This window comes from Chromobacterium sphagni, assembly GCF_001855575.1.
Classification (GTDB): Bacteria; Pseudomonadota; Gammaproteobacteria; order Burkholderiales; family Chromobacteriaceae; genus Chromobacterium; species Chromobacterium sphagni.
In genome coordinates, this window is sequence record NZ_MKCS01000001.1 from 3,148,330 (window position 1) to 3,502,605 (window position 354,276).

254 protein-coding genes, 5 tRNA genes and 5 pseudogenes (1 of these 264 only partly in view) are annotated in these 354,276 nt (G+C 64.9%); 157 read left to right on the forward strand and 107 right to left on the reverse strand.

Annotation, left to right across the window (positions count from 1 at the left end; all coding sequences use genetic code 11):
- Positions 1-104, reverse strand: partial view of a ferritin-like domain-containing protein gene (locus tag BI347_RS14585; RefSeq protein WP_071112366.1) — the 5' portion only. It extends 997 nt beyond the left edge of the window; only the first 104 of its 1,101 coding nucleotides appear in the window; the start codon lies at positions 102-104; the stop codon falls past the left edge of the window.
- Positions 105-114: 10 nt separating this feature from the next.
- Positions 115-2,130, reverse strand: a complete 2,016-nt coding sequence (locus tag BI347_RS14590) for a hypothetical protein (RefSeq protein ID WP_071116176.1) — start codon at positions 2,128-2,130, stop codon at positions 115-117.
- Positions 2,131-2,393: 263 nt separating this feature from the next.
- On the opposite strand from BI347_RS14590, the gene BI347_RS14595 reads away from it, so the two are divergent.
- From BI347_RS14595 to BI347_RS14605, 3 genes are all read left to right on the forward strand, one after another.
- The gene (locus BI347_RS14595) at positions 2,394-2,996 is read left to right on the forward strand and encodes a phosphatase PAP2 family protein (protein WP_071112364.1); all 603 of its coding nucleotides are present in this window, start codon (positions 2,394-2,396) and stop codon (positions 2,994-2,996) included.
- A 49-nt stretch (positions 2,997-3,045) separates the two neighbouring features.
- Positions 3,046-4,275: an MFS transporter gene (locus tag BI347_RS14600; RefSeq protein ID WP_071116431.1), complete on the forward strand. Its 1,230-nt coding sequence runs from the start codon at positions 3,046-3,048 to the stop codon at positions 4,273-4,275.
- A 108-nt stretch (positions 4,276-4,383) separates the two neighbouring features.
- Complete coding sequence (locus BI347_RS14605; RefSeq protein ID WP_095210799.1) at positions 4,384-5,676, forward strand: L-cysteine desulfidase family protein; 1,293 nt, start codon at positions 4,384-4,386, stop codon at positions 5,674-5,676.
- Between the two features lie 64 nt (positions 5,677-5,740).
- Here BI347_RS14605 and BI347_RS14610 read toward each other — a convergent pair whose 3' ends face one another.
- The 5 genes from BI347_RS14610 to BI347_RS14630 all read right to left on the reverse strand — a co-directional run bounded on the left by BI347_RS14610 (position 5,741) and on the right by BI347_RS14630 (position 10,651).
- Positions 5,741-6,670, reverse strand: coding sequence for a CysB family HTH-type transcriptional regulator (locus BI347_RS14610; RefSeq protein WP_071112362.1), 930 nt, complete (start codon positions 6,668-6,670; stop codon positions 5,741-5,743).
- The gene (locus BI347_RS14615; RefSeq protein WP_071112361.1) at positions 6,667-7,746 is read right to left on the reverse strand and encodes a sulfate/molybdate ABC transporter ATP-binding protein; all 1,080 of its coding nucleotides are present in this window, start codon (positions 7,744-7,746) and stop codon (positions 6,667-6,669) included. The genes BI347_RS14610 and BI347_RS14615 overlap by 4 nt, the downstream gene beginning before the upstream one ends.
- A 1-nt stretch (position 7,747) precedes the next feature.
- Positions 7,748-8,626, reverse strand: a complete 879-nt coding sequence (gene cysW / locus BI347_RS14620; RefSeq protein ID WP_071116177.1) for a sulfate ABC transporter permease subunit CysW — start codon at positions 8,624-8,626, stop codon at positions 7,748-7,750.
- Positions 8,626-9,489, reverse strand: a complete 864-nt coding sequence (gene cysT / locus BI347_RS14625; protein WP_071116432.1) for a sulfate ABC transporter permease subunit CysT — start codon at positions 9,487-9,489, stop codon at positions 8,626-8,628. The genes cysW and cysT overlap by 1 nt, the downstream gene beginning before the upstream one ends.
- A gap of 160 nt (positions 9,490-9,649) precedes the next feature.
- Positions 9,650-10,651 carry a sulfate ABC transporter substrate-binding protein gene (locus tag BI347_RS14630; RefSeq protein WP_071116178.1) on the reverse strand — a complete coding sequence of 334 codons (1,002 nt, stop codon included), beginning with the start codon at positions 10,649-10,651 and terminating at the stop codon, positions 9,650-9,652.
- Positions 10,652-10,857: 206 nt separating this feature from the next.
- Here BI347_RS14630 and BI347_RS14635 point away from each other — a divergent pair, with 206 nt between their 5' ends.
- The 4 genes from BI347_RS14635 (at position 10,858) to BI347_RS14650 (ending at position 13,384) form a co-directional block, all read left to right on the forward strand.
- Positions 10,858-11,733, forward strand: coding sequence for an EAL domain-containing protein (locus BI347_RS14635; RefSeq protein WP_158020793.1), 876 nt, complete (start codon positions 10,858-10,860; stop codon positions 11,731-11,733).
- 67 nt (positions 11,734-11,800) lie between these two features.
- Positions 11,801-12,001, forward strand: a complete 201-nt coding sequence (locus tag BI347_RS14640) for a hypothetical protein (protein WP_139167225.1) — start codon at positions 11,801-11,803, stop codon at positions 11,999-12,001.
- Positions 12,002-12,230: 229 nt separating this feature from the next.
- Positions 12,231-13,040, forward strand: coding sequence for a GNAT family N-acetyltransferase (locus BI347_RS24615; RefSeq protein ID WP_476727296.1), 810 nt, complete (start codon positions 12,231-12,233; stop codon positions 13,038-13,040).
- Between the two features lie 38 nt (positions 13,041-13,078).
- Positions 13,079-13,384 (forward strand): P-loop nucleotide/nucleoside kinase family protein, encoded by a 306-nt coding sequence (locus BI347_RS14650; RefSeq protein WP_083338977.1) that lies wholly within the window; start codon positions 13,079-13,081, stop codon positions 13,382-13,384.
- A 12-nt stretch (positions 13,385-13,396) separates the two neighbouring features.
- Here BI347_RS14650 and BI347_RS14655 read toward each other — a convergent pair whose 3' ends face one another.
- Positions 13,397-14,074: a TetR/AcrR family transcriptional regulator gene (locus tag BI347_RS14655; protein WP_071112372.1), complete on the reverse strand. Its 678-nt coding sequence runs from the start codon at positions 14,072-14,074 to the stop codon at positions 13,397-13,399.
- A gap of 151 nt (positions 14,075-14,225) precedes the next feature.
- On the opposite strand from BI347_RS14655, the gene BI347_RS14660 reads away from it, so the two are divergent.
- Positions 14,226-14,906: a DAPG hydrolase family protein gene (locus tag BI347_RS14660; RefSeq protein ID WP_071112356.1), complete on the forward strand. Its 681-nt coding sequence runs from the start codon at positions 14,226-14,228 to the stop codon at positions 14,904-14,906.
- 64 nt (positions 14,907-14,970) lie between these two features.
- Here the strand turns inward: BI347_RS14660 and BI347_RS14665 are convergent, their stop codons facing one another.
- The 8 genes from BI347_RS14665 to phnG are packed head-to-tail and all read right to left on the reverse strand — an operon-like array spanning position 14,971 to position 21,116.
- On the reverse strand, positions 14,971-15,534 hold the full coding sequence (locus tag BI347_RS14665; protein WP_083338895.1) for a phosphonate degradation HD-domain oxygenase: 564 nt from the start codon (positions 15,532-15,534) through the stop codon (positions 14,971-14,973).
- A complete protein-coding gene (locus tag BI347_RS14670) occupies positions 15,534-16,676 on the reverse strand; it encodes an alpha-D-ribose 1-methylphosphonate 5-triphosphate diphosphatase (protein ID WP_071116181.1) in 1,143 nt (380 codons plus the stop codon). The genes BI347_RS14665 and BI347_RS14670 overlap by 1 nt, the downstream gene beginning before the upstream one ends.
- Positions 16,673-17,380, reverse strand: coding sequence for a phosphonate C-P lyase system protein PhnL (gene phnL, locus BI347_RS14675; RefSeq protein ID WP_071116182.1), 708 nt, complete (start codon positions 17,378-17,380; stop codon positions 16,673-16,675). Before phnL ends, BI347_RS14670 begins: the two co-directional genes overlap by 4 nt.
- A gap of 4 nt (positions 17,381-17,384) precedes the next feature.
- Entirely contained in the window at positions 17,385-18,158 is a 774-nt protein-coding gene (phnK, locus tag BI347_RS14680) for a phosphonate C-P lyase system protein PhnK (RefSeq protein ID WP_071112353.1), read from the reverse strand.
- On the reverse strand, positions 18,155-19,021 hold the full coding sequence (locus BI347_RS14685) for an alpha-D-ribose 1-methylphosphonate 5-phosphate C-P-lyase PhnJ (RefSeq protein WP_071116183.1): 867 nt from the start codon (positions 19,019-19,021) through the stop codon (positions 18,155-18,157). Before BI347_RS14685 ends, phnK begins: the two co-directional genes overlap by 4 nt.
- A complete protein-coding gene (locus BI347_RS14690) occupies positions 19,014-20,099 on the reverse strand; it encodes a carbon-phosphorus lyase complex subunit (protein ID WP_071116184.1) in 1,086 nt (361 codons plus the stop codon). Before BI347_RS14690 ends, BI347_RS14685 begins: the two co-directional genes overlap by 8 nt.
- 1 nt (position 20,100) lies before the next feature.
- A complete protein-coding gene (phnH, locus tag BI347_RS14695; RefSeq protein ID WP_158020794.1) occupies positions 20,101-20,673 on the reverse strand; it encodes a phosphonate C-P lyase system protein PhnH in 573 nt (190 codons plus the stop codon).
- A gap of 2 nt (positions 20,674-20,675) precedes the next feature.
- Complete coding sequence (gene phnG / locus BI347_RS14700; RefSeq protein WP_071112349.1) at positions 20,676-21,116, reverse strand: phosphonate C-P lyase system protein PhnG; 441 nt, start codon at positions 21,114-21,116, stop codon at positions 20,676-20,678.
- A gap of 160 nt (positions 21,117-21,276) precedes the next feature.
- Here phnG and phnF point away from each other — a divergent pair, with 160 nt between their 5' ends.
- From phnF to phnN, 3 genes are read left to right on the forward strand one after another with little or no spacing between them, the layout of a single operon-like run.
- The gene (gene phnF, locus BI347_RS14705; protein ID WP_071112348.1) at positions 21,277-21,999 is read left to right on the forward strand and encodes a phosphonate metabolism transcriptional regulator PhnF; all 723 of its coding nucleotides are present in this window, start codon (positions 21,277-21,279) and stop codon (positions 21,997-21,999) included.
- Complete coding sequence (locus tag BI347_RS14710; RefSeq protein WP_071116185.1) at positions 21,999-22,700, forward strand: DUF1045 domain-containing protein; 702 nt, start codon at positions 21,999-22,001, stop codon at positions 22,698-22,700. Before phnF ends, BI347_RS14710 begins: the two co-directional genes overlap by 1 nt.
- A complete protein-coding gene (phnN, locus tag BI347_RS14715) occupies positions 22,690-23,253 on the forward strand; it encodes a phosphonate metabolism protein/1,5-bisphosphokinase (PRPP-forming) PhnN (RefSeq protein ID WP_071116186.1) in 564 nt (187 codons plus the stop codon). Before BI347_RS14710 ends, phnN begins: the two co-directional genes overlap by 11 nt.
- A 34-nt stretch (positions 23,254-23,287) precedes the next feature.
- On the opposite strand, the gene BI347_RS14720 is transcribed toward phnN, so the two are convergent.
- The 3 genes from BI347_RS14720 to BI347_RS14730 form a co-directional block, all read right to left on the reverse strand.
- The gene (locus tag BI347_RS14720) at positions 23,288-24,985 is read right to left on the reverse strand and encodes a methyl-accepting chemotaxis protein (RefSeq protein ID WP_071116187.1); all 1,698 of its coding nucleotides are present in this window, start codon (positions 24,983-24,985) and stop codon (positions 23,288-23,290) included.
- A 29-nt stretch (positions 24,986-25,014) separates the two neighbouring features.
- Entirely contained in the window at positions 25,015-25,245 is a 231-nt protein-coding gene (locus tag BI347_RS14725; protein ID WP_071112344.1) for a hypothetical protein, read from the reverse strand.
- Positions 25,246-26,138: 893 nt separating this feature from the next.
- Positions 26,139-27,746 carry a GGDEF domain-containing protein gene (locus BI347_RS14730; RefSeq protein ID WP_071116188.1) on the reverse strand — a complete coding sequence of 536 codons (1,608 nt, stop codon included), beginning with the start codon at positions 27,744-27,746 and terminating at the stop codon, positions 26,139-26,141.
- A 249-nt stretch (positions 27,747-27,995) separates the two neighbouring features.
- Between BI347_RS14730 and BI347_RS14735 the strand changes: the two genes are divergently transcribed.
- From BI347_RS14735 to BI347_RS14755, 5 genes are all read left to right on the forward strand, one after another.
- Positions 27,996-29,018 (forward strand): putative 2-aminoethylphosphonate ABC transporter substrate-binding protein, encoded by a 1,023-nt coding sequence (locus BI347_RS14735; RefSeq protein WP_071112342.1) that lies wholly within the window; start codon positions 27,996-27,998, stop codon positions 29,016-29,018.
- A 72-nt stretch (positions 29,019-29,090) separates the two neighbouring features.
- Positions 29,091-30,191 carry a putative 2-aminoethylphosphonate ABC transporter ATP-binding protein gene (locus BI347_RS14740; protein ID WP_071116189.1) on the forward strand — a complete coding sequence of 367 codons (1,101 nt, stop codon included), beginning with the start codon at positions 29,091-29,093 and terminating at the stop codon, positions 30,189-30,191.
- Positions 30,185-31,882 (forward strand): putative 2-aminoethylphosphonate ABC transporter permease subunit, encoded by a 1,698-nt coding sequence (locus BI347_RS14745; RefSeq protein WP_071116190.1) that lies wholly within the window; start codon positions 30,185-30,187, stop codon positions 31,880-31,882. Before BI347_RS14740 ends, BI347_RS14745 begins: the two co-directional genes overlap by 7 nt.
- A 142-nt stretch (positions 31,883-32,024) precedes the next feature.
- Entirely contained in the window at positions 32,025-32,903 is an 879-nt protein-coding gene (locus BI347_RS14750) for a hypothetical protein (RefSeq protein ID WP_071116191.1), read from the forward strand.
- Positions 32,904-32,918: 15 nt separating this feature from the next.
- On the forward strand, positions 32,919-33,245 hold the full coding sequence (locus BI347_RS14755; protein WP_071116192.1) for a hypothetical protein: 327 nt from the start codon (positions 32,919-32,921) through the stop codon (positions 33,243-33,245).
- 58 nt (positions 33,246-33,303) lie between these two features.
- On the opposite strand, the gene BI347_RS24000 is transcribed toward BI347_RS14755, so the two are convergent.
- On the reverse strand, positions 33,304-33,477 hold the full coding sequence (locus BI347_RS24000; RefSeq protein ID WP_158020795.1) for a hypothetical protein: 174 nt from the start codon (positions 33,475-33,477) through the stop codon (positions 33,304-33,306).
- 26 nt (positions 33,478-33,503) lie between these two features.
- On the opposite strand from BI347_RS24000, the gene BI347_RS14760 reads away from it, so the two are divergent.
- Positions 33,504-36,728 carry a transglycosylase domain-containing protein gene (locus tag BI347_RS14760; protein WP_071116193.1) on the forward strand — a complete coding sequence of 1,075 codons (3,225 nt, stop codon included), beginning with the start codon at positions 33,504-33,506 and terminating at the stop codon, positions 36,726-36,728.
- A gap of 882 nt (positions 36,729-37,610) precedes the next feature.
- On the opposite strand, the gene BI347_RS14765 is transcribed toward BI347_RS14760, so the two are convergent.
- Entirely contained in the window at positions 37,611-37,916 is a 306-nt protein-coding gene (locus tag BI347_RS14765; protein ID WP_071112337.1) for a radical SAM protein, read from the reverse strand.
- Positions 37,917-38,522: 606 nt separating this feature from the next.
- Here BI347_RS14765 and BI347_RS24005 point away from each other — a divergent pair.
- From BI347_RS24005 to BI347_RS14800, 5 genes are all read left to right on the forward strand, one after another.
- Entirely contained in the window at positions 38,523-38,948 is a 426-nt protein-coding gene (locus tag BI347_RS24005) for a hypothetical protein (RefSeq protein WP_158020796.1), read from the forward strand.
- A gap of 100 nt (positions 38,949-39,048) precedes the next feature.
- Entirely contained in the window at positions 39,049-40,590 is a 1,542-nt protein-coding gene (locus BI347_RS14775; protein WP_071116194.1) for an alkaline phosphatase family protein, read from the forward strand.
- An 899-nt stretch (positions 40,591-41,489) separates the two neighbouring features.
- Positions 41,490-42,839 (forward strand): MATE family efflux transporter, encoded by a 1,350-nt coding sequence (locus BI347_RS14790; protein ID WP_071112334.1) that lies wholly within the window; start codon positions 41,490-41,492, stop codon positions 42,837-42,839.
- Between the two features lie 32 nt (positions 42,840-42,871).
- Entirely contained in the window at positions 42,872-43,849 is a 978-nt protein-coding gene (locus BI347_RS14795) for an acyltransferase domain-containing protein (RefSeq protein ID WP_071112333.1), read from the forward strand.
- Positions 43,850-43,909: 60 nt separating this feature from the next.
- Entirely contained in the window at positions 43,910-44,683 is a 774-nt protein-coding gene (locus BI347_RS14800; RefSeq protein ID WP_071116197.1) for a 4'-phosphopantetheinyl transferase family protein, read from the forward strand.
- Positions 44,684-44,738: 55 nt separating this feature from the next.
- Here the strand turns inward: BI347_RS14800 and fabD are convergent, their stop codons facing one another.
- From fabD to BI347_RS14850, 10 genes are all read right to left on the reverse strand, one after another.
- Positions 44,739-45,857, reverse strand: a complete 1,119-nt coding sequence (fabD, locus tag BI347_RS14805) for an ACP S-malonyltransferase (protein WP_071116198.1) — start codon at positions 45,855-45,857, stop codon at positions 44,739-44,741.
- A 75-nt stretch (positions 45,858-45,932) separates the two neighbouring features.
- Positions 45,933-47,333 (reverse strand): amidase, encoded by a 1,401-nt coding sequence (locus tag BI347_RS14810; RefSeq protein ID WP_071116199.1) that lies wholly within the window; start codon positions 47,331-47,333, stop codon positions 45,933-45,935.
- An 8-nt stretch (positions 47,334-47,341) separates the two neighbouring features.
- Entirely contained in the window at positions 47,342-47,704 is a 363-nt protein-coding gene (locus BI347_RS14815; RefSeq protein ID WP_071112329.1) for a DUF4180 domain-containing protein, read from the reverse strand.
- Positions 47,705-51,049 carry an NACHT domain-containing protein gene (locus tag BI347_RS14820; RefSeq protein WP_071116200.1) on the reverse strand — a complete coding sequence of 1,115 codons (3,345 nt, stop codon included), beginning with the start codon at positions 51,047-51,049 and terminating at the stop codon, positions 47,705-47,707.
- 24 nt (positions 51,050-51,073) lie between these two features.
- On the reverse strand, positions 51,074-51,823 hold the full coding sequence (locus tag BI347_RS14825; RefSeq protein WP_071116201.1) for a polyketide synthase: 750 nt from the start codon (positions 51,821-51,823) through the stop codon (positions 51,074-51,076).
- Between the two features lies 1 nt (position 51,824).
- Complete coding sequence (locus tag BI347_RS14830) at positions 51,825-52,610, reverse strand: enoyl-CoA hydratase/isomerase (protein ID WP_071116202.1); 786 nt, start codon at positions 52,608-52,610, stop codon at positions 51,825-51,827.
- Positions 52,607-53,869, reverse strand: a complete 1,263-nt coding sequence (locus BI347_RS14835; RefSeq protein ID WP_071116203.1) for a hydroxymethylglutaryl-CoA synthase family protein — start codon at positions 53,867-53,869, stop codon at positions 52,607-52,609. The genes BI347_RS14830 and BI347_RS14835 overlap by 4 nt, the downstream gene beginning before the upstream one ends.
- Positions 53,870-53,891: 22 nt before the next feature.
- Positions 53,892-55,121: a beta-ketoacyl synthase N-terminal-like domain-containing protein gene (locus BI347_RS14840; RefSeq protein ID WP_071116204.1), complete on the reverse strand. Its 1,230-nt coding sequence runs from the start codon at positions 55,119-55,121 to the stop codon at positions 53,892-53,894.
- A complete protein-coding gene (locus BI347_RS14845) occupies positions 55,099-55,347 on the reverse strand; it encodes an acyl carrier protein (protein WP_071116205.1) in 249 nt (82 codons plus the stop codon). The genes BI347_RS14840 and BI347_RS14845 overlap by 23 nt, the downstream gene beginning before the upstream one ends.
- Positions 55,348-55,352: 5 nt before the next feature.
- Positions 55,353-56,735 (reverse strand): PfaD family polyunsaturated fatty acid/polyketide biosynthesis protein, encoded by a 1,383-nt coding sequence (locus BI347_RS14850; RefSeq protein ID WP_204378047.1) that lies wholly within the window; start codon positions 56,733-56,735, stop codon positions 55,353-55,355.
- 553 nt (positions 56,736-57,288) lie between these two features.
- Here BI347_RS14850 and BI347_RS14855 point away from each other — a divergent pair.
- The 12 genes and pseudogenes from BI347_RS14855 to BI347_RS22965 form a co-directional block, all read left to right on the forward strand.
- Complete coding sequence (locus BI347_RS14855; protein ID WP_071113572.1) at positions 57,289-57,555, forward strand: acyl carrier protein; 267 nt, start codon at positions 57,289-57,291, stop codon at positions 57,553-57,555.
- Positions 57,552-58,448, forward strand: coding sequence for an ACP S-malonyltransferase (locus BI347_RS14860; RefSeq protein WP_071116207.1), 897 nt, complete (start codon positions 57,552-57,554; stop codon positions 58,446-58,448). The genes BI347_RS14855 and BI347_RS14860 overlap by 4 nt, the downstream gene beginning before the upstream one ends.
- A gap of 105 nt (positions 58,449-58,553) precedes the next feature.
- Entirely contained in the window at positions 58,554-60,518 is a 1,965-nt protein-coding gene (asnB, locus tag BI347_RS14865) for an asparagine synthase (glutamine-hydrolyzing) (RefSeq protein ID WP_071113576.1), read from the forward strand.
- Positions 60,515-69,184 (forward strand): annotated as a pseudogene (locus BI347_RS24620) (SDR family NAD(P)-dependent oxidoreductase); the annotation flags it as partial. The gene asnB and the pseudogene BI347_RS24620, both read left to right, overlap by 4 nt.
- 391 nt (positions 69,185-69,575) lie before the next feature.
- The gene (locus BI347_RS24835; RefSeq protein WP_139167226.1) at positions 69,576-76,004 is read left to right on the forward strand and encodes an SDR family NAD(P)-dependent oxidoreductase; all 6,429 of its coding nucleotides are present in this window, start codon (positions 69,576-69,578) and stop codon (positions 76,002-76,004) included.
- Positions 76,001-86,863: an SDR family NAD(P)-dependent oxidoreductase gene (locus tag BI347_RS24275; protein WP_071116209.1), complete on the forward strand. Its 10,863-nt coding sequence runs from the start codon at positions 76,001-76,003 to the stop codon at positions 86,861-86,863. The genes BI347_RS24835 and BI347_RS24275 overlap by 4 nt, the downstream gene beginning before the upstream one ends.
- Positions 86,851-97,311: an SDR family NAD(P)-dependent oxidoreductase gene (locus BI347_RS14880; RefSeq protein WP_071116210.1), complete on the forward strand. Its 10,461-nt coding sequence runs from the start codon at positions 86,851-86,853 to the stop codon at positions 97,309-97,311. The genes BI347_RS24275 and BI347_RS14880 overlap by 13 nt, the downstream gene beginning before the upstream one ends.
- A gap of 13 nt (positions 97,312-97,324) precedes the next feature.
- Positions 97,325-111,490 (forward strand): SDR family NAD(P)-dependent oxidoreductase, encoded by a 14,166-nt coding sequence (locus BI347_RS23300; protein ID WP_071116211.1) that lies wholly within the window; start codon positions 97,325-97,327, stop codon positions 111,488-111,490.
- Complete coding sequence (locus BI347_RS14890; RefSeq protein ID WP_071116212.1) at positions 111,487-121,953, forward strand: SDR family NAD(P)-dependent oxidoreductase; 10,467 nt, start codon at positions 111,487-111,489, stop codon at positions 121,951-121,953. Before BI347_RS23300 ends, BI347_RS14890 begins: the two co-directional genes overlap by 4 nt.
- Before the next feature lie 80 nt (positions 121,954-122,033).
- Positions 122,034-138,902, forward strand: a complete 16,869-nt coding sequence (locus tag BI347_RS23305; RefSeq protein ID WP_139167227.1) for an SDR family NAD(P)-dependent oxidoreductase — start codon at positions 122,034-122,036, stop codon at positions 138,900-138,902.
- A gap of 33 nt (positions 138,903-138,935) precedes the next feature.
- Positions 138,936-139,154, forward strand: a pseudogene (locus BI347_RS25015) (tyrosine-type recombinase/integrase); the annotation flags it as partial.
- Positions 139,155-139,335: 181 nt separating this feature from the next.
- A pseudogene (locus BI347_RS22965) lies at positions 139,336-139,596 on the forward strand (transposase); the annotation flags it as partial.
- A gap of 340 nt (positions 139,597-139,936) precedes the next feature.
- Here BI347_RS22965 and BI347_RS14905 read toward each other — a convergent pair.
- Entirely contained in the window at positions 139,937-140,407 is a 471-nt protein-coding gene (locus BI347_RS14905) for a single-stranded DNA-binding protein (RefSeq protein WP_071113047.1), read from the reverse strand.
- 138 nt (positions 140,408-140,545) lie between these two features.
- Between BI347_RS14905 and BI347_RS24010 the strand changes: the two genes are divergently transcribed.
- The gene (locus BI347_RS24010; protein ID WP_158020797.1) at positions 140,546-140,683 is read left to right on the forward strand and encodes a hypothetical protein; all 138 of its coding nucleotides are present in this window, start codon (positions 140,546-140,548) and stop codon (positions 140,681-140,683) included.
- Positions 140,684-140,796: 113 nt separating this feature from the next.
- Entirely contained in the window at positions 140,797-141,471 is a 675-nt protein-coding gene (locus tag BI347_RS14910; RefSeq protein ID WP_071113046.1) for a YiaD family glycine zipper/OmpA-like lipoprotein, read from the forward strand.
- A gap of 185 nt (positions 141,472-141,656) precedes the next feature.
- Here the strand turns inward: BI347_RS14910 and BI347_RS14915 are convergent, their stop codons facing one another.
- From BI347_RS14915 to BI347_RS14920, 3 genes are read right to left on the reverse strand one after another with little or no spacing between them, the layout of a single operon-like run.
- On the reverse strand, positions 141,657-142,547 hold the full coding sequence (locus tag BI347_RS14915; protein WP_083338903.1) for a DUF1460 domain-containing protein: 891 nt from the start codon (positions 142,545-142,547) through the stop codon (positions 141,657-141,659).
- The gene (locus BI347_RS24015) at positions 142,480-142,878 is read right to left on the reverse strand and encodes a hypothetical protein (RefSeq protein WP_139166969.1); all 399 of its coding nucleotides are present in this window, start codon (positions 142,876-142,878) and stop codon (positions 142,480-142,482) included. The genes BI347_RS14915 and BI347_RS24015 overlap by 68 nt, the downstream gene beginning before the upstream one ends.
- A 53-nt stretch (positions 142,879-142,931) precedes the next feature.
- Entirely contained in the window at positions 142,932-144,293 is a 1,362-nt protein-coding gene (locus BI347_RS14920) for an MFS transporter (RefSeq protein ID WP_071116215.1), read from the reverse strand.
- A 182-nt stretch (positions 144,294-144,475) separates the two neighbouring features.
- Between BI347_RS14920 and uvrA the strand changes: the two genes are divergently transcribed.
- The 4 genes from uvrA to BI347_RS14940 all read left to right on the forward strand — a co-directional run bounded on the left by uvrA (position 144,476) and on the right by BI347_RS14940 (position 148,823).
- A complete protein-coding gene (gene uvrA, locus BI347_RS14925; RefSeq protein ID WP_071116216.1) occupies positions 144,476-147,307 on the forward strand; it encodes an excinuclease ABC subunit UvrA in 2,832 nt (943 codons plus the stop codon).
- A gap of 114 nt (positions 147,308-147,421) precedes the next feature.
- The gene (locus tag BI347_RS14930) at positions 147,422-147,865 is read left to right on the forward strand and encodes a VOC family protein (RefSeq protein WP_071113043.1); all 444 of its coding nucleotides are present in this window, start codon (positions 147,422-147,424) and stop codon (positions 147,863-147,865) included.
- A gap of 55 nt (positions 147,866-147,920) precedes the next feature.
- Positions 147,921-148,235, forward strand: a complete 315-nt coding sequence (locus BI347_RS14935) for a thioredoxin family protein (protein ID WP_071113042.1) — start codon at positions 147,921-147,923, stop codon at positions 148,233-148,235.
- 207 nt (positions 148,236-148,442) lie between these two features.
- Positions 148,443-148,823, forward strand: a complete 381-nt coding sequence (locus BI347_RS14940) for a DUF6697 family protein (protein WP_071116217.1) — start codon at positions 148,443-148,445, stop codon at positions 148,821-148,823.
- A gap of 90 nt (positions 148,824-148,913) precedes the next feature.
- Here BI347_RS14940 and BI347_RS14945 read toward each other — a convergent pair whose 3' ends face one another.
- From BI347_RS14945 to BI347_RS14965, 5 genes are all read right to left on the reverse strand, one after another.
- Positions 148,914-150,068 (reverse strand): N5-glutamine methyltransferase family protein, encoded by a 1,155-nt coding sequence (locus BI347_RS14945; protein WP_071116218.1) that lies wholly within the window; start codon positions 150,066-150,068, stop codon positions 148,914-148,916.
- A 202-nt stretch (positions 150,069-150,270) separates the two neighbouring features.
- Positions 150,271-151,587, reverse strand: a complete 1,317-nt coding sequence (locus BI347_RS14950) for a glycoside hydrolase family 19 protein (RefSeq protein WP_083338904.1) — start codon at positions 151,585-151,587, stop codon at positions 150,271-150,273.
- 149 nt (positions 151,588-151,736) lie between these two features.
- Positions 151,737-151,922, reverse strand: a complete 186-nt coding sequence (locus tag BI347_RS14955) for a hypothetical protein (protein ID WP_071113039.1) — start codon at positions 151,920-151,922, stop codon at positions 151,737-151,739.
- A gap of 44 nt (positions 151,923-151,966) precedes the next feature.
- A complete protein-coding gene (gene infA, locus BI347_RS14960) occupies positions 151,967-152,233 on the reverse strand; it encodes a translation initiation factor IF-1 (RefSeq protein WP_071113038.1) in 267 nt (88 codons plus the stop codon).
- A 311-nt stretch (positions 152,234-152,544) separates the two neighbouring features.
- The gene (locus BI347_RS14965; RefSeq protein ID WP_071113037.1) at positions 152,545-153,990 is read right to left on the reverse strand and encodes an aminotransferase-like domain-containing protein; all 1,446 of its coding nucleotides are present in this window, start codon (positions 153,988-153,990) and stop codon (positions 152,545-152,547) included.
- Between the two features lie 186 nt (positions 153,991-154,176).
- On the opposite strand from BI347_RS14965, the gene BI347_RS14970 reads away from it, so the two are divergent.
- From BI347_RS14970 to BI347_RS15000, 7 genes are all read left to right on the forward strand, one after another.
- Positions 154,177-154,797: a LysE family translocator gene (locus tag BI347_RS14970; protein WP_071113036.1), complete on the forward strand. Its 621-nt coding sequence runs from the start codon at positions 154,177-154,179 to the stop codon at positions 154,795-154,797.
- A gap of 101 nt (positions 154,798-154,898) precedes the next feature.
- Positions 154,899-155,453: an isochorismatase family protein gene (locus BI347_RS14975; RefSeq protein WP_071113035.1), complete on the forward strand. Its 555-nt coding sequence runs from the start codon at positions 154,899-154,901 to the stop codon at positions 155,451-155,453.
- An 80-nt stretch (positions 155,454-155,533) separates the two neighbouring features.
- Positions 155,534-155,746 carry a DUF1737 domain-containing protein gene (locus BI347_RS14980; protein ID WP_239690893.1) on the forward strand — a complete coding sequence of 71 codons (213 nt, stop codon included), beginning with the start codon at positions 155,534-155,536 and terminating at the stop codon, positions 155,744-155,746.
- Positions 155,733-156,638: an EamA family transporter gene (locus BI347_RS14985; RefSeq protein WP_071116220.1), complete on the forward strand. Its 906-nt coding sequence runs from the start codon at positions 155,733-155,735 to the stop codon at positions 156,636-156,638. The genes BI347_RS14980 and BI347_RS14985 overlap by 14 nt, the downstream gene beginning before the upstream one ends.
- Positions 156,631-157,545, forward strand: a complete 915-nt coding sequence (locus BI347_RS14990) for a GlxA family transcriptional regulator (RefSeq protein WP_071113032.1) — start codon at positions 156,631-156,633, stop codon at positions 157,543-157,545. The genes BI347_RS14985 and BI347_RS14990 overlap by 8 nt, the downstream gene beginning before the upstream one ends.
- Before the next feature lie 113 nt (positions 157,546-157,658).
- Entirely contained in the window at positions 157,659-158,351 is a 693-nt protein-coding gene (locus BI347_RS14995; protein ID WP_083338905.1) for an LPP20 family lipoprotein, read from the forward strand.
- Positions 158,352-159,623, forward strand: coding sequence for a flagellar assembly protein T N-terminal domain-containing protein (locus BI347_RS15000; protein ID WP_071113031.1), 1,272 nt, complete (start codon positions 158,352-158,354; stop codon positions 159,621-159,623).
- A 40-nt stretch (positions 159,624-159,663) separates the two neighbouring features.
- On the opposite strand, the gene BI347_RS15005 is transcribed toward BI347_RS15000, so the two are convergent.
- The 3 genes from BI347_RS15005 to BI347_RS15015 all read right to left on the reverse strand — a co-directional run bounded on the left by BI347_RS15005 (position 159,664) and on the right by BI347_RS15015 (position 162,011).
- Positions 159,664-160,131 carry a YbaK/EbsC family protein gene (locus tag BI347_RS15005; RefSeq protein WP_071116221.1) on the reverse strand — a complete coding sequence of 156 codons (468 nt, stop codon included), beginning with the start codon at positions 160,129-160,131 and terminating at the stop codon, positions 159,664-159,666.
- Positions 160,132-160,201: 70 nt separating this feature from the next.
- Complete coding sequence (locus BI347_RS15010) at positions 160,202-161,329, reverse strand: methyl-accepting chemotaxis protein (RefSeq protein ID WP_071113051.1); 1,128 nt, start codon at positions 161,327-161,329, stop codon at positions 160,202-160,204.
- 193 nt (positions 161,330-161,522) lie between these two features.
- Positions 161,523-162,011, reverse strand: a complete 489-nt coding sequence (locus tag BI347_RS15015) for a winged helix-turn-helix transcriptional regulator (protein ID WP_071113029.1) — start codon at positions 162,009-162,011, stop codon at positions 161,523-161,525.
- Between the two features lie 85 nt (positions 162,012-162,096).
- Here BI347_RS15015 and BI347_RS15020 point away from each other — a divergent pair, with 85 nt between their 5' ends.
- Together BI347_RS15020 and alr are read left to right on the forward strand one after the other, a co-directional pair.
- On the forward strand, positions 162,097-163,458 hold the full coding sequence (locus BI347_RS15020) for a D-amino acid dehydrogenase (RefSeq protein ID WP_338032393.1): 1,362 nt from the start codon (positions 162,097-162,099) through the stop codon (positions 163,456-163,458).
- A gap of 4 nt (positions 163,459-163,462) precedes the next feature.
- On the forward strand, positions 163,463-164,533 hold the full coding sequence (alr, locus tag BI347_RS15025; RefSeq protein WP_071116223.1) for an alanine racemase: 1,071 nt from the start codon (positions 163,463-163,465) through the stop codon (positions 164,531-164,533).
- Positions 164,534-164,593: 60 nt separating this feature from the next.
- On the opposite strand, the gene BI347_RS24840 is transcribed toward alr, so the two are convergent.
- Positions 164,594-165,892: a PAS domain-containing protein gene (locus BI347_RS24840; RefSeq protein WP_275638105.1), complete on the reverse strand. Its 1,299-nt coding sequence runs from the start codon at positions 165,890-165,892 to the stop codon at positions 164,594-164,596.
- 239 nt (positions 165,893-166,131) lie between these two features.
- Between BI347_RS24840 and BI347_RS15035 the strand changes: the two genes are divergently transcribed.
- The 3 genes from BI347_RS15035 (at position 166,132) to BI347_RS15045 (ending at position 173,358) form a co-directional block, all read left to right on the forward strand.
- Positions 166,132-167,814, forward strand: coding sequence for a ShlB/FhaC/HecB family hemolysin secretion/activation protein (locus tag BI347_RS15035; protein ID WP_083338906.1), 1,683 nt, complete (start codon positions 166,132-166,134; stop codon positions 167,812-167,814).
- 163 nt (positions 167,815-167,977) lie between these two features.
- Positions 167,978-172,873 carry a hemagglutinin repeat-containing protein gene (locus BI347_RS15040; protein WP_158020798.1) on the forward strand — a complete coding sequence of 1,632 codons (4,896 nt, stop codon included), beginning with the start codon at positions 167,978-167,980 and terminating at the stop codon, positions 172,871-172,873.
- Between the two features lie 101 nt (positions 172,874-172,974).
- Positions 172,975-173,358, forward strand: coding sequence for a response regulator (locus tag BI347_RS15045; RefSeq protein WP_071114914.1), 384 nt, complete (start codon positions 172,975-172,977; stop codon positions 173,356-173,358).
- A gap of 531 nt (positions 173,359-173,889) precedes the next feature.
- Here the strand turns inward: BI347_RS15045 and BI347_RS15050 are convergent.
- From BI347_RS15050 to BI347_RS15075, 6 genes are all read right to left on the reverse strand, one after another.
- Complete coding sequence (locus BI347_RS15050; RefSeq protein WP_071114915.1) at positions 173,890-174,564, reverse strand: GntR family transcriptional regulator; 675 nt, start codon at positions 174,562-174,564, stop codon at positions 173,890-173,892.
- Between the two features lie 168 nt (positions 174,565-174,732).
- Positions 174,733-174,808, reverse strand: a tRNA-His gene (locus BI347_RS15055).
- Positions 174,809-174,857: 49 nt separating this feature from the next.
- Positions 174,858-174,933 (reverse strand) — tRNA-His (locus BI347_RS15060).
- Positions 174,934-175,212: 279 nt separating this feature from the next.
- A tRNA-His gene (locus tag BI347_RS15065) sits at positions 175,213-175,288 on the reverse strand.
- 27 nt (positions 175,289-175,315) lie between these two features.
- Positions 175,316-175,392: transfer RNA gene (locus BI347_RS15070), tRNA-Arg, on the reverse strand.
- Positions 175,393-175,414: 22 nt separating this feature from the next.
- A tRNA-Pro gene (locus BI347_RS15075) sits at positions 175,415-175,491 on the reverse strand.
- 227 nt (positions 175,492-175,718) lie between these two features.
- Here BI347_RS15075 and folD point away from each other — a divergent pair.
- From folD to BI347_RS15090, 3 genes are all read left to right on the forward strand, one after another.
- Complete coding sequence (folD, locus tag BI347_RS15080) at positions 175,719-176,570, forward strand: bifunctional methylenetetrahydrofolate dehydrogenase/methenyltetrahydrofolate cyclohydrolase FolD (RefSeq protein ID WP_071114916.1); 852 nt, start codon at positions 175,719-175,721, stop codon at positions 176,568-176,570.
- Between the two features lie 168 nt (positions 176,571-176,738).
- Positions 176,739-177,602, forward strand: coding sequence for a formyltetrahydrofolate deformylase (gene purU / locus BI347_RS15085; protein ID WP_071114917.1), 864 nt, complete (start codon positions 176,739-176,741; stop codon positions 177,600-177,602).
- Positions 177,603-177,609: 7 nt separating this feature from the next.
- On the forward strand, positions 177,610-178,206 hold the full coding sequence (locus BI347_RS15090; protein ID WP_071114918.1) for a hypothetical protein: 597 nt from the start codon (positions 177,610-177,612) through the stop codon (positions 178,204-178,206).
- A 71-nt stretch (positions 178,207-178,277) separates the two neighbouring features.
- On the opposite strand, the gene BI347_RS15095 is transcribed toward BI347_RS15090, so the two are convergent.
- The 8 genes and pseudogenes from BI347_RS15095 to BI347_RS15130 form a co-directional block, all read right to left on the reverse strand.
- Entirely contained in the window at positions 178,278-178,748 is a 471-nt protein-coding gene (locus tag BI347_RS15095; RefSeq protein ID WP_071114919.1) for an NUDIX hydrolase, read from the reverse strand.
- A gap of 157 nt (positions 178,749-178,905) precedes the next feature.
- Positions 178,906-179,733 carry an undecaprenyl-diphosphate phosphatase gene (locus BI347_RS15100; RefSeq protein ID WP_071114920.1) on the reverse strand — a complete coding sequence of 276 codons (828 nt, stop codon included), beginning with the start codon at positions 179,731-179,733 and terminating at the stop codon, positions 178,906-178,908.
- A gap of 105 nt (positions 179,734-179,838) precedes the next feature.
- Positions 179,839-180,465: a UPF0149 family protein gene (locus BI347_RS15105; RefSeq protein ID WP_071116226.1), complete on the reverse strand. Its 627-nt coding sequence runs from the start codon at positions 180,463-180,465 to the stop codon at positions 179,839-179,841.
- Between the two features lie 121 nt (positions 180,466-180,586).
- A complete protein-coding gene (locus BI347_RS15110) occupies positions 180,587-181,768 on the reverse strand; it encodes a NupC/NupG family nucleoside CNT transporter (protein WP_071116227.1) in 1,182 nt (393 codons plus the stop codon).
- 272 nt (positions 181,769-182,040) lie between these two features.
- The gene (gene rlmD / locus BI347_RS15115; RefSeq protein ID WP_071116228.1) at positions 182,041-183,585 is read right to left on the reverse strand and encodes a 23S rRNA (uracil(1939)-C(5))-methyltransferase RlmD; all 1,545 of its coding nucleotides are present in this window, start codon (positions 183,583-183,585) and stop codon (positions 182,041-182,043) included.
- Between the two features lie 98 nt (positions 183,586-183,683).
- Positions 183,684-184,388 carry a TolC family protein gene (locus BI347_RS15120; protein WP_071116229.1) on the reverse strand — a complete coding sequence of 235 codons (705 nt, stop codon included), beginning with the start codon at positions 184,386-184,388 and terminating at the stop codon, positions 183,684-183,686.
- 60 nt (positions 184,389-184,448) lie between these two features.
- Positions 184,449-185,015: a TolC family protein gene (locus tag BI347_RS15125; protein ID WP_338032387.1), complete on the reverse strand. Its 567-nt coding sequence runs from the start codon at positions 185,013-185,015 to the stop codon at positions 184,449-184,451.
- Between the two features lie 6 nt (positions 185,016-185,021).
- Positions 185,022-185,941, reverse strand: a pseudogene (locus BI347_RS15130) (IS5 family transposase).
- A 34-nt stretch (positions 185,942-185,975) separates the two neighbouring features.
- Between BI347_RS15130 and BI347_RS15135 the strand changes: the two are divergent.
- Positions 185,976-186,335 (forward strand): glycosyltransferase, encoded by a 360-nt coding sequence (locus BI347_RS15135; RefSeq protein ID WP_204378048.1) that lies wholly within the window; start codon positions 185,976-185,978, stop codon positions 186,333-186,335.
- A 91-nt stretch (positions 186,336-186,426) separates the two neighbouring features.
- The gene (locus tag BI347_RS15140) at positions 186,427-187,320 is read left to right on the forward strand and encodes a L,D-transpeptidase (RefSeq protein ID WP_071113891.1); all 894 of its coding nucleotides are present in this window, start codon (positions 186,427-186,429) and stop codon (positions 187,318-187,320) included.
- A gap of 57 nt (positions 187,321-187,377) precedes the next feature.
- Here the strand turns inward: BI347_RS15140 and BI347_RS15145 are convergent, their stop codons facing one another.
- Entirely contained in the window at positions 187,378-188,655 is a 1,278-nt protein-coding gene (locus BI347_RS15145; protein WP_071113892.1) for a bifunctional O-acetylhomoserine aminocarboxypropyltransferase/cysteine synthase, read from the reverse strand.
- 123 nt (positions 188,656-188,778) lie between these two features.
- Positions 188,779-190,209, reverse strand: a complete 1,431-nt coding sequence (locus BI347_RS15150) for an aminotransferase-like domain-containing protein (protein WP_071113893.1) — start codon at positions 190,207-190,209, stop codon at positions 188,779-188,781.
- Between the two features lie 202 nt (positions 190,210-190,411).
- Between BI347_RS15150 and BI347_RS15155 the strand changes: the two genes are divergently transcribed.
- Both BI347_RS15155 and gltX read left to right on the forward strand, forming a co-directional pair.
- A complete protein-coding gene (locus tag BI347_RS15155; RefSeq protein WP_071116232.1) occupies positions 190,412-191,035 on the forward strand; it encodes a LysE family translocator in 624 nt (207 codons plus the stop codon).
- 89 nt (positions 191,036-191,124) lie between these two features.
- A complete protein-coding gene (gene gltX, locus BI347_RS15160; protein ID WP_193431057.1) occupies positions 191,125-192,513 on the forward strand; it encodes a glutamate--tRNA ligase in 1,389 nt (462 codons plus the stop codon).
- Between the two features lie 81 nt (positions 192,514-192,594).
- Here the strand turns inward: gltX and BI347_RS15165 are convergent, their stop codons facing one another.
- Together BI347_RS15165 and crcB are read right to left on the reverse strand one after the other, a co-directional pair.
- Positions 192,595-193,047 (reverse strand): hypothetical protein, encoded by a 453-nt coding sequence (locus tag BI347_RS15165; protein ID WP_071116234.1) that lies wholly within the window; start codon positions 193,045-193,047, stop codon positions 192,595-192,597.
- Positions 193,048-193,172: 125 nt separating this feature from the next.
- Positions 193,173-193,553: a fluoride efflux transporter CrcB gene (crcB, locus tag BI347_RS15170; RefSeq protein WP_071113897.1), complete on the reverse strand. Its 381-nt coding sequence runs from the start codon at positions 193,551-193,553 to the stop codon at positions 193,173-193,175.
- A gap of 399 nt (positions 193,554-193,952) precedes the next feature.
- Here crcB and BI347_RS15175 point away from each other — a divergent pair, with 399 nt between their 5' ends.
- Positions 193,953-194,378 carry an acyl-CoA thioesterase gene (locus BI347_RS15175; protein ID WP_101686134.1) on the forward strand — a complete coding sequence of 142 codons (426 nt, stop codon included), beginning with the start codon at positions 193,953-193,955 and terminating at the stop codon, positions 194,376-194,378.
- 1 nt (position 194,379) lies between these two features.
- Here BI347_RS15175 and mnmC read toward each other — a convergent pair whose 3' ends face one another.
- Complete coding sequence (gene mnmC / locus BI347_RS15180) at positions 194,380-196,392, reverse strand: bifunctional tRNA (5-methylaminomethyl-2-thiouridine)(34)-methyltransferase MnmC2/FAD-dependent 5-carboxymethylaminomethyl-2-thiouridine(34) oxidoreductase MnmC1 (protein ID WP_071116437.1); 2,013 nt, start codon at positions 196,390-196,392, stop codon at positions 194,380-194,382.
- 107 nt (positions 196,393-196,499) lie between these two features.
- A complete protein-coding gene (locus tag BI347_RS24020) occupies positions 196,500-196,664 on the reverse strand; it encodes a hypothetical protein (protein WP_158020800.1) in 165 nt (54 codons plus the stop codon).
- A 108-nt stretch (positions 196,665-196,772) separates the two neighbouring features.
- Here BI347_RS24020 and BI347_RS15185 point away from each other — a divergent pair, with 108 nt between their 5' ends.
- Positions 196,773-198,803 (forward strand): methyl-accepting chemotaxis protein, encoded by a 2,031-nt coding sequence (locus BI347_RS15185; RefSeq protein WP_071113898.1) that lies wholly within the window; start codon positions 196,773-196,775, stop codon positions 198,801-198,803.
- Here the strand turns inward: BI347_RS15185 and BI347_RS15190 are convergent.
- A complete protein-coding gene (locus BI347_RS15190; RefSeq protein ID WP_071116235.1) occupies positions 198,800-199,120 on the reverse strand; it encodes a hypothetical protein in 321 nt (106 codons plus the stop codon). The two genes, BI347_RS15185 and BI347_RS15190, sit on opposite strands and share 4 nt — an antisense overlap.
- Positions 199,121-199,430: 310 nt before the next feature.
- On the opposite strand from BI347_RS15190, the gene clpB reads away from it, so the two are divergent.
- Positions 199,431-202,010 (forward strand): ATP-dependent chaperone ClpB, encoded by a 2,580-nt coding sequence (gene clpB / locus BI347_RS15195; RefSeq protein WP_071113900.1) that lies wholly within the window; start codon positions 199,431-199,433, stop codon positions 202,008-202,010.
- 67 nt (positions 202,011-202,077) lie between these two features.
- Here the strand turns inward: clpB and BI347_RS15200 are convergent, their stop codons facing one another.
- Positions 202,078-202,644: a DNA-3-methyladenine glycosylase I gene (locus BI347_RS15200; protein WP_071116236.1), complete on the reverse strand. Its 567-nt coding sequence runs from the start codon at positions 202,642-202,644 to the stop codon at positions 202,078-202,080.
- Between the two features lie 2 nt (positions 202,645-202,646).
- On the reverse strand, positions 202,647-203,090 hold the full coding sequence (gene fliW / locus BI347_RS15205; protein ID WP_071113902.1) for a flagellar assembly protein FliW: 444 nt from the start codon (positions 203,088-203,090) through the stop codon (positions 202,647-202,649).
- A gap of 327 nt (positions 203,091-203,417) precedes the next feature.
- Between fliW and BI347_RS15210 the strand changes: the two genes are divergently transcribed.
- From BI347_RS15210 to argS, 13 genes are all read left to right on the forward strand, one after another.
- Positions 203,418-204,632, forward strand: coding sequence for an EAL domain-containing response regulator (locus BI347_RS15210; RefSeq protein WP_071116237.1), 1,215 nt, complete (start codon positions 203,418-203,420; stop codon positions 204,630-204,632).
- A gap of 10 nt (positions 204,633-204,642) precedes the next feature.
- Positions 204,643-205,377, forward strand: coding sequence for a response regulator (locus BI347_RS15215; RefSeq protein WP_193430999.1), 735 nt, complete (start codon positions 204,643-204,645; stop codon positions 205,375-205,377).
- A gap of 1 nt (position 205,378) precedes the next feature.
- Complete coding sequence (locus BI347_RS15220; protein ID WP_071116238.1) at positions 205,379-209,245, forward strand: ATP-binding protein; 3,867 nt, start codon at positions 205,379-205,381, stop codon at positions 209,243-209,245.
- 48 nt (positions 209,246-209,293) lie between these two features.
- On the forward strand, positions 209,294-210,148 hold the full coding sequence (locus BI347_RS15225; RefSeq protein ID WP_071116239.1) for a ferritin-like domain-containing protein: 855 nt from the start codon (positions 209,294-209,296) through the stop codon (positions 210,146-210,148).
- Complete coding sequence (locus BI347_RS15230) at positions 210,145-210,360, forward strand: hypothetical protein (protein ID WP_139167229.1); 216 nt, start codon at positions 210,145-210,147, stop codon at positions 210,358-210,360. The genes BI347_RS15225 and BI347_RS15230 overlap by 4 nt, the downstream gene beginning before the upstream one ends.
- A 157-nt stretch (positions 210,361-210,517) precedes the next feature.
- A complete protein-coding gene (locus BI347_RS15235; protein WP_071116241.1) occupies positions 210,518-210,937 on the forward strand; it encodes a hypothetical protein in 420 nt (139 codons plus the stop codon).
- Positions 210,938-210,962: 25 nt separating this feature from the next.
- Positions 210,963-212,309 (forward strand): prephenate-dependent tRNA uridine(34) hydroxylase TrhP, encoded by a 1,347-nt coding sequence (trhP, locus tag BI347_RS15240; protein ID WP_071116438.1) that lies wholly within the window; start codon positions 210,963-210,965, stop codon positions 212,307-212,309.
- A gap of 699 nt (positions 212,310-213,008) precedes the next feature.
- On the forward strand, positions 213,009-214,109 hold the full coding sequence (locus BI347_RS15245; protein WP_083338911.1) for a polyamine ABC transporter substrate-binding protein: 1,101 nt from the start codon (positions 213,009-213,011) through the stop codon (positions 214,107-214,109).
- Between the two features lie 203 nt (positions 214,110-214,312).
- Positions 214,313-215,221, forward strand: coding sequence for an ABC transporter permease subunit (locus tag BI347_RS15250; protein WP_083338912.1), 909 nt, complete (start codon positions 214,313-214,315; stop codon positions 215,219-215,221).
- Positions 215,218-216,057 (forward strand): ABC transporter permease subunit, encoded by an 840-nt coding sequence (locus BI347_RS15255; protein ID WP_071116243.1) that lies wholly within the window; start codon positions 215,218-215,220, stop codon positions 216,055-216,057. Before BI347_RS15250 ends, BI347_RS15255 begins: the two co-directional genes overlap by 4 nt.
- Positions 216,058-216,111: 54 nt before the next feature.
- A complete protein-coding gene (locus tag BI347_RS15260) occupies positions 216,112-217,632 on the forward strand; it encodes a DUF3138 family protein (RefSeq protein ID WP_071112304.1) in 1,521 nt (506 codons plus the stop codon).
- A 106-nt stretch (positions 217,633-217,738) separates the two neighbouring features.
- Positions 217,739-218,773 carry an MBL fold metallo-hydrolase gene (locus tag BI347_RS15265; RefSeq protein ID WP_071112321.1) on the forward strand — a complete coding sequence of 345 codons (1,035 nt, stop codon included), beginning with the start codon at positions 217,739-217,741 and terminating at the stop codon, positions 218,771-218,773.
- 140 nt (positions 218,774-218,913) lie between these two features.
- On the forward strand, positions 218,914-220,632 hold the full coding sequence (argS, locus tag BI347_RS15270) for an arginine--tRNA ligase (RefSeq protein WP_071116244.1): 1,719 nt from the start codon (positions 218,914-218,916) through the stop codon (positions 220,630-220,632).
- A 58-nt stretch (positions 220,633-220,690) separates the two neighbouring features.
- Here argS and BI347_RS15275 read toward each other — a convergent pair whose 3' ends face one another.
- From BI347_RS15275 to BI347_RS15285, 3 genes are all read right to left on the reverse strand, one after another.
- Positions 220,691-221,329, reverse strand: coding sequence for a HugZ family pyridoxamine 5'-phosphate oxidase (locus BI347_RS15275; protein ID WP_071112306.1), 639 nt, complete (start codon positions 221,327-221,329; stop codon positions 220,691-220,693).
- A 104-nt stretch (positions 221,330-221,433) separates the two neighbouring features.
- A complete protein-coding gene (locus BI347_RS15280) occupies positions 221,434-223,053 on the reverse strand; it encodes a S53 family peptidase (RefSeq protein ID WP_083338913.1) in 1,620 nt (539 codons plus the stop codon).
- 276 nt (positions 223,054-223,329) lie between these two features.
- Positions 223,330-224,964 (reverse strand): S53 family peptidase, encoded by a 1,635-nt coding sequence (locus BI347_RS15285; RefSeq protein WP_083338914.1) that lies wholly within the window; start codon positions 224,962-224,964, stop codon positions 223,330-223,332.
- Between the two features lie 741 nt (positions 224,965-225,705).
- Between BI347_RS15285 and BI347_RS15290 the strand changes: the two genes are divergently transcribed.
- The 7 genes from BI347_RS15290 to BI347_RS15320 all read left to right on the forward strand — a co-directional run bounded on the left by BI347_RS15290 (position 225,706) and on the right by BI347_RS15320 (position 235,121).
- On the forward strand, positions 225,706-228,252 hold the full coding sequence (locus BI347_RS15290) for a TonB-dependent receptor (protein ID WP_071116245.1): 2,547 nt from the start codon (positions 225,706-225,708) through the stop codon (positions 228,250-228,252).
- A 165-nt stretch (positions 228,253-228,417) separates the two neighbouring features.
- Positions 228,418-229,071 (forward strand): hypothetical protein, encoded by a 654-nt coding sequence (locus BI347_RS15295; RefSeq protein ID WP_071112308.1) that lies wholly within the window; start codon positions 228,418-228,420, stop codon positions 229,069-229,071.
- A 36-nt stretch (positions 229,072-229,107) separates the two neighbouring features.
- A complete protein-coding gene (locus BI347_RS15300; protein WP_071112309.1) occupies positions 229,108-229,851 on the forward strand; it encodes a MotA/TolQ/ExbB proton channel family protein in 744 nt (247 codons plus the stop codon).
- A 6-nt stretch (positions 229,852-229,857) separates the two neighbouring features.
- Positions 229,858-230,292 carry an ExbD/TolR family protein gene (locus BI347_RS15305; RefSeq protein ID WP_071112310.1) on the forward strand — a complete coding sequence of 145 codons (435 nt, stop codon included), beginning with the start codon at positions 229,858-229,860 and terminating at the stop codon, positions 230,290-230,292.
- Positions 230,293-230,302: 10 nt separating this feature from the next.
- Positions 230,303-230,725 carry an ExbD/TolR family protein gene (locus BI347_RS15310; RefSeq protein ID WP_071112311.1) on the forward strand — a complete coding sequence of 141 codons (423 nt, stop codon included), beginning with the start codon at positions 230,303-230,305 and terminating at the stop codon, positions 230,723-230,725.
- A 153-nt stretch (positions 230,726-230,878) separates the two neighbouring features.
- Positions 230,879-231,985: an efflux RND transporter periplasmic adaptor subunit gene (locus BI347_RS15315; RefSeq protein ID WP_071112312.1), complete on the forward strand. Its 1,107-nt coding sequence runs from the start codon at positions 230,879-230,881 to the stop codon at positions 231,983-231,985.
- Positions 231,986-231,995: 10 nt separating this feature from the next.
- Entirely contained in the window at positions 231,996-235,121 is a 3,126-nt protein-coding gene (locus tag BI347_RS15320) for an efflux RND transporter permease subunit (RefSeq protein WP_071116246.1), read from the forward strand.
- Between the two features lie 41 nt (positions 235,122-235,162).
- Here BI347_RS15320 and BI347_RS15325 read toward each other — a convergent pair whose 3' ends face one another.
- Positions 235,163-235,615 carry a hypothetical protein gene (locus BI347_RS15325; protein WP_071112314.1) on the reverse strand — a complete coding sequence of 151 codons (453 nt, stop codon included), beginning with the start codon at positions 235,613-235,615 and terminating at the stop codon, positions 235,163-235,165.
- Positions 235,616-235,814: 199 nt separating this feature from the next.
- Here BI347_RS15325 and BI347_RS15330 point away from each other — a divergent pair, with 199 nt between their 5' ends.
- The 11 genes from BI347_RS15330 (at position 235,815) to BI347_RS15380 (ending at position 250,010) form a co-directional block, all read left to right on the forward strand.
- A complete protein-coding gene (locus BI347_RS15330) occupies positions 235,815-237,605 on the forward strand; it encodes an ABC transporter substrate-binding protein (protein ID WP_071112315.1) in 1,791 nt (596 codons plus the stop codon).
- A 21-nt stretch (positions 237,606-237,626) separates the two neighbouring features.
- Positions 237,627-238,565, forward strand: coding sequence for an ABC transporter permease (locus BI347_RS15335; RefSeq protein ID WP_071116247.1), 939 nt, complete (start codon positions 237,627-237,629; stop codon positions 238,563-238,565).
- A 13-nt stretch (positions 238,566-238,578) separates the two neighbouring features.
- On the forward strand, positions 238,579-239,640 hold the full coding sequence (locus BI347_RS15340; protein ID WP_071116248.1) for an ABC transporter permease: 1,062 nt from the start codon (positions 238,579-238,581) through the stop codon (positions 239,638-239,640).
- Positions 239,641-239,665: 25 nt separating this feature from the next.
- Positions 239,666-241,369 carry an ABC transporter ATP-binding protein gene (locus BI347_RS15345; RefSeq protein ID WP_071112317.1) on the forward strand — a complete coding sequence of 568 codons (1,704 nt, stop codon included), beginning with the start codon at positions 239,666-239,668 and terminating at the stop codon, positions 241,367-241,369.
- Between the two features lie 541 nt (positions 241,370-241,910).
- The gene (locus BI347_RS15350) at positions 241,911-244,490 is read left to right on the forward strand and encodes a TonB-dependent receptor plug domain-containing protein (protein ID WP_071116249.1); all 2,580 of its coding nucleotides are present in this window, start codon (positions 241,911-241,913) and stop codon (positions 244,488-244,490) included.
- A gap of 256 nt (positions 244,491-244,746) precedes the next feature.
- Positions 244,747-245,334: a hypothetical protein gene (locus tag BI347_RS15355; protein ID WP_239690894.1), complete on the forward strand. Its 588-nt coding sequence runs from the start codon at positions 244,747-244,749 to the stop codon at positions 245,332-245,334.
- Between the two features lie 36 nt (positions 245,335-245,370).
- Entirely contained in the window at positions 245,371-246,114 is a 744-nt protein-coding gene (locus tag BI347_RS15360) for a MotA/TolQ/ExbB proton channel family protein (protein ID WP_071112309.1), read from the forward strand.
- A 6-nt stretch (positions 246,115-246,120) separates the two neighbouring features.
- On the forward strand, positions 246,121-246,555 hold the full coding sequence (locus BI347_RS15365) for an ExbD/TolR family protein (protein ID WP_071112310.1): 435 nt from the start codon (positions 246,121-246,123) through the stop codon (positions 246,553-246,555).
- Between the two features lie 10 nt (positions 246,556-246,565).
- Positions 246,566-246,988, forward strand: a complete 423-nt coding sequence (locus tag BI347_RS15370; protein WP_071113299.1) for an ExbD/TolR family protein — start codon at positions 246,566-246,568, stop codon at positions 246,986-246,988.
- Positions 246,989-247,061: 73 nt separating this feature from the next.
- Positions 247,062-249,065 carry a M13 family metallopeptidase gene (locus BI347_RS15375; protein ID WP_071116441.1) on the forward strand — a complete coding sequence of 668 codons (2,004 nt, stop codon included), beginning with the start codon at positions 247,062-247,064 and terminating at the stop codon, positions 249,063-249,065.
- Between the two features lie 174 nt (positions 249,066-249,239).
- Positions 249,240-250,010 (forward strand): endonuclease, encoded by a 771-nt coding sequence (locus BI347_RS15380; RefSeq protein WP_239690895.1) that lies wholly within the window; start codon positions 249,240-249,242, stop codon positions 250,008-250,010.
- 68 nt (positions 250,011-250,078) lie between these two features.
- Here the strand turns inward: BI347_RS15380 and BI347_RS15385 are convergent, their stop codons facing one another.
- The 3 genes from BI347_RS15385 to dinG all read right to left on the reverse strand — a co-directional run bounded on the left by BI347_RS15385 (position 250,079) and on the right by dinG (position 253,974).
- Positions 250,079-251,245, reverse strand: a complete 1,167-nt coding sequence (locus BI347_RS15385) for a porin (protein ID WP_071116250.1) — start codon at positions 251,243-251,245, stop codon at positions 250,079-250,081.
- 173 nt (positions 251,246-251,418) lie between these two features.
- Positions 251,419-251,733 (reverse strand): DUF3579 domain-containing protein, encoded by a 315-nt coding sequence (locus tag BI347_RS15390; RefSeq protein ID WP_071113297.1) that lies wholly within the window; start codon positions 251,731-251,733, stop codon positions 251,419-251,421.
- Positions 251,734-251,850: 117 nt separating this feature from the next.
- Complete coding sequence (gene dinG / locus BI347_RS15395) at positions 251,851-253,974, reverse strand: ATP-dependent DNA helicase DinG (protein ID WP_071116251.1); 2,124 nt, start codon at positions 253,972-253,974, stop codon at positions 251,851-251,853.
- 160 nt (positions 253,975-254,134) lie between these two features.
- On the opposite strand from dinG, the gene BI347_RS15400 reads away from it, so the two are divergent.
- The 5 genes from BI347_RS15400 to BI347_RS15420 all read left to right on the forward strand — a co-directional run bounded on the left by BI347_RS15400 (position 254,135) and on the right by BI347_RS15420 (position 259,682).
- On the forward strand, positions 254,135-256,093 hold the full coding sequence (locus BI347_RS15400; protein ID WP_071113296.1) for an aminotransferase class I/II-fold pyridoxal phosphate-dependent enzyme: 1,959 nt from the start codon (positions 254,135-254,137) through the stop codon (positions 256,091-256,093).
- A 193-nt stretch (positions 256,094-256,286) separates the two neighbouring features.
- Complete coding sequence (gene argF / locus BI347_RS15405) at positions 256,287-257,210, forward strand: ornithine carbamoyltransferase (protein ID WP_071116252.1); 924 nt, start codon at positions 256,287-256,289, stop codon at positions 257,208-257,210.
- Positions 257,211-257,258: 48 nt separating this feature from the next.
- Entirely contained in the window at positions 257,259-258,485 is a 1,227-nt protein-coding gene (locus tag BI347_RS15410; protein ID WP_071116253.1) for an argininosuccinate synthase, read from the forward strand.
- Between the two features lie 80 nt (positions 258,486-258,565).
- Complete coding sequence (locus tag BI347_RS15415) at positions 258,566-259,474, forward strand: DMT family transporter (RefSeq protein WP_071116254.1); 909 nt, start codon at positions 258,566-258,568, stop codon at positions 259,472-259,474.
- A 4-nt stretch (positions 259,475-259,478) separates the two neighbouring features.
- Complete coding sequence (locus tag BI347_RS15420; RefSeq protein ID WP_071113292.1) at positions 259,479-259,682, forward strand: DUF2788 domain-containing protein; 204 nt, start codon at positions 259,479-259,481, stop codon at positions 259,680-259,682.
- Positions 259,683-259,742: 60 nt separating this feature from the next.
- On the opposite strand, the gene BI347_RS15425 is transcribed toward BI347_RS15420, so the two are convergent.
- The 5 genes from BI347_RS15425 to BI347_RS15445 form a co-directional block, all read right to left on the reverse strand.
- Complete coding sequence (locus BI347_RS15425; RefSeq protein WP_071116255.1) at positions 259,743-260,267, reverse strand: DUF1993 domain-containing protein; 525 nt, start codon at positions 260,265-260,267, stop codon at positions 259,743-259,745.
- A 50-nt stretch (positions 260,268-260,317) separates the two neighbouring features.
- Positions 260,318-261,706, reverse strand: coding sequence for an alkaline phosphatase family protein (locus BI347_RS15430; protein WP_071116256.1), 1,389 nt, complete (start codon positions 261,704-261,706; stop codon positions 260,318-260,320).
- Positions 261,703-263,007, reverse strand: a complete 1,305-nt coding sequence (locus BI347_RS15435; protein WP_071116257.1) for a class I SAM-dependent methyltransferase — start codon at positions 263,005-263,007, stop codon at positions 261,703-261,705. The genes BI347_RS15430 and BI347_RS15435 overlap by 4 nt, the downstream gene beginning before the upstream one ends.
- Positions 263,000-263,203 (reverse strand): hypothetical protein, encoded by a 204-nt coding sequence (locus BI347_RS15440; RefSeq protein WP_139167230.1) that lies wholly within the window; start codon positions 263,201-263,203, stop codon positions 263,000-263,002. Before BI347_RS15440 ends, BI347_RS15435 begins: the two co-directional genes overlap by 8 nt.
- Positions 263,204-263,315: 112 nt before the next feature.
- On the reverse strand, positions 263,316-263,951 hold the full coding sequence (locus BI347_RS15445; RefSeq protein ID WP_071113287.1) for a LysE family translocator: 636 nt from the start codon (positions 263,949-263,951) through the stop codon (positions 263,316-263,318).
- A 126-nt stretch (positions 263,952-264,077) separates the two neighbouring features.
- Between BI347_RS15445 and BI347_RS15450 the strand changes: the two genes are divergently transcribed.
- Positions 264,078-264,578 carry a YajQ family cyclic di-GMP-binding protein gene (locus BI347_RS15450; RefSeq protein WP_071116259.1) on the forward strand — a complete coding sequence of 167 codons (501 nt, stop codon included), beginning with the start codon at positions 264,078-264,080 and terminating at the stop codon, positions 264,576-264,578.
- A gap of 67 nt (positions 264,579-264,645) precedes the next feature.
- Here the strand turns inward: BI347_RS15450 and dapA are convergent, their stop codons facing one another.
- From dapA to BI347_RS15465, 3 genes are all read right to left on the reverse strand, one after another.
- Complete coding sequence (gene dapA, locus BI347_RS15455) at positions 264,646-265,548, reverse strand: 4-hydroxy-tetrahydrodipicolinate synthase (protein WP_083338916.1); 903 nt, start codon at positions 265,546-265,548, stop codon at positions 264,646-264,648.
- A gap of 78 nt (positions 265,549-265,626) precedes the next feature.
- Complete coding sequence (locus tag BI347_RS15460) at positions 265,627-266,022, reverse strand: lysozyme inhibitor LprI family protein (RefSeq protein ID WP_083338917.1); 396 nt, start codon at positions 266,020-266,022, stop codon at positions 265,627-265,629.
- Positions 266,023-266,104: 82 nt separating this feature from the next.
- On the reverse strand, positions 266,105-266,971 hold the full coding sequence (locus BI347_RS15465) for a DMT family transporter (RefSeq protein ID WP_239690896.1): 867 nt from the start codon (positions 266,969-266,971) through the stop codon (positions 266,105-266,107).
- 201 nt (positions 266,972-267,172) lie between these two features.
- Between BI347_RS15465 and BI347_RS15470 the strand changes: the two genes are divergently transcribed.
- Together BI347_RS15470 and BI347_RS15475 are read left to right on the forward strand one after the other, a co-directional pair.
- Entirely contained in the window at positions 267,173-268,264 is a 1,092-nt protein-coding gene (locus BI347_RS15470; RefSeq protein WP_083338918.1) for a glycoside hydrolase family 99-like domain-containing protein, read from the forward strand.
- Between the two features lie 234 nt (positions 268,265-268,498).
- Positions 268,499-269,575 carry an NAD(P)-dependent alcohol dehydrogenase gene (locus BI347_RS15475; RefSeq protein ID WP_071116262.1) on the forward strand — a complete coding sequence of 359 codons (1,077 nt, stop codon included), beginning with the start codon at positions 268,499-268,501 and terminating at the stop codon, positions 269,573-269,575.
- Here BI347_RS15475 and BI347_RS15480 read toward each other — a convergent pair.
- The 8 genes and pseudogenes from BI347_RS15480 to prpB form a co-directional block, all read right to left on the reverse strand.
- Complete coding sequence (locus tag BI347_RS15480) at positions 269,562-269,924, reverse strand: cupin domain-containing protein (RefSeq protein WP_071114726.1); 363 nt, start codon at positions 269,922-269,924, stop codon at positions 269,562-269,564. The genes BI347_RS15475 and BI347_RS15480 overlap by 14 nt on opposite strands.
- A 156-nt stretch (positions 269,925-270,080) precedes the next feature.
- Positions 270,081-270,230, reverse strand: a complete 150-nt coding sequence (locus tag BI347_RS25020) for a putative glycolipid-binding domain-containing protein (protein ID WP_139167231.1) — start codon at positions 270,228-270,230, stop codon at positions 270,081-270,083.
- Positions 270,218-270,709: pseudogene (locus BI347_RS15485) on the reverse strand (putative glycolipid-binding domain-containing protein); the annotation flags it as partial. The pseudogene BI347_RS15485 and the gene BI347_RS25020, both read right to left, overlap by 13 nt.
- Positions 270,702-271,889, reverse strand: coding sequence for a 2-methylaconitate cis-trans isomerase PrpF (gene prpF / locus BI347_RS15490; protein WP_071116264.1), 1,188 nt, complete (start codon positions 271,887-271,889; stop codon positions 270,702-270,704). The gene prpF and the pseudogene BI347_RS15485, both read right to left, overlap by 8 nt.
- A gap of 56 nt (positions 271,890-271,945) precedes the next feature.
- Positions 271,946-274,549: a Fe/S-dependent 2-methylisocitrate dehydratase AcnD gene (acnD, locus tag BI347_RS15495; protein ID WP_071116265.1), complete on the reverse strand. Its 2,604-nt coding sequence runs from the start codon at positions 274,547-274,549 to the stop codon at positions 271,946-271,948.
- A gap of 63 nt (positions 274,550-274,612) precedes the next feature.
- Positions 274,613-275,761 (reverse strand): bifunctional 2-methylcitrate synthase/citrate synthase, encoded by a 1,149-nt coding sequence (prpC, locus tag BI347_RS15500; RefSeq protein WP_071114722.1) that lies wholly within the window; start codon positions 275,759-275,761, stop codon positions 274,613-274,615.
- A 33-nt stretch (positions 275,762-275,794) separates the two neighbouring features.
- A complete protein-coding gene (locus tag BI347_RS15505; RefSeq protein WP_071116266.1) occupies positions 275,795-276,121 on the reverse strand; it encodes a cupin domain-containing protein in 327 nt (108 codons plus the stop codon).
- 1 nt (position 276,122) lies between these two features.
- Complete coding sequence (gene prpB, locus BI347_RS15510) at positions 276,123-276,998, reverse strand: methylisocitrate lyase (protein WP_071114720.1); 876 nt, start codon at positions 276,996-276,998, stop codon at positions 276,123-276,125.
- Between the two features lie 245 nt (positions 276,999-277,243).
- Here prpB and rpoE point away from each other — a divergent pair, with 245 nt between their 5' ends.
- The 17 genes from rpoE (at position 277,244) to BI347_RS15595 (ending at position 290,783) form a co-directional block, all read left to right on the forward strand.
- Positions 277,244-277,843, forward strand: a complete 600-nt coding sequence (rpoE, locus tag BI347_RS15515) for an RNA polymerase sigma factor RpoE (RefSeq protein WP_071114719.1) — start codon at positions 277,244-277,246, stop codon at positions 277,841-277,843.
- Positions 277,844-277,845: 2 nt separating this feature from the next.
- Positions 277,846-278,322 (forward strand): sigma-E factor negative regulatory protein, encoded by a 477-nt coding sequence (locus BI347_RS15520; RefSeq protein WP_071114718.1) that lies wholly within the window; start codon positions 277,846-277,848, stop codon positions 278,320-278,322.
- Between the two features lie 68 nt (positions 278,323-278,390).
- Positions 278,391-279,284 carry a MucB/RseB C-terminal domain-containing protein gene (locus BI347_RS15525; RefSeq protein WP_239690897.1) on the forward strand — a complete coding sequence of 298 codons (894 nt, stop codon included), beginning with the start codon at positions 278,391-278,393 and terminating at the stop codon, positions 279,282-279,284.
- A 269-nt stretch (positions 279,285-279,553) separates the two neighbouring features.
- On the forward strand, positions 279,554-280,966 hold the full coding sequence (locus BI347_RS15530) for a DegQ family serine endoprotease (protein ID WP_071114716.1): 1,413 nt from the start codon (positions 279,554-279,556) through the stop codon (positions 280,964-280,966).
- Positions 280,963-281,202, forward strand: coding sequence for a glutaredoxin family protein (locus tag BI347_RS15535; RefSeq protein ID WP_071114715.1), 240 nt, complete (start codon positions 280,963-280,965; stop codon positions 281,200-281,202). Before BI347_RS15530 ends, BI347_RS15535 begins: the two co-directional genes overlap by 4 nt.
- Positions 281,203-281,379: 177 nt before the next feature.
- The gene (lepA, locus tag BI347_RS15540) at positions 281,380-283,173 is read left to right on the forward strand and encodes a translation elongation factor 4 (RefSeq protein WP_071114714.1); all 1,794 of its coding nucleotides are present in this window, start codon (positions 281,380-281,382) and stop codon (positions 283,171-283,173) included.
- A complete protein-coding gene (gene lepB / locus BI347_RS15545; protein ID WP_071114713.1) occupies positions 283,174-284,151 on the forward strand; it encodes a signal peptidase I in 978 nt (325 codons plus the stop codon).
- Between the two features lie 39 nt (positions 284,152-284,190).
- Positions 284,191-284,550: a DUF4845 domain-containing protein gene (locus BI347_RS15550; RefSeq protein WP_071114712.1), complete on the forward strand. Its 360-nt coding sequence runs from the start codon at positions 284,191-284,193 to the stop codon at positions 284,548-284,550.
- Positions 284,551-284,557: 7 nt separating this feature from the next.
- A complete protein-coding gene (gene rnc / locus BI347_RS15555; protein WP_071114711.1) occupies positions 284,558-285,268 on the forward strand; it encodes a ribonuclease III in 711 nt (236 codons plus the stop codon).
- Positions 285,265-286,155, forward strand: coding sequence for a GTPase Era (gene era, locus BI347_RS15560; protein WP_071114710.1), 891 nt, complete (start codon positions 285,265-285,267; stop codon positions 286,153-286,155). The genes rnc and era overlap by 4 nt, the downstream gene beginning before the upstream one ends.
- A 9-nt stretch (positions 286,156-286,164) precedes the next feature.
- Positions 286,165-286,455, forward strand: coding sequence for a hypothetical protein (locus BI347_RS15565; RefSeq protein ID WP_071114709.1), 291 nt, complete (start codon positions 286,165-286,167; stop codon positions 286,453-286,455).
- Entirely contained in the window at positions 286,452-287,189 is a 738-nt protein-coding gene (gene recO, locus BI347_RS15570; RefSeq protein ID WP_071114708.1) for a DNA repair protein RecO, read from the forward strand. Before BI347_RS15565 ends, recO begins: the two co-directional genes overlap by 4 nt.
- A gap of 25 nt (positions 287,190-287,214) precedes the next feature.
- A complete protein-coding gene (gene pdxJ / locus BI347_RS15575; RefSeq protein WP_071114707.1) occupies positions 287,215-287,946 on the forward strand; it encodes a pyridoxine 5'-phosphate synthase in 732 nt (243 codons plus the stop codon).
- On the forward strand, positions 287,946-288,323 hold the full coding sequence (gene acpS, locus BI347_RS15580; protein WP_071116267.1) for a holo-ACP synthase: 378 nt from the start codon (positions 287,946-287,948) through the stop codon (positions 288,321-288,323). The genes pdxJ and acpS overlap by 1 nt, the downstream gene beginning before the upstream one ends.
- Before the next feature lie 129 nt (positions 288,324-288,452).
- The gene (nagZ, locus tag BI347_RS15585; protein WP_071116268.1) at positions 288,453-289,541 is read left to right on the forward strand and encodes a beta-N-acetylhexosaminidase; all 1,089 of its coding nucleotides are present in this window, start codon (positions 288,453-288,455) and stop codon (positions 289,539-289,541) included.
- 2 nt (positions 289,542-289,543) lie between these two features.
- Positions 289,544-290,026: a hypothetical protein gene (locus BI347_RS15590; RefSeq protein WP_071114704.1), complete on the forward strand. Its 483-nt coding sequence runs from the start codon at positions 289,544-289,546 to the stop codon at positions 290,024-290,026.
- Positions 290,027-290,030: 4 nt separating this feature from the next.
- Positions 290,031-290,783, forward strand: coding sequence for a competence/damage-inducible protein A (locus tag BI347_RS15595; RefSeq protein WP_071116269.1), 753 nt, complete (start codon positions 290,031-290,033; stop codon positions 290,781-290,783).
- Here BI347_RS15595 and BI347_RS15600 read toward each other — a convergent pair.
- Positions 290,759-291,748, reverse strand: a complete 990-nt coding sequence (locus BI347_RS15600) for an AraC family transcriptional regulator (protein WP_071116270.1) — start codon at positions 291,746-291,748, stop codon at positions 290,759-290,761. The genes BI347_RS15595 and BI347_RS15600 overlap by 25 nt on opposite strands.
- 120 nt (positions 291,749-291,868) lie before the next feature.
- Between BI347_RS15600 and BI347_RS15605 the strand changes: the two genes are divergently transcribed.
- The 3 genes from BI347_RS15605 to rsgA all read left to right on the forward strand — a co-directional run bounded on the left by BI347_RS15605 (position 291,869) and on the right by rsgA (position 295,204).
- The gene (locus tag BI347_RS15605; RefSeq protein ID WP_071116271.1) at positions 291,869-292,765 is read left to right on the forward strand and encodes an SDR family oxidoreductase; all 897 of its coding nucleotides are present in this window, start codon (positions 291,869-291,871) and stop codon (positions 292,763-292,765) included.
- Between the two features lie 165 nt (positions 292,766-292,930).
- On the forward strand, positions 292,931-293,788 hold the full coding sequence (locus tag BI347_RS15610; RefSeq protein ID WP_071116272.1) for a carcinine hydrolase/isopenicillin-N N-acyltransferase family protein: 858 nt from the start codon (positions 292,931-292,933) through the stop codon (positions 293,786-293,788).
- Positions 293,789-294,178: 390 nt separating this feature from the next.
- The gene (gene rsgA, locus BI347_RS15620; protein WP_071116274.1) at positions 294,179-295,204 is read left to right on the forward strand and encodes a ribosome small subunit-dependent GTPase A; all 1,026 of its coding nucleotides are present in this window, start codon (positions 294,179-294,181) and stop codon (positions 295,202-295,204) included.
- Between the two features lie 413 nt (positions 295,205-295,617).
- On the opposite strand, the gene BI347_RS15625 is transcribed toward rsgA, so the two are convergent.
- From BI347_RS15625 to BI347_RS15655, 7 genes are all read right to left on the reverse strand, one after another.
- Positions 295,618-298,131: a S9 family peptidase gene (locus BI347_RS15625; protein ID WP_101686136.1), complete on the reverse strand. Its 2,514-nt coding sequence runs from the start codon at positions 298,129-298,131 to the stop codon at positions 295,618-295,620.
- Positions 298,132-298,276: 145 nt separating this feature from the next.
- Positions 298,277-299,167 (reverse strand): 3-hydroxyisobutyrate dehydrogenase, encoded by an 891-nt coding sequence (gene mmsB / locus BI347_RS15630; RefSeq protein WP_071116275.1) that lies wholly within the window; start codon positions 299,165-299,167, stop codon positions 298,277-298,279.
- A gap of 65 nt (positions 299,168-299,232) precedes the next feature.
- On the reverse strand, positions 299,233-300,351 hold the full coding sequence (locus BI347_RS15635) for an enoyl-CoA hydratase/isomerase family protein (protein WP_071116276.1): 1,119 nt from the start codon (positions 300,349-300,351) through the stop codon (positions 299,233-299,235).
- A gap of 52 nt (positions 300,352-300,403) precedes the next feature.
- The gene (locus BI347_RS15640) at positions 300,404-301,186 is read right to left on the reverse strand and encodes an enoyl-CoA hydratase (RefSeq protein WP_071116277.1); all 783 of its coding nucleotides are present in this window, start codon (positions 301,184-301,186) and stop codon (positions 300,404-300,406) included.
- Between the two features lie 32 nt (positions 301,187-301,218).
- Positions 301,219-302,379, reverse strand: coding sequence for an acyl-CoA dehydrogenase family protein (locus BI347_RS15645; protein ID WP_071116278.1), 1,161 nt, complete (start codon positions 302,377-302,379; stop codon positions 301,219-301,221).
- 138 nt (positions 302,380-302,517) lie between these two features.
- The gene (locus BI347_RS15650; RefSeq protein ID WP_071116279.1) at positions 302,518-304,020 is read right to left on the reverse strand and encodes a CoA-acylating methylmalonate-semialdehyde dehydrogenase; all 1,503 of its coding nucleotides are present in this window, start codon (positions 304,018-304,020) and stop codon (positions 302,518-302,520) included.
- A 51-nt stretch (positions 304,021-304,071) separates the two neighbouring features.
- Positions 304,072-304,920, reverse strand: coding sequence for a 3-hydroxybutyryl-CoA dehydrogenase (locus tag BI347_RS15655; RefSeq protein WP_071114487.1), 849 nt, complete (start codon positions 304,918-304,920; stop codon positions 304,072-304,074).
- A 135-nt stretch (positions 304,921-305,055) separates the two neighbouring features.
- Here BI347_RS15655 and BI347_RS15660 point away from each other — a divergent pair, with 135 nt between their 5' ends.
- The 3 genes from BI347_RS15660 to BI347_RS15670 all read left to right on the forward strand — a co-directional run bounded on the left by BI347_RS15660 (position 305,056) and on the right by BI347_RS15670 (position 308,821).
- Positions 305,056-305,454, forward strand: a complete 399-nt coding sequence (locus tag BI347_RS15660; protein WP_071114488.1) for a MerR family transcriptional regulator — start codon at positions 305,056-305,058, stop codon at positions 305,452-305,454.
- Positions 305,455-305,464: 10 nt separating this feature from the next.
- Entirely contained in the window at positions 305,465-306,649 is a 1,185-nt protein-coding gene (locus BI347_RS15665) for an acetyl-CoA C-acyltransferase (protein WP_071116280.1), read from the forward strand.
- 222 nt (positions 306,650-306,871) lie between these two features.
- Positions 306,872-308,821: a helicase-related protein gene (locus tag BI347_RS15670; protein WP_071116281.1), complete on the forward strand. Its 1,950-nt coding sequence runs from the start codon at positions 306,872-306,874 to the stop codon at positions 308,819-308,821.
- A 74-nt stretch (positions 308,822-308,895) separates the two neighbouring features.
- On the opposite strand, the gene BI347_RS15675 is transcribed toward BI347_RS15670, so the two are convergent.
- From BI347_RS15675 to glnE, 6 genes are all read right to left on the reverse strand, one after another.
- Entirely contained in the window at positions 308,896-309,594 is a 699-nt protein-coding gene (locus BI347_RS15675) for a hypothetical protein (protein WP_071114491.1), read from the reverse strand.
- 72 nt (positions 309,595-309,666) lie between these two features.
- Complete coding sequence (locus BI347_RS15680) at positions 309,667-310,257, reverse strand: TetR/AcrR family transcriptional regulator (protein ID WP_071116282.1); 591 nt, start codon at positions 310,255-310,257, stop codon at positions 309,667-309,669.
- A gap of 1 nt (position 310,258) precedes the next feature.
- Complete coding sequence (gene waaF, locus BI347_RS15685) at positions 310,259-311,296, reverse strand: lipopolysaccharide heptosyltransferase II (protein WP_071114493.1); 1,038 nt, start codon at positions 311,294-311,296, stop codon at positions 310,259-310,261.
- A gap of 118 nt (positions 311,297-311,414) precedes the next feature.
- Complete coding sequence (locus BI347_RS15690; RefSeq protein ID WP_071114494.1) at positions 311,415-311,615, reverse strand: zinc-finger domain-containing protein; 201 nt, start codon at positions 311,613-311,615, stop codon at positions 311,415-311,417.
- 100 nt (positions 311,616-311,715) lie between these two features.
- Entirely contained in the window at positions 311,716-312,639 is a 924-nt protein-coding gene (locus tag BI347_RS15695) for a branched-chain amino acid transaminase (protein ID WP_071116283.1), read from the reverse strand.
- Between the two features lie 117 nt (positions 312,640-312,756).
- Positions 312,757-315,597 (reverse strand): bifunctional [glutamate--ammonia ligase]-adenylyl-L-tyrosine phosphorylase/[glutamate--ammonia-ligase] adenylyltransferase, encoded by a 2,841-nt coding sequence (gene glnE / locus BI347_RS15700; protein WP_338032394.1) that lies wholly within the window; start codon positions 315,595-315,597, stop codon positions 312,757-312,759.
- Between glnE and BI347_RS15705 the strand changes: the two genes are divergently transcribed.
- The 3 genes from BI347_RS15705 to tldD are packed head-to-tail and all read left to right on the forward strand — an operon-like array spanning position 315,578 to position 321,664.
- Positions 315,578-319,405 (forward strand): YhdP family protein, encoded by a 3,828-nt coding sequence (locus BI347_RS15705; RefSeq protein WP_158020801.1) that lies wholly within the window; start codon positions 315,578-315,580, stop codon positions 319,403-319,405. The two genes, glnE and BI347_RS15705, sit on opposite strands and share 20 nt — an antisense overlap.
- A complete protein-coding gene (locus BI347_RS15710) occupies positions 319,402-320,211 on the forward strand; it encodes a carbon-nitrogen hydrolase family protein (protein WP_071116285.1) in 810 nt (269 codons plus the stop codon). Before BI347_RS15705 ends, BI347_RS15710 begins: the two co-directional genes overlap by 4 nt.
- Before the next feature lie 10 nt (positions 320,212-320,221).
- Positions 320,222-321,664, forward strand: coding sequence for a metalloprotease TldD (gene tldD / locus BI347_RS15715; protein WP_071114685.1), 1,443 nt, complete (start codon positions 320,222-320,224; stop codon positions 321,662-321,664).
- A gap of 46 nt (positions 321,665-321,710) precedes the next feature.
- Here tldD and BI347_RS15720 read toward each other — a convergent pair whose 3' ends face one another.
- Complete coding sequence (locus tag BI347_RS15720) at positions 321,711-322,235, reverse strand: HisS family protein (protein ID WP_420837170.1); 525 nt, start codon at positions 322,233-322,235, stop codon at positions 321,711-321,713.
- Positions 322,236-322,819: 584 nt separating this feature from the next.
- On the opposite strand from BI347_RS15720, the gene BI347_RS15725 reads away from it, so the two are divergent.
- Positions 322,820-323,326, forward strand: coding sequence for a hypothetical protein (locus BI347_RS15725; RefSeq protein WP_071116287.1), 507 nt, complete (start codon positions 322,820-322,822; stop codon positions 323,324-323,326).
- A gap of 45 nt (positions 323,327-323,371) precedes the next feature.
- Here the strand turns inward: BI347_RS15725 and BI347_RS15730 are convergent, their stop codons facing one another.
- Positions 323,372-323,887 (reverse strand): AAA family ATPase, encoded by a 516-nt coding sequence (locus tag BI347_RS15730; protein ID WP_071114742.1) that lies wholly within the window; start codon positions 323,885-323,887, stop codon positions 323,372-323,374.
- A gap of 47 nt (positions 323,888-323,934) precedes the next feature.
- A complete protein-coding gene (locus BI347_RS15735; RefSeq protein ID WP_071116288.1) occupies positions 323,935-324,999 on the reverse strand; it encodes a GlxA family transcriptional regulator in 1,065 nt (354 codons plus the stop codon).
- Between the two features lie 285 nt (positions 325,000-325,284).
- Between BI347_RS15735 and BI347_RS15740 the strand changes: the two genes are divergently transcribed.
- From BI347_RS15740 to BI347_RS15880, 29 genes are all read left to right on the forward strand, one after another.
- Complete coding sequence (locus BI347_RS15740) at positions 325,285-326,463, forward strand: M20 aminoacylase family protein (RefSeq protein ID WP_071114744.1); 1,179 nt, start codon at positions 325,285-325,287, stop codon at positions 326,461-326,463.
- Between the two features lie 60 nt (positions 326,464-326,523).
- Positions 326,524-328,341, forward strand: a complete 1,818-nt coding sequence (locus BI347_RS15745; RefSeq protein ID WP_071114745.1) for a DUF1302 domain-containing protein — start codon at positions 326,524-326,526, stop codon at positions 328,339-328,341.
- A 231-nt stretch (positions 328,342-328,572) separates the two neighbouring features.
- A complete protein-coding gene (cysC, locus tag BI347_RS15750; RefSeq protein ID WP_071116289.1) occupies positions 328,573-329,232 on the forward strand; it encodes an adenylyl-sulfate kinase in 660 nt (219 codons plus the stop codon).
- Positions 329,216-330,313 carry a sulfotransferase family protein gene (locus tag BI347_RS15755; RefSeq protein WP_071116290.1) on the forward strand — a complete coding sequence of 366 codons (1,098 nt, stop codon included), beginning with the start codon at positions 329,216-329,218 and terminating at the stop codon, positions 330,311-330,313. Before cysC ends, BI347_RS15755 begins: the two co-directional genes overlap by 17 nt.
- A gap of 30 nt (positions 330,314-330,343) precedes the next feature.
- Positions 330,344-330,679 carry a hypothetical protein gene (locus tag BI347_RS24280; protein WP_071116291.1) on the forward strand — a complete coding sequence of 112 codons (336 nt, stop codon included), beginning with the start codon at positions 330,344-330,346 and terminating at the stop codon, positions 330,677-330,679.
- 216 nt (positions 330,680-330,895) lie between these two features.
- The gene (locus BI347_RS15765; RefSeq protein WP_158020802.1) at positions 330,896-331,549 is read left to right on the forward strand and encodes a DotI/IcmL family type IV secretion protein; all 654 of its coding nucleotides are present in this window, start codon (positions 330,896-330,898) and stop codon (positions 331,547-331,549) included.
- Positions 331,550-331,554: 5 nt separating this feature from the next.
- Positions 331,555-332,634 (forward strand): DotH/IcmK family type IV secretion protein, encoded by a 1,080-nt coding sequence (locus BI347_RS15770; RefSeq protein WP_139167101.1) that lies wholly within the window; start codon positions 331,555-331,557, stop codon positions 332,632-332,634.
- Positions 332,624-333,805, forward strand: coding sequence for a DotG/IcmE/VirB10 family type IV secretion system protein (locus BI347_RS15775; protein WP_139167232.1), 1,182 nt, complete (start codon positions 332,624-332,626; stop codon positions 333,803-333,805). Before BI347_RS15770 ends, BI347_RS15775 begins: the two co-directional genes overlap by 11 nt.
- Positions 333,805-334,065 (forward strand): hypothetical protein, encoded by a 261-nt coding sequence (locus BI347_RS15780; RefSeq protein WP_071115016.1) that lies wholly within the window; start codon positions 333,805-333,807, stop codon positions 334,063-334,065. Before BI347_RS15775 ends, BI347_RS15780 begins: the two co-directional genes overlap by 1 nt.
- A 34-nt stretch (positions 334,066-334,099) precedes the next feature.
- Positions 334,100-334,459: a hypothetical protein gene (locus tag BI347_RS15785; RefSeq protein ID WP_071116293.1), complete on the forward strand. Its 360-nt coding sequence runs from the start codon at positions 334,100-334,102 to the stop codon at positions 334,457-334,459.
- 107 nt (positions 334,460-334,566) lie between these two features.
- Positions 334,567-335,169 (forward strand): hypothetical protein, encoded by a 603-nt coding sequence (locus tag BI347_RS15790; RefSeq protein ID WP_139167131.1) that lies wholly within the window; start codon positions 334,567-334,569, stop codon positions 335,167-335,169.
- Positions 335,170-335,206: 37 nt separating this feature from the next.
- A complete protein-coding gene (locus BI347_RS15795) occupies positions 335,207-338,152 on the forward strand; it encodes a hypothetical protein (protein ID WP_139167233.1) in 2,946 nt (981 codons plus the stop codon).
- Complete coding sequence (locus BI347_RS15800) at positions 338,152-338,553, forward strand: hypothetical protein (protein WP_071114994.1); 402 nt, start codon at positions 338,152-338,154, stop codon at positions 338,551-338,553. Before BI347_RS15795 ends, BI347_RS15800 begins: the two co-directional genes overlap by 1 nt.
- A 78-nt stretch (positions 338,554-338,631) precedes the next feature.
- Positions 338,632-339,354 carry a DotD/TraH family lipoprotein gene (locus tag BI347_RS15805; RefSeq protein ID WP_071114993.1) on the forward strand — a complete coding sequence of 241 codons (723 nt, stop codon included), beginning with the start codon at positions 338,632-338,634 and terminating at the stop codon, positions 339,352-339,354.
- Between the two features lie 7 nt (positions 339,355-339,361).
- On the forward strand, positions 339,362-340,183 hold the full coding sequence (locus BI347_RS15810; protein ID WP_071114992.1) for a type IV secretory system conjugative DNA transfer family protein: 822 nt from the start codon (positions 339,362-339,364) through the stop codon (positions 340,181-340,183).
- The gene (locus tag BI347_RS15815; protein ID WP_071114991.1) at positions 340,183-341,301 is read left to right on the forward strand and encodes a type IV pilus twitching motility protein PilT; all 1,119 of its coding nucleotides are present in this window, start codon (positions 340,183-340,185) and stop codon (positions 341,299-341,301) included. The genes BI347_RS15810 and BI347_RS15815 overlap by 1 nt, the downstream gene beginning before the upstream one ends.
- 28 nt (positions 341,302-341,329) lie before the next feature.
- Positions 341,330-341,554 (forward strand): hypothetical protein, encoded by a 225-nt coding sequence (locus BI347_RS15820; RefSeq protein WP_139167234.1) that lies wholly within the window; start codon positions 341,330-341,332, stop codon positions 341,552-341,554.
- Between the two features lie 8 nt (positions 341,555-341,562).
- The gene (locus BI347_RS15825; RefSeq protein WP_071116296.1) at positions 341,563-341,820 is read left to right on the forward strand and encodes a hypothetical protein; all 258 of its coding nucleotides are present in this window, start codon (positions 341,563-341,565) and stop codon (positions 341,818-341,820) included.
- On the forward strand, positions 341,820-342,731 hold the full coding sequence (locus BI347_RS15830; RefSeq protein WP_071116297.1) for a secretion/conjugation apparatus DotM-related subunit: 912 nt from the start codon (positions 341,820-341,822) through the stop codon (positions 342,729-342,731). Before BI347_RS15825 ends, BI347_RS15830 begins: the two co-directional genes overlap by 1 nt.
- Before the next feature lie 76 nt (positions 342,732-342,807).
- Positions 342,808-343,221, forward strand: a complete 414-nt coding sequence (locus BI347_RS15835; protein ID WP_071116298.1) for a toxin co-regulated pilus biosynthesis Q family protein — start codon at positions 342,808-342,810, stop codon at positions 343,219-343,221.
- 10 nt (positions 343,222-343,231) lie between these two features.
- On the forward strand, positions 343,232-344,899 hold the full coding sequence (gene pilN / locus BI347_RS15840) for a PilN family type IVB pilus formation outer membrane protein (protein ID WP_071116299.1): 1,668 nt from the start codon (positions 343,232-343,234) through the stop codon (positions 344,897-344,899).
- Position 344,900: 1 nt separating this feature from the next.
- Positions 344,901-346,184, forward strand: coding sequence for a type 4b pilus protein PilO2 (pilO2, locus tag BI347_RS15845; protein WP_071116300.1), 1,284 nt, complete (start codon positions 344,901-344,903; stop codon positions 346,182-346,184).
- On the forward strand, positions 346,174-346,590 hold the full coding sequence (locus tag BI347_RS15850) for a hypothetical protein (RefSeq protein WP_071112193.1): 417 nt from the start codon (positions 346,174-346,176) through the stop codon (positions 346,588-346,590). Before pilO2 ends, BI347_RS15850 begins: the two co-directional genes overlap by 11 nt.
- Positions 346,591-346,728: 138 nt before the next feature.
- Positions 346,729-348,357, forward strand: a complete 1,629-nt coding sequence (locus tag BI347_RS15855; RefSeq protein ID WP_158020803.1) for a GspE/PulE family protein — start codon at positions 346,729-346,731, stop codon at positions 348,355-348,357.
- Positions 348,358-348,371: 14 nt separating this feature from the next.
- Positions 348,372-350,294 carry a hypothetical protein gene (locus BI347_RS15860; RefSeq protein WP_071116301.1) on the forward strand — a complete coding sequence of 641 codons (1,923 nt, stop codon included), beginning with the start codon at positions 348,372-348,374 and terminating at the stop codon, positions 350,292-350,294.
- Entirely contained in the window at positions 350,294-351,400 is a 1,107-nt protein-coding gene (locus BI347_RS15865) for a type II secretion system F family protein (protein WP_071116302.1), read from the forward strand. The genes BI347_RS15860 and BI347_RS15865 overlap by 1 nt, the downstream gene beginning before the upstream one ends.
- A 79-nt stretch (positions 351,401-351,479) precedes the next feature.
- The gene (locus tag BI347_RS15870) at positions 351,480-352,049 is read left to right on the forward strand and encodes a type 4 pilus major pilin (protein ID WP_071112189.1); all 570 of its coding nucleotides are present in this window, start codon (positions 351,480-351,482) and stop codon (positions 352,047-352,049) included.
- A gap of 48 nt (positions 352,050-352,097) precedes the next feature.
- Positions 352,098-353,045 (forward strand): ATPase, T2SS/T4P/T4SS family, encoded by a 948-nt coding sequence (locus BI347_RS15875; RefSeq protein WP_043580176.1) that lies wholly within the window; start codon positions 352,098-352,100, stop codon positions 353,043-353,045.
- Positions 353,045-354,276, forward strand: a 1,232-nt coding sequence (locus tag BI347_RS15880) for a hypothetical protein (RefSeq protein WP_071116303.1), incomplete at its 3' end; no start/stop codon positions are given. The genes BI347_RS15875 and BI347_RS15880, both read left to right, overlap by 1 nt.

The window sequence follows — 354,276 nt, forward strand, 5'->3', positions numbered from 1 at the left end:
GTGCTGTGTTCCAGCTCTATTGCCTTCTGCAGATAGAAGTGAAGCTGCGCCGGCGTGGTGACGTTGAGCAGGTCCTGGATGAATTTCGGGTCGATCTTGAACATGGCAGGTCCTCTATTTGGTCGTTTGCTGGCTGGGGGATTCGGCGACTCGGGCCTGTCGCTGCTGGTGGGCCTCTTTCTCCCGCAGTTCTATCTCGATGATTTCCGGTTCCGGCTGTCCTGCCTGGGTTTGTTGTGCTTCCTGTTCTGGGGGCATCGCGCTCAACCAGGAGAGCAGCATTTCGCGCTTGGCGTCGGACAGGTCGCGCGACACCGGCATGTAGTTGGGGTCGGTCGGCGGTAGCGAGAACGCCAGCAGCAGCGCCCGGCGGTGGGTTCGGACCGATTCGTAGTTGCCCAGGTCCACCAGATGGCGGCTCATGATCGGATACAGGTTGCCGTATTGCTGCAGGATGGGCTGGATGTCGCGCTCCCAAGTCGGCTGCTGCGGCACTGCCACCTTGTTGAAGACCAGCAGGCTGACGAAATTCCAGTAGCTGCAGTATGGCCCGCCGGGCGCGGTCTCCATCCGGCCGGCGCGGGTGCCCGGCGGCGGCTGGAAGTCGTAGCTGAGCGCGTACAGCTGGCCGTCTATATAGCCGCGAGGCGCTTCGCCCAGCGGCGGCGATGCCAGCAGCGTCAGCGTGCCCTTGCCGTAGAAGTCGGTTTCTACCTGTTCCGGCACATGCAGGCTGGCCTCGGGAAAGCCCACTTGCGGTGTGTGCACCGGGGGCGTCAGCGAATTGTCTCCCATGCCGGTGCCGCCCATTGGATTGCTGTTGGGATTGCCTGGCGGCAACTGCCAGACGTACAGGCTGGTGGCCAGCGGCTTGCCGAATTGGCTGGCATAGAAATCCACCGGCTGCGGCTGGTCCGGGTTCAGGCGGAACACATGGCCGTCGGCCCGCGCATACTGCCCATTGGCGGCTTCGTAGGTGAGTACCGGGTAGTTGCCGCTGCTTTGTTGCGGCCCAAGCAGCAGCAGCGGGCGCTGTTGCAGATAGGAGGCGATGCGCTTCTTGTTGTCGGCGTCGTCGGCGCTGTCCCCGGCACCGACGGCGTAACAGAAGCCCTGGATGCCGGCGGTGCGGGTGTACCAGCCCTCATGCAGATAGTCGACCGTGCCTAGCGGGGCGAACTGGCTGGCAGACACGCTTTTCGGAATGGCATCTACGCTGTCTATCAGCAGCGCCAGCGTCAGCGTGCCGATATTGTGTAGCTGGCCGGTGGCGTTGGTGATGGGCAGCGCCAGGCCGAAATCGGCGTAAAGGGTTTGCTGTTCGGCGCGATTGACGCACTGGAAGCCATAAACCCCGCCCAGCGGCTGGGTGGGGAAGGGCGCGCCGTTCGGCGTGGTGGGTTGCAGCGGGGTGGTCAGATGGCGGCCCATCACGAAATGCTTGGGCTCCTTGCTGCGGCAGGGGCCGATGCTGCCGCTGAGCAGGCCCATGGTGAAGCGCTGGCTCTGGTTGTCGCGGGTATAGCCGTATAGATTGAAGTTGATCGACAACAGGCCTTCCTCGCTGGCCGCGCGCAGCGCCTCCAGCACCGGCGAGCCGGTACCGTCTTGCCAGGCCACGTCGTGCAGGATGGACTGGTAGCTGGCGGCCATGGGTTGTTCCCACTGGCTTTGTTGGTTGAGTTGGCGCCGCCACAGGTTCATCAATGCCACCGGCAGCAGATCGCCGCAAAACAGCGCGCGTTCGGTCGGGCTCGCCAGCCGTACTTGCACGCCCCACAGCTGGGAGACGTACTGCATTTGCGGGTCCAGATCGACGATCTTGCCCGGTGCCTGCCGGTCGGCGTTTTCCACCCGCAGGCCGATCACCGGGTCTTGCTCCGGGCTGGTGAGCAGTTGATCGCCCAGCTGAGCCCCGGTGATCTTGCATTCTATGAAGCGGAAGATGCCGGTGCCTTCCGGATTCCAGTAGCCTTCCGCGCCTTCCGGCCCGTCGCCCGGGTAATGTTGTTGCTGATATTCCGGGCGGAAAGCTTCGTTGTCGTAATAACGGACGTCGTTGTTGACGGTGGACGGATCCGCCTGGAATACGCCGGTGAAGTTGATGCGCGGGGCGTCTAGATAACTCATGCCTGTTCCTTCGGAGGAGGGGGTTGGTTAAGCCGGGACCCTCAGCCAGAATAGGGGGGGCTTGTCATGACATGCAAATTGCCTGGACTGTACTTTGGTGCAGGTGGAAGCTTTTCCGCGGCAAGCCAGGACCGTAATCCACCTGCTAATGCATATGGTATTTTTGCTCTGACAGGAACCAAGTGGATCCGATTCGCCCTAATATGGCACCCCTTTGACTTTCACGATGCCGGGCAGCCACGCCCGGCTTGATCCGCATCCGAATGGCTTTCATCGAATCCCTGAATCAATCGTTGTTCCTGCTGATCAACGCCACGCCTGAAACCGCGCCGCTGGCCATCAAGGCAGCTACCTTCATCGCCAAGGACCTGTTGTTGCTGCTGCCGGTGCTGCTCGGCTCGATCTGGCTGTGGGGTCGTCCCGCGTTGCGGGATACCGTGCTGAAGTCTTGCCTGCTGACGGGTGTCGCCTTGCTCGGCAACTGGCTTATCGGCCTTGTCTGGCCCCATCCCCGGCCGTTTGCCATGCCGATCGGCCACGCCTTCCTGCTGCATGACGCCACGCCGTCCTTCCCCAGCAATCACGGCACCATTTTCGCTATGATGGCGCTGTGCTGGTGGTTCAGTCCGGCGTGGGGCTGGGGCTGGGTGCTGGCCATCGTTGGCGCCGCGGTGGCTTGGGCGCGGGTTTTTCTTGGCGTGCATTTCCCCCTCGATATGCTGGGCGCCTTGCTGGTGTCCATCTTCTGGTACGCTGTCTTGTCGCCGGCATGGGCGCGGCAGAACCGGGCGCCGACCGCGGCGCTGGAGTCGCTGTACCGTCGCCTGTTGGCCAAACCTATCGCAGCCGGGCTGATCAGGCGCTGAATCTGACAGCGGCAAGATGTTTTCCGGCTGGCATGCTACGGGAATCTTCATGCCGCGCTTCTTCCGACAGTTTTTGTCTCCCGGCCCGCGCAGCGACAGGCCGGCCATTCCTGCAGGCGTTTGGGTGCTCGGCGCGGTCAGCCTGCTGATGGATGTTTCGTCGGAGCTGGCGCACAGCCTGCTGCCCTTGTTTCTGGCCGGCACGCTGGGCGTGCCGATGTTGACGATAGGCTTGATCGAGGGCGTCGCCGAAGCCACCGCGCTGATCTGCAAGGTGTTTTCCGGCGCGCTCAGCGACTGGCTGGGGCGGCGCAAGCCGCTGGTATTGCTCGGCTATGGTCTGGCCGCGCTATCCAAGCCACTGTTCCCGTTGGCCCATTCGGCGTCCACCGTGCTGTTGGCGCGCTTTGTCGACCGCATGGGCAAGGGCATCCGCGGCGCGCCGCGCGATGCGCTGATCGCCGAAATCACTCCTCCCGCCATCCGCGGCGCCAGTTTCGGCCTGCGCCAGAGCATGGACACCACCGGCGCGCTGCTGGGACCGCTGCTGGCGATCGCCCTGATGTATCTCTACCGCGACGACATTCGCAGTGTTTTGTGGTGGTCGTTGTTGCCGGCAGGGCTGGCGGTGTTCGCCATCGTTTTCTGGGTGCGGGAGCCGATTGCGTCCGGCGTGCGAGTCAGCCGGCCGCTGGCGTTGTCCCACGCGGCGCTGCGGCGGTTTCCCGCCGCATTCTGGGGCGTGGTGCTGTTGGGGGCGGTGTTCACCCTGGCCCGATTCAGCGAGGCTTTTCTGGTGCTGCGCGGCTCGCAGCTGGGTTTGCCGCTGGCCTGGGCGCCGCTGTCGATGGCGGCGATGTCGGCCAGCTACGCGTTGAGCGCCTATCCGCTGGGCTGGTTGTCCGACCACGTCCGCCGCGGTCATCTGCTGCAGCTTTCCCTGTCGATCCTGATTCTGGCCGACCTGGCCTTGGGCCTGGCTTCCGGCGTGCCTTTGCTGCTGCTCGGCGCGTTGCTGTGGGGGCTGCACCTGGGCTGCAGCCAGGGTTTGCTATCGGCGCTGGTGGCGGATCATGTGCCTACGGGGCTGGAAGGCTCGGCCTTCGGTCTGTTCAATCTGTTTGCCGGAGCGGCAACCTTGCTGGCCAGCGCGGTGGCCGGCGGCGTCTGGCAATGGCTGGGCGCAGAGGCCACATTCTACGGCGGCGCAGGGTTTGCCGTGCTGGCCTTGCTGCTGTCGGCCGGGCTTGGCAAAAACCTGGATGCGGGATGCGATTGATGCCGGACAGCTTGCCTGTTTTTTAAGCACACGTCTGTCGTGGATGATGGTAAAGTAATCTGAAAGTTATTTACTTATACCAATTTGTTTTGTGTCGGTGGAATGAGCATGTCAGAACGTGAAGCAAGTCTGTGGCCTGAGTTCGTCAAGGCCCTGAAGCAGGAGGTGGTGCCGGCGCTGGGCTGTACCGAGCCGATCTCGCTGGCGCTGGCCGCGGCGATGGCCGCCCGCCAGTTGGGCAGGACGCCGGAGCGCATCGATGCGCTGGTGTCGCCTAATCTGATGAAGAACGGCATGGCCGTCACCGTGCCCGGCACCGGGACCCTGGGTCTGGCTATCGCGGCGGCGGTGGGCGCGCTGGGTGGCGACCCGGACGGCAAGCTGGAGGTGCTGAAAGGCCTGACGGTGGAGCAGGTGGCGGCCGGCAAGCAGATGATAGCCGATGGCAGGATCAATCTGGGCGTAGCCAATGTGTCCAATCTGCTGTACGCCGAGGCCTGTGTCTGGCACGGCGACGAGTGCGCCCGGGTGGCGATTGCCGACGCCCACACCAATGTGGTGCGCATCGAGCGCAACGGCGAGATATTGCTGGAGGTGGACCCGGCCAACGCCAAGCCGTTGGAAAATTATGATCTGGGCGATGCCACCGCGAGCGACGTCTACGACTTCGCCACCCGCGCGCCGTATGAAATGATCGCCTTCATCCATCAGGCGGCGGTGCTCAACAGCGCGCTGGCGGACGAGGGCATGGGCGGCAAATACGGCCTGCACATCGGCGCCACCCTGCAGCGCCAGGTCGAGGCCGGCCTGTTGTCCGAAGGCCTGCTCACCCGCATCCTGACCCGCACCACCGCCGCGTCGGACGCGCGCATGGGCGGCGCCACGCTGCCGGCGATGAGTAACTCCGGCTCCGGCAACCAGGGTATCGCCGCTACCATGCCGGTGGTGGTGGTGGCCGAGCATCTGAAGGTTGACCAGGAGACGCTGGTGCGCGCGCTGGCGCTGTCGCACCTGATCGCCGTCTATATCCACATCCGCCTGCCCAAGCTGTCGGCGCTGTGCGCGGTCACCACCGCGTCTATGGGCGCGGGCGCGGGCATGGCCTATCTGCTGGACGGCAGCTACTCGGCGGTGAGCATGGCGATTTCCAGCATGATAGGCGATCTGGCCGGCATGATCTGCGACGGCGCGTCCAATAGCTGCGCGATGAAGGTGTCCACCTCGGCCGGCTCCGCCTACAAGGCGGTGCTGATGGCGCTGGACGGCACCCGCGTCACCGGCAACGAGGGCATCGTCGCCCACGACGTCGACCAGTCGATCGAGAACCTGGGCCGGCTGGCCAGCCGCGGCATGGTGGAGACCGACACTCAGATCCTGCAGATCATGATGCACAAGCGTTGAGCCGGCGTGTTCCAACGAAGAAGGCCCGGCATCGCCGGGCCTTTTTGCTTGCGGCGCGGGGCACCTATTCCTGCGTCGCCGGGCTCAGCGCCTGGCGCACGCTCTTTTCGTTCAGCGCCGGCGCGCACAGTTCGATAAAACGGTAGGCGTAGCTGCGCAGGTAATGGCCGCGGCGAATGGCGATGCGGCTGGTCTGCTGGCCGAACAAGGGCTCGCCGGCCACCACCTGCACGCCGTGGTCGCGCAGCGGGTCCACCGCCATCGAGGCGACGATGCCGACCCCCAGCTCCAGTTCGACGTAGGTCTTGATCACGTCGGCGTCCAGCGCCGCCATCACGATGTCCGGCGCCAGGCCGGCCTCGGCGAAGGCGCTGTCGATGCGGGCGCGGCCGGTGAAACCGTGGTGGTAGGTGACCAGCGGGTATTCCGCCAGCGTCTCCAGCGTCAGCTGCTGGCTGTGCAGCGGATGCTCCGGCGGGGCGATCACGCAGTGGTTCCAGCTGTAGTAGGGGAAGGATACCAGTTCCGAAACCTCCGTCACCGCCTCGGTGGCGATGCCGATGTCGGCGTCGCCGGCCAGCAGCAGGCGCACCAGCTCGTCCGGGCTGGCCTGGTGCAGTACCAGGTGCACGCGCGGGAAGGCGCGTTTGAAGGCGGTGACCACCTGCGGCAAGGCGTAGCGCGCCTGGGTATGGGTGGTGGCGATGGTTAGTTGCCCTTCGTCGCGCAGGCTGAACTGCTCGGCCAGGCGCTTGATGTTGCCTGCGTCCAGCAGCATGCGTTCCACGATGGTCAACAGCTCCTTGCCGGGGTCGGTCAGGCCGAGGAAACGCTTGCCCTTGCGGATGAACAGCTCCACGCCCAGTTCGTCCTCCAGATCCTTGATGTGCTTGCTGACGCCGGATTGCGAGGTGAACAGCGCGTTGGCGACTTCGGTCAGGTTGAAGCCTTGGCGCACGGTTTCGCGAATGATGCGCAGTTGCTGGAAATTCATGCTTCACCTGCCTGTGTCGTGGTGGCGAAAACCTTGGCGCTGCGCGCTTGCAGTCGCACCGGTTGGCCGGCCGCCAGGCTGGAGAGCAGCGGGTCGTCGGCTGGCAATTCGGCGTCGAATTGCTGGCCGGCCAGTTCGTCGCGGCCTTCCAGCTCTATTCGCGACAGAGCGCCCAGCGTCAGGATGCGTTGCACCTGGGCCGGCAGGCCCGCGCCATGGGCGTCGGGCAGGATGGCCAGCTCATGCGGGCGGACGAAGGCCTGCGCCTCCCGGCCTGGCGCCAGCTGGTGTTCTGCATCGAGCAGTGACGAGCCGACGATGATGCCGCCTGCGCGGCTGTGACCGGAAAAACGGTTGGCGCTGCCGAGGAAGCCATAGACGAAGGCGCTGGCCGGCTGGCGGTAGACCTCGGCCGGCGCGCCTATCTGTTCGACCTTGCCGTGGTTCATCAGCACTACCCGGTCGGCCACTTCCAGCGCCTCTTCCTGATCGTGGGTGACGAAGATGGAGGTGATGTGCAGCTCGTCGTGCAGCTTGCGCAGCCAGCGGCGCAATTCCTTGCGCACCTTGGCGTCCAGCGCGCCGAATGGTTCGTCCAGCAGCAGCACCCGCGGCTCCACCGCCAGCGCGCGCGCCAGGGCGATGCGCTGGCGCTGGCCGCCGGACAATTGCGCGGGGAAGCGGTCGGCCAGCCAGTCCAGCTGCACCAGATCCAGCAACTGGTGCACCTTGCGCGCGATCCCGGCTTCGGACGGACGTTCCTTGCGCGGCTTCATCCGCAGGCCGAATGCGACGTTGTCGAACACGCTCATGTGGCGGAACAAGGCGTAGTGCTGGAACACGAAGCCCACCTGGCGCTCGCGCACATGGGTGGCGGAGGCGTCGGCGCCGTCCAGCAGCACCTGGCCGCCATCGGCCTGTTCCAGGCCGGCGATGATGCGCAACAGCGTGGTCTTGCCGCAGCCGGACGGGCCCAGCAGCGCCACCAGCTCGCCGCTGGGGAAGTCCAGGCTGACGTCGTCCAGCGCGGTGAAGGCGCCGAAGGCCTTGCGGATATGGTTTACCTGTATGCTCATCTCAGTCTTCCTTGACGCTGCGCCATTCCACCCAGCTTTTCAGCGCCAGCGTGATCAGGGCCAGCATGGCCAGCAAGGACGCCACGGCGAAAGCCGCGGCGAAATTGTATTCGTTGTACAGAATTTCGACGTGCAGCGGCAGCGTGTTGGTTTCGCCGCGGATATGGCCGGACACCACCGACACCGCGCCGAACTCTCCCATGGCGCGGGCATTGCTCAGGATAATGCCGTATAGCAGCGCCCAGCGCACATTAGGCAGGGTGACATGCCACAGCACCTGCCAGCCGCGCGCGCCCAGCACCACCGCCGCTTCTTCCTCTTCGCGGCCTTGCGCCTCCAAAAGCGGAATCAGCTCGCGGGCGACGAAGGGCACGGTGACGAACAGCGTGGCCAGCACGATGCCGGGCACCGAGAAGATCACCTTCAGGCCGTATTCGGCCAGCCATTCTCCCAGCCAGCCGTGGTTGCCGAACACCAGCACGAAGATCAGGCCGGCCACCACCGGCGACACCGAAAACGGCAGGTCTATCAGCGTGATCAACAGCTGCTTGCCGCGGAAGTCGAAGCGGGTGACCGCCCAGGCAGCGGCCACGCCGAACACCAGGTTGAGCGGCACCGAAACGCCGGCGGCCAGCAGCGTGAGCCGCACCGCCGCCAGCGCGTCCGGTTCGGCCAGCGCGTCGGCATAGGTGTTCCAGCCCTTGGCCAGCGCCTCGACGAACACCACGATCAGCGGCAACAGCAGGAAGACGGCGAAGAAACCCAACGCCAGCGTCAGTATCGCGCATTTCACCGCGCGCGACTCGCGGGTGGCCTGGCGGCTTTCCAGCAGCCCAGCCTTGTCGCGCGCCGGCAAGGCGTGGGTGGCGGCGCCGGCCATTACCGGCCTCCCGCGCGGCCATGGCGGCGCGCGCTCCACCACTGCAGGCCGTTGATGGCCAGCAGCAGCAGAAAGGACGCCAGCAGCATCACCGACGCGATGGCGGTGGCGCCGGCGTAATCGAATTGTTCCAGCTTGCTGATGATCATCAGCGGGGTGATTTCCGACACCATCGGGATGTTGCCGGCGATGAAGATCACCGAGCCGTATTCGCCCACCGCGCGGGCGAAGGCCAGCGCGAAGCCGGTGAGCAATGCTGGTTGCAGCGTGGGCAGGATCACGTGGCGGAACACCTGCCAGCGTTGCGCGCCCAGGCAGGCGGCGGCTTCCTCCAGTTCGGTCTCCAGATCTTCCAGCACCGGCTGCACCGTGCGCACGACGAAGGGCAGGCCGATGAAGACCAGCGCCACCAGCACGCCCAACGGGCCGAAGGCCACTTTCAGCCCCAGCGGCTCCAGATACTGCCCCAGCCAGCCGTTGCCGGCGTACAGCGCGGTAAGGGCGATGCCGGCCACCGCGGTCGGCAGCGCGAAGGGCAGGTCCACCAGCGCGTCGATCAGCCGTTTGCCGGGAAAGCGGTAGCGCACCAGCGACCAGGCCAGCAGCAGGCCGAACAGCGTGTTGACGGCGGCTGCCAGCAGCGCCATGCTGAAGCTCAGCCGGTACGAGGCCAGCACCCGCGGCGCGGTGGCGGCCTGCCAGAAGCTGTCCCACGGCTGGCTGCCGGCGCGCAGGATCACGGCGGACAGCGGAATCAGCACCAGCAGCGACAGATAGCTCAGCGTGAAGCCCAGCGACAGGCCGAAGCCCGGCAATACGCGCGGCGGCCGGGCGGCCGGAGGGGAGGCAAGACTGGCGGGCATGGTGGATTCCATTTCATATAACCGAATAAACAATATCCGCGCCAGCCTTATTCTGAAAATAAGTATTTATTCAATGCTTATGCAATATTGTGCAAAGCGGCGCGGCGGCAAAACAAACCGCCCGGCGTTGGCGGCGGGCGGTTGTTGAGTGGGCGCGGGCTTAGCGGGCGATGATCTGGTCGAACACCCCGCCATCGGCAAAGTGCGTTTTCTGCGCCTTCTGCCAGCCGCCGAACACCTGGTCTATGGTGAACAGCTTCACCTGGCTGAACTGGCCGGCGTACTTGGCCGCCACCTGCGGGTCGCGCGGGCGGTAGTAGTGCTTGGCGGCCAGGTTCTGGCCCTCCGGGCTGTACAGGTACTTGAGATAGGCCTCGGCCACCTTGCGGGTGCCGCGCTTGTCCACCACCTTGTCCACCACGCTGACCGGCGGTTCTGCCAGGATGGAAATGGACGGGGTGACGATGTCGAACTTGTCCGGCCCCAGCTCGCGGGTGGCGAGATAAGCCTCGTTCTCCCACGACAGCAGCACGTCGCCGATGCCGCGTTGGGTGAAGGTGATCAGCGAGCCGCGCGCGCCGGAGTCCAGCACCTTCACATTGCCGTACAGCTTCTTGACGAAGTCCTTGGCCTTGGCGTCGTTGCCGCCCGGCTGCTTCAGCGCGTAGCCCCAGGCCGCCAGATAGTTCCAGCGCGCGCCGCCGCCGGTCTTGGGATTGGGGGTCACCACTTCCACGCCGGGCTTCACCAGGTCGTTCCAGTCCTTGATGTGCTTGGGATTGCCTTTGCGCACCAGGAACACGATGGTGGATGAGTAGGGCGAAGAATTATTGGGCAGGCGCTGCTGCCAGTTGGGGGCGATGGATTTGGCCTGGCTGCTGATTTCGTCGATGTCGTAGGCCAGCGCCAGCGTCACCACATCGGCGTCCAGCCCATCTATCACCGAGCGCGCCTGCTTGCCGGAGCCGCCGTGCGATTGCTTGACGGTGACGGTTTCTCCGCTCTTGGCCTTCCAGTATTTGGCGAAGGAGGCGTTGAATTCCTGATACAGCTCGCGCGTCGGGTCGTAGGAGACATTGAGCAGGGTGACCTCGGCGAAGGCGGAGGCGCTGCCGGCAAGCAGCAGGGCGAGGGCGAGTCGATGCAATGGGCGCAGGCGCATGGCGGTTCCTGTTATGGATTCTGAACGATGGCCACACTGTAGAGTCCGGCTTGTCGGGATCGGAACCAAGAAAATCTGCAATGCAAATGCATATTTCAGCAAAAGACGGTATTTCAGCAAAGCTGATAGCCTTATCAGGAAACAATATATTCCAGCGTCAAACCCGGGCCTATATTAGCGCCAGTCCAACTCATCCGGTCCCGGCCATGAAACGATTCAAGCCCGCCAAACAATTGCCTGCCGGCTTCTCGCCCGCGATGCTGGCCGCCTGCCAGCAATTTTTGCAGCAGGAGGGCGTGTCTGCCAGGCTGCAGTGGAACGAGCAGGAGGTTTTCGCCAGCTTCGACGGCTGGTGGCTGAGCAGCAGTTTCATTCCGCAGGCGCGGCTGCGCGACGGACGCTGTCAATTGCTGCAATACGCGGCGCGGCTGCGCATCTTCGGCCAGTTTGGCCAGGCTTTGCCGGCCAACTGGCTGTTCGCGATGAATTACGCCGAGAGCAAGGCGGTGGCGCTGCTCAAGCTGATCCGCGCTCTGCACCTGGTCAACCACCTGGGCCGCAACGGCCGCCATCTGCCTTTGCGCATCGATGTCGATCCGCGGATCTGCCACGCCTACAGCGACCGCATCGTCGACTTCACCGCGCGGCTGCTGGAGGTGCTGGAGTTCCCCGCCAGCCAGGCGCCCTTGCTGCTGTTCCTCAACGGCAAGACCAGCGAGCTGGGCCTGTCGCTGTTGCGGCGCTACCGCCAGCACGGCCATAAGCTGGGCCTGGGCGATTTCGGCGAATGCCGGGAGGATCTGCTGCGGCTGTGGCGGTTGGAGCCGGATTTCCTGACGCTGGCGCCGCGCTTCATGGGCCGCGCCATCATGTATCCGCAGGTGCGCGACCGGCTGCTGCAACTGGTGCCGCAACTGGTGGAGCAGGGCTACGCGCTGGCGGTGGAGGACATCGTCTGCCAGAACATGCTGGGCCTGGCGCAGCAGATGGGAGCGGAACATCTGTCCGGGCCTTTGCTGTCGGAGCGTTTGCGCTTGCAAAAAGCCGCGCAGGCTGTGGATTTGAATGTCATTAATGTTTAAACTGTGGCCATTCTAAAGAAATTTCATGCGCGTCCCGGCGGGGCGGCATGACTGGCCGGGGGCCTGTATGACAAAGATGCTGATAGGGGTGTTGGCGGCCGCGGGCTTGTCCGGCTGCGTGATCGGCAATGGCGATGGCTATCGCGACGCGGCGCAATTGCAGAGGATGACGGAGCAGGCGGTGAAAACCTGCGGCCAGGGCAAGGTCAAGTCGGTCAGCTACGGCAGCTTTACTTGCGCGGCTGCGGATGCCGGAGCGGTGAAATAAATGTTGGCGCCGCCGGCGCGTTGTCGGCTTGACGGCGCGGGCGGCAGGAGAGTGTCTTGGTCGGCTTGACGGCGCGGGCGGCAGGAGAGTGTCTTGATCGCAGTGCGCTTGTTGCAAGCCGCCGACCTACCGCCAGATTCGTCTGGCCGCCGCCGCCGATGCGCCGGCGGCGATTCATTTCAACCTGGACGAAATCGCCGCGCTGAGCCTGGACGATATCCGCAGCAAGATCGCGCCCGGAGCGTCGCAGGCGGTGTTCGGCGCGTTCGACGGCGTGACACTGGTGGCCGTGGCGGCCCTGCGACGCCAGGCGCGCGCCAAACTATGCCACCGCGCGCTGGTGCAGGGCGTGTTCACCTTGCCGGCTTACCGCGGGCAGGGCATTGCCCGTCTGCTGATGCGGGCGATGCAGGAGCGGGCGCGCACCTGGCCGGGGCTGTTGTGGCTCAGCCTGGCGGTGCATGCCGGAAACGAGGCCGCTTCGTCGCTGTACCGTTCCTGCGGTTTTTGCCGCGTCGGCAGGGTGCCGGACGCGGTGCGGGTGGGCGACGATTTTGTCGATGAGGAGCTGATGGAGTGTCGGATCGATAGCGCTGCCGTTGACGCTAGAGCGCCGGCGGATGCTTGCGGCGGCGGTTACCAATTGCTGGAGGCCGTGCCGGATGCCGCCACTTACCGGCATTTGCGCGAGGCTGCCGGCTTAAGCCCCAAAACCGAAGAGGCCGCCCGCCGCGGCTTGGCCGGCACCCTGTTCGCGGTGCTGGTCCGAGAAGGGGGTGAAACCATCGGCATGGGCCGGGTGATAGGCGATGGCGGCAGTTTCTACCAGGTGGTGGACATCGCGGTCTTGCCCGGGCATCAGGGCAAGGGGCTGGGCAAGCGCATCATGGCCGCGATCCGTGGCTATATCGAGCGCGAGGCGCCGCCTAGCGCCTACATCAGCCTGATCGCCGACGGCGACGCGCAGCATCTGTATTCCCAGTACGGCTTCGTCCACACCGCGCCCAAGTCGGTGGGCATGGCCATGTTAAAGCACTGATTCCGCCAGCCGGCGGCGTTCTTTGCAAGGCCATGACGATGATCAAGCCGCATCTGATGTTCGGCCCGCAAGGTGCCGGCAAGTCCACCCACACTCGCGGCGCCGGTCAGGCGGTGCATCTGGTGATAGATGACTGGATGGGACAGTTGTATGGCCCGGATCTGCCACAGCCGCTGGATTTCTTCTGGGTAATGGCGAGGGTGGCGCGGCGCAATGCCGCCAGGGGCCAGACTTTTGCCTTTGAAGTGACGCCGGCGATGTTCGCGACGATGGAGGCGCAGTTCGAGCCGGCCACCGCCGACGAGTTTGCCATGGCCGAGATAGTCGTTACCGACCAAGTGTAAGGCCGCCCACTGTCAATCCTGCCGTCCGTCCGGCTTCATTCCCGCATAGCACAACTTCACCGCCGCCTGGATGCGGGCGCGCGTCTTGTCGTCCATGCCTGGCGGCGCCAGTCCCAGCGCCATCTGCCGCAGCGGCTCCGCTATGGTCATCGCCAGCAGCAGGCCCGCAGTGGTCTCCGTATCGTCGAATCGCAGCCGTCCGCGGCGGCGCTGCCGTTCCAGCCAGTCGGCCAGCAAGGCGGTGCTATGGCGGATGCCATGTTCGGTATAGGCGGCCAGCGCCTGTTCGCGTCCCGGAAAGTCATTGATCAATAGCCTGAACATCCCTACTGCCTGTTGCGACAGCACGCGGCCGGCAATAGTGGCCAGCAGGATTTCCAGAGTTTGCTGCAGGTTGTCCGGGTCTGCCGCCGGAGCTTGCAGCGCGGCGGCGAAGGCTTCGGTCCAATTGTCGATGATGGCGGCCAGCAATTCCTCGCTGTTGGCGGCAAAGCGGTAAACCGTCTTTTTGGCCACTTTGGCTTGCTTGGCCACCGCCTCCATGGTGGCGGCGTGATAACCCTTATCCAGCAGCAGCTGGGCGGCGGCTTCCAATACCTGCTGTTTCATTTCTTGCTCGGGAGCGGCGGGGCGGCCTCTGGGGCGCGCCGCGGCGTTGTCCGGCTGCGAGACCTGTTTTCTGATTGACATCGTGCGCATGCTCGCTCAATATGGAAACGTATTGTGTTTCTTAATTAAAGTGTGCGGCGGAGGTGCCTGGCTGCTGGCCAGGCATGTAGGCTTCAGAGGCCGCCATGGTGTTGAGCCGCTTATCAAGCGCAAGGAGTGTACTGTGAATACTATGGAACACGCATGTTCAGTTGTGTCCGGCCTGCATGACGATATGTTGTCGCCGGCACCGATGCCGTTGGAAATGGGCATTCAGCGCCTGCCGGACGGCCGTTTGCAGGTGGCGGCGCGGACAGAGCTGCCGAACTGCGCCGGCAGGATGCTTGACTGGTGGTTCAAGTTCTTCGATACCACCCAGCATATCCGTTGGTGGCATCCGCACGACCATCACACCTTGCATGGCTGGGACGCCAGCAGGGAAAAGGGAGTGAGTTTCATTGGCGCGACCGTCCGCGCGGTGGAGTCGTTGGGCGAAATTCCGCCGGTGGCGGCGGTGCTGAAGTTTCATGATCCCAAGCTATTCTTCACCGACGCGGCGCTGGCGAACGCATGGAAGCGGCGCGAGGTGTCGGGGCTGGTGTGCGCGCGTATCGCATTCGGCGACGAGCCGAGGCTGGACGCCAGCGGCGACCCTTTGGATGGCGAGATGATCCATCTGGCGCGGGATACCTCCCATGGCGCGGTGCTGCGCAGCCGTTTCGTGCTGGGAGCGTCCGGCCAAAGGGTGCCGGACATGCTGGGGTTGGAGCTGATGCGGCATTGCTACAACGAATTCAGCTGCCTGGCGCGCTTCCTGCCTTCGCTCTACTACGGCGAGCACGCCAATGGCGAGAAGGGCCCGCTGGCCTGGTGACGCAATCAAAGGCCGCCTCGGCGCAATGCCCGCGGCGAGGCAGTTTGGCGATTGCCGACGCTTGTCAGGCTTGGGCGCGCTGATTGGCCAGATGCCCGGCCATCAGCGGCCAGATCCACTCGACCTGGTCCAGACTCCAGCCGCCGTCCTTGGCGGCCTCGTCCAGCCGGCGCAGTTGCAGGATGTCGGCCAGGTCCGGCAGTTGCGAGAACGCGTCCGCCTCTTCGGCCGTCATCGGTCCGCCCTGGTAGTCCAGCGTGGCGGCGCTGGCCGGCGACAACTGCGCCAGGTATTGCGGATCGGCTGCGCACAGATAGCGCTTGGCCGGCACGTGCATCGCCACCAGATGCGCGGCCCGCGGCGAAAAGCCCAGTTCCAGCAGGTAGTCGCGCCCCAGCCGGTCGTGCGCCATCGCGCCGTAGCCGCCCATGCTCCGGCAGCCGTCATGCTCCAGCAGGTGGCCGATGTCGTGCAGGAAGGCGGCCAGCGCGATTTCATCGTCGCAGCCCCAGTCGCGCGCCAGCGTGGCGGCCTGGACCGCGTGGTCCAGCTGGGTGACCGCTTCGCCATAATGCCGCTGGCCGTGGCTGAGCAGCAACTGGCGGACGGCGCGGATGCTGTGGTCCATCAGAACACCCTCCGTCCGGCTTTCCACACTTGCCGTACCAGCGGGACGTCGCCATGCAGGCGCGCTTCTACCAGGTCGGCGCGCTGGCCGACGGCGATGCGACCGCGGTCGTGCAGGCCCACCGCGCGCGCCGGGTTGACGGTGACGGTGGCGATGGCGTGGTCCAGGCTCCAGCCGGCCTCGCGTTCCAGCAAGTAGGCGGCGTGCAGCAGGCTGGCTGGCACGTAATCGGACGACAGGATGTCCAGGAGGCCGCGGCGCGCCAGTTCCAGAGCGGCCACATTGCCGGAGTGCGAGCCGCCGCGCACCACATTGGGCGCGCCCATCACGGTTTGCACGCCGTGCGCGCGGGCGGCCTGGGCCGCCTCCAGCGTGGTGGGGAATTCCGAGATCGCCACGCCGTCGCGCAGCGCCTCGGCGATATGGCCGGCGTCGGTGTCGTCGTGGCTGGCCAGCGCGATGCCGCGCGCGCGCGCCATCTCCACCACCGCCTGCTTGTGCCGCGCCGCGTACTCGGCCTGCTTGGCGCGGCGCTCGTCAACCGCGGCGAGGAAGGTGTCTTCGGTCCAGCCCACCTTTTTCTTGCCGTAGTACTTCTTGTATTGCTCCAGGTCTCGGTACTGGCGCTGGCCTGGAGTGTGGTCCATCACCGATACCAGCTTCACCGCCGGGTGGCCGATCAGCGGTTCCAGTTCTTGCAACAGCTGCGGGAAGGCCAGTTCGCAGCGCAGGTGGAACAGGTGCTCGGCGCGCAGCGCGTCGCCGCGCATGCCCTGGTCTATCGCGGCGAAGGAGCTGTGCAGCGTGTCCAGCCGCACGCTTTCGCCCTCCAGGTCGCCCACCGCCAGCGCGTCCAGCACCGTGGTGATGCCGGCGGCCACGCATTGCGCGTCGTGGGTGATCACCGCCGGCAGTATCGGCCACAGCACGCCGTTGCGCGGCATCAGGTGCTTTTCCAGATTGTCGGTGTGGATTTCGGTGAGGCCCGGCAGCAGGTCGGCGCCGGCCAGGTCTTCTCCTTGTCCGGCGGGCAGCGGCTGTTGATGGATGGCGCTGATCACGCCGTTGTCGATTTCCAGCGCGCCGCGCTCGATGACGCCGTCGGCCAGGATCAGGCGGGCGTGGTTGAGTATCTGTTTCATGCGGTGGTTTCCTGTGCGACGGCCAGCGGCACGTCGAAAATGCGGTCGGCGACGGCGTCGCGGGTGGATTCGTCGTGGAAGATGCCCACCAGCGCCGCGCCGCGCTGCTTCGCCTCGCGCATCAATTCTATAACCACCTGGCGGTTGGCGGCGTCCAGCGAGGCGGTGGGTTCGTCCAGCAGCAGGATGGGGCGCGGCGCGATCATGCCGCGCGCGATGTTGACGCGCTGCTGCTCGCCGCCGGAGAAGGTTGCCGGGGGCAGGCTCCACAGCCGCTCGGCGATGTTCAGCCGCGCCAGCCATGCGCCGGCGCTTCGCCTGGCCTCGTTCTCGGCCGCGCCCCATTCCAGCAGCGGCTCGGCCACGATGTCCAGCGCCGACACCCGCGGGATCACCCGCAGGAACTGGCTGACATAGCCCAGCGTATGGCGGCGCACTTCGGCGATTTCATGCGGCAGCGCGCAGGCCATGTCCACCCAGCCGCCGTGGTGGCGGATGCGGATGCTGCCTCGCTGCACCAGGTAGTTGGCGTACAGCGCCTTGAGCAGGGTGCTCTTGCCGGCGCCGGACGGGCCGGCCAGCGCCACGCACTCGCCGGCGGCAACCTGCAGCGAGACGTCGGCCAGCACCGGCAATCTTAGTCCGTCCTGCTGGTGCAGGACGAAGGTTTTGGACAGTTGGGATGCGTCTATCAGTAGCGTCATGATTTCAGGCCTGCAGGATGGAGGACACCAGGAGCTGGCTGTAGGGGTGCTGCGGATCGTCCAGGATCTGGTCGGTGAGGCCGGCTTCCACCACGCGGCCCCGCTGCATCACCAGCGTGCGCTGCGCCAGCAGCCGCGCCACGCCCAGATCGTGGGTGACCATGATCACGGCGATGCCGGTGTCGTGCACCAGGCGGCGGGTGAGATCGAGGAAGCGCGCCTGCACCGACACGTCCAGCCCGCCGGTGGGCTCGTCCATGAACACCAGCCGCGGCCGGGTGACCAGGTTGCGGGCGATCTGCAGCCGCTGCTGCATGCCGCCGGAGAAGGCGCTGGGCCTGTCGTCCAGCCGCTCGCGGCTGATCTCCACTTTTTCCAGCCAGTCGCCGGCGGTTTGCCGCAGCCGGCCGTAGTGGCGCTCGCCCAGCGCCATCAGCCGCTCGCTGACGTTGGCGCCGGCGGAGACGTTCATGCGCAGGCCGTCGCGGGCGTGCTGGGTGACGAAGCCCCATTCGCTGCGCGCCAGGCGGCGGCGCTCGGCTTCGGCCAGCTTGGTCAATTCGTGGCTGCGGCCGTCGCGGTCGCGAAAGCGCACGCTGCCGGCGTCCGCCGCCAGCCGGCCAGCCAGCGTGGACAGCAGCGTGGATTTGCCGGAGCCGGATTCGCCGACTATGCACAGCACTTCGCCTTGGTACAGATCGAAATCGATGCCGAAGCAGCCCTGGCCGTTGCCGTAGTCCTTGGCCAGGCCGCTGACGGAAAGTATGGCCTGATTCATTGCGTGTTCTCCTGGCCTTGCCGGCGGTCCTGGCAGTAATCGGTGTCGGAGCAGACGTAGGTCCGGCTGCCGGCGTCGTCGGTGACGATCTCGTCCAGGTAGCTGGCGTCCGAGGCGCACAGCGCGCAACGGTGCTGCCAGCTTTGCGCCTCGAACGGGTGGTCGTCGAAGGCCAGGCTTTCCACCCGGGTATGGGGCGGTATCGCGTACAGGCGCTTCTCGCGGCCGGCGCCGAACAGCAGCAGCGCCGGGCTTCTGTCCAGCTTGGGGTTGTCGAACTTGGGTATCGGCGACGGCGAGGCCAGATACCTGCCGTTCACCAGCACCGGGTAGTCGTAGCTGGTGGCGATGTGGCCGAAGCGGGCGATGTCCTCGTACAGCTTGACGTGCATCAGGCCGTATTCCTGGTGGGCGTGCAGCTTGCGGGTTTCCACCTCGCTGGCTTCCAGCGTGCGCAGCGGTTCCGGCTCCGGAACCTGGAACACCATGATCTGGCCGGCCGCCAGCGGCGTTTCCGGAATGCGGTGGCGGGTCTGGATCACGCTGGCCTCGACGGTGCGGCTAGTGGTTGCCACGCCGGCGACGCGGGCGAAGAAGCGGCGGATGTTGACGGCGTTGGTGGTGTCGTCGGCGCCCTGGTCTATCACCTTGAGCACGTCGTCGCGGCCTATGATGCTGGCGGTCAGCTGGATGCCGCCGGTGCCCCAGCCGTAGGGCAGCGGCATTTCGCGGCTGCCGAACGGCACCTGGTAGCCGGGGATGGCCACCGCCTTCAACAGCCCGCGGCGCAGCATGCGCTTGGTGTTTTCGTCCAGAAAACCGAAGTTGTACTGCCACTGGCCGTGGTTGCGGACTTCAGTCATGGGTTGGCTCCTGAGGGTTCTGCGCGCGCAGCGCGCGGATCAGCGACAGCTCGGCCTGGAAGTCGACGTAATGCGGCAGCTTCAGATGCTGGACGAAGCCGGAGGCCTCGACGTTGTCGCTGTGGCACAGAGCGAATTCCGCTTGCTGGGCCGGGGCGTGGGCGGCTTCGCCCAGTTCTTCCGCGCGCAGGCTGCGGTCCACCAGCGCCATCGCCATCGCCTTGCGCTCGGCCTCGCCGAAGCTGAGGCCGTAGCCGCGGGTGAATTGCGGCGGCGCGCGCTTGCTGCCGCCGAACTGGTTGATCATCTGGCATTCGGTCAGCGTGATCTCGCCGATGTCTATCTCGAAGCCCAGCTCTTCAGGGCAGACGAAGACGCTGACCTCGCCCATGCGGATCTCGCCGGCGAAGGGATGGCTTTCGGCGTAGCCGCGCTGGGTGGAGTAGGCCAGGCCCAGCAGCCAGCCTTCGTCGCCGCGCGCCAGGTTCTGCAGCCGCGCCGGGCGGCCGGCCGGGAACATCAGCGGTTCGCGGGTCAGGTCTACCGGATCCGGGTCGCCGGCCGGAGGCAGGTCGGCTTCGATCAGTCCTTCGCGGTCCAGCACCTCCAGCACGCAGGGCAGCGCGTCCGGCAGCGGCGCGGCGGCACGCGCCGGCTGAGCCGGAACGGGCGGCTCTGCCAGGGAAAAGTCCAGCAGGCGCTGGGTGTAGTCGGCGGTGGGGCCGAGGATCTGGCCGCCAGGCACGTCCTTGAAAGTGCCGGACACGCGGCGGCGCACCCGCATCGCGGCGGTGTCCAGCGGCAGGCTGCTGGCGAAGCGCGGCAGCGTGGTGCGGAAGGCGCGCAGCAGGAAGATGGCTTCCATGCTGTCGCCGGCCGCCTGTTTCAGCGCCAGCGCCGCCAGTTCCTCGTCGTACAGCGAGCCTTCCTGCATCACCCGCGCCACCGCCAGCCGCATCTGCTGGCGGATTTGGGCAAGCGTCAATTCCGGCACGGACTCGTCGCCGCGGCGCGCGGCGGCCAGCAAGTCCCAGGAGCGGGCGATGGCGGTTTCTCCGCCCTTTACGGCAACGTACATGTCAGCCCTCCTTGATGACGGCGCTGCGCGGCAGGCCGGCCAGCTGGGTGTCGGTGATCAGCAGCGCGTCCACGCCCAGCGGGAAGCGCGCGTGGTTGCTTTGCCATTGGCGCCAGAAGCCTGGAGAAGCGCCATCGATGCCGAAGCGGCGCGGCGTCTGGAAGCCGGGGCCGCTGCCTTCCACTTGGTCTTGATTGAAACCGGCGGTTTCGATCAGCAAGGTGGCGGAGCGGTCAGGGTATTCGGCGCTGCCGGCCTTGAGGCTGGCTAGGTCGGGCAGCGGCATGCCCTGGGCGACGACGATGAAATCGGCCTGTTCCGGCAAATCCACCAGCCGCATGCCGGTGTGAAAGCGCAGGCTGGCGACGGTGTCGTCCGGCAGCGCCGGCAGCCAGACGCCGACATCCTGGTCCAGCAGCGTGTACAGCAGGGCGGCGGTGCCGGCCTTGAGGCCGGGCAGGGCCGGCGGCAGGATGGACAGCGTCTGCGGCAGCATAGGTTCGGCCAGGGCGGCAAGCGCGTGGCGGAAGATCTGCTGGGCGTGGGCGACGGGATCGGCAAAAGCGGCGCGCATGGTCATTCCCCCCGCACCATGGTGAAAAACTCCACCTTGCTGGCGGCGGCCTCGCGCGCGGCGCTTTCGCGGCGCGCCGCCAGTTCGGCTTCCAGGGGCGTTATCCATAAGCTCAGCAGCCGCTGCCGCTGTTGCGGGTCTTGCAACAGCGCGTCGGCCTGGGCGATCAGTTCGGCGTGGAGGCCGTCGCTGCCGCGCACCCAGCCGTGGCCCAGCCGGCCGGCTATCTGGCAGCTGGCGCGGCTGACGGCCGCTTCGCCCAGATTGAAGCGGGCGCCGGTCCCGCCGCTGCGGCCCTGCAGCATCACCAGCCCGGTTTCGGCGCGGCGCAGCCACTGGCAATGCTCGGCCGGCGGCAGGGCGGGAGACAGCAGGCTTTCCAGCCGCGGACGCGGGCTGTTGGCCAGCACGGAGAGCCAGCGTTGTCTTGTCGGGGTGTCCATCGTATGCCTCATGGTTCAAGAAAGATTCATATAAACGTATAGACGTATGCATGATAATGGCGCTCAACCAAGGACAAACAGCATGCGGCGATGAAGTTTTTGTGACGTTTTGACGGCGTGACTAGACCTTTGCCGGTGCAGGACAACAGGGAGGGTTGCGATGATAGAAAGAGGTTCCGGCGTCGCCGTCTGGCGGCAGATAGAAGACAGCCTGGCGGCCGAAATCGCCAGCGGAGCATTGCAGGCCGGCGCGCAGCTGCCGACGGAGCTGCAACTGGCGGAACGCTTCGCCGTCAACCGCCACACCATACGCCGCGCGGTGGCCACGCTGGTGGAGCGCGGCCTGTTGCGGGTGGAGCAGGGGCGCGGCACCTTCGTGCAGGACAACGCCATCGACTACGCCATCAGCAGGCGCACCCGCTTCTCCCAGAACATGGCGCGGCAGAACCTCAGCTCCGACATAGATGTCTTGCTGAGCGACACGGTGCCAGCCAACGCCGAACTGGCGGCCTTGCTGGAGGTGGCGGTGGGCGACGAGCTGTTCCGCATCAAGACGCTCAGCCGGGTGGAGACGCGGGTGGTGGACTGCGCCACGCTGTTCTTCCCGGCGGCGCGCTTCGCCGGCCTGCCGCAGGTCTACCAGCGGCAGCGCTCGGTGACGCGCACGCTGCGCGAGTTCGGCGTCAACGACTACACCCGCCGCTTCACCCGCGTCACCGCCCGTCTGCCGGATGGCGAGACGGTGGATTATCTGGGCATACCCAAGAACCGGCCGGTATTGCATGTGAAGTCGCTGAACGTCGATCCGGACGGCAGGCCGGTGCAGTACGGCATCACCTGCTTCAACGGCGATCTGGTGCAACTGGTGATGGAGGACGACTGATGCGCTACGCGCTGTATTACGCGCCCAGGCCGGATTCCGCGCTGTGGCGCGCCGGCAGTCGCTGGCTGGGCCGGGACGCCGCCGCCGGCCAGCCTCTGGCGCCACCGGTTCTGGATGGCGTTCCGCCGTTCACGCAGGCGGATATCACCCGCGACGCCGCCCGCTACGGTTGGCACGCCACCTTGAAGGCGCCGTTTGAGTTGAGCCCGGCGGCGGACGAGGCGCGGCTGATCGACAGCGTCTCCCAACTGGCCGCGCGCTTCACCCCTTTCGCGTTGGCGCTGCGGGTGGACTGGCTGGACGATTTTCTGGCGCTGCGGCCGAGCGCGGCGCCGGCCGAGCTGGAGGAGCTGGAGGAGCTGGCCGCCGTCTGCACCGTGGCGCTGGATCCATGGGCCGACCGCGGCCGGCCGCCCAAGCCGCGGCAGGGGCTGGACGCGCGCCAACAGGCTCTGTGCCGGCGCTGGGGCTATCCCTATGTGTTCGAGCAGTTCCGCTTCCACCTGACGCTGACCGCGGCGCTGGCGCGCGATTCAGGTTTGGCCGCCAGCCTGGAGGCGGCGGCGCGGCGGCACTTTGCCGGGCTGGAGCCGGCCCTGGTCGACGGCATCGCCTTGTTTGTCGAGAGAGAGCAGGGCGGGCCGTTCCGCTATCTCGCCCACTGCGGCTTTGACGGCGAGGTGGAGCGCTATGGCTGCTGAAGCGGGAACGCTGTGGTATGTGATCGGCCCCTCCGGAGCGGGCAAGGACAGCCTGCTGGCCTATGTCAGGCAGCGGCTGCCGGCGGACGGCAGGCTGATGTTCGCCCACCGCTACATCACCCGTCCGGCCGATGCCGGCGGCGAGAATCACGTGGCGCTGAGCCTGGAGGAGTTTGACCAGCGCGAGCGCGCCGGCTGTTTCGCGCTGGCCTGGCGGCGCAACGGTCTGGCCTACGGCCTGGGCGTGGAGGCGGCGCTGTGGCTGCGGCAGGGGCTGGACGTGGTGGTCAATGGCTCGCGCTCGTCGCTGCCGCTGGCGGCCCAGCGCTTTCCCTCCTTGCGGCCCTTGTGGATCACCGCCAGTCCGGCGGTGCTGGCCTCCCGGCTGGCGGCGCGCGGCCGCGAGCCGGCCGAGGCGATTGCGCGCCGGCTGGAGGAGGCGCGGGCGTTCACGCCGCCGGATGGCTGCGCGGTGCTGGTCAACGACGGCGGGTTGGCTGAGGCGGGGGAGCGGCTGCTGGATCTGCTGGGGCTGCGGGCGTCGGAGCGGTGAACCGGGCCGCTGGATGGCAGCCCGGCCATGCGCTTCAGCTGTCCAGCACGAAGCGGCGCATCTGGTTCTGCAGCGTGTTGCTCACTTCCAGCAACTGAGTGCTGTTCTGCCTGGCGCCCTGCGTGGCATGCAGGCTTTCGTCGGCCGACTGGGCGATGGTGGCGACGCTGTGCGCGATCACCTGGCTTTCGCTCACCTGTTCGGCGATATTCGCTACCAGCCGGTCCAGTTCGCTGGCGGTTTCGGTGGCGCCTTCTTTCAGCTCGGTCAGCGGTTCGACGATTTCGCGGATCATGTCCACGCCGCGCGCCATTTCCTTTTGCCCCTGTTCTATCTGCACCATCGCCTCGGTGGTCTGATTGTCTATCGCCGAGATCACGTCGTTGATTTCGCGCGTGGCCTTGGCGGTGCGGTCGGCCAGCCGGCGCACCTCGTCGGCCACCACGGCGAAGCCGCGGCCCAATTCGCCGGCGCGCGCGGCCTCGATGGCGGCGTTCAGCGCCAGCATATTGGTCTGGTCGGCGATGTCTGTCACCGCCTCTATCATGTCGCGCATCGAATTGGCGCGCTGGCGCAAGGCGTCCATCGCCGCCGCGCTGCCCTGGATCTGGCCGGCGATCGCCGTGATCTCGCTGGAGGCGGTCTGGATCAGGCTTTGTCCGCGCTGGGCCAGCGCGGCGGCGCTCTTGGCGCGGTCCTGCGCCTGGATGGCGGTATGCGCGGCGCTATGCAGCTTGCCGGCGAATGCCTCCACCACGGCGTTGATCTGATGGATTTCCACCTGTTGCCGCTCCACTCCGCTCGCCACCTCCACTGCGCCCGAGCGGGTGGAAGCCGCGGTGTCGGCGACGATGTTGGCGGAGTGGCGCAATTCCTGCACCAGCGCGGCCAGATGCGCCTGCATCTGCGACATCCGGCCTAGCATCAGCGAGGTTTCGTCCCTGCCGCGGATGCTCACCTTGCTGCGCAAATCGCCCTGGGCCATCGCGCCCATCACCGCCACGCTGTGCTCCAGCGGCCCGGTGATGCTGCGGGTGACGCTCCAGGACAGCAGCAGGCCGGCTGCGACGGCGACGGCGCTGAAGATCAAGAGCAGCAGTCGGGTATCGCCCATCAGGGACAGCACGCCGGCCAGTTCGCTGTTCATGTCGCCCTGCTGGGTGGCGGAGAGCGCGGTGGTGGCGGCCAGCAGCTGCTGCAGCGCCGGCCGGGTCTGGCTGGCGTACTGCCGCGCCAGCGCCGCGGGGTCGTTCGATTCCACCAAATCCACCGTATCGCTGAAGGCGGCGCTGTAGCGGGCGCGCAGATCGGACAGCTGTTGCAGGGGGGGCGCCTGCTCCGGCGTCCAGGGCAGCGCCTTCAGGCGCTGGAAGGCCTCGTTGGCATGGCGGTTGGCCTCGTCCATCGCGGCGTAAAGCGGGACGCGCTGCGGCTGGTCAGGGGTGGAGATGATCTGCAGCAGCAGCAGGGCGGCGTTTTGCGAGTGGCGGTCCAACTCCGCCGCCACCTGCAGCTTGCTGGCGTCGTTGCCGACGATATGCCGGGTGCTGCCCTCGATGCGCGACAGGCCGTTCCAGACGCTGGCGCTGACCGCCAGCAGGATGGCCAGCAGCACCATGAAGGAAACGGCCAGGCGCGGCCCGACTTTGATGTTTTGCAGCAGGCTCATGGCGAAGATGCCTCGGATGTCGGAAACCGGTTGGTCGGCGCCGCTGCGCCGATATGTCAGCATAGTGCGCCTTGTCCTCCCTGTCCGCTTGGCTACCGCATCAATCGTCCAGCGCTTGCCGGTTTCATGGCACTAAGCCCGGTGCTAGGCCGCAGTGTCTCTCCTGGCGGAATATCGCCCAGCAACGCCGCCGCCAGCTGTTGCGGCAGATTGTGGAACAGATGGAAGGCGCTGGTGGCGCGCGGATTGCACTCCAGCACGTCGCAGCTGCCATTGGCGGTTTTGATGAAGTCGAAGGCCACCTGGCCGCTGGTGGCAGGCATGGGCGGTAGCTGCGGCGCTCGCCCCCTGGAACATAACGCTGCGCGGCCCAAGGCTGGACCAGGGTAGGGCGTATTCTGCCCAGCGCCTTTTGGCTGGAGCGCGGCAGGGTTTGGCTGGCAAGACGGGAGTAAGCGGGTTTGAAGATCCAGCCGGGGGAGGCCCGCAACAGCCGGGCAACCGCGTCTGGCGATTCCAGCAGCCTGGTTTCCGGAGCCGGAGCGGGCCAGTCGGCGGTCATCCTGGCGAAACTGAGTTTGTGATGTAGCTGGCGCAGGGTGGCCAGGCTGTCGCGCCAGTGCGCCAGGTAGAACACCTCCTCGCAGATCGGCAGGATCAGGTCGACCGCCTGGTTTTCCACCAGTTTTTGCAGCGCAGCTCGCCAGTTTTGGGAATTGGCGCGGGGCTCGGGCAGCCGGATATCGGCGTCAACCGCGCCGCTGAAACGGCTCGCCGGCCAGCGCAGAGAGTCCGCCGCGCTTACCCGCCAGCCGGTGGCGCGAAAGGCGCGGGCCCATTTCAGGCATGCGGCGGAGCGCGCGCCCAGTATCAGGACATGTTGTGCGGAGCAAGTCGGAGGATTGCGTGGAAAAGGGCATGAACGAGCGGCGGTTTTATTTTAATGATTTTGCTGTGGACAATTTGAATTCAATTTCATGGCCCGCATCCGGCTATTGTCCGCAGGCTGCCTAGGCATTGGCCAAGGCGGGACGGCGCAGGAAAACGCATAGTTTTCGGCCAGCGGACTTCCAGGATGGATATCGGCTTTCGCCGGGGGAGGCGCGCGGTTTCCGGAAGCATCCGTTAGCGGCGGGCGGTTGCAACCACGCTCTGGCCTGTCTTTGCCGATCGCTCGGTGTGTTTTCGGGCGAGCGGCGGCAATATGCGGCGGGTTTCATATGCGGATGATTTCGCTGCCGCTGTGGCCGCTTTTCTTGACGTGGTACATCGCCTGGTCCGCGGCTTGCAGCAGGCTGTCCGAGGTGCTCAGCCCATCGCCCAACGCAATGCCGATGGAAATGCCCAAAGTACAGGCGTTGCCGGCTATCAGGAAGGGAGCGTCGAATACGGCGATGCATTTCTGGGCGACGGTATTGGCGATTTCCTCGGCGTTGTCGTCCAGGTCGCTGAGCAGCAGCACGAATTCGTCGCCGCCTATGCGCGCCAGCGTGTCGGTTTGGCGCACGACATTGGACAGGCGTTGCGCCACCTGCCACAGCACCTTGTCGCCGGCCCTGTGGCCCAGATTGTCGTTGATGAGCTTGAAGCCATCCAGATCCATGAACAGCAGCGCCACGCCGCAGCGCTTGCGCTGCGCCTGCGCCAGCGCCATGTGCAGGCGATCGGATAGCAGCGAACGATTGGGCAGGCCGGTCAGAGAATCGTGATGCGCCATGCGGGCCAGTTCCTCCTGCTGATCGTTGAGCTTGTGTAGCAGGCGGTTGAAGGCCGCGATCAGATGGCCCACCTCGTCATTGCGCTGGATGGGCATCGGCTCCATCGGCAGTTCGCCCCGGGTCATGCGGTCGGCGTGGCGCGCGGCCAGGAACAGCGGCCGCAGCACGATGTACAGGCCGCCGCCGCAGATCACGGTGAAGGCCGCCAACGCGGCGATGGTGTTGCGCAGCGTGAAGCTCTTGACGCGCTCCACGGTGGCGAAGGCCTCGCTGCTGGGCAGGCGGGCCACCACGAACCAGCCGGCGCGGGGAACGGACGCGATGGCGCTGACTTCTTCCTCCCCCTTGGCGTTGGTCGTGATGCCGGCGCCGCGGAAGCCCGCCATCGCCTTGTCGTGCAAGAGGTTGACGCCAGGTGGCGGCAAGGGCTGCAGTATCATGTCCGGTTGCGAGGAGGAGACGAACTGGCGGTCGCGCGGCGAGATCAGCAGGAAGCTGTCGATATGGTTGCCAATATGGGTATGTTGCAGCAGATCGAGAAAGTTGGGCGCCGCCAGCGCGGTGACGCCCACCAGCGCTGCTTTCACTTTCTTGTCCGCGCCGAGTATGGGCGCCGCGATCGGCAGCACCGGCACCCTGGATATGCGGCCCACCACTGCCCGGCCGATATAGGGCTGGCCGCGCAGCGCCGCGCGGATGTAGTCGCGGTCGCCGTAGCCGACGATCAGCCGGTCGGGCCTGGGAGGGTAGTCGGCGATGGCGCGGCCGTCTGGCCCCACCACGAATAGTCCGACGGAAAATAGCGGCTGGTACTGGTAATGCTCCTTCAACCAGTTGCGCAATTGCGGCGGGCGATTCAGCAGCTCGGGAGGTAGCACCATGGCCAAGTGGATCAGCAGATCCTCTCTTTGTGAAATCTTGTCGTTGATGTCGCGCGCGACGTAGTTGGCCAGCATCAACTGCTGGCTTTCCACCACTTTGCCCAGGTCCTCATAAAGGAAGTTGCTCAACGCGTAATAGCGCGTGAAGGAACCGGTGAGGACGACCAGCATCGCCAGCGCCATCAGACGGATGGCGATGCTGTCAAGAATGCGGCCCAAGATCATGCTTTCTTCTGCTCAATCCCATTCTGTCATAGTAGTTGATGCGGTTTGATTTTCAGGGTTGTTGCGCCAGGACCCGGCCGCGGTTTCTGGGGCCGGGCGGTTTTCCGCGAATTGGTCTAGTGCGGCAAAACAAGATTCACCTGGATTTCACCGGCGAGTCATCGAAGCCCCTTACCGTGGCGGCTGTGATTTCAGCAGGCGCAGTGTGTAGGCAAATTTGTCTATACGTCTAAACAAAGGAGCATCGTCATGAAGAAGCAGATGGCAGTCGCAGTCGGTCTGGCCGTGTCCGGACTGTTGTCCCCGCTGGCTTACGCCAAAACCACGCTGACGGTGTACACCGCGCTGGAGGCCGACCAGGTCAAGGATTACAAGGAGGCGTTCGAGAAGGTCAATCCGGACATCGAAATCCGCTGGGTGCGCGAGTCCACCGGCATCATCACCGCCAAGCTGCTGTCGGAAAAGAACCGTCCTCAGGCCGACGCGGTGTGGGGGCTGGCGGCCACCAGCCTGATGATCCTGGACCAGCAGGGCATGTTGCAGGCTTACGCGCCTAAGGGCGTGGAAAAGCTCAGCCCGCAGTTCGTCGACAAGGCCAGGCCGCCGAAGTGGACCGGCATGGACGTGTGGGCCGCCACCATCTGTTTCAACACGGTGGAAGCCGCCAAAAAGAACCTGCCCAGGCCGGAGAGCTGGGCCGATTTGCTCAAGCCGGTCTACAAAGGCCAGATCGTGATGCCGCACCCGGCCTCGTCCGGCACCGGCTACCTGGATGTGTCCGCCTGGCTGCAGATGATGGGCGAGAAACAAGGCTGGGACTATATGGACAAGCTGCACGTCAACATGGCGCAGTACGTCCATTCCGGCTCCAAGCCATGCAAGATGGCCGCCACCGGCGAATTCCCCATAGGCATCTCGTTTGAATACCGCGGCGCCGAGCTGAAGGCGCAAGGCGCGCCGATAGACCTGATCTACCCCAAGGAAGGCCTGGGCTGGGATCTGGAAGCCACCGCCATCATCAAGGGCACCCGGAATCTGGAGGCCGCCAAGAAGCTGGCCGATTTCTCGGCCAGCCTGCCGGCGATGCAGCAGTACGAGAAGAACTACGCGGTGCTGGCGATGCCTGGCGTGGCCAAGCAGAACCCGTACATTCCGGTCGACTACGCCAAGCGCCTGTCGAAGAACAATTTCTCCTGGGCGGCGAAAAACCGCGACGCCATCCTGCAGGAATGGTCGCGCCGCTATGAAAGCAAGGCGGCGGCCAAGAACTGAACCTGGCGCAAGCCGGAGCCGTCCGCCGAGCAGCGGGCGGCTTTTCGATATTCAAGCAAGATGGAGTTCCCGATGAAACCGGTCGATAGCCTGCAAGGCCTGTCCGATCACCTGTCCATCCATAGCCTGAGCCGCCGCTTTGGCGGCTTCGCCGCTCTGGACGCGGTGTCCCTGTCGATACGCAGGGGCGAGTTCGTCTGTCTGCTGGGGCCGTCCGGCTGCGGCAAGACCACGCTGCTTAGGCTGATCGCCGGGCTGGACATGCCGGATGGCGGCAGCATCCACCTGCTGGGCCGCGACATCACCCGCGAGGCGCCGGCCAGGCGTGACTACGGCATCGTGTTCCAGAGCTACGCGCTGTTTCCCAACCTCACCGTGGCCGACAACATCGCCTACGGCCTGACCCCGCGTCGCGACAAGGCGCGCCACGGCCAGCGCGTGCGCGAGCTGCTGGACATCGTCGGGCTGCCGGGCGCCGAGCTGAAATATCCGTCGCAGCTGTCCGGCGGACAGCAACAGCGGGTGGCGTTGGCGCGGGCGCTGGCCACATCGCCGGGCTTGCTGCTGCTGGACGAGCCCTTGTCGGCGCTGGACGCGCGGGTGCGCGACAGGCTGCGAGACGAACTGAAAGGCCTGCAGAAACGGCTGGGCGTCACCACGCTGATGGTGACCCATGACCAGGAAGAGGCGCTGGCGATTGCCGACCGGGTGGTGGTGATGAACGCCGGGCGCATCGAGCAGGTGGGCACCCCGGCCGAGATCTACCGCCAGCCGGCCAGCCGCTTCGTGGCGGACTTCGTCGGCGACGCCAACTGGCTGCCGGCGCAACGCAAGTCCAGCCATGAGGCGAGCATAGGCAACTGCGTGCTCAAGCTGCAGCAGCCGCTGCCGGACGGCGCGTCGCTGACGCTGTTCCTGAGGCCGGAGGACATCATCGTCAAGGCGCGTTGGGAGCCGGCGGCCAACGTGCTGCTGGCGCGGGTGGAGGATGTCAGCTTCGGCGGCGCGATGACCCGTATCCGGCTGCAGCCGGAGGGCATGCCGGGGCAGACGCTGCGCGCCGAGGTATGCCCATCCATGCTGCAGCGCCAGCCGCTGGTGCCGGGCGAGATCGTGCCGGTGGAATTGCCGGCCGCGCTGTTGCGCGCCTATGTGCGGGAGGCGGCATGTTGAGCCTGGCTTTGCGATTGACTCGCCGCGCCGGCTGGCGCGCGGACGGTGAAAGCCGGCTGGCCGCCTTGCTGGTGTGGTCGCTGGCCGCCTTGCTGACGCTGGCGTTGGGCCTGCCCTTGCTGTTCATCTTGGGCAAGGCCGTCACCACCATGGACGGCGGCTTTGCCGGCCTCGCCAACTTCTCCCAGGTGCTGAACTCCCCCGGTCTGATGCGCGCCGCCTGGCACAGCCTGCTGCTGGCGCTGACCGTCAGCGCGCTGGTGCTGCCGCTGGCATTCGTCTTTGGCTGGGGCCTGAGCCGCAGCCGGGCCTGGGGACGGGGTCTGTTCCGGCAGATCGCCTTGTCGCCGCTGCTGGCGCCCTCGCTGATGCCTGCCATCTCGCTGGTGTACCTGTTCGGCAACCAGGGCCTGCTCAAGGGACTGACCGGCGGCGCCAGCATTTATGGCTTCTGGGGCGTGGCGCTGGGCGAGGCGTTCTACACCTTTCCTTACGCGCTGCTGATCATCGCCACCGCGCTGGCGTCGGCCGATGCGCGGCTGTACGAGGCGGGGAGGGCGCTGGGGGCCGGGGCGCTGCGGCAGTTCCTCACCATCACGCTGCCGGGCGCGCGTTACGGACTGGTATCCGCCGCGCTGGTGGTGTTCACGCTGGTGGTTACCGACTTTGGCGTGCCCAAGGTGCTGGGCGGCGATTACAACGTGCTGGCGGTGGAGGCGTTCAAGCAGGTGGTGGGGCAACAGAACTTTCCGCGCGGCGCGGTGGTGGGGCTGATGCTGCTGTTGCCGGCGGTATTGTCCTTCTTCATCGAGCGTGCCATGGCGCGGCGGCAGCAGGCGGCGCTGACGGCGCGCGCGGTGCTGTTCGCTCCCGGCCGCAAGCTGCGGCGCGACGCGGCGGCCTTCGCGCTGCTGGCCGCCGTGTCCGCCGCGCTGCTGGCTTTGCTGGGCGTGGGGGTGGCGGCGTCGTTCATCAAGTACTGGCCGTACGATCTGTCGCTCACGCTGGCGCATTACCGCTTTGACAATGTCGATGGCGGCGGCTGGGGCGCCTATTTCAACAGCCTGAAGCTGGGCGGCGCCACCGCGCTGCTGGGAGCCGTGCTGGTATTCCTGGGGGCATATGTCTGCGAAAAGCAACAAGCTGCGCCCTTGGGCCGCAGCCTGCTGCGCTTCTTCGCCATGCTGCCGATGGCGGTGCCGGGCCTGGTACTGGGCCTGGGCTATGTGTTCTTCTTCAATCATCCGGCCAATCCGCTCAACGCGCTGTACGGCGGCATGACGCTGATGGTGATTTGCAGCATCGCCCATTTCTACACCACCGCCCATCTCACCGTGGCTACCGCGCTGGGGCAGCTGGATGGCGAGTTCGAGGCGGTGGCGGCATCGCTCAAGGTGCCGTTCTGGACCACGCTGCGCCGGGTGACGCTGCCGGTGTGCCTGCCGGCGCTGCTGGATGTGGCGCGCTTCCTGTTCGTGTCGGCGATGACCACGCTGTCGGCGCTGATCTTCATCATCAGCCCGGAAAACAGCCTGGCGGCGGTGTCGATCATCACCATGGACGATGCCGGCGACACCGCGGCGGCGGCGGCGATGGCCACCTTGATCGTCGTCACTTCCGGCGGGGTGTCCTTGCTGGCGCTGGAGAAGTGCTTGGGCAAACGCCATCGGCACTGGCGCGGCCAGGGCTAGCGCGGCCGCACCAACGGGGCGGCGATTCTTTTGCCAAGCGGTGGTGGCGGGCTATATCTGAATGGAATGATCTGCTTCTTTTGCATTGTCCATCGGGGTCGGGGCCGGGTTCCCGCTCGCCTGGCCCCGCCGGGGAGGCTCCATGATCAACCTGCTTCCATGCCTGATCCGCGCAGCCATGCTGCCGCTGCTGTTGTCGCTTGCGGCCTGCGGCAATCTGGACAGCGGCAAGTTCGTCGCGCTGCGCGACGCGGCCCGCCAGATAGACGGCAGCGCCGCCTCCAGCTTCGCCGCGCTGGAACAATCCGCCCGCGACAGCGCGGTGCTGTCCGCGCCGGACCGCAAGGTCGGCCTAGAGGGATTTCCGCTGGTGAACGCCGAAGGGCAGCCGTATGACCTGTCCGGCCAGCTGGGCAAGGTGGAGGCGTCGCTGGACCTGTTGGCCAGCTACGCCGCGGCGCTGGCGCAGCTGGCCGGGGCCGGCGGCGCGGCGGATATCGACAAGTCGTCGCAAGACCTGTCGGCCAGCCTGCGGCGGCTGCAGGGCAGCGGCCTGAGCGTATCGACAGCCAATGGGCTGGCAAGCGCGGTGGACGCCTTCGGCCATGCGCGGCTGACGGCCCAGCGCAAGTCAAGCCTGCGCGCGGTGATGGACCAGGCTCAGCCCGGCCTTGAGGTGCTGGCGCTGGAAATGCAGCGCGTGCAGCAGGACCTGCAGTTGTATTTGACCGATATCAGCCTGCGCTATCTGCGCGCGGTCGACAAGGACGGTTTCAGGCCGGCCTATGGCAGCTGGGCGCGTTATCAGGGTGATCTGCAGGTGGCGGCGCAACTGGCGGATTTCGACCGGCAGCGCCGCGCGCTGGATGCCATTGGCAAGGAGATGCGGGCATTTCCGGATTTGCACCGGCAACTGAGGCAAAGCCTGGACGATTCCGGCAAGCGCATCGACCGCCTGCGCGAGTTTGTCGACGAGGCCAAGCGCCTGCGCAGCCTGTACCGGGCGCTGCCCAGCCAATAGTCCAAGGAGCGCGTGATGGATAGTCATGATCTGGCCGAGTTGCTAACCGGGCTGGCCTCCCGGTTCAACAACCTTATGATAGCCACCACCGGGGAGACCAGCCGGCAGTGCGGCGATCTGCAAGACAAGTTGGCCGGGCAGGCGATGGCTGCCATCGCCTGCGATCTGGACCATGCCGCTAGCGCCTACGCCGATGCGGTGGCGGCATTGCGGGGGGCCTCGCAGGCGGCCGACGATGCCGAAAAAGCGCTGGCGGCCAGCGGCAAGTCGATAGAGTTTGTGGCCAAGGCGATACAGCTTGCGTTGCGGGCGTCCATTTTGGCGGCGTCGGTGCTGGCCTGAACGGGGAGTCGTCGGCGGGCTGGAAACCGCGATGAGGGCGGCCAGCCTGGCTCGCCGTTCACCAATTCGCGGCGTTGGCGTCCTTCAGGGATGCGCTAGTTTCTTTAACAAGTTTTTCCTTCCTTTCTAAAGCGCGGCGGCTGTCCGATATTGAGGAAAAGCCGGTGGGAAATCCGACGGCCGAGCAGTGGTGTCCGGTATAGCCAGCAATATTCTCCAGTTCATGCTGCAAGGGGGCGGCCTCCGGGCCGACATGTCATGATAGATACTTCGGAAGCCAAACTCGGATTGGGCAAAGGCAAACCGTCTTCTTCTACATGGTGGGCGCTGATCGGCCTGTTCATCGCACTGTTCGGCCTGGCGCTCTCACTATTCCTCAACGAGGTTCATACCTCGCGGTTCCAGGCGATGTTCTTCAGCCGGGCCGCCCGCCACGCCACGTTCGCGGTTGAACCGGGGCGCAGCAAGGACATGCGCTTTCCCGAGCATGGCGGCCCCTATGACCAGCGCATGGGGTATTCCGACCTCCCGCACTATCTGGAGCGGCTGCAGAGCCGCGGATTCGCCATTGCCGAACAGGCCCGCCAGTCGCCGGACATGATACGGCTGGCAGACAGCGGCGTGACGGGGCCTTTACTGCCGCTGGGGCTGTTCCCGCCGTACCGGGAAAAGGACCAGTCCGGCCTGATGCTTTACGATGGCTATGGCCGGCCCATGTACCAGTCTCTCTACCCGCAGCGGGTGTATCGGGATTTCGACTCGCTGCCGCGCCTGCTGGTTTCCGGCCTGCTCTACATCGAAAACCACGCGCTGCTGGACGACAGCAATCCGCAGCAGAACCCGGCGGTGGAATGGTCGCGTTTCGGCAAGGCGCTGGCGGACGAGGGGCTGCATTTTCTGCATCCCGGCTATCATTCCGCCGGCGCCAGCACGCTGGCCACCCAGATCGAGAAATTCCGCCACTCGCCCGGCGGCCGCACCGGCTCGCCCAAGGAAAAATTGCGCCAGATGCTGTCGGCCTCGGTGCGCGCCTACCGCAGCGGCGAGGATACCAGCGCCGCCCGGCGCCAACTGGTGGTGGAGTATCTGAACACGGTGCCGCTGGCGGCGCGCGCCGGCTTCGGCGAAATCTCCGGCATGGGCGACGGCATGTGGGCCTGGTACGGACGCTCATTCGACGAGGTGAACCGCACGCTGGCCAGCAATACTCCGCTGTCGGTGGACGAGCAGGCAACCGTGTTCAAGGAGGCGCTCAGCCTGATGATTTCGCAGCGCAGCCCCTCGTTCTTCCTCAATGGCGACATGAAGCTGCTGGAAGGGCTGACCGATTCCTATCTGCGGCTGATGGCCAAGGACAAGGTGATCACGCCGGAATTGCGCGATGCCGCGTTGGGGGTCTCGTTGCGGCAGCAGAGGGAGAGGGTCAATCTGGCCAACAAGTCGCAGGTGGAGCGCAAGGGCGCCAACGCGGTGCGGGTGAAGCTGGCCGGTCTGCTGGGCATACCGCGCATGTACGACCTCGACCATCTGGACCTGACCGTCAACAGCACGCTGGATTCGCAGCTGCAGCAGGCGGTAACCGACAAGCTGCTCAAGCTGCGCGATCCCGACTACGCCAAGTCGGTGGGATTGGGCGACAAGTTCTTGCTGCAACAGGGCTCGCCCGGCGGGGTGACCTACAGCTTCACCCTGATAGAGCGCACGCCAACCGGCAATATGGTGCGGGTGCAGGCGGACAACTTCGACCAGCCTTTCGACATCAACGAAGGCACCAAGCTGGACTTGGGCTCCACCGCCAAACTGCGCACGCTGGTGACGTATCTGGAGGTCATCGCCGATCTGCACCGGCAGTATTCGGGCATGAGCCAGGATGAGCTGGCCGGCATCCGGCCGACCGAGCATGAGTCGGTGCTGCGGCGCTGGGCGATAGACTATCTGAGACAGAACGATGACCGCAGTTTGTCTGCGATGTTGGCGGCCTCGATGGAGCGCAAGTACAGCGCGAGTCCAGGAGAAAGCTTTTTCACCGGCGGCGGCCGGCACACCTTCGAGAATTTCGAGAAGAGCGACAACGGCCGCATCCTGACGCTGCGCGAGGCGACGCAGCATTCGGTCAACCTGGTTTACATCCGCTTGATGCGCGATGTCGCGCACTACTACATGTATTCGCCGAGCAACGACTCCCAGGTGCTCGGCGATCCCGCCAATCCGTTGCGGCGCGAATACCTGCAACGCTTCGCCGACCGCGAAGGCAAGACCTTCATGGCCGGTTTCTACCGCAAGTACCGCGGCAAGGATGCCGAGCAGATCGACGCGCAGGTGGTGGAGAAGGCCCGCCGCAGCGCCAAGCGGCTGGCGGTGATTTTCCGCAGCGTCCATCCGCAGGCCGGCCAGCCTGAAATGGCGGCCTTCATCGCCAAATACCTGACGCCGCCGGCCAAGCTGGAGGAGAAGACGTTGGCCAAGCTGTACGACGAGATGGGGCCGGACCGTTTCAACCTGGCCGATCGCGGCTACCTGGCGGGCATCCACCCGCTGGAATTGTGGATGGTGGCCTACCTGCATGCCCATCCTGATGCGGGCTGGTCGGAAATGGTGCAGGCCAGCACCGCCCAGCGCCAGGAAGTGTACCAATGGTTGTTCAACAGCAAGCACAAGGGCGGCCAGGATAGCCGTATCCGCCAGATCCAGGAGATAGATGCTTTCCGCCAGATCCACGCCGCCTGGAAGCGGATGGGTTATCCCTTCGATTCACTGGTGCCATCCTACGCCACCGCGCTTGGCGCTTCGGCCGATAGGCCGGCGGCCTTGGCCGAGTTGATGGGCATCATTTCCAATGACGGCGTCCGTCTGCCTACGGTTTACATCGACAAGCTGCGTTTCGCATCGGCTACGCCGTACGACACCACCCTGGCCCAGGGCCAGGCCCGCGGCGTGAGGGTGCTGCCGCCGGAAATTCCGCAGCTGGTGCGCCAGGTATTGTCCGAAGTGGTGGACAAGGGCACCGCCCACCGCGCGGCCGGAGCCTTCGACCACAATGGCGAGCATGTGTTGATCGGCGGCAAAACCGGCACCGGCGACAACCGCTTCAAGACCTTCTCCCGCGGCGGCGGCCTCACCTCCGCCCGCGTGGTCAGCCGCTCCGGCGCTTTCGTGTTCTATATCGGCGACCACTACTTCGGCACCATCGTCGCCTATGTGGCCGGCCCCAAGGCGGCCGACTACAAGTTCACCAGCGCCTTGCCGGTGCAGGTGCTCAAGGTGCTGGCGCCCACGCTGGCGCCGCGGCTGGACCTGGTTGCGCGCGGCACTAGCCAGGGCGCGGACAGCGTGGCGGAGGGAATGCCCGATATCGGAGGACTATCGCCCGGAAGGCCGTTGTGCCTGGTGTCCAGCCTGGGCGGCGTGTGCGACTTGCTGAAGCCGCCGGCGGTGGGCGCTTTGCCTAAGCGGCAGGAGGCGGAGTGGAAGATAGGAGGATAGGCAAGGCGGTTGACGAAGTGTGGGCGCTATATGCGAGTGCGTGGATGTCAGCTTGGAGCGAATTGCAATATGAAGGGCTGAAAATTATTTTTGGCCGGATTGATATGTGTTTTTAGCATCCAGCTCCGTCAGATTTTATCTGCTTGTTAAAGTTGGAAATTGATTCCCACATGCCTTTTATGCATGGATTTTCAGATTTGGCGCAATTATGTTTCATTTAACATATTCACATTGCGAATATTGTTATGCTATTATCTTACTGGATAGAATTGATCGGTAGCAAACATTCTGTCTATCTACCCCTTTGCAGCCGCCGCGACGCGGCTTTTTTTTATCTTTAAGTTTTCCGAATTCCTGATCCATCGACATTGGGAAAATGATCGGTGATTATCGCCGGGCGGATAAGATGACTCGCCGGCGCTGTTGCCGATTGAGTACTGTGTGTACTGATGGCTTCGCCCGTGGGCTTTGGGCATGGTGAAAAAGAGCGGGCGTCTGGTTTGAGGCGGGATCATTCATCTTGCGTGGATGGCAATGTCCGGCGGGCATAGGCTCTTGCCAGCGCGTCGGGTGAATGCCGCCCCTCCGGAGAAGGGGCGGACTGGGACGGAGGAAGGAGGCGCGTCAGACGGCTCCAATCGGCTTTCTTCGCTCGACAGTGGTTCAGCACCCCATGCTGTGGCAGCCGTATAGCCGTTAGGCGCTCAGGCCGGCAGCGGGGAATGAAAAAGGCCCGCATCTTTTATCAACGCGGGCCTCGATCTACAAAACAAGCAAGTAGGTTTTAAAACGGTAAGCGGAAGCGAATGCAAGAAAATTTCTTTTTATGTCAATGATTTATAAGACAAAATCTTTATGGATAGGTTAGTGTGTAAATATTATTTATGTAAAGTATATTGCCAATATCCCAAGCCTTGACCTCATTTGCACCGCTGAGCGGTGCATTTGGCTGCCGTTGGTAATGACGACTAGACGAATTTGGCCGCGCAGGCCGAAAGCGTCGATCTGGCGCAATACCGCGTCGACTGCGGCGGGAAACTGTGGGGAAAAGGTCGGCTCGCCGTTGCCGGCGAGCGCAATGTCGCTCAAACGGCGCATGTCGGGCGTGACATGGCGCAGCATGAAGTCGCCGTGCAAAATATCCTGCAACATGGCGGTCAACTCGCGTTCTAGTTGTGCGGCGTCCACCGGCGCCGGCGCGCCGTAAGTTGGGTACTTGGCAATAGACGCAGTGCTAGTTGCAGGGGTTGTCGGGGCATCAAGTTGATGCCGATCGACACCCAGCCGGCACGATGCGACACCACCAGGTAGACGAATTGGAAACCGTCGAAGGCCAGGTCATGGTCTTGCGGGGGCAGTTGTTTGTCGGCGGGCTGAATCTGCTTGTCTGGAAGGCGCATGTCGCCGTCAGATAGGAATGGGACGACCTACGGATGGCGCACACAACAACTGACCTAAATATCAGTCAACTCGCTTCTGTGGCTTAAAACCCGCCGGTAACGCGCTTCCGTATTGAGCGCACCAACGTTCTAACCGTTTATGCCCGCCCGCCCTTTTCCACGCGGCGCGACACCGAAAATGCATAATCTATTGATTTGAAATGTATTTTTGTGAGAAATATATCTTTTATCTACAACGTCCTTGTTTTTCGGAACCGCCGCTTTCGCAATTCAAACACTTGATTTAGTTGTTATGCGTAGTCAATAGTCATATTGCATTTCTGTTTTTTAGAAAAACAAAAATGCACGGACAACCACGCCGTCCGGCCATTCAACGAATCAAGTGGAGAATCCCATGACCCGTTCGTCAAAGACGATCAAAGCTGCCTTGTTGTTCTCTCTCGCCGCCTTTGCCGCTCTGTCCGCAGCCGCACCCGGTCCGAACAACCAAACCGCACCGTCGCAAGCCGCCGGTTCGGACGTTTCTTACGTTGCTTGCTATTTCAACAATAACAACAACGTCACCTGGAAATGGGGATTGACGCCGGCTAACGACTGGTATTCGTTCTCCGGGGCGTGGTTCAAGACTCCTTACACCAAGTTGGAGAAATTCCGCGCCAAGAACGCCACCCATAGCGATCTGCGCGATGCCTGCGAGAATGCCAAGAAGTACTACAAGGTCGAGGGCGAGCTTTTCGCCCTATTCGCGGCAACCAGCAATACCGGCTCGAATTACCCGATTTTGCTTGCCAACAACGTCGAGCTTTATCCGCAGTACTAATCCTTTCGTCCTCGGTGGGGCGGACGGCTGCCCGCCCACCCCACCTTCCGGTGCATCGCGCCCTGCCGCCGGCCCCGTTGCCCTAAGTAAAGGATTCGTCATGGTCGCCTCGACGCTGCCGCAGGTAAAAAACATTGTGTTCCTGATGCTGGAGAACCGTGCTCTCGACAACGTACTCGGTTGGCTTTACAGCGCCACGTCCGCGGACATGCCGTCGTCCGCGCCGCAGCATGTCTATCCTCCGGGGAGTTCACCCCTGTTCGACGGGCTCGCGCTGGGGCGGGACAGCAATCCCGCCTACACCTGGCGCGGCGATGTGCAGCCGTACCCGGTCGTACCGGTGCCGGACAACCTAGGCGCTGACCAAGACCGCGTTCCGGCGTACGACCCCTACGAGGAAATGCGGGCCAACGCGCGCTGGAATGGTGTGTTCAACCAGTTGTTCGGCAATCAGGACATCATCGGCGGTTTGCCGATGGAATGCCAGGCGCCCACGATGCAGGGCTTCTTACAGGATTACTACGCTTGGTACATGCGCGGCTGGCAAGGGCTCGATATCTTGTGGGCTTATACCCCGGCGCAGTTGCCGGTCATCAATGGACTAGCCCGGGGGTTCGCGGTCAGCGACCGCTGGTTTTCCTCCGTACCGACGCAGACCAACCCCAACCGTGCCTTCTCCTTGTGTGGTACCTCGCTGGGGCGGGAGAGCAATGCGTTTCTCGCCATCGAGCAGTTCGACACGCCGACGGTGTTCAATTACTTGGCGCAAGCGGGCAAGAGCTGGGGGTTGTATTACACCAGCCAATGGATGGGCCGGTCTTATACTCAGTACACCTTCCCGCAGATTGCCCAGGCCGGCGGCAATTCGGAAATCGGCAATCTGGCGACCTTCTTTTCCCGCGCCCAGGCCGGCACGCTGCCGGACTTCACTTATCTTGAGCCCGTCTGGGGCTATGGCAAAGGCGAACATTACACGCAAGGCACCGACTATCATCCACCAACCCACGTCAACCCCTGCGAGCAGTTCCTGCAGCAGGTTTACCAGGCGGTCCGCTCGGGGCCACAATGGCAGGATATGTTGCTGATCGTGACATTCGACGAACACGGTGGCACTTACGACCATGTCACGCCGCCCTGGGGGGCAATCAATCCGGATGGTCGGATCGGGGTGGACGGTTTTAAATTCAATTTGTTCGGCGCCCGGGTGCCGACATTGTTGATCTCGCCGTTCGTCAAACCGTCTACGGTATTTCGCGCGCCCGCCGGCAGCCGCTATCCGTTCGATCACACCTCATTGATTAAAACGCTTTTGCAATGGGCCCAGGTGGATCTTTCGGCGGTTTCGATGGGGAGGCGCATGCCCGAGGCACCGACCTTCGAAGCTGTCCTGGCGCGAGAGCACGTCAACGAGGCACCTGTGGCACCGCTCTCCCTCGTGCCCACGCTCAATGCCATGCTGCCGGCGATGCCGGGCGGCCCGCTCAACGCGCTATTCGAAGGGGTGGATTTTGTCGCCGTCAAGTCCCTGCTCGCCCATGCGCACATGGAGGATATTCTGGCTGAGCTTGCGCGCTATCGCCGCGACCCGCGACAGTTCGAAGACGAATTGATCCGGGCCGCCGCGTCGACGACGCGGCGATAGTCGGCGGGCGATGCCGTGCTTGGCACGCCGATAGGGCTCAACTCCTCCTAGTTTAGGAACTGACGTTTGGCTGCCCGCTCGTCGAGTTGGATACCATGCTCGGTAAAGAAAGTATAAGCAAGGGCTAAGGTGGAGAGCCGTTGGCGGATGCTGCTGACTTTCAGGCCCTTGGGCCGGAACTGGGTCAGGACGTAACGGGTTGCTAGGGAAGCCGGTAGTCCGAGGGGGCCTCCGGACACGAGCAGGGGAATGTGCTCACCGGACTGCATCCGTACTTCTCGAATGGAAAACGTGGTCGCCGCACTTCTCTTGACTCGTCAGATGACAGGAATTTACGACAGCAGCACTTCCGGTGATGTGAATTTTTGACGTAAAGAAAAAGACCGGAAAAACCAAGTGCAATCTACTGATTACACAGAGTATTTCCAGTCTAATTTAACACCCTAACATGTGGTTCCGGTCAAACGGTAAGCGGAACCGGATACCAGCAAGTTGTTCTTCGGGCCGCTTGCCGGTGGGGGCAGGGGAGTGCTGAGCGCGCCATTCGGCGCGGCAAACACCGCGTTGATCTTGCAAAGGCGAGCGGTGCAGGACGGGTTTGGGAGCTGGCATTCAAGCCGCGTTGGCTTGTCGCGGAAGTCGGCCCATTCCATAAATTATGCAAATAAAATATACATTGAATAATTAAGATGAGATATGGCTATAATTGGCGATCAATGCCATATCGCCAGCATTCTTGCGGACCTGCCAGGTCTGCGCCGGGCATCCCGCTGCACCGCCATGCCCGTGGCAATAGGTGCGATGCCAATGGGGCCGCACGGGCTGATGCCTGGGCGCCGGGGTATTGATACCAATCCGTTCACCATCCTGACAACACTGCTCGGCGACAAGGGACTGACATGAAAGACCTCACTCAGGGGCCGCTGCTTCGTCACATATTGACGATGGCGATACCTATTGCGATCGGCATGATTTTCCAGACGCTTTATTATCTGATCGATCTGTACTTCATTGGCGGATTGGGCGCCAACGCGCTGGCCGGCGTCGGCGCCGCGGGCAATGCGACCTTTTTGGTCCTCGCGCTGACCCAGGTGCTTGGCGTAGGCACGGTGGCGCTGATTTCCCAGGCGGTCGGCCGCAAGGACAAGGAAGAGGCCAACATCATCTTCAACCAGTCGCTTACGTTGGCGTTGGTGTGCGGCTTGGCCGTGCTGTTGCTGGGTTATTCCCTGGCCCGGACCTATATGGGCACGGTTTCCTCCGACGCGGAAACCATAGCTGCCGGTCTGGTTTATCTGAACTGGTATATGCCCGGACTCGCGCTGCAATTCGCCCTGGTGGCGATGGGCTCGGCATTGCGCGGCACCGGGATTGTCCAGCCCACGCTGATCGTCCAGTTGCTGAGCGTCATCATCAACGCCTTTCTGGCTCCTATCCTGATCGCCGGCTGGCTGACCCATCATCCGATGGGCGTGGCCGGAGCGGGCCTGGCCAGCACGCTTGCGTTGCTGGCGGGGGTGCTGGCCTTGGGGATTTACTTTCGCCGTCTCGAACACTATGTCGGGTTTGATCGCAAGCTATTGGCGCCCAGGTGGCGCGACTGGGGCCGCATGCTGTCGATCGGCCTGCCGGCCGGCGGGGAGTATGCGCTGATGTTCGTGTTTTCCGCCATCATCTACTGGGCGATCCGCGATTTCGGCGCGGACGCGCAGGCCGCTTTCGGCGCGAGCTCGCGCCTGGTGCAGGGCTTGATCCTGCCTGCGATGGCCGTGGCCTTCGCGGCCGGCCCCATCGTCGGGCAGAACTTCGGTGCCGGCCTGGCGAATAGGGTCCGCGCTTGTTTCGGCGCCGCGATGCTGCTGATCAGCATGCTGATGGTGCCGCTGGCCTTGTTTGTCTATTGGCGGGCGGAGGGACTGATCGGCTACTTTGCCAAGGATCCGGAGGTCATCGGTCTTGGCGTGCAGTTTCTGCACATCGTCTGCTGGGGCTTTATCGCCCAGGGCGCGATCTTCACATGTTCCAGCGTGTTCCAGGGCCTGGGCAATACTCAGCCGGCGCTGCAGAGCTCCGCCGTGCGCTTGTTCACCTTCGCCATGCCCATCGTATGGCTGTCGACGCAAAGCGGCTTCCGTATCGAACTGGTCTGGTACTTCTCGCTCGGCAGCACGTTCATTCAGGCCTTGGTCAGCCTGCTGTTGTTGCGCCGGCAATTCGCCCACCGCCTGATACCGGCGATCGCGTCGTGAGTTGATTCCCGGTTCCGGAAAGGAGGAGCTTAGTGTCAAAGCCCAAGATCGCCTTTATGTTCTCTGGACAGGGATCGCAGTATTTCCAGATGGGACAGCGGCTTTATCAGCGGCAGCGGGTGTTCCGCCACTGGATGGATCGTCTGGACGGCACGGTGCGGCAGTCCGTCGGCCTGTCGGTCGTCGACGCCCTCTACCATCAACAACGGGGCAAGGCCGATAGTTTCGATCGCACCCTACTGAGCCACCCGGCGATTTTCATGGTCGAATACTCGCTGGCGCAGGCGCTGCTGGCCGAGCAGCTTGAGCCCGACATCCTGATCGGCGCCAGCCTGGGCACATTCGTGGCGGCGGCCGTCGCCGGTTGCGTCGATTGCGATCAGGCGCTGACGATGTTGCTTAGCCATGCCCAGGTGCTGGAGGCGCATTGCGAGCGCGGCGCGATGATCGCGGTGCTGGCCAATGCGCGCTTGTACGACGAGTTGGGGCTGAGCTCCTACGGCGAGCTGGCCGCGATCAACTTCGACTCTCATTTCGTGATATCCACCTCCATGTCCGGCGCGCTGGAGGTGGAGCGGATCTTGAATGGCCGGAACGTGCTGTTCCAGCGGCTGCCGGTTTCATTTGCGTTTCATTCCGCCTGGCTTGAGACGGCCGAACGCTGGCTCGATACCCATCTGCAGACGATGCCTATGGCCAAGGCGCGGATTCCCATCGCTTGCTGCATGCGCGCCGGCCTGGTGGAGTCCGTGGCTGGCGATCATCTACCGATGGTGATGCGCAAGCCCATCCAGTTCCAGAAAACCATCGAATATCTGGAAACGACGGGACCGTACGAATATGTCGACGTGGGGCCGTCGGGCACCTTGGCCACATTCGTAAAGTACGTTTATCCGCCGGGATCAACGCAGTCCCGGACTCATGTCATGCTGACTCCGTTTGACCGCGATCTGGAAAACTTTTCCGCGGTGGTCGAGACGCTGGCCGCGCATCGGTCCTTTGCCATTTGAGCTCGGTCGATGGGCGCGTGGGTCGATGCTTTCCGCCGGCAGTCCGGGGCCGGAGAGCCCATGGCTGACTGGCGTGGCATCGATCTATGGTGCGCATTTCCGGGCCGCATCGTGGATGCCGCGCTATTGCGCGAATATCATGGCCTATTGAGCGAAACGGAGCGGGCGCGGCAGCGGCGGCTGTATTTCGAGCGAGACAGGCATCGCTTTCTGGTCACACGGGTTCTGGTGCGGATGGTGTTGTCGAAATACGCGCCGCTAGAGCCGACGCAATGGCTGTTCAGCGCGAACCGGCACGGAAGGCCGGAGATCGCCAATCCCGAGCCTGGGGCCAGGTCGATTGTGTTCAATGTCAGCCATTCGATGGATTTGATCATGCTGGGCGTGACGCGAGGCCGGGCGCTGGGCCTGGATGTCGAGGGCGTGCGCGAGCAGGCGGCGTCCCTGGGCATCGCGGAGCGCTTCTTCGCCCCGGACGAGGCGCGGGAGTTGCGCGCGCAGCCTGCCCATCACCGGCAGCGGCGCTTCTTCGAGTACTGGACCTTGAAAGAGTCGTACATCAAGGCGCGCGGCATGGGGCTGTCCATTCCGCTGGACCACTTCAGTTTTCATTTTCCGGGCGACAGCGGGATACGGCTGGCCATGCGCGCCGATCAGCAGGACTGGGCGGCGCGCTGGCATTTCTGGCAATTCGGCCTTGAACGGGACTACCTGACTGCGGTGTGCGCCGAGAGCATGCCTGGCGGTCCGCCGTCCCTGTCGGTTAGGACCATCGTGCCGATGGTGTCGGAGCGGCGGCAGGACTGGCGCTTGCTGAGATCGACCGAGGCCTAGCGCCGCGCCGAAGCCGAAGGCCGGCTTGTGTCCGGCGTCGGCGCGTCGTTTCGGTCTACAGGCCCGCTTTGGCCGGATGCACTTCGTTTAATTCAAAGTAGCCGTTATAGCCCTCGAGATAGATGGCCGCGCGATGTCCGAACAGAGGCAAGGCCTTGCTGCGGGTGATCAAGATCTGGTCGTAGGAGGCCACTTCCACCCGGGTGCCGACGGGATGGTGCAAATTCCATTCGTCGATCTGCCGGTGCAAGGCCGCCTGTTCGGCCTCTCGGTCATAGTGCGGCGAGGAGGGGGCCACAGCGATGGCGGCGGGCTGTTCGGCAGTGGACGGCGCATGCTGGCGGATCGCGCCGATCAGGCGTGTCAGCACCTGGCCGACACCCAGCTCATGGAACGCTGTCTCGCCCTGATCCAGCAAATAGCGGATCGATTTGGTCCACTGAACCGAATGCGTGATCTGGGCCGCCAGATTGGACTGGATGTCGCCGGGCCGATAGGGCAAGCCGTCGACATTGGAAATGACCGGGATAGACAGCGGAGAAAATGAGAAACCCCGCAGATAGGCTTCAAACTCGCGCTTGGCTGGCTCCATATAGCGCGAGTGAAAGGCGCCGCTGGTGTTCAATGGCACATAGCGGACGGGACCGTTTTCAAAAAACGCGGCGGCGCGTTCGATATCTTCGCTCAGGCCGGAAAGAATGGTCTGCGTCGGCGCATTGAGGTTGGCGATGTCGATGGTGGAGAGCCCGTTGGCGCTCAGCCGCTCGCGCACGTCGGCTTCCGTCATGCCGATGACTGCCGCCATGCCGCCTTTCGGCGCCGAACTCATCAGCGCGCCGCGTTTGCCGACCAGCTTCAGCCCGTCCGAGAAGCTCATGGCGCCGGCCGCTTCGAGGGCGTTGTATTCGCCCAGGCTGTGCCCGGCCAGATAGTTCGGCTTGTCGCCTGCCTCCTGCTGTTTCTTCCGGTAGGAGAGCGCATTGACCACGTACAGGGCGGGCTGGGTAAAGCGGGTGTCGTTCAATTGCTGATGCGGATCCTCGACACAGAGCTGCTTGATCGAATAGCCGAGCAGCTGGCTCGCCGTTTCGGTCAGCTCCGGGAACAGATCGAACAAGTCCGCTCCCATGCCCTTGAACTGGGAACCTTGTCCCGGAAAGACATATACACTCATCTGCCTATCTCCTAATCGCGGTATGGAATGATTGGATACGTGTCCGCCGCCGCTTTGTCGGCGCTTTCCTGGCGGTCATGTGGCCAGCGGCATGGTGCTGCCTATTCTCTCGGCGATATGCGCAGCCGTCCGTAACAGGGCCGTGTCCTGTTCGCGCCGGCCAACCACCTGGATGCCGATGGGCAGGCCGTTCCGATCCCGGCCTATTGGAATCGCCACGCTTGGGCAGCCCAGGAAATTGGCGAGAAATGCAAACCCGCCGGTGGCGTGCCAATAGCTGTAGCGCTTGGACTTGCCGCGGTGACGGATAGGAATCGGGCGACCCGATTTCTGATGATGGAAGGCGGCGGTCGGGGTGGCCGGTAGCGCCCAGCAATCGAATTGCTGGGCAAAGCGATCGAATAGATCGACTTGTTCCCGCTGATCCGCCTTCAGTTTTTTGTAGTTGGCCTCGATGCCGCCGCTGAACACGGAGCGGGCGGATTCGAAAAGCCAGAACAGTTTGTGCAATCCCGGACTGCTCTCCCTGGGGGAGAACTCGTACATATTCAACATGAAGTATTTAAAATTCAGGAAGTGCAAATCGAGGGGGGGCTCGACTTTCTCGACACTCGCGCCGCTGTCGCTCAGGGTTCGGTATGCCGCTTCCAGCGCCGACGAAACCTCGTCGTCCATCAACTGGCGCGGGAATTCGCCGGTCCAGGCTATCCGGGGCGCATGTTGGGGGGCGGCGTCAATGCCGTAGGGTTCGCCGGACAATATCGAATAGCTCAGTGCCAGATCACGCACCGAGCGCGCAATGGCGCCGACCACGGTCAGGCTGTCTTCCCGCGCGGGATCGCCCAACGGCGGGATCAGGCCATCGCGCGCTATTTTCCCGATCGACGGCTTGAAGCCGTAGACCCCGCAATAGCTTGCCGGGACGCGGATGCTGCCGCCGCTATCGCTGCCTAGGCCTAGCGGCGAGAGGCCTAGCGCGACCGCGGCGGCTTCCCCGCCGGAACTGCCGCCCGCGGTGCGGCCGGCCTCCCATGGATTGCCGGTGGTGCCGAAAATATCGTTCCTGGTTTGAAGATCGCTGCAGAGGGGGGCGCAGTTCGACTTGCCGATGACGATGGCGCCGGCGTTCTTGAGGCGGGCGACGGCGTCTGCGTCGCGGTCCGGCACCGAGTCGCGCAGCGGCGCGTAGCCGGCCGTGGTCCGCAGGCCGGCGGTTCTGAATGAGTCCTTGACCGTGATCGGCACGCCATGCAACGGCCCCCAGCTCTGGCCCCGGGCCTGCGCCAGGTCCGCCTCGCGCGCGCGCTGCAGCGCCCGCGGACGGTCCAGGGAGACGAGGGCGTTGTACTTGCCGTTCAGCCGGTCTATTCGCTCGAACAGCGATTGCACGGCCTCCTCGGAAGTGTACGTCCCTTTCCGTATAGCTTCCGCCAGGGCGGTGGCGTCAAGCTGGGCGACATCGTTTGCGAGTTCCATGAAATCCTCTAGCTGTGGCTGAGATACCGGATTGCCTCATCGATGCAGGAGACGAAGAAGACCTGCTTGCCCCGGTTGCTTTCCACGATGAAGTCGCGCAGGCTGCTGCTGGTGTATTTCGAGAAATTGCCGATGATGGCGATTTTTTGCCGGTAGTTGACGAACATCTGCAATAACTCTCCGGCCAGACCGGTTTTGAGCTGGAAGAAATCGGGATGCAGGCAGGCTTCCTCCACCGCGATCCCGGTCAGATTGCCGTGTCCGTGTCCCATCATCACATCCAGCGCGTCCTGCCTGGTCTTGATTGGCGCGTCGGTGGAGAGCACGTGCGCCACACGGATTGAATCGCGCTCTATCAATTTGATTTCCATTCAATGTGTCCATTGTTGAGGTGGGTAGTCTTGCGGCCGGACGATCTCGTCGCCAAGCTCCCGGTCGATATGGCGCTGGAAGGCTTCGGCGCCCAGCGCCTGTTCCATCTGCAACAGCCGTTCGCGCAATGGTTGTATATGAGGAGCCGAGCCGGCCTGTATCGCGCGCGTCCACAGTTTGCAGTAGTGGGGGATGGCCGCGGCGTAATTTTCCTGCTGGAAATGGATGTCGGCTTGCAGTCCGTCCAGCGCGTCGCCGAACAGCTTCGCTTCCTTCATCGTCTTGAGCCGGTCAAGCGCGGCCTGGGCATCGGGCGAGGCGTGGCGCGCGGTGCGCGACAGCGCGATGTCGAACAGCTGCTGGGCGTGCAGTCCGGGCGGAGCGTCCTGGTAGGGGATGTCATTGAGTATGCGCTCCTCCAGGCTCAGCGCCTGCTCATGCATGCCCGATTCGACATGGCAGCGCACCAGGGCCTTCAGCGTTTGTATCACTTTGAGCCAGGCCGAGTGCCGGGTATAGATGGACAGCGCGAGCTGGTTGACGGCGATGGCCGCTGGCCAGTCCTGTCTTTGCTGATAATGCAGGTCGAGGAAGGCAGTCGCCTGCTGAAACAGCGGCGCCTGCCTCCTGTCGATCGCTTCCGCTTCCGCCTCCGCCTGTGCGTCGAGCCAGGCCTGCCAGTAGCCGGCGGCCTGCCTCAGGCATGGGCTGGTTTGCGCCTCCTTGGCCGCAAGCGTGCTCAGCGCCAGCGTCAGCCAGGCCAGGGCGGCTTCTGTCGGGGGCGGCTCGTAGGGCCGCAATATGTCCGTGGAGCGCTCCAGCAGTTTCAGCGACCATTCCGCGCTTTCCTCGCCCAACTGCGCTTGCCGCATCAATTGCTCGAGGGCGTGCTTGCTGCTCAGGAACTGGCGATAGTCATGTGCGAACCATAGTTTTTCAAGATGCAGCGCCCAATGCCTGCGGTTCATCAGCAGATAATGGGCAAGCGGGGGATTCTGCTGGCCGTTCAGGTGATTGCTCAACAGACGGACGCCTTCGCAGAGCGCCTGGCTGAAGAAAAGGCTGGCGCCTGCCACCGCGCCGAGCTTGTCCTGCTCCCGCCGTTTTTGTCGTAAAAAGGCTTGGCAGCGGGCATCGATCTGTCTGCCATGAGGCAGCCGATTCAGAAAACCTTGTCGTTCCCATTGCGCGATGATCTGGGAGAACACCGCCGCCGGGTCGCCGACGAGGGCAAGCAGCTTCTTCGCCGGCTCGAAGGGCTCTTTCTGGTCGATCGCCACCATCAGCAGCTCGAGCAGCAAGCCATCCACTTCAGCGCACAGCAGCAGCAGCGTCTGCCATGGCGCCGACAGGCACGACCATTGCCATTGATAAAACGCCGCCACGACGGAGCCCTGTCGCGGCATGCGCCGTTCAAGCTCCTGGGCCAGCTCCGATGCGGCGGACGTCTCCAGCAACGGCAGCGCGTGCTTGATCAGGAAGGGGTTGCCCCGGCAGGCCGCGAGCAGGGCTGGCCAGCCGTCGTCGTCGTCGCGGCCGCTTAGCCGGCGGTTGCGCAATTGCTCCGTGGCCAGCATGTCCGCTTCCTGCGGCAGCAGGGGCCGCAACGGAATGTCGACGACGGACGGTCCGGTTTGAGCGTGGCCGTCTTGATGGCTCTGGATGAGGATGTGTCCATCTTCCAGCAAGGTTTCGATGAACTGTTCCAGCGTCTGCCGGTCGGCCCGTTCCAGCGGCCCGGCCTCGGCTGTCAGAGCCGGCAGGCCATCCAGGACGAAGCAGCAACGCAGGCTTTTCAGCGCCATTCTGGCCTGAGGCAGCTGGTCTCGGCTCAGCTCGAGAACCGGCGCGATCATTTCCAGCATGTTGTCGACGGTGTAGCTTTCGTTGCCGAAGTCGAAATAGAAGGCGAAGTCTATGCAGCCCCGCTGGGACAGATATAGCGCGATGCGATGCGCTTGATGGGTTTTGCCGATTCCGGCCGGGCCGGTGAGGGCCAGCGACCGCCTGGATAGCTTGAGCGCGTGCAGGATGGACAACGCCGCGCCGCCGCCCGCCAGCTCAGCCAGCGGGGGCAGCAGCGAGGACTTGAAGCCCATCAGTCGCTGGCGGGCCTGGACCAGGGTTTGCGATTCCGCCAGCGGCGCGCTGGTCTGCGGCGATTCGAAGAAGCCGAGGGATTGGCCGCCGTAATGGACGATCAACGGCCATGCCGGCGGCGCCGAACCTTGCGATGCGAAACGAGATGCGCGCTCAGGCGAGGACAGGCTGGCTCTGGCGGCGGTGACGGCGCGCTCCAGGGACAAGCCGGCGGCCAGACCTTGGTAGATCTGGCTGAAGCAATGGCCGCTGGTCCAGGGATCGGCCGAACCGGCCGTGCCCAGCACATTGCCCAGGCCGGCATGGCTGGCGGCGGCGGCCGCCGCGCTCAGGCCGGCGGCGACCGGCGCGGGTTGGCCGTCGCGGAAGCAGGCGCGGATATCCAGGCACAGCATGGCGGCGTTCTGCCGCCGCAGCAGCCGGGCGAGATCGGCGATGCCGAGGCGCTGTTCGGCGCCGCTCGCGTCCCGCAGCTGAAGGCAGGCCTGCTCGCCGTCCAGGATGATGTCGCCGTCGTAGTGGGCGATATGGACGGGTTGGGACGGGTCGCTCAATCGTTGCTGCAATCGCTCCCGGCTGCTTGCCGGGAAAATTTCATAGTCGATGGCGCCTTCGGTGGTGAAGGCCACCGCGCTGGATTCCAGCGCGGTGTCGGCGGCGGGCGCGGCCGTTCTCGATGCGATGTGCAGTATGCGCAGCGGCGCGGGCGGCGCTGCTTTCGCCACCTGGGGCGTGCCCAGCTGCCGGTTCAGCTCGGCTACCGCGTCCGGCACGGGCGCGACCACTTTCAAGCCATATTCCCGTTCCGCGTATTCCTTCGGGTGGCCTGGGCCGCGGAAACGGCGGATGAAGGCCTGAGCGTGCAATGCCAGCGGGGCCTGGCCGGTCGGCAGTCTCAGCAGCTCCCAGGGTTGGGCCAGAAAACCGGGGCGGGCTGATTCTATCAGCACCGAGAGCTGGGCGGCGTCCTGCTGGCCGATGGCGGCCAGCGCCTCGTTCAATGCGGGATGTTCGCCTGCCAGGCGACTGCCGAAGTCTGTGCCCGAGGCGAGCAGCGCTTCGGCGGCAGGGGCCGCTTGTCTGGCGGCGAAGTGCCGCTCCAGCGCCTGCCGGGCCTGCTCGGCGATGGCCGCGATGTCGCCGCCGGTGACGCAGTGGACGCGGACGGCGGCGTTTTCAAACGAGATTTCTATGGCGTCGCCGCGATCATCGGCGGCGGGCTTGTCCGTGATTTTCAATAGCATAGTGTTTCCGGTGGATGGGCTGCGTCACTGGCCGAACAGCGTCTGGATTCGAGTCTTGACTTCTTCGTGATGAAAGGTCTGATCGTGCATTTCCACCTCCAGGTCCGCGATGGCCGGGAGGCGCCGCCGCAGGTCGGCGACCAGATGGTTTTTCAGTATCACCAGCGAGCGGCGAGGTTTTTCCGCAAGCTGTCGCGCCAGATCGTGGGCGTAGGACAGCACTTCGCTTCTGGGGAGGACGGGGAAGGGAATGCCGCGTTGAGTCAGTTCCGCTCCGCGGAAATTGCCGGCCGCCATCAGCATTTCCTGGGCCAGCGGCAATCCCAGCTTCTCTCTGAGGATCAGCGTGGAGCCGAAGCCCGGCGTGAAGCCGTATTTCATGAAGTTGGTGGTGTAGACGCTTTCGCGGCTCATGACGACGAAGTCGGAGAACAAACCCAGCACGAAGCCGCCCCCGATGCCATGCCCCTGCATGGCGGCGATCACCGGAACCTCGCAGGCGAGCGGGAGGTTGTAGATCGGCGTGTCGGTGAATTTCCCCTTGCCGCCGGAAAGACTCAGCAGGCCCTCTTGTGTGCCGCCGGAACAGAAATAGGTGTCGTAGCCTGTCAGAACGACCACCTTGCATTCCGGATCGGCGGCGATGTCGCGGAACGCGTCCATCAGTCCGGTGCAGATGCCGGGTGAGAAGGTGTTCTTGTGTTCCCTGTCTTCCAGCGTGATCTGCACGATGGATGGGGAGACATGGGTGCTGTGGACGACGGTGGCGCTCATGCTAGGCGGACTCCCATGGGAAAATGCCATGTTCGACGTAGCGCACGATGCTGGCGATATTGCGCGGATCGGAAAACACCTCTTTATTGGCGGCCAGCGCCAGCGGTTTGTCGGCGGCCAGCGACCGGCTTAGTTCGCTGGAAAAGCGCTTGTAGCGGGCGATGGCGGTCTTGTCCAGGCGCCGGAGCCGGGACAGATGGCGGCGCAGCAGCGCTTCGCTATTGGCCTCGCTGGCGTCGATCAGCCCCCAGGCCGTGGCCTGGGCGGCGTCTATCGGATGGGTCGACAGCGTCATGTAGTGCGCTTTTTGCCAACCGATGCGGCGGGCCAGAAAGGGCAGCACGCAGGCCGGCATCAGCCCGAACAGCAGCTCGGACAGACTGAACGCGGCGCTGTCGTCGGCCAGCGCGATGTCGCTGGCCGCTACAAAGCCTATGCCTCCGGCGTTGGCCTTGCCGCGCACGTGTGCGATGACGATATAAGGTCCGGACGCCAGTCGCAGCCACAATTCGTACAAGGGTTCGGGGCCTGCCGCGGCTTGTCCGGCGGCGGGCTGGCCGTTGGCGGCCCGGATCGCGGCGAAGTCGGCGCCGAAGCAGAATACCTCCGGCAGGCCCTCGATCACCACGATGGTGATCGACTCTTCGCAAGCATCCAGCACATCGGAGATGTCGGCGATCAATTGGGCATTGATGGTGTTTTGCGCCTCGGGCCGATGCAGCTGCAGAACGCAGATCGGATGCTGGTAGCGCACTCGCAAGGTCTGATAACGGGCCTCGGCGGTCATGACGCCCACTCGTACTGGCGGTGGAAGTCCTTGATTTCTTTGAGGATAAGGTGCTTGTCGCCGTTTTTCGGCCGGCGGGCGCCGGGTATGGCGCCGTCGTCTACCTTGACATTGCGGGTGCCGAACTTGATCTGGCTGTTGCCGCGCAGCAGATAGTCGTACTCCTCCATCGACAGTCGATGCCGCTCTCCGAGCCGTTGTTCGATTTTCAGCTGCTTGAGCGTGGACTGGCTTTCATGGCGGACGATGCCGCTCAGAAACTCCGAACAGCAGCCGGAACCGTAGGAAAAGTAGCCGATGCGGGCCGGGTTGCGGAAATCGCCGTGATCTATGGTGCTGGCGAGCGACAGCAGGGCGGTGGCGCCCATGATGTTGCCGACGCGACGGCAATATGTCAGGCCGGGCGCGACCCGCTGTTCGAAGTCTTCCTCGATCGCGGCCGGTTTGGCGCCGGTCATCTTGCGCATCATGGTGCGGTGCGCGCCCTTGACCATGCCGCCGAAAGGCGTGTGGAAAGACAGGTACTGGAAAGAGCGGGCGTAGTCGACGTCGTGCACTCGCTTCTTGTATTCCAGGAACGCGTTCTCGCAACAGTCCAGATAGGACAGCAGCGACAGGTCGGCGTTGCCGGCCTCCAGGTCCGGGGCGGGGCGGCAGGTGTCCATGACCTCGTAGCCATAGTAGCCGCTGGCCCCGACATCGATCTGGAAAACCTGCGGTCGGTCGCTGACCAGCATGGCGACCGCTCCGGCGCCGGCGCTCGGCTCCGCGAACGACCATTCCTCGGCCGGCTCATTGTCGCCGTCGGCGATCATGTAGCGGGAAATGTCGGTGGCCACCACCAGGGCCTTGGCTCCCGGGGAAACTTGCGACAGGATGAAGTTCACTGCCATTTGCAGGCCGGCTGTGCCCGAATAGCAGGCCTGCTTGATTTCGAACAGCCGGCAGTTCTTGCTCAGTCCAAGGTAGTGGTGCAGATAGGTGCTGATCGACTTGCCGAAATCGACTCCGGATTCCGAGCAGGTGATCAGCATTTCGATGCGGTTTTTTTCCTGCTCGGAAAGCGCGTCGACGATGGGGCGGGCGGCGTTGGCGCCGAATGTCACCGGATCCTCGTAGGGGAGGGCGACTGATTTCTCGCTCATCAGCAGCGCCTGGAACCGCGCGCTGTCGAGCTTGCGTCTTTGCGCTAGCGCGTTTACATCCAGGCACGCGGTTCCGCCGAATACATTCATTGCTTCTATGCCAACCGACATCATGAAATAGTTCTCCCGGCAATCTTTAGGAATAGGACCGCAGGCAAAGCGCGGTATTGATGCCGCCGAATCCCATGCTCAGCGTCAGCGCGGTGTCGATGGCGCTGGCCACGCTGCGTTCGCGCACCCAGTTCAGCGATGGCGCGATTGGATCGACCAGGTTCTTGGTCGGATGCAGCCGTCCCGCCTTCATCTGCAGCAGGGTGGCGACGATTTCGACGGCGCCGGCGGCGCTCAGGCCGTGGCCGACTATCGACTTGGTCGCGTTGAGGTAGGCGTGGGAAAGTCCGCAGGACTGGATGGCCCTGAGCTCGGTCTCGTCGCCCAGCGGCGCGCCAGTGCCGTGGGTGTTGACATAGTCGATGTCTATTGCAGCGCGGCCGGCGCGTTGCAGCGCCATCCGGATCGCGCGCGCCTCGCCTTCCGGCGACGGATCGGGCTGCCGGTTGGCGTCCATCGCCACTCCCCAGCCCGCCAGCCGGGCATAGGGAACGGCGCCGCGCCGTTGCGCCGACGCCTCGGACTCGACCACCACCACGCCGCAGCACTCGCCGTAGATGAAGCCGTCGCGGTCGCGGTCGAAGGGCCGGCAGGCAAGCTCGGGCTGCTCGGCGAAGCGGTCCGACCCCATCGCGCCGAGATTGCGCAATCCCTGGAACTCCCAATGAGACAGGTCAGTCAGCGCGCCAAGCGCGATGCAGACGTCCACCTGTTCCGACTGCACGGCCTGGATCGCCTGGATCACCGCCAACTGACCACTGGCCGACGCGCCGCCGACGGTGCAGGCCAGGCCGCGTATGCCGAACTGTTCGGAGCAGAAGCCGCACAGATCGGTATCCATGAAGGACACGCCGTAGGCCGGGCTGAGCAATTTTTCCCGCTCGGCGTAGGCCTCCCGGGTCAGCAGCATGTCCCTTTGCTGGAGATTGGAGCCGCCGACGATCAGCCCGATGCGGATGGGGTCCACATCGATGAGGCCTGCGTCCTGCCAGGCCTCGCCCAGCGTCGCCAGGGCGACCTGGGCGCTTAACGAGGCCCGGCGCAACTGCTTGCGGTCGATGGCGTCGGGCATGCGCAGCTCGGCGATCTCCGCGCCGATAAAGGCGGAGTCCTTCTGGCGACCGGGGCGCTGCATCACGCCGAACGACGACTCGGCGTTTAGCAAGGCGCCGAGGAAAGCCTCCTGTCCCTGGCCGATCGCCGAGGTGACGCCAACGCCGGTGACGACCGTCTCAGGCCAGCTGGAGCTTGGCATGCAGCAAATCCGCCAGTTCGCCGATATTGTTGGGGCCGAAGGTTTCGACGCGCGGAATCTTCAGGGACAGCGCGTCGAGCACCATCATGATGATTTCCGCGCGGTCCACCGAATTGGCGCCCAGGTCGGCCAGCCGGTCGCTGCCCTGGAAAGCGTGTCGTTCAAGATTCGGCAGGACGGCCCGCGTCTGCTCGACGATCAATTGAAGAATGTCTTCTTGTCTCATGGCGATCACTTTGAGGGTTGGTGGAGGTCGGCGCCGGCCAGCGCGCCGAAACGCTGGTTCAGCCATTGGGCGGTGCCTTGCATGATGCGTTCTGCGATGTCGGCGACATGGCGGTTTTGCCAGCGCTCGATGGCTGTGCCTTTCACCCACTGGTTGAATGCGCCCAGGGCCGGGCCGCAGTGAATCTGGTAGTCGGTGAGCTGATCTTCTTCGCCTTGCAGGGCGAGCCGGGTGGAGTGGGCGAAATACCATTTGAAGATCATGGCCATTTTTCGCTTGGGGTTGCGCGCCATCGCCTCGAACTGCTCCGGGTCGAGGCGGGCGTAGTGGCGCCGCGTCTCATCCCAGACCTGGTCGAACGAACGTCGGAAATACTTCTCCTGAATCTGCTGGCGGGTTTTCGGATCGATTTCTTCCAGAGAGCCGTGGCGCATGTAAAGCTCGTGCAGCTTGTTGGCCCGGGACGGGAAGAACAGACCGCGCCGCACCACCTGTATCTTCGCGCCGAGTTCGAACATGTCGCCGGCCGGGGCGTAGGCCGTATCCTGGACATCGATGTGTTGCAGCAGCTCTTTGACCGACTCGCTGGTTCCCGCCTCGCATGTGCACTGATTAATCGAGCCGGTTAGGATGAAGTCCGCGCCCAGCATGAAGGCGGCGGCCGCGGCATGGGGCGTGCCTATCCCGCCCGCGGCGCCCATTCTTATCTTGCTGGAATATCGATGCTTCGCCGCCATTTCGTCCCGCAGGGCAAGCATCGCCGGCATCAGCACATAGGCCACCCCCTGGTCGGTGTGGCCGCCGGAGTCCGCCTCGACGCAAATGTCGTCGGCCATCGGGACCCGATCGGCCAAGCGGGCCTCCTCGGCATCAAGCAGGCCGGAGGCCGCCAGTTCGCGAACGATATTGTCGGGAGCCGGCTGCATGAAGAGCGCGGCGACTTCGGGGCGGGACACTTTCGCCAGGACATGATTGGGGGCGCGGACGATTCCGTCGGCATCGACGGCGATGCCCTTGAGACGGTAGCGAACCAAGGCGGGAGTGATGCGCATATAGGCCGCGGCTTCGACGTGGCGGATGCCGTATTCGAGATAGATCTGGACCGTGCGCAGTTCCTGTTCCGGCCGGGCGAGATCGGACAGCAGATTCATGCCATACGGCTGACCTGGGGCCAATTCGCTTTGAATAAAACGAATGGATGATTCGATTTCTTCCGGGGACAGGCCGCCGGTGCCAAGGAAGGCCATCAGGCCGGCCTTGCCCATCGCCGTCACCAGCTCTTTCGAGGCGATGCCCTTATACATCGCGCCGGCCAGATAAGCGTATTTGACCCTGTAGTCGGCCCTGAACTCGGCGCTGCCCAATGTCCCAGCGGCAATCATCCCCATTCCCACTCCCGTGCATCATTAGGATTACACATCAGAGAGTTTGCTGGTGGCGCAGCGCAAACATCTGAATCAGGTATTCACATGCCTACATAAATGCTTTTGTCATTTACAGCAGACCCCATCTTAACTTCCCGCACGGATGTCGCGCAAGGGGCAATGACAATTGTGCTAAAAGTGACTCACAATTTTTGCGATTGTCATTGATCCCGACGGGGACGGTAGCGAGGACTGGCCGGATTCCACGTCGGTTTCCGTTCCGCGATAGCATCCGGACGCGGTTTTCAGACGGATGATTCTTGTTGACGTACGCATTTGCATTATGCATTATGAATCCATATGGCATATTTGTTGCCTGTGCCGCGCGGATTCATCCCGACGGCGTCCGGCGTGCCGCCTGCTTGTCATATCGGGACGAGCGTCTTTGGGAAGCGTGGACCGCGTGCTTATTCCGCGGCGTATTTTGTTTGATTGGTGGCAGGGTGTGGGATGGAATGATGGCAAGTCATTGCTGGATTTGCTTGTTTACTGTTGCACTTAACTTCAAGAGCCCGTCATGCAAGAGAAAATCAGTCAATTCCTGTCGGAGCGCCTGCTGATAGAGTTCGGCGGCGATATCGATGCCGACAGCGATCTGTTTCAGCTTGGTCTGATGGATTCCCAGGCTTATATCGAGTTGATCCAGTTTGTCGAAAAAGAGTTCGGCCTCCGCTTCACCGATGAGGAAGTGCTTTCCAACGTTCTGGTTTCGCTATCGGGGATCGTGTCCCTGGTATCGCAGGCTTTGCAGGACCAGGCACGGCGCAGCGCCGTTCCGGAATGACGGTTTTCCTGTTTCCCGGACAGGGCGCGCAGGAACCGGCCATGTGCGATGCCGTGCGCCGACATCCGCAATTCCACGAGCGCTATCAGACAATCTGCGACCTCGTCCAGACGGATGTCTTGCGCGAACTTGCCGCCGGCCGGGCGGAGATGTTGAACCAGAACCGGTTCAGCTCGCTGCTGACCGTGTTGGTCGGCACCTTGGCGTTGGAGCTTTTCAAGCAGCACTCGGATGTCGAGCCCGCCGCCTGCGCGGGATACAGCGTGGGGCAGTGGGCGGCGATGCATGCTGCTGGCATGATCGGTTACGAGGCCATGATAGCCGTCCTGGTCGAGCGGGCACGCCTGATGGACGAGTACTCCGCAAGCGAACCCGGCGGCATGTGCGCGGTGATAGGCCTGAAGGAGGCCGAACTGGAGGCGCTGCTGGAGCGGCTGCGTTTGGATGGCTTCCCGGTCTTCATCAGCAATTACAACTGTCTGGGACAGTATTCCATCGCTGGTACCCTGCCGGCGATCGGGCAGGCGATGGAGAGCATCGCCGCGCTTCGGCCGAAAAAACTGTTGCAGCTGCCGGTCAGCGGGGCCTGGCACTGTCCCTTGCTCAAAACCGCCGAGTCCGGTTTTGAACGCTATCTGCAAGGCGTCGCGCTCGGCGAGCCGCGAATCCCCGTCATCGACAACGTCACTGGCGAGAGCCTTCCGGTGGACGGCGACTTGCTGCGCCGAAGCTTGTCCCGCCATCTCAGCCATCCCGTGCAGTGGAGTCGGGGGATCAAACAGCTGATCGCCGGCGGTTGTACTCAATTCATCGAATTCGGCCACGGCAGCCAGCTGAGCAAGTTCGGTTTCTTCATCGACCGGGACGCCGATTTTCGCGGCTGGCGCGCCTGAGCCTAGGCGGGCCGACGCGGGCAGTGCCAACCGTGCGGCGAGCAGGCGCAGGATCAGGAGTTTTGTCAGCGGTTCTAAGAAGACCCATCTTGGGAGGGAATGCCAGTGTGCGGAATCGCGGGACTGTTTCATGAGGGGCTTCAGACCCAGGAGCGGGTCGATTGTCTGAAGAGCATGCTGGCGCGGATGCGCCATCGCGGTCCGGACGAGATGGGATACTACTTCGACGATGTGTCGGCCTTGGGCAGCGCTCGCCTGAGCATCGTCGACATCGCCGGCGGGCAGCAGCCGCTGGGCGATGAAGCCGGGCGCTACTGGATTGCGTTCAATGGCGAGATTTACAACTACAAGGAGCTGAGGGGCGAGCTTGAGGCGCGCGGCCGGCGTTTTGTCTCCCATTGCGACACGGAAGTGCTGCTGCAGGCCTGGATCGAATGGGGCGCGCAGTCGCTGAAACGGCTGAACGGCGCCTTCGCCTTCTGCATATACGACCGGGTGGAGCGCTCCATCGTTCTCGCCCGCGACCGTTTCGGCAAGCGGCCGTTGTATTACCTGAACCAGTCCGGCGCCATCGTATTCGCCTCGGAATTGAAATGCCTTCTCGCCTATGAACCGTTCCGCTTCGCGTTCGACAGCGAACAGCTGGCCTCGATTTTCCGCATCTGGACGCCGCTGGACGAGCATTGCGGCTTCTCGTCGGTACGGCAGGTTCCCGCGGGGGCCTATCTTTATGCGCACGGCCAGGGGGTGGAAACCGTTTGTTACGCGCCGCTGGAACTGGACGCGGAGCCGCTGGCGCTGGGCGAAGAGGAGGCCGCGGAGCAAGTGCGCGCGGCGCTGTCCGACAGTGTCGGCCTGCGTCTGCGCGGCGATGTCGAAGTCGGCACCTATCTCAGCGGCGGCATAGACTCGGCGATCATCACCGCGCTGGTCGGCGCACAATCGGCCGGGCCGGTCAAAAGCTTCTCCATACGCTTTGACGAAGACGAGTTCGACGAGTCGGGGGACCAGCAACTGCTGTCCTCGTTTTTCGGCACCCGGCACACCTCGCTCAGCATTGGCAGTCGGGATATCGTCGATGCGTTCCCCGACGCGCTATGGCATGCGGAAACGCCGGTTTTCCGGACGGCATTCGTGCCGATGTTCCTGCTGTCGCGGGAAGTGAACCGCCAGGGCATCAAGGTGGTTCTCACCGGCGAGGGCGCCGATGAGGCCTTTCTCGGCTACGACATTTTCAAGGAAACCTTGCTGCGCGCCGACTGGGGCGGCAAGGACGCCGACGCGCGCCAAGCCGGCCTGTCCCGCCTGTATCCGTATCTGCGCCAGTTCAACGAGCAGAACCGGGCGTCGATCTCCGCTTTCTTCGACCAGCTGTCGGGCAAGGAGTCGGAGGACTTCTTCTCGCACCAGCTCCGTTTCCACAACTCCCAGCTCTCCGCCCGCCTGCTGCGGCAAAAGCATGAGGCACTGAAACCGTTGACGGAGCTGGTCGCTGCCGCCGGCGGGCGGTTTTCGCGCTTGAGCCAGGTGCAGCGCGCGCAGTGGCTGGAGTACAAGACCCTGCTGGGAGGGTACCTGCTGTCTACCCAGGGCGACCGGATGAGCCTGGCCCACAGCGTGGAAAACCGCTGCCCGTTCCTGGATCCGGCCGTCGTCCGCCTCGCCTGCGCGGGCAACTTGAAGTTCGGCGACCCCTTCGATGAAAAGCATTTGCTCAAGCGGGCCTTCGCCGACCAATTGCCGGCCCGGCTGTTGAGCAAGCCGAAGCAGCCGTATCGCGCGCCCGATGCCAGCGCCTTTCTGGCGTGCCGACCGGATTATCTGGATGCGATCGGCTCGGAAAGCGAGCTGAAGAAGATAGACGCGCTGGATCCGAAGTTCTGCCTCGCCTTTGCCGACAAGCTGCTGTCGAAGCCGGTGGAGCGGATCAGCCAAGCCGAGAATCAAACCTTCCTGTTCCTGCTTTCGACGGCCTTGCTGCATCGCCGCTTTGTCGAGCGGAACGCCCCGGAGCCGTCGGCGATAGACGCGCTGCTGACCAGACGAATCGATGGACGGCTTTACGCATGAAAAGCAAACGACGTGTCGCGCCGGCGGCGTCCGCTCAGGACGAAATCGCCGTCATCGGCCTAGGCTGCCGGTTTCCTCAGGCTGAAAATCCGCTGGTGTTCTGGGACAATCTGTTGCAGGGCAAAAGCGCGATCGGCCCGGTGCCCGAGGGGCGCTGGCGCGATCCGGAGCGGGCGCAGCCCTTCCGCGGCGGCTTCATCGCCGAAGCCGACTGCTTCGACGCGATGTTTTTCAAGATATCGCCGAAAGAGGCCGAATTGATGGACCCCCAGCAGCGGATATTGCTGGAGGTTCTCTGGCATACGATGGAAGATGCGGGTATCCGGCCGTCCACGCTGGCCGGCCGGAAGGTCGGCGTGTTCATGGGCGTTTGCAATAATGACTACGCCGATCTGCTGAACGAATACGGCCGCTACGAAACGGGCCTTTACGGTTCCACCGGCACCTCGGGCTCGATTCTCTCCAACCGGGTTTCATTCGTATACGATTTGCGCGGGCCCAGCGTCACCGTGGACACCGCGTGCTCCAGTTCCCTGGTCGCGGTGCATATGGCGGTGAAGGCGCTGCGGGCCGGCGAGTGCGAGGCGGCGCTGGCCGGCGGCGCGAACATCTGCTGGAGCCAAAGCCGTTTCCTGGCCTTTGGCAGCGCGGGCATGTTGTCGCCGGACGGCGTGTGCCGGACGTTCGACGCCCAGGCGAACGGCTATGTCAGGGGCGAGGGCGCCGGGGCGGTTCTGCTCAAGCCGCTGAGCCAGGCCATCCGCGACGGAAATCCGGTTTACGGCCTGATCAAGGGCGGGGCGATCAACCATGGCGGTCGGACCCGGGGCCTTACCGTGACCAGCCCCGAACAGCAGTCCCGCTTGCTGCTCGACGCCTACGGCGATGCCGGCGTGCCGCTGGACACCGTCGGCTATATCGAGGTGCACGGCACCGGCACGGCGCTGGGCGATCCGATCGAGTTCCTCGGCCTGAAGCAGGCGTTCGCCGCCCAGGCCGCAAGCCGGGCGGAGGTCGGGCTGCCGGTGAGCCAGGCGGCCGGATATTGCGCCTTGGGCGCGGTGAAAACCAATATCGGCCACCTGGAGGCCGCCGCCGGCATCGCCGGACTGATCAAGGTCCTGCTGGCGCTGAAACATCGCAGCTTGCCGGCCAACCTCAATTTCCAGGCGCTCAACTCGCTGATCAAGCTGGACGGCTCGCCGTTTAGCATTCCCATCGAGACCCGGTCGTGGCCGGCCATGGCGCAGGGGCCGGACTTGCTGCCCAGGCGTGCCGGCGTCAGCGCGTTCGGCTATGGCGGAGCCTATGCTCATCTGGTGGTCGAGGAGTGGGAGCCGGTGGCGGAGGAGGCAGTGGCCGAGCCGGACGGCCTGCCGCAACTGATAGTCTTGTCCGCGCCGAATATCGGCAGACTGCGGGCACAGGCGGCCTCCCTGGCCGCCTTCTTGTCGCAGGACGGCGGGCGCATGGCCCTGGCCGATCTCGCCTATTCATTGCAGATCGGCCGCGAAGCGTTTGCCGAGCGGCTGGCCATCGTAGTGTCCGATGTTTCCATCCTGATCGCGCGACTGAATGCGTTCGCTGCCGGCGCCGATCAAGTGGATGACGGTTTTCGCGGCAAGGCGGCGCGGGAGGCGGCACCCCCGGCCGACTTGGCCGCAGACGCCGCCGGGCCGGCGTGGGCCTTGGTGGCCGAGCGCTGGGTGGCGGGCGCGGCTATCGATTGGCAGCGGCGGCTCGACGGCCGGCAGCGGCGGCTCAAGGCCTTGCCGCTGTATCCGTTCGAGCGCCGCCGTCATTGGGCGGCTCCCGCGGAACAGGCTGGACGGCAAGCCTTGTCGCCGGCCGCTGCCGAGCCGGCCAGATCGGGGAAGATCTTCCTGCAGCCGCTCGTTCCGGCGGTAGATGGCGAGGCCGGGAGAGTCGCCGGCTGCCAGCGCGCGGCGGCCGAGGCGCGGGTGGATGTCGCCAGGGCCGTTGTTCCGGTGTCCGCCGTCTCCGTTGCTGCCGATGGCGAGAGGCTGGCCGAACTGGTGCGCGTCTTGACCGGCAGCCTCGCCGAGGCGCTGTATATGGACGTCGGCGAGCTGGAGGCGGACCGGCCATTTTCCGAGCTTGGCCTGGATTCCATCGTCGGCGTCGAATGGAGCCGCGCGATCAACAAGACGTTCGGCCTCAAGCTGCCGGCTACGCGTCTCTACGACTATCCGTCGATTCGCCGGCTTGCCGACTATCTGCTGTCGCTGCTGGCCGACGCCGGCGCGGCGGGCGGAGCGACGGCTGAGCCGCCGATGGCGGGCGCTGCCGGTGCGTCCGCGCCGGACGCCGGCCTGTCGCTGGCCGAGCTGGAGCAGGCGCTGAAGGCCAGCCTCGCCGAGGCGCTGTACATGGACCCCGCCGAGATCGACGCCGAGCGACCGTTCTCCGAACTGGGTCTGGATTCCATCGTCGGCGTCGAATGGGCCAGGGCGATCAACAAGCGTTACCGGCTGGCGCTGCCGGCCACCCGGCTGTACGACTATTGCAGCATCCGGCGTCTGGCCGCGCACCTGGCACAGGATTGCGGCGTCAAGCACCCTCAAGCCGCCGCTTCGGCGGCGGGCTCGGGCGCGGCGCCGGCGGATGGTGACCGCGCGCTGGTGGTGACGACCGTGCATACGCTGGATGAGGTCGAACTGAGCGCATGGCGCGTGCCCGCGCCCGGGCGCGGCGAGGTCGCCGTGGCGGTGCGGGCGTCGGCCATCAACTTCCCCGACGCCATGTGCGTGCAGGGGCTGTATCCGACCATGCCGGCCTATCCGTTCGTGCCGGGCTTCGAGGTGGCCGGCGTGGTGTCCCGGCTGGGCGAGGGGGTGGACGGCATCGCGGTCGGCGACGAGGTGATCGCGCTGACCGGCGCCGGCATGGGCGGGCATGCCAGCCAGGTGAACGTGCCGGCGGCCAATGTGATCCGCAAGCCGGCGAATCTGAGTTTCGAGGAGGCCTGCAGCCTGCCGGTGGTGTTTCTGACCGCGCACCACGCTTTCGAGGCGGCCAGGCTGTCCCGCGGCGAGAGCGTGCTGATCCAGACCGCCACCGGCGGATGCGGACTGGCGGCGATACAACTCGCCCGCCTGCGCGGCGCCGTCGTCAGCGGAACCTCCAGCAAAGAGGACAAGCTGGAGACTCTGCGCCGGCTTGGGCTTGAGCACGCTCTCAACTACCGGACCGCTTTCGATCGGGAGCTCCGCAAGCGGACGGACGGTCGCGGCGTGGACGTGGTGCTGAACATGCTGTCCGGCGCAGCGATCCAGCAAGGCCTGAATTGCCTGGCGCCTTGCGGCCGCTATCTGGAGATCGCCGTGCAGGCGCTGCGAACCAGCCAGCCCTTGGACCTGTCCCGGCTGGTGGAGAACCAGTCCTTTCACAGCATCGATTTGCGGCGGCTGGCGCTCGAGAACGGGCAGGCTTGGGCCGAGGCGTTCGCGCCGCTGCTGCGTCTGTTCGAGACTGGCCTGCTGCTGCCCGTGGTCTCCAGAATCTATCCGCTGGCCAAGATCAAGGAGGCGCTGGCCTTCGTCGCTTCCGGCAAGCATATCGGCAAGGTGGTGATCAGCCATGCCGCCGAACAGGTGATCGATCGCGCCGAGCAGTGCGTCCAGGGCATGCTGGATCAGTGGCGCCGCGCCGCCGAGGCGGCCGGAGCGGCGCCGGCCGCCGGCGGCGCGAAACCGGCGTCGGACGATATCGCCATCATCGGCGTGTCGGGGGCCTTCCCCGGCGCCAAGACGCTGGACGAATTCTGGGACATGCTGGTCGGCGGTCGGGACTGCATATCGGAAGTCCCGGCGCGGCGCTGGGCGATGGCGGGGTGCTACGATCCCCGCCCCGGAACGCCGGGGCGCAGCTACAGCAAATGGATGGGGGTGCTGGAGGAGGCGGATTGCTTCGATCCGCTGTTTTTCAATATCTCGCCGTTTGAAGCGCAATGGATGGATCCGCAGCAACGGCTGTTCCTCGAACATGGCTGGAGCTGCATCGAATCCGCCGGCATCGACCCCGACAGCCTGTCCGGCAGCGGCTGCGGAGTGTATGTGGGCTGCGTCCAGGGGGAGTATGGCCGGGCGGGCGGCCAGGCCGGCCTGACGGCCCAGGGGCTGATGGGCGGTTCCTCATCCATTCTGGCCGCGCGCATCGCCTACCATCTGAATCTGAAAGGGCCGTGTCTGGCGATAGACACCGCCTGCTCCAGCTCGCTGGTCGCCATCGCCGAAGCATGCGACAGCCTGACCCTGGGCCGCGTCGATCTGGCGCTGGTCGGCGGCGTCAGCGTCTTGGCCGGGCCGGAGCTGCATATCATGGCCAGCGACGCCGGCATGCTGTCCAGCGGTGGGCGCTGCTTCACTTTCGACGCCCGGGCCGACGGCTTCGTGCCCGGCGAGGGTGTCGGCGTGCTGCTGCTCAAGCGCCTGGCGGACGCGCTGCGCGACCGCGACATCTGCCATGGCGTGATCAAGGGCTGGGGCGTCAACCAGGACGGCCGCACCAATGGCATCACCGCGCCCAGCGTCAGTTCGCAAGCGGCGTTGCAAAAACAGGTCTATCAGCGTTTCGCCATCGACCCGGCAACGATCTCGCTGGTGGAGGCGCACGGCACCGGCACCAAGCTGGGCGACCCGATCGAGGTGGAAGCGCTGACCGAGTCGTTCCGCTCGCATACCGACAGGCGCGGGTATTGCGCGATGGGTTCGGTGAAAAGCAATATCGGCCATTTGCTGGCCGCCGCCGGCGTGTCCGGCGTCATCAAGACGCTGCTGGCGATGCGGCACCGCATGTTGCCCCCGACGATTCATTTTTCAGCGCTCAATCCGCATCTGGCGCTGGACGACAGCCCCTTCTACGTCAACACCGAGCTGTCGCCATGGCCGGCGCCGGCGGGTCGGCCGCGGCGGGCGGCGGTCAGTTCCTTCGGCTTCAGCGGCACCAACGCCCACCTGGTGCTGGAAGAGGCGCCGCCGCCGCCGCCCTGGCGCAGCGTGGCCGGCTCGGCGCTGATCGTGCTGTCTGCCAAGACCGGCGAACAGCTGCGGGCCTATGCCGGCCGGCTGGCCGATTGGCTGCGCGCGCAGCCGGCAGTCGATCTGGCCGCGCTGGCCCACACGCTGCAAAGCGGGCGCGCCGCGCTGCGCCACCGGCTGGCTTTCGTCGGCCATTCGCGCGAACAGATCGCCGACGCGCTGGCCGATTTCGCCGCCGGCCGCGAGGTGGCGCAACTGGCGGTCGGCGAGGCGAAGCCGGGCGCCGCGGCGCGGGCGGCCGAGATGGACGCCGAGCCGCAGCGGCTGGCGCAAGACTGGGTGCGGGGCGCTGTGGCCGGCTGGCCGACGCCGGTCGGCGGCCGGCCGCCCCGGCTGAGTCTGCCGACCTACCCGTTCGCGCGCGAACGCTACTGGGTCGCGGCGGCGGCGGAGAGCGAAGAGAGCGCATCGAAAGAGCGCGCATCGACGGTTAGCCTGCTGGCGCGCGGCTGGGAAGCGGCGGCGGCCGGCGCGGCGCGGCGTTTCGGCCAGCGCCGGGTCCTGCTCGACGCCGCCTGCGCCGGGCGGGCGCCGGCGCGGGACGCGGCGGGCCAGGCGTTGCACTGCGAGACGCTGGCCGACGGCGGGAACGACGCGGCCGAGCGCTTCGGCGCCAGCCTGGAACATGTGTTCCGGCAGGTGCAGGACCTGCTGCGGTCCGGCCTGGAGGACGGCGCGCTGCTGCAGGTGGTGTTGGCGGACGACGGCGAAGACGGCTGGCTGCGCCAGGGTCTGTCCGGTCTGCTCAACAGCGCCAGCCTGGAGCATCCGGGCCTGCAGACCCAGCTGATTCGCGTCGATCCGGCGGCGGACGCCGGCGCGCTGGCCGAGGCGCTGCAAGCCGGCGCCGAGCGGCCGGCGCAGCGCGAGCTCCGCCATGGTCGCGACGGCTGCCGGGCGGCGACGCTGCGGCCGCTGGCCGCCGTCGGCGAGCCGTCGTTGCCGTGGCGCGAAGGCGGCGTCTATCTGATCACCGGGGGTCTGGGCGGTCTGGGCCTGCTGTTCGCCCGCGAGATTCTCGCCCAGCTCCAGGACGCCACGGTGATCCTGACCGGCCGTTCGGCGCTGGACGACGGGCGGCGGCGGCAAGTGGCGGCGCTGGGCGCGCGGGTGGCGTACCAGGCGCTGGACGTCGCCGACGGCGCGGCGGTGCAAGCCTGCGTGCAGGGCCTGCTGGCGCGGCATGGCCGGCTGAACGGCGTCCTGCACGCCGCCGGCGTGCTGCGGGACGGCTTCCTGCTGAACAAGCGGGTGGACGATCTGCGCGCGGTGCTGGCGCCCAAGGTGGCCGGTCTGGTCCATCTGGATCGGGCGACCGCGGTGCAGCCGCTGGACTTCTTCGCCGTCTTCTCCTCGATCGCCGGCGTGTTCGGCAATGTGGGACAAGGGGATTACGCCAGCGCCAACGCCTTCATGGACGCCTATGCCGAACGGCGGGCGGCCCAGGTGGCGGCTGGGGCGCGGCAAGGCCGCACGGTCTCGCTGTGCTGGCCGCTGTGGGCGGAAGGCGGCATGCGGCTGGACGCGGCCGGAGAAGCGGCACTGGCCGCCGCCGGGCTGACGCCGCTGGCGACCCGGCCGGGGCTGGACGCCTTCTACCGCGCGCTGGCGCAGCACGAACACGCGCGGCTGGTGGTGCTGAGCGGCGACGGCGCGCTGAGTCGGCCGGCCGAGCCCGCGCCCGAGCGCCATACCGAGCCGGCGGCGCTGCAGGCGCGGACGCTGCGGCAGTTGAAGAAGCTGTTCGCCGGCGTGACCCAGGTGGCGGTGGACAGGCTGGACGCCAACGAAGCGCTGGAATGCTACGGCATCGACTCGGTGTTGATCACCCGGCTCAACCGCGAACTGGAGTCGATCTTCGGCGGCCTGTCCAAGACCCTGTGGTTCGAATACCGCACGCTGGGCGCGCTGGCGGCCTATCTGAGCGCGCAGCGGCCGGAAGCCTGCCTGCGCTGGAGCGGCGGCGAGACGGCCGCGCAACCGGCCGCGGGTCCGACGGCGCCGATGCGGCGCGAAGCGATGCCGGCGCCGACACCGACACGGCCGGACGGCGGCGCGGCGATCGCCATCATCGGCCTGAGCGGGCGCTACCCGCAGGCGCGGACGCTGGAGCAGTATTGGGACAATCTGCAGTCGGGCCGCGACTGCATCAGCGAAATCCCGGTCGAGCGCTGGGCGCTGGACAGCTTCTACTGCGCCGACCCCGAGCAGGCGGTGGCCAACGGCAAGAGCTACAGCAAATGGGGCGGCTTCGTCGACGGCTTCGCCGAATTCGACCCGCTGTTCTTCAACATCTCGCCGGCGGAAGCCGAAGGCATGGACCCGCAAGAGCGGTTGTTCCTGCAAAGCTGCTGGGACGTGCTGGAAGACGCCGGCTACACGCGGGAGCGGCTGGCGCGGGTCCACGACGGCCGGGTCGGCGTGTTCGCTGGCATCACCAAGACCGGTTTCGACCTGTACGGTCCCGCGCTGTGGCGGCAGGGGACGGCGGTGTTTCCGCACACCTCGTTCAGCTCGGTGGCCAACCGGGTGTCCTACTTCCTCAACCTGAACGGTCCCAGCCTGCCGATAGACACCATGTGCTCGTCGTCGCTGACGGCGATACACGAAGCGTGCGAGCACCTGAGGCGGGACGAGTGCGAACTGGCCATCGCCGGCGGGGTCAACCTCTATCTGCACTCCAGCAACTACGTGATGCTGTGCATGGCGCGGATGCTGTCGCGGGACGGGCAGTGCCGCAGCTTCGGCGCCGGCGGCAACGGTTTCGTGCCCGGCGAAGGCGTCGGCGCGGTGCTGCTGAAGCCGCTGGCGCGGGCCGAGGCGGACGGCGATCGGATTCACGGGGTGATCAAAAGCAGCGGCATCAACCACGGCGGCAAGACCCACGGCTACACGGTGCCCAATCCGGGCGCGCAGCGCCAGTTGATAGCCGACGCGATCGCCAAGGCCGGCATAGACGCGCGGGCGATCAGCTATGTCGAGGCGCACGGCACCGGCACCGAGCTGGGCGACCCGATAGAGGTGGCGGGGCTGAGCCAGGCCTTCCAGGCGCAGACGGCGGACACCCAGTTCTGCGCGCTGGGCTCGGTGAAATCCAATATCGGCCACGGCGAAAGCGCGGCGGGGATCGCCGGGCTGACCAAGGTGCTGCTGCAGATGCGGCACGGCCAGCTGGCGCCCAGCCTGCATGCCGACACGCTGAACCCGCACATCGACTTCGCGGGCAGTCCGTTCTTCGTGCAGCGCGAGCTGCAGGAGTGGAAGCGTCCGTTGCTGACGGTGGACGGCGTCGAGCGGGAGTATCCGCGAATCGCCGGCATCTCGTCCTTCGGCGCCGGCGGGGCCAACGCGCATGTGATCGTCGAGGAATATGTCGACCGCCGGTCGTGGCCGGCGATTGCCGGGCCGGCGGCCATCGTGCTGTCGGCGCGGACCGAGGCGGAGTTGCGGACGCGGGCGCAGCAGTTGCTGGCGGCGATAGGGGGCTGGGGCGAGGGCGATCTGGCGTCGGTGGCGGCGACGCTGCAGCTGGGTCGGGAGGCGATGGAGCATCGGCTGGCGCTGCTGGTGGACGGCATCGGCGAGCTGGCGGGCAAGCTGGAAGCGCATCTGCGCGGCGATGCGGAAGTGGAGGGTCGCTGGCAGGGCGAGGTGAGGCGCGGCAAGGACGGGTTGGCGGTATTCGCCGAGGATGAGGACCTGAGCCTCGCGCTTGAGGCCTGGATGGGCAAGAAGAAGTATGACCGCTTGCTGGAGCTGTGGGTGAAAGGGCTGGCGCTGGACTGGGGTCGGCTGTATCCGCAAGGTCTGCCGGCGCGGATCTCCTTGCCGGGCTACCCATTCAAGCGCGAGCGCTACTGGGTCGCGGCTGCGGAGACGGCGGCGGTCGAGACGGCGCGGCGGCTGCATCCGCTGGTGCACGAGAACGCCTCCACCGTGTATCGCAGCGCTTCAGCAGCGTTTCGGCGGCGGCGAGTTCTTCCTGACGGACCACGTGGTGCAAGGCCAGCGGGTGCTGCCGGGGGTGGCCTATCTGGAAATGGCGCGCGAGGCGGCGCGGATGGCGATGCGGCGGGACGACGAGGCCGAGCCGGCGATCGCGCTCAGCCACGTGATGTGGAGCCAGCCCATCGTTCAGGATGAGGCGCCGGCGCGGGTGCATATCGACCTGTCGGCGCAGGCGGACGGCCAGCTGCGTTTCGAGATTCACAGCGTCGACGGCGCCGGCGCGCGGGTGGTGCATTCGCAGGGTTATGCGCGGGCGGTGGAAGCGGGGCCGGCGCCGAGGCTGGATCTCGCCGGCCTGTTGGCCGGCTGCGACAGCGTGCTGGAGGCGGAGCAGTGCTACGCTGCCTTCGACGCGATGGACATCCGCTATGGGCCGGGGCACAGGGCGCTGCTGCGAGTGCACGGCGGCGCCGACGCAGGCGGGCGCTACGCGCTGGGCCAGCTGTCGTTGCCGAGCGCGGCGGCGGCCGACGGCTATGCGCTGAATCCGGGGCTGTTGGACAGCGCGCTGCAGGCGATGATAGGCCTGAACGCCGGCGGCGGCCTGCTGCTGCCGTTCGCGCTGGAAGGACTGCAGGTGTTCGCCGCCAGTCCGGCGGCGGGCTATGTGCTGGTGCGCGAGGCGGCCGGCGGCGGAGCAGGCGTGCGTAAGCTGGACCTGGACGTGTGCGACCAGGACGGCGCGGTCTGCGTGAGGCTGCAAGGCTTGAGCAGTCGGGCGCGGCGCGAATCCGGCGTGCAATTGCTGGCGCGGCGCTGGCGGCGCCGACCGGCGGCGCAGGTCGAGGCGGCGGCGCAGCGCTGGCTGCTGGTGGACGCGGCGTGGGAGGGCGAGCTGGACCGCGTGCGGGCGGCGTGGCCGGCGGCGCGGATTTCGGTGTTGCGGCGCCGGGGCGACGGCGCGGCGGACGATTACGGCTCGGCGCTGGAGCAAGTGCTGGCGCTGGTGCAGGCCATGCTGCGCGAGCGCACATCGGAGGCCGCGCTATTGCAAGTGCTGCTGCGGTCGGACGCCGGCGACTGGATGGTGGGGGTGTCGGGGCTGCTGAAGAGCGCCGGGCGGGAGAATCCGCGACTGTCGGCGCAAGTGATAGAGCTGGAGCCGGGCGGCGACCTGCTGGCGGCGGTGCGGGACAACGCCGGCGGGGAGGCGGAGCGGGAGATCCGCTATCTGGACGGCGAGCGGCACTGCGGAGCGTTGGAAAAGCTGCCGGCCAGCGGTGGCGGCCCGCTGCCGTGGAAGGAAGGCGGGGTGTATTGGATCACCGGCGGCGCCGGCGGTCTGGGCTGGATCTTCGCGCGGGAGATCGCGGAGCGGCTGACGCGGGCGACGCTGGTGCTGAGCGGGCGCTCGGTCTTGAGCGACGAGCGCCGGCGGGAGCTGGCGGTGCTGGGGACGGCGGGAGTGACGGTGGAATACCGTCAACTGGATGTGGCCGACGGCGCGGCGGTGCGGGAGACGATCGCGGGGGTGCTGGCGGCGCATGGTCGGCTGGACGGGATTCTGCACGCCGCCGGCGTGTTGCGGGACGGTTTCCTGCTGAACAAGCGGCAGGAGGATCTGCGCGCGGTGCTGGCGGCCAAGGTGGCCGGCCTGGTGAATCTGGACCAGGCGACGGCGGCGTTGCCGCTGTCGTTCCTGGTGGCGTTCTCGTCGACGGCGGCGGTGTACGGCAATGTTGGGCAGGGGGATTACGCCGGCGCCAACGGTTTCATGGACGGCTACGCGGTCTGGCGCAATCGCCTGGTGGAGCAGGGCGAGCGTCGGGGTCACACGCTGTCGATCAACTGGCCGTGGTGGTTGGAGGGCGGGATGCGGGTGGACGAGGCGACGGTGCGGCAGTGGCGCGATCGCGACGGTCTGGTACCGCTGGAGACGCCGGCGGGCGTGGCGGCGTTCTACGGCGCGCTGGCCAGCGGGGAGGCCCAGGTTTGCGTGCTGTCGGGCCTGGCGCCGGTGCCGGCCATGCCGTCTAGGCCGGCGGTGGCGGTGTCGGCAGTGGTGGTCGACGATGCCGGCGCCGAGCTGTGGGCGAAAGCGGCGCTGTATTTCAGAAAGCTGCTGGCCTCAAGCCTGAAGTTGTCGCTGGACCGGATCGAGATGGATGCTCCGTTCGAAAAATACGGCATCGATTCGGTGCGGGTGATGCAGCTCACCGCTGAGCTGGAGAAGCATTTCGGCCCCTTGTCCAAGACCTTGTTTTTCGAGCATCAGGACATCGAATCGCTGAGCCGGCATTTCATCGCCGCGCATTCCCGGCGGCTGATCGATGTGCTGGGGATGGCGGCGCCGGCGGCGTCCGGCGCGCAGGCGCCCGTCATGCCTCAGCCTGTCCTGCCGTCCTCTCCTTATCCGATGGCGTCTTTCCATCCGCGGATGATGAGCGCGCCGGTTCAGCGCCGGCACGAGGTCGCCATCATAGGCCTGAGCGGCCGCTATCCGCAGGCGCCGGACCTGGACGCGTTCTGGGACAATCTGCAGTCCGGCCGAGATTGCGTCGGCGAGATCCCGGCCGAGCGCTGGGACTATCGGCGCTACTTCGACGAGCGCAAGGGCACGGCCGGCAAGAGCTATAGCAAATGGGGCGGCTTCCTGGACGGCGTCGACCAGTTCGATCCGCTGTTCTTCAACATCTCGCCGCGGGACGCGCAGTTCATGGACCCGCAGGAGCGGCTGTTCCTGCAATGCGCCTACCAGACGCTGGAGGACGCCGGCTATACCCGCGAATCGCTGAAGGCCTTGTCAGGGGAGTGCGGTGTATTCGTCGGCGTGATGTATGAGGAATATCAGTTGTATGGCGCCCAAGCCCAGATGACGGACAGGGCGTACGCGCTGAACGGCAATCCGGCGTCCATCGCCAACCGCGTGTCGCATTTCTTCAGTCTGCATGGCCCCAGCCTGGCGGTGGACACCATGTGCTCATCGTCGCTGACGGCCATCCATCTGGCTTGCCATAGCTTGGAGCGGGGCGAGTGCGCTCTGGCCATCGCCGGCGGCGTCAATGTTTCCGTCCATCCCAACAAGTATCTGGTCCTGAGCCAGGGGCAGTTCGTCTCCAGCAAGGGGCGTTGCGCCAGCTTCGGCGCCGGCGGCGACGGCTATGTGCCCGCCGAAGGCGTCGGCGCGGTGCTGCTGAAGCCGCTGGCGCGGGCCGAGGCGGACGGCGATCGGATTCACGGGGTGATCAAAAGCAGCGGCATCAACCACGGCGGCAAGACCCACGGCTACACGGTGCCCAATCCGGCGGCGCAGCGCCAGCTGATCGTCGATGCGATCGCCCGGGCCGGCATAGACGCGCGGGCGATCAGCTATGTCGAGGCGCACGGCACCGGCACCGAGCTGGGCGACCCGATAGAGGTGGCGGGGCTGAGCCAGGCCTTCCAGGCGCAGACGGCGGACACCCAGTTCTGCGCGCTGGGCTCGGTGAAATCCAATATCGGCCACGGCGAAAGCGCGGCGGGGATCGCCGGGCTGACCAAGGTGCTGCTGCAGATGCGGCACGGCCAGCTGGCGCCCAGCCTGCATGCCGACACGCTGAACCCGCACATCGACTTCGCGGGCAGTCCGTTCTTCGTGCAGCGCGAGCTGCAGGAGTGGAAGCGTCCGTTGCTGACGGTGGACGGCGTCGAGCGGGAGTATCCGCGAATCGCCGGCATCTCGTCCTTCGGCGCCGGCGGGGCCAACGCGCATGTGATCGTCGAGGAATATGTCGACCGCCGGTCGTGGCCGGCGATTGCCGGGCCGGCGGCCATCGTGCTGTCGGCGCGGACCGAGGCGGAGTTGCGGACGCGGGCGCAGCAGTTGCTGGCGGCGATAGGGGGCTGGGGCGAGGGCGATCTGGCGTCGGTGGCGGCGACGCTGCAGCTGGGTCGGGAGGCGATGGAGCATCGGCTGGCGCTGCTGGTGGACGGCATCGGCGAGCTGGCGGGCAAGCTGGAAGCGCATCTGCGCGGCGATGCGGAAGTGGAGGGTCGCTGGCAGGGCGAGGTGAGGCGCGGCAAGGACGGGTTGGCGGTATTCGCCGAGGATGAGGACCTGAGCCTCGCGCTTGAGGCCTGGATGGGCAAGAAGAAGTATGACCGCTTGCTGGAGCTGTGGGTGAAAGGGCTGGCGCTGGACTGGGGTCGGCTGTATCCGCAAGGTCTGCCGGCGCGGATCTCCTTGCCGGGCTACCCATTCAAGCGCGAGCGCTACTGGGTCGCGGCTGCGGAGACGGCGGCGGTCGAGACGGCGCGGCGGCTGCATCCGCTGGTGCACGAGAACGCCTCCACCGTGTATCGGCAGCGCTTCAGCAGCGTTTTCGGCGGCGGCGAGTTCTTCCTGACGGACCACGTGGTGCAAGGCCAGCGGGTGCTGCCGGGGGTGGCCTATCTGGAAATGGCGCGCGAGGCGGCGCGGATGGCGATGCGGCGGGACGACGAGGCCGAGCCGGCGATCGCGCTCAGCCACGTGATGTGGAGCCAGCCCATCGTTCAGGATGAGGCGCCGGCGCGGGTGCATATCGACCTGTCGGCGCAGGCGGACGGCCAGCTGCGTTTCGAGATTCACAGCGTCGACGGCGCCGGCGCGCGGGTGGTGCATTCGCAGGGTTATGCGCGGGCGGTGGAAGCGGGGCCGGCGCCGAGGCTGGATCTCGCCGGCCTGTTGGCCGGCTGCGACAGCGTGCTGGAGGCGGAGCAGTGCTACGCTGCCTTCGACGCGATGGACATCCGCTATGGGCCGGGGCACAGGGCGCTGCTGCGAGTGCACGGCGGCGCCGACGCAGGCGGGCGCTACGCGCTGGGCCAGCTGTCGTTGCCGAGCGCGGCGGCGGCCGACGGCTATGCGCTGAATCCGGGGCTGTTGGACAGCGCGCTGCAGGCGATGATAGGCCTGAACGCCGGCGGCGGCCTGCTGCTGCCGTTCGCGCTGGAAGGACTGCAGGTGTTCGCCGCCAGTCCGGCGGCGGGCTATGTGCTGGTGCGCGAGGCGGCCGGCGGCGGAGCAGGCGTGCGTAAGCTGGACCTGGACGTGTGCGACCAGGACGGCGCGGTCTGCGTGAGGCTGCAAGGCTTGAGCAGTCGGGCGCGGCGCGAATCCGGCGTGCAATTGCTGGCGCGGCGCTGGCGGCGCCGACCGGCGGCGCAGGTCGAGGCGGCGGCGCAGCGCTGGCTGCTGGTGGACGCGGCGTGGGAGGGCGAGCTGGACCGCGTGCGGGCGGCGTGGCCGGCGGCGCGGATTTCGGTGTTGCGGCGCCGGGGCGACGGCGCGGCGGACGATTACGGCTCGGCGCTGGAGCAAGTGCTGGCGCTGGTGCAGGCCATGCTGCGCGAGCGCACATCGGAGGCCGCGCTATTGCAAGTGCTGCTGCGGTCGGACGCCGGCGACTGGATGGTGGGGGTGTCGGGGCTGCTGAAGAGCGCCGGGCGGGAGAATCCGCGACTGTCGGCGCAAGTGATAGAGCTGGAGCCGGGCGGCGACCTGCTGGCGGCGGTGCGGGACAACGCCGGCGGGGAGGCGGAGCGGGAGATCCGCTATCTGGACGGCGAGCGGCACTGCGGAGCGTTGGAAAAGCTGCCGGCCAGAGGTGGCGGCCCGCTGCCGTGGAAGGAAGGCGGGGTGTATTGGATCACCGGCGGCGCCGGCGGTCTGGGCTGGATCTTCGCGCGGGAGATCGCGGAGCGGCTGACGCGGGCGACGCTGGTGCTGAGCGGGCGCTCGGTCTTGAGCGACGAGCGCCGGCGGGAGCTGGCGGTGCTGGGGACGGCGGGGGTGACGGTGGAATACCGTCAACTGGATGTGGCCGACGGCGCGGCGGTGCGGGAGACGATCGCGGGGGTGCTGGCGGCGCATGGTCGGCTGGACGGGATTCTGCACGCCGCCGGCGTGTTGCGGGACGGTTTCCTGCTGAACAAGCGGCAGGAGGATCTGCGCGCGGTGCTGGCGGCCAAGGTGGCCGGCCTGGTGAATCTGGACCAGGCGACGGCGGCGTTGCCGCTGTCGTTCCTGGTGGCGTTCTCGTCGACGGCGGCGGTGTACGGCAATGTTGGGCAGGGGGATTACGCCGGCGCCAACGGTTTCATGGACGGCTACGCGGTCTGGCGCAATCGCCTGGTGGAGCAGGGCGAGCGTCGGGGTCACACGCTGTCGATCAACTGGCCGTGGTGGTTGGAGGGCGGGATGCGGGTGGACGAGGCGACGGTGCGGCAGTGGCGCGATCGCGACGGTCTGGTACCGCTGGAGACGCCGGCGGGCGTGGCGGCGTTCTACGGCGCGCTGGCCAGCGGGGAGGCCCAGGTTTGCGTGTTGTCGGGTCTGGCGCCGGAACCTGAGCCCGAGACTTTAAGCGCGGGCGCGGATCCTTATTCGGATCTGATCGCAAAAATCGTCGCCGGCGTTCTGGACGAAAACGAACTGCGGGAGTGGCTTCTGGCATGAACTGGAATTCGCAAGATACCAACGGGAACGATGAAGTCGCCGAGTTGCACCGGCAGATCAAGGACCGCAGGCTGAGTCCGGCCGAGGCGGCGCAATTGCTGGAGAGCGTTCGCGCCTTGCTGCGCAGCAAGGCGGAGGCGGAGCCGTCGGCCGGCGCGATCGCCGATTTGTCAGACGCCGATGTGATGGAATATTTCCGGCAGCGGATCGCGGCGGGGCTGCAGCTGCCGGCCGGGCGGCTGGAACTGGACGAGCCGCTGGAGAAATACGGCATAGACTCCGTCGTCGTCATGCAGGTGACAAGCGAGCTGGAAACCGTTTTCGGCCCCTTGTCCAAGACCTTGTTTTTCGAATACCAGACGGTGGACGCCATCGGCCGGTATTTCCTCAATGCCCACCGGCCGGCGCTGACGCGCCTGCTTGGCAAAAGCGTGGCCGCGCCGCTCGCGCGCAAGTCGGCCGAAGCGCCGCGCTTGCCGCCTCGGCCGTCTCCGTCCCCGGCCCGATCCGGCGTCGCGCCATCGTCGCCTGTGCCGCCGCAGCCGGCGGTGGCCGAGCGTGCCGATATCGCCATCATAGGCCTGAACGGCCGTTACCCGCAGGCGCCGGACCTGGACGCGTTCTGGGACAATCTGCAGTCCGGCCGCGACTGCGTCGGCGAGATCCCGGCCGAACGCTGGGACTACCGGCTCTACTTCGACGAGCGCAAGGGCACGGCCGGCAAGAGCTATAGCAAATGGGGCGGCTTCCTGGACGGCGTCGACCAGTTCGATCCGCTGTTCTTCAACATCTCGCCGCGCGAGGCGCAGCTGATGGACCCGCAGGAGCGGCTGTTCCTGCAATGCGCCTACCAGACGCTGGAGGACGCCGGCTATACCCGCGAATCGCTGGCCGGGGCCAAGGTCGGCGTGTTCGTCGGCGTGATGTACGAGGAGTATCCGCTGTACGGCGGACTGCTCGCCGGCCAGGAGCCGCTGCCGGCGCTGGGCGGCAGTCCGTCCTCGATCGCCAACCGGGTTTCCTATTTCTGCAACTTCAACGGTCCCAGCCTGGCGCTGGACACCATGTGCTCATCGTCGCTGACGGCGTTGCATATCGCCTGCCAGAACCTGCGGCTGGGCGAGTGCGAGCTGGCGCTGGCCGGCGGGGTCAATGTCTCCATCCATCCGAACAAGTATCTGGCGCTGAGCCAGGGGCAGTTCGTTTCCAGCAAGGGGCGCTGCGCCAGCTTCGGCGAGGGCGGCGACGGCTACGTGCCCGGCGAGGGCGTCGGCGCGGTGCTGTTGAAGCCGCTGGCGCGGGCAGAGGCCGACCGCGACCACATCTACGGCGTGATCAAGGCCACCAGCATCAATCATGGCGGCCGCAGCAACGGCTACTCGGTGCCGAACCCGAGCGCGCAGAGCGAGGTGATCGCTGCGGCGCTGGAGAGGGCGGGGGTGGCGCCGGGGGCGGTCAGCTATGTCGAGGCGCACGGCACCGGCACCGAGCTGGGCGATCCGATAGAGATCGCCGGCCTGAGCAAGGCTTTCCGGCAACGCGGCGGGGAGGCGCTGCTGCAGACCTGCGCGATAGGCTCGGTGAAGTCAGCGATAGGCCATGGCGAAAGCGCGGCGGGGATAGCGGGGCTGACCAAGGTGCTGCTGCAGATGCGGCACGGCCAGCTGGCGCCCAGCCTGCATTCGCGGGAGCTGAACCGGCATATCGATTTCGGCAGCACGCCGTTCCGGGTGCAGCGCGAGTTGCAGGAGTGGAAGCGTCCGTTGCTGACGGTGGACGGGGTGGAGCGGGAGTTTCCGCGGATCGCGGGGATTTCATCGTTCGGCGCTGGCGGGGCCAATGCGCATGTGATCGTCGAGGAGTACCGGGCGCGGGAGGCGGAGCCGGCGGCGTCGGGGCCGGCGGTGATCGTGCTGTCGGCGCGCAGCGACGAGCAGCTGCGGCGGCAGGCGCGGAATTTGCTGGAGGCGATCCGCCGGGGGGGCTGGGGCGACGACAGGCTGGCGTCGCTGGCGCACACCTTGCAGAGCGGCCGGGAGGCGATGGAGGAAAGGCTGGCGGCGGTGGTGCCGGACATGGCGTCGCTGCGGGAGAGGCTGGAGCAGGCGTGCGCGGCGGATCCCGATCTGAGCGGCTGGAGCCGGGGGACGGTCTCGCAGGGCAGGGAGGCGATTGCGCTGCTGAAGGCGGATGCCGCCGGCGATGGCCTGGTGTCCGCCTGGCTGTCGCAGGGTCGCCATGACCGTGTCGCCGATCTTTGGGCGCAAGGGCTGGACGTCGATTGGCGGCTGCTGCATGGCGGGAGGGCGGCGCCCGGACGGATGTCGTTGCCGGCCTACCCGTTCGCGCGGATGCGCTGCTGGCCCGACGCCCGTCCCGATCAGACAGTCGTCACGCGCTTGCATCCTCTACTGCAGCAGAATCAGTCCACCGCGTTCGAATCCCGTTTCGTCTCGACTTTCACCGGCGCGGAATTCTTTCTCGACCACCACCGCGTCAACGGCGACAGGGTGCTGCCGGGCGCCGGCCATTTGGAGATGGCGCGCGCGGCGATGGCGCTCAGCTTCGAGTCCGACAGCGGCATCGCGTTCAGCGATGTGGCGTGGCTGCGTCCGGTCGTCATCGCCAAGCAGGGCGGCTCGGTCAAGATAGCCTTGCAGGCGTTCAGCGAAACGGAGGCGGAGTTCGAGATCTTCGACGCCGACGACGAGGCCTTGTACAGCCGGGGCGTGGCTAGGCTGATCGATGCTGCCGAGCGCCGCGCCTTCGATCCGGCGACATTGCGGGCCAGCTGCGCGCGGCAGTGGTCGGGCGAGGAGATCTACGCCGCGTTCGCGTCCGCCGGCCTGGACTACGGCCCCGGCCACCAGAGCATAGAGAGCCTGCGCGTCGGACTGGCCGCGGACGGATGCCCGGAGGCGCTGGCGACCTTGCGGCTGCCCGCCAGCCTGGAGCAGGCGGCCTGCGCCTTCATGCTGCATCCCAGCATGGTGGATGGCGCGATCCAGGCGGTGATAGGCCTGACGCTGGCGACGGACGGCGGGCCGGGAACGCTGGCGCTGCCGGTGGGGCTGGACAGTCTGGCGGTCCATCGCGCGACGCCGGCACGGGGCTACGCCTGGCTGCGCTTCGCCGCCGGCTGCGGTCCGGACAGCGCGACGCCGAAGATCGACATCAGCTTGTGCGACGAAAGCGGGCTGTCGTGCATCGAGCTGGGCGGGCTGATCTTGTCGGCCGGCGGGAGGGACGTCTGCGCGGAGGCGCAGACTGTGCTGATGCGCGCCGACTGGGTTCCTGAGGCCGGACGCGCGGATCAGGCGCCGGCCGCGGCCGGCGTCGACCGAGATGTCGTTCTGCTGGGCGCGGCGGCGGTGGCCGGCCGCGATTCGCTGGCGGGGCGCTTGCCGGATGAGCGTGTCCACGCGCTGTCGCCGGCCGACGCGTCGCTGGCCGCGCGCTACCAGTCAGCGGCGACGGCCTTGCTCGATGTGGTCAGGCAGCGCCTGCGGGGCGGATCGACCCAGCCGCATCTATTGCAGCTCGTCATCGCCGCCGACGATGTCGGCGAGGCCGAGTGCTATGCCGGTTTGAGCGCCCTGCTGAAAACGGCGAACCGGGAAAATCCCAAATTTCTGTTCCAATGCATCAGTTTGCCGGCGACGATAGGCCCGCGCGAACTGGCGGACATCGTCGCCGACGAGGCGCGGCGGCTTCAGACGGCGGAAGTCCGCTACCGGGACGGCAGGCGGGAGTCGAAGCGCCTGGTCGAACTCGAGCGGGCCGGCGCGGCGGAGGCCTCGCTGTGGCGCGATGACGAGATCTGCCTGATCACCGGCGGCCTGGGCGGCTTGGGCCTGCTGCTGGCCATGGAGATCGCCGGCGCCGCTAGACGAACGACGCTGATCCTGACCGGCCGCTCGCAGCTGGACGACAAGGGACGGGCGGCGCTTGAGGCGCTGGGCGCCCTGGGCGCCCAAGTAGAGTACCGGGCACTGGATGTCGCCGACCGGCTGGCGACCGCCGAACTGGTCCGTCACATCGAAACCCGCTACGGCCGTCTGGATACGGTGATCCATAGCGCGGGCGTGCTGCGCGACAACTTCATCATCCGCAAGAGTGACGACGAGCTGCCCCAGGTGTTCGCGGCCAAGGTGGCCGGCCTGGTCAATCTGGACCAGGCGACGGCGCATCTGCCGCTGGCGCGGCTGATCTGTTTCTCCTCGATCGCGGGCACCACCGGCAATGTCGGCCAAGCCGACTACGCCGCCGCCAACGCTTTCATGGACGCCTATGCCCAGCATCGCAACGCGCTGGCGGCGCAGGGTCACCGCCATGGCCGTGCCTTGTCGATAGGGTGGTCGCTGTGGGAGGACGGCTGCATGCGGATGGCCGGCGCCATCGACGCGAAGCTGAGGCGCGAGGGTTTGGCGCCGCTGTCGGCCTCCGCCGGCCTGCAAGCGCTGCAAAGCTGCCTGGCCGGCCAGGCCGGCCATGTCGCGGTTCTGCGCGGCGATGCCGGCAGGATACGGCAGCGGTTCCTTTCTCGGTCCGAGGCGAGTCGGTCCGCGCCGCCGGTCTTGAGCGGCGCGTCTTCGCAGCCGCTGTTGTTCGACAGCGTGGTCCGCTATATCAAGCAGCAATTGGCGGCGGTGATCCGCTTGCCGGCGGAGCTGATAAGCGCCGACGCCTCATTCGAGTCCTACGGCGTCGATTCGGTGATGGTGGTCGAGCTGACTGACCGGTTCGAGGCGGTATTCGGCGAGCTTTCCAAGAGCTTGTTGTTCGAGTACTCGACGGTGCGGGCGCTAGCGGAGCACTTCATCGCCGAGCATCCTGGCGCTTTGCAGGCGCGTTTCGGCGCGCCCTCCGCCGGCGAGGCCGCGCCGGTGGCCGAAGAGGCCGGGGAGGCGGAGTTCCGACCGGGCCGTCGCCTGTCGCGGCGCAGGCGTTTGCCGCGCGCGCAGCCGGCGGCGGCCGAGCGTGCCGATATCGCCATCATAGGCCTGAACGGCCGTTACCCGCAGGCGCCGGACCTGGACGCGTTCTGGGACAATCTGCAGTCCGGCCGCGACTGCGTCGGCGAGATCCCGGCCGAACGCTGGGACTACCGGCTCTACTTCGACGAGCGCAAGGGCACGGCCGGCAAGAGCTATAGCAAATGGGGCGGCTTCCTGGACGGCGTCGACCAGTTCGATCCGCTGTTCTTCAACATCTCGCCGCGCGAGGCGCAGCTGATGGACCCGCAGGAGCGGCTGTTCCTGCAATGCGCCTACCAGACGCTGGAGGACGCCGGCTATACCCGCGAATCGCTGGCCGGGGCCAAGGTCGGCGTGTTCGTCGGCGTGATGTACGAGGAGTATCCGCTGTACGGCGGACTGCTCGCCGGCCAGGAGCCGCTGCCGGCGCTGGGCGGCAGTCCGTCCTCGATCGCCAACCGGGTTTCCTATTTCTGCAACTTCAACGGTCCCAGCCTGGCGCTGGACACCATGTGCTCATCGTCGCTGACGGCGTTGCATATCGCCTGCCAGAACCTGCGGCTGGGCGAGTGCGAGCTGGCGCTGGCCGGCGGGGTCAATGTCTCCATCCATCCGAACAAGTATCTGGCGCTGAGCCAGGGGCAGTTCGTTTCCAGCAAGGGGCGCTGCGCCAGCTTCGGCGAGGGCGGCGACGGCTACGTGCCCGGCGAGGGCGTCGGCGCGGTGCTGTTGAAGCCGCTGGCGCGGGCAGAGGCCGACCGCGACCACATCTACGGCGTGATCAAGGCCACCAGCATCAATCACGGCGGCCGCAGCAACGGCTACTCGGTGCCGAACCCGAGCGCGCAGAGCGAGGTGATCGCTGCGGCGCTGGAGAGGGCGGGGGTGGCGCCGGGGGCGGTCAGCTATGTCGAGGCGCACGGCACCGGCACCGAGCTGGGCGATCCGATAGAGATCGCCGGCCTGAGCAAGGCTTTCCGGCAACGCGGCGGGGAGGCGCTGCTGCAGACCTGCGCGATAGGCTCGGTGAAGTCAGCGATAGGCCATGGCGAAAGCGCGGCGGGGATAGCGGGGCTGACCAAGGTGCTGCTGCAGATGCGGCACGGCCAGCTGGCGCCCAGCCTGCATTCGCGGGAGCTGAACCGGCATATCGATTTCGGCAGCACGCCGTTCCGGGTGCAGCGCGAGTTGCAGGAGTGGAAGCGTCCGTTGCTGACGGTGGACGGGGTGGAGCGGGAGTTTCCGCGGATCGCGGGGATTTCATCGTTCGGCGCTGGCGGGGCCAATGCGCATGTGATCGTCGAGGAGTACCGGGCGCGGGAGGCGGAGCCGGCGGCGTCGGGGCCGGCGGTGATCGTGCTGTCGGCGCGCAGCGACGAGCAGCTGCGGCGGCAGGCGCGGAATTTGCTGGAGGCGATCCGCCGGGGGGGCTGGGGCGACGACAGGCTGGCGTCGCTGGCGCACACCTTGCAGAGCGGCCGGGAGGCGATGGAGGAAAGGCTGGCGGCGGTGGTGCCGGACATGGCGTCGCTGCGGGAGAGGCTGGAGCAGGCGTGCGCGGCGGATCCCGATCTGAGCGGCTGGAGCCGGGGGACCGCGTCGCGGGGGCGGGACATGCTGTCCTTGCTGGCCGACGACCAGGATCTGCAGCAATTGCTGCGTAAATGGGTGGCGGGCGGCAAGCTCCCGCGGCTGGCCGAGCTGTGGGCACAGGGGCTGGCGTTTGACTGGAGCTGCCTGTATCCGGCTGGCGGCCATCCCCGTCGTCTCAGCCTGCCCGGCTACCCGTTCGCCACCAAGCGCTATTGGGGCGGGAAGCGCGTCGAAGCGGCGGTGGACCAGCCGGCGCCGACCGCGGCACGCACATTGCCGGCGCTGGCGGAGCGCGGCGGATCGACGCCGTCGCCGCTGGCGCTGCCGGCGATCACGCTCAGCCCGCTGGACCGGCCCGCGGCCGCCGCCGTCGCCGTCGCCGTCGCCGAACCGGCGCGCCAGGAGCCTCAAGCCGCGCCTAGGATCGATTCCAGCCTGCTGCGGGAACAACTGCGCGCCAGCCTGGCGCAGGCCTTGTGCGCGGAGCCGGACGAGCTCGATCCGGAGCGCCCGTTCAGCGAGCTGGGGCTGGACTCCGTGGTCGGCGTCGAGTGGAACCGTGAGATCAATAAGGTGTTCGGACTGTCGATGCCGACATCGGCGCTGTACGACTATCCAACGCTGACCTTGCTGGCCGGCCATCTGCGGCAATCTGCGGCGCCGGCGGACGGGGCGGAAGCTGTGGGCTCCCGGCCTGAGCCGGTGAGCCGGCGGGATGCGGCGCCGGTCGCGCCGTCGCCCAGCATTGCGCCGGCCCTGACGGCAAGCCTGGCCGATGCGCTTTACGCCGAGGTGGCCGACATTCCACCGGACAGGCTGTTTGCCGATCTGGGCGTCGACTCGGTGATAGGCGTCGAGTGGGTGCGCAAGATCAACGAGACGCTGGGCGTCGATCTGAAGGCGACCGCGCTGTTCGAGCACCCGACGATCCGGCAGTTGGCCGCGCATGTGGCGGCGGAGCAGGCGGCGCAGCCGGCGGCGGCGGATCTGCCTGAGAGGCCGGTGCAGGTCGTCGAGCTTGTAGAGGTCGTTGCGGCTGTCGAGGCCGGGCCGCGGACCGCCGGCATCGCCGACGGCAGGATCGCCATCATCGGCGCTTCCGGCCGCTATCCCGACGCCGCGGATCTGGACCAATACTGGCGCAATCTGGCGGCGGGCCGGGATTCGGTGCGCGAAGTGCCGGCGGCGCGCTGGGACATGCGCGAGCATTACGACGCCAAAGTGCCTTCGGACGGAAAAATATACTGCCGCTGGCTGGGCGCGCTCGACGACGTCGATTGCTTCGATCCGCTGTTTTTCAATATCAGTCCGGCCGAGGCGGAGCTGACCGATCCCCAGCACCGGCTGTTCCTGGAGGAGTGCCACCAGGCCTTCGAGGACGCCGGCTATTCGCCGGCGCAGCTGGACGGCAGCAATTGCGGCGTCTATCTCGGCGTGATGGGTAGCGAGTACGCGCAGATCGTCGCCCGGCACCGCCGCGGCAGCGCGACCGGCAACAGCTCGGCGATAGGCGCCGGACGGGTTTCCTACCACTTCAATCTGAAGGGGCCGGCCATTCCGGTCGATACGGCCTGCTCGTCGTCGCTGGTGGCGATTCATCTGGCGGTGCAGGCCCTGCAAAGCGGCGCCGTAGACATGGCGTTGGCTGGCGGCGTCTCCCTGTATCTGCTGCCGGAAACCTATGTCCGCATGTGCGAGGCGGGCATGCTGTCGCCGGACGGCCGCTGCAAGGCCTTCGACAACGGCGCGGACGGCTTCGTGCCGGGCGAGGGCGTAGGCGTGGTGCTGCTCAAGCGGCTGCAGGACGCCGAGCGCGATGGCGACCATATTCAGGGGCTCATCATCGGCTCGGCGGTCAATCAGGACGGCAAGACCAACGGCATCACCGCTCCCAGCATGAAGAGCCAGCGCGCGCTGATCCACGACATGTACGCGCGTAACGGCATCGATCCGCACAGCCTGGGCTATGTCGAGGCGCACGGCACCGGGACCAAGCTGGGCGACCCCATCGAGCTGGCGGCGCTGGCCGCCGCCTTCGGCGACGGCGGTCGGCGGCAGTTCTGCGCGCTGGGTTCGGTCAAGAGCAATATCGGCCACGCGACAGCGGCGGCAGGGGTGGCTGGAGTACACAAGGTCTTGTTGTGCCTGCGGCACCGCCAGTTGGTTCCCAGCCTGCATTTCAGCCGGGAGAACGAGCATTTCCGTTTCGCCGGCTCGCCTTTCTATGTCAATACCGAGCTGCGGCCATGGCCGGACGCTGGCGCCGCGCCGCGCCGAGCGGGGATCAGCTCGTTCGGTTACAGCGGCACCAATGCCCATGTGGTGATGGAGGAGTATGTCGCGCCGCCGCGCCGCGCGCAGGCGGCCGGCCCGTTCTTCGTCGTACTGTCGGCCAGAACCGAGGCCCAGCTTGCGCGCCGCGCCGAGCAGCTGCTGGAGGAAATCCGGCAGCGGCCGCTAAGCGACGCCGATCTGCCCGATCTCGCCTACACGCTGCAGACCGGCAGGGCGGCGATGGAATATCGCCTTGGCGTCGCCGTCGCCGACATCGCGTCGCTGGCCGGGGTATTGCGCGACTTTCTGCACGGACTGCCGCTGCCGGCGAACGCGCTACGCGGCTGCGTTTTCAGCCATGACGAGCCGCGGCCCGACGCGGCCGGCGGCAGCATGATGGCCCGCTGGATCGCCGGCCACGCCTGCGATTGGGACATGCTGTATCCGGCCGGACAGCGTCCAAGGCGCATCCGGCTGCCCGGCTATCCCTTCCTCAAGCAGCGTTGTTGGGCCGACGCCGCCGAGCCGGTCGGCGCGATGGCGCCGGCGCGGCCGGCCGAGCCCGCCGTCGGCGAAGCGGTGCAGACCCTGCTGCCGTGCTGGGAGCTGTGCGAACCGCAAGCCCTGGTCCCGGCTGAGGGCAGACCGTCCATGGTTTTCCTCGGCGTCGTCCACGGGGCCTTGCGCGAGGAGCTGGCGTTGGCCTTCCCGCAGGCCCGCTTTCTTGCGGTGGCGCCGGAGGCCTCGATCGACGAGCTGGTCGGCGTCTTGGGCGCGCCGGGCGCTGTCGAGGCCTTGACCTGGCTGTTGCCGGCGGACGCGATCGACGCCGCCGACGATGGCCTGCACGCCGAACGGCAGGCGGCGGGGGTCCGCTTCGGCTTCCGCCTGCTCAAGGCGCTGCTGGCCCTGGGCTACGGCGGCCGGCCGCTGCGGCTGAATGTGGTGAGCTGGCAGACGCAGAGCATCCGTGACGAGGCGGTCTATCCGACGCATGCCAGCGTGCACGGACTGGTCGGCTCCCTGGCTAAGGAGTATCCGGGATGGTCGGTGCAACTGGCCGACCTCGAGCTTGGCGATCCGCAAGCGGCGCGCCGGCTGCGGGCATGCCTGGGCTTCGCCGCCGATGCTGGCGGCGACGCTCATGCCTGGCGGAGCGGCAACTGGTATCGGCAGCAACTGTTGCCGGTAGACCTGCCCTTGGACAACACGCCCGCGCCGTTCCGGCAAGGGGGCGTTTATGTGGTCATCGGCGGCGCCGGCGGGGTGGGCGAGGCTTTCAGCGAGCATCTGATCCGCCGTTATCAGGCCAGGATGGTCTGGATAGGGCGGCGTGCCTACGACGCCGAAATCGCCGCTCGCTGCGATCGGTTGCAAGGCCTGGGTCCCCGGCCGCTTTACTTCCAGGCGGACGCGGCCGATCCCGCCGCGCTGGCCGGGGCGTGCGCGCAGATCCGCGCCAGGCTGGGCGCGATCCATGGGCTGGTGCATAGCGCGATCGTCCTGCAGGACAGGAGCCTCCAGGGAATGGACGAGCAACGCTTCATGGCCGGCTTGCGCGCCAAGGTCGATACCAGCGTCGGCCTCGCGCGGGCCTTCGGGCAGGCGGGGCTGGACTTCGTGCTGTTCTTTTCATCGATGCAAAGTTTCATGAAGGCGCCGGGGCAAAGCAATTACGCAGCCGGCTGCGCGTTCAGCGACGCCTTCGCCCATCGGTTGGGCCAGGCCTGGGCCTGCCCGGTGAAAATCATGAACTGGGGATATTGGGGCGGGACCGGCATCGTCGCCGACGCCTCGTACCGGCAACGGATGGCGGCGATGGGAATAGGCTCGATCGAGCCTGAAGAGGGCATGGCGGCGCTGGAGCAGCTGCTGTGCTCGCCAATCAGGCAATTGGCGGTGGTGAAGCGCGCCGAGCTGGCGCCGGTCGCCGCCGAATTCGTGGAACCATGGGCCGGGCAGACGATTCTCGCGCCGCAGTCGGCGCCGGAGATGGAAACGATATGGAACGACTAAGCGTATTCGCAAGCCAGCCGCCGGCGTCGCAGCCGGCGCTGGCGAACAGCGACTTCACCGCCTTGCTACTGGACACGCTGTGGCGGCAACTGGAGACAATGGGTTTCGAGCTCGGCGCCGATGGCTGGCGCGCGCGGGCGCAGACGCTGCCGTTGTATTCACGCTGGCTGGGCGAAAGCGCCCGGATGCTGCGCGCGAGCGGTTATCCGTCCGCCAAGGCCTGCGACAGTCTGGACGCCTTGTGGCGGCGCTGGGAAACGCTGGGCCGGAGCGGATTTTTCGCCCAGGCCGGCCTGGCCAGGCAGGCCGAGCTGGTGGAGGGAACGCTGCGGGCGCTGCCGGACATCCTGAGCGGCAGACAGCGCGTGACCGACCTGCTGTTTCCGAACGCGTCGATGGCCAAGGTCGAGGGAATTTACAAGGCCAATGCCCAGGCCGATTATTTCAATAATGTGGTGGCTGGCGGCATCGGCGCGATCATCCGGGCCAGGCAGGCGCAGGGCGAGCCGTTCCGCCTGCGCATTCTGGAAATCGGCGCCGGCACCGGCGGCACCAGCGAGGTGGTCTTCGACACGTTGCGGCCGTTCCAGGATTGCGTGGAGGCCTATGTCTACACCGACATCTCCAAAGCCTTTCTGCTGCATGCCGAGGATGTCTACGGGCCGGGCAGGCCGTATCTGCGCTATCAGCTGCTCGACATCCAGCAGCCGGTGCGGGAGCAAGGCCTGGCCATCGGCGACTTCGATGTGGTGATCGCGGCGAATGTGCTGCACGCGACCCGCAACATCCGGACGACGCTGCGCAACGCCAAGGCTTTGCTGAAGCGCAATGGCGTGTTGTTGGTGAACGAGATTGTCGAGAACAATCTATTCGCGCATCTGACTTTCGGCCTGACCGAGGGCTGGTGGCTGGTGGAGGACGCCGAGCTGCGCATCGAGGGTTGCCCGGCGCTGTCGGTCGACGGCTGGAGCGCCTTGCTGCGGGAGGAGGGTTTCGACCGCGTGCGCTGGCCCGCCGCCGAGGCCAGACGGCTGGGGCAGCAGGTTTTCATGGCCCGCAGCGACGGGCAGATTCGCCAGCCAGCCCATGTCGGGGCCGATCCCGCGCCCGCCGCCGCAAGCGCGCCGGCCCCCGAGGCGGCGCCCACGCCGGACGACGAATTGAGCGAAAGCATCCGCGGCGCCATTGCCGAGCAGCTGCGCGTCAATCTGCGGTTGTCGGCCGGACAGATACATTACAGCGCACCTTTCGGCGATTACGGCGTCGACTCGATTACCGGCGTCAAGCTGGTCCATCAGCTCAACGAGACGTTGGGCATAAGCCTGGAGACCTCCCATCTGTACGACTACAGCACGATACGGAGCCTGGCGGAGCACATCCGGCTGAGCTGGGGTGAGCGGGTGGGCGCGCGGCTGGCGACGAAGCGGGGCGGGGCCGCCGCCGGCGGGCCGGCGGTTGCCGCGACGGGGCCGGCGCTGCCGCCCCAGGCCGAACCCGCGCCGGCAAGCCCGGCGTGGCAGCCTTATCAGCCCATTGCGGTGATCGGCGTCAGCGGAACGTTCGCCGGGGCGGCCGATCTGGAGCAACTGTGGAGCCATCTGGCCAACGGCGACGATCTGGTGCGGCCGTCGACGCGCTGGCCGCTGGCGCAAGCGGCGGAGGGTTCGGCTGCCGGCAGATATGGCGGCTTTCTCGCCGACATCGACCGTTTCGACCCGCTGTTCTTCAATATCTCGGCCACAGAAGCCAAAACCATGGACCCGCAACAGCGGCTGTTCCTGGAAGAGGCGTGGAAGGCGTTGGAGGACGCCGGCTATGCCGGAGACGGCGTGGACGCCAGTCGCTGCGGGGTCTATGTCGGCTACAACGGCGCCGACTACCAGAGCCTGGTGGACGACGGCGCGCCGGCGCAGGCCATGTGGGGCAATGCCGGTTCGATATTGTCGGCGCGGATTTCATATTGCCTGAACCTGCAGGGGCCGGCGATCACGGTCGATACCGCCTGCTCCAGTTCGCTGGTCGCCGTCCATCTGGCGTGCCAGGGGCTGTGGAGCCGCGAAACCGACTTGGCGCTCGCCGGCGGGGCCTTCGTGCAGTCTACGCCCGGCTTCTATTCGCTGGCCGGGCGGGCGGGCATGTTGTCGCCCTCCGGCCGCTGCCACACTTTCGACGCTCGCGCCGATGGCTTCGTGCCGGGCGAGGGGGTGGGGGTGGTGGTGCTCAAGCGCTTGCGCGACGCGGTCGACGACGGCGACCATGTTCACGGGGTGATCCGGGGATCGGGGATCAATCAGGACGGCACCACCAACGGCATCACCGCACCCAGCGCCCTGTCCCAGGAAAGGCTGCAGCGGCAGGTCTACCAGACTTTCGGCATCGACCCCGCCGGCATCCAACTGGTGGAGGCGCACGGCACGGGAACCCGGCTTGGCGATCCGGTGGAGCTCAGGGCGCTGACAAACGCCTTCGGCCGCGCTTCGGCCGCGCGGAGCTATTGCGCGATCGGTTCGATCAAGACCAATCTGGGACACACCGCCGCCGCTGCCGGGATCGCCGGCCTGATCAAGCTGCTGCTGGCGCTGCGGCACCGGCAGATTCCGCCGTCCCTCCATTACGACTCGCCCAATCCGGCCATCGATTTCGACGGCAGCCCGTTCTATGTCAACACCGCGTTGAAAAGCTGGGAAGTGCCGGCAGGACAGGCGCGGCGCGCGGCGGTCAGCGCCTTCGGCTTCAGCGGCACCAACGCCCATGTGGTGGTCGAGGAGCATCTCGGCGCGCGCCGCGAGCACGCCGAGCGTCCGGGCTATCTGCTGGCGCTGTCGGGGCGGACGCCGGAGCAATTGCGGCAGCAGGCGCGCCGGCTGGCCGATTTCATCCGGGCCAGGCCAGACACGGACCTGGGCAATCTGTGCTTCACGCTGCTGCTGGGGCGCAAGCATCTGCAACACCGGTTGGCGTGCGCGGCCACCAGCCTGGAAGACCTGCTCACCAGCCTGGAGCAATGGCTGGCCGGGAGCGGCGCCGGGGGCGTCGTCGTCGGCCAGTTCCTTGATGGCGAAAGCCGGGAGAAGGCGTCGCTCAAGCATTACGGCAGGCAGTGCGTTCAGGCCCTGGTGAACGGCGGCTTGGTCGCCGACGATTATCTGGAGCAGCTCCGCGCGGTGGGGGCGTTGTTGGTCGACGGTTATGCGATCGATTACGCCGCGCTGTTCGCCGGCGGTCAGTATGGCCGGCTGCCTTTGCCGACCTACCCGTTCGCCGATGAGCGCTACTGGATCCATCCCGCGGGTCCGGGCGGCGGCTTGGCGCCGAAGCGCGGATCATCAGGCGCTGCCGGCCCGGATGCGGCGGCGTGGCTGGCGCGACAGGCTTGGCAGTCGCGGCAGGCGCCTGCCGGCGCCGGTGGCCAAGGGACCGGCCGCCATCTGCTGTGGCTGTTGGGGGACTTTCCTCCGGCCGCGCTGCATGCGTTGCGCGAGCGGGCGCCGCACATGGTGGCAGACCTTGTCGACATCGCCGGCGATGCGCTGGCGCAGCGCTTCGAGGCGGCGGCCTGCGCGGTGTTGGCCAGGATAAGGCGGGTGCTGGAGAGTCGACCGTCGCAGCCGGTGCGCATCCAGCTGCTCATCAATGCGGCGAGCGTCGGCCCCGGCTTCGGCGGACTGGGCGCGATGCTGAAAACCGCCAGCCGCGAGAATCCGCTGCTGGCGGCGCAGACCATAGAACTGTGCGAGCCAAACCAGACTGCCGGGCTGGCGCAAATGGTGCTCGACAACGCGGCCGATTTCGGCGCGGCCGAGATCCGTTATCGCGGCGGCGAGCGGCAGGTCAAGCTTCTGGAGCGGGTGATGGCCCTGGGCGGCGCGGACCGGGCCGCAACGCCATGGCGGGACGGCGGCGTGTATCTGATCACCGGCGGACTGGGCGGACTGGGCTATTTGTTCGCCAGCGCCATCGCCGGCGGCGCGCGGCAACCGACGCTGCTGCTCGTTAACCGCTCGGCGTTGACGGCGGAGGCCGAGCGGCGGGTGGACGCCCTGCGGAGGCTAGGGGCGCGGGTCGACTTCCAGCAGGCCGATGTGGCCGAGGCGGCCGCGGTCCGGCGCCTGATCGAACATGCCGAGCGCGCGCATGGCGGGCTGCACGGCATCTGGCACAGCGCCGGCATTGTCCGCGACAGGCCGGTGCTGCAAAAAAGCGCGGAAGAGCTGGGCGAGGTGATGCGGCCCAAGGTTGCCGGCCTGATCAATCTGGACGAGGCCTCCAGAGGCGTCCGACTCGACCATTTCGTCTGCTTCTCCGCGCTGGCCGGCGTGTACGGCAATGCGGGCCAGGCCGACTATGCCGCCGCCAACGCCTTCATGGACGCTTACGCGGCCTATCGTTCCGAACTGCTCGACCGCGGCTTGCGGCATGGCGTGACGCTGTCGATGGCCTGGCCGCTATGGGCGGAGGGCGGGATGAGGATGAGCGAGCTGGGCCGCGCGCAAATGACGCGCGCCGGCTTGAGCGAGCTGGCCACCGGGCATGGGCTGGAGGCCTGCCGTCAGGGACTGGCGCTGGGCGGCGGCCCGTTGCTGACGCTGACCGGCGACGGCGCCAGGCTGCAGGCATGGCTGGATGGCGGTCCGGCGGCGCCAGCGGCGAAGCCGGACGCCGGGCCGGATGGCCTGGCCGCCGAGGTGCTGCTGGGCTTGAGGGCCATGCTGGAAACGGTCACCAATATCGCTGTCGACCGCATAGGCGGGCATGAGCCCTTCGCCAGCTTCGGCATCGATTCGATCATGATCGGCCAGCTCAATCAGCGGCTCGAGCGGATATCAGCCGACATCCCCAAGACGCTTTTTTACGAATACAACACGCTTGACGCGCTGGCCCGCCATTTGGCCGCATCCTATGCGGAGCCATGCCGCAATTGGCTGGGCGCGTCGGCGGCTGAGCCGGCGATGGCCATGCCTGCCGACGCTGGCCCGGCGCCGCTGGGCGAAGCCGCGCCATCGACGCCGCGCGGCCCGCGCGGGGCGGGCGAGGAGGTCGCCATCATAGGCCTGAGCGGCCGCTACCCGCAGGCGGACAGCATCGCCGAGTTCTGGGAGAACCTGAAAGCCGGCCGCGACTGCGTCAGCGAAATCCCGCCGCAGCGCTGGCCGCTGGAGGGCTTCTATGAGCAAGGGGCGGAATGCTCGCCGGCCAATGGCAAGAGTTATAGCAAGTGGGGCGGCTTCGTCGACGGCTTCGCCGACTTCGATCCGTTGTTCTTCGGCATTTCGCCGCGGGAAGCCGAGAGCCTGGACCCGCAGGAGCGGCTGTTCATCGAGATCTGCTGGGAGGTGCTGGAGGACGCCGGCTATACCCGCAGTGCCTTACGCGCCAGACATGGCGGCCAGGTCGGCGTGTTCGCCGGCATCACCAAGACCGGCTTCAGTCTGTACGGGCCGGCCTTGTGGGCGAGCGGCGCCGAGGCCTATCCGCATACCTCGTTCAGCTCGCTGGCCAACCGGGTGTCGTATCTGTTCGATTTCAACGGCCCCAGCATTCCCTTCGACACCATGTGCTCGGCCTCGCTTACCGCTATTCACGAGGCCTGCGAGCATCTGAGGCGCGACGAATGCGAGCTGGCCATCGCCGGCGGCGTCAATCTTTATCTGCATCCGTCCAACTACGTCGTGTTGTGCAGCCAGCGCATGCTGTCGCCGGACGGCAAATGCCGCAGCTTCGGCGCGGGGGCCAATGGTTATGTGCCGGGCGAGGGCGTAGGCGCGGTCTTGCTCAAGCTGCGCGGAGCGGCGGAGGCGGACGACGACCATATCTATGGTCTGATCAAGGGATCGGCCATCAATCATGGCGGCCGCGCCCACGGCTACACCGTGCCCAATCCCAACGCCCAGGGCGAGCTGATACGCAAGGCGTTGGCGCGGGCGGGCGTCGAGGCGCGCGCGGTCAGCTATATCGAGGCGCACGGCACCGGCACCGAGCTGGGCGATCCGATAGAGATCGCCGGCCTGAGCAAGGCTTTCAACGCCGGCGCGGCCCCGCCGTTGATCCAGACCTGCGCGCTGGGCTCGGTGAAATCCAATATCGGCCACGGCGAGAGCGCGGCCGGGATCGCCGGGCTGACCAAGGTGCTGCTGCAGATGCGGCACGGCCAGCTGGCGCCCAGCCTGCACGCTCAGGACTTGAGCCCGCAGATATCGTTCGACCGCACGCCGTTCCGGCTGCAGCGCGAACTGCAGCAATGGTCGCGCCCGCTGCTGGAGGTGGACGGTGTCGAGCGGGAGTATCCGCGAATCGCCGGCATCTCGTCCTTCGGCGCCGGCGGGGCCAACGCGCATGTGATCGTCGAGGAATACCGGGCTTCGGCGCCGCAGGCGCCGGAGCCGGGTGCCAGATTCGTCATCACGTTGTCGGCGCCGACCGAGCCGCAGTTGCGGACGCAGGCGGCGAAGCTGCTGCGCGCGCTGCAGGACGGCGGCCATGCCGACCGGGATCTGCCCTCCATCGCCTGGACGCTGCAGTCGGGGCGGGAGGAAATGGCGTGCCGGCTGGCTGTCGTCGCTTCCGGCATCGATGATCTGGCCGCCAAATTGCGGTCCTTCATCGACGGGGAGGCATTGTCCGCCGACCTTCACCATGGCGCCGCGCAGCAGAGCCGGCAGGGTTTGTCGGCATTTGGCTCCAACGAAGACTTGCGCGAAGTGGTCGGCAAATGGATGGAGCGGCGCTGCCATGGCGAACTGGCGGCCTTGTGGGTCGCCGGGCTGGAAATAGACTGGTCGCGACTGTACGGCGCGCGGCCGCCCCGGCGCATCAGCCTGCCCACCTATCCGTTCGCCCGCGAGCGCTACTGGCTGCCCGAGCTGGGCGCGGCCGCGGCGACGCCGCCGGCCCCGGCCCCGGCCCCGGCGCAGCCCGCCGCCCTACTGGAGGGCGAAGAGTATTGGCAGGCCGCCGCGGCCGGCCCGGCGGTCGACGTCGAACGATTGACGCTGCTGCACTTCTGCGACGACGACGCCGAGAGCGCCCAGCTGGCGCAGCGGCTGCGGCGGCCGCTGCTGCAGATCCGCAGCGGCGACGCGACGTGCCGGCTGGGGCCGCAACGCTACCAGGCGGCCGGCTGCGATGAAGCCGCCTTCGACGCGCTGTTCGCGCTGCTGAAGGCCGACGGCGCCGCCGCCGGCGGCTATGGCGTGCTGTACCGCTGGGCGGAAGGCCAGCCGCGGCTGCCGGCGCTGCGCGCGGTGCTGCGCGCCGCGGTCGGCGCCAGCCTGCCGCTGCGCTATCTGCAGCTCAGCGGCAGGCTGGAGGCCGGAGCGCTGGGCAGCTGCCACGACCTGTCGCAGATCGGCTTCGAACGCTCGTTGGGCCTGACACTGCCGCAACTGGACGTGGGCGTGCTGTTCGGCGACGCCGGCGGCTTGAGCGTGGAGCAGATCGCCGCCGAGTGGGGCCGTCCGGGCGTGACGCGCTATCAGGGCGGCGAGCGCCAGCGGCTGGCTTGGCGGCCGTTGGCGGCGGAAGCCGCGCCGGCGCTGTCGCCGCTGCGCAGCCGCGGGGTGTATCTGATCAGCGGCGGCGGCGGCGGCCTGGGCGAGCTGTTCGCCGGCCACCTGGCGCAACGCTGCCAGGGGCGGATCGCGCTGCTGGGTCGGCGGCCGGCCGATGCCGGGATGGAAGCGCGGCTGGCGCGGCTGCGGGCGCAGGGGGCCAGCGAGGCGGTCTACTACCAGGCCGACGTGGCCGAGCGCGAGCAGGTCGAGCGGGTGATCGCCGACGTGGTCGGGCGCTGGGGCGGGGTGCACGGCATCGTGCACGCGGCCGGCCTGGAATCGACTCGCTCGCTGCTGGAACAGGACGCCGACGGTTTCGCCGAGGTGCTGCGGGCCAAGCTGGACGGGACGCGGGCGCTGGACGAAAGCAGCGCCGGTCTGGCGCTGGACTTCGTCTGCTACTTCTCCTCGTCGGCGGCGGCGCTGGGCGATGGCGGCGGCTGCGACTACGCCAGCGCCAACCGCTTCCTGATGGCTTACGCCGACTACCGCGAAGCGCAACGGACGGCGGGGCGGCGGCAGGGTCGGACGGTGGCGCTGTGCTGGCCGCTGTGGCGGGCTGGCGGCATGGGGGCGGTGGGCAGCGAAGCGATAGAACACTATCTGCGCAGCAGCGGGCAGCGCTACCTGGAACAGGCGGAAGGGCTGCAGGCGTGGGAGCGTGCGTTGCACGGAGGCCAGGGGCAGCGGCTGGTGCTGGCCGGCGAGCCGCAGCGGCTGCGTGCGATGCTGAACCGTCGCTACGGCGTCGAGGCGGCGCGTCCGGCGGCGGGCGAGCTGGGTCCGCAAGTGCTGGCCGATGTGCAGGGGCGGATCGCGGCGATTCTGAAACTGCCGCTGGAGCGGCAGCGGGCCGACAGCAACTTCGCCGACCTGGGCTTCGACTCGATTGGTCTGGCGCAGCTGAGCCGGCAGTTGAGCGCGCACTTCGGCTTCGACGTGGCGCCCAGCGTGTTCTTCAACTACAGCACGCCGGCCCGGCTGAGCCAGCATTTGGCCGAGACGCAGCGGGCGGCGCTGAGCGCGCGCTACGCGGTGGCGGAGGAGCGGGTCGAGCCGGTTGAGATGGTCGAGCCGGCGGCGCCTGTCGCGACGGCTGCAGCGGAGGCGGGGGACGGGGTGGCCATCATCGGACTATCGGTGCGCACGGCGGGCGCCGAAGACGCGGACGAGCTGTGGCGTCTGCTGCTGGAAGGGCGCAAGCAGATAGCGGAAGTGCCGGCGGAGCGGTGGGACTGGCGGCCGTACTACGGCGGAGCCGGGGCGGCGGACAATCGCATCGCCAGCAACCGGGGCGCCTTCCTGGCGGAGCTGGACGCGTTCGACTCGCTGTTCTTCGAGATCTCGCCGCGGGAAGCGCAATGGATGGACCCGCGGCAGCGGCTGATGCTGCAAGAAGCGTGGCGGGCGTTCGAGGACGCCGGCTACACCGGCGCGCGGCTGCGGGGCAGCGACTGCGGGGTGTACATCGGGGTGGAGGAAAGCGCGGCGCAGCCGGAAGCGTCAGGACTGGCGACCAGCCACCACAACGGCATTCTGGCGGCGCGGATCTCGTATGTTCTGGATCTGAAGGGGCCGAATCTGGCGTTGAACACGGCGTGCTCGTCGGGTTTGGCGGCGGTGCACAGCGCGTGCCAGAGCGTGCTGCGGGGCGAATGCGGGATGGCGCTGGCTGGCGGGGTGAACGTGCTGAACTCGCCGCTGACCTATCTGGCGCTGAGCCAGAGCGGGATGCTGTCGAGCGACGGGGAGTGCTATGCCTTCGACGAGCGGGCCAACGGTCTGGTGCCGGGTGAGGCGGTGGCGGCGGTGGTGTTGAAGCGGGAGTCGCAGGCGCGGGGGGACGGTGACGCGATCTACGGGGTGATTCGGGCGAGCGGGATGAACTACGACGGCCGGACCAACGGCATCACCGCGCCCAGCGGCCTGGCGCAAGCCACGCTGATCGAGCGCTTGTACCGCGACCATGCCATCGACCCCGCCGACATCGCCTATGTGATCGCGCACGGCACCGGGACCAAGCTGGGGGACCCGGTGGAGGTGAACAGCCTGGCCGAGGTTTTCGCCAGGGGCACCGACGCGCGGGCCTTCTGCGCGCTGGGCTCGATCAAGCCGCTGATCGGCCACACCTTCGCCGCTTCCGGCGTGGTCAGCCTGATCGCCATGCTGATGGCCATCAGGCACAGGCAGATCCCGCCGCTGGCCAACCATCAACGAAATAATGAATTCCTCAAGCTGGATCAGAGCGCGTTTTACATCAACAAAGCCCCGAGCCCATGGGGCGCCAATCGGCGGGGCATGAGGCTGGGCGCGCTCAGCGCCTTCGGCATGAGCGGCACCAATGTCCATGTGGTGGTCGAGGAGCCGGCGGCCGGCGTGGACGAGCCGAACCTGGCCGCGCCGCCGGAGGCGCTTGGCTCGCTGGTGCCGCTGTCGGCGAAGCGGCCCGGCCTGCTGAAGCTGTATGCGCAGCGTCTGCGGCGGCATCTGCTTGCGGCCGGCCGCGATGGCGCGCAGGGCGGGCATCCGGTGCCGGATCTCTCCAGCATCGCCTTTACCTTGCAGACCGGCCGGGAGGCCATGAAGTACAGAGCGATTTTCCACGCCCGGGACGTGGACGATCTGATAGGCAAGCTGGGCGACTATGCCGACGCTGCGGCCGGGGAGGAGAGCGACGACGGCGATGGCGGCGAGCTTGCCGTCAGATGGCGCCGCGGCGAGGAGGTCGACTGGGCAGCCTTGTACGGTCTATGCCGTCCGGCCAGGGTCCGGCTGCCCACCTATCCGTTCCGCGCGCCGGAAGACGCCGATCCGCCGGCCAGCTCCGCCGCCCCTGGTGGCGGAACGCCGCCGCGAAAAGCGCTCCACCCGCTGGTTCATGAAAAACTGTTGGCATAAGTTGCGAGGTCGCATGGAAACGAATCACACCTTCCAAACCGTGTTGAGTGAGCAGGATTTTTTTCTGAGAGATCACCGCGTTCTCGGCGACGCGGTGTTGCCGGGATCGGCCTATCTGGAAATGGCCAGGGCGGCAGCGCTCAATAGCGAGTTTCCGCAAGTGGCGGGGCTGCGGAATGTGGTGTGGCGCGCGCCCGCCATTGTCGGCAATCAACCGTACCCGATCCGCATCGCGCTGGCGGGGAGCGGCCAGAAGTTTCATTTCAGCGTGCATGGCGGCGAGCAGGGAGAGTGCCTTCATTGCCAGGGCGATATCGTCGCGGCGGCGGAGGGCGAGCGCCGCGCCGCGCCGTCTCCGCTGCAGACAGGCGCGCTGATGGCGCGCTGCGGCCAGACCTGGACCGGCGCCGAACTGTATGCGTTTTTCGACCGCCAGGGCATGCGCTATGGCGACAGTTTCCGTTGCATAGAGATGCTGGGGCGGGGCGAGGACGAGGTGGTCGCGACGTTCAACTTGGCCGCCGGCGAGCGGGAGGGCGCCGAGCTGTTCGGCCTGCATCCGGGCATCGTGGACAGCGCGCTGCAGTCGACGGTGGGACTGTTGCTGCAGGATGTGCGGTCGGCGGCGCGCAGTCAGGATGTTTACCTGCCCTTTGCCGTGAAAGAAGTGCTGCTGTATGGCGATACGCCGCTTGCCGGTTATGTCCACGCGCGCTGGAGCCCCGGCGCCAGCCGCGATGGCGTGTTGAAATTCGATATCGACATCGCGGACCGCTGCGGCGAGGTCCGCGTGTCGATCCGGGAGTTTTCCAGTCGGCGCGCCGATCGCGGCGCCCAGGCCGAATCGCTGTTCGGCACCTGCGTGTGGGAGGATCGGCCCGCCGTCGCGCAGGAGGGGGGAGCCAAGAGCCTGGCGATGGTGGTGGGGCAGAACGGGGACTTCGCCGGCTTGCTGCCGGAGCATGTTGACCTGGTCCGGCTGGATGGCGTGTTCGACGCCCAGCGGCACCTGAGCGGGGAGCGCGTCGCGTCCTTGTTGGTCCAGGCGCTGGACGGGGTCAGGCCTTTATTGTCCTCCGGGCAGCCGCCGCAGGGGCGGATCGTGGCCCTGGTCCCATCCGGCGACGAGGCTTATCCGTACGCGGCGCTGGCCGGGCTGCTGAAAACGCTGAGGCTGGAGCATCGCGGCTTGCAGACCAAGCTGTTGTTCGCGCCGGCGGGTTTGCCGGCGCAGGAGCGGGCCAGGCTGCTGAATGTCGAGTTGCAAGCGTCCTTCGACGAGGTCGAGGTCCGCTACGATGCCGAAGGCCGCCGCGCGGTCAGGCGTTTCGTCGAAACCAGTCTGCCCGAGCCGGGACCCGGCGTTTTCCGCGCCGGCGGCGTGTATTGGATCAGCGGCGGCCTGGGTGGATTGGGGCGCATCCTCGCCGAATATATCGCCGCCACCGCGAACGTCCGGCTGGTGCTGAGCGGCCGCTCGGAGCCCAGCGAGGAACACCGCCTCTGGCTGGACAGGCTGCGCGCTGCCGGGACCGCCGTCGATTACTTCCGCGCCGACGTCGGCGACAAGACGGCGCTGCGGGCTTGCCTGGACGCCATCAAGGCGCGCCACGGCGAACTGAGCGGGATCATTCATTGCGCCGGCGTGGTCAGGGACGGCTACCTCGTCAACAAGACGCCGGAGCAGGTGAGGGAAGTGTTTGCCGCCAAGGTGGCCGGCCTGCTAGCGATAGACGAGGCCACCCGAGACGAGCGTCTGGACTTTCTGTTGCTGTTCTCCTCGATATCGGCGATCTGGGGCAATGCCGGGCAAGCCGATTACGCCGGCGCCAACGCCTTTTTGGATGCCTTCGCCGCCCACCGCAACCGTTTGCTCGAGCAAGGGCGGCGGTTCGGCAAGACGGTTTCGATCAATTGGCCGCTGTGGCGGGAAGGGGGCATGCGGGTCGATGCGCAAAGCGAACAGCTGGCGCAGCGCGCCTATGGCTTCGGTTTGCTGGAGCGTCAGTCCGGACTGGACGGCCTGGAGAGGGCGATGACGGCCGGGCTGGATCAGGTGGCGGTGTTGTCGGGCGACGCGCAGCGCATTCGCGGCCAGGTGCTCAGCAATGCCGGCTCGGAGCACTCGCCGGCGGGGCGTCCGCAGGTTGGGCAGGCGACGGGGGCGGCGGAGTGGGATGCGCGGGTCGGCAGGGTGCTGGCGCAAAGCGTCGGCCGGGTGTTGAAGATACGCGAGTCGGAGATCGAGCTGGATCAGGAGCTGAGCACCTATGGCTTCGACTCCATCAGTCTGACGGAGCTGAGCAATCTGCTGAGCGTCGAGCTTGGCGTCGAACTGTTGCCGACGATTTTTTACGAATATCCGTCACTACTGGCGCTGAAGGCCTTTTTGCTCGAAGACCATCTGGGCGCGCTATCGGCCAAGCTCCAGCCGGCAGCCGAAGCGCCGGCGTCGCGGCCCGAGGCGCCGTCCGCAAGAGCGCCGTCGATGCCGGAACGCGCGCCCGAGAAGCCGGAGGCGTCGGCCGGCATCGCCATCGTCGGCATCAGCGCGCGCTTCCCGCAGGCGCGGGACGTTGATGCGTTCTGGCGCAATCTGCTGGATGGCCGGGATTGCATCGAACTGATCCCGGAGGACCGGTGGGATTGGCGCGCCGTTTACGGCGACCCGCACACCGAGGTCAACAAGACAACGGTGAAGTGGGGAGGCTTCATCGACGATATCGCCGCGTTCGATCCCCTGTTCTTCGGCATCTCGCCGAAAGAGGCGGAGCTGATGGATCCGCAGCACCGCCTGCTGATGGAACATGTGTGGTCGGCGATGGAGGATGCCGGTTATTCCTCGAAGGCATTGTCGGGCACCCGCACGGGGATGTTCCTCGCCATCGGCCCCGGCGGTTATCGGCAACCGGCGTCGCTGGCGATGGAAAGCTATAGCGCGACCGGATCGGTGCCGTCGATGGCGCCTAACCGCATCTCTTTCTTGTTGAACCTGAAAGGCCCGAGCGAGCCGGTCGAAACGGCGTGCTCCAGCTCCCTGGTGGCGGTACACCGCGCGGTACAGGCGATCGAGGCCGGCCATTGCGAGCAGGCCTTTGTCGGCGGCGTCAACGCGATAGTCGGCCCGGAGCTGCATATCTGCTTCAGCAAGGCGGGCATGCTGAGCGAGCAGGGCCGTTGCAAGACTTTCTCGCGCGATGCCGACGGCTATGCGCGCGGAGAGGGCGTGGGCGTGCTGTTTCTGAAGCGGCTGCGCCAGGCCCGGCTGGACGGCGACACCGTCTACGGCCTGATACTGGGTTCCAACGTCAACCATGGCGGCCGCGCCGCGTCGCTGACCGCACCCAATGCCCAGGCCCAGGCCGAGCTGTTGATCGAGGCCTATCAGCGGTCGGGCGTCGACATCGATACCATCAGCTATATCGAGACGCACGGCACCGGCACCCCGCTGGGCGATCCGGTCGAGATCAACGGCCTCAAGAAAGCGTTCCAGGCGCTGTACGCACAGCAGGGGCGGACCATGGCCGGGCCGCATTGCGGGCTGGGCAGCGTCAAGACCAATATCGGCCATCTCGAAGTGGCGGCCGGCATGGCCGGCCTGTGCAAGGTGCTGCTCGCGATGCGGCATGGGGAGTTGCCGCCGACGCTGCACTGCGAGGAGACCAATCCTTATATCGACCTGGCCGACAGCCCGTTCTACCTGCTGAAGCAGCGCCAGGCCTGGACCAGGCAGGAGACGGCCGACGGCCGGCCAGTGCCGCGCCGCGCCGGCATCAGCAGCTTCGGTTTCGGCGGGACCAACGCCCACGTCATCATCGGGGAATGCCTGGATGAGGAGCGGGACGCCGGCCGGAGCGCGGCCGATGCGCCCATCCGCCTGATTCCGCTTTCGGCCAGAAGCGAGGAGCGCCTGCTGGCTTACGCGGCCGAGCTGCTGGGTTTTCTCGACGCGGTCGCCGGCGACGGGGCCGAGGGAGCGAAGCGCGCGCGGCCCGGCCCCTCGCTGCTCGCCGACATCGCCTACACGCTGCAACTGGGGCGCGACGCGATGGCGTACAGGCTGGTCCTGCTGGCGGCAAGCGTCGAAGACCTCCGCCGCAAGCTGCGCTCCTTGGTCGATGGCAGTCACGATGTCGAGGACTGCTTTATCGGCCAGACCCGGGAAGAGCGCGACAGCATCAGATTGCTGAACGCCGACGAAAGCGCCAGGGAGCTGGTCGCCAGCTGGATGGAGAAGGGCAAGTTCGGCAATCTGGCCGAGATGTGGGTCGCCGGGCTGGAAATAGACTGGTCGCGACTGTACGGCGCGCGGCCGCCCCGGCGCATCAGCCTGCCCACCTATCCGTTCGCCCGCGAGCGCTACTGGCTGCCCGAGCTGGGCGCGGCCGCGGCGACGCCGCCGGCCCCGGCCCCGGCGCAGCCCGCCGCCCTACTGGAGGGCGAAGAGTATTGGCAGGCCGCCGCGGCCGGCCCGGCGGTCGACGTCGAACGATTGACGCTGCTGCACTTCTGCGACGACGACGCCGAGAGCGCCCAGCTGGCGCAGCGGCTGCGGCGGCCGCTGCTGCAGATCCGCAGCGGCGACGCGACGCGCCGGCTGGGGCCGCAACGCTACCAGGCGGCCGGCTGCGATGAAGCCGCCTTCGACGCGCTGTTCGCGCTGCTGAAGGCCGACGGCGCCGCCGCCGGCGGCTATGGCGTGCTGTACCGCTGGGCGGAAGGCCAGCCGCGGCTGCCGGCGCTGCGCGCGGTGCTGCGCGCCGCGGTCGGCGCCAGCCTGCCGCTGCGCTATCTGCAGCTCAGCGGCAGGCTGGAGGCCGGAGCGCTGGGCAGCTGCCACGACCTGTCGCAGATCGGCTTCGAACGCTCGTTGGGCCTGACACTGCCGCAACTGGACGTGGGCGTGCTGTTCGGCGACGCCGGCGGCTTGAGCGTGGAGCAGATCGCCGCCGAGTGGGGCCGTCCGGGCGTGACGCGCTATCAGGGCGGCGAGCGCCAGCGGCTGGCTTGGCGGCCGTTGGCGGCGGAAGCCGCGCCGGCGCTGTCGCCGCTGCGCAGCCGCGGGGTGTATCTGATCAGCGGCGGCGGCGGCGGCCTGGGCGAGCTGTTCGCCGGCCACCTGGCGCAACGCTGCCAGGGGCGGATCGCGCTGCTGGGTCGGCGGCCGGCCGATGCCGGGATGGAAGCGCGGCTGGCGCGGCTGCGGGCGCAGGGGGCCAGCGAGGCGGTCTACTACCAGGCCGACGTGGCCGAGCGCGAGCAGGTCGAGCGGGTGATCGCCGACGTGGTCGGGCGCTGGGGCGGGGTGCACGGCATCGTGCACGCGGCCGGCCTGGAATCGACTCGCTCGCTGCTGGAACAGGACGCCGACGGTTTCGCCGAGGTGCTGCGGGCCAAGCTGGACGGGACGCGGGCGCTGGACGAAAGCAGCGCCGGTCTGGCGCTGGACTTCGTCTGCTACTTCTCCTCGTCGGCGGCGGCGCTGGGCGATGGCGGCGGCTGCGACTACGCCAGCGCCAACCGCTTCCTGATGGCTTACGCCGACTACCGCGAAGCGCAACGGACGGCGGGGCGGCGGCAGGGTCGGACGGTGGCGCTGTGCTGGCCGCTGTGGCGGGCTGGCGGCATGGGGGCGGTGGGCAGCGAAGCGATAGAACACTATCTGCGCAGCAGCGGGCAGCGCTACCTGGAACAGGCGGAAGGGCTGCAGGCGTGGGAGCGTGCGTTGCACGGAGGCCAGGGGCAGCGGCTGGTGCTGGCCGGCGAGCCGCAGCGGCTGCGTGCGATGCTGAACCGTCGCTACGGCGTCGAGGCGGCGCGTCCGGCGGCGGGCGAGCTGGGTCCGCAAGTGCTGGCCGATGTGCAGGGGCGGATCGCGGCGATTCTGAAACTGCCGCTGGAGCGGCAGCGGGCCGACAGCAACTTCGCCGACCTGGGCTTCGACTCGATTGGTCTGGCGCAGCTGAGCCGGCAGTTGAGCGCGCACTTCGGCTTCGACGTGGCGCCCAGCGTGTTCTTCAACTACAGCACGCCGGCCCGGCTGAGCCAGCATTTGGCCGAGACGCAGCGGGCGGCGCTGAGCGCGCGCTACGCGGTGGCGGAGGAGCGGGTCGAGCCGGTTGAGATGGTCGAGCCGGCGGCGCCTGTCGCGACGGCTGCAGCGGAGGCGGGGGACGGGGTGGCCATCATCGGACTATCGGTGCGCACGGCGGGCGCCGAAGACGCGGACGAGCTGTGGCGTCTGCTGCTGGAAGGGCGCAAGCAGATAGCGGAAGTGCCGGCGGAGCGGTGGGACTGGCGGCCGTACTACGGCGGAGCCGGGGCGGCGGACAATCGCATCGCCAGCAACCGGGGCGCCTTCCTGGCGGAGCTGGACGCGTTCGACTCGCTGTTCTTCGAGATCTCGCCGCGGGAAGCGCAATGGATGGACCCGCGGCAGCGGCTGATGCTGCAAGAAGCGTGGCGGGCGTTCGAGGACGCCGGCTACACCGGCGCGCGGCTGCGGGGCAGCGACTGCGGGGTGTACATCGGGGTGGAGGAAAGCGCGGCGCAGCCGGAAGCGTCAGGACTGGCGACCAGCCACCACAACGGCATTCTGGCGGCGCGGATCTCGTATGTTCTGGATCTGAAGGGGCCGAATCTGGCGTTGAACACGGCGTGCTCGTCGGGTTTGGCGGCGGTGCACAGCGCGTGCCAGAGCGTGCTGCGGGGCGAATGCGGGATGGCGCTGGCTGGCGGGGTGAACGTGCTGAACTCGCCGCTGACCTATCTGGCGCTGAGCCAGAGCGGGATGCTGTCGAGCGACGGGGAGTGCTATGCCTTCGACGAGCGGGCCAACGGTCTGGTGCCGGGTGAGGCGGTGGCGGCGGTGGTGTTGAAGCGGGAGTCGCAGGCGCGGGGGGACGGTGACGCGATCTACGGGGTGATTCGGGCGAGCGGGATGAACTACGACGGCCGGACCAACGGCATCACCGCGCCCAGCGGCCTGGCGCAACGGCAGCTGATCGTCGACGTGTTGCGGCGGGGCGGCATAGACGCCGGCCAGGTGGGCTATGTGCTGGGCCATAGCGTGGGGTCGCCGATGGGCGACCCGATAGAAGCGCAGGCGTTGGGCGAGGCGCTGCAGGGCGGCCATTGCGTGCTGGGCTCGATCAAGCCGCTGATCGGTCATACCTTCGCGGCCTCCGGCGTGGTCAGTCTGATCGGGATGTGCCTGGCGCTGAAGCACAGGCGGATGCCGGGGACCGCCAACTACCGGCAGGCCAACGCGTATATCGACGCGGCGAACGGTCCGCTGCGCATCGAGCCGGCGGCGCAACCCTGGGAAGGGCGGTGCCGGCACGGGCTGGTCGGCGCGACCGGCATGAGCGGCACCAATGTGCTGGTGCTGCTGGGCGAAGGGGAGCCGGAAGCGGCGGCGGAGCGGGATGGCGAAGCGCTGCTGGTGCTGTCGGCGCGGGAAGAGGCGGTGCTCAGGCGCTACGCGGAGAAATTGCGCGGCTATCTGCAAAGGGAACCGGGGTCCGGTCTGGCAGACGTGGCGCGGGCGCTGCGTACCGGACGGGAAGCGATGGCGTGCCGGCTGGCGGTGGTGGCGTCGAGCCGTGAAGCGGCGTCGGCGGCGCTGGCGCGGTATCTGGCGGCGGGGGCGGACGAGGATCTGTCGGCCGGCGGCGTGTTCGCGACGGGTAGGCCCGGGGCGGCGGCTGGTGAGGGCGAGGATTTGCGCGCACGCGCGGCGCGCTGGGTGGCGGGCGGCGAGCTGGCGGAGCCGGATGACGGCGGGGGGCGGCGGCGGTTGGCGGGGCTGCCGACCTATCCGTTCGGGCGGCGCTCGCTGCCGGAGGAGCGGGTGGCGGCCGGCCCGGAGGCCGGCGAGCGGAGACCGGCGTCGGCGCCCGGTGACAAGGCCGCCGAATATTATACTTTCGACGCCCAGCTGCGATCGGATGACTACCGGGAGGAGTATCTGACCTTCTGTCCGTTCGAGGAGGAGATCCCCGGCTTTTCGATGACCCGCGTGCTCAGCGCGCCGGCCGTTTACGCCGACGAATACCGGCGGGTTCTGGCGAAGCAGATCGAAATGAGGCGGGTCATCTTCCGGCATGAGCGCTTCGAATCGGTGCGTCGGGCGCTGGACATAGGCTGCGGCTGCGGCACCGACATCATCGAGTTGGCGAAGCGCCATCCGCATGTCACGGCCGACGGTTTCACGATTACCCCGGCTCAGGAGGCGCTGGCGAATCGCCGGATTCGCGGCATAGGTCTGCAGCAGCGGGTCAGGGTCATGCACGCCGACAGCTCCAGGGACCGCTTCCCCGCCGTCTACGAGCTGATCATCGGTTTCGAGGTGAGCTGCCACATCGCCGACAAGGTCTCTTTGTTCCGCAATATCCGCGCCGCGCTGGCGCCGACGGGCAGCGTGCTGCTGATGGACTTCATCGCCAATCTGCGCGGCTCGATTGTCGACAGCAATGTCGATATCGCCATCTCTCCCGAGGCGGAATGGCTGGATCTGCTGGCCGACAATGGCCTGCTGCTCGACGACCTGGTCGATCTCAGTCCCGAGATCGCCAATTATGTCTTCGATCCGGACGTCGAGAAAAATGTGGCGAACTTCCCGGAGGCGGCGCGCCGCTCGTCGCGCAATTTCGCCAATATGGCGATTTCGCTGCGGGAAAAATGGATCAGCTATTGCCTGTTCCGGCTGACCCGCGATCCGCTGAACCGGCCGCTGGACGAGTTGCGGGCGCACAATGCGGCGAAGATGAAGAACAAGACGCGGTACGCCGAGGCGCTGGCGGGCTTGAACGATGCGGCGGGCGCGGCGGCCGTCGCCGTCGAAGCGCCGGCGGCGGCGGGCCAGGCCGAGCTTGTGGACCGGCTGGAAGAAATCTTCCGCGCGACCTTGCAGCTGACGCGGGCGGAGCTGCGGGCCGCCGGCTCCTTCGCGGCGATGGGGGTGGACTCGCTGATGGCGGTGCGTCTGTTGGAGGCGATCAACACCGAGTTCGATCTGCGCGAACCGACCAGCATCATGTTCCAGTACCACGATCTGCCGTCGCTGGCCGGCCACCTCGCCGGCAAGTCGATTGCGGCCAAGGCGGCGCTGGAGCCTGTGGCGAGGCCGCAGGCGCCGCAGCGGCAGGGCATTGCCGTCGTCGGCCTGTCCTGCCGTTGTGCCGGCGCCAGCGACCAGACTGAGTTCTGGGACCTGATCGTCAACGGCCGCGAATGCGTGGAAAGCATGGCGGAGCGGCGTCCGGAATGGTCCGGCGTCTTTGCCGGGCACGCGGTGGACCCGGCCTCGCTGCGCGGCGGCTTCATCGCGGAGGCGGATTGCTTCGACTCGCTGTTTTTCGATATCGCTCCAGTCGAGGCGGAGCAGATGGACAGCTCGCAGCGCCTGGTCCTGGAGGGCATTTACACCGCGCTGGAGGATGCCGGCTATGATCCGTCGGCGCTGGCGAGACGGCGCGTCGGCACCTTCATCGGCTCGATGGGCCTGGGCGCCGGCAGCGGCAGCCTGTCCCATCACGCGATGCTGGGAAGCGATGGCGCCATTCTGTCGTCGCGGATCGCCTACCACCTGAATCTGAGCGGTCCGGCGATGACGGTCAACACGGCGTGCTCGTCGTCGCTCGTCGCCATCGAACTCGCCTGCGAAAGGCTGCGCACCGGCGACATAGACATGGCCATCGCCGGCGGCGTGACCCTTTATTCGCAACCGGCGTCCTTCCTGATGATGCACAATGCCGGCATGCTTTCGCCATCCGGCCGCTGCCGGCCATTCGACGACGAGGCGGACGGCATCGTGGTCGGAGACGGCGTCGGCATTGTGGTGCTGATGCCGCTGGACGGGGCGGTGGCGGAAGGCGCGCGGATCTACGGGCTCATCCGCGCCATCGGCACCAATCAGGACGGCAAGACCTCGGGCATCACCGCGCCCAGTTTCCAGGCCCAGAGCCGGCTGGAGGTCGAGGTCTATCGCAAGGCGGGCATCTCACCCGAGCAACTGCAATACGTCGAGGCCCACGGCACCGGAACCAAGCTGGGCGATCCGGTGGAAATCCACGCGCTGTCCGAAGCCTTCAGAAGCTTCACCGACAAGCGGGGCTTCTGCGCATTGGGCTCGCTGAAGGCCAATATCGGGCATACCACGGCCGCCTCCGGCGTGCTGGGGCTGATCAAGGTGCTGCTGGCTCTCAAGCACCGCCGCATTCCGCCCGCGGTCAATTTCGCCAGGCCCAACCGGCATATCGATTTCGCCGACGGCCCCTTCCATGTCGATACCCGGTCCCGCGAATGGCGGGCCGGGCCGGACGGCAGGCGCATGGCGGCGGTCAGCGCCTTCGGCTTCAGCGGAACCAATGCCCACCTGGTAGTGGAGGAACATGTCGCCAGCCGGCCGCAAGGCGGCGGAGGCGGGCGGAGGATCGTGCCGCTTTCGGCGAGAAAGCCCGAGCAGTTGCGCGAGCAGGCCGGCCGGCTGGCGGCATGCGTCCGGCAGGGCGGCGTCGAGCTGGCGGACCTGGCCTGGACCCTGCAGGTCGGCCGGGAGGCGATGGCCTGCCGAGCCGCCTGGATAGTCGAAGACCTGGACGAGCTGGCGTGCGGCCTGGCGGCTTATTTGGCGGGGGACGCCGTCGGCGGCGTTTTCGGCGCGGAGGGGGGGGCCGGCGACGGATTGACGGCGACGGCGCGCGCCTGGGTGGACGGGGCGGCGGTGGACTGGCCGGCCGGGCGGGGGGCCGGCAGGGTGTCCCTGCCGACCTATCCGTTTGAGCGGGTGCGTTTCCCGGCTCCGGCGGCGGCCGGCCAGCCTGCCGCCGCCGGGATCGCAAGCGGCCGCCGGCGCGGCTTCGTCGGCAAGGCCTGGGTGCAGGCCCCGGCTCTGCCGTCCGCAGTGGAACCTTTCGCCGGCCGGCGCTGCGCGATATTGGCGACGCCGCGGCTGGAGCCGCTGGTCCGCCTGTTGCGGCAGCGGCTGCCCGGCGCCGAAGTCCTGATGCCGGATCAGCTGGCGTCGGCGTCGCAGGACCGGGCGCGCTGGAGCGGCTATGGCGGCTGCGTCGATCTGACCGCGCTGGATGCCGCTCATCGAGACGGGGATGGAGACTGGCTGGTCTGGCTGCAGAAACTGATCGAACACGCGCCAGCCGGACTGGGCCAGTCGCTGTTCCTGTCGCAATGGACTTGCCGCCAGGAACGGCTGGGCAACGACGCGGCGGCATTGGCCGGCGCCGGGCGCACCGGTCTGTACCGCATGCTGCAGAGCGAGTATGGCCGGGTGGCGTCCCGGCACATCGATACCGATCTGGCCATGCCGGGCGACGCGTCCGCGCTATGCGCCCAGATCGTCGGCGAGCTGTCGGCGGCGGACGGCGAAAGCGAGGTGTGCTATCGCGGCGGGGTGCGCCATAGGGCCGAGATGCGCTGGCTGGACGAGGACGGCGCGACCGGAGCGGCGCCGGCCTGCCCGGCGGGCGGTGTGTTGTGGATTACCGGCGGCACGCGCGGCATAGGCATGTTGTGCGCCAGGCATTTCGCGGAGCGTCACAGCGTCAGGAAGCTGGTTCTGCAGGGGCGTCAGGCGCTGCCGGAACGTTCGCAGTGGCAGGCTTGCCTCGCGGCGTCTGGCGACGACGCGCTCAGGCGCAAGCTGGAGAACATCCTGGCGCTGGAGGCGCTGGGCGTCGAGGTGCGCATCGTTTCCGCCGCGCTGACCGATCCGGACGGCATGCGGCAGGAGTTGGCGGCCGTCCGGCGCGAGATGGGGGAGGTATTCGGGATCATCCACGCCGCCGGGCATGTCGATTTCAGCAATCCGGCCTTCATCCGCAAGTCGCCGGATCAGATCGACCGGGTCGTTGCGCCCAAGATCCGCGGCGTGGAGGTCTTGCGCGAGGTGTTCGGCCAGCAGCGGCTCAAGTTCGTGTTGCTGTTCTCGTCGGTGGCGGCGGCGCTGCCGAGCTTGTCGGTCGGGCAGGGCGAGTACGCGATGGCCAATGCCTATCTGGACTACGCGGCGGCGGGGTCGTTCGGCCCCGGCGTCGAGCATTGCGTCAGTATCCAATGGCCCAGCTGGGAGCAGACCGGCATGGGGGCGGCGAACAGCGCGGCGTACCGGAATCTTGGTCTGCTGACCTGCCGCGATAGCGAGGGGCTGGATTTTCTCGACCAGATACTGGCGCGCGGCTTGCAACCGGTGGTGATGCCGCTGCTGGTGGACCCCGCCGTTTTCGACACCGACCGGCTGCTGCGGCGTGCCGAGCCGCGCGCGACGTTGGCGCAAGCGGCGCCGGTCTCGCAGCCGGCCGAGGCCGGCCTGGACGAGATCGTCGGCGCCTGGCTGAAGCGCCTGGTCAGCGAGGAGCTCAAGGTGGAGCTGGGCCAGATCGAGCCTGAGCGCACTTTTGACGAGTATGGCGTCGATTCGATCATGCTGGCCCAGATGATACAGAAGATGGATCGCAGCCTCCCCGGCATCAGGATAGATCCGACGTCGGTGCTGGAGAATCCCAGCGTGGCAAGATTGAGCCAATACCTGGCGGCCACGCATGGCCGCGAGCTGGAACGGGTGTTCGCGGCCACCCGGCAGGCGATAGCCGCGCCGGCGTCTCCGGAGCGAAGCGACAAGGTCGCGATCGTCGGCATGGCCTGCCATTTTCCCGGCGCGCCGGACATCGGCCAGTTTTGGCGGAATCTCTGCGAAGGGCGCGATTGCATAGCGGAAGTGCCGGCCTCGCGCTGGGACACGGCCCGGTATTACGGCGGCCCCGGTGGCGACGGCGGCAAGAGCGTCAGCAAGTGGGGAGGCTTTTTGCCGGATATCGAATGGTTCGATCCCGTCTACTTCGGCATTCCGGAAAGCGTGGCCGCCGGCGTGGACCCGTTGGCCAGGCAATGGCTGGAGGTGAGCGCGGAGGCGCTGGCGGACGCAGGTTACGTCAAGGACGATGTATGGGGCCTGCCGGTCGGCGTTTTTTGTGGCTCACGCGTCAGCAACTATGCCAGCAGGTTGCGGCAGCTGGACAGCAAGGCGGTGATAGGCGTCGGGCAAAACTTCATTTCCGCCCATCTATCGCATTGCTACAACTTCTCCGGCCCGAACCTCATCGTCGATACGGCTTGCGCCAGCGCGCTGACCGCCGTTCACCTGGCCGCGCAGAGCATATGCCAGGGCGAGTCCGAGCTGGCCATCGCCGGCGGGGTGGACATCCTGCTGGACGAAGGTCCCTTCCTGCTGCTGAGCAGCGCCAAAATCCTTTCCGTCGACGGCCGTTGCCGGACCTTCGACGAAGGCGCCAACGGCATCGGCATCGGCGAGGGCTGCGGCGCGTTGATTCTGAAGCCGCTGGATGCCGCTCTGCAGGACGGCGACAAGATCTATGGCGTGATCGACGGCTCCGCGATCAATTCGGACGGCAGCACCATGGGCATCACCACGCCCAATCCACAGCGGCAGCAGCAATTGATAGAGCAGGCGATTGCGAACGCCGGGGTGGACGCGTCGACGATCAGCTATGTGGAGGCGCACGGCACCGGCACCCTTATCGGCGATCCGATCGAGTTGCGCAGCCTGACCAATGCGCTGGGCAAGGGCCGGCAGGGGCAGGCCAAGTGCGGCGTGGGCAGCGTCAAAAGCAACCACGGCCATTTGCTGAGCGCCGCCGGCGCGGCGGGACTGATTAAAGTCCTGCTGTCCATCGTCCACCGGCAGTTGCCGCCGACATTGCATTGCGACAAGCCTAATCCCCGTTTCGATTTCGAGCAGTCGCCGCTGTACCCGGTATCGCAATTGCAACAGTGGGAAGGCGTGGCGGGCGTCCATCGGGCCGGTGTCAGCGCATTCGGCTTGGGTGGGCACAATGCCCATGTCATACTAAGCGATCATGGCGTGCCGCCCGATCGTCTCGCCGGCATAGAACCGCGCGGCGAGCGCGTCAACTACCGGCGCAAGCGCTACTGGAGCGGCGACGACAAGGCGTCTGGCCGGTCTGCGCTGCCGGTGGCGGCCGGAGCGGTCGACGCGCCTTCCGCCGCGACAATCGACGGCGGCGCGGAAAGCCCGGCTGCGCGGGCGATGAGCAAGTATTTCGCTGTTCAGTACGCAGATCTCGATGGCCGCGATGCGGCCGCGACGCATGAGCCAGCCAACTTCAGGAATCTCTCATGACTATCGGCAAGGACGCGGCATTCGAACTGGAGTTTGAGGACGGTAATTACATTCTGCGAGACCATCGCGTTTACGGCGTCGGCATTCTGCCGGGCGTCACCTTGATCGACATTGTCTACCGGCTGGGAATCCATTTTCTCGGCCATTCCGGCTTCGAACTGGCCAATGTGCTGTTCAAGGCGCCGGTGGCGACTTCGGAGCGCTTCGCCAGAAAGTTGCTGGTATCGTTTTCGGGCAGGGCGGAGGGCGAGTGGCGGGTCGATATTTCCAGCCGCCGGCTGCTTCCCGATGGCCGGATGGCGCCGGGCGTGGACAGCAATGCGGAGTGCGTGGTGCGCCTGGTCGACGGGATCGGGAGCGGCGAGGCCGGGTTCGATGTCCAGCGCTTTCTGGCGGAAGCCGGGGGCAGCTGGTCCGTCGACGAGGTTTATCGCGGGGTCCGTGACGTCGGCGTGGTCCACGGGCCTTTCATGCAGACGGTCGGGACGATCCATCAGCGCGGCGACGAGGAGTTGATGTGCCTGTCGCTGGGGGCGCTCGCCGAGCAGTTCCGGCAGCGTTTCCACGCTCATCCGGCCTTTCTGGACGGCGCCACCTTCGCCGGAAGCTCGTACAAGCTGGGCGGCGGCGCGGATGCCGGTTATCGCGACGACAGGCCGCACATCCCGTTCTCCATCCAGCGGGTCCGCGTCTACCAGCCGTTCCCGGCGCGCATCTATGTGCACAGCCGGCACGGCGACAAGCAGGGATGTGGAGCCGAGGCGTGGTCCGGCGAGGTTTCGACCTCGGATCTGCGGATTTATGACGAGTCCGGCGCGCTGCTGGCGGAGTTGGCGCGGCTTTCGTACAAGAGAGTCCGCCAGACCAGCGACATCAGCCGGCTGGTCTTGCCGGAGGCCGAGGCGCCGCAGGCGGTGCGAGACGCGGCGGCCGGTGACGAAGAGGCGGTTTTCGCCGCCAACGTCCGTCGTTTCGTCGAGGAGCGCTTGTCGGCGCTGGGGATCGGCGAGCTGGCGCCGTTGGAGACGGACACGCTGTTCTTCGACGCCGGCCTGGACTCCACCCATCTGCTGGCTCTGGTGCGCGAGCTGGAGGCGCGGTGCGGCCATGATTTCTATCCGACGCTATTGTTCGAATACCAGACGCTTGGGGCCCTGAGCCATTACCTGTTCCTGCATGAGCGCGAACACTTCGCCGGCGCCGCGGGTTTGGCCGCCCGCGACGCTGTCGGCATGGCGCCGGCGCCGGCGGTCGCGCCGGAGAGCCGGGGCGCGGTCCAGCCGCCGCAGTCGGCGGACATCGCCGTGATTGGCCTGGCCGGCCGATACCCGTCGGCCTCCACGCTGGACCGGTTCTGGGAGGTGGTCAGCAGCGGGGCGTCGTGCACGAGGGAGATGCCGGCCGACCACTGGGGCCGCTTCGCCGTCGAGGGAACGGCATCGGCCGCCAGCGGCGCGCCGGCCGGCTATGGCGGCATCGTCGACGATGTGGACGCGTTCGACGCGCTGTTTTTCCAGATCACGCCGGCCGAGGCCGGAGGCTTGGATCCGCAGCTCAGAATGCTGCTGGAGATCGCCTGGCACGCGATGGAGGACGCCGGCTATCCGGCAGAGGCGCTGCGCGGCTCCCGCACCGGCGTGTTCGCCGGCGTGATGAACGCCGATTACACCTGGGTCGCGGCCGAGCACCTGGACCGGACCGGCGCTTACGCCAGCGCCGGCAGCTATGCCCACGAGCTGGCCAACCGGATTTCCTACCAGTTCGATCTGCGCGGCCCCAGCATGACGGTAGAGGCCGCCTGCGCCAGCTCAATGCTGGCGCTTCACCTGGCACGCAACGCCTTGCTGACCGGCGAGTGCGCGATGGCGCTGGCCGGCGGTGTCAATCTCAGCCTGCATCGCAGCAAATACCTGTTGCTGGGCGGGCTGGGCCTGATGTCCGCCGATGGCCGCGAGCGCACTTTCGACGCCGGCGCCAATGGCTATGTGCCGGGAGAGGGTGCGGGCATGGCGTTGCTCAAGCCGCTGTCGGCGGCGCTGGCGGACGGCGACCGCGTCTACGGCGTCATCGCCGGCAGCGCCACCAATCATTCGGGCCGCGGCAGCGGCCGCTACAGCCCGAATCCGAACGCGCTGGTCGATGTCATCGAGCGCGCGGTGGAAAACGCCGGCGTCTCCACCGACGCCATCCTGTATGTCGAGACGCACGGCACCGGAACGCAAATAGGCGATCCGATCGAGATTCAGGCGCTGTCGCGCGCGCTGAGCGGCTCCGGCGCCCGCGAGCGCCGCTGCGCCCTCGGTTCCAAGGCCAATCTCGGCCACCTGGAGTCGGCGTCCGGCATCTGTTCGCTGACCAAGGCGTTGCTGAGCATCCGGCGCGGCCAGATTCCGCCCTGCGCCAATGTGGAGGTCGTCAACCCCGGCCTCAGGATAGAGGCGACGCCATTCGTGATTCCAATGGAGGCAGTCGACTGGGCGCGGCCGCTGGAACAGCGGGTGGCCGGCATCCATTCCTTCGGCATCGGCGGCAGCAATGTTTTCATGGTGGTGCGCGGCCAGCGGCGGCGGGCCCTCGCCGCGGACCAGGCGGCGCGGCCGCGGCTGCTGGTCCTGTCGGCGAAGACCGACTCCGCCCTGGACGCGTATTGTTTGGCGCTGCTGGCCTATCTGCAGGCCGGACGGGACGAGGACTATACGCTGGGCAATCTGGCGTTCACGCTGCAGACCGGCAGAAGCGAGATGGCGCACCGCATCGCCCTGGTGGTGGACGACGAGCAAGAATTGCTGAGCGGCTTGAGGGCCTATTGCGAAGACGGTCGGCTGGCGCTTGGGATGTTCAAGGGCCGGGCGCCCGTTGCCGGCCGCGCGCCCGACGCCTTCGGCAAGCCGGGCGCGGACAGGCCGGCGCTGCTGGCCGTCGCGCAAGCCTGGGTGAACGGCACGCGCATAGACTGGCGCAGCCTGGATGGCGGCGAACGCGGCCTGCGCATTGCCGCGCCGCTGTATCCATTTGCCCGCGACCGCCACCGCATCTCGGCGCCGTCGGAGCCGGCCGAATCGCTGGCGCCGCAGGCGGCCCTGTTTTACGCGACGGCGACGTGGGAGCGCAAGGCGCTTGCCCGGAACGCGGCGGCGGCCGGCAGCGGCGGGGCGAGCGCGTATGTGCTCGCCGCCGGCGTGTCCGAGTCCGTTGCCGCCGGCATCGCGGCCGAGCTGCCGGCGCTTGCGCTGCGGCGCTTGCCGCCGCCGGCCGCCGATTCGGCGGCCGAGGCCGCGGCGGAACTTTTCCGCCAGGCTTTGTCGCGGGTGCGCGAATGGCTGGCCGCCGGCGTCGGCGATGGCCAGCGGATGGTCGCGCTGATTGACGGCCATCCGTCCGATCCCCCCTATGCGCCGCTGTCCGGCCTGTTGAAGTCGGCGGGCTTGGAATATCCCAGGCTGCGGATCCAGCTGATCTGGGTCGAGGGCGGGCTGGATGCCGCGCGCGGCAGCCGGCTGTTGGCCGAGGAGCTTGGGCGCGGCGACGATGTCGAGGTCTATTACCGGCAAGACGGCCGGCGGGAAGTTCGCAGCAACCGGGTAGCCGGTTTCGAGCCGATGGCGGGTTCGGTGATCCGCCAGGGCGGCAACTATTGGATTACCGGCGGTCTGGGGGGGCTGGGCAGGATATTCGCCGCTTATATCGCCGGCTTCGGCAAGGTTAACGTCGTCTTGAGTGGCCGCCGCGCCTGCACGGACGCCGAACGCGAGCAGCTGGAGCGTCTGGCCGCCGCCGGCTCCCGCGTCGAGTATCTGCAATGCGATGTGGCGGTGGAGGAGGACGTGGTGCGGCTGGTCCGAGAGGTGGAGGCGCGCCATGGCCCGCTGACCGGCATCATCCATGGCGCGGGCGTGGTGCGCGACGCCATGTTGTTGCAGAAGACCGAGCGGCAGGCCGACGAAGTTTTCGCCGCCAAGCTGTTCGGCACCCAGATCATCGATCGGGCGACCAGGCATCATCGGCTCGATTTCTTCGCCCTGTTCTCCTCGCTGTCGGCGGTCTGGGGCAATGTCGGCCAGGCGGACTACGCCGCCGCCAACGCCTTTCTCGACGCCTATGCGGCCTGGCGCGACGCCGGCGTCGGCCGAGGGGAGGCGCATGGCAAAACTGTGTCGATCAACTGGCCGTTGTGGCGCGACGGCGGCATGACGATAGACGCGGCCGGCGAGCGGCGCCTGCGCGAGAAAACCGGCATGCTGCCGCTGTCGACGCAGGATGGGCTGCGCGCCTTCGAGGACGCGATCGGCAGGGCGCCGCGCCAGTTGATCGTCTGCGCCAGCGATGGCAGCAAGCCGCTATTCTCCATGGCCGCGCAGGCGGAGGCCGTGAGCGCCGCCGCGCCGGCGACGGCCGAGGCGATACGCTATCTGCAACGGCAATTGTCCAAAGTGTTCCGCTTGCCGCAACAGCGGCTGGAGCCAGAGGCGCCGCTCGAGGCCTTCGGCATCGATTCGGCCAATGTGCTCGCGCTGACCGGGGAGCTGGAAAAGGACTTCGGCCCGTTGCCCAAGACCCTGTTTTATGAATACCGGACGCTGGCCGGCCTGGCCGGCTATCTTGTCGACGCCCATGGCGCCGCGCTGCATCGCCTACTGCCCGGCGCCGCGGCGGCCTCCGCCGCCTCGCCGGCGCCGCGTCCTGCCGTGCGGGCCGAGCCGGCGTCGGTCGGCGTCCGTCAGCCGGGCGGGCCGCTCGATATTGCGATCATAGGCATGAGCGGTCGCTTTCCCCAGGCCAGGAATATCGCCGAGTTCTGGGAAAACCTGCGCCAGGGAATAGATTGCGTCGGTGAAATTCCGGCCGCCCGCTGGGACATGGCCCGCTATTACGACGCCGATACCGGCAAGAGCGGGAAGATACACAGCAAATGGGGCGGCTTCATCGACGGCGTCGACGAGTTCGATCCGCTGTTCTTCAAGATTTCGCCGCTGGAGGCGGAAATGATGGATCCGCAGGAGCGCTTGTTCCTGCAAACGGCGTGGGAGACCCTGGAAGACGCCGGCCATACGCGGGCCTCTCTGCAGGCCGACGGCGACGGCGGCCTGCTGCCGGAAGCCAGAGTCGGCGTCTATGTCGGGGTGATGTACTCCGAGTACCAGCTTTACGGCTTCCAGCAATACGAGCAGGGTCAGATCTTCGGCCTGGCCGGCAATATCGCCGGCGTAGCCAACCGGGTGTCCTATTTCTTCGACTTCCACGGCCCCAGCATCGCGCTGGACACCATGTGCTCCTCGTCGTTGACAGCGCTGTACCTGGCCTGCAACGCCTTGCGCAACGGCGAGTGCGGGCTGGCGCTGGCGGGCGGCGTCAATACCAGCATCCACCCGAACAAATACGCGGTGCTGAGCCAGGCCCGGATCATCTCGACCAGCGGCCGTTGCGAAAGCTTTGGCAAGGGCGGCGAGGGCTATATACCCGGCGAGGGCGTCGGTGCCGTGCTGCTCAAGCCGCTGGAACGGGCCGTCGCCGACGGCGATTTCATTTACGGCGTGGTCAAGGGCGCCGCGCTGAGCCACGGCGGCAAGGCCAGCGGCTATACTGTGCCCAGCCCGGTGGCGCAGGCCGGCACCATCGCGCTCGCCATCCGCCAAGCTGGCGTCGAGCCGCGCGCGATCAGTTATATCGAGGCCCACGGCACCGGCACCAGTCTTGGCGATCCGATCGAGATCGCCGGCTTGAGCAAGGCCTTCGGCCAGCAATCGCCGGACAGGCAGTATTGCGCGATAGGCTCGGCGAAATCCAATATCGGACATTGCGAGTCGGCGGCCGGGATCGCGGGGATATGCAAGGTCCTGCTGCAGATGAAGCATCGCATGCTGGTTCCCTCGCTGCATTCCAGCGAGCTCAATCCCTATATCGATTTCGCCGGCACGCCGTTTATCGTGCAGCGCGAGCTGGCCGAATGGCCGGCGCCGGTCATCGCCGGCCGGCCGCAGCCGCGTGTCGCCGGGGTCAGCTCTTTCGGCGCCGGCGGCGCCAACGCGCACATCCTGATCCAGGAGTACATCGGCGAACCCTCGCCGGGCGAGATGCCCGGCGCCGGCGAGCGCCGGCTGATCTTGCCCTTGTCCGCCCGCAACGACAGCCGCTTGCACGCCTACGTCGCCGACATGCTGGACTATCTGGAGAAGTCGCCGCCGACGACGCTGGCCGATCTGGCCCACACCTTGCAGACGGGGCGGGAAGCGATGGATTGCCGGGTCGCCTTCCTGGCGTCGAATCCGGCCGAGCTGCGCGAGCAAATGAGGGATTTCCTGTCCGAGCAGCCGGCAGGGCTGGATTATTTCCACGATCGCACCAGCCAGGACACGCTGGACGTGTTCAGCGACGAGGATGTCCGGCGCGCGGTGGTGGCCGGCTGGATACAGTCGGCGCGATACGACAAGCTGGCGCAGTTCTGGACCAAGGGGCTGGCGATAGACTGGGCGCTGCTGCCCGGCCCGTCGGGGCGCCGGATGGCGGGATTGCCGACTTATCCGTTCGAGCGGAAGAAATGCTGGGTTTCGGTGAGGCCGAGCGTGCCCGCGGCCAACGCCGCCGCCGGCGAGTTCGGCGGTCTGCTGACGCGGGTGCTGCCCGCCGCCAGCCTGACCGACAAGCCGCGGGTGGTGTTTGAAACCGAGCTGAGCGCCACCGATCCCATGTTGTCCCATCACCGGGTCCAGGCGCGCAGCATTCTTCCCGGCGTCGCCTACATCGAAATGGCGTTGGAGGCCGCGCGGCATCTGTACCCCGAACATGACATCGCGTTGCAGGATATCGTCTGGATGCAGCCCTTGTTCGTCGCCGACGGCGAACGGACGGTCGCCACCCAGCTGGAGCGGCACGACGGCGCGATCCGCTTTGAAATCGCCACCACGGGCGAGTCGGGCCGGCAAGTCCACGCTCAGGGCATGGTGGCGCTGGACGAGGCGCCGCGCCAGGCGCCCGCCGTGGACATCGAGGCGACGCTGAACCGGCTGGAGCTGCGCTGGGAGGGCGAGGCGGGCCGCGCCGAGTTCTATGCGTGGCACCGCGGCAAGGGCATAGACTACGGCCCTTATTTCCAGGGCCTGGCCGGCCTGTGGGGTACGGCCGAGGAGAGCATGGGGCTGGTGGTGCTGCCCGCCGGCTGCGAGGCTGACCTGGTCCGCTACCAGCTGCCGCCCAGCATCGCCGATGCCGCTTTGCAATGCGTCAGCGGCATCGCGGCGGGCGCCGGCGACGGTCTGGCGCTGCCATATTCCATCGGCCGGATCGAAGTGTTGCGGCAGCCGCAGGGCCGGGTATTCGTCCATGCGCGCAAGCGCGCCGACGCGCGTTTCGATCTTGCCGTCATGGACGACTCGGGCGCCTTGCTGGTTGTTCTGGACGATTTTGTGCTGCGTCCGGCCAGGACCGCCGGCGATCCGTTCAGCTACGCCGGTCGATGGCAGCGCAGCGATCTGGCCGGGGCTGAGGCCGCGGCTGGTGGCGGGACCGGCGTCAGCCTGCTGTTGTACCGCGACAATGGTGCCGGGCTGGAGGATGCCGTGGCCCGGTTCGGCGCCGGCTCGGCCAGGATTCGGCTGGCGAGCGGGGCCGGGCGGCGCGAGGACGGCGTGTGGACGGTCGATGTTGGCGATGCGGCCGCGATCGGGCAGGCCATCGCCGAGATCGGCCGCATCGACGCGGTGTATTTCCTGGGTGGTCTGACCGGAAGCCGCGCCTATGGACTGGACTGCGCACAAGTGGCCGATGATCAGGAATACACGACTATCGCCTGGCTGCGCTGCATCAAGGCGCTGCTGGCGCAGGGCTACGACCAGCGGGCGCTCGATGTTTTCGTGCTGACGCAGGATTGCGAGCAGCCGCCCTTGCAGCGGGAAATCAATGTCTGGGGAAGTGGCTTGTCGGGATTGACCCAGTCGCTGGCGAAAGAGTACCCGCAGTGGCGGATCCGCAATGTCGACATCGGCGGGGCCGATATGGACGGCGACGCGGGCGCGCGGAAGATCGCCGAAATGCTGGGCCGCGAGCCGGCCAGTGCGACCGGCTTCCCGGTCGCTTACCGCGGCGGCGTCCGCTATGAGCACCGAATCGCGCCTTTGGCGATGCCGGCCGGCTCGCCGCCAGCCTTTGTCGCCGGCGGGGTCTATGTGATCGCCGGCGGCGCCGGCGGCATCGGCCGCGTCGCCACCGAGCATCTGCTGCGGCACTACGACGCCAGGGTGGTGTGGCTGGGCCGCAGCGCCGTCAACGACGCCATCCGCGAGCAGTTGGACCGCTTCGCCGGCTCGGGCGGCAGCGTCGAGTATCTGCAGGTCGACATCACCAGCCAGGCCCAGCTGGAGCGGGCCCGTGACACCGTCAAGGCGCGATACGGCAGGATCAACGGCGTGCTGCATTCCGCCATCGTGCTGCGCGACCAGAGTCTGGGCGCGATGGACGAGGGGCGTTTCCGTGAGTCGCTGGACCCGAAGGTGGCCGGCAGTGCCGCGCTGGGGCAGGCCTTCATCAACGAGGATCTGGATTGGCTGGGCTTTTACTCGTCGATGCAGTCCTTCCTCGCGGCGGCGGGGCAGAGCAACTACGCTGCCGGCTGCACCTTCAAGGACGCCTATGCCCGGGCGCTGGGCCGCGCCTGCGCGTTCCCGGTGTTCAGCATCAACTGGGGCTATTGGGGCAGCGTCGGGGTGGTGGCGAACGAGGTCTACCGCAACCGGATGGCGTCCTTCGGCATAGGCTCGCTGGAGCCGGCCGACGGCATGGGCATGCAGGAGGCGGTCGTCGCCCACGCCATTCCGCAAGTGCTGGCCATCAAACTGGCCCCGGCCACGCGCGAAAGAATGGGCATACAGGCGCACGGCGACGAAGTCTATCCCAGGACGCAGGACTCGTATTTCGAGCGGATCGCCGCCGCGCTGGACGGCGGCGGGACGCGCAGCTGCGCGCTGGCCGAGCAAATCCAGCAAGTCGACGCGGCCGACATCTGCCTGAACGACTATGTGCTCCGGCAATTGGTGCAGGTCATGCGCGCCGCCGGGCTGGACGATGTCCAGTCGCCGGCGCCGGCATTGCAGCGGCGGCTGGGCGTGGTCGAGCGGCAACTGCCGCTGTTCGAGGAGATCGTGCGCATTCTGGCGGACGCGGCGTCGCGCCGCTCCGGCCCGTTGCCGTCGCGGGACGAGGTGTTGTCGCGCTATCCGGGATTGATGGCGCACATCGCCCTGGCCGACGCCTGCCTGCAATCGCTGCCGCAAGTCCTGCGCGGCGAGAAGCTGGCGACCGAGGTGCTCTTCCCCGGCTCCAGCATGGCCTTGGTGGAGGGCATCTACAAGAAGAACGCGCATGCGGACTATCTGAACAGCCTGGTCGAGGACGCGGTGGAAAGCCTGGTGCAGGCGCGGCTGGAGGCGGGCGAGGCGAATGCGCGGATCCGGATACTGGAGGTGGGCGCCGGGACCGGAGGCACCAGCGAGGGGGTCTTCAAACGGCTGGCCCGTTATCAGGATCATGTCGAATACGTCTACACCGATCTTTCCAAGAGCTTCTTGCTGCATGCGCGGGACAGTTTCTCCGGCATCGCGCCGTATATGGAGCTGCAGCTTTTCGACGCGGAACGCGCGCCGGACGAGCAGGGCGTCGACAGCGGCAGTTTCGACATCGTCATCGCGGCCAATGTCCTGCACGCGACCCGGAACATCGGCAACACCCTGGGCAACGTCAAGCGCTGCCTGAAGCGGAACGGCTTGCTGATCCTCAATGAAATAGCGGGCAAGCGGCCGTTCACCACCCTGACCTTCGGTCTGCTGGACGGCTGGTGGGCGCCGGAGGACCGGGAGGTGAGGATAGAGGGCAGCCCGGCATTGTCGCGCGAGCAGTGGGCGCGCTCGCTGGCCGAGCAGGGTTTCGAGCGGCATTGGCTGTCCGACAGCGTCTCCTCGGTGGTGTTGCAGCATGTGATCGTCGCCGAGAGCGATGGGCGGGTGCGGCAATATCAGCCCCGCCAGGCCGCCGCCAGGCCGGCGGCCTCCCCGGCGCGGAAGCGCCCGCAGGAAGCGCCGGCGCGGCCGGCGCGCGCGGCCGGCGATCTGCGCTCCCATGTCGAGCACACGCTGGCCGAGGTGGTGGCCGAGGCGCTGAAGCTGTCCGACGCCGAGCTTGATCCGGGCCTGGCCTTGTCCGATCTTGGCGTCGACTCCATCGTCGCCGTCGATCTCGTTCGCCGGATCAACGCGGCGCTGTCCCTGTCGCTGAAAACCACGGTGATATTCGACTTCCCCAGCATCACGCGATTGTCGGCGCATCTGTGCTCCGCCTATCCGGACGCGCTGGCCCGGCAGGCCTCGGGGCAGGAGGCGGGCGGCGTCGACGGCGGCGAGCGGATCCAGCGGATTGCGGAAGAGCTGGTGCGCGGTGCCATTTCATTTGAGCAGACTTTGGAGAGGCTCAAGAGCTGAGCCGCTGCTTGGCCGGGCGGCGATTCGTCCGGCGGCGGCGCGAAGAATCGGTTCTTGTCCATCCATGCGGAGATAGCGGTGTGAAAAAACAGATCGTGTCACTTTTGCAGCAATACCAGGCCGGCCGGATTTCGGAAATGGAACTGAAAGCGGAATATGGGCGCTTGATGGACGCCGGAGAGTCCGCGCTCTCGGCGACGGCGGGCAGCCCTTGCCGCAAGGTTGTGCTGGAGGGGCCGGGCTCGATCGACGACATCAGGATCGTCGACGAGATGGTCGAGCCGCCCGAAGGCCGCTGGGTGCATGTCGACACGATCGCCTTCTCGCTCAATTTCGGCGATCTGCTGTGCGTCAAAGGCCTGTATCCGACCATGCCGTCCTACCCGTTCACGCCGGGATTCGAGGCATCCGGGGTGGTGAGGGCGGTGGGCGGCGATGTGACGCGCTTCGAGGTCGGGGACGAGGTCATCGTCAGCGCCAGCCCCAGTCTCGGCATTCAGTCCAGCCTGATCGTCGCGGACGAGTCGCAACTGGTGCTCAAGCCGGACTACCTGACTTTCGAGCAGGCGGCGTCGTTTCTGACGGTCGGCCTGACGGTGGTCGAGGCGTTCCGGCGCATGCGGGTGGCCAAGGGCGAAACGGTGCTGATCCAGAGCGCCACCGGCGGCACGGGGCTGGTGGCGGTGCAACTGGCGCTGCATGCCGGCGCCACGGTGATCGCAACCGCCAGTTCCGCGGAAAAGCTGCGCTATCTGTCGGACATGGGCGCCGCCCATGTCATCAACTACCGCGAGCACGATTTTGAGGCCGAGGTGCTGGCGATCACCGGCGGCAAGGGGGTGGACGCCGTTCTGAACACGCTGGCCGGGGAAAACATACAGAAGGGAATCAACTGCCTCTGCCCCAGGGGGCGCTATGTCGAAATCGCGATGACGGGCTTGAAGTCGGCGCGCAGCATCGACTTGAGCAGGATGTCCAATAATCAGAGCTTCCACAGCCTGGACTTGCGCAAGCTGTTGCTGGACATGCCCGAGTATGCGGCAAGCCTGGGACAGGAGCTGTTCTCCCTGGTGGAGCGGGGCGTGGTCGAGGTGGTGATAGGCGAGACCTTCGACTTCGGCCAGCTGGCCGAGGCCTATCAGTATCTGGAGAATCGCCGCAATATCGGCAAGGTGGTGATCACGGTGCCGGGCGTCAAGACCGCGAGCCGGCCTCGCGTCGAGCGGCAGGCGCCGCGTCCGGCAGCCAGGCGTGGCGCGACGGTGGAGCCGCTGTCGCCAATCGCGATAGTCGGCATGTCCGGGCGCTTCGGCTCGGTCGACAGCGTCGACGATTTCTGGCGCTGCATTGCGGAGGGGCAAAGCCTGATCCGCCAACTGCCGCCCGGCAGGAGGGCGCTGTTCGCCTCGCTGAATCTTCCGCAGGCATCCGAGGCAAGCTTCAACGAGTGGGGCAGCTACCTGGACGATATCGACTGCTTCGATCCGCTGTTTTTCAGCATCTCCGGCGTGGAGGCGCAGCATATGGATCCGCAGCAGCGCCTGTTCCTGGAGGAGAGCTGGCGGGCGTTGGAGGACGCGGGCCTGATGAACGACAAGCTGGACGGCAGCCGGACCGGCGTGATCGCCGGCGTGGTGGACGGCAAATACGCCAGCCATATCCGCAACGACAAGGCCGGACATTCCTTCTGGGGAACCGCCGGCTCCATCCTGCCGGCCAGAATCGCGTATTTTCTCAATTTGAAGGGACCGGCGGTGGCGATAGACACCGCCTGCTCCAGCTCGCTGGTCGCCATCCATCTGGCCTGCCAGAGCTTGTGGAACGACGAGACCGACCTGATGCTGGCCGGCGGGGCCTTCATCCAGACCACGCCCCATTTCGGCGCGGCCGCCAGCCGGGCGCAGATGCTGTCGACCGACGGACGCTGCTTCACTTTCGACGATCGCGCCAACGGCATGGTGTCCGGCGAGGCGGTGGCCGTGCTGGTCATGAAGCGGCTGGCCGACGCCCTGGCCGATCGGGACCCTATCCACGGCGTGATCGTAGGCAGCGGAATCAACCAGGACGGGGCCACCAACGGCATCACCGCGCCCAGCGCCGCCGCGCAGCAGCAACTGCAGATGGAGGTTTACGATCGTTTCGGCATCGATCCGGCCGATATCCAGTATGTCGAGGCGCACGGCACCGGCACCAAGCTGGGCGACCCGATCGAGGTGGAAGCGCTGACCGAGGCCTTCCGGCATTACACCGACAAACGCCAGTACTGCGCGATAGGCTCCGTCAAGACCAATGTCGGCCATACCGTCACCGCCGCCGGCGTGACCGGCGTCATCAAGGTGCTGCTGGCGATGAAACACCGCATGCTGCCCGGCTTGTTGAATTACGGCGTGCAGAACCAGCATATCGATTTCGAGAGCAGCCCCTTCTACGTCAACACCGAGCTGTCGCCATGGCCGGCGCCGGCGGGTCGGCCGCGGCGGGCGGCGGTCAGTTCCTTCGGCTTCAGCGGCACCAACGCCCACCTGGTGCTGGAAGAGGCGCCGCCGCCGCCGCCCTGGCGCAGCGTGGCCGGCTCGGCGCTGATCGTGCTGTCGGCCAAGACCGGCGAACAGCTGCGGGCCTATGCCGGCCGGCTGGCCGACTGGCTGCGCGCGCAGCCGGCAGTCGATCTGGCCACGCTGGCCCACACGCTGCAAAGCGGGCGCGCCGCGCTGCGCCACCGGCTGGCTTTCGTCGGCCATTCGCGCGAACAGATCGCCGACGCGCTGGCCGATTTCGCCGCCGGCCGCGAGGTGGCGCAACTGGCGGTCGGCGAGGCGAAGCCGGGCGCCGCGGCGCGGGCGGCCGAGGTGGACGCCGAGCCGCAGCGGCTGGCGCAAGACTGGGTGCGGGGCGCTGTGGCCGGCTGGCCGACGCCGGTCGGCGGCCGGCCGCCCCGGCTGAGTCTGCCGACCTACCCGTTCGCGCGCGAACGCTACTGGGTCGCGGCGGCGGCGGAGAGCGAAGAGAGCGCATCGAAAGAGCGCGCATCGACGGTTAGCCTGCTGGCGCGCGGCTGGGAAGCGGCGGCGGCCGGCGCGGCGCGGCGTTTCGGCCAGCGCCGGGTCCTGCTCGACGCCGCCTGCGCCGGGCGGGCGCCGGCGCGGGACGCGGCGGGCCAGGCGTTGCACTGCGAGACGCTGGCCGACGGCGGGAACGACGCGGCCGAGCGCTTCGGCGCCAGCCTGGAACATGTGTTCCGGCAGGTGCAGGACCTGCTGCGGTCCGGCCTGGAGGACGGCGCGCTGCTGCAGGTGGTGTTGGCGGACGACGGCGAAGACGGCTGGCTGCGCCAGGGTCTGTCCGGTCTGCTCAACAGCGCCAGCCTGGAGCATCCGGGCCTGCAGACCCAGCTGATTCGCGTCGATCCGGCGGCGGACGCCGGCGCGCTGGCCGAGGCGCTGCAAGCCGGCGCCGAGCGGCCGGCGCAGCGCGAGCTCCGCCATGGTCGCGACGGCTGCCGGGCGGCGACGCTGCGGCCGCTGGCCGCCGTCGGCGAGCCGTCGTTGCCGTGGCGCGAAGGCGGCGTCTATCTGATCACCGGGGGTCTGGGCGGTCTGGGCCTGCTGTTCGCCCGCGAGATTCTCGCCCAGCTCCAGGACGCCACGGTGATCCTGACCGGCCGTTCGGCGCTGGACGACGGGCGGCGGCGGCAAGTGGCGGCGCTGGGCGCGCGGGTGGCGTACCAGGCGCTGGACGTCGCCGACGGCGCGGCGGTGCAAGCCTGCGTGCAGGGCCTGCTGGCGCGGCATGGCCGGCTGAACGGCGTCCTGCACGCCGCCGGCGTGCTGCGGGACGGCTTCCTGCTGAACAAGCGGGTGGACGATCTGCGCGCGGTGCTGGCGCCCAAGGTGGCCGGTCTGGTCCATCTGGATCGGGCGACCGCGGTGCAGCCGCTGGACTTCTTCGCCGTCTTCTCCTCGATCGCCGGCGTGTTCGGCAATGTGGGACAAGGGGATTACGCCAGCGCCAACGCCTTCATGGACGCCTATGCCGAACGGCGGGCGGCCCAGGTGGCGGCTGGGGCGCGGCAAGGCCGCACGGTCTCGCTGTGCTGGCCGCTGTGGGCGGAAGGCGGCATGCGGCTGGACGCGGCCGGAGAAGCGGCACTGGCCGCCGCCGGGCTGACGCCGCTGGCGACCCGGCCGGGGCTGGACGCCTTCTACCGCGCGCTGGCGCAGCACGAACACGCGCGGCTGGTGGTGCTGAGCGGCGACGGCGCGCTGAGTCGGCCGGCCGAGCCCGCGCCCGAGCGCCATACCGAGCCGGCGGCGCTGCAGGCGCGGACGCTGCGGCAGTTGAAGAAGCTGTTCGCCGGCGTGACCCAGGTGGCGGTGGACAGGCTGGACGCCAACGAAGCGCTGGAATGCTACGGCATCGACTCGGTGTTGATCACCCGGCTCAACCGCGAACTGGAGTCGATCTTCGGCGGCCTGTCCAAGACCCTGTGGTTCGAATACCGCACGCTGGGCGCGCTGGCGGCCTATCTGAGCGCGCAGCGGCCGGAAGCCTGCCTGCGCTGGAGCGGCGGCGAGACGGCCGCGCAACCGGCCGCGGGTCCGACGGCGCCGATGCGGCGCGAAGCGATGCCGGCGCCGACACCGACACGGCCGGACGGCGGCGCGGCGATCGCCATCATCGGCCTGAGCGGGCGCTACCCGCAGGCGCGGACGCTGGAGCAGTATTGGGACAATCTGCAGTCGGGCCGCGACTGCATCAGCGAAATCCCGGTCGAGCGCTGGGCGCTGGACAGCTTCTACTGCGCCGACCCCGAGCAGGCGGTGGCCAACGGCAAGAGCTACAGCAAATGGGGCGGCTTCGTCGACGGCTTCGCCGAATTCGACCCGCTGTTCTTCAACATCTCGCCGGCGGAAGCCGAAGGCATGGACCCGCAAGAGCGGTTGTTCCTGCAAAGCTGCTGGGACGTGCTGGAAGACGCCGGCTACACGCGGGAGCGGCTGGCGCGGGTCCACGACGGCCGGGTCGGCGTGTTCGCTGGCATCACCAAGACCGGTTTCGACCTGTACGGTCCCGCGCTGTGGCGGCAGGGGACGGCGGTGTTTCCGCACACCTCGTTCAGCTCGGTGGCCAACCGGGTGTCCTACTTCCTCAACCTGAACGGTCCCAGCCTGCCGATAGACACCATGTGCTCGTCGTCGCTGACGGCGATACACGAAGCGTGCGAGCACCTGAGGCGGGACGAGTGCGAACTGGCCATCGCCGGCGGGGTCAACCTCTATCTGCACTCCAGCAACTACGTGATGCTGTGCATGGCGCGGATGCTGTCGCGGGACGGGCAGTGCCGCAGCTTCGGCGCCGGCGGCAACGGTTTCGTGCCCGGCGAAGGCGTCGGCGCGGTGCTGCTGAAGCCGCTGGCGCGGGCCGAGGCGGACGGCGATCGGATTCACGGGGTGATCAAAAGCAGCGGCATCAACCACGGCGGCAAGACCCACGGCTACACGGTGCCCAATCCGGGCGCGCAGCGCCAGTTGATAGCCGACGCGATCGCCAAGGCCGGCATAGACGCGCGGGCGATCAGCTATGTCGAGGCGCACGGCACCGGCACCGAGCTGGGCGACCCGATAGAGGTGGCGGGGCTGAGCCAGGCCTTCCAGGCGCAGACGGCGGACACCCAGTTCTGCGCGCTGGGCTCGGTGAAATCCAATATCGGCCACGGCGAAAGCGCGGCGGGGATCGCCGGGCTGACCAAGGTGCTGCTGCAGATGCGGCACGGCCAGCTGGCGCCCAGCCTGCATGCCGACACGCTGAACCCGCACATCGACTTCGCGGGCAGTCCGTTCTTCGTGCAGCGCGAGCTGCAGGAGTGGAAGCGTCCGTTGCTGACGGTGGACGGCGTCGAGCGGGAGTATCCGCGAATCGCCGGCATCTCGTCCTTCGGCGCCGGCGGGGCCAACGCGCATGTGATCGTCGAGGAATATGTCGACCGCCGGTCGTGGCCGGCGATTGCCGGGCCGGCGGCCATCGTGCTGTCGGCGCGGACCGAGGCGGAGTTGCGGACGCGGGCGCAGCAGTTGCTGGCGGCGATAGGGGGCTGGGGCGAGGGCGATCTGGCGTCGGTGGCGGCGACGCTGCAGCTGGGTCGGGAGGCGATGGAGCATCGGCTGGCGCTGCTGGTGGACGGCATCGGCGAGCTGGCGGGCAAGCTGGAAGCGCATCTGCGCGGCGATGCGGAAGTGGAGGGTCGCTGGCAGGGCGAGGTGAGGCGCGGCAAGGACGGGTTGGCGGTATTCGCCGAGGATGAGGACCTGAGCCTCGCGCTTGAGGCCTGGATGGGCAAGAAGAAGTATGACCGCTTGCTGGAGCTGTGGGTGAAAGGGCTGGCGCTGGACTGGGGTCGGCTGTATCCGCAAGGTCTGCCGGCGCGGATCTCCTTGCCGGGCTACCCGTTCAAGCGGGACAGCTACTGGCTGGCCGGGCTGGGCGAGAATGGCGGCGCGGAGCCGTCTGGCGCGTCGCTGCATCCGCTGCTGCAACGAAACGCTTCCGATTTTTATGCCCAGCGCTTTGCCTCCAGCTTCAGCGGAGCGGAGTTCTTCCTGACGGATCATGTGGTGCAGGGTCGACGGATATTGCCGGGCGCCGCCTATCTGGAAATGGCGCGCGCGGCGCTGCAAGCGTCTTACGGCATCGCGATGGAGGAGCGGGCCGGGGTGTTGCTGCGGGACGTGGTATGGCTGCAGCCGTTTGGCGTGCAGGATGCCGCCGCGCCAATCCACCTGGAGCTGGAGGAACTGGACGACGGCGAAGCGGCGTTCGAGATATTCAGCGAGGCCGCGGACGGCGGGGAGGCGACGCACTGCCGCGGCCGTGCCGCCTTGATCGAGCCGGGCGAGCAGCCATCGCTGGACCTGGCGTCGTTGCGGAGCCAATGCGTGTCGGCCGTGGTGGACGGCGCCGACTGCTACGAGGTGTTCAAATCGGCCGGCATCGGATACGGCGCGGCCTTCCAGACCGTGTCGCAGGTTTTCCTGGGGCAGGACCAGGCGTTGGTCCAGCTCCGCCTGCCGGCATCGTTGCACGGGGGGGCCGGCCGTTATGTGCTGCATCCGTCGGTGCTGGATGGCGCACTGCAGGGCTGCGCCTGCCTGATGACGGGGCAGGCGTCGGCGGCGGCCCTGCTGTTCTCCGTCAAGGAGGTCGAGGTGTTCGACGCGTGCGCTGCCGACATGTGGGCCTGGATTCGCCTCAATGCCGACAGCAGCGCGCGGGTGAAGCAGTTCGACATCGATCTGATCGATGAGCAGGGACGGGTGTGCGCCGGCATGCGCGGCGTATGCTCTAGAGTGATGGAGGGCGTGGCCATGCCGGCGGACATGGCGGAGGACGGCGGCGAGTACGAGGTGAGGCTGGCGTCGGCATGGGAAGCGATGCCGGCGCCCCAGCCCCGGCAGGTCGTAGGCGAACAGGTGTGGGTTTTCGGCGGCGAACCGGACGCGCTTGCCCGCTTGCATCCGCAGGCGCGCGCGCTGCAGGGCGGACACGGCGACGACGTCGCGCGGATCGGGGCGGGGCTGGAGGCTGCGGGCAAGATCGCCAGCATAGTCTGGGTCGCGCCGCCTGGCCGCGACGTGGGCATCGGCGACGAGAGTCTGATCCTGGATCAGCAGACCGGCGTGTTGAGCTGCCTGCGGCTGATCAAGGCTTTGTTGGCGCTTGGCTATGCCGGCTCGGCGCTACGTTTCACCGCGATTACCTTCAAGGCCTTGCCGGTTCTGGCCGGAGAGCGGATCCAGCCTGCCCATGCCAGCGTCCACGGGCTGGTGGGCGCGCTGGCCAAGGAGTTTCCGCAATGGCAAGTCCGTCTGGCCGATCTGGACGACGGAGGCGAGGTCGCCGCCTGGGCCGAGGCGCTGGAATTGCCGCTCGACCAGCCAGGCGACAGCTACGCGCATCGAGAGGGCGAGTGGCTGCGGCATTCGCTATTGCCTTGCGAGGTCGCGGCCGACGGCGAGGACGGGCAGTTCCGCGAAGGCGGCGTCTATGTGGTGATAGGCGGGGCCGGCGGAATCGGCGAGGTATTCAGCGAATACCTGGTGCGCCGCTACCACGCGCAGTTGTTGTGGGTCGGTCGCCGGCCGCTGGACGAGGCGATAGAGTCCAAGCGCCGTCGGCTTGGGCAATGGGGGCCGACGCCGGAATATTTCAGCGCGGACGCGACCAGCGCGCAGGCGCTGCGCCAAGCCTTGGACCGGATGAAGTCCAGCCACCCGCGGATTCACGGCGTGGTGCACTCGGCGGTGGGCATCTTCGACGAAAGCCTGAGCAAGACGTCGATAGAACGCTTCGCCGAAGTGCTCAGTGCCAAGACCGACATCTGCGTGCGCCTGGCGCAGGCGTTCGAGCATGAGCCGTTGGACTTCATCCTGTTCTTCTCCGGACTGAACGCGTTTTCCCGGGATGCCGGCAAGAGCGGCTACGCCGCCGGCTGCGTGTTCAAGGACGCCTACGCCTATCAGCTGGGGCAAGAGCGGCGCTGCGCGGTCAAGGTCGTCAACTGGGGCTGGTGGGGCGATGTCGGCGCGGCCGGCGCCGTCCCGCAGTCATACCGGAACCGCATGGCGCATGCCGGCATCTGCGCGATCGAGGCCGATGACGCGATGCGCACCCTGGAAGCGCTGCTGAGCGGCCCATTCAATCAGCTTGGTCTGGTGAAGGCGACGCGCGAGCAGGCGCAGTCCTGGATGTCGGTGTCGACGCCGTCCTTGCGCGAACTGCCGCCGGCGCTGCCGTCGCTGATCGGCGCGATGCAGGAAAAGGCGGCGGAGGTTCCCGCGACGGACGGCGACCGCGAGTCCGCGGCATCGTTTGAGCGGCTGGACCGCCGGCTGGGCGAGTTGCTGGCCTGCCAGCTGCGCGCGGCGAACTTGCCGGCGGCGCCGCAGACGCCAGCCTGGCATCGGCGCTGGCTGCGGGAAAGCCTGAGAGCGCTGGACGCCAGAGGGCTGGCGGTGGATGACGGCGAAGTCTGCCAGCGGGCCTGGGAGCGTTGGGACGGCGACAAGACCGCCTGGCTGGCCAATCCGCATCTGCAAGCCCAGGCCCGCCTGGTGGAGGCGACGGTGCGAGCCTTGCCGCGGATATTGCGCGGAGAGATACCCGCCACCGAGGTGATGTTCCCGAATGCCTCGATGAGCCTGGTCGAGGATATCTACAAGAACAATGGCGCGGCGGACTATTTCAATGCCGTGCTGGCCGAGCAACTGGCCGGATACGTGGGCGCGCGCGTCCAGCGCGATCCGTCGGCGCGCATCCGCATTCTGGAGATAGGCGCCGGCACCGGCGGCACCAGCGCGGGGGTCTTCGACAGGCTGTGGAGCCTCAGGCAGCATATCGAGACGTATTGCTACACCGATATGTCCAAGGCTTTCCTCTTGCATGCGCAGCAGCGCTACGCGGAACGGGCGCCTTATCTGGATTGCCGCCTGTTCGACGTGGAGCGCGGGCCGGGGGAGCAGTCCATCGATATCGGCGGCTACGATGTGGTGATCGCAGCCAATGTGCTGCATGCGACCAGAAGCATCCGCCAGACCCTGCGCAATGCCAAGGCGGCGCTCAAGCGCAACGGCGTGCTGCTGCTCAATGAAGTCACCGGCAACAGCCTGTTCGCGCATCTGACCTTCGGTTTGCTGGAAGGGTGGTGGCGTTACGAGGACGAGGCGCTGCGCATCGAGGGCTCTCCGGCGCTGAGCGCCGGCAACTGGTCGCGGGTGCTGGAGGAGGAGGGCTTCCGCCGAGTGAATTTCCCGGCCGCCGGGGCCCAGGCGCTGGGACAGCAGATCATCGTCGCCGAGAGCGACGGCGTCATCCGCGTGCGTCAGCCATCCGCCGCTGCCGTTCCGCAGCCGGCGACACCGCCGGCGCGGCGGGAACGCGCGGCGCCGGCCGCCAGGTCGGAAAACCCGGCGCGGGCGGCGGTGGCGATGCCGGCCGACCAGGGGACGCTGCGGGAGAAAAGCGAGGCCTTGATACGGGGCCTGGTCGGCAAGACGCTGAGAATGGCGGTGGAATTGATAGACCTGGACGAACCGCTGGAGCGCTACGGGATAGACTCGATCCTGGTCGTGCAGTTGACCGACGCCCTCAGGCAGTCCATCCCCGATATCGACAGCACGGTGTTCTTCGAGCACCAGACCATCGCTGGCCTGGTCGAGTATCTGTTGAAGACCAGGCAGCAGGCCTTGCGGCGCCTGACCGGCCTGGACCAGGTTTCCGCCGTCGCCGCGGTGGACACCGCTCTGGCCGCGCGAGAGAGAGTGCCGTCCCGGCAGCCGCGGCTGCGCGGCACCAGTCGTTTCTCCCGACCGCGCCCGATGGAAGCCGTCGGTGAAACGGGCGCGGCGAGCGCGAATCGGAAAATCGCCATTATCGGTCTGAGCGGGCGCTACCCGCAGGCGCGGACGCTGGAACAGTATTGGGACAATCTGCAGTCGGGCCGCGACTGCATCAGCGAAATCCCGGCCGAGCGCTGGGCGCTGGACGGCTTCTACTGCGCCGACCCCGAGCAGGCGGTGGCCAGCGGCAAGAGCTACAGCAAATGGGGCGGCTTCGTCGACGGCTTCGCCGAATTCGACCCGCTGTTCTTCAACATCTCGCCGGCGGAAGCCGACGGCATGGACCCGCAAGAGCGGTTGTTCCTGCAAAGTTGCTGGGAGGTGCTGGAAGACGCCGGCTACACGCGGGAGCGGCTGGCGCGGGTTCACGGCGGCCGGGTCGGCGTGTTCGCCGGCGTCACCAAGACCGGCTTCGAGCTGCATGGTCCCGAGCTGTGGCGCCAGGGCGTGGCGGTGTTTCCGCACACCTCGTTCAGCTCGGTGGCCAACCGGGTGTCCTACTTCCTCAACCTGAACGGTCCCAGCCTGCCGATAGACACCATGTGCTCGTCGTCGCTGACGGCGATACACGAAGCGTGCGAGCACCTGAGGCGGGACGAGTGCGAACTGGCCATCGCCGGCGGGGTCAACCTCTATCTGCACTCCAGCAACTACGTGATGCTGTGCATGGCGCGGATGCTGTCGCCGCAGGGGCGTTGCCGCAGTTTCGGCGGCGGCGACGGCATGGTTCCGGCCGAGGGCGTGGGCACGGTATTGCTGAAGCGCTTGGATCAGGCCGAGGCGGATGGCGACCATGTTTACGCCACCATTCTCAGCAGCAGCATCAACCACGGCGGCAAGACCCACGGCTACACGGTGCCCAATCCGGGCGCGCATCGCCAGTTGATAGCCGACGCGATCGCCAAGGCCGGCATAGACGCGCGGGCGATCAGCTATGTCGAGGCGCACGGCACCGGCACCGAGCTGGGCGACCCGATAGAGGTGGCGGGGCTGAGCCAGGCCTTCCAGGCGCAGACGGCGGACACCCAGTTCTGCGCGCTGGGCTCGGTGAAATCCAATATCGGCCACGGCGAAAGCGCGGCGGGGATCGCCGGGCTGACCAAGGTGCTGCTGCAGATGCGGCACGGCCAGCTGGCGCCCAGCCTGCATGCCGACACGCTGAACCCGCACATCGACTTCGCGGGCAGTCCGTTCTTCGTGCAGCGCGAGCTGCAGGAGTGGAAGCGTCCGTTGCTGACGGTGGACGGCGTCGAGCGGGAGTATCCGCGAATCGCCGGCATCTCGTCCTTCGGCGCCGGCGGGGCCAACGCGCATGTGATCGTCGAGGAATATGTCGACCGCCGGTCGTGGCCGGCGATTGCCGGGCCGGCGGCCATCGTGCTGTCGGCGCGGACCGAGGCGGAGTTGCGGACGCGGGCGCAGCAGCTGCTGGACGCCTTGCGCGGCGGGCGGTACGACGACGCGGACCTGGCAGACATCGCCTACACGCTTCAGCTGGGGCGCGAGGCGATGGAGGACCGCCTCGCGATGGTCGCCGGCTCTATCGGCGAAATCGAGGCAGGCTTGCAGGCCTTTGTCGGCGGGGGCGACGCCGGGCGGCTTTTCCTCGGCCAGGCCCGCAGCGGCAAGAGCATGCTGGGCGCGTTGGCGCGGGACGACGAGTTCGATGAAACTATAGACAAGTGGGTAGCCAGGAAGAAGCTGGGCAAATTGCTGGAGCTGTGGGTCGCCGGGCTGGAAATAGACTGGTCGCGACTGTACGGCGCGCGGCCGCCCCGGCGCATCAGCCTGCCCACCTATCCGTTCGCCCGCGAGCGCTACTGGCTGCCCGAGCTGGGCGCGGCCGCGGCGACGCCGCCGGCCCCGGCCCCGGCCCCGGCGCAGCCCGCCGCCCTACTGGAGGGCGAAGAGTATTGGCAGGCCGCCGCGGCCGGCCCGGCGGTCGACGTCGAACGATTGACGCTGCTGCACTTCTGCGACGACGACGCCGAGAGCGCCCAGCTGGCGCAGCGGCTGCGGCGGCCGCTGCTGCAGATCCGCAGCGGCGACGCGACGTGCCGGCTGGGGCCGCAACGCTACCAGGCGGCCGGCTGCGATGAAGCCGCCTTCGACGCGCTGTTCGCGCTGCTGAAGGCCGACGGCGCCGCCGCCGGCGGCTATGGCGTGCTGTACCGCTGGGCGGAAGGCCAGCCGCGGCTGCCGGCGCTGCGCGCGGTGCTGCGCGCCGCGGTCGGCGCCAGCCTGCCGCTGCGCTATCTGCAGCTCAGCGGCAGGCTGGAGGCCGGAGCGCTGGGCAGCTGCCACGACCTGTCGCAGATCGGCTTCGAACGCTCGTTGGGCCTGACACTGCCGCAACTGGACGTGGGCGTGCTGTTCGGCGACGCCGGCGGCTTGAGCGTGGAGCAGATCGCCGCCGAGTGGGGCCGTCCGGGCGTGACGCGCTATCAGGGCGGCGAGCGCCAGCGGCTGGCTTGGCGGCCGTTGGCGGCGGAAGCCGCGCCGGCGCTGTCGCCGCTGCGCAGCCGCGGGGTGTATCTGATCAGCGGCGGCGGCGGCGGCCTGGGCGAGCTGTTCGCCGGCCACCTGGCGCAACGCTGCCAGGGGCGGATCGCGCTGCTGGGTCGGCGGCCGGCCGATGCCGGGATGGAAGCGCGGCTGGCGCGGCTGCGGGCGCAGGGGGCCAGCGAGGCGGTCTACTACCAGGCCGACGTGGCCGAGCGCGAGCAGGTCGAGCGGGTGATCGCCGACGTGGTCGGGCGCTGGGGCGGGGTGCACGGCATCGTGCACGCGGCCGGCCTGGAATCGACTCGCTCGCTGCTGGAACAGGACGCCGACGGTTTCGCCGAGGTGCTGCGGGCCAAGCTGGACGGGACGCGGGCGCTGGACGAAAGCAGCGCCGGTCTGGCGCTGGACTTCGTCTGCTACTTCTCCTCGTCGGCGGCGGCGCTGGGCGATGGCGGCGGCTGCGACTACGCCAGCGCCAACCGCTTCCTGATGGCTTACGCCGACTACCGCGAAGCGCAACGGACGGCGGGGCGGCGGCAGGGTCGGACGGTGGCGCTGTGCTGGCCGCTGTGGCGGGCTGGCGGCATGGGGGCGGTGGGCAGCGAAGCGATAGAACACTATCTGCGCAGCAGCGGGCAGCGCTACCTGGAACAGGCGGAAGGGCTGCAGGCGTGGGAGCGTGCGTTGCACGGAGGCCAGGGGCAGCGGCTGGTGCTGGCCGGCGAGCCGCAGCGGCTGCGTGCGATGCTGAACCGTCGCTACGGCGTCGAGGCGGCGCGTCCGGCGGCGGGCGAGCTGGGTCCGCAAGTGCTGGCCGATGTGCAGGGGCGGATCGCGGCGATTCTGAAACTGCCGCTGGAGCGGCAGCGGGCCGACAGCAACTTCGCCGACCTGGGCTTCGACTCGATTGGTCTGGCGCAGCTGAGCCGGCAGTTGAGCGCGCACTTCGGCTTCGACGTGGCGCCCAGCGTGTTCTTCAACTACAGCACGCCGGCCCGGCTGAGCCAGCATTTGGCCGAGACGCAGCGGGCGGCGCTGAGCGCGCGCTACGCGGTGGCGGAGGAGCGGGTCGAGCCGGTTGAGATGGTCGAGCCGGCGGCGCCTGTCGCGACGGCTGCAGCGGAGGCGGGGGACGGGGTGGCCATCATCGGACTATCGGTGCGCACGGCGGGCGCCGAAGACGCGGACGAGCTGTGGCGTCTGCTGCTGGAAGGGCGCAAGCAGATAGCGGAAGTGCCGGCGGAGCGGTGGGACTGGCGGCCGTACTACGGCGGAGCCGGGGCGGCGGACAATCGCATCGCCAGCAACCGGGGCGCCTTCCTGGCGGAGCTGGACGCGTTCGACTCGCTGTTCTTCGAGATCTCGCCGCGGGAAGCGCAATGGATGGACCCGCGGCAGCGGCTGATGCTGCAAGAAGCGTGGCGGGCGTTCGAGGACGCCGGCTACACCGGCGCGCGGCTGCGGGGCAGCGACTGCGGGGTGTACATCGGGGTGGAGGAAAGCGCGGCGCAGCCGGAAGCGTCAGGACTGGCGACCAGCCACCACAACGGCATTCTGGCGGCGCGGATCTCGTATGTTCTGGATCTGAAGGGGCCGAATCTGGCGTTGAACACGGCGTGCTCGTCGGGTTTGGCGGCGGTGCACAGCGCGTGCCAGAGCGTGCTGCGGGGCGAATGCGGGATGGCGCTGGCTGGCGGGGTGAACGTGCTGAACTCGCCGCTGACCTATCTGGCGCTGAGCCAGAGCGGGATGCTGTCGAGCGACGGGGAGTGCTATGCCTTCGACGAGCGGGCCAACGGTCTGGTGCCGGGTGAGGCGGTGGCGGCGGTGGTGTTGAAGCGGGAGTCGCAGGCGCGGGGGGACGGTGACGCGATCTACGGGGTGATTCGGGCGAGCGGGATGAACTACGACGGCCGGACCAACGGCATCACCGCGCCCAGCGGCCTGGCGCAACGGCAGCTGATCGTCGACGTGTTGCGGCGGGGCGGCATAGACGCCGGCCAGGTGGGCTATGTGCTGGGCCATAGCGTGGGGTCGCCGATGGGCGACCCGATAGAAGCGCAGGCGTTGGGCGAGGCGCTGCAGGGCGGCCATTGCGTGCTGGGCTCGATCAAGCCGCTGATCGGTCATACCTTCGCGGCCTCCGGCGTGGTCAGTCTGATCGGGATGTGCCTGGCGCTGAAGCACAGGCGGATGCCGGGGACCGCCAACTACCGGCAGGCCAACGCGTATATCGACGCGGCGAACGGTCCGCTGCGCATCGAGCCGGCGGCGCAACCCTGGGAAGGGCGGTGCCGGCACGGGCTGGTCGGCGCGACCGGCATGAGCGGCACCAATGTGCTGGTGCTGCTGGGCGAAGGGGAGCCGGAAGCGGCGGCGGAGCGGGATGGCGAAGCGCTGCTGGTGCTGTCGGCGCGGGAAGAGGCGGTGCTCAGGCGCTACGCGGAGAAATTGCGCGGCTATCTGCAAAGGGAACCGGGGTCCGGTCTGGCAGACGTGGCGCGGGCGCTGCGTACCGGACGGGAAGCGATGGCGTGCCGGCTGGCGGTGGTGGCGTCGAGCCGTGAAGCGGCGTCGGCGGCGCTGGCGCGGTATCTGGCGGCGGGGGCGGACGAGGATCTGTCGGCCGGCGGCGTGTTCGCGACGGGTAGGCCCGGGGCGGCGGCTGGTGAGGGCGAGGATTTGCGCGCACGCGCGGCGCGCTGGGTGGCGGGCGGCGAGCTGGCGGAGCCGGATGACGGCGGGGGGCGGCGGCGGTTGGCGGGGCTGCCGACCTATCCGTTCGGGCGGCGCTCGCTGCCGGAGGAGCCGGTGGCGGCCGGCCACGGGGGCGATTCGGCGTTCATCGAAGTCATTGCTGCGTATTCCAGGCAGGATGCGCGGAGTATCGACCCGGCGGCGTCGATTGCCGATCTGGGAATCGATTCGCTGCTGTTGATGAGGATGATAGACGCGCTTGAAACGCAATATTCCATCCATCTGAGCCTGGACGATGTCTTGAACTGCGCCTCGATCGGGCAATTTGCCGCCATGCTGGCGGAGCGGGTCGTCGAGGGTGGACAAAAGGCGCGGCAGGCTCCGAAGAAGGGCAAGAAGCCGAAAGAGCTGGAAGTGCTGCAATCCAGAGGCAGCCTGGCACCGGCCTTCTGGTTCCATGGCTCGATGGGGACGGTTCAGGCCTATATCGGCTTGTCGCAAAGCCTGGGCAGGAATCTGCCGTTTTACGGCGTGCAGTCCAGAGGCATCAGGGACAATCAGCAGCCGATCAGCGATATGGGCGAGATGGCGCAGTACTACGCCGATCTGTTGCTGGCCGCCAGACCGGACGCCGGGGTGCCATTCCAGCTTGGCGGATATTCGGAAGGCGGTCTGATCGCCTATGAGGTCGCCCGCCGGCTGCAACTGGCCGACCATCAGGTCGGCAGCATCGTCATGCTCGACACGCCTTATCTGTACGGCGGGGAACCGATCAAGAACGACGCCGACACCAGGAAGCTGCGCTACGCGATGGTCTACGCCAATTTGCTGATGATGAATGGCGCCGGCGATTTTTCCGATATCGCGGCCATGGAGCTGGATCAAGTCGAGCTCGAGGAGGTGTTGCCGGTCCTGGTCCGCGCCGGCTTGCGAAAAGGCCTGAGATATGCGGCGAATGAGCTGTCTGACGTCATCGAGCGCTACTGCAGGGTCGCCGAGGCCAATGAAAATGCGGCGATGGCGCATTTGCTGGAGGATCTGGCGCAGCCAGACGAGGTGGTGTGCCATTACGTCCAGCGCAGCCGGGCGGAGGTGTATTTCGATCCGCATGGCTTCAGCGGGCCGATGGTCGAATGGGCGAACCGCTATTTCCAGGACAGAAACTGTCCGGAAATGTGGCGGCGGCGCCTGCCGCGTCTCAATCTGCACATCAGCGGCGCGGTTGATCATTTTTCATTATTGTCGGATGCAAAATCCTTCAGCCTGATCCGAGACGTGTGCGGTCGACTGTACGGCGTGGATCCGGTCGGGAAACCTATGTTGACGCAGGCGTTGTCGGAGGAGGTGGGAAGCTGAAGATGGCAGGTCCGGGTCCGGGCCGCCTACGTACTTGTCAGCGAGCGAAAGGCGCCATTAACCGTTGACGCCGTCCGCAAAATCGTAAGTCGCGCTGGACGCGAGGGCGGACTCACCTTTCCAGTCCACCCGCACATGTTGCGCCATGCGACTGGGTTCAAGCTAGCCAACGATGGACAAGACACGAGGGCAACCCAGAATTACCTAGGACACCGTGCTATCCAACACGAGGGTGTACAGAATTTTGTGTAACCGGACTTTTGGCAGGAAACTGTCATCTTGTCTGGAGACTCATGAGCACCAAAAAACACGACGTTCCTGAGGCCCTTCCTAGACTGGAAGGCGGCCTTGACTCGCTTTACCATCCAGTTTGAGGAACGGCTACCTCAGGTCTAAACCCAACCCCGGTTACACAAAAATTCGGCCCCCCTCGCATGCAGACAAAGGCTACGACTACCGCCGTTGCCGTGAACACCTGAGCCGGCGCGAAATCTTGGTGCGAATTGCCCGTCGTGGAGTGGAAAGCAGCGAGAGGCTGGGTCGCCACCGTTGGGTCGTAGAACGTACCCATTCTTGGCTAGCGGGCTTCGGCAAGTTGCGCATCCGCTTTGAGCGACGGCTGGATACGTATTACGCTTTGCCCAAGCTGGCTTTCTCATTGATCTGTCTGCGATTTATCGACAGGTTTTGTTAGCGGGTCTAAGGCGGAGAGCCGTTGGCGGATGCTGCTGACTTTCAGGCCCTTGGGACGGAACTGGGTCAGGACGTAACGGGCGGCGAGGGGAACCGGCAGTCCGAGGGGGCTGCCGGACACGAGCATGGGAATGTGCTCACCGGATGCATCCGTACTTCTCGAATGGAAAACTTGGTCACCGTGCATCTCTTGTCGAGTCAGATGACAGGAATTTACGACAGCAGCACTTCCGGTGATGTGAATTTTTGACGTAAAGAAAAAGACCGGAAAAACCAAGTGCAATCTACTGATTACACAGAGTATTTCCAGTCTAATTTAACAACCTAACATGTGGTTCCGGTTAGAACGGAATATCGTCGTCCATATCATCCATGCGCGGAGCAGGCTTCGGCTCCTGGCGGCGCGGCGCCGCCGGGGCTTCCTGGCGTTGGGTCGGAGCGTTGTAGCCGTAGCCGTCGTCCATGCCGCCGCCCATGCCGCCGGAGGAGCCGGCGGCCATTTCGCTCTTGCCGCCTTGCAGGCTCAGTTCGTTGACGCGGACATCCGGCGACACGCGCTTGTTGCCGTCCTTGTCCTGCCATTCGCGCAGGGTGAGCTGGCCGTACACGGTCACCTGCTGGCCCTTGGCCAGGTAGTTCTTCAGCGATTCACCGCGCTTGCCCCACACCTGGCAGCTGAACCAGTTGGTGGTCTTGCGCTCGCCGAAGCCGATGTCGCTGGCTACGCGGAACGACAGTACCGGCTCACCGCTGGGGGTGTAACGCAGTTCGGCGTCGGCGGCCAGGCGGCCGTCAAAGGTGATGCTGTTCATTCAATTCTCCGGATAAGTTCAAACTGCTTGGCCTGCGCCACGCAGGCGCCGCCGCCTTGCGCTGGCAATGGCGGCGCATGCGGTCGCCATCAGCCCATGCGATGGTATCCAAGCCGGCTGGCGGCCTAGAGGACTTGCATGTCGAAAGGCCAGGTTGGCCGCAAGGCGGCCGAGCGGGCGCGGGCCGAACGATCGGGCGCTATTATACACGGCAATAGCCGCCGTTTTGGTATCGATGGGGAGATTGTCGCGCGGCTGGTCGCGCTCGCCGCCTGACTGGCGAAGAAAGGCGGGATGCGCTGTAATCTGGGTATTTTCGCGCGGCCGACATGCCGATGGGGAACTGGCTTGGCCGTGCGCTGTCTGGCACTGTTTGAAAGGATGAACGCATGAACAAGAATGCATTGGTAGCCGCTCTGACGGCGGTGAGCCTGGCTGGCTTGGGCGGTTGCGCCAATATGAGCGACACGCAGAAGGGCGTGGGCGGAGGCGCGGCGATAGGCGCGGGCTTGGGCGCCGCGATCGGCGCGCTGACCGCCGGCGGGCACGGCGGGCGCAGCGCGGCCACGGGCGCGGCCCTTGGCGGCCTGATCGGCGCCGGCAGCGGTTACCTGTGGTCGCAGCACATGCAGAAGCAGAAGGAGGCGATGGAGCAAGCGACCAAGGGCACCGGCATCGGCGTCAGCCAGACGGCCGACAACCGCCTGAAGATCAACATCCCCAGCGACGCCTCTTTCGACACCGGCAGCTATGCGCTCAAGCCCAGCCTGAAACCGGTGCTGGACAAGCTGGCCAGCACGCTGCAGCAGAACCCGGTCACTTCGGTCAACGTCATCGGCCATACCGACAACACCGGCACCGACGCCATCAACAACCCGCTGTCGGTCAACCGCGCCAAGGCGACGCAGAGCTATCTGGCGTCGCGCGGCGTGGACATCAACCGCATCGGCGTGGACGGCCGCGGTTCCCGCGAGCCTGTGGCCGACAATGGCACGGTGTCCGGCCGCGCGATGAACCGCCGAGTGGAGATTTATGTGGCGGAGCCGGCGCAGCCGCAAAAATAAGTCGCCGAAGGTGGCGGCATGGGGACCGGGACGGCCTCTTGCGTGGAAGGCCGCTCCTGTTTATTGCCTAGGCCATGCGCGAGTCGGACAACGGACCATGTCGGGCAGTTGCCGGCAACAAGCGCCGGCGCAGGGTCGCGCGATTGGCTGGCCAGGCGGATACGATCCGGGGCCGCCGCTGATTGTCATGCTGCCTTTTCCGTGTTTTGCGTGGCCTTGCTTTGGCGGTTTGTGGCTTGCCGGGCGGAATGAATGATGAAACTGGCCGTCGATTGCGCGTGATTCTGGGATGGCGTCTCATTAACTGCCCGGTAGACAACGATGCCGGGCTGTTTTCTCACATACTCAAGGAAGGGCGAATCCACGACTTTCATATTTCTGGATAGGGAGGAGGCATTTCTAAACACGGGGCCATCCTTTTTGCGGATGAAAATCCCGGTGTGCGTGACATCCAGTCCAGGCGTTTTGGTATAGATGCCTATGTAATCGCCATCGCGCAACATGTCCAGCGTGTCGGCGTCTATCTTGTTTGCCGGGATGTAGCTGATGTCCCTGCGCTTCGCTTCCAGTCCGATGATGTAAGGGCTGCCATCTTTCTTTCGGTTGAGTTCTTTTTGTTCGGTCATGGCCTGGCGGCTGACTGATCTTGTTACGTCTTTTATATTGCGTTGATTGCCGCTGACCCAGTCGGAGAAGAAGTGTTTTCTGGACAGGTAGCTTACCTCTCCTTTTGCGTAGCGGGTGCGGATCACATTTTCAAAGAAATTGTGGACGCTGTCGGAGCGCCGCAGCGACTCCACATAGTCCAGGTAGGTAAAGCAATCCAGTTTGCCGAAATCCACTACCAGCTTTTCATTGGCATGGTTCGAGCCTATCAACCTGTTGGAGGCGTAGGCGTTTCCCAGGAAAAGGCTTGAGAAGGTTTTGATTCGCTGCCCGGGCGATGAGTTTTTGTTTTCTTGGAATAGTTTGATGAGCTTTTGCTCGTTTATATTGTGGAAGTCAATGTCATTCCCGCCGCCGGCATATGCCGTGCAGATGCAGGGGAGCCATGCCGCCAATAGCACTTTTCTCATGTCCTCCCCCTCTTAGCTGTCGTTGCGCATTGGATAGCCTGACTTGCGTGTCGATGTCGCCGCCGAGCTTCGATTTGGCCAGCAAGTAGGTCGAGTTGTACCAGTCGATTCTCTTATGGAGCCGCTCTTCTGGATGTAGATCTCGGACGCGTCTCTTGGCTTTCTCGCTGCTGGTTTGATGCAGCTCATTGTATTGCAAGCCGATAGACGAATATGCCGGATATTGTGGCGAAATTGAAAGCCGGTGTGAATCGGGTGTGAATCGGGTGTGAATGGCATGGCGGCTGTGTAAAAAAACGTTGCGGCCAGCGGCGGCGTCTGCAATGCGCAAGGGCGGCCCCCGTTGCCGGGGGCCGCCCTTGGTCGTTTGCCTGAGGTGAAAAGCTAGAAGGTAGCGTCGATTAGCCGCCGCACTTCGGTTTCATCCCACTGCTGCTGCGATACCTTGAGGTAGGCGACCCGGTCTTCCTTCACCACCACCGCCTCGTGGACGCCGGCGATGCCGGCGAGCTGTTGCGACAGCAGGTCGGCATTACCCTGCCACGTCTCGCCTATATGGTACATCACCGATCTCACCGCCTTGGGCGGCTGCATGCCAAAAGACCATATCAGCCAGGACAGCATCAGCAGGCTGGTGAAGCCGAACACGCCGGCCGGGCCGTAATGGCCGTAGAGCCAGCCGCCGGCAGCTGCGCCGAGGAACAGGCCAAACGATTGGGCGGTGTTGTACACGCCTATCGCGGTTCCCTTGGCGTCGGCCGGCGCAATCTTGGAGATTAGCGAAGGCAGCGTCGCTTCCAGGATGTTGAAGGCGATGAAGTACAGCGACAGCCAGCCGACGATCTGCCAGAAGCTGTCCAGCGCCAGCGCCATGCCCAGCTGGGCGGCGGTCATCAACGCGATGGCGCCGATGAACACAGGCTTGAGCCGCGCCTTTTTCTCGCCGTAGATGATGGCCGGCACCATCAGGATGAAGCCTATCACTGTTACCGGCAGGTACACCTGCCAGTGCTGCGACTTGTCCAGATGGCCGGTCTTGATCAGCGCGAACGGGATGGTGACGAACATCGCCATCTGCGCCGCGTGCAATGCGAAGATGCCGTAGTTGAGGCGCAGCAGCTGGCTGTTTTTCAGCACCGCCGGCAGCCGCTTGGTGTTGGCTTCGGTCTCGGAGTGGAAGCGCGACACCGACGGATCGGGGATGATCAGCCACACGCCGATCAGCGCCGCCAGCGACAACAAGCCGGTAAGGGCGAAAATGCCGTTGACGCCGATGTATTTGGCCAGCACCGGGCCGGCCACCAGGCTGACGGCGAAGGTGGTGCCTATCGACATGCCTATCATCGCCATCGCCTTGGTGCGGTTTTCCTCGCGGGTCAGGTCGGCCAACAGCGCGGTGATGGCGGCGGAGATGGCGCCGGCGCCCTGGATCACCCTGCCCAGGGTGAGGGTGGTGATGTCGGTTGCGCCGGCGGCGACGAAGCTGCCGATGGCGAACAGCAGCAGCCCGCCGTAGATCACTTTCTTGCGGCCGATGCGGTCGGACAGCATGCCCAGCGGCAACTGCAGCAGCGCTTGGGTGAGGCCGTAGCTGCCCAGCGCGATGCCGATCAGCGTGTGGTTCCCGGCGCCTTGCAGAGTATTGGCGTACAGGGCGAATACGGGCAGGATCAGGAACATGCCCAGCATGCGCAGGGCGTAGATACCGGCCAGCCCCAGGCTGGCCCGCAGTTCGATGGCATTCATGCGGTGTGTGGTCTGGTTTGCTTGATTATGTTTAACGACCGCGCCGGCAAACGGATGACTGCGCAACATCGGCGCGCGGTCGGGGCGGGTCTGTTTGCAATAGCTCAAAGACAGGTGGAGCCTGCCCGGCCAAGTCGGGTATATTAACAGGTTCCCTGACCGACGGTGAGTAACAGCTTCTTATGGACAGCATCCGTATCCGTGGCGCCCGCACCCACAATCTGAAAAACGTCAATCTGGACCTGCCGCGCAACCAGTTGATCGTGATTACCGGCCTGTCCGGCTCCGGCAAGTCCTCGCTGGCCTTCGACACGCTGTACGCGGAAGGCCAGCGCCGCTATGTGGAAAGCCTGTCGGCCTACGCCCGCCAGTTCCTGCAATTGATGGAAAAGCCCGATGTGGACCTGATCGAGGGCCTGTCGCCGGCGATCTCCATCGAGCAGAAGGCGACCAGCCACAACCCGCGCTCCACCGTCGGCACCGTCACCGAAATCCACGACTACCTGCGGCTGCTGTTCGCGCGGGTGGGCGATCCGCACTGCCCGGAGCATGGCGTGCCGCTGTCCAGCCAGACCGTCAGCCAGATGGTGGACCATGTGCTGGCGCTGCCGGAAGAGGCGCGGGTGATGATCCTGGCGCCGGTGATCATGGGCCGCAAGGGCGAAAACCTGGACCTGTTCGACGACCTGCGGGCGCAGGGCTTCGTGCGGGTGCGCGTCGATGGCGAAGTGTGCGAGCTGGACGCGGTGCCCAAGCTCGACAAGAACAAGAAGCACACCATCGAGGTGGTGATAGACCGCCTCAAGGTGCGCGCCGACATGCAGCAGCGGCTGGCGGAAAGCTTCGAGACCGCGCTGCGCCACGCCGAGGGCCGCGCTATCGCGGTGGAAATGGATAGCGGCAAGGAGCACTGGTTCTCCGCCAAGTTCGCCTGCCCGGTGTGCAGCTACAGCCTGCCGGAGCTTGAGCCGCGCCTGTTCAGCTTCAACAACCCGATGGGCGCCTGTCCCAAGTGCGACGGCCTGGGCGAGATCACCTTCTTTGATCCGCGCCGGGTGGTGGCCCATCCCGAGCTTTCTCTGGCCTCCGGCGCGATCAAGGGCTGGGACAAGCGCAACCAGTTCTATTACCAGATGCTGCTGGCGCTGGGCGAGCATTACGGCTTCTCGGTCACCGACCTGTCCTTCGAAGACCTGCCGGAGAAGGTGCGCAACGTGGTGCTGCACGGTTCCGGCCGCGACAGCATCGAGTTCAGCTATATGTCGGAGAAGGGCAGCAAGTTCACCCGCGCCCATCCCTTTGAGGGCATCATTCCCAATCTGGAGCGCCGCTACCGCGAAACCGACTCGATGGCGGTGCGCGAGGAGCTGGCCAAGTACCAGAACAACCAGGCCTGCCCGCACTGCAGCGGCTCGCGGTTGCGGCTGGAGGCGCGCCATGTCTTCATCGGCAAGCGCACGCTGCATGAAATCAACCAGCTGCCGCTGAAGGACGCCGCGGCCTTCTTCGAGGGCCTGGAGTTTTCCGGTCAGAAGCAGGCGGTGGCGGAGAAGATCGTCAAGGAGATTAGCGAGCGGGTGTCCTTCCTCAACAACGTCGGCCTGGACTACCTCAACCTCTCGCGTTCGGCGGACACCTTGTCCGGCGGCGAGGCGCAGCGCATCCGGCTGGCCAGCCAGATCGGCTCCGGCCTCACCGGTGTGATGTACGTGCTGGACGAGCCGTCCATCGGCCTGCACCAGCGCGACAACGACCGCCTGCTGTCCACGCTGATGCGGCTGCGCGACCTGGGCAACAGCGTGATCGTGGTGGAGCACGATGAAGACGCCATCCGCGCCGCCGACTACCTAGTGGACATGGGGCCGGGCGCCGGCGAGCATGGCGGCGAGGTGCTGGTGGCCGGCACGCCGGCCGATGTGGAGGCCAGCGAAAACTCGGTCACCGGTGCCTTCCTGTCCGGCCGGCGCAAGATCGCCATGCCGGGCGGCCGGCGCGAACTGAGCCAAGACCGGATGCTGCAACTGGTGGGCGCCAGCGGCAACAACCTGAAGGATGTGACGCTGGACCTGCCGCTGGGCGGTCTGGTGTGTATCACCGGGGTGTCCGGCTCCGGCAAGTCCACGCTGATCAACGACACGCTGTACAAAATCGCCGCGCGCGATCTGAACGGCGCCAGCGAGGAGCCGTCCCCCTACCGCGAGGTGAAGGGACTGGAGCAGTTGGACAAGGTGATCAACGTCGATCAGAGCCCGATCGGCCGCACGCCGCGCTCGAATCCGGCCACCTATACCGGCCTGTTCACGCCGATCCGCGAGCTGTTCGCTGGCGTGCCGCTGGCGCGCGAGCGCGGCTACGGGCCGGGGCGCTTCTCGTTCAACGTCAAGGGCGGCCGCTGCGAGGCCTGCCAGGGCGACGGCGTGATCAAGGTAGAGATGCACTTCCTGCCCGATATCTACGTGCCTTGCGATGTCTGCCACGGCAAGCGCTACAATCGCGAAACGCTGGAGGTGCAGTACAAGGGCAAGAGCATCCACGAGGTGCTGGAGATGACGGTGGAGCAGGCGCTGGAGTTCTTCGCCGTGGTGCCGCCGGTGGCGCGCAAGCTGAAAACGCTGATGGATGTGGGCTTGGGCTATATCCGGCTGGGGCAGAGCGCCACCACGCTGTCCGGCGGCGAGGCGCAGCGGGTCAAGCTGGGCTTGGAACTCTCCAAGCGCGATACCGGACGAACGCTGTATATCCTGGATGAGCCCACCACCGGCCTGCATTTCCACGATATCGACCTGCTGCTGCAGGTGCTGCACCGCCTGCGCGAGAGCGGCAACACCGTGGTGGTGATCGAGCACAATCTGGATGTGGTCAAGACCGCCGACTGGTTGATAGACCTGGGGCCGGAGGGCGGCGCCGGCGGCGGTCAGATCATCGCCAGCGGTACGCCGGAGCAGGTGGCGGCCAATCCCGCCAGCCACACCGGCCATTATCTGGCGCCGCTACTCGAGCGCGACCGCCAGTAGGCGCAGTTGAAAATGCCCGATGTCGCCTTGCTCCGGGTGTTTCGCGATAGCCGTACAAAACCAATGCGCCGGTCCAGGCCGGCGCCCATCCACCGCACATACTCAGAGGTAGGCATGCTGACCTTAGGCAAGATCGATCACATCCACATCCGCGTCGGGGACGTCGCGGCGGCGTTGAAATGGTATCAACGCGTGCTGGCGCTGACGCCGGACACCCGTTACAAGACCGATGGCGAACATAACGCCGCCATGCTGGTCAACTCCAGCGGCAGCGTGCGTCTGGCCATCGGCGAGGACGCGGACGCGGTTCCCAGCTCGCAGGGCGCGGTGGCCTTCGTGGTCGGCGGCCAGGATTTCGTCGAGTGGATAGACCGGTTGGCCGGCGAGCGCGTCACCAACCGCGAAGGCCAGAGCATCGCCCGCGACTCGGTGCGGGACCACCGCTTCTTCTGCGCCTTGTCTTTTGTCGACCCCTTTGGCAACCCGTTCGAGATTGTTAGCTACGACCACACCTGGTTGGTGGGCAAGCTGAAGTTGGGCGGCCAGCTCGCAGTCTGATCCGCACGTTCGGGACGCCCGCAGTAAGCGGGTGTTTTTCATTTGGGAGCAAGATATGGGCCATTATCTGACCGACAACCCCGCGCCGGAGGCGGTGGCCGCGATGGGCGGCCTGACGTTGCTGGAGTTCGGCGTCGACTGGTGCCCGCACTGTCAGGGCGCGCAGCCGCTGCTGGCGCAGTTGCTGGCTGCGCAGCCGCAGCTGCGCCATTTGGCGCTGGAGGACGGAAAGGGGAAGCCGCTGGGGCGGGCTTTCCGGGTGAAATTGTGGCCCACCTTCATTCTGCTGCGCGACGGCGTTGAAATCGGCCGCGCTGTGCGCCCGCGAAGCCTGGCCGAACTGGAGTCGGTTGTAGCGGATGCTGGCTGATCGCCGAGGGCGCGCAGGCCGAATTAAGAAAATTTGTGGGCCGGGTTGATGTTCGGCGTGGCGGGATGTAAACGGCGTTGATGCCGATTTTCTGCCGGGAGGCTCCGGCTTTAGCAGATTTTTAAGCGGCTTTGGCTATCTTGCGTGTCCGGCCTTGATTCGCGCAAATGGGTTGCGCGAGCAGGCGCCGACGTGATGGAGATATCCATGTTCGAACTGGGCAAAAGCTATACCCGTGAAGAAATCCACGCCGTGGTCGGCGGCAACAAGCACTCCTATCTGCCGCGCAAGAAGGGCAAGGTGGTGGCCGCCTGCCTGCGTCCGGATCTGAACCCGGACGCGCCCAATGTGATCCTGTGCAACTCCTGCCCGCCGGAGCGCACCGCCGGTGAGCAGCTGGCGCGCCAGGGCGGCGCGATTCCGGTGTTCCTGAAGCAAACCACCAGCAACTGGGCCTATCAGGGCATGTTCCGCGTGCTGTCCAGCGAAACCCACCCGGACGCGTGCGCGCCGCATGCCGCGCGCAGCGCCTGGACCGCGGGTCAGATCAAGCAGGTGTTGAAGCTAGAGAAGCAGGTGCAGTTCTGAAGGGCTGACGCCGGGTTGTTCCTCCTGGCTGCGCAGTCTGAAAAACGGGGCGGGGGCCGCGGCTGAGCGGCGTCCGCCCCGTTGCCATGTTCAGGCCTGCGCTTTGACGCCTAGCCGCCACAAACTGGTGACTTCGGCTTGGCGCGCCGCGCTCAGGCCATCGGTTTGCTCGACCGCCTTCTTGTGGTTGGGCCTGACGTCCAGCCTGCCCAGCACGGCGAGGCCGGCTTGGTCTATCCATTCCAGCAGCTGTTCGCGCGAGCGCAGGCCCAGGTGTTCGGCCAGGTCGGACAGGATCAGCCAGCCTTCGCCGCCGGGCAGCAGATGCGCCGCCAGGCCGTCCAGGTAGCCGCGCAGCATGGCGCTGTCCGGGTCGTAGACCGCGTATTCGATCGCCGAGCTGGGCTTGGCCGGCAGCCAAGGCGGATTGCACACCGCCAGCTGCGCCCGGCCTTGCGGAAACAGGTTGGCGCGCCGCAATTCCACTTGGCCGTCCAGCCGCAGGCGTTGCAGATTGTCGGCGGCGCAGGCGAGGGCGCGCTCGTCCTGGTCGGTGGCGACGACGCGGGCCACGCCACGCTTGGCCAGCAGCGCCGCCAGCACGCCGCTGCCGGCGCCGATGTCGAAGGCCAGCTCCGCGCCGGGTAGCGGAGCGCTGGCCACCAGGTCGACATATTCGCCGCGTATCGGCGCGAACACGCCGTAATGCGGGTAGATGCGAGCGGCCAGCGCCTTCACTTCCACGCCTTTCTTGCGCCACTCGTGCGCGCCTGTCAGGCCCAGCAATTCGCGCAGCGACACCAGCGAGGCTTCGCCGCCTTCGCCGTAGGCCTCCAGGCAGGCTTGGCGCAAGTCGGGCGCGCGCCGCAGCGGGATGGCGTAGTCGGCGTCCAGCGGCAGCACCAGCCGCGACAAAATCTGCGCGCGGCGCCCTTGCGCCTGCCGGTGCAGGTGGAAGGACTCCAGCGGCGTGGCGCCGGGCTTGGCGCCCTTGCGGTCCACGCGCCGCGCCAGCGCCTGCAGCAATTGGCGGGCGTTCTGGTAGTCGCCGCGCCACAGCAGGGTGCCGCCTTCGCAGGCCAGTTTGTAGGCGGCGTCGGCCGACAGGCTGTCGTCGGCGATCACGATGCGTTTGGGCGGCGGCAGGCCGGCTTCGGAGCGCCAGCGGGCGCTGCGCTCGGCGCCGGCTTCCTGCCAGTGTACGGTTGGGGGCGGGTTGGCGCCGGGCTGCGGAGTCGGATTCATGTCGTGCTGTCGGAAAAGGTTGGCCAAAGGCGGGATCGCGTCAGCGCAAGGCCATAAAGGGGGCGACTCACCGCAAGGCGGTGGCGGGCTTCGGAGTGCGGGACTGCGGGGGAAGCCTGAATGGTAAACGCAATGGGCGCTTGCCGTCACCTGAAAAACGCGCCGGGCGGCCTTGGTCGGCAGCCCGGCGCGGCGCCAAGGCTCATTTCAGCTTGACGCCCCAGTTGTCCTCCACGCAGTGCTGGTAGTTGCCGGCCTGCAGCGCGCTGTACGGGGTCTGGTAGCTGACCAGTTGGCACTGGTAGTCGTCGCCCCATTTCCAGTCTTTTTCCCAATAGATGTTGTAGGCGGCGGAGCTGGCCGAAGTGAAGCGTTGCATATTGGCGCAGGACAGCTGCTCGCTGCCGTAGTCCCAGCCCAGATCGTGGGCGAACTGCTGGTAGTAGTCGATGCGGTTCTGCGCGGCTTGGCGCTCGGTGCCGCCGCCGCATTCGCCGTTGATGATCTGGATGGTGGTGGCGAAGTTGTTGCCGGCGCCGGCGGCGATGTCGGCGGCGTTGGGCACCCAGGTGCCGTCCAGCACGTGCAGCATGGAGGGCTTGGGCGGTTGCGGGTAGACGAAGAAAAAGGTGGCCGAGGCCAGGTTGAGCCAGGTGCTGGCCACCAGGTCGGGGTTTTGCAGCAGCACCGACTGGTCGCCGTTGTTCATTGCCTGCGAGAACGGGCCGTAGTTGTAGTTGTAGGACAGCTGCTTGGCGCCGCGGCCGAAGTATTTCTTCCAGCTGCCGTCGGCGTTCTTGCCGCAGGTCCATACCTTGTTGAACACCGGATCGTCGCATTCGGTGTTGTAGCCGCAGCCCGGGCCGGTGTCGGTACAGCCCATCTCGCGCAGGTAGGCCAGGCCCTGCCGCCATTGCGGAATGGTGTCGCTGGCGTCGTGGTTGCCGGTTTCCTGGGCGAAGTGGGCGAACATGGTGGCCAGGCTGTGGCGGCAGATGGCGTCGGCGTCGCGGCCGTCGCTGTAGTCGTCGCACACCGCCGGGAACTTGGCTACCGCCTGCAGGAAGCGGGTATAGGTATAGCTGGGGTCGCGGCGAGTGAAATAGTAATCCCACTTGGCGGAGGGCAGCAGACGTTCCACCCGGCGCACATTGACCGGGTTGGCGGCGCGGCCGGAGGCCACCTGCTCCACCTGGTCGCTGGGCAGCGTGCGGATCGAGGCCTTGACCTTGCGGAAGAAGTCGTTGTTGGTCAGGTCGGCCTCATGCTGCAGCGCCTGCTGCAGCGTGGGGATGACGGGGACGGGGTCGTCCAGCTTGCGCAGCGTGCCGCCGACGTGTGCTATCCACGAGCCTTTGGGGTTGGCGCCTGGGATTTCGCCGCGCGTCGGCCATTTTGCCTGCCAGTCGCGGCCCTGCCATTGCACGACCTGGCCCTTCTGGTAGGGGCGCTGCGAATTCCACGGAGCGGCCAGCGCGGAGCCGGCCAGCAGCAACAAGCCAAACAAAGCGAATTTCATGATGGTCCCTTGGGATTCATGCCAAATGGCACGCAATACCACTATGGAACCAATTTGAAGTATGTCAAATGATTTGCAGGCGGGGCGGCAGCCAACCTGGGGGGTGGATGCGGGGAGGCGCTAAGCGGCTGGCCATGTCCGGCGGCGGATCAGCCGCGTATCGCGCTGATCCAGGCGTCGCCGGCGTAATGCGCGCTGGCGAGGCCGAGCGCGGAGCTGAAGGTGACTGCGAAACGGCGGCCCATCTGTTTGATGGCTACTACTTCAAAGGCGACGGTGTCTTGACCGTGTTGTTCGGTGACGAGGTCGCCCGGTTGTAATTCATGAATTTTCATCAGTGTACCAAGGGCGTGACCGCATGGCGGCCATGCCTGAAATATTAACGGCGTTTGTGTTGCGGCGGACGCGAGCCGCCGCCGATGTTGGCGGTGGGGTGGCGGAAGTTGATGCGGCCCTTGGTCAGGTCGTAAGGCGACATTTCCACGGTGACGCGGTCGCCTACCAGCACGCGGATGCGGTGCATCTTCATCTTACCAGAGCCATAAGCCAGGATTTCAACGTTGTTGTCGAGTTTTACCCGGAAACGCGATTCCGGCAGCATTTCGATGACAACACCTTCCAGTTCGATCATGTCTTCTTTGGACATAACGATTCCTTTCTCAATACGGGTAGTGCAAGGGCCAGCGCGGCTGGCGATGGCGGCAGCCGCGGGCGTTGCGATGGAGCTTCAATTCGGTGACCAAGCAGGCTGGGCGCGCGTGGGCTACCCAACGGGCTAGGCAGGACATCGGGCGTTTGGCCGGACGTCGAAGTATGAGGCAGACGGCATTCTACCGCTAACCGGGAGTCTGGTCAGCAAATTTGTTTACATCGCAGCCTGCGGGGCGGGCGGGGGGGTGATTTTCCGCCGCTGGCGGACGGTTGCCCGCTTCCGCCGCGCGGCATCGCGGGCGGGGCTCACGCCGCCGGCGATGCCGGTTGTTCGCATGCCAGCTGGCCGACACGCACCAGCGCCGCCAGGTAGCGCTCGTCCAGCGGGTAGCAGCAGGACAGGCGCAGCGCGTTGCGGTAGCGGCCGCCGGGGGAGCTGAGCGGCCCGGGGATCAGGCTGATCTTTTCCGCCATCGCGGCGTGGAACAGCGCCACGCTGTCGCAGCCCTCAGGCAGCTCCACCCAGATCAGGAAGCCGCCCTGCGGCGCGGTGGCGTGGGTGCCGGCCGGGAAGTGGCGGGAAATCAGGCCGCGCACTTTCTCGACATGGGCGGCGTAGCGGCGCTTGAGCGTGCGCAGGTGGTGGTCGTAGCCGCCTGACTCCAGAAAGGCCCCCAGCGTTTCGGCCAGCACCAGCGGCTCGGCCACCGAGGACGCGAATTTCAGCTTGCGCAACTGGGCGTCGAAGCGGCCGCCCTCCATCCAGCCGATGCGGAAGTCGGGCGCCAGCGTCTTGGTGTAGCTGGCGCAGACGATCACCCAGCCGTCGGCGTCGAAGGCCTTCACCGCCGGGGCCAGCGTGTCGGCGAACTGCAGCTCGGCGTACAGCGCGTCTTCTATCAACGGCACCTGGTGCTGGTTGACCAGCCGAGCCAGCCGCTTCTTGGCTTCCAGCGGCATGCAGCTGCCCAGCGGGTTGTGGACGTTTGGCATCGCCACCAGCGCCTGGATGCGCTGCTCGGCCAGCAGTACTTCCACCGCGTCTATCGACAGGCCGGTCTGCGGGTCGGTGGGAATTTCCACGGCCTTCAGCCCCAGGCTGGCCAGCAGGGGCAGCAGGTTGAAATAGGTGGGCGACTCCAGCCCCACCGCGTCGCCATGGCGGGTGACGGCGCGCAGCGCCAGTTGCAGCGCTTCCATGCAGCCGTGGGTGAGGATGATGTTGTCCGGCTGCAGCGTCATGCCCAGGTCCATGCCGCGGCGCGCGATCTGGGTGCGCAGCCGCTCCGATCCGGGCGGCAGCGCGTAGGTGCTGACCATGCCGGGCTGGCGGCGCAGGATCTGGCCCATCAGCCGCGCCAGCTTGTTGCCGGGGTAGAAGTCGCCGCCGCGCGGACAGGCCAGCGCCAGGTCGATGAAGCCTTCGCTCTGCTGCGCCTGCAGCACGGTGCCTATCAGGTCCAGCACCACGTTCTGGGTGGGGGTGGCCGGGCCGCTGTGGGTGCTGGCCGGGCGCGCCGGCGACGGCAGCCGTGCGCGCACGTAATAGCCGGACTGGGGGCGGGCCTCGATCAGCCCGCGGTCTTCCAGCACGCGGTAGGCGCTGACCACGGTGTTGAGACTGAGCTGGCGGCTGTGCGCGGTGCGGCGCACCGAGGGCAGGCGCGAGCCCGGCGGCAGCGTGCCGCGGCTGATCGCCAGCGATAGATCGTCGGCCAACTGCTGGTAAAGGGTGGAGGCGTTGTTCTGCATGCGTGGGCCTTGTCGGGGCGGTGGGGCACAGCAGTCATCATAGAGGATGGTGACAGTATCTGAAAACTCCAATCTGTAACCAGATCAATGATTGATTTTTGAGCCTGTATCCATTCAGGCGGCGCGTTTAGCATGGCGGGGTGGGCAAGGGCTGGTCGCCGCTTGCCGTTTTGCGGAGATCCGAGCATGCCTGAATTCGCCTTGCTGTCCTATGTCGCCCTGATGTCGATCACGCCGGGCCCCAACAATCTGATGCTGGCCAGCTCCGGCGTCAATTTCGGCTTCCGCCGCACGCTGCCGCACATGCTGGGCATCAGCCTGGGCTGCGGATTGCAGGTGTTCATCGTGGCTATGCTGCTGGCGCAGATGCTGGGCTGGCTGCAATCGTGGCGCTTGCCGCTGGCGGTGGCGGGGTGCGTCTATCTGCTGTGGCTGTCGTGGAAGATCGCGGGCTCCGGCCAGCCGGAGGCGCGGCAGCAGGCCAGGCCGCTGGGCTTCCTCGGCGCGGCGCTGTTCCAGTGGCTGAATCCCAAGGCCTGGGTGATGGTGCTCAACGCTTCCATCCTGTTCATGCCGGCCGGCCATGCTGGCAAGGCGGCGGCGGCCTTGCTGCTGGCGCTGGCGTTCGCCGTGGTGAATCTGCCCTGCATCAGCGTCTGGGCCTATGGCGGCGAAAGGCTGCGCCACTGGCTGGCCGCGCCGCGCGCCTTGCTGCTGTACAACCTGCTGATGGGCGGCCTGATGGCGGCGACGGCGCTCTGGCTGTTGTATGACGAGTTGGCTCCTGTGCTGGCCGGCCGTGCATGATGTCCATTTTTGGCAGAGTCTTGTCCGCAAGCGGCCTTAAATTGCCGGCTGTGCGGCTCTAAGATGGTGTCCATATTCAACGCACCGCCAAGGAGAGCAAGATGAAGAAGTCGGTATTGCTGGTCATCGATGTGCAAGAGTCGTTCCGTCACCGTCCGTTCTGGAGCGAACAGGACCTGCCTGCCTACCAGGCAGCGCAACAGGCGTTGATCGCCGGCGCCCAGGCGCGCGGCGTGCCGGTGATCAACATCCTGCACGAGTCAAGCGGCGAAGGGCCGTTCTCCGCCGAGTCCGGACTGGTGAAGCCGCTGGCCTGGCTCACCCACCACCCGGCCGCCACCTTTACCAAGCATGTGCACAATGCGCTGACCGATTCCGGCCTGCAGAGCTGGCTGATCCAGCATGGCATCCAGAAACTGGCGATTTCGGGCATCCGCACCGAGCAGTGCTGCGAAACCACCGCCCGCGTGGCGTCGGACCTGGGTTACGAAGTGGACTTCGTCAGCGAGGCCATGCTGACTTTCGCCATGACGCATCCGTCCAGCGGCGTGACCTATAGCGCCGCCGATATCCGCGCCCGCACCGAGCTGGTGCTGACCGGGCGCTTCGCCGCCATCGTCACGGTGGAGGAGGCGCTGCGGCGGATGGAGGGCTGATGGAAATCCGCCGGGCCGCGCTTGCGGCCCGGTATGTCCGTGGAATACAGTGGTGCGAATAGTTCAAATCAGGTGAAACCATGTCTGTCGAAGCAATGAGCTCCCCTCCGGATGGCCTGCCGGCCTACCGCTTGCTGACCGGTCCGGACGACTCCGCCTTTTGCCATCGCGTCAGCGAGGCGTTGGCGCTGGGCTATCGTTTATACGGTTCTCCGGCCGCCGCTTTCAATGGCGAGCGGGTCATCGTGGCGCAGGCGGTACTGTGGCCGGGGAGCAAGCATGCCGCTGGCTGACTTGTTGCAGGCGCTGGCCATCGTGCTGGTGTGGGGCGTCAATTTCGTGGTGATCAAATGGGGCGTGGCCGGCGTGCCGCCGCTGCTGCTGGGGGCGTTGCGCTTTTGCCTGGTGGTGTTCCCGGCGGTGTTTTTTGTGCGTCGGCCGGCCTTGCCTTGGCGTTATCTGGCGTTTTACGGCCTGGCGGTGGGGGTGGGCCAGTTCGGCTGCCTGTTTTCGGCGATCAAGCTGGGCATGCCGGCGGGGCTGGCTTCGGTGGTGCTGCAATCGCAGGCCTTTTTCACCTTGCTGTTGGCGCGTGCTTTCCTGGGGGAGCGTTGGCAGGCCAGCCAGTTGCTGGGCTTGCTGTTGGCGCTGTCTGGACTGGCGCTGATCGGCGTCGGCAAGGGCGGCAATATGAGCGCGGTCGGCTTCGGCTTGACCATTGCCGCCGCCACTTGCTGGGCGGTGTCCAATATCGTGGTGCGCCAGATAGGCCGCGCCGGCCATAAAGTGGAGCCTCTGGGGCTGGTGGTGTGGTCTAGCCTGGTGCCGCCGATTCCTTTTCTCTTGCTGTCCTGGTGGCTGGAGGGCGGCGAACGCATCCTGCCGGCGTTGCGCCATTTCGACCTGCAGTCGCTGTTCGCCGTCGCTTATCTCGCCTTCCTTGGCACCATGTTAGGCTACGGTTTGTGGAGCCGGTTGCTGGCGCGCCACGCCGCCGCCAAGGTGGCGCCGTTTTCCTTGCTGGTGCCGGTGGTGGGCCTGTTGGCCTCGCATCTATTGCTGGGGGAGAGCCTGACCGATCTGCAACTGCTGGGCAGCGGCTTGTTGATGGCGGGTTTGCTGGTCGGCGTGTTCGGCGCGCGGCTGCTGGCCAGCGTCTTGCCTGGCGGGGTCCGCCGTGTCTGACATCTATTTCGTGTTGTCGCCAAGCCTGCTGTTGCTGGACCTGGCCGGGCCCGCGGACGCCTTCCGGCTGGCGGGCCAGCTGGGCGCTGACTTCCGCTTGCATTACCTGGGCGCGACCGCGGAGGTGGGCACTTCGCTGGGTCTGCCGCTTGGGGGCCTGGAGCCTTTGCCGGAGATCTTGCCGGACGGCGCGGTGGTGGTGGCGACCGGGGCGGCGCACTCGGCGCAGGCCTATGCCACGCCGGAGGCGCGGCGCATCGTGTCCTGGCTGGCGGCCCGCCGCCATCTGCCGGGCTTGCGCTGGGTCGGGATTTGCTCCGGCAGCCTGCTGCTTGCCGAGGCCGGGCTGTTCGACGGCAAGTCATGCACCACCCACCATACCCTGCTGGAGCGTCTGCGCGACTTGGCGCCGGCCGCCCGAGTGCAGGAAAACCGGGTATTCGTTCAGGATGGCGCCTGTTACAGCAGCGCCGGCATCACCGCCGGCATCGATCTGGCGCTGCATCTGATCGGCGAATTGGCCGAGCCCGCCATTGCCCGCGAGGTGGCGCGCCACATGGTGGTGTACTTCCGCCGCTCTCCGCAGGACCCGGAACTGTCGCCTTGGCTGGCCTGGCGCAACCACCTGCATCCGGCGCTACACCGCGCGCAGGACCTGATCTGCGCCGACCCGGTGCGCGACTGGCCTTTGCCGGCGCTGGCCGATCTGGTGCACGTCAGCGCGCGCCATCTGTCGCGGCTGTTTCGCGAGCATGCCGGCATTACCGCGCACGATTACCACCGCGCGTTGCGCTTGGCTCTGGCCGACCAGTGGCGCGCGGCCGGCCTGGGCAAGGAGAAGGCGGCGCTGTCAGCCGGCTTTTCTTCGGCCCGCCAGATGAGCCGGGCGGCGGGTTTGAATGACTGAAAGCGGTCGCATTGCGGCTGTTTTCTCAAGTTTCATCAGTTTCGGCCGATGTTCGGGTTGACGAGGCCCGAGAATGGTTCATACCATTCGATCAATATCTATCGGTAACTGCCATGAAAACTGCCCGCTGTCTGCCCCGTATTGTTTCTCTTGCCTTGCTGATCGGTTTGTCCGCCTGCGTCGCGCCCACGCCTCCCAAGGCCCAGGCGATGTCGATGGCTGCGCCGGCGTCGGCGCGCGATAGCCGCATGACGCCCACCGGCGTCGGTTTCGCCGGGTCGGGCGAGGATGGCAGCAGCGAAGAGACCAAGGTGATCGTCAAGGAGGTCAACCCCTACCAGCCCATCATCGTGCGGGTGGTGGGCACCGGGGCGGCGCCGTACACCAACAGCCTGACGCCCTCGCAACGCAAGCTGCTGGCGATGCGCGCGGCGCGGCTGGATGCCTTCCGCAGCATTGCCGAGCAGGTGCAGGGCATGAAGCTGGTCGGCAATAGCGCGGTGTCCAATATGATCGCCAACAGCGATAGCTTCCGCACGTATGTGGACGCCTATCTGCGCGGCGTGTCCATCGTGTCCACCAGCATGAAGCCGGACGGCACCAGCGAGGCTGTGGCGGAGATCACGCTGGATCAGGAGTTCTACAAGCAGTTCAAGAACGCGCTGGACAAGACCGGCAGCGTGATGAGGGCCTCGCAGGAAACCGGCGCCGTCGGCGCCACCACCAGTTCCGCGCCGGCGATGAATGCCGCAATGCCCGCCACGGCGCCGGCCCGTTTCAGCAGCAATTTCTATGTGAACCAGTAAATGAAACGCAACGGTCTGGCCATTGCCGCCCTCGTGGCGGCATTTCTTTTGTGTGGCTCCGCCGGGGCCGCGATATTGTCGGCCGAGGGCGTGGCGCCGCTCGACAACGGGATGGTGGCGGCGCGCGACATGGCGATACGCGATGCGCTCAAGTTGATCGCCATTCGCCAGGGCGCGCGGGTGGAGTCGGCGCAGGTGCTGGAAAACGGCAGAACCAGCGAGTCCGGCACGCTGACGGCCTCCGGCGCGGTGCAGGGCACGATCACGGTGGTGAATGAATACCAGCAGGGCAAGCTGTATCACGTCAAGGTGCAGGTGGATGCCGGCGACCCGGCGGCGGCCCCGCGCCCCCGCGACCCCTCTTGCGCGATGCCGCCGGGGCGTTCGCTGCGGCGCAAGCTGGTGACCACCTATTTCGACGTGGAGCGGCCGGCGGAGGCTTCCGACATGCCGGATCTGGCGACCGCGTTGCCGACCGAGCTGTCGCGCCGCTTGGCGCGCAATTCCATGCTGACGGTTCGCGACGCCAATACGATCTCGGTGCTGGCGGACAGCCGCGTCTCCGAAGCCGCCGCCGGTTGGCAGATCGCCAGCGAGCTGGGTCAGCGCGAGGACGTGCAGTTCGTGGTGGCGGGGAGGGTGCTGTCCACCTCGGTGACCGCCAAAGGCGCGCGGCCTTCGTTTTTTGAATCCAACAATACCAGCCAGCAGGGGTCGTTCTACAACGGCCCGTTCGCTGGAATGTTCGGCATGGGGGTCAAGTATGTGCCCACCCAGCGTCAGTTTGACGCCGAAATCTGGATTTACGATGGCTTGACCGGCTCATTACTGGCCAACGAGCGCGTCAGCGGTCTGGCCAAGGGAACGGTATCGCCGCCTTCGCCGCAGCCATTCGCCTCGGCCGCCTTCTGGCAGAGCGACTACGGCAGGCTGGTGGACAAGCTGTTGAGCCAGGCGTCGCAGCGGGTGGACGACATCATCTCCTGCATTCCGTTTTCCGCCCGCATCGTCAGGCTGGAGGGCAAGCGCGTCTACATCAACGCCGGCCTGCTGGACGGCATGGCGGTGGGCGACAAGCTGCTGTTGTACCGGCGTTCGTCGGGGCAACCGGTGCGCGACCTGATTTCCGGCCGCGAACTGGGAATGCCGGAAAGCCTGAACGGCGACGTCAGCCTGGTGCAGGTGCAGCCCAACTTCTCCATCGGCATCGTGCAGAGCAATAGCCAGGCGGTGTCCGCCGGCGACTACGTCCGCTTCGTGCCCGGGCGCTGATCCGCCCTGGCGTGGGGAGGGCGCCGAGGGCGGGGGCGGTTCAGGCGAAGGCCTGGCAGACGTCCACCCACTGGCCAGTGGTGATCTCGCGCAGGCGCTGCGGGCTGATGCGCACCGCGCTGTGCACCGCGCCGGCGGCCGGCAGCACCTCGTCGAAAGCCTGGATGGATACGTCCAGATAGATAGGCAGCTCGCGCGCCAGGCCAAACGGGCAGACGCCGCCCACCGGATGGCCGGTGATGGCCTCCACTTCCTCTGGCGGCAGCATCTTGCCCTTGCCGAAGGCATCCTTGAACTTGCGGTTGTCGATGCGGGCATCGCCGCGCGCCACCAGAATCACCTCGCGGCCGTCGTTCAGGCGGAAGGCCAGGGTCTTGGCGATGCGGCCGGCTTCCACGCCGTGGGCGGCGGCGGCTTCGGCTACGGTGGCGGTGCTGACCGTCAGCTCGATGATGGTGATGTCCAGCGCTTGGGACGAGAAAAACTGGCGGACCGATTCCATGCTCATGGGGCGCGCTCGCAGTGGGAAGGAATCGTCATTATTTCCCACTGCGGCGGCGGCTGGGAAGCGCTTTGTTTTACGGCTGGCGGGCGATCTCCGCCAGCTTGTCGGCGATGTCTTGCGAGGTGGCGGCCTGCTGTTCGGAGGCGTTGGCGATCTGCACCACGAAGTCGCGCATATTGTTGATTTCCTCGACGATCTTGTTCAGCGCCTGTTCGGCGCGCTGGAAGTCGCTCTCGGTGGCGTCCACCTGTTTGCGGCCCTGTTCTATGGCCTGAACGTTCTGTTGCACCTCGTTCTGGATGTCGCGGATCATGGTGCCGATCTCCTGAGTCGCCTTGCTGGTGCGCTCGGCGAGCTTCCTAACCTCGTCGGCCACCACCGCGAAGCCGCGGCCCATCTCGCCGGCGCGCGCGGCCTCGATCGCTGCGTTGAGCGCCAGCAGATTGGTCTGGTCGGCGATGTCCTTGATCACGTTGACGATCTGGCCTATGGTCTCCGAGCGCTGTCCCAGCGACACCAGGCTGTCCGCGGTATTGCGCACCATGCCGCCCACGCTTTTCATGCTGGAGCTGGTTTCGTTGATGATGGCGGAGCCCTGCTTGCCCTCGGACAGCATCAGATTGGCCGATTCCGACGCCGAGGCGGTTTGTACCGCCACGTTTTGAATGGTGGCGCTCATCGCCTGCATGTTTTCCGACAGCTCGTTGACGCGGGCCTCCAGAAATTCGCCGCGGCGGTTGGCTTCTTCCTGAAACTGGCGGGCCTTCTCTTCCGCCGAAATATCCTGAAAGCTGGCCATGAAGCAGCGCAGCCGATCCGGTTCGCGGGTGTCCCAGATCGGGAATATCTTCGTCTTGAAGATGATCTCGCCCACCGGAATGATGGCGTAGTGCTCCTGGATGCGGCGGTTGGCCAGATCGTTGAAGACGGCGCGTATCCGTTCGGGATCTTTGTGGAATTGATGGATGCTGTGGGCGTCGGCATTGGCGACGTCGGTGCCGGGGCGGAAGCGCTGGTTCAGCGCCTGGCGGTGCTGCGCCAGCACGTCGCGCGCGGTCTTGTTCATGTAGAAGATGACGTTGTCGCGGCTGGTGTCGCACAGCATGATCAGGTTGTCGGAGTGGTCCAGCATGCTTTGCAGCTGGTGTATGGTCTGCTCCATCTCGGCAGACTTGTCGGTCTTGCTGGCAAATCCGAACATCATTCTCTCCCCGAGCCGTTATTCGGTTCTAATCGAAACATTAATAATATGGGGTGTGGTACAGCCAGGGGAGAATAGCAAGGGCTAACGGCGGGGATCCGGCGCATTGCCGGGAAATGACCTGCCTATGGCCAGGCCTAGTGATTTCGCGTATCCATCCGCATGGCTTTATCCGTCCGGCGAGGGCCGAGCCCTAGTCGCTTAACGGCAGCGCCAGCGTTTCCTTCACCTCCTCCATCACCACGTAGCTTTTGGATTCTTTGGCCGACGGCAACTGCAGCAGGATGTCGCCCAAGAGCTTGCGGTACATCGACATGTCCGGAATGCGCGCCTTGATCAGATAGTCGAAGTCGCCGGATACCAGATGGCATTCGAGGATTTCCGGGATGCTCAGGATCTCGCGGCGGAAGGCGTCGAAGATGTTGCCGGACTTCGCCTCCAGCTTGATTTCGACGAAAACCAACAAGGACGCGTCCAGCGCATGCGGATTGAGCCGGGCGTAATAGCCTTCGATGAAGCCGTCGCGCTCCATGCGCCGCACCCGTTCGGTGCAGGGGGTGGTGGACAGGCCCACTTTTTCCGCCAGTTCCGTCATCGCGATGCGGCCGTTTTTCTGCAGGATGCGCAGGATTTTCCGGTCCATCTTGTCCAGCGCCTTGCCGGTGGTGGTGACTGTCTTCATATTTTCACTGTTAGGACGACAAAATCTTGATCTTAATTAATTGATTCTCGTCAATTTCAGTGAAAAAAACCAGCTGTCTATCAATATACTAGCGAAATTCACTAGCTGTAGTGACATGGCTACAATCGGAGACAAGACAATGAAGGTAATCGTGCTGGGCGGCGGCGTTCTGGGCGTGTCCACCGCGTGGTATCTGGCCAAGGCCGGCTGCCAGGTGACGGTGCTGGAGCGGCAGGACGGCGTGGCGCTGGAAACCAGTTTCGGCAACGCCGGCCAGATTTCTCCCGGTTATTCCGCGCCGTGGGCCGCGCCCGGCATTCCGCAGAAGGCGGTCAAGTGGATGTTCCAGCGCCATGCGCCGCTGGCGGTCAGCCCGGACGGCAGCCTGTACCAGTTGCAGTGGATCGCCAAGATGCTGGCCAACTGCAATGAAAAATCCTATGCGGTGAACAAGAGCCGCATGATGCGGCTGGCGGAATACAGCCGCGACAAGATCAAGGAGCTGCGAGCCGAAACCGGCCTGGACTATGAAGGCCGCCAGGGCGGCACGCTGCAGCTGTTCCGCAGCCAGGCCCAGGTGGAGGGCATGGCCAAGGACATCGCCGTGCTGCGCGAATGCGGCGTGGATTTCAACGTGCTGGACCCGGACGGCTGCGCCCGCGTCGAGCCGGCGCTGGCGGCGGTCAAGCACAAGCTGGCCGGCGGCCTGCAACTGCCCAACGACGAGACCGGCGATTGCAATCTGTTCACCAGCCGCCTGGCCGATCTGGCGCGCGGCAAGGGCGTAGAGTTCCGCTTCGGCGTCAGCGTCGACGCCATCGAGAGCGACGGCAAGCGGATCACCGGCGTGCGCGTCGGCGACGAACTGCTGAAGGCCGACCATTACGTGGTGGCGCTGGGCAGCTATTCGCGCGATCTGGTGAAAAACCTGGGAGTAGACATCCCGGTTTATCCGGTGAAAGGTTATTCGTTGACTGTGCCGATCACCAATCCGGCCGGCGCGCCCACTTCCACCATTCTGGATGAAACCTACAAGGTGGCGATCACCCGTTTCGACAACCGCATCCGCGTCGGCGGCATGGCCGAGCTGTCGGGCTACAATCTGGAACTGAACCCGCGCCGCCGCGAGACGCTGGAAATGGTGGTGGGCGACCTGTATCCCAATGGCGGCGACATCCCGGCGGCCAGCTTCTGGACCGGCCTGCGGCCGATGACGCCGGACGGCACGCCCATCGTCGGCGGCACCCGCTACGCCAACCTGTCGCTGAACACCGGCCACGGCACGCTGGGCTGGACTATGTGCGCCGGCTCCGGCAAGGTGCTGGCCGACATCATCACCGGCGCCAAGCCGGAAATCAGCATCGACGGCCTGTCGATGCAACGCTACGCCAAGCAGGGAGAAACCCTGGTGGTGCCGGTGGGCCGTCCCGCGGTGCAAGGGGTCTGATTCGATGCGTCCCCTGATCGCGACGATACGGTTGGAGCATCTGCGCCATAACTACCGGCTGACCAGGTCCATCCACGGCGACAAGATGCTGGCGGTGCTGAAGGCCAATGCCTACGGCCATGGCGCGGTGCGTTGCGCCCGAGCGCTGGAGGATATCGCCGACGGCTTCGCCGTCGCCTGCCTGGAAGAGGCGCTGGAATTGCGCGCCGCCGGCATCGCCAGCCCCATCCTGCTGTTGGAGGGCGTGTTCGAGGCCGAGGAACTCAAGGCGGTAGACGAGCACGGCCTGTGGATGGCGGTGACCAGCGAGCAGCAATTGCGCATAGTCGAGCAATCGGCCCCGGCGCGGCCGTTCAATGTCTGGCTGATGCTGGACTCCGGCATGCACCGCGAAGGCTTCGTGCCGGCAAGCTACCATGCCGCATGGCATAGGCTGGAGGCCTGCGGCAAGGTGGAAAAGATCAGCAAGATGACCCACTTTGCCCGCGCCGACGAGCCGGAAGTGGCGATGACCTTCTCCCAGCTGGAGGCGTTCGACGCCGCGGTGCGCGGCCTGCCGGCCGGCGACGAGTCGGTCGCCAATTCGGCCGGCATCCTGTGCCACGCTCGCGCGCAGCGCAACTGGGGCCGGGTCGGCATCGCGCTGTACGGCGTGACGCCGTTGCCGGCCGGTTTCGAGCAGGGCGCAGAGCTGCGTCCGGTGATGCGCTTTTCCAGCCGCATTTTCGGCGTGCGCGAGCTGGCGGCCGGCGAACCCATCGGTTACGGCGACAACTTCGTCACCGACCGGCCCACCCGCGTCGGCCTGGTGGCTTGCGGCTATGCCGACGGTTATCCGCGCCGCGCATCCAGCGGCAGCCCGGTGTTGATAGACGGCCAGCGCTCCAGACTGATAGGCCGGGTGTCGATGGACATGCTGACGGTGGACATCACAGATCTGCCGGCTGCCGGCATCGGCAGCGAGGTCGAGCTGTGGGGCGACGCGGTGTCGGTCAACGAGGTGGCGGCCCACGCCGGCACCATAGGCTACGAGCCCTTGTGCAACGTCAAGCGCGCGCGTTTCGCCTATTGCTGACTGGCGTGCGGCAATGAGAAAGCCCGGCCGACGAGCCGGGCTTTTCTGTTGTCGGCCGGCTCAGCCGCGCTGCATCACCAGCTTCTCCACTCTTTGGGTGGCGTCGCGGGTGCGCTCGGCCAGCTTGCGCACCTCGTCCGCCACCACCGCGAAGCCGCGGCCGGTTTCGCCGGCGCGGGCGGCTTCTATCGCCGCGTTCAGCGCCAGCAGGTTGGTCTGGTCGGCGATGGACTGGATGGTGCTGACGATGGCGGCGATTTCGCCCAGGCTCTTTTCCAGCTGCTGCCGTTGCTGGCTTTCGCTGTCCAGCGCCGCCGAGCGCTTTTCCGCGTCGATGTCGGTCAGCGCGCCCACCACCCGCTGCGGCGCGCCGTCGGCTGCGCGTTTGGTCTGGCCGCGGGCGCGAAACCAGTGGTATTCGCCGTTCCTGCACTGCAACCGGTATTCCAGATCGTAGGGCGTCTGGCCGCTGCGGTCTTCCAGATGGGCGGCGAAGGCGTTCAGCACCCTTTGCTTGTCATCGGGGTGCAGGCGGCTGGACCAACTTTCCAGCACGTTGGGGAATTCGTGCTCGCTGTCGAAGCCCAGTTGCTTGCGGAACTGCGGCGACCACCAGAAGGCGTTGTTGCCGTTGACAGGATTGGCCGCATCCACTTCCATATCCCATAGCCCCTCGGCCAACATCGCGCTGCCCAGCTCGAAACGGGTCATGGTTCGTTCCAACTGCTGCTGTTGCTGGCGCGCTTCGGTGATGTCCGTCAGCGAGCCGGCCACCCGCAGCGGAATACCGCGCTCGTCGCGCAAGGTGGCGCCGCGGGCGCGGAACCAGCGGTATTCGCCGCTCTTGCATTGCAGCCGGTATACGATGTCGTACGGCGTCTGGGCGCTGCGGTCGTTCAGGTGGGCGGCAAAAGCATCCAGCGTGCGCGGCCTGTTGTCCGGGTGAAGACGGTTGGCCCAACTGGCCAGCACGTCGGGAAAGTCGCGCGGGTCGTGAAAGCCCAGCAAGGAGCGGAAGGTCGACGACCACCAGAACACATTGTTGGGGTTGACCGGATCGCCGGCCACCACCGACATGTCCCACAGGCCTTCGCTGGCGGCGCGGTTGACCAGGTCGAAGCGGGTGGAAACCCGCTCTAGCCGTTCTTCGGCCTCCTGCAAGGCCTCCTGCAACCGCGCAAGCTGCCTGGATGCGGACACCCGTTCCTCGCCAGCCTGGGTGATCTGCTGGTCGCGTTGCTCCCATACCCGCGACAGCTTTTCGCCCAGCGCGCGCCAGCGCTCGCTGCCATGAATGTGCCATTTGGCGGATTCGCCGCGCAGCACGGCTTCGGCGGCGTTTTCCAGCTGATTGATCATTTTATTGCCTGCAAACCACATGGGTGCGCTCCGGGTGAATGGTCAGGCTTTAAGCATAGGCATGCACCATGCCGATGGAATATGTATAAATACTATTCAAAACCGCATCGGCTGCCGTGGATCCGGCGGCAGGTTCCGGGGAGCGGGGCGCTGTGGTTTAATGGCGGCCTTTCATTTCATGACAATTGTTTCGGCCGGACGCCAACGCTGGTCGAAACCACGCAGAACCACCAACCGCGATGAACCCTTCCCGTACCGCGCTGGGCCTGCTGCTGGCCTGCGCCTTACCCACCTGGGCCGATACGCCGCCCATTCCTCCCGCGTTGCGGGATGACGGCGACGCCCGCCGTCTGCTGCAGGACAACAGCCGGCGTTTCGACGACCTGATCCAGCAACAGAAGCTGCGGCAGATCAACAGCGGCGGCAGCGCGCTATCCGGCCAGGAGGCGCCGGTGCTGCGAGGCCGGGAATGCCTGTCGGTCAGCGGGCTGCGCCTTGCCGGCATTTCCCTGTTGTCGCGCGATGAGGTCAAGGCGCTGGGCCTGCCGCATGGCGACTGCCTGGACCTGGCCGAACTCAACCGCTTCAGCCGCGCGCTGACCGCGCGGTATCTGCAGCGCGGCTTCATCGCCGCCCGGGTGCGGGTGGATGGGCCGGACGCGGGGGGCGTGCTGACGCTGCGGGTGGAAGAGGGTAGGGTAGCGGCCATCCGCAGCGACGATCCCTCGCTGCGCGCCGCCAATCTGTTTCCCGGTTTGGCGGGGCAGCCGCTGAATGTGCGCGATCTGGACCAGGGGTTGGACCAGGCCAACCGGCTGCGCTCCAACCATGTGACGGTGGACGTGCAGCCGGGCGAGCGCGTCGGTGAGACCATCCTGCAGCTGCACAACCAGCCCGATTCCCGGCTGTCCGGCAGCGTGGCGCTGGACAACACTGGTCGCCAGTCCACCGGCCGCATGCAGGCCGGCGCGAGTTTGGGGTGGGACAATGTTTCCGGCTGGACCGACTTTCTCAACTTGTCGGCGCAGGCCACCACCGAAAATCCGTCGGTTCGCCATAGCCGCAGCGAGTCGCTGTTTTATTCCTTGCCCTATGGCTACTGGACCTTCAGCGCCTTCGCCAGCCGTTCCGACTATCTCAGCCCGTTCCCGCTCCCCCAGAGCGGCGGCAGCGCGCAGCTGTCGGGCTTGACCACGCAAACCGGCTTGCGGCTGGACAGGGTGTTGTCGCGCGACCAGGGCCATGTGCTGACCGCCGACGTGCAGCTGGTGCAGAAGCGGGTGCGCAATTATTTTCAGGATCTGCAGCTAGGCAACAGTAGCCCCAATCTGGCGGTGCTGGAGACCGGGCTGTCGCAAATGCTGATCCTGCCCTCAGGCTTGCTGCAGCTGGACGGCGGCCTGCAGCGCGGCACGCGCTGGCTGGGAGCGGACGCGTCAGACGCCACCCATCCCGGCACGCCGAACCCGCAGTTCAACAAGCTGAAGCTTGGCCTGGCCTGGTATCAGACCCTGCGTTTGCCGGGCGGACCCTGCCAGTGGCAAAGTGCGTTGTCGGGCCAGGCCAGCCGCGACGCGCTGCCCGGGGTGGAGAAGCTGGACATCGCCGACAGCAGCGCGGTGCGCGGCTTTCGCACTAACTCCCTGGTTTCCGAAACCGGCTGGTATTGGCGCAATACCGTGTCCAGGCGGCTGCAGTATGGCGATTGGACGCTGACGCCTAGGCTGGGCCTGGATGGCGGCAGGGTGCTGCAGCGCGGTAGCCAGGATGCCTGGCAGAACATCGCCGGTGCGGATGCCGGCGTGACAATTGGCGGCGGCGGCGTGACGCTGGATCTGGACTACAGCCGGCCGCTGTACAAGCCTTCATCCTGGCCAGTTGAAGGCCACATCCTGTTTGCGCGGCTTAACTGGCAGTGGTGAGCGGGTCGTTGTGTAAATGAAACGAAAACAATTTTAAGAATGTTGTGAATAAGTATTTCAATTGATTTGATTTAAAAAAAACCTTAGATTCCAAATCAAACGGTTGTTTTAATGGCTGCGCCATGCGCTGCGCGCCGGTGACCTTGGTTTCGAGGGGATGATGATGAAAAAAACAAAGTTCGATTTGTCAGTGACGGGGAAGGTGGCCGCGGCATTGACGCTGGCCTTCGTATTGGCCGACGCCAGCCTGGCCGGCGGCATCGCGGCGGGGGGCGGCAACGGCGCGCAACCGCAGGTTACCACCGCCGGCAACGGCGCCCAGGTGATCAATATCGTTGCGCCGACCGCGGCCGGGGTGTCGCACAACCAGTATCAGGATTTCAACGTTGGCCAGCCCGGCGCGGTGTTCAACAACTCGCTGCAGGCCGGCCAGTCGCAACTGGCGGGGCAGCTCGGCGCCAACAGCCAATTGGGCGGCCGCGAGGCCAGCGTGATCCTCAACGAGGTGGTCAGCCGCAATCCGTCCCTGCTGCTGGGCAAGCAGGAAGTGTTCGGCAAGGCCGCCGACTACGTGCTGGCCAACCCCAATGGCATCGCCTGCAACGGCTGCGGCTTCATCAACATCCCGCGCGCCTCGATGCTGGTGGGCAACGCCAATCTGCAGGACGGCGCCATCGCCTCCTTGCAGGCTGCGAATAACGGCAATGCCTTGAGCATTGCCGGCGGCGGCGCCTCCGGCGTCAATGTGCTGGACCTGATCGCGCCGCGCCTCGACGTGCGCGCCAATGTCGCCGCCAGCGACGCCATCCGCGTCCGCGCCGGCTTCAATACCGTCGACTACGCCAGCGGCCAGGTGATAGCCACCGCCAAGACGCCGGAAGGCGTGGGCAAGCTGGACAGCTATTTCCTGGGCGCGATGCAGGCGGGGCGCATCAATATCGTCAGCACCGACGCCGGCGCCGGCGTCAATGTGGGCGGCAATCTCGATGGCGGCAACGAGCTGACGGTGAGCGCCGCCGGCGCGCTGGCGGTGCAGGCCGCCCAGCTCAAGGGCAAGCAGCTGGCCCTGTCCGGCGGCAGCGTGGACATAGGCGGCCGGGTGGACAGCGAAACCGGCAAGGACAGCAAGCATGACGAAAGCTGGTTCATCTGGAAGACCGGCGAGAGCAACAGCCGCTCCAACAAGACCGACAGCAGCGTCAAGCGCGCGTCGCTGCAGGGCGACGATGTCAGCATCGCCTCCGGCGGCAACGCCCATGTCGGCGCGGCCGACATCCAGGGCCAGGACGTCAAGCTCAACGCGGCCAGCCTGAATCTGGACGGCCAGCTGGCCGAGAGCAGCGCCAGCAGCAGCGACCACGCCTGGAAGAATTCCTGGGCCTACAATCAGGACAAGAGCAGCGTCACGCAAGAACAATCGGTGGCGCGCATCAAGGCGCAGCATGACGTCGAGCTGACGGCGACGGCGGGTGGCTCCAGCATCGCCGGCGCCAGCGTGGAGGCCGGCAACAATATCAAACTGGCTGCGGCGGGCGACGTGAAGCTGTCGGCGCTGGTGGAGACCGATACCAGCAGCGATGTCGGCAACCGCAAGAACGACGGCGCGGCGCTTGAGACCGGCAACTGGAACAACAGCAGCAGCCAGCAGCGCCTGGTGCAGAGCCAGTTGCGCGCCGGCAACGCGCTGGGCGTCACCGCCAGCGGCGACATCAACGCTCAGGCGGCCATTATCAAGTCCGGCGGCGACACCGTGTTGTCGGCCCAGGGCAAGGCCACGCTAGCCACCCAGACCAGCAGCAATGCCAGCAGTTCGCAGAACGACAAGACCTACTGGGGCGGCATCGGCGGCGGCGGCAACCAGAACAACGGCAGCGCCGTCACCAGCAATGCCGGCAGCGCGGTCAACGCCGGCGGCAAGTTGTTCATCAACGGCGACGCCGGCGTCGCCATCAACGGCAGCCAGGCCAAGGGCGCTCAGGGCGCCTACGCCAAGACCCAGACCGGCAGCGTGGTGATAGACAGCGCCATCGACCTGACCCAGACCCGTACCGACCAGCGCAGCGGCACCGTGTTCAACATCACCAAGAGTTCGAGCAAGGGCAGCAGCAGCCAACAGGACGCGGTGGGCTCGGCGCTGAAGTCCGACGCCGACCTGCAGCTGATCTCCGCCGGCGACGTGGCGGTGACCGGCAGCCTGGTGAAGGCGGCGCAAGCGTTGAACATCCAGGCGGTGGGCGACATCAAGGTGGCCAGCCAGGCCAGCGAAACGCACAGTCAATCCACCGACGCCAAGCTGGCCTTGCGCGGCGTGGGCAGCGAAGTGAGCGACCAGCAATACCGCGGCGGTGCGAGGCTGGAGCATACCAGCAGCAAGCAGCAATCGGACCAGACCAGCCAGACCGGCGCGCAGCTGTCCGGCGGCAGCGTCAAGCTGGCGGCCGGCAACGACCTGAGCCTGACCGGCTCCAAGCTGGAAACCAATGGCGGCGACGCCAGCCTGTCCGGCCAGAACGTCAGCCTGGGCGCGGCGCAGGCCACTTCGCATAGCGACAAGGGCAGCACCGTCAGCGGCGGCGGCCTGTATCTGACCGGCGGGCTGGACAAGGCCGGCGCCGGCGTGGAGTTCGGCCAGAACAGCGCCCGCACCCAGACCGACACCAGCACCGCCCAGGCCAGCCAACTGGCGGTCGGCGGCAAGCTGGACATCACCGCCGGCAACGGCATGGGCAGCGTCAGCAATCAGGGCAGCCAGATCAAGGCGGGCGGCGCGGTGAGCATCGCCGCCGGCGACGTCAGCAACCAGGCGGCCGTCAACCAGCAATCGACCCTGCAGATAGGCAGCCACTGGGGCGCGGACGTCGGCGTCAATGTCGATTACAGCGGCGTCACCCGTCCCATCGCCAACGCTGGCGGCAGCGTGGCCAAGGGAGATGTGGCGGGCGCGGCGACTCAGGCGGGCCAGCTGGGCGCGGCCAATCTGGGCGTAGACGTGGCGGTCAGCGGCGGCAGCGGCCAGTCGCAAAGCCAAAGCAGCACGGCACAGGCCACCAGCATCGCCGGATCGTCAGTCAATGTGAGCGCCGGCGGCGCGCTGAAGGACCAGGCCACCCAATACCGCGCCAGCCAGGGGCAGGTGAGCATCAGCGCCGACAGCCATCAGATGACCGCCGCGGCCAATACCCAGAGCCAGAGCAGCCAGAAGAGCGAAGGCGGCGCTAATGTGCGCGTCTACACCACCACCGGCGAGGATGTGAACGTCAAGGGAAGCGGCCAGGGCGGCTACGGCAACAGCCAGAGCGAGTCCAGCGCCGCGGTGACCGGTTCCATCCAGTCCGCGGGAGGCGTAAGCGTGCAGGTCGGCAATGACGCCACCTATCAGGGCGTGGCCATCAATGGCGGCAGCGGCCAAACCAGCATCCAGGCCGGCGGCAAGCTGGTCTTGTCCCAGGCGGACAATACCGCCAGCAGCCAGCAGCATACGGTGGGCGTCGATCTCGGCCTGGGCATCAGCACCAGCCCGATAGACGGCGGCAACAAGCTGGGCGGCAGCGGCAAGCTCGTGGTGCGCAATCAACAGGGCCAGACGGCCAGCAGCCAGGCGGCGACCGCCAGCGTGCAGTCGGCGGGCGGCATTGCGCTGACCTCTGGCAATGGCTTGACGGTGCAGGGCGGCAGCCTGGCAAGCGCCGGCGACATCAAGCTGCAGTCCGACGGCAAGGTGAGCTTGCAGGCGGCCAGCGGCAGCGACAGCAAAACCGGCAGCAGTTGGGGCTTCAATGTCAACGCCGGCGGCAACAACAGCAATGGCAAGGATGCGTCGGGCCAGGGCTTCAACGTCGGCGGCGGCGTGCAGCTATCCAGCCAGAACGAGTCCGGCGCCACGCAAAGCGGTGGCAAGATCGCCAGCGGCGGCGCGCTGAACATCGGCTCCGGCGCGGCGGGCAATAACGCCATCCAGCTGCAGGGCAGCCAATTGAGCGGCAAGAACGTCACTCTCGGCGCTGACAGCGGCGGCGTCAACATGGCGTCGGCGCAGTCCACCAGCCAGCGCGACAACTGGAGCGCCAGCGCTAACCTGGGCGGCGGCAACAACAGCAGCGTGGCCAAGGGCAACGGCCAGCCCAATGCCGGCGGCGCCAGCAAGACCTACCAGGCGAACGGCGGTTTCGACGTCAAGGTGGATCAGCAGGACAAGCTCGCCAACGGCAACGCCACGGTGACCGCTGATCAGGTGAGTCTCCGTGTTGACGGCTCGCTGGCGATGTCCGGCGCCAATATCAACGCCGGCAAGGTTGACGGCAGCGTGGGCGGCGACGTGGCGGTGCAGAGTCGCCAGGACCGCAACAACAGCACCACGGTTGACGTGGGCCTGAACGTCAGCAGCTCCAACGCCAAGAACCCCAGCCTGGTGGATCAGGCGGCCAGCGTGGCCGGCCCCCTGGCCGGCGCGGTGAAGGACAAGGCGACCGAGGCGGTGAACGCGGTGGCGGACAAGATTGAAGACAAGTACAACACCATCGCCTTCCAGAACGGCAAGGACAGCACCAATCCGGTGGCCTTCCGCCAGGATGCCAATGGCGGCAGCGTGACGCTGCCGGCTCAGCCGACCAGCGGCGAAGCCAAGTCCGGCGTGGCGGACAGCGCGCTGCGCAAGGGCGGCGAGACCCTGAAGGACAAGCTGCTCAACCCGCAGGACAAGGGCACCCAGGTGTCCGGCGTGATCGACGTCAGCGTCAAGCGCGACGACAGCATCAGCGCCGTCAGCGCCGTCAACGGCAACGCCGGCGTCGATCTGGCGGTGGGCGGCAAAGTGGAGCTGACCGGCGGCCAGTTGGCCTCCAGCGCCGGCAAGGTGATCCTGGGGGACGCCAAGGTGGAAACCGGCAGCATCCAGACCAGCGCCTACACCGCAGCTGGCGGCGTCAAGCTGGACGGCACTCCGGCGGCCATCATCCAGCAGGCGGTGAAGGATGTCAGTTCCGGCAAGGCGCCGCTGATGCATGTCGAGCATGACAAGCAGACCCAAGCCATCAATGGCGAGGTGAAGTCCGGCGGTTAAATGACAGGCCTGTCAGGCTTGGCCTCTTCCCCGGCTGGGCTATGCTGAGAAAAAACAATGGCGGCACATGTGCCGCCGTTGTTTTGACATCCGGAGGCGTCATGGCATTGGACGAGGCGGCTTGCATTCTGCTGGTCGAGGACAATCCGCTCAACCAGGCTCTGCTCGAGCAGATGCTGGAATGGCTTGAGCGCAGCGCCGATCTGGCGGAGAACGGCCAGCAGGCGGTAGCGATGGCGCTGAGCGGCCAATACCGCCTGATCCTGATGGATATCCAGATGCCGGTAATGAATGGCCTGGAGGCCACCTATCAGATTCGCCACAGCCCGTTGGCGAGCCAGCCCAAGATCGTCGCCATGACCGCCAACGCCTTCGTCGAGGACAAGCAGCGCTGCCTGGAGGCGGGCATGAACGGCATGCTGGTCAAGCCGTTCCGCCTGCAGGACCTCGAACAGGTGATCCATACCTACCTCGACGAAGACTAGAATTTTCCCTCGTTGAAGCCGGCCTTCGCCGTTTCGATCTCCTCCCTGCTGTTCATCGCGAACGGCCCCGGTTGCGGAGGGATCCGCCAAGCGGGCGGGCGGCCGGCGGCAGACGGCTTTCCTCTCCGCCTTTGTTCCGCAGCCGCCCATCGTTCCCGTCGCCCTATATCGCCAGCTGGCGCCGGCCGCCAAAGCGCCCGACCAGAGCTGCGCGAGATGGTTGTCCTGCGCCGAAGGCGCCTTGTATCGGCGCAGCAGATTGTGGCCGGGAAGGGGGCAGGGTTTTCTGGCGGGATGCGGCGTTTGTCGCCTACGCCGCGCCGGGACATCGCCGGGGTGTGCGGGAGGCACGTTAGAGGCAACTCTGGCGCGAAACGCAGGTGGCGCCGAGGAACTCTGGCCGTCAGTCGCGCGACAATTGCCGGCTGGGCGCGCATCAACGCTGGACGACTCAAGCCGCTGCCGCTGAGAAGCGGCGTGATGCGCAAGGCGCCGCGTTGTCTGGTGCTGGCGAACCCGCAGCGGGGCGGATCAGTGATTGGCCTGCTGGCTCTTCAGGTAGCTCTCCAGCGCGTGGCCGGCGGACAGGATGTGGTAGCGCAGGAATTCCGCCGCCTCTTCGGCCTTGCCCTTGCGGCACATCTCCAGCAGCCGGGTGTGTTCTTCGTGGGCGCGCTCCATGGTGCGGGTGAACAGGATCTGCATCCGGGTGTAGCGGTCGGTCTTGTTGTGCAGCTGCTCGATCAGCGCCAGCGTGTTGGGGCGTTTGGCGGCGCGGTACAGAGCCAAGTGGAAGCGCGAGTTGATCTCGCCCCAGTGGCGCACGTCATTATTGTTGAGGGCGACTTCGAATTCACGCAGCGTCTGCTGGGCCGCGTCGTGGTCGGCCTGGGTCTGACAGGGGATGGCGGCCTTCAGCAGCGAACCTTCCAGCATCGAGCGCACCTCCAGCAGCTCCAGCACGTCTTCCAGCGACAGCTTGGAAACCAGCGCGCCCTTGTGGTCGATGATCTGGATCAATCCCTCGGCTTCCAGCTGGCGCAGCGCTTCGCGCACCGGCACCCGGCTGACGCCGTATTCGTTGGACAGCGCCTCCTGGCGCAACTGTTGGCCATCGGCGAATTCTCCGGACAGGATGCGGCGACGCAATGATTCTGTTACGGCACTGGTAAGCGTCTGGCGCTTGATCGGCTGCAGGGTGGTCATGGTGGGTATCGTTATCTGTCAGTCAATCGGATACATGCAAATGTATTCGATTATACGGAGCTTCACTGTTCAGGCAAGCGGCAAAATTGAACATTTTTGTCGCGATTCTGTACGAGGAGGGAAGGGGTAAAAAGAAAGCCCGACGCGTAGGTCGGGCTTTCTTTGTTTTGGGGTGGATAATGGGACTCGAACCCACGACAACCGGAATCACAATCCGGGACTCTACCAACTGAGCTATATCCACCGCTGAAGCGGCTGGACCCACGGCGAAACCATGGGCCAATAATAAATTGTGGGGTGGATAATGGGACTCGAACCCACGACAACCGGAATCACAATCCGGGACTCTACCAACTGAGCTATATCCACCACTGTCGTCGATCAGGCTTGCTGCTCAACGAGGAGGCGAATTATATGAGGATATCAGGCAAAGCGCAAGTCCGTCGTGCAGTTTGCGCGGCGCCGGCCTGGCGCGGCGGTTTTGGCCGATCTTCAAAGCAGGCGCGCACGCGGTTGCGTGGGGTCGGGCTGGGTCTGGAGTAGGGCTGGAAGGGCGCGGGGCGGCTTGCCTTGGCGTTTCGTTTGCTGTTTTTGAGCGGGGCAATGGCAAAAGGCGGCCAATCGAAATTGGCCGCCTTCGCGGAATGCTGGGGTGGATAATGGGACTCGAACCCACGACAACCGGAATCACAATCCGGGACTCTACCAACTGAGCTATATCCACCACTGGGTACCGCAATGCAAGCAAGCTTGGCGCGCCCGACAGGAATCGAACCTGTAACCCCCAGCTTAGAAGGCTGGTGCTCTATCCGGTTGAGCTACGGGCGCTCTATCGGGCTGCTTGTTTGTCTGGTCGGGGCGGCGGGATTCGAACTCGCGACCCCCTGATCCCAAATCAGGTGCGCTACCAGGCTGCGCTACGCCCCGAACAGAGACCGCAACTATACGGACGCCACATTGCCCTGTCAACGCCTTTATTGAATTATTTTTAATGCGCCCGACGGGTATTTTGAGCATGAAATATTTGCCTGCGGCATTTTTCCTTATTTCTCTTGAGCTTAAGAGAAATAATCAGCGGGTTTGCGCTTACCGCATTGCGGAAATAATGCGAGAATGACGGCCGTTATTTATCTGCGTCAAGATGGGATTCGGGCATGTCTGCACAATTGATCGATGGTAAGGCGGTAGCGGAAAAACTGGTGGAAAAGGTGCGGGAGGGCGTGGGCGAGCGCCTGCTGCTTGGCAAACGCGCGCCGGCGCTGGCGGTGGTGCTGGTGGGCGACAATGCGGCTTCGGCGGTTTATGTCGGCAGCAAGAAGCGCGCCTGCGAAAAAGCCGGCATCCGCTCGGTGGCTTATGATTTGCCGGCCACCGCCAGCCAGCAGCAATTGCTGGAAATTATCGACGGTTTGAATGCCGATGCCGGCATCGACGGTATTCTGGTGCAATTGCCGCTACCGCAACAGATTGATCCGCAAGCGGTTATCGAGCGCATCGATCCTAAAAAGGATGTGGACGGCTTTCACCCGTATAATGTGGGCCGGCTGGCCATCAAGATGCCGCTGATGAGGCCGTGCACGCCGCGGGGCGTGATGACCTTGCTGGCGGAGTACGGCATCGATCCCAAGGGCAAGAAGGTGGTGATCGTCGGCGCGTCCAATATCGTCGGCCGGCCGCAGGCGCTGGAAATGCTGTTGGCGCGCGCCACGACTACGGTTTGCCATAGCGCCACGCGGGATCTGGCCGCCGAGGTGGCCGCCGCGGATATCGTGGTGGCGGCGGTGGGCATCCCCAACTTCGTCAAGGGCGAGTGGATCAAGCCGGGCGCGGTGGTGATCGATGTGGGCATCAACCGGCTGGATAGCGGCAAGCTGTGCGGCGATGTCGAGTTCGAGCCTGCGCGCGAACGCGCCGGCTTCATCACCCCGGTGCCGGGCGGCGTCGGCCCGATGACGGTGGCGACGCTGTTGCAGAACACGCTGGATTCCGCCAATCTGAACGCCTGAGCCGATTGCCGCCACGCGCGGCCATTGCCATGCTCGCCACAGCGTACGGCATTGCCGGGCTGTGGCGATTTTGTTTGCGGCATTGCCGCGGTCATGCCGGAAAACGGGTTGCAGACAGCCGTCCGCGGCTGTTTTAGTATTAGGTGAAACTAAATTACGGATTTGAACATGAGTCACGAGAAGCACTCGGCGACGCTCCTGATGAGCGCGCCGGACAAGAAGGGCCTGGTAGCGGCCATCGCCAATTTCCTGATGACCTACAACGCCAACATCATGCATGCCGACCAGCATCAGGACACCAGCGAAAACCTGTTCCTGATGCGGGTGCAATGGGACCTGAACGGCTTCACCCTGCCGATGGACAGCTTCGCCGCCGCCTTCCAGCCGATTGCTGACGAGCACAATATGAGCTGGAAAGTGTCGCTGTCGGCGCGCAAGCCGCGGATGGCCATCTTCGTGTCGCAGTACGAGCACTGCCTGGTCGACCTGCTGCACCGCTGGCGCATTGGCGAGCTGGAGTGCGACATCCCGCTGGTGATCTCCAATCACGAAACCTGCCGCCGCCTGGTGGAGTTCAACGGCATCCCCTTCCACGTGATCAAGGTGGGCAAGGACAACAAGGCGGAAGCCGAAGCCGAACAGTTCCGCCTGCTGGAGGAGGCCGGCGTCGATTTCATCGTGCTGGCGCGCTATATGCAGATCCTGTCCGGCGGGTTCGTCTCCCGCTATCCGGACCGCGTGATCAACATCCACCACAGTTTCCTGCCGGCCTTTGACGGCGCCAAACCCTATCACCGCGCCTTTGCGCGCGGCGTCAAGCTGATCGGCGCCACCAGCCACTATGTGACCGAGGATCTGGACGAAGGCCCGATCATCGAGCAGGAGGTCACCCGCATCTCGCACCGCGACGCGGTGGACGATCTGATCCAGAAGGGGCGCGACCTGGAGAAGGTGGTGTTGTCGCGCGCGGTGCGCTGGCATCTGGACAACCGAGTGCTGTCCTACAACAACAAGACCGTGGTCTTCGATTGAGCTTCCCATGCGCCTGTTGATCGACGATGTGCTCGATTTGCTGCGGCTGCGGGTCAAGCCGCTGGCCGTTTATCAGTATCCATGGTGGCAGCCCGCGCTGCTGTTGACGCTGCTGGGTCTGATCGCCAGCGGCGATACCGCCGAGCTGGGCGGCAACATCGCTGGCCGCATCGGTTTCATGGTGCTGTTCACTTGGCTGGAGACCGTGTTTTTCACCCGCTTCATCACTTTCTGGCTGCGCTTGGCGAAGGGCGAGCTGACGGCGCCCTTGTTCGGCCTGGTGGTGGTGGCCAGCGGCCTGCAGTTCGTCGAGCCGCTGACCAGCTGGCTGCCGGACGACATGGCCGCCGGCGCCGATGTCGCGCTGTCGCTGTTCGGCCTGGTGGTGCTGGTGAACGCCCTGTCGGTGGTTTCGACGGTGTCGCGGCTGAGGGTGATGCTGGGGGTGGCATTGTTCATGCCGTTGGCGCTGGTGCTACTGGCGGCGACCCTGTCGTTTGCGAAAACGGCGGGCTGGGTGGAGCTGCCGGCCGACATGGTGGCCATGATGCAGGAGCAGGGCGTCGCGGTGCCCGCATCCGCGCCGGCGGCCAGGGCCAAATAGGCGGACTGTCGCCGCGGAGCATGAAAAAAGGGCGTGTCGATCGACATGCCCTTTTGCTTGGCTGGACCTGGCTAGTCCACTTTGGCGATGTAGCGCGCCAGTCCCAGCAGCGCGCGCAATGCCTGCCCCTTGGCGGTTTCCTCGCCGCGCAGCCTGGCATAGCGGCGCAGTATGGCCCGGCCTTCGACGAACAGGTCCATGTCGGTGTCGGGAGAGGAGACCAGCGCGATGCGTTCGATCTCGTGCTGCGGCTTGGGCTGGCCCTGCGCGATGCAGAGATAGACCTTGTGCGCGTTGAACGGGGTGATGTGATCGAACAGGTACAGCATGGAGTTGATGCGCAGACCGGTTTCCTCGCGCACTTCGCGGATCAGCGCCTGAGAGCGCAGTTCACCGCGATTGGCCTTGCCGCCGGGCAGGTTGTAACGACCGCCGCGGCTGGCGGTCACCAATACGCCATCCGGCATCTCTATGATGGCCGTGGCCCGCCTGGCCAGATCGTTGGGCAGGCGTTCATTCTTGCGTTCTTCCAAAACACTCATTCTTCCAAAAAATTAATCGTCTATGACGAGGTCTGACGCCTCTAGGTAGTCATTCTAAAACAGATGGCGCTCTAGTAGAGCGCCATCTGTATTTCAATAAGTAGAATTACTATTCTTGTTGCAATTTTATAATAGGTATCGGCCAAGTCCAGCCGATTTACACTAATTTCGCCAGCAAGCCGCCCACGCCGACCAGCAGGCAGTAGTAGCCGAAGGGGCGCAGCGATTCGATTTCGGTCTTCTTGAAATAGCGCATCAGGAACCAGGTGCTGGCGTAGGCGCACACGCCGGATACCGCGCCGCAGGCCAGCAGCAAGCCCCAGGGCGCGGGCGCATGGCTGTGGGCCAGCTTGGGGATTTCCAGCATGCCGGCGGCGGTGATGATGGGCGTGGCCAGCAGAAAGGAGAAGCGGGCCGACGATGCGTAGTCCAGGCCGTGGGCCAGGCCGGTGACCAGGGTGGCGCCAGAGCGGGAGAAGCCGGGCAGCAGCGCCAGCGCTTGGCCCGCGCCTATCTTGATGGCGCCGGCGAAGCTCAGTTCCGATAGCTGATGCGAGGCGGTCTTTTTCTTCAGCCTGTCGCCCCACAACAGCATCAGGCCGTTCAGCGCCAGGAAAACCAGTACGGCGGTGGTGCTGGTGAACAGCTGGCGCAGTTGTTTTTCCAGCAGCAGGCCCAGGATGCCGGCCGGTATGGTGCCGGCGATCACCAGCCACATCAGCCGGGCTTCCGGATTGCTGGCGCGGCCGCCGGCCTTCAGCCAGCCGCCGATCAGCGCGATCCAGTCGCGACGGAAATAGATCAGCAGCGCGGCCGCGGTGCCCAGGTGCAGCATCACCATGAACGGCAGGAAGTCCGGATGGGTACGGTTGATCGACCAGCGCAGCCAGTCGGGAATCAGTACGCCGTGCCCCAGGCTGCTGACGGGAAACAGCTCGCTGACCCCCTGGATGACGGCAAACAGCAAAGCTTCGATGGCATTCATGGACAAATTCCTGTTCAAGAAAAAATACGAAGGCAGCCGGCGGATCGCCGGCTGCTTATGGTTTTGCTGTTTAACGCGCGCCGCGGCGCCGGGGTTTACCCGGGCTCAGTGCGGGCGGCGTTCCTGCTGTTCCAGGTCTTGTTCTTCCCGCTCCAGCTGGCGGCGTATCGCGGCGAAGAAATTGTGGATGCCGTGCACCGAGGGCGAGATGGCCGCCAGCCAGGCTTCGCGTTGCTCCGCGCTGATGGCTTCGACGAAGGGGCGCATCTCGGCGTCGGGATGGCGCTCGAAGCCCAGCGCCAGGATCGGCTCCAGCAGCGGCGCGTTTTCTGCCGATTCGAACAGCATGCCCCAGTCGTCGTTAAGCAGCTCCATGCCGGAAACAAAGCCTTCGCACCAGTCGTTGCCCAGCACCGCGCCGTTGGCGTCGGCGTCCAGCCAGGGTTGAAATTCGCCGCCCGACAGGGCGTTGGCGATGTCCTGCCAGTGGCCGCGCAGCAGCGCGACGAACTGCTCCAGCGATTTCTCGCTGGGGAAGGCGCTTTCATCGTCGAAGGCTTCGCCCAGGATCAGCGGCAGGCATTCTGCCGGCGGGATGGCCTGTGGGCCGGACAGCAGGGCGGCGAAGAAGCCGTCCAGCTGTTCCAGATTCATGCATTGCTGATCGGCGAAGCGCGCCAGGATGGAGGACAGGCGCTGGTAGTCTTGTTCGCTGAGGGCGGGATGCGGCATGGCGCGGTTCCTGTATGGGTAGGTGGATATTATGCGATAAAGCGCGGGTAGCCGGGAGGGCGCGCAATGAAAAACCGCCCGTTGGGCACGGGCGGTCGCGAAGTGGCCGATGCCGCGCGGCTTACAGCGCCAGGCCGGCGATCAGCGCGGACAGAATGCTTACCAGCGACGAACCATAGACCAGCTTCAGGCCGAAGCGGGACACCATATTGCCGCGATCCTCGTCCAGGCCCTTGACCGCGCCGGCGATGATGCCGATGGAGCTGAAGTTGGCGAAGGACACTAGGAAGATGGACAGCACGCCGCGGGTGTAGGCTGACAGGTGGGCGGCCTGGTTCTTCAGTTCCAGCATGGCAACGAATTCGTTGGTGACCAGCTTGGTCGCCATGATGCTGCTGGCGGTCAGCGCCTCGTTGGTGGGCACGCCCATCAGCCAGGCGAACGGCCAGAACACATAGCCCAGCATGGTCTGGAAGTTGATCCCGAAGATCGAGGTGAAAATGAAGTTGACGCAGGCGATCAGCGCGATGAAGCCGACCAGCATCGCGGCGACGATCACCGCGATCTTGAAACCGGTCAGGATGTATTCTCCCAGCATTTCGAAGAAGGACACGCGATGCCCGTCGCTGCTGATCAGTTCGTCCTCGCCCAGCGCGCTGTCGTAGGGGTTGATCAGCGACAGCACCACGAAGGTGCTGAACAGATTGAGCACCAGGGCGGTCACCACGTAACGCGGCTCTATCATCTGCATGTAGGAGCCGACGATGGACATCGACACGGTGGACATCGCGGTGGCGGCCAGCGTGTACATGCGCTTTTCGTCGAAGGTGTGGATGATGTTCTTGTAGGCGATGAAGTTTTCCGACTGGCCTACCATCATCGAGCTGATGGCGTTGAACGATTCGATCTTGCCCATGCCGCTGATCTTCGACAGCACGAAGCCGACAGCGCGGATGACCACCGGCAGCACGCGGATGTGCTGCAGGATGCCGATCAGCACCGAGATGAACACGATGGGCATCAGCACGTTCAGGAAGAAGCTGAATTCACCCTTGTTCTGGATGCCGCCGAAGGCGAACTGGGTGCCTTCGCCGGCGAAGTCCATCAGCTTGGTGAAGACGCCGGAGATGCTGCCGACGATGGCGAGGCCGTAAGTGGTGTTGAGCAGGAAGAACGCCAGCGCGATCTCGATGACCAGCAGCTGGATCACGGAGCGTATCTTGATGTTCTTGCGGTCGCGCGCGACCAGCTGGGTGAGGGCCAGCACGACGACGAGGCCGATGATGAATTGGACGATATGCATGGTTAGGTGTCGCTTTTGGGTTTCCCCCTGCCGGGGCGTGTTTCGAGCAGTGTGTCGGTCCCGCGCCTGGGGGCGGGCCGACGCCAGTTTTTATAAAGGCGGCCGGTTTTACGGCCTGGGCCTTGCCGTCATGCGCCATGGGTAAGCGCCGGCGGTGTCGGCACAATGCGCTGAAGTTCGAGTTAAAACCAGTCTTTAAATCAAACAATCTGTCTTTAAATGAAGACAAAAACGCCCGGTTTGACGCAATGGTCAAAACCGGGCGGGTTTCATCACGCCTGCGACGGATCGCCTTCGGCTTCGCGGCGGGCCTTCTCGCTGAAATAGTGGGCGCGGCGCGCTTCCTTGGCGGCGGCTTTCTCGGCCTGCTGCTGGGCTTTCTTCGCTTCTTCCGCGGCTTCCTCGGCCTTGCGCGCCGCCTTCGCCGCTTCGCGCTCGGCCGCTTCCAGCGCTTCTATCGCTTCCACTTCCTTGCGGCTCTTGCACGGGCTGGTCTTCTCGAACCAGGCCACCGACTCCACATGCGCCGTGTGAGGGAACATATTGATGATGCCGGCCGTCTTCAGCGTGTAGCCCTTGGTATTGACGAGGATGCCGGCGTCGCGCGCCAGCGTGGCCGGGTTGCAGGACACGTAGACGATGCGCTTGGGCGCGGTTTCCTCGGTGATGGCCTTCAGCAGCTGCACCGCGCCGTCGCGCGGTGGGTCCACCAGCATCTTGTCGAACTTGCCGAGCGAGGCGAACGATTCCTCGGTGACTTCGAACAGGTTGGCCATTTCATAGCTCACCTTGTCCTGCAGGCCGTTGTGGGTGGCGTTTTCCACCGCGCGCTTCACCAGCGGCTGGCTGCCTTCCATGCCGTGCACTCGCGCGCCGGAGCGGGCGATCGGCAGGGTGAAGTTGCCGATGCCGCAGAACATGTCGGCGATGCGCTCGCCCGGCTGCGGGTCGAGGAATTTCAGCGCGCGCGCCACCATCACCGCATTGATCTGCGGGTTCACCTGGGTGAATTCGGTGGGGTAGTAGGGCATCTCCACCGCGTACTCCGGCATGCTGTAGGTCAACTTGGGCGCATCCAGCGGATAGATCGGGTAGCAGGTTTCCGGGCCCTTGGGCTGCAGCCAGATCTGCAGCGGGCGTTCGGCGCTGCGGTGCGCATCGGCGAAGCCCTTCAGGATTTCAAAGTCGGCGTCGGTGATGTCGTCCATATTGCGGAACACCAGGATGTCCAGCTTGTCGCCGACGGCCACTTCCACCTGCGGCATGCGCTGGCTGATCGACAGCCTGGCGATCATTTCCCGCAGCGGCAGGATCAGGTCGGAGATGTGCTTGGGCAGGATGTGGCATTCGCGCATCTCGGCGATGTAGCTGGAGTTCTTCTCGTGGAAGCCCACCAGCACGCCGCCCTTCTTGGCCACCAGGCGGGCGGACAGTCGGGCGCGATGACGGTAATGCCAGGCCGGTCCGGCGATGGGGGTCAGAATGCGTTCGGCCTTGACCCTGCCGATGCGTTGCAGATTGTCCTCCAGCACGCGCTGCTTGATCGCCACCTGGGCGCTGAACTCGACGTGCTGCATCGAACAGCCGCCGCAGGTGCCGAAGTGCGGACAGCGCGGCTCGGCGCGCATGAAGCTTTCCTTCAGCACGGCGCTGGTCTGGGCGTTTTCGTAGCTGGGCTTCTTGCGGTAGCTGCTGTAGACCACCTTTTCGTACGGCAGGGCGCCATCGATGAAAATGGTCTTGCCGTCAACATGGGCGACCCCCCGGCCTTCGTGATCCAGCGATTCGACCAGGGCAATAGTCTTTGGGTGCGTCATCGTCTTGCTTGCGAAATCAATCGGTAAACGCGGATTTTCTCAAAAACCGGCGATTCTTGCTGGTTTTTTTATGCTGCAGCCGTTGCGGGCTCTGGATGTCACCGCAAGGCCCCGGGATCAAGCCTCCCCACGCTGGCGGCCAGTTGTAGGCGGGCGGTCAGCCAGTCTGTCAGCGCCTGCACCCGTTGTTGGCGCGCCTTGGCCAATTCAGCCTGCACGCTCAGCAGTTCCAGAATGTTGCCGGCTCCTTTTTCGTAGCGGGCCTTGCCGACGACGAAGGCTGCCTGCGCGCTGTCCAGCAGCTCGCGTGTGATACGTGCATTCGCGGTGGCGGTCTCCAGTGACTGGTAATGGGTCCAGACGCCTTGCGTCACCTGCATCTGTGCGTCTTCCAGCTGGGCCTGCCGGTTTTCCGCCTCGGCGGCGGCCTGCAAGATCTGATAGTGCCGGCCAAAACCCTCGAATAGCGGGATGTCGACCTGTATGCCGATGTAGCGATCCTGCGCGCGCGCGCCCACCAGCGGCAGGCCCGTGCCCAGGCTCTCCGGCTGGGTGCTGTGGTTGGCGCGCGCGACGAAGCTGACGGACGGCCTCCCCTGTGCCTGTACTTGGTCCTCCTTGGCCTGGGCTGCGGCCAGCTGCGCGCGGGCGGCCAGCAGGCTGGGGTGCTCCCGTTGGGCGACGGCTAATAATTCGTCTACTGGCCCCAGGCCGGCGTTGGACGAGGCGTCGAACTGGCTGGCCGGCGGCAGGCGCAGTGGAGTGGATGGCGACAAGCCCATGTCCAGCGCCAGCGCCCCCATCGCATTGCGCCAGGCGCCTTCGGCCTTGGCCAGCGCGTACCGGGCCTGGGCAGCGGCCGTTTACGCCTGCAATTGGTCGCTGATGGCGGCAACGCCGGCGCGGACGCGCCGGCTGGAGGCCTCAAGGCTCTGCTCCGCGACCGTTTCGGTTTCTTGCTCCGCCTGCCTGGCGGCCTGGGCGGCGATGGCGGCGTAATAGTCCTGGGCGGTGCCGGCCAGGACTTTCTGCATCACGCCGTCCAGATTGGCTTGGGCGGATTCCAGCAGGGCGTGCGCGTTCTTCAGCGCGGCGTCGCGGGCGCCAAAGTCGTATAGCAACCAGTTCAACGTCAGGGTATCGCTGCGGTAGCGCCTGTGCGTGTCGGTGCTCAGTTCCGGCATGGAGGGAACTTGCGTGACGGCGTGGTCGCGTCCGTTTTGCAGCGAGGCGCTCAGCGTGGGCAAGTAGGCTGCGCGGGCGCTGCCTAGTTGGGCCTCTCCTGCATGGAGTTGCGCCCATGCCTCATGTGTCTGCGGGTGGTGGCAAAGCGCCTGGCTGGCGGCGGCGTATAGAAAAAGCGAGGTGGATGGGTCGTGGGCGGCTCTGTTGCACAAATCCCAGGCAGGACGAGTTTCCCCTTTCCCCAAACCGATTTATGCCATAGCCACCGTGCACGGCCGGCCCCGCATGCTGAAGTGGTTCAAGATCGCTGCGCGCACTTGCAGCTCTGCCACTTGACCATCGAAACGCCGTGCCGTCACCCTTTCCCCCAACCGTTTGAAGCAATGTATCTTAGTTTCCACCAAGCTGCGGCGATGATAGCCGCTCCAGCGTTTCCAGATTGCCCTGCCTAGTCGCTTGGTCGCCCGCAGAATCTCGTTGCGAGCCAGCACACCCAGCGAATTTCCTTTCCACGGTCTCGCATTCCTGCGGGTCGGAATACATCCGGTTGCGCCTCGCGCGGCAATCGCCTCATGACATGCCTTGGTATCGAAAGCCCCGTCGCCACTCACGCAGGCTATCGGCTCATCGACCGGGATTTGCGCCAATAGCGAAGGCAGCATTTGCGCATCGCCCTGGCGCTTGTCTGTCACCTCCATGGCGCGGATTTGCAGGGTTTTCGCATCGATGCCCAGATGCACCTTGCGCCATTGCCGGCGATACTCCGCGCCATGCTTCTTGGTTTTCCACTCGCCTTCGCCCAGCATTTTGATCCCAGTGCTATCCACCAGCAGATGCAGCGCGCCTGAGCTTTTCTGGTAGGGAATCTTGACCTGCAGCGTCTGCTGCCGCTGTAGTCGGGGATGCTCCAGTCCAGGCCCGCCAGCTTGAACAGGCTTTGAATGAAACCGATGGTTTGCCGCAACGCCAATCCAAACAGTTTTTTGATGGTCAGACAGAATTGAATGGCGGCATCGCTATAGGACTGCGCTCGGCCTCGCTTTCCCTGCGGTTTTGCCTGCCACATCAAGCTTGTGTCGAGCCAGATGGACAGGGAGCCGCGCAGGATCAGCGCTTGGTTGTAGGCTTTCCAGTTGGTGGTTCGGTAGCATTTCGGAACGGGCTTGGGCATGCCGCTATCTTAACCAAGCCGCGGTGCGGCGGATTTGTGCAACAAAGCCCCGTATGACTACTATTTGCGGTTATTGCAAGTTTCGACGGCGCATGTGTATCTGACTTATCCCTTTGTCTTGTCGTGGTCGATGCTGGAGGCGATGGCGTGCGGTTGCGTCGTGATCGGCTCGCGGACCGCGCCGGTGCAGGAGGTGATTGAGGGGGGGCGCAATGGTTTGTTGGTGGACTTCTTTTCTCCAGAAGACATCGCCGACGCGGTGGCTGGCGCGTGCCGGTCCCGGCAGGACTTGGCTGAGTTGCGCCAGGCCGCGCGGCAGTCGGTGGTGGAGCGTTATGATTTGACGGAGGTTTGTTTGCCCAGACGGCTGCAGCTGCTAGGTTTGGCGAATTGATGCTTGGCGGGGCGGTGTAAATTCGCACAATCCGGGCTGGCGGGGCTTTCTGTTACAATCTGAACCATGTTCATGTAATTCAGGGCAAGGTATGTTGAAGTGGTTATCGGTGCTGGCGCTGGGTGGCTCGCTGGCGTTTCCGTGCGCGGCGGCGGTGACGCCGGCGCCGGACATCCAGGTGAACCCGGCGGGACGGCACCTGGTGCTGAACCTGCCGCAGGCGCGGCTGTTCCTGTATCAGGACGGCAAGTTGGCGCGGATCTTCCCGGTGGCGGTGGGCAAAATGCTGACCCAGACGCCGACTGGCAGCTTCGATATCACCGGCATCTACAAGGCGCCGGCCTGGCATGTCCCCAAGTCCATCCAGGAGGAAATGCGCCGCAGCGGCAAGGAAGTGCAGACCGTGGTGCCGCCTGGCCCCAACAATCCGCTGGGCCCGGTGTTCGTGCGCTTCGGCGAGAGCAGCCTGGGCTTGGGCTTCCACGGTACCAACGCCCCGGCTTCGGTGCCCGGATTCCGCAGCCATGGCTGCGTGCGGATGCATAACGAGGATGCGCTGGAGCTGGCCGGTACGGTCAGCCGCGGCGACGCGGTCACCATCGCCTACCAGACCATACTGCTGAGCCAGGACGAGGCCGGCCAGTTGTGGCTGACCGTCTACCGCAATCATTACAAGCAGGAGGACCCGTCGCTGCAATATCTGGCGCAGACCTTGCTGGACTGGCAGCGCGAGCATGGGCAGGCCTTGTATGGCCAGCGGGTGGACGATGCCCTGAAGCAGCGCAACGGCAAACCGGTGTGCCTGAGCTGCAAGAGCGCCAACGGCGCAATCAGTGGCGGCCTGCAGGCGTTCGCCTGGCTGTCGCGCATGGCGCACGATGCGCCTGCGATGCCCGCCGCCAGCCAACCCTTGCAGGAACACGAAGTAGGTCCGCCGGCCCGCGCCAGCCAGCGCGGCCGTGCATCCGCCGCCAGGGCGGGGTGACGGGTTGCGAGGGAAATGGAAAAGGGCCGCGGATGCGGCCCTTTCTGTTTGCGGCATTTATTGCGCGGCCGCTTTCAGCGCCTGGCCGATATCCGCCAGGATGTCGTCGATATGCTCGATGCCGATGGATAGCCGGATCAGTTCCGGCTTGACGCCGGCGCTCAGTTGCTCTTCCGGCGACAGCTGGCGGTGGGTGGTGGAGGCGGGGTGGCAGGCCAGCGATTTGGCGTCGCCGATATTGACCAGCCGGGTCACCAATTGCAGCGCGTCGATGAAGCGGCCGCCGGCTTGCTCCCCGCCCTTGATGCCGAAGGACAGGATGCCGGAGGCGCGGCCGCCCAGGTAGCGGTCCGCCAGCGGCTTGCTCGGACTGTCCGGCAGGCCGGCGTATTCCACCCACTCTACCGCCGGGCTTTCCCGCAGGTATTGAGCCACGCGCAGCGCGTTGTCGCAAATGCGGTCCATTCGCAACGCCAGCGTTTCGATTCCCTGCAGGATCAGAAAAGAGTTGAACGGCGAGATCGCCGCGCCGGTGTTGCGCAGCGGTACCACGCGGGCGCGGGCGATGTAGGCCGCCGCGCCCAGCGCCTCGACATAATTGACGCCGTGATAGCTGACGTCCGGGGTGTTCAGCCGCGCGAAGCGCTTGGCGTGCTCGCCCCATGGGAATTTGCCCGAGTCGACGATGACGCCGCCTATGCTGTTGCCGTGGCCGCCCAGATATTTGGTCAGGCTGTGCACCACGATGTCGGCGCCGTGTTCGAACGGGCGGCACAGATAGGGCGAGGGCACGGTGTTGTCGACGATCAGCGGCAGGCCGTGGCGGTGCGCCTCGGCGGCGAAGGCGGCGAAGTCCACCACGTTGCCCAGCGGGTTGCCGATGGATTCGCAGAACACTGCGCGGGTCCGCTCGTCCACCAGGGCGGCGATGGCGGCAGGGTCGCGGTAGTCGATGAAGCGCACTTCTATGCCGAACTGCGGGAAGGTGTGGGCGAACAGATTGTAGGTGCCGCCGTACAGCGTGCGGGTGGCGATGATGTTGTCGCCGGCCTCGGCGATGGTCTGGATGGCATAGGTGACGGCCGCCATGCCGGAGGCCACCGCCAGAGCGCCTATGCCGCCTTCCAGCGCGGCCACCCGTTTCTCCAGCACATCGGTGGTGGGGTTCATGATGCGGGTGTAGATATTGCCCTGCACTTTGAGGTCGAACAGGTCGGCGCCGTGCTGGGTGCTGTCGAAGGCATAGCTGGTGGTCTGGTACAAGGGCACCGCGACCGCATGGGTGGTGGGGTCGGGGCTGTATCCGGCGTGGACGGCTAGGGTTTCCAGTTTCATCGTCAGGCTCCAGGACGGGTTGGCGGAATGGTCAGGCTGATGTCATGAACATCTACCTTAATGCCGCTTCTGAATGACCACAAGGAGATAACGATGCTTCTAAATATAACTATCCGTTATATTTCAATCCTTGTCCGCCAGTTGGCCCGCCAACTCTCCCACCCGCGCCAGCGCCCGTTGGTAGGCTTCGTTCCACGGATAGCAGCATGACAGCCGCAGGCAGTTGCGGTAGCGGCCCTTGGCCGAGTACATCGCGCCCGGCACTACGGTGATGCGTTCCGCCAGCGCGGCATGGAACAGCTGCATGGTGTCGGCGTGGCTGGGCAGCTCCACCCACAGCAGGCAGCCGCCTGAGGGCAGGGTGGCGCGGGTGCCGGTTGGGAAGTGCTGCGCCACCGCGCCGCGCAGCTTCTCCATCTGGTTGATGAAGTGGCGGCGGATCAGCCGCAGGTGGTGGTCGTAGCCGCCGCTCTCCAGATATTCCGCCAAGGTTTCTTCCAATAGCGCCGGCTGGCCCAGGCTGCTGGCGAACTTCAGTCGCCGCACCGCGCTGAGAAATCGTCCCGGCGCGATCCAGCCGATGCGGAAGCCGGGCGCCAGCGTCTTGCTGTAGCTGGCGCACAAAAGCACCCAGCCGTCGCGGTCGTAGGCTTTCACCGCGTCCGGAGTGGTGGCGCCGTAGAACAGGTCGGCGTGCGGCACGTCCTCGATCAGCGGCACCTGGTAGTCGCATACCAGCTGCGCCAGCCGCTGCTTGGCTTCCGGCGGCATGGTGCTGCCCAGCGGGTTGTGCACCGTGGGCATCGCCACGATGGCGTTGAGCCGCTTTTCCGACAGCAACAATTCCAGCGCGTCCAGCGCCAGTCCGCTGGTGGGGTGGGTGGGGATTTCGATCACGCTCAAGCCCAGGTCCTTCAGCATAGGCAGCAGCGCGAAATAGGTGGGCGACTCCACGCCCACGGTGTCGCCCGGTTTGCAAGTGGCGCGCAGCGCCAGTTGCAGCGCCTCAGTGCAGCCGTTGCTGATCACCAAGTCGTCCGCCGCCAGCACGCAGCCCCAGCTCACCGCGCGCTGCGCGATCTGCCGCCGCAGCCGCTCCGAACCCGGCGGGAACGGGTAGTCGGTAGTCAGCTCGGGGTGCTGGCGCAGCAGCCGGCCCATGATGTGCTTGAAGCGGGTGGTGGGGTAGAAGTCGCTGCCGCGCGGGCTGGCCAGCGACAGGTCGATGAAGTCGGCCTGGTTTTGCGCGCCCATCACCGCCTCGATCTGGTCCACCACCTCGCCGCCGGTGTGGTGGGCGGCGCTTTGCCGGCGCATCCGCGGCAACGGCAGGTTGGCGGCGGACTTGACGTAGAAGCCCGACTGCGGTCGGGCTTCGATCAGGCCGCGGTCCTCCAGCGTGCGGTAGGTCAGCAGGATGGTGGACGGGCTGACCTTGTGCATGGCGCAGGCCTTGCGCACAGACGGCAGGCGCTCGCCGGGACGGACCGTGCCGGTCTGGATCAGGGTGGTCCATTCGTTCACCAGCTGCTGGTAGAGCGGCTCGCTGCTCATTTTTCAATCTCCGGATGGGTGCGGACGGTACAGTTTCAAACGAAATAGACCATAACAGTTTTTCGCTTGTTAAACTGTTATGGTCTCAATTCTATTTTTCTGAATCTGTAATTGTCCAGCGAAACCGCCTAAGATGACGACCTTGAGTCGGGGGCATGCCCCGTGGATGCCGGCGCGTGCCGGTTGCGGTTTAGGAGTCGTCATGAATCTGGTAGCGCTGGTCACTTATCTCTTGGTGATGTCCATCACCCCCGGCCCCAACAACCTGGTGCTGGCCTCGTCCGGCGTCAATTTCGGTTTTTCCCGGACTTTGCCGTCCTTGCTGGGCATGGCGCTGGGCCTGTCCCTGCAGGTGGGCATCCTCACCGTCGCGCTGGGCGCCTTGATGTCGCTGATGGAGTCGCTGCAGCTGTACCTGGCGATCGCCGGCTGCTGCTATCTGTTGTGGCTGTCCTGGGGCATGGCGCGCGCCGGCGCCGCCAGAAGCGCCGAGTCCGGCTCGCGGCCGATGGGCTTTTGGGGCGGCATCATGTTCAACTGGCTCAATCCCAAGGTGTGGCTGATGGGCTTCAACCTGGTGATGGTGTTCCTGCCGGCGCATATGAACGCCTGGTACGCCGCCGCGCTGTTTGTGCTGATCACTTTCTTCACCAGCCTGCCTTGCATCGCGGTGTGGGCCGGCTCCGGCGTGGCCATCCGACGCTTCCTGGATTCGCCGCCGCGACTGCGCGCCTTCAATTTCAGCATGGCCGCCATGCTCGCCTTGACCGCTTTCTGGCTGCTGGCGCAGATGATGCCGGCCCACACCCTGCCGAATATGGTCTGAGCCATGCAAAATAAGGCCCGCAAGTTTGCGGGCTTTTTTGTTGACGGCGTACAATAGCCGTCTTTCAGTTTTCCCGCAGAGTCCTACCCATCATGATCCGTACCCGTTTCGCCCCCAGCCCCACCGGTTACCTGCACATCGGCGGCGTGCGCACCGCGCTGTTTTCCTGGGCCTACGCCCGCAAGAACAACGGCGTGTTCGTGCTGCGCATCGAAGACACCGACCTGGAGCGCTCCACCCCGGAATCGGTGAAAGCCATTCTGGATGGCATGCATTGGGTGGGTCTGGACTACGACGAGGGTCCGTTCTACCAGACCCACCGTTTCGACCGCTACAAGGAAGTCATCCAGCAGCTGCTGGCTTCCGGCCACGCCTACCCGTGCTATTGCAGCAAGGAAGAGCTGGAGGCGATGCGGGCCGAGCAGGAAGCCCGCGGCGACAAGCCGCGTTACGACCGCCGCTGGCGGCCGGAGGAAGGCAAGACCTTGCCGGCCGTTCCTGAGGGTGTGCAGCCGGTGGTGCGCTTCAAGACGCCGCTGGACGGCGTGGTGGCCTGGGACGACGCGGTCAAGGGCCGCATCGAGATATCCAACACCGAGCTGGACGACCTGATCATCGCCCGTCCGGACGGCAGCCCCACCTACAACTTCTGCGTGGTGGTGGACGACTGGGACATGCAGATCACCCACGTGATCCGCGGCGACGACCACGTCAACAACACTCCACGCCAGATCAACATCCTCAAGGCGCTGAACGCGCCGCTGCCGGTGTACGGCCATCTGCCGATGATCCTCAATGAGGACGGCCAGAAGATGTCCAAGCGCCGCGACGCGGTGAGCGTGGTGGACTACGCCGACAAGGGCATTCTGCCGGAAGCGCTGCTCAACTATCTGGCGCGCCTGGGCTGGGGCCACGGCGACGACGAATTCTTCAGCATGGAGCAGTTTGTCGAGTGGTTCACGCTGGAGGCGGTGAGTCCCTCCGCCAGCCGTTTCAACCAGGAAAAGTTCATGTGGCTGAACGCCCAGCACATCAAGTCCGCCGACAACGCCCGCCTGGCCGAGCTGATCGCGCCGCGCCTGGCCGCCGCCAATGTCGACACCTCCAGCGGTCCGGCCATGAGCGACGTGCTGGCCTTGGTGAAAGAGCGGGTGCAGGACCTGAACGCGCTGGCGCTGGAGGTGGACTACTTCTACCGTAAGCGCGAGCCGGCCGCCGCCGATGTGGAAAAGCACCTGGCCGGCGACACCGTCGCGCGGATGGGCCGCTTCGCCGACAAGCTGGCCGCGCTGGACAATTGGACCGCTGAAAGCATTCACGAACTGTTCAAGCCCTTCTGCGCCGACGAAGGCATCAAGATGGGTCAGCTGGGCATGCCGCTGCGGGTGCTGGTGTGCGGCACCACCCAGACTCCGTCGGTAGACGCGGTGCTGGCGCTGATAGGCAAGGACGAAGTGCTGCGCCGCCTGCGCGGCTGATTCAGGGCCGGCCGCAAGGCTGTCCCGAGGCAAAGACACCCCGCGTCGCCGCGGGGTGTTTTGTTTGGCTCGGGGGAAGGCTTAGGGCAGCGCGGCCATGATTTCCTGCGCGGTGGCGGCGTAGGCCTGGTACTGGTCTTGGTTGGGGGCGTGCTGCGAGGCGTTGTTCCGGCTGACGAAGGCCGAGAGGGGCGCCACGTGGTTGGCGGCCGGAATCAGGCCTGCGCCGTCCTCTACGAATTGCAGCAGGGTGTCGAAGATGGGGCCGGCCTCGCCGGCCAGGCCTACGATGCAGGCGTCGAAGCTGCCGTCGTATTCGCCGATGATGGCCAGAACATGATTCTGGCTGGGAGTGGGGCCGGGTTGCAGATTAGGCGCGGCGCGGTCCAGCAGCAGCAGGCGGGCATAGTGGATGGTGCCTAGGGAGGCCAGCGCCCGACGCAGCCGGGGCTGGCTTTCCCGGATGGCGTCTGCCAGGGAGGCAAGGTCGGCGTCTTGCCGGATCGGCATCAGCAGCGTCAGAGGGTTTGCCATGTCAATCTCCGGAGAAACACTTAGTTCGGAGGTTGAAAGATAGAATCAGGACTACGCTGCTTCAAATGTGGCAAATACGTAGTTCTAGCTTGTCCTTTTGCATGGCCGATGGCGCAGGCGGCGGCTCAGCGCCGCAGTAGCTGCCAGCTGGCGATGCCGGCCATGGTCATCAGCAGCGAGCCGCTGACGTGCACCGCGATGGCGGTGAGGGCCGGCATCAGCTGGCCCTGGCGCAGCAGGTCCACTACTTCCGCCGAGAAGGTGGAGAAGGTGGTTAGCCCGCCGCAGAAGCCGGTGATGATCAGCAAGCGCCACATCGGCGACAGGCTGGGCATGTCGGCAAATAGTGCCACCGCCAGGCCTATGATGTAGCCGCCTATCAGATTGGCGGCCAGCGTGCCGGGCGGCAGGGCAGGGAACAGGCTGTTCAGCCTGAGCCCGAGAAACCAGCGCAACAGCGCGCCTATGGCGGCGCCGCCGGCGATGGCGAATATCGATTTCCACATGGTGATGGCGTACGGGGTTGACTATGTTCGCCATTTTGCATGGCGGGACGGTTTTCGTACAGGCAGCGCTTGGGCGCGGCCGAGGGCAAAAAAAAAGAGCCCCAAAGGGGGCTCCCAATTGCACCTTCGCTCAGGTGACCAGACTACGCGCCATTGACGACGCAATCCGATCGCGTCCGGCTTGAGAATCCGTTGGGTTTCGCAAGCTGACCGGGTCATTATCCCGACTGCGGCGGGCGGCCAGTAGCGTGATTGTTGATGGCTTGTGTGACAGGGTGTAATGGAATTCAGTTGGAATTAACACTTTAGCAAAACAATCGTCTGGAATGTTTGGATGAGCACGTGTCAGGTGCTTTGACGCTATCATATGGCGACCAACCCACATGAAAGGATCAGGTTTTGACCACGCATTATCCGGTAATAGACAAGCGCGTCATCAGCATGCGCTGGGGCGACATGGACGCCGTCGGCCATCTGAACAACACCTACTATTTCCGCTATCTGGAGCAGGTGCGGATCGAATGGCTGGACTCGCTGGGCTACGGTATCGATCCGGACAATATCGGCCCGGTGCTGGCCAATACCGCTTGCACCTTCCGCAAGCAGCTGACCTACCCCGCAACGCTGGAAATCACCATCGAGCTGGAAAAACTGGGCCGCAGCAGCCTGAAACTGCACCATCATTTCTATCGGCAGGACGACCCCGGCGTGGTGTACGCCAGCGCCGAGGTGTTGCTGGTCTGGGTCGACTATAAGGCGCAGAAGTCGGTAGCCATACCCGATCCCATCCGCGAGGCGATCCAGCGCGCGCTGCCGGCCGAATGATTCACCGCGCGTCCGGGTTCAGCTTGTGGCGGATCAGGTCGCGCAGCAGAAAGCGGCTGGGATGGACCGCCTGCATCAGGTCGGCCGGCAGCGGCGCCGGTTCTCCCTCAAGCAGCGCCGCCAGAATCTCTCCCGACAACGGCGCGGTGATCAGGCCGCGCGAGCCGTGCGCGGTATTGACGTACAGGCCCTCGACCCAGGGGCAGGGCTGCTCCGGGCGCAGGGTGGCGTCCTTCGCCAATTCCCGGTAGCGGTCGGCGAAGTCGCGGCGGGTGACCACCGGGCCGATCAACGGCAGATAGTCGGGGCTGGTGCAGCGGAAGGCTGCCCGGCCATCGAGACCGGCGCTGGCGGCATCTCCTCCGGTCAGGCTGCCGTGCAGAGCCGGCGCCAGCTCGGCCAGCATCTGCAGGTTTTCCCGGTGCTCCCCTTCGCTCACAGCCAGGTCGTCGCTGTCGAACTTGAAGGTGGCGCCCAGGCAATGCCGGCCGTCGCGGGCCGGCGAGATGTAGCCTTCGCCGCACAGCACGGTGGCCAGCCGCGCGCTGTCCGCCGTGGCGGCGATGCTGGTCACCTGGCCGCGTATCTTTTTCAGCGGCAGATGGCTGGTGGAGTCGAATTGGGCGGTTTCCGCCGCGCCGGCCAGCACCACCACCGAGGCCAGGGCCAGCGGACCGCTCTCGTCGCTGGCCAGCCAGCTTTGCTGTTCCGGGCTGTAGTCCAACTGCAGCACGGTATGGTTGGTGCGCAGCGTGATATTGGGATGCTGCGTCAGCCGAGCCACCAGCGCCGGTGGATGCACCCAGCCGCCTTGCGGGAAAAACAGCCCGCCGCTGGGCAGCGCCACGCCGGCCAGTTCGCTGGCCTGGGCTCGGTCCAGCCGCCGCATCACGCTTTCCGGCAGGCCCAGCGCGGCCAGCGCCTGCTGTTTTTCCTCTTGCTTGTCTTCATACGCCAACTGCAGCACGCCGCAGGCCTGCCAGCTCCGCTCCTCGCCCGGAAGCAGCGTGTGCAGCGCGCGCAGGCTGTAGGCGTAACCGGACAGCACCAGCCGGCTCAAGGGGGTGAGATGCGGCGACAACTTGGTGTACAGCACGCCTTGAGGATTACCGGAGGCGGCGCTGGCCAATTGCGGCATGCGTTCTATCAGCGTCACCTGCCAGCCGCGCCGGGCCAGGCTATAGGCGGTGGAGGCACCGGCCATGCCGCCGCCTACCACAATGGCGCTGCGTTCGCGCCAGCGCTGCGGCGGACGGTCAAACCAGGGCGGCTGCCATGGCGCTGCCGGGGCGGCGTTCAGCCGGCCATGGCAGATGTGGCGTTTCTGTCCGTGCCCCGGCGCTTTTTTGACTTCGAATCCGGCCTCCGCCAGGCCGCGGCGCACGGCGCCGGCGCTGGTGAAGGTGGCGAAGGTGGCGTGGGGCGCGGACAGCCTGGCCATCTGGTCGAACAAGGGTGGTTGCCACATGTCCGGGTTTTTCGACGGCGCGAAGCCGTCCAGAAACCAGGCGTCTACACGGGCATCCAGCAACGGCAGCACCTCCAGCACATCGCCTATCATCAGCGTCAGGCTGACGCGGCCATCGGCCAGCAGCAGCCGGTGCCAGCCCGGCGTCAACGCATCGTATTGCCGCAGCAACTGGCTGGACTGGGCGGTCAGTTCCGGCCACAACGCCAGCGCGCGCGACAGGTCTGTCGGCGTGAGCGGGTATTTCTCGGCGCTGACGAAGTGCAGCCGGGCGTCGGCCGGCGCGCATTGTTCGAAGCATTGCCAGGCGCAGAGGAAATTAAGGCCGGTGCCGAAGCCGGTTTCGGCGATGGTGAACTGGCCATGGCCGGGCAGCGCGGCGAAGCGCTCCGCCAGCTGGTTGTGTTGAATGAAGACATGGCGGGTTTCATCCAGGCCGGCGTCGCGGGAGAAATACACGTCGCCAAAGGCGAGCGACAGCGGTTGGCCGTCCTGCCAGGCGAGCTGGGCGTGCCGGGTGGGGCTGGTGTCGGAAGGCGTGGTCATCGGCGGCTTGGTCCGCGGCCTTGAAAGCCGGCGGATGGTCTGTTCGGTCAGCCAGGATTGTCGCACGGCCAATACAGGCGTTCCAGATGGATAATGCGCCGACACCGTTATTTGTCGTTAATCAGTCTAATAAAATTGGCATTGCGTTCAAAAATGCCATAGGCATGGACTGGGTCGGTATTGTCGCGATGGCAGGCGCGGCGGGCGTTTGCCGGGCGGAAGCCTGTAATAAGATGAAGAAGCGGCGGCCAGGCGGGACGGGCCGCCATCATGACATGAGCCTTCCAGTTCTTCGCGATCGGCGCCGCGCCGTCCGCTGGGTATGGATGGGCGATGCGGTTTCTGGCCGGGCGGATTCCGGCGGGGGCGGAGAGAGGGCGATGAAGCGAGCAAGCAGCATAGGCAGCCGGCTGGTGTTGACCCAGGTGGTACTGATGGTGTTGGTGGCGGGCGCGATCATGTACCCGCTATACCTGTTCAGCCAGCGGCTGATGCTGGAGCGTACCCAGAAAGTGCAGGCCCAGTTGTTGGCGCAGTCCTTGAACATGGTGGACGGTTTCAACGAGTCGCTGCGGCTGTCCACCCGTCAGTTTGAAAAAGTGTTCTTCGCCGAATTCAAGGGCGGTTTCAGTCTGAAACCGGCGCAGAAGATCCGCGTGGCCGGGGCGGAGACGCCGGCGCTGATGATGGGGAGCGAGCTGGTCAACGGCAATAACCAGATGGCTGACCACTTTTCCGCCGTCAGCGGCAACGTCGCCTCGATCTATGCGCGCGACGGCGACGACTTCGTCCGCATCTCCACCACGCTGCTGATGGAAAACGGCAACCGCGCGCTGGGCAGCAAACTGGAACGCGCCGCGCCGGCCTACGCCAAGTTGATGGCGGGCGACGGCTACATCGGCCTGGCCAATCTGTACGGCCGCGATTACGTCACCAGTTACAGTCCGATCAAGGACGGCGACGGCAAGGTGATAGGCGCCACCTTTGTCGGCGTCGGCGCCACCGAGGGTATCGCCAGCCTGCTGGTGCGGCTGGGCAAGGTGAGGCTGGAGGACAGCGGCCATATCGACGTGATCGACGTCAATCCTGCCTCGGCCAGCTATGGCCGCTATCTTCTGCATCCCAAGCTCAACGGCCGTTCGATAGACAAATCGCGGGATGCCGGCGGCCAGCCCTACCTGCGCGACCTGCTCAAGGCCGGCAGCGGCAATCTGACCGTGCGCCTGCCCAGCGACAAGGGCGCGGACGCGCACATGCTGTCCTATGCCGCCTTCGCGCCGTGGAACTGGCTGGTGGTCAGCGACGAGACCGAGTCCGAACTGCAGCGCGAAAACCGCATGCTGGTGGTCTGGCTGGCGGCCGGCTGTAGCGTATTGCTGGTGGTGCTGGCTCTGGCTCTGTGGGGTGTGACCCGGATCCTGGTGACGCGGCCGGTGCGCCAACTGGTGGCCGAGGTGGCGTCCATCCGCGACAACCACGATCTGCAGCACCGCTTGCAGATACGGCGGCGGGACGAGATGGGCGAGGTGGCCGACGCGCTCAACGGCTTGCTGGACAGCTTCCAGCAGGCGCTCAACCGTACCAGCCACCATGCGGTGGACCTGGACCGCGCGGCGCAGGACCTGTCGCAGAAGGCTGGCGCGGCGGCGGCCTCTTCCGGCGAGCAGCGCAACAGCGCGCAGCAGATGTCGCAGCATACCGAGCTGCTGATCGCTGGCGTGGAGCAGATCGAGCGGGTGGTGGGCGAGGCCAGCGATGTGGCGCGCGCCTCCAGCGAGGCGGCGCAGAACGGCAGCACGAGCCTGGTGGCGGCGGTGGACGAGGTCAACCGCATCACCGCCACCCTGGACAACGCCGCTGACAGCCTGCAGGCGCTGGAGAGCAATGCGCGCCAGATCAGCGACATCGTCAATGTCATCCATGATATCGCCGATCAGACCAATCTGTTGGCGTTGAACGCGGCGATCGAGGCCGCCCGCGCCGGTGAGATGGGCCGCGGTTTCGCGGTGGTGGCCGACGAGGTGCGCAAGCTGGCGGAACGCACCAGCCAGTCCACCCGGCAGATAGCCGGGATGATAGAGGCGATGCAACAGGCCACGGTGCTGGCGGTGCAGGCGATGCGCCAGTCGGTGAGTTGCGCGTCGGAAGGCGCGGCCATTACCGCGCGGGCCAGGGAGGCGATGGCCTCTATCGTCGCCGATGCGGAAAAATCGATGGAGGTGGTGGCCTGCATCAATCAGGAACTGGCCTCGCAGCGGCAGGCGGTGGAGAGCATCGCAGTGCAGGTGGCCCATGTGGCGCGGCTGGCGGACACCAATAACCAGGCCGCCGAGCGCTCGGCGGAAACCGCTGGCGAGATGGCGCGGCTGGCGGATTCGCTGACGCGGGAGGTGAGGGTGTTCCGCGCCTAGAAGGTCCAGCGCAGATTCAGCGTGGTGACGGCGGTCTTCTGTTGCCGCGTACCGACCGATATTCTGGGTGAATAGACTAGCTCCAGCGCCAGCGGGCGGGAGCCGCTGTTCAGCTGGGGCCGGGTGGCCAGGCCGTGGTGGCCGGAGCCGTCGAGAGGGCCGGCTTGCGGCAGCAATCCGGCAGTCAACGGACCGGCGACGGCCCATTCCCTACGCCAGCCGAGCGAGGCGAAATAGGCGTCCTTGCGGAAGGCGTCGCGGTGGCCGCCGGCGCGGTTGAACCAGCGGCCCTGCCCATCGCCCCGGCGAAGTTCCATGCCAGGCCGGCGTCGGGATTGCTCTGGTTCGGGCGGCAGTATGGCAACCATGGCGGACCGACGCGTCAAACAGCGGCAGCGAAAACTCGCTGGCGACGGCGGGGCGGGCGCAAAGCGATCAACTGGCGGCGAGCAGCAGAAGCCGGTTCATGAATCCCTGCTTGCTTGCCAATCGGCGGAGTGATATTTCCCTGTCATGTCGCGGTGCGGGTGTTGAGCCTAGTCAAAGCTGTGACCGGCGTCACTCTTGAAATGATCGGCAGGCTCCCCCAAATGGAAGACATCGATAGTTTTTACTGGAGCGTCAACCATGCGATTCGACAAATTGACCACCAAATTCCAACAGGCGCTGGGCGACGCGCAAAGCCTGGCCGTGGCGGGCGACAACGCCTATATCGAGCCTCAGCACCTGCTGTTGGCGCTGCTGGATGACAGCGAAGGCGGCGTCGGCGGCCTGCTGGCCCGCGCCGGCGTCAACGTGCCGGCGCTGAAGGCCGGCCTGAAGCTGGCGGTGGAGCGCTTGCCGCGCGTGCAGGGCCATGGCGGAGAAATCACCGTCTCGCGCGATTTGTCCAATCTGCTGAACGTCACCGACAAGATCGCGATGAAGCTGGGCGACGAGTACATCGCCAGTGAGCTATTCCTGTCGGCGCTGAGCCAGGACAAGGGCGAAACCGGACGGCTGCTGAAAGAGCATGGCGGCAGCCACGCCTCCATCCAGGCCGCCATCGATGCAGTGCGCGGCGGCGAAAATGTCTCCAGCGCCGACGCCGAAGGCCAGCGCGAGGCGCTGAAGAAATACACGATGGACCTGACCGAGCGCGCCCGCCAAGGCAAGCTGGATCCGGTGATTGGCCGCGACGATGAAATCCGCCGCGCCATCCAGGTGCTGCAGCGCCGCACCAAGAATAACCCGGTGCTGATCGGCGAGCCGGGCGTCGGCAAGACCGCCATCGTCGAAGGCCTGGCGCAGCGCATCGTCAATGGCGAAGTGCCGGAAAGTCTGAAGAACAAGCGCCTGCTGGTGCTGGACCTGGCTTCGCTGATTGCCGGCGCCAAGTACCGCGGCGAGTTTGAGGAGCGGCTGAAGGCGGTGCTGAATGATCTGGCGAAAGACGACGGCCAGACGCTGATTTTCATCGACGAAATCCACACCCTGGTGGGGGCGGGCAAGGCCGAGGGCGCGATGGACGCCGGCAATATGCTGAAGCCGGCGCTGGCGCGCGGCGAGCTGCACTGCATCGGCGCCACCACCTTGGACGAATACCGCAAGTACATCGAGAAGGACGCCGCGCTGGAGCGCCGCTTCCAGAAGGTGCTGGTGGGCGAGCCGTCGGTGGAGGACACTATCGCCATTCTGCGCGGCTTGCAGGAAAAGTACGAAATCCATCACGGCGTCGACATCACCGACCCGGCTATCGTCGCCGCGGCGGAGCTCTCCCAGCGCTACATCACCGACCGCTTCCTGCCCGACAAGGCGATAGACCTGATCGACGAGGCGGCGTCCAAGATCAAGATGGAGCTGGACTCCAAGCCGGAATCGATGGACAAGCTGGACCGCCGGCTGATCCAGCTGAAGATCGAGCGCGAGGCGGTGAAGCGCGAGAGCGACGAGGCTTCGCAGAAGCGTCTGCAGCTGATCGAGGAGGAAATCGAGCGCCTGCAGCGCGAATACGCCGACCTGGAGGAAATCTGGAAGGCGGAGAAGGCCGCCGCCCAGGGCAGCCAGAGCATCAAGGAGGAGATCGATCGCCTCAAGGTGGAGATGGAAGACCTCAAGCGCAAGGGCGACTGGCAGAAGCTGGCCGAACTGCAGTACGGCAAGCTGCCCAAGCTGGAAGCCAGCCTGAAGGAGGCCGAAGCCGCCGGCAGCGGCGAGCAGGCCAAGCCCAACCGCCTGCTGCGCACCCAGGTGGGGGCGGAGGAGATCGCCGAAGTGGTCAGCCGCGCCACCGGCATCCCGGTGTCCAAGATGCTGACCGGCGAGCGCGAGAAACTGCTGCATATGGAAGATGTGCTGCATCAGCGGGTGGTGGGGCAGGACGAGGCGGTGACCGCGGTGGCCGACGCCATCCGCCGCTCGCGCTCCGGCCTGGCCGATCCGAACAAGCCGTACGGATCGTTCCTGTTCCTGGGGCCGACCGGCGTCGGCAAGACCGAACTGTGCAAGACGCTGGCGGGATTCCTGTTCGACAGCGAAGATCACCTGATCCGCATCGACATGTCGGAATACATGGAGAAGCATTCGGTGGCGCGGCTGATCGGCGCGCCGCCCGGATACGTGGGTTATGAAGAGGGCGGCTACCTCACCGAACAGGTGCGGCGCAAACCGTACAGCGTGATCCTGCTGGACGAGGTGGAGAAAGCGCATCCGGACGTGTTCAACGTATTGCTGCAGGTGCTGGACGACGGTCGCCTCACCGACGGCCAGGGCCGCACCGTCGACTTCAAGAACACCGTGATCGTGATGACTTCCAATATCGGCAGCCAGCAGATCCAGGCGATGGCTATGGACGACTACCAGGTGATAAAGCTGGCGGTGATGGCCGAGGTGAAGATCCAGTTCCGGCCCGAGTTCGTCAACCGCATCGACGAGGTGGTGGTGTTCCATGCGCTGGACGAGAAGCATATCCAGTCCATCGCCCGCATCCAGCTCAAGGGACTGGAGGCCAGGCTGGCCAAGCTGGACCTCAATCTGCAGATCAGCTCCGAGGCGCTGGCCCTGCTGTCCGAAGCCGGTTTCGATCCGGTCTATGGCGCGCGGCCGTTGAAGCGGGCCATCCAGAGCGAGCTGGAAAATCCGCTGGCCAAGGCCATCCTGGCTGGCAAGTACCCGCCCAAGGCTACGGTGATGGTGGACGCGAGGAATGGGCAGCTGGTGTTCGACTGATCCTCGCCGCTGCGCAAAGGAACGGCCGCCTCTTCAGGCGGCCGTTTTCATGGCGGAGCCGCCGGACTCAGCCGGCCTGGTCCGGGTGCAGGAAGCAGTCGGACAGGTGGTCGTTGACTGCGCCGCAGGCTTGCAGATAAGCGTAGATCACCGTGCTGCCGACGAAGTTCATCCCGGCCTTCTGCAGCGCCTTGCTGATGAGGTCGGACAGCTCGTTGCTGGCCGGAACCCGGGAGTCGTCGTAGCGCCGCAATATCGGCTGGCCGTCCACATGCGCCCATAGCCAGTCGGCGAAGCTGCCGTGCTGGCGCTGCATCTGCAGAAATACCTTGGCGTTGCGGATGGCGCTGCGGAGCTTCAGCCGGTTGCGCACGATGGCCGGGTTGCCCATCAGCCGCTCCACATCGTCCTCGCTCATCGCCGCCACCTTGGCCGGGTCGAAGCCATGAAACGCTTCCCTATAGCCTTCGCGCTTTCTCAGGATTGTGATCCAGGACAGCCCGGCCTGGGCGCCCTCCAGGATCAGCATCTCGAACAGCTTGCGGTCGTCGCGCTCGGGGCGGCCCCATTCGTGGTCGTGGTAGGCGACGTACAGCGGATCGTCGCCGCACCATGGGCATCGTGGCGGGCTCATGCTCAGGGCGTATGCAGCAGGACGTCGATCTGCAGACCGGTTTTCTGGATGCCGCGCTGCGACGACAGGCCGATGACCAGCGGATTGCACAGATTGGCCTGCAACGGTCCCAGCGCCGGGTGGGAATCGCGGTCCGCCTCCAGCGGGCGGTACAGCATCAGCAGGATGGCCGCATCCTCTGGGCCTTGCAGCTGCAGTTGCGCTACTTCCTGGTCGGATAGCTCGATTTGGAAGCGCACGCCCAGCCGTTCCGGCAGGGTCAGGCTGAAGGTGATGCCCGGATCGTCCAGCGATTGCAGCCAATAGACCTGGGGCATCGGATGGGTGGCGTCATGGAACAGCTTGAAGCGGGTGCAGTTCTCCAGGGCCGGAATGCCGTGGGGGAAGGTGATGATGGTCTTTTCGTCCACCTCGACATTGCCAAGCTGGCTGGAATCAAAGCGCATGGGACTCTCCTTGCGGAATGGGTGTGGCGGTAGCCTTAATGATACCGCAGCGCTGGGGATTGTCATAAATCGATGCCGGCGGCACGAGCCGCGCAATTGCGGACCGGCAGGCAAGGCCGTCTTGTACTGACAAATTTGTCAGCCTATACATGGTATTACGCTATCTAGCATTACGCGAATGTCTTAGCGTTGAGGCAAGTCTGGCTACAGGCTTTTCCGACGCATCGGGTTGGATTTTCTGCAGCGCTTAATTTCGGTAAGGCGGCATCTCTGGCGTCCTGTGGGGCGGGCCCGGTTCTGCTACGCCTGGAGAAGGGGCGGTCTAGCATGGAACTGAAACCGAAGCGATTTTTGATACTGGACGATCAACTGGTGTTGCGGAAGCTGATCTCCCGTCAGGCCAGCTTCTTCAGCCGCTATGCGGTGGAAATCGACGAATTCAGCGATCCCGCAGAGGCGTTGCGCAGCATTGCCGAGGGCGGCTATCAACTGATCATCACCGACATCGGCATGCCTGGCATGAACGGCATAGACTTCATCAAGAATGTCGCCAGGCTGGGTTATCAATCGGCGCTGCTGATCATTTCCGGTTACGACGACAAGACCTTGCAGACCATTGCCGACATGTCCACCAATCTGGGCATCGCCTGCACCCGTTTTCTGTCCAAGCCGTACTCCGCCGAAGCCTTCGTCGCGATGCTGAATGGCATCTTCAACGAACTGGAGCGCACCGAGCTGCCGGCGTCGATGGATATCGAGCTGCTGCTGGCGGATATCTGCAATGACAAATTCATGCTGGAGTTTGCGCCCATTGTGTCGCTGGCCGACCATCTGCCGGTCGGCTTCTCTCTGCGAACCCTGGCCATAGGCGGCCAGCGCTGCTGCATCGACCATCTGCTGCCTTTGCTGGCGGGGCGGCGCATGGCGTCGGCGGTGGCGCTGGAGACGATGGTGGAACGGATAGGCCGACGGTTGCAGGGCGTATTCCATGCCGCCGGGCAGGACGAGTGTCGGATTCATATCCGCATCGACGAAGCCTGCCTGTGCGCCGACAATGTTTTTGACCATTGTTTCACCCAGTTGCAACAGTATGGCGTGGCGCCGAACCGGATCAGCTTCGAACTGGCCGATGGCCTGAGCCGCCGCTCCGACGCGCTGTGCTTCGAGAACATCGCCAAGATCAAGTACCTCGGTTTCCGGCTGGTGGCGGACGCATTCGGCACCGGTTCGCTGACCGTCGGCAATCTGCTCAAGTTTCCGTTCGACCAGATCAACGTGCCGGTGGAAACCCTGCGCTGGCTGCGGACACTGCAGGGCGAGGACTCCAATACCTTCCGTCTGCTGCGCCATTTCGGCCTGTCCCAGGTTGCGGTTTGCGCCACCCGGGTGAGCGACGAGGAGGGCCGGGAGTTGGCGCTGGCGATGGGCTGCGCCAAGGGACTGGGGGATTTTCTGGCAGGGGCCGTGGCCGAGCAGGATCTAGCGCAGGCCATCATCGATTGCCAGGGCGACCAGGCAGCTCCAGGCGGGACCACTGAGTGAAGGAGACGCGATGATTTCGGTCGACCTTGCCCGTTTACGCATCCTGATCGTCGACGACCAGACGCTGGTCAGGACCCTGATTTCCCAAGCGTTGCAAAGCATGGGCGTCAAGTCGGACTATATCTTCCAGGCGGCGGACGGCACGACGGCGATGCGCCTGCTGGATATCCGCATGGTCGACATCGTGCTGTGCGATGTGCAGATGCTGCCGATGAACGGCATGGACCTGTTGAAGGAGCTGCGCTGCGGCCATACCGCCAATGCTTCCAATCTGCCGTTCGTGTTCCTGTCCGGCCATGCCGACCGCGCCAATGTGGTGCTGGCCAGCCAGCTGCATGCCGACGGCTTCGTGGTCAAGCCGCCCAAACCCGCCGACGTGGAGAAGGCGATCCAGGCGGCGATGCACAGGGCGAGGCCGGAGATCGATCCTTTCAGCTATTACCATGTCGCCACCGGCACCGAGTACGACAACAAGGTGTTTGGCAAGCTGTTCGAAACCCGCGCTCCGGTTTATCAGGAGGAGCCGGAAGAACAATGCTTGCCGCTGGACAAGATCAAGCCGGGATCGCTGCTGACTCGGGATTTGCGCAGCAAGGCCGGGCATCTGCTGCTGCCGCGCGGCGCCACCATTTCAGCCAATCAGCTGGCGGTGCTGAAGGATTTCAGCGATCGCTACGGCGTGGCGCTGATCTATGTGATCGACAGCTCGGAGGCGGCGGCGAGCCCTTCCGTAGCGAGGCACTAGCATGCTGAAGCAAAAGGCGCGGCATAGCCAGGCGATGGCGATAGGCCGGAGCGTGCTGGCCATCGTTTTGCTGTTGGGCATCCTGCAGGCCGGGGTGATGTTGCAGTTGCAGGTGTCGGCCTGGAACGCGTACCAGCAGGCCGATAAATTGGTGTCGCTGAATCAGGACGCCGGCTTGCTTTACCGCTTCGCCGACGTCCAGCATCAGGAGAGTGGCCAACTGCGGATGCTGTTGCTGGCCAGGCAGCCGGATGCCGGCGAGCTTGCGCGGCAGGACAGGCTGGCGCGCCTGGCGGACGAGCGTTTCCTAAACCTGGTTACTTCATTGCACGGGCGCGGCGAGGCGCGGATGAACGAGAAGGTGGAGCGGCTGCAGCAGTCGTTCCGTCAGTATCAGCAGATGAGGCGGCAGGCCAGGACAGTCTGGCAGTCCGGCTCGGGGCCGGACGAGGCGCTGACCACCCGCCTGTACGAGCAGACGCGGGATGTGCAGGAGCAGGTTCAGCATTTGCTGGACGAAGCGGTGATGCAGATGGCGGCCAGCGGGGATGCCAGGATCAACAATCTGGCCTGGCTGATGCAGGACATCTGGGGACTGGATTCATGGCTGCGCTCCAACGCGCAGGCGCTGGTGCTGCGGTCCGAGCTGGAGGGCCGGCTGGACCGCAATATTGAGGAGGACCTGGCCCGGCGCCTGGGGGGCGGCATGCTCACGCTGGGCAAGCTGCGGCCCAGGGTGGACAGCGTGGGCATGCCGCGATTGACGCAGCAATTTGCCCAGCTGTCCATGTTGTCTAGCAAGTTGCAGCTTCTGGTGCAGTTGCAGCTGGAACAACTGGATGGCCGTTTGAAGTTCAGCCAGGCGACCGACTACCGGCTCAATCTGCAGCAACTGACCTCGGTGCTGCAGCAGATGCAGACGGCGGTTTCCACGCGTGCCGATGCAGTCGCGCAAGAGAACCGCCAGTATTACCGCCAGATCCTGCTGCGCGAAGGCCTGTTCGCGCTGGCGGCGCTGGGCCTGCTGACCGTTCTGCTGTACGTGATGGTGCGCAAGGTGCTCAGGCCGCTGGACTTCCTGCAGCGCATGCTGGACGTTTCCGGCGACGCGATGCTGGTGGTCAATCATCGCGGCGTGATCGACATCGCCAATGAGGGCGCCGGGCGGATGTTCGGCTATCCGCTCTCCACCCTGGTGGGCATGCCGGTGCGGCAGCTGTTCGTGATGGACGACGAACTGCACGGCGTGATGGCCGAGCTCGAAGTTCAGGCGGGGCGCATTCTGCCGGTGGAGGGCATGGGTAGCGGCGGCGAGCGTTTCCACGCGATGCTGAATATCGGCCGATTCTCCGAAGAGGCGGCGCCGAAACTGAATATCCTGATCGTGCGCGACGAACACAAGCGCAGGCTGGCGGAAGGCTCGCTGGAGCGCAGCGTCGCCTTGCTGTCGGTGATTTCCGAGATCGAGGCGATGCTGCTGGCCCGCGCGACGCGCGACGCGGTGTTTCGGCGGCTGCACAACACCTTTCTGGAGTTCACCAGCTCGGAAGAGTGCATGCTGGTGGTCTGGGCGTCGCAGGATGGCGGCGAGGAAGCCCTGCAGCTGCAGGCCGGCCAGTGGCCGGACTTCCTGCCGCGGATCCAGCAACTGTCGCAGTCGGAAACGCCGCTCGCCTCGCTATTCCGCAGCCTGTCCGTCCAGCCTTCCTGGGTTTCGCTGCCTGTGGTGTTGGGCGGAGAGGCTACCGCCGGAGTGTGTCTGCTGCGGCCGACGCTGTCGCAGCTCGGCATCAGCATCCTGCCGCTGCTGGGCGCCTATGCGAATATTCTCGGCTTTTATGCCGAGGAAGACCGGCGCAAGCTGTCCGAGGCCCAGTTGCGGGCGGTGCTGCAGGAAGAGGAGGCGGTGTATTCCGCCTCGCCGGTGGGGCTGCTGCGCCTGAACGAGCATTTCCAGATCACCCGCGCCAACCTCACCGCCGAGAGCATTTTCGAAGTGGGCGACGAATATGGCCTGTCCGGCATGCACCTGATGGAGCTGCTGGCGTCGGAGCATGGCTGGTACGAGCTGGCCGAGCAGATGTCCAAGATGCAGCACGACAATGCCCGCATCCACTGCGAACTGGAATGCCTGACCGGCACCGGCCGCCCGATCTGGGTGCTGTTCGAGGGGCAGCTGCTGTTCCCGGATGCGTCCGAGTCGGTGATCATCCTGGCCTGCCTGGACATCACCGAGCGCAAGATGGCGGAGTTCGAGCTTCGGATGGCGCGCGACCAGGCCAATGCCGCCAACCGCGCCAAGAGCTCCTTCCTCGCCACCATGAGCCACGAAATCCGCACGCCGATGAATGGCGTGCTGGGCATGCTGGAACTGCTGGCGATGACCAAGCTGGATGGCGAGCAGAGCGATACGGTGTTGACCATCCAGGATTCGGCCAACACCCTGTTGCGTCTGATCGACGACATTCTGGACTTTTCCAAGATCGAGGCCGACCGGCTGGAGATCGTGCCCACCCGCACCGCCGTGCGCCCTTTCATGGACAGCGTGCGCAGCCTCTACCACGAGAACGCTAGTAAGAAGGGGCTGGAGCTGTCGCTGACGCTGGACGAAAAGCTGGCGCCCACCCTGGTGCTGGACCCGTTGCGGGTGCGGCAGATCCTGCAGAACTTCATCAGCAATGCGATCAAGTTCACCTCCCGCGGGCGGGTGGACATCCGCGTGAAGGTGATGGACACCCTGGCCAGCTACCAGGTGTTGAGCTTCGAGGTGGCGGACACCGGCATCGGCATGTCGCAGGAGCAACTGAGCAAGCTGTTCCAGCCATTCACCCAGGCGGACTCGGAAACCACCCGCCGTTTTGGCGGCACCGGCTTGGGGCTGGCCATTTGCCGCCGGCTGGCCGGCCTGATGGGCGGCCATGTGGAGATGGAAAGTGAGCAGGGCAAGGGGAGCTGTGCCAGGCTGCTGCTTGAGGTGGAGTGGCTGGAGGAACTGGTAGAGCCGGTGGTGCTGCCGGAGCAGCGGGTTCCGCTCGAGTCGGTGGCCGCGGCGCTGCCCAACGACCACGCGGGCGAACAGGTGGAGCTGTTTCCCATTCTGTTTGCCGAGGACAACCCCACCAATCGCAAGCTTACTCTGAAGCAGCTGGAGAAGCTGGGCTATCCGGTGGACTGGGCGGAGGACGGGGACCGGGCGTTCAGCAAGTGGCTGGCCGGACGTTATTCGCTGATCCTGACCGACTGCCACATGCCGGGCATCGATGGTTACCAATTGGCGCGGCTGGTGCGCGCCCATGAGGAGTCCCATCCGGAGCGGGGGCGCATCCCTATCGTCGCCTGCACCGCCAATGCGGCTAAGGAGGAGGTGGACAAGACGCGCGAGGCCGGGATGGACGACTTCCTCACCAAGCCGTTGTCCATCCATTCGCTGGCGACCGTGCTGAAGAGATGGATGGGGCACGGCGGCGGCGAGGAGGCGGCCGAGCAGCCTCCGGGCCTGGAGCCGGCCTCGCCGGAGCCGTCGCTACCGGTGGACCGCAGCGTGCTTGAGGTCTACAGCAATGGCGAATTGAGCATCGAGCTGGAGATCCTGCGCGAATTCCAGACCGGCAATATCGAAGACGTGATCGAATTGCGCGCCGCGCTGCAGGCGGGGAATCCGGACCGGATCGGTTTTGCCGCGCACCGGATCAAGGGCGCCAGCCGCATGGTCGGCGCCAATGCGATGGGCGAAGCCGCCGAAACGGTGGAAAAGGCGGGCAAAGGCCATAATCTGGAACTGGCGCATCAGGCGATGGCGGTTTTCGAGGAGAGGCTGGCCATTTTCGAGGGTTGGCTGGCCGGACAGGCGGAAATCACCATGCAGTGAGCGGCCGGGCTTTGCCTGCGGCGTTGCGGAGCCTTAGAATCCGCACTCATGAATCGCTTACAATCCCTATACCCACTGCTGGAGCAGGCCCTGTTGTGCACGGCGGTGGAGGAAAAGCTGGCGCTGACGGACGCTGCCCATCGCGACTGGCAGGCCGGCAAGCTGGTCCGGCTTGCGGCGGCGCCGCCTTATCCGCTGCCGCAGGCGGGGCGCCCGGCCAGGCCGGAGCTGGTGCATCCGACCAAGGTGCCGCGCCGCGGGCTCTCCACTCCGCATGGACACGCGGCGCTGCTGCATGCCATCGCCCATATCGAATTCAATGCGGTCAATCTGGCGCTGGACGCCGCCTGGCGCTTTCGCGACATGCCGGACGCCTACGTCGGCGATTGGCTCCGGGTGGCAGCGGAAGAGGTGTCCCATTTCCGGCTGCTGCAGCAGCGCCTGCTTGCGCTGGGTTTCTGCTATGGCGACTTTCCGGCGCATGACGGCTTGTGGGCGATGAGTTGCCGCACCGACCACGATGTGCTGGTGCGCATGGCGCTGGTGCCGCGGGTGCTGGAGGCGCGTGGCCTGGACGTGACGCCCGGCATTCAGAGCCGGCTCGCGCGGATAGGCGACGCGGCCAGCGTGGCGGTGCTGGACGTCATCCTGCGCGACGAGGTGGGGCATGTGCGGATCGGCAACCGCTGGTTCTGCGAGCTGTGTCGGCAGCGCGGCCAGGAGCCGCAGGCCACGTTCCGCCGCCTGCTGGACGAGTATGCGATGCAGTTCCGTTCCGGCGATTACAATCTGCCGGCCCGGGCGGCAGCCGGCTTTTTCGCCGACGAGCTGCGGCAATTGGCGGAGCTGGGCGAGTCGCCCGCCGAGATAGGCAATGAAACCCTGAAAGTAGATGTCCGATGATGAATCTGATCAAACGCATGCAGAGCAACCGCAAGCTGGCGCTGATTGTGCTGATATTATCCACCTTGATGTTCATGGCCTTGTCGGCCTTGTGGCGCGGCGGGTCGGCCGGCTCCGTCTGGCTGTCGATAGCCTGCCCGGCGCTGCTTCTGCTGGCGCTGGCTGGGCAGTTGAGCGCCTTGTTGGCTTTATTGCAAAAACCACGCAAATAAAACGGCTTTTAAAAACAGCGGCTTAAAGTTGCACCCGCGCGTCACGCAGGCTTGACGCTGCCCCCAGGGCCGCGCATAATCGCGCCGGATATCAATCAAACAGGCTCCCCTGTCGGGTGGGGCCTGTCGTTTTTTGCACTTTCGGAGTGTCTGCACCATGGAGCATCAGGTATTCCTGCGTCAGCTGGAAAGCCATTCGCTGCCTGCATCGGATTTCAATCATCAAGCCCATCTGTATGCAGCCTGGGGTTATCGTCGGGAGTACCCGGCGCCGGAGGCGGCGGCCCGTTGTGCCCACGCCTTGTCGCGTTACGCCATGGCCAATGGCGCGGCGACCAAGTACAACCACACCTTGACGATGGCCTTGCTGGCGATCGCCTACAGCCGGATCGAGTCCTGTCCAACGCTGGCGGACGACTGGCTGGCCTTTCTCGACAGCTGCCGCGACCTGGCGCAGGATGCCCGCGCGGTTCTCGAACAACACTACACAGTTGAGCGCCTGATGGCCGATTCCGCGCGAAAGGCCTTTGTCAAACCGGACAAAATGCCGCTGCCGGTTTCCTGCCTGCTCAACTAAAACACCGACAAGTCACATCGCAATGATCAAAGCTCCCGAACTGCTGCTGCCCGCCGGCACGCTGGACAAGATGCGCGCCGCCTACGACTATGGCGCCGATGCAGTGTACGCGGGCCAGCCGCGCTATTCGCTGCGCGCCCGCAACAACGACTTCAAGCTGGAAGAGCTTAAGATCGGCATCGACGAGGCGCACGCCCGCGGCAAGCAGTTTTTCGTCGCCAGCAACATCCTGCCGCACAACAGCAAGATCAAGACCTATATGGCCGACATGGCCCCGGTGATAGCGATGAAGCCCGACGCGCTGATCATGGCCGATCCCGGCCTGATCATGATGGTGCGCGAAAAGTGGCCGGAAGTGCCGGTACACCTGTCCGTGCAGGCCAATACCGTCAATTACATGGGCGTCAAGTTCTGGCAGAAGCTGGGCGTATCGCGCATCATCCTGTCGCGCGAGCTTTCCCTGGACGAGATTGCCGAAATCCGCCAGGAATGCCCCGATATGGAGCTGGAAGTGTTCGTGCACGGTGCATTGTGCATCGCCTATTCCGGCCGTTGCCTGCTGTCGGGCTATTTCAATCACCGCGACCCCAACCAGGGAACCTGTACCAACGCCTGCCGCTGGGACTACAAGATGCACGACACCCAGGGCGACGACGCCGGCGACGTGCAGGTGATCCAGTTCGACTTCAACAAGGCGATGGAAGAGGCCAACCAGAGCTTCTCCTCCTGCGGCAGCCAGCAGCGCCACCCGCTGGCCGACAAGACCTATCTGATCGAGGAGGGCAGCCGGCCGGGCGAACTGATGCCCATCATCGAGGACGAGCATGGCACTTACATCATGAACTCCAAGGACCTGCGCGCGGTGGAGCAGGTGGAGAAGCTGGTGAAGATAGGCGTGGACTCGCTGAAGATCGAAGGCCGCACCAAGAGCCTGTACTACGTGGCGCGCGCCGCCCAGGTGTACCGTCAGGCGATCGACGACGCCGTCGCCGGCCGCCCGTTCGATCTCAAGCTGCTGTCCGATCTGGACGGTCTGGCCAACCGCGGCTACACCCCGGGCTTCTTGGAGCGCCATCAGACCCAGGAATACCAGAATTACCTCACCGGCCACTCCAAGGCCAGGCAGAGCCAGTATGTCGGCGATGTGATCGAGGTGGACGCCGACGGCTGGGCGCTGATCGAAGTGAAAAATAAATTCTCCGTCGGCGACAAGCTGGAAGTGATTCATCCGTCGGGCAACCGCACCATCGAGCTGGCGGAAATGATCCGCAATGGCGAATCGGTGCAAGTTGCCGCCGGCAATGGCATGCAGGTGCGGATTCCCGGCCTGCAGGGCTACGACAGCAAGGCGCTGATCACCCGCCTGATGTAAATTAAGCATCGATGCTCTATTGAAAAGGCTGCCGCTGGCAGCCTTTTTGCTTGTTAACGCCGGTGGCCGGTGCCGGGAAGGTGTTGCGGGATTTCCACTGGGAATAATGTTTGACTGACACGGGTCTGGATGGGAGATTTTCCTTCATGCCAATGTCTTGGTTGGCCGGCCGGCCGGCGCGCGGCATTGATAGGCAAGCTGGCGTTACTGTTGATGATCATAAACAGTGCGTATTGCTGTCGCTGTGGCGTGTCGATTTTTTCAGCAAGGCGAGCGCCGGTACTATTGCAAGGCTAAGTAATTGTGATTAAAAAGTAGTGACATAAAGAAAAGTGGTGTGAATTTTATTAAACGCCACTGCAGTGCCTGGAGAGATGAGAGAGGAAACCATGATGCAAGCAGCCTGTTTTTGGCCCGACTGTTCCGCGTCCCTGCGCGCGCTCGCCCTGTCCGCTGTTTTTCCGCCTCCCCCAGCTTTCCGGCCCAGCCCTCCCGCCCGTCTCTGAATCCATCCCGCAGTCCATGCATGCTGAATGCAATCCGCTTTACACGCTGTAACGCGTGAACATATTGCGTGCGCCTGCGCAGGGTGTATGTTGGCAGTAGTGTCGGCATGGCGCGGGCGACAAGAAAGAATGCGGTTCTCCGGCTCTCCCTTCCCGGGAGGCGTTTATGGTCGTGCTACTTAGGAAGCCTGTCATGAAGAAGAAACTGGTTCACGAGGTTCTGTATTCGCTGCTGCTGTTGTTGCCAACCGCTGGCGCGCTGGCGGAGGACAAGGCGCTCAATGTCTACAACTGGTCCGATTACATCGCCAAGTCCACCATCCCCGGCTTCGAGAAGCAGACCGGGGTCAAGGTGAAATACGATGTCTACGACAGCGACGACACCCTGCAGGCCAAGATGCTGACCGGCCGCGCCGGCTACGACATCGTGGTGCCCACCTCCAACTTCATGGCCAAGCAGATCGAGGCCGGCATCTACCAGAAGCTGGACAAGTCCAAGCTGCCCAATCTGGCCAATCTGGACAAGGCGCTGATGGCCAAGATCGTCGACGCCGATCCCGGCAACGCCCACGGCGTGCCCTGGGCCTACGGCACCGATGGCCTGGGCTACAACCTGAGCAAGGTGAAGGCCATCCTGGGCAACGGCGCGCCGCTGGACAGCTGGGACATCCTGTTCGATCCCAAGTACGTGTCCAAGCTGAAGGATTGCGGCGTTTCGGTGCTGGACCAGGCCAACGATGTGTTCGCGGTCACCCTGCACCACCTCGGCAAGGACCCCAACAGCAAGAATCCGGTCGACTACCAGGCCGCCTTCGAGGCGCTGAAGAAGATCCGCCCCTATATCACCCAGTTCAATTCCTCCGGCTACATCAACGATCTGGCCAACGGCGACATCTGCATGGCGCTGGGTTGGTCCGGCGACGTCAACATCGCCAAGCACCGCGCCGCCGAGGCCAAGCGCAGCTATCAGCTGGCCTATGTGATTCCCAAGTCCGGCGCGCCGATCTGGTTCGACGTGATGGTGATCCCCAAGGACGCCCCGCATCCGGAGCAGGCGCTGCAATGGATCAACTACATCGAAACGCCGCAAGTGAACGCGGCCATCACCGACGAGGTGTTCTACCCGACGGTGAACGCGGCGGCGCGCAAGTTCGTCAAGCCGGAGATCGCCAGCGATCCCACCATCTATCCGCCGGAATCGGTGATGAAGACACTGTTTCTATTGAAGCCCTTGCCGCCTGACATCATGCGGCTGCAAAACCGCTTGTGGACGCAGCTGAAAACCGGCCGCTGATCTTTCGCTCCGCCGGGCGGCGCCGCCGCCCGGCCACCATAATCACAATCCGATCCGCCGCCCGGTCCGCCGGGACGGCCGGACATCCGTGGGGCATTGCCCGCCGGCGGTAGTGGCGGGACGCATGGTGTCGACGGGGCGTTTTCCCGTCGATGGGGACGAATGTTCGGAGCGCCGGTTAGCCGGTGTCGTGGTGCCGCCAAATGAAAACCCTGGATTGGAATCGCTTGCTGCCGTCGGGCAGGGGGGCCGTGATCGGCGTGCCCTTCCTGTTTCTGTTCATCTTCTTCCTGCTGCCCTTCCTGCTGGTGGTGGGCATCAGCTTCTCCCAGCAGCAGCTGGGCATCCCGCCGTACACGCCGCTGGTCAAGCTGGAGAACGACGTTTACACCATCGCGTTGAACATCAGCCACTACCGCTTCATGTTCACCGACGATCTGTACTTCGCCACCTATGTCAGCTCGGTGAAGATGGCCTTCATTTCCACCGTGCTGTGCCTGCTGATCGGCTACCCGATGGCTTACTACATCGCCCGCGCCGAGGGCGCGACGCGCAACACGCTGATGATGATGGTGATGCTGCCGTTCTGGACTTCCTACCTGATCCGGGTGTACGCCTGGATAGGCATCCTGAAGAACGATGGCTTTCTCAATCAGTTCCTGCTGTGGCTGCGGGTGATAGACAGCCCGCTGCACCTCTACCACACTAATTGGGGCGTCTATATCGGCATGGTGTTTTCCTACCTGCCATTCATGATCATGCCGTTGTACGCCCACCTGGTGAAAATGGACCTGACGCTGCTGGAGGCGGCCTACGATCTGGGCGCCAGGCCGTGGCGCGCCTTCTGGCAGGTGACGTTGCCCTTGTCCAAGAACGGCATCATCGCCGGCAGCCTCCTGGTGTTCATCCCGGCGGTGGGCGAGTACGTGATTCCGGAGCTGCTGGGCGGCTCGGACACGCTGATGATAGGCCGGGTGATGTGGGATGAGTTCTTCAACAATATGGACTGGCCGATGGCTGCCACCGTCACCTGCTGCATGGTATTGCTGCTGCTGGTGCCGATGGCGCTGTTCCAGCACTACCAGGTGAAAACCATGGAGGAGGTGAAATGATCAAGCCAAGCAAGCCCCTGTCCTTTCTGGTGCTGGGTCTGGGATATGCCTTCCTCTATCTGCCCATCGTGCTGCTGGTGATCTACTCGTTCAACGAGTCCAAACTGGTCACGCTGTGGTCCGGCTTTTCCTTCAAGTGGTACGCCGCGCTGCTGGACGACGACGAGTTGATCACCGCGGCCTGGCTCAGCCTGAAGATCGCGTTGATGACGGCGACGGCGTCGGTGGTGATGGGCACCTGGGCCGGCTTCGTGCTGGGCCGTTTCGGCCGCTTCCAGCTGTTCACGCTGTTCACCGGCATGGTTAACGCGCCCTTGGTGATTCCTGAGGTGATCCAGGGCATCTCGCTGCTGCTCTTGTTCGTGGCGATGGAGCAGAGCTTCGGCTGGCCGGAAGGGCGTGGCGTGTTCACCATCTGGATCGGCCACGTGATGCTGTGCGTGTCCTACGTCACCATCGTGGTGCAGTCGCGGGTGCGGGAACTCAATCTTTCGCTGGAAGAGGCGGCGATGGATCTGGGCGCGCGGCCGCTGAAGGTGTTCTTCGTCATCACGCTGCCCTTGATCTCGCAGGCGCTGGTGTCCGGCTGGCTGCTGTCGTTCACGCTGTCGCTGGACGATCTGGTGCTGACGGCTTTCCTGTCCGGCCCTGGCTCCACCACCTTGCCCATGGTGATCTTCTCGCGGGTGCGGCTGGGCCTGAATCCGGAAATGAACGCGCTGGCCACCCTGTTCATCGCGCTGGTGTCGGTGGGGGTGGTGGCGGCCAATATCTATATGAGTGCGATGACGCGCAAGCGGGAAAGGGAGATGCGGCTGGCTTTCGCCAACGGCTGAGATGGGCGGTGCGCAGTGCGATCGGCAGGCAGGTTCACACAAGGAGAAATGACGATGAAGAGGGTACTGATCAGTGCATTGATTGCGGCGCTGCCCGGCATGGCGCTGGCGGACGCCAAGGCGGACGAGATCGCCAAGCTGAAGGCGCAGATGCAAAAGCTGCAGGCGCAGATGCAGGAACTGCAAAAGGCGGTGGAAGCCGCCTCGGCGGAGAAGCCGGTGCCGGCGGCCTCGGCGGCGGCTGGCGCGGAGGACGCCAACGCCGAGCTGAAGGAAAGGGTGGCCGGCATGGAGCTGAAGGTGGATCGGCTCAACACCGCCGCTAACGAGGGACCGATCGCCGGCCTCAGCATCACCGGCTACCTGGATCCCACTTATATCTACAATCGCGGCAACAACAGCTCGGGATTCCAGTTCCTCAATCACCAGAACACCTACGCTTATAGCAATAGCACCTTCGGCGACGTGTACCTGGATATCAAGAAGACCTTCGGTGTCGGCCCCACCGCGCCCAGCGCCGAGATCAGCATCATGCCCAACCGCGGTTCCGGCAACACGCTGCTGGACGGCGGCAGCGGCAACAACATCATCAACACCGCGGTGATCAACTTTCCCTTGTCCGACACCTGGTCGGTGAATGCCGGGCTGATGAACAGCTTCGGCGGCTACGAGGTGCAGCAGTCTAACCAGATGGTGACGCTGACCCACGGCCTGTTGTACGACTTCAGCGATCCAGGCAGCTACGTCGGCGCCGGCTTCGCCTGGAGCCACGACGTGTGGGCGTGGAAATTCCTGCTGGCCAACGAGCAGTACCGCACCCACGCCAATCTGGCCAATACCGGCACCAACACGGCAACCGGCAATCCGCAGGTCAAGAGCAACAACACGCCGACGGTGACCGCGCGGCTGGATTACACCTGGAGCAGCGCGCTGGATCTGGGGTGGTCGTTCAACGCCGGCCGGCAGACGCTGCTGACCAGCGCGGCGCAGTCAGCCACCAGCCCGGTGCCCGCCACCAATGGCTGCCTGGCCGGCAATACCGGCTACGGCTATCAGTGCACTTCCGCCAATCCCTATTCCAACTATTTTTTCACAGAGGCCGACGCCAGCTACACGCTGGGCGACGTGCTGTACAACGCCGAACTGGACTATGGCCAGCAGCAGAACGCGGCCTGGAACGGCGGCAGCGCTCAATGGTACGGCGTGTCGCTGCTGGGCCACCGCAAGTGGATGACCGACATGGTGGGCAAGATGGGCGCCACGCTGCGTTACGACTACCTGAACGACAGCAAGAACGGCGGCGGCGGCGGCGGCATCGCGCTGAACGCCAGCGGCTATGACGGCACCAACGCTTTTGGCGTGTCGCAAGCCTGCCTGGCCAGCGGGGCCACCAACTGCAAGGGCGCCAATCGCCAGGCGCTGACCGCCGATCTGCTGTTCTTCCCCACCGACCAGCTGACGCTGAAGCTGGAATACCGCCACGACTGGGCCAGCGAAAGCGTGTTCCTGCGCAACGACGGCAGCTTCCGCAAGAGCAACGATCTATTGGGCGCGCAGGCGGTCTACACCTTCTGAGGCGGGATGCGGGACAGCCGGCGGCGGGGAGACCCGCCGCTTTTTATTTGGAGCGGCCATCCGTCTGCGGCAGAATGGCGGCATTGTTTTCGCCACGAGTATGCGCATGTTCCGTAAACTGCTGCCGCATTGGCCATTGCCGCGCTACCGCGCCGACGCCGCCCGTTCCCACCATGGCGTGGACGGCTACCAAAACCTGTATCCGTTCAAGCAGCCGCGCTTTGCCGATCTGCTGCGCTGGAACTGGCAGCGCTGGCGGATGCCGGCGGTCGCGCACCGGCTGCAGGACATCCGCCGGCAAGCGCCGGATGCCGCGGCCCTGGCCGCCAACCGCAGCCGGCCGTCGTATACCTGGATAGGCCACGCCAGCGGTTTCATCCAGTTGGCCGGATTGAATCTGCTGCTGGACCCCGTGTGGTCGGCGCGGGCTTCGCCGCTGCAGTGGGCAGGCCCCAGGCGCCTGCTGCCGCCGGCGCTGACGCTTGACGAGTTGCCTGCCATCGATCTGGTGATGATCACCCACAATCATTACGACCATCTAGATTTCCACGCGGTCCGTCAACTGGCGCGGCAAACCAGCGGCGCGCCGCAGTTCGTCGTGCCTTTGGGCGTGGCGCCCACCTTGCTGCGCGCCGGCGTGCCGGCCGGGCATATCCATCAACTGGATTGGTGGGAGAGCTTCAAGCTGGGCGGAGTGGAAGCGGTGCTGACGCCGGCCCAGCACTGGAGCAAGCGTTGGGTGTTCGGCGACCGCAACCGCGCGCTATGGGGCGGCTTCGCGGTGAGGGGCGATGGTTTGCAGCTTTGGTATCCGGGCGATACCGGGTATCATCCCGAACTCTTCGCCCTGGTTTCCAAGCGCATCGGTCCTCTGGACCTGGCATTGTTGCCGATAGGAGCCTATCAGCCGCGCTGGTTTCTGCAGGCGCAGCACATCGACCCGGCCGAGGCGGTGCAGATTTTCCGCATCATGAAGCCGCGCCGCGCGCTGGCGGTGCATTGGGGTACTTTCGCGCTGACCGACGAGGCCTTGCACCAGCCGCCGCTGGATTTGGCGGCGGAGTTGGAGAAATACGGCATTGCGCCGGCCGACTTCGCCGTACCCGCGCTGGGCGAGACTTTCTGGCTGCGGCCGCGCTAGATCAAGCAACAGGCATTTTCCGCGGCGGGCGGGGGCGGCAAGCATTGCCGCTGCAGGCTTAGGCGCATACAATCAAACACAAGTTTATTTTCAGAAGCGAAGACGCGTTTTCGTTTTCGCGGCATTTCGTGGGGCTACCAATGACAATTCATCAACTGATCAACGAACGGGTGCAGGCGGCGCTGGCAGCAGCGGGCGCGCCGGCCGCGCCGGCCGTGATCCAGCCGGCGTCCAAGCCGGATTTTGGCGACTACCAGGCCAACGGCGTGATGGGCGCCGCCAAGGCATTGAAAACCAATCCGCGCGCGCTGGCCGAAAAAGTGGTGGCGGCGCTGGATCTTGCCGGCATCGCCGACAAGGTGGAAATCGCCGGACCGGGTTTCATCAATATTCATCTAGCCCCTGAATATCTTGCCCGACGAAGCGAAGCCGCCCTGAAAGACGACAAGCTGGGTCTCGCGCCGTTGAAGCCGCAGCGCGTGATGGTGGAATACTCGTCGCCCAATCTGGCCAAGGAAATGCACGTCGGCCACCTGCGTTCGTCCATCATCGGCGACGCGCTGGCACGGGTGATGGAGTACCTTGGCCACGAAGTGGTGCGCGCCAACCACGTCGGCGACTGGGGTACCCAGTTCGGCATGCTCACCGCCTATCTGGTGGAAACCAGCCAGGACGGCAATGCCGCGTTGGAATTGTCTGATCTGGAAACCTTCTACCGCAACGCCAAGATCCGCTTCGACGAGAGCGAAGAGTTCGCCGACCGCGCCCGCGACTACGTGGTGAAGCTGCAAGGCGGCGATCAGGAAGTGCTGAGGCTGTGGAGGCAGTTCGTCGAGATATCTCTCGAGCACTGCCAGGCGGTGTACGACAAGCTCAACGTCAACCTCAAGCGCGAGCACGTGCGCGGCGAGTCCTCGTACAACGACGACCTGCCGGTCATCGTCAAGGAACTGCGCGCGGCGGGCCTCTTGACCGAGAGCGAAGGCGCGCAGGTGGTGTTCCTGGAAGAGTTCCGCACCCAGGAAGACCAGCCCATGGGCGTGATCATCCAGAAGAAGGACGGCGGCTATCTGTACACCACCACCGACCTGGGCGCGGTGCGCTACCGCCACAAGACCCTGGGCCTGGACCGCGTGATCTACGTGGTGGACGCCCGCCAGAGCCAGCACTTCGCCCAGATGTTCAGCATCTGCCGCAAGGCCGGCTTCGCGCCGGAGGAAATGAAGCTGGAGCATGTCGGCTTCGGCGTGATGATGGGCGACGACGGCAAGCCGTTCAAGACCCGCTCCGGCGGCACCGTCAAGCTGATCGAACTGCTGCAGGAAGCGGAAGAGCGCGCCTATGCGCTGGTGGCGGAGAAGAATCCCGACCTGCCCGAAGCCGAGAAGCGCGAAATCGCCGCCGCGGTGGGCATAGGCGCGGTGCGTTACGCCGACCTGTCCAAGAACCGCATGAGCGATTACATCTTCAGCTGGGACACCATGCTGGCGTTCGAAGGCAATACCGCGCCGTATCTGCAGTACGCCTACACCCGGGTGCAGAGCGTGTTCCGCAAGGCCGAGGATTACGACGCCAACGCCCGCGTCGTGATCACAGAGCCGGCCGAGAAGCAGCTGGCCGCCGCGCTGGTGCAGTTCGAGGACACGCTGTTGTCGGTGGCCGATAGCTGCTACCCGCACTACCTGTCGCAGTACCTGTACCAGATCGCCACGCTGTTCTCGCGCTTCTACGAGGCCTGCCCGATCCTGAAGAGCGAGGGCGAAGTGCGCGCCAGCCGCCTGCAACTGGCGGCGCTGACCGCCAAGACCCTGAAAACCGGCCTGGACCTGCTTGGCATCAAGGTGCTGGAGGCGATGTAAGCCTCTGCCGGCGCCAGGCCCAAGCCCACCGCATGCGGTGGGCTTTTTCATGGCGGAATCAGGCGCCGGACAGTCGCTTGAGCTGGTTCAGCAACTCGCCGCGGTCTTGCAAGGGCCGGCTCCAGTCGACGCGGCGGTATGCGCCGTCTTGCAGGTAATCCGCGCCGAAGCAGTCGCAGCCGAGCAGGCGGATGGCGGCGGGCAGTCCGGCTTGCGCCTGCTCCAGCAGGGCTTGTTCATCCCGCAGCGACAGCGCCGGCAATTGTGACCATGCGCTCTCGTCTATCCAGCCCATCTGGCCGAGGCCGACAATCAGCCGCTGCCTGGCCGGCGGCAGGCGGAAGAACATGAAATCCAGCGCCAGCCATTCTTCAGCTTCCGGCAGATAGCGCAGCAGCCGCCGGCGCAAAAGCGCTTCAGGCTCGAAGCGTTCGGCATCGCCCAATATGGTCAGCCGGGTAGCGGATTGGGCGGCGGGCTGGCCGGGCGTCAGCAGCGACAGGCTGACCCGCTGGTCGGCCAGCAGATTTTTGCTGTGCTCGGCCAGCGCGCTGGCGAGAAATACCGGCCGCTGGCGCTCGTCGCAGAAAAACTGCACCGTGGTGGCGTAAGGGTAGCCTGGGTATTTCAGGGATTGGGTGGCAAGCGTGGCGTATTGGCACTGGTGCAGCAGGCTGACGGCGAGGTTGGGTTTCATGGTCTGGCTATCGGTTGAAGCGATGCGGACATCTTATGTTGTCGCGGTAGCAAAGCAAACGCCCCGGCTGGGCGGGGCGTTGTCTGGCGGAGGTGACGGCCGGCTCAAAACCCTGCGGTCTTGCCGATGAAGTTGTTGAGGCTGGCCACGTTCAGGCTGCCCCAGCCGGTGGTGTAATCCCAGCCGTTGGCCGCCTTGTAGGCGCCGTTGCTGCCGCTGGCCACGTCGTGATACAGCGACGGGTTGGCCTTGAAGTACTTGTAGATGGCGGTGGCGGGGGAGGTCAGCTTGTTGCCGTTGGCCGACTGGATGCGGTTCCAGAAACCAGTGAACAGCGGCGCAGCCAGGCTGGTGCCGCCAACCTGATAGGTGCTGCCGGCCACCAGAACCAGCTCGCCGCTGTTAGGGTCGGCGTCGAAGGCGATGTCCGGCACGCCGCGCCTGGTTTTGTTGGTGGTCAGCACGCCGGCGCTGGTCTGCCAGGCGGGTGCGGCCTCGGTATAGCTGGCGCCGCCGCCGCCGCCGCTCCAGGTTTTCTCGCTGCTGTAGACGGTGTTGCCGCTGGTGGTCAGCGTGGTGCCGCCGACTGCGATCACGTAGGGCGACACCGCCGGATAGCTTTGATAGGCGGTGCCGCCGCCGCACTCATAGGAACCGGCGTCGCCGCTGGAAACGGAGAAGGTCTGGCCATGTGCCACGGCGGCCTGCAGCATCTGGTCCACGCTGGCGGTCATGCCGGAGTACTGCGCGCTCAGTTCGCACTCGCCCAGCGAGACATTCACCACCTTGGCGCTGTTGGCCGTCACCGCCGCGTTGATCGCCGCGGCGATGTCGGCATTGCTCATCGACGGCGCCACGTAGAATTGCAGCTGTTTCAGCGCGCCGCCGCTGGCGGCGAGTATGGTCTGGCTGTCCAGATTCCATTCGATGATGCCGGAGGTGTCGCCGCTGGGCGCGCCGGCATTGACGATGGCGATGCTGGGCGCGGCGAAGCCGGCGCTCCTGGCGAAGCTGCCGAGATCGGCCACCGTCTGGTTCAGATTGCCTTCGGCAATGATGCCGGCCACGCTGTTCTTGGCCGCCGGCAGACTGGCGGCGTTATAGATGGAAGCGAAGTCGGCGGGTTTGTGCGCCATCACGCCGACGCTGGTCTTGGCGACGGCCTGCGCGTGGAAGGCGGTGTGGAATTGGTGGACATTCTGCAGGCCGTGCACCGCCAGCACGATGCTGGCCAAGCTGGCCGGCACCTGGGCCGCGGCGACGTTGGCCACCGCCTGGCGGCCGTTGACGCTATAGCGGTGCAGCTTGGTCTGGAAGGCGCTGTAGACGGTGGCGGCGCTGCCGTCGGCCGTGATTAGCAAGTTGTTGGGAGAGACGCTGATATTGCGGAAACCGTTCTGCTGCAGATGGCTTACCACTTGCTGCACCTGGGAGGCGCTGGGCGCGTATTGCGCCATGAACTGGGCGTCGCTGATAGGCTGCCCCTGGCCGGACAGGATGCTGCTGGTCAGCGAGTCCAGCCCGGCCTTGTTGCGCACCGCCAAGCTGACGGCGATGTGGACCAGCTCGCCGTTGGCGATTTCGCCGTTATCCGAGGCGCCGGGAATCAGTTGCTGTACCGGGTGGGGCAGGGTGCTGGTGGCGGCCCAACCGCCGGCAGCCTGCGCGCCGATGCTGATCACGCTGCCTAGCAGCATTGTAAGGATTTGATTTTTCACCGACATCCCATCTCTCCTGATTGAAACCCGCCGAACACTTCGAAGATTAGTCCGTTGCGCTACGGGTTTTTACTAGATAGCGAGAGCCTCCTTATTTGTAAAGTATTTACTCTTAAATTACCCGGTTTATCTGTAACTATTTGATAGGTATGACGCTGTGGTGTCAGCGCTGCCGGCAACTGTTAGCCATTGTTTCGGCAGCAGCAAGACGAGTTTGAAAAGAAAAAATGTAAAAAACCCCGGGCGGGCCCGGGGCTGGTCAGCTTAGCTGAAATGCCTGGATCAGAAGCCGGAGTGGCTGCTGATGAAGGTGTTCAGCGCGGAAACGTTCAGGCTGCCCCAACCGGTGGCGTAGTCCCAACCTTTGGCGGCTTTATAGCCGCCGTTGTTGCCGGAAGTCACGTCATGGTACAGGCCGGTATTCGCCTTGAAGTACTGATAGAAGGCGGTGTTCGGCGATACCAGCTTATTGCCGTTGGCGGATTGGATGCGAGCCCAGAAGCCGGAGAACAGCGGTGCGGCCAGGCTGGTGCCGCCGATTTGCTGGTTGCTGCCCTGAACGATGACCAGCGCGCCGCTTTGCGGGTCGGCGTCAAACGACACATCCGGCACGCCGCGCTTGGTCTTCGAGGTGGTCAGCACGCCTGCCTTGGTTTGCCAAGCCGGTGCCGCTTCGACAACGCTGGGGCCGCCGCCGCCGCCGTTCCACACCGATTCCGACGTGTACTTGGTGCCGCTGGTGTACAGCGTGGTGCCACCCACAGCGATCACGTACGGCGACGTCGCCGGGTAGCTCTGGCCGGGGCCGTTGCATTCAGCCGAACCCGAGTCGCCGGTGGACACCGAGAAGGTCTGGCCCTGAGCCACCGCGGTCTGGAAGATCTGGTCGTCGGAGGCGACGGTGCCGTCGCTCTGCGCGTCGCTTTCGCATTCGCCCAGCGACACGTTGATCACCTTGGCGGAACCATCGCTGACTGCGGAGTTGTAGGCGGCGGTGATGTCGGCATTGGTCATCGAGGTGGCGACGTAGAAGTTCAGCTGCTGCAGCGCGCCGCCGGCGGCGGCCAGGATGTCCTGGCTGTCCAGGTTCCACTCGCCGATGCCATCCGTGTCAGACGATGCGTCGCCGGCGTTGACCACATTGGTCTGAACGTAGCTGTAGCCGGCGGAGTCTTCAAACTGCTGCAGGTCTTGCAGCGTCTGGGTCAGGTCGCCTTCGGAGATGATGCCCACGGTGGTGTTGCTGGCCGGCGGCAGGCTGCTGGCGTTGTAGATCAGCGGGAAATCGGTCGGGTTGTGGCCGCTGGCGGCGTTGGTTTTGGCTGAGGCCAGGGTCTTCACCCCGGCTTTTTGCAGGGTTGTGTGGAAGGTGTGAACGTTTTGCAGGCCGTGCACCGCCAGAACGACGTTGCCCAGCGATTGCGGCACTTGGGCGGCGGTCACGTTGGCGAAGGTGTTGCGGCCATTCACATTGAAGTGGTGCAGGGTGGCGTTGAAGGCGGTCTTGGCGCTGGCGGCGCTGCCGTCGGCGCTAACCAGCATGCGGTTGGCGGCAACCTTGATGTTGCGGAAGCCGCTCTTCTGCAGGTGGGCGACAACCTGTTGCACCTGGGCCTGAGTCGGCGCGTATTGGGCCATGAATTCGGCATGGCTCAGGGTTTTGTGGCTGGTGCCGGCCAGCAGGTTGCTGGTCAGTGCATCCAGTTGAGCCTTGTTGCGGACTTTCAGCGTCACGGCTACGTGAACGGACTGGCCTGCGGCGACTTCGCCCGCGCTTTGCACGCTGGCGTTGGCGGCCAGAGTGCCGAGTACCGGGTGGGCCTGGGTGGCGGTAGCGACCCAAGGTTCAGCTGCCTGAGCGCCCAGGGCAAACAAGCCAGATACGATCAATGCGATAGCGTGCTGTTTTGCAAACATGCAAATTTCTCCTCTTTGCAGTTGAGTGCAGGGACTGACGGTATGTCTTTCCCTGATAGAGACGGGGTTTGTATTGCGAATTGTGTCCGCACCCTTCGTCTTGAAACATCCTCCGGCTTGCGGAGGCATGTCGTAATTTCATACGACTATTTCGCAATAGATTAAACGCAGTGAAAATGCCAAATGGATTTAACACAAATTCATAATTGGCATGGTTTATTAATGAAAAATACAAGAATTATCCATTTTGAAAGATTAAGCATTTCGTTAAATGACGAAATAGAGCATTTGTTCTGTTTTTGGGAAAAATTGGTTATTCAGGATTGCTCATGGATTCAATGAGTAAAGCTGATGATTGATGAAGAAATAGCAGGGAGGTATTTGTGAAAAACACAACAGAATCCGAAGGAAAAATGCAAAAAAGCAACAAATAGGGGAGGGGAATTCTGTATTGGAGTATATGTTTTTATGTGTATTTGTGACTAATTGTGACTTGTTTGCGGTTTGTAGGGTGGAATTCCATTGCAATTCATGGTGCATGAATTGTGACGGTTTGTTTCAACCAAAAAAGAAAATGTCCGCTTCTTTTCTTGTTGGAATCATGAAAGTAAATGGTTGTTGACGTTAGTCATTACAAACTTTCACACTCAAAACGCATCTCCTCGGTATGAACAAAACATAGAGCCATGTGCCCACGAGGCGAATGGACGACACATCTACAAAAAGGGATTTGGAGAAATCATGAATTACAAGAGAAAAACACTGGTAGTGGCGCTTTCGCTGATCGGTAGCATGACGACTGCGGCGGCTTATGCTGATGATTCCGATGCGTCCTTGCAGCGTGTCGATGTAATCGGCTCGCACATCAAGCGGCTGAAAGATGAAAAAGCCACCGAGTTGACCACAGTGAAAGTGGATGACCTGGCCAAGCAAGGCCTGACTACGGTGGAACAGGTGGTCAATGCACTGTCGTCCAACCAGTCTAATATCGGCGCCAACTCCAGCGTCGGCCAGTCGACCGGTGGCGCCGCCTTTGCCAACCTGCGCGGTTTGGGCCAGCAATACACGCTGGTGCTGTTGGATGGCCGCCGCATCGCCTATCATCCATTTGACGGCACCGCAGCCGACCTGAACTCCATTCCGCTGAGCTCCATTGAGCGTGTGGAAGTGCTGCCGGACGGCGCGGCTGCGATTTATGGTAGTGACGCGGTAGGTGGCGTAATCAACTTTGTCACCAAGAAGAGCGTGCAAGGCCTGACCTTGGGCGGGGATTTCCTGACCCCGCAACGTTCGGGGGGCAATGAGAAAAATCTGGAAGGCTCTTACGGCTATGGCAGCCTCGCCAAGGATGGCTTCAACGTCTATGCGACGGTGAATTACCACAAAACCGATCCCGTGATGGCCAATCAGCGGGCATTCGCTTCCGCCATCCTGCCGACGACCAAGCCCAGCGTTAACAGCTATCCGGGCAACTATTCTATCGACGGCGGCAACACGCTGATTGGACCGAGTTCTTATCCTAACTGCTATGGCGCCACGGCCAAGGGCGGTTACTGCGTGATGTATCCGTCGTCCATGGTTGGTATTCAGCCGGAAACGGAGCAGATTTCCGGTTTGGCCAAGGGCACGCTGCGCATCGGCGACAATCATGAATTGTCGGTGACTTATAACATCACGCGCACTAAGACCAACTCCTTGTCCGCGCCTACGCCGACCTTTGGCGATGTGCAGCTTCCTAGCGGCACGCAAGGCATCAACAGCGGCTCCAATCCGATTCTGCCTGCATTGCGGACCATCCCGCTGGGTGACCGTAACACTGAGGCGGTGAGCACTACCCAGAAGCTGCAGGTGAATCTGGAAGGACTGGTGGCAGGTTGGGACTATCGTACCGGCGTAGGGTACTCGGAAAGCTATGCTACCGAGGAGTTGGTAAGCGGTTTCACCGGCATCAACGAGTTGACCAATGCTTATCTGAACAATCAGATCAGCCTGACCACCGGCATGGCCACTGACCCCAGCGTCTGGAGCAAGATCGGTCTGACCGGTCATCTCGATGATGGCAAGTACACTTCGGTCGGCGCGGACTTCTCCTTGAGCAAGGAGATCTACCAGTTGCCGGCCGGCATGTTGGCCGTGGCGTTCGGCGGCGAAACCCGCCACGATACGCTCACCCACAATTTCAACTACCCCATTACCACTGATGCGCTTGGGCCTGGCATGACGCTGTCCAAGAACACTCAGGGCAATCGTACGGTGGATGCCCTGTTCGGCGAAGCTGACATTCCTATCATCAAGAATCTGGATGGTAAGGTAGCAGTGCGGTATGACCATTACAACGATGTCGGCGATACCGTTAATCCGCAAGTGTCTTTGCGCTATGAAATGACGCCGCAGGTGCTGTTCCGCTCGTCCGCCAGCACCGGTTTCCGCGCGCCGTCGTTGTACGATATGTACACGCCCAATCAGGAACAGCTGACCGGCAATAACTACGCCAATCCGCTGACTTGCCCCAGCATGTCCTCGTCGTGCACCCAGATCCAGCGCTACATGATGACTGGTGGCAATACGCACCTGAAGCCGGAGAAGTCTTCCTCGCTGTCGTTTGGCATGGTGATTCAACCCACCAAGAGCATTACCGCGAGTGCCGATTTCTGGTGGGTGACCATCAAGGACCAGATTGGCACCTTGCCGGAAGCGACCCTGTTCACGCCGCAATACGCCAACCTGTTGTCTTATGACAGCAATGGCAACTTGGTGGGGCAGGCTACCACCATGAACATGGGCAACTCCAGCTCGGCAGGCGTGGATCTGGACTTCCGCTGGACGCTGCCGAAGACCAATTACGGTAACTTCGGCATCGAACTGGCTGGTACCTACCTCGCCAAGAGCGACTATCAGATCGTGGCAAATGGCCAGTACTACAGCAATCTGGGCCAATATCCGACCACGCTGAACGAGCCGACCTTCCGTTGGCAGCATACGCTGACTTTTAACTGGTCGCTGGGACCGTGGAGTTCGGTGCTGTCCGAGAGCTACAAGTCGGGATACACCGACCAGCATCTCAACCCGGATGGCACCCAGCACTTCGTGAAGCCGTACTCGACTTGGAACCTGTCCGGCAGCTACGAATGGAACAAGCATCTGACGCTGACCGCGGGCGTTCGCAATCTGTTTGACCAGTTGCCGCCTTACAGCAATCAGACCTACCTGTTCCAGGCCAACTATGACGCGCGCTTCGCCGATCAAGTGGGCCGCGCCTACTTCCTGAAGGCCAACTACAAGATGTAATTGGAGCACGAATGCCCGCCTCGCTGGCTTAGACTGGCGGAGGCGGGCAGATTCATGCGTAGAGATTGCGAGACGGAGTGAGGGTTCACCCCGGGTTGTAAATCGGATGGCCGGCAGGGCTAATCATGCCGGTCACCAACGCAGTGGAAGGACATGTGAAAAGACATGGCAAGTATTCCCATAAAAGGCAACCCTAGTCTGAGAAACCGGCGCAGCGCCGGCCTGATCGGCGTGATCGTGTTCCATGCTCTGCTGATCTACGCGCTGGTGACCGGACTGGCGCAGGGCGTGGTCAAGGTGATCCAGCAGAAGGTGGAAGTGGCGGTGATCAGCGAACCGCCGCCGCCGCCCCCTCCGCCGCCGCCGAAGATCGAGAAAGTGGTGCAGCCGACAGCGGCGCCGAAACCGCAGGCCTACGTGCCGCCGGTGGTGAATCCGCCGCCGGTGGTGCAGTCGGCGAACGCGATCCAGTCGGTGACGTCGGATCCGAAGCCGCAACCGGCGCCGACGCCGGCGCCCGCGGTGGAAGCGCCGAAGGGTCCGATCTCGGCGAAGGCCAACTGCAGCCATCTGGAAGCGCCGGAATACCCGAGCAAGGCCCAGGAAGACGAAGTCCAGGGCGTGGTGACGGTGGTGTTCGGCGTCGGCGCGGACGGCAAGTTCAGCGGCATCAGCAATATTGGTTTCGACGGCGGCATTCCGCCGCGCTACCGCAGCAGCTTCAAGTCGGCGATCACCGCCGCATTGCAAGGCTACACCTGCCAGGCCAATTCCCAGCTGAAACAGGAATTTGGTTTCAAACTCGACTCTGGCTCCTAAGACCAGGGCATCTCAAGACACAAAGGAGTAAATACCATGGCTAAAATCACTCGCGCTCTGCTGGGCAAGGTACTGACTGCGGCTGCGGCATTGACCGCGCTGCCGGCGCTGGCGGCGGAAACCGTGACCGACAACCCGTACGGCATCGACGCGCTGTGGTCGCAAGGCGACTTCGTCGCGCGCGGCACCCTGATCATTCTGCTGATTATGTCCGCCTCCACCTGGTATGTGGGCATCGTCAAGCTGCTGGAACAACGTCGCCTGATCAAGCAGGGACACGAACTGCTGGGCCACCACGGCGTGGACCTGCAAAAAGCGGCCAGCGAACTGGCCGACGAAGGCATGTACAGCGCGGTGGCGCAGGCCGGCATCGAAGCCGCCGGCGAACACAAGGGCGAGCTGTCCAATCGCGTGGATCTGAACACCTGGGTGTCGATGGCGATCTCCGACGCGGTGGATTCGGCCAGTCACCATATGCAGAACGGCCTGTCGGTGATCGCCACCGTGGGTTCGACGGCGCCGTTCGTCGGCCTGTTCGGCACGGTATGGGGCATCTACCACGCGCTGGTGAAGATCGGCACCTCGGGGCAAGCTTCGATTGATAAAGTAGCGGGTCCGGTGGGCGAAGCGCTGATCATGACCGCGATCGGTCTGGCGGTGGCGGTGCCGGCGGTGCTGGGATACAACTGGCTGGTGCGCCGCAACAAGCTAGTGCTGGACAACGTGCGCGTGGTCTCCGGACGTCTGCACGCCAGCCTGCTGAACAACCCGACCCGGTAAATCGCCATGGCCCGTTACAAACGCTTTGGCCACGGCAGGGCGGAAGAGGATCAAGTGCTGTCGGCGATCAACACCACGCCATTGGTGGATGTGATGCTGGTGCTGTTGATCATCTTCCTGATCACCGTGCCGGTGGTGACGCAGACGGTGAAGATGACGCTGCCGAAAGAGCAGAACATTCCGACGCAGACCAAGCCGGAAAACATCGTGCTGGGAGTGGACACCCACAACACGATTTACTGGAACACGCTGCCGATGAAGAGCCAGGAAGAACTGCTGGCGCGGCTGGTGAAGGAAGCGAAGAAGACCCCGCAACCGGAAGTGCACATTCGAGGCGACGCGGAGGCGAAGTACGCGCCGATCGGCCGGATCGTGCTGGCGGTGCAGCAGGCGGGTATCGTGAAGATCGCGTTCATCACCGAGCCGCCGGCGCGGAACTAGGAGAATAGAGATGGCGATGAATGTGGGTTCGTCGGGCGAAGACGACCTGATGATGGAAATCAACACCACGCCGCTGATAGACGTGATGTTGGTGATGCTGATCATGCTGATCATCACGATACCGATCCAGACGCACGCGGTGAAGCTGGACATGCCGGTGAACACGCCGTCGAAGCCGTTGGAGAAGCCGGTGGTGGTGCAGATCGACATAGCGCCGGACAACGCGGTGATGTGGAACGGCGAGAGGTTGGCGGGTCGGGATCAGCTGGAGGCGAAGCTGTCGGCGGCGGGCAAGGCGGTGCCGCAGCCGGAGTTGCACATCAAGCCGAACAAGGACGCGAGTTATGCGCCGGTGGCGATGGTGTTGGCGGAGTCGCAGCGTCTGGGATTGACGAAGCTGGGCATCGTCGGGTCGGAACAGTTTGTGAGATGACATTCAAATAGCCATTGTCTTGTGGCATGATTGGGAACAGGCGGCTGCAGTTGGGCCGCCTGTTCCGTCGCGGAGGGGTGTTATCCTCCGACTGTCCCAATAAATGCTAAACCGGATGCTGGCCGCGATGCCTGCAGCGGGAATAAAACACACATGAACACACGTCTTTGTCTGATAGCCCTTCTCCTTTTGCCGCTTGCCGCTTGCAGCAAGAGCGATGGCGCCGATAAGCACGCCTCCGGCAAGAATGCGTCGGCGCCGGTGGCGCGCAGCTTGTCCAGCGCCGATGTGATCAAGGCGCAAATCCAGCCGCTGGCGGCCACTATTCCTTTCACCGGCTCCCTGACTGCCCTGAGCAGCAGTGCGGTGGCGGCGGAGGTGGACGCCAATGTGCGCGAGGTGAGGGTGCGCGAGGGCGAGGCGGTGCGGCGCGGTCAGGTGCTGGCGGTGCTGGACGCCGAGGCGCTGGGCCAGTCGGTGGAAGAGCAGAACGCCCAATTGGATAACACCAAGTCGCGGCTGCGGCTGGCCAAGGTCAAGCTGGACAAGCAGCGCGAGCTGTTGGGCAAGGGCTTCATCTCCCAGATAGCCTATGACGAGCTGGAAAGCGATTACCGGGTGAAGGAGGGCGAGCTGCGCGCCCAGGCTTCGCAAGTGGCGCGCGCCAAGCGCCTGCTACAGGATACCCAGGTCAAGTCGCCGATAGACGGCGTGGTGTTCGAGCGCAAGGTCAATCCGGGCGAGGCGGCCAGCCGCAATATGAAGCTGTTTTCCATCGCCAACCTGTCGGTGCTTGAGATCGCCGCTACCGTGCCCTCGCGCCTGGTCGCGCAGGCTAAGGTGGGCATGGGCGCTAGCTTCAGCGTGGATGGCCGCAGCGACTTGCAGCATGGCGAAGTGGTGCGCATCAATCCGGTGGCCATCCCCGGCACTCGCAGCTTCACCTTGTTCATCCGGGTGCAGAACCCATCCGGCCAGTTGAAGGTCGGCCAATTCGCCAAGGGCGGCGTGGTGCTGCGCGAAGTGAAAGACCAGGTGGTGGTGCCGCTGTCCGCGGTGCGCGATATCGACAGCCAGCCCTGGGTGATGGTGGCGGAAAAAGGCCGGTTGGCGAAGCGACCGGTTACGTTGCAGCTGCGCGCCGAAAACGAGCGCCAGGTGGCGGTGGGCGGCATCGCCGCCGGCACCCATGTGATTGTGGGCGAACTTTTGGGCAGCAAGGTGGGCGACGCAGTCGGCCTGCCTGGCGGCCAGGCCTGAGGGGCGGACCATGTGGTTGACCCGAGTTAGCGTACGCAATCCGTACTTCGCCGCCGTGTTGATGATGACGCTGATGGTGCTGGGGCTGTTTTCCTGGCAAAAGTTGGCGGTGGAGGAAATGCCGGACGTCCGCTTGCCGATGGCGGTTGTCGATACCAGTTATTCCGGCGCTTCGCCCGAAGTGGTGGAAAGCGAAGTGAGCAAGCCGCTGGAGGAGGCGCTCAACACCGTCAGCGGCATCAAGGAAATCCGCTCCTATTCCTCCGAGGGCAACTCGGTGGTGGTGGCGGAGTTCGAGTTGTCGGTCGACCCCGTCGTCGCGGTGCAGAACGTGCGCGACAAGGTGGCTGGCGTGCAGGGCCAGTTCCGCCGCGAGATCGGCACGCCGTCGGTGTCGCAGGTGGACCCCAACGACAAGCCGATGCTGTCGCTGGCGCTGACTTCCAGCCAGACCCGGCCGCGCGAGCTGAGCAGTTGGGCGGAGAATGTGCTGAAGAAGCGGCTGCAGATGGTGGAGGGCGTCGGCGATGTCAGCCTGATCGGCGCGGTGAAGCGCGAGATCCGCATCGACATCGATCCGGTGCGGCTGGAGGGTTCGGGGCTGTCGCTCAGCGATGTAGCCGACGCCATCAAGGCGGCCAACCAGGATTTCCCGGCCGGCAACGTGTCCACCGCGCACAAGGAGTGGGCGATCCGGGTGTCGGGCAAGCTCAAGTCCGCCGACGACTTCGCCGCGCTGGCCGTAGGCTACCGCAACGGCACGCCGATCCGGCTGGACGACATCGCCACCGTGGCCGATACCGAGGCCGAGCAGGACAGCGTGTCCTTGATCGACGGCCAGCCAGGTCTGGGCATAGACATCAAGGCGGCGCGCGGCGCCAACGAGGTGGCGGTGGCTGCCGGCGTGAAGAAGCTGCTGCAGGAGTTCAAGCCGCGCATGCCGGCCGGAACGGTATTGCGCTACACCTATGATTCGGCCGAAGACGTCAAAAAGGCGCTGGACAGCGTGGAGTCCATGTTGCTGGAGGGCGCCGGCCTCACCATTCTGATCGTGTTCCTGTTTTTGGGCAGCTGGCGCAGCACGGTGATCACCGGCCTGACGCTGCCGGTGGCGCTGGTGGGCACGCTGTTCGCCATGCAGTTGATGGGTTTCACGCTGAACATCCTGACGCTGCTGGCGCTGTCCCTGTCCATCGGCCTGTTGATAGACGACGCCATCGTGGTGCGCGAGAACATCGTCCGCCACGCCGCGCTTGGGAAAAGCCATTACCAGGCGGCGCTCGACGGCACCAATGAAATCGGCCTGGCGGTGCTGGCCACCACGCTGACCGTGGTGGCGGTGTTCCTGCCGGTAGGCTTCATGAGCGGCATCATCGGCCGCTTCTTCCACCAGTTCGGCCTGACGGTGGCGGTGGCGGTGCTGATCTCGATGTTCGTCAGTTTTTCGCTGGACCCGATGCTGTCGTCGATCTGGCACGATCCGCATCATCACGGCGACAAGCACCGCGGCCCGCTGGGGAGGATGCTGGACTGGTTCGAGTCGTCGCTGGATGGCTTGTCCGAACGCTATGTCAGGGTGATCCACTGGGTGCTGGGACATCGCAAGACCGTGCTGCTGCTGGCCTTGGGCGTTACGGCCGGCAGCTTTCTGCTGGTGCCGATGATAGGCGGCGAGTTTATTCCGGTGCGCGACAGCGGCAAGTTCAACGTGATCTACCAGACCGCCCCGGGTTCCTCGCTGGAATACACCACCGTCAAGGGCCGGGAGCTGGCGCAGGCGCTGTCGGGCATCAAGGAAATCCGCACGGTTTCGCTGGATGTGGGCGCGGGCAATTTCGGCGCCGGCAAGAACGATGGCACGCTGACGCTCGACATCGGCGACAAGCATCTGCGCAAGCGCAGCCTGAACGACGTGATCGCCGACGCGCGCAAGCGGGTGCAGCCGGTGGCCGGCGTGCTGATCAAGGCGGTGGCCAATGACGAGCAGCAGGGCAAGCCGATTTTCATCGGCCTGCGCGGTTCCAATCTGGTCGAGCTGGTCCGGGTGTCGCGCGACATCATGGCCAGGCTTCCCAAGCTCAAGGGCGTGAAGGACATTGAATCCAACCTGACCGAAGGCGACCCCTCAATCAGCCTCAGCCTGAAGCGCGATGCCGCGCTTGGGTTGGGCGTGGATCTCAACCGGGTGGGCAATCTGTTGTCGACGCTGCTGGCCGGCAATGTGGTGACCACCTGGGAGGCGCCGGACGGCGACAATTACGATGTGCGGCTGCGCGTGCCCAAGGACGAGCGCCGCCAGGAATTGCTGGATCAGCTGAAAGTGGCGGGCAACCGCGATGAGAACGGCGCGTCGCAGATGGTGCCGCTGTCGTCGCTGATTGAAACCCGGCAGGGCATCAGTCCGCGCCAGATCAAGCGCACCAATATGATGCGCGAGATCAGCATCATGGCCAACGTCGAGGGCCGCGACGTCAGTTCGGCGATGTCCGATGTCAACAAGCTGCTGGAGAGCATGCAGCTGCCGCAGGATGTGCAGTTGGTGCGGCGCGGCCAGCAAAAGGACATGGACGAAACCATCGGCAACGCGCTGCGGGCGCTGGGGCTGGGGGTCATTTTCATCTATCTGATTCTGGCGGCGCAGTTCCGCAGCTTTACCATGCCGGTGACCATCATGGTGGCGTTGCCGCTGGCTTTCGGCGGGGTGTTTGTCGCGCTGTTCCTGTGGGGTTCCACGCTGAACATGTTCTCCATCATCGGCATCATCATGTTGATGGGCCTGGTGGCCAAGAACGGCATTCTGCTGGTGGATTTCATCAACCGTTGCCGGGAAGAGGGCATGGAGCGGACCGCGGCGATAGCGGAGGCGGGGCGGGTGAGGCTGCGGCCCATCATGATGACCAGCCTGGCGATGATCTTCGGCATGTTGCCGCTGGCTCTGGGCACCGGCGATGGCTCGGAAACCAACCGGCCGATGGCGCACGCCATCATCGGCGGCCTGGCGACTTCCACCTTGCTGACGCTGATCGTGGTACCGGTGGTCTACACCTATCTGGACAGCCTGCGCGTCCGCATCCGCAGGCTCCTGGGCGGGAGGAAGAAAGAACCGCTGGTATTGAAGGCTGAAAGCGGTAAGTAAGACAGGCGCCGGCTTGGCCGGCGTCTGTCATGATGCCAAGTTCATTTGCGTACGGGCGCGATGCAGTCGTTGCCGTCGAAACTGACCGATTCAACCGTATGGCTGGCCGGGTCGGCGACAAAGTTGGTGGTGCAGCTGTAGTAGACCGAACCACCGCCGTTGATGCCCCAGGGGTGGTAGAAGCCGCCGCCCTGGATAGGCATGTCCTGGCTGTAAGCGCTGCGGTAGGTATAAAGCTGCTTGCCATTGGGCATGGTCATCTGGCTGGTGGGCGTGCCCCAGGCAGCCAGCAGTTCGTTGACGTCGCGTCCTTGCCAATGGTTGACCTTCTGGGCATAGCCCTGCTGGGTGGCGCAGCCGGCCAGCAGGCTGGCTGCCAGCAGCAAGATGGTGGTGACGGTCTTCATTTTCGTTTCCTCGCAGTCTGGGCGTTGGCTCAGGCCATGTTGCCGACAGATGGTCTTGATGTCGATGGTTTCGGTCTGTCCGTTCATGGCGATTTCATGTTCAGGCTTTTATTTTACGATGCTGTCAGCCCTGCCCGATGTCAATCGTTAAGGTTCTGGCAGTGTTTGGTTTGTGTTAACAAGCTTGTGCAGCAGGTGGCAGGCGGCGAGGGGAGTGCCATGCGACATCAGATCGACAGCTTCCTCGCCGACCGGCTCCGACGAAAAAAACAAAGGAGAAACGACTATGTGCCTGAGAAAGCCCATTGTGGCGGCACTGATGGTCTGGGGGAGCATGGCGCCGCTTCATGCGGCAGCCGCGGAGAAGGTGCTGCATGCCACTTTCAACGCGCCGGAGACGGGTTTCGATCCGGCCAAGATTTCGGACGTCTATTCCGCGGCGGTGATCGAGCATATCTATGATCCGCTGCTGACCTTCGACTACCTGGCGCGGCCGGTAAAGGTCATCCCCAACGTGGTGACTTCGATGCCCACCGTCAGCGACGGTGGCAAGACCTACACCTTCCATTTGAAGAAGGGCATCTATTTCGCGCCGGATCCGGCCTTCAAGGGCAAGAAGCGCGAGCTGACCGCCGCCGACTATGTCTACACCATCAAGCGTCTGTCCGACCCTCTGGTGGCTTCGCCGATAAGCGACACTTTCACCGGCAAATTGGTCGGGCTGGACGAGTTGGTGAAAAAAGCCGGCAAGGGCGGGCTGAACTACGACACGGTGGTGGAGGGCGTCAAAACGCTGGACCGCTATACCCTGCAACTGAGGTTCAAGGAACCGTTCCCGTCGCTGCCCTATGTTTTGGCCGGCAGTTGGGTCGAAGGCCAGGCGCGCGAAGTCATCGAGGCCTATGGCGACAATACCAACGCCCATCCGGTGGGCACCGGCCCCTATATGTTGTCGGAGTGGAAACCGGGCAATCACATGACCCTGGTGCGCAATCCCAATTTCCGCCAGGAAACCTTCCGCTACCAGGCTGGAAGCGACGCGCTGGGCCGCAAGATCGCCAGCCAGATGAATGGCAAGCGCTATCCGCAGATCGACCGCATCGACATTTCGGTGATCGAGGAGGAGCAGCCAACCTGGCTTGCGTTCAAGAGCGGAGAGCTGGATGTGCTGAGCGGCAATCCCAGCATTCCCCAGCCGTTGATCCGACAGGTTTTGCGTCTGGACCCGAAGGATTCAACGCGCGCGGAGCTGAGGGCGGAGTTGCGGGACAAGGGCGTGCAGCTGAGCCGCAGCCTGGAAGAAGGCATCACCTTCTATGCCTTCAATATGCAAGACCCGGTGGTGGGCGGCTACGGCAAGGATAGAATCGCCTTGCGTCGCGCCATCGCCATGGCTTTCGATCAGAGTGAAACCATACGCGACATCCGGCGCGGCCAGGCGTTGCCGGTGCAATACATCATTCCGCCAAATGTTTCCGGGCATAACCCGGATTTCCGCGCCGCCTATCCTTACAACCCCGCGCTGGCCAATGCCCTGCTGGACCAGTTCGGTTACAAGATCGGCGCGGACGGCTACCGCAACCGCCCGGATGGCAAGCCTTTCACCGTCGACTATCTGACCGGCCCCACCGCGATAGACAAGCAGTGGAACGAGTACTGGCAAAAGGCGTTTGACCGCATCAAGCTGAGGATCAACTTCCGCGTGATGCAGTGGAACGAGCAGGTCAAGGCGCTGCGCGAATGCAAGTATGGCCTGGCTGGCGGCGCATGGGGCGCGGATTATCCGGATGGCGATGACTTCATGCAGTTGTTGTATGGCCCGAACACCGGCGGCTCCAATTATGCCTGCTATCAGTCAAGCCGCTACGACAGCCTGTATGTGAAGTCGCGAGTCCTGCCGGATGGGCCGGAGCGCAACCGCCTGTACGATCAGATGAACAAGCTGGTGGTGGCGGATACGCCATGGGTCTTCAGCGACATCCGCTACACCAACGGCGTGGCCCAGCCCTGGGTGCGCGGTTTCAAGGTGCATCCCAACTTCAACGCCATCTGGCGCTTCCTTGACGTGCAGAAATAAGCGGCAAGCGAGGAGAACACTATGTCCGCATTCATCATCCGCCGGCTGTTGCAAATGATCCCGACTCTGTTCGGGGTGATGCTGCTGGTTTTCGTCTTGTTCACCCTGGTGGGCGGCGATCCTTCGCTGGTGCTCGCCGGCAAGCACCTGTCCGCCGATGTGTTGGCCCATATCCGCGCCCAACTTGGCCTGGACAAGTCCCTGCCCGAGCAGTTCTGGCTGTTTGTCAAACAGGTGGCCACCTTTGATTTTGGCACTTCCTGGTCCACCCAACAGCCGGTATCCGACGTCATCGGCAGCCGTATCGGGCCGTCGCTGACGCTGACCAGTGCCATGCTGGTGGTCGACATGCTGATCGCCATTCCGTTGGCGGCGCTGGTCGCCTATTTCCGCGGCGGCCTCACCGACCATATCGTCACCATCTCCTGCACCATCGCCATGTCGATCAGCGCGCTGATCTACATCATCGCCGGCCAGTTCTTTCTGGGCTTCAAGCTGGGCCTGTTTCCGGTGCGCGGCTGGGGGGATTCCTTCTGGACCAATCTATTCCTGTATGTGCCGCTGCCGCTGCTGATGGGACTGATGGTGTCGCTGGGGCCGGACATCCGTTTCTACCGCAGCTTCTTTGTCGAAGAGCTGGGGCAGGACTACGTCCGCACCGCGCGCGCCAAAGGTCTGTCGGAGAGCCGCATCATGCTCAAGCATGTGCTGCGCAACGCGATGATCCCGGTGGTCACCAGCCTGATGATGTCGCTGCCTTATCTGCTGCTGGGCGCGCTGGTGCTGGAGAGCTTCTTCGGCATTCCCGGCATGGGCAACGAGGTGATCCAGGCGGTCAACAAGAGCGACTTTCCGGTGATCAAGGCCATCACCATCTATATCGCCATCGCCACCATGGTATTCAATCTGCTGGGAGACCTGGTCTACAAGTGGATTGACCCACGCGTGCAGCTGAAGTGAGCGGGAGAGACAAATGACGACATTGCAGAATACCGCCGGCGCCGCGCCGGCAGCGCCGTCCCGCAGCCTGTGGGCGCTGGGCTGGCAAAGATTGAAGCGCAACAAGGTGGGCTTGGCCTCGCTGTGGGTGGTGCTGGTTTATCTGGTCATCGGCATTGGCGGCGGGCTGAACCTGGTGGGTGGCCATTGGGCGGACGAGGTCGGCGTGCCTTATGCGCCGCCGAACTGGGTTCAGGAATCTCCGGATGATGTGCTGCCGCCGGAGCCGGCGGCGAAACAGCTTGCCGCTGCGCCGGTTATCGCGCTGAGCCGGGCTGAAGATCCTATCGGCAAGGAGTTGGCGGCTGCGGAAAAACATGTCGGCGAATACGTTGATCACAGTCCGGCCAGGCTGGAGCGCCTGCCATTCGGCGGTGACCTGCAAGGTCGGGACGTGATTCAGAAGACGCTGAAGGGCACATCCACCTCGCTGTTTGTCGGCGTGTTCGGCGCGGTGTTCTCACTGCTGATCGGTTGCGCGCTGGGCGCGGTGTCCGGTTATTTCGGCGGCAAGGCGGATGACTTCCTCAACTGGTTCTACAGCATCTTCACCTCGGTGCCGGACATGCTGCTGCTGCTGTCGTTTGCCGCGGTGTCCGGCCGCGGCATCACCACCATCATCTCGGTGATGGCGCTGACCAGTTGGACCGGCACCTACCGTTTGGTGCGCGCGGAATACCTGAAGCTGAAAGGCCGCGAGTACGTGCAAGCCGCCGACGCCATCGGCGCCGGCAGCGGCCGCAAGATGTTCATCCACATCCTGCCCAATATCTCCCACCTGCTGCTGGTGCAGTTTTCGCTGCTGACCGTGGCCTTGATCAAGTATGAAGCCATCCTGTCATTCCTTGGCTTCGGCGTGGGCGTGCGCGAAGTGAGCCTGGGCTCGATGTTGGCCGAGGCGCCGAGCGAACTGATCCAGGGCTACTGGTGGCAGATGCTGGCGGTGACGATTGCGATGTCGGTGCTGGTGACGGCTTTCAGCCTGCTGGTGGATGCGCTGCGCGACGCGCTGGATCCGCGCGCGGTGGCCAAGTAAGCGGCGGCAAGAGGAGAACTGCAAAATGAATAACACAGAAACCCTGCTATCCGTGCGCAACCTGAAGGTGCGCTTCCGCCAGGAAGACGGCGGCCGCTTCGAGGCGCTCAAGGGCGTCAGCTTCGACATTCCCGCCCACCGCACCGTGGCGCTGGTGGGCGAGTCCGGCTCCGGCAAGTCGGTCACCTCGATGGCCATCATGCAGCTGCTGCCGCCGCAGGCCAGCGAGATCGACCCAGCGTCCGAGCTGCTGTTCCAGGGCCGCAACCTGCTGCAATTGTCGCGCGGCGAGCTGCGCCGGCTGCGCGGCAAGGACATCGCGATGATCTTCCAGGAGCCGATGAGCTCGCTCAATCCGGTATTCAGCGTCGGCGAGCAGATCGTCGAGACGCTGACGCTGCACGCCGGCCTGTCGCGCTCCGCGGCGTGGAAGCGCGCGGTGGAGCTGCTGCGCGAAGTGGGCCTGCCGGAACCGGAGAAGCGGGTGAAGGCCTACCCGCACGAGCTGTCCGGCGGCCAGCAGCAGCGGGTGATGATCGCCATCGCCATCGCCTGCGAACCCAAGCTCCTGATCGCCGACGAGCCGACCACCGCGCTGGACGTCACCATCCAGAAGCAGATCCTGCAACTGATTGCCGACCTGCAGAAGAAGCACGGCATGTCGGTGCTGTTCATCACCCACGACCTGGGGGTGGTGGGCGAATTCGCCGACGAAGTGATCGTGATGCGCCACGGCGAAATCCGCGAGCAGGGCACGGTGAAGCAGATCTTCGAAAACCCGCAGGACGCCTACACCAAGGCGCTGCTGTCGTGCCGGCCGCACCTGGACCGCCGCCCCGAGCGGCTGGCGGTGATCGACGATTTCCTGCGGCCGGGCGGCTATGTGGAGCCGGCCGAAAGGACACGCGGCTATGCCGCCGGCGACGAAATCGTGCTGGACGTGCAAGGGCTGTGCAAGAGCTTCGACATCCGCGAAGGCCTGTTCGGCAAGCGCCAGTTCCACGCGGTGAAGGACGTGTCGTTCAAGCTGGCGCGCGGCAAGACGCTGGGCATCGTCGGCGAGTCCGGTTCCGGCAAGACCACGGTGGGCCTGACGCTGGTGCGGCTGCACCAGGCGACGGCGGGCAAGGCGCTGTTCCACGGCCAGGACCTGATGGGGATGAGCGCCAAGGCGTTCCACGCCTACAAGCGGCGCATCCAGATCATCTTCCAGAACCCGTACGCGTCGTTGAACCCGCGCTTCACGGTGGAGCAGATCCTGACCGAGCCGATGTTGCTGCACGGTATCGGCCAGGATGGCGGCGGGCGGCGCAAGCTGGCGCAGGAGCTGCTGGACAAGGTGGGGCTGCCGGCGGGCGCGCTGGCCAAGTACCCGCACGAGTTCTCGGGCGGCCAGCGCCAGCGTATCGCGATCGCGCGCTGCCTGACGCTGAAGCCGGAAGTGCTGATCTGCGACGAATCGGTGTCGGCCTTGGACGTGTCGGTGCAGGCGCAGGTGCTGAATTTGCTGCAGGACCTGCAGGACGAGTTCAAGCTGTCCTATCTGTTCATTTCGCATGATCTGGCGGTGGTGAAGCACATCTCGGACCAGGTGCTGGTGATGAACAAGGGGCAGGTGGTGGAGCAGGCGGACGCGGACGTGATCTACCGTTCGCCGCAGGACAGCTACACCAAGAAGTTGCTGGGAGCGATTCCGCAGGGTTGGAGCGCGGCGCTGGCACCGGCCTGAAGCGTCGTTTATCCGAAGTGAAAACCGGCCCGGGTGGGCCGGTTTTTGTTTGTGGTTCAGGTATCGGGTAAGCATGGAAGGGGCGGAACTGTAAGCTGGCCATCCGTTCGCACTCATGACATTGATGAGAATTACTCATTTAATAAGGAAGTCATAAATTTTCATATGAGCCTGTGGCAGTTATTTTTGTAAAAAAACAACAAAACTTCACTAATAACGACATCTGATGTTTGGAAGGCGACGTTATGCATATTGATGATCTGCTGATGGCTGTGTGAGCCAGTTGCCAGGGATTTTTTGCTCGCCTCCACCTTTTCATGTCATTTGAGTGGCGTGGCGCTGGCTTGAGAGCGGGGATATTCAGGCATGTTTTTTATGACAGACCGTGACGCATCTTTACAAATATTGACGATTTTAGTGAATTCTTCACACACTCGAAACAAGACCTGCTCATGCATTGGGCATGGTCCGCACCTCCTGTAAGGCCAGCATGCGAATTGGCAGACAGGGCTTGGGAAATAGAGTGAAGGAGAGTTCCGTGATGAAAAGAACACAGCTAGCGGTGGCGCTGGCGTTGATAGGCATTGGCGCGCATGCGCCTCAGGCGCTTGCTGAGGGCAGCGGAGAGCTGGATCGGGTTGAAGTGACCGGCTCCAACATCAAGCGCAGCATTAAACAGGAGAAGGCTCTGCCGGTGACCATCATCCGCACCGAGGAGGCCACAAAACAGGGTTTTACCACGGTCGAGCAGGTGGTTAATTCATTGGCAAGCAACCAGTCGGGCCTGGTTTCAGCGTCCTCGGTGCAGTCAGTGAGTGGCGGTGCGTCCTATGCCAGCCTGCGAGGGCTGGGCTCCCAGTACACATTGGTTTTGCTGGATGGACGCAGAGTGGCGAGCCAGGCTATCAGCGGCTATGCGACTGATTTGAATGCGATACCGTTGTCGGTCATCGAGCGCATCGAAGTGCTGCGTGATGGCGCGTCCGCGATTTATGGCACCGATGCCATTGGCGGTGTGATCAATTTCATCACCAAGAAATCGTTTTCCGGGCTGACGATCGGCGGGGAGATGGTTTCCACCGAACACAAGGGAGGGAATACAGGCAACCTCAGTCTGATTGGCGGCGTTGGCAATTTGGCTGAGGATGGCTGGAATGTCTATGGTTCGCTGGCCTATCAAAAGACTCAGCGCATTACTACCTTGCAGCGGGATTACGCTTATAAAAACCTGACGGCTGACAATCTCAGCGGTTCGGTATTCCCCTCAAACTTCATCTATAAGGGAGTGGGCTACAATCCTGCCGCGCCGAATTGCCAGCCGCCCTATGCCCAACCGCTGGACGGCAATTCTTGCGGAGAGATGTCCACTCTGTTTATGGACCTGACGCCGGAGGTAGAGCAGTGGACGGCCACGGCCAAAGCGACCAAGCAGATTGGCGACCACACCTTGTCCTTGCAGTACATGGGCGCCCGCAATATCAGCACAACCCAGATATCACCGACTCCCCTGGCCAAGATCGTTACGTTGACGGCAGGTGACAAGTATTACCCGACCACCTTGCCGAATGGCACGCCGACGGATGGCAGCCCGGTGGTCTTGAACGCGCGTTCGGTTCCGCTGGGGCCGCGCACCACCAAGAGCACGTCCGACACGCAGCGGGTCGCGTTCAATGCCGAGGGCTTGCTGGGCGGTTGGGATTACCGGACTGGAGCCATCTACTCGGAAAACAAGACCACTATCAATTACCAAAGCGGCTACGCCAATGAAACCTTGATACGCAATGCGTTCAAGAATGGCATCATCAATCCGTTTGGCCCTTCCGATCCCGGCGCGTGGGATAGTGTGAAGCTGTCCGGCGATGGCTGGATCGCCAAGTACACGACCGCTCTGGCGGACTTCAAGGCCAGCAAGGAGATCATCGCCTTGCCGGCCGGCATGCTGGCAACCGCGATCGGCGCCGAGGTGCGCCATGAAAAGCTGGACAGCCAGATCCAGGCCGTGGCGAGGAACGCAATCGGCTCTGGCATCGCCAACTCCCAGTCCACTTCGGGTCAGCGCAATGTTTCGGCATTGTATGCCGAGGCTGAAATTCCTGTGTTGAAGGGCCTGGATTTCCAGGTGGCGACTCGTTTCGACCATTACAACGATTTTGGCAATTCCTTCAATCCCAAAGTCGCCTTCAAGTACCAGCCGGTGGAGAACGTGTTGTTCCGCGGCTCTGCCAGCAAGGGCTTTCGTGCGCCTTCGCTCTACGACGTATTCATGCCGGACTCCCAAACCTATAGCGCCGACAAGTTCAACGATCCAGTGCGCTGCCCAGGCGGGGTTCCGGCAAATGGCGGCAACAAACCCCAAGATTGCAATCAGCAATTCATGGTGCTGCAGGGCGGTAGCCGAAGCTTGGCAGCGGAAAAAGCCTCCTCGCTGACATTTGGCTTGGTGATCGAGCCGGTGAAGTCGGTGACCGCCAGCGCCGATTTCTGGTGGACCATGGTGCAAAACAGCATAGGCACACTGGATCCCGGAGCCATTTTCGCGAATCCAAGCAAGTATGCCGACCGTTTTGTGCGTAATCCGGATGGTTCCCTGGATTATGTCAAGACGCCGACCGAGAATTTGGGGAACCTGAGTGCCGCCGGCGTGGATGTCAGTCTGGCGTTCCGCTTGCCCAGAACATCTCTTGGCGACTTCGGCATCAATCTGGATGGGACCTACACCTCCAAATACGTGCAGCAGTTGGAGAAAGGCGGCGCCTATTTCAGCCCCCTGGGTGGTTGGTATCAGAACATCATGCTGCCGACATTGCGTTGGAAGCATAGCCTGGCATTCAATTGGTCCAGAGGGTCGTGGGGGGGCACGCTGGTGCAGAACTATTCCTCCGGGTATACCGACATGAATCCGAATGATGAAAATCACAGCGTTCGTTCCTATTCCAACTGGAACCTGTCGGGCAGCTATGTCTGGAAGAAGAGGCTGACGTTGACTGCCGGGGTGAAAAACCTGTTCGATCAGCAGCCGCCGTTCAGCAACCAGACCAAGTCGTTCCAGTACGGGTTTGACCCGGTGCTGACCGATCCGGTGGGCCGCGCCTTCTTTATCAAGACATCCTACAAACTGTAGCCTATGCCTATTGTATTTAATCGATAGGTATAGCATTCTGTCATGGGTGCCGAGCCCATAGCGGTAGGTAACAAGTGGATGCGGCTCCACCGCATCTTGATGTTGTAATCCGTCGGCGGGCATGGCCAGTTCGGCTCATGAGGACGAAGCGGCCGGCTCGCCGGTTTTGAAGGAATGGGTAAACCATATGACGAGTATCACAGCTAAAGGAGTGGGAGGACCTCCGCCCCGGCGACGATTCGCCGGCTTGGCGGGGGTGATCATATTCCATGCCGTGCTGATCTACGCGCTGGTGACCGGACTGGCGCAGGGCGTGGTCAAGGTGATCCAGCAGAAGGTGGAAGTGGCGGTGATCAGCGAACCGCCGCCGCCGCCCCCTCCGCCGCCGCCGAAGATCGAGAAAGTGGTGCAGCCGACAGCGGCGCCGAAACCGCAGGCCTACGTGCCGCCGGTGGTGAATCCGCCGCCGGTGGTGCAGTCGGCGAACGCGATCCAGTCGGTGACGTCGGATCCGAAGCCGCAACCGGCGCCGACGCCGGCGCCCGCGGTGGAAGCGCCGAAGGGTCCGATCTCGGCGAAGGCCAACTGCAGCCATCTGGAAGCGCCGGAATACCCGAGCAAGGCCCAGGAAGACGAAGTCCAGGGCGTGGTGACGGTGGTGTTCGGCGTCGGCGCGGACGGCAAGTTCAGCGGCATCAGCAATATTGGTTTCGACGGCGGCATTCCGCCGCGCTACCGCAGCAGCTTCAAGTCGGCGATCACCGCCGCATTGCAAGGCTACACCTGCCAGGCCAATTCCCAGCTGAAACAGGAATTTGGTTTCAAACTCGACTCTGGCTCCTAAGACCAGGGCATCTCAAGACACAAAGGAGTAAATACCATGGCTAAAATCACTCGCGCTCTGCTGGGCAAGGTACTGACTGCGGCTGCGGCATTGACCGCGCTGCCGGCGCTGGCGGCGGAAACCGTCACCGACAACCCGTACGGCATCGACGCGCTGTGGTCGCAAGGCGACTTCGTCGCGCGCGGCACCCTGATCATTCTGCTGATTATGTCCGCCTCCACCTGGTATGTGGGCATCGTCAAGCTACTGGAACAACGTCGCCTGATCAAGCAGGGACACGAACTGCTGGGCCACCACGGCGTGGACCTGCAAAAAGCGGCCAGCGAACTGGCCGACGAAGGCATGTACAGCGCGGTGGCGCAGGCCGGCATCGAAGCCGCCGGCGAACACAAGGGCGAGCTGTCCAATCGCGTGGATCTGAACACCTGGGTGTCGATGGCGATCTCCGACGCGGTGGATTCGGCCAGTCACCATATGCAGAACGGCCTGTCGGTGATCGCCACCGTGGGTTCGACGGCGCCGTTCGTCGGCCTGTTCGGCACGGTATGGGGCATCTACCACGCGCTGGTGAAGATCGGCACCTCGGGGCAAGCTTCGATTGATAAAGTAGCGGGTCCGGTGGGCGAAGCGCTGATCATGACCGCGATCGGTCTGGCGGTGGCGGTGCCGGCGGTGCTGGGATACAACTGGCTGGTGCGCCGCAACAAGCTAGTGCTGGACAACGTGCGCGTGGTCTCCGGACGTCTGCACGCCAGCCTGCTGAACAACCCGACCCGGTAAATCGCCATGGCCCGTTACAAACGCTTTGGCCACGGCAGGGCGGAAGAGGATCAAGTGCTGTCGGCGATCAACACCACGCCATTGGTGGATGTGATGCTGGTGCTGTTGATCATCTTCCTGATCACCGTGCCGGTGGTGACGCAGACGGTGAAGATGACGCTGCCGAAAGAGCAGAACATTCCGACGCAGACCAAGCCGGAAAACATCGTGCTGGGAGTGGACACCCACAACACGATTTACTGGAACACGCTGCCGATGAAGAGCCAGGAAGAACTGCTGGCGCGGCTGGTGAAGGAAGCGAAGAAGACCCCGCAACCGGAAGTGCACATTCGAGGCGACGCGGAGGCGAAGTATGCGCCGATCGGCCGGATCGTGCTGGCGGTGCAGCAGGCGGGTATCGTGAAGATCGCGTTCATCACCGAACCGCCGGCGCGGAACTAGGAGAATAGAGATGGCGATGAATGTGGGTTCGTCGGGCGAAGACGACCTGATGATGGAAATCAACACCACGCCGCTGATAGACGTGATGTTGGTGATGCTGATCATGCTGATCATCACGATACCGATCCAGACGCACGCGGTGAAGCTGGACATGCCGGTGAACACGCCGTCGAAGCCGTTGGAGAAGCCGGTGGTGGTGCAGATCGACATAGCGCCGGACAACGCGGTGATGTGGAACGGCGAGAGGTTGGCGGGTCGGGATCAGCTGGAGGCGAAGCTGTCGGCGGCGGGCAAGGCGGTGCCGCAGCCGGAGTTGCACATCAAGCCGAACAAGGACGCGAGTTATGCGCCGGTGGCGATGGTGTTGGCGGAGTCGCAGCGTCTGGGATTGACGAAGCTGGGCATCGTCGGGTCGGAACAGTTCGTCAAGTAAACCATAGCATGACCGTGTGGAAAGGCAGCCTCTGGCTGCCTTTCTTTTCATGATGGACAAGGGAGTGCAGAGAATGAAATTGAAGCTTATGGTGTTTGCCTTGGCTTTGGCCGGGCAGGCATGGGCGCATGATCTTTCCGGTATCGATACTCAGAATTTTAATCGCGATGTGCGTCCTCAAGACGATATTTATCTGGCAGTGAACGGCAAATGGTTGGATACGCATGAGATTCCCGCGGCGGAGTCCTGGGAAGGCGCCTTCAAGGAGCTGCGTGATCTGAGCGAAGCGCGCAGCCGCAGCCTGATAGAGGACGCTTCGGCCAAGGCAGGGACAGGAGGAAATCAACAGCGCATCGGCGCAATCTACTCCAGCTTCATGGATGAAGCCGCGGCGGAGAAGAAGGCTTTGCAGCCGATAGAGCCGGACTTGCAGGCGATTACCCTGTTGTCAGGGCGCAATGAGCTGCTGCGTTTGCTGGGCGCCTGGCAGGCGGGGAACGTTCGTCTGCCGCTGGCGTTTGAAGTTGGGATCGATGCCAAGGATGCCAAGTCTTATCTGCCGGACATGTACCAGAGCGGCTTGCTGATGCCAGACCGCGACTATTATCTGGGCAAGGATCCGCGCTTCGTCAAAGCCCGCGTGGCCTATCTCCATTATCTGCAGCAGTTGTTCAGGCAGGCGGGCTATGCGCAGCCTGAAAAGCGCGCTGGCCGGGTGCTGGCGCTGGAAACCAAGCTGGCGCAACTGCAGCGCAGCAGGGTGGAAAACCGAGATCCGCAAAAGAGCTACAACAAGATGACGGTTGCCCAGTTGGAGAAGCTGGCGCCAAAACTCGATTGGCATGGTTTCTTCAGCGCCGCCGGCGTGCCTGATCTGGCGGTGGTGAATGTCAGCCAGCCGGAGTTTGTCAGCGCCCTAGCCCAGCTGTTGCGCCAGGAGCCGCTGTTGAACTGGCAGGACTACCTTGTCGTGCACACTCTGGATGGCTATGCGCCGTATCTGAATCAGGCTATGGTGGATGCGCGTTTCGACTTTTACGGCAAGGCCCTGTCCGGCACGCTGGAACAGCGCCCACGCTGGAAACGCGGCGTGCAGCTGGTGGAGTCATCGCTGGGCGAGGCGGTGGGCGAGCAGTACGTTGCCAAGTATTTCCCGGCGGAGAACAAGCAGAAGATGCAGGAGCTGGTGGGCAACCTGATGAAGGCCTACCAGCTGAGCATCGAGGGCTTGAGCTGGATGAGTCCGGCGACCAAGCAGGCGGCTCAGGTCAAGCTGTCGAAATACATGCTTAAGATTGCCTATCCCGATCATTGGCGCGATTATTCCGGCCTGGAGTTGAAGGCGGACGATCTGGTCGGCAACGTCAAGCGCGCCAATCGCTTTGAATACCAGTGGCAGCTGTCGCACCTGGGCAAGCCGGTGGATAGGACGGAATGGGGCATGACGCCGCAGACCGTCAACGCCTATTACAACCCCAGCCAGAACGAGATTGTTTTTCCGGCCGCGATCCTGCAGCCGCCGTTCTTCAATGCCCAGGCGGATGATGCAGCCAATTATGGCGGCATCGGCGCGGTGATCGGGCATGAGATCAGCCATGGTTTTGACGATCAGGGCAGCCAGTACGATGCGGACGGCAATCTGCGCGATTGGTGGACGGCGGAGGACAAGGCCCGCTTCCATGAGTTGACCAGCAAGCTGGTGGCGCAGTACGAGGCGTATGAGCCGCTGCCGGGCAAGCACATCAACGGCAAGCTGACGCTGGGCGAGAACATTGCTGACAATGTGGGCCTGCAGATCGCTTACAAGGCATACCAGTTGTCGCTAGATGGCAAGCCGGCCCAGGCGATAGATGGCATGAGCGGCGATCAGCGCTTCTTTTATGGCTTTGCCCAGGTGTGGCGCGGCAAGACGCGGGATGAGGCCTTGTTGTCGCGTCTGGTGTCGGACCCGCACTCGCCCGAAGCATTCCGCGCGATCGGCGCGACTTCCAACAGCGACGCGTTCCAAAAGGCTTTTGACGTGAAGCCGGGGGACAAGATGTTCAAGCCGGAGGACCAACGCATCCATATCTGGTAAGTCCATTGTCCGTGTGCCCCCTCAGCCTGCGCCGTTAAGGCGCGGGCTGTTTGATATTGGACAATAATATTGCTGTAATTGGTTCGAGTGCTTACACTTCGGGCCATGCGTATATCTGTTTTGATGATTTTCAGCGTTCTGCTAGCCGCTTGCGATTCGCGGCAAGTGGAGCAGGTGGCGAAATCCGCTGAGGTGCGGCAGTTGGCGGCTCTGGGGGAGGCGCTGCTGTCCGGGGGAGGCTCGGACGTTCGGTCCGGGGAGGCGCCGGTCAAGGCGGCCTCGCTGGTCAGCGGAGGCAAGGCGGTTGGCCACCGCGATTTCCCGGCGGCCAAGCGTATTCTGCCCAAAGTGTATTCCGGGATGGAAGTCGATTTCTATTGCGGCTGCCGCTATCAGGGTAAGGCGGTGGATTGGCAGTCGTGCGGCTATCAGCCGCGAAAATCCGAAAGCCGGGCCAGCCGCATCGAGTGGGAGCATGTGGTGCCGGCCTGGGTGCTGGGCCATCAGCGCCAATGCTGGCAGCAGGGCGGGCGCAAGGCCTGCGGCGACGGCGATCCATTGTTCCGGATGGCGGAGGGCGATTTGAATAATCTGGTGCCGGCGGTGGGGGAGGTGAATGGCGACCGTGCCAACTTCGCCTACGGCGCTTGGGAAATCCATCCGCGGCCTATCTACGGCCAGTGCCGGTCTCTGGTGGATTTCAAGCTGAAGCGCTTCCAGCCGCGGGAAGAGGTGCGCGGCGCGGCGGCGCGCATCACCTTGTACATGCACCAGCGCTACGGCTTGCAGATGAGCCGGCAGGACAAGCAGCTAATGTGCGCCTGGGCCAGGCAATACCCGGTGGATGAATGGGAACGCCAGCGCAACAAGCGGATCATCCAGTGGCAGGGGGAGGGCAATTTCCTGGTGTCGCAGCCGGATGACTTGCCGCTGGTTTGTGGCTGATCGTGCAGATAAAGAAAAACGCCACGGCTTGCCGTGGCGTTTTTTCGTAACTGTCGTGTGCAGTTGGCTTAGAAGGATACCTTCATGCCGATGCCGAAGGCTTGCGGATCGTCGCCGCCAGCCAGCGATGCGTTTGGTAGACCCTGATTGTTGGAGTAGATCGGGTTGTTGGCGAAGTTCGCAGTTGCTTTGGCGTTGTTGGTAATCTTGGTGAAGTAGGCCAACAGCTGAGTGGACTTGGACAGGTTGTAGTAGCCGCCCAGAGCCCATTGCTTGGCCTTGAAGTCGTCGCCGTTCACGCCGGCACCGACATTCTTCAGCGTGCCCAGCTCGCCGTAGGACAGCTTGATCGAAGCGGGGCCAATGTCTTGGCCCAGGGCGATCAGCCAGTCATTCTGTTTAAGCTGGCCGCCGCCGACTTGGTCAAAGGTGCCCCATTCATAGTTGCCGCCGATGAAGGTGCCAAAGTCGAACTTGTAGCTGGCTGCGATGCTGTAGAAGGCAATGTTTTTGCCGGAGGAGAGAGTCGCAGTGTTGGTGTTGGCGGCTACACCTTTGTCGTACTGTTTATCCCAGGCTGTTGCCAGATTCAGGCTGCCCCAGTTGTAACCTAAGCCAAGAGAAATGCGCTTGGCATCAGTGCTGTTGCCGCTGCCATCGTTGCCACGGGCCTCATCCACACCCCAGGAGCCGCCCAGCGTGAAGCCTGCCCAGTTCGGAGAGAACCAGTGGATGGAGTTGGCCAGACGGGCTTCACCGCGGCTGTTTACTGAGTTGGCGTTGAAGTTGTCGGCGGTGGTGTTCACGAAGACGTCGGTGCCCAGCGCATTGTTGCTGCTACCGGTGAACGTCTTGTAGGCGGAGTCGTTTTGGCCGACCAGGATCTTGCCGAAGTCAGCGTTGTCGATACCGACAAAGGTGTTGCGAGTGGCGAAACTCGCAGTCTGGCCCTTGTCGTTGGTGCCGCCATTTTCGAAGTTGCGCAGGCTGCTTTCCACTTGCCAGATCGCCTTGGTGCCGCCGCCCAGGTCTTCCCAGCCCTTGAAGCCGATGCGGGAGTTATGGTCTACGACGCGAGTGCGGGATGTGTACTCATTGGTTGCGGTGCCATTGCCGGTGGCCTTGGCGGATTCAATGCCGCCGCTGAGGAAGCCGTAGACGGTGACGTCGGCGTGCGCGGCTACCGGGAGGATGAACAGAGATGCAACCAGTGCTGCCAGATTCTTCTTTTGCATGAGGAAACTCCAAGTCAAGTCTGAGGTTCTGTGATGAAGCAGTGAAGTGGCCGTGTCTGCTTAACAAATTCCGCACGTCTGCTTCACAACTTTGTCTTAGTTTAACCACAGAATATGACGGGAGTGTTTCCAAACTGGCAAAAGGAGTGGTGGAAAAACGACGCCTGTTGCAATTATGCCGAAAACTTGTTCGGGTAAACCTCGTCTATCAGTGTCCGACAATCCACCACACGCAAGTCGTTGTCCTTGGCGAAATCCATCAGGAACTGAAATATCTGCGGGTGAATCTTTTCAAGCTTCTTGTCGACGGCCACGCAACGCACGCCTTCCAGCAGCATCGGGCGAACATAGGCATGGTAGGACAGACGCTGGCTGGTATCGAAGGAGGCCAGAATGCCGGCGAGGCGTTCGGCCCAGTCGCTGGGGCGGAAAGTCCGGCCCTCGGAGGTGAGGCCCTGGATCACTATTTCATATGGATTGCAGATCATGGCGGTGGAACCAGTGTGTGTGCTTTTGGTGTAGCCTGTTTTGTTGCAGCTGCTAAGGCGTTTTTTGTCGGCCGTCGATTTTTACTTATGCGAAAGTTTCGTGATCATACCTGAAAATCATATGCGCTTGAATGGCGGCAGCGAGGCCAGCAGTTTCTTGCCGTAACTTTGCTTGGTCAGGCGGTTGTCCAGAATGGTGACCCGGCCATAGTCGCGCTCGGTGCGGATCAGCCGTCCCACCGCCTGCACCAGTTTGATCGAGGCTTCCGGCACGGTCAGCTCGATGAAGGGATTGCCGCCGCGTTTTTCTATCCAGCGCGACAGGGTTTTGCCGACCGGGTCGTCGGGCATGGCGAACGGCAGCTTGGCGATGATCACATGCACGCAGCTTTCGCCGGGCAGGTCCAGTCCTTCCGAGAAGGAATCCAGGCCGAAGATCACGCTCGACTGCTGATCCTTCAGCCGTTGGTGATGGTTGTCCAGCAGCGTGCGTTTGGGAATTTCGCCCTGGATCAGCAGGCGTTCGCGCAGCGCCGCCGGCAGCCCCGCAGCCACTTCCTGCATCTGCTTGCGCGAGGAGAACAGCACCAGGGTGCCCACCGGCTGGGAGGGATCTATCAGCTTGGGCAGCCACTCTATGATTTCGCGGGTGTGGCCGCCGGGGTCTTTCGGGCTGGCCAGCAATGGCGGCAGGTAGAGTTCGCCCTGTTCGTCGAAATTGAACGGCGAATCCAGCGCCAGGCAGCTGACCTTGGGCAGCCATTTCAGGCCGGTTTGCGACAGCAGCAGTTCGAAGTCGCCCAGAGAGCGCAGGGTGGCTGAGGTGAGCACCGCCCCGGCGGCGCGGCGCCACAGCGTGGCGGCCAGGCTGGCGGCGGCGCTGACTGGCGAGGCGGAGAACAGGTAGTCGCCCTTGCCTTCGGCGCGGCGGGTGATCCACTTGGCGATCGGCGGCGCGTTTTCCGCGGTTTCGGTATCGAACAAATCCCAAACCGCCATCAACTGTTCTGCGCGGCCGATCAGGAAGCCCAACTCGGTGGCGGTTTTGTCCAGGTCGCCGTCGCCGTTCTTGTCCTTGCGGGCGTCGGATAGCGCGTTGCCCATGTCGTCCAGCTGCTTGGACAGCGCGCGCGCGGAGCCGGCCATATTGGCGGCCGGGGTTTTGAGCCGCTCGGGCAGGATGCCATCCTCGATAAGCCAGGATGGCTCCAGATTGTCGCTGCTGGCCGCCAGCACATCTTCGCCTTCCAGCAGCCACAGCCATTCGGTCAGCGTTTCCACGCAGGCGGCGGCGGAGTCTATCGCCTGGCTAGCGAGCTCGGCCTTGCCGGTGTGCACTTCGGCGTGCACCACGACGGAACCCACCTTGTCGAGCCAACCTAGCGCCTGCACCAGCGAGTGTTCGGCGGCGAATTGGTTGATCGCCTTCTTGGCCAGGTGGTGTGCCTCGTCTATGCAGTAGAAGCTTTCTTCCGGCGCCGGCAGGATTACGCCGCCGCCCATGGACACGTCGGCCAGCATCAGGTCGTGGTTTGCCACCACCACGTCGACATTCTCCAGCGTGTCGCGGGCCAGGTAGAACGGACATTCGGCCCGGTTGGGGCAGGCGGTTTTCAGGCAGCCGTGGCGGTCGTTGGTGACGCGGGACCACAGGCCGTCTTCGATTATGGTGTCCCAGTTGTCGCGGTCGCCATCCCATTTTCGATAGTGAAACGCATCAGCCATCGTCGACAGGGCGTCCAGTTCGGCTTGTTCCGGCTTGTGATCCCACAGCGCCATCATCGGGTCGGGTTGCAGCAGGCTCTGCTGCGAGTGCTGGGCGGTGAGGCCATACAGCCGGTAAGGGCACAGGTAGCGGCCGCGGCCCTTGGCCAGCGCGAAGGTCAGCGGCAGACCGCTGTTTTCCACCACGAAGGGCAGATCGCGGTTGACCAGTTGCTCCTGCAGCGCCACCGTGGCGCTGGTGACCACCAGCTTCTTGCCGCGCGCGCGCGCCATCACGCCGCCGGCCAGCAGGTAGGCCAGGCTTTTGCCGACGCCGGTGGGGCCTTCGATCACGGCTATGCTCTCGCCGCCGCGCTCCGGCCAATCGTCGCCGTCCTTCTCCAGGCTGCGGGCCAGGGTGTTGGCGATTTCCGCCAGCATGCGGCGCTGCGAGGCGCGCGGACGGAACCCCGGCAGGTTGTCGGAGAGGGTGCGGTAATGGTCGCGAATCGCGTCTTTTTCGGCATCGGTCAGCATGGCGCGATTGTATCGCATGCGGTCAATGTGCGTCTGCATAATGACGGCGACGGCAAGATGTGGATAGGATAGGCGGCAAAACAAAAAACACATGCAGTATGGCGCGTACGGCCAGGACAGACCAATAACAGTGCGCGGCAAAAACACAGGAGAGATCATCATGAAACCCGTCAGCCGCGTACTCGTGGTCAGCGATGATGTGACATGGCAAGCCGAAGTGCTGGCCGGACTGGGAGCCGCCGCCGTGCGGCTGGAGAATCCATTTGGCCTGACGTTCATCGCGGCCGCCACCAGCGCCGAGACGATGGACCTGATCGCCCGCGACGGCGAGATGCAGGTAGTGCTGGTGGATCGCAAGCTGAAGGGGGCGGGCGCCAGCCAGGCGGCGGCGCAACTGGCCAACCGCATCAGCGCCTTCCGGCCGGAGATTTCGCTTTACGTCTTTTTGCAGGACGACGACGAGCGGGCGCTGGTGGAGGAGCTGGCCAGCCACGCGGTGGACGGCTATTTCTACCGCGACGAGGCCGACTTCAACGGCTGGTTCCGCATCCTGGCGGCGGAGCTGGAGGAAAAGTCCGCCACGCCGTTCTACGACAAGCTCAAGCAATATGTGCGGATGGCCAAGGACTCCTGGCATACGCCGGGCCATTCCGGCGGCGATTCGCTGAAGGGCAGTCCGTGGGTGGGCGATTTCCACGATTTCGTCGGCGAGCACCTGCTGCGGGCTGACTTGTCGGTGTCGGTGCCGATGCTGGATTCGCTGCTGCATCCCACCGGCGTGATCGCCGAGGCGCAGATGCTGGCGGCCAAGGCCTTCGGCGCCAGGAAAACCTATTTCGCCACCAACGGCACCTCCACGTCCAACAAGGTGATTTTCCAGACCCTGCTGGCGCCGGGCGACAAATTGCTGCTGGACCGCAACTGTCACAAATCGGTGCACCACGGCGTGATCCTGTCCGGCGCCTTGCCGGTGTACCTGGATTCGTCGATCAACCGCCAGTACGGCATCTTCGGCCCTGTGCCCAAGACCACCATCTTCGCGGCGATAGACGCCAATCCGGACGCGCGGGTGCTGATCCTCACTTCCTGCACTTACGATGGCCTGCGCTACGATCTCAAGCCCATCATCGAGGCGGCGCACGAGAAAGGCATCAAGGTGATCGTCGACGAGGCCTGGTACGGCTTCGCGCGTTTCCATCCGGCCTTCCGCCCCACCGCGCTGGAGTCCGGCGCCGACTACGTCACCCAGAGCACCCACAAGATCCTGTCCGCCTTCTCGCAGGCCAGCATGATCCACGTCAACGACCCCGGCTTCGACTCGCACCTGTTCCGCGAAAACTTCAATATGCACGCCTCCACCAGCCCGCAGTACAGCCTGATCGCCAGCCTGGACGTGGCGCGCAAGCAGGCGGTGATGGAGGGCTACCGCCTGCTGGACCGCACGCTGAAGCTGGCGCAGGAGTTGCGCGAGAAGATCAACTCCACCGGCGCCTTCCGCGTGCTGGAGCTGGCCGACCTGCTGCCGGAAGAAGTGAGGGAGGACGGCATCCAGTTGGATCCCACCAAGCTGACGGTGGACTTCACCCGCTCCGGCTTCACCGCCGACGAGCTGCAGCAGGCCCTGTTTGAGCGCTACAACGTCCAGGTGGAGAAATCCACCTTCAGCACCATCACGCTGCTGCTCACCATAGGCACCACCCGCAGCAAGCTGTCGCGGCTGTACGACGCGATGTTGCGGTTGGCGAAAGAGAACCGCCCGCCGCGCGCGCTGGGACGGATGCCGGAGATTCCGCACTTCAGCCGGCTGGCCTGCCTGCCGCGCGACGCCTTCTACGAGGCGGGCGAACGGCTGCCACTCCTGGATGACGACGGCCGGCCCAATGCGGAGCTGCACGGCCGGGTGTGCTGCGACCAGATCGTGCCGTATCCGCCCGGCATTCCGGTGCTGGTGCCGGGGCAGGTGATAGACGACACCATACTGTCTTATCTGGCGCGGCTGCAAAAGACGCAAAAAACCATAGAAATGCATGGTTTGGCCGAGGATGGCGGGGAATTCTACGTGCGGGTGTTGCGTCAAGCGGAACTGGCGGAATTGCCCGGGCGCGGATTGTTCAATTGAATGCTTGTCAGGCAGGGTGATTTCCGATAAATATAACAAATGTCGCATTTCTGTAAATCATGACCATGTCTTTGCGGGGGTGCGATGTTTGTAAAGTGACTTGAGACCAGCGTGTAGTAATGTGCCGTTGCGCATGAAACCACCATCCGGTGTTGCACGCGCAGCGGCCTCTTTTTTTCCTGATTGGAGCATCATGAAGTCCGTAAGGCATTACCTGCAGTTCAGCGACCTGACTCCCGACGAGTACCACCACCTCTTCGAGCGCAGCAAGGTCCTGAAGCGACGACAAAGCGCCGGAGAGCTGTACCGGCCGCTGGTCGGCAAGGTGATGTCCATGGTGTTCGAAAAGCATTCCACCCGCACCCGCGCGTCGTTCGAGGCCGGCATGGCCCAGTTGGGTGGCCATGCGATGTTTCTGGACACCAAGAGCTCGCAGATCGGCCGCGGCGAGCCGGTCGAGGATACCGCGCGCGTATTGTCGCGGATGAGCGACATCATCATGATCCGCACCTTCGAGCAGCGGCAGGCGGAGCGGCTGGCGGCCAATTCGCGGGTGCCGGTGATCAACGGCCTGACCAACGAATACCACCCCTGCCAGGTGCTGGCCGACATTTTCACTTTCATCGAACGCAATGGCTCGATCAAGGGCAAGACCGTGGCCTGGGTGGGCGACGGCAACAATGTCTGCCGCACCTGGCTGCAGGCCGCCGGCGTGCTGGGCTTCAAGCTGAAGGTGGCGTCGCCGCTGGGGTATGAGCTGCAGGTGTTGGACGGCCGCCATTATGGCTCGGAACGCCTGGAGCTGACCCAGGACCCGGTGCGGGCGGTGAGCGGGGCGGACCTGGTCACCACCGACGTGTTCACCAGCATGGGATATGAGGCCGAGCAGGCGGCGCGGCGCGAGGCTTTCGCCGGCTACCAGGTGACGGCGGAGCTGATGCGGCACGCCAAGCCCGACGCCCTGTTCATGCACTGCCTGCCCGCCCACCGCGGCGAGGAGGTGGCCGCCGAGGTGATAGACGGTCCGCAGAGCGTGGTATGGGACGAGGCGGAAAATCGCATGCACGTGCAGAAGGCCCTGATCGAATTTCTGCTGCTGGGACACCGCGAGGACTGAAGTCCCGCCCGGCAGCCGATCCGCAAACAATACGTAGGAAGCAACGCAATGTCTGATATCAAGAAAGTAGTACTGGCCTATTCCGGCGGTCTGGATACCTCCGTCATCCTCAAGTGGCTGCAGGACGTCTACCAATGCGAGGTGGTGACCTTCACCGCCGACATCGGCCAGGGCGAGGAGGTGGAGCCGGCGCGCCAGAAGGCGGTTTCGCTCGGCATCAAGCCGGAAAACATCTTCATCGAGGATCTGCGCGAGGAGTTCGTCCGCGATTACGTGTTCCCGATGTTCCGCGCCAACACCGTCTACGAAGGCGAGTACCTGCTGGGCACCTCCATCGCCCGGCCGCTGATCTCCAGGCGCCAGATCGAGATCGCCAACCAGGTGGGGGCCGACGCGGTGTCGCACGGCGCCACCGGCAAGGGCAACGACCAGGTGCGCTTCGAGCTGGGCTATTACGCGTTGAAGCCTGACGTCAAGGTGATCGCGCCGTGGCGCGAGTGGGACCTGCTGTCGCGCGAGAAGCTGCTGGCCTACGCCGAAACCCACGGCATCGACATCAGCAAGAAGAAGAACGGCGGCAGCCCGTACTCGATGGACGCCAATCTGCTGCACATCTCCTATGAAGGCACCTCGCTGGAAGATCCGGCGCGCGAGCCGGACGAAGACATGTGGCTGTGGAGCGTCAGCCCGGAGAACGCGCCCGACCAGGCGGAATATCTGGAGCTGGAGTACAAGCGGGGCGACATCGTCGCCGTCAACGGCGCGGCGCTGAGCCCGGCCGCGGTGCTGACCGAGCTGAACCGCCTGGGCAACAAGCACGGCATCGGCCGGCTGGACATCGTCGAGAACCGCTATGTCGGCATGAAGTCGCGCGGCTGCTACGAAACCCCGGGCGGCACCATCATGCTGAAGGCGCACCGCGCCATCGAATCCATCACGCTGGACCGCGAAGTGGCGCATCTGAAGGACGAGCTGATGCCCAAGTACGCGCAGCTGATCTACACCGGCTACTGGTGGAGCCCGGAGCGGCAGATGCTGCAGCAATTGATCGACGCCTCCCAGGCCACCGTCAACGGCTGGGTGCGGCTGAAGCTGTACAAGGGCAATGTGGTCGTGGTGGGCCGCGAATCGAAAACCGACTCCTTGTTCGACCCCAATATCGCCACCTTCGACGAGGACGGCGGCGCTTACAATCACGCCGACGCGGCCGGCTTCATTCGCCTGAACGCCTTGCGGATGCGCATCGCCGCCAATGCGCGCAACAAGCGCGGCTGATACAATCCGGTTTTATACCTTCGGCATGACGGCCTCCAGGGAGGCCGTTTTTCATTGCCGGCCTGTTTCGGGAGCTTGCGATGCGCATCGCCGCCAGCCAGTGGATACCCTGGGTATTCGTATTGTTGTGGAGCACCGGTTTCACCGGCGCCAAGCTGGGCCTGCCGTATTGCGGGCCGTTCACCTTCCTGGCCATCCGCATGGGGTTGACCCTCTTGTGCTTCGCCGGTTTGATCGCCGCGATGCGGCCGGCCTGGCCGACGCTGGCGCAGGCGCGGCGGCAGTGGGTGAGCGGGGCCTTGCTGCACGGCGGCTATCTGGGCGGCTTGTTCGCCGCCATCAAGCTGGGCGTGCCGGCCGGGCTGGCGGCGCTGATCGTCGGTTTGCAGCCTTTGCTGACGGCCTTGCTGGCCTGGCGGCTGGGCGAGCGGCGCTTCGGCGCGGCGCAGTGGCTGGGCATGTTGCTGGGCTTGCTGGGCACCACGCTGGTGGTGCTGGGCAGCAAGGAGTTGGCGCTGAGCGGCAACCCCGGCATCATTTTTGTGGTGGCGGCCCTGCTGCTGATCACTATCGGCACCTTGTACCAGAAACGGCGAGGGCAGGGCGTGCACCCGATCACCGGCACTTTCCACCAGTATTTGTCGGCGCTGGCCATCACCGGCGCGCTAGCGCTATGCTTCGAACGCGGCCAGGCGGTGGTGTGGAGCGGACAGTTCGCGTTCGCGCTGGGCTGGAGCGTGCTGATGCTGTCGGTGCTGGCCATCCTGCTGCTGTTGCGCATGCTGCGGGAGGGCGATGTCGGTAAAGTGGCCAGCTATCTGTACCTGGTGCCGGGGCTCACGGCGCTGCAGGCCTGGTGGCTGTTCGACGAGCGCTTGAGCGCCTTGGCCTGCGGGGGTATCTTGTTGGCTGCGGCAGGGGTGGCGCTGGTGCTGAGCGGCGGCCGCATCCGTCTACCAAACAGCCTGGCCCCGGCCAGCAAGGATTGAGATCGTGTCCGAAGAGCAATTTGCCAATGTATCGCTGGTGGTCTGCCTGACCGGCCTGATCATTTTCATGGGCTTCATCATCTGGGACCTGGGCAAGAAGTCCAAGGCCGGCAAGACCGGGATGATCGTGTTGTTCCTGGTGCTGGGCTTCGGCGTGTCCGGCTTCGTGTTCAAGAACATCCTGGTGGAGTTTCTGCTCAGCAAGTAGCCTGCAAAAAGCCCCGGCGCCATGCCCGGGGCTTTTGTCGTTGATGCGGTCCGCCAAGCTTTATTCGGCGAGGGTGCCCGGCGCGCCGCCCAGGTAGTCGGGCTTGCCCAGCTCCACGCCGTTGTGGCGCAAGATGGCGTAGGCGGCCGTCAGATGGAAATAGAAGTTGGGCAGCGCGAAATTGCGCAGGTAGCCCAGCCCGCTGAATCGTATCTCTTCTCCCCGCAATTTCAGGACAACCGTCCGCGCTTCGCTGCCGTCCAGCTGTTCCGGCCGGATATTCGCGATGAAGTCCAGAGTCCTGGCGATGCGCGCCTGCAACTCGTCGAAGCTGCTCTCGTCGTCGGCGTAGCTGGGCACTTCGACGCCGGCGAGCCGGGCGGCGCAGCCCTTGGCCAGGTCGCAGGCGATTTGCGTCTGGCGCAGCAGCGGAAACATGTCCGGCGCCAGCCGGGCGTTGAGAAAGACTTCCGCCGCGATGCTCTTGGCCTCGGCGTGGGCGGCGGCCTTGCGCAGAATGGCCGCCAGGCTGTGCAGCCCGCGCTCGAGCGCCGGGATGGAGACCTGGTACAGGGTAAGGGACATGCGTTGCTCCTTATGGTTTGCCGGGGCGCGATGCGGCTCCCGCTTCCGGATTATGCCATCGGCGCGGCCGGGCCGGAGCGGCTTGAGGCGGCTGCGCCCTGCGCCCGCGGCGGCCCGTTTCCATGGAAGACGCCCACATTGGTGAGGGGCATGCGCGGCAGCGGCGGCAGGGACGGGCTGATCACGATGAAAGGCACCCGTTTCTTGTTGACCGGCAAGCCGGTGTGGCAGCCGGGGCCCTGATACTCCCGGCCCGGCCCGCACCAGCCCTCGGTCCGCAGCGGATGGTCGGAAGTGAGGATGACGGAAAAGTCGTTGCCGAAGCGGGCGCGCATCCTGTCCAGCAGCAGCCCCAGCACCTGGCTGGCCTGGCCGACGCTTTTCAGATAATGGGCCTGCAGGTTTTCCTCGCTTTCCATGCTGGGGTGGGGCAGCGGCAGGTGCAGGTACAGCATGCCGCCCTCGCGCCAGAACGGCGCAGCGAAGGCCGCTGCCAGCAACTGTTGGAGCGCCTGGTCGCGCGATCCGACAGGCGGGCGGCAGTTGAGCAGCATGGAGGCGTAGGGCGGGCTGCACAGGAAGGTCCGCGCTAGCGGCGCATAGAACACGCCGGTAATCCTGCGGCAGTAGCGCAGGCCTCGGATGGCGCAGTAAGGGTGCCAGAAGCCCACGATGTCCAGGTCGGGGCGTCCGGCGTACAGCTGGTCGAAACTCAGCGAGCGGGTGGGCGAACACAGCCAGCGGGAGCCGCAGGGCACCACGTCGTCGAAGCGCTGGCCGGTGAGCATGGCCGGGATGGCGTTGACGGTGTCGGCGCCCGCGGCCGGAACGGTGGCGTCGGCCCAGCGCAGCTTTCTGTCGGCGGCGGTCTGCAACAGCGGCGCGATGAATTGCGGACCGGTCTCGTCGAACAGGATCACCAGGGTGTTGCGGCTGTTCGCGGCCTGGGCGTAGGGGCTTTGCAGCGAGAAGACCGGATAGCGGCCGGCCTGGTTGAGCGCCAGGAAAGCATAGGGGGTGACGGCGTAGAATGCCGCTCCCAATAGCACGCAGCTGGCCAGCCGCAGGCAGAGGCCCGGCGATAGCCTGGCCGCGGTCATCCAGCTAGCCGCGCAAAGCAGCGGGATGGCTGCCAGCTTGCCGAATATCGGCAAGGCGGGCAGCGCGGGCAGCAGGCTGCGGCCAGTCTTGTACAGCAGGTAGAGGGCGGTCAGCAACAGCAGGGCGCGCAGCAGCCGCTCGCCGCGCTCGCCCAGGATGGACGCCGCGGCGGCTATCAGCGCCACGGCCAAAAGCGGCGGCAGCAGATAGGCGGCGGTTGCGGCGGCGGAGTAGCCGCCATGGTATTGCGCGGAGGCATGCCATGCCGGCAGCCAGAAACCGCTCAGGCCGAGCGCGATGGCCAGGGCCTGGAGGAGAATGGCAAAGTGGCGACTCATGATGGATTTTTTTCCAGGACCAGCAACTGGCGGCCGATGCCGGGCAGCGGCAATTCGTCCAGCAGGCGGAATTTCTCCAGGAAGGCGGCGCGTTGCAGCGTCAGCAGAAATTCGGACGGATGGCGCTTGCGCTGCTGGCACAGTTTCGCCACCAGCGGATCGTTTTCGTCGATCAGTTCCACGATCAGCCACTTTTGAGTGACGTCGGCGGCAAACTGCGCGATCTTGCGATAGGGTATGGACAATGAGATCGCCAGGTGATGGGCCAACGCCAGCATCATGGCCAGCTTCGTCACCGCGGCCAGCCTGGGCGCCAGCCCGCTGAATTCGGCGCCGGCCCAGCCGCGGCCGGCATCCAGGTCGTCCAGGTCGGCCACCAGCGGATGCAGGCCGGCCTGGCCCTTGTTGGCCTGGTACAGCCTGTCTATGCAGTGGTGGTCGGCATCCAGCGCGATGACCCGTGCGCCGGACTCCAGCGCCAGTCGCGAGTATTCGCCGGTGTTGCAGCCCAGGTCGGCCACCCAGGCGGGGTTCAGCCGGTTCAGCCATTGGCCGATGAAGGCGCGCTTGGCCTGGCGCGCCGCCGGCGGATAATGCGAATTGGCGGCGGCGTAGCCGGTCCAGTCGCTGCTGGCGGGGCGTTTCTCCGGCGCGGCGAGGAACCAGTCCAGCAGCTTGTACAAGTTGGCGTGATAGCCGGCGCGGCCCGCCAGGTCTTGTTGCCGGATGGCGCCGTCGTTTTTGCCGCCGGCCAAGGCCAGCGGCCAGAAGCGGGTGAGGAAGATGCCGGCGCCCATCAGCGCGCGGAAGCGGCGCACATCCAGTCCGTTGCGATGGAGCCGGAAGCTGGCGCTGACCGGAATGTCGCGGAAGCGGGCGACGCACAGCGGAAACACGAAATGCTGCAGATACTGGCCAAAGGCCCACCAGTGGCGGCTGTCTATGCGCTGGAACGACAGGTGGTCGCAGAATATCGGGTCGCAGCCCTTGAACAGCACGTTCCAGGCCGACGCGTCCTTCAGTTCCCATCCCGCCGGCAGCAGGTTGGTCGAAATGTCCAGCGTCAGCCGCGCGGCGTCGCGCAATTGCATGGCCGACCACTCGTGCGGATAGCTGACGAAAGGCAGGCGCTCGGCGACGATGTTGGAGCTGCCGCAAAAATCGAAATCCAGCAGCATGCCTTTGCCGACCAGCTGTTGCGAGCCGGGGCCGCGCAGGTAGTGGCCGTTGTCCAGTGGCGCGTGCAGGGTTCTGACGACGGTGCGTTCCTCCAGCTCTAGATTGCCCTGGGGGTCACGCATGATCGTCGTCTTTCTTCCTGAAGACTTTTCTGAAGAGGTGTTTGAGGAAGGTGAACGGCGACTTGATGAAGACAAGCAGTCCGCCCAGCAGCGCCAGCCCGCCTTGCCAGGCGAACAGCGTGGAGCTGGGATCGACGTAGGCGAAGGCGGCGGGGCTGAAGGCAATAAGCGTCAAAAATGCAGCCAATATTCTCATCGTGATAATCCTATTGGTAATTTAAGACTTGCTGCTTGTTATTTATCCTAATCTTTTGGCGCGTTTCGAGGTGTATGCCAAAACAGAATTGTCATTAATTTGTATTTAGCCCTCAGCGCGCCAGAATCAAGCGCAGGCCCAGCGCGATGAAAATGGAGCCGGCCAGCCGGTCCAGCCATTGGCCGGCCTTGCGGCTTTTGGCCAGCCATTGGCCGACATGGCCGGAGAAGTAGCCCAGCGCGCCGAAAATCACGGCGCCCTGCAGCGTGAACAGCGTGCCGAGGATGGCGGTTTGCAGCCCGGCCGAGCCATGCGCCGGATTGACGAATTGCGGCAAAAAGGCCAGGAAGAACAGCACCACCTTGGGGTTGATGGCGTTGGCGATCAGGCCGCGGCGGAAGGTGGCGGCCAGCGAGCCTTGCGGCCCGGCGTCATTCGGGTCGGCGCGGAAGCTGGCGCCGGGGCTGCGGACGGCGCCCCAGCCGAGGTAGACCAGGTAGCCGCCGCCGGCCAGCTTGAGCGCGGTAAATGCCAGCGGAGAGGCGGCGATCAGCGCGCTGATGCCCAGCGCGGCCAGCAAGGTATGGTTGAGGCAGCCCAGCGCGCAGCCCAGGCCGAAAACCATGCCCTGGCGGCGGCCGCGCGAAATGCCCTGGCTGAGCACCATCAGATTGTCCGGGCCGGGGGAAAGCGTGATCAGCATGGCGGCGGCGAGAAAGGCGGCCAGTTGCGGCAGAGTGACTAGCATGCGATGTCCATAAGCGGTGATTGACTGCGTGGAATCACATCATGTCCGCCCGGCTTTGGCAATGGGCTGGTGACAAGCCGCCGGGGCGCTACTAGAATTCGGCTGATTATTAGCGAGGATAGTTTTATGCCGTCTTTTGATGTCGTTTCCGAAGTAGACAAAGTGGAAGTGCGCAATGCGTTGGATCAGGCCAACAAGGAAGTGGGCAACCGCTACGATTTCAAGGGCAGCGACGCCCGCATCGAATTCACCGACAAGGAAGTGACGCTGTTCGGCGACAGCGAGTTTCAGCTCGACCAGGTCAACGAGATCATGGTGGGCAAGCTGTCCAAGCGCGGCGTGGATGTGCGCAGCCTGGACTACGGCAAGCTGGAGAAGGTGTCCGGCAACAAGGTGAAGAAGGTATTGAAGATCAAGGAGGGCCTGGATTCCGACCTGGCGAAGAAGATCGTCAAGCTGCTGAAGGATTCCAAGATGAAGGTGCAGGCCAGCATCCAGGGCGAGGCGGTGCGGGTGTCCGGCGCCAAGCGCGACATCCTGCAGGAGGCGATCGCGCTGCTGCGCAAGGAAATCGCCGACGATCAGGAAAACGGCTCGCCGCTGCAGTTCAACAATTTCCGTGACTGACGCTGCGGCGGATTGAGCAATAAAAAAAGGAGACCGGCTGCGGTCTCCTTTTTTCATGGCAGCAAGATCAATATTGCGCCGCGCGCCATTGCTGCAACTGCCGCCATACCGCTTGCGCGCCGCTTTCCGCTTCGGCCGGCGCGGCCGGTAATGGCAGCCGGCATTCGCCGACGGCCAGGCCCTGGCTGCGCAGCATCGCCTTCACCGACATCGAGTACACCGAGCTGCCGGTATTGGAGAAGGCGAACGAGGCTTGCAGCGCGGCGTTGATGGCGCGCGCCCGGCGCGTGTCGCCCTGTTCGAAGGCGGCTATCATCGCGGCGAACTCCGGGCCGGTCCAATGGGTGGAGGTGCCCACCACCCCCACGGCGCCCACCGCCAGCAGCGGCAGGGTCAGCGCGTCGTCGCCGGAGTAGAGGTCAAACTGCTCGCCGGCCTCCGCCACCAGCCGCGCCGCGGCGGCGGGGTCGCCGGTGGCGTCCTTGAAGGCGACGATATTGCTGGTCTGGCGGAACAGCCGCAGCAGCACATCGTGCGAAATGCGGCGGCCGGTGCGGCCGGGCACGTCGTACAGCATCACCGGCAGGCGGGTAGCGGCCGCCAGCGCGCGGAAATGCGCTTCGATGCCGGCTTGCGGCGGGCAGTTATAGTAGGGCGATACCAGAAAGGCGCCGGCGGCGCCCAGTTCCGCCGCGCGGGCGGTGAGCGACAGCGCGTGGCGGGTGTCGTTGCTGCCGGTGCCGGCCAGCACCGGGATGGTGACGGCCTCGCTGACCGCGCGGATCAGGTCGAAGCGTTCTGCGTCGGACAGCGTCGGCGCTTCGCCGGTGGTGGCGGCCACCACCAGGCCGTCGCTGCCATTGTCCGCCAAATGGCGCGCCAGTTGCCGCGCCATGTCCAGATCGAGCCGGCCTTCGGCGTCGAACGGCGTAACCATCGCCGTCAGCACCTTGCCCCAGTGTTTTGCCATGTCAGCCCCTGTTTTGTTTTTGCGTGAAGACATTTGGCAATGATACTCCCCGGGGCCGGGGGCGCAAACCGGCAAGGCTCACCAAAGCTTGGGGTCCAGTTCCTTGATGCGCTGGGCGGTGCGTTCGATCTTGCAGCCGAGATAGACCATGTTGCGGATGCTGCCGTCCAGGTAGATCTGGTACTTGGTGTTGCAGTCGGCGTCGCGGAAGGCTATCCATTTGCGCTGCGCCTGGATCAGCAGCGTGGATGGCTTGTCCTTGACGCCGGGGTTGCCGCCCTGGCTTTCGTTGGCCTGCAGCTTTTGCAGCAGCTCGCGGTAGATCTGGTTGAGTTGCTTGTCTTTGGCATCGAACTGTTGCTGCTTGCAGTCGTTGATTTCCAGGGTGGTGTTGGCGTTCTGGCAGGGATCGTCTTCGGCGTGGACGGCGTGGCTGGCGCATAGCGCCAGCATGGCAAGGAGGCGGGGCTTCATCGCAGAACTCCGTTTGGGTGGCGGTTTGCGATTATAGTCCCGCGCGGGGAATGGAGTCTGTTCGCCGTGACTGGCGGGTGGATCAGGCACGCAGCCAGTTCAGCGGCAGCCGACCGGCCGGCAGCGAGCCCAGCGCGGCGCCGCCGACTATCATGGCGACGGCCAGCGCGGCGCTGCTATTGAGCGCGGCCTGTCCGGAGGCCACCAGCATCAGCGTGGACAGCAGCGGGGTGGCGTTGCCCAGCGCGCCGGTCTGGCGCGGGTCGCCCAGTTTCATCGCGCGGTTCCAGCACAGGAAGGCCGCGCCCATCGGCAGCAGGCCCAACACCAGCAGCATCAGCCACTGGATGGCCGTGGGATGGGCGGCGGGCTCGATCGCGAAGTGCAGGCCCAGCGCCAGCAAGCCGGACATCAGGCAGAAGCCGCCGACGGCGTTGTCGGAACAGGCCGGCAGGCGGCGGGTGAACAGGCTGTAGCTGGCCCACACCACCGCCGCGCCCAGGGCCATCAGGTAGCCCGGCATGGCGGCCATCGACAGCGACAGCTTGCCGCCGGTGACGATCAGCGCCGCGCCGGCGAAACCGACCAGGCTGCCCAGGATGTGGTTGACGCCCAGCCGGGTGCCGGGCAGCACCAGCGGCGACAGCAGCACCATAAGCAGCGGCCAGACATAGCTGAGCACGGTGGCTTCCATCACCGGCGCCAGCCGGTAGGCGTTGAACAGGAAGAAGTAGAAACCGAAGATGCCGTACACGCCGTTGGCGAATACCTTGACGGGAACCCGCCATTCGCCGACGCGGCGGATGGTGAGCAGGCTGCCGAGCATCAGACCGACGCCGGCGACGAAGAACGGCGGCAGCGCATGGGTGAGGGCGCTTAGGGTGGCGACGGAGGCCCACATGGCGATGGCGGCGAGCGCGTACAGCATGGCTTGGTTCATTTTTGTCATTCAAATTATTTCATATCGAGATATTTTACGCGGAATGGCGCACTGTAAACCAGTCGTTACATTCCGGCGCATTCATTTCAAAGAAAGCTTTGTTGGCTGAGCGGCATGCTGCAATAATTCAACTGGTTTTGATGCGAATGGACTTGTGTTTGCGCCGCCTGAATTCGTTTGGGTTGGTGCGGTTTTCATCTGGAGAACGCAATGCGAAAGTTTCTGCGGCTAGCATGCCGCCGTTGGCTGCCGGCCTGGATGCTGGCCCTGGGCGCCGTTTCGTCCTGGGCGGGCCCCTACCAGGTGGGGGTGTATTACTTCCCCGGCTGGCGCGACAATACGCCGGGCTCGCCGTCGATGCATCCGTGGGACCCGATCAAGCTCTATCCGGAGCGCAAGCCGCTGCTGGGCTGGTATCGCGAGGGCGACGACAACATCATGCGCCAGCAATTGGACTGGATGGCGGCCTATGGCATCCAATACGTGGTGTTCGACTGGTATATGGGCCCGCCTGGCAATACCGTCTATCTGGACCACGCGCTGCAGGCCTACCTGCGCGCGCCTGAACGCGCGGATGTGAAGTTCTCGCTGCTGTGGGCCAACCACAGCAGGTTTCCGGCCAGCCTGGCCGACTGGGACGGCTTGGTGCGCTACTGGAGCGCCAACTATTTTCCGCGGCCGGAGTTCCTCAAGATAGACGGCCACCCGGTGTTGTTCGTGTTTTCCGCCGACATGCTGGAAGCCCAAGCCAAAACCTTTGGCCAGACCACCCAGAGCCTGCTCGCTCGCGCGCAGTCCATCGTCCAGGCCGCCGGCGGCCAGAGTGTGCAGTTCATCGCCGGCACCGGCGCATCCGCGCCTTTCATTTCCGCCACGGCCAAGGCCGAGGGCTACAGCGGCTTCTCTGCCTACAACTACCAGCAGGGGCCGGCCGACACGCACATGTCGCACAGCTATGCCGAGCTCGACCAGGGCTACCGCGCGCAGTGGCAGCTGTTTGCGCAGAAGGCCGACCTGCCGCTGATCGTGCCGGCCACCTCGGGCTGGGACAAGCGGCCCTGGGGAGGCACCACGGCCGATCGGCAGCATGACAACTCGGAGAGCTCTCCCGAGCAGTTCCGCCAGCATTTGCAGGCCGCCAGGGCGCGGATGGACAGCGGGCCGTGGCAGAGCCGGAAATACGCGGTGATTTGCTGCTGGAACGAATACGGCGAAGGTTCCTTCATCGAGCCTACCGAACAGGGCCGCTTCCAGTATCTGGAGCAGGTGAAGGCGGTGTTCGGCGGTGGCGCGCAGCGGTGATCGCCCAGGCCGCCGTGCGCCGGAGTCGGCCGGAGCCGGCTGTGCTGCCGCTGCGGTTTGCAGCCGATACGACACAGGCCGCTTGATCTGGATCATGTCCGCCGGGTTTGGCGGCCGGCCGGCTTGCGTGGACGCGGGGCGGGAGGTTTCATCAAGGATGAGTCCGATTTCGATCGCGGGTCCGTAGCGCGGGATAGGCCCGCGCCGCCGGTCCCGCCTTGACGGGAGGCAGCCATGAACAGCATGAGAGCGGCGGTATTCGTCGCGCCGGGCCGGATAGAACTGCGGGAGAAGCCCATTCCAGCAGTGGGGCCGGGCGATGCGCTGGTGCGCATCAGCACTACCACCATCTGCGGCACCGATATCCATATTCTGAAGGGTGAATACCCGGTGGCCTCAGGCCTGACCATAGGCCATGAGCCGGTGGGCGTGATCGAGAAGCTGGGCAGCGGCGTCAAGGGCTATCGCGAGGGACAAAGGGTGATCGCGGGGGCGATCTGTCCGAGTTTCACCTCTTACGCCTGCCAGGATGGTTTCCCGTCCCAGGACGGCGGCTGCGAATGCCATGGCTACAAGCCGATGGGCGGCTGGCGTTTCGGCAATACCATAGACGGCACTCAGGCCGAGTATCTGCTGGTGCCTGACGCGCAGGCCAACCTGGCGCCGATACCGGACGGCCTCAGCGACGAGCAGGTGCTGATGTGTCCGGACATCATGTCCACCGGCTTCGCCGGCGCGGAGGCCGCCGGCATCAGGATAGGCGACGTGGTGGCGGTGTTCGCCCAGGGGCCGATAGGGCTGTGCGCGGTGGCCGGCGCACGTCTGCGCGGCGCGGCGCTGATCATTGCGGTAGATGGCCTGGATCAGCGTCTGAATATTTCGCGCCGGCTGGGAGCGGATGTCACGCTCAATTTCCAGCAGGTGGATGTGATCGACGAAATCATGAGGCTGACTGGCGGCCGCGGCGTGGACGCTTCCATCGAGGCGCTGGGTACCCAGACCACTTTCGAAACCGCGCTCAGGGTGCTGAAGCCTGGCGGCACGCTGTCCAGCCTGGGGGTGTACTCCACCGACCTGAAAATTCCGCTGGACGCCTTCAATGCCGGCCTGGGCGACAAGAGGATAGTCTCTTCGCTGTGTCCCGGCGGCAAGGAAAGGATGCGGCGCCTGATGGGCGTGCTGTCGAGCGGTAGGCTGGACCTGTCGCCGCTGGTGACCCACCATTTCAAATTGGACCGGATCGTGGAGGCCTACGACCTGTTCTCGCACCAGCGCGACGGCGTGCTGAAGGTGGCGATCAAGCCGTTCTGAGCCGGAGGTCCTGAGCGTCGATCAGCTCGACACCGTCGGTTTCGGTGATGGCAAGGTAGATGCAGGGCTGCAGCGCCTCCACCGCATGGGCGACCTGCCGGTCTATGAACAGGTGGTCGCCGTTTTCCAGCAGGTGCTCGCCTATCTTCAGCTTGCCGACGGTGATGAAGATCCGCTCCCATCCCGGGTGACGGTGCGGCGGCAGGCGCGCGCCCTGCTCCAGTTTCAGCAGGGCTGAGCCGCCGCCGCCCGGATTTCGTCTCAGCCAGGTGAAGTCCACGCCGGGATAGGGGGTGGGGCTCCAGTGCCAGTCGGCATCGGCGGCGAGGACGGCGGATGGGCTACTCATGTGGCGCGGGTTCCGTGAGAGGTGGGCTGCGCAGGCGGGTCTTGCGGCCATGATCGATGGATGCCGGCGCAAGACCCGACTGTCTGCTGTCATTATCTCACGGATGGCGCCAAAAGTTGCCGGCAACGGCCAAGCGGACAGGCTGGGCGGGTCCCGCTAGGTGGCCAGCCGGCGCAGGAAGCCGCCGTACTCCAGCGTGAATCCGTGTTCGTCTACCGTGATTTCGGCGCTGTAGCCCGGCGATTGGTAGCGGTAGCGGGCGCGGCCGTCCTGGTCGGGCAGCCGGCTCTGTAGCGCTGCGGGCAAAGAGCGGCTTGCAGGTTGGGCAGGCGCACGAACAGCATGTTCAACTCCACGCTGTCTCCCTCCGCCAGCCGCAGGCGGCGGATCGGGAGGGCGTTGGTCAGCCCGCAGTTTTGCAGATCGAACTCCTGGCAGGCGTCCCAGTCGGCCTGGGGCAGGCCGTTGACCAGCCAGCGCCCGGTCTCGGTGTGCTGCAGCGTCAGTTGCCTGCCTTCGGGCGCTGAAATGTCGATGTGGGCGTGGCCCAGTCTGCCATGGCTGTCCACCTGCATCCGGTAGCGCAGGCTGCTGCCGGTGTCGGCGTGCAGCAGGCTGCCGCTGGCGGTGAGCGCCAATTGATGGCCCAGTTCCACCTCGGCCTGCTCCAGCCCGGGGCTGTCCAGGCGCTGCCAGAAAAACGCTAGCTTCATGCGTTGTCCCCGTTGTTCCCGGCGCGGCCCGCGGGGCCGCGCCGATTGTTGCCTGCGCATCGGGTCAGGCATCGCCCGGCACGCGCACCCAGCCTTCCATCAGTACGCGGGCGCTGCGGCTCATGATGGCCTTGGTGACCGTCCATTCGCCGTTCTTCTGCCGCGCCTCCGCGCCCACCCGCAGCATGCCGGACGGATGGCCGAAACGCACCGCCTTGCGCGCCACGCCTCCCGCGGCCAGGTTGACCAGAGTGCCGGGAATCGCCGCCGCGGTGCCGATGGCGACCGCCGCGGTGCCCATCATCGCGTGGTGCAGCTTGCCCATGGACATGGCGCGCGCCAGCATGTCGACGTCGCCGGCCTTCACCAGCTTGCCGCTGGAGGAGACATAGTCCACGGGCCGGGCGACAAAGGCGATCTTGGGTGTGTGCTGACGGGTGGCGATTTCGTCCAGGCTTTGGATCAGGCCCATCTTCAGCGCGCCGTGGGCGCGGATGGTTTCGAACATCGCCAGCGCCTTGGGGTCGGCGTTGATGGCGTCCTGCAGTTCGGCGCCGGTATAGCCGACGGCCTCGGCGTTGACGAATATGGTCGGGATGCCGGCATTGATCATGGTGGCCTTGAGCACGCCGATGCCCGGTACTTCCAGATCGTCCACCAGTTTGCCGGTGGGGAACATCGCGCCGCCGGCGCCTTCTTCCTCGGCGGCCGGGTCGAGGAACTCCAGCTGCACCTCGGCGGCGGGAAAGGTGACGCCGTCGAGCTCGAAGTTGCCGGTTTCCTGCACCTGGCCGCCGGTCATCGGCACGTGGGCGACGATGGTCTTGCCGATATTGGCCTGCCAGATGCGCACGGTGGCGATGCCGTCATGCGGAACGCGGCTGGATTCGACCAGCCCGGAGCGGATGGCGAAAGGCCCGACCGCGGCCGACAGGTTGCCGCAATTGCCGCTCCAGTCGACGAAGGGCTGGTCTATGGCCACCTGGCCGAACAGATAATCGACGTCATGGTCGGGGCGGCCGCTTTTGCTGAGGATCACCGTTTTGCTGGTGCTGGAGGTGGCTCCGCCCATGCCGTCTATCTGCTTGCCGTACGGGTCCGGGCTGCCTATCACGCGCAGCAGCAACGCGTCGCGGGCGGGGCCGGGCGCTTGGGCGGAGGCGGGCAGGTCCTGCAGGCGGAAAAATACGCCCTTGCTGGTGCCCCCGCGCATATAGGTGGCGGGAATCCGGATTTGAGCTGCGTGAACCATGTGTTTGCTGTCCTGTAGGATGAAGTCTTCCCCCCGCATGCGCGGGGAGAGATGAATCAGGCCCGCGACGCCTCCAGGAAGTCTTGGGCGAAGCGTTGCAGCACACCGCCGGCCTCGTAGATCGACACCTCTTCGGCGGTATCCAGGCGGCAGGTCACCGGCACCGTTACAGTGTCACCGTTTTTGCGGCGGACCACCAGCGTCAGATCGGCGCGCGGTGTGCGGGCGCCGGTCACGTCGTAGGTTTCCGTGCCGTCCAGGCCCAGCGTCTTGCGGTTGACGCCCGGCTTGAACTCCAGCGGCAGCACGCCCATGCCGATCAGGTTGGTGCGGTGGATGCGTTCGAAGCCCTCCGCGACAATGGCTTCCACGCCGGCCAGGCGCACGCCCTTGGCCGCCCAATCGCGGGATGAGCCCTGGCCGTAGTCGGCGCCGGCCACGATGATCAGCGGCTGCTTGCGCTCCATATAGGTTTCGATGGCTTCCCACATCCGCATCACCTTGCCTTCCGGCTCCACTCGCGCCAGCGAGCCCTTTTTCACTTCGCCGTCCACCACAGCCATCTCGTTGATCAGTTGCGGATTGGCGAAGGTAGCGCGCTGCGCGGTGAGGTGGTCGCCGCGATGGGTGGCGTAGGAGTTGAAATCCTCCTCCGGCAGGCCCATTCTCGCCAGATATTCGCCGGCGGCGCTACTGGCCAGGATGGCGTTGGACGGCGATAGGTGATCGGTGGTGATGTTGTCCGGCAGCAGCGCCAGCGGCCGCATGCCTTTCAGGGTGCGCTCGCCGGCCAGCGCGCCCTCCCAGTACGGCGGGCGGCGGATATAGGTGGACATCGGACGCCAGTCGTACAGAGGACTCGCCTTGTCGCCGCTGTCCGCGCGCAGCGCGAACATCGGCTCGTACACCTGGCGGAACTGTTCCGGCTTCACCGCCTGTTTCACCACGGCGTCGATTTCGGCGTCGCTCGGCCAGATGTCCTTCAGGCGGATCTCCTTGCCGTCCGTCACGCCCAGCACGTCTTTTTCTATGTCGAAGCGCACAGTGCCGGCAATGGCGTAGGCCACCACCAGCGGGGGCGACGCCAGGAAGGCTTGCTTGGCGTAAGGGTGGATGCGGCCGTCGAAGTTGCGGTTGCCGGACAGCACCGCGGTGGCGTACAGGTCGCGGTCCAGGATTTCCTGCTGGATTTTCGCCTCCAGCGCGCCGGACATGCCGTTGCAGGTGGTACAGGCGAAGGCGACGATGCCGAAGCCCAGCTGTTGCAGCTCGCCCAGCAGGCCGGCCTCCTTCAGATACAGTTCCACCGCCTTGGAGCCCGGCGCCAGCGAGGATTTGACCCAGGGCTTGCGCGTCAGGCCCAGCCGGTTGGCGTTGCGGGCGAGCAGGCCGGCGGCGATCACGTTGCGCGGATTGCTGGTGTTGGTGCAACTGGTGATGGCGGCGATGATCACCGCGCCGTCCGGCATCAGGCCTTGGGCTTCTTCAGCCCGGGCCTGCTCCATGTTGCCGGCTATGCCGCGCGCGGCCAGGTCGGCGGTGGGTAGGCGCTTGTGCGGGTTGGACGGGCCGGCCATATTGCGCGTCACGGTGGAAAGATCGAAAGCGAGGGTGCGCTCGTATACGGCGGTGTTCAGGCTGTCGGCCCACAGGCCGGCGTGCCTGGCGTACCGCTCCACCAGCTTGACTTGTTCGTCTTCGCGGCCGGTGAGCTTGAGGTAGCTGATGGTTTGCTCGTCGATGAAGAACATCGCCGCGGTGGCGCCGTATTCCGGGGCCATATTGGAGATGGTGGCGCGGTCGCCCAGGGTCAGCGCCGCAGCGCCCTCGCCGCGGAATTCCAGATAGGCGCCCACCACTTTTTCCTGGCGCAGGAATTCGGTCAGCGCCAGCACCACGTCGGTGGCGGTGATGCCGGCTCCCGGTTTGCCGGACAGCTCCACGCCGACGATGTCGGGCAGCCGCATCCACGAGGCGCGGCCGAGCATCACGTTTTCCGCCTCCAGCCCGCCGACGCCGATGGCGATCACGCCCAGCGCGTCGACGTGCGGAGTGTGGCTGTCGGTGCCGACGCAAGTGTCGGGGTAGGCGACGCCGTCGTGCGCCTGGATCACCGGACTCATCCGTTCTAGATTGATCTGATGCATGATGCCGTTGCCGGGCGGGATCACATCGACGTTCTTGAAAGCCCTCTTGGTCCAGTCGATGAAGTGGAAGCGGTCTTCATTGCGGCGGTCTTCCACCGCCCGGTTCTTGTCGAAAGCCTTGGGGTCGAAGCCGCCGCATTCCACCGCCAGCGAATGGTCGACGATCAACTGCACCGGCACTACCGGATTGACCTGCGCCGGGTCGCCGCCCTGGTCGGCGATGGCGTCACGCAGGCCGGCCAGGTCCACCAGCGCGGTCTGGCCGAGGATGTCGTGGCACACCACGCGGGCGGGGAACCAGGGGAAATCCAGTTCGCGCTTGCGCTCTATCAACTGCTTGAGCGAATCGGCCAGCGCGGCCGGGTCGCAGCGGCGCAGCAGATTTTCCGCCAGCACGCGCGAGGTGTACGGCAATTGGTCGAAGGCGCCGGGCTGGATGGCGTCCACCGCGGCGCGGGCGTCGAAGTAATCCAGTTGGCTGCCGGGCAGGGGTTTGCGGAATGCAGTGTTCATGGCTGGGTGCCCAAAGTGGAAATCAGGGACCGGGGATGGGGGCGGCTGGCGCCCCCGTGCCGATCAGCGTTGCTCGATCGGCACGAAGACCTGGTCTTCCGGTCCGATGTAGTTGGCGGACGGGCGGATGATCTTGCCGTCCTGGCGTTGTTCTATCACGTGCGCGCTCCAGCCGCTGGTGCGGGCGATCACGAACAGCGGGGTGAACATGGCGGTAGGCACGCCCATCGCGTAGTAGCTTACCGCGCTGAACCAATCCAGGTTGGGGAACATGTTCTTCACCTGATGCATCACGCTTTCCAGCCGTTCGGCGATGTCGAACATCTTCATGTCGCCGTTGCTGGCGGACAGTTCGCGCGCCACTTCCTTGATCACCTTGTTGCGCGGATCGGAGAGGGTGTACACCGGGTGGCCGAAGCCTATCACCACCTCCTTGCGTTCCACGCGGGCGCGGATGTCTGCTTCGGCCTCGTCCGGGTTCTCGTAGCGTTGTTGAATCTCGAACGCCACTTCGTTGGCGCCGCCGTGCTTGGGGCCGCGCAGCGCGCCGATCGCGCCGGTGATGGCGCTGTGCATGTCGGAGCCGGTGCCGGCGATGACGCGGGCGGCGAAGGTGGAGGCGTTGAATTCGTGTTCGGCGTACAGGTTGAGCGAGGTGTGCATCGCGCGCACCCATTTGTCGGACGGCTTCGCGCCGTGCAACAGGTGCAGGAAGTGGCCGCCTATGCTGTCGTCGTCGGTTTCCACCTCGATGCGCTTGCCGTTGTGGGAATAATGGTGCCAGTAGAGCAGCATGGAGCCGAACGAGGCCATCAGGCGGTCGGCGATGTCGCGCGCGCCGGCCAGGTTGTGGTCATCCTTTTCCGGCAGCGCGCAACCCAGGGCGGAGGCGCCGCTGCGCATCACATCCATCGGGTGGGCGTTGGCGGGCAACGCCTCCAGCACGGTCTTGACCGAAGCGGGCAGGCCGCGCAGCGATTGCAGTTTTTTCTTGTAGCCCGCCAGTTCGGCCTTGCCCGGCAGCTTGCCGTGCACCAGCAGGTAGGCCACTTCCTCGAATTCGCAGCGCACGGCCAGATCCAGAATGTCGTAGCCGCGGTAGTGCAGATCATTGCCGCTGCGGCCGACGGTGCACAGCGCGGTATTGCCGGCGGCGACGCCGGACAGCGCTACGGATTTCTTGGGCTTGCTCGTCAATACGGTTTCGCTCATTGTTTTCTCCTGATTGCAGTCCTGCGGACGTGATTATTTTTGGTAGAAAATGGCCAGCCACACGCTGTCCTGGTCCGGAGCCGTCCAGGACACGCGGTGGCGGCAGCCGGCGGGGATGGCGACGGCGTCGCCGGGCCGCAGGGTGACGCGGCTGGAAGGGGACTGGTATTCCAGCTCGGCCGAGCCGGACAGCAGCAGCACCCACTCGTCTTCGTCCTGCTGGTACCAGAATCCGTCGGGCGACGCATGGCCGCGCGATACGATGCGTTCGACGCGGAAACCCCGGTCGCCGCTCAACAGAGTTTGCAGCCACTCCTGCGGCAATTGCGCCGGGATGCCGTCGAACAGATTGTCCGGCATGTCAGCGCGCTTGCTGAAACAGCGCGTCCAGCTTCTGTTCGTAGTCGTGGTAGCCCAGATGCTGGTAGAGGTCGGCGCGGGTCTGCATCTTGTCCAGCACCGCCTGCTGCGTGCCGTCGCGACGGATGGCGCCGTATACTTCCAGCGCCGCCTGGCTCATGGCGCGGAAGGCCGACAGCGGGTACAGCACCATGGACACGCCGTTCGCGCCCAGTTCTTGGCTGGTGTAGAGAGGAGTGGAGCCGAACTCGGTGATATTGGCCAGCACCGGCACCTTCACGGCTTCGGCGAACTGCTTGTACATTGCCAGATCGGTCATCGCCTCCGGGAAGATCATGTCGGCGCCGGCTTCCACGCAGGCCACCGCGCGGGCGATGGCGGAGTCCAGGCCTTCCACCGCCAGCGCGTCGGTACGCGCCATGATGACAAAGCCGGCATCCTTGCGGGCATCGGTCGCGGCCTTGATGCGGTCCACCATCTCGTCCTGGGTTACGATGGCCTTGTTCGGACGGTGGCCGCAGCGCTTCTGCTGCACTTGGTCTTCAATATGCACGGCGGCGGCGCCGGCCTTTTCCAGGCTGCGGACGGCGCGGGCGATGTTGAAGGCGCCGCCCCAACCGGTGTCGATGTCCACCAGGAGCGGCAGATCGCTGACGTCGGTGATGCGGCGAACGTCGATCAGCACGTCTTCCAACGTGGTGATGCCGAGGTCGGGAATGCCGCAGGAGGCCGCCGCTACGCCGCCGCCGGACAAATACAAGGCCTTGAAACCTGAGTGTTCGGCCAAACGTGCGGAGTAGGCGTTGATCGCCCCTACCACCTGCAAGGGCCTTTCTGTGGCTACGGCCTGGCGGAAACGTTGCCCGGGAGTGTTCATGGAGTGCTCCTGACGGTAGATATGCGTTAGTTGCCTGTCATTCAAGCAAGTGCTTGGTTGGAGTGTAATTGCTCGATAAAATGCTGGCAATAGTTGTCAAACGGATATTCAAGTTTTGCCGCGGGAGTGATATGTTTCGCATCGTCCTCACCCGTGGGAACTCAAGGCAAAGCCTGTGGTCTAGATCACAGTCCACGTACACGACCACATAGAACAGTGGGCAAACCAGGGAGCATAACAACGACATGAGTGATCGGGACATCGATCAACAGTTGGTGGAACGTGCCCAGCGAGGTGAAAAAAGAGCTTTCGATCTGCTTGTTGCGAAGTATCAGCGACGTCTCGCCAGGCTGTTGTCGCGGTTTATCCGCGACGGTTCGGACATCGAGGATGTGACGCAGGAAGCGTTTATCAAAGCGTATCGTGCCTTGCCCTCTTTCCGGGGGGAGAGCGCGTTTTACACATGGCTGTACAGGATCGGCATCAATACTGCCAAGAATTTCCTCAGCGCCAACGGGCGACGCCCGGTGGTGAACAGCGAGATCGAGGACGAAGATGGCGAGAGCTTCGACATGGCGTCGCAGATTCCCGACATGAACACGCCCGAAACCGAGCTGATGAACAAGGAGATTCTGGCAACGGTCAACGCCGCCGTGGAGGCTTTGCCGGAGGAACTGCGCACCGCCATTTCACTCAGAGAAATGGAGGGGCTGTCCTACGATGAAATTGCCAAGGTGATGGACTGTCCGATAGGCACCGTGCGTTCGCGGATTTTCCGGGCGCGCGAGGCGATTGCTGCTGAGCTCAGGCCTCTGCTGGATACGGCCAAGAACAGAAGGTGGTAAGTATGAAAGAAACGATATCCGCGCTGATGGACGGCGAGCTTGACGGAACGGAAGCTGACAAGGCGCTATCCGCGATCGCCGGCGACAAGGACCTGGATGCGGCCTGGGACCAATATCACCTGATTGGCGACGCGATGCGCTCCAATCGCATGGCGGGGCTGAATGTGCGCGCCAGGGTGGCCGAACGCATGGTGGACGAGCCTACGGTGCTTGCGCCGCGGCGCTGGATGCGGCCGCGCCGCGCCCGCGCCGCCAGCGCGGTGGCCCTGGCCGCCAGCGTCAGCTTCGCGGCGGTGGTGGGCTGGCAACAGCTCACGCACCACGTCGCGCCGGCGTCGGTGATTGCCGACAGGGGCGTGCCGGTGCAGATTGCGCAACCGGCGATGGAGCAGGACGATCCTTATGTGCTGGCGCACCAGGAGGTGACGGCCGACCAGGGCGTGATGCGCGTGTCTTACGGAAACGGAGCTCGCCACTGATGCGTGTCGTTCCTCTGATTGGCGTGTTGATGTTTGGGGCCGCCTGCGCGGCCCATGCTGAGGATGACATGCAGCTGCTGCGCAATGTCGGCAATGCCGGACGGCAGCAGGCGCTGGATGGCACCTATCTGCATCAGATGAACGGCATGCTGGAGACCTTCCGCATCGTCCGCCAGGGGCAGGGCGACGGGGTGCGCGAAAAGCGCACCTCGTTGGACGGCCCGTCGCGCGAGGTGGTGCGCAAGGGCGGCGAGCTGACGTGCTTCGCGTCCGACAAGCGCGCGCTGATGGCGTGCAAGATCAGCGCGATGCGTTTGTTCCCGGCGCTGTTGCCGGACGACTTGGACGACATCTCCCGCTCCTATGTGCTCCGGCGCACGGGAACGGACCGGGTGGCGCAGCGCGATTGCCAGTGGCTGGATCTGCAGCCGCGCGATCCGCAGCGTTACACCATGCGGATGTGCATCGAGCCGAACACCTACCTGCCCTTGAAAGTGATCACCCTGTCGCCGCGCGGCGACTCGGTGGAACAGTTCACCTTCACCGAGGTGGAGCTGGCCGGAGCTAAGGATAGGAAGGCGTATGCGCCGCGTTTGGCGCAGAAGTTCCTGCTGCGTCCGGCCAAGGCGCCGGTCGGGGCCGACCCGTCGGTGTCGCAGAACGAGGTGAGCGGCCTGCCGCAGGGCTTCCGCCTGTTGCGCTCCGTGCAGCGGATATTGCCTGGACAGGGCAAGCCGGTGCGCCATTTGGTGTTCTCCGACGGGCTGGTGATGCTGTCGGTGTTCGCCGAGCCCCCGCCGCCGGAGAATGCGCGGCTGGAGCGGGTGGGCAATCTGCATGGCGCCATCAATATGGCGACCAGCTATCAGGGCGACATGCAGCTGACGGCGGTGGGCGACATGCCGCAGACCGCCATGATGGCGCTGCTCAAGAGCCTGCACATCAATGGCAAGAACGATTGAGCCTGCGGTGCGTGAAGAGGATGCGGGAGCGGCGGGCGTAGCCGGCGTGCTTGCGCCGGCGCCGCTTGCCGTTGCAGGTTTTTATTGAAGGTATCCGACTGGCCATTTCCGCGCTGAACGCAACGGGAGTGGCCAGTTTTGCGTGATGCGCCGTCTGGCGGCGCGTCGGGAAGGGAGGGCCCGCCGTCTTGGCGGTTTGGGCAATTTTTTTTCAGGCAACCGGCCATCGCCGGAAATTCAATCCACAACATATCCAAGATGGAGCGCACATGTCGGTCAAAAAACTGATCGTATCCGCAATGCTGTTGGCATCAGTGTTTGTCGCCCCGCTGCCTGCCGCCATGGCGGCGGAGTTGCCGGATTTCAGCGGCATTGTCGAGAGCGAAGGCAAGGCGGTGGTTAATATCAGCACCACTTCCATGGTCAAGGAGGCTACGGCGGATGTGCCGGACGGCATGGAGGGGGATCCGTTCTTCGAATTCTTCCGCCGTTTCGCGCCGCCGCGCCAGCAGGAGCGGCAAGAGAACTCGCTGGGTTCAGGCTTTATCATTTCGCCCGACGGCTATGTGCTGACCAATGCCCATGTGGTGGCGCGCGCCGAAAAGATCACAGTCAAATTGACTGACAAGCGCGAATACCAGGCGCGGGTGATCGGGTCGGACGCCCGCTCCGATGTGGCGCTGATCAAGATCGATGCCGGCAATCTGCCGGTGGTGCGCCGCGCCGATCCCAAGTTGCTGAAAGTGGGCGAGTGGGTGCTGGCCATAGGCTCGCCGTTCGGCTTTGAAAACACGGCGACTTCCGGCATCGTGTCGGGCAAGAACCGCCTGCTGCCGGATGAGAGCGCGGTGCAGTTCATCCAGACCGACGCCGCGGTCAATCCGGGCAACTCCGGCGGCCCGCTGTTCAATATGCGCGGCGAGGTGGTGGGCATGAACTCGCAGATCTACAGCCGTTCCGGGGGCTTCATGGGCATCTCCTTCGCCATTCCGATCGACACCGCGATGAATGTGGCCGACCAGCTCAAAGCCAAGGGCAAGGTGACCCGTAGCCGCATCGGCGTGGTGATACAGGAATTGAGTCGGGATCTGGCGGCTTCGTTCGGCCTGGCCAAGCCCAGCGGCGCGCTGGTCAACGCGGTCGATCCCAAGGGCCCGGCGCAAAAGGCCGGCTTGAAGGCAGGCGACATCATCGTCAAGGTCAATGGCCAGGAGGTGAGCTCCGGCGCCGACCTGCAGCGGTTGATCAGCGACATGCCGCCGGGCAAGGCGATTGCGTTGGATATCTGGCGCAACCGCGCCGCTCTCGGCATCAAGGTGGTGCCGGAGGAGTTGAAGGACGAGGATGCGCGGGTGGCCCAGCGCGAGTACCGCAAGCCCGGCTCGGAGAACGAGCAGAGCCTGGCGCAGATCGGCCTGAAGCTGCAGGAGCTCAGTCCGGCCCAGCTGCAGCGCGCCGGCATTCCTTACGGCCTGCTGGTGCGGGCGGCCAATGGTGTGGCGATGCGCGCCGGCATCCAGCCGGGCGACATCATCGTCGGAATCGGCAGCGATCCGCTGGCCAGCTTCGCCCAATTGAGGGACGCGCTGGCCAAGGCCAGCAAGGGCGGCACCGTGGCCTTGCAGGTGATGCGCCAGGGCATGGTACAGTTCGTGCCTTTGACCATAGGCGAGGCCAAGTGAAGCTGACACTGTATTTCCGCGAGTATTGCAGCCTGTGCCACCAGATGCTGGCCGAGCTGGCGCCATGGCGGCAGCAATACGGCTTTGAGCTGGATGTGATGGATGTGGACGCCGACCCGGAGCTGGAGCGGCGCTTCAACGAGCTGGTGCCGGTGCTGATGGACGGAGAGGTGGAAATCTGCCACTGGCATCTGGATGCTGCGAGATTGGCTGCACACTTGGGCGAAATCGGCTAAAATCCGCGCCAGTGTGAGTAAAACCGGGGGCGCGCTGGCCGCGCCCCCGATTGCTGATCGGCTTCCGGCAGCCGTCGGACGCGCCAGAGCATGGCTTTCCGCCGGGCAGTCCCCGGAGGAGCCATCCGTCAGCAGCCTCGGGCACGCGAGCGTGCCCTTATCTTTTGCTGGAAACCGATGAAGAACATCCGAAATTTTTCGATCATTGCCCATATCGACCATGGTAAATCCACCCTGGCCGACCGTTTCATCCAGTTTTGCGGCGGCCTCGAGCTGCGCGAAATGAGCGCCCAGGTGCTCGACTCGATGGATATCGAGAAGGAACGCGGCATCACGATCAAGGCGCAGACCGCAGCGCTGAGCTACAAGGCCCGCGACGGCCAGGTGTACAACCTCAACCTGATCGACACCCCGGGGCACGTGGACTTCTCCTATGAAGTGTCGCGCTCGCTGTCCGCCTGCGAAGGTGCGCTGCTGGTGGTGGATGCGTCGCAGGGCGTGGAAGCTCAGACCGTCGCCAACTGCTATACCGCCATCGAACTGGGCGTGGAAGTGGTGCCGGTATTGAACAAGATAGACCTGCCGGCCGCCGAGCCGGAGCGGGTATGCCAGGAAATCGAGGACATCATCGGCATTGAGGCCGTCGATGCGGTGCGCGCCTCGGCCAAGTCCGGCATCGGCATCGAGGACATCCTGGAAGAGGTGGTCCGCAAGATTCCGGCGCCGCAGGGCAATCCGGACGGTCCGCTGAAGGCGCTGATCGTCGACTCCTGGTTCGACAACTACGTCGGCGTGGTGATGCTGGTGCGGGTGATAGACGGCTCGCTCAAACCGAAGGACAAGATCAAGTTCATGGCCACCGGCGCCGAGCATCTGTGCGAGCAGGTGGGCGTGTTCACGCCCAAGTCGGTGCAGCGTCCCAGCCTCAACGCCGGCGAAGTGGGTTTCATCATTGCCGGCATCAAGGAGCTGAAGTCCGCCAAGGTGGGCGATACCATCACGCTGGTGGGCAAGCCGGCCGCCGAGGCGCTGCCGGGCTTCAAGGACGTGCAGTCGCAGGTGTTCGCCGGCCTGTATCCGGTGGAAAGCCACGATTACGAAGCGCTGCGCGACGCGCTGGAAAAACTGCAGTTGAACGACGCCTCGCTGAAGTACGAGCCGGAAGTGTCGCAGGCGCTGGGCTTCGGCTTCCGCTGCGGCTTCCTGGGCCTGCTGCACCTGGAAATCGTCCAGGAGCGGCTGGAGCGCGAGTTCGACATGGACCTGATCACCACCGCCCCCACGGTGAACTACGAAGTGGTGATGAAGGACGGCACCGTGGAAGTAGTGTCCAACCCGTCGCGTATGCCGGAACCCGGCAAGTACGACGAGTTGCGCGAACCCATCATCACCTCCACCATCCTGGTTCCGCAGGACTACGTGGGAGCGGTGATGACGCTGTGCAACCAGAAGCGCGGCGCGCAACGCAATATGCAGTACATGGGCCGCCAGGTGATGCTGACCTACGACCTGCCGATGAACGAAGTGGTGATGGACTTCTTCGACAAGCTCAAGTCCACCAGCCGCGGCTACGCTTCGCTGGACTACGAGTTCAAGGAATTCCAGAGCGCCGACCTGGTGAAGCTGGACGTGCTGGTCAACGGCGAGAAGGTGGATGCGCTGAGCCTGATCGTGCACCGCGCCTCCAGCGTCTACCGCGGCCGCGAGCTGGTGTCCAAGATGCGCGAGCTGATCCCGCGCCAGATGTTCGACATCGCGGTGCAGGCGGCCATCGGCGGCCACATCATCGCCCGCGAAACGGTGAAGGCGCTGCGCAAGAACGTATTGGCCAAGTGCTACGGCGGCGACATCACCCGCAAGAAAAAGCTGCTGGAAAAACAGAAGGCCGGCAAGAAGCGGATGAAGCAGGTCGGCAACGTGGAAATCCCGCAAGAGGCTTTCCTGGCGATTCTTCAAGTAGGGGACAAATAAGTGGGTGCAAACTTGTTCTGGGTGTTCGTGGCGGCTGTCGTCATCGGCGCTTTGCTGGTGGCGCTGGGCGGCAAGAAAGAGGCGGGCGACAAGGATTGGCCGCAGTCGGTGCAGTGGGGCTATCTGGCCCTGGTGATCGGCGGCTTCGGCCTGCTGTCCAACTATATGAGCTTTACCGCTGTCATGTTGGTGTTCGTGCTGATCACCGGCGTGGTATGGGCCCTGGACAAGTGGCTGCTGGCGAAGAAGCGCGCCGCCAGCGGCGCGCAGCCGGGGCATTTCGTCGATTATTCGCGCGGCTTCTTCCCGGTGATCCTGGTGGTGTTCGTGCTGCGCTCCTTCCTGGTGGAGCCGTTTCAGATTCCGTCCAGCTCGATGCGGCCGGGCCTGGTGGTCGGCGACTTCATCCTGGTCAATAAGTTCACCTACGGCGTGCGCGTGCCGGTGCTGAACAATGTGCTGATCCCGGTGAACAAGGTGGAGCACGGCGATGTGGTGGTGTTCAACTACCCGCCCAACCCCAAGGTCAACTACATCAAGCGCGTGATCGGCCTGCCGGGCGACATGGTGGAGTACCGCAACAAGCGCCTCTCCATCAACGGCAAGCCGTTGCTGGACGCGCCGGACGGCAGCTACGACTATCTGGAGAAGGAACTGGGCTTGCAGACGATCTCGGCCAACCAATACCGCGAAAGTCAGGCCGGCAAGACCTACCATGTATTGAACAACGTCGGCACGCCGGTGGTGGCGCTCAGCCAGGTGCAGGACTTCGCCTACCGCGACAACTGCCGTTATGATGACGACGGCTTTGTCTGCAAGGTGCCGCAGGGCCATTACTTCATGATGGGCGACAACCGCGACAACAGCTCCGACGGCCGCTACTGGGGCTTCGTCGACGACAAGCTGATGGTGGGCAAGGCCTTCATGATCTGGATGAACTTCGGCAATCTGTCGCGCATCGGCACCAAGGTACAGTAACCCTTCCCGGCCGCGAGCGGCCATGACCAGGAGAGACGCATGAAGCAGCAGAAAGGCTTGTCGGTAATTGCGGTTTTGATGGTTCTGGCCCTCGTCGGCTTCGCGCTTTTGCTGGTGTTCAAGGTAGTGCCGGTGTACTCCGAGTATGGCGATGTGAAGACCGCGCTGACCGCGCTCTCCACTGAAACCAACGTGGGCGAGAGCACCTTGCGCCAAGAGTTCGACAGCAAGGCCAGCGTGGCCGGCATCGTCTCGCTCAAGGGCGAAAACCTGATCGTGGTGGCCGGCAACAACAGCAACTATCTGCGTGCCCAGTATCACCGCGAGGTGCCGCTGTTCGGCAACGTCAGCCTGCTTTTCAATTTCGACACCCAGGCAGGTCAACCGCCTGCCCAATAACAACATCGTGACCCAAATCGACAACCGTTTCCGGCGCCTGGTCCAGGCGCTGGATTATGCATTCCAGAAACCGGAATTGCTGCGCCAGGCGCTGACCCATCGCAGCTACAGCAGCTCCAACAACGAGCGCTTCGAGTTCGTCGGCGACAGCATTCTCAACTACACCGTGGCGCGGATGCTGTTCGACCAGTTTCCGCAACTGACCGAGGGCGAGCTGTCCCGGTTGCGCGCCAACCTGGTCAATCAGAACACGCTGGCCGAGATCGCCCATGAATTGCAGCTGGGCGACTATCTTTACCTGGGCGAGGGCGAGCTCAAGAGCGGCGGCTTCAACCGACCGTCCATCCTCGCCGACGCGCTGGAGGCCACTTTCGCCGCCGTCAGCTTCGACGGCGATTTCTCCGCGGCCGAGCAGGTGGTGCGCCGTCTGTACGACCAGCGGGTGAGCACCATAGACATCACCCGCCAAGCCAAGGACGCCAAGACGCGCTTGCAGGAAGCGCTGCAAGCGCGCAAGCTGCCATTGCCGAAGTACCGCATCCTGTCGCAGAGCGGCGAGGCGCATGAGCAATGGTTCAAGGTGGAGTGCGACCTGGGCGAGCTCGCCCTGATATCCACCGGCGACGGCGGCAGCCGCCGCGCCGCCGAACAGCAGGCCGCCGAAGCGGCGCTGATCCTGCTGGAACAGAAACTCGCAGCAAGCAAGAAAAGATCATGACCGATACCCCATTCCATTGCGGCTTTGTCGCCATCGTCGGCCGTCCCAACGTGGGCAAGTCGACGCTGATGAACCACCTGATCGGCCAGAAGATCAGCATCACCTCGAAAAAATCGCAGACCACGCGCCACCGCGTCACCGGCATCCATACCGAAGACGCCGCGCAGTTCGTGTTTGTCGATACCCCGGGTTTCCAGACCTATCACAAGGGCGCGTTGAACGAAGCGTTGAACAAGAGCGTCAAGGACTCGCTGGGCAGCGTCGACTGCGTGCTGTTCCTGCTGGAGGCGATGCGCTTCACCTCCGCCGACCGCGAAGTGATGGCGCTGTTGCCGAAGAAAACCCCGGTGATCCTGGTGGTGAACAAGCTGGACAAGGCTAAGGACAAGCTGGCACTGCAGGCCTTCATCAACGAGGTGACCGCGGAGTTCGCGTTCGCTGGCGTGGAGGTGGTCAGCGCCAAGCACGGCCAGCGCCTGGCCGAGCTGCTGGACCAAGTGCGTCCGCATCTGCCGGAATCGATGCCGCTGTACCCCGAGGACATGGTCACCGACAAGAACGAACGCTTCCTGGCGGCGGAGATCGTCCGCGAGAAGCTGTTCCGCTATCTGGGCGAAGAGTTGCCTTACGAGATGAACGTCGAAGTGGAAATGTTCGAGATGGACGGCGCGCTGCGCCGCATTCACATCGCGGTGCTGGTGGACAAGGAGCATCAGAAGCCCATCGTGATCGGCAAGGCCGGCGAGAAGCTGAAGAAGATCTCCACCGAGGCGCGGCTGGACATGGAAAAGCTGTTCGACGGCAAGGTGTTCCTGCAGGTGTGGGTGAAGGTGAAATCCGGCTGGGCCGACGACGTGCGCTTCCTGCGCGAGTTCGGCCTGAACTGAGCGGCAAGCGTGGCAATCACCATCGATGCGCCGCCGGCCCTGGCCTGCTGGGCGGTGAGCCTTGTCGCCGGGGAGCCGGCGCAGCCTGAGCTGGCGCGTTGCGTGTTGCGGCTGGCCGCGGTGCAGCCGGGCTATCTGGGCGGCGAGGGCCAGGTCACTTATTGGGACACGGTGGAGGCGATAGCCGCCTGGCGCGCCCGCGTCGAGCAGCTGTCGCAGCAAAGGCTGGGCCGCGAAGCGTGGCGCCAGCCGTTTTCCTTTGTGGTGAGCCGGGTGGCGCCGCAGGCGGCCATCGCATGAGCCAGCCGGGCCGGGTGGACAAGCAGCCGGGTTTCATCCTGCATACCCTGCCTTACCGCGAAACCAGCCTGCTGCTGGAAGTCCTGACGCGCGACCATGGCCGTTTCAGCCTGGTGGCGCGCGGTGCGCGGCGGCCGCGCTCCGATCTGCGCGGCGTGCTGCTGCCGTTCCAGCCACTGATCCTGTCCTGGTTCGGCAAGGGCGAGCTGCGCACCCTGCACAGCGCCGACTGGGAGGGGGGGGTGCGGCCGCTGACCGGCCTGCCGCTGGTCTGCGGCTTTTACCTGAACGAACTGATGATGAAGCTCACCGCGCGGGACGATCCCGAGCCGCGGGCTTTTTCCGTTTATGACGCCGCAGTGCGCGACTTGGCCGCCAGGCCATCGCTGGCGCCGGTGCTGCGCCGCTACGAGCTGCGGCTGAGCCAGGCGTTGGGCTATGCGCCGTCGCTCAAGCGGGACAGCCGCGGCGACGAGATAGCCGCGGAGCGCTATTACCTGTGCCGCAACGCCGCCATGCCGGAGCCCGACCCGCATCCGGACGCGGACCTGGCCGGCAAGGTGGCGCGGCTTTCCGGCGCGGCGCTGCGGGCGATAGACGCCGACGACTATTCCGACCACGCCACCCGCCAGCAGGCTCGGCTGCTCAGCCGGCTATGGCTGGACGCGCTGTTGGGCGACGAGCCGCTGGCGGCGCGGGAATTATTGCAGGCCATCCAGTCCCTGTCGGACTGATGGCGCCAAGACAAGGGAGAAGCAAATGATACTGTTGGGCGTAAACATCGACCACGTCGCCACCCTGCGCGAGGCGCGCGGCACCCGTTATCCCAGCCCGGTGGAGGCCGCGCTGGTGGCCGAGAGCAGCGGCGCCGACCTGATCACCCTGCATCTGAGAGAAGACCGCCGCCATATCCAGGACTCGGATGTCAAGGCGATGCGTCCGGTGCTGAAGACCCGGATGAATCTGGAAATGGCGATGACGCCGGAGATGCTGGCGCACGCCTTGCAGGTTGCGCCGGAAGACGTCTGCCTGGTGCCGGAAAAGCGCGAGGAAGTCACCACCGAGGGCGGCCTGGACGTGATCGGCCACTTCGATGAGGTTCGCCACTACACCGGCAAGCTGAGCGAGGCCGGCGCGCGAGTCTCCATCTTCATCGATCCCGACCGCGCCCAGATTCAGAAGGCGTTTGAAGCCGGCGCCCGCGTGATCGAGCTGCACACCGGCGCCTATGCCGACGCGCCGCACGCCGCCCTTCGCGAGGCCGAGTTGGCGCGCATCAGGGATGCTGCCGAATTCGGCGCCAGGCTGGGCATGGTGGTCAACGCCGGCCACGGCCTCAACTATCATAACGTCAAGCCGATCGCCGCCATCGCCCAGATCGCCGAGCTGAACATCGGCCACGCCATCGTCGCCCACGCGCTGTTCGTTGGTTTCCCGCAGGCGGTGCGCGAGATGAAGGCATTGATGATCGAAGGCCGCCAGGGACTTTAATGATCTACGGCATCGGCACCGATTTGGTGGAAATCGCCCGCATGCAGGCGATGTTCGAGCGCTGGTCGTACAAGCTGGGACGGCGCATGCTGGCCGCGGGTGAGCAGGCCGCCTTCGAGACCAGCGCCGATCCGGCGCGCTTCCTGGCCAAGCGCTTCGCGGCCAAGGAGGCTTTCGCCAAGGCGCTGGGCACCGGCGTGGTGGCGCCGGCGCTGCTGACGGCGATAGGCGTTGGCCATGATGAACTCGGCAAGCCCTTGCTGGTCTTGTCTGAAGAGTTGGCGGCCTTTGCCGCCGCGCGCGGCGTCAAGGGCATGCACCTGACTATCAGCGACGAGCGCGGCCACGCGCTGGCCTTCGTCGTATTGGAGTCGTAGGGCGGAAGTCCCAGAACGCGCCTGATCGCCGGCGAATGCCGCCGGGCTGTCGGCGGCCATAACTTGCAATATCCAGGCGAAATGGCCCGGCAGGCCGGGTTTTCGCCTAATGGGTCGAGGACCATATCCATGACAAACTCCCGATTGAATCTCCCGCGCGGCCCGGTGATGGTGGACGTCGCGGGCTTCTCGCTCACCGAGCAGGAGCGCGCGCGCCTCTGCCACCCGCTGGTGGGCGGCGTGATCCTGTTCCGCCGCAACTTCCAGAATGTCCAGCAACTGCGCGCGCTTACCGCGGAGATCCGCGCCTTGCGCAGCCCGCACCTGTTGATCGCGGTCGATCATGAAGGCGGCCGCGTGCAGCGCTTCCTGAATGGTTTCACCCGCCTGCCGCCGATGAATGTGTTGGGCGAAGCCTGGGACTCCGACCGCAGCCAGGCGCTGAAACTGGCTGAAACCGTCGGCTATGTGCTGGCGGCGGAGCTGTCGGCCAGCGGCGTGGACCTGTCCTTCACCCCGGTGCTGGACATAGACTGGGGCCGCTGCGCGGTGATAGGCAACCGTTCTTTCCACCGCAATCCTGAGGCGGTGGCGGAACTGGCCGAGGCTTTGCAGCAAGGACTGGGCCGCGGTGGCATGGCCAGCTGCGGCAAGCATTATCCCGGCCATGGTTATGTGGAGGGGGACAGCCACCATCTGATGCCGCAGGACGACCGCAGCCTGGCGGAAATCCGCCGCGACGACCTGGTGCCGTTTGCCCGTCTGTCCGAGGCAGGCATGGGCGCGGTGATGCCGGCGCACGTGCTGTACCCGGCGGTGGACAGCCAGCCGGCGGGCTTCTCGCGCGTCTGGCTGCAGGATGTGTTGCGCGGCCAGTTGGGTTTTGACGGTGTGATTTTTTCCGACGCGCTGGACATGGCTGGCGCGGCCGGCGCCGGCAGCTACGTGCAGCGCGCCGACGCCGCGCTGGCGGCCGGTTGCGACATGGTGCTGGTTTGCAACCAGCCGGAAGAGGCGGATACGATGCTGGCCGCGCTGGCTCCGCCGCCGCAGCCGCGTCTGGCCGACCGTCTGGAGCGGATGGCCGCCAAGAGCAGCGCCGGGAGTTGGCAGCAGATTGTCGCCTCGGCCGATTTTGCCGCCGCGCAGGCGGTGGTGAGGCAACTGGCCATGCCGAAGGACGCATTGGCCGGCCCGCAAGTGGGCGAGGCGCACTGACCATGCTGCCGCAAAGCCTGGAGGAGCTGGACGCCATCCGCGACGAGTGCCGGCGGATGGTGGCCGGCCGCGCTTCGCTCTCCGCCGGCGCATCCGCCTTGCCGCTGCCCGGCCTGGATGCGGCGGCGGACGTCGCCATCCTGCTGCAGCTGATCCCGGCCATCAACCAGCGTTTCGGCGTGGCGCCGGGGCAGATGGCCGGCTACGACGCGGCGCGCAAGCAGCTGCTGTATCAGATGATACGCCGCGCCGGCAGCGCGCTGCTGGGAATGGAAGTCACCCGCACCCTGCTGGCGGCCGTGCTAAAGAAGGTGGCCGGCAGGCTGGCCGCCAAGCAGGCGTTGAAGCTGGCGCCCTTGCTGGGCTGGGCGGCCAATGCCGCAATAGGCTTCGCGGCGATGAAATACATCGGCAATTCCCATATCGACGATTGCTACGCCGTCTGCCGGCGCATGCTGGAGCAGGGCGCAGCCACACCGGAGTGACACCATGCAAGTTGGCGCATTGATCATTGGCGATGAACTCTTGTCCGGCAAGCGCCAGGACAAGCATATGCAGGCGCTGATCCGTATCCTGGCCGCGCGCGGCATGAAGCTAGGCTGGGCGGAATACTTGGGCGACGATCCCGGCCGCATCGAAGCAGCCTTGCGCCGCGTCTTCGTCTGCGGCGATCTGGTGTTCAGCTTCGGCGGCATCGGCGCGACACCGGACGACCATACCCGCGCCTGCGCCGCCCGCGCGTTGGGCGTGCCGCTGGAGCTGCATCCGCAGGCGAAGGAGATCCTCGAAGCCCGTTTCGGCGCGGAAGCCTACCCGCACCGCATCCTGATGGGCCATTATCCGCAAGGCGCCGACATCATTCCCAATCCGGTGAACCAGGTGCCGGGTTTCTCCCGCGGCCATGTCCATTTCGTGCCAGGCTTTCCCAGCATGGCTTGGCCGATGGCGGAATGGGTGCTGGACACGCATTACCGCCAGCTGTTCAACGACAGTCCCGACGTGGAGCGCGGCTGTATCGCCGTCAAGGCCCGCGAAGGGGACCTGATCGACTTGATGCAGGATTTCACCGCCCGCTACCCGGCGTTGAGGTTGTCCAGCTTGCCCAGCTTCGGCAACGACGCCATCCCCGAGATGCACATCGAGTTCGGCTTCAGCGGCCAGCCGGCGCTGGTTGAGATCGCGCTGGCGGAATGGGAAAAGGCGTTGAAGGAAAAGGGCTATGAGTTGAAGACCAGAGGCTGAGGCGGCGCTGGCGGCGGCGAAAAGGCCGGTGCTTCGGCCGCGGCCGCACCGGATTGCCGGCCGCGGGCGCGGCTGTATTGCCGCGGCGAGCAACCCATCACTCTCTTGAACGCGGTGCTGAAGGCGCTTTCCGATTCGTAGCCGAGCGCGGGGGCGATGACGGAAATCGGCTGGCCGGAATTCGCCAGCCGGTCGCCGGCCAGCAGCATGCGCCAGCGCGTCAGGTATTCCATCGGCGCGACGCCGACCGTTTCCTTGAATTTCAGCGCAAAGCTCGATCGCGACATGCCCGCGTGCTCGGCCAGTTTCTGGATGGTCCAGCGTTGCGCCGGATCGTGGTGGATGGCGTGGATCGCCGCGCTCATCTGTTTGTCCGCCAGGGCGAACAGCCAGCCCACACCGCCTGCCGGCGCTTCCGCCAGATGCTGCCGCAGCGCCTGCACCAGCATGGCGTGGGCGAGGTGCTCCGCTATCAGCAACCAGCCGGGCCGCCGCTCGCGCAACTCCTGTCCCATCCGTTCCAGCGACCAGCGCAGTGCCGCCTGGTCGGTTTCCCGGCGGATATGGGCGATGGGCGGCATTTCTCCCAGCAGGATGCCGGCGTGATGGCCGTCAAGAGTGAAGTGCCCGCCGACCAGAAAGAAATCCCCGCCGCCGTTGCAGGAGGCGATGCAGCCGCCCTGCGCGGCGGAAAAAACCGCGCGGGCGTCGACGGGCGTCAGCGCCAGGTCGCTGGCCAGGCGGAAAGGCCGTCCGCTGGACAGCAGGAAGCAGTCGCCCGCTTTCAGCCGCACCGGATCGGCAACGCCTTCCACCGCCAGCCAGCATTGTCCGGCCACCACGGCATAGCATTTGATGCCTTGGTGGGGCGGAAACTGGATGGCCCATTTTCCGCCGGCGTCGAAACCGCCGGAGATATAGCTGCGGGGTTTCAGCAGCGATAGCACTTCTGAGAGCGGATCCATCGGATACCCGGACGATAACGAAGATAATATGGACTCTATAGCATGGATCGTCTTTTTCCAAGCCGCTATATTGTTTGTCATAGGCCGCGACCGCGGCCAGGACGGCAAAGGAGAAATATCATGCGAGTATTCGTCACCGGCGCAACAGGCTTTATCGGCTCCGCCGTGGTGCGGGAGCTGATCGACGCGGGCCACCAGGTATCGGGCCTGGCGCGCTCGGATGCGGCGGCCAAGTCGCTCGTCGCCGCAGGCGCGCAGGCGCACAGAGGGGATCTGGAAGATCTCGACAGCCTGCGCAACGGGGCCGCGCGGTCGGATGGCGTGATCCATACCGGCTTCATTCACGATTTTTCCCGGTTCCAGGCCAATTGCGAGATAGACCGGCGCGCCATCGCGGCGCTGGGCGACGGTCTGGCGGGTTCCGGCCGCCCTCTGGTCATCACCTCCGGCACCGCGCTGCTGGCGCAAGGCCGCTTGGCGCTGGAGGAACATCAGCCGGCCTTCGATGCCGAGTCCTTCCCGCGGGTAGCGACGGACGAGGCGGCGGCCGCGGTGGCGGCGCGCGGCGTGGCGGTGTCGTTGCTGCGGCTGCCGCCCTCGGTTCACGGCGACGGCGATCACGGTTTTGTGCCCGCGCTTATCGGCTTGGCGCGGGAGAAGGGCGTTTCGGCGCATGTGGGCGCCGGCCTCAATCGCTGGCCCGCGGTGCACAGACTGGATGCCGCCCGGCTGTTCCGGCTGGCGCTGGAAAAGGGGGCGCCAGGCGCCAGGTATCACGGGGTGGCCGACGAGGGGGTGCCGGTGCGGGAGATCGCGGAGGTCATTGCCCGGCGGCTGAAGGTGCCGCTTGCGGCGATGTCGGCGGAGCAAGCCGCCGAGCACTTTGGCTGGCTGGCGCGATTCGTCGGCCTGGACTGCCCGGCGTCAAGCGCGGCGACGCGGGAGGCGCTGGGGTGGCGGCCAACGCAATTTGCATTGATTCCAGACCTGGATCGCGACGGCTATTTCGCCGGCTGAGTCGGCGGTATCGTGACCGCCGGCCGTCTTGGCTTATGGCCGCGGTCCGGCGCGCCGGGCCTTGCCGTGGCGCCATGGGCGGATCACAATCGGCCAACGGGTTTCGGGATTTGCTGCGAAGCGGAGCCGGCGGACCTTTCCTTTTCACTCCTGCCGGGAGGCGGCATGCGCAAAGTTCTCATTTTGGCCGCCGGCTTGACTTGGTTGCTGCATGGCCCGGCCGCAGCTTGCACGCTGTGGGGCGCGGCCGGAAGCGCCAGCGCTGGCGGCGAAGGCACCCTGCTGGCCAAGAACCGCGACTGGAAGCCGGACCACCAGCAGTCGTTGCGGCTGGTCCATCCGGTCAGCGGCTTCGCCTACCTGGGCCTGTTCGCCGACGGCAGCCGCGCGCCCGGCATCAAGGCCGGCGTCAATCAGCAAGGCCTGTCGGTGGTCAGCGCCTCCGCCAGCAGCTTGCCGCGCGAAGCCCGGGCGGGAGAGGCCGGCGAGCATGGCGCGATGAGCCAGTTGTTGCGCCGCTACGCCACGCTGGACGCGGTGGCGGCGGACGCCGGCAAACTATTCGGCCATGCCCGGCCGGTATTCCTGCAACTGGCCGACCCGACTGGCCTGATGCTGGTGGAAGTCGGCCAGCATGGCCGCTACCGCCTGCAGCGGGAGGCCAATGGCGTGCTCACCCACACCAACCACTACCGCGACGCCGGCCTGCTGGATCAGCCCCAGTCGATAGGCCGCAGCAGCGCCAGCCGACTCTCCCGCATCGACAGCCTGTTGTCCGTCCAGCCATCCCACACCCGGGCGGAATTCTCCGCCATCAGCCAGGACCGCCATGACGGCCCGGACGACAGCCTGTGGCGCAGCGGCCGCGAGCATACGCTGGCCAGTTGGCAAGTTTCCCTGCCCGTCAATGCGGCTCCCAGGCTGCATCTGGTGCTAGCCAATCCCGGCGCGGAGCCGATTGCGCGCGCTTATGTTCTGGATGCGGCTTTCTGGCGGCAAGCCGGGCAGCGGCTGCTGCCGTAGGAGGGCATGCTTGATTCGGCCAGCGCCAGGCTGGATGCGCGCTCATGCCTCTCCGCGCGGGGAGCAATCATGACCGGCTTGCCTTTCTATTTTGCCGTTGGCATAATTGTCGATCTTCCAGCCTCAAGGAGAACTCCATGGATAGATTCGATACCTGCGCGCAAGGGCATGCTGGCTGAACGGACGTCTTGTCTTCGTTGGTTTTTCCCGTTTTGACCGCCTTCTCGTCGTAAGCGGCGCCGCTCGGGCCGCCGTCCTCCAGCATTTCCCTTCCACCGCCTCCGCGCGGTAGCACCGCCTGCCTGGCAGGCGCCCCCATACCATTTCCAAGAACGCATTCGCAGCCTGGTCTTGCATCGTGTCGGCTTGCGTGCGCCTTCAGGAGTTCCAATGCTGAATTTCGATTTTCCGCGCCTGGCCGCTATCGGCCTGACGCCGTTGTTGTTGCGACAAGCGCTGGCGCAAGCCGGCGATGCCGACGCCACCCTGTGCCGTGTCAGCCGCGTGCAGCGCGATTGTTTCTGGCTGCATGACGGCGACGAGGAGAGGCGGGCGCAGGTCCTGCCGTCCTTGCATGGACAGCTGGCGGTGGGGGATTGGGCATTGGTCCAGCCGCAAGCCGCCGGCCCCTGGCGCCTGCTGGAACGGCTGGAGCCATTCAACCAGCTGGCGCGGGTGGGCGACGACGGCGTGCGCCAGCTGTATGCCAGCAATGTCGACACAGCCTTGCTGGTGATGGGGCTGGACGGCGATTTCAATCCGCGCCGGCTGGAGCGTTACCTGGGCTTGGCCGCATCGGCGGGCGTGGCGCCTGTGGTGGTGCTGAGCAAGGTCGATCTGTGCCCAGACGCCGAACGGAAGGTGGAGGAGCTGGAAACCAGGCTGCGGCCTTTGCCGCCGATATTGCTGCTGAACGCCACCGACCCGGCCTGCCGCGGGGCCTTGCAGCCCTGGCTGGGGGCGGGGCAGACGCTGGTGCTGCTGGGCTCATCCGGCGTCGGCAAGTCCACGCTCAGCAACACCCTGCTGGGCGTGGATGCGCAGGCGGTGGGCGGCGTGCGGGAGGATGACAGCCGCGGCCGCCATACCACCACCGCGCGCAGCCTGCTGCAGTGCCCGGACGGCAGCTGCATCATAGACACGCCCGGCGTGCGCAGCCTGCAGGCGCCGCTGGATGAGGAGACGCTGGCCAGCAGCTTCGCCGACATCGCGGAACTGGCGGCGCGTTGCCAGTTCCGCGACTGCAGCCACAAGCTGGAGCCCGGCTGCGCGGTGCGCGGGGCGGTGGCGAACGACCGGCTGCTCAATTACCACAAGCTGCAGCGCGAAATGCGGCGGACCGAGCAGACAGCCTTGCAGCGCCAGCAACAGCGGCGGGAGTGGAAGGTGAGAAGCAAGGCGTCGCGGCGGCGGTAGGACGGATACCCCAAAGGGGCGGTCCACCGAGTCCTAGCGGCCGATGGAGACTTCGGATCCCTGCGCGATCGGGGGATCCGCAGTTTGGTCTTCGTAAGGGAGCTAAGGCGGATCGTCCAGCGTGCTGGGCTCCAGTCCTGCGGCGCAAGAGTTTTCGACTGGTTTTGTCCGTGCCCGGTTGCTGCCGGATAACGATAGGGTGAATGGACGGCTGGTCGATGATGTCTAGTTTGTCCGATTCGATTTGGAAAAGGATGGCATGGATCTGGAGCCGGAGGCTGGCTGACCGGTGGCCCGCGCCGGGTGTGGCGCGGTTTTTTGCTGGACCCGGATCGCATGAGAGGGGGCGTCTGCGATCTGTCTGGGCGCAGCGAGTTGAAAAGCGCCCCGGCGGTGGCTGGGGCGCATGTCGCTTAAGGCTGCTGCGCGGCAGGTTGGCCGCTCTGCGCGGTTTTGGCCGCGCGCGGCGGCGCGTTCTTTACGTACTTGTCGAACCAGTTGAGCATTTCATAGACCAGCTGCTCGTTGGATTCGCGCGCCGCGTACCAGTGCGGCTCATGCGGCAGCATCACTAGGCGGGCGGTGCCGCCATTGCCGCGTATGGCTTCGTAGAGCTTGCTGGCCTGTAGCGGGGTGGTGCCTGGGTTGGCGTCGTCGGCGCCGTGCACGATCAGGATCGGCGTCTTCAGCTTGTCGGCGTAGAAGAAGGTGGATACCTGGCGGTATACCTCCGGCGCTTCCCACACCGAGCGGCGCTCGCTCTGGAAGCCGAACGGCGTCAGCGTCTTGTTGTAGGAGCCGCTGGTGGCGGCGCCGGCGCGGAACAGGTCGGTATGGGCCAGCAGATTGGCAGTCATCAGCGCGCCGTGGCTGTGGCCGGTGACGGCCACGCGGTCCGGGTCCACCACGCCCAGTTGCACCGCGGTGTCGACCGCGGCCTTGGCGTCTGCCGCCAGCTGTTCCTGGTAGCTGTCGTAAGCGGCCTTGGGATCGCCGATGACGGGGAAGGATGCCTGGTCGATGATGGCGTAGCCGGCCAGCAGCAGATATTTGTACTGGTAGAGGCGGGTGAAGGTTTGCTGCGAGCCGCTGATCTGGCCGGCGCTGGCGGCGTCGGCGTAATCCAGCGGATAGGCGTTGAGGATGGCCGGGATGCGGGTGCCTTCCTGGTAGCCCGGCGGCGTGTACAGCGTGAACGACAACTCCACTCCGTCGGCGCGCTTGTATTTCACCAAGCGCTTCTTGATCTGCCGCAGTTCCGGCGTCGGGTCGGCGATATGGGTGACGGCGACGGGGGTGGATGCGTAGACCGCCTCGCCCTTGTCGGCGTTGACCGGCGCTCCCAGCTTGCGCAGGAAGGCGTTGGGCGCTTCGGTCGGGGTTTGCCGCCAGGTGAGAATGGTGCCGCCGTCGGTCAGCGAGATGGCGCGCTCAAGAGCGGATTTGTCGCTGCGGAACAGCCGTTCGCTCTGCAGAGTCTTGAGGCTGAGGCGGTCGAGGAAGGGCCGGTTGCCTTGCGGCGAGGCGCCGGCGCCGTTCAGGTAGATGAAGTCGCCGTCCTGGCGGATCACTCTTTGGCCATTGGCGAGCACGCGCAGCGCCGGGCTGCCGGGGGCGGTGTATTTTTCATCCATCGACAAGTCCCACAGCAGGCGCGGCGCTTGTCGCGGCTGGTCGATATTGACGATATGGGTCTTGCGCCAGTGGCGGTTCAGGTCGTATTCGGTCAGCAGCGCGGTGTCGGGCCTTTCACTCCATTCGATGCCGGCGTAGCGCATTGGGGTGCGCAGGATTTCCACCGGCGCGGCGGTGAACGGGGCTTTTTGCAGCATCACCTTGTCGCGGTTGGGCGCATTGTTCTGCCAGTCGCCGCCGTCCAGCGCTTCGGCCCAGATCAGCGTGGCAGGGTCGGTGGCGCGCCAGGCGAAGTCGCGCGGGCCCAGCGGTTCGCCGTGCACCGGCACGCGGTCGGCCAGCGGCAGCGAGGCGACCGTGTGGATGGCGATGCGCGAGGACTGGCTCACATCCCATACCTGCACCTCATGCGGGAAGCGCTCGTAGGTGGTGACGTAGGAGTAGGGCTTGCGCACGGTGGATACCAGCACGTGCTTGCCGTCCGGTGCGGCGTCCACCGCATCGAACAGCGCCGGCTGCCCCAGCGGGGTGAGCTTGGCGCTCTGGACGTCGACCAGGGCCAGTTGCGAGGCGGCGTAGTAGTCGAACAGCGCTTCGTCGTGCGTGCTGTTCAGGGTGTCGCGGTTTTCGTAGGTGCTGCTCTGGCCTTTTTCGCCGTCGGCCTCCTGGATGCTGGGGCCCTCCGGAGTAAGCGGCCGCTGCGGCGGCGGGCCAAGCCTGGCGGGCACGGTCTTGACCAGCAGCGTTTTCTGATCCGGCATCCATTGCAGCTCGCCGTCCAGCATGGGGTTGAGTTTGACGCCCGGAATCTGGCGTACTTTGCCGGTGGCGGCGTCGCCTACCCACAGCTGCACTGCGTCCGGCGCGACGTTGGCGAAGGCGAAGCGCTTGCCGTCGGCCGACCATTGCGGCGCGCTCGGGCAGGCGTTGGCCGGCAGCGCGACCGGGGTTTCCTTGCCGGCCGGGATGCTCACCAGCTTGAAGCTTTCCGCGCACGGGGGGATGCCGTAGCCGCCCGGGGTATCGTGTTTGCTGTGGTTGCGCGGTTCCACGCGGGTGCCGGCCAGGCGCAGATAGGGAGTGGACACGCGCGCGATGGACGGATATTCCTGCCAGGCTACCAGCAGCATCGCGTTCTTGGCGGGGCTGACGCTGGGGGCAGGCAGCGCCGGAGCGCGCATCACGTCGAGAATGTTCTTGGGCGGTTGCTGATAGCCGGCGGCGAAGGCCGGCGCGGCGAGAACTGTCAACGCGGCGATCGCGACGCGCGTCAGAGTGGGCGATGTAGACATGGTTTTCCTTGTTATGATCCCGGTCGCGGCCGGGGCGGCGTTCATCCGATGCAAAACGGGAGGCGGCTTGCGCCGGCCTCCCGTCGGGAGCCGATGGTCAATGTATCACACGTCATAAGCAGGAGAGAATCCTGCAACGGCGGGATTAATCCAGCGCGTGGAAATGCTTGAGGATGCTGGAGAAGTCCAGCTTGCCGTTGCCTTGCTGCACATGCTCTTCGTACAGATTGCGCGCCAGCGCGCCCAGCGGGTTGGCGGCATGGCTCTGCATCGCGGTTTCCTCGGCCAGGCCCAGGTCCTTCAGCATCAGTTCGGACATGAAGCCGCCGGCGTAGTTGCGGCTGGCCGGCGCATTCTCCATCACGCCCGGCCAGGGGTTGTACAGCTCGGTCGCCCAATTGCGGCCGGAGCTCTTGCTGATGATGTCCGACAGCACCTTGGGGTCCAGGCCGTTCTTCACACCCAGCGACAGCGCCTCGGCGGTGCCGGCCATCAGGATGCCAAGCAGCATGTTGTTGCAGATCTTGGCGGTCTGGCCGGAGCCGGCGCCGCCGGCGTGGAAGATGTTCTTGCCCATCGCCTCCAGCAGCGGGCGGGCGCGGGCCAGGGCTTCCACCGCGCCGCCGACGATGAAGGTCAGGGTGCCGGCGGCGGCGCCGGCGGTGCCGCCGGACACCGGGGCGTCCAGCATGGCGAGGCCCTGAGCCGCGGCGGTTTCGGCCACCCTGCGGGCGGTGCCGGCGTCTATGGTGCTGCAGTCTATCACCAGCGTGCCTTTGGCCAGCTTGGCGAACAGGCCGTCCTCGCCCAGATACAATGCGGCCACGTGCTTGCCGGCCGGCAGCATGGATATCACCACGCTGGCGCCGCTGGCCGCATCGGCAGCGCTGTTTGCGGCGCGGCTGCCGGCGGCTGCGGCCTTTGCCATCGCTTCGGCCGACAGGTCGAAGACGCTGACCGGGAAGCCCTTCTTCAGCAGATTGACGGCCATCGGGCCGCCCATATTGCCCAGGCCGATGAAGGCGATGTTTTCCATGCGGTTCTCCTCTGTTTCTTGCTGTTGTTTTGCGGGCCGGCTGTCGGCCGGCCCTGTCCGGATGCTTACTTCAGTGCGGCCAGCGGGTGGTCGGCGTCGCGCCATGGCGAAGCGAAGTGGCCGTTTATCCAGCTTTGGTCGATATCGGCCAGCTGCCGGCTCCAGCGCGGGTTGCGGTCCTTGTCTACCAGCAGCGCGCGCACGCCTTCGGCAAAATCGGGCCGCGCGCAGAAGTTGAGCGACAATACCAGCTCCATCCGCAGCGCCTCGGCCAGCGACATGTGCTTGGCGCGGCGCAGCATCTCCCAGCTGACGGCGGCGGAGGTGGGGCTGCCGTGGCGGAAGTTCTTGGCGGCGTCGGCCAGCCACGGATCCTCAAACGCGGTCTCCAGCAAGGCGGCGCCGACGGCGGCCAGGTCGCCGCGGTTCATCAGCCGGTGCACCGCCAGCAGGTTGCGTTCCACATTGGAGGCGGGCAGCGCGTCGCCCAGCTTGCCTTCCAGCTGGTTTAGCAGCGCGCTGACGCGGGAGGGATGGTTGGAAGCGTCTCCACTCCAGTCGGCCTCCTGCAGCGTCTGCAGCAGCTCCGGATAGGCGTCGGCGGCCAGCACATGATCTGCCAGGTTGGCGATCAGCGCGTCGCGGGCGTTGAGCGGCGCGCCGGTCAGCGCCAGGAACAGGCCCAGGCGGGCCGGCATCCGCTGCAGGAACCAGCTGCCGCCCACGTCCGGGTACAGGCCGATGGTGATTTCCGGCATGGCGATGCGGGTGGCGGAAGTGACCACGCGGTGGCCGGCGCCGGCCATCAAGCCCAGGCCGCCTCCCATCACGATGCCGCTGCCCCATACGATCAGCGGTTTGGGGTAGCAGTGGATGCGGTGGTCCAGCGTGTATTCTTCGGTGAAGAAGTCCACGGCGTAGGGATGCGGGTAGTGCGGTTCGGCCAGCAGTTTTTCGCGCAGGCCGCGCACGTCGCCGCCGGCGCAGAACGCGCGTTCGCCCGCGCCGCGCAGCACCACCGCGACGATGCCTTCGTCGCGCTGCCAGATGGTAAGCCGCGCGTCCAGCAGGCGGATCATGTCGAGGCTGAGCGCGTTCAGCGATCTTTCGGCGTTGAGGGTGGCGATGGCGATGCGCTGGCCGGCGCGGGTGGCGATTTCGTCAAACAGTACCACGTCTTGCATGGTTGACCTCATCGGACTGCGGCCGGTCCAGGCCCGGCCGGGGTGAAGGGAATCAGGCGTTCTTCCAGTTGGGCGCGCGCTTTTCCAGGAAGGCGCGGGTGCCTTCGCCCTGGTCGTGGGTGTCGAACAGCTTGATGAAGGCTTCGCGTTCCTTGATCAGGTTCCAGGCCGGGGCCTGCTGGCGGGCGGCCTGAACCAGTTTTTTGCATACGCCGACGGACGACGGCGATTGCTTGGCCACGCCCTCGGCCAGCTGGATCGCGGTTTCCAGCGCCTCGCCCTTGGCCACCACCTGCTCCACCAGGCCGATACGCTCGGCGGTGGCGGCGTTGACGCGCTCGCCACACAGTATCATCCGCTTGGCCCAGCCTTCACCCACCAGCCACGGCAGGTTTTGCGTGCCGCCGGCGCAGGGCAGCAGACCGACGCTGGCTTCCGGCAGCGCCATCTGCGCCTGCTCCTCGGCGATGCGGATGTCGCAGGCCAGCGCGCACTCCAGGCCGCCGCCCATCGCATAGCCGTTGACGGCGGCGATGCTGACGCCGCGGAAGGCTGACAGGGCTTCGAACGCTTCGCCGAACAGCATGGTCATCTCGGTGGCCACCTTCTTGTCGCCGTTGGCGAACATATTGAGGTCGGCGCCCGCGGAGAAGAATTTTTCGCCTTGACCGGTGATTACCAGCGCGTAGATGTCGCGGTCGGCATTGAGGTCGGCCACCAGTTGCTTCAGCGCCGACAGGCTGGCGTGGTTCCAGGTGTTGGCCGGCGGGTTGTCTATGGTCACGACGGCGGTGTGGCCGCGTTTTTCCACGTTCAGGTGGGCGTATGTGTTCATCTTGCGTATTCCTTTTATCGATGGGGGGGCGTCTAGCGCAGCGTTTCCAGCGCGCCGGCCTGCAGCAGCTTGCGGGCGATGATCATGCGCATCACCTCGTTTGTGCCTTCCAGTATCTGGTGTACGCGCAGGTCGCGCACATGGCGCTCCAGCGGGAAGTCCTGCAGATAGCCGTAGCCGCCGAACAGTTGCAGCGCGTTGTTGGCGATATTGAAACTCAGATCGGTGGCCAGGCGCTTTGCCATCGCGCAATAAGTGGAGGCGTCCGGGCTGCCGCTGTCCAGCTTCCACGCCGCCAGGCGCACCATCTGCCGCGCCGCCACCAGTTCGGTCAGCATGTCGGCCAGGCGGAATTGCACGGTTTGCAGTTCGGCCAGCGGCTGGCCGAACTGCTGGCGCTCCTGCACGTAGCGCTGCGCCGCGTTCAGCGCGGCCTGGGCGGTGCCTACCGCGCAGGTGGCGATGTTGATGCGGCCGCCGTCCAGGCCCTTCATGGCGAAGGCGAAGCCCTGGCCTTCCTCGCCCAGACGGTTTTCCAGCGGGATCTCGACATTGTCGAAGGTGATGGCGCGGGTGGGCTGGCTGTTCCAGCCCATTTTCTTTTCCTTCTTGCCGTAGCCGACGCCGGGCGCGTCGGCCGGCACCACGAAGGCGGAGATGCCCTTGGCGCCGGGACCGCCGGTACGGGCCATCACTAGCAGCACCTGGGTGCTGCCGGCGCCGGAAATGAACATCTTGCCGCCGTTGAGCACGTAGACCTCGCCCTTTTTGTCGGCGCGGGTCTTCAGCGAGGCGGCGTCGGAGCCGGCGCCCGGCTCGGTCAGACAGTAACTGCCCAGCACTTCGCCGGCGACCATGCGCGGCACCCATTTTTCGGCCAGGGATTTGCCGCCGAAACTGGAAATCATCCAGCTGACCATATTGTGGATGGTGAGATAGGCGGCGGTGGAGGTGCAGCCCGCGGCCAGCTCTTCAAAGATGATGGCGGAATCCAGCCGCGGCAGGCCCAGGCCGCCGTAAGCTTCCGCGGTGTACAGGCCGAGAAAGCCCATGTCGCCGCTCTTGCGGATCACGTCCAGCGGGAAGGTGGATTCGGCATCCCATTCCGCGGCATGGGGCGCCAGTTCGCGTTCGGCGAAATCGCGCGCGCTTTCCTGAAAGGCGATCTGGTCTTCGGTGAGTGCGAAATTCATGCAAAGCTCCTGTGGCCGCCGGATGTTTCCCTTCTCCCGGGAGAGAGGACGGAGAGGGGCGCGCTTGCGCTTCCCCTCTCCACAGCCCCTTTCCCGCAAAGGGCGAGGGTCAATCTCCGGCGGCGCGTAGATAAAGGGTTAGCGCAGCGAGATGGTGGTGTGCACCTTGCCGTTGCTGGCCTCGTCATCGAACCAACGGCTGGTGACGGTTTTGGTCTGGGTGTAGAAAGCGATGACCTGTTTGCCGTAGGGTCCAAGGTCGCCCAGCTTGGACGCGCGGCTGCCGGTGAAACTGAACAGCGGCACCGGCACCGGGATCGGCACGTTGATGCCCACCTGGCCCACCTCGATGTCTTCCTGGAACTTGCGCGCCGCCGCGCCGCTCTGGGTGAAGATGGCGGTGCCGTTGCCGTTGGGGTTGGCGTTGATGATGGCGATGGCTTCGTCCAGGGTGTCGGCGGCGACCAGGCATAGCACCGGGCCGAACACTTCTTGGTCGTAGATGGCCATGCCGGGTTTCACGCCGGAGAAAATGGTGGGGCCGACGAAATTGCCGCTGTCATGGCCGGCCACCTTGACGCCGCGACCGTCCAGCTCAAGCTTCGCGCCTTGCTCGACGCCCTTGGCGATCAGGCTCTCCACTCGTTCGCGGGCGGCGCAGGAGATCAACGGCCCCAGGTCCAGATTGTCCTTGCCCGCACCCACTTTCAGCGATTTGGCCTTGGCCACCAAGTCGGGTATCCATTGCCGCGCCTCGCCCACCAGCACCGCCACGGTCAGCGCCATGCAGCGCTGGCCGGCGGCGCCGAAGGCCGCGCCGGTGAGCTGGTTCAGCGCCTGTTCCTTGTTGGCGTCCGCCAGCACGATGGCGTGGTTCTTGGCGCCCATCATGCATTGCGCGCGTTTGCCGCTGAGGGTGGCGCGCTGGTAGACGTGGGTGCCCACCTTGGTGGAGCCGACGAAGGACACCGCCTTGATGTCCGCATGATCGCAGATGGCGTTGACCACATCGGCGGCGCCGTGCACCACGTTGAGCACGCCCTTGGGAATGCCGGCCTCAAGCGCCAGTTCCACCAGCCGCATCGTCACCATCGGGTCTTGTTCGGACGGCTTGAGCACGAAGGTATTGCCGGTGGCGATGGCCATCGGGAACATCCACAGCGGGATCATCGCCGGGAAATTGAACGGGGTGATACCGGCGCAAACGCCCAGCGGCTGCTGCACCGTGTAGGTGTCGACGCCGCCGGCCACGTTCTCGGCGTATTCGCCCATCTGCAGCGTGCCGATATTGGCGGCGTGCTCCACCACTTCCAGGCCGCGAAAGATGTCGCCTTCGGCGTCGGCCAGGGTCTTGCCTTGCTCGGCGGTGAGGATGGCCGCCAGTTCTTTCATGTTTTCGCGGATCAACTGCTGATATTTCAGGAAGATGCGGGCGCGGGCGCCGATGGGGGTCTTCTTCCAGGTTTTGAACGCTTCCTTGGCCGCGGCGACGGCGGCGCTCACTTCGTCTGCGGTGGCCAGCGGCACGCGCGCCAGCACTTGCTGGGTGGCCGGGTTGACGATGTCGCGCCATTCCTGGCTGCGGGACTCGACGAACTCGCCGTTGATCAACAGTTTGACGCTGGGGACTGCCTGGTTCATTGCACTGCCTCCTCGATTATAGGGTGCTGCGTTCTTTGGCCCGCGGCCGGCTCAGTCATAGCGGTAGAAGCCCTTGCCGCTCTTGCGGCCCAGATGGCCGGCCTGCACCAGCTGCGAGAGCAGCGGGCAGGCGCGGTATTTGCTGTCGCGGAATTCTCGGTGCAGGATGTCCATGATGGACAGGCAGGTGTCCAGGCCTATCAGGTCGGCCAGCGCCAGCGGGCCGATCGGGTGGTTCATGCCCAGCTTCATCACGGTGTCGATGTCTTCCGCCGTGGCCAGATTTTCAAACAGCGCGAAGGCGGCTTCGTTGATCATCGGCATCAGGATGCGGTTGGAGACGAAACCGGCCCCGTCCTTTACCGTCACCGGGGTCTTGCCCAGCGCCTGCGACAGATGGAACACGCTTTGGTAGGCCTCGTCGCCGGTTTGCAGCGCGCGGATGATCTCCACCAGCTGCATCACCGGCACCGGATTCATGAAGTGCATGCCCACCACCCGCTCCGGATGGCTGACCCAGCTGGCGATGCGGGTGAGCGAGATGGACGAGGTGTTGGAGGCCAGCACGCAGCCGGCGCCGACGGCGGCGTCCAGCTCGCGGAAAATCTGCTCCTTGATCGCGGCGTTCTCGGTGGCGGCTTCTATCACCACGTCGCAGCCGGCCAGGTCGGCCAGCTTGGTGGTGGCGCGGATATGGGCGACGATGCCCGGGATGTTGGCCTCCGCGATCAACTCTTTCTTGGCCATCCGCTGCAGGCTGATGTTGATGTTGGCGATGCCTTTCACCAGCGCGGCGTCACTGACGTCGGCCAGCTGCACGTCGAAGCCTTTCATCGCAAACACCTGGGCGATGCCGTTGCCCATCGTGCCTGCGCCCACCACACCGATTTTCTTGCTCATCTGGCTCTCCTGGATTATTTGCTCTATTGTTGATCACGATAACTTGACGTTTACGTCAACGTCAACAGACAATGAGCATAAACCAGCCAACTGTGGCGCCCATGGCCGCAGTACTACAGTCGGGGAGCGGGATGCATGGCGGAGCAGGTTTTCAATATCACCGAGCTGGCGCAGGAATTCGACATCACCACCCGCGCCATACGCTTCTACGAGGATCAGGGCCTGCTGGAGCCGGAGCGGGTGGGGCAGAGGCGCATTTACAACCGCCGCGACCGGGTGCGGCTGATGCTGATCCTGCGCGGCAAGCGCATTGGGCTGTCCTTGCAGGAGATCCGCGAGTTGTTCGCCTTGTACGACGCGGCGCACGACGATGCGCCGCAATTGCAGGAGTTCATCCGCATCCTGGCGCGCAAGGAACAGCAGCTTCTGGAACAGATGGAAGACATCAAGGTGGTGCTGACGGAAATCGGCCAATTGCGCGGCCAGTGCGAAAAGGCCCTGGACAAGCGCGTCAACGGCCACAACCAAGCATAAAGGAGCAGTCATGCAACAGCAGGAAATCGTGATCGTAGGCATGGCGCGTACCGCCATGGGCGGCTTTCAGGGCGCGCTGGCCGGGCTGGCCGCCAGCCAGCTGGGCGCCGCGGCCATCCGCGCGGCGGTGGAGCGTGCCGGCGTGGCCGCTGGCGAGGTGGACGAAGTGATCATGGGCTGCGTGCTGCCAGCCGGCCAGGGCCAGGCGCCGGCGCGCCAGGCCGCGCTGGGCGGCGGTCTGCCGCTGGCGGTGCCCTGCACCACGGTCAACAAGATGTGCGGCTCCGGCATGAAGGCGCTGATGTTGGCGCATGACCAGCTGTTGGCCGGCAATGGCCGGGTGGTGGTGGCCGGCGGCATGGAAAGCATGAGCAACGCGCCCTACCTGGTTCCCAAGGCGCGCGGTGGCCTGCGCCTGGGACACGGCGAGATCAAGGACCATATGTTCCTGGACGGCCTGGAAGACGCCTACCAGAAGGGCACGCTGATGGGCGTGTTCGCCGAACAGTGCGCCGAGAAATACGGCTTCAGCCGCCAGGATCAGGACGAGTTCGCCATCGGCTCGCTCACCCGCGCCCAGGCGGCGATTCGCGATGGCCGCTTCAAGGACGAGATCGCGGCAGTGACGGTGCCGGGCCGCGGCGGCGACACCGTGGTGGACAGCGACGAGCAGCCGCTGAAGGCCAACCTGGACAAGATTCCTACGCTGAAGCCGGCGTTCAAGAAGGACGGCACCGTCACCCCGGCCAATGCCAGCTCCATCTCCGACGGCGGCGCGGCGCTGGTGCTGATGACGGCGGCGGAGGCGGCCAAGCGCGGCCTGAAGCCGATCGCGCGCGTGGTGGCGCACAGCAGCCACGCGCAGGAGCCGGGCTGGTTCACCACCGCGCCGGTGGGGGCCATCGAGAAGCTGCTGGCCAAGACCGGCTGGCAGGTGGCGGATATCGACCTGTTCGAGATCAACGAGGCCTTCGCGGTAGTGGCGATGGCGGCGATGCACGACCTGAAGCTGCCGCGCGACAAGGTTAATGTGCACGGCGGCGCCTGCGCGCTGGGCCATCCCATCGGCGCATCCGGCGCCCGCATCGTGATTAGCTTGCTGTCGGCGCTGAAACAGTACGGCGGCAAGCGCGGCGTGGCCAGCCTGTGCATAGGCGGCGGCGAGGCCACCGCGCTGGCGGTGGAACTGGTGTAAACCGCGCAAACGCCAGCATGGACAGCAGGCTGCCGGAGCGATCCGGCAGCCTGTTTTTCCGATGGCCATCGTTCGCCAAACAGCCTCTTCCGTGCCGGCAGGCGGCTTGCGCCGGCGCGGGCGGTATCTTTCAATCCGGCGGCAGGCAATAATGCCTGAGTGGCAGTTTGCCGCCGGCTGTTCTATCATCGCCCCCCTTTAGCCCTGCACACGAAAGCCGTCATGACCGACACCATAGAAGCGTTGCCGCCCGAAATCCAGCTGGACGACTACCTGGCGGCGCACAACGCCACCATCGTCACCACCGAGGGCAGCCATGCGGTTTCGGTGCATGGCGAGCTCGAACTGAATGGCCAGCGCATTCCCTATCATCTGGTGCCGGACGAGGGCTTTTTGGGCAAGAGCGGCAAATGGCGCAAGCTGGACGCCGAGGCGCGCCTCGCGTTGGTGAAGGAGCGCTGGAACGACGCCGCCCGGTTGAAGATGGAGGGGCAGCTGGCGGCCTGCGCGCGCCAGGTGTTCGAGGTGCAGGGGGTCGATCATCTGCGCGTGCTCAGCGCCTTCCTGGCCAAGTACGAGCGGGCCAAGGCGCGCTGCACAATCACGCTTGACCGGGTGGCTGCCGCGCGTAGCCAGCAAAACGTCAGCCAGGCGGTCGCCAAGACCCGTGACGCGGTCAATCTGTCGCTTTATCCAGAATCGTTCGCCACCGCCTACGCGATGCAGCGCCACTTCATCGCGGTACTGGGGCCGACCAATTCCGGCAAGACCCACGCGGCGATGGAGCATCTGCAAAAGGCGAAGAGCGGCGTCTATCTGGCGCCGCTGCGCCTGTTGGCTCTGGAAAACTATACCCGGCTGCAACAGGCCGGCATCGCCGTCAGCCTGATCACCGGCGAGCAGCGCAAGCTGCATCCGGATGCCACCCACGTTGCCAGCACGGTGGAAATGCTGAACCCGGAGCGGCAGGTGGAGGTGGCAGTGATCGACGAGATCCAGCTGCTGGACGACCCCGACCGCGGCGCGGCCTGGACCGCAGCCGTGTGCGGCGTGCCGGCGCAAACCATCTATCTGGTGGGCGCGCCCGAAGCGCGCGAGGCGATAGAATCGCTGGTGGCGCGGGTAGGCGGCACGCTGGAAGTGCGCACGCTGGAGCGCAAGACGGCGCTGCAGATGGACAAGGCGCCGCTGTTGTCGCTGAAGAACCTGCGGCCCGGCGACGTGCTGATCGCCTTTTCCCGCCGCGAGGTGCTGAACTGGCGCGACAAGGTGATCGAGCAAGGCCTGTCGGTGTCGGCGATCTATGGCAATTTGTCGCCGGAAGTCCGGCAATCGCAGGCCGAGCGCTTCGTGGCCGGGGAGACGCAGGTGGTGGTGGCCACCGACGCCATCGGCATGGGCCTGAACACGCCGGCGCGACGCATCATTTTCACCACCGCCAGCAAGTGGGACGGCTATGCCGAGGGCGTGATCCAGGCGGCGCTGGCCAAGCAGATCGCCGGCCGGGCGGGGCGTTTCGGCAAGCATGAAACCGGTTTCGTCGCCGGTTTCGACGGTGTGACCCATAAAACCATCTCCGCTCTGTTGCGTCAGAAGCCGGAGCCCCTGCCGGAAAGCGGCTTTTTTGTCGCGCCCGGGCTGAAGTATCTGGAGGCGATTGCCGAGGCGACCGGCGAAGGCAAGCTCAAGTCGCTGCTGAGCCTGTTTGCCCGGCACATCAATGTGCATGACGAATTCTTCCTGCCGGCCAACCTGTCCGAGCAGATGGCCAAGGCGGAGTGGCTGGATGCGCTGCCGTTGAGCCTGGCCGACCGCTTCACCTTCAGCCTGTGCCCGGTGTCCACTAAGATCGCCATGTTGGAGACCGCGCTGCATGACTGGGCGGAGCAGCGCGCCCGCAAGCGGACCGCGCCGCTGTTGCGCATGGTGGGCAGCGGCGGCCGCAACGAACTGCAGTATTTGGAAGACAGCTGCAAACTCTATGCCGCGTATGCCTGGCTGGCCTACCGCATGCCGGATACCTTCCCGGATGGCGAGATGGCGCAGCTGTTGATGCAATCAACGTCGGAGCGCATCGACGCGTTGCTGCAGGTGCAGAACTCGCAGAAGCGCAAGGGCAGAGGCGGAGCCGAGCCTGCGTCCCGCAAGCCGGGCAGCCGCCATCGGCGCTGATCGCGCTTCCCTGCGTTTGAACCATGAGAAAAGCCCCGCGGTTTGCGGGGCTTTGTCTGGCAATGCTGCGCGGCTCAGGCCGTGGTGGAAATATTGGTGCTGGAGATGCTGGGTTGCAGCAGCGACTGGTTGGCCTGATACTGCGATACCGCCAGCTGCCCACCATTGGTGCGCTGTTGCGCCTGGGTGACCGACTGCGTCGCCTGGGTTGCCGGCGCGGTTGCGGTTTGAGCGGGCGTGGGTGCCTGCGGCGGGGTCGTCAGTTGTTGAGCCGCCGCCGGCTGATTGGCCGCCTGCGCGGTTTGCGTGGCGGTGGCCTGAGTCGCCGCATTGTTGTTGGCGGTGGCATTGGCCTGGGCCGGCTGGGTCGGCGCGGCAGTAGTCGGAGCCGTATTGCCATTTACCGCCGGGGCGATTGCGGCCGCAGTGCTTGGCTGCGGGTTGGTGGCAAGTACCGATGCGGAGTTGTTGACCTGTGTCGGGTTGACCTGCGGGGTTGCCGCTTGAGCGCTGACAGGCGTCGCGGCAGCTGCCTGCGCTTGCTGAGCCTGTTGGGTTTGCTGGCTTTGACTGTTGGCCAGCTGCTGCTGCAGTTGCTGTTCCACCCGTGCGGTGTCCGGGTTCTGCCGTACGGCGACCTGAGTTTGCGGCGGGCTCGCGGTTTGCTGCACGGCGGGCTGGGCATTTTCCAGCGACGACTGTACCTGCCGGGTGTTGAGTCCGGTATACAGAGGTTGCGTCGCAGGATTGCCTACGCTGGCGATGTTTGCCATGGCTACAGTCCCAATGTTCCTATATCGCTGATATTAGAACACTTTTTATCTTTCCGTGGAAATTTTTGCTGCTTATTTCAGCAATACCAGCTGCAGCATGTGTTGCGCCAACGCATCCACGTCCAATTCTCCGTCGCGGCGATACCATTGCACGGTCCAGTGCAGGCTGCCCAGCAGGGTGCGCCGCAGCAAGCGGGTATCCTGTTTCACCAAGCCGGCCAGCGCGGCTTCGTCCAGCACCTGCTGCCACAGCGCCTCGTAGCGGTCGCGCAGCACGATCAGGCCGGGTTTGGCCGATGGCGACACGCTGCGCCATTCGTACAGCATCACTTCCAGCGCGGCCTGGTTGTCGCCCAGCAGCGAGTTGAGGTGGACGCGGAACAGCGCGGCCAACCGTTCGCGCAGGCTACCGGCCTGCGAGATGGCTTCGGCCAATTGTTCGGTGGTGCTACTGATGCCCAGCGCCATCACCGCAACCAGGATCTCCTCCTTGGTGCGGAAGTGGTAGAACAGGCTGCCGGATTGCATGCCGACGGCGTTGCCAAGGTCGCGCACCGTGGTGCGTTCGTAGCCTTGGTCGCGGAACAGCATCGCCGCCGCGCGGACCAGCTCCATGCGGCGGGTGTTTTCTTCGGGTTGCTTAGGAGTTTCCGCTGCGCTCATTTCAGTCCCGGATCTGGTTGGGGGGCGGGGAAAGCAGGCCCTGCGCAGCCTGCCACACCATGTCTGGCTGCATTTTCTCCAGGCAGTCGGTATGGCCGTAAGGGCAGCTGCGCTCGAAACAGGGACTGCAGTCCAGGTTCAGCGACACCACCGCGGCCTGGTCGGACAAGGGCGGGGTGAAGTCCGGGCTGGACGAGCCGTACAGCGCCACCAGCGGCTTGTCCAGCGCGGCGGCGACGTGCATCAGGCCAGAGTCGTTGCAGACCGCCAGCGAGCACAGGCCGATCAGGTCTATCGCCTCCTCCAGGCCGGTGGCGCCGCACAGGTTGACGGCACAGCCCTGCGACAGCCGGGAAATCTCCTCGCCTATCTCCTTGTCCTTGCCGGAGCCGAACAGCCATACCGCGTAGCCGGCGGCGTCGAAGCGGCGCGCCAGTTCGGCGAAGTGGCGCGCGGGCCAGCGCTTGGCCTGGCCGTACTCGGCGCCGGGACAGAAGGCGATGATGAGGCGGCCAACATCCAGCCCCAGCCGTTGCGCGACCAGTTTCTGCACTGCGGGGTCGGCGCTGAGGCGGGGATTGGGGATGGGGCGGGGCAGCGGTCGCTTCTTGTCTTCCGCCAGCGCGCAGAAGCGCTCCACCATCATCGGCAGTTCGTGCTCGTCCAGTTCGCGGCTGTCGTTGAGAAAGCCGTAGCGGGATTCGCCCAGAAAGCCGGTGCGCAGCGGAATGCCGGCAAACAGGGGAATCAGCGCCGACTTCAGCGAGTTGGGCAGCACGATGACCTGGTCGAAGCCTTCGCGCGCCAGTTGGCGCGCCACCCTCCAGCGCTCCATCAGACGCAGCGCGCCGTGGCCAAAGGGATTGAGGTGGGATTTGGCCACTTCCGGCATCCGCGCCAAGAGCGGCAAGGTCCAGGACGGCGCGAACACGTGCAGCTCCAGTTCCGGATGGCGCTGGTGCAGGCGTCGGTACAGGGGCTGGGCCATTACGCTGTCACCGACCCAGGAGGGGCCGATGACCAGGATTTTTTTCTTCATGTGGTGCTTCCGGTTCCAAATGCAAGCCGGCTGGGGCCAGCCGGCTTGCATTTGGCGGCGGCAAGCAAAAAAGGTGTGGCCAGCGCCACACCCTTTGCAGTCGACGCGGTCGAAAGCCTTAATGGTGATGGCTGACCGGGCCGACCAGCTTGTATTTGGTGCCGCAGTAGGGACAGAGCGCCTCGCCTGTCTGCTGCACCGGCAGGTAGACGCGCGGGTGCGAGTTCCACGCCTTCATGTCCGGCATCGGGCAATGCAGCGGCAGGTCGTGCTGGGTGACTTCAATATAGCGTTCGGTGTTTTCTTTGAGTTCCGTCATGGTCATTCCTGGTTGCAGCAAGCGGGGCGTCCGAAAAACGTGTGCCAGCAGCGCGGCGCGGGGCCGCATGCTGGCTGGCGCGCGCTGCGGATTCTACCGCTTATTTTACGTAAGTGAGCCAGTGTTCGTGTTCGGCGTCCTGGCCCTTGACGATGTTGAAGTAGCGCTTCTGGATTTCCGCGGTGATCGGGCCGCGGCTGCCGTTGCCTATCGGGCGACGGTCCAGTTCGCGGATCGGCGTGACTTCGGCGGCGGTGCCGGTGAAGAAGGCTTCGTCGGCGCTGTATACCTCGTCGCGGGTGATCCGCTTTTCCACCAGTTGCAGGCCCATTTCGGCGGCGATCTGCACCACGGTGTCGCGGGTGATGCCTTCCAGCGCGCTGGTCAGGTCGGGAGTATATAGCTTGCCCTTGCGAACCATGAAGATGTTTTCGCCGGAACCTTCGGCCACGAAACCGTCCACATCCAGCAGCAACGCCTCGTCGTAGCCGTCGGCGGTGGCTTCGTTGTTGGCCAGGATGGAGTTCATGTAGTTGCCGTTGGCCTTGGCCTTGCACATGGTGATGTTGACATGGTGGCGGGTGAAGGAGCTGGTCTTCACGCGGATGCCTTTTTCCAGGCCTTCCTCGCCCAGATAGGCGCCCCACGGCCAGGCGGCCACGATCATCTGCACGTCGTTCTTCAGCGGGGCCACGCCCAGCTTGCCGGAGCCGTAAAAGGCCATCGGACGGAAATAGCAGGATTTCAGGCCGTTGGCCTTGACCACGTCCAGGTGGGCCTGGTTGACCTGTTCCGGAGTGAAGGGCAGGGCCATGCCCAGGATTTTGGCGGAGCGGAACAGGCGCTCGGTATGGTCCTGCAGACGGAAAATGGCTGGACCCTTGGGGGTTTCGTAGGCGCGCACGCCTTCGAACACGCCCATGCCGTAGTGCAGGGTGTGGGTCAGGACGTGGGTGGTGGCGTCGCGCCAGTCCACCAGCTTGCCGTCAAACCAAATATATCCGTCACGATCAGCCATCGACATCTCGGTACTCTCCTGTGTTGTGCTTTATCCGCGCGTCCGGTCCGCGTTAGCCGCAGCCTGCGCTTTTGCCTTGACCGGCCAGTGTATACCGTCGCCGCCGGGCTTGTGAACCCGGCATCAGGAAAAATCGAGCGCTTGCTCGAAAACCTGTTGCCACAGCTGGCAGCCGCGGCTGTAGGCATCGCGCAGGGCATCGTCGACTTCCACTTTCTGCTTGTCGTTGAGCCGGGCGGCGTGTTGCAGCCGGCGGTACAGCCGGTAGGCGGCGCGGGCATCTTCCGCCAGTTGGCGGTCTATCAGGCCGGCCCCGGCCGCCACCGCCAAAAGGGCGATGTTGCCGGTGTTGCCGGTAAAGGCGGGCAGCCGGCTGGCGTGGGCCAGGATCAGGTACTGGACGATGAATTCGATGTCTATGATGCCGCCGCGGGCGTTTTTCACATCGTCCTGCCGGGCCGGGTGGCTGTCCAGCATGCGCTGGCGCATGTCCAGCACCTCCTGGCGCAGCTTTGCCGGATCGCGCGCCAGCGTCAGGATGGCGTGGCGCTCGGCTTCGAACTGTTCGCCGATGGCGGCGTCTCCAGCCACAAAGCGGGCGCGGGTCAGCGCCTGATGCTCCCATACCCAGGCTTGGGTTTCCTGGTATTGGCGGAAGGCGCTGATGGAACTGACCAAGAGGCCGCTGGCGCCGTTGGGGCGCAGGCGCAGGTCGATGTCGTACAACACGCCGGCGGCGGTGGCGCTGGTTAGCCAGGTGGACAGCTTGCGGGCCAGGCGCGAGTAAAGTTCGGCGGCATCCGGATGCGGGTCGTCGTAGAGGAAGATGATGTCAAGGTCGGAGGCGTAGCCCAGCTCCTTGCCGCCCAGCTTGCCGTAGCCTATCACCGCGAAGCGCGGCGTCTCCCGGTGGCGGCTGGAGATGTCCAGCCAGGCGTGGCGCACGGCGGCGTCCAGCACCAGGTCGGCCAGCAGCGACAATTGGTCCGACAGCGCCTCCACCGTCCACATGCCGGCCAAATCCTGCGCCACCAGGCGGAAAGCCTGCGCGTGCTGGAAGTGGCGCAGCGCGTCCATCTTGGCTTCGACGTCGCCATCGGCCTGCGCCAGCTGCTGCTCCAGCTGTCCGGCCAGCTGCGGCCAGTCAGGCGCGGCGTACAGCACGCGCACGTCCAGCAGCTCGTCCAGCAGGATGGGGTGGTGGCTGAGGTAGGCGGACACCCAGGCGCTGGACGAGTACAGCGAGGCCAGCCGCTGCAGCGTCTGCGGGTATTCGGTGAGCAGAGCCAGATAGGAGGCGCGCCGGCTGATGGCCTCCATCAGGCCGATGATGCGCGACAGGGTGTCGTCGGCGTTGGGGAAGCGGGACGCCACCTCGATCAGCGCCGGCATCAGCGCGTCCAGCTTCTTGCGGCCGGACAGCGGCATCTGCAGGTAGCGCTGGCTTTGCGCCAGGCTCTTGAGCTGGCGGGCCACGGCGGCCGGGTCGGAGTAGCCCAGCTCGGCCAGCCTGGTTTGCGTGTCCTGCTCGGCCACGTCCAGCCACAATTCGGCTAGCGGATGGTCCGGGCTATCCTCGCTGGGCAGGATGAATACCTGCTCGAAATGGCGGCTGACCTTGCGGCGCACGTCGGACAGCGCCAACTGGAAGGCGTCCCAGTCGGCGAAGCCCATGCCGGCGGCGATCTTCAGCCGGGTTTCGGGCGCCGAAGGCAGAGTTTGCGTCTGCTGGTCGTCCAGGTATTGCAGCCGGTGCTCCAGATTGCGCAGGAAGGCGTAGGCGTCCTGCAGTTCTTCCACCGCCGATGGTTCGAGCAGGCGCAGCTCGGCGAGCCGGGCCAGGGTGGCGCGGGTGCCGCGCAGCTGCAGCGTCTTGTCGCGGCCGCCGCGGATCAGCTGGAACACCTGGGCGATGAATTCGGCCTCTCTGATGCCGCCGGGCCCCAGCTTGATGTTGTCGGCCATGTCGCGCCGCGCCACTTCGCGGCGGATTTGCGCGTGCAGCTCGCGCATCGCGCCGTAGGCGTTGTAGTCCAGGTATTTGCGGTAGACGAAGGGGCGCACCAGCTGGTTCAGGCCGTCGGCGTCGCCGGTGATGGCCTTGGCCTTGATCCAGGCGTAGCGTTCCCACTCGCGGCCCTGGCTGAGCAGGTAATTCTCCAGCGCGGCGAAACTCATCACCAGCGGGCCGGAGTCGCCGTACGGGCGCAAGCGCATGTCGACGCGGAACACCTGGCCGTCGGCGGTGATGTCGTTGATCAGCGCGATCAGCCGCTTGCCCACCTGGGTGAAGTATTCGTGGTTGCTGATGCTTTTCCCGCCTTGGCGCGCGCCGTCGGTCTCGCCGCTTTCCGGGTAGACGAAGATCAGGTCGATGTCGGAGCTGACGTTCAATTCGCCGCCGCCCAGCTTGCCCATGCCGATCACGATCAGCTGCTGCGCCTCGCCGCTGTCCTCGCCTATCGGCCGGCCGTATTGCGGCAGGGCGGCACAGGCGCAGGACAGCGCCTGGCGGACGGCGAACTCGGCCAGCTGGCTGATGGTGGACACCACCTCGTCCAGGGTGGCCAGGCCGTTGATGTCGCGGCAGATGATCCGGGCCATCACCGCCTGGCGCAGCCGGCGCAGCGCCGGCGTCAGCTGTTCCGACGCCGACAGCGCTGGCCAGTCGGTGAACTCCTGCATATCCTGAAGCAGGAAGGGTTGGTTCAGCTGCAGTTCCAGCCGCAGGCGTTCATCCGGACGGGCGGCCAGGAGGCGCGACAGATATTGGGAAAACTCGCAGCTGCGGGCAATGGCAGCGGCCGTGTTTGCTGGCATAATGACTCCGGACGGTTTAGCGCGGCTGGATAAGCGCCGCGCGGGAGCGCGGGCTGCAGCCGGTTTTCGTTGCCGCATCTTTTCACAACGCCATTGTAACGGTTTGCCATAGTTGAAAAAGCCCTTGTCGCCGTTGTCCCACATCCACGTTTTGCGCGTGCTCAAGCGCAGCCTGCTCGCCCTGGGGCTGCTGCTGCTGTCCGCCTGTGTCCTGTTGTCCGCCGCGTTCGGCGCGTTCACCTTCTGGCTGCTGCCCAATCTCGATCAATATCGCCCGCAGCTGGAGCAGGGCCTGTCCGGCGCGCTGGGACACAATGTCAGCATCGTCCGCCTGGCGGGGCGTTGGCAGGGCGTGGCGCCGCAGTTCGAACTGAACCGGGTGGCCATCGCCAACCCGGTATCGGGTCAGGCGCTTACCCTGAGCAAGGTCACGGTGCAGCCGTCGTGGACGTCGCTGCTGGCGTGGGAGCCGCGGCTGTCGGTCATGGTGAACGGCCCGTCGGTGGAGCTGCGCCGCACGGCCGGCGGCGTGATCTATCTGAATGGTTTCGATCTGAGCAGCGGTCCTTCGTCCGACAATGCGCTGGGCAACTGGCTGCTGCGCCAGCCCGCGCTGGACATACGCAATGCGCGCCTGAGCTGGCAGGACGACAGGCTGGGCCTGCCGCGGCTGGATCTGCAACAGGGCCAGTTGCTGTTGGAGCGCACCTTGCTGGGCCATCGGCTGCATCTGGCCGGTTTGCCGGCCGCCACGCTGGGCAAGGGCTTCGAGCTGGACGCCAGTTGGCGCGGCGATGACATCAACCGCTGGCAGCAGTGGTCGGGTTCGCTGCGGGTTGCGCTCAACGGCGCGCGCGCCGACGTGTGGTCGCGCTATATGCGCGAGCTGGGCGTGCTGCGCAGCGGCGAGGGTGACGGCGTGCTGGAAATGTCGTTTGCCGACGGCAGCGTCGGCAGCCTGCAGGCCGATGTCAATGTGCGCAATGCCGCCTACACCCCGCCTAGCTCGCGCGAGATGGTGTTGCCGCAGCTGCAGGGCAAGCTGCAGCTGGACCGCCAGGGCGATGGCAGCTACAAAATATTCGCCAGCGGCCTGACCCTGGCCAGCGCCACCGGGCTGGCTTTCGACAAATCCTCCATCAAGGGGCAGTGGCGCCCGGGTGCCCAGGGCGGCGGCGAGTTGACGCTGGACAATGTCGATGTCGGCCACCTCAGTCCTTTCATCCACGCCTTGGGCGTGGATGCCAACCCCTTGTTCGCCCGCTTTTCGCCGCGGGGCGCGCTGCATGGCCTGACGCTGGGCTGGCAGGGTCCGGTGGAGGCGCCGCGCAGCTTCAAGCTGAAGTCGCGCTTCGAGTCGCTGGGCTGGCAGCCTTTCGCCGATTTGCCAGGCGTATCCGGCGTGACCGGCAGCATCGCCTTCAGCGAACAGGGCGGTCAACTGAAGCTGGATACCGGCAAGTCCGAGGTGATCTATCCGGCGCTGTATGCGCAGAGCCTGCCGTTCGACAGCCTGGCGGCCGATGTGTCCTGGCGCCAGCAGGGCCCGGCGCTGGACATCGCCTTCAATAAGCTTGTTTTCGCTAATGCCGATCTTTCCGGCAGGTTGCAGGGCACATACCACCACGGTGGCAGCGGCGCCGGCCAGATCGACCTGACGGCGGTGGTCGGAGAGGTCAAGGCTAGCCGGATTCCGGTTTATCTGCCGCATCAGGTGGGAGAACGCACCAGCGCCTGGCTGCGCAAGGCGCTGCTGGACGGCATGGCCCACAATGTGACGCTGAAGCTCAAGGGCAATCTGGACCAGTTTCCGTTTGCCGGCGGCAAGGGCGGCGAATTTCTGGTGGAAGCCGATGTCGAAAAGGCAAAGCTGCTGTACCAGCCCGGCTGGCCGACCATAGACGATATCGACGCCAAATTGAGCTTCCATAATGAATCCATGCTGGTGGAGAGCCCGCGCGCCAGCACGCTTGGCGTGCCCTTGCGCGAGGTCAGGGTGGGAATAGACCAGCTGGGCGCGGCGGTGCCGTGGCTGAAGATAGACGGCCAGATCGACGACAGGCTGGACCGGATGCTGGCCTTCACCACCAAGAGCCCGGTGGACGGTTGGCTGGGCGGCTTCACCGGCAAGATCAAGGCCGCCGGCCCCGCCGGGCTCAAGCTGCAGCTGGCGGTGCCGCTGGCGGGCAATGAAGCCGTCAAGGTGCGTGGCGATATCGATTTCAGGCACAACCAACTGCAATTCACCCAGTTGCCCTTGCCGCCGCTGAGCGGCGCGCAGGGACGGCTGACGTTCACCGAACGCGGGGTGGATAGTCAGGGCGTAGTCGTGCACGCCTTCGGCGGTCCGTTCCGGCTGACCGCCCATACCGGCCCTGACAAGCGCATGCGTTTCGACGTGGGCGGCGAGGCGGACGCGCAGGAGGTGATCCGGCAGTACCTGCCGCCGCTCTCGCCGCTGGTGTCCGGCCGGGCGCGCTTCGATAGCCAGTTTGTGGTCCGCGACGGCCTGGAGAGCCTGTCGGCGTCGTCCAGCCTGAAGGGAGCGGCGCTGGAGGCGCCGGCGCCGCTGGGCAAGGCCGCGGCGGCCGAGCTGCCCCTGCAATTGCAGCTGCATCCGGCGCCGGCCCGTTTCGCGCCGGCCATGCGGCTGGAGTTTGAACTGGGCCGGGCATTGAGCGGCAAGCTGCGACTGGACGAGCATGGCAATCTGCAGGCCGGCGCCCTGGGCGTGGGCCGCGGCTCCGGTGAGTGGCCGGCCGCCGGCCTGGCGGTTCGGGTGCAGCAACCACGGCTGGACTTGGACGAATGGTGGCAGCAACTGTCCAAGCTGGAGGGCGGCGGCAGCCTGCCCCACGACGGTCTGGCGCTGGCGCTGGATATTGACAGCCCGGAACTGGCGGCCCAAGGCTTCACGCTGCATCAGGTCAGCGCCCATGTCTCCAACCGGGGCCAGTCCGAGCAGTGGGCGGTGCAACTGCGTTCGCGCGAAGCGGCGGGCACTCTCAGCTACCGGCCGGGCGAAGGCGGATTGTTGCAGGCCAGCCTGGAGCGGCTGGCCCTGAACTGGCCGCTGCGCGGCGATACGCCGCCTTCCGGCGCGGCGTTGAAGCAGCAGCTGCCGGCGATGAAGATCCATATCGGCGAACTGTCGCTGCAGGGAAGGTCGATAGGCCAGCTCGACATGGTGGCGCGGCGCAATGGCAGCGTCTGGTTGATGGACCCGCTGAGGCTGACTACGCCGGAAGGCAACTTGTCCGGCAGCGCGCAGGTGAACGAACAGGGCGCGGGCAGCGTGGACAGCCGATTCGTGCTGGATATCTCCAACGCCGGCAAGCTGCTGGCCCGCTTCGGCCAGGGCGACGTGTTCCGCAACGGCCAGGGCAAGCTGTCCGGCCATTTGAACTGGCCCGGCGGCTTGAGCGATCTGGATGCCGCCCATCTGTCCGGCCAGCTAGAACTGGACTTCAAGAGCGGCCGCTTCGCCAAGGTGGACCCGGGCGTGGCCCGCCTGCTGGGAGTGCTCAGCCTGCAGTCGCTGCCGCGCCGCATCCGGCTCGATTTCACGGATGTCTTCAGCGACGGCTTTGCATTTGATACTCTGCAGGGAGCGGCCAGCGTGCGCAACGGCGTATTCAACTCCAGCAGGGTGGAGATGAAGAGCCCTGCGGCGGAGGTCACCATCTCCGGCAGCGTCGACCTGGTCAAGGAGAGCCAGGCCCTGAAAGTGCACGTGGTGCCGCATGTGGCGGAAAGCGTGGCGCTGGCCGCCGGCGCCGCCCTGCTCAACCCGGTGGTGGGCATCGCCACGCTGGCGGCGCAGAAGGTGCTGCAGGACCCGGTGGGCAAGATACTGTCGCTCGATTACTCAGTCAGCGGTTCGCTGCAAGACCCGCAGGTGGTGAGAGTGAGCGTGGGCGAGCCGGTCAACATCAAGGGGAAGAAACCATGAAGCAGAAGTTTAACGCCGCGGCGGTGCAGATGGTGTCCGGCTGCGATCTGGCCGCCAATCTGGCCCGGGCCGACCAATTGCTGGCCGAGGCGGCCGGCAAGGGCGCCCAGCTGGCGGTGCTGCCTGAGTATTTTTGCCTGATGGGCGCGCATGAAACCGCCAAGGTGGCGGTGCGCGAAGCCTATGGCGAGGGGCCGATCCAGCAGGCGCTCTCCGATATGGCTCGCAAACACGGCATGTGGCTGCTGGGCGGCACGGTGCCGCTGGCCGCCGACAATCCGGAGAAGGTGCTCAACACCAGTCTGCTCTACAATCCACAGGGTGAGGTGGTTTCCCGCTACGACAAGATCCACCTGTTCGGCTTCACCGGGCAAGGCGAAAGCTACCGCGAATCCAATACCATCAGCGCCGGACAGACGCCGGTAAAGGCTGAGACGCCGCTGGCCGACATCGCGCTGAGCATATGCTACGACCTGCGCTTCCCCGAGCTGTACCGCCTGCTGGCGCCGTTCGACCTGCTGATCATGTCGGCGGCCTTCACCGCGACGACCGGCGAGGCGCACTGGGAACCGTTGCTGAGGGCTAGGGCGATAGAGAACCAATGTTATCTGCTGGCGTCGGCGCAGGGCGGCTTGCACCAGAACGGCCGCAGGACCCATGGCCATTCGATGATCATCGACCCCTGGGGCCGCATTCTGGCCGAGCTGGAGCAGGGCGAGGGCGTGATCGTCGCCGAAATCGATCCCGATTTGATCCAATCGGTGCGCAGCAGCCTGCCGGCGCTGGAGCACCGAGTCATACGTTGAAAGAACTCCGATGCAAGATGCCTTCACCGCTGCAGATGAACTGCTGCTCAAGCCTTACGGTCTGGACGAGTCCGCCATCGAGCAGACCCTGGCGCACATGCGCCGCCATGACATCGATTATGCCGACCTCTATTTCCAGTACACCCGCAACGAGGGCTGGCATCTGGAGGAGGGCATAGTCAAGTCGGGCAGTTTCAGTATCGACCAGGGGGTGGGCGTGCGGGCCGTGTCTGGCGACAAGACGGCCTTCGCCTATTCCGACGCCATCAACCAGGAAGCGCTGACCCGCGCAGCGGAGGCGGTGCGCGCCATCGGCCAAGTGGGCGGAGACGGCAGCGCCGGAGCGGTGGACACGCGCCGTCCCAAATCCCTGTATCCTGCCATCGACCCTTGTCACAGCATGGAGGCCGCCGCCAAGGTGGCTTTGCTGGAGAAGGTGGAACGGCTGGCCAAGGCGATGGATCCGCGCGTGATCCAGGTGATGGCCGGCCTCGCCACCGAGTACGACGTGGTCTACGTCGCTCGCCATGACGGCGTGCGTGCGGCCGATGTCCGTCCGCTGGTGCGGGCGTCGGTGATGGTGATCGCCGAGCAGAACGGCCGGCGCGAGCAGGGTTCGTCCGGCGGCGGCGGCCGTTTCGACCTCACCTATTTCGACGATGCGGTGATCGAACGCTATGTGCGCGAGGCGGTGAAGCAGGCGCTGACCAATCTGGACTCGCGTCCGGCGCCGGCGGGCCAGATGACAGTGGTGCTGGGGCCGGGCTGGCCGGGCGTGCTGCTGCACGAGGCGATAGGCCACGGCCTGGAGGGCGATTTCAACCGCAAGGGCACTTCGGCCTTCTCCGGCAAGATGGGAGAGCGGGTGGCGGCTCCCGGCGTCACCGTGGTGGACGACGGCGTGATGGGCGGCCGCCGCGGCGCACTGGCGATCGACGACGAGGGCAATGCCACCCAGCGCACCGTGCTGATCGAGGATGGCATCCTCAAAGGCTATATGCAGGATGCGATGAACTCGCGGCTGATGCAGGTGGCCGCCACCGGTAACGGCCGGCGCGAATCCTACGCCAGCATTCCGATGCCGCGGATGACCAATACCTATATGCTGGCCGGCCAGCACGATCCGCGGGAAATCATTGCCTCGGTCAAGGATGGCATCTACGCCGTCAACTTCGGCGGCGGCCAGGTGGACATCACCAGCGGCAAGTTCGTGTTCTCGGCGTCGGAAGCCTGGCGCATCGAGGACGGCAAGCTCACCTATCCGGTCAAGGGCGCCACCCTGATAGGCAGCGGTCCCGAGGTGCTGAACTACGTGTCGATGATAGGCAACGATCTGGCGCTGGACCAGGGCGTGGGCGTGTGCGGCAAGGAAGGCCAGAGCGTGCCGGTGGGCGTGGGCCAGCCGACGCTGCGCATAGACGGCGGCCTTACGGTCGGCGGCACCGGCGCCTGATCCGGCCCCTGTCCGGCGCTTGGCCGCCGGACAGGGTTTTTCCCCTTCAGCCGGTTTCTTGTTGTCCGGCCTGGATGCTCAGCGCTAGCGCCAGCCTTTCCAGTCCGATGCCGAATCCGGCGCCCTCGCGGTAGGCTCCTCCACCCACCACCTGTTTTTGCGCGCCAAGCTCCGGCGCCCGCACCTCAAATCCTTCTCCGTCCAAGTAGTAGCTCAACCCGCGCTTGGCCGCGCCATCCAGCTGGTAGCGCAGGCCCAGGCTGTCCAGAAACGCCAGGCACAACTGCCGGCTGCGGCCCAGCGCATCGGCCGGATCCGGGCATAGATATTCGAAGCCGAGCTGGGTGAACTCGCGGTAACGGCCGGCCTGCGGCCGCTCGTAGCGGTAACAGCGGGCGATGTAGAAGAAGCCGGCTTCATGCCTGCCGGCCAGAAGCTCGCGCTTCCGTTCCTGGAGCAGCGCCGTGGCTTCCGGGATCAGGCAGCAGGGGCGGCCTTTCTTGTCGGGAAAAGCCCACATCTGCCCGATGATTTCGCTGCCGCCGGTTTTGGCGATGAAGGTGTCCTGCAACCAAAGCGCGGGTAGGATGGCTTCTTCCGCTCCGGCGTCAATGAAGATGGCTCCGGAAACGGTTCTCCAGCGTTCTTTGCGCGGCGGCCTGCTGGCCGGTGATGATCTGAACGCCTCTTGGCATGGTCATGCTTGTCTCCTGTCGGTTTGGTTGCGCCGGAATGGCGACAATAAAAAAGGCGCCGTGAGGCGCCTGGGGCGGGGCTGGCGGAGGCTAGTGGCTTGTCGTCCGTCCAGCGGCCATCGCCGCGGCGCAGCATTGGCTGCCGTGGTGATGGTGGAATTGGCTGGGAGTCGATCTTTTCATGACTTAAGCATGTTTCTTCCGCGCGGGCCTGTCAAGGACGGCCGCTTGGCTGGCTATTGTGCCAGGCGGCGTGACAGGCGGGGAGGCGGGACTGATCTGCGTCAACACTTCAATGACGTTTTCATTTTATTTTGCTCGCTAAGGCGGACTGCGCTGCGGCGCGGCCAACGCCGGATAGGCGCGTCGACGCGCAACGACCGGCCGGGGAGGCGCCCCTCGGCGGTTATCGGGCAGGCCTGGGCCTGCATGTCAGCAATTGCGTAAGGTTGAGCAGAACATGAACAACAAGCACAAGGCGGGATTGACGGTCTGGATTATGGCGGGATGGGTGGCGATGGCCGGGGCGGTGACGATCACGCCGCCGGGGCCGGGCGGCGCGGCGATTCCGTTTTCCGCGGTGGGGCCGGCCACGGTGGGCAAGTCCGGCGTGGACGTGGATTGCACGGCGGTGTTCAGCGGCACGGTTGACGGCAGCGGCAATGTGCTGATCACCAGCGCCGCGTTCAAGGGGATTCCGGTGTGCCGGATGATCAAGGCCAGCGCCACGCCGGCGGCGCCGTGGGTGGGGCGCGTTACCGCTGCCACGCAACTGGTGATCGACAATGTGTCGGTGAGCGTCAACACGCCGATTCTGGGCGGCCAATGCGGTCCCAGCCTGGTCAACGGGCAGATCGCCGATAGCGGCAGCGAAACGACGATCGCATTGATCAACGCGCCTTTGGCGGGAGGCTGCGCGATTTCCGCCACGCTGACCACCACGCCGTACATGCATGTGACGCCGTAGGCACGTGACGGGGGTAAAGGGCCGGGCGCGGGATGGCCCGGCTTGTCATCCCTGCAGTTGCAGGCCGGCGGCGGCCAGCGCGTTGACTTGGTCTGGCGACGCCAGCCGCCGTTTGTGGCCGGCGAAGCCCTCGTACAGCGCCAGATGGCCGCTGTGCGAGCAATGGCCGCGGCGGACGCCGTAGTTTTCGGCCCAACTGAGCAGCGCCTTGGCAGAGGCCTCGTCCTGCGGCCTGCCCATGTGCAGCGCTTGCGCCGCCAGGCGCGTCTGCAGGCGGGCTCGGCACAGCGTCCAGTCCGCGTCCAGCCAGATCAGCGCATCGGCCTGGGGCAGGAAGCGGGCGGCCAGATCGCCGAATACGCCTTCGGCGATCCACCCGGATTGGCTCAGGGCGGCGCTGATCATGCCGTCCACTTCCTCCGCCGGGCGCGGCGCTCGAAAGCCGCCCTGCTGCCAGAACAGGTGGTCCAGATGGATCAGCGCGGCCTGATGGCGCTCGGCCAGTCGGGAGGCCAGCCAGGTTTTGCCGCTGCCGCTGTTGCCGATGATGACCAGTTTCATGGAGGATTTTCAGCTTTGTGGATGGCGGACACCGTAATGGATACGCATCAGGCTGACAAGCCGGTCGCGGCCCGTTCCCGGGGCGGGACGACGGCGTCGCCGGCGCGCCACCAGCGCCGCGTGGCGCGCAGCGCGTAGGCGCGGCGGTAGGCGGTGGGAGTGAGGCCGGTCTGGCGGCGGAACAGGCGGCGGAAGGAGCTGGCGTCTTCGTAGCCGCATTGCTCCATGATGCCCTGCAGGTCCGCGGTGGTGACCTCCAGCAGCAGCTTGGCCCTTTCCACGCGCAGTTGTTGCAGGTATTCCAGCGGCGTCATGTCCGCCACCTCGCGGAAGTGGCGCAGCAGGGTGCGGCTGCTTACGGCGGCGGCTTCTGCCACTTTGTCCAGGCTGTAGGGCTCGGTCACATGTTGTTCCAGCCAGCGCCTGGCCTTGCACACCGGGCTGTCGCGGGTGGGGGTGCCGAGCAGCGGCAGGGTCTGGCCCGACTGCTCGAAACGGGCCGGTTGATACAATAGCCCGTTGGTACAGCTCTGCGCCAGCTCGTCTCCGGCAAAATGGCGGACCAGCTCCAGCGCAAGATTGATGGAAGAAGCCGGCGCGCCGCTGCAGAAGATGTTGCCGTCGATGGTGACTGGGCGGTCCATCAACAGCCGCACCTTGGGGTGGTGGCCGGAAAACCAGCCGGCGATCAGCCAGGTGATGGTGGCGTTGCGCTCATCCAGTATGCCGGCGCGGGCCAGCATGGCGGCGCCGTTGTAATTGGCGGCGATGATGTCTCCGGCGGCATGGCGCCGGGCAATCAGCGCCAGCGCGGCGCCTGAGCGGTCCAGTTGTTGTTTGAGGTGGGGAACGCTGTCCATGTCGATGCCCGGCACCAGCAGGACGGATTGGCCGGCTTGCGCGCTTGGGGCGCCGGATTGGGAGCAGAGCCAGGGCGGCAAAGGGAGGGTGGCGCCGTCGGCATCCAGCAGGCGCCACAGGAAACGCGGCGTTTTCTGGCGCGGGTGGCGCAGATGCCACAGTTTATTGGCAGCCTGCAACACGTCGATGGCCGAAAACAGCGTTCCTCCGAGACAGTTGGGCAGGTAAAGCAGGTCTACGCATGTGCTCATGATGGTCTGCCTTGGCGATATCCGCTTTAACCTTGGCGAAGCCGGCCGGCAAAATCAAGACTGATTGCATGTTGTTTTGTATTTGATTATTCCAAATGCAGAGTCGGCGGCGCAATCGCTGCCTTGCGCCAGCAAGCTGATTGCTGGCGATATCAACCCGCCGAATGGCCATCCTCCCCCCATCTTCGTCGCCACTCCGTTCATAAACTGAAGTCAGAGCTGCGCCCAGGCCGGTTTTGGCCGGCAGGCGCCGCCATCGCCACCGCATGGAAACGGAGTGTCGACATGTGCAATCTGCCAGGGGTCATTCCCGCCATCAAACAACACGAAGAGCAGTTCATCGCCATCCGCCGCAATATCCATTCCCATCCGGAGTTGGGTTTCGAGGAGGAGGCCACCAGCAGACTGGTGGCGGAATCGTTGCGGGCCTGGGGTTACCAGGTGACTGCGGGTCTGGGCGGCACCGGCGTGGTGGGGCAGCTGCGCTGCGGCAGCGGATCGCGCAGCATGGGCATCCGCGCCGACATGGACGCGCTGCCCATCCATGAGGAAACCGGCCTGCCTTACGCCAGCAAGCTGCCGGGCAAGATGCACGCCTGCGGCCATGACGGCCATACCGCCATGCTGTTGGCGGCGGCGCGGCACCTGGCCGAGAGCCGTCAGTTCGACGGCACGCTCAATCTGATCTTCCAGCCGGCGGAGGAAGGCCAGGGCGGCGCGGCGCGGATGATGGCCGAAGGTCTGTTCGAGCGTTTCCCCTGCGACGCGGTGTTCGCCATGCACAACGGCCCCACCTTGCCGGTGGGCAGCTTCATCGTGCAGCCGGGCGTGCTGGCGGCGTCGGCCGACATCGTCTCCATCACTCTCACCGGCAAGGGCGGCCACGGCGGCATGCCGCATACCTGCGTCGATCCCATCGTGGCGATGGCTTCCATCATCCTGGCGCTGCAGACCATCGTGTCGCGCAATCTGCCGCCGGATCAGCCCGCGGTGGTGACGGTGGGCTCGGCGCATGCCGGCAGCGCCAGCAATGTGATTCCAGACAGCGCGCAGCTGGAGCTGACGGTGCGGACCTACAGCCCCGCGATCCAGCGGCAGATCGAGGCGCGGCTGCGCGAGCTGGTGACGCTGCAGGCGCAAAGCTATGGCGTGGAGGCGTGGATGGATTGGAAACCAGTGACGCGGGTGCTGGTGAATACGCCGCAGGAAACCCGCATCGCGCGCGAGGTGGCGGAGGGCATGGTGGGGCCTGCGGGCATCGTGCCGCTGCCCGCAGGCGCAATGGGCGGCGACGATTTTTCCTGGATGTTGGAAAAGGTGGCTGGTTGCTACGTGGTGCTGGGCAATGGCGTGGGCAGCAAGGGCGGTTGCATGATCCACAACCCGGGTTACGACTTCAACGACGAGATCCTCAGCCTGGGCGCCAGTTACTGGGTAAAACTGGCGGAGGCCTATCTGAAATAGCAGCGCCTCTGCAAGGCGGCGCAATCGGCGTCGCGAAAACAACAATGAGGAGCAAGGCGGATGAAGCGGATGCATGCATGCAGCCCACTGGTATGGTTGTTGGCGGCGGGGGCCGGCCACGCGGGCGAGATCACGGTCAGCACTCTGCCGTCCGGCCTGGGCGAAGGCAGCCGGTTCGACTGGGGGGCGGTCCAGCTGGAAACCAAAGGGGCGATGGCGCTGGGCAGCGTCTACCGGATGGAGAACCCCAATCCGGTTTTCACCAGCCACGCCAATCTGATGGACTCGCTGAACGACGGCGATCTCAACTACCGGCGCGGCGATCTGGTGTCGGAATCGTGGCAGGGCTACCTGCAGGGCGATCTGCGCTACCGCGATGCCGGACTGTTCGTCAGCGGCAAGGCGTGGTACGACTACGGCCTGATCCACGACGCGGTTCCGCACGGCCATGCGCCCAATGCTTATGTTGCCGGTGCGCCGCTCAACGACGCCGGTTTTACCCAGCTGGGGCGTTTCAGCGGCGCGGTGCTGGACGACGCCTATGTGTATGGCCGCTACCAACTGGGGCAGTCGTCGCTGTTGCTGCGGCTGGGGCAGCAGGTGATTCCCTGGGTGACGCCCACCACCATCCTGGGCGGCATCCAGCAGGTGAATGCGATGGATTTCAATGCGCTGGGCCGCTCCGGCACCATCCCGGAAATGGTCAACATCCCGGCGCCGGCTTTCTACGCCAAGCTGGGGGCCACGCCGCGGCTGACGCTGGACGGCTATTACCAGTTCAAGTTCGAGCCCAATGCCTATCCGGCTTGCGGCGCATTCTACTCCGGCAGCGACTACGCCCAGCCCGGCTGCAACAAGCTCACGCTCAACGGCAGCCTGCTGAGCATGCTGTTGCGCCGCAATGTCGTCACCAGCGACCAGCAGTCGGCGGCCAATCCGCTCGATTACATCCAGCGCGCGCCGGACGACAAGCCCTATGGCGGCGAATACGGCGCCAGCATCAGCTATCTGTTTGACGGCGTAGGCCAACTGGGGTTGTTTTATTCCAACCAGACCAGCCAGATGAGCTTCAACCAAATGGTGAGGACCGGTCCCGGCGTGCTGCTGCCGGCGGCCGCCAATTTGGGGCTGGCCGCGCCTACCGGCATCGCCGGCCAATTCCGCCGCAGTTATCCCGACAACATTCATATGTTCGGCGTCAATTTCAAGACCAGGCTGCCGGGCGGCACCGGCATCTACAGCGAATTCAGCTATCGGCCCAACCAGCCGGTGGCCTGGAACGGCGCGGACTTCCTGTACGGCGTGCTGACCGGCACCGGGCCGCTCGGTTATCTGGCGCACACGCCGACCGGTTATCTGGCGCGCGGCTACGACACTTTTCACAGCAGCCAGTTCTCGCTGGGCGGCCAGCAGCCGTTGGGCAGGGTATTGGGCGGCGAGGCCAGGCTCTCCGGCGAGGTGGGGGTGAAATATCTGTCCAGCCTGCCCGACCCGTACGCGATGCGCTATGGCCGGGTGGGATTTGGCCAGGCGCCCAGCGCGGCCACGCCGTCCTGTAGCGGAACCGGGGCGACTTGCGCGCTGGATGGCTTCGTCACATCGGTGTCCTGGGGCATTCGCGCCAAGCTGGAGGAGCGCTATGCCGGCGCGCTGCCGGGGCTGGACCTGATGCCGTCGCTGGTGTTGGGCTATGACGTAAAAGGCTATTCGCAGGACGGCCAGTTCATGGAGGGACGACGCAGCGCGCTGTGGCGGCTGCAGGGCGAATACCGCAAGCGCTATGTGTTCGAGCTGCTATATCTGGCCACCGGCGGCGGCAACTACAACACGCTGTCGGATCGCAGCCTGGCGATGGTCAGCGCGGGAATCAAGTTCTGAGCCGGCTGTTGCGGCGCGAGAGGCCGAGAGGAACGCTGGACATGCAAGTTAATCCGATGGAATGGGTGGCCTATCTTAAATATGCTCTGAATGATCCGTACAAATACTAGCTCTGTTCTTTTGATCAGTTATGTTCGTACATTACGCACTATTACCAAGATATCTAGCATGTGATTGCTGCAGATCGCTTGTCCTTCCCGGCCGGCCGCATCCAATCACCGGAGGGATATTATGGATACCGCGCCCAGGCAAACCGGATTCCCGGCCAACATCTTCAAAATGGGAAGCCGGGTCCGGCTGGTCGACCGTCAGCAGTTGTTCGGCCATCGCGCCCTCACCATCTGGCTGACCGGCCTGAGCGGCGCCGGCAAGTCAACCATCGCTTACGAGCTTGAAGCCAGGCTGGTCCGCTCCGGTTTTTCCGCCGTGGTGCTGGACGGCGACAACCTGCGTCACGGACTCAACCGCAACCTGGGTTTCAGCGCGGCGGAGAGGCAGGAGAACATCCGCCGCGTGGCGGAAGTGGCGCGGTTGATGAACGACGCCGGCTTGATTGTGATCAGCGCCTGCATTTCGCCGCTGTGCAGCGACCGCGAAGCCGCGCGCGGCATCGTCGGCGAGCACAAATTCGCCGAGGTCTATGTCAGCACTCCGCTGGCCATTTGCGAACAGCGGGATTGCAAGGGCTTGTACGCCAAGGCCAGGGCTGGCGAGCTTGCCCAGTTCACCGGTATTTCCGCGCCGTACGAGGCGCCGCGCAATCCGGTGCTGGAGCTGGACACCGGCGCGCTGCGGCTGGATGAATCCGTCGACATGCTGTTTTGCATGGCGCGGCACTGTTGCAGCCCGCTGGCGGAAGTGGAAAGGTATGACCATGAGTATCACATCTGACGCGGGCCGGCCGTTGCCGGCGCTGATGATTCCGCTGCGCCGCTGCGGCAGCCACGCCTTGCGCCTGCGGCTGAATTTCAGCCGGGAGTTCTATTCGCCTTATCCGCTGCATATCGTCGATTTCATGCCGCTGCTGCCTTTGTATGGCGATCTGTCGGATGACCGCGCCTATTTCCAGCTGATCGTGGATGTGGTGGGCTTGCAGACGGTCAGCATGGTCAAATGGCCGAACGTGGTATTCGATCCGGTGGAGATCTTCGAAGCGATCGGCGATCGGCCGCGCAGCGTGCATCAGGTGGTATGGGAGCTACTGCTGCGGGCGGGGGAGCACAGTCAAGCCAAGGTGGTGATGGACAAGTCGCTGGACAGCGTCCATTACGCCGACGAGTTGCTGACGCTGTTTCCGCGGCTGCGCTTCCTCAATGTGGTGCGCGATCCGCGCGCGCAGGTGGCGTCGATCAACCGCGCCATCCTCCATGATTTCGATACCGTGCTGAACGTCCGCACCTGGCTGGCGGCCTACCAGGCGGCGGACCGTCTGCTGGTCCACCAGCCTGACAAGGTGCTGACCATACGCTACGAGGACTTCCTGGCCGACCAGCAGGCCATCCTGCGCCAGGTGTGCGATTTCTTCGGCATTTCTTTTCTGCCGCAGATGCTGGATATCCGCAGTTCGGCGGAGGCCGCGCAGATTTCGCAGTTGTCGGCGCTGTGGTCTTCCAATCATTTTCCGCCGATTGCGGCGCATGCCGACAAATTCAGGCAGCAACTGTCGATGCGCGAGATCGAAATCATTGAAACCGGCTGCCGCGACTACATGCAGCGCTACGGTTATCCGATGCTGACGCCGGCCCAGTTGCCGATTACGGAGGAATTGGCGGCTGCCGCCGAAGCGCACTCCAGCCGCGCGCGCCAGCACGCTTGGGATGACCTCAAGCGCGACAACTACCGCGACTACATTCTCCGGCAGGGCCGGGCCGACTACCTGGCCGGCTTGCGGCAAAGACTGCTGCGCAATGCGGCGATATCGCCGACCGGCTTGGCGGAGGCGCCTGCGGCGCGGATGGCGGATACGCATTGAGGCTTGGCCGTCAGGGCGTAGATTCACGCATTGCTGTTCATCAACGGTCGGGGGATGACGGCGGAAGAGCCGGCGGAAACGCGCTATGCCGTGGGCTCTAATGTCGGCAGCAGCTTGAGGGAGTTGCAGAGCTGGACGCTGATCCGCATCATCGTGGCAGAGCGGCAGCGATGCCAGATCGAACCCGCGCTGCAGGTGCTGCGCGCATGCATGGCCAGTTGGATTGCTGCCAGGCCGGCTATCCCTTTCCTCCCATGGTTCTCCATGCGCGTCCTCCATACCTCCGACTGGCATCTTGGCCAGAATTTCATCGGCCAGACCGGCCAGGCGGAGCATCAGACGTTCCTTGTCTGGTCGATTGCTTAGCCGAGCCGGTCTGAGGGCATCGGGCCTGGATGTGTCGGGTTGATCGGGAGCACGGCGTCCGGAACTTGCCGTTAGGGGGCGTCCCCGGCTTCGGGTTTGGAAGAGAGGCGTGGATCCCGCAGCCATAATTTTTGTTGGCAAGCATGTGTCTTCATGGTTAAAATGTTTGATAAGATAGATATTGTATCGAACCATATTTTGGAAATTTCGATGTCCATGATGAATTTGAATGATCAAGAGGTGGACCGGGCCTTGAGGGACACCATGGGTGAGTCGGGAAACCTGCGCCATGATTCGCGCCGCAAGACCCTGATCATTCTCGGCCTGGCCGCGGCTTGCCTGCTGGAGGCGGTGGCTCTGGTCGCGCTGGCGCGCAAGGAGGCGCCGCTGCCGCAGTTCACCGCGGTGACGCCGGATGGCCGTCAATATCAGCTGTTGACCAGCAACTCTCCAGTTTTCAATGAGAACCAGGCTGGAGCATGGATCGCTTACGCCCTGCCCCAGGTGCTGAATTACAACTGGACCGAGTTGGAGCCTCATTTCTCCGACGTCTCGCGCAAGTACTTCACCGAGGATTCCTGGCTGACCTTCAAGAGCCAGCTGGAAGCGGCGGGGACATTCAAATCGGTACTCGATAGCGAGCTGATCAGCAATATGAAGCTCTCCAGCTCACCCATCCTGGTCGGGAAGGGGCAGCAGGCCGGCGTCGAGGCCTGGGAGTTCGAGGCCAGCGGGACGCTCAGCTATCTGAACCGCACCAAGCGCGCGGACAATCAGATGAAGTTCAAGGTGGTGGTCGGGCTGGTGGCGGCCGGAGGGACGAAAGACTATCGGATTCTCGCCCTTTACATGGTCAAGGACAGGGGGTGAGGGACGTGAGAAGTCAGATTGCAAGCCGGGTCTTGCTGATTGCGGCCTGGGCGGTGTCCCACGCGGCCGCGGCGGCTCAGCCGGGCGATCCGGCCGGCGGCCAGTTTTATACCAATAGCGCTAGCGATCCGCGGCTGGCGGTGCAGGCGCCTGCGGCTGCGTCGGCTCAGTCGGGCAGGCAGCAAACCAGGGATCCGCTGCAGAGGGCGATGGAAGCTGATCCGGTGTTCGGTTCGGTGATGAAGGAGGCGGTGCCGTTCGATCCGGGCCAGATCCGGATGTACCGTCGTCAGGTGGAGAAGGTGGAGAAGATGAAGGACTCTCCACCGGTATCGGGCGAGCAACGGACGATTCCGGTTCGCCCTGGGCGGACCGTGGACCTGACGGTGGCGGTGGGCTATCCGGTGACGGTGCGCCTGACCGATGTGGCGGGACAGCCGCTGAAGATTTCCGGCAGTGTGCCGGGCATGGCTTTTCTCACTATTCATCCCATTCCGGGCGATGCCCAGTCGTCGCCCGCCGCGCAGGTCGGCGCACTGGCGGGGGCGGCCGGCCTGGCGCCGGCGTCGGCAACATCCGGCGGCGACGCCAAGGACGCCATCGTGATCGATTCGTCCGGTTCCGGCTCGACTTCGCTGACGGTATTCGCCGCCGGTTCCTTCCGGCCGGTTGTGATCAAGGTCAGATCGCTCTATCCGAAAAGCGGCGAGCGGGTGGATTTCGCGGCCGACCTGCGGTTGACCTGGATGGGCGGCGACGCGTTGAACCGCGGCGATGAATACCAGTCGCCGCTGTCGGGCACATTGATGGCGGTGCTGAAGGAAACCGTAGGCGATGAAATGCAGACGGTGTCCCACACCGGCGGCGATGCGGTCAAGGTCTGGAAGCGGCTGTCGGACAACCGGGTTTTCGTCAAGGTCCGTCCTGGGGTGACCCTGCTGTCGCCGCGCAACTTCCGCACCAGCACCCGCGACGACGATGGCGGCTCGGCGTACGAGTTCGATTACCGGCCGTCTTCGATGGTGACGGGCATGGCGGGCACTTCGCGCGCAATTGTCATTCGATGGGGCGGCTATGAGCAATAAGTCGGACATGGTGGATTTCGGCAATCAGCCCAAGGGCCCTGGCGGCAAGGATGCCGGCAAGTTGCGGCTGATCATTTTCGGTGGCGTGGCGATCGCCTTTTTCGCCGCCATGCTGGTTTACAAGAAAGTCAGCGCGCCCAAGGATGCCGGGCGGGAATCGGCGGCGATGGCCAGTACGCCGGAGAAGATGGCCGACACAGGCACGGCAGACGCCGGCACGCTGGCGGTGGCGGACGACCATAGCCAGCCGGCGGTGTACGGTACCGCCGACGCCTTGCTGAACAGCCAGCGCGATGGTCGGCAGAAAGACGCCATCGCCAGCGGCGGCGCGTATGTGGCCGAGGTGGGCGCGTTGAGCGACCGGGGCGATCCGTCTTCGGGTTCCGGCGGGCAGATGCCCCCCATTCCCCAGGGGCCGTCTTTGCAGCCGTTGCTGGATGCGGCGGCAGTGCAGAAGCAGAGTGCGTGGTTGCAGAAATTCCAAAACAACCGCGCAAAAGGCGATGCGCCGCAACAGGAGCGCAAACTGGTGAACTGGTACGGCGGCGCGGCCGCGGCGCCGTCGGCCGGGCGCTTCGATGGCGGCGGCTCCGACGGCGCGCGGCCGCAGAAGGGCGCCAGGGTGGCTTTCATGGGCGAGCGCGTGGCGGCGGTGACGCTGAATGAAACTTCGTCCTACCAGACGGGCACCACGGTGATGGTGCGGATCGTGGAAGACGGCGCCAAACGCGATGCCCAGCTGTTCGGCACGTATACCGAAGGCTATGACGCGCTGGTGGTCAAACTGAACAAGATGCGATTGGCGGATGGCCGCGTGGTGCCGGTGGATGCGGTGCTGGTGGATAAGGAGACCAATTCCCAGGCGGTGGCCAGCGCGGTGAAAGGCCATTATCTCGACCGTTTCGGCATGATCGCGGCTGGCGCCTTTCTGGGGAATTACGCCACGGCGCTGACCAGCGGCGGCGAAACCACGGTGGTGAACGGCGGCGCGGTGACAACCGTGCCCAAGATTGACCAGCCGGCCAAGTACGCGGTGGGCAAAACGGTGGAGGCCGTGGCCCAGGTGGCGACGGCGGGGGCGGCTAGATTCAACAAATCGGAGGTGATTCTGGGCAGAAGTGAACTGATAGGCGTTCTGTTTCTTGACGATGCATTTACCGGGGGGCAGTGATGTTTGATCAAACCTTGCTGGCGGGAGACGCGTTGGCGGCGGGCAATGCGATACGCGAGGTAGTGTATGCGCTCAGTCAGTTGCTGGGTCTGGCGGCGATGGGCAGGGCGGGATGGACGATGTACAAAAGCGGCGATGCCCGTTTCACTCAGGCGGGCGATGGTTGGAAAATATTCGTGCTGTTTCTGTCCGGCATATTTCTTTATTACATGGAGGACGCTTGGGCCTTGGTGCGCAACACCTTTCCCAGTCTGTCCTGATAACGCAGCCCGATGAGGCTTAAGGAGTGAAACAATGTTGAAGTTCAAAAAGGGAAATCTGCTTCTGATGGTGGCGGTGCTGGCCTTGCTGGCCACCGAGACCTCGCTCGCCGATACGGTGGCCACGACGGCAGGCAGCTCTGGCAAGAGTCTGATGGATACCGCCAAGCAGACCAAGGACCTGATCACCTCGTTCAAGGAGGTGATCGGCATGGGCCTGCAGCTGGTGGGGGTGATGTGCATGGGTTTCTCCGGCTGGAACATCTATGTGTCCGGCAAGCCGGGCAGGGAGGACCGCGGCCACATGAAGACCGCGCTGTTCGCAGGCCTGGGCGGCGTGATCGCGTATTTCGCGCCGGACTGGATCGGTATGGGCGGCCACACTCTGATGTGAGGCCGGCGTTTTACCGCAACCCGCCTGAGGCGGGTTTTTTATTGTCATGACATATCGAATTTTGCGTATAATGTTTGTTATAGTATATATTTTATAAAACATTTAAAATGCTAAGCGTGCAAATCTACCGCAACCGGAATTACCCGGGGATAGAGGATGGGTTGTACTCCATCGCCAGTCATCCGGCGCCTGGCTTTCTTGGCTCGCTGTTTGAATACAGAAGGCATGCTTGCCAGTTTTGCGGCTACCGCAGCAGGGAGTTCCTGGAGGGCGAGGCGCTGGACGACGACTATCGGAACGAGAATCCGGACAACTGGCTGGTGCTGTGCCACTACTGCCGGGCCACCCAGCATGTGGGCGCCGCATTGCGGGCGGGCGCTTTTTGGGGGGTGGAGAAAGGCCGTTCGCAAGAGGCGATCAACCGGATCTGCCGCGCGATGCCCAGGCTGGCGGAAAGCGACTTGGGCCATAACCTGGAGCGGCACTTCGAGCAGTCCGCCAAGCTGGTAGAGAGCTATATGGGCAGCCGCGGGACAGTGGATAACCTGGCGACCTTTTTCAAGGTGCTGATGAAGAATCGCGAAGACTCCTACGAGGAAACCGTCAAGCTTCTCACCCGCAATGGCTTGAGGCTGATTTTTCCGTTGTCCTACCGGCCGGAAGGCGTGGGCGCGTTGCGGCGCCATGATGCGGCGCAGAGCGGGGCTTGAACCGGATGCCGCAGTCTGAAGAGTTAAGAGGTGAGCAGTGACTATATTTGACGCGTTTGACAACTTCATGAAGCGCATTCCCAAGCTCCGAGGAGCTGCGCTGTGGGACAAGTGCGCGTGGACCACGGGCTCGGGCAACGTCATCTCTTTGCGCGGCGGCGGTCTGATGACCATCTACAAGCTCGACGGCGCCTTGCAGTCATTCGACGGCGAGGCGTATCAAGAGCGTCTGGCCAAGCTGTCCGCCATGCTGGCCAGCCTGCCCAGGCGTTCCGGCATCGTGGTGGACATCATTTTCCAGCGCGACAAGGAAACCTCGCGCAAGGAAGTGAGGAAGCAGGCCAACAGCATCCGTTCCGCCACGGCCAGGATAGGGATGGACGTCAACTTCATCCTGGACGAGCGCGAGGACATTCTGTCGCGCACCGTGACGTCGGAGCTCGCGTTGATCGTGGTGACCACTTCGCCGGCCATTCTGCCCAAGGAGATGCGCAAGGTGGCGGCCAACTGGTCGGGCGGCGAGATGGCGCAAAGCGAAAGCTTCATTCCGGCGATGCGCAACCGCCATCTGGGGGTGTGCAAGGAATATGTGGAAGGCCTGATCAACATTTTCAGCCTGAAGGCGCAGCCGCTGACCATGGAGCAGGCCATCGTGCTGGACGCGGATCTGTGGGACGGCTCGGGAGAGGGTCTGAGCCCGATCACGCCCGACTCGGTGAAAAAGAGCGGCGCGCTGCCGACGCGCGCGCAGCCGACCATCGCCGGCCAGCGCGACGACATCATCCCTCCCTTGCCGGGGTTGCAGATATTCCGCCGCCAGTTGGAAAACATTCCGGAGGAGGGCGTGGCGCGGGTGGGAAACCGTTTCTATTCCAGCGGCTACTTCGAATTCCCCATTTCGCAGCCTGAGGTGTTCAACAGCCTGCTGCGCATCCTGCCCACCGCGCGCATTCATGGCGAAATTCCGTTTCGCATGGCGTTCCAGCTGTTGTCCGGCAGTGCGTCGGGACGTTTCTCCACCAAGAAGTCGGTGGCGCAGTTCCTCAAATTTTCCACTTTCGGCGGGCAGAACTCCAAGATCGTCGATGCCATCAACGAGGTGAAGGAACTGGAGCGGATAGGCGCCACCACCTTTGTCGGCGTGAAGATTTCCGTGGTGACCTGGGGCGGCAGCAAGCAGGAGGCCACCGACCGCTTCACCGAGCTGGCGGCTGCGCTGAACGGCTGGGGCGGCGGCCAGGTGATACAGGAGTTCGGCAACCCTTGCGAAGTGGCGATGGGGACCTTGCCGGGTTTCCGCAATCTGGCGCCGGAACTGATCATGCCCTCGCAGATGCTGGCTGCCATCCTGCCCATCGAGCGGCCGGCGTCGCCCTGGAGCTACGGCAACATGATGATGTTGACCGAGGATGGCAAGCTGTTCGTCTACCAAGTGGGTTCGCAATTGCAGCAAGCCTGGGTGGACGTGATGTTCGCCACCATGGGTTCGGGCAAGTCGGTGTTGCTGCAGGCGCTCAATTTGGGTTCCATCCTGCAGCCGGGCAAGGATGATATTCCCAGAATGGCCATTCTTGACGTCGGCTATTCCTCCAAGGGCTTGATCGACACGGTCAAGGCGTCCTTGCCGATAGATAAACAGTACCTGGCGCAGCATTACCGGCTGTCGATAGACAAGCGCAATGCGATGAATCCCTTCGATACCATGCTGGGTTGCCGCTCGGCGGTGCCGGATGAGAAGGCCTTCCTGGTGGACTTTGTCACCTTGCTGCTGACGCCGGTGGGGCAGGACAGGCCGGTACCTGAAATCGCCGAGCTGGTGGACACGCTGGTGACGGCGGCCTACCGCTATTTCTCGGTGGAGAAGCCCAAGAAATACCAGCCGCGCCGCAACGCGGAAGTGGACGAGGCGCTGCAGCGGAACAACCAGCATCCGGAAGAGGAGTGTTCCTGGTGGAGCGTGGTGGACATGTTGTTCAACTGCGGCGAAATCCGCGCCGCCACCGTGGCCCAGCGCTACGCCGTGCCCATCATTCCCGATTTGAGCCAGGTGATGCAGGCCACGCCCAGCATCAAGGACAACTATACCGACGCAGTGATTCCAGGCGGCTCGTCGATGCTGGATTTCTGCAACCGCATGCTGGGTTCCATCAGCAGCCGCTTTCCGTTGCTGGCGTACGAGACCGCGCTGGACTTTTCCAACGCCAAGATCGTGGCGGTAGACTTGGCCGACGTCACCGGCGGCCAGGGCGCGGCGTCGCAGAAGCAGGGCGAGGTGATGTATCTGGCTACCAGCGCCTTCCTGGCGCGCGGCTTCTACATGGACGACGAGGTGGTGCCGACCATGGATTGCCCGGCGCAGTATATGGAGTACCATCGCCGCGAGCTGCGCAAGAACCGCAACGAGGTGAAGCGCATCGTCTACGACGAGCTGCACAATATCAGCTCGCCCATGGTGCTGGGCCTGATCGAGACGCTGGTGCGGGTGGGGCGCAAGTACAAGGTGCACATCGCGCTGGCCTCGCAGGAGCATACCGACTTTCCCAAGTCCATCATGAATCTGGCCACCAATATCTGGGTGCTGCGCGCCGATTCCAAGGAGGTGCGCGACGACCTGAAGAAAACCATGGATTTGAGCGAGTATGCCGACGAGGCGCTGGCCAACCGCATCCAGGGTCTGACCCCGCTGGGCGCGCCCATGCTGCTGTACAGCCGGATCAAGGGCGCGGTGGTGGAGCGGGTGCTGTATTTCAAGCCTGGCGGGGTGGAACTGTGGGCTTACGCCACCACGCCGGCCAATGTGGAAATCCGCAGCCAGGTGGCCAGGTTTGTCGGCTACCGCGAGGCGTTGAGCCGGCTGGCCAGGCGCTTTCCCGGCGGCGACGCCGTCAGCGAACTGGACAAGCGCATCGACGCCTGGGGCGGCGCCAAGCGCGAGGCGGACATCATAAAAGAAATCGTATCCGAGATTGCAGGGGGGCTTTGATGGAAAACACGGTATGGCGCGACATGCTGGCTTACTGGTTCGCCGATGAGGAGGGCGATGTTTCGGTGCCGGAATCGTGGGCGCTGGAGAATGGCGGCAGGATAGGCCGCGAAGCGCCGCAGGCGAGTTTTCAGGATGGCGTCTGGTTCCGGCTGCATGGCTTTCTGCCTTCGCACCTGTTATTGGCGCGCCTGATCGACATGCCGCACGATTCCTTGCTGAGCCTGTGCGATTGGGCCCGCGCCCATCCGCGCACCATGCTGTTCCGCAAGCTGGAGCGGGTGCCGGCTCAGATTCAGCGCTGGCAGGCGGATTTCGATTACCGGCGCGGCGAGCTGGAGCAAGTATTGGGCGACGCGGAACTGGCGGCGCAAGTGCTGCCGCCCGCCACGCTGCAATAAAGCCAGCATATTTAAAAAATGTTTGATATGATTACTACCAAAGTAAATATATGGAGCGCGATTTTCATGAGAGCTGCTATGCCATTCCTGATCGCCAGCCTTGTTTGTGCCGTGGCCGGCTGCGCGGCGCCGGTTGCGCGCGGGCCGGCCGCCAGCCCCGAGCTGGCGATGTTGGCCAAGGCCGCCGAGGATGCCGCGCGCAGCCAGCAACTGCTGGCGCGCATGACTGTGGTCAACAGCGGCGACAAGGCGATGCAGGACTTGAAAGCCAGCCTGGAGGCCACGCCGAGCAATGATCTGAACCGCTTGTACTCCACCGAGTACGTGGGCGTGCCGCACGGCATCGTGCAGGACATCGCGCAAAACATAGGTTGGCGTTTCGAGGAGCGCGGCTCGGCCGATGTGGACAGCATCGTGCGGATCAAGAGCTCTTCGCAGCCGGTGATCGCGGTGCTGCGTTCGATAGGCGACCAGTTCCCCTTCGTGCTGGCGGTGGATGAGAAGTCCAGGACCATCGTGCTGGACTACACCCGCGCCATCAACGACACCCGCGATCCGAAAACCGCCTTCCAGGCTTCGGCTTCCAAGCCTTTGATCCAGAAGTACGCAATGGACGGCGGCATCTTCTCCGACCGCAAGCTGGCTGCACGGGTGGCCGACGGCTACAAGAATCAGGGCTTTGCCACCCAGATCCGTCCGGCGGGGCGCAAGTTCCAGATTGCGGTGGGCCCTTATGTCGATGACGGCGCGGGCGAGCGCAAGGTGCGCGAAACGCTGGGATTGCACCAGCGGGTAGAGTGAGGCGGGCATGACGCGCGTGTGGTTTTGGGTGTTTTCCATCGGTCTGGCGGGAGGCGCCTGGGCGGCCGATTCCATCCCGCTCGAAGATGGCGGCGCGCTGCAGAGCGCCCTGAATTGGCAGCCGAAAAGCTATCTGTCGCAAGAGGCCGCGCTCAAGGTTCGGGCGGTCTACAACGCGGGCCTGTCCTATGGCGCCCAGCTTGGCCAGGTGCGGGAATGCGAACGGCTCAACGCTATGCTGCAGTCGCAGGATGCGGCGCTGTCGCGGGTATTCGACTTTTCCCGCTTGCTGCTGCCCGATTCGCTGCTGCCGCCGGTGCTGTCATCGTCGAAAAATACCGTCCGCCTGGAAAGCCCCACCAGCATGGTGGCGGTGGAGGCTTCCTACCGGGTGCGGGAGGACGCGCGCTTCGTCACCACCGCGCCCAGCTGGTGGGACTATATGCAGCAGCCGGTGCCGGAGGTGCGCGAGCCGGATGCGGCGTTGAAGCCGGCTACGCCGGAGGAGAAGGCCGCTTGGGACGATGGCGTGCGCCAGGGCTGGGCCAGCGGGGTGGCGGCGGCCAAGGGGGCATATGAGAGCAAGCTGGCGCAATTGAAGGAAAGCTTCAACGGCATGCTGTTGTACAAGATGCTGTGGTTGAAGAGGATGGTGGATGCGCCCAAGGTGATCCGCCAGGAGCAGAAGGTGGTCGACGCCGATGGCGGCATCGACGTGAAAGTGGTGCGCAAGGTGGTGTCGCAGCCGGTGGTGTTCGTCAAGGACCTGCCGCGCTGGAAGGCGATCAACGATTTGGGCGCCGCCGAGTTTTTCGATGGGGGCCGCTAATGTCCGGATTTGACGACGATTTCGACAACAGCTCGAAAGTCAGCCGCATGGATCTGGAAAGTCTGCTCAACCGCTTTTCCGACGCCAGCGACGTTTTTCTCAAGCAGGACACATATCCGGTGGCCAAGGTGTTCGGCCGCAACCGGCTGGTGATGCAGCGCCGGCTGCAGCAGAACGAAATGCGCCAGTTGCTGACCGCGGCCTACAAGGACAACGTCAACGGCTACGACATGGTGATGGGCAAGGCACGCTCGCTGGACTTCGTCTACGAGGGTGTCGACGGCCAGCGTTACCGGGTGGCGGTGGCGCGCGACATGCAGAGCGAGACCTCGGGCCCGTCGGCGACGTTTCGCCGCATCAAGCCCGAGCCGTGGACGCTGAAGGAAGCCGACACGCCGGAGGACCTGATCTATGTCAGCCGCACCCAGCGTTCCGGCCTGATCCTGGTGACCGGTCCCACCGGCTCCGGCAAGTCGGCGACCCTGTCGTCGCTGCTGCGCGACCACGTCGAGCGGCCCGACTCATCCTGCATCCTGCGCACCATCGAGGATCCGGTGGAGTTCGTTTACGGCAAGGTGGCGGCGCCGACCGCGGTGATAGACCAGATGCAGGTGGGCACATCGGTGGAGAGTTTTTCCGACGGCATCCGCGCCCACTTGCGGATGGCGCCGACCCACATGCTGGTGGGGGAGGTGCGGGACGCGGAAACCGCGCAGGCGGCGATCTGGGCGGCGCAGTCCGGCCATCTGGTGTACGCCACCATGCACCCGAACACCATTCCGGAGCTTTTCGACTATTGGTCCAAGTTTTTTCCCCAGGCGATGCGGGCGGTGATGATCTACAACCTGGCCACCACCTTGAAGTATGTGGTGTGCCAGCACCTGGTGCCGACAACGGACGGCAAGCGGGTGCCGGTGCGCGAGTGCCTGGACTTCACCAAGCTGGGCAGCGCCGGCACGGTGGCGCAGGAAATCGCCGCCAATTCCGAACGGGTGTTCCAGCTGATGCGGGAGAAGGTAAATCTGTACGGCCAGCCTATGCGTCAGAGCGCGCTGGATTTGATCGAGCAGGGCCGCGTCCGGCAGGAGGACGTCATTACCTATCTGATGAGTGGTTGAGCGGATGATGAGACAACAGAAGGCTTCGATGAAATTAGCCGCGCTGGCGAAAGCGGTTTTCGATCGGCTGCCCTATGAAGTGCTGCTGGCGGCGGTGGGCGTCCTGATTTTTCTGGCCGGCGTCACGGTCGGCGCGTCGTGGGGCGGGGGTGGCGCGGGGGCGTCGGTTCCGGCGGATGCCAATCTCAGCTATAAGGGCAAGGACGAGAGCGGCCGGCCCCATTACGTCGTGACAAAAGATTCTCTCTGGTGAGGTAAGGCATGGATGGACAACTGTGGGTGTTTGCCGCCCAATCGCCCCGATTCACCCCTTGGCTGGACTCCAAGGCGTTTTACATACTGCCGGTGCTGATCCTGAAGTTCAAATGGTACACGGTGCTGGCGATGCTGGTCATTTTCGCTGTGCTGATCTTCTTTGAATACAAGGGTGTGCCGATCGAGCAAGCTTTCCGCTACGTCAAGGCCAAGCTGAGCGGCCGCGCCTATCGCGCGCGGCCAGCCTGCCGGAGCCCCGATTGATGGCCGCGCGCAATGGCGCGGGCGGCGGTGGCGACGACAAGTTGTTCTTCATCATCGCATTGTTGGTCTTGGTCGGTGTGGCATGGTATTTCGCGCCGCATTTGTGGCTGAAGTGGATGCAGAGCACCTATGGTCGTTATCTGTTTTTGGCGAAGATGCCGGTGTTGGGCGTGCCGTTCGCCCATGGCGCGGAATGGTTGCGCGAGCAGCCCACCCTGTTTCGGGCCATCGTGCTGGATTACTTCCTGGGCTGGCTGCTTGCCATTCCGGTTGCGCCGTTCCTGCTCAAGCATGTTCGCAGGGAGCATGCAGTGCGGCGGGTATGGTCGAATCGTCCTGCCAACCGCCAGACCTTCAATCAGGTAATACGCGCCCGTGGCCTGGACCCGAAGGAGAGGCAGCTTTATCAGGTGTCGGAATGGATGAGGGTCAACGGGCTGAATCACGAGGCGGCGGATTTCGACGAAAAATTCCTGTCGGCGCTGGAAAAGCAGGTGGGGGAGCCCTCCAATCCGAACGATCCCTTGCTGGTGGGTTTCGCGCGCAAGCTGGGCGTGAGCCCCAAGCTGGTCAAGCTGGCTTGCGACAAGCACGCCTACCGGTCTACCGCCATGGTCAGGCTGTTGCACCATCATCGGGAAAAGAATGGCGTGGTGCGTTGCGATTGGGCGCGGCCTATCCTGTTCCGCCACGATCATCCGGAGCTATGGGCGGCATTGGCCAGCGTCGGCCGCAAGACCGTGTTCATGGAGGGCGTCGGCATCATGGCGCACTATTACATGGAACTGGCCGAGCGCAAGCCGTTACGCGATGTGCGGCTGTATGGCTGCCTGGTGATCATGCGGCGCTACCTGAGTCTGACCATCCAGCAGATCCTGCAGCAGAGGGGCATGCCGGTGCCAGGAGCCTGAGTGGGATTTTTATTTGACTGATATCATGAAAAGTTTGATATCATACCTATTAAAGTGAATCAATAAGGTTCAGGTCATGAAGCAAAAAACATTGCTCGCGGCATCTTTGCTGGTGTGCGCGCTGCATGCCGAGGCCGGTTTTATCTATCTGGACAACGACAAGGCCAAGGATGGCGGATCCGGGGAGGTGGCAGGCCGCGGCGCGGAGGGTCGTCCCATCGAGTTCGGCCAAGGCCGCAATGTGCTGCAACTGGTGCCGGGCAAGGGCCGCATTTCCGCCGCCTTGCGCGACTACGCCAAGGCCAATGGCTGGGAGCTGGCCTGGGAGATGGAGCGCGACTTCCCCATCGATTATCCGGCGACATTCAGCGGAACGTTCCTTGAGGTGATGGAGCAGGTGGCCAAGTCGTTGCAGAACACCGATACGCCGATCCGCATCAAGGTCTACGAGGCAAACAAGGTCATTCGCGTGATCCACGCGACACGCTAAGGAAACAGGCATGAAGAAGATTGTGGCCGCGCTATGCGGAACCGCGGTGCTGGCCGGTTGCGGTACGCCCGGCATGTTGCAGAAGACGGACGACAGGGTGGCGGAAACGCAACGGGTGCTGCGCAGCGCAGAATCCAATCTGACCTATCCTTCTTTATCCTTGGTGGAGCGCGACAGCGGCGCCTGGTTTGCCCAGCGCTCGGTGGTGATGGATGAGATAGACAGCTTGCCGCCCAGGTTCGATCAGGCCGCTAGCTTCAGTTCGGGCCGGCTGCTGCCCCTGTCCCTGATGACCGAACAGATCGGCAAGGAGCAGGGCGTCACCATCCGCCTGGCGCGCGATATCTTCGGCATTACGACCAGTAAATCTGGCGGCAATGGCACCCAGCAGCCTGGCATGCCATCTCCTCCTCCAGGCATGCCGCCGCTGCCGGGCGGAATGGGAATGGGAATGGGAATGGGCGGAACATCGTATCCGGGAGCGGGAAGCGCTCCGGCATTGGATGCGGAGCCAAAAGCGCAACTGAACTATTCAGGCACGCTGCGCGGCCTGCTTGACGCGGTGGCCAACAAAACCAGCACCAACTGGAGCTACCGCAACGGCGTGGTGGAGTTTTCCCGCCTGGTTACCCGCACCTTTCAGATCAAGACCATGCCTGGCGTTTCCAGCTATTCCGCCAAGGTCGGCAAGAGTTCGCAAACCACCTCCGGGGGCAGCGGCAGCTCAGGTGGCAGCGGGGGGAGTAGCGGCGGCTCCACGATCAACTTCGGCTCCGACTCTTCGGTCAGCATGACTTCCGAGCTGCGTTACTGGGACAAGCTGAGCGATACCGTCAACAGCATGCTATCGCCGCTGGGCAAGGCGATGCCTTCGGAAATGACCAGCTCGATCACCGTGACCGACTCCGCCGATGTAGTGGAGCGGGTGCGGCATTACATAGATGGCGAAAACGCGGTGCTGGGACGCCAGGTGAATCTGTCTGTGCAGGTGTTCTCGGTGCGGCTGACCGAGGATTCGGCCTCCGGCATAGATTGGAATCTGGTCTACAAGGCCGCGTCCAGCGGCTGGGGCAGCACGTTCAACGCGGCTGGCGACACTCTCAAAGGGGCGGGCATTTTCGGCATCACCATGAATTCCGGCCAGTTTAGCGGATCGCAGATTCTGCTCAAGGCGTTGAGCCAGCAGGGCCGGGTCAGCACGGTGGTGAATACCAATGTGGTGACGCTCAACAATCAGCCGGCGCCGGTGGCCGTTACCAATAATCAGGGCTATCTGGCCAGCGTCACTTCGACGCCGGGGACCAATGGCTCGGCGGCCAGCGTGGGGTTGACGCCTGGCGTGGTCACCACGGGGTTCGTGATGAATCTGCTGCCCACCTTGCTGGACAACCGCAGCGTGATGTTGCAGGTGCAGATAGACCTGTCCGAACTGACGGAGATTAACGAGGCCAAATCCGGCGACAACAGCATCCAGACGCCGATCACGTCGGCGGTGCAGACCATGCAGCGTGCTTCGCTGAAATCGGGGCAGACGCTGATTCTCAGCGGTTTCCGCCGGGCCAAGAACAATACGGCCCGCAAGGGTATGTTCAATTACGAAGGCGGCAGCAAGTCGGCGTCGCAAAACGATGAGGAAACCATCATCGTGATCACGCCGCAGCTTACCGAGGGAGTGTGACATGGCCAGAGTGCTTTTCGGCAACCTGGCCGTCGAAATCCAGTGGGAACCGCTGCTGGGGCTGAGCAAGGAGTCCGAAGAGGTCCGCGAACTGGCTTCGCGCCGTGGCGCCAGGCAGTTTCTGGTGCTGCAGAATGCGCTGGGAGTCCGGGTCGCCGGCCTGGCGAATCTGGCCGGAAATGTGCGCAAGGGCGAGTTCTTCGCACTGGCCGGTTTGTTGCGCGAGGTATCGGACGATCCGAACATCCTGTTTCTGCATCGCGATCCGGAAGATCCATCCAAGCTGGTGCTGGTGGCGATTCATGACGGCAAGCCGATGCAGGACCGGGTCATCGCCCGGGAGGCGGCCCTGGATGCCGCTCGCCAGTTCATCCAGGAGGTGGGCACCGGCGTCACCATCCTCGGCGACATTGAGGACGACCTGCTGGAGGTCACCCGGCATGTCAATCTGGAAGACATCGTCACCTCGCTGACCGATGAGGAGAAAGTTTCCTACCGGCTCCAGCCGCTGCCAGGGTCGCGTCTGTTGGGCGTCGCGTTGATGTTCGTGGTATTGGGCGGGCTGGTCGGCGGGGGCTGGTGGTGGATGCAGCAACAAGAAAAGGATCGCTTGGCCGCGTTGGATGCGGCCGCCTCCCAACAGCCGGATCCGATGACGTCCTATCGCAACCAGATGCAGAGCGCCTTGAAGCAGGCTCCGCTCAATCACGGCGCGGCATACGCTAGGACGATGCTGGCGGTGGTGCAGCAGTTGCCGTTTGAGGTTGGCGGTTGGCGGGTGGGGGGCATCTCCTGCAGAGACAAAGGGTGCGTAATCAACTGGAAGCGACAAGACGGCGGCACTTTCCAGACCTTGCTGGATCAGCGCAAGTCGGTGCAGTTCCAGGATATGGGCAGCGCGATGGAGACCGTGCCGCTGCTCGAGACGCCGGCCGCTCCTCAATCCACGCCGATCGACGTGGCGAAATTCTACATGACGGCCGGCGTGCGGATGCAGGCGCTGGACGATCTGGGCAAGGGCGGCAAGGGCGAGGGCAAGCTGATGGCCGTGGCATTGGGCAAGGTCGAGCCGTTGGTGCCACTGCCTCCGGAGCTGAAGAATCGAGCAAACAAGGTGCCCGCGCTCGCCAAGGGCAGCTGGAGCATGCAGGGCCATCTGGCCTTCCTGGATTCGGTGCCTGGCCTGATGGAGCGGGCCGGCAATATGACGCTCGATGCCGTCGAGGTGACGCTCAATGATAAAAAGCCTGAATTCACGGCGAAGGGTACTTTCTATGTCCAATAAATTGTTTGCCTTGCTGTTGCTGTTTCCCTTGCTTGCTTGCGGTGAAACCATCGATTCCTTTGCCAAGAACGCGCTGGCGCCGGCGCCGGCCGCGATTCCGGGCGGTTTGCCGCCTTTGCCCATGCAGGCGCCGCCGCCGCCCGCCTTGAGCAGCGGCACGCCGATTCCGGGCAAGAATGGCACATCCCAGGTGTTCGATGTGGTGTTCATCCAGGGCAATGGCAAGGTGCGCAAAGCTTACCTGGTGGTGGATGGCCGCTATGGCAAGATGGTGCGCGAGGGCGATGTGGTGCAGTCGTGGAAAGTGGTAGCTGTAGGCGATGACTATGTCGACGTCGCCCACGCCGGCAAGCGAAAACGCCTGCTGATGGATGCCGGCACCGCCAGCGGGCCGGAGCAGCGTTGAACGGGAAGTGGAGAGGCAGGTCTCGCCATGTGTAGTTGGTTTTCTGAGGTCATAGGGCGCGGGGACGCCAAGTCGGCGGCTTCTTCGGACGCCCGGCAGGATGGCCGCGGCCGGCAGGCGGCATCCCAGGGCTTGCCCGTGCGCCGGATCGGCGGACTGAAGTCGGAGTCCATCCGCCACCACGGCTGGCGGCAGGAAGGCGACCTGGTATTGCCTGGATATGAGAATAGCGCCTTGCTGTTGGGCTCGGCCAAGTCCAGGCAGTACATCCTGTTGCTGGAGGACGTGGCTTATCTGCAGCTGCGCAGCACCGATTTGCTGCAGCGCTTCGATGCGGGGGTGCGTTCCCGCACCAAGTGGAGCTGCCTGGGAATCTATGTCGGGTCGATGGAGGAAATCCTGCTGGTGCACTCGCAGTTGCAGCAGCATAACGTGGAATCCAGCCACCGCGACGGCGATGCCAAGACCGGCGGCTACCGCAACTTCGATCTGGTGATAGAGAAGGCGATCGATCTTAGGGCAACCGATATCCATTTCGAGTTCCGCGGCGGAAACCACGTGCTGGTGCGCTACCGCATTCACGGCAAACTGCGCGACAGCGATCCCAAGGACCGGCTGCTGCGCGATTTCAACGCGATGATGGATGCGATCTCCACTGCCTACAACTCGCGCGCCGATTCCAGCAGCCGCAGCCACAACCACTTTGACGAGAACAAGCACCAGAGCTGTTCGATCAATATCGCGGTCCAGGGGCGCAGTTATCAGCTGCGCTTCCAGAGCGTCAAGGAGAACCGCGGCGTCGACGTGATACTGCGGGTGTTGCTGAACGAGGCGGTGGAGAAGGACATTCTCTCCTTATCGCAGCTGGGTTATTCCGACGATCAGGTGGAGGTGCTTGAGGACGCGGTATACCGTTCCCCGGGGCTGACCATCATCGCCGGCGAAACCGGTTCGGGCAAGACCACCACCTTGCGCACGCTGATGACTTACGAACGCGAGTCCGGCAAGAAATTCTTCTCGATAGAAGACCCGGTGGAGTACATCCAGCCGCACGTCACGCAGATCCCGATCCAGCGCAAGGCTGAAGATGGCAAAAAAGAGGGGGGCGAGACGCCGTTCGGCGCGGCGGCCAAGGTGTTGCTGCGCGGCGACCCTGACAAGGTGATGGGCGGCGAAATCCGCGATGCCGAAACCGGCTCCTTCGCCAAGGCGATGACGCAGACCGGCCACCAAGTGCTGTCCACCGTCCACGCGTCCAGCGGTTTCGGCATCATCCCGCGGCTGACCGACGCCGAGATCGGCATTCCCATCCAGGCGCTGGCGGCGCCGGATTTCCTGACTGCGCTGGTCTACCAGAAGCTGGTGCCGGTGCTGTGCCCGGAATGCAGCCAGCTGGCTGCGGAAGTGCTGGACGACGAGTATCTGATGGTGATCGCCTCGCTGGGCATCGATGTGGGCGCGGTTCGGGTGATGGGGCCGGGCTGCCCCGCGTGCCGGCACCTGGGCACCAAGGGGCAGACCGTGGTGGCTGAAGTCTGCGAAGTGACCGAGGACATGCTGCCCATGATCCGGGAGGGGCGTTTCTGGGAGGCGGAGAGGGATTGGCGCGCCAAAAGCAATGGCAGGCTGTACGACCCCAGGATGCTGGGCAAGACCGCGATGGAGCACGCGATCTACAAGATGTCGCTGGGATTGCTGGACCCGCGCGATGTGGAGTCGGCATTCCGCAAGTTGAAGAAATACCGCCCGTTGAGTTTGGCTAATTGATTGAAGGAACAGGGATGGCCGATGGTGATGACGCCTTCAAGAGTCTGCTGGGCAGATTCGGTTATGGCAAGGGGCCGGCCGGCAAGGCTGTGAGCGCTCCGCCGGCAGCGCAAGACGATACTGATGACGAGCTTGAGGAGGTGTTGCCTCTGGTTGTGGAATCCGAGTGGCTGCAGGACGCGCCGCTGGCCGATATCCGGGACGGCGGTTTCGGCATCGCGCTGGACGCGGTGCGGGAATCGGCGCCGATGATGCCGCAGGAGGATGGGAAGCCTGCCGGCGAGGCCCCGACGGCTGACCCGCGCGCGCCTTTCGCGCCTACAACCGCGCAGGAGGTATTGGCCCCGTTGGAGCCGATTCCTGCCAATCCCCAGCCGGCGAGGCGCGCCGCCAGCCTCAGCGAAGAGCGCCTGGCGTTGTTGCACCGCGTGGCGCAGGAGGCGCGCGGCGAAGGTGTGCATAGCAGCGAAGAGTTTGACATGGGGTATAGCGAGCCGCTGGTGGGTACGGTGCGGCAACCGGCCGTGCTGGTGCAGGAACATGAGGTGAGCGATGCCTTGCCGGTGCCGCCATGGGCGCGCGTGGCGGCTGAACGCGGCATGTTGGGGCATGAAGCCTGGCAGGTGTTCGACAACCTGGACGCGCTGGGTCTGGTCAACGACGACCGTTATGTCGAGCAGGTGGCGGCGTATTGGCCGGTGGAGGCGTTGCCCCAGACTTTCGCCGACCTGGCGAACATCCCGTTGACGACCAGAAGCGAGCTGCCCAGGGCCACCCGCGACAGCGACGAGTTGGGGCGGCACGGTTACTTTTACCTGAAAGGCGCTGCTTATGGCGCTCAGGCGCTGTTCGTCGTGGACGGCACGCGCCGCGAGGTCAGGGATCGGGTGGCGGATATCTGTGGCGAGCTGGATCGTGCCAGCAAGCGCTGGAAAGTGGTGCTGCTGACCTCTTATGCCTATCGTTGGGCGCAGCGCCGTTTCCTATGGCCGGAAATCATTGCCGGCGGCGATGTCGAGTACGCGCTGGCGGTGGCCGATGCCAGCCGTTTATATGCTGTGCCGGCTGCGGCCGGCCAGCGGTTGTTGCTGCTGGAAACCACACATGGCATGGAGGCGGTGGCCATGCGCCATGCCGGCGAAGCCGCTGAATTGCTGGGCGGGCTGGGAACGAAGCCGGATGTGAGCGATGCCGGCATCTGGTGCGTTTCAGACAGGGCGGTTTGGGCTGGCCGCGGCAAGGCGGCCTCGCTGGCGGCGTTGGGGCTGGACGACAAGACGGCGGTCAATCGCTTGGTGAGGGAACTGTCGCGTCCGGGCGCCATTGTCTTTGTGGCCGGCGAAATGGCCGAGGCCATGGCGGCGGCGTTGATGGCGGAAGCCTGGAGCCAGGGCGTGGCCGGCGGAGCCGTCAACGCTACAGTCGCCGCCGGACTGCCGGCGCTGTGGCTCAATCCCGATGCGCAGCAGCTGCGCGCCAGCCACGGGCCGGTGCTGGCAGTCTACCCCGGCAAGAACAGCACGGCGGAATCGGCGCTGATGCTGATTCTGGGCGAGCAGGCCGCCTGGGCCAAGGGCCGGGTCGCCATGGGGGTCAATACGGTTCGCATGCCGGCGCTTTGCCCGATTTGCGCGCTGGCGGTTGATGCGGACCAGGCCGCGCGCGAGCTGACCGAGGTGGTGAGCAACTTCCGCAGCGCGGACTTCGGCCATGTCAAAACCCGCAATCTGCGCGAGCCATGCTGCGGCAACGGCTATGCCGGCGAGGTGTGGCTGAGCGAGGTGTGGGACGGCAAATTGTGCCAGCGCGATTTTGGCGCGAGCATGCCTGCAGATCTGGTGGACAAGGGTTTGCGGCCAGATCAGCGCATCAGCTCGCAGCTGTTCCAGGCCATCCAGGCCGGGCGAGTGGATTACCGTAGCGCAGGGAGCCTGTGATGCTGAACCTGATTCGACGATTTTTCGGCATTGCGCCGGCGCATGAGCAGAAGTACGCCGGCCTGGCCAAGGCCAAGCGCAAGTTCATGAAGCTGCGCACCAAATTCTACGGCGACTTGGCCGACTCCATCGAGGACGGCGCCAACCCGTACGAGCTGTTTTCCCACAAGTACATGCTGGCGCGCGAACGCGGCAATGCCATGGCGCCCTTGTTCGCCTATTGGCGCGACCGCGCGGCGTCGATGAACCTGCGCGGCGCCTGGGAAGGCACGGTGCCGGCCGACGACCTGATGGTGATCGGCTCCGGCGAGCGCGGCGACCTGCCGGAGGCGCTGCGTTTTCTAGCCAAGGTGGTGAAGATACGGGAGGGCAACGCCGAGGCGATCAAGATGGCGATCGCGCTGCCGATTTTTCTGTTGCTGTTGATGACCGGCGTGCAGCTGGGGGTGGCGCTGGGCATGATGCCCATCATGGAGCAGATCATGCCGGCGGATAGGTTTCCGCTGGTCGGCAAGGTGCTGTACTACCTGTCTCTGGCCATCCGCAATTACTGGTATCTGATTTACGGCGTGCCGGCATTGCTGGCCGTGGCCTATTTCTGGTCATTGCCGCGCTGGGCCAGCCCGCTGCGCAACCGGCTGGACCGCCATCTGCCGTATTCCGTATACCGCGACTTGAAGGCCAGCGAGTTTCTGGTGTCGCTGGCGGCGCTGTCGCAAGCCAATACCGCGGTGTACGACGCCGTATTGCTATTGGAGCAGGGTTCCACGCCCTGGATGCGCTGGCATCTGGCGCGCATCCGTCTGGCGCTGACCAGCAACCGCAGCATTCTGAAGGCGATGGATACCGGTCTGTTTTCCGAGGAGATTTTCGACCGGATTTCCGAATACTCCGAGCGCAGCAACTTCGAAAGCGGCATCCGCAAGATAGGGCTGACCACCATCGAGGAAATCTCCGAGGTGATCAGCGCGCGCTCCGCTGTGATGCGCAATGTCCTTATCGTGGTGGTGGGCTTGTTCATCTTGCTGACCATCGCGGGGATGATGATGACGGCCTTGGAAGCCGGCAACCAGATTCAGCAGATGACCGGTGGAGGAAGTGTGTGATTTAGCCTTTGCCAAGCATTTTGTAAGTTTGATATAGTATATACTCCATTTAACAACTAACAGGCACATTGGAGATCCCATGAATGCTTCCAAATGGCGCGCGGCTTCTGGCAGAAGCGGTTCGCTCAAACGCCAGGCGGGTATTGACCTGATTCAGCTGTCGGTGGCGGTTGGCATCATCGCCTTCATCCTATCGATCGGCTTCCTCGTGGTGCCGTCGATTATGACCAACATCAAGTCGAACTCCGAAACCTCTGATCTGCAGCAGGAAGTTTCGCAGGCGCAACGGGTATTCGGCTCCGGCGTGCCGGCCGCCGGCTTGACCAATCAGTTGGCCATCAACTTGAAGCTGATGGCGGCGGACCGCGTATCGGGAACCACCATTCTCAATCGCTTCGGCGGCACCGTTACCTGGTCCGCCATCGACTACTACGCCTCCAAGGATGCCGTGCAGCTCGTTTCGACCGGTTATTCGTCCGAGGCCTGCCTGCGGTTGGTACCCAATATCCAGTCGCTGTTTGTCCAACTTCAGGTCGGCAGTACCACCGTGAAAGACTTGAAGGCTGGCACCGCGTTGAACGCGAGCGCATTGGCGACCGCCTGCAATGCCTCGACGTCCAACACCCTTACTTATGTGTTTTCCTTGTAATCGACACTTCTGCGCGAACGCGCGCAGGCATGAGGGCGTTTAAAGTCCATGGCGCAACAGATCATTACCGATGTCCAGCTGCACGTGCGCGACTGGAAATCCAGCGTGCTTTTCCCTGGGCAGATCAAGCCCGGCGAAGAGTACAAGAATTTCCTGATGAAGCTGACCGAAGTGGTGCTCACCGAACAGCAGGAAGTTGGCCGCCGCACAGGCTTCACCATCACCATCGGCGGGCTGCGCTGGCGGGTGCAGCGGATGCAGCAATACCGCTATGCCTGCCGATTGGTGATGAACAAGGCGCCTCGGCTGAATGATCTGCGCCTGCTGGACTTTCATACCACCATGATGCAGTCGGACGAACTGAAGAAAAGCGGCGGCCTGGTGTTGTTTTCCGGGCTGACGGGCTCCGGCAAGACCACCACCATGAATGCCATGGTGGTGAGTCGGCTGGAGAAGTTCGGCGGTTTCGCCCAGACGGTGGAGGACCCGGTGGAAATCGTCATCGAAGGCTGGCATGGCGATGGCTATTGCACGCAGATAGACGTGGCCGATTCGCCATCCGGGCAGGAGTTCAACTTCGACCGCCGTTACGCGGAAGCCATCACCACCGCCTTGCGTTCCTTTCCGGCGCGCGATCGCTCCATGCTGATGATAGGCGAGGTGCGCGACGCGCATAGCGCGGCGGAGCTGCTGCGCATCGCGGTGGACGGCCACTTGGTGCTGTCCACCATCCACTCGCGCGATATCCCGTCGGCGCTGCGCCGCCTGGCGTCGCTGGCCAGGGCTGGCGGCGAGGCGCAGGCGGATGAGTTCATCGCCGACTCCCTGCGCATGGTGTTCCACCAGCGCCTGGACAACGGCATTCCGCAGGTCACTTCCTTGGACCTGCGCGACCGCAAGGACCTCTCCCAATTCATCAATAAGGGCGAATACGCGCGCCTGGAGGGGGAGATAGACATCCAAAGACGCAAGAACATTCAGGGCAGGGGGGCGTAATGCGCAGGAAGCAAGCGGGGGAAATGCTGATAGGCCTGGCCATCGCGGTGGCATTGATCGGCATGGGACTGGCCTATCTAGGCGTGCGCCAAGTTAGCGAATGGCGAGCCAGCCGCGGCCAGTTGCTGGGAAGCGCGCTTGCTGATTTGGGCAAAGGCGTGCAGAGCTATGTGGTGCAGCACCACGACCAACTGGTGCAGGCTGTTCTCAATCAGCCTGTGGTGCCGGCGCTGGGCGGCGTGGCCAGACCGCTGAACCCGACCCCGGCTGAAATCGCCAGCGTGGTGGGGATGCCATCGCTTGGAACTGTGCCGCCGCTTGCTGGCGCGTCTTATCAGATCGTGATCAGCGGGGACGATCCGACGCAAGGGGATCGCAAATGCATCGCTGGCAGTCCTGGCACCTGCAATATCAACGCTTTGACCTATGTCGACAAGCCGCTGCGCCTGCCTTACCCATCGGCGGACAACGATGTCGACTATGTCGCCGTTGCCTCCGCTGTGCAGCAGATCGGCCCGGATGGCGGCGCCGCCATGCCTCCCGACTTAAGCAAGATGACTTTCAGAACCGCTGGCAACGGCAACGCGATACCGATTGCTAATCCTTTGGGGAGTGTCGGCGGCATCGTGGCGGTGCGTGGCGGCTATAACCGCTCTGATCTGAACGTTTTCCTGAGGTTGGATGGCAGCAAGAAGATGCTGGGCAATCTGGACATGGGGGGCAAAAACATCGTCAGTGCCCAGGATATCAATGGCGCGGGCGCGCTGGCGATGAACGGCGACATCACCAGCAACTTCGGCAACATGAACGCCAATGGCGGCAGCGTCAAGGCCGCGCTGGATGTGAGTGCCGGGCGGAACCTGAGTGCCAACGGCAATCTGGCTGTTGGCCAGGATGGCACGATAAAAGGAAATCTGGGAGTTAATGGAAGCGTCGGTGCCAATGGAAACGTAAGTGCCAATGGAGGCGTAAGTGCTGGTGGACGTGTCAGGGCTGGCGAGTTCTTGCAGGCAGATGGGCAGGCTCTGGAGGGCGAAGGCTGTAGCCCATTTGGACTAATTGGGCATGATGCCAATGGATTGATACTTTCTTGCCAATCCGGTCGGTGGGGGACGCAGCCAATCCCGACATCCTATTCTGATAGCTTTGATGGTGCCGAATTTACAACAGGCACTAATCTATGTTCCAGCTCACAAGCTCCTCAGCGAACGTATACTTTGAATCTTCCTAA

Bases quoted from the DNA above. Each gene is read 5' to 3' on its own strand.
- phnF (WP_071112348.1), top strand. From the start codon at position 21,277: ATGATAGAAAGAGGTTCCGGCGTCGCCGTCTGGCGGCAGATAGAAGAC.
- BI347_RS15360 (WP_071112309.1), top strand. From the start codon at position 245,371: ATGGCTAAAATCACTCGCGCTCTGCTGGGCAAGGTACTGACTGCGGCT.
- tldD (WP_071114685.1), top strand. From the start codon at position 320,222: ATGCAAGATGCCTTCACCGCTGCAGATGAACTGCTGCTCAAGCCTTAC.
- phnL (WP_071116182.1), bottom strand. From the start codon at position 17,380: ATGACGCTACTGATAGACGCATCCCAACTGTCCAAAACCTTCGTCCTG.
- BI347_RS15105 (WP_071116226.1), bottom strand. From the start codon at position 180,465: ATGCCGCATCCCGCCCTCAGCGAACAAGACTACCAGCGCCTGTCCTCC.
- BI347_RS15365 (WP_071112310.1), top strand. From the start codon at position 246,121: ATGGCCCGTTACAAACGCTTTGGCCACGGCAGGGCGGAAGAGGATCAA.
- BI347_RS15110 (WP_071116227.1), bottom strand. From the start codon at position 181,768: ATGCATATCGTCCAATTCATCATCGGCCTCGTCGTCGTGCTGGCCCTC.
- fabD (WP_071116198.1), bottom strand. From the start codon at position 45,857: ATGAGTGTATATGTCTTTCCGGGACAAGGTTCCCAGTTCAAGGGCATG.
- BI347_RS15090 (WP_071114918.1), top strand. From the start codon at position 177,610: ATGCGCCTGTTGATCGACGATGTGCTCGATTTGCTGCGGCTGCGGGTC.
- BI347_RS14735 (WP_071112342.1), top strand. From the start codon at position 27,996: ATGAAGAAGCAGATGGCAGTCGCAGTCGGTCTGGCCGTGTCCGGACTG.
- BI347_RS15710 (WP_071116285.1), top strand. From the start codon at position 319,402: ATGAAGCAGAAGTTTAACGCCGCGGCGGTGCAGATGGTGTCCGGCTGC.
- lepA (WP_071114714.1), top strand. From the start codon at position 281,380: ATGAAGAACATCCGAAATTTTTCGATCATTGCCCATATCGACCATGGT.
- pdxJ (WP_071114707.1), top strand. From the start codon at position 287,215: ATGATACTGTTGGGCGTAAACATCGACCACGTCGCCACCCTGCGCGAG.
- BI347_RS15290 (WP_071116245.1), top strand. From the start codon at position 225,706: ATGAATTACAAGAGAAAAACACTGGTAGTGGCGCTTTCGCTGATCGGT.
- BI347_RS15425 (WP_071116255.1), bottom strand. From the start codon at position 260,267: ATGTCCCTTACCCTGTACCAGGTCTCCATCCCGGCGCTCGAGCGCGGG.
- BI347_RS24005 (WP_158020796.1), top strand. From the start codon at position 38,523: ATGACCCGTTCGTCAAAGACGATCAAAGCTGCCTTGTTGTTCTCTCTC.
- BI347_RS15220 (WP_071116238.1), top strand. From the start codon at position 205,379: ATGCTGAAGCAAAAGGCGCGGCATAGCCAGGCGATGGCGATAGGCCGG.
- BI347_RS14965 (WP_071113037.1), bottom strand. From the start codon at position 153,990: ATGCAGAACAACGCCTCCACCCTTTACCAGCAGTTGGCCGACGATCTA.
- BI347_RS23300 (WP_071116211.1), top strand. From the start codon at position 97,325: ATGGAAACGAATCACACCTTCCAAACCGTGTTGAGTGAGCAGGATTTT.
- BI347_RS15120 (WP_071116229.1), bottom strand. From the start codon at position 184,388: ATGGGGGCGCTGGCGCTGGACATGGGCTTGTCGCCATCCACTCCACTG.
- pilN (WP_071116299.1), top strand. From the start codon at position 343,232: ATGAAGAAGATTGTGGCCGCGCTATGCGGAACCGCGGTGCTGGCCGGT.
- BI347_RS15680 (WP_071116282.1), bottom strand. From the start codon at position 310,257: ATGAGCGCAGCGGAAACTCCTAAGCAACCCGAAGAAAACACCCGCCGC.
- recO (WP_071114708.1), top strand. From the start codon at position 286,452: ATGAGCCAGCCGGGCCGGGTGGACAAGCAGCCGGGTTTCATCCTGCAT.
- dapA (WP_083338916.1), bottom strand. From the start codon at position 265,548: ATGGCAAAACACTGGGGCAAGGTGCTGACGGCGATGGTTACGCCGTTC.
- BI347_RS15335 (WP_071116247.1), top strand. From the start codon at position 237,627: ATGTCCGCATTCATCATCCGCCGGCTGTTGCAAATGATCCCGACTCTG.
- BI347_RS14790 (WP_071112334.1), top strand. From the start codon at position 41,490: ATGAAAGACCTCACTCAGGGGCCGCTGCTTCGTCACATATTGACGATG.
- BI347_RS15285 (WP_083338914.1), bottom strand. From the start codon at position 224,964: ATGTTTGCAAAACAGCACGCTATCGCATTGATCGTATCTGGCTTGTTT.
- BI347_RS15155 (WP_071116232.1), top strand. From the start codon at position 190,412: ATGAATCTGGTAGCGCTGGTCACTTATCTCTTGGTGATGTCCATCACC.
- BI347_RS14725 (WP_071112344.1), bottom strand. From the start codon at position 25,245: ATGCCTGCCACCAGCGGCCAGGTGGCCTTCGACTTCATCAAAACCGCC.
- BI347_RS14880 (WP_071116210.1), top strand. From the start codon at position 86,851: ATGGAACGACTAAGCGTATTCGCAAGCCAGCCGCCGGCGTCGCAGCCG.
- BI347_RS15145 (WP_071113892.1), bottom strand. From the start codon at position 188,655: ATGAAACTGGAAACCCTAGCCGTCCACGCCGGATACAGCCCCGACCCC.
- BI347_RS14980 (WP_239690893.1), top strand. From the start codon at position 155,534: ATGTCTGTCGAAGCAATGAGCTCCCCTCCGGATGGCCTGCCGGCCTAC.
- alr (WP_071116223.1), top strand. From the start codon at position 163,463: ATGCGTCCCCTGATCGCGACGATACGGTTGGAGCATCTGCGCCATAAC.
- BI347_RS15280 (WP_083338913.1), bottom strand. From the start codon at position 223,053: ATGTCGGTGAAAAATCAAATCCTTACAATGCTGCTAGGCAGCGTGATC.
- BI347_RS15440 (WP_139167230.1), bottom strand. From the start codon at position 263,203: ATGAGAATATTGGCTGCATTTTTGACGCTTATTGCCTTCAGCCCCGCC.
- BI347_RS15410 (WP_071116253.1), top strand. From the start codon at position 257,259: ATGTCTGATATCAAGAAAGTAGTACTGGCCTATTCCGGCGGTCTGGAT.
- BI347_RS15665 (WP_071116280.1), top strand. From the start codon at position 305,465: ATGCAACAGCAGGAAATCGTGATCGTAGGCATGGCGCGTACCGCCATG.
- BI347_RS15465 (WP_239690896.1), bottom strand. From the start codon at position 266,971: ATGACAAAAATGAACCAAGCCATGCTGTACGCGCTCGCCGCCATCGCC.
- BI347_RS15650 (WP_071116279.1), bottom strand. From the start codon at position 304,020: ATGAACCAGGCAGTCCCCAGCGTCAAACTGTTGATCAACGGCGAGTTC.
- BI347_RS15655 (WP_071114487.1), bottom strand. From the start codon at position 304,920: ATGAGCAAGAAAATCGGTGTGGTGGGCGCAGGCACGATGGGCAACGGC.
- nagZ (WP_071116268.1), top strand. From the start codon at position 288,453: ATGACAAACTCCCGATTGAATCTCCCGCGCGGCCCGGTGATGGTGGAC.
- BI347_RS14810 (WP_071116199.1), bottom strand. From the start codon at position 47,333: ATGGAACTCGCAAACGATGTCGCCCAGCTTGACGCCACCGCCCTGGCG.
- argF (WP_071116252.1), top strand. From the start codon at position 256,287: ATGAAGTCCGTAAGGCATTACCTGCAGTTCAGCGACCTGACTCCCGAC.
- BI347_RS15810 (WP_071114992.1), top strand. From the start codon at position 339,362: ATGACGCGCGTGTGGTTTTGGGTGTTTTCCATCGGTCTGGCGGGAGGC.
- BI347_RS14815 (WP_071112329.1), bottom strand. From the start codon at position 47,704: ATGGAAATCAAATTGATAGAGCGCGATTCAATCCGTGTGGCGCACGTG.
- cysC (WP_071116289.1), top strand. From the start codon at position 328,573: ATGGATACCGCGCCCAGGCAAACCGGATTCCCGGCCAACATCTTCAAA.
- phnN (WP_071116186.1), top strand. From the start codon at position 22,690: ATGGCTGCTGAAGCGGGAACGCTGTGGTATGTGATCGGCCCCTCCGGA.
- BI347_RS15255 (WP_071116243.1), top strand. From the start codon at position 215,218: ATGATCAAGCCAAGCAAGCCCCTGTCCTTTCTGGTGCTGGGTCTGGGA.
- BI347_RS15640 (WP_071116277.1), bottom strand. From the start codon at position 301,186: ATGAACACATACGCCCACCTGAACGTGGAAAAACGCGGCCACACCGCC.
- crcB (WP_071113897.1), bottom strand. From the start codon at position 193,553: ATGTGGAAATCGATATTCGCCATCGCCGGCGGCGCCGCCATAGGCGCG.
- BI347_RS15825 (WP_071116296.1), top strand. From the start codon at position 341,563: ATGGATGGACAACTGTGGGTGTTTGCCGCCCAATCGCCCCGATTCACC.
- BI347_RS14630 (WP_071116178.1), bottom strand. From the start codon at position 10,651: ATGCGCCTGCGCCCATTGCATCGACTCGCCCTCGCCCTGCTGCTTGCC.
- cysT (WP_071116432.1), bottom strand. From the start codon at position 9,489: ATGCCCGCCAGTCTTGCCTCCCCTCCGGCCGCCCGGCCGCCGCGCGTA.
- BI347_RS14920 (WP_071116215.1), bottom strand. From the start codon at position 144,293: ATGAATGCCATCGAACTGCGGGCCAGCCTGGGGCTGGCCGGTATCTAC.
- uvrA (WP_071116216.1), top strand. From the start codon at position 144,476: ATGGACAGCATCCGTATCCGTGGCGCCCGCACCCACAATCTGAAAAAC.
- BI347_RS15340 (WP_071116248.1), top strand. From the start codon at position 238,579: ATGACGACATTGCAGAATACCGCCGGCGCCGCGCCGGCAGCGCCGTCC.
- prpF (WP_071116264.1), bottom strand. From the start codon at position 271,889: ATGGTTCACGCAGCTCAAATCCGGATTCCCGCCACCTATATGCGCGGG.
- BI347_RS24840 (WP_275638105.1), bottom strand. From the start codon at position 165,892: ATGATCAATCAGCTGGAAAACGCCGCCGAAGCCGTGCTGCGCGGCGAA.
- BI347_RS15460 (WP_083338917.1), bottom strand. From the start codon at position 266,022: ATGAAGCCCCGCCTCCTTGCCATGCTGGCGCTATGCGCCAGCCACGCC.
- rlmD (WP_071116228.1), bottom strand. From the start codon at position 183,585: ATGACGCACCCAAAGACTATTGCCCTGGTCGAATCGCTGGATCACGAA.
- BI347_RS14985 (WP_071116220.1), top strand. From the start codon at position 155,733: ATGCCGCTGGCTGACTTGTTGCAGGCGCTGGCCATCGTGCTGGTGTGG.
- phnK (WP_071112353.1), bottom strand. From the start codon at position 18,158: ATGAATCAGGCCATACTTTCCGTCAGCGGCCTGGCCAAGGACTACGGC.
- BI347_RS24275 (WP_071116209.1), top strand. From the start codon at position 76,001: ATGAACTGGAATTCGCAAGATACCAACGGGAACGATGAAGTCGCCGAG.
- acnD (WP_071116265.1), bottom strand. From the start codon at position 274,549: ATGAACACTGCATTCCGCAAACCCCTGCCCGGCAGCCAACTGGATTAC.
- era (WP_071114710.1), top strand. From the start codon at position 285,265: ATGACCGATACCCCATTCCATTGCGGCTTTGTCGCCATCGTCGGCCGT.
- BI347_RS14930 (WP_071113043.1), top strand. From the start codon at position 147,422: ATGCTGACCTTAGGCAAGATCGATCACATCCACATCCGCGTCGGGGAC.
- BI347_RS14820 (WP_071116200.1), bottom strand. From the start codon at position 51,049: ATGCTATTGAAAATCACGGACAAGCCCGCCGCCGATGATCGCGGCGAC.
- BI347_RS15265 (WP_071112321.1), top strand. From the start codon at position 217,739: ATGTTCCGTAAACTGCTGCCGCATTGGCCATTGCCGCGCTACCGCGCC.
- BI347_RS15695 (WP_071116283.1), bottom strand. From the start codon at position 312,639: ATGTCGATGGCTGATCGTGACGGATATATTTGGTTTGACGGCAAGCTG.
- phnH (WP_158020794.1), bottom strand. From the start codon at position 20,673: ATGCGCGCCGCTTTTGCCGATCCCGTCGCCCACGCCCAGCAGATCTTC.
- BI347_RS14730 (WP_071116188.1), bottom strand. From the start codon at position 27,746: ATGATCTTGGGCCGCATTCTTGACAGCATCGCCATCCGTCTGATGGCG.
- BI347_RS15000 (WP_071113031.1), top strand. From the start codon at position 158,352: ATGAAACGCAACGGTCTGGCCATTGCCGCCCTCGTGGCGGCATTTCTT.
- BI347_RS15670 (WP_071116281.1), top strand. From the start codon at position 306,872: ATGACCGACACCATAGAAGCGTTGCCGCCCGAAATCCAGCTGGACGAC.
- BI347_RS14615 (WP_071112361.1), bottom strand. From the start codon at position 7,746: ATGAGCATACAGGTAAACCATATCCGCAAGGCCTTCGGCGCCTTCACC.
- pilO2 (WP_071116300.1), top strand. From the start codon at position 344,901: ATGGCCAGAGTGCTTTTCGGCAACCTGGCCGTCGAAATCCAGTGGGAA.
- BI347_RS14590 (WP_071116176.1), bottom strand. From the start codon at position 2,130: ATGAGTTATCTAGACGCCCCGCGCATCAACTTCACCGGCGTATTCCAG.
- BI347_RS15345 (WP_071112317.1), top strand. From the start codon at position 239,666: ATGAATAACACAGAAACCCTGCTATCCGTGCGCAACCTGAAGGTGCGC.
- BI347_RS15400 (WP_071113296.1), top strand. From the start codon at position 254,135: ATGAAACCCGTCAGCCGCGTACTCGTGGTCAGCGATGATGTGACATGG.
- infA (WP_071113038.1), bottom strand. From the start codon at position 152,233: ATGTCCAAAGAAGACATGATCGAACTGGAAGGTGTTGTCATCGAAATG.
- BI347_RS15235 (WP_071116241.1), top strand. From the start codon at position 210,518: ATGGAGCATCAGGTATTCCTGCGTCAGCTGGAAAGCCATTCGCTGCCT.
- BI347_RS14945 (WP_071116218.1), bottom strand. From the start codon at position 150,068: ATGAATCCGACTCCGCAGCCCGGCGCCAACCCGCCCCCAACCGTACAC.
- BI347_RS14850 (WP_204378047.1), bottom strand. From the start codon at position 56,735: ATGGGGATGATTGCCGCTGGGACATTGGGCAGCGCCGAGTTCAGGGCC.
- BI347_RS14665 (WP_083338895.1), bottom strand. From the start codon at position 15,534: ATGGACCACAGCATCCGCGCCGTCCGCCAGTTGCTGCTCAGCCACGGC.
- BI347_RS14825 (WP_071116201.1), bottom strand. From the start codon at position 51,823: ATGAGCGCCACCGTCGTCCACAGCACCCATGTCTCCCCATCCATCGTG.
- BI347_RS15660 (WP_071114488.1), top strand. From the start codon at position 305,056: ATGGCGGAGCAGGTTTTCAATATCACCGAGCTGGCGCAGGAATTCGAC.
- BI347_RS14890 (WP_071116212.1), top strand. From the start codon at position 111,487: ATGACTATCGGCAAGGACGCGGCATTCGAACTGGAGTTTGAGGACGGT.
- BI347_RS14830 (WP_071116202.1), bottom strand. From the start codon at position 52,610: ATGACCGCCGAGGCCCGTTATCAGACCTTGCGAGTGCGCTACCAGCAT.
- BI347_RS15330 (WP_071112315.1), top strand. From the start codon at position 235,815: ATGTGCCTGAGAAAGCCCATTGTGGCGGCACTGATGGTCTGGGGGAGC.
- BI347_RS15225 (WP_071116239.1), top strand. From the start codon at position 209,294: ATGAATCGCTTACAATCCCTATACCCACTGCTGGAGCAGGCCCTGTTG.
- BI347_RS14605 (WP_095210799.1), top strand. From the start codon at position 4,384: ATGTCAGAACGTGAAGCAAGTCTGTGGCCTGAGTTCGTCAAGGCCCTG.
- BI347_RS14640 (WP_139167225.1), top strand. From the start codon at position 11,801: ATGACAAAGATGCTGATAGGGGTGTTGGCGGCCGCGGGCTTGTCCGGC.
- BI347_RS15215 (WP_193430999.1), top strand. From the start codon at position 204,643: ATGATTTCGGTCGACCTTGCCCGTTTACGCATCCTGATCGTCGACGAC.
- BI347_RS14760 (WP_071116193.1), top strand. From the start codon at position 33,504: ATGATAGATACTTCGGAAGCCAAACTCGGATTGGGCAAAGGCAAACCG.
- BI347_RS15850 (WP_071112193.1), top strand. From the start codon at position 346,174: ATGTCCAATAAATTGTTTGCCTTGCTGTTGCTGTTTCCCTTGCTTGCT.
- BI347_RS15800 (WP_071114994.1), top strand. From the start codon at position 338,152: ATGGAAAACACGGTATGGCGCGACATGCTGGCTTACTGGTTCGCCGAT.
- BI347_RS15785 (WP_071116293.1), top strand. From the start codon at position 334,100: ATGTTGAAGTTCAAAAAGGGAAATCTGCTTCTGATGGTGGCGGTGCTG.
- dinG (WP_071116251.1), bottom strand. From the start codon at position 253,974: ATGCTGACCGATGCCGAAAAAGACGCGATTCGCGACCATTACCGCACC.
- BI347_RS14975 (WP_071113035.1), top strand. From the start codon at position 154,899: ATGAAGAAGTCGGTATTGCTGGTCATCGATGTGCAAGAGTCGTTCCGT.
- BI347_RS15815 (WP_071114991.1), top strand. From the start codon at position 340,183: ATGTCCGGATTTGACGACGATTTCGACAACAGCTCGAAAGTCAGCCGC.
- BI347_RS14755 (WP_071116192.1), top strand. From the start codon at position 32,919: ATGGATAGTCATGATCTGGCCGAGTTGCTAACCGGGCTGGCCTCCCGG.
- BI347_RS15775 (WP_139167232.1), top strand. From the start codon at position 332,624: ATGAGCAATAAGTCGGACATGGTGGATTTCGGCAATCAGCCCAAGGGC.
- BI347_RS14720 (WP_071116187.1), bottom strand. From the start codon at position 24,985: ATGCTGACATATCGGCGCAGCGGCGCCGACCAACCGGTTTCCGACATC.
- BI347_RS14635 (WP_158020793.1), top strand. From the start codon at position 10,858: ATGAAACGATTCAAGCCCGCCAAACAATTGCCTGCCGGCTTCTCGCCC.
- BI347_RS15835 (WP_071116298.1), top strand. From the start codon at position 342,808: ATGAAGCAAAAAACATTGCTCGCGGCATCTTTGCTGGTGTGCGCGCTG.
- mnmC (WP_071116437.1), bottom strand. From the start codon at position 196,392: ATGACCACGCCTTCCGACACCAGCCCCACCCGGCACGCCCAGCTCGCC.
- BI347_RS15050 (WP_071114915.1), bottom strand. From the start codon at position 174,564: ATGACCACCCTGCAGCCGATCAAGCGCCAGACGCTTACCAGTGCCGTA.
- BI347_RS14910 (WP_071113046.1), top strand. From the start codon at position 140,797: ATGAACAAGAATGCATTGGTAGCCGCTCTGACGGCGGTGAGCCTGGCT.
- BI347_RS15165 (WP_071116234.1), bottom strand. From the start codon at position 193,047: ATGGCAAACCCTCTGACGCTGCTGATGCCGATCCGGCAAGACGCCGAC.
- BI347_RS15790 (WP_139167131.1), top strand. From the start codon at position 334,567: ATGCTAAGCGTGCAAATCTACCGCAACCGGAATTACCCGGGGATAGAG.
- BI347_RS15820 (WP_139167234.1), top strand. From the start codon at position 341,330: ATGAAATTAGCCGCGCTGGCGAAAGCGGTTTTCGATCGGCTGCCCTAT.
- BI347_RS15325 (WP_071112314.1), bottom strand. From the start codon at position 235,615: ATGAACGGACAGACCGAAACCATCGACATCAAGACCATCTGTCGGCAA.
- BI347_RS15035 (WP_083338906.1), top strand. From the start codon at position 166,132: ATGAACCCTTCCCGTACCGCGCTGGGCCTGCTGCTGGCCTGCGCCTTA.
- BI347_RS15765 (WP_158020802.1), top strand. From the start codon at position 330,896: ATGATGAATTTGAATGATCAAGAGGTGGACCGGGCCTTGAGGGACACC.
- BI347_RS15865 (WP_071116302.1), top strand. From the start codon at position 350,294: ATGCTGAACCTGATTCGACGATTTTTCGGCATTGCGCCGGCGCATGAG.
- BI347_RS15190 (WP_071116235.1), bottom strand. From the start codon at position 199,120: ATGGAACTTCGCCGGGGCGATGGGCAGGGCCGCTGGTTCAACCGCGCC.
- clpB (WP_071113900.1), top strand. From the start codon at position 199,431: ATGCGATTCGACAAATTGACCACCAAATTCCAACAGGCGCTGGGCGAC.
- BI347_RS15530 (WP_071114716.1), top strand. From the start codon at position 279,554: ATGTCGGTCAAAAAACTGATCGTATCCGCAATGCTGTTGGCATCAGTG.
- BI347_RS15505 (WP_071116266.1), bottom strand. From the start codon at position 276,121: ATGCCGGACAATCTGTTCGACGGCATCCCGGCGCAATTGCCGCAGGAG.
- BI347_RS24010 (WP_158020797.1), top strand. From the start codon at position 140,546: ATGTCGAAAGGCCAGGTTGGCCGCAAGGCGGCCGAGCGGGCGCGGGCC.
- BI347_RS15600 (WP_071116270.1), bottom strand. From the start codon at position 291,748: ATGGATCCGCTCTCAGAAGTGCTATCGCTGCTGAAACCCCGCAGCTAT.
- BI347_RS15830 (WP_071116297.1), top strand. From the start codon at position 341,820: ATGGCCGCGCGCAATGGCGCGGGCGGCGGTGGCGACGACAAGTTGTTC.
- BI347_RS15595 (WP_071116269.1), top strand. From the start codon at position 290,031: ATGCAAGTTGGCGCATTGATCATTGGCGATGAACTCTTGTCCGGCAAG.
- BI347_RS15610 (WP_071116272.1), top strand. From the start codon at position 292,931: ATGCGCAAAGTTCTCATTTTGGCCGCCGGCTTGACTTGGTTGCTGCAT.
- BI347_RS15310 (WP_071112311.1), top strand. From the start codon at position 230,303: ATGGCGATGAATGTGGGTTCGTCGGGCGAAGACGACCTGATGATGGAA.
- BI347_RS15100 (WP_071114920.1), bottom strand. From the start codon at position 179,733: ATGAATGCCATCGAAGCTTTGCTGTTTGCCGTCATCCAGGGGGTCAGC.
- rsgA (WP_071116274.1), top strand. From the start codon at position 294,179: ATGCTGAATTTCGATTTTCCGCGCCTGGCCGCTATCGGCCTGACGCCG.
- BI347_RS15755 (WP_071116290.1), top strand. From the start codon at position 329,216: ATGAGTATCACATCTGACGCGGGCCGGCCGTTGCCGGCGCTGATGATT.
- BI347_RS15875 (WP_043580176.1), top strand. From the start codon at position 352,098: ATGGCGCAACAGATCATTACCGATGTCCAGCTGCACGTGCGCGACTGG.
- BI347_RS15450 (WP_071116259.1), top strand. From the start codon at position 264,078: ATGCCGTCTTTTGATGTCGTTTCCGAAGTAGACAAAGTGGAAGTGCGC.
- BI347_RS15645 (WP_071116278.1), bottom strand. From the start codon at position 302,379: ATGAATTTCGCACTCACCGAAGACCAGATCGCCTTTCAGGAAAGCGCG.
- BI347_RS14940 (WP_071116217.1), top strand. From the start codon at position 148,443: ATGTTCGAACTGGGCAAAAGCTATACCCGTGAAGAAATCCACGCCGTG.
- BI347_RS15350 (WP_071116249.1), top strand. From the start codon at position 241,911: ATGAAAAGAACACAGCTAGCGGTGGCGCTGGCGTTGATAGGCATTGGC.
- BI347_RS14970 (WP_071113036.1), top strand. From the start codon at position 154,177: ATGCCTGAATTCGCCTTGCTGTCCTATGTCGCCCTGATGTCGATCACG.
- BI347_RS14610 (WP_071112362.1), bottom strand. From the start codon at position 6,670: ATGAATTTCCAGCAACTGCGCATCATTCGCGAAACCGTGCGCCAAGGC.
- BI347_RS15230 (WP_139167229.1), top strand. From the start codon at position 210,145: ATGATGAATCTGATCAAACGCATGCAGAGCAACCGCAAGCTGGCGCTG.
- BI347_RS14915 (WP_083338903.1), bottom strand. From the start codon at position 142,547: ATGAGAAAAGTGCTATTGGCGGCATGGCTCCCCTGCATCTGCACGGCA.
- BI347_RS15140 (WP_071113891.1), top strand. From the start codon at position 186,427: ATGTTGAAGTGGTTATCGGTGCTGGCGCTGGGTGGCTCGCTGGCGTTT.
- BI347_RS15250 (WP_083338912.1), top strand. From the start codon at position 214,313: ATGAAAACCCTGGATTGGAATCGCTTGCTGCCGTCGGGCAGGGGGGCC.
- argS (WP_071116244.1), top strand. From the start codon at position 218,914: ATGACAATTCATCAACTGATCAACGAACGGGTGCAGGCGGCGCTGGCA.
- BI347_RS15010 (WP_071113051.1), bottom strand. From the start codon at position 161,329: ATGTTCGGATTTGCCAGCAAGACCGACAAGTCTGCCGAGATGGAGCAG.
- BI347_RS15470 (WP_083338918.1), top strand. From the start codon at position 267,173: ATGCGAAAGTTTCTGCGGCTAGCATGCCGCCGTTGGCTGCCGGCCTGG.
- BI347_RS15390 (WP_071113297.1), bottom strand. From the start codon at position 251,733: ATGATCTGCAATCCATATGAAATAGTGATCCAGGGCCTCACCTCCGAG.
- BI347_RS15320 (WP_071116246.1), top strand. From the start codon at position 231,996: ATGTGGTTGACCCGAGTTAGCGTACGCAATCCGTACTTCGCCGCCGTG.
- BI347_RS15295 (WP_071112308.1), top strand. From the start codon at position 228,418: ATGGCAAGTATTCCCATAAAAGGCAACCCTAGTCTGAGAAACCGGCGC.
- BI347_RS15590 (WP_071114704.1), top strand. From the start codon at position 289,544: ATGCTGCCGCAAAGCCTGGAGGAGCTGGACGCCATCCGCGACGAGTGC.
- fliW (WP_071113902.1), bottom strand. From the start codon at position 203,090: ATGCGCTTTGATTCCAGCCAGCTTGGCAATGTCGAGGTGGACGAAAAG.
- BI347_RS15385 (WP_071116250.1), bottom strand. From the start codon at position 251,245: ATGCAAAAGAAGAATCTGGCAGCACTGGTTGCATCTCTGTTCATCCTC.
- BI347_RS15315 (WP_071112312.1), top strand. From the start codon at position 230,879: ATGAACACACGTCTTTGTCTGATAGCCCTTCTCCTTTTGCCGCTTGCC.
- BI347_RS14950 (WP_083338904.1), bottom strand. From the start codon at position 151,587: ATGAAATTCGCTTTGTTTGGCTTGTTGCTGCTGGCCGGCTCCGCGCTG.
- BI347_RS14660 (WP_071112356.1), top strand. From the start codon at position 14,226: ATGGAACACGCATGTTCAGTTGTGTCCGGCCTGCATGACGATATGTTG.
- BI347_RS14905 (WP_071113047.1), bottom strand. From the start codon at position 140,407: ATGAACAGCATCACCTTTGACGGCCGCCTGGCCGCCGACGCCGAACTG.
- BI347_RS15675 (WP_071114491.1), bottom strand. From the start codon at position 309,594: ATGGCAAACATCGCCAGCGTAGGCAATCCTGCGACGCAACCTCTGTAT.
- BI347_RS15625 (WP_101686136.1), bottom strand. From the start codon at position 298,131: ATGTCTACATCGCCCACTCTGACGCGCGTCGCGATCGCCGCGTTGACA.
- acpS (WP_071116267.1), top strand. From the start codon at position 287,946: ATGATCTACGGCATCGGCACCGATTTGGTGGAAATCGCCCGCATGCAG.
- BI347_RS15210 (WP_071116237.1), top strand. From the start codon at position 203,418: ATGGAACTGAAACCGAAGCGATTTTTGATACTGGACGATCAACTGGTG.
- BI347_RS15480 (WP_071114726.1), bottom strand. From the start codon at position 269,924: ATGAGTAGCCCATCCGCCGTCCTCGCCGCCGATGCCGACTGGCACTGG.
- BI347_RS15375 (WP_071116441.1), top strand. From the start codon at position 247,062: ATGAAATTGAAGCTTATGGTGTTTGCCTTGGCTTTGGCCGGGCAGGCA.
- BI347_RS15005 (WP_071116221.1), bottom strand. From the start codon at position 160,131: ATGAGCATGGAATCGGTCCGCCAGTTTTTCTCGTCCCAAGCGCTGGAC.
- cysW (WP_071116177.1), bottom strand. From the start codon at position 8,626: ATGGCCGGCGCCGCCACCCACGCCTTGCCGGCGCGCGACAAGGCTGGG.
- BI347_RS15520 (WP_071114718.1), top strand. From the start codon at position 277,846: ATGAAAGAAACGATATCCGCGCTGATGGACGGCGAGCTTGACGGAACG.
- BI347_RS15200 (WP_071116236.1), bottom strand. From the start codon at position 202,644: ATGAGCCCGCCACGATGCCCATGGTGCGGCGACGATCCGCTGTACGTC.
- BI347_RS14835 (WP_071116203.1), bottom strand. From the start codon at position 53,869: ATGATGTCGGTTGGCATAGAAGCAATGAATGTATTCGGCGGAACCGCG.
- purU (WP_071114917.1), top strand. From the start codon at position 176,739: ATGAGTCACGAGAAGCACTCGGCGACGCTCCTGATGAGCGCGCCGGAC.
- BI347_RS14860 (WP_071116207.1), top strand. From the start codon at position 57,552: ATGACGGTTTTCCTGTTTCCCGGACAGGGCGCGCAGGAACCGGCCATG.
- BI347_RS15430 (WP_071116256.1), bottom strand. From the start codon at position 261,706: ATGAGTCGCCACTTTGCCATTCTCCTCCAGGCCCTGGCCATCGCGCTC.
- BI347_RS15740 (WP_071114744.1), top strand. From the start codon at position 325,285: ATGTGCAATCTGCCAGGGGTCATTCCCGCCATCAAACAACACGAAGAG.
- BI347_RS15260 (WP_071112304.1), top strand. From the start codon at position 216,112: ATGAAGAGGGTACTGATCAGTGCATTGATTGCGGCGCTGCCCGGCATG.
- BI347_RS15860 (WP_071116301.1), top strand. From the start codon at position 348,372: ATGGCCGATGGTGATGACGCCTTCAAGAGTCTGCTGGGCAGATTCGGT.
- BI347_RS15725 (WP_071116287.1), top strand. From the start codon at position 322,820: ATGAACAACAAGCACAAGGCGGGATTGACGGTCTGGATTATGGCGGGA.
- BI347_RS15475 (WP_071116262.1), top strand. From the start codon at position 268,499: ATGAACAGCATGAGAGCGGCGGTATTCGTCGCGCCGGGCCGGATAGAA.
- BI347_RS14600 (WP_071116431.1), top strand. From the start codon at position 3,046: ATGCCGCGCTTCTTCCGACAGTTTTTGTCTCCCGGCCCGCGCAGCGAC.
- BI347_RS15550 (WP_071114712.1), top strand. From the start codon at position 284,191: ATGAAGCAGCAGAAAGGCTTGTCGGTAATTGCGGTTTTGATGGTTCTG.
- BI347_RS15150 (WP_071113893.1), bottom strand. From the start codon at position 190,209: ATGAGCAGCGAGCCGCTCTACCAGCAGCTGGTGAACGAATGGACCACC.
- BI347_RS15780 (WP_071115016.1), top strand. From the start codon at position 333,805: ATGTTTGATCAAACCTTGCTGGCGGGAGACGCGTTGGCGGCGGGCAAT.
- BI347_RS24020 (WP_158020800.1), bottom strand. From the start codon at position 196,664: ATGATGGCGGCCCGTCCCGCCTGGCCGCCGCTTCTTCATCTTATTACA.
- BI347_RS14955 (WP_071113039.1), bottom strand. From the start codon at position 151,922: ATGAAAATTCATGAATTACAACCGGGCGACCTCGTCACCGAACAACAC.
- BI347_RS15735 (WP_071116288.1), bottom strand. From the start codon at position 324,999: ATGAGCACATGCGTAGACCTGCTTTACCTGCCCAACTGTCTCGGAGGA.
- BI347_RS15300 (WP_071112309.1), top strand. From the start codon at position 229,108: ATGGCTAAAATCACTCGCGCTCTGCTGGGCAAGGTACTGACTGCGGCT.
- BI347_RS14845 (WP_071116205.1), bottom strand. From the start codon at position 55,347: ATGAGACAAGAAGACATTCTTCAATTGATCGTCGAGCAGACGCGGGCC.
- BI347_RS15015 (WP_071113029.1), bottom strand. From the start codon at position 162,011: ATGAAGACAGTCACCACCACCGGCAAGGCGCTGGACAAGATGGACCGG.
- BI347_RS15275 (WP_071112306.1), bottom strand. From the start codon at position 221,329: ATGAAACCCAACCTCGCCGTCAGCCTGCTGCACCAGTGCCAATACGCC.
- BI347_RS15415 (WP_071116254.1), top strand. From the start codon at position 258,566: ATGCGCATCGCCGCCAGCCAGTGGATACCCTGGGTATTCGTATTGTTG.
- BI347_RS14740 (WP_071116189.1), top strand. From the start codon at position 29,091: ATGAAACCGGTCGATAGCCTGCAAGGCCTGTCCGATCACCTGTCCATC.
- BI347_RS14840 (WP_071116204.1), bottom strand. From the start codon at position 55,121: ATGCCAAGCTCCAGCTGGCCTGAGACGGTCGTCACCGGCGTTGGCGTC.
- BI347_RS14855 (WP_071113572.1), top strand. From the start codon at position 57,289: ATGCAAGAGAAAATCAGTCAATTCCTGTCGGAGCGCCTGCTGATAGAG.
- glnE (WP_338032394.1), bottom strand. From the start codon at position 315,597: ATGTGGGACAACGGCGACAAGGGCTTTTTCAACTATGGCAAACCGTTA.
- BI347_RS14650 (WP_083338977.1), top strand. From the start codon at position 13,079: ATGATCAAGCCGCATCTGATGTTCGGCCCGCAAGGTGCCGGCAAGTCC.
- BI347_RS14745 (WP_071116190.1), top strand. From the start codon at position 30,185: ATGTTGAGCCTGGCTTTGCGATTGACTCGCCGCGCCGGCTGGCGCGCG.
- BI347_RS15605 (WP_071116271.1), top strand. From the start codon at position 291,869: ATGCGAGTATTCGTCACCGGCGCAACAGGCTTTATCGGCTCCGCCGTG.
- BI347_RS15870 (WP_071112189.1), top strand. From the start codon at position 351,480: ATGAATGCTTCCAAATGGCGCGCGGCTTCTGGCAGAAGCGGTTCGCTC.
- BI347_RS14935 (WP_071113042.1), top strand. From the start codon at position 147,921: ATGGGCCATTATCTGACCGACAACCCCGCGCCGGAGGCGGTGGCCGCG.
- BI347_RS14775 (WP_071116194.1), top strand. From the start codon at position 39,049: ATGGTCGCCTCGACGCTGCCGCAGGTAAAAAACATTGTGTTCCTGATG.
- prpC (WP_071114722.1), bottom strand. From the start codon at position 275,761: ATGAGCGAAACCGTATTGACGAGCAAGCCCAAGAAATCCGTAGCGCTG.
- BI347_RS15635 (WP_071116276.1), bottom strand. From the start codon at position 300,351: ATGCAAGACGTGGTACTGTTTGACGAAATCGCCACCCGCGCCGGCCAG.
- BI347_RS15245 (WP_083338911.1), top strand. From the start codon at position 213,009: ATGAAGAAGAAACTGGTTCACGAGGTTCTGTATTCGCTGCTGCTGTTG.
- prpB (WP_071114720.1), bottom strand. From the start codon at position 276,998: ATGAACACTCCCGGGCAACGTTTCCGCCAGGCCGTAGCCACAGAAAGG.
- phnG (WP_071112349.1), bottom strand. From the start codon at position 21,116: ATGGACACCCCGACAAGACAACGCTGGCTCTCCGTGCTGGCCAACAGC.
- BI347_RS14995 (WP_083338905.1), top strand. From the start codon at position 157,659: ATGAAAACTGCCCGCTGTCTGCCCCGTATTGTTTCTCTTGCCTTGCTG.
- folD (WP_071114916.1), top strand. From the start codon at position 175,719: ATGTCTGCACAATTGATCGATGGTAAGGCGGTAGCGGAAAAACTGGTG.
- BI347_RS14595 (WP_071112364.1), top strand. From the start codon at position 2,394: ATGGCTTTCATCGAATCCCTGAATCAATCGTTGTTCCTGCTGATCAAC.
- BI347_RS14670 (WP_071116181.1), bottom strand. From the start codon at position 16,676: ATGAAACAGATACTCAACCACGCCCGCCTGATCCTGGCCGACGGCGTC.
- rpoE (WP_071114719.1), top strand. From the start codon at position 277,244: ATGAGTGATCGGGACATCGATCAACAGTTGGTGGAACGTGCCCAGCGA.
- BI347_RS15185 (WP_071113898.1), top strand. From the start codon at position 196,773: ATGAAGCGAGCAAGCAGCATAGGCAGCCGGCTGGTGTTGACCCAGGTG.
- BI347_RS15095 (WP_071114919.1), bottom strand. From the start codon at position 178,748: ATGAGTGTTTTGGAAGAACGCAAGAATGAACGCCTGCCCAACGATCTG.
- BI347_RS15805 (WP_071114993.1), top strand. From the start codon at position 338,632: ATGCCATTCCTGATCGCCAGCCTTGTTTGTGCCGTGGCCGGCTGCGCG.
- BI347_RS14655 (WP_071112372.1), bottom strand. From the start codon at position 14,074: ATGTCAATCAGAAAACAGGTCTCGCAGCCGGACAACGCCGCGGCGCGC.
- BI347_RS15370 (WP_071113299.1), top strand. From the start codon at position 246,566: ATGGCGATGAATGTGGGTTCGTCGGGCGAAGACGACCTGATGATGGAA.
- BI347_RS14685 (WP_071116183.1), bottom strand. From the start codon at position 19,021: ATGACTGAAGTCCGCAACCACGGCCAGTGGCAGTACAACTTCGGTTTT.
- BI347_RS14690 (WP_071116184.1), bottom strand. From the start codon at position 20,099: ATGTACGTTGCCGTAAAGGGCGGAGAAACCGCCATCGCCCGCTCCTGG.
- BI347_RS14800 (WP_071116197.1), top strand. From the start codon at position 43,910: ATGGCTGACTGGCGTGGCATCGATCTATGGTGCGCATTTCCGGGCCGC.
- BI347_RS15445 (WP_071113287.1), bottom strand. From the start codon at position 263,951: ATGCTAGTCACTCTGCCGCAACTGGCCGCCTTTCTCGCCGCCGCCATG.
- BI347_RS15730 (WP_071114742.1), bottom strand. From the start codon at position 323,887: ATGAAACTGGTCATCATCGGCAACAGCGGCAGCGGCAAAACCTGGCTG.
- BI347_RS14750 (WP_071116191.1), top strand. From the start codon at position 32,025: ATGATCAACCTGCTTCCATGCCTGATCCGCGCAGCCATGCTGCCGCTG.
- BI347_RS15305 (WP_071112310.1), top strand. From the start codon at position 229,858: ATGGCCCGTTACAAACGCTTTGGCCACGGCAGGGCGGAAGAGGATCAA.
- mmsB (WP_071116275.1), bottom strand. From the start codon at position 299,167: ATGGAAAACATCGCCTTCATCGGCCTGGGCAATATGGGCGGCCCGATG.
- waaF (WP_071114493.1), bottom strand. From the start codon at position 311,296: ATGAAGAAAAAAATCCTGGTCATCGGCCCCTCCTGGGTCGGTGACAGC.
- BI347_RS15040 (WP_158020798.1), top strand. From the start codon at position 167,978: ATGAAAAAAACAAAGTTCGATTTGTCAGTGACGGGGAAGGTGGCCGCG.
- BI347_RS15690 (WP_071114494.1), bottom strand. From the start codon at position 311,615: ATGACGGAACTCAAAGAAAACACCGAACGCTATATTGAAGTCACCCAG.
- BI347_RS15435 (WP_071116257.1), bottom strand. From the start codon at position 263,007: ATGCGTGACCCCCAGGGCAATCTAGAGCTGGAGGAACGCACCGTCGTC.
- BI347_RS15525 (WP_239690897.1), top strand. From the start codon at position 278,391: ATGCAGCTGCTGCGCAATGTCGGCAATGCCGGACGGCAGCAGGCGCTG.
- BI347_RS15045 (WP_071114914.1), top strand. From the start codon at position 172,975: ATGGCATTGGACGAGGCGGCTTGCATTCTGCTGGTCGAGGACAATCCG.
- BI347_RS15745 (WP_071114745.1), top strand. From the start codon at position 326,524: ATGAAGCGGATGCATGCATGCAGCCCACTGGTATGGTTGTTGGCGGCG.
- BI347_RS14710 (WP_071116185.1), top strand. From the start codon at position 21,999: ATGCGCTACGCGCTGTATTACGCGCCCAGGCCGGATTCCGCGCTGTGG.